Source organism: Hyphomicrobiales bacterium (assembly GCA_039989895.1).
Taxonomy (GTDB): Bacteria; Pseudomonadota; Alphaproteobacteria; order Rhizobiales; family JACESI01; genus JACESI01.
This window is the reverse complement of sequence record JBDXGY010000006.1, coordinates 57672-519044: the sequence shown is the minus strand read 5'-3', so window position 1 is coordinate 519044 and position 461373 is coordinate 57672. Positions and strand designations below refer to the sequence as shown.

Sequence of the window (461373 nt, the reverse complement as noted above, 5' to 3'; positions counted from 1 at the left end):
GCTCAAGACCTTTTAGCGTCATATCAAGCAGCTGACCGATGCGCGATGGCAATGACTTCAAAAACCAGATGTGAGCAACTGGTGCGGCAAGGTCGATATGACCCATGCGTTCACGACGAACGCGTTGCAAAGTGACTTCAACACCACATTTCTCACAGATGACGCCTTTGTATTTCATGCGCTTATATTTTCCGCACAGACACTCATAGTCTTTTACGGGGCCGAAAATACGCGCGCAAAACAAGCCATCTTTTTCTGGCTTGAAAGTACGATAGTTGATGGTTTCAGGTTTTTTGATCTCACCGAAAGACCATGAACGGATTTTTTCCGGACTGGCTATTGTGATTTTGATCTGATCAAAAGTCTGAGCAGGTGCATGTGGACTGAAGACGTGTGCAAGATCCTGATTCATTGCTTCTTCCTTCTGGGCTTGGCCCTTTTTGGAAATATCGCGCCTTCCTTATCAGAGTCGCGGTTATTTCCGTAAACACGGGGGTCAGGCAACAACTATTTGTCGCCTGACAGTGGTGCGCTGTTACCTATTCGGCTGGCTCGCTTGGTTCATGATCAATCGTCACGCCATCTTCCATTTCGATGGAGTTTTCGAGTTGAACATTAAGACCGAGAGAACGCATTTCCTTGATAAGAACGTTGAAGCTTTCTGGAATGCCAGCTTCAAAAGTATCATCCCCACGCACGATTGCCTCGTACACTTTGGTACGGCCCGCCACGTCATCAGACTTAACGGTAAGCATTTCTTGCAAGGTGTAGGCTGCGCCATAAGCTTCAAGTGCCCAGACTTCCATCTCACCAAATCGCTGGCCACCAAATTGTGCTTTACCACCAAGCGGCTGCTGGGTGACAAGCGAATATGGACCAATCGAACGAGCGTGGATTTTATCATCTACAAGGTGATGCAGTTTAAGCATATAGATATAGCCAACTGTCACACGACGATCGAACTGCTCGCCTGTACGCCCATCATAAAGAATAGACTGACCCGATTTATGTAGACCGCCACGCTCAAGCATTTCGACCACATCCGGCTCACGCGCACCATCAAAGACCGGCGTTGCAATGCACACACCGTGTGAAAGCTGTTCGCCAACGAGTTTGATTTCTTCGTCAGAATATTCCGAGACCTTCTCGTTTTTGACACTACCTGAATAGACAGCTTCGATTTCCTTGCGGACCTCTTCCAGTTCACCTGTGCGTCTGTACTCATCCATCATGACGCCAATTTTCTGGCCCATGCCGGCACACGCCCAACCAAGGTGTGTTTCGAGAATTTGCCCCACGTTCATACGCGATGGCACACCAAGCGGGTTCAACACGATATCAACATGCTGACCATCTTCTAGGAATGGCATATCTTCGACAGGAACGATCTTCGAGACCACCCCTTTGTTGCCGTGACGGCCAGCCATTTTATCACCAGGCTGAATTTTGCGTTTAATCGCAACAAAAACTTTGACCATTTTCATCACGCCAGGTGGCAATTCATCACCGCGCTGGAGTTTTTCAACCTTATCGATGAAGCGTTGTTCAAGAAGCTTCCGGCTTTCATCATATTGGCCGCGCAGCGCTTCCAGTTCGCCCATGAATTTCTCATCAGCAAAAGCAAACTGCCACCAATGAGAGCGTGGAAATTCTTCCAGCAATTCAAGGCTTAGTTTCTTCTCGCCTGAGAAGCCTTTAGGTCCACCAATGGCTGTTTTACCAACCAATGTATCGCTGAGACGTGAGTAAACGTTACGGTCAAGAATTGACTGCTCGTCATCTCTATCTTTAGCAAGGCTTTCGATTTCTTCACGCTCGATAGACATCGCACGCTCGTCTTTTTCAACGCCGTGGCGATTGAACACACGAACTTCAACGATTGTCCCTGTGTCCCCAGGAGGAACACGCAAAGATGTATCGCGAACGTCAGAAGCTTTCTCACCAAAGATGGCACGAAGAAGCTTTTCTTCTGGTGTCATCGGGCTTTCGCCTTTTGGTGTGATCTTGCCGACAAGAATGTCACCGGCAGTAACCTCAGCACCAATATAAACGATACCAGCCTCATCGAGATTTCGAAGCGCCTCTTCCGAGACATTTGGAATATCACGTGTGATTTCTTCAGGGCCAAGCTTGGTATCACGGGCCATGACTTCGAATTCTTCGATGTGAATCGAAGTAAACACGTCATCACGCACAATGCGCTCAGATAGAAGAATTGAATCCTCGTAGTTGTAACCATTCCAAGGCATAAACGCCACGAGCGTGTTACGGCCAAGAGCCAAGTCACCCAGATCAGTCGACGGACCGTCAGCGATGATATCGCCTTTGGTTACGAAATCACCCATGCGGACCAGCGGACGCTGATTGATACAGGTGTTCTGGTTTGAACGCTGGAACTTTTGAAGACGATAAATATCGACACCTGGACGGGAAGGATCGAGATCCTCTGTCGCACGAATAACAATCCGTGTTGCATCCACTTGGTCAACAATACCCGCACGGCGCGCACCAATGGCCGCACCAGAATCGCGCGCCACAACAGCTTCCATACCTGTCCCCACGAATGGAGCCTCGGCACGTAGAAGCGGCACAGCCTGACGCATCATGTTTGAACCCATCAAAGCGCGGTTCGCATCATCGTTTTCAAGGAATGGAATAAGCGACGCCGCAACAGATACGAGCTGTTTCGGTGACACATCCATTAGGTCGACATTGTCAACGGGCGTAATCAACACTTCGCCAGCATGGCGAGCCTGTACGGTATCATTGACAAATTTATAGCTTTCATCCAGCGGGGCATTCGCCTGAGCCACCACATAATTGGCCTCTTCCATTGCAGAAAGATAAACAACCTCAGTTGTAACAGCACCATCAACCACTTTGCGGTATGGGCTTTCAATAAAGCCGTATTTATTGACCCTCGCAAAAGTAGCCAATGAGTTGATAAGACCAATGTTTGGTCCCTCAGGTGTTTCAATTGGACAAATACGACCGTAGTGAGTTGGGTGCACATCGCGCACTTCAAAACCAGCACGTTCACGGGTAAGACCACCAGGCCCAAGCGCTGAAAGACGACGCTTGTGCGTAATCTCGGATAGCGGGTTCGTTTGGTCCATAAACTGTGACAATTGTGATGAACCGAAGAACTCACGCACAGCGGCCGCTGCCGGTTTAGCGTTGATGAGATCTTGCGGCATCACTGTATCGATTTCGACAGAAGACATGCGTTCTTTAATGGCGCGCTCCATGCGAAGGAGACCAACGCGATACTGATTTTCCATCAATTCGCCAACAGAGCGAACGCGGCGGTTGCCGAGGTTATCAATATCGTCAATCTCGCCGCGACCATCGCGTAGATCGATCAAGGTGCGCACAACTTCTGTGATGTCTTCCTTACGAAGAACACGAACCGTGTCTTCCGCATCAAGCCCCATGCGCATGTTCATTTTCACGCGGCCAACAGCTGACAAATCATAGCGTTCTGAATCGAAGAACAATGATTGGAACATGGCTTCAGCCGTCTCAATCGTCGGTGGCTCACCAGGACGCATCACACGATAAATATCGAACAAGGCGCCTTCACGGCTATCATTTTTATCAGCGGCAAGCGTGTTGCGCAGATAAGGACCAATATTCACATGGTCAATGTCGAGAAGATCAAACTCAGTGAAACCATATTCGATCATGGCTTCTAGAATTTCAGCATCAATCTCGTCACCGGCTTCAGCAAAAATCGCGCCGTTTTCCATGTTGATCATGTCTTTTGAGACATAACGACCAATCAAATCGTCGTTTTCAACTTGAAGATCTTTGACGCCTTTTTCTGCAAGCTGCTTGACTGTGCGCGCGGTAATTTTCTTACCTGATTCAATCACCACTTCACCAGAGTCAGCATCTACCATATCGGCTTTTGCTTTTTGGCCTTTGTAGTAATCGCCATCAAATGGGATACGCCAGCCTTCGCCTGAGCGTGTGTATTTAATTGTGTTATAATATTCAGCCAAAACACTTTCAGGGCTGTAACCCAATGCATAAAGCAATGTGGTTGCCGGTAGTTTACGGCGACGGTCGATACGCGCGTGAATGATGTCTTTCGCATCAAACTCAATATCAAGCCATGAACCACGGTAAGGAATAATGCGCGAGGCAAACAAGAGCTTGCCTGAAGAATGCGTTTTGCCTTTGTCGTGATCAAAGAACACGCCCGGTGAGCGGTGCATTTGAGAAACAATCACGCGCTCTGTACCATTGACAACAAATGTACCATTGCCAGTCATGAACGGCATATCGCCCATGTAAACATCTTGTTCTTTGATGTCTTTCACTGACTTGGCGCCTGTGTCTTCGTCAATATCAAACACGATAAGGCGAAGCGTCACTTTCAATGGCGCGGAATAGGTCATGCCACGCTGGCGACATTCTTCTACGTCGTATTTTGGTGCTTCATATTCATAGGACACATATTCCAGCAAAGATGAGCCAGAAAAATCGGAAATAGGGAATACTGATTTAAAGACAGCCTGAAGGCCTTCTTCAATACGGCCACCGTCATCTTGTTTTGCAACCTGCAAAAACTGATCGTAAGATGCTTTTTGCACCTCAATCAGGTTTGGCATTTCTGCTACTTCGGTGATGGTGCCGTAATATTTACGCAGACGTCTGCGACCGGAAAATGCTTGGGCCATTTTCGCTCCTATAGTCCGATCTATTGAGCGATAAGATCGGTTTGGTTATATTTCACTGCCGTTCGTGCCGCTCAAACACCACTGCACAGTGAAACCAAATAAGTTGATTATCAAATCGTCCACCGCGTAATCGCTGGACGATTGGAAAAGCAACATTTACAAGTTCGCCTCAACTTGAGACGTCAACAGGTGTGTTTGATTTTAAGACCAAACACACCCGATTTTAGCTCTTCAAAAGAAGATTGCTTAGAAGTCTTACTTAACTTCAGCAGAGGCGCCAGCAGCTTCAAGCTTGCCTTTGATCTCTTCAGCTTCTTCTTTAGATACGCCTTCTTTAACAGCCTTAGGAGCTGCTTCAACAAGGTCTTTCGCTTCTTTCAGGCCAAGACCTGTGATGCCGCGAACTTCTTTGATGACGTTGATTTTCTTATCACCAACGCCAGCAAGAATAACATCAAATTCAGTTTTTGCTTCAGCGGCTTCACCGCCACCAGCACCAGGTGCAGCAGCAACAGCAGCAACAGGTGCTGCGGCAGATACGCCCCATTTATCTTCAAGCAATTTTGAAAGCTCAGCAGCTTCCAACACTGTAAGGGCAGACAGATCGTCTACGATTTTTTCCAAATCAGCCATTTTTTCATTTCCTTAGTTTGAACCATTATTTAGTTTGATCTACGACCTCAGGCCGCTTCATCTTTAGAGGCATATGCACCAACCACACGTGCGAGCTGACCCGCTGGTGCGTTGACGACTTGTGCGATTTTGCCAGCTGGTGCTTGTAGCAAGCCAACAATTTTACCGCGCAACTCATCAAGTGAAGGCATAGAGGCAAGAGCCTTCACACCATCAACATCAAGGTTGGTTGATCCCATCGCACCACCAAGAATGACGAAATCTTCGTTCTTCTTGGCAAATGCAGAAGCGATCTTTGGAGCTGCAACTGGATCATCGGCATATGCGATGATTGTCGGGCCTGAAAACAGACCTTCAATGTGTTCAGCTTCCGTGCCTTTAAGAGCAAGCTTTACGAGGCGGTTTTTCGCCACTTTGACACTGGCACCAGCTTCACGCATCTGAGTACGAAGCTCAGACATTTGCGCAACAGTTAGGCCAGCATAGTGGGCCACAACCACAGAACTTGCGCTGTTAAACGCTTCGTTCAATGACGTGACGAGCTCAGTTTTTTCTGCTCTATCCACTGCTTTTCTCCGTTTAGGATATTTGAGAACTCAAACATCCCGATGGCATTTGCCGATATGGCCTACTCACTCGATACCGAGAAATTGACCAAACCGACGGTTTAGCCTGCCCCCTTGAAGCCCCACAAAAGTGAGAACAAGGAATAAAGGTTCAAACCAAATTCCAGCCCAATAATTGGTAGCGCTGGTAAATTCAGTTTTGACCCATCTCATGCTGGCCCATTTGGCTTAAAGCGCATCTTAAACAGATGGCTACCCGCAATCTCGGACAGGGCGGAAAAGAGAAACTCCCCTTTCCTAATTCAAAGACGATCAAGACCGTCTTTGAAAATCTTTCAAATCATCGGTTAAGCGCTAAGGCTACCGACTTCAATTTTTACACCTGGGCCCATTGTGGACGACAGGCCGATGCGCTGTACAAATGTGCCTTTTGTGCCTGATGGCTTAGCCTTTTGAACAGCATCTGTGAATGCTTTTATGTTTTCGACAAGCGCGGCTTCGCTGAAGCTTGCTTTGCCTACACCTGCGTGAAGGATACCGGCTTTTTCAACACGAAAATCAACCGCGCCACCTTTGGCGGCTTCAACAGCCTTTTTAACATCAGGTGTCACTGTGCCAACTTTTGGGTTAGGCATCAGGTTGCGTGGACCAAGCACTTTACCAAGACGACCGACAATCGGCATCATGTCTGGTGTTGCGATACAACGATCAAAATCGATTTTGCCGCCTTGAACAGCTTCCATCAGGTCTTCAGCTCCAACGATATCAGCACCGGCCGCTTTGGCCTCTTCTGCTTTATCGCCACGCGCAAAAACAGCAACGCGGGTTGTTTTACCTGTACCATTTGGCAAATTGCACACACCACGAACCATCTGGTCTGCGTGACGTGGATCAACACCGAGGTTCATCACAAGATCAATTGTCTCATCAAACTTACTCGTCGCCCGCTCTTTTATCATCTTTACAGCTTCTTCAAGAGTGTACTCTGAGTTTTTATCGATACCCTCAAGGGCTTTCTTCATACGTTTTCCAGCTTTTGCCATCTTATTAGCCCTCCACCGCGTAACCCATTGAACGGGCAGAACCTTCGACCTGCAACATGGCAGCTTCGATTGTAAAGGCGTTCAGGTCTTTCATTTTAGCTTCGGCAATCTCGCGTATTTTAGCGCGTGGAATTGTCGCAACTGCTTCACGGCCTGGAGTTTGTGACCCACTTTTCATGCCGGCCGCTTTTTTGAGAAGGAAAGACACCGGCGGTGTTTTCATTTCAAAGGTGAACGACTTATCTTGATAGATGGTAATTGTCACAGGCACTGGCGCGCCTTTTTCGACTTCCTGTGTCGCCGCATTAAACGCCTTACAGAATTCCATGATGTTCAGACCACGCTGACCGAGGGCTGGACCGATAGGCGGTGACGGGGATGCCGACGCCGCTGGTACCTGAAGCTTCAGGTATCCTTGAATTTTTTTCGCCATTTTCTACTCCTTTTGTCAGCCTTGGCTGACGTTATGTTGAGTTTGCGTGGTACGGTTTAAACGCCGGCGAAGCGTCGCCCCTCCCACACAATGTTTTGGTCAAAGCTTGTTGACTTGACCAAATTCGAGTTCGACCGGGGTTGCCCGACCAAAAATTGAAACTGTTACTTTAACTCTTGCACGATCCTCATCGATCTCTTCAACAAACCCGTCGAAGTCCGAGAATGGACCGTCTGAAACTTTGACCTTTTCGCCAATCTCGAAAGTGATCGATGGCTTAGGACGATCAACGCCATCTTGCACCTGCATCAAAATACGATCAGCTTCCGCATCAGAAATAGGTGCGGGCTTGGAATCATTACCAAGGAAACCCGTTACCTTCGGCGTTTCTTTGATGAGGTGGAACGTTTCGTCCGTCAGCTCCATGCGAACCAGCACGTAGCCTGGGAAAAATTTGCGCTCCGCATCGACCTTACGGCCGCGACGCACTTCAACAACTTTTTCCGTCGGCACAATCACGCTCTCAACGAGATCCTGAAGTCCCTTCTTCTCAACTTTTTCCTGAATCGCCTCGCAAACTTTTTTCTCAAAGTTCGAATAAGCATTCACGATGTACCAGCGCATGGCCATATTGTTATCTTCTCCGCATCGCTTTTGTTGTCTAAATTAACGCCCGACGCTCAATAGCGAACCGATGCCCCATCCTAAAATTTGATCAATCGCCAGAAAAAATAGCGATGCTATAACGACCATAATCAGCACCATAATGGTGGTAACCAAGGTTTCATTGCGTGTAGGCCATACAACTTTAGACGTTTCCGCACGTACTTCTTGCAAAAACTTGAACGGATTTCCTATCGCCATAAACGCTTCTCTTTTGTCTCAATCGCTGAAAACAACCGGATTATTCCAATATGCTTTCTAGACGAATTATAGGCGCGAAAGCAAAATACAGCTCGCGCGCCTTAAAAAGTTACTGTGGTTCTAATCCCACTTTTCATATTTCTCAAGAGGCATTTCACTAGAAAATGTCATAAATCTCACATAAATGAACATATCAGCCACAGATTCGCACCTCAACAATCTTAAAAAGTGTGATATTTGCAATCATCGTAGCTTTAAACAAGGCAGAATGCCCCAATGATAACAATTGTTATCCCGACATTAAATGCCGCTGAGTCGCTCCCCCATTGTCTTTCATGCCTTGAGAAGATGGAGCAAGATAAAATTGCGTGTATTATAATTTGTGATGGCGGATCAAAAGATGCAACAAAAAATAAGGCAAAGGCTAATGGCGCTAAGGTGATTGAAACAGCGCCGGGCCGTGGGCAACAGCTTCATCAAGGTGCATTGGAAGCCAAAACCGAGTGGATATTATTTCTGCATGCCGACACGCACCTTTCTTCTCATGCGGACAAAGTCATTGACCGTTTCATCACCAATCCTGAAAACAAGTTTCGGGCAGGATATTTTCGATTCAAGCTCGACGATGGAAGCAATGAGGCGCGAAAGCTTGAGCGGCAGGTTGCATGGCGCTGCGAAAAATTCGCACTCCCCTATGGCGATCAAGCACTTTTGATAAACCGAGACTTTTATAATCAGCTTGGAGGCTATAAAAATATAGCTCTCATGGAAGATGTTGATTTGATCTGGCGAATTGAAAAACTATATGGAAAACAGGCCCTTGTTTTATTGGATGCAGATGCAACCACAAGCGCACAGAAATTTCAGCGCGATGGTTATTTCAAACGCTCAGGCCGCAACCTATTCTGCCTCTTTTTATTCTGGATTAAAGTGCCACCCCATTTGATTGTGAAGTTATACTGATGCGACGCCATGTCATCCTCTTTGCTCGTTCGCCGCGCTTTGGGCGCGTCAAAACTCGCCTTGCTCACGATATCGGCAAAGTAGAAACGCTACGATTTTACCGCAATACACTGGCATCTGTTTCAAAGCGAATTGCCGATCATGGCACCTACCAATTCTCCATCGCTCTCACCCCAGACATTGATATTGATGACAATGCGGCCCCCCTCCTCCATGGTTTTGAGCTGGAAGCACAAGGTGATGGTGATCTTGGTCTGCGTATGTCGAGCACATTTGCAAATCTGCCCCCTGGCCCGGCCCTTATCATTGGTAGCGATATACCTGAGATCCAACCCCACCATATCGAACTTGCTTTTGCCAAATTAGGGCAAAGTGACGCTGTCTTTGGTCCTTGTGATGATGGTGGTTACTGGCTTGTTGGTCTAAAGCGGCTTCGACCAACGCCGCCCAATTTCATGAAAAAGGTCAGATGGTCGTCATCTCACACCTTAAAAGACACGATTGCCACACTACCCAAACACTGGAAGATGTCTTATATCAATAATTTGGACGATATTGACGACGGCGCCGCTTTTCATAAATGGCGAAAGCGCCAAACAATGAGAAGTATTTGATGGGTATTGTAACAACCCTTGCCAATCCAACACGATTTATGAAGCTCACGGCTATTTTGTTGCCAGTCACGGTGAGCCTTGCGGTCATATTGACCGTTATTGGTCTTTACATGGCCTTTTTTATTGCGCCTGAAGATTACCAACAAGGTCAAACCGTGCGCATCATGTTCATTCATGTGCCATCAGCTTGGCTTGCTATGTTTTCCTATACGTTGATGACCTTTTCTGCCATTGGCACTTTGGTTTGGAAGCACCCTCTCGCTGATGTCTCAGCTAAAGCCGCCGCTCCGCTTGGTGCAGCTTTTGCTCTACTCACGCTCGTTACCGGCTCTTTATGGGGAAAACCCACATGGGGCACTTGGTGGATTTGGGACGCGCGTCTGACCTCCGTTTTGGTGCTATTCATTATGTATCTAGGGCTGATTGCGCTGTGGAATGTGATTGAAGAGCCAGCAAAAGCCGCAAAAGCAACAGCGGTGATGATCCTTGTGGGATTTATCAATATTCCGATTATTAAATTCTCGGTCGATTGGTGGAATACGCTGCATCAACCGGCCAGCGTTCTACGTCTTGATGGACCTGCTATTCATTCTGACATATTAGTACCGCTACTGGTGATGGCCTTTGCTTTTACTTTTATCTTTACGTCATTGCATTTTATGGCCATGCGCAATGAAATCATGCGTCGGCGTGTGCGCTCATTACAAAGCCGTGCGGCATTTGATGCGTCCAGCAATGATTTACAACAGGTAGCGGAATAGTTTGCATGTTTTTCGATGATCAAAACGGCTATATCACCGCGTCATATGTCGTGACTGCACTTGTTTTCATCGTTCTGACATTTTGGGTGTTCAGTGACCGCAAAAAGCAGAAAAACGCACTGAATGAATTAGAGCAACACGGCATTACACGACACGACAAGGAAAAGACGGGCCAATGAGTTCTGATATTCAGGCATCAAAACCTCGAAAACGTGGCAGTGGTTTCTATCTCCTGCCCTTGATTATATTTGCAGCTCTTTGCGCCTTATTTTTCTTTCAGCTTACAAGTGGGAAAGATAATTCAACCGTCCCTTCAGCCCTGATAGGCAAGCCGGTACCAACTTTCGAACTTGCTGCCCTTGAAGGCACAGGGCTGCCAGGGTTTTCGACTCAATCAGCCAGTCAAGCAAAACTCACGCTAATCAATGTGTGGGCCTCATGGTGTATTCCTTGCCGAGATGAGCATCCTTTTGTTAAACAATTAGCAAAAGACGAGCGTCTCAAGGTTTTTGGGCTGAATTACAAAGACCAACCCGATGCGGCGCTTAGCTTTCTAAAAGAGCTAGGCAATCCCTATGACGCTATCGGCGTTGATGCTAATGGTCGTGTCGGAATTGATTTTGGTGTTTATGGCGTACCAGAAACTTTTGTCGTCGATAATAAGGGAACAATTGTTTATAAATTTATTGGCCCTATCAGCAAAAGACGACTAGACAGTGAGCTCATACCAGCGATTGAAAAAGCGCTAACTCAATAAACACAAAGACACAATAAAACCGAAGGCCGATTATGTCTCATCCGCTTTGTGGCGCAGATTTGAAAACTTTATCCGCCGTCTTTTCTCGTGGCGGCGCGCCCTCATCAGACAAAATTTTAAAAACTGCAGGTATCTGGGGTGCGGCCCTTGCTCGTGCGCCCATTTCTGCGATTGAAAAAGCCATCATGGAAAGCCGCCTGCCGGAAGCTGATGAGTTACCGCCACCGATTTTCATTCTCGGCCATTGGCGCTCTGGCACAACACACCTTTATAATACGATGGTGAAGGCAGATACCTTCAGCTATGTGAATCCTATTGCGACCGGATTACCATGGGATATGTTTGGCATTGCGCGCGCTTTTCAGCCTCTTTTAGAGCGTAGCATTCCACGCGATCGCTATATCGACAATATTCCCGTCACACCCGATGCACCGCAGGAAGATGAAATCGCGCTCGCTTCTATGACACCGATATCTTTTTATCATGCGATCTATTTCCCAAGCGTATTTGATGACCAGTTAAAACGCGGCCTATTCTTCGAAAACTGCACACAGGCCGAGCGGGAAAGCCGCAAATTTGCCTTCACTCATTTCATGCGCAAACTGGCACACCAACAAGGCAAACAGCTTCTCATTAAAAATCCGGTCTATACTGGCTGCCCGCTTTTCTTAAAAGAAGCCTTTCCGAACGCTAAGTTCATTCATATTCACAGAAACCCCTTCGAAGTCTTTCTTTCTATGAGAAATTTTTATCATAAGCTTTTGCCAGTTTTTGCCCTTCAAAAGTTTGATCACCTCAATATTGATGAGATTGTGTTGGCCACATATGATGAAATGATGCAGCGGTTTGAGCGAGAAACGGCAGGTTTTCAAGCACCAGACTTCGTCGAAATTGGCTATGATGCATTAAGTGCTGATCCGATTGGCTCGCTCGAGACAATATATAAAACCTTGGAACTGGATGGTTTCGATTTAGCAAAGCCTGCATTTGATACATATCTAGGCTCCGTGAAATCTTATAAGAAAAACGCCTTTAAAGGATCGCCTGAAATGGCCGAAAATGTCGCGTCGCGCTGTGCGCATTTTATTGATAAATGGCGTTATCAAATGCCTGAGGTTGTTGGGTGATGCGCCGCATTGCCCTCATCACAACAGCCCTTGTTTTAGGTGCCTGTTCTGACGCGCCTCAAAAGACCGTCTACCAACACGACCAATGCCACCGCCTCACTTTGATTGATCAAGACAAGGGCTTAGAGATATTAGGCGCGGAAGATATCGTGCGCCTGCCAGATGGTGACTTGTTGGTTTCAGCCTATGATCGGCGTAGCCGCGATGAAAGCGGCGTGCCGCCCGAAGGCGGTCTTTATATTGTGCCGAAAAGCGCCTTGAACAATAAGACGCTTAACGTCTCCTCTCTTATCAAGTCCCTAACCGGTGGTTTGAGGCCTCACGGAATTGATGGCATCGAGCTGGAAGATAAAACATTACGGATAGCCTTTGTTAATCGCGGTGCCACATCGAACGGTAAGCGCTTTCCTTCTATTGTTACATTTGAGCTTGATGGCCAAAACTCCTCCAGACCAGTTATGACGCCAAGTTATTCATTTTGCAGAGCCAATGACCTTGCCTTCAACAAGACCAAAACATCGCCGCCAACATTGCTCATAACCCATGATAGAAAATATTGCGCCGGCTTTGATGCATTTTATGAAAACGTATTAGGTAAAACACTTGGTTTTGTTCGCTTCTTCAAGGACAAAACACCATTTGTCCAAGGTATCGCTTTTCCAAACGGCATTGGCATCCAGTTTCCTGACCGTCCGCTGGGTGATAACAATTTTCTGGCCATTGCCGAAACCCGCGCCAACCGCATCAGCTATTATCCAAAGACCCCTGCCCGTGATACCGTCGACCTGCCGGGTAGCCCCGATAATCTAACCATCTGGCGGCCTGGCATTATTCTAGCTGCTCTTCACCCAAGCCTCGTACGACTTGCGCTTTATCGTTATAAATGGCCCAGTTTTGCTCTTGCCCCGTCGCGTGTGGTTAAAGTATCAGGAACACAGGTCTTGACGCTCTTTGACGATCCCACCGGTGAGAAATTTTCTGCAGCGTCTGTTGCAGTACAAACGGCTGGCAAACTGGTTTTGGGCAGTGTTGGTGAAAGTGGTCTTCTTGTTTGCAGCGGGCGGAGCACATCATGAGTAAACTCGTTTTAGTAACTGGCGCAAACGGGTTTGTCGGTCGTCATTTAGTGGCGCGGCTTCTCACTGATGGTCATCAAGTGCGAGCGCTAGATAAATCCTTTAAAGCCGCGCCAGAAGATGGCGCTGAGCGCATTGAATCTGATATTCTTGATAAAGCTGTTGTATCTGCCGCTATGCAAGATGTTGAGATGGTTTTTCATCTTGCAGCAATTACAGCTCTTTGGATGCCTGACGAAGATATTTATCAATCAGTGAATGTCGAGGGTACGCATATGGTACTTGAGGCAGCCGTTGAGGCCAAAGCGCAGCGCTTTGTTCATTGTTCCAGCTTTGTCACCACGATCACAGGACCACGCACCGCACGCAGTATTAGCGAAAATGATATGCCAAACAATGATGCCTTATTTGGCGCTTATGCCCGCTCTAAAAGGCGGGCCGAGAAAATTGTCCTTGATGCGAATTATCGTATTGAACCTATTATTGTAATGCCATCAGCTCCGCTTGGGCCGGGAGATTTTAATATGACCGCGCCCACTTGTTTCATCCGTGATTTAGCCAATGGCAAAATTCCGGCGACGATTGATCAGATTATCAATTTTGTTGATGTGCAGCTTCTGGCTGATGCCATCGCAATTGCAGGAAGAGAGGGTGAATCAGGCGAGCGCTATCTATTGACCGGGAAAAACCGCGACATGCGGGATTTTCTCATGTTGATGGAAAAAATCACGGGGCTTTCTATGCCCAAAACACAAGTGCCTTATGCCTTGGCGGCAACCGCTTCTTTTATTGAAGAAAAGATGATCAGCCGCCTCACCAAAAAGCCGCCCAAAGCGCCTTATGCAGGTGTTCGCATGGCAGGGCGTAAGTTTGAGTTCGATTGTTCAAAGGCAATGAATGATCTAGACATCAATCTTTATCCGATTGAAGAGGCTCTCACCGAATCTCTTTTATGGCTGAAGAAAGAAGGCCACCTGACACGCCCCCTTACCGCCATTGATGCCCTTCAAGAATAAGTCCGCCCTTTCCAAGCCCCACCCTTGCCGCGCCAGTGGTTGATTGCTGAGGAAAATGTCATCGCCATATAAATCATGGCCGATAGCGGCAACAGCAGCGCCCAAAATGTATTTTTCTTGTAGCGGATCAAGGTTGGGCAATAAGCAACCATGGCCATAAGCCAAGCACCAAGGCCCAAGAAGCAAGCCAACACCGACTGGTGAAGTGGCACAGTAAAAAATGCTAATGGCGCGATCAAATACGTCAGCGCCATGCCTATAACAGCGCCGATAAGCGCAAGATTTGAAAAGTGCAATTGTGTGAAAGCTGTGCGTGCGACCATATTCCAGATCGTGTTAAGCGCACGATTATCGCGCAGGCTAACAACCCCCTCATCAAAACCAAGAAAGACCGACCGCTTTGCGCCTTTCGGGTCTTTCAATGCCAAAGCGAGCGAGCAATCATCAATCAAAGAGCCGCGAATGCGCTCAACACCACCAATCTCTTCAAGCGCAGCGCGATTGACCAACATACACCCACCCGCCGCCCCCGCGACCCGACTTGTTTTATCATTGGTCGATGCAAAAGGATAAAGCTTCTGGAAAAAGAAAATAAACGCTGGCATCAATAAGCTGCCCCAAAAACCCCGCGCATCAAGATGGGCCATCACTGAGACGAGAACGCGGCTATCATGCTCTGCCTTATAAACAAGCTTTTCTAAAACATCCGGTGCATGAGTTATATCCGCATCGGTCAACAGTACATAAGAAGCATTTGGAGCAAGATCTTTGGCTGCCTGCAAACCATTATGGACCGCCCATAATTTTCCTGACCAGCCCTCGCTCAATGGTTTGTTTGACACCACATGCACATCGCGTTTTGAATTTTGGCCAAGCCCACGGACAATATCGCCAGTTCCGTCATTAGATTGATCATCCACAACAATCAGCGAGAAATCTCCACGGTACTTTGTTGCCAAATGGCTTTTTGTCACCGCGCCAATGCTCTCAGCCTCATTGCGAGCGGGAATCATAGCCACAACAGCGGGCCATTTGGCTTTTTTTCGCGAAGCAGCCGCACCCAGCACTTGATTGGCCAGCCAGAACCAGCCGTTGAACACAATCAGATAAATCCAGATAAGACAGGAAAGCGTGGTCGCTATAATGAGGGAAGTTTGAATATCCATTAAACCATGACAAGAATTGACGTGCATGAATGTGCATCATTTCGCCCTTTGGTTGTCAAGCACGATATGTCTGATTACAGGTGTATGGAATAACATCTTACATTGGAACAATCATGTCGCCGCCTGATAATGCGCCCACTCACGAGCCCATAGAAGCCTCATCCGGCAAGGGTGCGGGCGATGAGAACTTTCCGGTCGGCTCTTTCTTGATCGCCAAACATCTGCGCCCTCATGTGGCCGCCTATTATGACTTCGCCCGTGCCGGTGATGATATTGGCGATGATCCCGATCTTAAAGCCGATGAGAAAGTCCGCCGCCTCACAGCTTTTGAAACAGCACTGATGACGCCTGAGCATGCAGAGGCTGGAACGGAAAAAGCGACCACTCTCAATCACAGCTTGAAAGCCAGCAATGTACCACTTGAACGCGGGCGCAAACTTCTCGATGCATTTCGCCAAGACGCCATTAAAAACCGTTATCAAACATGGGACGAACTGATTGATTATTGCACCATGTCGGCAGATCCTGTGGGGCGGTTTTTGCTCGATCTACACGGTGAAGACCCATCAAGATATGAGAATTCTGACGCTCTTTGCACCGTTCTTCAAATTCTTAATCACTTGCAGGATTGCGGCAAAGACAAAGCGGAAATTGACAGGGTTTATATTCCCGCCGACTGGCTCAACGAAGAAAGACTTGATGATAGTGTTCTTGATGGCAACCATACGCCAACCTCTTATCGTCGTGTTTTAGACCGTTGTCTTGATGGTTGTGACCCACTGCTAGCCCTTTGCCAAAAGCTACCCTCCCGCCTTAAAAGTAGACGTCTGGCGGCAGAATCCACTGTCATCGTTCATCTTGCCCATAAGCTGCATAAACGCCTTCGAAACGGCGACCCACTGGCAACGCGCGTTAAGCTTAAGAAGAGTGATTTTGCACTGGCCGGATTTTTTGGACTGATGCGTCTCGTCTTTCATCGCCAAATTCGTTAAAACAATCTCATGAATTTGCAACATCTTCGCCCACTTGAAACACACAAAGACTTCGATGACCCGAAAGCTTATGCCGAGCATTTGATGACGCAATCTCGCTCGTCCTTTACGCTTGGCATGAAAATGCTCTCAAAAGAGCGGCGTGAAGCAATTTATGCGGTTTATGCTTTTTGCCGTGTGGTAGATGATATTGCGGATGAAGCTGGCGATAAGAATGAAAAAGCTGATCTTTTGCAAGATTGGCGCCGCGAAATTGACGCACTTTATGAAGGCACGCCCCGCTCGCTAATTGGCAAAGCGCTGGCTCGCCCTATATCAGACTTCAAAATTCCAAAGCAGGAACTTATTTTGATGATCGAGGGCATGGAAGCCGATGTGCATGGTCCTGTATGCGCACCATCGCTGAATGAACTTCTTGGCTACACTCGCCGTGTTGCTGGCACTGTTGGTATGATGTCTATTCGCATCTTCGGTGTATCGAACGTTGAGGCGCGTGATCGCTTTGCGCTTCATTTGTCTGATGCATTTCAACTCACCAATATTCTGCGCGATGTTGAAGAAGATGCCGAACTTGGGCGGCTTTATCTGCCGCGCGAAATATTGCTTCAACACGGCATTGAAAACGATGATCCGCATGTGGTCGCTCAACACCCTAATCTTCGTGCTGTCTGCCGTGATATTGGTAAAATTGCCCGCGCCCGCTTTGATGAAGCAAGACGTGCGCTCTCGTCTCTTGAAGGCGAGCCGGTACGCACTGCCTTGATTATGATGGGGGTTTATGAGGGCTATTTGGAACGTATGGAGGCGGCTGATTTTGAGCGCGACGCTGCCCTTCATAAAATGTCTAAATGGCAAAAACTTGCACGCGGTCTTCGCTATGGTTTTGCCTTTCCTAAGCGCGCCATCCCAGCACCAGATGACAACACCCCACCCCTTGCCAATGTTGACGCGTCATGAGCGGAACAACGCATATCATCGGCCTTGGCGTTTCGGGTTTGAGTGCGGCTGTGCGGCTCGTTGAAGCGGGGCGAAAAGTCTCGCTTTATGATGGCGCAAAGGTTGCTGGTGGGCGTTGTCGCTCGTTTCATGATGCAAAGCTCGATTGTCTCATCGATAATGGCAACCACCTACTATTAAGCGGCAACAAAAGCGCCCTCTCCTATCTCGGTCTTCTGGACGCGCGCGATGAGATTGAAATTGCGAGTGAGGCAACTTTTGCTTTTGCCGATTTAAAAAGCCGTGAGCGGTGGTCCGTCACCTTAAATGATGGGTTGATACCGTGGTGGATTTTTAACAAGAAAAAATCAATACCGGGCGTAAAGTTTGGCGAATATAAAAGCGCACTGAATTTTCCATTCGCCGATGATCATGCCACCATCGCAAGCCTAACAGGCGACAGCGGCGCATTGTTTGATCGGTTTTGGGAACCGATGACATGGGCGGTCTTAAACACCACACCTGATCGCGCCAGCGCCAAATTGATGTGGGCGGTCTTGCGCGAAACTTTCGCTAAGGGTGGCTCGGCCTGTCGGCCAATGATCGCCAAACGCGGCTTGAGTGAGACATTTGTTGATCCAGCCCTCGCTTATCTTGAAAAGCACAATGTGAAGCCAGCCTTTAATGCGCCCTTGAAAGAGCTAGAAATCAGCGGCAACAAAATCACGAAGCTTCACATCGATGATGCCGTGATTGAGCTTGGCGATGAAGATCAAATTGTGCTGGCAGTTCCCCGCGTACAGGCAGCACGGCTGTTGCCTGATTTATCCATGCCTGATGGTGATGCGGCGATCGTCAACGCACATTTCAAAATGGCTGAGCCGCTTGCACCCGAATATGCCCTGCCGCTTTTGGGGCTTGTGAATGCCAAAACCCACTGGATTTTTACACGCGGCAATATCATCAGCCTAACAATCAGCGCAGCTGACGCGCTTGGGTTGGACCGTCTTTCAGAAGCAGAATTTTTGCCTGTCCTATGGCAAGAAGTTTGCGAAGCGCTGCAATTGCCTGATGGCACAAACTATGAGGCGGGTCGTCTTATCCGCGAACGACGCGCCACTTTTGACCAATCACCAGCAAGCGTCGCAAAACGCCCGAAACCGCGCGGTACATTTCCCAATCTCACCCTTGCAGGCGATTGGGTCGATAACGGTCTACCCGCAACGATTGAAGGCTCGATCCGTTCCGGTGAAATTGCAGCCCAATTGGTGGTGTCATGAGCATTGGCGTTATCTGCGGGTTTCAAGCCGAAATAGACTGCTTCAACAAAGCAATCCATGCGGCAAATCTCAACCCACAACACTTTACTATCATCCCATCTGGTTCCTCGTCTGAGCGCGCGCGCGAAGCCGCAGAACGACTTGTGAATGAGGGATGCGACAAGCTTATATCATTCGGCATTGCCGGCGGGCTTGATCCTGCACTTGGCGTCGGTGACGTGGTTTTTTCAAACCATGTTGTTACCACCATGGATGAAAGTTACGGCACAAAGCCTAAGGGTAAAATCGAAAAACCAACATTACGAGCAGGCAGCCGCACCGTGAAGGGCAGCATTTGTGGGGTGGATTCAATCGCTTTCACACCACAAGACAAAAACAAACTCTTTGCCGCAACAAAAGCCGCATGCGCAGATATGGAAAGCCATGCGGTTGCGCGCACTGCCATAAAAAACAACCTAGCGTTTTTTGCGATCCGTGCCATTTCAGATGCAAGTCGTGACACTTTGCCAGCCTTCGTTGCAAATGGCGTAGATGCGAGCGGCCAGCCACAGATTATGCCCATTTTAAAAGGGTTGGCAGCCAATCCGTTCAGCCTGCCGCTTTTACTCACCTTGAAAAAGAACACCGACACTGCACTCAACGCCTTAGAGACGGCCAGTGTTCGGCTTTTGCCATCGCTGATCTGACTGATTAGTTTTAGAAATCAACGAAAAATGTCAAAACCACCCAAACCAGTACAACACCCCAAAAACACATATTGATAAAAGAGCGCAGCACCCCGCCATCCTCTTCAATCGTGATGCCGATCCAATTAAGAACCAGCGTTCCAGGTAATAAAAATCCCTTTATTAAAGCCTTGAAAAGAAACATCAGCTCCTCCCTAACATTGGAATGTTGGTGTATTTGAAGGTGTATAGTTTCGTTAGCCTGAGGCCATATAGGCGGACTTGCGAACGGGTCATTTGAGCGCGCAAGCCAAAGGCTGGTTGCAATTCGTCTGGCGGCCTCATTGACCATAGGCGCTGCTTCTTCAGTAAAAATATGCTGGGTTGTTGTGTAAAATAGGCTCAACCACTCTTCAAAATCCTGCGTTTCAATGCCTTCAATACGCTGATGAACCGGCACGGGCTTGCCTTTGTATTCGCCTGTTCGCAACAAAACAGAACGCCAAAAAGCCTTCATCTTTGCTAAATGCTCGTCCCAATCACCATGGACATGGTGCTGAAAAATCGGGCCTAAGCGCTCATTTAAAGCAATCTTTGCATAAAACCCCTCAACCAGATCTGATATTTGATCTTCGGTGATGGAAGGATGAACACTTTGTCTTTCAACATGAGCGCGGATTTCAAACTTGGTCATATATTGCTTCTTAATCATACATATTATTTGTATGTTTTAATTAACAAGGCCACGTGCTAAATACAAGATATAAAATGAATGTTTTGGGTATATCATGAGACTAAACCAAGCCAGTGATTTTGCGCTGCGTATTTTGATGCTCCTTGCCACCAAAAAAGAACCGGTGACAGTTGAGGTGATTTCGCGTGAATTAAACCTCGTTAAATCGCATGTCATGAAAATTGTGGCGAAGCTTGTCAAAGCCGGAGTGCTCACAGCTCACAGAGGACGTTCCGGTGGCGTTGGTTTGGGCAAACCTGTTGACGAGATCATTATTGGTGATGTTGTGCGCGAGATTGAGGCCGATTTTGCAATCGTTGAATGTATGCAAGACAAAACCTCAAACTGCACCTTTTCCCCTCAGTGCAAATTAAGGGGCGTCATGGCAGATGCGAGAACGGCCTTCCTCGCTGTTCTTGATGCCCACACTCTCAAATCAATTACACTACAACTCAAATAAACATCCACCGCCACCGGTAGATCCCCATAAAAAAACCGGCTCAAAGGAGATCCTTTAAGCCGGTATTTTAAGATCAAAATGAAGCCTGCTTATTCAGCTGCATCCATTTTATCAAGCTGTTCTTGGACAAGCGCATCATAGACATCTTCTGTCGGACGCTGGTTCGACATGTCGATTTCTGGCGCCATTGGTCCATCAAGTTTCGGTCCACGAATGCCGACCATCATTGCTTTGAGCGGGTTATTGGTCGCGTCCATCGCAGCAGTTGGTTCATAACCACAGTGTGCCATACAGTCGGCGCATTTCTCATAGCGGCCTGTGCCATAGGCATCCCAATCGGTATCTTCCATCAGCTCTTTAAAGGTATTGACATAGCCCTCACCCAAAAGATAGCAAGGCTTTTGCCAACCAAACACATTACGTGTTGGCATGCCCCAAGGGGTGCATTGATATTGTTGATTACCGGCGAGAAAATCGAGATAAAGCGATGAATGAGACAAGGTCCATTTACGGCCCTCACCCTTTTTGAAAACTTCGCGGAAAAACTCTTTGGTTTTCTTGCGGTTCAGGAAGTTATCCTGATCAGGCGCACGCTCATAAGCAAAGCCCGGCGATAGAGTAACGCCCACATCAAGATCACGGCAGAAATCAAGGAATTCCACCAGACCATCAACGGGATGCCCATCGAAAACCGTGCAATTGGCATTGACCTGAAAGCCTTTTTCCTTCGCGACTTTAATCGCGCTGACCGCTTTATCAAAAATGCCCGAGCGGCAAACTGATTTATCGTGGTGGTCCTTCATGCCGTCCAAGTGAACAGAGAAGAAGAGATATTTTGACGGCGTGAAAAGATCAATTTTCTTTTCAAGCAAAATAGCATTTGTACACAGCGAGACAAACTTCTTGCGTGCAACGATGCCATTGACGATGTCTACGATCTCATTGTGAATGAGTGGTTCACCACCTGGAAGGGCAACGATAGGCGCGCCGCATTCATCAACTGCTTCCATGCACTCTTCAACACTCATGCGTTGTTTCATGATGGGTTTAGGGTAGTCAATCTTGCCGCAACCGGCGCAAGCAAGGTTGCACTGAAAGAGCGGTTCAAGCATGAGAACAAGAGGATATCTCTTGTTACCTTTGAGCTTTTGGCTGGCAACATAAGCGCCAACTTTAGCTTGCTGAAAAATAGGAACGGACAAGGCTTTTCCTTTTTGTCGAATGCAAGGCGAAATAGTTGCCTTATTGATTATCTTAAATTTGTCAAACGTCTACTCGCAAAAGCACGCGCCGTCCAGCGGTCAGCGCGATTACTTTTACTTAATAGTAAAACTTTAAGAGCCGATGAAACGCTTCAAAAAGCTATTCAAGCTTTGTGCACCTGATTGTTTAACTTTTGATTGAAACTCCGTACGACGTAAAACGAGGGTGGAAATTCCGCCTGTTGAGTAATCAATAACTCTTGGTTTGCCACCAATGACCCGCATGCGCCAGACAACTGTAAAAGTACGGTTTTTTGCAGGAATTTTTGTAGTCACGAGCACATCACCCCGCACCGTGCGGGCACTAGTAACTTCACCGCCACCGCCGCCAGAGCCACTGAATTGTTTAGAGTATTGTTTCGCTATGTAGGCTGGGAATAGTCTTCTAAATTCTGATAATTGGCCACCTGAAAACTTGGATCTCTGTTTTCCTAACAATGCATTCGTCCATGTACCAATTGCAAAGTGACGTTTAACAACTGACGTCAATCCGCTTTGGCTCCCGCCAGCTTTTTTCGCAGAGCCTAAGAGAGCTTGAACTTGACGGATTGATTGCTTTTCCGTTGCGCTTTGTGCGTTTGCGTTGGGGGTAAACACCAATAACAATGCGACTGAGACCAGCGCAATAAAGGCCAATACTACCGTTTTTTTGAAGTTATGTTGATCTGCTTGAGTTATTACAACAGTTGAAGAACGCATAAATTTTCCTTTCGCGCCAAGCCATAAGCAGCTTGTTAGCTATCTCTTATTTAAGCCAGCATTTATTATTACCAACTAAATGCCCAAATAAACTAAGGATTACAACGTGAAATGTGGCTTTTTAACGCCGTTGAAGAACTTTTTCAAAAAAATCCATTAATATGGGTGTCAACACTATAGATGCAATTAGGGTCACAGAGATCGCTATGGCCAGCATCTGTCCCATACTCGCTGTGCCTGTGTGTTTAGACACACTTAAGGTTGCAAACGCAGCAATCGTGGTCAATCCACTGAATAAAACAGCTCGCGGTGTGCTGGTTTCATAAAGAGCGGCACTCTCCTCAACCTGGTCACGGCGCATGGCTATATGAATACCGCTATCCACGCCCAAGCCGATAAGTAAGGGCAAAACAATCACATTTGCGTAGTTAAACGGAATACCCAACCAAACACTGGCCGCAGCGGTTAAAAGTCCTGCCACCATCAACGGCAAAAAGATTGCCAACACTGTCGTAAAGCTTCGCAATACAATCAGCGTTATTAGGATAATACCGGAAGCTGCAAGAATCAAAGCAGTGATCATTGCCTTTGATACAACCTTGCCTGCTTTTGATATTTGAAGGGGGGCGCCTGCTGCATTTTCATCAAACCTCTCAACGCTTGTGACAAAACGTTCCAAAACTTCAGGCTGTCGCAAATCTTCGCGCGGAACCACATCAATGCGCCATCGGCCGTCTTTTGTGCGAAATCGTTCTTTGAAAAAAGCAGGTAACTTGTCAATGGTGACCACATCCACACTCAGCTGCGCTTCAATTGTGTTTATCATCGCAGGAAAATACCTAAAAATATCAGCTTCAACCGCTTTTTGCATCTCAGGCGTCGCCCGTGCGAGCTGGTCCAGTTTGGCGGCAAATTGCACAGCCATTGGTCTTTGCTCAAGCGGCGCAAGACGATCACGCAGTGCTTCAAGCGGTGTCTTGCCCTCAGAGAGCTTAGAATGCTCTAGTCCATCCCCACTGACAATCGTATCAAATGTAGGAATAGCAAAATCAATCAATTCAAATTTTTCATCTTGCTTATCGGGCACCAGATCGCTCAAGGTTTGGGCGCTTTTCACTGTATCAAGTTTGGCAACCTCTTGCGCATCCTGATTGGCAGTCTCTTCATCAGCTCTCAATAAACTAAGGCGGTAAGGTACTGTTTCAGGCCGCTCCTGTAAAAGGGCCAAAGCCTTCATTGAAGGGCTTTGTGGATCACGAAGCGCGATAGGGTCAGCATCAAAGCGCACGTCACCAGCAATAAAGAGTGCTCCTCCCCCAAAAACGATCAGTATAAGTGTTAGAGGTTTGCGCAATATCAGCATCGCATTGTTAATAAGCGTTGGTTTTTGATCTGTCTGATCGTTGATAAATTTTGGAGCGAACCATCTAAAGCGAACGATCAATGCTGGAACCAGCGTAACCGAGACACAAAATGCGACCAAAACACCAACGGCACCAAGCACACCGAGTTGAGCCATGCCAACAAATTCAGTCGGCACAAAAGACAAAAAAGCTATTGCCGTAGTCAAAGCACTTAACGCGAGTGCCCCACCGATGCCCTGCCCCATCGCAATTGCGGCCTCACCAGCAGTGGTATGATCCCCATCTTTCAAATGAGCCAGAGCATGAATGGTGAAGTCCAAACCTAGCCCCACAAGAAGTACAATGAATGCTATTGAAACTAAATTAAGTTCACCAAAGAAAAGTGCAGCAAATCCGGTCGTTATAACGAGTGCCGTAATGAGCGCAATGAAGGTCAGCACAACATGGGGCAGCGAACGAAAAGCCATGAGAAGTAACACCGCAACCAGCAGAAATGACAACGCCAATGATAGTCCAATGCCCGTTGATACGCTTTTAAGTTCTTCAAAACGCAAGACTGGGTCGCCGGTCACGCTGACACTGCTCACTTGCTGTAAGTCAGCAGGCAAATTAGCAATCGCATCGGCCACCGCGCTGATTGATGCTTTTGCCGGTTGTATCGCTTCAAAGTCCAAAACAGGACGCACATAAATCAAGCGTTGGACCTGTTCGCCACCAGATTGGCTCTTGGCGGTACTATCCGTTGTTGCTGCCCAAGATAGAGGGCTAAAACGACCAGCTAATCGACCTTCTATCGTCGCCGTAGCGCTCGCATAAAAATTATCCAAGAATGATAAATCAAAATTGGTTTTTTCCGCCAATTCTTCGGCTGTATAAAGGGAGCGATAAAAACTTGGCAGCGAAGGATCTTCCCTCAAAGTCGCAAGCATGGACGCTGAATTATTGAGTTGTATGAGGTTGTTTTCAAGTTCCTCGAGCCCTTGATACAAAAGCCCGTTTTCTTGAAAAAAAGAATCAATCGCCGGTGCAAAAACATCCACCACTTTGTCGTTATTGTTTAATGAATCAAAAATTATCCGTGTTGTCGCATCCGCCGTTTCAGCAATATCCGCTCGCACAACAACAACAATGGTATTTTTAATGCTGGGGAAATCCCGATTGAGTGCTTGCGTGTTTTTCTGAAAGGATAATGAGGAGGAAAGCATCTGACTTGAATCAGTATTTACGCCCAAAAAACTGACTGCAGAACAAATGCTTAGCAAAAAAATAACGGCATAACCACTCAACGCTAAGCCAGTTCTTTTAATGATCGCCGCTATAACCCCCGCGACAAGGGTGTCTAAGAATTTTATCATGTGAATACGTAACGTAAAAATCGAAATAAGCGCAAACAATTTCTTATTGTTGCAAAGAAACCACAGCTTTTACAAATTTGTGATTAAACTTAGTTTGGAAATTAATAGAATGCTGTTAAACGTTGTTATGGTAATCTTCAATCAGGTTACTGATATTTACGGTTGGGGTCATATGACTAATTTTACTAAAAGTGCCTGCATAATAAGCAAAAAAATTATTGGCCCTGTTCTCATCGCATGTGCACTTGCAGGATGTTCGGTTACAGCAAACAACAGCGCGCTCTTATTAGATACGTCATCTAAGATTTCAGTGGTTGAAATACCTCGCGTCAATCCAACACGCGACACGAATTCATTGCCATCATCAAAATCTGTTTTTGCTCAAACGGTGAAAAGTCCACCTGAAGCAGAACAAGTGATTGAGGAGGATGCGCTCCTTAATGATAGTGTTGTCGAAGCAAAAGACCCTAATGAAAATTTCAACCGGAAAGTCCATGGATTTAACTTCGGCGTTGATAAAGTCATTATCCGTCCCCTGTCAAAAGTTTATGGCACCGTCGTACCGCCACTATTTCGTCTCGTCATCAAAAACGGGTTACGTCATCTGGAAATTCCAGGTGACCTGATAAACTACACGTTGCAAGGCAATGGCAAAGAAGCCGGAACAACCTTAAAGCGCTTCTTTATTAATTCCACATTGGGCATAGGCGGCGCTTTTGATATCGCTGGAGAGCTTGGTCATTCGTATAACCCCACAGATTTTGGTTTGACACTGGCAGACTGGGGCGTGGGTGAAGGCCGCTATCTTGTCACACCTATCTTCGGTCCCGGCACAGTACGCGATGCTTTCGGCCGCATTGTGGATATTGGCTTAAAGCCCCAAACCTATATTGGCGTTATAACAGATTTTAATTATGGCGGCTTGATTTCTAATGGCGTTGAAACCATCGACAAACGTCACCGCAATGGGGATTTGCTTGATAACGTTATCATCTCGTCTCCAGATCCATATGTAACGTTGAGGTCAATATACCTACAACGGCGCCGGGCTCTTGCTTCTGATAATATCATCGGTGCAGACGGTATGCTGGACGCCCTTCCCGCAATTGCAACAGCTGGCGAATAATAAAACTAGGAAACAATCAAAACTATTGAATTTTCTCTCTTGAAATAGCGAGCAAACCCTAGTATCTGACCATTCAGTGCCCCTATAGCTCAGCTGGTAGAGCAATTGATTTGTAATCAATAGGTCCGCGGTTCGAGTCCGTGTGGGGGCACCATTCATCTCTTTATTGCTGTTGTTTTTCAATTGCTTAAAGATGCATGATCGCTTTCAAGTAATCCTTCTGCCCATCTTCACTGTATTACTGGCATCAGGTTCATAGCCTGAACGTCGTAGGTTCAAGCCCTACCCCCGCGACCAAATTTTAATAAAATCAATGATTTGATATGGCGCCCGGAAAGGTGTTGTTTTTCATGTCCGCACTGTGTCCGTAAAATGCACGGCCATCGACCTGTGAACCAAGGTTCATTGTTCTGTATGATAGCTGCAAGCAGTGCTTCCGTATCGATGGGAAAATTTGCGAACTTTACGATATGGAGATCACCCCCAACACAGTCTCCCCCAAATCATACGTCTTTTTAATCAATGACGCGTTAGGTATTATAACGAAAGAAAAATAGGACACCATGAGGTCCCATCTGTATTAGTTGGTTGAGAGGGTGCGTGTTTAGCTGGATTACCAGCAATGAAAAGCAGATAAATTCACCGATGCGGGTCATTAGACTTCTGGAGCAAAAATTGAAAATTCTAATTTATCCGCCCATCAATAATGGGTCCAGCAATCCACTGAACTCTTATTTGTATAATCACCTCAGCCTACTGGGGTGCTCGATTGAGGCCTTCAAGCTTAGAGGAAAACTTCCACAATCCGACATTGTACATGTTCATTGGCCAGATAGCTTCATTCTTGGTTTTAAAGCAAAAACAATCAAAGAGCATTTCAGTTTGAGACGAAAACAGATCAAACGAATGAAAGATTTCTTGCACCAATTGAAAAGGTGCAAATCTAATGGAGCCAAATTAGTTTGGACCGTGCACAACATTAAGCCCCATGAAAAGGGTAATCCGATCATAAGTAAGTACTTCTGGTGGAAGTTTCTAGCGCTTGTGGATGGTCTCATTTTCTTGAGTAAGACATCACAGGCGACCGCCCTACAAGAACGTCCAGAATTGCGAGGGATCCCAGCACAGGTAATTCCACGTGGTAATTTCAACCAACTTGCTGATCGCTCCCCTACATTCAAGCAAGCGCGGGATGGATTGAAAATTCCGTACAACGAATTTGTATATCTGTTTTTTGGAAGGCTACGTGCATACAAGAATATAGAAAAATTAACGCAGGAGTTCATTCACTCAGAAACAGGCAGCTCTCGGTTAATCATCGCTGGGGACGATCACCCAAATAGAGCCATTGGGGACAAGTTATCGCAAATTGTAACCCAGCACCCTAACATCTTGCTCGACCGCCGGCTTGTGCCGGATGAAGACCTTCTCACTTATATAAGCGCCTGCGACGTTGTTATATTGCCCTATAAAGAAATTCTAAATTCAGCAGCACTTTTGATGGCGTTATCATGTGGTCGGCGCGTGGTTTGCCCCAATATGGGAACCATGGCCGAAATTGCGGAAATGGTAGGTCCAGAATGGGTATATACATACGAAGGTAAATTTGAAGCGAAAATACTCGAAGACGTTCGAAGTGAATTTCAGAAAAAGCCTGCGAAGGGGCGAGCTACACTCCCAAAGGCGTTCGATTGGCCCGAGGTCGCTAATGCCACTCGGATTTTTTATCACACCTTGCACAAGACGCCTCATGCGACTGCGACAATTGCTAGGTCGAATGTGAACACGACTTTCATGCGGTCTGAGGCGAAGGGGGCTCCCAAAAAATGATCAGTTTTCCTTCTATTTTCCGTCGATCTGCGGCGAAAGAAATATCGGTTTATGACCGCAAAATTGTGACCGTGTTGCCAGATCCGAACAACCCATCAGCTGAAAATAAAATCAATCGTATTGCCGCGCGCCTTTCTGCAAAGGGCGGAGGAACGGTCATTCTTGCAGCAGGTGTACACACGGTGAGTAACCCCATTGTGTTGGAACATAATATCCGATTGAAGGGGATCGTATCAAACGGGCGACCAGTTAGCTGGGTCGTCCTTGTTGATAATGCAGCTTCATTTCGCGGTAGGGCCGGAATAATTCGTATTAAAAAATCACGGCCCGTCAAAGGCGACTACAAGCTTTCGAACGTGACAGTCGAAGATCTATTCGTTGATGGAAATAGAAAAAACCAACGTCAAGATGTCCACGATGAAGAGAAAAAATACGGGTTATATTCAGAGTCTATCGACTTAACGGTAAGACGGGTCACCATTCGCAATTGTATGGGCTATGGTTTTGATCCCCACGGAACGGCCGCTAAGACTCCTAGTATAAATACAACCATAGAAAATTGCCTGTCCTACGGAAACCTTCTCGATGGCTTTACGTTAGACAATCAATTTGGCCTGACCTTTCAACGCAACCAAGCATATGGCAATGGTCGACACGGTATTAACGCATGCACGGGCTCTTCCTATTGCTTGTTTGCCGACAACATCACCCGTGCAAACAAGGTTACGGGCATGACCGTTCAACACAATAAGCAGAATATTTCTCGCAAAATCAAAATTGTCGAAAACCTTATCGAAGAAAATGAGGGAAGTGGCCTTTATCTGCGTGGCGTCGAAAAAATAGATGTAGAACGCAACACCATCCGTTCTAATGGCGAAGCAGGAATACAAGCGTCAGGCACGGAACAAGTGAGGATCGCAGATAATCATCTTGAACGAAATGTGCGCAGAATCGAGTTAAAGAGAGGTGATGTGCATATTGAAAGCTACAAGGGTAAAATCTCAAAAGAGGCTACGATCGTAAATAATACTATCGTGTCCGACCAAACCGATCCTGTGACAATACTTCCAGAATGCGATAAAATTGAGATTACTTCCAATCGAATAACGAACGAAGGTCAGTCCTGAAGTTTTCTCTTTTTATGCGCGTTTCTATTATTTCTAACCTTGGCAATACCAAAGCGATCATCCAATACAATGTATGTTGATGATCTTTGGGTTACCAGAAAAGTCGAGGCTATCAAACGTGTCATTTGCGACCACGATCAAGCCCCAATCTGCTGACTCAGTTTCTTGTTTACTGATTATGTGATGACCCAGGTCTGCTATGTTACAAGCAGTAGTGCCGGCATTTTGATGCGCAGTAGAATCTTGGTCAAATGAGGCGTCATATATGCTTAATTGCACGCCATGAGCGATCAGTCTTTCCGCAAGTACACAATTTGGGCTTTCTCTGACATCGCTAGTGTTTGCCTTGAAAGCCAACCCGACCAGTAAAACTGGTTTTCCAGGTTCAATAGCGCGAAGGACTTGATCTAACTGGTGATCTTTATGTGCCTCGTTCGAGGTGATGAGGCTGTCGACGAGAGGCGTGTTTGCGCCAACCTCTTTTGCAACTGACTGCAATGCGCGAATGTCTTTAGGAAGACATGAACCGCCAAAGGGTCCGCCGGGGCGCAAATAGCGCGCGGATACGTTTAGCTTGGTATCGGCAACAAACATTTCATGTGCGGTATTCGCTGATATATTGAGCCGCTCACACATTTGTCCAATTTCATTGGCAAAGGCGACTTTCGTACCATGCCATGCATTGTCTACAAATTTTGTGAATTCCGCTTCTGCGAAATTTGTATAAAAAACTTTCGCCTGACAACCTGAGTAAAGTCGGTCCATTGTTTCAGACGGCGATCCGTCATGTGTGCCAAAGACGATTTTTGGCGGGTCGTAATAATCGTTGATCGCTTGTGCTTCACGCATGAATTCCGGGTGATAAACCAGTTCCACCCAATCTTTGAAGTCGGGCCCAAGAATGGTTTGGAAGTTTTGCGCAATCAAGCCATCCATTGTACCTGGACGTACCGTGGAGCGAAAGGCAACGGTGACCTTTTTTTGGGGGCGATGTAAGAGGCTTTGCGCGATTTGTACAGAAACATCAGCAATATAGCTCATGTCATGCTGACCATCAGGTGCCGACGGTGTTCCAACACAAACGATAATAAGGTCTGAACTCTTCAGGGCTGCTCTGGGGTCGACTGAGGCGGATAACACACCAGCGGACACGACATCCTCTAGCAATTCATCAAGCCCTGGTTCTGTGAACGGTGCGAGACCTGAATTCACTAGGTCAGTTTTTTCAAGGCTCGTGTCAACGCCAACAACCTTATGTCCTTGAGCGGCAATGCAACAAGCAGAAATAAGACCGACATGACCAAGCCCAAAAACGGCAACGTTAAGAGGTTCTGCACTATTATTCGATGTTAATTGAGATGCTATTTTAAAGTGTTCAAAATTAGTCTCTTGATTGATAAAATTCATCGAATTACTCTTTATACTTGGTTTACTTATACATACTCAGTTGGCAGTTTGATCTTGTTCCTTAGTATTTCAATGAATAGAAAGAGCTGCGGCTCTTAATTGTACATTACTCCAGCGACTATAATTACGAAAACATTAGGGGCTGGCGAGCCTTTATATAAGTTTTGTGCCTATTTAGCACAATCAGAGTTAATTTATACAAATATTTAGTTAACTTCGCATTAAAGGTTAAGTGTTGAGGCCTTTACAAATCTAGGGGCAATTCAATATGCGGGAATTCACCTTGATTTCGCCAATCAACTCAAACATGTTAAGATGATGCGATGTCGAGGAAGGTAAATATGGCTGATTCATATAAGATCATTCCGGGTAAAAATATGTTTGAACGATCCATGGTATCAAGCATGAAAATGAATGAAGCCACTTGGTTGCGCCATGCAAACCCTTGGTCTGTATGGACACGATTTAGCTGTCTCCCACTGATCGTTCTTGCCATATGGAGCCGACAGTGGCTGGATATCTGGTTTATTGCCCCTCTAGCCGCCGCAATAATCTGGACATGGATCAATCCACGCGTCTTTCCTGTGCCAAAGTCTTTTAATCATTGGCCTGCGAAAGCAACCTTTGGTGAAAGGGTCTGGCTTAATCGTCTTCATGTACCAATAGCTAACCACCATCAACGCGCCGCGCTGATTTTGACTATCATGATGTTTCCAGCCCTCGCGGTCATGGCATATGGCCTCTATGACATGAGCTTATGGCCCACGCTGGGCGGCATGATTTTGTCTATGATTTTGAAGGTATGGTTTTGCGATCGCATGGTCTGGCTTTATGAAGACATGCGAAAGGAAAATCCGGTCTATGCAAGCTGGGCCCAACGACCGGAAAACGATAATAGCGAGAAAAAAGCAGCTTGAGTTTGAAGTCCTATTTGTCTTCCCAGCTAGGGGTGCGCTTTTCTAATACTGCGCCAATCCCCTCTTGTGCGTCTCGCGCGAGCATATTTTGCACCATAACATCTGCACAATGTGAATAGGCATCTTGAAGGGGCATCGCAGCTTGTTGATAAAACGCCTGCTTGCCAACCTTCAACACATATGACGATTTAGAGGCGATAATCTCGGCCATCTCTTCGACTGCATCATCCAGAAAATTTGGTTCAACCACTTTGTTGACAAGACCAAATTCCAGGGCTTTGCCTGCAGAAATTTGCTCACCCAGCAGCAACATTTCCATGGCCTGTTTGCGCGATACATTGCGCGATAATGCAACCATAGGCGTGGAACAGAAGAGCCCAATATTCACGCCCGGTGTACAAAACGCAGCCCGATCGCTTGCCACGGCCAAATCACATGATGCAACAAGCTGACAGCCCGCCGCTGTTGCCAAACCATCAACCTTAGCAATAATAGGTTTTGGCGAGCCGACGATAGCCTGCATTAAATCAGCGCACTCTTGCATGATGTTTGTGAAATACGCCTGCCCCCGATCATCGTCTGAGCGTCGGGCGGTGAGTTCTTTCAAATCATGGCCCGCACAAAAAAGACGCCCTTCAGCCTGCAAAATGATGACCCGCACCTCATCACCCGCGCCTTTAATCGCAGAACTCAACGCTTCAAGCATCCTCTCAGATAAGGTATTCGCTGGCGGCGATGCCATTGTGAGGGTCAATATGCCTTGATTTGAAAGTTCGGTTTTCAGCATGATACTACCCATCTTGTTGCCGGTTTACTTGAAGTGTGTTTCATATATTGGAAAAATACAAATTCAAGGTGATTTCGTGGACAACCAACCTGCTATAACAAAAGAGGAATTGCTCAACACCCTCAGTGAAGAATTCCCCCAAGTTTTCGATGAGCATAAAATATTTGATATCGAACATGTTGGTTACGGTGATGTTCGCTTCAGGTTACTCACACAGGAAAAGCATCTGCGACCCGGAGGAACAGTTTCTGGCCCCACCATGATGATGTTGGCAGATTGCACCTCTTACGTATCCGTCTTAAGCGTGTTGGGCAAAGTCTTGCTGGCGGTCACTACAAATCTCAACATAAACTTCCTGCGAAAACCACCAAAGGGTGATCTTATCTGCGAGGCGCGGCCTTTGAAGGTGGGAAAATCATTGATGGTTATTGAAACATCATTATATGGCGCAGATGATCCAGACAAAAAGACAGTCGCCCACGCCACAATGACCTATTCCATCCCGCCGAAGCGTAATTGAGGCTAAGTTTTTGTGGTAATATAATACCTATTTTATAAGCTATTGTTTTTATTGCTTTTTCTTAAATAAAAAGCCTTGACTGTGCTTTGTTTCTGGATTACTTCACCCAGCAATAGAGGAATAACCGTTCCTCGTTGATCAATATTCTTACGATAAAGATGGAAAATTCCATGAAAACCTTCTCTCAGAAGCCGGCAGAGGTCGAGAAGAAATGGGTGATAATTGACGCGAAGGGCCTTGTTGTTGGCCGTCTTGCCTCTGTTATTGCTACACGTCTTCGCGGCAAACATTTGCCAACATTTACTCCCCATGTAGACATGGGCGACAACGTTATTGTTATCAATGCTGATAAAGTTGTCTTCACCGGTAGAAAATACGAAAACAAAAAATACTACTGGCACACAAATTTTCCGGGCGGCATCAAAGAGCGCACAGCACGTGCGATCCTTGAGGGTAAATTCCCTGAGCGTGTAGTGCAAAAAGCAGTACAACGTATGTTGCCAGGTGGCCCTTTGAGCCGTCAGCAACTTCGTAACTTGCGCGTATACGCAGGCGCCGAACACGAGCATGAAGCACAGAAGCCTGAAGTCCTTGACGTCAGCGCGATGAACTCCAAGAACAAGAGGGTTGCATAATTATGGCTGAAGAGATCAATTCCCTTGAGGACCTCGGCGAAGCAATAGGCACTGTAGAAGCAGCTGGCGATGATCAGCCTGCAGCACCTGTTTATGTTCAAAAACTAGACGCCCACGGTCGCTCTTATGCAACTGGTAAACGTAAAGACGCTGTAGCGCGTGTTTGGGTTAAACCAGGTTCAGGCAAAATCATTGTCAATGGCAAAGAAATGCCGAAATATTTTGCGCGTCCTGTTTTGCAACTTCTTATCAATCAGCCGCTTGAGCTTGTTGATCGCAAAACACAATACGACATCACAGCAACTGTTTCCGGTGGTGGTCTTTCAGGTCAAGCTGGTGCGGTTCGTCATGGCATTTCACTGGCGCTGACACGCTATGAGCCCGATCTTCGTACACCTTTGAAAAAAGGTGGCTTCCTAACACGCGATAGCCGTGTTGTTGAACGGAAGAAATACGGTCGCGCAAAAGCTCGTCGTTCATTCCAGTTCTCAAAACGCTAAAGCGTTATTGGGGGCCAGTTCTCAAAACGCTAAAGCGTTTTACACATACAATATTACGACAAAAAGCGCGGACATCCTCCGCGCTTTTTTATTTTGCAATCATCGCAAACTGAAAGCGTTATTTAACGGATGCATGATAATTTCTATACAACCAATGCATGTATGATGACTATCGGATCTCAAATTTATGACACTCGCTATTGTCACGACCTATTATAACGAAGTTGAAACAATCGATGAGGTCGTAACCGCAATCGCCAAGGCCCCCTCACCTTTTGCCTTGTATCTTATCGATGACTGTTCAAGCAAACCGCCTGAAAATGTTCTCACCCGCTATGGTGATGAAGAATGGTTTCACTATTTTCGCAATGATGAAAACAAAGGCACCGTTTTTGGCCTGAACCGTGGCATCAAGGCAGCCTTAGCTGATGGCGCTAAATTTATTGCCATCAATGATTCCGATGATATTTCATATGATAACCGCTTTCCAGAACAGCTCGAAGCGCTCAACAATGATCCCGATTTAATGATTATCGGTGGTGGTGCGGACTTTACAGATCAGGAAACAGATCAACTGCTCTGGAACACGCAGCATCCAAGCGACAATGCAAACATCCATCGGCGAAACAAAATAAACTCAGTCTTTGTCCATTCCACAGTCATCTATCGAGCAGAAGTATTTGAGAAAGTAGGGTTTTATCGCGAAGGCGTCTATGCGCTCGATTATGAGATGATAACGCGGGTGCTGGCCACAGGCTGTAAGGCGGCTAATCTGCCTGAGACTGTATTAAAATATAATGTTCGTGAAAATTCGATGTCCGTCTCCAAAAGACGCACTCAAATTGCCTCACGCTTAAAAGTACAACTAGCGCACATCAATATTTTCAACCCATGGAGCCTATGGGGTATTGTACGCAGCATGATGGCTTATTTGACGCCTGACAGAATGCTCAGCAATTTAAAAACGGCGCTGCATAAACGGAATAAATCATAATTATGAAGAGCACTGGCCTTTTTTCACAAGCCGGATGGAGCCTTACTGGTCAGATTGGCTATTATGGCTTGCAATGGCTGAATATGATTATTCTGGCGCGTCTCTCAGGCCCAGAAGCTGTTGGTCTCTATACGCTTGGACTGGCTATTGCCAACCCGATCATGGCAGTCGCCAGCCTGATGTTTCGGTTGGTCTATATTACAGAACAAGAAAACCGCTGGGGGTTTGATGACTATAACGCTGTGCGCTGGGTTGCGCTGCCGCTCGGTGTCTTGGTTATCAGCGCAACAGCGCTTGGTCTTGGCTATAGCGATCTCGCGCTCATTGTAATCCTGCTTGCTGCAAGCTGGAAGATGTCAGAAACCTTGAGTGATATCAATTACGCGATACCCCATAAAACTGGCAATATGAAAGCCATCGCGCTTTCGATGATTGGGCGCGCGGCCTTGTCGTCATTTGTGTTGGCACTTGTACTGAATGCCTATGGGCGACTCGATTTTGCTTTGGCCGCTTTCTCGCTCACTTGGTGGGTTTGCTATCTGTTTTATGACAAGCGCTTTGAAAAGGATGCCGCGGCCAAAGTAGGAAATGCAGATCGTGCAACGTTGGTGCGATTTGCACTACCGATGGCTTTGTCTGCGGCGGTCGTCTATCTCACTTTTTCTGTGCCGCGTATTGTACTCGATCAATATGAAGATACAGCCACTTTGGGTGTTTTCGCTGCGATCTCACACATACTCCTCATTGGAGCCCTTGTGGTCAACTCATTAGGGGCCGCTGTTACACCGCGATTGGCTCGTAATTTCGCAAGCCGCGATATGAAAAATTATTATCTTGAAATTGGCTTTGGTGTCGCTGTTGCAGCCTTTGTATCGCTTGGATTTATTGGCGTTGCCTATATCGCTGGTGATCTGCTTATTACTTTAATTTACGGCAAAGAAATTGGCGAGCAGAGCGATTTGATACTCATCATGAGTCTTGCCTCCCTCCCTGTCTATATTGGATCTCTCTTAGGGTTCGTTCCTCCGGCTCTTCAGCAGTATCGCTTCCATCTGATCGTCAATATAATAACGGTCGCAGGCACGGGATTGGCTGCTTTCTATTTTGTTCCCACACACGGTGCCCTTGGTGCGGTCTATGCCATCATGGTTCAAGGCATCTTGCAGCTGTTAAATGGCCTGATCTTGTTCAAGAAGCCCGAAAACACAGTGCCAAAACCTGAACACTAGATCAGCAAATATGACACTCCTTGCTTGCGCTGTGAAATGTGTCGGCGTATGAAAAGCTCTCTATTGATAAAGGATGAATGACATGGCTGATAAAAAGCTTCGCATTGGTGTTCTAGGCGCGTCTGGATATACAGGCTCTGATCTCGTGCGTCTTGCTGCCCGCCATCCTAACATTGAGATAACGGCGCTCACCGCTAATTCCCATGCTGGCAAGAAAATGTCTGCTGTCTTTCCGCATTTTTATATGCTGGACTTGCCCGACCTCGTGACATGGGAACAAGTGGATTGGAACGATGTCGATGCCGTTTTCTGTGGCCTGCCCCATGGCACCACCCAAGATGTGACCCGCGCGATTTATGAGGCCAATGACGACATTAAAATCATTGACATGTCCGCCGATTTTCGGTTGCGCAACACAGCCACTTATGCCGAATGGTATGGACTAGACCACCGCGCGGCGCACCTACAGGGCGAAGCGGTTTACGGCTTGAGCGAGCATTATCGCTCAGACCTTAAATCAGCGCGACTGATTGCTTGCCCGGGTTGTTATCCGACCGCCACATTAATGGCCCTTATTCCGCCCGTGAGCGCTGGCGCGATTGAGGCTGATGATTTGATCGTCGATGCTAAATCCGGCACCACCGGCGCTGGACGCAGTCCTAAACAAAATACTTTGCTATCAGAAGCCGGTGAAGGAATGACACCTTATGCGGTCGCAGGCCATCGCCACGCCCCTGAAATTGAACAGGAAGTATCAAAGGCTGCTGGTCATCATGTGACTGTCAATTTCACCCCTCACCTCATCCCAATGAGCCGTGGCGAATTGTGCACCATTTACGTAAAGCTCGCGAGTGGCAAAACCGCATCCGATGTGCGCGCCAGCCTCAAGGCTGCTTATGACAATGAGCCTTTCGTGCATGTGGCCAATGAGGGTGTGATGCCGCAAACGCAAATGGTGCGCGGCTCAAATCACTGCGTTATCAATGTATTTGAAGACCGCATAACAGGTCGAGTGATTATTATCTCGACGCTTGATAACCTCGTCAAAGGTTCAGCCGGTCAAGCCTTGCAGAATTTCAATCTTGCTTTTGGGTTACAAGAAACACTTGGGTTAGAGCAGCTTCCGCTGTTTCCTTGATGGGTGCTTTAAAATAGTTGGCAGAGTGATTGAGGCAACTCAAAATAAGAAAACTTCATGGACCCAAACTTTGAAAAGAGAACGGTATGAATAACCTCGACGCCTCAAAACCTGACTGCAATATATATAAAGATAAAAGCCGGATCGATGAGTTATACAGTTCATCCAATCAATACCTTGGAAATACCCTGAAATCATCAATATACCTAAATGGCGGCGCAATAGTTTTATTCGTAGGCTTATTAGGGTCATTTTTGGATTCCAATTCTGGAATACAAAATAATGTAACATTATTTTCTACAATATCATCGATAACTAGCATTATGCTTTTTATGTTAGGATCGATACTCGGCGCTATTTCATCCTTTCTATTTTACAAAACCCAAATCTCATATTTTTACTTTATTACCGGAGAGGACGACCCAATAATTGATTCTAAAAGCAATGAGATATATTACTCTCGAGCGATGATATCTTTATCGTTCTCGCTTACACTATTTGCGTTGGGCTGCATCAGTTCTACAGTCACTCTAGTTTCACTACTCAACCTTTAATTTACATACTGTAAATTGAATGTACGGATTATAATATAAGGACCCCCTATATGCTAAACACCCAACCCGGCCTGATGCATGATATCCGCGATCGTTTTGCGCATGTGGACACATGTCCCGTTGAAGGAAAGCGCGTTTTCTTTGAAAATGCAGGCGGGGCCCTAACCTTGAAATCGACCGTAGAGACATCTACAAAATATGCTGCAATCCCGGATAATCAGGGCCGCGCCAATGTTATGTCGCATGAGCTGATGCGGGTCATCCAAAAGTCCAAAGATGACGCCATGTTGTTTTTAAATGCCAATGAAGGTCAAATCTTCGTTGGTGAAAGTGGCACAGAGCTTCTCTTCCGTTTGATTATGAATGCCGTGCTTGAAACTCCTGAGGGCGGTAATGTGCTAGGCACCACGCTTGAGCACCCCGCCTCACGTAGTGCTTGCCAACGCTGGGCAAAGATCGCCAAAAAGAACTACATCTCCGTTCCTCACAACGACGAGACTGGGTCTGTCGAGGCGGCGGATTACGCAAAATATATAACACCTGAAACACGGGTCGCAACCATCATTCACACATCCCCTGTCACCGGCATGGGTGTTGATGTGGGTGCTGTGTCTCAAGCCATCAGAGCCGTCGCGCCAGAGTGTTTTATTATTGTAGACGGCATCCAGCATGCAGCCCACGGCGGACTTGATATATCGGGCTACAAGATCGATGGCTATGTGATTTCACCCTATAAGGTCTTTTCTCGCCATGGCTATGGCATTGCTTGGATATCTGATCGCCTGACAGCCCTTCCCCACGACAGCCTGATTGGTGCACCTGAGGGTAATTGGGAGCTTGGCACGCGTGATACTGGCTCTTATGCGACCTTCAGTGATGTTGTGAGTTATTTTGAGTGGTTAGGTGAAAAATTCACCTCCTCCAATGACCGCCGCGAAAAACTTGAAGCAGCTGCGAAAGCCATCCACGCCCATGAAAAATCGCTGACAGACGCCATGTTACACGGCACTAGCAATCTTAAAGGTGTTGCCGAGATGGAGGGCGTACAGATAATTGGCGGCGTTGAAAATAACCGCCGCGAGGGGCTTGTTGCCCTCAGCGTCGACGGCATTGATACGGCTGACGTTGTGGCCAAACTTGGTGAGCGAGGCGTGCGTGTTCATATTCGCAAAGCCGACCACTACTCTGGCAATGTACTTAACCCGCTTGGCCTGCCCTCATGTGTGCGCGTGTCGATGTGTCACTATAACACCGAGGAAGAAGTCGCTCAGTTTTTGGAAGCCATGCGCGATATCGTAGCAGCACGTTAAAGCGCTGTTTTTATCGCCCAAGAAAACCAGAGCGGCCTTTAAGCGTACGCAGATACCAAACGGAGGCGGCCAGCACAACAAGCACACCAAACTGGTGATAGAGCCCGAGATCAAGCGGCACTGCCCACAGCAGCGTCAAAATGCCGACAATCGCTTGCCCTGTCACCACAATGAAGATGAGCCATGCCTGTATTTTCACAACGCCACTGACCGACTTCAATGATACCCAAAAAGCATGAATAAGCGCCAATGCCCAAAGACCATAAGCGATCATGCGATGATCGAATTGCACCGTCTTGGCGTTTTCAAATATGTTAAGCCAGATTGGTGACATTGCGCCAAGCCCTGTTGGCACAAACGCTCCGTCCATCTGTGGCCATGTGTTATAGGCAAGCCCCGCATCCAAACCGGCCACCAAGCCACCGGCAAAAATTTGCACGAAGATGAGCACTAAAAGCACCCACGCCGACCAGCGCATGGCGGGCGTTGACGCGATGGCGAATTTATCGCGAAGACCAAGCGCCACCCATAAAACAGCCGCAAAGAGAAAGCAGGCAAGCGTCAAATGAACTGCCAGACGATATTGGCTGACATCGACACGATCCACAAGGCCGCTTGCCACCATCCACCAACCAACAACACCTTGTAGGCCGCCGAGAATAAACAAGCCAACGACACGCGGCTTCAAGCCTGATGGTAGCCATCCTAAAGCCCAAAAAATAACCGCAGGGATAAAGAACACAAAACCAATGACGCGCCCTAAAAACCGATGCGCCCATTCCCACCAAAAAATGAATTGAAATTCCGCAAGGCTCATTCCTTTATTCACCAGTTGATATTCCGGTATCAGGCGATATTTATCAAAGGCAATCTGCCAATCCTCAGCTGTGAGCGGCGGTATAACACCCAAAATCGGTTTCCATTCAGTAATTGAAAGACCAGAATCGGTTAGTCGCGTTGCACCACCAACCACAACCATCGCCGTGATAAGGCCGAGAATGGTGTAAAGCCAGAGCCTAACCGCAGCCAATTGGCTATTGTTGTAGCCATGCGCGCCTTGCATTGTTTTGTCTAAATCTACTGTAGTTGTCATCGATCACTCACATTATAAGAGACTGGATAAGAGCCTTGATAATAGTCTGGACATAGCGCCGATATAAATGACGCACAATAGGCCCTGTACAACTAATCTAAGGCGCGCTAGATCATAATCCATGAAACGGACACGCAAAATCATCGCAACTATATTTCTTGTCGCTTTTATTGTGATTTATTCACTCGGCGCAATGGTCTTTGCAGTTGTGCTTTTACCTGAATCGGGATGGTTTTTCCAATTGGCCTATTATGTCATTGCCGGATTGATATGGGTGATCCCTGCAGGCTTTATCATATGGCTTGGCTGGCGTGGAGAAAAGGCGATTACGCCCGACCGCTCATAATTTTATAATGTTTTTATACGATTAAAACCGTTCGCCACATAAAATGGCAAACCGCTGAGCAAGGCGCGCATCGCGGCCATGTTTTGATAGTATCCATTAATGGAAACACGAGGCAAAGCCCAAGCGTGGTCTATATGCTGCGCTGAAAGAAGCCCTTTTCGAGTCGTAAAGGCAGCCTTAAAACCCACCTCTTGAGCAAGGGCAACTTCACGCTCATCAGCTGCGCCTTTAAAACCATAGGGATAAGCAAAAAACTCTGGTTCTGTACCCAACATTTTTTTAATTCTATTGCGCCCATCAATCATCTCACGTTTTGCATTTTCTCGCGACAAACTAGGCAAGAAGGGATGACTATGCGTATGAGTACCAATTGTTACCAATGGATCTTTATTCAGTTCTTTCAGCATGTCCCACGTTGACATTTCACGATCGACCAAAGCCATAGCATCATGCCCCACATCATAGCATAACATCTGCATGGTTTCGCGCAGCTGTTCATCCGCTGTACCACTCAAAAGCTTAACGGTTTTTTCAAATGCTTGACGCTTCTCACTCTTTCCAATGCATTGAAAAACATGGCGTTTTCCTGCGATAGAAAGCTCAATGACATTGTTTTGCTGAATAATCTGCTCAAGACTTAACCACCAAATTGGAACTTTGCGATCAACAAACCCACTGCAGACAAAAAGAGTGAAAGGTACACGGAACGACTGAAGTATTGGATAGGCCGTTTCAACATTATCTCGATATCCATCATCGAAAGTAAAAGTCACGAAAGGTTGAGTTGAGCGCCCTGATGACATCCGCCAGACCGCCTCTTCAAGCGACACAATATCTATACATTCTTGACGGAATTCATCCAAAAGCTGGGTTAAAAACTCCGGCCGGATAGACAGATGGTCATTACCGCCAAAATAGCTTGGTGCGCGATAGCCCACGTGATGAAACATCAAAACCGCACCCATGCCACCTAGCAAAGGCTGCATCGCACGTGCGATTCCACTCTTACCAATGGCTTTAAGGCCGAAACCTAGTACTGATTTTGTTATTTCTGTCACGACGGCAGCTTCAATACCCAAAATATTAATAACAATCGTCCATATTATATTAAAGGGGTGACTAAACTCTTTACTTTGCATGCATAAAATCACGGCGCACCCAGCAGAGACGATACGATGAATCTCAAATCAGATGCTTTATCCATAAATAATATAGCCACCTTCAAGTGCGGCGATATTGAAGTGATATTGAGCGATAATATAAATGCGATTAAGCCCGTTTGGTATGATCTGCAACAACAATGCTCGCATACCATTTATCAACATTATTTATGGCAAAAAGCTTGGCTCGAAACGCTCGGCGTCGCCCAAAAAGCTAAGCCGCTTTTCATAACGGGAAGCCTTGATAATACACCCGTTTTTCTGATTCCCTTGATCGTCACCAAAACCATGGGCTTGAGTGTCGCCACATGGATGGGTGGTAAACATGCAAACTATCGCTTTGGGTTTTTTGCCCCACAACAAATTGAAGTCATTCGGCAGATAATGCCAAATCTTTTGAATGATATTTCAAATAACGCACCCTACCCGCTTGATGTGTTTGAACTTACGCAACAGCCACTAAAATGGGATGATTTTGATAATCCAATGGCAATCTTGCCATCAAGTCAAAGCTCTATATCAGGTGGGTCAGTGACATTAGAGCCTGATTTTAACAATGTACTTGCACGAGGCAACGCAAAACGAAAACACAAGATATTGCGCTCACAAGAAAGAGCGCTTGCTAAACTTGGTGGTTATGAATACTTGCGTACGCAAAATGAAAATGAGCATAACACTTTGTACGATGTTTTTCTCTCGCAGAAGAAACAGTGGTTTGCTGAACGTGGGATAAAAAATGAATTTGTCGATGCGACAACAGCAGCTTTTTTCAATCAGCTCGCCAAGTACAATGAAATGATGGAAAAGGGAGAATCTCTAATAGAATTTGATTACATTTTTGCTGACGGTCAGCATTTATCCTTGCTTGCTGGCGGCACGCTTGAAGGTCAGCATTTCGGTTATTTCACCTCTATGTCAAATGATCAAAAATATAAAACGATCTCACCTGGCTCCCTCGTTTTTTACAAATGCATTGAATCCTCGTGTCATGAAAATATGCGCCGGTTTGATTTTGGCGTAGGCGCTGAGCGTTATAAAGATTCATGGGCTGGAGAAAGCCACACATTATTTGATGTTATCATCCCGATCAGCTTCAAGGGCCAATTTTACATGGCGAGCCATAAGTTAAAGTCAAACATGAAGCGCATGATAAAAAAGAATGAAACGCTCTGGACCTTGGTCAAATCAGCAAGGCGCCTTCTCGCTAGGGGCAGGGTCACTTAATCATCACGCATCCATGACTTGAATTGATCACCTAAAGATCTGCTTTTGATTAAGCTATCAGTATCAGGAGGAGAATCATTATGGGTTATGACACTGAAAACAGGCATTCGATCTTAGTTCAAATTAGCATGACACTCACCATATCTTTCTTATTATGGGCTAGCATTGTCACAGTAGCGATCCTTTAATTCGATACTGGATTGCACCAATTTATTGAACCAACCGCATGGTTTGTGCTAGGCGAGAGATAACGTAACTTGCACGGACTGGCCTTGTGTCCTCAAAACTTCACTTTATTGCAGCAAATCAAGCTGATGCTCAGCAAGCATATAATGAATGCGTAGCCTGCTATGGTCAGCAGGAACTGGATGATGCAGACGTCATCATCGTGCTTGGTGGCGATGGCATGATGCTTCAAACAGTCAATGATCTTCTCAATACTGGAAAACCAATTTATGGCATGAACAAGGGAACCATCGGGTTTCTTATGAATCAATATGCCATTGATGACCTACCAGATCGCATAGAAAAAGCGGTTTCCACTCGAATTTATCCTTTGTCGATGACAGCGATTGATGTTGATGGCAATATTTCCCATGCATTGGCTTTGAACGAGGTCTCCTTGCTGCGCCAATCTTATCAGGCAGCAAAACTGCGTATTTCCATTGATAATAAGGTCCGTTTGCAAGAATTGATCTGCGATGGTGTTTTGGTTGCAACACCACAAGGTAGCACAGCATATAATTTTTCTGCACAAGGCCCGATCATCCCGATTCGAGCGCCACTTCTGGCTCTCACGCCCCTAAGCCCGTTTCGCCCAAGACGCTGGAACGGTGCTCTTTTGCCAAACCAGTCGCATGTCAAAATTGAAGTGCTTGAATCAGAAAAACGCCCTGTGAATGCGGTCGCTGATCACACAGAAATAAAGTCGGTCGCTGAAGTGAGTGTCCATGAAGACCAAACCCGTCATGGTATTATCATGTTTGATTCAAGCCATTCATGGGAAGATCGAATTTTGGAAGAGCAGTTTCGCCACGAAAACTAAACTCTAGAGCTAAATCGTCGCTTCTGCTTCACGGCGAATTTTCACGGTGAGGCTTGCTTCATCAATGTTGACGTCCTCAAAAGTAACCACATCGCCTAAAGCAACATCCCGCTTTAAGGTCATGTTATGAGCAAGTCCTATCGGCAATGCCCCCATCGCCTTACTTTTGATTGCAGGACATGCCCGCCCCCAAACCGTATAGCCACCTTCGCCATCCAAGGTTTCACCCGCTTTCAAAATGCGCTTGGCCACAGCCACCGCATCTCCATTGAACGCACGTGTCGTGCCCGTCGCTTCATGGCGCAAGACGGCGTTCAAGGCTGATATGCCAAGTTCCAGTCCAATCAGGTGATAAGGACGATATAAAGAGGCATAGCGGCCCGTATCATCCGTGTTCATGCCATATTGCTTGAAACAGGCGGCGGCATAATCATTGGGAGCTTCAAAAACCACATACACACCCCATCGAAGATCACGATAAACCGGACTGCCGTCGCGTTCCAGCGATGACACAACCTCAGCCATACCCTCTTTCTCCAACACACCGCCAACCGATTTTGGTCGCAGCACATTGTGAAGATCATCCACGCCGCAGGGGGGGAACAAGAGACCATTTTCAGGCACACGGAGATCGCAGGCATTAGCAATGGCGCACATTTCAATGCTTGATTTCGTACCGTCAAGAAATGAATTGAACATCTGTGGATTCATACCCGCCGCATCAGCTTCCTGTGATGTGAGACCATAATGTGTCCAAACATCATCTGGCGTCACAGCGTGATATGCGGGCAGGTATTTTGTGCCCTTGCCTGCCGCCACAACCTTAAAGCCGGAAGCCCGCGCCCAATCAACTATCTCGGATGTGAGGGCTGGTTGATCACCATAGGCCATGGAATAGACAACACCGGCAGAAGCTGCGCGTTTTGCCAAAGCAGCACCAGCCAACACATCGGCCTCAACATTCACCATGATTATATGTTTACCGTTCTCAAAAGCAGCCAATGCATGGGCAATGCCTGCTGCAGGACTGCCCGTTATTTCTAACACTACATCCACGTCATCTCTGGCACAAAGGGCTGCACCATCTTCAATGAAATCTGTTGCTGCAATACGGGCATCATCCCAGCCAACATTTTTGCACGCAGCTATCGCACGATCCGGCGACAAGTCAGCAATGGCTGTAACCGCGAGACCTGGTGTTGTCGGCACCTGATTGAGAAACATAGAACCGAATTTACCAGCGCCAATCACCCCTGCGCGGACTTGTTTATTATCTGCGCTTAGTGCTGCTAGCTTTGCCATCAAGTTCATGAGCGACGTCCTCCCAAACGCTATTCGTCAGTTTTTGAAGGTGTGGCTCAATATTGATATTGTCAAGGAAGCTTATACGTCGAGATCTTCGACCGATTCATCACCGCCATAAACACGCTGGGCGAGAGCCGCTTCCATGTATTTATCAAGATCACCATCAAGCACAGCTTGCGGATTGCCGCTTTCTACGCCGGTGCGCAAATCTTTGACCATCTGATAAGGCTGCAGCACATAGGAGCGGATTTGATGGCCCCAACCGATTTCAGTCTTGGTTGCCGCCGAAGCATTGGCCTCCTCTTCGCGGCGCTTAAGTTCTTCTTCATAAAGCCGCGCGCGCAACATCGACCATGCTGTGGCTTTGTTTTGGTGCTGTGAACGACCATTTTGACACTGAGCCACGATACCTGTTTCTATATGCGTAATGCGAACGGCGGAATCGGTGGTGTTGACGTGCTGGCCACCGGCCCCCGATGCGCGGTATGTATCAATGCGCACATCACTTTCACTGACTTCAATTTCGATGGAATCGTCAATCACCGGATACACCCAAACGCTGGCAAAACTGGTATGTCGGCGACTTTGGCTGTCAAAGGGGGAAATGCGCACAAGGCGATGGACGCCAGACTCGGTCTTTGCCCAACCATAAGCGTTGTGGCCCTTTATGAGAAGCGTGGCTGATTTCAGACCAGCTTCCTCGCCGTCCTGCATCTCCAGCACTTCAACTTTGTATTTATTGCGCTCGCCCCATCGTGTGTACATCCGCGTCAGCATCGAGGTCCAGTCCTGGCTCTCTGTGCCGCCTGCACCTGAATGGATTTCGATATAGGTATCATTGGCATCAGCCTCGCCGGAGAGCAACGTCTCCACTTGCCTGCGCGCAATCATATCTTTCATATTTGAGAGAGATTTTTCAGCTTCCGCCACAACCTCTTCATCTTCTTCCATCTCACCGAGTTCGATCAGATCACATGCATCAGCCAGATCGGTTTCAATTTTCAAAACAGCATTCATCTGCTCATCAAGCTGCTGTCGCTCACGCATTATCTTTTGCGCTTCGCCAGCATCATTCCACAAATCAGGGTCTTCAACTTTACTGTTTAATTCAGCGAGCCGTTTTTCCGCACGATCCCAGTCAAAGATGCCTCCTCAGCAGGACGATGGCCTGCTTGATTTCATCAACCATTGAGAGAATTTCTGCACGCATATTTTAATTCCAAAATGCCATGTGACAAATGTCACGGGTCGCGAGGTGACAATAGTCACCCGCGCCAAACCGTCAAGCATATTGATGAGATATAATCTTAGTAAAGGCCGCCAGTACCTGAAATGATGGCACGATCTGTCTCACGGCTGGTCGTAATTGGCGCACCACCCAGAGCAGGAGAATAACCAATAATATCCGTTTGACGTGGTGGCGCTGTACCAGGTTTGAAGGCTTCCAAAATAGTAAGATCACCACCTGCGGCAGCTCTTAATCCGGTTTTTTGATTAATCGGAATAAGCGTAATACCTTCAGGCACACGAAACTCAACTGCTGGCTTACCTTTCAAGGCTTCCTTCATGAAGGCCGTAAAAATAGGCGCGGCCAATTGACCACCCGTATTGCCTTTACCCATAGGGCGCGGCGTATCGTAGCCAATATAGACCCCAACAACTAGATCAGGTGCATAGCCTACGAACCAAGCGTCTTTTTCTTCGTTGGTCGTGCCAGTTTTGCCAGCAATTGGCTTGCCAACTTCTTTCACACCTTTGCCAGTGCCGCGTTTTACCACACCCTCCATCATGGAAGTAATTTGATAAGCGGTCATAGGATCCAAAACCTGCTCACGTTCATCAATCAATTCTGGTTCGTCCTGTTGGTTCCAGCTTTCGGCCTGACAACCATCACATACACGCTGGTCATGCTTGAAAACGGTCTTGCCATAACGATCTTGAATACGATCAATCAATGTTGGCTCAATCTTACGCCCGCCATTAGCAAGCACTGAGTAAGCAGCAACCATCCGCAGCGCCGTTGTCTCTCCCGCCCCAAGCGACATCGCAAGGACTGGCGATAAGTTGTCATAAATACCAAAGCGCCGTGAATATTCAGCAACCAAGGGCATACCCATATCTTGTGCAAGGCGCACGGTCATTGCATTACGTGAGCGCTCAATACCAAGGCGTAATGTTGACGGCCCATAAAATTTGTCACCGTAGTTTTTCGGGCGCCAGATACCTAAACTTCCACCTTGATCAATCTCGATTGCTCCATCAAGAACCACTGAAGACGGTGTGTAACCATTATCTAGTGCTGCGGCATAAACGAAGGGTTTGAAAGATGATCCAGGCTGTCTTTTACCCTGTGAGGCACGGTTGAACTGGCTTTCAGAAAAACTAAACCCGCCCACCATAGCCAATACGCGACCAGTGTAAGGGTCCATGGATACGATGGCTCCCTCAATCTCAGGTACTTGGCGTAAGGCATAATCACCAGATTTATTCTGTCGGTTAAGTGCCTCAACAAAAATCACATCACCAGGTGTCAGAATATCGCTAGGGCGCTCAATCGCTTTCCCGCGATTCTCTCCTTTTGCCCAGCGCGCCCATTTCATTGTTTCAAGTGGAACCGTGGCTTCTATACGCTCTTGTGAAAGCGCGCCCGACACGAGGACATCTGGCTGCAGACCGATTTTCGCATTTGTATCATTGACATCTAAGACAACAGCTAAGTTCCATTCTGGCACGTCACGCAAGCGCGTAACCTTGCTCAGCTCCTTACCCCATTCGTCTTTTTGTTCCAGCTTGGCATACGCACCACGCCATCCGCGTTTGCGATCAAATTCTAAAAGGCCATCTTGAAGTGCCTTTCTAGCTTTCGTCTGCAAACTTGGATCAAGCGTTGTACGGACAGATAACCCACCCTCATACAAACCTTTTCGGCCATAAAGCTTAAGGAGCTCACGGCGAACATCTTCTGCAAAATATTCTGATGCAAAAAGCTTCGACCCCCTGGTGCGTGGGTAAACAAGCAAATCTTCGGCTTTGGCAGCTTCGCCATCCTCAATGCCAATATAGCCATTCACGATCATGCGATCTATGACCCAATTACGACGCGCCAACGCACGCTTTTTATTTTTGAAGGGATTATAATTATTCGGTGCTTTTGGCAAAGCAGCAAGATAGGCCGCCTCTGCTAAGGATAACTCACTGACAGATTTATCAAAATAAACCAGCGACGCCGCCCCTACCCCATAGGCTCCGAGCCCGAGATAAATTTCATTAAGATACAGTTCAAGAATTTTTTCTTTGGAATAGGCTCCCTCTATACGAAGAGAAAGAAGCATTTCTTTTACTTTGCGCTCAAGCTTTTGCTCACTGGTCAAAAGAAAGTTCTTTGCCACCTGCTGTGTAATCGTTGACGCGCCAACAAGAGCACGTCGCCGACCACTGACGCGGTTTTCAATATTAACCCACACAGCACGCACAATACCCGAAGGATCTATCCCGCCGTGGTTGTAGAAGTTTTTATCCTCTGAGGATAAAAAAGCGGCTTTCAGTAAATCTGGCATAGCTTGGCTAGGTAGAAAGAGGCGTCTTTGCTTGGCATATTCTGCCATTAAAGCGCCATCAGAAGCATGAATACGCGTCATAACAGGCGGCTCATATTGGCTTAGAACCTCATAGTCGGGAAGACCTTCAGCTTGCTCGTTGATATACCACGTAATTACAGCGGCAACTGCGATGAAACCAACAGCTCCAATACCGAACAAATAACCTAAAAACCGCAGAATCATCTTAATTTCCTGAAAAGTTGTAACCCGCACGCTACAACTGTATGTTTATCTTATTATTAACCAACCAAACAATTGATATCTAGAAGCATTCAGCAATTGAATAACACAAAATGCATTTTATACACTTTTTCTACCACAATATGGCGCGATAAAGGCATAAATCGTCGAGAAGTGTGTCTTATTAAAAAAGCTATGCCTTTCGAGAGAGTTTCCAATAGAATCTTACTGATTAAGCCCGATAATCGGCTTTTCAAAATAATCAGCTATTGTTTTAGCCATCTTAACCGCACTTTCTTCTTTCCATTCATCAGAAGAAAGCAGTTCGGCATCTTGTGAGTTCGATAAAAAGCCAAGTTCTATCAATACAGAGGGTATGTCAGGCACTCGTAAAACAGTGAATGATGCTCTTTGTAGAGGTTTTTTGAAAAACCGGATTTGGGCCTGCATGCTATTGAAAAAATGGCGGGCAAATAAAATAGACAAATTACTAGTTTCACGTCGAGTCAGATCAAATAATATATCCACCACCTCATCAGGCCCGTTGATGATCTCATGACCTGCGATGGCATCTGACTTATTTTGTTGTTCTGCAATCGACGCTGCCATTGCATCAGATGCTTGTTCCGAAATCGTGTAAATGGCTGTTCCCCTCACGCGTCGGTCATTAGGAAATGAATCTGCATGAATAGACACAAACAAGTCCGTTTCGTGCTCACGTGCAATGCGTACTCTCTCGCCCAATCTGAGAAAAACATCATCTTCACGAGTCATTATGACTTCAAACTCGCCTGTTTCTCTGAGATTTTGAGCCAGTTTTTTTGAGAATGAAAGAACAATGTCTTTTTCTAAAACCCCTTTTAGAGTTCGAGAACCGCCATCTTTACCTCCATGCCCAGGGTCAATAACAATACGCTTCTTTCTCAAAGGCTGTGTTTGATCTTCTTTTGCTGCACGTTCAGTTTTGTTACCTTTTGCATCTTGCTTCAAAGCTTGTTGGGTTTGCTCCGCTTCTTTTTGGGTCAACCGCCGCTCTTCGTCCTGTTGCGCAATAACTAGGCGAAATGCTTCGTCTGTAGACTTCACAAGATCAATGACCAAACGTTTGCCTTGGCCGTTTGATTCGGACACGAAAAACTGATTTTCTATGGCAAAAGGGACGCCTGCTTCTACCACAAGACGAGAAAGATTGTTATCGATGGTTCCAAAGCTTACTTTTTTTAAAAAGCCTGGTGATCCATTATTACGATTGTTTTTTAGATCTAATTCGGTATCGGCAAGATCAATGACAAAACGGTAAGGCGCGCTCAGCACAAAGCTTTTCACATCAACTGCGCGGCTGACATCAAGAACCAATCTAACCGTCTCTTCAGTGCCCACAACATGTAAGGCACTCAATCGAGCCTTTGGGATGGATAGCTCATTAACTAGCGGCGGATTAGCTTGTTTTTCAACAATTGTTTGCGCACCAACCTTTGTTGCCAAACCAGCCGAAACCATTAAAATCGCGAGCAAAAACACACGTGCAAACACGGTCCTTAAAGCGTTTTGAATGATGCGTCTGAAAATTGCCATTGACCTTCTGTGTTCGAGAATCACAAGTATGCAGCCTCTACATAACAGCTGAAAATACCTTCAACAAAACTCAAACAAACCGATTTGATTTGAATGAACTGTATAATAGTATTGCTTTCTCTTGAAAAATATTAAATTCGGACGTAAGAATATACATGTAATGAGTAAAAGGCGTTTTTTGAGCGTTGCTGCTTACCATTAAAGGCGAGCAAAATTTTTTTGCGGATAACTGGCGAATAAGCCACTTACCGTCTGCCAAGACCAGACATGAGATGATGTTTTCTTGAGGCATAAATTTTGCGAAGACCGTTTGAGGGAAATGCACCGACAAACGAACAAATTGCAAAATTCATAATTGCTAATGCGATTGAATGAATATCAATTTGAGGACGTCAGGAACAAATCACATAGGTGAACATTCACCACAAGTTTAAACAATTAGGGCATTCGCCCTTACCTAGGTTCTATTTTGTCAAACGACCTGTTCGTATCTTTTGTATCTACTGTTGCAACTAAGTTTGCAGCTGACTTCCCATGGCTTGGCGCTTTTTGTATTGCATTGTCCGAGCCCATTTTGGGAACAAAAATTCGCACAAATAGTTTGGCCTTTCAACAAACCGACCATCACACCAAAACTCCTTCTGATAATGAACGCCTTGAAAAAAGATGTTTGTTAAAAAGACGCCTTTTGCATGATGGTCGCGGAGACCAAAATTCATGGACAATAAAATGCTTTTCGATGCTACGCATCCCGAGGAAACACGGGTTGTTGTGGTGCGCGGCAACCGCGTAGAAGAATTTGATTTTGAGGCAGAAAACAGGAAACAACTAAAAGGTAATATATATCTAGCTAAAGTAACGCGGGTCGAGCCCTCATTACAGGCTGCCTTTGTTGATTATGGTGGTAATCGCCATGGTTTTCTTGCCTTTTCGGAAATTCATCCTGATTATTATCAAATACCGGTAGCAGACCGTCAGGCGCTTCTTGATGAAGAAGCAGCCGCTCATAAGGCGTCTGCAATCGAAGAAGATGAACAGTCTGAAAAACCGAAACGGCGCCCTCGCCGCAGGAAACCTGCAGCAAAAGCTGCTAATACAGATGATACAATTCAATCTGAGATAGTAGATGAGCCTTCAAATAATGAAGCTACTGAGACTTTAGAACCTGCGGAGGCAGCTGAAGTTTCAGAGCCAGTAGCTGCAGACACACCACCTCCTACAGATGATGACACTGAGGCAGCACAAAGCGATGCGGATAGCGAAACTACCGCCGATACAAGTGCCGATGCAAATAATGAGACTGAAGCCAAAGCTGATAATCCCAAGGCGGATGATAAAAATGATTCTGATGATGACTCTGAGGAAACAAATCAAGAGGACAGCGTCGAATCTGTTGGATCAGAAGATGCACTAGAAGAAGTACCAGAACGTCAATCTCGCCCGCGTGCCAAGCATTATAAAATTCAGGAAGTTATCAAACGTCGCCAGATAATATTAGTGCAGGTTGTCAAAGAAGAGCGCGGCAACAAAGGCGCAGCGCTCACTACATATCTATCCCTCGCCGGTCGTTATTCAGTGCTAATGCCAAATACAGATCGTGGTGGCGGAATTTCTCGCAAAATCACCAATCAATCTGATCGGAAAAATTTGCGCGCTATCGCTAATGGCCTTGATGTTCCAGAAGGCATGGGCGTTATCCTTCGCACGGCTGGTGCATCACGAACAAAAACTGAAATCAATCGCGATTTTGAATATCTGATGCGACTTTGGGGGAATGTGAGAGATTTAACCTTACAGTCGTCCGCACCCGCTCTTGTTTATGAGGAAGGCAGTCTGCTTAAACGCTCGATCCGCGATCTCTACAATAAGGATATAAACCAAGTCCTTGTCTCTGGTGAAAACGGCTATCGCGAAGCAAAAGACTTCATGCGCATGCTGATGCCAAGTCACGCCAAGAATGTTCAACCCTATAAAGACCGCTTACCGATCTTTGCTAAATATGGTGTCGAAGCTCAACTGGATGCCATGTTCTCGCCAAAAGTGACCTTGAAATCCGGCGGCTATCTGGTGATTGATCAAACAGAAGCATTGGTCTCTATCGATGTGAACTCGGGCCGTTCAACGCGTGAGAGCTCCATTGAAGACACAGCTTTAAGCACCAATATGGAAACCGCTGCGGAAGTTGCGCGACAGTTACGCTTGCGGGATTTAGCGGGCCTTATCGTGATTGACTTCATTGATATGGATGACAAACGTAATATCCGTGCTGTTGAGCGGCGCTTAAAAGAATGCTTGCGCGATGACCGTGCACGCATTCAAGTTGGTCATATTTCACATTTCGGCCTTTTGGAAATGTCGCGACAACGCATTCGTGCCAGCGTTTTGGAAAGCACCATGGAGCCTTGCGCCCATTGTGAAGGAACTGGTTCAATTCGCGCTCCAGCGTCCATTGCACTGTATGTCTTGCGTGCCATTGAGGAATATCTCAATAAGGGCTCCAAATATGATGTCATCGTGCGGGCAAAATCTGCTGTTGCGCTTTATGTTTTAAATCACAAGCGCGCCCATCTGACCGATCTTGAAGAACGCTTCGGGCTTTCCATTCGCATTGATGCCGATGAAACAATCACTGGTGAATATTGCCAAATTGTAAGAGGGGAAAAAGCAGAAGCAGCGAAAATGCCAACCATGGTAACACCTGAAACCATCGACATCGACGTCGAACTTGCCCGTGATGCGGAGCTTGATGCGGCAGCTGAAGCGGCTGAACAAGAACAAATAGCCAGCGATACGGGAGATGATGATGAAAAACCAAATCCCAAAAAACGCAGAAGACGGCGCCGGCGCGGAGGTAGAGGCGAAGGCGAGGCAGAAGCTACAGCATCTGAAAACGCTGATGAGGAAGGTGCTGATGCAACTATAAATGCAGAAACATCTGAAGATGGAGAAGCTGCACCGAAAAAGAAACGCAGACGTCGTGGACGTAGAGGCGGGCGTAAAGAACAAGAACGCAATGCCCAAGCAACGCCAGGCGAAGAAGCTGGAGAGCCAGTTGAATCTTCTCCTGATGAAACAGCTCCAAAAGCAAAAGATGTAACATCAGAAGCCGTGATAGAGGCAGAAACTCCAACACAGACGGTAGAAACTGTTTCTTCTGAAGAAGAACCAAAGGCAGAGGCGCCGAAAAAGAAACCAGCCAGAAGAGCCCCTCGCAAGACGGCAACCAAAAAAGCTGATGCAGAAGGTAAGGTCGAGGAAACGCCGATCGAAAAAGCGGAAGCCGCCACCCCAACGCCTGTTGAAGCACCAAACGAAAATGCTGATGACAAACCAGAAGAGGAAAAAGAGAAATCGAGTAAAGGCGGCTGGTGGCAGCGCCGTTCATTCTTCTGATTTTTATTCCTTAGGGAATCATCCAATATTAAGCATTAAAGGCACCAAACTCCCTATGAGATTTTGGTGCCTTTAATGTGATTCTTATCAAGCCATGATCTTAAAGTGTTGCGAAAGACTCGCGGTTCATATGGGCTAGATGACCTTCTTTAACCCATACCATAGCGCCCTCACCGCCAACATTCGCGGCTAGTGAGGACCCAACTGGCAAACGCAGCCATGAGTGCTCACGAAAGCTCTCGCCACCTTCATCAAATCCACCCTCAATGACGAAGACTTCCAAGCCACCTTCAGGGACATAAGAGATGGATTTATTCGCGTCCCATAGCTCGAGACGGACATCTTCAAAACCATCATTGAAAAGCGGCGTAATGCGCACATTATCCCTGCCAACAAACTGATTTGAAGACATCTTGTTCATATCAATGCGAACGTGCGTGCGATCAGATTGTTCCATCTGCCACAGCTTTACGAAAATCGTGCATCCCGGCTTTGATCCCGGCGTGTGACTGGATTGGGGTGGATTGCGGACATAGCTACCTTTTGGAAAGTCTCCATGCTCGTCTTGAAACACACCATCAAGCACAATAAACTCTTCCCCGCCCGTGTGAACATGAGAAGAAAAATGACTTTCAGGCGCATAGCGAACAATGCTGCTTGCGCGGGCCACTTCATCGCCAATACGGTCCAGCATACGACGGTCAACACCTTTCATCGGTGACGCTTGCCATTCTAGCTCTGCCGCGTGAACAACCGCTCTTTTAGAAAAATCCGCATTAAGTTCCATCTTTTCCATACTGTTCGACATCTTTTCTGCTGTTGAAGTATTTATATTTCTTAGCCCTTGCCTTTCCAAGGCACCAGATGATTTTCGGCAATCCGCATCAAAACATCAATGCTATAGCCAATGACGCCAATGATAACGATACCGATAATAACAATATCAGTCTGTTGGAACTTTGAGGCAGCTATGATCATTTTGCCGACCCCTTTTTCAGCAGCAACAAGCTCTGCCGCAACCACTGTTCCCCAACAAACACCCATCGCCACACGCGCGCCTGTGAAAATTTCAGGCAAAGAGTTTGGCAGAATAACTTTAGATAAAATCTGACGTTTCGTGGCTCCAAGACTGTAAGCAGCATGAACTTTTGAAATATTGACACCAGACACACCTGCCCTCGCCGCGATCGCCATGATCCATAAAGCTGCTAAAAATAGAAGACTTATTTTTCCCTGTTCACCAATGCCAAACCAGATGATAACCAACGGTATAAGAGCGAGAGGTGGCACGGGGCGCATGAATTCTACGATTGGATCGAACCAACCGCGCAGCCAATCATTCAAGCCCATTGCAAAGCCAAGAGGGATGCCAAACAGACAGCCCAGAAGGAAACCAACAACAACGCGAATTAAAGACCAAAAAACATTTTCCCATAGACCAACATCTTGATAGCCTTCCGCATTTAACTGAAGAAAACGAGACCATACCTGCTCAGGTGGAGGCAGATAAAGCGCCTCCATTGTCAAACCGACAGAGGGCGTGACCGAGAGGCTGCCTTTTTTGGTCATGAATATTTCACCATCGCTAAAAGAGACTCGCTCAAACGGTTTAATCGGTTGACCATTAATAGCTGTGACGCGATATCCCTCTTCCTTGCCACCTACATCATTCTTTTGGGCGATCACAATCTTTGAACGACGCGCAGAGACCAGCAACACATCATTCTTGGCAAAGCCTATTGCTTCTTGCGCTGGTAGCTCAGGTGGTTTTGTGCCTGTAGATCCAAGGGGAAAGACGCGCACCACGACAGTCGCATCTGCGGTCTCGCCGGCAGCATTGGTTGCCGTATATTCAAAGGTCGTATCACCGACAAAAGGTGCAGGAAGACCAAAAGGTAATAACTGGGACCCTGTTGCGACACCCCATAGAAGAAAGATTGTTACAACCGCAACAACAGACGCCAAGCGGTTTGCTGTCACCGCGCTTTCATCACCAAACGTAACTGTTTTAAGAGCTGTATAGCCTTTGGCCTCGCGACCACGAGTATATATTCTATGCAAAAAACCACTCACGCCACTGATAGTGAGATAAATCCCAAAGATCACAGCGATACCAGCCACCATCCATAGGGTGGTTATGATAAGATCGACAATCTCTTCAATCATTATGCCGTCTCCGTCCGGCCCATAATTTCTTCTTCCATGTCCCAAATCATAGACAGGATTTCCTCACGGGTTTTGCCAAAATCTTTGTGTTTCTTCACCTCACGCAGATCGGCATCCACACCCAGTTCAGCAAAAGGCAAACTGTATTCTTTATGAATACGCCCAGGCCTTGGGGCCATAACAATCAAGCGCTCACCTAAGAGCAAAGCTTCTTCTACTGAGTGCGTAATCAAAATGATTGTCTTACCCGTCTCTTTCCATAGTTTGAGCACCAGACCTTGCATTTTTTCACGGGTAAGCGCGTCAAGCGCCCCTAATGGTTCATCCATCAAGATCACATCAGGGTCATTAGCAAGGCATCTAGCCAGCGCCACGCGCTGTTGCATGCCGCCAGAAAGTTCATAGATGGCTTTATTTTTAAAATCTTGTAAACCAACCGTATCAAGCAAATGCTCAACGATTTGGTTTGATTGTTCTCTCGGCATGCCCTTCATATTCGGGCCAAATGCTACATTATCACGCACACTCATCCACTCGAACAAAGCGCCTTGCTGAAAAACCATGCCGCGTTCTGGACCAGGTCCATGTATCGAGTTGCCATTTAACACAACCTGACCGCTTGTTGGTGCTAGGAAGCCTGCAACAATATTCAATAAAGTGGTTTTACCGCACCCTGATGGACCAAGTATAGATACCAACTCACCAGCTTGAAGATCGAGTGTGACATTTTCAAGTGCTTGAACAGAACCGCCTTTAGGCAACTCAAAACGCATTGAAATGTCGTCGATTAATAACCCAGCCACAACGCTCTCCTAGAAATAGAATACGGCCCGGGCAGTTATCCCGAGCCGTAAGAGTATGGCTTATTAAAGCTTAGATGCCGCTTCTAGATAGCTTGTATTAATCACGGCATTATAATCAGGAAGCGCTTTGATTTTATCTGCTTCCTCAAGTGATTTTGCATTTTCTGTCAGATACTCAACAACAAATTTCCCAAACCATGCGTCAGAAAGCTGCTCTTCAATGGTTGGAAAAGCAAACACATCGAGAACGGCTGTCGTGCCCTCAAGATCCATACCGGCAGCTTTTGAAATCGAGGCCATCATCGGCTTGCGATCAGCAGCATATTTAGCATTCATGTCAGCTGTTATTTTAAGAAATTTAGCAACCACATCTGCATTTTCAGCAGCAAATGTAGATGGCACTGATGTGACATCAAACACTTTGCCAACTACAGATTCTTTTTCAGCGCCTGAAAGCAAAACATTACCATGTTGTTTCATCGTGCGAAGTGAACCACCCCAACCACAAGCCATCGCAAGATCTGAATTTGGCTGAGAGAAGGCAGCGGCTGAATCAGACGGTGCCATATCAACAATAGTGAGATCCGATTCTTTGATGCCGAAATGCTTCATTTGAGCCAAGAAACCTGAATGTGCTGCAGTACCAAGAGGCACAGCAACACGCTTGCCTTTTAGGTCGGCAACATTTGTTTTGTCTATTTCAAGCTCTGAACGAACAACGCAATTATCGTTGTCAGAATATGAAACCGCAACATCAACTATTTGAAGATCCTGCCCAGCCGCTGTTGCAACGAGAAACGGTGTTACGCCTTGGCTGAATGAAATATCCACATCACCTGATGCCATTGCAACGGACATTGCAGTGCCCGCGTCAAAGGAGACCCAATTGACTTTGATACCCAGTTCTTTTTCATAAATTTTATTGGCTTGAGCAAACTGGTTTGGTGTTGGCCACTCTAGGAAATATGCAACCGTCAGTTCATCCAGTGCTTTTGCAGATGGTGCACCAAGCATGACAGCAGCTGAAATGCCAATCGCAAGCGTGGCTGCAAGTTTTTTCAAAGTCATATGTAATCCCCTTGTTCAACGTTAAATTTCTATTTCATAAACTTGCCACGGAAAACAATGCGAGTTGCATCAAAATGATCCGCGCAATTTGTTCACCCATTATAGAATCATTCGTCCATATTTTGAGTCATTTCATGTCTCTCCATTGACGGATCAAAACCGGCAATCGTCAAAGATAAATTTTATAAATACAGTCGAACACAATACGATCTCAAACGCAAATTAATCCCGCGCCTGTACCGCCGTAATTGCTATTAAATCGAAGACATCTTGCGCTGAACAGCCGCGCGATAGATCATTTGCCGGTTTTGCTAGTCCTTGCAGAATTGGCCCCACCGCCATGGCACCACCAATGCGTTGTGCGATTTTATAGCCGATATTTCCAGCTTCAAGACTAGGGAATATAAAGACATTGGCATCGCCCTGTATTGGGCTGTCCTTTGCCTTAGATGCTGCAATGGCAGGAACAAAGGCGCTATCAAACTGCATGTCACCAAAAGCTGTCAAATCAGGGGCGCGCTCGCGCAGTTTTGCGAAAGCCTCTTGAACCTTATCAACGCGCTCATGCCGGGCACTACCAGCCGTTGAAAAACTCAACAGGGCCACGCGCGGCTCTTCGCCAACAAAACTCTTATAAGATTGCGCCGAAGCAAGTGCTATATCCGCCAACTCATCTGATGTGGGATCAACGATAAGTGCGCAATCACCGAAAACAAATGTGCCTTTTTTGTCAAAGTGATCCTCGTCACAAATCATTAGAAAAATACTGGATACAGCATTGGCGTTGGGCGCTTTGCCGATAATTTGAAAGGCAGCGCGCACGGTATTCGCCGTTGTTGCTACGGCACCGGCAACAGTGCCATCCGCATCCCCAAGACGCACCATCATGGCGGCATAATTCAATGGATCACGCATTGCTTTTTCGGCATCTTCTTCGCTGATACCCTTGTGCTTACGTAGCTCAAAGAAAGCATCGGCATAAGGGCGAATATCGACGCTTGATGGCTCAATAACACCAAAATCAGCAGGGTTATGTCCGGCCTTTTTGAGATGTTCTTCAATCACAGCAGCATCACCTAAAAAGGTAATCTCGGCCACACCATCCGCCTGCGCATTCGCGCCGCCGCTAATGATGCGGTGATCTTCACCCTCCGCCAAAACAATATGGCGGCAGCCCTCTCGAGCCGCCGCCTTTATTTTCTCTAGAAGAGCACTCACGAGTTATGCGCTAGTTTGTGGGCGCATATCAGCTGGATCGATGCCGGCAACTGACACAGGTTTCTTCATTGCGTCACGACGGAACGGTTCACCAAGCTCTTGGTTCAAAACAACTTCAATCAGTGTTGTCTCGTTGTTCTTCATTTGACCTTCAACCGCTTTATCAAGGGCCGCTGTTAGATCATCCATATTACGAACCTGAACACCTTTGAGGCCACAACCCTCAGCAACTTTAGCATATTCCACACCAAGGTTTAACTCCGTACCGACAAAGTTGTCATCGAACCACAAAGTGGTGTTACGCTTCTCAGCACCCCACTGGTAATTACGGAAAACAATCATTGTGATAGGCGGCCAATCGTTACGGCCACAGGCTGTTAATTCGTTCATTGAAATACCAAAGGCACCATCACCAGCAAAGCCAACAACAGGCACGTCAGGGCATGCTATTTTCGCGCCAAGGATAGCAGGAAGACCATAGCCACACGGACCAAACAGACCCGGCGCTAGATATTTACGGCCTTCGTCAAAGCTTGGGTAAGCGTTACCAATCGCGCAGTTGTTGCCAATATCAGAAGAAATGATTGCATCTTTCGGTAGAGCCGCTTGAATAGCACGCCATGCCATACGAGGAGACATACGATCTGGCTCGCGGTTGCGCGCGCGATCATTCCAGTCTGTTCCTGGGTCATCATCCTCATGATCCATTGAAGATAGAGCTTGCAACCATGCAGACTTAGACTGGTGGATCAAAGCTTCACGGTCTTTGCGGCCCGCGTCACCGGCTGATGGTGTCAGCTGTGAGAGAATATTCTGTGCGACAGATTTAGCATCCCCTTGAATACCAATGGTCACTTTCTTGGTCAGGCCGATGCGGTCAGAATTGATATCGACTTGAATAATTTTCGCATCTTTAGGCCAGTAATCAATGCCATATCCCGGCAAGGTAGAAAATGGATTAAGCCGTGTACCCAGTGCCAAAACAACGTCGGCTTTCTCGATAAGCTCCATAGCTGCTTTCGAGCCATTATAACCAAGAGGGCCAACTGAGAGCGGGTGTGAACCTGGGAAAGCATCATTGTGCTGATAGCCGCAACAAACAGGCGCAGAGAGTTTCTCTGCCAATGCAACGGACGCTGGAATAGCATCACCAATGATAACGCCAGCACCATTCAGAATTACTGGGAATTTAGCTTCAGAAAGCAGTTTTGCTGCCTCTGTAATTGCTGTTTCACCGCCTTGTGGAAGCTCAAGGCGTACGATTTGTGGAAGCTCAATATCAACGACCTGTGTCCAGTAATCGCGTGGAACATTGATCTGTGCAGGAGCGCAACCACGCCATGCTTTTTCAATAACACGGTTCAAGACTTCAGCCATACGTGATGGGTCACGGACTTCTTCTTGATAGCAGACCATGTCTTCGAATAATTTCATTTGTTCGATTTCTTGAAAACCACCCTGCCCAATTGTCTTATTTGCCGCTTGTGGGGTCACAAGAAGAAGTGGTGTGTGGTTCCAATAAGCGGTTTTAACAGCTGTCACGAAATTTGTGATGCCTGGGCCGTTTTGCGCGACCATCATCGACATTTTACCACTGGCACGTGTGAAACCGTCAGCAATCATCCCGCCGCTGGTTTCATGAGCACAATCCCAAAACTTAATACCGGCCCGTGGGAAAAGGTCGGAAATAGGCATCATTGCTGATCCAATGATACCAAAAGCATGTTCGATGCCATGCATTTGCAACACTTTTACAAAGGCTTCTTCTGTGGTCATTTTCATGATGGTAGCTCTCCTAGAAACTAAAAATTACGACGGTCACTTATCACGTGATGGTCCTTAATAATTCATATGACACGAAAACGACAAAGCTGAAATCATCGAATGGCCAAAATTGATAGAAATGTAAAATCAGATTGGACAAAAAATGTCAATAAATGAGACCACAATTATCAAAAATGGACATTTATCCATCTTTTAGTGGCCATAATTACCTCTTTTGTTGTGTTTGGACTGAGTATATCCCCTACAATCACGTGGTTGCTGTCGTGGCCGGACGTCATCAATTTCACACTGTCGCTCGGACCACCCCATGCTAGCATGGCCTTTTCAATCGCTTGTGGAGAAACCACTTCATCGTTGGGGGAGTATATAAAAAAGGCTGGAGCCTTCACGTTGGCAAAGTCCGCTTTACCAACTTCCTTGGTAATTTTCGCCATCGGCATCAAAGACATTGTCGAATGCGGCAATGTCCACCCATGATCAATTTTTGGATTTAACGTTTTTGCACCACGCTCATCCCCCATTATCATAGGCACAAAATAGCGTGCCCATGGCCAGCTAAGACGAACAGCGCTTGGATCAGAAATTTGAAAATTCGGCGAAACCATAATATGACCCGCAATTTTCTCAGCCCATTTTGGACGATTTGCAGCCAACAGAGAAACAAGTGAGCTGCCAAGTGAAGTGGACATCACGATCACCTTGTCTCCTAGACTTTCACCAATAGCTACAGCTTCCAATACATCATGAAGCCAGTCATCAGCCCTCGCATCTGCCATTGCTTCACTCGTGCGGCCGTGACCTTTAAGGCGCGTGTAATATAGATTGGCTCCAAGATGGTTCGCCACCTCATCAGGTAAAGGTCGCACCTCATTGGCAGATGCAGAAAAGCCATGAACATATACAACCGCAAAGTCCGTCTTCTGCTTTTGATGCAGGTCCGCCCAGATAATCTGTTTTTGTAATCCCTTACGAATATCTGAGTACGGCGCCTCAATCCTCGCCAGATAGCCCTCTAGATCGTCGCCCAGTTGTGCCGCATCAAAGCTAACTTGCCCGCTATAAGGCTCACGCGGGCCGAGGGCGAAAACGGCAACAACCAAGCAAAGAAAAGCAATGAGGATCAATAGAAAACGGCGCATAATTTAATTCTAACAGGATAAAAGCTGTTGGCAAAATAATAACTTGAAGTGCTAGTCATGAAATAACGATGCCAAAACATCCACCTTTGCTGCGATCGCCCCTCGCTTTTGATACGCTAAGACAAGCTCTCGCATCACCGGCGTTTTGCGCAGTGAGCGTAATGATATGCTTTCACCAGCACTACGCTTGATATCAGGCTCCGGCAGAATTGAAAAACCAACCCCCGCATCAACACATTCCGCTACAGCTTCCACACTATCGAGGACGATAACCCTGTTTGGGCTAAAGCCTTCATCTTCAAGATGCTGTGCGATAAGGCGACCAATACCAGTTTGTGGCATAAAATGGATAAACGGCATTTCATTCATGCAGCGCTCAATCGACCAGCTTGATGCCTTGGGAGGCAAACAATAAATCATCTCCTCACGTGTTAGCATGTGCGTATCAATAGAGGCCGGTAGATTGCCGCCAGTTACAATAGCCGCATCTAATGTTCCAGATACCACGCGGCTGGCCAAATCATCAGATAAGCCGGTTTCCACATGAAATGTTGCGCTTGGGGCTTCTTTTTGGGACTTGACCAAGAACCTAGGCAACAGGCGAATACTGGAGGTAAGCACGAAGCCGATACGAAAATCACCGGTTAGCTCATCAGATGGACGGCAGATATCAAACAACTGCTCGCTTGCTTTCAACACACTAACTGCCTCACGTGCGACTTTCCGACCAACCGGCGTTAATTTGGGCGGGCGAAATGAGCGATCAAAAAGTTGAACCGCAAGCTCATCTTCCAAGACTTTCATCTGCATACTAACCGTTGAAAGCGTCATATTGAGACTTTCAGCCGTGCGGATGAAAGAGCCTTGCTCCGCAATTTCCACAAATGTTTCTAAACTTCGTAGATTCACTAAATATACCTTTTTTGTATTTATACTATAACTTAATTCCATTGAATTAAATTTGCAATCAGCAAATAATAAGGGTTCATTATAGAGACTCTGGTTTTTGAACATGCAGCCAATACAAACAGCTGAACAAGAAATTGCCCGCACCCTCGCTGAAACAAAATTCAGCGTTCGCGCAGCTTTTTTTGATCAAAAGCGCAAGTATTGCTGGAAAAACATTGATGCCATGGTCGAACACGGCCTGATGGGCATGACAATTCCTGAAGAATATGGCGGTAAAGGCGCGACGCTTTTTGAAGCCTCTCTCGTTGCTGAAGAGCTCGCCCGTCATTGTACATTAACGGCTCGTGTCTTTGTCGAAGCCAACATGGGTGCGATTGGCGCCATCATGCTTTATGGCACTGAAGCACAAAAACAACTTTGTGCGCCCCTTGTCCTGAAAGGCGACAAACCAGCGATTTGCATCAGCGAACCTGAGGCTGGAAGTGCCGCAACAGACATGCAGACCACGGCTCACAAACAAGGCTCTTCCTATGTCTTGAATGGCAGCAAACATTGGATCACCGGCGGCGGCGTTTCCAAGCTACATCTGATTTTCGCACGCACTTTTGATGAAGCCGGCAATGAAGAAGGCATTAGCGCCTTCATCGTTATTCGTGATCCAGATACGGGCGCTTATCCTGAAGGCTTCCAGATCACAGGTGTCGAGCGCACACTCGGTCTTTGTGGCATGCCAGAAGCACAGCTTGAATTTGATAACCTCAAAGTTGACGCAGCCATGCGCCTTGAAACACCGAATGGCCCTGACCACGGCTTCTCTGATTTGATGGCAGCCTATAACGCGCAGCGCATCGGTGCGGGTACCATTGCGATGGGTATTGCTAGTGGCGCCTTAGATGAAGCTAAACGCTATATGAGTGAGCGCCAACAATTTGGTCGCCCTATTGCAGAGTTCCAAGGTCTTCAATGGATGATTGCAGACATGGATACAGCGCTCCATGCTTCACGTTTGATGCTGCATGAAGCGGCAAGATCAGCCGGTCCATTCGGCCATCACACACCAGACGTCACAATGGCTGCACGCGCTAAACTCTTTGCCTCGGAAGCCGCCATAAAAATAGTCAATCAAGCGCTTCAAATTTTTGGTGCCCGTGGTTACGGTGCCCAAGAGAAGATTGAACGCATGTACCGCGATGTGCGCATGTTCACGATTGGCGGCGGTACCGCAGAAATTTTGCGCAACCAGATAGCCAGCAGCGTGCTCTCTATCAAAACACCACAAACACGCAATGGTTATGTTGAAACAATGCCAACGACAGCCTTCGTGGAAGCTGCAGAATAAGCGTTTTAAGATTTATTTTCTGACAACCATTTAAGCGCGCCCTCACCGGCTGCTTTACCGGTCGCAAGGCAAGCCGTTATCAAATAGCCCCCTGTTGGTGCATCCCAGTCGAGCATTTCACCAGCGACAAAAGTACCAGCGCGGGTTTTTAGCATGAAATACTCATCCAGATTATCCATCTTAACACCCCCGGCCGTACTGATCGCCTCATCAATCGGACGCGGTTGGATAAGTTGAATAGGTAAGGCTTTGATAAGCCTTGCCACCGCAGCCACATCATTCCAGTCAGTTTCAGGGGCAACCATACGCAAAAGGCCTGCCTTCACGCCGCTTAGTTTGATGGATTTACGAAGATGATTGGAGAATGAATTTTTACCACGTGGACGAGACAATGACTTCTCAAGTTTGACAAGTGATGTATCCGGTTTCAAATCAACACTGAGTGCTGTGGAGCCTTCTGCTAACCCATCACGTAAAGATGCCGCGAGTGGATAAACGACGCCCCCCTCAATGCCTTTTTGTGTCACCACAAAGTCCCCGCGCAGAGAAACGTCCTTGTAAGTGGCCACAACATTTTTGACCGGTTGCCCCCCAAATTTATCAATGAAGTGTTGATCCCACTGACAATCAAACCCGCAGTTTGACGGCTTGAAGGTCGCCACATCAGCGCCCATGTTTTCGAATGTTTCTTGCCATGCCCCATCCGAACCAAGCCTTGCCCAGCTTTTGCCGCCGAGGGCAAAAACAGTGACTTTCGCCTCAACCAGCAAGCGACCATCTGGCGTCTCAAAAACCAAATGAGACCCCTCGAATCCTATCCAGCGATGACGCGTTGAAAAGACTGTCCCTACTTCAGATAGCTCGTTAAGCAGCGCACGAAGCAAGGGTGAAGCCTTCATCGCCTTTGGAAAAACACGCCCCGATGAACCGGTGAATGTTTCAATATCTAGCGCGTCGCACCACCGCACAACATCCGCCGGCAAGAAAGACAACAAGGCCTTTTCAAGGACGGAATTTTTGTTCAGATATTGATTCAGAAAAATATCGTTAAACTCTGTTTTTGTTATGTTTAATCCACTTTTTCCTGCCATCAAAAACTTGCGCCCAAAAGAAGGCTTAGCGTCAAAGATCTGCACAGAGCGCCCCGCCTCAGCCAGAATATTCGCAGCCATCAAGCCCGCCGGACCACTGCCGATCACGGCAACATCTATTGATTTAACCTCAGACATGACTGGGGAACGCCGCATCAATCACACGCAACTGCGGGGTTACCCGCCCCTGCCAGCTATTCTTTGATAGGTGCCCCACAAGATGCACCGGTTTTTGTTTGTTTTCCAAAAGCGCTTTTCCCAAAGGTTCATCGGCAACACGAAAAGCAATGGCATTAAGGCTCACCCCATCGCCTGCTTTTAATGACAATTTCACATGCCCTTTGCCAACCACATTAGCATAGGTGATGCGATGACTTGGAAATGCAAAGATAGGTGAAGGATGGCCAGGCCCATAAGGACCAGCCCGATCAATCTCAGCCATAAGTGAGAGGCTTGCACCGCGCGACGTCAAAGCACCATCGACTGTGATGGAGCGCGAAGCCCGCGCCTTAGCGACATCATCTTTCAACATTTCTTCAAAAAATATTCGAAGGTCACCAAGCTTCTCCCGCTCAACAGTCAAACCAGCTGCCATCGCGTGTCCCCCGCCTTTCAGCAAGAGGCCCTCGTCGACAGCAAGACGCACTGCTTTTCCAAGATCAACACCGCTCATGGATCGCCCTGATCCTGTCCCCTTACCAGATGCATCAAAAGCCAGCGCGAAGCTTGGACGGCGATAACGGTCTTTCAAGCGAGAGGCAACAATACCCAACACACCCGGGTGCCAATCAGTATTTGATGTAATCAGGACAGAGGGACCGCCCTCTACGGTGTCATCCACCCCTACTTCAGCAAATGCTTGCGCATCAGCCTCTTCCAGCATTGCTTTTTCGAGAGCTTGGCGTTCAGCATTCAAGACATCAAGCCTTTGCGCCACTTCATCGGCCTCAAATGCATCACTCATCGTCAGAAGCCGCGCACCAAGCCCTGCATCTCCAATACGCCCGCCAGCATTGATGCGCGGACCAAGCAAAAAGCCAAGGTGATAAGGTTCCAAAGGCCCCTCAACACGAGAGACACGAGCAAGCGCTGAAAGACCTATATTACCCATAGAGCGCATCGCAATAATTCCCTTTGTCACAAAAGCACGATTGAGCGTTTGTAGAGGGACAACATCACAGACGGTTCCCAAGGCGACCAGATCGAGCAATTTCAACAAATCGAATGATTTCGCAGCATCAGCCTGTGAAGCGGACTCACGCAAGATACGATGAATGGCAACCACAGCCATAAAAGTGACGCCAACAGCGGCCAAATGTCCCAGATTTGACCTATCATCATGCCGATTAGGATTGACAATGGCATGCGCTGGCGGCAGTTCGGTGCCAACCTGATGATGATCCAACACGACAACATCAACACCTAGTTTTTCAGCCTCAATGAGCGCGTCAAAACTTGAAACACCACAATCAACCGTGACGATAAGGTCTGCCCCCTCCTCAACCAATTGGCGAATGGCAGTGGGATTTGGGCCATAGCCTTCTAAAATACGGTCAGGAATGTAAATGCGTGCGCTCACGCCGAATGCAGTGAGAAAACGATACAGCACGGCTGAAGATGTGGCACCATCCACATCATAGTCACCAAAGATTGCAACCGTTTGCTGCTTTTCTACCGCATCAGCTATACGCTTTGCAGCTTCTTCCATGTCTTGGAACACATAGGGGTCAGGCATAAGGTTTTTGATTGTAGGATTGAGAAAATCAACCGCCTCATCTGCTCTCACGCCACGTCCAGCCAAAATTCGGGCAATGAGATCAGGGATATTTGCTTTTTGAGCGATATCGAGGGCCACTGTATCTAAGCTTGGTGTTAGACGATCAACCCAGCGCTTACCGCTGATTGATTGCTTAACTGATAGAAAGGTCCGGCCTTCGTCTATAGACATCTTACAAATGGAATTTCGAGAGATCGTTATGAACGCCTTTGATATAGCGAACGGTGCGCGTTGATGAGCGCATGACGACTGTATCTGTGATCACCTTACCACGGTTGAATTTCACACCGCGCAGCATATTGCCATCGGTGACGCCGGTTGCCGCAAACAACACATCGCCTTTAGCCATATCTTCCATTGTGAATATCTGATTTGGGTCCGTAATACCCATGGAGATTGTACGATCGCGCTGTTCTTCATTTTGGATAACAAGACGACCAAATATCTGTCCGCCTGTACAACGAAGGGCTGCCGCCGCCAAGACGCCTTCTGGCGCTCCCCCCCTGCCAATATAAATATCAGTGCCGGTTTCATCAGGATCTGTTGTATGAATGATACCCGCTACATCCCCATCACCAATCAGACGGATTGAAGCACCTATTGAGCGAATTTCTTCAATGAGTGACGCATGTCTTGGGCGATCCAAAACACAGGCATGAATATGCGATGGCTTCACACCCTTTGCTTTGGCAAGAGATTTGATGTTGTCTGCAGCAGGTGCATCTATATCAATCACTCCGTCTGGATATCCCGGTCCAATGGCGATTTTATCCATATAAACATCAGGCGCATAAAGCAGGTTACCTGTGCCAGCAAGCGCGATCACTGCGAGTGCGTTTGCGGTATTCTTGGCGCAAATGGTTGTGCCTTCAAGCGGGTCCAACGCAACGTCAAGCTTTGGCCCCTTGCCAGTACCAACGCGTTCTCCAATATAAAGCATGGGCGCTTGATCGAGTTCGCCTTCTCCAATGCGTACCACACCGTCAATAGGTAGCTGGTTCAATTCACGACGCATGGCATCTACTGCCGCTTGATCAGCAGCTTTTTCATCACCTTGTCCGCGCAACATGGCGGCGCCAACAGCTGCAGCCTCGGCTACACGGCCTAATTCCATCGTTAATCGACGATCCAAACTTTCTGATCCGGTTTGTTCAGTCGCGGACATGCACTCTCCTGACCTTTATATTAGAACAACGAATATGCTGCCATTATATACTTAAATCTATCATCAATATTCAGTTTAATTTTTCAATTCTAATCATTTTGGGCTCGCCAACCACATGACCATCCTTGAGGAGGAGATCTAGTACCTCACCAATGGCTTTTTCAGAGGTTTCGTGGGTAATGATAATCACTGGCAATGCATCGTTTTTAGCATCTTTGTCAGTTGAGCGCTGTACCACGCTTTGAAGCGAGATGTCGCACTCAGCCATTCTGGTTGCAATACTAGCAAAAGCGCCCGACTTATCCAGCAAATCAAGGGCTATATAGTAGCCCCCCTCATGTTTGCGCATACGAGAGCGCTCATAGGGCACTAGATCGACCGCCGGACGACCAAATACTGGCATTTTCAAACCACGGGCAATGTCAGCTATATCGCCAGCCACAGCGGATGCTGTTGCATCCCCACCAGCACCTGGGCCGCTGAGCATTAGACTTCCCACTTTGTCCGCCTCAATCGCGACCGCATTGGTAACGCTATCAATTTGGGCAATGGCACTGGTTTTTGGCACCATGGCAGGGTGAACACGTTGCTCTATGCCAGTTCCTGTGCGCTGGGCCACACCTAGGAGTTTGATACGGTAACCAAGTTCATCTGCGGCTTTAATGTCATCGAGGCTGATCGCTTCAATACCTTCCAGATAGATATCATCGAAGGAGATTTGTGTCCCAAAAGAAAGGCTCGTCAAAATTGAGAGTTTGTGAGCTGTATCATGCCCTCCAACATCAAAGGTCGGGTCGGCTTCCGCATATCCAAGACGCTGGGCATCTGCCAAGCAATCTTGAAAGCTGATTTCGTCGCGTTCCATACGGGTCAAAATATAATTACACGTGCCATTCATAATACCGAACACACGGCTTATCTGATTGCCAGAAAGCGCTTCACGTATTGTCTTGATGATAGGAATACCACCAGCAACGGCTGCTTCATAATTAAGTGCAACATCGTTTTTCTCGGCTAAAAGCGCAAGGGCTACACCATGTTTGGCAAGCAGTGCTTTATTGGCTGTGACAACATGTTTACCCGCTTTGAGCGCTGCCTCAACACTGTCACGAGCTGGACCTTCATCACCACCAATCAATTCAACAAAAACGTCAAAGCTATTACTTTTTGCGAGGGCAACAGGATCATCAAACCATTCAATACCATCCATGGAAAATCCACGGTCTTTATTCTTTGAGCGCGCACTTACTGCGCAAACCGTTAAAGAACGCCCCGTGGTAGCTGCCATTCCAGAACCATTGTTATTGATAATATGCATCAAGGCAGCGCCAACGGTACCAAGACCAGCTATGCCGAGGCGGAGAGTATCAGACATAAAATTCCCTATGGCTCAAAACTAAATTAGATGATTAAAGTGCTTAAACGTCCTTTTGCACTGTCCCGCATTAAGACGCAAGGAAACGCTTTACGTTTCTTGCTGCTTGGCGAATACGTTGCTCATTTTCCACAAGCGCGAGGCGCACATAGTCATCGCCATATTCACCAAAGCCAATGCCCGGCGCGACCGCAACACCCGCTTTTTCAACAAGGAGCTTGGAAAATTCAAGCGACCCGAGTTCCCGATAAGCTTCAGGAATCGGCGCCCATGCAAACATTGTCGCAGGTGGTGAAGGAATATCCCAGCCAGCCTGTGCGAAAGATTCAACCATCACATCGCGCCGGTCACCATAAATTTTTCGAGCCTCCTCAATGCAGTCATCAGGACCGTTCAAAGCGGCGGTTGCAGCAACTTGAATCGGTGTAAAAGCGCCATAATCAAGATAAGATTTCACGCGCGCAAGTGCTGCAATCAATCGTTCATTACCAACAGCAAACCCCATACGCCAACCAGGCATAGAATATGTTTTGGACATTGATGTAAATTCGACAGCCACATCCCTTGCTCCATCGACTTGCAGAATAGACGGCGGCTTGATGCCATCAAAATAGATTTCTGAATAGGCAAGGTCAGACAAAATGAACAAATCGTATTTCTTCGCAAAAGCAACAGCCTCACGGTAAAAATCAAGATCAGTTACATAGGCCGTTGGATTTGAGGGATAGTTCAAAATCAAGGCAAGCGGGCTTGGGATTGAATGTTTTACCGCACGCTCACAGGCACGAAAAAACTCTTCATTCGGCGTTGCAGGCACAGAGCGGATAACGCCGCCTGAGATAATGAAACCAAAAGCATGAATGGGATAGGTCGGGTTTGGCACCAATACCACATCGCCCGGCGCGGTAATCGCCTGAGCCATATTAGCAAACCCTTCTTTTGAACCAAGAGTAGCGACTATTTCCGTGTCTGGATTAAGCGTAACATTAAAGCGGCGCTCATAATAAGCTGCTTGAGCTTTCCGCAGGCCATTAATACCGCGTGATTGAGAATAACGGTGTGTGTCTGGCCGGTGGACCGTCTCAACAAGTTTTTCGACAATATGATCAGGCGTGGGAAGATCGGGATTGCCCATGCCTAAATCAATAATATCCGCGCCTTCACCGCGCGCCTTGGCTTTCAGTTTATTAATAGGCTCGAAAACATAGGGGGGCAGTCGCCGTGTCGAATGAAATTGTTCCATAGTCAAAGTCCGTTAATTGAATTTGTGCTGGCCATAACACATTTCAGGTGTATCGCCTGTATAAATTAATCTGTTTTACAGGTAACCACGCCATCGGCGTCTGTTTTGCAGGCAGCCGCGATTTCCGCCTCAGCCGTCGCCCCATGTGTACGAGCAATTTGTCTGAGACGTTGTTGAAGTAACTGGCTTCGACGCTCATCAACTTTCACACCACCTGAGGCTTGAGATTCAGCAAGGGCCTGTAAATCTGCTTCAAGTTGCGCACGCTCAATCGTGCGCTTCAATGGAACATTACGCTTGTATTCCCCAGCGGAAACAATAGGAAAGCCCTTAGAATCGAATTTACTAGGACTTCCAGATTCGAGGTCAAAGGCACCCCTGTCTAATGGGGATGCAGCACATCCGCCAACAAGGCACGCAATCATTATTGCGCCAAGGATATGGCAGATCGAATAGGTTTTGTTAAGCGCGTGTATTTTCATATCAATTTTGTGTTGATTTGTTTGTTAAGCATTGTCAACAGATAAGGTTCCAAATAAGGCAAGATATTACATTCATCTGTGCATCGACCTATTATGTGTATAGCGCCCTAGCGTGACATAAAGTTTAAGCACTTTCGATAGTGAGGATCATAAACCGAATTAAAGTTTACAGGTATTATTATTTTATAGATTCCAATAAAAGTAGCCGAAACTGATTTTATAGACTAATTACAAATACGACTATGAATTGTTCATCTTTTAAGAGGATCAGATGGCTAAAGCTAAAAAAACCACTGATAATAAAAGAAAAACTACGCCTTCTAAGGCATCTGAGCACTTAAAACCTTCGATCGAAACATCACAGCAAGACAGTTCACAGTCCTCAAGAACTGAAGAGCCAATCTACAATATCAAAAATCTTATTGATGATCCCGAAACATTTGCCCGAAATACAGCTCAAATTGTTGAGCAAATGGGTAAAGTTGCATCAGCCTATGTAAAACCAATTGAAGAACGCGGCAATGAATCGGATACGGCTGATCGCCTGAATGATTTTTTCAACACTATCTCACAAGTTGGAAAATACTGGACCGAAAAACCGGAGCGCGCCCTAGAAGCACAAACCCGCATCACATCGCAATATATGGAATTGTGGGCGCAATCCATGCGTAGTTTTTCTGGCGAAGAAAGCACAAAGGTTGTTGAACCACGTTCAAACGATCGACGGTTTAAAGACGCGGAATGGGAAGAAAATCCGCTTTTTGATTTTCTAAAACAGGCCTATCTTATCACAGCAAACTGGGCGAATGATCTGGTTGAGGATGCAGATGAGTTAGATGATCATACGAAGCTAAAAGCCCAATTCTATATAACACAATTGGTCAATGCCGTTTCCCCTTCCAATTTTGCAGGCACAAACCCAGAAGTTTTGCGTGAGACGCTGGCTTCCAAGGGCGAAAATCTGGTGCGAGGCATGAAAATGCTTGCGGAAGATATGAAAGCTGGTGATGGCGCTCTTAAAATACGCCAATCATCGCCCACAGCTTTTAAAGTCGGAGAAAATATCGCAACCACACCCGGCAAAGTCATCTTTCAAAATGAAATTTGCCAAGTTATTCAATATGAACCAACCACAAAAACGGTGCGCAAACGCCCAGTTTTGATCGTGCCACCTTGGATCAATAAATTCTATATTCTCGATCTAAACCCGCAAAAATCTCTCATCAAATGGATGGTTGATCAAGGCAATACCGTTTTTGTGCTCTCATGGGTCAATCCGAATCGTGATCTCGCCTATGCAGGCTGGGACACCTATATGGAAAAAGGCATTTTTGCCGCTTGTGATGCCGTCACGTCCATCTGTCCTGATACCAAGATCGACCTTGCCGGCTATTGTGTCGGGGGAACCTTATGTTCTATTGCTCTTGCGCATATGGCCCAAACTGGCGATGAGCGCATCGCATCAGCGACATTTTTTACCACGCAAGTCGACTTTACCCATGCTGGCGAGCTTCTTGTATTCATAGATGAAATGCAGATTGATGCACTTGAAAAAGTAATGGATAATCGCGGTTATCTGGAAGCTGGCCGCATGTCGACAACCTTCAATTTGTTGCGGTCAAATGACCTGTTTTGGTCTTATGCCGTCAATAATTATTTACGCGGCAAAGAGCCTTCTGCCTTTGATCTTTTGCATTGGAATTCAGACTCCACTCGCATGACCCCTAAAAACCACGCTTTTTATCTGCGCCATCTTTATATGCTAAATGATATTACCGAGGGTCGTATGCATCTGTCGGAGCAAGATATTGATCTTGGCAAAATTACAATCCCGGTTTTCACTCTGGCCACTATCGAGGACCATATAGCCCCCGCGAAGTCTGTCCTACTTGGGTCAAGTTTTTATGGCGGGCCCGTAGAATTTGTATTAGCCGGATCCGGTCACATTGCGGGTGTGGTCAACCCTCCCTCTAAGAACAAATACGGCTATATGACTGGCGGAGAAATGAGCGAGCCAGATAATCTTGATAAGTGGAAGACAAGCGCCACGCCACATGAGGGATCATGGTGGCCATATTGGGATAAATGGATTAACGGGCTCGATAATGAACAAGTGCCCGCCCGAAAAATCGGCAATCGGAAATACAAGCCAATAGAAGATGCGCCCGGCTCTTATGTGAAGAAGCAGAGTACCCCAGAGACATAAAAAAGCGGCGCCTCACTAAACTGAGACGCCGCTTTTAAAATTCTATTGTTTTTATCAATGTGCCTTAAGCAACATCAAAGCGATCAAGGTTCATGACCTTGGTCCATGCTGCTATGAAGTCAGTGACAAATTTCTCTTTTGAGTCGCTTTGAGCATAGACTTCCGCAATGCCTCTCAGAATTGAATTTGAACCAAAGACAAGGTCTGCGCGGGTGCCGGTCCATTTGACCTTGCCGCTTGCACTGTCAGTTCCTTCAAAACTCTCTTCACTATCATCCACTGATTTCCACTGTGTGCTTTGATCAAGCAGATTGGTGAAGAAGTCATTTGTCAGAGTTCCCTGTGTATCCGTGAAGACGCCATAGCTAGAACCGCCTGCATTGGCACCTAACACACGCAAACCACCAACGAGCACTGTCATCTCTGGAGCGGTTAGTGACAAGAGCTGTGCCTTATCAACAAGCAAAGCCTCTGTTGCGCGCGGGTCACGAGTATTTTTGTAGTTACGGAAGCCATCAAATTTTGGCTCAAGAACCTCGAATGAAGCAACATCTGTTTGCTCTTGGCTTGCGTCTGTGCGACCCGGCGTGAAGGGCACTGTTGCGCCATTGCCTGCTGCTTTCTCAATTGCTGCAGAACCGCCGAGAACAATCAGATCTGCCAGTGATACTTTTGTGCCACTTGCATTAAAGTCTGACTGAATGCCTTCAAGCTTGGCAATAACGCTTGCCACGTCTGATGATGTGTTGATGTCCCAGTCTTTTTGAGGAGCAAGGCGAATACGTGCGCCATTTGCACCGCCACGATTATCTGAACCACGGAAGGTTGAAGCTGATGCCCAAGCTGTGTTGACCAACTGAGCAACGGATAGACCTGAGGCAAGAATTTTTGCTTTCAAATCTGCAATATCCGCGTCACCAATAACCGCACCCTCATGAGCTGGAACTGGATCTTGCCAGATTAGCTCTTCTGATGGCACTTCTGAACCAAGATAGCGAACAATCGGGCCCATATCGCGGTGCGTCAGTTTAAACCAAGCGCGCGCATAAGCATCCGCGAACTCATCAGGATTGTCTAGAAAATGCTGTGAGATCTTCGCATATTCGGGATCAAGTTTCAGCGCCATATCCGCTGTTGTCATCATCAATGGTTGTGTTTTCGATGCATCATGCGCTTGTGGCGCTTGGGGGGCATTCGATGCAGCCGTTGGTGTCCATTGAGCATGACCAGCAGGGCTTGTTGTTTTTTCCCATTCGTTACCAAGAAGAACTTCGAAATACTCCATGTTCCATTTATTCGGTGTTGGAGTCCATGCGCCTTCAAAGCCAGCTGTTGTGGTGTCGTCGCCTTTACCGGTGCCATGGGAATTGATCCAACCAAAGCCTTGCGCTGCCATATCTGCGCCTTCAGGTTCAACGCCAACTTTTTCTTCAGGACCAGCACCATGGCCTTTACCAAAGGTATGACCACCCGCAACAAGAGCAACGGTTTCATAATCATTCATCGCCATACGGCTAAATGTATCACGGATATCAAAAGCTGATTTCAACGGATCAGGATTGCCATTCGGGCCTTCTGGGTTGACATAAATCAAGCCCATTTGAACCGCACCGAGAGGATCAGCAAGCTCGCGCTCGCCAGAATAGCGCTCATCAGCAAGCCATTCTTTTTCAGGGCCCCAGTAGATATCTTCTTCAGGTTCATAAACATCTGCACGACCACCGCCGAAACCAAAGGTTTTGAAACCCATGGATTCCATCGCAACATTACCCGTGAGGATCATCAAATCGGCCCAAGAAATCTTATTGCCGTATTTTTGTTTGATTGGCCACAAAAGACGACGCGCTTTGTCGAGGTTACCGTTATCTGGCCAGCTGTTGAGAGGGGCAAAACGCTGTGAGCCAGAACCTGCACCACCACGACCATCATAGGTACGGTATGTACCCGCACTGTGCCAAGCCATACGAACGAAAAGACCGCCATAATGACCATAATCTGCTGGCCACCAATCTTGTGAGGATGTCATCAATTCTGTGAGGTCAGCTTTCAAGGCTTTCAAATCAAGAGATTTAAATTCTGCTGCATAATCGAAATCCTCGCCCATTGGATCAACCTGCGGGGAATTTTGATTAAGAATTTTGAGATTTAGCTGGTTGGGCCACCACTGCTGGTTTGCAGAATTACCTGTTGTCGACGGATTAGACGCACCGTGCATGACTGGGCACTTACCTTCGTTACTCATATTTTTTTCCTAACGTGTTTATTTTTTGGCTTTTATCTCAGATAAAGTTCGACGATTTATGACAGCTGTTTTATGTGAATATGAGACGAAGGCTTTATAAACCCGTCACCTCATACAAAATCACGCCGCCACGTGTTGTCGCCTTTAGATTCGCTACCCTTCATTTAGCAAACCCAACTCATTAGTTAAAGTTGTATTTTCTGATTGTTCCTATAAGATATTCTTATGATGAATTTGACACTCAAACAGTTCCGTTATTTCGAGGCTTTAGCTCGGCATCGTCACTTTGGGCGCGCAGCCAATGCCTGTGCAATTTCACAGCCAGCTCTATCAATGCAAATCAAAGAACTTGAGAGTTCTCTGGGAACTACACTGTTTGAACGCGGTGCGCGTGAGGTTCGTTTAAGCCCCTTTGGTGAAGCGTTTTCTGTGCGTGCCCGTGAGATTTTGCGCTCAGTTGATGAATTGGAAGACTTAGCGCGCGCATCACGCGATCAATTAGAAGGTCGCTTGCGTATTGGTCTCATCCCAACGGTCGCGCCTTATTTGTTGCCAAGCATTATCAAAAACCTCACGCAGATGCATGCAGGACTTGATATTCATGTGCGTGAAACTCTGACGCAACAGCTCATACAAGAACTTGTCGAAGGCAAGCTTGATACCGCTATTGTGGCCCTGCCTATATCTGAACCTTCTTTCACTGAGGTTGCCCTCTTTGAGGAAGATTTTGTGTTGGTTCGCAATCTGGAAGATGAAGGAAAACCCACGCCCGATAGTGAGTCACTTCGTAAAATGCGATTGCTTCTTCTCGAGGAAGGCCATTGTTTTCGCGATCAGGCTCTGTCCTTTTGCGCGGTTCAGTCATCGCTACCACGAGAATGGCTCGATGGCAGCTCGCTCACCACTCTTGTTCAAATGGTAGGTGGTGGTTTTGGTGTTACTTTAATACCTGAAATGGCCGTGAGTGTTGAAACCCGCTCAGCGCCGGTATCGATCGCCCGTTTCAAAAATCCAACGCCATCGCGCACCATTGGTATGATCTGGCGCAAGACCAGCCCGCTTGCCAAGCAACTTATGGAAATCGCTGGCGTTGTGCGGGACGCTGCAAAGAAATAGTCAAAATTAAATTGGTGTGAGGCAAGCTTATCTCTATATATACATCAACCAATAGGATGAAGCCTTTGTTCACAAACACCCCAGCGAAAAACACGGATGATGCCGCCTCATTATTATCTAATGAGGTGACATCTATTGATCCTGTTTGTGGGATGAGCGTCACACATGGGCGCGGCAAACCGCAGCTTGTTCACAAAGAACAGGACTATCATTTTTGCTCAACAGGCTGCCACGACAAGTTTGAAGCCGATCCCTTTTTCTATATCTCTGGTAATAATAAGCGTCTAAAGGTCGTTCCACAGGAAGGCGCGCAATACATTTGCCCTATGTGCCCTGAGGTTCTTGAAGAGACACCAGTGCCTTGCCCTAGTTGCGGTATGGCACTTGAGCCGATGGGCGGTGTCAGCGACGAACCCAACCATGAGCTGATCGATTTTACCCACCGTCTTTGGGTTAGCCTCCTCGCGGCTATTCCCTTGCTTCTTCTTACCATGGGGCCATTGGTTGGCTTGCCATTTCGACAATGGATCGGGGAATCAACGTCCCTCCTCATAGAGTTTGCGCTTGCAACGCCTGTTGTACTTTGGGCAGCAAGGCCGTTTTTCCAGCGCGGCTGGACCTCTCTTAAAACCCGCAACTTCAACATGTGGACCTTGATTATGCTCGGTGTTGGCGCTGCCTATACCTATAGTGTGATTGCCACATTTTTCCCCGCCCTTTTCCCCGCAACCCTCCAACAAGCAGGTGGTCATGTACCGGTTTATTTTGAGGCAGCAGTGGTCATTATTACCCTTGTGTTTGTGGGACAAGTATTAGAGCTTCGCGCGCGCGAACGCGCAGGCGATGCCATTCGCGCCCTTATGGACCTTGCGCCCAAGATCGCGCGGCGCATCACCCCTGATGGCGATGAATATGACGCGCCGCTTGATAATATTATCAAAGGAGACAGGCTGCGCGTGCGACCGGGCGACAATGTACCCGTCGACGCTATTGTCCTTGAGGGGGTGTCTTTCATTGATGAAAGCCTGATTAGCGGCGAACCTCTACCGGTTGAAAAACAAACTGGCGACAAGGTGACTAGCGGTACGATCAACAAAAATGGCTCTCTTATCATAGAGGCTGACAAGGTTGGTAGAGAAACCATGCTTGCGCGCATTGTTGAGATGGTGGCCAGTGCCCAACGCTCACGCGCACCCATCCAAAGCCTTGCTGATCGGGTTGCCTCTTACTTTGTGCCGACCGTGGTTGCCATCGCGCTTCTTGCTTTTTTCATCTGGCTCTCCATCGGGCCTGAACCGGCTTTTGTCTTTGCCATTATATCTGCCGTGTCTGTACTGATCATCGCCTGTCCCTGTGCCTTGGGATTGGCTACGCCCATGTCTATCATGACCGCAACAGGACGCGGGGCGCAGCTTGGTGTTTTGATAAAGGATGCCGAAGCTCTGGAATTAATGGCCCATGTTGACACATTGGTGATTGATAAAACTGGGACTTTGACCGAGGGCCGCCCAAGCGTGAGCGATATCGTGCCTTTTAACGGCTTTGATGAAGGCGACCTCCTCTCACATGCCGCGTCACTGGAGCGTGGATCAGAACATCCACTGGCCGACGCCATTGTGAAAGCCGCAAAAGAACATAAAGCCAAACTGACACACCCCAAAGACTTCCAATCGATTACCGGCAAGGGTGTGACAGGCATTGTCAGTGGCAAAGCTGTTGGCCTTGGCAATGTGGCCTTGATGAAACAACTTGGCGTGGCATTAAATGATGGGCAAAATCACGCAGACCTTTTGAACAAAATGGGCAAGACGGCCATCTATATCGCTGTAGACGACAAGTTTGCGGGTATTATCGCCGTTAGTGATCCGATTAAACCAACAGCGGCACAAGCAATCAAAGACCTTCGCGCCTCTGGCCTCAGCATTATTATGGCAACCGGTGACAATGAAAAAACCGCCCTTGCAGTCGCCAAAGAATTGGGCATTGATGAGGTGCGTGCTGGCGTGCTGCCGGAAGATAAAAAAGCGTTGGTTGATGAGCTGCGGCAGGCTGGACGTAAAGTTGCCATGGCGGGCGACGGCGTCAATGATGCGCCTGCCCTTGCAAGCGCGGATGTTGGCATTGCCATGGGCACTGGGGCAGATGTGGCTGTTGAAAGTGCTGGCATCACGCTTTTAAAAGGTGACATCACCGGTATTATCAAAGCTCGAAAACTGGCGGGTGCGACTATTAGAAACATCAAACAGAATCTGTTTTTCGCCTTCGCTTACAATACTTTGGGAGTTCCAATCGCGGCAGGTGTTTTATATCCAGCCTTTGGGCTTTTACTCTCACCCATGCTGGCCGCAGCAGCGATGAGCCTCTCCTCACTATGCGTTATCACCAACGCCCTTAGGTTGAGGAAAATTCAGCTCTAAGTCTAGCTAGAAAACGAGCTACTAAGATCATCCAAAATATCTTGGCGTGCCGCATCAAATATGCGCTCCCCATCTGCAACGGAACAAAGCGAGGGCTTTGATCCCATACGCCCATCAGGAAAACGCGAGCGAAAATCAGCAGCATCATAAATCGGCCCATAAGGTGCGGTTTCTGGGTCTAGCTTTGCCTCTTTCACCTGATCTGGAAAGAGGTAATTGGTTAGAGATATTTCTGAACATGTTGCATGGCCTCCTTCAGACGCCCCATACAACTCCTTGGACAGAGCCTGAAAACGTTTGCCATCCCACCAGTTGCGCTGTTTGCAGCGAAGTGCTGACTTGTCGCTATCCGCCGGATTGAGGCTTGTTTGTGCGTAGATTTCAGAAAAAGCAGCGGATAATGTGGCTATATTACCGCCGTGGCCATTAAGAAAATAGAACTTGTTAAAACCGTGCAAGGTCAATGAATTGACCGCGTCTAGCAGCATAGCAATAATCGTAGATGGCCGCAGCGTCATTGTACCTGCAAAGCCCAAATGATGTTGCGCCATGCCTATGGCAAATGTCGGGCCAACCATCACGCCGGTCTCATCACCCACAGCTTTAGCCAATGCTTCAGGGCAAAGTGCATCAGTTCCCATTAAGCCGGTTGGACCATGCTGCTCAGTGGAACCAATTGGCAGAATGATGGTCTGGCTACGCTCAAGGTATGCGTCCACTTCCTGCCATGTAGAGAGCTGCAATTGCATGAATTCACCTTCGCATAAATACTATTGAGTGCTGCTATCCATGTCTATGAAAACAGGATTAGGCTTCCATTTGTTTGCGTACGCTTTCGAATTTATTTTCAAGATGCTGCTTTAAAATTTCACTTAACCGCGCACCATCACGAGCTTCGAGAGCATTAATCATTCTCTCATGCTCATCAACGGCTACCTGCCAGCGCTCATCCGAAATATTGGCGACAAAACGAGCTCTTCGTGCGCGAACAGCAAGACCACGATGCTGAAACTCCAAAGTGGTATTACGGGCTGCTTTGATAATCGCCTCGTGTATTTCCTGATTGGTGCGGAAATATTCTGTAATATTGCGATCTTTAAAATGGGTCAGCATTTCATTGTGGAGAGTTCTAATCGCTTTTATTTCTTCATCGGTGATATTGGCACAGGCTAATTCACCCGAAAGTCCTTCTAAAACCGCCAAGATGGGGAATACTTCTTGTAATTCCTCAATCGTGATGCGGCTCACCCAAGCGCCTCGGTTTGGCTCCAGAATTATCAATCCATCGGCGGCTAAAACCTTGAGCGCCTCTCGCATTGGTGTGCGCGAAACGCCAAATTGCAAACAAAGATCTTTTTCAGGAAACTTTTCACCGGGGGCCAAAACACCTTCCACAATCAAATTTTGTAGACGCTCCACGAGTTCTTCGTGCAAGGACTTTCTTGAGATCGTTTGAATTGAGCTTTGGACGTTCATTTTGTTGCGTTACCTTTTTTTATCTAACTACCCTTTTTTTAAGGCCATTTCTATAACACGAGCCACATGAATGGCATTTCTACCCGTTCCATCCACTATTTGATGTCTACAAGAGGTGCCATCAGCCACCACGATGGTGTCAAAATCCGCGGCTCGCACGGCAGGCAGCAAATCAAGTTCACCCATTTGCATGGAAATATCATGCGTCTCATTGGCATAACCGAATGAACCAGCCATGCCGCAGCAGCTTGTTTCAACAAGCTCGACTTGCGTTTCAGGCAAAAGCGCCAGCGTCTTTTGAATATCTGAGACAACACCCATTGCCTTTTGATAGCAATGACCATGCAGCATAATTTTCTTCGCAGGCGCATCTAATGGCAATTTGATTGTTCCTGCCTCGCTTTTATCAGCGATAAACTCTTCCAACATCTTGGCATATTCAGCGACAAGCGCTGCATCCTCACCCGGCAAAAGGGCAGGCAATTCATCGCGTAGGCTCAATAAACAGCTTGGCTCTAACCCGATAATTGGCACACCTTTTTTTGCAAAAGGGAGCAGAGCGTCAATCAATCTTTTTGCCTCTTTGCGCGCTTCTTCAATGCGCCCCACTGACAAGAGTGTGCGCCCGCAACAAAGCGGCCTTTCACCTTTGGTTGGTCGCGCAATATCGAATGCGATATTCCCCGCCTTCAAAACGTTAATTGTCGCACGCAGGTTTTCAGGTTCAAAATAGCGATTAAATGTATCGGCAAATAACACGGCTTGCGGATTATCATTCGGCACCACTTCTTCATCACGAAAAGCTTTGTTATGCCATTTTGGTAGTCTTCTTTTGGCCGTAAATCCTGTGGTGCTTTCAAGCAATTTAGCGAGGCCAGGTATCTTGTCGCGCAAATTCATAAGCGCCGCCACTTTTGAGGCATAGGGTGCATAGCGTGGCAGATAGCCAACCAACTTATCGTGCAGGCTTAGACCATATTCATTAGCGCGGGCGGCTGTGACTTCAATCTTCATGCGAGCCATATCAACACCCGTTGGGCATTCGCGTTTACAGCCCTTGCAGGAAACACACAGCTTCATGGTATCCCGCATCTCATCCGAGGTCAGAGCGCCCTCGCCAAGTTGTCCGGAAATAGCAAGGCGCAGGCTATTGGCTCGCCCACGTGTAACGTCACGTTCATCGCGGGTAACGCGATAAGACGGACACATGACACCACCCTTGATTTTACGGCAGGCACCATTGTTATTGCACATTTCAATCGCGCCTTGAAACCCCCCAGCAGACCCCGGCCACGGTGACCAATCAAGCTCTGTTTTGAAATCTTTGACACTATAATCAGGCCCATAGCGAAACAGTGTTCGATCATCCATTTTCGGTGGATCAACTATTTTTCTAGGATTGAAAATGTTATTACTATCAAAATGTTGCTTAACTTCATTAAAGTTTTGAATCATCTGTTCACCGAACATCATTTTATGAAATTCGGAACGCACAATGCCATCGCCATGCTCACCGGAGTGAGAGCCCTTATAATATTTCACCATCTCAAAACATTCTTCGGCAATCGAACGCATTGTCTTGATGTCTTGATCCAGTTTCATGTTGAGAACAGGGCGCACGTGCAAGCAACCGACAGAAGCATGAGCATACCATGTGCCGCGCGTGCCGTGCTTTTCAAATATCTTCGTCAGACGTTCCGTGTAATAGGCAAGATCGGGCAATTCAACAGCACAATCTTCAACAAAAGAAATCGGTTTTCCAGCCTCCTTCATAGACATCATAATATTCAAGCCGGATTTGCGCACCTCAGCAATATCGCCTTGTAGGCGATTGTCCGTCACCGAAACTACGCCGCCCCATTGGTTACCTTCAGCCTTCCATGAAAAGCCAAGGTCGCTCATGCAATCTTCAAGCTCTTCCAATTTTTGTAAATTCTTAGCGTCACTGCCTTCGGCAAATTCCACTAGAAGTAGAGCTTCCGGTTCGCCGCGCACAAACTCATCCATAGTCTTTTTAAACATAGAAATATCGCGCGCTAAACCGATCATTGTGGCATCAACCAGTTCAACCGCTTGCGGCCCAAGTTTTACAAGATGCTGTGGTGCTTCCATCGCCTGATAGAAAGTAGGAAAATGGCAAATCCCCATCACCTTCGCACCAGGGAGCGGCGATAGCTTCAATTCAATCGCTGTAGAATAAGCAAGCGTTCCCTCTGAACCAACAAGAAGGTGGGCGAGATTTACAGGGGTATTAGATGGGATCAAGGCATCAATGTTATAGCCGCCAACACGGCGCTGTACTTTTGGGAATTTCGCCGAAATTTCATCCGCTTCACGCGCACCCAGATCCAGCATGGATTGAACAAACTCACTCTCGCGCATTTTATCCACCGACCCAAAGTGCATAGCCGTGCCATCAGCTAGAATGCCATCAACAGACAAAACATTATCGCGCATTTTGCCATAGCGTAATGAACGCCCACCACATGAGTTATTTCCAGCCATCCCACCAATAGTGGCGCGCGAGGCCGTGGAGACGTCTATTGGGAACCAAAGGCCGTGTGGCTTTAAAGCGCGGTTTAGATCATCAAGCACAATGCCCGGCTCCACAACGCAGCGGCGACCTTGGACATCAAGTTCAAGTATTTTGTTGAGATGACGGCTATTATCAATAACCAATGCATGATTGACCGTCTGCCCACTCTGCGAGGTGCCGCCACCACGAGGGAGTATTGGAATTCCCTCTTCTCGGGCGATTTTGATTGCTTTTTCAATATCAGCAGTATTTTTTGGGATCACAACACCAGTCGGCATCATCTGATAAATTGACGCATCCGTGGAATAGCGCCCCAGATCAAAGGCACCAAAGTGAGCCTCACCTTCAATTTCTTGTCTAAGGCGACGCTCTAAAACTGATCCTGAAATAAAGCTCAATAAATAAACCTAACTTTTCGCTTGACTGTTTTTTGAATACAAAATTAAATATGCACAATGAAACAACGTCTGCAATAGCTTTGAAAGCATATTAGCACTTTGCAAGAACGAAAAGGAAAACCCATGAGGCAGCCTGGTCGACATTTTTTACAAATACCAGGACCAAGTTCTGCGCCCGATCGTGTTTTGAGAGCAATCTCTCAACAAACGATCGATCATCGAGGGCCTGATTTTGCCGCCGTGGGATCAAAAGCACTCGAAGGATTGAAGAAAATATTCCAAACCGAAAGCCATGTGTTCATGTATCCAGCTTCTGGAACTGGCGCATGGGAGGCAGCTCTTGTGAATGTGTTGTCGCCCGGCGATCGTGTTTTAATGTTTGAAACAGGCCATTTCGCCACTCTATGGAAAAAGCTCGCTGAGCGCATGGGTGTGAAACCTGAATTTATTGAAGGAGATTGGCGCGGTGGTGCTGATCCTGATCAGATTGAGGCCTATCTCAGCGAAGACAAAAACCATGAAATTAAAGCGGTCTGCGTGGTGCACAATGAGACATCAACAGGTTCGGTCTCTCCGATTGCCGCTGTGCGGGCTGCCATAGACAAAGCCAATCACCCTGCCCTTTTGATGGTTGACACCATCTCAGGTCTTGCATCCCTCGATTACCGCCATGATGAATGGGGGGTTGATGTAACCGTATCTGGTTCGCAAAAAGGATTGATGGTTCCACCGGGATTATCTTTCAATGCTGTCAGCGAAAAAGCATTAAGCGCCAATAAGACTGCCAAACTGCTTCGGGCTTATTGGGACTGGGACGATATGATCGGTCCAAACAAGACAGGATATTTCCCTTACACGCCTTCTACAAATCTGGTGTTCGGCTTGAATGAAGCCATGGACATGATTTTTGAGGAAGGCCTTGAGAATGTTTTCGCCCGTCATGCTCGACATGGTGCGGCGACGCGTGCGTGCGTGCGTGCGTGGGGACTTGAGGTGCTATGCGCCAAGCAAGGACAAGAGAGCGGAGTCCTAACAGCCGTCATGGTTCCTGAAGGTCATAGTGCTGATGCTTTCCGTGCAACAACATTGAAAAATTACAATATTTCGCTTGGCAATGGACTGTCCAAAGTAGCAGACAAAGTATTCCGCATTGGACATCTTGGTGATTTTAATGATTTGATGCTGATGGCAACCCTGTCAGGTGTCGAAATGGGTCTTGCTAAATCCGGTGTTCCACATAAAGCCGGAGGAGTGTCGGCAGCTTTGGATCATTTGAAGACTTAAATAAGGACGTAAGAGAAGAGAAGAGAAGAGAAGAAAAACTAAACAAATTTTCTGGGAGGAAAGTAAAATGAAATTAAAATCTATTCTATTAGGGGCCGTCTCTATCGGTCTTTTGGCATCACAGGCATCTGCCGCAGATCTTGTTTTGAAATTCGGCCACGTGGGAAAACCTGGCTCCTTGTTTGAAGCCAGCGTCAATGAATTTGCCAGCTGCTCAAACAAAGCATTGGCTGGTAAAGCTGAAGTTCAAGCATTTGGTTCCTCACAGCTCGGCAAAGACAAAGAACTTTTGCAAAAGCTGAAACTCGGCCAGATTACCTTTTCTCTGCCTTCCTCTGTAATGTCATCTGTTTCTGATGAATTTGGCGTATTTGAAATGCCTTACATCATCAAAGACCGTGAGCACATGAAGCGGGTTCAAGCTGAACTTGGTGATACATTCCAAAAAGCGGCCAATGCCAAAGGCTACCATATTCTTGGTTACTTCGAGAACGGCTTCCGCCACATCACAAACAACACACGCGCAATCAACAAGCCTGAAGATTTGGCTGGCGTAAAACTGCGCACACCAAAAGGTGCATGGCGTGTAAAAATGTTCAAACTTTATGGTGCAAATCCAACACCAATGGCCTTTTCAGAGGTGTTTACAGCGCTCCAAACAGGCGTGATCGACGGACAAGAAAATCCATATGCACAAATCGCATCTGCGAAATTCCAAGAAGTTCAAAAATACCTTTCAATCACTGGTCACGTTTATACGCCAGCTTATGTTTTGACATCCAAAAAAGGTTTCGAAAAGCTACCAGCTGACGTTCAGGCCGGTCTTGAGAAATGTGCAACGGAGAGCCAGAAATTTGTTTATGAGACGGCAGCCCGTCTTGAGACAGAACTTCTGGACGTCATCAAAGGCGCCGGTGTCAACGTGAACAATGCAGATAATGCAGCGTTCATTAAAGCCTCAAAACCAATCTATGATGAGTTTTCGACCACTGTAGAGGGCGGCGCAGAGCTTATCAAAACAGTACAAGGTTTAGCATCAGGCTCTTAAGTCCTTTTTATCAAAGAACTTAGCGTTTATCGCATCAAAGATGTTCGCCCCCGGCTTAAAATTTTGCTGGGGGCGACCTCCTAAATCACAGACACTTAAACGACGACCTAACATCCAACGCTCGGACCCTCCATGCTCCCCCTTTTAAGTCGAACAATTGAATCTTTGCTGGAATGGATCGTTATTTTCCTGATGGTCACATTGACCGCAGTTGTCATCATTGCTGTCTTATTTCGAATTTTTGGTGACTCATTATCTTGGTACGATGAGGTAGCCGCCATTCAACTTTCATGGGTTACTTATTTTGGTGCCGGACTGGCCGCCTTAAAGCGTCGTCATATTGGCTTTGACAGCGTGCTGTTATCCATTCCCATGCCTGCCCGTATGGTGGGTGTCGCCTTAGCTGAGATTTGCGTCATTGGTTTCTTCGCCGTTCTCACCTGGACCGGCCTACAAGTTTTGGAAGTGTTAGAGGGCGAACGACTTGTGTCTCTCACATGGGTTCCTATCCAGTTTACCCAGTCCATCATCCCAATTGGTGGGGCACTGTTTATTATTTGTCAGCTTTTAAGCTTGCCCGAATATTGGCAAAAGACTGCCGCCGGTATTTCACTGGAACACGCAGAAATTGAAGAAGAAGTAGAATCTGAACTCGAAAAAGCTGGCGAGGCTAAATAGAGATGTTGATTTTCATTATATTCGTCGTCTTCATCACCATGATCTGCCTCAATGTGCCGATTGCTGTGGCCCTTGCGATTACAGCCATCATGGGTCTTGTTGCCAATGAGGGGTCGGGTGCCCTCGTCTCTGTGGCCCTTGATATGTACGATGGCTCAACCAAATTTTCTCTGATAGCAATCCCGATGTTTGTGTTGGCAGGCGCCATCATGAATGCGGGCGGTGTGACAGATAGACTGATCAATTTTGTATCGGCCATCATCGGCTTTGTACGCGGTGGTTTGGCAATGGTGAATATTGGTGTCTCGCTGTTCTTCGCCGAAATATCGGGCTCCGCCGTAGCCGATGTGGCCGCGATGGGTTCTATCCTTATTCCGCAGATGAAAAAACGCGGCTACAGCGCCCCTCTTTCAGCTGCTGTGACCTCTTCATCCGCATCTCTCGCGATCATTATTCCACCTTCAATCCCGATGATCCTTTATGCCACCTCAGCAAATACATCCGTTGAGCAATTATTTGTTGCAGGCATTGTGCCCGGACTTATGGGAGCTGCCGGTCTTATGGGTGTAGCTTATGCTTTTGCCGTAAAATACGATCTGCCTGTTGAAGAAGCTTTCAACTGGAAACGGTTGAAAGTCACCTTCATCGATGCCCTGCCCGCTTTCACACTGCCAGTTATTATTCTTGGTGGTATTTTTGGTGGTTTTGTAACGGCAACAGAAGCAGCCGGCCTTGCTGTCATCGCCGCCTTTGTGGTGGGATTATATTACAATCAAATAGACTTAAAACATCTCAAGCGCGCTATGCTGGATGGCGGCATGCAAACCGCTGTGGTGATGCTCCTTGTCGCAGCCTCTGTTGTCATGGGTGGGTTTTTAACCCGTGCTCAAGTGCCGCAACAACTTGCAGCAGAGATACTCTCGATCACAAGCAACAAATGGCTGATCCTGCTCATTCTCAATTTCCTATTCCTTATCATCGGCTTCTTTTTGCATTCAGCCGCCGCGATCATTTTGGTTGTGCCAATTATTATTCCGTTGATTGTGGCCGCAGGTATTGACCCCATCCATTTTGGTCTTGTGGTGACACTTAATCTAGCGATTGGTCAGCAAACCCCGCCGGTGGCCAGCGTGCTGATCACCTCATGTGCGGTTGCGCGCGCCAATATTTGGGAAGTGTCAAAAGTGAATATCTATTTCGTCGCGGTCTTGTTTGCGGTATTGATGATTTGTACTTATGTTCCTTCTATTCCTCTGTTCTTAGTAGAATACTTTTACAGGTGATCCCCAATGCCGCTTAATGCCTCAACAGCGCAGCAGTTGATCGATCAGGTGATCCAACACCGCAATGATAAAGGCTTCAAGCCACTGACTGTGGCTGTGCTTGATGCTGGTGGATTTTTGATTGCGCTTTTGCGTGAAGATGGCACCAGCAATCTGCGGCCCGACATTGCACAAGGCAAAGCGCGCGGCGCCGTGAACATGGGCCTTGGATCACGCACCCTTTATGATCGCGCCCAATCGCAACCCTTTTTCATTCAGGCAATGAATTCATTGTCGAATGGATCATTGGTGCCAGTTCCAGGTGGCGTGTTAATTCGGGAAGACGCAAATATCATCGGTGCGGTTGGAGTGACAGGCGATAGCTCGGATAATGATGAGGCTTGTGCCGTTGCCGCGATAGAAGCGCTGGGATTTGTTGCAGATACAGGCTAACAATACCTCATGTCGGACACATCAGACTTTATCATCATCGGTGGTGGAATTGTTGGCCTTGCAACGGCCATGACGCTCTCACTGCGTTTTCCAGATAAAAAAATCGTAGTTTTAGAAAAAGAAGCCACCCTCGCCGCACATCAAACTGGTCACAACAGCGGTGTGATTCACGCAGGCGTCTACTATGCACCCGGCTCCTTAAAAGCTACGTTTTGTCGCAAGGGCGTAGCAGCCACAATTGATTTTTGCACACAGCATCAAGTGGCCTATGAGCAATGCGGGAAGCTTATAGTTGCGACAACACCGCTGGAACTTGAGCGCATGCACACGCTTTATGAGCGCTGTCAGGCAAATGGGCTCAATCCAATACGCCTTGATGAAATAGCACTCAAAGAACGAGAGCCTAATATTGTGGGCCTTGGCGCTCTTTATGTCGATGTCACCGGTATTGTTGATTATCCAGCAATGACCCGCGCAATGGCGCAAATCGTCATTGAGAATGGTGGCGAAATATTTAACAGCACTGAGGTAGAAAGCATCCGTGAGACGCCTCACCATGTTGAGATCAAAACACAAAATCAGCACTATATCTGTCAAAACCTTATCGTGTGCAGCGGCATACAGGCCGACAGACTTGCACGCATGGCTGGGATCGAAATCGACTTTAAAATGGTTCCCTTTCGCGGCGAATATTACCGTCTTAACAAACGGCATAATGATGTGGTGAACCATTTGATTTACCCCGTACCAAACCCTGACCTGCCTTTCCTCGGTGTTCATTTAACGCGGATGATTGATGGCTCCGTGACAGTTGGTCCCAACGCTGTTTTGGGTTTTTCTCGTGAGGGATATCCAAAAGGATCGATCAATCTTCGCGATGTTATAGAGATGGTTGGTTTCGGCGGATTTTGGAAATTGATGTTTAAGAATTGGCGCTCAGGTCTGGCCGAGTTCAAAAACTCACTCAGTAAAAAGCGTTATTTGAAACTTTGTCAAAAATACTGCCCTTCATTGACATTGGCCGATCTGGAACCCTATCCGACCGGTATTCGTGCCCAAGCTGTTTTGAATGACGGGACATTGGTTCATGATTTTCTCATCAAACGAACAAGCCGCATGCTGCATGTCTGCAATGCGCCCTCACCAGCGGCCACATCATCCATACCCATTGCAGAGCATCTAGCGGACATGATCGTGGACGGCTCTAACGCAGAGATTTCATAACACTGTCGAGAATCTTTCTCTGGGTTTTTACATCCCCGTTTTCAACCTCGATATTAAAATAAGGTCCAAGTCCATTTAAGGCGGCATAATTGGATAATGAACAATCATTCTTTGCTGCGGTCACACGTTCATAGAGAACATTGACCCCCGCCTTTTCGGTAAAATATTTCACTTTACGAGATAACCTGCGATCTTGGCTTGGGCGTTTTGTGCTGGCAAGGACAATCAATGTATCTTCATCCTTTAAACGGCGTGAGCGGGCAATGGCTGAAACAAAGGGGATCGCGTCTCCTTTGCGTTTTATTGAGATATTGCCCCTGCCTCCATTGCCCGAAAAGCCATTTGCATTACTGTGAAGAGCAATGATGGGCCGTCCGTTCTTATGGTGCTTCAACATGACATGGGTATATCTTGGTGCAGGGGCGCGTTGCAGGCGGCAACGGTTTGCTGTTGCTCTACTTGTTCCAAAATTGCGGTTCGGGTCTTGCCCTTTAAAAATCCGCCGTTCACCCGCCTCAACCGCCACAAGCGTACCACCGTATTTATTCAAGCCATATACACCTGCTGAAAAAGCTGAATTTTCGTTATCATGAGGCACAACAAACAAGGGACCAGATTTTTTCTTTTTGTTTTTTATGACAAAAATTCTCCAATCAAGACCATTTTCGTTAAGTCTCTTTTTGGTAATGCAGAATTTTTTGTGCCTTAGAATCCTTTTCTGCGCCCTGATGTCCGGCTCCGTTATCTTTGTAACATCAAGACATTTTGAGAATATGCCTGCCGTGGTGGTTGGGTCTATATCAGGCCTAACTTTGGGCTGCGCTGTGATATTTGGAGCGCGAGAACTCTGGCTATAATCGGGGCGCAGTGTGGGGAACGGAATATAAATAACATTGACTTGTTTTTGCCGTTTCACGCTTGGTTGGTCGGTCAGTGTGATTGTGGAAGGCAGAGCCTGAAGAGGATCAGACTTTATAGGTAAAGGTTTAGCAGATTGAGGGTTAGCAGTCTTTTGTGATTCATTGTCACCACGCTTCAGCAATAATTTGCGCAAAAGGCTCCTTGCGGACTTACAACGCTCTTGGACCAAATTGTTTCCACTGCAAAAACCAGCATGTGCAGGTTCCGTCAAAGGCATTGATATACCGGCTAATAAAATAGCCGATACTAATAGAAAGTGACGTAACAGCTTCAAATCAATGCTCTTTTATAAACAGATCAACATCTCAAAGTGGGGAGTCGAGGCTTTCTCCGTCATTGATTACTCAGTGATTCGCACAAAAATTGCATTAAAAAATCTATACTTACCGATATTGGATAGCCTGCCTTAATTTTGCGCCCGATTATGTTAAAACTTGAAGAATCGGTCATAAGCGAAACAAATGGCTGGAGGCCTGCTAAATGTTACACCGGATTTTTATTCTTATCGCCGCTATTGGAGTCATTCTCGTCGGACTGATTTTCATTGTGCCCTTTGTGCTGCCAACCGATACAGTAAAAACACAAATTGAAAAACTGATTACAGAGAACACCGGTTGGAAAATTCGTTTTGGCGGTGACGTTTCTATGTCATTGGTGCCAAGTGTGCGCCTTGTCGCTCAAGATATCGAGATTAGCCCTCCTAATCACAAGCCCATCCTTAAAGCGCAAGAGGCGCGCTTTGCTGTTGGCTTAAGAGCCTTGTTCAGCGGCGCGGTTGATATCGAGGAAATATATTTCGGCCAACCCGATTTAACGATAGAGCTTGCTAAAAATGGCAACCCCGTGTGGCTTCCTGAAGATGCTTCAGCCCCTGTGGCAAACGAACCAACATCAACTATAAATGAAACAGAATCTGACACTCCAGGCACTGCCGGCGGTGTTGTGCGCACATTAGTTGACACACTACGAGTAGAGCGCCTTGCAATCGATCAAGCAAACATCTCATTCGGCACGATTGGCGAAACACCGAGTAAGATACAAAATATCGTCTTCACAGCCTCCCTACCAAACCCGCAAGGAGCCCTTAATGTTAATGGCTCCGCAGTCTTGAATGGAGAAAAAATTACTTTAACAGGGACGCTGCCCGCTTTTAAAAATCTGATTAATACCAACAAAGGCAGCATGAGCGTTGATCTGGGCTATAAAACCGCAAAGCTATCAACCAGCGGGCCGTTTGACCTGGATGCAGATATCATCTTCGATGGTGCGGTCGATTTAAATATAATAGATATCAGCCAAATCACCGGCGATGCGCTTGCCTCTGGTGTGGTGAAAGCCACAGGCACTCTGGCCGCTGGAAAAGAGCAAATTCAGCTCGAACTCGGGCAAGGCCAGTTTCTAGACACCACATTTGCGACAAAAATCCAGACGATTATCGGTGGTGCACGCCCATTCGTTACAGGATCGATTGATCTGGGCGCTCTCAATCTTGATACATTACAACCAGCACAATCTTCCACGCCATCACCCTCGAAAGGTGCGAGCCAAGGTGGCCAAAATACAGAACCAGACCTAAGCGGTTTAGGTGGTCTTGATGCCGATATCTCTTTTTCTGCCGCTTCCATAAAAAGCGGTGAGCATAAAATAGATAATCTCAAGGGCGGGCTTATCTTAAATGACGGGGTTGGTGAACTCAAAATCAATGAGGTTGTCGCTGTTGGCGGTTCTGCCAGCGCCAGATTAACGGCGGATACAAAAGTATCTCCGCTTACGACCTACGGCACGCTGAAAGCTAATAATCTGTCCATTTCAACTATTTTGGCACTCGCCGGACAAGACGCGCTGGTTAAACAGCTTAAAGGTTTGATTGGCACGAATTTGGTTTTTGGGTTTCAAGGATTAACGCCAAACAGCATTCTCAATACGGTCAATGCACGTGGCACGCTTGGTATCTCAAAAGCCAGCATGAGCGGCCTTGGACTAGCGAGCACCTTTAATAATGATCCATCGGCAGATCGCATTGAAGACGTGTCCTTACAGGCAACCATTGATGGCTTCACCAAGCCAGTCAGTGTGGATGGGCAAGCACGCTTTCGTGGTGAAGTGATCTCTCTCGGTGCAACAAGCGATCCTGCGGCTTTGATCGCAGGCCAAAAAGCCAAAACCAGCGCAACCGTCTCTTTTTCCAAGGCAAGCGCCAGCTTCAATGGTGACATTTCCTCCTCAATTCCTGCAGCAGGCACTATTGCACTCAAAGGTAAATCATTGCGCGCCCTCGCCAAGTGGTTTGGCACTGAGCTTCCCTCCGGCCCAGGTTATGGCCGCTTTGATATTAAAACCGGCTTTGCAGCCAGCGAGAAAAAGGTCTCACTCAACGACCTATCTGTTGTGCTGGATGACATCAAAGGACAAGGTAGCGCGAGTGTTCTTTTGAATGACAAACCAGATATCACAGCCAATATTTCATTCGATCTGCTCGATGTTAATCCCTATATCGCCACACCAGCAGAAGGCGGTGGTGGAGCGGCAAGCGGCGCCAGCAATTCATCCAGTGCATGGAGTAGCGAACCGATTGATTTCAGCTTCACCAATTCTGCTAATTTAAATCTCACAGCCCGCGTCAACACCCTCAAAGCACAAGGCATGAGCGTTGGCCCCCTCTCCCTTCAAACCACCATGCGCGGCGGAAAATTAACAGCTGATTTATCGGAAATGACATTTTATGGCGGTAAAGCTAATGCAAAAATTGTGGTGGATGCAGCCAATCAAACACCTGCTATCACCGCCCAATTAACATCAAATGGTGTGCAGGCTTATCCGTTCTTGCGCGATGCCGCAAAATTTGAGCGCATTGAAGGTGGGCTTGATTATATTCTTAACGTCACCACCGCTGGCAATAGCCAAGCCGACATGGTGGCCGCTCTCAACGGCAAAACAAGTTTCAACTTCAATAACGGTGCTATTCGAGGCATTAATATAGCCAAAGCCATGCGCTCACTCACTGGCGGTGCTTTGAATGGCTGGAACAACTCAGCATCTGAAAAAACAGACTTCAGTGCTTTTACCGCTTCTTTTGATATCACTAATGGCGTCGCCACAAATACTGATCTTAATCTAGTTGGACCACTGGTGCGCGTGAGTGGTGAAGGCGCTGTTCAAATGCCACCACAGACCTTGAAATACCGCGTGGATCCCAAAATTGTTGCCAGCCTAGAAGGCCAAGGCGGGTCTAAGGATTTGGCAGGATTTGGTGTGCCCATCATCATTGAAGGATCATGGGCCAAGCCTAAGATTTATCCTGATATCAAAGGCTTCCTACAAGATCCAGCAGCTGGGCTTGCGGCGCTCAAGTCACTGGGCGGCGGGTTTGACAAAATAGCATCCGGGAATACCGGAGAAATTTTAAGCGCTTTAGGTGACGATCCCAAAGGAGCCGCTATTGCTAAGGCGGCAGATAAAATCAAAAAAGAAATAGGTGTTGATGTCAGTGGTTTATTGAAAGATGGCAAAATCTCAAAAGAAGGTGGTGCGGCCGCAGTTGTGGGTGCGCTAGGTGGTCTTTTGGGTGGTGGCAGCACTAGCAGCGAGCCAATTGATGCAGCTCCCTTACAAGTTGGTCAAATACCCGTTCCTCGCGCCAAACCTCGCACCTCATCAGTTGCTAGTTCTCCCGTGGCAGATATCGTAAAACAGGCCATCAATCCAAATAGTAACGGACAAAACGGAGAACCGAACCTGCCGGTTGCCGTACCACAAGAAGCAGAGCAATTGATAAAAGGTATTGGCGGATTATTCGGCCGTTGAGGTGAAAAAGCGCGCTTCACTTAAGCGCGCTCTAATTTTACTTTCGATGAGCTATTCTGCGAGCACTACTCTGAAGGCGCTATTTTATCCTGCGTCTGTGTTTCAAAGTCGCTGGCGTCGTGGCGCTCATGAAGTTGTGTTTCCGGCTCGCCCCATGTGCGGTTGACCATCTTGCCGCGTTTCGCTGCATCGCGCGCTGCGATCTCTTCTGTCCAACGGTTTAGATGCTTATATGACTTCGTATCAAGAAACTCAGCCGCCTCATAAATCAAATTTGATACAAGCGCGCCATACCATGGCCAGACCGCAATATCTGCGATTGTATAGTCATCACCACATAAATAACGATTATCCGCGAGGCGATGGTCTAGCACATCAAGCTGGCGTTTGACTTCCATCGCAAAACGATTGATCGGATACTCAATTTTCATTGGTGCGTAATTATAAAAATGACCAAAGCCGCCACCCAGATAAGGCGCGCTGCCCATTTGCCAAAACAACCATGAAAGACATTCCGCCCGCTGTGCCGGATCACTTGGCATGAGAACACCAAATTTTTCAGCTAAATAAAGCAGTATCGCACCTGATTCAAAGACCCGCGTTGGGGGTGTTGTGCTGTGATCCATGAGGGCCGGAATTTTAGAATTCGGATTGATGTCAACAAAGCCGCTTGCGAATTGATCACCTTCGTGAATTCTAATCAAATGAGCGTCATATTCCGCTCCACTATGGCCAAGCGCCAACAGCTCTTCCAGCATCAGCGTTATCTTCACACCGTTTGGCGTAGCAAGGGAATAAAGCTGTAGAGGATGTTTGCCTTTAGGCATTTCTTTGTCAAAAGTCGGGCCAGCAATCGGGCGATTAATACAGGCAAAAGTACCCCCGCTTTCAGATTCCCACTTCCATACTTTCGGCGGTATATAGGTTGTATCATCTGTCAAAGTCTGAACTCCAAAGGTGTGGTTTTATTCATTAGGTGTCCCATCATCACACCCCTCATTTTCTTATTTAAGGCATAAAAAAAGAACTACAATCTTTTTAACGCCATATAGCAAATATCGCATCATGAGTTCGCCCGGGCTGTCAGGCTGTCAGGCTGTCAGGCTGTCAGAAAAAATCTCAACACATTGTCATTACAGATAAGTCAAGCATGATGCCAATCCTTACCCCATGCTTTAATTGGAAGGCACTTTCCTCTAAGAAAGTTTTGTGATGGCATCGCCGAGCTGAGCCATGTCCTTGATAATTATATCAGGTGAAAATGCTTCTAATTTTTCTACAAGATTAGCATGCGGTGCGTGGAGTCCACCAGTATAGGCGATAGTCTTCATGTTAGCTGCCTGCGCGGCCTGCAATCCGGCTGGACTATCTTCAATCACAATAGAATTTGATGGTTCAAAGCCCATTTCCTTTGCTGCATGTAAGAAGACATCTGGATGAGGCTTGCCTCTTTCTACCATGTCTGTGCTGAATAGCTTTCCACCAAAAAAATCAGAAAGACCCGTTAGCAAAAGTGATGTCTGTATCCGCTCAGGATTACTGGAAGAGGCAACACACATAGGCATTTGTAATTTTTCTAATGCATCCGCGACACCAGAAGTAGGCTTTAGTTCCTGTTTGAACTTTGTCAGGATTTCGTGTTGGAACATTTCTAAGTCTACATCAGGGACATTCGCATCGAACATACGTCGTGCTTCGCTTGCTGAATCTGCAACAGGTTTCCCCAAGAAAGCATCACATGCCTGTGGCATGTCCAATGTGAGACCATGCTGTGCGCAATAGTCAATCAAGAGACCAAGTGAAAGCGGCTCGCTATCTACCAGCACTCCATCACAGTCAAAAATAAGTAAATGGTCAGACATGTTTATATCTCTCTATATAATCGGCTTGCTGTTTGCAGAGCTTGAAAAACTTTAAATCGTTTTGCATGAGCTCCCGCAATTAAACCCTTTGATGGTCTATAAATTTTTCCCAGACTCGACATAGCTTCCATGGCATCTAAAACGGAACCATGCGACCCAGCAGCAACAGAGCCCAACATAGCAGAACCCAATAATACAGGCTCATCAGATCCCGGCGCTGCGATTTCTATATTGGCAGCGTCCGCAAGTAACTGCTTAATCATTGGATGCTCTCCAGCTCCGCCGCTGATCACAACCGTATCAGGGCAAACGCCGTTTTCACGCTGCACATTGAGTATTTGTTTAAGCCCATAACCCAAACCAAAAATTCCCGCTATATAAAGGCGAATGAGACTTTCGATATCGGTGTTGAGATCAAGGCCAGAAATAATACCTCGAGCGTCGGGCTCAGCAAATGGCGCGCGATTTCCTAAAAATTCAGGCACGACGATCATTTGTTCAACAAGCCAAACCGCATCGGATGCAACAGGGGCACGTTCCTCAATTAACATGAGCAAATAGTCAGGCAAAGAATGCCCTTTATTCTCTGCCTCCCCATTAAATATTGCATAATTAGGATGAAGTTTGAGAAGATGCGCAATAGCTTCACCAGCAGCAGATTGCCCGCCTTCACTGAGCCATAAACCTGGCACCATGGCCGAATAATAAGGACCCCAGACCCCAGGAACGAATGACATTGTTTCGCTAGAGGACATGGTACAGGCGGATGTTCCAAACACATAGGCCATACGCGAGGTAGCTGATGCACCAGCAGCACCGATTGTACCAACACCACCGGCATGTGCATCAATCAAGCCTGCTGCAACGGGTGTTCCTTCAATTAGTCCAAGATCAAGTGCTGACTGTTTGGTCAAGCCATGACCAAGAGGCTTACTCGGCTCAACGATTTTTGACCCGATGCGCTCAAAGTTATTTTCCGTTAAATCACTGAGGCCAATTTTTTCAAAATAGGATACATCCCAAGTTTTTTCATGCGCTAAATATGTCCATTTACACGTTACGGTACAAACCGAACGGGCTTTATCCCCCGTTGCCCGCCATGTCAGATAGTCCGTTAGATCAAAAAAACCACCTGCCGCTTCAAAAGTTGAAGGCATATTTTGTTTTAGCCAAAGCAGCTTTGGTGTTTCCATTTCCGGAGAAATTGTTCCGCCTACATAATCAAGAACACGATGGCCAGTCTCATTAATCTGAGCCGCCTGTTTTGTGGCCCGGTGATCCATCCAAACAATAATATTGCGTTCATGGTGGCCAGAAAGGCTTACGGAAAGTGGCTGATCCTCAGTATCTAAAACAACGAGAGAGCATGTGGCATCAAACCCGATGCCTTTGATCTGTTCAGCTGAAATCTCCGGTTTGCTTATTACCTCTTTGACGCTCTCACAAACACAAGACCAGATATTCTCGCTTGACTGTTCCACGATATGTCCGCCATCGCGAAATATCTCTATTTCCCTTTTTGCTGTTCCAAGAAGCTCGCCTTGCTCATTGAATACTCCAGCGCGGCAACTTCCAGTACCAACATCAATGCCAAGATACATATCTTACTCTCTCATCAAAGTTCAGTTGGGCTGAAAATCAAAAATATTATTGATGCTTTCAAAGCTTTATCTGCAACTTTACATCGCTTGGTCGCTGCTCAACGGCACGATCAAATGCGGCGACGCTTTGCTCAAACTCAAATGTCTCAGAAATCAAAGGTTTTAAATCTACCTTGCCTGATGCGATCAAATTTATCGCGCGGTCATAAACATTAGCGTATCGGAACACAGTTTCCAGACGCACCTCTTTGGCTTGCAAAGATACGATGTCAACGGGTGTTGGCTCGACCGGCATTCCGACAAGAATGATAGTACCGCCTGGGCGCGCGAATTGTGGAGATTGCAGAATAGCGGGGCCAGCTCCTGAGCACTCAAATACCAGATCACATCCCCAACCATCTGTTTCGGCATTTATTTTTTCAATAGAATCTGAATTTTTTAAATTGATTGGTGTGATGCCATCGTAGCCGCCGATAAGGTCGAGCTTTGGTTGGGCAAAATCTGTAATAATGACTTTTGAACAGCCTCCAGCCAATGCCGCGAGCGCAACCATCATGCCAATGGGCCCAGCACCTTGCACAATGGCAACATCTCCGGGTTTGATATTTGCGCGATAAGCTGCCTGCATGCCTATCGCAAAAGGTTCGACCATTGCTCCTTCCGCAAAAGAAACATGGTCAGGTAGGTTATATGTAAATTGGGCTGGGTGTATGACTTCTGGGGTTAGGCATCCATGAATTGGTGGTGTTGCCCAAAAGCGAACATCTGGATCAACATTATAAATACCTAGTTTTGTTGCTCGCGAATTGGGATTTGGAATTCCTGGTTCCATGCAAACACGATCACCAACTTTAAGATGGGTAACTCTCTCACCAATCTCTAGAATTGTACCAGCTGCCTCGTGACCAAGGACCATGGGAGAATCAACGACGAATGGCCCTATCTTCCCATGTGTGTAGTAATGAACATCACTGCCACATACACCGACAGTGTGAACCGCTATCTTCACATCATGAGCGCCGATGGTCGAAGGTAGTTCAATATCTCTTAGATTGAGTTTGCCCTTTTCTTCCAAGACGAGTGCGCGTGCCTGAGGCATTTTAATTCTCCGACTATGAACTATGGTTGGTTAAACAAACTTCGGATTTACCGTCAAATACATGACTAGCCTCACGGTTGATGGAAAGATTCAATGTTTCCCCCCTAACCCAATTTCTCCTGTCTCTTGAAATCACGCATACTTCTGTGTCTCCCACCTTCCCGTAAAGATGAGTCTCGTGACCAGTTGGCTCTGCAATTGACAAGACAAATTTAAAATCAGCGTCTTCTTCGGTGATTGTGAGATGTTCTGGCCTGACGCCTAACAATATTTGCTGGCCATTCTCTAGTTTTGCGCGCGAACCGAGTTTAATGGTCTCGCCCAGCACCTCTATGACAGCCTCATCAGATTGAGAAGATTTTGCTACACCTTTGAAAATATTCATTCCCGGCGAACCAATAAACTGGGCCACAAATAAATTTACCGGCGCGTCATATACATCGAGTGGTGAACCAGATTGTTCGATCACACCACCACGCATAATCACAACAGTATCCGCCATGGTCATGGCTTCAATTTGATCATGTGTCACATATACAGTTGTTGTTTTTAGTCTTTGATGAAGTTCTTTAATTTCAGTACGCATTTGCACGCGGAGCTTCGCATCAAGGTTTGATAACGGCTCATCAAAGAGAAAAACATCTGGATCTCTAACAATCGCACGACCCATTGCAACGCGTTGACGTTGTCCTCCTGATAACTCTTTCGGGTAACGATCAAGGTAAGGTTCAAGAGATAAAATACCCGCAGCCCAATTTACACGTTCTTCGATAGTTGCCTTATCAGTCTTCTTGAGATTCATAGAAAAGGCCATATTATCACGCACTTTCATGTGTGCGTAGAGTGCATAGTTTTGAAAAACCATTGCAATATTACGATCTTTGGGATGGGCGTCATTAACCCGGCGACCAGCAATTTCTATATCACCCGAGGTCACGGATTCCAGACCAGCTATCATCCTCAAAAGGGTCGATTTACCACAGCCAGAAGGACCGAGAAGCACAACAAATTTGCCATCTTCTATACTCAGATCTATACCGTGCAGCACCTCTAGGGCGCCATATTTTTTTCTTAATTCCGCAACGGTCACCGAAGCCATAGTTAATGCCTATTCATAGTGTTTAAGCATGCACTCATCGTGCTGCTTGTTTATTTTTTGTTTGTCACCGCCCAAAACGGGCGATGACAATGGGTAGCTTTGGGTGGGTTAAAGCAGATCGGCTTCTTCAACTTTCAAATCAACCAATTTCGCAATCTGATCCATACAAGCTTGCGGATCACCATTGTATTCTTGACCAGTCAACAATTTACCGAGTTCAGTCGGGATTTCATTGTTGGCAACACCTGCCCAAATTGCGACATCAGGCTCAGAAGCCATATGGTTATTGATGGTGTCCAAAACGACGTCCAAGTGACGCGTTGTACCTGCACCTTCAAGTTTCTTACGCGCTACGATACGCGGGTCGTTGTAAGATGATGTACGCATTGGTGCGAAACCACCAGCAAGTGTACAACGTGTCATGATGTCTTTCGAACACGCCCACTGAAGGAACAACCATGCTGCATCTGCATTTTTAGAATATTTAGACAGCGCAATTGAAGATCCACCTTGGTGGCCCCAGTTTGGAATTTCACCAAAGCCAACACTATCACGGCCGCGCAATGAAGCAGGACCTTGCAACGGTGTTGTCATTTCCCATAGGCCTTTAACCTTAGAATCATCCGCATTCCAACCTGGGAAGAATTCTGCCCATGACTGACACAATGCAATCTGACCAGAAGCACCCATTTGCCATTGACCATCCCATGTGGAGGCAACAGAGTTAGCAGGCGAATTTTTCAGTAGGTTCATATACCATTTCAAGCCTTCAACGGCCTCGGCGTCATTACCTGAGAATTTCTTATCAGGTCCAAAGATAGAACCGCCATGACCCCATACAGCCTGTGTCCAGTCGCACTCTAGTGAATAGTGACCAGATTTAGCCTGAAGGCCCGTTCCGAAAATTCCATTTTCCTTTTCAGCTGCTGTAATCAACTCAACAGATTTGGTGAACTCATCATAGGTTTTTGGAATTTCAAGACCATGCTTTTCAAGAATATCTTTACGATACATGAGCGTGAAAATTGGAATATCAAACGGCAAACCAATCCATTTACCTTCGTAAAGGCAAATACCCTCGACCAATGCATCAGAGAAATCAGCAAAATCAAAGCCCGGCATAGCAAGGTCAGGTTTGTCTTTATAGTACTGGCGTGGGTCTATCGTATCCTGTGCGAAACTCGCAGTCCAAGCTTGGTCGAGATAGTAAATATCATATGTACCCAACTGACCTTGAACATCCTGTGTCGCTTTAGCCAAAACTTGCTCTAGCGGCACGATCTCAATTTCAACATTAATACCTGTGAGTTCAGTAAACTCAGTCTTAAGCTGATCGAGAACAACAGTCGGCGGCGTTGATTCAGACGTGTAGCGAATTGTTGTTCCTGCAAAAGGCTTCCCTGCTTCGCGCAAGAAATTAGCAACATCCTCCGGTGTCTCGCCAGCAGCAAGCGCCATATTCCCTTTAAAAGGACGAGCGCCTCCCAGCATACCTGTGGCAAAAGCTGACAAACCTACACCAGCCAAGCCCATATTCCTCAAGAATGTTCGTTTGGAAATACGCTTATTGGTAAAATCGTTCGCGCTTTTTATGATAAAGTTCTGTTGGTCGTGTGATTTGAAGCTCATTAGGTTTCCTCCCTGTTTTTGAGCAGTCGTGACCCTCCACCCGAGGGCATTTGGTCCATCAGTCTTTGATGGCTCCCATAGTTAGTCCTCGAACCAAATGGCTTTGGACAAGTAGTATAAAAATAAATCCAGGCACTATTGCCGAAGTTCCCAATGCGGAAATGTATCCCCATTCTGAACCCGTTGATGTGACAAAAGTTGTAATCTTGACGGGTACGGTGCGGATAGAATTTGTCAGGAACAATGACAAAAGAAATTCAGTCCAAGAGAATATGAAACACAACACTGCCGTTGCGGCCAAACCACCTTTGGACATTGGTAAAATGATTTTCCAGAAGACCTGCCAGCTAGTGGCTCCGTCAATCATAGCTGCTTGGTCAATGTCTTTTGGAATATCATCAATAAAAGACTTCAAAAGCAACACAGCAATCGGAATATTGATAAGTGTATGCGCAATAATGAGACCAAGATGAGTATCCCTCAATCCCATGTCATGGAAGATGAAAACCAGTGGTACGATTATGGCAATAGGTGGCAAAAAGCGCTGTGATAAAATCCAATTAAGCACACCTTGCGAGCCTGTGAAACTCATGCGAGACAAGCCATAAGCAGCAAATAAGCCTACCAAGGTTGAGAGGAACGTTGAACCTGTTGCAACAATTATTGAGGAGAGAATTGACCCTCGACCATCATAAGAATCACCCCCGCTTGTACCAAAGTCTGATCGGGTGTTTTGATTAACGTCAATGGAAGCTTCGCCAAAAAGTGTAACCCAATAATTTTCAAAAGTAGGTACAAAATCAAACCAAATAACCCCGTCTTTATCGAAAACAGCAGAGATAGGTTTTATAGATGTCAGGGCGAACCAAAAGATAGGAAAGACAAATATCGCAATTATGAAAATAGCGGCGGCGTAACGAGCAATGATAACTGTACGAGATTGTTCCATCAGAAGCGCACCTTGAATATTTTAATGAATATATTGGCAACAATCAGAACAACCAGCAACGTGAATATGGCGATCGTTGAAGCATAAGGGAAATTGGCGCTTTTGAAATATATTGTCCCAGCGTAGGCGGTTAGCGTCTCGGTAGCTGTCCCGGGGCCGCTGTCTGTCATGACTTTTACATAATCAAACACTCTGAACAAATCGACACCACGAATAAGGACTGCCAAAGCAATAATTTTCGACATCATAGGTAAAGTGAGTTTGAAAAAAGCTTGAATATCGGTAGCACCATCAATGGCGGCGGCTTCAAATGGGTCTCTTGGTAGCGCTCTTAAACCAGCAAGCATTATCAGCACCATAAAAGGGGTCCATTGCCAGACATCAACAAGTATGACCGAGAAAAGAGCCGTTGAATGGTTCGCCAATAAAGGCGCATCTTTTGATATAATCCCTAAATCGTACAAGGTATGGCTGATAACACCGAAGGAACCATCATACATCAATAGGAACATCATTCCTGTCACAGCCGGCGGAACGACTAAAGGCAGCGTCATCAGCGCCCTAAAAACGCCGAAACCTTTGCGATCACAATCTAGCAAAAGAGCAATCAACATCCCTAGAACAAGCTGCAAAATTAGGGCCGTAAACGTGTAAGTCAAAGTGACCTGTACAGCATCCCAAACTCGCTCGTCAGCTACAAGCTTCGACCAATTCCATGATGGATCAAATTTTTCTACGCGAGTTGCCGGATTTCTTTTAAAAAAAGTTAGCCATAATGAGTAAAGGACTGGATAGAGACCGAAAACAAGTAATATAGCAACGGATGGAAACAACCAAGGCAATGGGTGCTCGGATGTTAACCAGCGCGGCAACATCAACCCCTTTGATACGGGCGCAGAAGCATTTCCAGCTAACATACCTTAAAGTCCTCCCAACCTTAACCGTATTTGCGTTTTGATTTTCCCTCTAGCTAAGGAATTGAATAATTCTGATACTTTTTTGCGCAATTATATTATAATAACTCAACGTTTTATTCTTACCCTAGCAAAATAGTGCGATCTCCAAGCTTAATCTCAATCGTTCTCCTTTACATTTGTACTATATCAATATACATATGTCACGAGTTTTATTGCTAATAATACAAGCACTTAGATATAATAATTTTGGGAATAAAATTGACAGATCTGGCGACCTTCTAAAGATAGGTTTTGTATGAAAAGCAATTTGTCAAATAAGAAGCCGGAACTTGAAATTATTTTCAATGATCCTGATTGCTCGTTCAGGCTTCACCAGCATGATTATCCCAGTCCATTTGCGAAATGGAACTATCATCCAGAATATGAGCTTCACCTCATCACAGATTCTCAAGGCACCATGTATCTAGGCGATTGCATCGAGGAATTTACTCCGGGAAATTTATGCCTCATTGGCCCTAACATCCCACATAACTGGATGAGCCATCTAAGAACCCGCAATTATGTTGAAGGGCGAGATGTCGCATTACAATTCACACGCGCCTCGATTGGATTAGATTGCAATGTGCGCCCTCGTGAATTTTCTGAGATTGTATCGCTCTTGGATGACAGCCATTCAGGTCTTGTGTTTGAAGGGGAACATAAAGAAGAGGCCATCAAACTGCTTCTTGAATTGCGCTCACTGAGAGGATTGGATGCGTTTGGAACGTTTTTAAAACTATTAAGTTTACTTGCGCAAAAATGCGATGCGCGAAAAGTGGTTTCACCAAATTATCAGCCCAACCTCGATGTCAGTGCGCTTCTTTCAATGCAGGGCATCTTTACTGAAATTTCAGCGAAACTGAATGGTGATATTCGTATGTCTCGATTTGCGGACCAGCTTGGCATGTCGGAAACAGCGTTCTCTCGATTTTTTCTTAAAAATACCGGTATGAATTTTTCAAACTATGTTCGCAAAATACGAATTGGATATGCTTGTTCTTTACTTTTGGAAACAGAAATGAAAGTTGTCGACATAGCAGGTGAAGCGGGCTTTCATAATTTATCACTTTTTAATCGACAGTTCAAAAATGAAACTGGCAAGACACCAAAAGAATATCGCAAACTGACACGTCTACTTTAATCACCAAAGGACTTTGGGGCTTTGGACCATTAGGTGGTTGGGCAAATATAATCAGGCGATATCCCTGATCGCTGAATGTATGCCTCAACATTCTTTCCTGCAAACAGTCCATGATTAACAATAAGGACGGTTTTCAATCCAGCAGCCTTCCCGCCAAGAACATCGGTATGAAGTGTATCACCCACCATTGCCACGCGTGAGGCTGGGATATCACCCAAACGGTTCAAAGCCACTTTATAAGCATCGCCGAACGGCTTGCCAAAAAAAAGAGGTGTCACACCCGTTGCATCAGCAAGCGCATGCGTAAAAAAACCAGGCTCGCAACTTAAGCCAGTTTCCCGTGGTGCTACCAGATCTGGATTAGCACATATAAGCGGACGTGGATTTTCCTTCAGCGCATTTTCAAGGGCCATCATTAAATCTTCATCTATGCATTCGCTGGATAGCATAAGAAAACCATCAACAACGACTTGTGTATCTTTTGTCCATGCCACGACATCGAGATTGAGATCATCAAGTAAGTCGCCCTTTTTGCAAATTGCTCCCCACTTACCCTTAGGCAAATTTGTCCTTATAAAATCAACACATACATCGCGGCTTGTGACAATCTCATCGCCTGTGAAGTCAAATCCAAGCCCCATGAACTTGGCTATCGCAAATTCATGATCATCGCTTGCAGCATTGGTTAGCACGATGAGCTTCTTACCCATCGCACGCAGTTGGGCAATGCGTTCAACTGCTCCATCTATTGGAGTTCCGCCCACATTCAGAACACCGAAAGCGTCCAATACAAAAGCGTCAACATCAGGGGCGACATCAATTAAATTTTCACATGAAAAAGATGATCCGTTAAAGACGGCGGTGGGCAGCCGCTCCCCTATTTCTTCATAGCGGTCAAATGCTGCCTCAGTCGACAAAAGCGCAGAATAACTCATGAATTGGATTCCAGCTGGCTCTTAGTGAAGTTGCTTAAATCCTCATTCCATTCAGATAGAAGTGGCCAAAGCCGTTCGTAATGGCTTCGCAGTTCAGCATAACGTTTTGCCCGCTCAGGATCGGGTTCAATGCTTTTGACGATTTTCCCTTTCATGGAATCGGAGGCCTCAGCAAAGCTTGAGAACCATCCAGCACCCACCGACGCAGCCATAGCTGCACCTAAAGATGAAGCTTCGCGTATATCGGATTTTAAAACGGTGATATTGAGTGCATCAGCCATAATAGATAAGAACAAGTCAGATGATGCCCCCCCGCCTATCGCAACTATATTATTGATACGTCGGCCTGTGGCTTGACGCACTTTCTCCAACGCCTGAGCGGTATCGAATGCCAAACCTTCAAGAATGGCCCGATAAATATCCCCCGTGCGCGTAGACCCTGAAAGGCCTGCAATAACACCGCGTGCATTACTGTCCCAATGCGGGGTCATACAGCCTTGCCAGTATGGTAAAATGATAAGCCCACCCGCCCCAATAGGGCTGTTCTTCGCTTCTTCTTCCAGCGCTGACAAAAAGGCAACTTGATCGGTCTTTTCTACCTGAGCCATCTGCTCGGTCATCCAATCAATTAAAAAAGTACCCGCTTTCAAAACCGTTTCATAGATGAAACCGCCATCAGAGATTGAAACTTCTGTTCGAAAGGCTTGATCATGTGCATAGTCATGCGCGTAGCACCCAGCAACCAGTGCGGTTCCCAGATTCATATAAGCGATCCCGGGTGCAATTGTGCCAGTGCCTGTCGCCGCACATTGACCATCACCACCGCCTGCGACAACGGCAACGCCTTCAGGCAGACCAGTTGCGCGCGCGGCATTGGCGGTAACATGTCCCATCACAGCGCCCGGTTTATATAAAGTTGGCATGACGCTAGGATCGATACCAGCTGCATTCAATATCTCTTGTGACCAGTCCCCTTTCTCCATATCCACCATTCCTGTTGGATCGGCCGAAGCAAGAGGTGTAGACCAAGCCCCTGTTAGATGCCGCGTGATTGTGCAGTTCACATCGGCAAATGCTCGAATTTTACTGTAAATATCTGGATGGTTTTCTGCTATCCAAAGCATCCGAAAAAGAGGGACGATCACATCCACCGGCTTTCCAGAAATACGTCTTAATTTCTCAGATCCAAACCCTTTTGAGAACGATTTTTGCTGAGCTGTTGCACGCTCATCTAGCCACACTGTACCCGGCAAAAGAGGCTCGTCATTTTCGTCAAAAACACAAAAGGTTTCGCGTTGATTGGAAATCGCCAATGCGGCAATCCGGTTTACATCTATTTTGCCCGTTAATTCTTGAAGCGTATCAGCGGCGCTTTGCCACCAATCCTTAGCATTTTGTTCAAAATGACCGGGCTTGGGATTATAAAGCTGTATTGGATAGCGAGCCTCGGCAACTTGTTCACCATCTTTCGTCCAGGCAATTGCCTTTGTTGCGGTAGTCGATGAATCAATACCAATAACAAGATCTTTAGCCATCATCTTTTTCCCACCGCATCATTGCAGCAACATTTCCGCCATCGACTATCCGGACGAAACCTGTTGTTGTTCGTGTCTTTGTTAGATGTACAAATGCGGATGCTACATTGCACACAATTGGAAATCCACCCACATCCTTTGCAGCCTTTTTAAGTGCCTCTTCAAAAATATCCATCATGTCATTTCCACGCTTTTGTGGGCAAAACTTTCGTGATTTATCATCCCATACCACCTGCGGCTCCCGTTACAAGCGCCACTTGCGGAGATAGTTTAATTTGCTCAAGCGACCAATATTCAAGATCAAAAAGGTCTTCTTCGTTTAAAGGTTCAAAGGCATCCATGCCTTCTGCTTTTGTAATTACATTAATAGTCGCTTCAGCGATATCTGCCGCCACCTCAGCAGCTTTCAGGCTTTTGCCGACTGCAAATAAGCCAACACCGGCAATGTAGAAAACGCATGGAACAGGATCTAACATTTTAAGTGCGCCGCCTGCACGCTTGTTGTTGCGTTCAAAATAGTTTTTATAATCTTCAATATATGCACTGACAGCAACTTTCACATCATTGAAAAAGGCGTCAAGCTTATCTGGCTCAGGGGCGCGAAGCGCTACCCCTTTTCGCTTAATGCGAATGACATGTTCTGGGGTTGCGTTGCCACGTGAGACCAATGACGGCAAATTTTCTGCGTTACAAAAATGGAGAATTTCCTCATTTGCACGATGGACCATAATTAAACGATTGGCTTCACCGTCTAAACTTGACGGTTGGGCCAATGCCTCACGCAAAAGCGGCACGATCTGAGCAGGCGTGGCTAGGTTTTTTGGAATATCAACTGATCGAAATGGGGTTGAGTTACCTTCTGCAAGTTTCTTTTCTGCGCGATCAACCAGCTCGATCATTTCTTCATAGGCCGTTCGGGCATCATCAGACCATGTAAAAATACCGTGTTTCATAAGAACCATACTGGTGGCGTTTGGATTGTCTGCTAAATAACGCGCGCATGTCTTTGCCAAATCAAAACCGGGCATCACATAAGGGACGATTATACTGTCGGAATATAGTTCGCGGGTTAGCTTTTCACCCTCCGGCTGGTTAGTGATTGCAACCACCGCATTCGCATGAGTGTGATCGACATATTTGGCTGGAATAAGTGCATGTAATATCGCTTCAACAGATGGGTTTGGCGAGGACGAGTCCAGTAATAACTGCCGCTGTTCGCGCACCATATCAATATCAGATAAGGTATCCATTTGGACCAAATCACGCAAAGGCTCCAACTCAAGAGCAGGTAAGCCAGCTGATTCAATTGTGCCCATGTCCCATCCACTGCCTTTGACGCAAATCGAATTTACAAGTGTCCCATCCATGGTTTTAGTCACTGTTTTGACCGATGTATTTCCACCACCGTGAAGCACCAATTCAGGATCACAGCCCAATAGTCTTGTCGTGTAAACACGCGTTGCAATATCAGTATTTTGATCCGCTTTTTTCGCAGCCAGCAAAACTTTTTGCAACTCGCTGTCTGACCATTGAGATTTCATAATCTCTACCTTGATTAATATTTTTGCCGTGTTGGTGTAATGCAAATTTCTTGAATGAGGGCATTTTGCGGCATTTGGTAAGTATGCAGCATGATCTCTGCCACATGTTCTGAGCCAATCCCGCCACCAATCTTTTTCTTATTGTCCTGATATGCCTTAAGAGTATTGGGATCTTTAACGCCGCTTAAAACCTCTGTCTCAATTATGCCCGGCGATAGAACAACAACACGTACGTTATAATCAGCTAAATAGTCGCGTATGGATTCTGAAACTGCATGAACAAAATACTTGGTGCCACAATAAACTGTGTGATCAGGATAAACCTTACGCCCGGCGATTGAACTCATCATAAATAATGTTCCGGCACGACGCTCCATCATGTCGTTCATCACTGCGTGCACAGTGTTCATCACACCCTTGGTGTTGATGTCGATCATTTCATCCCACTCTTCCGGTGGTTGGGAAGAAATATCTGCAAGCCGCGCGACACCTGCGTTACAAAACATCATATCGACCGGGCCATATTCCGCCTCTGCTTTTGCAACAGCTGACCGTATTTGCTCTCGGTTGCGAACATCAACCTCACAGCACATGGAATTTGGAAGTCCTAGCGCTTCCATCCGCTCGAGACGGCGAGCCATCAAGAGAACTGGATGTCCAGCCGCAGAAAATGTCTTGGCAACAGCTTCACCAATACCTGAGCTGGCTCCCGTTATAGCAACTAAAGGTTTTTTCATCATTATGTCCTCCCATACCAATGATCACGTTACTTTTCAGCCGAAATGTATTCCTCCAATATCCCTGCATTCGCTGCAATATCGACAAAGGAAAAACGGTCACGCATCTCATGTCCATGGCGCACAGCTTGTTTATAAAAGTCCAAATCAAGACCAAGTTCTGCAGCCGATATTGGAGCGCCTGCATCACTGAGAAGCTTTTCCATTTGCGTGGCGGGAATCATGAAGCGCTGAACTTCCTGTCTTAATTCTGGCCAAATAGTAGCGAGCTGTTCGTTGACTGCATCAATGGCTTTTTCATCAAAGGCTTTCTTTTTAAGCAGCTCTAAACATTGGGCCGCGATATCGCTTCCCATTCGTGTTTTCATACCGTCAAAATCAATTGATGTCGGCCTCATAATGGGGGGCTTATCTTGTGCAAGCATCGCTTGTTGAAGGCGCGCCATGGTTAAGCTCGTAACCCCAACTTGCTGTCCATGTAGAGAGCCTGGGTGGGCTGCGCCAGCAAAGCAGTCGATATAGTGTGATACCTGATGCTCAGCCATTGAGCCTGGATTAGACATCCCAATAAACCCAATCCCTAGACCACAAAGGGTCAAGACACGGTAGAGTCGTGCGGTCGCATGAATATCACCTTTGGGGAGTAAATAAGCACATTTATTTAACTCTATTTCATCGTCAATTTGGATATCGAAAGGAACGCTTCGGTAGAGCGTATTCAATAATCGATGTGACATCCACCAATCTACCTGAGCGACAGATCGAGCAACACAGTCAGCAAACCCTGATGCCGCTAAATAAGACGGAGCAGAAGCCGAAACGTCCATATCTACAAAGAAACCTACTGGCGCTTGTGCGGGCAAAGAAACCTTCAAACCGGTTTCCAGTGTCATGCTTGCTGTCGTTGAAGTGTAACCGTTCATAGAGGCCGCAGTTGCAAAAACACAATAACGCCGGCCATCTTGCGCGGTCACATATTTAACGAGATCATTGATAGTCCCAGAACCGATTGCAACTGCGCTATCAAACTCGCTCAATTCCTCGGTGAGGCTGGCTGCTGTTTGCATATCCGCATGTGGTTTTTTTAGAATTATCGTTTTATCGACACCGATGTTTTTCAAAGCGGCAGCCACACGTTGTCCAAGCGCGTCATAGGTGTCTTCATCCGCTACAATCGCAATTTTTTCACCTAACTTTAAATCAGCGATTAACGCTTCCTCAGCACCATCCAAACTCTCCTGAAAAACAATAGACTCATAAGGAACCGAAACGGTTTTTCCAGATTCATTATCAAAAAAATTTCCCGCAACAATATCGTCAATTAAGTCTGTCCAGTTTTCACCGAGTCTGTGGTCATTTTCCGCCATGAAAGACAACTACCCATCATATTGTTGAATTTGCAGTAATAATTATTATGAAAACTTACATTTGTAAAGTCATTATATGCAAATGTAAAAAGACTTGCGTAATTTATCAAATTGGTCCAACTATAAATCGATATTTGATTGATTGGGGGTTTGCATGCGGGAGGATAAGACACCACGACGACCAAACGAATTTTCAGATACAGCAACTTGGGCCGCATGGTTGTATTATGTTGACGAACTCACGCAAAAAAAAGTAGCAGATCGCCTTAAAATTTCCCGCGTTACAGTGATCAAACTCTTGGCAGAAGCAAGAGAGCGCGGAATAGTAAAAGTTACAATCAATACTGAAGTAGCGGCGAGCGTTAAAATATCAAAACAACTAACTAAAAAATATGGTTTGGAAGAATCCTTAGTTATACCATCACTCTCTGGTAAGGATTTATTGCAACGTCTTGGGAATGCCGCATCCATGATTTTAATGGATAAACTGCAGGATGGAGAAACCTTAGCGGTTGCTTGGGGGCGTACAGTATCGGCGGTCGCAGAATCTGTTCCAAACCATAATAATTTTAAAAACATCACGGTTGCACAACTTGTTGCAAGCCCAGACGGTTTGGCATCTGATTTCTCGCCCGAATTATGCTCCTCATTACTTGCCAATCAGCTTTCAGCCAAATGTGTAAACATATTAGCGCCTGTGGTTGTTTCAAGCCCTGAGATTAGGGCTAGTCTAATGAAAGAACCATCAATTGCAGCGCAATTTAATATAATTCGTGGCGCGTCGGTGGCCTTGTTTGGCACGGGTGAGCTTGGGCCAGGTTCTACACTTGAGACACATAATCTCTATGCAAAAGATATTATAGAGGATGTTAAATCAAAAGGAGCTGCGGCGGTTATTATGGGCCTGTTTATTGATGCAAATGGTGACGAAGTTCGCTCAAAAATCCATGATCAAATGATATGTGCAAGCTTGAATGATTTGAAAGCCATGCAAAAGCGCATTTGTGTGGCTGGAGGGTTACATAAAGTTAAGGCAATCAGAGCTGCTTTAAGAGCTAAACTCATTACTCATCTCGTCACAGATGAAGACACAGCCTTACAACTACTCAAAAGCTGAAGCAAAACGTCATGTCATGACCAATGGTGAATATCGTTTTCTTATTTGTTATATTTTTCATCCAAGTCATTGATTGCTTGTACATTTTTAGCAGACCGGCCATTGGGATCAAATGTGTTGGCTAAGAATGCCTCGACGATAGATTTTGCCAATTCTTGCCCCACAACGCGGGCGCCAAGGGTGATGATCTGAGCATTGTTGGAGAGTGCAGCGCGCTCGGCAGAATAGGTGTCGTGACATTGCGCAGCCCTAATGCCCGGTATTTTATTTGCTGAAAGACACACACCAATACCCGTCCCGCATACCAAGATAGCACGGTTATAGTTACCATCTAAAACGCTATTAGCGACACGGTCAGCTAGATTGGCATAAAAAGCGTCAGGCCCTGCTTTCGAATGTGATAGATCCTCGGCTACGATGCCTTTAGTTATAAGGTGTTCCGCGATGACCTTTGCGAGACCTTCTCCTGCGCTGTCTCCGGCTATTGCAACTTTCATAGTGTTATCCTTTTTGTTTTATATATTTAGATGGCGTTGGAACAACGATTGAGTATGTCCAGATAGCCTTGGACATGCCAAGCGGAGCGGCCAATAAACAGGCCGTCAATATGTTCGCATTGGATGAGTTCAACGCAATTTTCCGGATTCACCGAGCCGCCATAAAGGCACGGTACCGGCTTTCCTAAAATGTCGCGCGAAAGCGCTATGATTTCAGCATGGCGGTCATTGGCATAGTCGGCGGATGCTGGAATTCCACCCTCGCCGATTGCCCAAACAGGCTCATAAGCAAGCAGCACAGGAGCGTCGGACTGCTCGGCAGCAATCGCAGATAAGGCAGTTGAGACTTGCTCGGCAAGAACCTCTTGAGCTCGCCCAGCTTCGCGCTCTGCTAAAGTTTCGCCGATGCAAATAAGTGGGATAAGAGCGTGGCGGACGGCCGCTGCTGATTTCTTTGCAACAGTCTCATTGGTTTCACCGAAATGCGTACGACGTTCTGAGTGCCCCAACTCGATAATATCTAGATTGCAATCCTTAAGCATCAAGGGTGAAACTTCACCAGTCCACGCTCCTGCATCATCCCAGTGCATAGTCTGCGCACCGACTTTGACTGATGTGTCAGCCAGAGTTTCTTTGACCTGTCTTACAGCCGTGAAAGGCGGAATGACAAATCTTTGGATTCTTGGATCGCTGTGTGAATCCACTGAACCAAGTGCCGAAGCAAATACCATTGCTTCGTCCAAGGTTTTATTCATCTTCCAGCTTGTGCCTATCCAAAACTCAGGCAGTGACATGTTTTATTCCTTCAAATTCTGCGACTATTAATTTTATTCCAGTTGTGTTGAGTAATCCTATTTGAGGTTAGTATCAGGGATATATTTGATACTTTTATCAGTCCACCGAATGCCATGGCGGTCAATGAGTATTTTGGCCAACCGGCTCTTTTCATCCGCCATTTTTTTGTCAGTCCAATTCATGATCTGACCGATTACCAACGATAGTTCATGCAAACCTGCACCCGTTAGGCCTGCATAGACTATTTCAGAGCGTCTTAGAATAATATCATCGAGATGATGAACCATTTCATTGTGGCATACCCACTTAATTTCCCCCAACAACAAGCCTTCAATAAGAGTGGGTTTGATGCGCTCATCTTTGCTCATTGCCTTAATGATCGCTTCTGATTTGGTTAAACCATATCGGCGGATCAAATTCTCAATGTGATCGGGTGCGATCAAGTATTTTCGATTGAGAAGATCGATTTCTGCCCTAAACGCCAAAGGAGTTTCAGGATAATTTTTTCCTCCACCAATGGCAATATGTTTGCTGGAAATTACTCGTTGCTTATTTTCCCTCTTGAGAACTTCATCACAGATCTGTTCTGAAAAAGCGCGGAACGTTGTCCATTTGCCACCAACCAGTGACAAAACCGGATAGGCGCGATGATCGTGCTTTTCTAAAATAGGCATTGAATGATCTCGGCTTACCAAACCAGGCGCTAAACCTTTTGCGTTGGGTAGAGGACGTATCCCGGAATAAGTGAACACAATTTGGCTTTGAGTGAGATGGAGGTCAGGGAAGAGTTGTCGCAAACAGTCCAAGAAGTAACCAACCTCTGCATCAGTGCATTTGGTTTTGTCAGGATCATTCGCAGGTATGTCCGTTGATCCTGCCAATACATTACCGTGATATACAAAAGCGAGAAGAATGCGCCCGTCTTCGCCTTCAAAATAAACCATTTTATTACCAAGGATTTTGACGAGTTCTGGATGATCCAGCAATATATGAGATCCTTTATTGCCACCTATGAACGCGGTTTCTTCCCCCAAGGCTGCATTAACAGTATCGATCCATGGTCCTGCGGCATTGATAACAGTATCTGCTTGTGCGCTGGATTTTTCGTTTGAAATGAGATCATGGATAGTGACGTTGTTTTTGTCGCCAGATAGAATGGAAGCATAATTCAACGCTTTCGATTTACTCGACGCTTTCAACCCATCCTCAACCAACTCGAGAACCAGTCGCTCGGGCTGCATAATCAAGGCATCGTAATAAGAGCCCAGGGCAACGATCTTTGAAGATAGCGCGGGCATAATATTTGCGACATTTTTACCAAACATCATTTTATGGCGCGGCATTGTTCTTTCTTTGCGGCCGTACCAATCGTAAATTGTCAGACCCGCTTTTATTAAGAAGGCCCCTCTTGATGTCATTGAACTTGGCCAACCAAAGAATGTCTTCAGGGAAGGAATAATTCCTTTCAAATAGGATGTTGCCGGCACATATGTTGGCAGCGGCTTGACATAATGACTGGCGTTTTTAAGAAGCAAATTCCGCTCAAGCGTTGATTCTGCAACCAATCGAAATTCGCCGGTTTCTATATATTTTAGCCCACCATGAATTAATCGAGAAGGTGCCGCGCTTGTGCCTGAACTGAAATCGGATTTGTCGATAAGCAAACATTTCAAACCTTGCAGACATAATTCTCGAAAGGCCCCTGCTCCATTGATACCAGCCCCGATGATGATCACATCATAATGGGCATCTATAGATCTATCTGACGATAGCCTGTTCATAATGCCGACACCTTCTTGCCCAGTGGGCTTAAATCACGCCAAGTTTGCTCAAGGGTCTCAACTGTCCTTTTGTAGACTTTGTAGCGATCTTTTACGATGGGTGATCGATTTGGGTCTGGTGTGTAACGTCTTACTTTTGTCTGACTATGATTGTGTGCTTCCAGCGGGTCCTCATAAACGCCGGCTGCTATACCAGCACATATCGCAGCGCCCCAACACGCCGCTTCATCAACGTGCGGCACGATAATGATGTGATTTAATGCATCAGCAAAATACTGGGATATTGTAGGATTGCGTGAAATACCACCCGTTAAATAGACGCTTTCATACTGAAGCGCCGTTTCAAGATGTTCGATGTGCACACAATGATTGAAAATAATGCCTTCCAGGATTGCAGCTGTGACGTCATCTTGATCATGCCATCCGCGCATCCCCAATAGACTTGCTGACGCATCATGTGGATAAGGAGATCCATATAAAAAGGGATGAAACAGCATCGTACTCGAGCATGACAACAATATATGAGCGGCTTTCTCAGCCAATTGCGGAAGATCGCTATCATCCCCATTTAAGAGAGCGGTACCATACCAATCAAAATTACCGCTGGAAGCAGGAGAGATCGCCATATTGTTCCAAAGCCCAGCTTCAACAGCGTTGCGGCAAAACCATTTTTCATTCGTCTTTGGTGTCTCAGAAATAATCTGATTAATGGAATAGGTTCCCGCAATGATAGCCAAGGTGTTTGGTGTGTGTGCGCCAATACCCATGGCAGAAGCACAAACGTCATGAAGACCCGCAGCCACGGGTGTATTCTCCTTCAGGCCAGTTTCCTGAGCTATTTGAGAGGTTATGCTGCCAGCAAATTCTGTAGAAGCGAAAACTTTTGGCATAGATTCTGACAGCTCTAAAAGATCGAAAACTCCAAGGGCTTCTTTCGAATACTTTTGCGACTTTACATCTGTGAACGATGTGCTGGCTTCGGTCTGATCTGTACCCGTCTCACCTGTTAGTTTGTAACGAATCCAGTCCTTACAAGAGATTACACGACCTATTGATGCATATCTATCTGGCTCATTTTTCTTGATCCATGCGAGTATTGCTGCTGGCGATGAGACCCCGGGCTCTTGACCGCATACCTTCAGGCTTTTTTGAGTTGTCCCATCGCTCTGCCAGACATCCACAATGTCGCGAGCCCTGCTATCCAGTGATAAGATGCCACGCTCCAGCGGGTTGTCGAATTTGTCCAGCAGGTAAACACCATCACCATGTGCTGTTTGAGAGATGCCAAGAATATCTTTGGTATCTACCCCACTATCCTTGATCACAGATCGGATCACTTCAGCACAAGCGGACCAAAGCTCGTTCATATCCCGCTCAACAAAGTGTTCGCGAGGATGCCACTGTTTGACACGTTGGCGGGAAATTGCAACCGAGTTCCCATCAATTTGAAAGAGAACGGCCTTGGTAAAAGTAAGGCCACTGTCAATGCCCAGAAGATATTTCATCTGCGACCCACCTATCCATTTACAAGTGCTTTTGCGGTGAGTTCATCTGTAATCAGGCCCGTTAACCGGCCGCTTTCAAGTACTGCTCTTAAAGGATCCACTTTTTTCGATCCGCCAGCAAGAGCAACAACCTCACCTGATATTTTCTCGCCAACAGATATCGCCAATGTTCTCGACGTGAGCATTGTTTCAAGCAGCTTACCCTCCCTACTGTAGAAGTGACCAAGCAGTTCGCCCACCCCACCTTTTTTAACTACTTCATTGATTTCGGATGCTTCAATCATTTCTGATTGGACGAGTTGTGTCTCTGGTCCAACAGTGCCTATACCGACAAGTTTCAATGTAGCACTTTGACCAATATCGAAGATATCCTTGACGCCTTTTTGAGCAAGCAATACTTGCCTATCTTCAGAGGTATTCGCAAAAAAAGGCACAGGGACAACATAAGCTTGAGCGCTCGTTTTTTCCGCGATCAGATGCATAACATCATGTGGATTAGCGGCAAAATTACGGGTTAAGCCGCCGAGTAAAGAAACAAATCGCGCGCCCTTGGTATCCACCCTTGGTAATTGTCTAATCGCTGCTGCCAGCGTACGTCCATGACCGATACCAATCAGTTTGTGGTCGCCCAATTCTAGATGCCGGCGAATGAAGTCTGCTCCTGCATTACCGAGCGCGCGCAATGGAAGATCATCGTTTTCGGTCAAGTGTGGCGCTACTTCGCATATATTCAAAGAGTACTTTTTGGCAAGCAGGTTGCCAAGCTCGATACACTCGATGATTTCATCATCGATGGAAACTTTCACAATTCCTTCTGAAACGGCGCGGGCGATCATTCGATGTGCCTTTACAGAAGGAACACCAAGTGTCTTTGCAACTTCGCTTTGCTTCAAGCCGCCCACGTAATGGAGCCATGCGGCCCGTACTGTCAGGCTTTTTTCCGAAGCTGATAATGTATTTCTCATATGCCCTTCCCGTAGCAGGCCTGTCTGTAAGTGGATGCAGCAAGTGCACCATCACAAGAAAGGGGCGCTGTTCGTACAGCACCCCATCCTGTCGTCAACCTGAATTTTCAGGATATTAATTGGACAGAGTAAATGGAGCTGAGTAGTTAGCTACATTTTCTGGTGTGATCAAAAGGCAATCAAACAGCTGCTTTTCTTCTGCAACTTTAGCTTTACCGTTCTTGATGTAGTAGTCAGCTTGACGAATTGCTTCTGCTGAGAAGACAGCAACAGGCTGAAGAACAGTGTAAGCCATTTCACCGTTCTTGATAGCGGCAACCGCATCAGGTGATCCGTCAAAACCACCAACAATTACGCCTTCAAGACGGTTTGCTTCCTTCAAAGCTGCAATCGCACCAAGAGCCATTTCATCATTACCAGAAATCACGGCATTGATTGTTGACTGGGCTTGCATAATGGACTGCATTTTATTGAAACCCTGTGTACGATCCCAGTTAGCAACTTCCTGTGCAACTTTTTCCAAACCAGAATACTGAGACAAAACAGTATTGTAACCGTTTGAACGGGTTGCAGCATTGTTATCAGAAGGATTACCGAAGAATTCAACATACTTCGTGCTGTCACCGACGAGTTCCTGCCAAGTCACGGCACCAAGTGCTGCACCTTGTGCGTTATTTGAAACAAGTTGAGCAACTGCGATGCCGCTTTCGTTGATTTCTGCGTTCACCAAAAAGACAGGGATTCCAGCTGCCTTAGCTTTTTTAACAACACCAATTGAACCATCAGCATTGGCTGGATCTAGAATGATCGCCTTAGCACCATTTGTAATGGCTGCATCAACAAGAGTTGCTTCTGTGTTTGTATCACCTTTGTGGGCGGCAACGGTTGCTGTATAGCCCAACTCTTCAGCGGTCTTCTTTGCAACTTCGCCTTCAGTAAACCAATATGGGTTTGCTGGATCATTGACGATGATGGAAATCAGTCCTTCAGCGTATGAGACTGAGGCAGTAGCCATCAACGGCAATGAAACCATAGCCGCTAATACGGCGCGTTTTGTAAGTTTAAACATTATATCCCTCCCTTGGGTTATGTGTGTGCCGAGTTATTTCGGCGGCTTGTCCCAAAGTGAAGTCCTTTCCTCCGGCCTCACTTTGAAATTCTCAGGTCTACGTGCTTTGACGTGTACCCCTATAAGTGATCGAGTTCAGCAAAACAGCCAAAACAATGACTGAGCCTGTGAAGACTGTCTGCCAGTAAACGGATACCCCGACGATGACCAAGCCATCGGACAAAAATACAATGACGAACGCCCCAAGAAGTGTGCCTTGAATCGTGCCCTTGCCGCCAGTCAGAGCAGCGCCACCGATAACGACGGCAGCAATGGCTGTGAGTTCATACGTCATGCCAGCTGTTGGGCCGGCCGATGTGAGCTGTGAACTGAGAATGATACCCGCAATAGCAGCACATACGCCGCTTAACATATAGACAATAATTTGTACGCGCTTAACGGGCACACCAGACAATTCTGCGGCGCGTTCATTACCACCTGATGCATAAAGCCAGCGGCCAAATGATGTTCTTGTGAGTAAAAATACAACTAGAATGGATACGGCTGCCAGCACGATCACACTAATCGGGATATTAAAAATTCGATTGAAGCCCAGCCAATCAAAACCGGTGTTGCCTAGTTCAGGTTTCCCGCCCAAGTTATTGAAGGTCAACCCGTTTGTCATCAAGAGCGCAATGCCACGCGCGACATATAAAGTACCCAATGTTGCGACAAAGGCAGGGACCTTGAGATAGGCGATGAGAATTCCATTGACCAAACCTACACCACCACCCACAGCTAGGGTTAGCAAGACCACAGCCCAAACCGGCAGATAGAGAATTACGCCAAGGGCTTCAAGCTCGATGCCTTGCATTAGAAAACCTGCAAAGACACCTGAAAGCGCGAGCGTTGATCCAACAGATAAGTCAATGCCACCATTAAGAATTACAAGAAGCATTCCAACTGCTAACAATCCAAAAATAGCGACGTGAGAAGACATAATAAGAAAATTGCCGACAGTGAAATACCGTGGCGACAGGAACGTAAAAACGGCAATAATGGCAATGAGTGCGAAGAATGCTCTTCCCTCTAGCAATAATTTCCAAATGTCTACTCTTACCATTTTCGTTTCCGTTCTTGATGATGTTTCAATCACATCATTCATCTTGTTATACTCATACCCCTTGGCGCCTTGGCCCCTTGGGTGACTAAAGCTTCCCCTAGGCGACCACTGCTTCGCCTGAAGCCGCCATAATTTCCGCCTTCGTTACATTGCCTTTGAATTCAGCCGATATTTTGCCCCGATGCATGACGATGACACGATGCGCGATAGACAAGCACTCACCCACTTCAGAGGTTGTGTAAATGACAGCCAAACCCTCTTTGGCTCGGTCTGAGAGCAAACGGAAGACTTCAGCCTTTGCCCCAATATCGATGCCACGGCTCGGTTCATCCAAAAGAATTACGCTCGGCCCAGTGGCCAACATCTTTCCAATGACAACCTTTTGCTGGTTGCCTCCAGACAAAGAGCTAATAGGCGCATTGGGACCATCTGTTTTAACCGTCACGGCCTTGATGGTCTTTTCAACAATCACGTCTTCCGCCGCGCGTGAAGTCAAAAAATTCTTGGTAAACTTGCCAATTGAAGCCAGAGACATATTCCGACCAACGCTCATTGTCTGAACAAGCCCGTCTCTCTGGCGATCTTCGGGAACCAGGCCAAGTCCAACTGCAATTCGTTCTGCAATGGAGAGATGGGAAATATTTTTTCCATGCAATAATATGTCGCCCGAAACGGGTTTTAACCGACCTGCGACTGTTTCCATCAGTTCGGTACGACCAGCACCCATCAAGCCATAAATACAGACAATTTCTCCAGCTTTCACATTGAGATTCAGTGTGTCGACCGACAATCCATTGCCCGAAGCATCAGCTACACAAAGCTCTTTTATTTCAAGCGCAGCACCCCCCATTTCATAACTGACTGGTGGAGACCCAAGGTTAAAATTGTCACCGACCATGTTCCGAACGATCCACTCGAGATCGATCATGGAACGCGGCGCATAAGCCGTCATATTTCCATCACGAAGAACCACAGCATGATCTGTAACCTGCAGAGCTTCCTCCAGATGGTGGGAGATGTAAACGATGGAAACACCGCGCGCCTTCAGGTCGCTTATTACTTTGAAAAGCACCTCAACTTCTGTTGCCGATAGTGCGGATGTTGGTTCATCCATAATCAGGATGCGTGAATTGACCGACAAGGCCCTTGCGATCTCTACGATTTGTTGTTGTCCTAGACGTAAATCTTCAACGAGGGTCAAAGGATCGATGTCCTCTTCAAGCTCTTCCATAAGGGCACGTGTTTGACGTTCTTCTTCCCGGAAATCAACGCCGCCGTAAGCGCCCTTGATTTCGCACCCCATAAAAATATTGTCACGAACATTCAAATTTGGAGCAAGGCTAAGTTCTTGATGAATAATAGAAATTCCAAGATCCTGAGCACGCACCGTTGATGTTAGATCAACGGGCTTGCCATCAAGCAGGATTTGGCCTGACGTTGGTTGATATACGCCAGACAAAATTTTCATCAATGTTGACTTGCCGGCACCATTTTCACCAAACAACGTTGTTACCTGTCCACGGTGAATATCAAAATTCACACCCTTTAAGGCATGAACAGATCCCCAATTTTTCTTCACATTACGAGCTGCCATCACAACTTCATCGGAATCTGGCTTATCTTGCGGAATATCAACAGATGTAGAATTAGGGATCATTGGACTGTGAACTCCACCGGCGTCACCAGCCAATTCTTTGGATTGATCATTTTAAAGGCGCCCACGATCGTCACTGTCTTACCCTTCAGGCTTTCTCGATCAAGAGTTGACAGTATCTCTGCACTCATGGCTTTGTTTATGCCTGCACCAACATTTTGATACTCTATCTGATTTTTGAATGCGCCAAATTCAATGTCGCCGGTAACATCTCTGAGCTCGGTCCCATTGATTGCTGGCCCGGATTGAACGCGGATTTTTGCGCCTTCCGGCATCCCCTCAACGGCTATAGTAAAGATACCAGATTTTCCTTCGTCAGCCACACCAACAAATCGCAGAGGAAAGATAGGGAACACGCCTGCTACGGTTGCAAATTTTTCAATAGTTGATTTTTTGTCTACGGCCAATTGAGACGCTAGCTTTGTTGCATCAACTGCGTTTTCCAGTACAAATTTTTGAATGCGCGGAAATTCGTCACGACCAAAATTGTCAGCAGAAAATGCCTGCTGCCTCGCATCTTGATCAGATCCAATCGTAACAACTGTTGTATCGATCGCTATAGCCGTCAAAAGGGCAATAATAGCCGCACCAGCAATAAACCATTTTTTCTTATTGCCTGATGTCAGACGATTGCCCTGCACAGATGAAGCCATCTATTTCCCTCCTTCATGCACGATTTGGCCTCGTGCTCTCCCCTCTTACGAACAATTCCCCCTAAAGCACTGCCTTCCATAGCTTGATCAGATCTTGATTTTAGGTAGCCTAATAATTATTTTAACTGTAATATTTGACGCTGTCTGCAAAAAAATACAGAAAGAATAAAAATATACTAAGTTGTGTGTCTAGACTGTTGCGGTGATATTTATCAAAAGTTTGCAAAAATTAGCTTTTAACAATACCAACAAGGCCAAAACTAACGAATTCAAAAAATGCTTTGTTAGGTGCTAGGCAAATATCTGAACGAAAGACGGAGGCTTACTGCCTACGCCAATGAGGAGGACATTGTGTCGGGATCACCGGACATCATAATTGGCGTCGATGCTGGAACATCCGTTATGAAGGCTGTCGCTTTTCAGCTAGACGGAACACAAATCGCGACTTCCGCTATTAAAAATAGTTATAAAACCAGTTCTAACGGCGCTGCAACACAGCCAATGGGCCGCACCTGGGATGATTGCGCATCTGCAATCCTAAGCCTTTCAGATAAAATTCCTGATCTGAAAAATAGAACCGCAGCAATAGCTGTAACAGGTCAAGGAGATGGCACATGGTTGATGGACAAATCCAACCAGCCTCTTACGGATGCATGGCTTTGGCTGGATGCGAGAGCTGCCCCGACAGTCGAGACGCTTAGCAAAGGCCCATTGGAGCGTGAACGATTTGAAGCAACTGGAACTGGATTAAACACATGCCAACAAGGCAGTCAGCTGGCTCATATGGAGCAATTTTTCCCCGATCTTATGGATCAGGCAGCTATTTCTTTCCATTGCAAGGATTGGCTATATTATTGTTTGACGGATGTGATCGCGACGGACCCGTCAGAAGCTAGTTTCACATTCGGAGATTTCAGAACTCGGCAGTATAGTGAGAATGTTATTTCTGCCCTTGGGCTATCAAGACGGCGTTATCTACTACCCGATATTCTAGATGGGACGAAAACAACTCACCCGCTTTCCAATGATGCCGCTAAAAAATGTGGTTTAAGGTCTGGAACACCGGTCAGTCTTGGTTATGTAGATATGATAATGACCGCACTTGGCGCTGGTATCTATACGGGCGAAGCGGGGGTTGCATGTTCCGCTCTTGGGTCGACTGGCGTTCATATGAAAGCTGTAAAGGCTGAGGCAGTAAAGCTCGGACAGGAACACACAGGTTATGTTTTATGTTTGCCGCATGAAGATATTGTTGCACAAACGCAGACAAATATGGCAGCAACACTCAATCTTGATTGGGTACTTGATCTCGGCGCGGACCTAGTCGGTCAATTTACAACCAAGCCAGACCACAATGAGATGTTGGCGCATGTTGGAGGCTGGATAGAAGCTGCCGAGCCATGCGCCCTCTTATATCATCCCTATATTTCTGAAGCCGGAGAGCGCGGCCCTTTTACAAATCCTGACGCCAGAGCTAGCTTCAATGGCATGTCCTCCAATACAGACTACGCCAACTTAGTCAGAAGTGTTGTTGAAGGTTTAGCCATGGCTGCTCGTGATTGCTATCAGGCAATGGGTGAGCTTCCTCGTGAAGTGCGGCTTACTGGCGGCGCAGCCAGATCAGAGGAACTAAGGCATATTCTTTCTGCGTCTCTCCAAGCACCCATTCGCAATTCTTCTCGTGATGAAGCTGGCGCTGCGGGAGCGGCTATGATGGCTGCAGTTGCTATTGGGGCATTTGATGACATGCACGCCTGTATCGATGTATGGGTCACTCCCCTATTGGGCCGTTCGGAATTTGCCGATCAAAAGGTGATAGACCAATACGACCAGTTATATGAAACCTACAAAGAGTGTCGTCAAAATATGAGCATGACCTGGTCAATGATGGCGCAAATCCGCCGTCAAAAAGATGAGGCATGAACATGTGCAAATCCAATAAGATAATAGGGTCGCACGAATGATGGAGCAAGAAATGAGTCAACAAGAAGTTGTCGATCTCTTCGTAATTGGTGGTGGCATCAACGGCACCGGCATCGCGCGCGACGCGGCGGGTCGGGGTTTAAAAGTTATTCTTTGCGAAAAAGACGATTTAGCGGAGGGAACATCTTCGCGCTCAGGAAAGCTCGTTCATGGTGGACTTCGTTATCTGGAGTATTATGAATTCAGACTGGTTCGCGAAGCGCTCATTGAACGTGAAGTACTTATGAACGCTGCTCCTCATATCATATGGCCACTCAGATTTGTTTTGCCTCACTCGCCAGAGGATAGGCCCGCATGGTTGGTGCGCCTCGGCCTGTTTTTATATGATCATTTAGGGGGGCGAAAGAAGTTACCGGGCACGCGCACGCTTGATCTTCATCGTGACCCAGAAGGCAACGTTATTGATGACAAGTACAAGCGTGGTTTTGAATATTCCGATTGCTGGGTTGATGATGCACGTTTGGTTGTTTTGAATGCATTGGACGCTTCCAACAAGGGTGCAACGGTGCTGACAAGGTCGCCTTGTCTTTCAGCAAGGCGCGAAGATGGAATGTGGATTGTAACCACAAACAATTCCATAACAGGCAAGCAGACCGAGTATAGGGCTAAAATTATTATAAACGCAGCCGGTCCATGGGTTGCGGACGTTATTACAAGAGTGGCCAGATCCAATTCTTCGCGCAATGTGCGGCTGGTCAAAGGTTCCCATATTATTGTTCCGAAATTCTGGGAGGGTGAGAACGCTTATTTGATTCAAAATCATGACAAGCGGGTTATTTTCATCAATCCCTATGAAGGCGATAAAGCGCTTATTGGTACGACCGATATTTCTTATGAAGGACGTGCCGAAGAGGTAAGCGTCGATGACGAAGAAGTAGATTATCTCATTGCAGCGGTTAATCGATATTTCAAGAAAAAGCTGACACTTGACGATGTCTTAGAGAAATATTCAGGTGTGCGTCCTTTGTTTGACGATGGCCAAGGCAATCCTTCGGCGGTAACACGGGATTACGTTTTCGATCTTGATGAGACGGGCGGCGCTCCAATTTTGAATATCTTTGGTGGAAAGATCACGACGTATCGCGAGTTGGCCGAGCGCGGCATTTCAAAAATCGGAAAATTCTTTCCAAATATGGGCAAAGAATGGACTGCCGAGGCGCCCTTACCGGGTGGTAATATGGAAAACGCCGATTACGATGCTTTTCGAAAAAAACTGAAGAAGAATTACCCATGGATGAGCCGCAGTCTTCGGCACCACTACGGACGTCTTTATGGAACACTCGTGACCGAGATTGTCGGAAATGCCCGTGATTTATCCGGTCTTGGACAGCACTTTGGTGCCGACCTCTATGAAGCAGAAGTGAGATACCTTGTTAAAAATGAATGGGCTTTGAGTGCTCAGGATATCTTATGGCGCAGAACAAAGCACCGGTTGCATTTGACAAAGAATGAGATCGAAAACTTTGAAAGATGGTTCGCGACAACACTTGAGGAGGCTGCATAATATGGATCTAACACTTTCATTGAATACTAACCCTCTGGTGAACAGATTTGCCGATATTGACGATTTGGTGGATACGGTTGCGAGCGAGCTGAAGATTAGGGATCTACAGCTTACGCATGAATTTATCAATCCGAGCTGGCAACCATCTACTATCCAGCGACTCACACGTCAGCTGGATCAGGCGTTGAACCGGACAGGTGTTAAAGTGACTTCGGGAATGACCGGCCCCTACGGACGGCTTAATCATTTCGGGCACCCTGATGCGGAAGTCAGACAATATTATGTTGATTGGTTTAAGACATTTGCAGATATAATCGCTGATGTTGGCGGAAAATCAGTGGGCACACAATTTGCGATTTTTACGTACAAAGATTTTGACGATCCATCGCGACGGGAAGAGCTGATAAAAATTGCAATTGACTGTTGGGCACAGGTTGCTGACCACGCCAAAGGTGCTGGATTAGAATATGTATTTTGGGAGCCTATGAGTGTGGGTCGTGAATTTGGCGAAACCATAGAGGCGTGCTTAGCGCTGCAAGAACAAATCTCTCGATCTGATATGGCCATACCAATGTGGATGATGGCCGATATTGATCACGGCGATGTCACGAGTGAAAATCCGGATGATTATGACCCTTATGCTTGGGCCCGAGCGGTTCCCAAGCTCAGCCCGATTATTCACATCAAACAAAGCTTGATGGATAAGGGCGGGCATCGGCCTTTCATCAAAGAGTTTAACGACAACGGTCAGATTCAACCAAAACCGTTGCTGGAAGCCTTTAAAGCAGGCGGCGCCGTGAACAATGAGATATGTCTTGAGCTAAGCTTCAAAGAGCGCGAGCCAAATGATAGACAAGTGGTAGAACAAATTGCTGAGAGTGTCGCGTTTTGGGCACCCCACATCGATAGTGGATCGAGCGATTTGAAAATCTAGATTGTGGACGTCAATATGGAAATGTCATTTCCATGGGCTCAACTACAGCAGGAAAAACTGACGAAAACGATCATTTACGCTTAGCAAGATAGTTAGTAGTAATGAAAAACTCATCTAGTTCCCTATATTTTGGTATTTCAATTAACCCAATCGGACTAATTCTAAACAGTTCAAATCCATTTTCTTGGAAGAAATACCAGAAGTCTCGAAAAAAGGTCCGTGTGTCGACATTACAACCACCAAACTCAAATTGAATGATCGATATATGATTTATTGCTTCACCAAATCCAGACAAAGCATCAAGTTCGTGACCTTCAATATCAATTTTACATATATCGATATGCTGTGAATTCAATTTAACTTTCCAATAGTCTTCAAATCGCAATGTTTGAATGCTTTCGGTGTTCTCAAAATCTATTCCAAAATGATCCAACCGCCGCTTTGTTAATGATGCAAGCCCGGAACCATCTTCGTTACTGTATAAAGTTGCATCTCCAATTTCGTTCGAGACAGCTGCTTGCTCTATTGTAACGTTTTGGTGGTTTGAAAACTTCTCAGTTAAAGCCTTTACATTGCTTTCCGCTGGCTCAAATATTACAATCCTACATTCAGCAAATTTGTTCATAATTTGTTGCGTGTAAGTGCCTTTATTTCCACCGATGTCGATGCATAATTTTGGCTCTTTATTGGAAAGTAAACTCACTGCTGATGCAAACTCTTTTTCAACAGTGCCGCTACCCCACCCTTTGCCTAATAGGTATGCTGCTTTACGCTCAATGAAAAATAGAAATTTATTCAACACTGTTATTTATCCCTTCAGGTAAAGCCCCCATCAGCTTTCAACTCGTCATAAGATTCCAGCTTAAGAAACAAGTGATCAATCCATTAATTCAATTAAATCAACTACCTATGCGTAAAAACTACTCCCACTCAATAGTGCCCGGTGGTTTGCTGGTGACATCATAGACCACGCGGTTGATGCCTTTGACTTCATTGATGATGCGAGTGGCGGCGCGGCCTAGGAAGTCCATCTCATAGGGATAAAAATCCGCCGTCATGCCATCAACGGATGTAACAGCACGAAGCGCACAGACAAACTCATAGGTGCGGCCATCGCCCATCACGCCAACGGTTTGAACCGGCAGAAGCACGGCAAAAGCCTGCCAAATTTTATCGTAAAGGCCAGCCTTTTTAATCTCATCGAGATAAACAGCATCGGCTTGACGCAATATCTCTAGTTTATCGCGGGTAATACCACCGGGACAACGGATTGCAAGGCCCGGTCCGGGAAACGGATGACGCCCGACGAAATGATCTGGAATACCCAGCTCACGGCCAAGTTCCCTCACCTCGTCTTTGAAGAGTTCGCGCAGAGGCTCAACAAGCCCCATGTTCATGCGCTCAGGAAGACCGCCGACGTTGTGGTGCGATTTGATGGTCACCGATGGACCACCCGTGAAGGAAACACTTTCAATCACATCAGGATAAAGCGTGCCTTGTGCCAAGAAATCAGCCCCGCCAAGCTTTTTCGCTTCGGCTTCAAAAACCTCAATAAACAAACGTCCAATGGTTTTGCGTTTTTTCTCAGGGTCGCTCTCGCCTTCAAGCTGGCCAATAAACAAATCAGCCACATCCACATGCACGAGCGGTATATTAAAATGGCCACGGAAGAGCGATACCACTTCCTCGCCTTCATTCATCCGCATCAAGCCATGATCGACAAAAATACAAGTGAGTTGCTCGCCGATCGCCTCATGGATAAGAACCGCCGCGACAGCGCTATCCACACCACCAGAAAGGCCACAGATCACGCGTTTATCGCCAACCTGTTCGCGAATAGCTGCCACCGCCTGTTCGCGATAAGCGCCCATGGTCCAATCGCCAGAACAGCCGCAGACTTTACCCACAAAGTTGGATAGGAGCTTTGCACCATCCAGCGTGTGCACCACTTCAGGGTGGAACATAAAGCCGTAATATTTTTTAGCCTCATTACCAAAAGCAGCAAAGGGCGCGTTTTCAGAAGTGGCATAGACTTCAAAACCATCTGGCAGCGCGTTTACGCGGTCGCCGTGGCTCATCCAGACCTGATGCTCCGCGCCATCGTCCCAAACGCCCTCAAACAACGCACATTGCTTTTTGACGCTTACTTGAGCGCGGCCAAACTCGCGATGGTCGGAACTTTCCGCCTCGCCGCCAAGCTGCACGCACATGGTCATCTGGCCATAGCAAATGCCAAGCACTGGCAAACCGCTATCAAAGATCACCTGCGGGGCGCGCGGGGCATCAATATCGGCTGTGGAGGCTGGGCCACCAGACAGGATGATGCCTTTGGGCTTAAGGCGATGAAAACCGTCTTCAGCTGATTGGAAAGGAATGATTTCGCAATAAACACCAGCTTCTCGCACACGGCGTGCGATGAGCTGTGTTACTTGTGAGCCGAAATCAACGATTAAAATGGTATCTGGGGAGCTATCACGTGTCATGTTTGGTGATTAATCCAACTGCGCTGCGATGACAACACGCTTATCGTTACTTTTGATAAAAAGCTAACTGTTAAGCGACCAAATCGCCGCATTTAGGACACCAGCAAAGGCGACCCAACCCGCATAGGGCAAAAATAACAAGGCAGCAGGTCGCGCAAAGCGCCATGTTGTGACGATGAACCCAATGATCGTTGCGAATAAAACAAGCAGCTCAATCAATGCCCAAAAGGGAGAATGCAAGCCAAAGAAAATATAAGACCAAAGGCCGTTCAGGCCCATTTGTGCAACCCAAAACAAAAAAGGCAGGCCCATTAGGCCCGCAATCCAAGCCTTAGCACCAGCCACAGCAATCAAGATATAAAGCAAGGTCCATGCGATTGGAAAAACCACATTAGGCGGATTAAACCACGGCTTTTCCAGCGCCTCATACCACGCGCCGGGGGGCGAGATAAGTGCGGATGTATAACCAATGAGAAAAGTGGCCGCAATAAAGGCCACATAAACCTTCCAGTGTCGCATCATTCTATGCCTGTTTTGATCGTATCAATAATCAGAACATAGCGCAGGTCTACATGATTGGAAGTTTATTTTGCCATATAATCAGCAAGTGAAATCAGAATGAAAAAATGCAACAGCACGATTGTTGAAAATAACCACAACGAAAGACCAGAATTGTTTGAATTCAACATGAAGCCTACTCCCTACTTATACCTTTAACGCCCCACAGCGTCTTCTTATCCCTCCTCATTTCTGCATTTTCCCCACAGTAAGAAGGCTGACCCTATTTACACACAAGGACGTTAGTGACGGGTTAGGAAGCGTGGTAAGCAAAAGCTTGATAGATGTGGTTTGGGAAAGGTTAACGGCGGGCTTTTTTAGAGACTAGCGCTACTCAGCCCGCCATAACACGCTGACGAAAAAGCCGTCTGTTCCTGTCGATGCTGGGGTCAATGTTACAGAATTTAAATCCGCTGACCATGGTTGTGGTTTGTCGAAGCCGTAAAGCTCTTGCCAGACTTCGCCCACTGACACAATTTCATACTCTGGATTGGTTTCGGCAAAGGTCAAAAGCTGCTGCTCGTTTTCTTCTGCTAACACCGAACATGTCACATAAATCAGATATCCACCGGGGCGCACATAGGTGGACGCCTCTTCGAGTACTGCTGCTTGTTCTTTTACACGCCTTGCTACAGCGCCCTCACTGAGTTTCCATTTGGATTCAGGATGGCGGCGCCAAGTGCCGCTGCCGGTGCAAGGCGCATCGACCAAGACACGATCCATGCGGCCAACCAGAGAAGCTAAACCCTCAACACCACTTTCCCCTTTAGGGGTATGAATCTGCACATTTTCGCAGCCTGCGCGCGTGACACGGTCATAGATCGGAGCCAAGCGAAATTTATCAGCATCAAAGGCATGGAGCTCACCCTTGTTCTGCATTGAGGCAGAAAGTGCCAGTGTTTTGCCGCCTGCGCCCGCACAATAATCGAGGATCTTATCGCCGGACCGCCCATAGACAAGATCAGCCGCAACTTGGCTTCCCTCATCTTGAATTTCAAACCAGCCTTTAATATAGCCCTCATCCGCCTGAAGGTTGGGCAGGCGCGATGGCCCGTAGCCTGGGTTAATCCGCAAGCCGTTTAGTGCCAGATTTGTTGGCACGGCCTTGTTGCGTGATAAAGCATCTTGGACCTTCTCACGCGTGGCTTTGAGCGTATTCACCCGAATATCAAGCGGAGGACGCATGGCAAAAGCTTGGCCTTCCGCAATCCATTCTTCTTCATAGGTTTCTTGAAACTTTTTAGCTATCCAGTCTGACAGATCAGCCTGCACAGCCTCGGGCGCATCGCTCAAATTACGCGTGCTATATGCGGTGTTTTTAGCATCACTCAGCTTGGGCGGAGCGAATTTGTCACCGTCTAGCTCAAGCGCTAATGTTTCGGCTGTATAACCCCAGTCTGTATAGATGGCAGAATAAGCAAGGCTTGCGGCACTGTCGTCATCCATTCTCCATGCCAGCGAGCGGCGTTTTCTGAAAACATCATAGACCAGATTGCCAATGGCCGCGCGATCACCGGAGCCTGCAAAGCGATGACTGTTGCCCCAGTCTTTCAGCGCTTCCGAAATCGGGCGCTTGCGCTCTTCAACTTCTTTAATCACAGCAATAGCTGCATCAATTCGTCCACCAAGGCGCATCAAAACGATCCCAAATAAAATTACATATAGCTAAACGCAGTCATAGCCGATCAATGGCCAAGAAAGCGAAAAGAATTTTAGAAAATCAATAATGGCTCACTCAAGCCCTTATGAGCCGCCCCTTATGAGCCACCATGATAATTCGGACTTTCACGCGTAATCTGCACATCGTGCGGATGGCTTTCACGTAGGCCCGCACTTGAAATGCGGATGAATTTTGCTTTTTCCTGAAGGTCTGGAATATCTTGTCCTCCCACATAACCCATGGCTGCACGTAATCCGCCAACCATCTGGTGCAAAACATTGCCAACCGGTCCTTTATAAGGCACTTGGCCTTCAATACCTTCGGGTACCAGTTTCAGGCTATTTGTTACCTCGGACTGGAAATAGCGATCAGCCGATCCGCGCGCCATTGCGCCAACAGAACCCATGCCGCGATAAGCCTTATAAGAGCGGCCCTGATGCAGATAGACATCACCGGGGCTTTCTTCTGTACCGGCTAGCAGCGAGCCAACCATAACAACGGATGCCCCACCAGCGATTGCCTTTGCGATATCGCCTGAATATTTAATGCCGCCATCACCAATGATCGGCGTACCACTTTTTGCACCTTCGACCGCGCATTCCATAATAGCAGTCAGCTGGGGCATGCCCACACCGGCCACAACCCGTGTTGTACAAATGGAGCCGGGACCAATCCCCACCTTGATCGCATCAGCACCAGCATCAATTAGTGCTTTGGTTGCTTCAGCTGTGGCCACATTACCAGCCATAACCTGCACATTATTCGAAAGCTTCTTGATGCGGGTCACAACTTCGGAAACATGGACCGAGTGGCCATGCGCCGTATCCACCACCACAACATCAACACCGGCATCAATCAGCGCTTCTGCACGAGCAAAACCTTTATCGCCAACACTCGTAGCAGCCGCCACGCGCAGACTGCCTTGTTCATCTTTACAAGCATTAGGATTGAGTTTGCTCTTTTCTATATCTTTTACCGTAATCAGACCAACACAATGGTAATTCTCGTCAACCACAAGAAGTTTTTCAATCCGGTGCTGGTGCAACAAACGTTTAGCACCATCTTGGGTCACCCCTTCACTCACCGTGACAAGATTTTCCTTTGTCATCAGTTCATGAACTTTTTGATTAGGATCAGAAGCAAAGCGCACATCGCGGTTTGTTAAAATACCGACAAGACGACCGGGCGTGTCTTTGGTACCCTCAACCACAGGAATACCTGAAATATTATTAGCCGACATCAGATCCAGCGCATCTTGCAATGTGGCCTCAGGACTAATCGTCAACGGATTGACCACCATACCAGATTCAAATTTCTTCACGCGGCGTACTTCATCCGCCTGCACATCCACATCTAAATTACGATGAATAACACCAATACCGCCAGCCTGCGCCATGGCAATCGCCAGTCGTGCTTCGGTTACTGTATCCATAGCGGATGAAACGATCGGAATATTCAGTTTGATCGATTTAGTAAGCTGTGAGCTTACAATCGCTTGCGCAGGCATGATTTCTGAGCGTCCTGGCTGCAGCAATACGTCATCAAACGTCAAAGCTTCATCGCCAGTAATGTGGGTGAGAATTTCTGCCATAGTCAACTCCGTCATATCGGCTTACGCGGTCGCAATCAATGCGATCAACATCGTGTTTTGCAATGTGGCTGTTGGCGCGTGTCCCTAACACGCAATTTCATAACTGCAAAGGGTATTTATAATAAATCACAACTGAGTGTGTTTAAATCTTGTTTGACACGGTTTTAACGACAAGCCCTTGGTGCGAGTCCTGACCCTAGCCCTTAAACCCTCGTGCGAGCACATATAGCTCAGGCGATTCCTTACGGCTTGCAGGCGGTTTGATATGATAGATTTTTTTGAAGTTCCTTTTCAGATCCTCAAGCATCCCCTGTTCTGTGCCACCACGAAAGACTTTCGCCAGAAAATCACCATTGACCTCAAGGTTCTCTTTGGCAAAATCAAGGGCCACCTCACACAAATGAAGCGTGCGGATATGATCTGTTTGACGATGGCCGATTGTAGGAGCGGCCATATCCGACATAATCAGGTTCGGCTTCTCACCATCAAGGGCCTGCATCAATGCGGCAGGCGCTTCATCGTCTAGAAAATCCATTTCTAAAAGCGTTACACCAGCCAGCGGTTCCACTTCTAGATAATCAATGCCCACCACGCGTGGTTTATCACTTTGTGAACCGATACGTTTTGCCGCAATCTGGCTCCAGCCACCCGGCGCCACACCTAAATCAACAATGCGCATATTTTTCGTAAACAGCTTATGTTTTTCATCTATTTCAAGTAGCTTATAGGCGGCGCGTGAGCGATAGCCGTCGCGCTTTGCTTGCGCCACATAGGGGTCGTTCAGTTGGCGTTCAAGCCATTGGTTGGATGAGGTCTTACGGCGTTTCGCGGTTTTCACGCGCACACGCATGTTGCGTCCTCCCGTCGTATTCGTGCCGTCACGTGCACCTCTGCCCGACGCTCCTCTGCCTCCCCCTTTTTTGCCCGATCCACTTGTCATGATGCATCACTCTGATTTTGCGTTTTTGTTTTATTAGAACCACGGCGCCAATAACGGCGGCGTTTTTTCTGTCTATTTGATTGTACTGCACCACTCGCCGCAGGGCGACCACCCTTGAGCACACCGTCTTCATTCATCAGCTCATATAAAATGCCCTCACGCAGTCCTCTGTCCGCAACACGCATTCTATTGCAAGGCCATTTGCGTCGCAGTGCCTCTAAAATTGCACAACCCGCCAACACAAGATCAGCCCGTTCTTTACCGATGCAAGCATTACCACTGCGTTCTTCAAAAGACATCTCAAGCAACTTTTGCGTCATTGATCCAACATCTTTCGATGACATCCAAATGCCATCAACCTTGCTTCGGTCGTAAAAATCAAGTCCAAGATGGACACCGGCAAGGGTTGTCACCGTGCCCGAAGTTCCCAGCATATGGACCTCGCCTTTAGCAACCATCGCAGACAAGGCTTCGGCCTCAGGAAAATCATCCAGAAGACCCATCACCTCCTCAACCATACCTTCAAAAACCGGTGGTGTGACATGCACCCCACCATGGCGTTCGGAAATATTGACAACACCTACAGGCAAAGAAGTCCATGTGCGGATGCGCCTTGCAATGCGAGTCTTGGCAAAATTGCTATCCTTTAAGTCAAGCCATACAAGCTCCGATGACCCCCCGCCAATATCGAAAATAATAACACCATCTGATTGCCGATCAACCAAGGGCGCGCAACCCGCAACAGCGAGACGTGCCTCGGTTTCACGATTGACGATTTCAAGCTCAAGACCTGCTTCTTCACGCACACGGGCAATAAATTCTTCACCGTTTTCAGCAATGCGACAGGCTTCAGTTGCAATCAATCGAAAGCGTTTGATATTACGCCCTTTAAGTTTTTGGGCGCATACTTTTAATGCTTCAACAGCGCGATCCATCGCCTCATTGGAAAGCCGTCCAGAATTGGACATCCCTTCACCCAGTCGCACAATGCGTGAAAAGGCATCGACCACCCGAAAAGAAGTCCCATCAGGAACCGCCACAAGAAGGCGACAATTATTGGTTCCCAGATCAAGCGCGGCATAGGCAGGACGCGCCCGCAACTTACCCGTATAAGGCTTCTTTTTAGCGTTATAATTATGAGGTTTGCCGTTTTGTTTTGCTTTGTTGACGTTTGATTTTCCAGGCACGTTCGCTGGCTGGGCGATTTTTTGTGTATTCGCTTGGCTTGATTCAATTGATTGAGATTCGACGCTTGATTGCTGCTGTGCATCTGCAACTGGAGCAGCACCAGCATTGGAATTCCCGCGACGCCTTCTTCGGCGTCTGCGTCTCTTTTTTTTATCTGCCGGCCCAGTAGGGCTAGCATCTTGTGGGCTTGGCGTCTTGCCAGTTTGCCCGTCACCGTCGTAGTTGGTCACGTTATTCGCTCCAACGCGCTCGCATCGCTCTTACGGTTCGCTTGTATCTTAAGGTCCGGGAATTCCCACGACATCACGCCCATTATCGCGCAATCGACCAAGATACAGCGCCCACCATATGCCCCAATGGATCGCGCGCACTTTATTTCATGTTGCAGATAACCTAACACGGATTACGCTTGCGCAAAGCAAAGAATGCAGTTTAAGGAGATTTTCTGTCTTTTTTCTCGCGCAACCCTGAATCCAAACGAAAAGCACTGATATCAAAATATGGCCCCTCCCCTAATTCATCTTAAAGAAACAGCACTGACATTCGGGGGCACGCCGCTTCTAACGGGCGCTGAGCTCGCGGTTTTCGAAAATGAACGACTATGCCTTGTAGGCCGCAACGGTTCTGGAAAGTCCACCTTCTTGAAAATTGTTGCAGGCGATGTGAATGCCGATAGTGGCGAGCGGTTTGTACAGCCCGGCACGACGATCCGCTATTTACCACAAGAACCCGACCTTTCCGGCTATGCCAGCATTCGCGATTATGCCGTTGCTGGGCTCAGCGATAGTGACACCCCCTATCGGGTCGATTATCTGCTTGATGCCCTTTCTATTGATGGTGAGCGCGAGCCGGTCAATCTTTCGGGTGGTGAATTACGCCGCGCCGCCTTGGTGCGCGCGCTTGCACCAGAGCCTGACGTTTTATTGCTTGACGAGCCAACCAATCACCTTGATCTTCCGGCGATTGAATGGTTGGAAAGTGAACTAAAGTCATCCAGATCCGCGCTTATTCTAATCAGCCATGACCGCGCTTTTTTGGAAGCGCTTTCCAATGCCACCGTCTGGCTTGATCGCGGTATAACCCACAAAATCGATAAAGGGTTTGGTCATTTTGAAGAATGGCGGGATACATTTTATGAAGAAGAATCGCGAAATCTACAAAAGCTAAAACAAAAAATTGTCGCAGAAGAAGACTGGCTACGCTACGGCGTGACCGCACGGCGCAAGCGCAACGTACGCCGCCTTGGTGACCTTCATTCGCTGCGTGCAGAACATGCAGAAAAAAAACAAAACAACGCCAGACCAGAACTTACCATGCAGACAAGCGTCAGCGAAACATCCGGCAAGCTAGTCGCCGAGGCGCAAGGTCTTTGCAAAAGCTATGGTGCTAAGGCTGTGGTGTCTGATTTTTCTATCCGCATTGCACGCGGTGAGCGCATTGGTGTTGTGGGGCCAAATGGCGCAGGCAAAACTACCTTGCTCAACTTGCTTATGGGCAAACTGGAACCCGATAGCGGCACCATCAAACTTGGCAGCAATCTGGATGTCGCGACATTGGACCAGCAGCGCGCGTCCCTTTCCCCTGAATGGACACTCAAATCAGCGTTGAGCCAAGGCACGGGTGATGCGGTTGTGGTGGGGGGCGTGACAAAGCACATCATGAGCTACATGAAGGATTTTCTCTTTCGGCCCGAACAAGCAAATACGCCAATCCATGCGCTTTCAGGAGGCGAGCGCGGACGCTTGATGCTTGCTCGCGCTTTATCGCAGCCCTCAAACCTGATGGTGCTCGATGAACCGACAAATGATCTTGATCTTGAAACATTGGATTTGCTGCAAGAATTGCTCAACACCTATGAAGGCACTGTCATTTTGGTCAGCCATGACCGTGATTTCATTGATCGCATCGCCACAACAACCATCGCTTATGACAAAGATGGCCACTGGCTGCCCTATGCAGGCGGCTATAGCGACATGGTTGCCCAGCGCGGTTATGGCGTAAAGGCGATTGGTGACAATAGCGCACCCAAAGCGAAGCAAACAAAGGCCGAAGCCGTCGTGCCACAGAACCGAGGACCGGCGAAGCTTTCTTTTAAGCAAGAACATGCATTGAAGGCGCTGCCAGATGAGATGGCGAAGCTTGAGCGCGATATTGCCAAGCTGAACAAAGCGCTCAGTGATCCTGAATTATATGCCAAAGACAAAGCAAAATTTGAAAAGTACACCAAAGCCCTCACTGAACGACACGTTATGCTGGAGGCAGCAGAAAGCAGATGGCTTGAACTTGAGGAATTGCGCGATAGTCTCTCTTAAGGTCTAATGAGAGAATGGTTCCAATGTTTAGCACACTTAAGTTCAGCTTAGCCTTTGTCTTGACTGTGGCAATGAGTGTCTCCGCTAAGGCACAGCAAACACATCAAGACTGGTTGCGCACGGCAGTGCGTGATGTTTGCCCCGCAGGGCCACAAGATACCATATCTGTACAGCAGGCTCTTCCCGGTGCATGGTTTTTGAATGAGATCCTTTCACCACAAGGACAACCATTTTCTAGGCAAGAGCAACACTTTGCACTGCCCGATGGCGAACTGCACATCATCCGTATTGATGCGGGCGGTGAATTACGCCGATTTACTGCCGATATTTTTTTGAAAGAGGGAACTAAGCTGGAGCCATTCATGCAAGTGCAAACAGATGCCACCTGCACGCCGCGTTCTTCCCGCCGCATCATTCGCCAAAGCGATGGCCGAGTGGTGCTTGAACAACTTGATGCGGATATTGAGACCTTACTTTGGAAAGAAACCATGCAAGCGCCATGGCCGCAGGGGAGCGAGCCTAAAGGCCCGCGTGTCGCCCTGATCGATAGTGGTCTTGCCTATGATCTACCACTGTTTCAAAACCGCCTCGCCCGTGACGCCAACGGCAAACCTTTAGGTTATGATTTTTGGGACCTTGACCCATTGCCCTATGATGGCGACACCTCACGCAATGTATTTCAGCCCATCCGTCACGGAACGCCCGTCGCTTCAATCATCGCCAATGAAGCGCCAGATGCAGCGCTTATCCCGTTTCGCTATCCCAGACCTGATATGACACGTATGGGGGATGTGATTGACCAAATTGCGAAAACGGGGGCACGGATCATTTCTATGCCGCTAGGCAGCACTAACCCTAAGTCTTGGGTCACTTTTGAAAAGGCAATGCGTGCGCACCCGCAACTGCTTGCTATTGTGTCCGCGGGCAACAATGGGCGCGATGTTGACGCTGACCCACTTTGGCCCGGTGCGCTAGAGCTTGATAATATGATTGTCGTCACCTCATCGGATGACTTTGGACGTCTTGCAGAAGGGTCTAACTGGGGTGTATCAACCGTTGATTTAATGGTGCCTGCTGAAAACCAACCGGTCATTGATTTTCGTGGTTCCAAAGGCCGCGCATCAGGCACAAGCTATGCCGTGCCCCGCCTTGCAGCACTCGCCGTACGTCTGTTGGCTGCCAAACCAACACTCACGACGCAGAATCTTAAAGACGAGATTTTCGCTCGTGCAATCCCACCGCGCGGCGGCAGCGAACTGGTTTCAAAAGGATGGATAGTCGATCCTGATCGAGATTAATGTCTGCGTTGCAAGCAATGAAAAGCCTGATTTTCATTGAGCTACAATCTATGAGAATGAAGAAAAACCTTGTGAATAACTAAGTGTAGATGGCGAAGGCGCCGACCTTCCGTCGCTCTTTTTTGTTGCCACTCTTGTTTGATTGTCTTTTACAAAGTTACCTTTATTAGGGCTTACTTTTTTTTGTTTATTATTTGTCATATTCAACTCCCCTGAGTTTTTATTTCTCAGCAAAATAGAAGATGACTTTTTAAAATACTATAACGGCGACCGGTTACTTATTGTAATAGTAAACCAATAGAGACTGCAGACTATAATGTTTTATTCAATGCGTAGGATTTACATTAATAGCGCACCTGAAAAAAGCGCTTAAATAAGCCCGTACTGATTACCGTCGTGGTGGTGCCGGAGGTGCTTGATCGATGAAGCGCCGGGCTGCCTGTGCTTGGCGTGGATCTGCTTCCAATAGCTTTTTATATGCGGTTTCAGCCAATTTTTCATCCCCGCCCCAAACACCGGATTGAATAGCAAAGCGCAGCGCTTGGCTATCATCAGGTATAATTCCCAATAGCCACCGCGCATGGGACAGCATCTCAGGGAAGCGCCCGCCAAGCTGCAAAGACACCAGCAACGATATGCGCGCATTGATCGAATTTGGAACACGTGCAACGCTTGCTTCATGCAGCATAATCGCTTCATCATTTGCCCGACCAATCCCTAGAATACGCCCTGCATCAAGCAATTGACCTGGGTTTTCTCCTGTCAGACAATTTGTCGATAAGGCGGCAATGATATCGCCATCATGTGGTTGTCCGCGCGGCGCATCACGCGCAGCATCGAGCGCGGCAACACAGCGCACAAAAGCGGTGCCTAGTGTTTCTTGAACATTTTCAGCCTCTTCTTCTTTCGTACCTGCTAACAGCCGAGTTATCTGAACAATAGGTAGCGCCTCATAGCGCCCCTCTCCTCCGCCGACCGCAATGCCTACAAGCTTGCCCTGCTCGTTCACCAATGCGCCACCGCTGACACCTGGCTGCATGCGCGAAGTAACGTGCAAGCGCCCAAAAGCTGCTCCATTAGCGGGAGGCAAAATGAGCTCTCCTGGCTCGAAAACACGAATTTCCTGTCGTGCAATATCGGCGCCCACAGCAAAATATGTGCCGCCGGCAAAGTTACTCGTCTGCCCTTCTTCATATTGTAGGATCAACCCCTGCTTTGGTAATCCTTCAGCTTTCAAAAGAGCCAAATCACCACGATACGTGGACGCAACAACGGTTGCTACAATCGGGCCAGTTGGAGTGATAAGATTTGCTGTCTTGCGGTTGCCTATAACATGACGATTGGTGACGAGAAGATCAGGCCCTATGCGCACAGCACTTGCCACAGGGTCGAAACTTTCAATAGGAAATACGGCCTGACGAGAAATGCAAACAGGCTGGGAATGAGCGCAATCAATGCGGGTGGATCGACTTGCAGGCGGTGCCACTTCCGGTTCTGCTTGTGACTCACTTTCTAGATTGATTGTATCAAAGGTCAATGTTAGCTCGCGCAATTCTTGGTTGCGCATCACGCTGACAACAATGCTATCACCCGCTTGCAGCGTCGCAAGTGACGCCACAATATCGCGTGGGGTTTTTATGTTACGACCCTCAATTTCCGTGATGATATCATCTGGAATAATGCCAGCGGCTTCTGCAGGGCCGCCTGCCACAATATTGTGAACAAGGGCACCGGAAACGCTTGATCGTATGTCTCCTTCAAGTCGGGTCAAAATCCAACCAGCGCTGACATAGTCAACCTTGCCATCATCACGCAGATCATCAACAACGCGCTTCAACAATTTGGCCGAAACCGCAAAATTGACACCTATATCGGTGTCAGCACGTGATGCAAAAATGGCTGAAAGCATGCCGACCAGATGACCTTTTTCGTCCACCAAAGCCCCACCAGAACTACCTGGATTTGCGCTCGCATCGGTTTGGATAAAGTCTTCGACCGTATTAAAGCCCGCATGGGATACATTCACTGCCGAGACCACGCCGCATGTAACAGAAAGATCGAGGCCAAAGGCATTTGCTATGGCGCAAACGGGAGCGGCTAGATTAGGTGTTTTGGCAAATTTAAAAGGAGTAAGTGTGGTTGAGACTCGCAACAAAGCGATGTCGCTTGCCGCGTCATGACCCACCACAATTGCGGTTAATATGCGACCATCAAAAAGCCGCACATCAATACGGCTTGCTGGCTCCACCACATGCCATGCGGTTGCAATCAATCCATCTTGACCGACCACCACACCGCTTCCCTCTGGTGCCGTGCCTGATGGCGCGCCTGTTCCCCCTTGAGGGCGACCAGGCCAAACTGGCAGAACAGAGACAACCGAATTCATCGTGTCTACTGGTAGTGTATTGGCTGATGCCGGCCAGAAACCAGCGCACAAGAATAAAAGCATCAGGCTATATTTGAAATAACGCACAAGCTGAACAGCATGTGCTTTGACCTTGCCTACGTCTGTAACAGGCTTGACGTTTTTGCAGATCATATCGGCCATTTAAGTTATTTGCCTCGTTCTAAGAACCTAAAGTATCGCCGACAGCTATGCCTGATTGCGCAGCCCATTCAGCGGCTGTTTGTTTCCCGGCACCAGCAGGCCGGACCCGCTTGATTAAGATACGCCCGCCAATGCACTGAACCGTGACACCATCGTCGGATATATCCATTATTTTGCTCGACAAACCATCGCCTTTTATCCGCGCGCAGTCAAAAATACCCAATTCAGTATCGTTATGGGTTGTCCATGCGCCGGGAGCAGGATTTGTACCACGGATTAGATTATAGACCTGATCCATCGGCTTATTCCAATCAATGCGCGCATGCTTTTTGATGCAACGGCGCTCATAGGTCGCGAGTTCTTCATTTTGTAGAATATGTGGCGGGTTATGAGAGCGAAAAAGATCACAGACCTCAATCACAGACGCAATCGCCGCTGGATAAATCTTCTTAAAATAAAGATCGATCACCGTGTCATCTGGCCCGATTGGGCATTCCCAATTGAGCAATATATCTCCTTCATCGAGACCATCAGTTGGATAAAACCATGAGAATCCAGACTTATCGCTGCCCATAATAATCGGCCAATTAACGGCAGAAGGTCCGCGATGAAGCGGCAATAGGGAGGGATGAAAACAAATTGACCCTTGAGTTGGTGTGTTACGAGCAGCTTGAGGGACGAACACATTGACGAAAGCCATGATCATTAAATCAGCATTGAAATTTGCCAGTTCATCAAGGGTCGATTGATCCTTGAAATGCGCAGGCTGCAGTACCGGCAACCCTTTTTCTAAGGCAAACTCTTTAATCGGATCAACTGGCTTGCCCTCTTTATCCGGCTCGCAATAGACCGCGACGACTTCATCAATCCCTTTGTCCAAAATTGCTGCAAGAGCGTCTTTCCCAAAAGCCTGTTGGCCCATCACGATGACACGCATTTATATCTCCTCCCCGCGATCTCAACGGATCATTTTGCAGCCAACTTCACATCGCCCACAGCGCCAGAAGCAATCACCTCATCCAAGGCATCGCCATCATAACCCAACACATCACGCAAAACCTCTTCTGTGTGCTCACCCAACAAAGGAGAGCGTTTAACCACCGCTGGGCTGTCTGAAAGTTTGATGGGACAACCAACGGAGAGATACGGGCCGCGTTCGGGATGATCTACTTTCACCAATGTGCCGGTATCAAATAAGCCTTCATCTTCTGAGATTTCTTTCATTGATAAAATCGGACCGGCTGGAATGTCTTGCGGATTACAAATATCCATCACCTCAAATTTGTTCTTGGTCTTTGTCCATTCTTCAATTGCATCGAAAATAAGAGCGAGTTTATCAAGTCTCTCTGGTGGCTTTGCGAAGCCTTCTTTTGTCTTCCATTCTGGCTTACCGATGACATCGCAGACATTTTCCCAAACGGCAGCTTGAATGATGAAATAGGTGTATGCATTGGGGTCAGTTTCCCAGCCTTTGCACTTCAAAATACGGCCCGGCTGACCACCGCCTGAATCATTACCCGCCCTCGGCGTCGCCTCACCAAAGGGGATACCCTCGCCATATTGCGAATATTCTTTGAGCGGCCCGCTTTTCAAACGCTGTTGATCACGTAGTTTCACACGGGTCAGGTTTAATACCCCGTCTTGCATGGCGGCAGAAACATGTTGGCCTTTGCCTGATTTTTCACGCTGGAAGAGCGCGGTCACAATGCCGAGCGCCAGATGAAGGCCCGTGCCAGAATCACCAATTTGTGCACCGGTCACAATTGGTGGTCCATCAACAAAACCAGTGGTTGACGCAGCGCCACCCGCGCATTGGGCAACGTTCTCATAAACCTTGCAATCTTGATATTTACCTGGCCCAAAGCCTTTGATAGAGGCAAGAATAATGCGCGGGTTGATCTCTTGAATGCGCTCCCATGTAAAACCCATGCGATCCAGCGCACCGGGCGCGAAATTTTCAACCAATACGTCGCATTCTTCAATAAGACGGGTCAGCACTTGCTTCCCCGTTTCATTTTTGGAGTTCAGCTCGATTGAGCGTTTGTTGTGGTTCAACATCGTAAAATAGAGACTATCAGCATCTGGCACATCAACCAGTTGTTTGCGAGTTGCGTCGCCAACACCGGGACGCTCCACTTTAATCACATCTGCCCCAAACCACGCTAGTAACTGCGTGCAGGTTGGACCTGATTGCACATGGGTGAAATCCAGAATTTTTATACCCTCTAGAGCTTTCATAGTTCGCCTTCCTCTATTCTACCCGCACATGCGGGATTAATTCCCAAGATTATTTTTTTGAGACCACACTTTGCGGATTCAAATTGCCTATATTACCGCTTTCTTTCCCTGCTGCAGGATCAATGGCAGCATTTATTAGGGTTGGCTTACCGCTATCCATTGCTTCATTGACGGCGCTGCTCAATTCATCCGGTGTTGTAACGTGAACACCGACACCGCCAAAGGCCTGCATCATCAGGTCATAACGTGCATTTTCAACGAAAACGGTGGTGGCAACATCTGAGCCACCCGATTTATTCACGTCGGTTCCACGATAGATGCCATTGTTATTAAAGATCACCACACAAACAGGTAGATTATACCGGCAGATGGTCTCTACCTCCATGCCAGAAAAGCCAAAGGCACTGTCGCCTTCAACCGCTAAAACAGGCTTGCCAGTTTCAATAGCGGCGGCAATGGCAGATCCCATACCAACACCCATGACCCCCCAAGTCCCCACATCAAGGCGCTTGCGCGGCTGATACATGTCGATGATTGAGCGGGCAAAATCGAGCGTATTGGCGCCTTCATTAACAAGAATCGCGTCGGGTCGCTCCTTGATGATGGTTTTCAACGCGCCGAGGGCTGCGTGATAATCCATCGGAATATTGTTGTTTTGGAGTTTGGGCGCCATGCGCGCCACATTGATCTCGACTTTTGTCTTTACCGCACCAGTCCATTCTTCTGCTGGTTTTTGCCACGCCTCACCCATGGCGGCTAACAAGGCAGAAGCACACGAGCCTATATCGCCGACCAATGGAGCAGCGATCTCGACATTGCTGTCCATTTCTTTTGGCTCAATATCGATTTGCACGAATTTCTTTGACCCCGGCGGTCCCCATTGTTTGCCTTTGCCATGTGACAAGAGCCAGTTCAAACGCGCACCAATCATAATCACTACATCGGATTCTTTCAGCACCATAGAACGCGCTGCACTTGCTGATTGTGGATGGTTATCCGGTAACAAGCCCTTGGCCATACTCATGGGAAGATAGGGAAATCCACTCTTTTCAACGAGGGCGCGAATATCATCATCCGCTTGGGCATAGGCTGCTCCTTTGCCGAGAATAATGAGCGGTTTTTTTGCACCCCTCATCACATCGATTGCACGCTGCACAGCATCGGGTGCTGGAATTTGCGCAGGTGCAGGATCAATCACCTTGACGAGGGATTGTGCGCCAGCAGCCTCATCCATCACCTGCCCCAGTAGATTGCCCGGAATATCGAGATAAACACCGCCTGGTCGACCAGAAACCGCAGCACGAATAGCACGCGCCACACCAATGCCGATATCTTCAGCATGCAAGATGCGATAAGCCGCCTTACACAGTGGCTTAGCGATGGCGAGTTGATCCATTTCTTCATAATCACCCTGCATCAAGTCAACAACTTCACGCTCCGACGAGCCAGAAATCAATATCATTGGCCAGCAATTGGTTGTAGCATGAGCAAGTGCCGTCAGCCCGTTCAAAAACCCAGGCGCAGAAACTGTCAGACAAATCCCTGGCTTCTTAGTCAGATAGCCCGCGATCGCTGCCGCATTGCCTGCATTTTGTTCATGGCGAAACGAAATCACTCGAATGCCCGCAGCCTGCGCCATACGACCAAAATCCGTGATGGGAATACCCGGAACACCATAAATAGTCTCAACATCATTGAGCTTGAGTGCGTCGATCAAAAGATGAAAGCCGTCCGTCAATGGTCCTGTTTCTTCTTGCGGTGTACGTTTTGTCATTGCTGTCGCTTTCCCTTGATATGCTCGACCTGCCTTGCCTTGGCCTTGGTCGAAACCTTATGCGATTTAATACTGAGTCATTTACTTAACTAAATTCGCCTCTCAACTCGCTTCATCGAGATGCGAGATCTTTTTGGTTTCGTTTTCCAGCTTCGTCCATGTGCTATCAATATGGTCGTGTAGCCGCATGGTATGCTCGCGCACAAGCTGACTTGCCAAGTCGGCGTCACGTGTTTCAAGAGCTTTGATAATACCCATATGATCGACAACTGAACGCTGGGCACGATCGCTCTCGCCCATTGCCCTACGGCGCACGGCATGCATATGCAAAAACAAACCATCCGCCGTATTTTTCAGCATTGAACATTTGGATAGCTCTAATATACGCTGATGGAATTTGATGTTGGCTTCTGAATATTCCTCAATATCGGCACGCGAAGTGCTGGCGCTGTGTTTTGCGGCCATTTTACGCAATGAGCTCAATTCGCCATCGCTCGCATTCTCAGTCACAAGTCTGGCTGCCATGCTTTCGAGTGCAGCCCACACCACAATCATCTCCAGCACTTCTTGCAATGATTTGCGGCGCACAAACACACCTTTGCGCGGTTGAATTTCAACAAATCCATCTTGCTCAAGACGCACCAATGCCTCACGGATAGGCGTTCTGGAAATACCCAGTTGCGCTGCCATTTTGCGCTCATCAAGACGTAGGTCAGTATCATCGTCATAAATATTCATGTCGATGATGGCAGCCTGCAAAACCTCGTGGATATGATCCTTCAAGGTAAAAGAGCTTGGTATTGGTTTTAGTTTGTCGCTGATCGACATGAAGCCCAACTCCTAAACACCTCTGTCGGGTGTCTTTTTATCTGTTATAACCAGTTCATACACGCTTAGTTTTTGCCTTGGCGCGTGCATGGTACTTAACTTTACGGAATACAATTATGTGGTATACCACATAATTAAAATGGCGCTGTCAATACCGTTCCGCATATGATTTTTTAAAGGACTAAGGATGAAAGTTATCGAGATCACGACACCGGGTGCTGCCGATGTTTTAGCGATGAGTGAACGAGAAAAACCGTCTATCACCGCCAATGAAGTATTGGTAAAAGTATCAGCTGCCGGTGTAAATGGCCCAGACCTTGTTCAGCGGCGCGGACACTATCCCCCACCCAAAGGCGCCTCTGATCTTCTTGGTCTCGAAATATCCGGCGAAATTGTTGAATGCGGTGCAGATGTAAGTGAATGGAAAGTTGGCGACAAAATTTGCGCCCTCACCAATGGTGGTGGTTATGCGGAATATGTAGCCGTAAATGCTGGTCATTGCCTGCCCATTCCTGATGGCATTTCAGGTATTGACGCCGCCGGTTTGCCTGAGACTTACTTCACGGTCTGGAGCAACATCTTTATGGGGCATGACATCCCTGAAGGCATTAATTTTCTGATACATGGGGGTGCTGGCGGTATTGGCACGAGCGCCATTCAACTGGGTGCTGCGCTCGGTTTAAATGTTTTTACTACAGTCTCTTCAGATGAAAATGCTGCCTTTTGCAAAGAGCTTGGCGCTCACACAACCATCAACTACCGCGATAATGATTTCGTTGAGGTGGTGAAGGAGGCTGGTGGCGCCCATATCATTTTGGATATTGTTGGCGGTGACTATATTGCCCGCAACATCAAAGCAGCGCGTGCAGATGGTCGTATTGTACAACTAGCTTTCAATCAAGGCTCCAAGGTGGAGATCAACTTGATGCCGATTATGCTGAAACGACTTACCTTTACCGGCTCTACGCTGCGCTCACGATCGGATGCGTCAAAGGCAGCAATTACAAAAAGTGTGCGCGAGCAGGTTTGGCCTCTTTTTAATCAGAGCAAACTACGCCCTGTCACGGGTGTCACTTTGCCGCTTGAAGAAGCTTCAAAAGCCCATGCTATGATGGAAGCTGGTGGTCATAAGGGTAAGATTATTCTGACCCTTTAAGATCACACAAACGCTTGTAATCCCGTCTGCGCACGACCTAAGATCAGTGCATGAATGTCATGGGTACCTTCATAGGTGTTCACCGCTTCTAGGTTCATGACATGGCGAATGACGTGATATTCGTCTGAGACACCGTTGCCGCCGTGCATATCACGCGAGACGCGGGCAATATCGAGCGCCTTACCGCAATTGTTACGTTTCATCAGGCTTACAAGTTCGACAGGTGCATTGTGCTCATCCATCAAGCGTCCCAGCCTCAATGCGCCTTGCAGGCCCAATGAGATTTCAGTTTGCATGTCTGCCAGTTTCTTTTGGATCAGCTGCGTTTGCGCCAAAGGCTTGCCGAACTGCTTGCGATCCATTGTGTAGTTTCGTGCCGCGTGCCAGCAGAATTCAGCCGCCCCCATCGCGCCCCAAACAATACCATAGCGTGCTTTTGTCAGACACCCGAAAGGACCAGCAAGACCGCTCACATGGGGCAATAGGTTTTCATCGGGCACAAAAACCTCATCCATCTGGATCATGCCCGTATCTGATGCACGCAATGAAAATTTGCCTTCTATTTTTGGCGTGGCCAACCCTTTCATACCCTTCTCAAGCACGAAGCCTTTAATCTTATTGTCGTGGGCATCAGACTTCGCCCAGATAATAAATACATCAGCAATAGGCGAATTGGTGATCCAGTTTTTAGAACCCGATATTTGATAACCACCGTCGACTTTTTTCGCGTGGGTCACCATCGAGGCTGGGTCGGAACCATGATCCGGTTCTGTCAGGCCGAAACAGCCAACCCATTCACCGCTTGCTAGTTTGGGCAGATATTTTTCGCGCTGCGCTTCATCGCCATAAGCGAAGATTGGATACATGACGAGGGATGATTGAACAGACAGAGCTGAACGATAACCGCTATCAACGCGCTCGACCTCGCGGGCGACCAAACCATAAGACACATAGTTTGCCCCCACTCCACCATAGGTTTCAGGTAGGGTAGAACCGAGAAGCCCAAGCTCTCCCATTTCATTGAATATTTCGCGATCAAATTTCTCATGCCGGTTTGCCTCCAACACTCTCGTCATTAGGCGTTCTTGACAAAATTCATGAGCGCTATCACGGATCAACCTTTCATCTTCAGTGAGTTGATCTTCCAGTAAAAATGCATCTTCCCAAACAAAACTTGGTGCCTTTGCGCGGGCTGCTTCCGGTGTATTGGCTTTGGCTTTATCAAGCATCATGCTTTTCCTTTATCCTGCACTATACAACATAAGCCAGATGGATTATCCAGTCTAACGCAAATCATCACCCTGAAACCAGCGCTCTGATTTTGCACTTCATATATTGATTCAAGTTCTGTGATTTTTTGATTCAGAAAATACTAATAAGAGATTGTTTTTAAATAATATAATTTAATTCACCTACTTCATGTAAAGAATCATTTGCTCACATCAATAACCGCACGACCCTTCACTCCACCCTTAAGAATTGCCTTACCAAGTGCAGGCACTTCAGACAATGGTGCGTCATGGCGAATTTGAGCAAAGTCTTCTGGGCCCATAGTCTTTGCGACAATCGCCAGTGCCTTTTGGCGGTCTTCGATCGAGGCTTGAACACTATCAATACCAAGTATTGAAACACCCCGCACAAAGAGAGTGATAAGGTCGATTTCAACACGGCTGCCAGCCGCAAGACCCACCGCTGCAAGCGCGCCGCCATATTTAACTTCTGTCAAAATTTGCGCCAAAGCACCCCCGCCCGCATTATCAATACAACCAGCCCAACGTTCTTTATTAAGCGGCTTTTTGAGAGGACCTTCATAGGTCTCTCTAGGGATAACTTCGCTTGCACCAAGCTCTTTAAGATAGGCTTCGTTTTCTGGCCGCCCAGATACGGCACCCACCTCGTAGCCAAGCCCCTTTAGCATGCGCACACAAAATGAACCAACACCACCGGAAGCGCCCGTTACTAAAACCGGCCCTTTATCTGGTGTACAGCCCATATGCTGAAGCGATAGAATTGAAAGACCTGCCGTCAGGCCAGCAATTCCAATAGTCGCCGCATCAATGGTCGTGAGATTATCAGGCAGCGGCACGAGCCATTCGCCTTTCACGCTTGCATATTCTGCAAAGCCGCCCCACCAAACTTCACCAATGCGCCATCCATTGGCAATGACTTTATCGCCAGGCTTATAATCTGGATGATTGGACTCTGCGACCTCACCTGTAAAATCAATGCCGCAGACATGAGGAAAATCACGGATGATGCGTGCAAGACCGGATAACGCTAAGCCATCCTTATAATTCACAGCCGCATGGCTAACCTTTATGAGCACATCACCATCAGGCAGATCGTTCCGCGTCACCTCTTCCAGAGTTGAAAGACCTTTACCGTCTTCGGTTTCGCGCGTCACTATGGCTTTGAATGTGTTTGTCATAATAGCTCTCCCTAGCTGTTCCTTTCTTCTCTATCTGTTTCAAACGCTAAGGAAAAGTGTTTCTCATCAATCATGTGCAGTTGATTTGCAAAACAAACCAGCAAATATGCAATGCCTATTATGGTCTCTCTTACTGCTTTTCTCCTTGTAGATAATATGTATATTACGTTTCAATACATTATTCATAAGGAGAATATTCATGGAAACTCGCGCCGCAATTGCCGTTGCCGCTGGAAAACCGTTGGAAGTTACAACGGTCACGCTTGATGGACCCAGAGAAGGCGAAGTTGTTGTTGAGATGAAAGCCACTGGCATTTGTCATACAGATGAATTCACTCTATCCGGCGCAGATCCTGAAGGAATCTTCCCAGCTATTTTAGGCCATGAGGGTGCAGGCGTAGTGGTTGATGTTGGCAAGGGTGTCACAAGCCTTAAAAAAGGCGACCATGTTATTCCGCTTTACACACCAGAATGTCGCGAATGCGATTATTGCACATCAGGTAAAACTAACCTTTGCCAATCAATCCGCGAAACGCAGGGCAAAGGTGTCATGCCAGATGGCACCTCTCGGTTTTCTGCGGGCGGTGAAAAAATATTTCATTACATGGGCACATCAACCTTTGCCGAGCATTCGGTTATTCCTGAAATCGCGCTCGCGAAAGTGCGCGAGGATGCCCCTTTCGATAAAATTTGCTATATCGGTTGCGGTGTGACCACTGGCATTGGCGCGGTTATCAACACAGCCAAAGTTCAACCTGGCGACAATGTCGTTGTCTTCGGTCTTGGTGGTATCGGTCTTAATGTTATTCAAGGCGCAAAACTTGCTGGCGCCAATATGATTGTCGGTGTTGATCTCAACCCTGCCCGCAAGGAATGGGGTGAGAAATTTGGCATGACCCACTTCGTCAATCCCAGCGAAGTCGAAGGCGATCTTGTGCCTTATATCGTTGATTTGACGAAAGGCGGCGCAGACTATTCGTTTGAATGTATCGGCAACGTCAATGTCATGCGCCAAGCGCTTGAGTGCTGCCACAAAGGCTGGGGCACAAGTATCATCATTGGTGTTGCAGGTGCAGGCCAAGAAATTGCCACCCGCCCTTTCCAGCTTGTTACAGGTCGTAACTGGCGCGGCACGGCCTTTGGTGGCGCTAAGGGGCGCACTGATGTACCTAAAATTGTTGACTGGTACATGGATGGAAAAATTCAGATTGACCCATTGATTACCCATAAAATGCCACTTGAGGACATCAATAAGGGCTTTGACCTTATGCGCTCAGGTGAAAGCATTCGTGGTGTGGTGGAATTTTAATGGCTCTTACTCTTCTTTCTGAAGTCAAAAGTTTTGGTGGCATGCAAAAGCGCTATTCGCATTCATCAAGCGCGTGCAATTGTGAGATGACATTCTCCGTTTTTCTGCCTCCACAAGCAGAAAATGGTCCGGTTCCTGTGCTCTATTGGCTCTCAGGTCTTACCTGCACGGATGAAAACTTCGTACAAAAAGCAGGCGCACAGGCTCATGCGGCTGAACATGGGATTGCGATTGTCGCGCCCGATACCAGCCCGCGCGGTGAAGGTGTACCCGATGATGCTGAGGGCGCTTATGACTTTGGTCTTGCGGCTGGGTTTTATGTGAATGCAACGCAAGCCCCCTTTGCAACCCATTATCACATGTATGATTATATCGTCGATGAACTGCCATCGCTGGTGAATGCAAACTTTCCTGTCGATGGCACGCGCGCTGGTATTTTTGGTCACTCTATGGGTGGTCATGGGGCGCTGTCTATTGCGCTTAAAAATCCAGGTAAATATAAATCCGTCTCAGCCTTCGCTCCCATTGTGGCACCAAGCAAGGTGCCATGGGGACATAAAGCACTGGGCGGTTATCTTGGAACAGATGAGATCAAGTGGCTCGCCCATGATAGCTGTGCCTTGATTGCGAAAGCAGAGGAAAAACTGGAGATTTTGGTTGATCAAGGATTGGCGGATAACTTTTTAACAGAACAGCTAAAGCCAGAACTTTTGCAGGCTGCCTGTGAAGCAAATGATCATCCCCTTACTTTGAGAATGCAGGATGGATATGATCATAGTTATTTCTTCATAGCCAGTTTTATGGGTGAACATATCGCACACCATGCCAAAGCCATCAAAAGCTAGAGCGAACAAGAACCTTTACCCTATTGATCAAGTGCCAGATTAGCTGTATCAAAAATATGGTTGAGAACGGTTGGCGGTAACTTGTTCGCCTTTAAAGTTGAAGAGAGCTAGAGGCTAAGCGGTCCATAGGATAAATTGCATGCAAGCGTTATGAGGATATTCGCGAGCTTTGAAAGGACTGATTGTCCCCTATACTCAAAATCGACAAATTCATCTGATAGATAAACGTTGAATCCACTGCCAGCACAGTAGATGTGTTGATATGCTAACACCGGAGAACCCTTTGCTAGATACAGATCAAATGAAAACGACCTTGAACGATCACTATGATCTGGCGCCCTCTTTGGAAAAAGCGCAGGCGACCGAGGATATTTATCAAGATATGAAACGGGTTGTACCAGTTGCCGACTGGGCATCTTATGCACCCTATGTCATTGAAATTAATAAGTTAAAAAAAGAGCGCGATGCCGTCATACTCGCCCATAATTATATGACGCCTGAAATTTATCACGGTGTCGCGGATTTTGTCGGCGACAGTCTTGAACTTGCTATCAAGGCGACTGAGGTTAAAGAAGATGTAATCGTACAGTGCGGTGTGCACTTTATGGCAGAAACATCGAAAATTTTGAACCCGTCTAAAACCGTTTTGATACCAGACACGGCAGCGGGCTGTTCGCTGGCAGAATCAATCACGGCTGAAGGTGTTGCGGAAATGCGCGCGAAATATCCAGGTGCGCCAGTCGTTTCTTACGTCAACACAACCGCAGAAGTGAAAGCCGCCTCTGATATATGTTGCACCTCCTCCAATGCTTTAAAAATTGTAGAAGCCATGGATAGTGACACAGTGATTATGACACCTGATCAGTTTTTGGCACAAAATGTGGCGGCCGAAAGCACCAAAAACGTGGTTTGGTGGGAGGGAAGCTGTATCGTCCATGAGCTTTACACAGCAAAAGACCTACGCGAATATCGTGAGTTCAATCCGGGCGTTAAAATTATTGCGCACCCAGAGTGCACACCAGAAGTGGTGGCAGAGGCAGACTTTACAGGCTCGACCAGAGGTATCATCGATTGGGTGACGGACAACAAACCCAAGGAAGCAATGCTTGTAACAGAATGTTCCATGGCCGCTAATATTTCTGACGGTTTGCCGGAAGTCGAGTTTTCCAAACCCTGCAACATGTGCCCCTATATGAAAAAAATCAGCTTAGAAAAAATCCTATGGTCATTGCATACCTTGGAGCCGAAGGTTGAAGTGGACCTAAAGATTGCGGATAAGGCACGTCTTGCGGTACAACGCATGCTCGATATGAGTAAGTCGCTTTCATAAGTAAGGGCATCGTTTGTCATCACCTATCTCCACCGACCAAATTATCATTGTCGGCGCCGGATTGGGCGCCCTCTATGCAGCGCTTAAACTCGCTCCGCATCCAGTATTGATGATTTCGCCTGAAGCTCTTGGCGAAGGGGCGAGTTCGGCGTGGGCACAAGGCGGTGTTGCCGCTGCCATGGAGACACCAGACACAGCACAAAGCCATGCGGTTGATACGGTAAATGCTGGTGCAGGTACCGTTGATGCCAGTGTCGCCGAACGCGTGACACAAGCCGCTCGTGAACACATCATTACATTAACAAAACTCGGCACACCTTTTGATCAAGATGATGAGGGGAAATACGTCTTGTCCCGTGAGGCTGCTCACAGTTTTGCCCGCGTTGTGCGCGTCGGTGGCGATCAGGCGGGGCGCAAGATTATGGAAGCCTTGATTGCCGAGGTCCTGCGCCAGCCTTCTATTCAAGTCTTAGAAGGCGTCATCGCCTCTGGGCTAAAAACAGATAATGACGAAGTAACTGGCATCTGGGTGGAGACATCATCTGAGAACCGCTCCAAGCGCGCCTTGATTACCGGTTCTGCTTATCTTCTGGCTGGTGGTGGCTCAGGTGGATTATATGCCATCACGACAAACCCACCACGCATTCGTGGGCAGGTGATTGGTTTTGCAGCACGAGCTGGTGCGATGATTGCCGATGCTGAGTTTGTACAATTCCATCCAACCGCCATTGATGTTGGAAAAGACCCAGCACCGCTTGCAACCGAAGCCCTACGAGGTGAAGGGGCAACGCTTATCAACAAGAATGGTGAGCGATTTATGGAAGCGATACACCCTGACGCAGAACTTGCGCCACGTGATATTGTCGCGCGCGCTATTTTTTCACAGACGCAAGCAGGCTTGCGACCTATGCTTGATACGCGCGAAGCTATTGGCGCCAAGATTATTCACGAGTTTCCCGCCGTTGCCGCCGCCAGTCGTGAAGCAAATATTGACCCCGTTAAAGAACCCATACCAATTGCCGCCGCTGCGCATTATCATATGGGCGGCATTAAAACTGGCGCGGATGGCAATACAAGTATCAGTAATTTATGGGCCTGTGGTGAAGCTAGTTCAACGGGCCTTCACGGAGCCAATCGTCTGGCTTCCAATGGCCTGCTTGAAGCACTTGTCTATGCGCAAATATGCGCTGATAGTATAAAGAGCAAAGTGAAAATCAGATCTGAAACACCGATAAAAACAGTTATTTCATTTGTCGATGGCGGCATCTACCCCAAAGCAGAAGATGTTCAAAGTTTACGCGAAACCATGACGAATAATGTTGGTGTTGTTCGTAATGCCAAAAGCCTAAAAAGGGCATTACTTGATATCGCTGTGCTGGAAGATGCAACGCCGAGAGAGTGCTGGTCTTTCTTTAATATGACCGCGACTGCAACATTGATTGCAGCCTCTGCTCTTATTCGCGAAGAGTCGCGTGGAGGGCATTATCGCGATGATTTTCCCGATGCCTTGGATGCCCTTGCAAAACGCAGCCAAATGACACTGAATGAAGCCTTGTCGATACGCGCCAATGTTGTGGAGGAAAGCAGATGAGTGAAGCTTATAGTATGCTCCCTGATATTATTTTAGAACCGTTGGTCAAAGCCGCCCTGCATGAAGATCTCGGTCAATATGGTGACATCACCACGAGTGCGGTTATTCCACCTGAGATACAGTATCAAGCCCGTTTGAATGCTCGCGATACAGGCGTTGTATCAGGCATGCAAATTGCGGCAATCACTTTTCGTTTGGTTGATCCCACGCTGGACATAAGCCCTCATGTTCCAGACGGCACACCATGCAAAGCGGGTGATACATTGATGACCATTAAAGGGCGCGCCGCATCAATTTTAATGGCTGAGCGTGTTGCCCTCAACTTTGCTGGACGCCTTTCAGGCATTGCATCGTTAACGGCGTCCTTTGTACGAGAGACAAAAGGCACCAACACCCGTATCACATGCACACGCAAAACGACTCCGGGTCTGCGGCTGGTTGAGAAACAAGCTGTGCTGCATGGCGGCGGGTTTAATCATCGCTATAGTCTGAGTGATGCGATTTTGATTAAAGACAATCATATTGCAGCAGTTGGCGGTATTAACGCTGTCCTTGATCGTGCCCGCGCTGTTGCATCCCATATGGTGCGCATCGAGATTGAAGTCGACACCCTAGACCAGCTTGAAGAGGTTTTAGAAAATGGCAAAGCAGATGTAGTTCTGCTTGATAATATGGATACGGACACACTGAAAAGTGCCGTGAGCATGTCAAAAGGTCGGATCATTACCGAGGCATCGGGCAATATGAAGGTGGAGCGTATCGCTGTCGTATCCGCTACTGGTGTTGACTATATCTCGTCTGGGGCTCTCACTCATTCAGCAAAAGCGCTGGATTTGGGATTAGACTTTTAATGAATATTTAGCAAACTGCGCATCTAATACCACTGATTCGAAATGCATCTATGAAAAGAGTCACTAATCATAAGGCTTATGAGGGACTTATTATGCGCATTGTCTTTCTTGTTCTGATTATAACATTCTCATCTCTTGCGAGCCCATCATGGGCCTGTGGACCTACATCACACTGTAAAGTAGATGATGGACGGCACTATCGCATCCGTATGCCTGAAAATCACGATGGCAAGACACCGGTGGGTGCAATCATCTTTGCGCATAGTTTTGGCGCGACTGCTGTTGGAACAATCCGAAATAAAAACCTTATAAAAGCAGCAAACGATCTTGGTGTAGCACTGGTTGCTCCCAAGTCACGAGGCCGCGACTGGCACATTCCAAATTCGCCGGAAAATAAGACACCACCAGCTCAGCAAGAAGCACGATATTTTGATAATATTATCGATGATATGACAAAACGCTTCCCAATTGATCGTTCAAAACTGTTGATGACGGGTGTATCCGCAGGTGGCATGATGACATGGCAATTGATTTGCGAACGCGGTGATAAATTTGCAGCATTCGTGCCGATTGCCGGCACCTTTTGGCACCCGCAACCGAAAAATTGCAAGACACCTCCAGCTCACGTCATGCATGTGCACGGAACAACCGATACAGTGGTGCCTATAACAGGTCGCAATGCACGAGGCTCCAAGCAAGGCAATGTTTATGATGTCATGAATATGTATGCGAAATTCGGCAGATTCAAAGGTAACAAACGACCAAAGCCTCTTGATATGAATTGCAAAAGCACCAAAAACGCTTCAGGCAAAATACTGGCCCTATGTTTTCATGAAGGGGGGCATAAATTTGATGCGGCCCATATCGCGCACGCTTGGAAACAATTTGATGCCGCAGGTGCTTTCAGCAGACGCTAATCCGAATAAAGCTCGGCACGGGTTGGTGCAAGGCCTGATGGTCCTTTGGTTTTCTTTGATGCCACCGTTTGAAAAATCTGAGCTGAGCCACGCTTAAACGCCAGAGATACACCACACAAATAGACAACCCACATGCGATAAGTTTCTTCGCCTGCGATTTCAATGGCCGCCTTCTCATTTGCCATCAAACGGTGCGCCCAATGATCGGTCGTGAGGGCATAATGCTCGCGCCAGGCTTCAACGTCATGCACTTCAAAACCACTCGACTCGAGGTTTCGCAAACTCATTCCAATATGGTCGAGTTCTCCGCCTGGAAAAATATTCTTAATCAGAGCCTGATATTCGGCAGGTTTCTTATTGAACTTTTTGTCCGTCGCTTTACCCGGTCGGGTAATTGCATGATGCAGATAAAGACCGCGTGGCTCTAACAAACGATTCACCGTCGCAAAATATCTGCGGTGGTTTTGAATGCCAACATGTTCAAACATGCCAATCGACGAAATCTTGGTATATTTTCCGGTGAGTTTTGAAAAATCTTTCAACTCTATCGTTGCACGATCTGACAATCCACGCTCAGCAATCCGTCTCAACCCTTTAGAAAACTGTTCCTCAGAAAGGGTCACCCCATGAGCTTCAACGCCGTAATGTTCTGCCGCATGACAAATCAACGCCCCCCAACCGCAGCCAATGTCCAGCATTCGATCGCCGGGTTTTAGGCGCAGCTTGCGGCAAATCATATCCAGCTTATCGATTTGCGCCTGTTCGAGTGAATTATCCCAATCGGTGAAATAACCGCAAGTATAGAGCATCAGCTCATCGAGAAAGAGCGCATAAAAATCATTCGAGACATCATAATGGTGTTGAATGTTTTTCTTGTTTGACGCTTCACTGCCATCGCGCGCGCCTTCATTCTTCATCATACGGGCACTTTTGGGGCCTGATGATGAAAACAGAAAAGGCAGGGCAGCTTTGCCAAGTTTAAGTTTAGATAACTGCTTGGCAAGTTTGCTGGTTTTTCCTTTGGGGCGCTTTTCTGCAAAATCGAAAAATGTGCCCCCTAAAAGGTCCACACGCTTGGTCACCCAAAGATCGATAACCGTATCAAATTTTGGTCGCCGGAGCAGCGCGCTTACAACACCCGGGTCAGCTATATGTATCCTAAGATTTTGTTCCGATTTCGCTGACGGAGTAGGAACCTGACTGCCATCCCAAAGTTCGAAACCAAACTCCAGTCCCATTGTTTGATGGATATGTTCTAGCGCTTCGCGTGCTGCTTTGAGTTTTTTTGTCATGACATTATAAAGCCGTTTATCCCCAGACTATTTTGCCTGTTATCTCACTCCTATGCTTTATAGGGTTGATGATCAACCGTCTGAATTATTTGTGATGATATCAAGATAATAAAGTCGGTTCATCAACAGCTATTAAAGGAGGCTTTAGAGATTAATATCGCCGTTAAAACAGCCATCATTTGCTTTCTTTTTTTGTTGGGCGCATCAAATGTCTGGGCTCAAACTCACAAGTTCAAAAAAGGTATCAACCTTAATCATGTGATGTCCTATCCTGTCCCTAAGGGCTGGCCGCGCTTCATCAGCCCACAATCGACCATTTCCGATGCTGAGCTACGCGCTTTAAAGAAAGCCGGTTTTGACCATATCCGTCTGCTCATTGATCCAGAAATTTATCTGGAAGAGACTCAACCACATCGCAAAGAGTTGGATGATCGACTCCTAAAGCTTATCGACCGTATTCATATGGCCGACCTCAATGTAATAGCCGTTAATTTCACACGCCATACAGCTAGAAACTGGAAGCCAGAAAAAATATTCACAACTAAGACAGACCTAAACTATCAGGCATTTTCAAATCATGTGGTGCACATAGCGCAACTGCTCAATCGCTTTGAGAAACATCAGGTCCGCTATGTGATGGTTAGTGAACCGCAAAAAGAATGTTTTCTAGAGCCAGGTGCTGGAAAGATTGATTGGCTCGTGTTTCAGCGCGACCTTTATGCCCGCACACGCACAGTTGCACCCCATTTATGGCTTGGCCTGACTGGAGGATGCTATTCTGCAATTAGCGGCTTAGACAAATTGACAATGGATGGCTTTGATAACGAAACATTTGTTGATGTTCATTTTTATTCGCCTTTCACCTTTACCCACCAAGGGGCTACTTGGACCATGCCCGCACAACGCTATGTTGCCGGCCTCACCTACCCTTCAAAAAAAGGGACGCATGAATCGGTCAAACCCTTGATCGACAAAATGTATGCAGCAAACCCGAGCGATATAAATAACTTAAATGAAGCCTATGAACGAGCGCGTGAATATTTGAGCGATAATATCGATTCAAATACAATAAAATCATATTTTGTTACACTGGAAGCATGGCGCAAACGCGAGAATATATCACGTGAGCGAATTGCGATCGGCGAGTTTGGTGCTTTGAGACCATCATCTGTCTTGGGCCAATCATCACAAGATTCACGGCTCAATTGGCTGCAAGATACCAGACGTATTATGGAGGGATTTGGTTATTCGTGGTCTATGTGGGATTATTTTCCGCCCTTTTCACTCCTTAACGATACCCAAGCACGTACACTCGACATACCAACACTCAAAGCGCTAGGGTTAAATGCACAATAAATAGCATACGAATCAATGGTTTTTTTAATCCATTAGAAATCTCAGACCAACAATGTTTTCCATCACTACTCGCAAAAAGATAATTGACGTCGGCCAGTCGTTTGGTGGACTGCTTATTGCTGTCATCTTTCAGGTAATCTCTTTTGTTCTTTTGACCAGAACACTGGGTGTCAGTTCCTTTGGTATATTCATTTCTGCGGTCGCTTTCGGCCTTGCTTTATCTGAATTAATTGGACTTGGAGCTGGTGAAAACTTTATTCGTGTTGCCGCGCGTAATAAGCAACACTCAGCTGCTGCATTTCGCCATGGGTTACGCTTGATATTCGTCACATTTTTTCTGCTTGTGCTCCCCCTTGCGCCGCTTGCTGCATGGCTTCTAACCTCAAATGATATGATTTGGTTGATTGCCGCCCTCATTGCAACAGAAGCCACCATTACGCGCACTGCGATATATTGTGAGCACATTTACCTTGGTCTGCAGGATTATAAGCTCATGGCGGCGGCGCGCATTTTGTTGCCTGCCTTGCGATGTATTGCTTTCCTCGTCGTCATTTTCGCTTTTGGCATAACAGACATGAAATCGCTGATTATAACCCAAATCGCAGCAACCTTTGCAGCGGCGTTCCTTATGCTTCTCCATCTTTTCATTCTTATCCCGAGCAATGAAGACACTGGTTCTTTGAAAAAAGAAAAGAAAAATTGGCTCAGCTTTGGGATACCGGTTGCGATTGCCAATCTTCAGCGCGGCATACAGTTTCATGGTGATAAATATCTGGTCACACTAGTCGCTGGACCAGAGGTTGGTGGTGTGTACGCCGCCGGTTTCCGCCTCATTCAAATGGCCCTTCTCCCCATTCAGGCCTATGCACGGACGACCTACAGCGGCTTTTTCGCAGCAGGTCAGGCAGGTATTGGCTCTACGATTACTTATGCAAAATCTATTGCAAGACCACTGGTCTATATATCTATTTTTTCTTCTGCATCAGCCTTTATAGGTGCTTATTTCGTTGTCTTGCTGTTGGGTGAAGACTATGTGTCGGCAAGCTTCGTTGTTAAAGCGCTTGCACCCGTTCTGATTTTTTGGGCATTCCAATATCTGCTTACTGATATTTTGATGGGTGCCGAACATGTTTGGGCAAGAATTTGGGTATCTATGGCGGCCAATATCTTTGCACTTGGATTGCTCGCCACTCTTGCAAGCACTTATGGACTGAGCGGCGTCATTTTAGCCGTGTTGCTATCAACATTATTCTTTGTGGTTTTATTGGCTTTGACGATACGCTGGCTATCGTATCGCACCAAACGCGATCAAACATAAATTTCAGGTAAGTCCAGATTGATCATATTACGCAGTTTGCCCTTGTTCATAACGGCTTTCAATCGCCATATGAACGCTTCACTGCGGTTAAAGGGGCGCACGGCAAGAGCCATCGCATTACCAAGGATCATCTTCAAAAAGGCGCTTAGATAAAAGCCAATCTTTTTAAAGGCGCTTTTTTGCTGAAGCATCATAGCAGCGTAAGATTGGCCACTTCTTAGCGCGCGTTTGATGAAGAAAGATTGTGTTGATTTTTCCGGTAAAACGGTCTCACGAACAATCGCATCATTGGTGAAGAAAAGACGCCCGCCAGCGGCATTGAGCTTGAGGAAAAAATCTGTATCTTCACCACCCGTTCGGCCATAGCGCGGATCAAATCGTAAGCCGTGCTCGCGAACAGCAGCCATACGCACCATCGCATTGCCACTGCTGCCTGTGTTTGTCGGGCCGTCATCGCGTTGTCGCATACGACCTACAGGGTCCGCGGTTTTAATCCAATCTGGCACTTGGGGATAATATGAAGAAATGATCTGCCCAAAGACAGCGTCTGCTTTTTCACTTTGAGCCGTGGCGATTAAGTTCATAAGCCACTGCGGATCTGCTTCTTCATCATCATCAATGAAAGCAATAAAATCTGCATCACAAGCATCTAAGCAAGCGTTGCGACAATGGGCAATATTTTGGCTGGCTACATCAATGACCTTAAGCGTAAAAGCCTCACTTTGATAATCCGCCAAAAGCTTAAGAGCTGCTTTATCCTTACTATCATCACCCACAATAACAGCCAATGATGCTCCTTCAGGATATTCAAGCATCTCGAATGATTGCACCGTTTGCAAAAGATATGACCGCCCAATACTTGCGATCGCAATGCATATTTTCATTAAAGATGCCTCATTGAGAGCGCGCAACATGGGATTGATTGGTTAATCTGGTGGCGAGTATCATATTGACAATCAGTATGACGCTCATTCCTTCAAAGCCAAGGAAATATGTCGATTCCAAGAGATTATATAACACGATATAGATAAAGAAGGTGATGGCGAACCAACCGAAGGCAAAAGAGGATGTAATAGCTCGACCACATATATTACCGGCGGTGATCATGAGTACGACAAACAAGGCGAATCCCAGCCAACCGATCTGAAGTATAATATCGATATATCCGTTGTGCGCTTGACCTAGCTTCTTGATAAAATCAGGCGCTTCACGAAACGCGACACCATCCACACCTGTCGACCAAAATGCACCAAACCCATAACCGAACAAAGGCTCTCGGTTAATCATCTCACTAGAGAATTCCCAAATATAGGTTCTAGAGGTGATTGTTGGGTCGCCAAAAACAGCATTGGCAATGCTGCCTAATGTCCAAAGATCTGCCGCCTCACCCAACCAAAAAATCATAAGCAGGCTAAGCATCATAACCGTCATGAAAACACCCACGCCAATTCGAAAATAAAAGGTGATATAGGATGCTATTAAACCCAAAACAGGAACGACAAAAAACAAACCTATAGAGGTTTTAGACTTACTGACGACAAGGAGGCCGAGGACGACAAAAAGCATCAGGATTGCAAATAATCGCTCAAACCCCCGACCCGTTGCCACCTTCAACAAAATAAATAAACTAGCCACACCAGCACATTGTCCAAGAGAGTTTTTTTGCGGGTATATGCCTTCATGCCCCAGAGGACCAGCTGGAACCGTTAACACGACAAAAACATTCACCAACAAAACGCCGACAAAGAAAACATAAATATAATGCAGAATTTTTTCAGGACGGCTTGTAGTTACACAGGCCAGTACAACGGAAAAAATGATAAAACACTGCAACAAAGTTCTTTTGATCGTGATTGAAGTTTGAACAGACCAAATGCTGGATAAAAAGAAAACACCAATCAAAATACCAAGTAAGAGTATACCACGATGACGAATAGCAGCAGTTGGTCGTGCACCCTGAAAGACGATGAGTACCAGTGTCACCACCAAAAGCATGGGAAAATAGATTCTGTTCAGCAAATCATTGCCGGAACCTCGCGCCGAAGCCGCCGATAGATCTTTCAAAAGATCGCCATCAACCTTTACACCATAAAGGGTCGGCCAAATGAAAAAGGAATAAGCAATGATAAATGCAGGAATAACGGCCAGCAGATAACCAGCCAACCAACGTACGCCTTTTTTTTCATCATCCCATATTAAAGTGGTCATCATTTCAACTTGCTATTTCAAAGTAGTAAGACGTGATTAATTCACGCTACTGGTTAACTGTAAATATGCTATTATCAAACCAATCAACGCAGTTATGACAATTAGTTTAGTATTCATTGAATTGCTCACCCATTAAAGGTTTAAAAAGCCAAACAAAGAACTATAATGATTCCATGAAACCAGCTGTTGAGACAATTCATTTTTTAGGCCTGAGGTTTAATGCTTTATCGCTTGAACAAACGCTTGATTTTTTCTCGAATTGTAAGCCTGGAATGCCATTTCGCTATCTTGTCACCCCTAATGTGCAACACGTTGTTATGGCCGACAAAGACCCGACACAAAAACCTTCATTAGATGCGGCAACTCTTTCTGTTTGCGACAGCCAACCTATCCGCATGCTTGCCCGCCTAAAAGGTCATAATTTACCCCTTGTGACTGGCTCAGACCTTACTCTGCGACTTTTTGATGAGGTCATTCAATCCGGTGACGAACTTTCTGTTGTCTGTGCCAGTGATGAATTGAAAGCCAACCTAATCGCGACGTATCCTGACATTAAATGGTCTATCATCGTCCCGCCAGCGGGCACCGTTTTAGGAACGCATGCATTTGATGAATGCGTATCCTTTATTGCTAATTCAAAAGCCCGTTACACTTTTGTGTGCCTTGGTGCACCTAAATCCGAAATGATTTGTCATATAGCCGCTCAACAGCAAAATAGCACTGGTATGGCCCTTTGCGTGGGGGCATCGTTAGAGTTTATGACAGGCGACAAAAAACGCGCACCCAAAAGGATCCGCGGGTCGGGGTTTGAATGGCTTTATCGCCTCATTAAAGAGCCGCGCCGTCTTTACTACCGATACGCATCAGCTTTTTTCCCACTATTGATTTTAATGCTTCGCGAATTAAAAACAAAAACTAACGATGCGCATGGCCCGCACTTTAATCTTTTATTGCAAGAAATGAACGATAAAGAATCTCATGAGCCAGATACGCATTCTTCACCTGACGGGCGATTATCCTGATCCTGTACGTAAACCAACCACACAGGCAATCAAACATACCATAGATCACCTGCCTCAATTTGAGCACGTGGTGATTTCGCTTGACCGAACCCCAAATCCAACCAAAACCTATTGGAAGGACTGCGGTACAATCGGCCAAGCACATGTATTTGCCCATGGCCAATGGGGTTTGCCATTCGGCGTTGGCCTTCATACTTCTTTTTATCTTGCCGCAAAAAAGATTTGGAAAGAAATGAATACGGCTGGTTTTAAACCAGACATCATTCATGCTCACCGCCTCACCTTCGACGGTATAGCGGCATCACTGTTGGCGCGTTGGTGGAATGTGCCGTTTGTTCTTTCGGTGCGCGGTGAAGTTGAAAGCAAAGTCTTTCGGTTTAAGCCATTTTATCGCCCTTTGCTAAATCGCATGATCGATGATGCAGGAGCAATCTACTATGTCTCTTTATGGTTTCGCAAAGACCTGCAGCGCTTCACAAACGTCAACGAGGACAAAGAGCGGCCCTTCCCCAACATTGTTTTAAACACGACGAAAATAATAAAAACAATTCCGCCAACCAGAGGCTTCGTCTCGGTTTTTAATTTCGCCATCTATAAGAAAAAAGGGTTGGAAGGTCTTTTGCCAGCCTTTAAAGCAGCGCTTGAGCGTGCACCCGATATCACACTTGATCTAATCGGACAGGCAACACCACAGCAACTTCAGATAATACAGGAACTCATTGATAGTCATGGCCTTAGCGACAGTGTCAAAGCTATCGGTCCGTTACCGCATCAAGAAGTGGTAGAACGACTTCCAACCTACCAAGCACTTTTGTTACCAAGCCATAATGAAACCTTCGGCATGGTCTATACTGAAGCCTTATTTGCTGGCATTCCAGTGCTTTACAGCGCCGGCAACGGGATTGATGGCTTTTTGGATGGGATAGACGTTGGTGTGCGTATTGACCCCAACGACATCAACGCTATTTGTGACGGTATTATACATTTAAATGACAATAACCAGTCACTCAGGCTAAGCATTAGCGACAACGGGAGTGAACTTTATGCCCGGTTTAATCCGAGCTTCCATCTCGAGAGATATGAGGCAGATATTCGCCGACTGGTATCGCAATGATCGCTTTGTTATGATTTTATTCAAAACAAAATTAAATAAATTTGTTATTGGGTAATAATCAAGAGTTATCATAGGATAATTCGCAAAAGCGTATATTTAGAGGGACATGGCTGTTTATGTGGCAAAACACATCCAACCAACAACCAAGACAATCCAGCGGCCTCGATAATTCAGCGCTTCAAAGCAATGATGTTATTAGCGACCTGAAGAATACTTTTGCAGCAGTCTGGCATTATAAAATCTGGGTTATTTTCACAACTATACTATGCTTAATTGCTGGTATTGGCTTTATACTAGTTGTCGATCCGCTTTATCGCGGGACCAATCAGATTTTCATTGATCCGCGATCAAAAAGCTTAGTTGAGAATGAAATCGTTCCAACTGGCCTTGGCCGCTCCAGTATTGGTGGTGACCTCATCTTGCTGGATAGCCAAATCGAGATTATCCGCTCTGATACTGTGCTTCGAAAAGTTCTTGAACAAGAAAAAATTGATGGTCTTGCGCCACCAGCCCAATCCGTTGGTCTGGTTAAATCCTTGTCCAATTTTTTGAAAAGCTTCTCAAAAACGAATAGGAGGGGACTTGATCCTGCTAATGCTGCCGATGCTGAGGAACTGCAGGAGTTTCGCAAATCACTATGGGTAACACGCCTTAGCAACTCATATATCGTGGGCATTAACGTACGTTCCAACGACCCCGAACGTGCGGCGCGATTGGCCAATATGATCGCAGCAACCTACATCGAGCAGCAATCCTCATCCCGCTCATCAGCCACACGCGACACAACTATTTCACTCAACTCTCGTGTTGAAACACTGCGCGAACAGGTGCGTAAGGCGGAGGCTGCAGTTGAATCTTATCGAGCTGAAAACGGTCTTATTGGTGCCGATGGGCGATTGATCGATGATGACCAGTTGCGCGATTTGAACAACCGTGTTGTGGCTGCAAAAGCTCAGACAAGCCTCGCACGTGCGAGAGCTGAATCTTTAAAAAACTCTTCTGTTTCGGATGTTCTGGCAGGCAGTTCTTCGGAAGCGCTGGCATCTCAAGTGGTCAGCAACATCAGACAGCAGTTAGCCGATTTAACTCGCCGTGAATCGGAAGCCTTAGCGCAATTTGGTGAACGTCACCCCACTCTCGCTGCCCTACGCACCGAACGAGCCGGAATTAATACACTGCTCAGCCAAGAGTTACAACGTATCGTCAAGGCCGCTGAAAACAACCTTGCGGTTGCTCAGACAAATGAACAATTCGTGCAAAGCCAGTTTGACGAACTCACCACCGCTTCAACCGCAAACCAAAAAGCATTAGTAAAATTGCGTGAACTCGAGCGGGAAGCAGCCTCAAGCCGATCAGTTCTTGAAAGCTTTCTTGTGAGGGCAAAAGAATCTGATGAGCAAGAAGAATTATCGAACGATAGTACGCGTATTATTTCGGCCGCCTCTATACCAACCATCGCATTTTTTCCTAAAAAACGACTGGTGTTGGGGGCCTCTCTTTTTGCTGGTTTATCATTAGGAACACTGATTGCATGGCTGCGCGCGTTATTTTCAGCACCTGCAAAGACATCACAAACCTCTAATCGACGCAGTGCAACACGTCCAAGAGAAGATCAAGCAAACCCACAAACAGCTTACAATGCTGAGTCTGAAGAGCACTATGTTGCCGCACGCGCTCGCCAAAAGCAGACTCCACAGTCGCCAAGACGCCCAGCTGCTCCAGCCAAGCCTAACCATCACTTTAAAAATGATGGTCATAGGCAAGCAAGCGAGCCGCAGCAAAGGCAAACGCAGCAAAGGCAAACAAAGTCAGATTATGACTATGCCCCTCCCGAGCGGATGGCGTCACAAAGGACCTCAATGAACCATGAGGCATCATCTGCCAACAAAAGTGGACACGCGATAGGCAATCAACCACATGCCCCACACCATGAAGCCGAAAGCAGTCCTAATTCGCAGACGAAGCAACTGTTTTCACGCATTAAGAAGCACGCACGTCTAAAACAACAGCAGCCTCCTCAACCAAGCACGCAACTTTATTCAGAACCATCACCTGAAAGCGTGAACTATGGCGGGCAGTCTTATCAAGAACCTGCGCCCATCAATCAACCGCCAATGAATGAGCCGCAACACCACCGCCAAGTTTATGCGCAACCGCCACAAGAACCTGATAATTATGCTCAGCCGCCCTATCATGCGCCCGTCCATGAATGGCAGCCACAACATAACACACAAGCTGAAACAGCCGCACCTTATAGCAAACAAACGCTTGATCAGAAGACATCTTCTTTGTCTGAAGCAATACAAGCACTTTTGCCGAAGACAGCAAATTCTTCGAGACTGAGAGCCCACCATCAGGCTCCGATGCATGCCAATCAGCAACCTGCCTATCCAGATCATCTTGTAGATCCTGTAAACCCAGTGAATGATATTGTGGGCCATGGTGGTCATGTTTATGGCAATAATACTGATCATAACCTTTCAAACCTAATCAATAAGGTAGAAGGAAATAGCCGTTATCCTGATACGCATATGCCTCGTTCGAATAATCACGATACCCCACCCTACCCGCGATCTCGTGCCCGCGACTTACTCCGCAAACTAGGTCGATAAACCAGTTTACCTTGCCCGCAACCCGTGGTTAGTTGGACCACATTTCAAGCGGAGAGATAACACAATGCGATTGATGCGGGTTGGCGAGAAAAACCACGAAAAACCTTGTGTACTGGATGAACAATCAATCATACGCGATGTATCATCTGTGATAAGTGAATTCGGGCCGCAAACTCTCAGTGATGATCTAATCACTAAGCTTGGTGCAATTGATTTATCGAGCCTACCCGCCGTTGACGCTGAAAGCTTACGCATCGCATCTCCAATAACACGCCCCCGCACGATCTTCTGCATCGGCCTCAACTATTCCGATCATGCGCAAGAAGCTGGTATGGCTGTTCCTGAAGAACCTATTTTATTTTCAAAAGCAACAGCCGCTTTTTCGGGTCCAAATGATGATATTTTATATGGTCCAAACACGTCTAAACTCGATTGGGAAGTAGAACTTGGCATCGTGATTGGCAAGGCGGCACTCAATGTTTCAAAAGAGGAAGCATTAGGCCATGTCTTTGGTTACACGCTAGTCAACGATGTATCAGAACGTGCGTGGCAGACCGAGCGCAGCGGCCAATGGATAAAGGGAAAGAGCTTTCCGTCTTTTTGTCCAACTGGTCCCTTACTTGTCACCAAGGATGAGATTAACGATGTAACCAATCTAAACCTGTGGCTTGATGTAAACGGCGAGCGCCAACAAACCGGCAACACAAGTTTGATGATTTTTTCAATTGAGACAATCGTGAGCTATCTCAGTCAGTTTACCCTCTTGGAACCAGGTGACCTGATCTGCACTGGTACGCCGCCTGGTGTGGGCATGGGCAAAAAGCCACAGAAGTGGTTACAAGTCGGTGACGTGGTGACGCTTGGGTGCGATGGACTGGGTGAACAACGGCAAAGTGTTGTGACGTTATAAAACATAATCTTATTTAGAGTTCTCTAGCTCGCAATGACTAGGCTCTATCTGATGGCAACATCTGTACCAAAGAAATGAGGTCCCGCACCAGTATTATTGATGGCGCAGGACCCCTAATCGTTATTTTAGCTAAAGCGCTTCTGCACCCATCTCGCCAGTACGAATACGAACAGCGTTTTCAAGATCCGTGACAAAGATTTTGCCATCGCCAATCTTGCCCGTTTGTGCCGCTGATGCGATCGCACCTACAGCACTCTCGGCAACGCTATCATCAACCGCCAACTCAAGTTTGAGTTTTGGTACATAGTTGATTTGATATTCAGCACCCCGATAGACCTCAGTATGACCCTTTTGGCGACCAAAGCCTTTCACCTCAGTCACAGTCATGCCCAAAATACTAAGCTCGGTTAGTGCATCACGAACCGCGTCAAGTCTATGCGGTTGAATGATTGCGGTAATCCATTTCATATTACGTTTCCTTTACGATGCTTAGTTTTACGTATTATAGGCTTTTTCACCATGCTCAGCAAAATCTAACCCGTCAATAGCGTCATTATCGCTGACCCGAAGACCGATTGTCATTTTTAGAGCAATGCAGATGATGTATGTGACCAATGCTGACCAAATAAGCGTTGCAACAATACCCGTTGCTTGTACGCCAAGCTGGCTGCCCATTGTTGTATCACCAAGGCCAATGCCGCCAAACCGTTCCGCGACAAAAACAGCGGCCAATAATGTACCTGTTGCGCCACCAATACCGTGAACCGCCAAGACATCTAGTGAGTCATCCACCTTCATGACGCGCTTCACAATATCAACCGCAATATAACAGACGATACCACCAGCAAGGCCAAGCATGATGCCGCCCATAGGACCGACAAAGCCTGATGCAGGTGTGATGGTTGCAAGACCGGCAATGGTGCCTGTTACAAAACCAATAAGACTTGGTTTTCCAAAACGGACCCATTCAATGACCATCCAAACAAGAGAGGCAACAGAAGCCGACAAATGAGTTACAAGCATAGCCATAGCAGCGTCAGTACCAGCAGAAAGAGCGCTGCCCGCATTAAAGCCGAACCAGCCGACCCAAAGCATAGCAGCACCGACCATCACCATCCAAGGTGCATGAGGTGGTTTAACATTATCAGGGAAGCCATCGCGGCTTCCTAGCTGCCATGCGATAACCAAAGCAGAGACACCAGCTGTTACGTGAACAACAATGCCACCAGCATAATCGAGGACGCCCATTTCAGCGAGCCAACCGCCGCCCCAAACCCAATGAGTAACGGGGGCGTAAACAACTAATAGCCAGATGCCGGAAAAAATAAGCACAGCGGAAAATTTAATCCGCTCAACATAAGCACCAACAATAAGCGCCGGTGTTATGACTGCAAACGTCATCTGGAAGGTGACGAAAAGCGTTTCAGGGATTGTCCCAGATTCAGTGCCACGCTCGACGCCATTCAGGAACATTTTGGAAAGCCCACCAACCCATGCGGAGCCTTCTGCAAAAGCCAGTGAATAACCAACCACAACCCACAAAACAGAGGCGAGGCAAGCAATCGCAATACAATGCATCAGCACAGAAAGCAGGTTCTTAGCTTGCACCAAGCCGCCATAAAAAAGCGCAAGCCCAGGCAAGGTCATAAACAGCACAAGCGCTGTTGCTGTTAAAATCCAGGCGGTATCGCCACTATCAATCATTGAAACTCTCCACAAATTTTAAATGTGGGAGCATGATGCTTAATCTCTAAGCAACATCAAGGAGCCTGCGGGTTTTTTCCTCATAAAAATAGAAATAAGTGTATATAACTCAATGATCTGCTTAAAATTTAGGCAGAATTATATCGGCTGGCCTTTCTTTATTAATTCATCAATTAGCTTACGACCAATAATCCCACGGCTGTCACCACCGCCGAAGAAAAGCTGGCCTGATGAGTAAGTAGTCCCATAATTTGCAGCCAAATTGACTGTTGATCCGATTGCTTCAATAAACTGTTTTGGATGGAGGCTAGAAAGCGGATGAATATATGTCGCCCATAAAATACCTTGACCGATAGCATATCTGGCATCAAGGGCTGAATCGAGATTAGCCTGCGCGATCCTGAGTAAGTCTTCTTTGGTAATTCCTTCAGCGCTACGAATACGCACCATAACCCGCATACGATTCATTCGTACTGAACTGAAAAGCGCAACTTGGAAATCATTCACAACAAACGATAGGGCTCCAGCGCGTGGTTCTTTGGCATTTTCATCAAGACGCTTAACAATAGAACGTATCTGATCAAGCGTCATGTTGCCCTCACGGCTCACTTGCGGTGGTGGCGGTGCGGGATTTGCGGGTTTACCATCTTCTGCCGTTAGGCTCAAAGCGCTATTGGATATCAAAGCGACAGAGGTGCACAGGCCTGCAGCAACCAACCAAAGCGCACCCTTTTTCATCAAACCAATTGCCATAATCATATCCTTATTGAGCGTTCACAATAGTATAATCGTAAGCGGACAAATTGAATGTGGGAAGTCAAATCATCGCGATTTTTTGTTTAATGACATGATAGGGCTATCAAAAGTCGTGGTTTTGTTGCGAAACAAGCGCGGGAAGGATATGGGAAAGGATAGCTTTTTGGTTAAGAACTGCGAGTGCATGAATGAATAACGGTTGGTCCGACTATTTTTATGATGGCGAGAAGCTTCTTTGGGAAGGCCAGCCAGACACTCGTATCTTCCTGATGAGTCTCGGTGATAAATATAGGCTCATTCTTGCCGTCCTTTGGGTGTTATTTTTGATCTATTTTTACAACGAGAGTTTTGACGAGGGAGCGCTTGTTCTGGTGCGCTTCTTTCAGGGCCTGCCTTTGTGGGCATTGTTTCTCTTGATTGGCGGTGCGGTCTATTTCACGATTGGGCGCTGGATTATGGACAGTTATATCCGCAGACATACCATTTACGCGATATCCAACAAGCGAGCCTTCATCGCAAGATCGGCATTTGGCAAAAAGCTGGATCACCTTCCCATTTTACCAACCATGAAAATAGATATCGCACAGGGTGAACTTGGTGCGATTACTTTTATGGAGAAGAAATCTATATTTAAAAACTGGAATAAATGGGGCGTTGAAGATGGCAGCTTCACCTTCCGCGGACTACCCGAGCCTGAAAAAGTCTATGCCGTGATCGAGAAACTTCAGCTTAGGCAAGCCAAAATCGCCGAAAGAAAAAAGGCTGAGGAATAAAGCCACCTCTTCACAATGTGAATTGACCCGTGAGCAATTGATAAAGAGAATTATTAACATCGAAAGGTGTTGAAATGCGGCTGCACTGTCTAACTACATTTTTTTTCACGATGTTCATCGCTTTAAGCGCTGATGCAGCAAAATCGGCTGATCATACATTAATCATCTCCAGTTGGGCATCACCAAGCCACAGTATTAATTCCAGACTATGGCCGAATTTTATCAAGAAATTAGAGAGCGCCTCAAAAGGCCGGTTGAGCGCTAAAATTGTTTATCACCTTGCGCCGGCCTCTAAACAGTTATCGTTGATTGAAAAAGGCGAGGCCGATATTAGTTGGGTTTTCCAGGGCTATTATCCACGCCGATTCAAGACAGCCAGCCTTGTTGCCCTTCCAGGATTTAGAGCTAGCGCTGAAGCTCTGTCTGTCGCGTACTGGCGAACCTATGAGAAATATTTAAAGGATCAAAATGACTATAAAGGTCTCAAGCTTTTAGGCCTGATGGTTGATGGTCCGCTCCAGATTCATTCAAGCAAGCCTATTGATACGCTCAAAGACATCAAAGACCTTAGGCTTAGAGTATCAGGGGACGCGTCACATGTCCTTACATCGGCCTTTGGTGCTAAAAGTTTGCATGTGCCAACATCACACATAAAAGATGCACTCAAAGCTAAAACCATCGATGGCCTGCTGATGCCGCTTGAAGGCAGGCGCAACTTTTCACTGAATGAAAAAGTACCTTACGTCTATGAAGTGCCCGGCGGCTTTTCACGCGGCCCCTATGCCTTAGTCATGAACGCGGCACGCTTTAATGCCCTGCCCGAAGATATTCGCAAAACTTTAGACAGCGACGTTCTTGGTGAGGCGCTCTCTCAAATGGCAGGCCAGATATGGGATCAAAGCGATGCGATTGGCCGCGCTGCGACACGCGCGAGCGAAAAAAACAAAATCACCAAAGCATCAAGCAATGATATGATATATTTTGACAAAATCGCGAATAGTGCGCGAGAGCGTGTGATGAAAAAAGCGTCCCAAGCAGGATTAGATGCAAGGGACGCCATTGATTTCATCATCAAGGAAAGTCAGGCATATGACGACGCAAAATGAGTTATTTCATTGTTGGAATAACAAACTGAGCGCCTTCTTTTACACCTGATGGCCAACGGCTGGTCACTGTTTTCGTCTTTGTATAAAAACGAAACGCATCGGGACCGTGTTGGTTTAAATCTCCAAAGCCAGAGGCTTTCCAACCACCGAAGGTATAATAGGCAAGCGGTACGGGTATAGGCACATTGACACCCACCATGCCTACATTGATGCGGTTTGCAAAATCGCGGGCGGCATCACCATCGCGCGTGAACATCGCAACGCCATTGCCATATTCATTCTCCATAGTCAGCTTCATCGCTTCTTCATAATCTTTAGCCCGCACGGTTGATAAAACCGGACCGAAAATTTCTGTTTTATAGATGTCCATATCCTTGGTGACATTATCAAACAAGGAAGCCCCGACAAAAAAACCATCTTCATAGCCCTGCATTGAGAAGCCACGACCATCAACGGCCAGTGTAGCACCTTGCTCGATGCCGCTTTCAACCAGTCCATTCACGCGGGTCTTTGCGTCAGCGGTGACGAGAGGGCCGAAGTCAACATCATCGCCTGCCGTATAGGGGCCAATTTTCAGCGCTTCGACTTTCGGGATCATCTGCTCGATGAAACGATTGGCCGTGTCTTCGCCAACAGGCACCGCCACAGAGATCGCCATGCACCGCTCCCCTGCTGCACCATAGCCGGCACCAATCATAGCGTCCGTCACCATATCCATATCAGCATCAGGCATGATGATGGCGTGATTTTTAGCTCCACCAAAACATTGAACACGCTTCCCGTTGCCACAACCACGGGAATAAATATATTCCGCGATTGGTGTCGACCCGACAAAACCGATAGCCTCGATATCTTTATGGTCAAGAATAGCATCCACCGCACCCTTGTCGCCATTGACCACTTGCAAAATACCATCAGGAACACCAGCCTCTGTCATCAAAGCTGCAAGCATCATTGGAACAGAAGGGTCACGTTCTGAAGGCTTTAGAATAAAAGCATTGCCGCACACGATTGCAGGACAAAACTTCCACATTGGGATCATGGCAGGGAAATTGAACGGCGTGATGCCAGCGACAACACCAAGTGCTTGACGCATGGAATACATATCTATGCCCGGCCCAGCCCCATCGGTATATTCGCCCTTGAGATGATGCGGCGCACCGAAACAAAATTCCGCCACTTCAAGACCACGGATGATATCACCTTTAGCATCAGGAATCGTTTTGCCGTGTTCATGGGACAAGGCAACTGCCAGTTTTTCCATATCGCGGTGCAGAAGCTCGACGAATTTCATCATAACGCGAGCGCGGCGCTGCGGATTAACTGCGGCCCACGCTGGTTGCGCTTCTTTTGCCTTTGCAACGGCATCTGCCATCTCTTGTGGCGTCGCTAGAGCTACCTGTGCACTGATCTCGCCTGTTGCGGGATTAAAAACATCAGCCGTTTGACCGCTTCCGGCAACTTCCTTACCGTTTATGTAGTGTCCGATTTGTTTCATGCTCTTCTCCCTTGGCTGACTGGCAGCTTAAATAAATAAATTAGGCGTTTCGCGTCATTTTTGACAGTTCTAAAAGAATGGCTGAAAAGTCTTTTCCTGAACCACCATTGTTGACAAAATCATCGTAGATTTCTGTTGCACGCGCGCCCATGGGGGTTGCAGCGTTGACCATCTTGGCAGCCTGTTGTGAGAGATTGAGATCTTTCAACATCAAGTCGGCGGCAAAGCCGGGTTTATAATCATTGTCTGAGGGAGCTGTTGGTCCAATACCTGTCGCGGGACAATAGGTATTGATCGACCAGCATGAACCTGATGATGTAGAGACAACATCAAACATCGCCTGTCTTTCAAGACCTAGTTTATCAGCCATATTGAAAGCTTCGCAAACACCAATCATGGATATACCAAGCACCATATTGTTGCAGATTTTTGCCATCTGCCCCGCACCACCCTCACCACAGTGAACGAGCTTTGCCCCCATTATTTCTAAATAAGGAGTGGCAGCGGCAATTGATGCTTTTGATCCACCCGCCATGAACGTCAATGTTCCAGCTTCCGCACCACCTACACCACCAGAGACCGGCGCATCAACAGAAAGAAGACCCGCTTTAGCTGCAGCTTCATGGGCAATTTTTGCGCTCTCAACATCAACAGTTGAGCCATCGATCAACAAGGCGCCCACTTTGGCAGCCGGTACAATTTCATCGTATACGCTTTGCAAAATGGCACCATTCGGCAACATCGTAACAACCACATCTTTGCCACTTGCCGCTTCAGCCGCACTTGTAGCGCTTACAACGCCTTCCACATCAAGGCCACTGACATCGTAGCCAGTCACATCATGACCAGCAGCGACGAGATTTTTAGCCATGGGCGCACCCATATTACCAAGACCAATGAAACCGATTTTTGCCATTTTTCTTTCCTTAAGTACTCACCTAAATTGCTAGCCTTCACCACTGAGAGGCTCAAACATTTTTTCAAGCAATGCGTCAGGCACATCTTCCAAAGTCATATATTGCCATTTTGGATTACGGTCTTTCTCAATAATTGCCGCGCGGATACCTTCAAGAAATTCACCCTGCTCTACTGCTCGTGCCGTGAACCGTAGTTCGTTTTCAAGTGCGGTTTCAAGGTTATTGTTCTGACGCGCAGTTCGGATCAATCTCAACGTACATAAAAGCGATAACGGCGATGCACGGGAGATATCCCTGAGCGCCTTTTCAGCCCAAGGCGCATCAAGCTCGCTAAGTGCATTGATGATAGCTTGAACCGTATCACCTTTAAAGGCGGCATTTATCTCATGCTCTATGGCTTGAAAGCTTCCCTCAGCCGCGTTTTCAGCGAATCTTATGATGACCCCAACATCGCCGCTATCCGACAAAAGAGATTTCAACATCTCCCATTTATCAATCGGCACGAAGTAATCTGCAAAATCGGTATAAAGCGCGTCAGCAGCCCCCATACGCAAACCTGTAAGGCCGGCGAACTCCCCAAGATGCCCGGGGGCTTCTGCAAGCAAGTGCGTTCCCCCTACATCAGGTATCAGGCCAATACCGCATTCTGGCATGGCGATCTTTGTTGTCTCGCAGACAATGCGATGAGACCCGTGTGTCGAGACACCGACACCACCACCCATGACAAAACCATGCATGAACGCGACATAGGGCTTTGGATAATTGGCGATAATGGAGTTGAGGCTATATTCGTCACGCCAGAAATTGAGGCCATGGGCATAGTCACCGTTTCTACCCGCATTATAAATATCTTCAATATCACCACCAGCGCAAAAGGCTTTTTCACCCACACCCTCGATGATTATGAGCGAGACGGCAGGATCATCTATCCAAGCTGAAAGCACCTTTTTAATCTCAAGTACCATATGGTAACTCAATGCGTTCAGTGCGTTTGGACGGTTGAGCGTTATACGTCCGGCCTTGCCAATGATTTGCGTCAGAACCTGTGCATCATCCATCACAACTTCTCTTCTTTCAAAAGTGCGCGAGAAACGATGAGTTGCATAATTTCATTCGTACCTTCAAGGATTTGATGCACGCGCAGGTCTCGCACAATTTTCTCAATGCCAAAATCAGACAAATAACCATACCCCCCATGCAATTGCAGGGCATCATTAGCGACCTTGAAACAAACGTCGGTGACAAATTTCTTGGCCATCGCGCAGTGTTTGCTCGCGTCTTGTGTTTTGTTGTCATATTTCCATGCAGCTTGGCGCAAAAAAACTCTTGCCGCCTGCAACTCGATCTCCATCTCAGCAAGTTTGAACTGAAGCGCTTGAAACTGATCGAGTGTTTTTCCGAACGCCTTGCGTTCACCCATATATCTAACGGACTTATCGAGTGCCGACTGAGCAGCGCCAAGGGAGCAAGCCGCAATATTGAGACGCCCCCCATCAAGACCCATCATCGCGTAGGAAAACCCTTCTCCTTCTTCGCCCAACAAACCATCAAGCGGCACGTTGCAATCATCAAATTGCACCTCGGTTGTTGGCTGATTTCGCCAACCCATTTTCTTCTCGTTCGCACCAAAGCTGAGGCCTTCGCTCCCACCTTCTATGAGTAGAGCTGAAATACCTTTGGGGCCAGATTCACCCGTGCGCACCATCGCTAAATAAAGATCAGAATATCCACCGCCAGAAATGAAAGCCTTCGTGCCATTCAAGATAAAACCGTCATCTTTTTTTGCAGCCGTGGTTCGAAGTGCAGCCGCATCCGAGCCACTGCCAGGTTCTGTAAGGCAATACGAACAAATCGCCTCACCGCTTGCCATTTTCTCAAGCCACTTTTCTTTCACGGCATCTTGCGCATATTCATAAACCATCCATGTGCACATATTATGGATAGACAAAAATGCGGCCGTGGAAGCGCAGCCATAGGACAGGCCTTCGAAAATCAATGTTGCATCAAGACGCGATAAATCGCTGCCATAATCGCCGCCAATGTAAATGGATGCCATACCAAGTTCGCCAAGTTCTTTGAAAACGGCTCGTGGAAGATGTTCTTTCTCTTCCCATTCCTGTGCGAAAGGCGCAATTTTATCCATAGCAATGCCTCGCGCCATATCAAATACGGCGCTTTGTTCTTCAGATAAGGCAAATTCCATCAGGCATCTCTCCCAAATGCACACTAAAACCTAGGACATGGCCCAGCCTGTTCTTAACCTTTATCATTGCGCTGAAAAATACAAATGTATACAGAATGATTTTGCATTTCTGCAATGCTGTGGTGTGATAAAGTCCAGAAATACAATCTAGAGGCATTTCGTCTATGAAATGGGATCATGTTCGCGTTTTTTTAGCGGTTGCACGTTTGAACCGTCTTTCAACGGCGGGAAAGCACTTGTCCCTCGACACCTCGACGGTTGGACGGCATATCGATCAACTCGAGGCCGATCTGCAAACGCGATTGTTTGATCGTAGTCCACAAGGCTATGCGTTGACGGTAGATGGTAAGCGTCTTGTGCCTCTCGCCGAGGGCATGGAAAGCACGGCACTTCAAATTAGCGACCAAATTGTCGATGAAACAAACGGCATACAAGGCGCCATCCGTATCGGCGCGCCTGAAGGTATTTCAAACTATGTGCTCAGCGATATTGCAGTTGATTTTTGTGAGGAATACCCAAAAGCGGAACTACAGCTTATTGCCATGCCGCGCGTCTTCAGCCTTTCAAAACGCGAGGCAGATATCGCGATCACCATCACACCACCGCAAAGCGGGCGGCTGAGAATTCAAAAAGTCGCGGACTATAGCCTTTATATGTATACCACTGACAAAGCGACGGAACGCTTTGGCGAAATAACAAACATTGAAAATTTAAAGCGCATACGCGGGATTGGTTATATACCAGACCTTATCCATGATGACGCCCTGCATTATATCCCTGAAATATCGCCTCACATTACACCGCATCTAACGAGTTCCAGCCTTTTGTTACAAACCAAATGGGCTCTATCGGGTGCTGGCGTGTGTATTTTGCCAAAATTTCTTGCCGTCGACCATCCTGAATTGAGACCCATTTTACAACAGGATATTCATTTCAGGCGTTCTTTTTATATGCTCCAGCATCAGGATATGTCGGGTATTTTACGCGTGAAGCGCACGGTTGAATTTTTTGTCGAGCGCATGCGCCAAAAATTACGGCAAATAGAGGAAATAAATGAAGGTAGCTGACGAGCAAAAGCATGCCGTTATACTGTGATCTTTGCAAATCAAACAGCCGCCCATGAAGGGCGGCCGACTATAATATTCATCGATATTGGGCTGCATCTTAGGGGCTATCCCCTAGCCACGGCCACCGCCGTCTATTACACCCGTACAAGACCATATTCTACAACGGCCATTTTTCGTGTTTACGCTTCTTCCATGTGATTCAAAATAATCATAACGAATATCGTAAATCGTTGAGCAGCGCGTTCCATCAGCCGCAACCAGAACATTTCCTGAAACCACAACCACATTTTTCTTTTTTGCGATTCCGATCAGCTCATCACAATTAACTTTTGCCAAGTCGACATATGACAAACCATCAGGATTGGGGTTATAGCCTCCCTTGTGTAGCTTCTTCGCATCTACCGCCTGCGCTGACATTAGAACTGCTGCTATTGCTAGTAACTTTATCATTTTCATCTCCCAACTTATGCGTCAAAATAAGCCCCGTTATTAATAACCTAGGGCAACTCACATAATTTAAAAGGAACCTCTGATTACGTTTTCGTTACAAATATATTTTGAAATGATCAAATGCAGTGGTTTGTATGGTTGATGTTAGCTCGAAAAGACATCCTTATAGGTCTCTCGCAAAATATTTTTCTGTACCTTACCCATCGTATTTCTCGGTAGCGCTTCAACTATAAAATAGCGCTTTGGCTGCTTAAAACGCGCCACTTGATCTTGCATGGCCTCTTTTAAAGCATCCTCTTCCAGCGTTGCGCCTTTTTGTGCCACAACAACCGCAACAACACCTTCCCCAAAGTCCTTATGCGCCACACCGATGACCGCGCTTTCAAGAACGCCCGGCAATTCATCAATCAGAAGCTCAACTTCCTTGGGGTAGATATTAAAACCACCAGATATAATCAGGTCTTTACCGCGACCAACAATGCTGAGATAGCCGCGCTCATCTATGACGCCCAAATCGCCAGTTATAAAAAAGCCGTCCTCGCGAAATTCCTGTTTGGTCTTGTCGGGCATCTGCCAATAGCCCTTGCAAACATTGCGCCCACGCACTTCCACCACTCCAATTTCACCATCAGGCAGCAGCGCGCCGCTTTCTGGTTCGCATATTCTTATTTCAACATCTGGCAATGGAAAGCCGACGGTGCCCGCACGACGTTCCCCATCATAGGGGTTGGACGTATTCATATTGGTTTCCGTCATGCCGTAGCGTTCTAAGATGCGATGACCGGTGCGCTCTTCAAAGGACACATGTGTTTCAGCCAGAAGTGGGGCGCTACCCGAGACAAAAAGACGCATGTGAGCAGCCTTTTCACGTGTGAACCGCGCATCATCAAGAAGCCGCGTGTAGAAGGTGGGCACGCCCATCATTGCGGTTGCCTTAGGTAAGGCTTCAAGCACGGCATCTACTTTGAATGATGATTGAAAAATCAAAGAGCTGCCCGCAAGCATCGTCGTATTGGTCGCGACAAAAAGCCCATGCGTGTGATAAATCGGCAAGGCATGTAGGAGGATATCGTCTTTTGTGAATCCCCAATAATCCACCAGCACTTCAGAATTTGAAAGTAGATTATCATGGCTTAGCATCGCGCCTTTGGAGCGCCCTGTTGTGCCCGATGTATAAAGGATCGCGGCCAAATCATCGGGGCCACGCGCCACTGTCTCAAAGGGAGTGCCATCATCGGGCACATTTTCAAAGAAGCTGCCCGCGTCAATGTCTGGCGACGACCAAACGCCCATGGTCTCAAGTTTCGCACCGTGTTTTTTGGTGAGCGGTGTTAACGCTTCAGCCATCTGGGGACGACAGACAAAAAGGGCGGGCTTCGCGTCACCCAAAAAATAGTCCAGTTCATTCGCAGTATAGGCGGTATTCAGCGGCAGGAAGATTGCCCCTGCCCGCACTGTTGCCAAATAAAGCATCATGGCTTCTATGCTTTTATCAACTTGCACCGCGACACGGTCACCCGGTTCCACGCCAAGATTGACGAGACGATGAGCAAAGCGTCCCGCAACATCATCCACGCTGGCATAGGTATAATAACGCCCATCTTCCATCGTCGCAAAGATGCGTGAAGTCGCTGTGCGGCCTTGTTTTAAAAGTGCATCATAAAGTGTGTTCGTCATTTTGCTTCTTACGTTGCTGGGCCCATCACAGTGTCAGGTAGCCATGTTGCTAAATCTGGAGCCAAACAAAGCAAAATAATAGCAATCACCATACAAGCCACATAAGGCAAAGACCCCAACAAGATGGTTTTGAGGGATATATCCGGCGCAATGCCATTTATCACATAAAGGTTCAAGCCCACAGGCGGAGAGATAAGCCCAATTTCCATATTTATTGTCAGTATGACCGCAAACCAATAAGGGTCAAAGCCCGCTGTGGTGACAATAGGCAGCAATATTGGAGCCGCCATCAAGATGACAGCGACCGGCGGCAAAAAGAAACCAGCCACAAGCAGGAACACATTGATTGCACCCATCAAGACCCAGCGGTTAACCTCCAGCCCACCAATCCATTCAGCTATCGACTGAGTGATAAATAGACTTGAAAGCATATATGAAAAAACACCGGCTGCCGCGATGATGAAGAGGATCATCACACTTTCACGGGTTGAATCGCGCAAGACCACCCAAAGGTCCTGCGGGTTCCATAGCTTGTAGATGATGACGGCAATCATCATACACAAAAGCGCCCCGACTGCGGCCGTTTCTGAAGGCGTTGCGACACCACCATACATGGCATAGAGAACCCCGAAGATGATGAGTATAAACGGCAAAACACGTGGCATGATTTCAAAGCGTTCGCGCCATGAAAAGCTCCGCCCGCCAAGCGCGTCACCCGCACCCGACTTCCATGTGGAATAAAGCGACCAAGCCATAAACAGGCTCACAAGCAAAATACCCGGAATGACGCCAGCTAGGAATAAACGTCCGATCGATGTCTCTGTAGCAATACCATAGACAATCATTGTCACCGAAGGCGGGATCAAAATGCCCAATGTGCCACCTGCCGCGATTGAGCCGGCTGCAACACCATCTGGGTAGCCGCGCTTGCGCATTTCAGGGATGCCCATTTTACCGATAGCGGCGCATGTGGCTGGTGATGAACCAGACATCGCAGCAAACAATGCACAGGCGCCCAAATTTGAAATCACCAAGCCTCCAGGTACTTTCGTGAGCCAACGATCCAGCGCTTCATAAAGGTCAGCGCCCGCTCGCGTTGACGAGATAGCAGCCCCCATGATGATAAACATAGGAATCGATAAAAGCGCGAAATTATCAAGTTTGCCGAAAAAGATTTCAGGCATCAGCTCAAGCGATCGCGCACCATCGAAGATAATCAAAAAAACACCAGCGACGATCAGCAATCCGCTGGCAACCGATACGCCGGAAAAAAGAACAATAATTGTTGCCAGAGCAACAATAAGACCAAGTGTAATAGGATCCATTATTCCGCCTCGCCTGTTTCAAGGCCGAAAGGTTTATCTATATTCATAACAACTGCAAAAAGATCAGCAATAAGCTGTAAGATGAATAAACCAAATCCAATGGGCATTGCTATATATGGTATTGCAAGCCTGACACCCCAAACCGTGTCGGATGTCCACCCACGTTGAAATGCAATGTGCCATAATTCAAAGCCATATATCAGCATAATGAGCATGGTGATGATGGTTGCGGAAAGGGTTACTATAGCCAAAAATTTCCGCAAAGCTTGTGGCAACATCAGCGGGATGAGATCAACATTCACATGACCTCGCAGACGCTGCACATAGGGTAGACCGATCAAGGTTGCCCCTACCATCAGATAGACCACCATTTCTGTCTGCCAGATCGTAGAATGATTGAGAATGAATCGGACAAATATCATCTGACACGTGATCATAACGGCAGATAAAATCATAAAGGCTGCCGCCACGCCACACATTGAAGATAAGAACGCGACACCACGCAAAAAAGGATTGCCGCCTGTCTCAGCAGCCGTAACATTTAATTTCGTTGCCATGCAGAAGCTCGGGAAATGTATTTCTGAAAAAATGGAAAATAGCAGGAGAAAGGAGTTCCTTCCTCCTGCTGTAATGTTTTACTCGACCGCAAGTGCTTTATCGAGCAATGCCTGTCCGCCAGGAACTTTTTCAGCAAAGTTTTTGTAAGAAGATGCCTTGGCAATTGCTCGCCAAGCATCAAACTCAGCAGGTTTCATATGAGCAATTTCAACACCTGCTTCTTTATAGGCTGCAACTGATGCTGCATCCTGTTTTTTTGCTTCTTCAAGATAGAAAGCTTCAGCTTTAGCAGCACCGGCTTTAATCGCAGCCTGCTGCTCAGATGTCAGGCTTTCAAACTTCGATTTATTCATCATCAATGGCTGATACATGAACCAAAGCGCGACATCACCAGCTGGTGTATAGCATTTTGCCTGCTCGTAAATACGGTAAGATACGAAAGACGATGACGATGTATTAGCCGCTTGAAGGACACCTGTTTGCATAGCGTTATAAATTTCGGATGACGCCATAGATGCAATTGAGGCACCGGCTGCAGCCAACATTTGTTCAAACGATTTACCGGCGGCGCGGGTTTGTAGACCCTTCACGTGATCCGGTGATGTGATACAGCGGTCTTTTCCAACAAAACCACCCGCAAGATAACCATGCACCAACACCATCGTGTCATCTTCTGCCATGATTTTTTCGATATCACCCATGAAATCAGATTTATTCAAACGCGCTGCATGATCGTGATTTTTCACCATACCAGGCATTAATGTCAGATTGTATTCAGGTCGTTGACCAGCTGCATAAGCAAGTGGGAAAACTGTCATATCCAATTGACCACGGCTCAAAGGCTTATATTGCTCACGTGGTTTGAAGAGTGATTTAGATGGAAAAATCTTGATATCAAGATCAACATTGGCCGCAGCTACTTCTTTGGCCACAATCTCTGCCACTTTATGGCGAACATCAGATGTTGACCATTGGTGTGACAATCTCAGTTCGGCAGCTGATGCAAAGCCTGCCATACCAATAGTGATTGCGAGACCAGCTGTTGCCGTTTTCAAAAATTTATTCATGTGCTTTTTCCTCCCAGAGAGACACCATAGATTTCCAGCATTCCTCCTGCCGGACGAAGTGATAGATCACCTTAGATTTCAAGTAATGTCAAGAACATTGTATACAATTTTTGTATTGTGATATGCAAAATTTCACGCTAGCATTATTACATGACAAAACGCAGTGCCGACATCATTAAAGACTACCTTGAAGAGGCCATCCTTCTTGGGGAATTTTCAAATGGTGATCGGCTTGATGAGGTGCGCCTTTCTGAAAAACACGCAGTATCGCGTACGCCTGTCCGTGAAGCTCTGCGTATGCTTGCGGCTTCTGGCCTTGTTGATCTGATCCCTAATCGTGGCGCTTTTGTCAGGTTTCCCAGCATTCGCGAAATTGTTGAAATGTTTGAAGTTATGGGAGAACTTGAAAGTTTAGCCGCAAAACTTGCAGCAAAGCGCATAACAGATAAACAAATGACCTCTTTAAATCATGTCTGCCTAGCATGCGCCCAGGCACAGCGCGCCCAAGATCAAGCGCTTTATTATCAGCAAAACGAGCGCTTTCACCATTTGATTTATGAAGCCAGCGGCAGTTCTTTTTTGATAAGCGAAGCCAAAAAACTCTATCGGCGCCTCCACCCTATTCGTCGTATGCAATTGCAAGCGCGCGGCAGACTAGCGCAATCAATGGATGAACACACCGCCATCCGAAATGCTATTGCAAGCGGTGATGGCGATTTAGCTGGGCGATTGCTGCGCAATCATATTTTGATTCAAGGCGAAAAATTCAATGACCTTCTGGTTGCCTATGAAAATGAAGCCGAACTCAAGACAGGTTAAATACTTTCAATAGATAGTGAAGATTCACAAAAGAGATTGCACCGCACTTTTTTTGACCGCATAAGCAAAATTAAGTAATAATTGCCCCTACAGCTTGCGATTTAAGCCTAGTGCCTATATTGCAGCCTGTGCGCGGAATAATTTATCCTAGAATTATGAGTGGCCCAAGGTTCGAATATGACAATACATATTAAAGATGTTGACGCGGTTGTTTCAACCCAGCGCTCCGCATTGATGGCTGAACAACAAAGCGACGGGCATTTTGTATTTGAGCTTGAGGCCGACACCACCATTCCATCGGAATATGTTTTGTTACGTCATTTCCTTGGTGAAATTGATGCCCCGCGTGAAGAGAAAATCGGGCGATATGTCCGCGCATTACAAAATGAAGATGGGTCATGGCCGCTCTTTCATGGCGGCATCGGCAATGTATCTGCCAGTGTCAAAGCCTATTGGGCGTTGAAGCTTATTGGCGATGACATTGATAGCGAGCACATGACCCGCGCCCGCGAATGGATTTTAGATCAAGGCGGCGCTGCCACGGCTAATGTATTCACCCGTATTGCAATGGCTCTCTTTGAACAAGTGCCATGGCGTGCTGTTCCTGTCATGCCTGTACAAATGATGTTGCAGCCAACATGGTCCCCCTTTCACATTTCAAAAATGTCTTATTGGGCGCGCACCGTTCTTGTTCCTCTTCTTGTGCTTTTTGCTTTGAAAGCAAAAGGGGATAATCCGACAGGGCGAGACATCAGTGAGCTATTCGTGCTGCCACCTGAAGAACACAAAGTTTATAACGTCAATCATACTGGTTCACCTTGGGGCTCTGCCTTTTTACAACTCGACAAATTCTTGCGTAAGATCGAGCCAAGTGCACTTAAAGTTGGCAAGCAAAAAGCAATAGATAAAGCCGTTACGTTTTTTACAAATCGTCTCAATGGTGATGATGGCTTAGGCGCTATTTATCCTGCGATTGCCAATACGGTGATGGCCTATCGCGCCCTAGGATATGCGGAAGATCATCCAGACATGATAACAGCGCGCGCAGCTGTAGAAAAACTCTTCACTGATCGCGGCGAACAGATATACTATCAGCCATGTCTTTCACCTGTATGGGACACATGCCTTGCAGCGCACGCCATTTTGGAATCTGGTGATAGAGATGACCCCAAGCTAAAAGCGGCTCTTGACTGGTTGAAAGACCGTCAGATACTCGACGTTAAAGGCGACTGGGCCGTGCGTCGACCCAATGTACGCCCCGGCGGCTGGGCCTTCCAATATGAAAACGACTATTACCCCGATGTGGACGATACAGCCGTTGTTATTCTTGCCATGAATAGGCAAGGCAGCCCAGACTATAATGAAGCGATTGAGCGGGGCTGCGAATGGGTTTTGGGGATGCAATCCTCCTCTGGTGGTTGGGGAGCTTTTGAGCCGGAAAATGAACATTATTATTTGAACCATATTCCTTTTGCCGATCATGGCGCCCTGCTCGATCCGCCAACGATTGACGTAACCGCGCGTTGCGTCGGTGCTTTGGCACAGGTGGACCGTGTGCGCTATGCTAAAGCCATCAATAAGGGCGTTGCCTTTATCAAAAAAGAGCAAGAAAAAGACGGCTCATGGTTTGGTCGTTGGGGCGCAAATTATATTTATGGCACATGGTCAGCACTGGTCGCACTGAAGGGCGCTGGCGAAGATATGAAGCAGCCCTATATCCAAAAAGCGGTTACCTGGCTGAAAGAACAACAAAACGAGGACGGAGGCTGGGGTGAAGGCCTCGAGACCTATAATATTGAGCTCAAAGGCCACCGCGAAGCATCCACTGCCTCTCAAACAGCATGGGCATTGATGGGGCTGATGTCTGCCGGAGAAACGGAAGACAACAGTGTTCGCAACGGTATCGCCTATCTCTCTCATGCCCCCAAAGAAGGCGCGCGCTGGAAAGAAAAATATTGGTCGGGAACGGGTTTTCCAAAAGTATTCTATTTGAAATACCACGGCTATGCGGCTTATTTCCCGCTATGGGCTATAGCACGTTATAAAAACCTTATGGCTTCCAATGATCGCGACGTGAAATGGGGAATATGATTCTCCAAGTGATTCAATAAAAAACCCTGACAGTTACATCAGGGTTTTGTTTTTTCTAAATATATTTTGTTTATCGCTAGCCCGCTTTTGCTACAGCGCGCTTTGCCATCACGTTTACGATGTTCGCGCGGTAGTCTGCGTTACCGTGCATGTCTGACATCAAATCATCTACATCAGGCATGATATCCGCTATAGCATTGCTTGAGAAATTTGATGCAAGCGCTGCTTCCATCGCGCTTTCACGATAAACTCCATCAGAGCCTGCTCCTGTGACGGCAACGCGAACAGAGCCATCGCTCAGTTCAGCAACAAAGACACCAGCGATCGCATAGCGCGATGCAGGATTATCAAACTTTGAATAAGCAGCCCGCTTTGGCTTTGGGAATGTGATCGAGATAATAATCTCATCTTCTTCCAATGCGGTTGCAAACATACCATCAAAGAATTCATCGGCGGCAATCGCGCGCTTACTGGTGTTTACGGTTGCATTCAAACCAAGCACAGCGCTTGGATAGTCTGCGGCTGGATCATTATTGGCAACTGAGCCACCCAATGTTCCCATATTGCGCACCTGTGGGTCGCCAATGTCGCCGGCAAGCGCGGCCAATGCTGGAATGGCATCGCGCACCTCAGAGGAGCTGGCGACATTCGCATGGGTTGTGCCTGCGCCGATTGTCAGATCCGTTCCATTTGATGAAATGCCCTGTAGCTCGCTCAAAGCGCCCACATTGATGACATCGCTTGGCGCTGCTAAGCGCTGTTTCATTGTCGGAATTAATGTCTGTCCGCCACCGAGAAATTTTCCATCGTCCGCCGCATTCATTGCGCTTGTGGCAGCTTCGACACTTTCGGGTTTGTGATATTTGGTTTCATACATTGATACTCTCCCTTATTCAGCCGCGTCGCGCGTTGCCACTTGCTGAATAGCGTTCCAGACTTTTTGTGGGGTTGCGGGCATGCTCAAATCATTATTACCGATTGCATTGGTGATCGCATTGATGACCGCAGGCGGAGAACCAATGGCACCTGCCTCACCACAGCCTTTGATGCCGAGTGGATTGGACGGCGATAGTGTTTCGTGGTGCGATACCTGAAAATCAGGCAAATCATCTGCGCGTGGCATACAGTAATCCATATAAGAAGCTGTTTGCAGCTGGCCACTGTCATCATATGTGACCCCTTCCAGAAGGGCCTGTCCGATGCCTTGAGCAAGACCACCATGCACCTGACCTTCAACAATCATCGGATTGATGATTTTGCCAAAGTCGTCAGCTGCGACAAAGTCTATAATATCGCTCACACCTGTCTCAGGATCGACTTCCACCTCACAGATATAAGTACCTGCCGGGAAGGTGAAATTGGTTGGGTCATAAAATGCCCCTTCCTTCAGGCCCGGCTCCATGCCCTCAGGCAGATTGTGAGCCGTATAAGCGCCAAGACAGACTTCATGCCAGCCAAGTTTCTTATCAGTGCCAGAGACTTTCACTTCTCCATCTTCAATCACGATATCGCCTTCATCGGCCTCAAGTAGGTGGCTGGCGATTTTCTTCGCTTTCGCTTCCACCTTATCAAGCGCCTTGACGATGGCAGAAATGCCAACAGCACCAGAACGTGATCCATAGGTCCCCATACCAAACTGCACTTTGTCAGTGTCGCCATGAACAATCTGGATGTTGTCGGTGGGAAGACCAAAACGCTCTGCCACAACTTGTGCAAATGTCGTCTCATGCCCCTGCCCGTGACTGTGAGAGCCAGTGAGTATTTCTATGGTGCCGACCGGATTAACGCGCACTTCCGCGCTTTCCCAAAGACCGACGCCTGCACCGAGCGAGCCAACGGCTGCTGACGGTGCGATACCACAGGCTTCAATGTAACAAGAAAAGCCAATGCCGCGCAGTTTCCCTTTAGCCGCACTTGCTGCTTTGCGGGCTGCGAAACCATCATAATCAATGGCTTGTTTTGCCGCTGTCATGGATGCATTAAAATCACCAGCATCATAGCACATGATGACAGGTGTTTGATGCGGGAATTCCTGAATGAAATTCGCCTCGCGCAAGTCAGCTGGATCAACACCCAGTTCACCTGCCGCCGTCTCCATCATCCGTTCTAGCAAATAAGACGCCTCAGGACGCCCTGCCCCGCGATACGCATCGACCGGCACAGTATTGGAATAAAGCGCCAGCACGTTCGCGTAGATATTGGGAATGTTATATTGGCCGGAAAGCAGCGTTGCATAAAGATAGGTTGGCACAGAAGACGAAAACAGCGACATATAAGCGCCGAGATTTGCCTCTGTTTTAACGCGCAAGCCTGTGATCTTATTGTTCGCATCAAAAGCCATTTCCGCAGTTGAGACATGATCACGTCCATGGGCATCTGTGAGGAACGCTTCTGTGCGATCCGATGTCCATTTCACTGGCTTGCCACCAATTTTCATACTGGCCCAAAGACAGATAATCTCTTCGGGATAGATATAAATCTTAGAGCCGAAACCACCGCCAACATCTGGGGCAATGACCCGCAGCTTGTGTTCGGGAGCTACATTATAAAATGCAGATAAAACAAGCCGCGCCACATGAGGATTTTGGCTGGTTGTATAAAGCGTATAGTGATCTTCAGCCGGATTATAAGAAGCATTGGCCGCGCGTGGTTCCATCGGGTTTGGAACCAGACGGTTATTGGTAATTTCCATACGGGTCACATGCGCTGCCGATGAAATCGCGTCATCTGCTGCTGCCTGATCGCCAATTTCCCAATCGTAAATCACATTGTTTGCCGCTTCGGGGTGAATCTGTGGTGCACCATCAGCCAAGGCGTCCGCTGTGGTGACAACCGTTGGCAGAACATCCCAATCAACCAGCACTTCTTCTGCCGCCGTTTTGGATATCTCTTTTGTTCTGGCAATGACAATCGCAACAGCCTCGCCCACAAAGCGCACTGTTTCTGGTGCCATGGCGGGCCATGCGCCCATGTTCATAGGCGAGCCATCTTTTGAATGGATCATCCAACCACAGATAATATTACCAATGCCGTCAGCGACCAATTGATCGCCGGTCAAAACATCAATCACTCCGTCCATCGCTTTGGCGGCACTTGTATCAATGCTTTTTATTTTCGCATGAGCATGGGGGGAACGTACAAAGCTTGCATGAAGCTGCCCCGGCAATGTGATGTCATCTGTATATTGTCCGCGCCCTGTAATGAACCGCTTATCTTCCTTGCGCAACGTACGTGCGCCAATCCCGTCAACTGCCATATCGCATCCTCCCGATTTGAATGGACTTTAAAATTATATCTCTGGTTACGCCATCGCCTCTGAGGCGGCTTTAATCGCTTTCACGATATTGTGGTAACCAGTACATCGACAAATATTACCTTCAAGCTCTGATCTAATTGTCGCTTCATCGAGCGGGCTTCCATGTTTTTTCACCATATCAACCGCGGCCATTATCATGCCGGGCGTGCAATAGCCGCATTGAAGCCCATGATGCTCACGGAAGGCTGACTGCATAGGATGCAACTCTGCGCCATCGGCTAAACCTTCGATTGTTGTCACCTCAGCGCCTTCGGCTTGAGCGGCCAGCATGGTGCAAGACTTTACGGCCTTACCATCCACGTGCACAACACAAGCACCACATTGCGAGGTGTCGCAGCCAACATGCGTGCCTGTCAGTTCGCAATCTTCTCGTAAAAACTGAACAAGCAACGTTCTATCCTCAACATTCGCCGAACGTGTCTCCCCGTTTACTTTCATCGAAACAGTCGTCATCAATTCCTCCCTAAATTCTGACTTTTTTAATTTGAAACAAAGCGACATCAAATTGCAAGGAAATATTCCCGTATTACTTTGCCAACCGTCTCAATTGCAGCGTCATCGATATCAAGATGTGTAACTAGCCGTATTGTCTCCTTCGGCGCTCCAAATATAATTCCAGATTTTTGCAAGTGAGAATAAAGCGGCTTTACATGCGTTGGATCAAGCTTGACGAAGACCATATTCGTGTCCACGCGATCGCGCTCCACCTTAAAAGCATCAAAACGTGCGAGTACATCTGCAAGGTCAGTAGCACGCCGATGATCTTCGGCAAGACGCTCAATATTGTTGTCCAATGCATAAAGGCCACATGCTGCCAAAACACCTACTTGGCGCATGCCACCACCTAGTAATTTTCTGTTGCGTCGTGCGCGTTCTATAAAATCCTGTGGACCGGTTAGAACAGAACCAATGGGTGCCCCTAAGCCTTTGGATAAACACAAGGAAACCGTATCAACGCTTTCAACTAGACTGCTTGCCTTTTGATTGGATTTAACGGCCGCATTCATCAATCTTGCACCATCGAGATGCGTATTTAATTCGTGTGCATGAGCAAGAGCAGCAATCTCATCAATGCCCGCTTGATCTTGCACACGACCATAGACTGTATTTTCAAAACAAATTGTGCGGGTAATAGCATAATGCGGGTCGTCTTCCTTGATGGCTCCTTTGACCGCTTCAGCGCTCAAGCCACCGCGCTCATCAACTGGCAAATGAAAAGGCGCAATACCACCTAAAACTGCTGCTCCCTGCGCTTCATAACGCGCAATATGATAGGCATCACCGCTGATATATTCTTCACCCCGACCACAATGCGTCAGAAGAGCTATGAGATTACTTTGCGTCCCCGAGACGACAAAAAGCCCAGCTTCTTTTCCAAGAAGTTCAGCCACCCTTTCCTCAAGCGTATTTACGGTCGGGTCATCACGATATACGTCATCGCCCACGACAGCAGATGCCATCATTTTACGCATCTCACTTGACGGGCGCGTCACAGTATCGCTTCGAAAATCAATGACGCTTTCATCAGTTTTATATGATTTACTGCTGTACATACATCAAATCTCCTCTCGCTTACTTTAGGCTCACCAATGCATGGCCCGTTACGTTCCGTAGCGCAAGCCCAATAGTCAACCATCAAAATTTCAATAAGTAATTAGCGCCTCAACAAAGTTGCGACGCACAAAGAAAATGCTGCAACGCACACTGAAAATTTAATATATTTTTTTGATTAAAATAAATGCATATTGCATTCACTTTTGGTAAGCTATTGTTTTATATAGATTTAATATAAATGTATAATCACCCCTATCAATTGCATCTATTGGTAAAATATGATGTTCTATTAGGTGGAGGAATTTAAATAATGCAGACTAATGCAGCCATGGCCCATGAGCGGAAAAACGTGAGCGACGAAGATAAACTGCGCGCGCAGTTATACACGTTGCTAGGGCATCTCTTGGCTCGCGAGCCTTCAACAGAAATTATTTCTGTTGTTCGTGGTTTGCAGGGTGATGATAGTGAGCTTGGCAAAGCCTTCCAATCTTTGGCCGCACAAACCGATAAGCACAACAAAAAATCCATCTGCCGCGAGTACAGTGATTTATTCATTGGAATGGGGCGTGGTGAGCTTGTTCCCTATGGTTCTTATTATCTAACTGGCTTTTTGAACGAAAAACCGCTCGCCAAATTGCGCAAAGCTATGCGTGAACTGAATATCAAGCGCTCTGATGACGTGAAAGAGCCAGAAGATAACATCGGTTCGCTGATGGAAATGATGGCAGGCCTTATTGAAGGCAATTTTGCTGGCGTCGTTGACGACAAAACACAAAAAGAATTTTTCGAACAACATATCGCGTCATGGGCTCCGCATTTCTTCAAAGATTTAGAAAAAGCGGAAACCGCACAGTTTTACAGGCCAGTTGGGAGAATTGGTCAATTATTTATGGAGATCGAAAAAGCAGCCTTCTCTATGGAGTGAGGCTGTTTTTGGATTGATGAGGTAGATGCAGACCTTATCTCGGTTTTGAACGAAACCGAAAATGAACAAAACGGCATCAAATAGAGGAGGTGCTTATGGCACATAAAGAAGAAATGACGAGTGATCGTCGTAGCTTTCTCAAGATGGCAAGTGTGGGAACACTGGTCGGCGGCGCTGCTGCTGTAACCGGTACTACGGCGCAAGCTTCGGAAGAGCCAAAGATCCATGGATCTGGGTATCGTGAAAGCGATCATGTGAAGAAAGTATATGAGCTGTCGCGGTTCTAGGAACTATTCGCGGCATCTTTATTGTTTGGCCTTTTAAAAGGCTGGATATCGAAACACAAGAAAACCGGTTCTAACAATAGAACCATTAGGAGGAAACATGCTTAGGAAGAAGACAGGTGGGGTTGCGAATGGCCCCCGTTTGTCATCTGCCATTGCAGAACTGGCAAACACCGGCTTAGATCGCCGGGCGTTTTTGAGACGGTCAGGTCTCGCTGTCGGCGGCATTGCTGCTGCTAGCGCGATTACGGTCGGTTCCGTTCAAAAGGCGGAAGCACAATCAGCATCAGTCAAAAAGGTCGTAAAATCGATCTGCAGTCACTGTTCAGTGGGATGTACTGTCGTTGCTGAAGTTGAAGATGGTGTATGGGTCGGCCAAGAGCCGGGCTTTGATTCACCATTTAACCTTGGCGCTCACTGCGCAAAAGGGGCTTCTGTTCGTGAACACGCTCACGGCGAACGCCGTTTAAAATATCCGATGAAATTAGTCGGCGGTAAATGGGAACGCATGAGTTGGGATGACGCCATCGAAGAGGTTGGTGGCAAACTCGATTCAATCCGCACAGAAAGCGGCCCGGATGCTGTCTACTGGCTCGGTTCTGCTAAGCATAGTAATGAACAAGCCTATCTGGTTCGTAAGTTTGCTGCCTATTTTGGCACAAACAACGTCGACCACCAGGCTCGTATTTGTCACTCAACCACAGTTGCAGGTGTTGCGAACACTTGGGGCTATGGTGCGATGACAAACTCCTACAATGATATCCATAATTCACGTTCTATTTTCGTGATTGGCGGCAATCCTGCCGAGGCACACCCTGTTTCTCTTTTGCACCTACTTAAAGCAAAAGAAGAAAACAACGCACCAATCATCGTTTGTGACCCACGCTTCACGCGTACGGCTGCACACGCTGATGAATATGTGCGCATGCGGCCTGGTACGGACGTGGCCCTTATCTGGGGTATTTTGCACCACATCTTCAAAAACGACTGGCAGGATAAAGAATTCATCCGTCAACGCGTTTGGGGTATGGATCAAATCAAGGAAGAAGTTGAAAAATGGAATCCTGAAGAAGTTGAGCGTGTTACAGGTGTTCCAGGTTCACAGCTTCATCGTGTAGCGCGCACATTGGCGCAAAACCGTCCAGGTACCGTGATTTGGTGTATGGGTGGTACTCAGCATACCAACGGTAATAACAACACCCGCGCTTACTGCATCTTGCAGCTGGCTCTTGGTAATATGGGTAAAGCCGGCGGCGGCACAAACATCTTCCGTGGTCATGACAATGTTCAAGGGGCGACTGATTTGGGCGTTCTGTCACACACATTGCCTGGTTACTACGGCCTGAAAACTGGCTCATGGAAACATTGGGCACGTGTTTGGGACACAGACTACGACTACTTGCTTGGCCGTTTTGCTTCCAAAGATCTAATGGAAGGCAAAGGTATTCCAGTATCTCGCTGGATTGATGGCGTACTCGAAGATGCTGACAAGATTGACCAGCCGACAAATGTTCGCGGTATGGTTTTCTGGGGTCACGCACCTAACTCACAGACACGTCTGCCGGAAATGGCGAAAGCCATGGAAAAACTCGACGCTCTCGTCGTGATTGATCCTTATCCGACAATGTCTGCTGTGATGAGTGAGAAGAAAGACAACATCTACCTTCTGCCAGCTTCAACACAGTTCGAAACTTATGGTTCTATCACCGCTTCAAACCGCTCTATTCAGTGGCGTGAGAAAGTTTTTGATCCATTGTTCGAATCTCTGCCTGACCACGTTATCGCTTATAAATTAGCGAAGAAATTTGGTTTCGCCGATGAGTTGTTTAAAAACATCAAAGTGGAAAATGACGAGCCGCTGGTTGAAGACATCACCGCAGAAATCAATGCGGGTATGTGGACGATTGGTTACACAGGACAGTCGCCTGAGCGTCTTCGTGCGCATATGGCAAACCAGCATACATTCGATCGCACAACGCTTCAGGCTGTTGGTGGTCCGGTTGATGGCGAATACTACGGTATGCCATGGCCATGTTGGGGTACGGCTGAAATGGGTCACCCAGGCACACCAATCCTCTATGATCCATCCAAATCTATTGCTGAAGGTGGTCTTACCTTCCGTGCTCGTTTTGGTGTTGAAAAAGATGGCGATAACCTTCTTGCTGAAGGATCTTGGTCCGTCGATTCAGGCATTGAGGATGGCTATCCAGAGTTCACTATGGCTATGTTGCAAAAACTTGGCTGGGATGGTGACCTGACAGCAGATGAACGCGCTGCGATCGATGCTGTTGCTGGAGAGAAAACCAACTGGAAAACCGACCTTTCAGGCGGCATCCAGCGGGTTGCTATCGAGCATGGTTGTGCACCGTTTGGTAACGCGAAGGCGCGGTCCGTGGTCTGGACATTCCCAGATCCAATTCCGCTCCATCGTGAGCCACTCTACACAAACCGTCGCGATCTGGTTGCAGACTATCCAACATATGAAGATCGTCAGGCTTATCGCTTGCCGACTGCATATGCGTCGATCCAGAAGAACGACTTCTCCAAAGACTTCCCAATAATTTTGACCTCAGGTCGACTTGTTGAATATGAAGGTGGCGGTGAAGAGTCTCGTTCTAACCCTTGGCTTGCTGAACTTCAGCAGGACATGTTTGTCGAAATTAATACAAGCGATGCCAATGATCTTGGTATTCGTGATGGCAAGCAAGTCTGGCTATATGGTCCAGAAGGCGGGAAAGTCAAAGTCATGGCACTGGTTACCGAACGTGTGGCAAAAGGCGTCGCCTTCATGCCATTCCACTTTGGTGGTCACTTCCAAGGCGTTGATCAACGCGACAAATATCCAAAAGGAGCGGATCCATATGTTCTTGGTGAAGCATCCAACACGGCACAAACGTATGGTTATGACTCTGTAACGCAGATGCAAGAAACCAAATGTACGCTTTGCCGCATCGAAGCCGCGTAAGGAGGAGATTACAATGGCAAGAATGACATTCCTTTGTGACGCTGAACGCTGCATCGAATGCAACGCCTGTGTCACAGCTTGTAAAAACGAAAATGAAGTGCCTTGGGGGATCAACCGCCGCCGCGTCGTCACATTGAATGACGGTAAAGCGGGTGAACGGTCACTTTCCATCGCCTGTATGCATTGTTCTGATGCACCTTGTTCTGCTGTCTGTCCTGTAGATTGTTTCTACAAAACAGACGACGGTGTAGTGCTTCACTCAAAAGACCTTTGTATCGGTTGTGGCTATTGCTTCTATGCGTGTCCGTTTGGCGCGCCGCAATATCCGCAGGCTTCCAATTTCGGAACTCGTGGTAAAATGGACAAATGTACTTTCTGTGCCGGTGGCCCAGAAGAAGATATGTCCCAAGCCGAATTCGTCAAATACGGTCGTAACCGTCTTGCCGAAGGCAAACTGCCACTTTGTGCTGAAATGTGTTCCACTAAAGCCCTTCTCGCCGGTGATGGCGATGTGGTCTCTGCCGTTTATCGTGAGCGCGTCGTCGCTCGTGGCTTCGGTTCAGGCGCATGGGGTTGGGGCACAGCCTATGGTCAAAGATCAGGTGGCTAATCAGCGCCATTAGACACTAAACCATAACGCCAAGAATTATGGTTAGTATCTAACTGCATCAAGAAGGCGGCTTTTCAAAATACGAGGAGCCGCCTTTTTATCTCAGGGATATATAATAGATTGCAGGGTGAAAACCCTAGCAACGGGAGAGAAGCCTGTGACACATTACAAAAATTGGCGTGCTGAAAAATCGCATGCAAAAGCCATCACTAAACAGGATGATGGTAAAGCTAAAAAACTTATGATTTGGATGATGGCAGCGCTGTTTTTGCTTGGCGCCCTCACCTTAATGACCTCAATCAGCTCAGCCCAACAAAATAAGTTTGAAGAGCCGAGCCCGATAGAAGGTACGGTACCGGGTGCTTCCCAAGGAGTAACATCTGATTCTGATTTATGGCGCACATTAAAAAGCGGTGGAACGGGTAAAGTTTCCGATAGAAATCCAGCAGCAAAGACGGCTATTCAGACGAATGGCATGGACTGGCTGCGCATTCGTAACGGCGCATTTCCAACCTATTCAGCTTGGGGCATCTTGGGCATGATCGCTCTTTTGGGTATTTTCTTTGGTCTGCGCGGGCGCATCCGCATTGGCCATGGCGGCCCGTCCGGTGAGACGATTTTGCGTTTCAAATGGATAGAACGTATGGGCCATTGGCTGCTTGCGTCGAGTTTCATTATTCTAGCCTTGACCGGCCTCAATCTCGTCTATGGTCGCGAACTCCTTATACCACTTCTCGGCAAAGAAGCCTTCGCCACTATTACAGTCTACGGAAAGCTTGCTCATAACTATGTAGCTTTTGCCTTTATGGTGTCTTTAGTATGGGTCGCAATTACATGGATACGCCACAACATTCCACACCCACGTGACATCATGTGGTTCTTGAAAGGTGGCGGCATACTTGGTGGTGCGCATCCTGCGGCTAAGAAGTTTAATGCCGGTCAAAAAATCATTTTCTGGATGGTTATTTTAGGCGGAGTCTCTTTGTCCTTGTCTGGCTGGGCTTTATTATTCCCCTTCACAACAAGCTATTTTGCAGGCACTTTTGGAGCCATCAATTCAATATTTGGGACCGAACTTCCCGCCGTATTGACTGGTATTCAAGAGCAGCAATTCGCGCAGTTATGGCACGGCATAATGTCAGTTGTTATGGTGATCATTGTCATCGCGCATATCTATATCGGTTCTGTGGGTATGGAGGGTGCTTTTGCAGCCATGAGTGATGGTAAAGTTGATCGCACATGGGCAATGGAGCATCACAGCCTGTGGGTTGAAGAAGAAGATGCTAAGGTTGAAAGTCAGCCACGCACTGAAACGATTCAACCAGCAGAATAGCTTTGTCTCAAAAGCTTGCCCTTTTTTTCAAAAACTTGAGTGCGGTGGTTATAGCCACCGCACTCAGCCTCGCGATGGGGCAACGAGCGCTGTCGCAACAAACTTTCCCCTCTAAGCTTGAGGGGCACGGCGGTCCTATTCGTTCCATCAGCATTTCTTCTGACGGTAAAACGGCCCTCACCGCCTCTTTCGATTACGGCATCATTGTTTGGGATTTAACGATCCATGGCGCGAAAATTCGCCACCGCCTTTCAGGTCACGATGCGGCTGTGAATGATGTGAGTTTTGTTCCGAATACAAATGAAATCGTCTCCGTGTCTGACGACGGCAGCTTTGCTGTTTGGGATATTCAAAGTGGAAAGATCATCGCAAAACTTAATGATACCGGCGATAAAGTTCTCGATGTTGCTGTATCCGCTGATGGCAAGCGCGCCGCCATAGCGAGATGGGATGGAACAGCCCGCTTGTTTGATATCAAAAGCCGCTCAGAAATCGCACGCCTTGAAGGCCATCGCGGCAATGTCAATGCGGTCACATTCTCAGCCGATGGGCAAACTGTCTATACCGGCTCTTATGATGGCACCATTCGTTCATGGGATGCGGCCAGCGGCGCTTTTCTCGATCCCGTATATAACTTTGGCTGGGGCATTAATGTTCTGGCAATGGCACAAAATGATAAGTCACTGGTTTTTGGTGCACTGGATGGCACCTTAAGTGCCGTTGATCTCACTAAAGTTGGCGAAGCAAATCAGATAGATAAATATGACCGTCCGGTCTTATCGCTCAGTGTTTCTCCAGATGGTAAAACCATTGCATCGGGTGATGGGGCGGGTTTCATCCATCTGTATGAAACTGAAACGATGAAACCTAAGCGTGAAGCTGCCGGGTCATTTGGTCCCGTTTGGGGTCTTGCTTTCACGGGTAATGAGGATGCACTTTATCATGTGGGGCTAGATGATTTTGCAAGCTTCCATGATTTTAGTAACAATAGTGGCTTTCAACCCGTACAGAGTAAATTCCCGCGACGGTTTCAGCTTTCTGATTCAGAAAATATCGGCCAACTTGAATTTCAACGAAAATGCTCTGTCTGTCATACATTGAAACCTGATGGAGCAAATCGTGCTGGTCCGACTCTTTATGATGTTTTTGGACGCAAGGCTGGCACCTTAGTTGGCTACGATTATTCAGACGCTTTAAAGGTCTCGTCAATTATCTGGAATGCAGATACAATATCTCAACTTTTTGACGATGGGCCAGATATCATGGTACCTGGCACAAAAATGCCAATACAACGATTAAAATCGATTGAAAAACGCGCAGAACTAGTAGAGTTTCTGCGTATAGCAACCGCACCTAAAGAGAATAAAAATGCGGGTGTAAATGGAGGAAAAAAACAATGAATTCAGTACTCAGCGGTATCGCAGTAATGCTTCTTATCTCGGTGATCGCAGGCTTTGCCCTACAATCACAGTTCAACAAGTCTTCAGGTGAAAGCTATACATCACCTAATGGTTCAGTTCGCTTAAGCAACTAAGACCAACCACAAAACTATTCTTTTAAGGAGTCGTCATGTCAGACGATACATTCAATATGTCTATGCGTAAGTTTCTGAAGCAGGTGGGTGTCACCTCACAACAAGAAATAGAACGCATCGTGCGCGAAGCTGATCTTGCTGGTCGTTCCAAACTAAATGTCAAAGTTGTTTTGACGGCTGAGGGAACCGATCTCAATCATGAGGTTGAAGGTCAAATTGACCTTTCGTGAGTAAGATGACACCACAATTTCCGCCTCTGCTTACCAGCCATGAATTGAAGGTTGGTCAAAGCCCTGCCCGCAAAGCAGCGGCTGGAGCATTAAAGGGTAAATATGGCGCAGGCGATGTTTTGTGGCTGCGCGATAACGATACGCTAGATTATGCCGTTGTGCTGGAGCCAGAGGTTGACCGCACAAAAGCGCTCGACATGATTTTTGTGCAAATGGTAGCGCTCGGTGATGCCATCGGCGCCATCGGGCCACCAGAGCTAGCAATTACTCATCACTGGCCGAATAAAATTCTAGCCAATGGGGCCGAAATTGGTAGTGTTCGTGCCATTTTGAGCGAAGAGGATGACGTGGATGGTTATCCTCGCTTCATGGTAATTTCAACTCATATCAATGTCAGACCAACAGCGGACAACATTGATCCCGGCCTTGACCAAAGTCGCACCACACTTTGGGATGAAGGATGCGGTGACCTTGATGCCATGATGGTGCTGGATTCAACCGCACGGCATTTCATGAGCTGGATGCATACATGGGATGAAGAAGGCTTTCAGCCGGTTCTCACTCAGCTTGATGGCCGTATGGTGCAAGGTCATGCCCTTTCCATCACCGATATCGACGGCACCTTTCTTGGGCTCGATGAAAGCGCCAATCTGCTTTTAAAGCATGATGGCGGAACGCAGCTCGTAGCAGTTACTGATGGACTTGATACAACAATCATGGCGCATGTTGAATGAAACTCCTGAAGACCATCCACTTCGACCAGACAGACAACAATGTCTATGACATAACCGCTGAAGGTGATGAATGGGCTATTTCTGGAGCGTTCAGCTTTTCAAATGCGAGCGAAGATGACCTCAAAGGCAAAACCAAACAGGCATTCACTAATGGCTTTCTATCATTGGAAAGCTTTGGCCGCTCCACTTTTGCAACGGTCAGCGAAATTGATGAAGATACACAAGCAAAGCTGGTGGAAGCACTGGGTCTACATTTTGTCGAACACTATGGTGCACCAGCTCTGACACCCGCCTTACCCATCGCGCAAAATGAACTGACATTCATTGCCGATCTTTGCGCTGAACATCCCATCAATACTGTGTTTACGGTACGTCGGTTTTTCGATGATGCTGGTGAAATTCATGAAGAATATAGAACGATCACGCCTCCATCAGAGCCGTTACATACCCGCGTATGGGAGATTGTAGAAGAATGAAAACCGACAGCCAAACAACCGAACCTGTTTTTTGGAAGTCTGCTGGCTTCCATCTTGTGAGTGTAAATGCTGATGGCTGGTTAAACATCACGGCCGATCTTTTGCGCGCTTATTACACACGACCGGAAATCCACCCTGTTGAAGAATCGTGCGCTGATGAGCATCGACTTTTTGAAATGCTGATGGCCGATCCCTTTGTGACGATTAGCGCTGAAGATATTAAAACCATCAAAGATGAAGCCGCGCGCCAGAACTATCAAATCATTCTCGATTATCGCGACTTTTTGGTGGATCACGGCAGTATTGAAGCGGCCTATGCAGCCCTGTTCAAAACCGGCACACAGATAACCATACCGCCCCTGTTTATCGACCAGTTGACCCATTTGATTATGCGCAATGTAATGGATGGTTGTGAAGACCCCATGCAGCTTCGCGCCGCCGAAATTTTCTTTCGCGATCAAAAGGTGACTACGGAAGATGGGCAACTGATGTTTGCTGACAGCGAGATACTTGATCTGCGCCAAAAAGACGGTGGGCTTGGTGGATTGGGTGCCTTGATTGCAGAAAGTGGCACCCCGCTTCGCGATGTATCACTTGATATTTTAAGTGAAGAAAACAAACATACTTATTTTGAACGCTCAGATCGCTTTGATACGGCCATTGATTTCCGCTTCACTGAACCGGCAAATGATGCTTTTGCCCGCGTTATTGAGAAATGGGTATCGCATTTTTTCAAGATCAGAACTCGGGTTCAACCTTTGCAATCCATCAAGGATGAAACGTGGCGATGGCATATCGGCCTTGATGCAACAGCGACCGCTTATCTGAATGGATTATATGAGGGAGAAATCGACTTCGATCCAACCACAACACGGATCGCTGGTCTTTTTAGCCTCATTTTCTTGAACAAAAACGACGCAGACACCGCAGTTGGGGATAAACCTGTCTATCTAGGGCTTGCGGTGAATGCACAAAATGAGGTTAAATTGAAACCACAAAATTTACTCACTAACTTGCCGATACGCGCAAGAGATAGCTGAGCCACTGGGGGGAAAAAATGACTGCTGCAATAGAAAACCGTTTTATTCATAGTAACTGTGCTCGCTTTTTGGGCTTAGCGATTGGCGTTGGCGCTTTGGCTTTCCTATTCATCAACTGGGAATCTGAGATCAAAGAATTCTACACTTCTGTTACCGATGGCGAGAAAACACCTATCGTGCAAACTGCCGGTGAACAGCGCGTCAAAAATGACAATCCAGCTTTAGCAGCCTGTCTTGAGGAACGTGTTGGTCATGTCGGCCAGATGAAAGCTGACGGTGTTATCAATGACCATCAAGCTGAACAATTCGCAAGCCGCGCCCGCTCGCTTTGTCATTCGCAAAACCCGGGCTAAGCGTAAGGCACATTTAATGGCAAGCGAGCTATCTCGCTTGCCTCATGCCGAGAATTTAAGGCCGGATAAACGCCAATCATTCTCTAATTTTAGTGCTTGATCAGAAAATCATCCACTGACAGACCCTGCTTGTCGCTTTCAATATAATCATCAGTGGTACGAATGCGCGGGCGCTCGCCTGAGGCAAAAGGATCTTTCCCACCTTCAGCTTGTACGGCAACGCGGCAATCCCCGCACATTTTAAGCAGTTCTGCGCGTTCTTCGCCTTCATACATGTAATGCTTGCCAGCCAATTGGTTCGAGATGCGATCGATTGTTGATTTTGTTGCAAAAGGAGTGCCGCATCGAACGCACTCAAATGGCTCTTCTTCGTTCAGTGTGATCGGCTGCATGGCATCTGCTGTCCAATCAAAGCGCGGCTCAAGCGAGAGTGCTTTTTCAGGGCATGTTTTGACACAAAGAGAACATTGCACACAGGCCTGTTCAACGAAGCGAAGCTGCGGCGTATCAGGTGTATCAAGAAGCGCGTTTGCAGGACAGGCTGAAACGCAAGCCATACACAAAGTACAAGCATCAATATCAATATTGACACGGCCATAGGGTGCATTTTCTGGTAAATCAATCGGCGCATCGATGTTCGAATTTTCAGCAAGTTTGCTAATTGCCAGACGAGTCAGCGCACGTTTCTCGCCAACTGCAGCAAAAGTTGCAACCGGCAAATCAGCCACCTCCAAGCCATAAAGCACCTCTTCGAGCGCATCAGGATCTGGGTTTGTTGAAGAAATGATGCTTCCCTCTATTTTCAAGGATTGAGCAATAGATTCGGTAAGATTGATCTCGACCTCAAGCCCATCAAGTTCTTCCGATTTTTGTGGGTCGTTCAAAAATACAATTGATCCAAAACCGCCAGAGAAAGCGGCCAGCATTTCTGTGTGACCAAACACGGTTGTTGAATGTACGGCGAAAGGGATAACATTATCCGGCAGGCCACGCCCAAAGCGCGATACAGCGTCAATCAGTGGTGAGCCATATTCTTCATCATGCACGAGGAGTGCAGGCTTCTCGCCACCTGCCTTATTATAATTTTCACACAATGTGAAAAGGCGCTGAATGATATCTTGCCGGTTTGGGTAATTATAAGAAATGGCACCGCTTGGGCAAACCGCATGGCAGGAGCCGCAGCCGCCACAAATAAGTGGATCAATGGCAACATGATCGCCATCTTCCCCAATGGCGCCCGCAGGGCACACATCGAGACATTTGGAACAGCCCGTTTTTTGATTGCGTGAGTGGGCGCAAATATTAGCGTCATAATCGACATAAATCGGCTTTTCAAATTCGCCCACCATATCGCTTAGATCAAAGATTGCCCGCATCACAGCCGCAGGATCAGCTGCGTCAACATGAGCATAGCCATCGCGCTTGTGGTGCCCCGACACCATGGCAGGTTCACCGCTCATATCAAGGATAAGGCTACAACGTGATTTTGCGTCGTTCTTGGCCATCACAAAGGCTGGCTCATTGCGTGAAGATGGCACCAATGGCGCGTAATTATCTACTGTAATATCATAGCCACCCAAGGAACCTGATACATTTTTCAATGTGCCTTGATATATTGCAAAATCAAGGACTTGCGGCAATATAACGTCACTTGCATCGCTTAAAATCAAGGTAACAGATAAACGAGGCGACAGTAATTTCGCGGCCTCAAGCGCTTCTTGGCCCTTACCATAAACAAGACACAGACCATCTGATTGAATTGATCGTAGACGCGCAGGCTTACTATCCAGTGTTGCCTCAGCAATGAGAGCTGCAATTTTTGCATTCGCGGAAGAAGATGTTTCGCACCAACCGGCCCGCTCGCGTATATTCACATAGCGCGCATCAGCGCCCAAGCCAGCTTCATCAATGACTTCAGAGAACAAGGGAGCTTCTTGTGTACAGGCAACAATCAGCTGCCCTTCAGCGCTTGCCTCTTTTTCAAAAGCAGACAAATCACGGCGACACAAATTAGTATGAACTTTAAGCTCATCCACACCAAGTGCTTCACCGATAACTTTGCCATCAAGCGCCATGGTCTTTTCACAATTACAAATAAGCACACGCGGCAGATCGCCCATGAATTCCTCCCAAAATATCACAACATACACAATCACGACTTGGCCAATTTGGCAATTAGCCTAGAGTCACATACTCATAATTGATGACAAAAGGAGCTTCTTACAGCTAGTATAGTAACAATGCTCTTGGAGGAGTTGAATGTGAGCACTGATGCTTTTGAAAATGTGGATGATATTATAACAAAGCGTGAGATGAAAATCCCGCTTGGTATTGTCATTGAGAAACGAAAATCCAAGCACCCGTGGGGGGATTGGATATGGAAACCTGTTGAGGTTATTCCAGGTGCCGCCCTCATTGATGATTGGGTGACGCTCCAAGAAGGCGAAGACTGGACTCACTACCATATAGCCACATTACAGCTGGTTCTTCATCGCAAAGAAACCGAAGCATTCAAAATGAACCTTGAGAATGAAGCTCCTCATCTTTATGTGGTTTTGCGTGAAAATGATGATCCTACAGGTCGGCCAATTGAGGCGCATATGGTTACAGCTTCGCCTTATGACGCTCAAGATTATCTCGATACATCAGAAGATATAATCGAAAAAGTGCCTATGCCATCGGCCATATTCGAGTGGATAAAAGCATTCGTACAAGAGCATCATAAAGAAGAGGTTTTCATAAAACGTCGCCGCGATAAACTCGATATTGATGAGCATAAATTTGGCAAGTCACCTATTTTTGCCACAACAACACGGCATTAAACGACAATGACAAAACAAGAAAACAACGAAGGGTTTATGTCGCGTTGGTCTAAGCGCAAACAAGCTGTGGCCGCTGGCGAAGAAGTACTTGATGTTAGCCCGCAGATTGCTGAGGAAGCAGCCAGCGATGTTCCTTCTGAGATAAGCGAAGAACGCGCCGCAGAACTTGAAGCTAATAAACTAGCTGCCGAAGCCATTGATCTTGAATCATTGAAATATGACTCTGACTTTTCTGCCTATTTCAAAGACGGTGTGCCATCACTTCTCAGACAAAAAGCCATGCGTATTTTATGGCGGTCAAACCCGATCTTGGCCAATGTTGATGGTCTTTGTGATTATGATGATAATTTCGCAGACCCTGCCCTCATTTTGAAAAAATTCGAATCCGCTTATCGCATCGGAAAAGGATATCTTTTTGAAGAGGAAGACACAGAAAGCGAAGAAGAGCTGGAAGCAGTTGCGCAGGATGCTCAAGACGATGAAGACGAAATGCTAAACACTGAAGCTGAAGCCTATAAGAAAGAGCAAGAAGCCTTGGCTGAAGCCAAAGAGACTAATGATGAAATGCCTGACATTGTTGCCCTTGATGATGGTGAGCTTGCCTTAGAAGAAGTCCCGATTGAACGACCCCGCGTATCACTGCGTCAACGCTTGCAGTTTGATACTTAATCACAGACGCTTGGGCACGCCCTAGATACCAAAACAAATCCTTTTTGATTTGCAATGGTCAATGTTTATTTGACCTACTCAATGATAAAGAGCGTTTGATTTTTTCCCAACAACGCCGCATACGATGGTTAAGCCTGAACGATACCCTCGCATCGCTCAGGTCCATTTCAAGCCGATTAAAGCCACGCTTCGCGGGCATTCCCGTCGGCAGTCCCCGTTTTTTCAGCGAACCAATGACACGAAGACTATGAGTGCGATTTTTTGCATCAACAAAATCGACTTTTGTATGAGTATAAATTTCTGGTGCTTTTAAGATGAAGTTTTCAGCATCGGCTAAAGACATATCCGCTGAAATCGACTGTGGCACATCTTTCAGTGCGTGATAACTGGCCAATTGTTCATCTTGTTGTGTCGGGGTCAATTGACCCTGCAGATAAGGAATAATGCCATCACGCACCAAATCATCGCAGCGCCGTGTAGCAGCAAGCGTCCAAGCAGCAATAGTGGGATAATCAGACAAAGCCACTTTATATTGTTTGATGATCGCGCCCGCATCAATTTTAGACACAAGCAAATGCGCGGTCATTCCACCAAAATTATCGGCATCATCATTCAGCACTAATGCATGGGAAGGAGCTGGCCCCCGATACGCTGGCAGCAGGGCTGGATGTATGTTGATGATCGGTATTGTCAAACCATTCAAAAAAGCGGCTGGAAAAATAACTGAGGATCCCGCAACTAAAATCATATCAGGTTGCTGAGAATGCGACAGCGCCTCTTGCAAGCATTTTTCGCCGCGCGCGCTAATATCAATTATTTTGCAGTTGTTGTTTTTGGCATGCAAAACGAATGAATATTTATTTCTTCGTTTTTTTGAACTGAATGCCAGCCGAAGGCGCGATTTACTAGAAAAATCATCCGCCTTTACGCTCCAAATACACGGCACATGAAAACCATTTGCGAGGAGCGCTTCATAGGCACTTTGGCCAAGATAGTCAGATTCACAAACCAATGCGCATGAGAAGTCATGTTTTGGAGAGCAACTAATGGTCAGATTTTATGCCTTTTATTTGCGTCTAAACGTACTACTTTGGTTTTGAGTGACCATCCATGATGAGCACCCAAATCCAGCGTTTGTTCATTTCAGCTAAGTCGGCACCGGAGGGCCAACTCAAGCACTTTATTGGCCATTAACAAGTGAACTGGGACCCGATGCCACAGGATCGACGCTCTTTACAAGCGCCGTGATACCTTCAAGTTTTTCGCGCTTTGTTAAAGTTGGCTTTTGGTATGTTTTCTTAGTCATTTTATTCCCCTGTAATATATTTAATATTTTACTCAAAGAAATGAGTCAAACTTTGCACATAGCGCCCATTAAAGCGCTGACAGTATTTGCTGAATACTATGTCTGATATTTCTATAAGTTATTGTTATATTTAACTTCTATATAGCAACATGACATAACACATCACATGCTTGAAACGGCCAGATGATTTCTAATCATCGCCTTGGTTTTGAGTGACCATCCATGATGAGCACCCAAATCCAGCGTTTGTTCATTTCAGCTAAGTCGGCACCGGAGGGCCAACTCAAGCATTTTAACTAACTGAAACGAGACCCGATGCCACAGGAGCGACGTTCTTTACAATCGCCGTGATATCTTCAAGTTTTTCGCGCTTTGTTAAAGTTGGCTTTTGGTATGTCTTCTTAGTCATTTTATTCCCCTGTAATATATTTTATATTTTATATTTTATATTTTACTCAAAGAAATGAGTCAAACTTTGCACATAGCGCTCATTAAAGTGCTGACAGTATTTGCTGAATACTATGTCTGATATTTATGTAAGTTATTGTTATATTTAATTTCTATATAGCAACATGACATAACACATCACATGCTTGAAACGGCCAGATGATTTCTAATCATCGCCTTGGATTTGGGTGACCATCCATGATGAGCACCCAAATCCAGCGTTTGTTCATTTCAGCTAAGTCGGCACCGGAAGGGCCAACTCAAAGAGTTTGTTATAAAGCAAATTTACCCGATGCCACAGGACCGACGACTTTCTCTGAAAGCGCCGTGATATCTTCAAGTTTTTCGCGCTTTGTTAAAGTTGGCTTTTGGTATGTTTTCTTAGTCATTTTATCCTCCAATTATCTAATGACCTTAGATGGCTTGTATAAATACAAAAATCCTAATAAAGAGTCAAACTTATACATAGCCCTCATTAAAGGGTTGACAGTATTTGCTGAACACTATGTCTGATATTTATGTAAGTTATTATTATAATTATTTACGTACTTGGATCAGCAAGATGATTGCGCAGCATTTCTCCATATGTTTGCATCATTTTGTTGACGTACTCTTCGTGATTATCCACTTCCAAAACATTCTTAGCCACATGAGAATTATAACGCGCGGCCGCAAAGAGAAATGCCATTTGCAAGTCTGTCGCCTGTACTTTTTGATTTTGGCGATTAGCCACATCGATGAAACCATCTGCCAGTTTCAAAAAGGCCGCCGTATCAAGCTTGCCCTCGGCTCGCGCTGCACGCCGTTCTTCGCGATTACCTTCTTCTTTGCTCATGATCAATTCACCTTTTTAGCATTGGGCACAAACAGCGTTTGACCCGATATTTCATAAGCCCCGATGAGAGCCTGCCCACGCTTACTGATGAGCCAGTTTTTCAATTTCTCAGATATCTCGGCTTTCACATGGGGATGCTTATCAGTGTTCAGCGTCAAAAGCGCATATTGGTTGAACAAGCGCTTATCACCAGCATTTAAAAGCACAAGCTCCCCCTTGTTTTTAAAGTTTAGCCAAGAAGCGCGGTCAGCGAGGATATAACCATTCAAACCGCTGGCAATATTCAAGGCCGCGCCCATGCCGGCCCCAACTTGCCCATACCATTCGCTATCCAATGTTGATGTATCAAAACCCGCTTCCTTCCAAAGGGAAACTTCGCGTTTATGCGTACCACTATCATCGCCCCGTGACACAAACGGCGCTTGTATTCTGGCGATCGCTTTTAAAGCTGCCAGCGCATCTAGTGCTTCGGCCACTTTTGCATGGTCGTATTTTGGGCCAACAAAGACGAAATCATTATACATGATCTCGGTGCGGGCTGTGCCGAAACCATCTTCGATAAATTTGTCTTCCGCTTTTTTAGAGTGCACCAGCACCGCATCCACATCGCCTTGACGACCCAGCTTCAATGCCTGTCCCGTGCCAACGACTAAAAGCTGGACATCAATGCCGGTGTCTTTTTTGATTTCAGGCAAAAGAACGTCAGACAAACCAGAATTATGAAATGATGTGGTGACCGCAAGGCGCATTGTGTCTGCCTGTGCCAATGATGCGGACACGGCAACTATCAATCCGATTAGACATTGAATTATTATACGCACTACACAATCTCTCCGTTGATAAATCGCACAGCCTCGTCACTGCCGGGCGTATTCCAAAATGTTTTTGCCTCAGTTAATTCGAGTAGTCGACCCTTGTGCAGAAAAATAATTCTTTTAGCCAAGCGCCTCGCCTGCCCCATGTGATGAGTGGTCATCATAATTTCGATCCCGCTTTCCGCAGCATCAAGTATCAAGGCCTCAATATCACGCGTTGCACTGGCATCAAGGCTGGCCGTTGGCTCATCTAAAATGAGCAATTCTGGGTTCGTTATCAATGCACGAGCAATGGCGAGCTTTTGCGCTTCTCCACCTGAAAGATATGTCGCGCGGGTTTGTGCTGAGTCCTTCAAGCCAACCTTTTCAATCATCGCATGGGCTTGTTCACGAGCACTGGCTTTTGCTGTGCCACTGACAATTAATGGATAGGCCACATTATCGAGCGCCGAACGGCGCAACATGATCGGCTTTTGAAAAACAAAACACTGCTTGGCATGCACTTGTTTCAAGTCTGATAGCGCAAAAGATACATTTCCCTGTCTTGCGCGCTCCAAACCATGTATGAGGCGCAATAAGGTGGTCTTACCAGCCCCATTTGGTCCGATAATGATGGTCGGTCCACCAGCCCCGATCGCGGCTTTAACGGGGCCAAGTATGGTCTTGCCTTTTTTCGAGACAACAGCTTCATTCAACTGGATGGGGAAAAGAGTCACCACGTGCCCTCCCGTTCCGTGCGCGAAATAGAATGAATGAGAAGGTTCAATAAAATCGCAATCAAAATAAGAACAAGACCAAGGGCAAGGGCTAAGGCAAAGTCACCCTTGCCTGTTTCAAGCGCAATGGCTGTGGTTAAGACGCGGGTCACATGATCTATATTACCGCCCACGATCATAATGGCGCCCACCTCACCAATCGCGCGACCAAAACCTGCCAAAACAGCCGTCAATAAGGCACGGCGTGCGTCCCACAAAAGCGTCATCATCCGCTGCCAGCGCGAGGCACCGATAGAGATTAGCAGGTCATGATAAATCGACCATAAATCACGAATTGATTGATGGGTAATCGAGATTAAAATCGGCAAAATAATGATAATCTGTGCAATCACCATAGCCGTCGGCGTGAACAAAAGATCAAGCACACCAAATGGTCCAGCACGCGATAATAAGATATAAACAATCAAACCAACGACAACGGGCGGCAAGCCCATCAGCGCATTGATGAAGGCAATGACATAACGGCGATACCGAAACCGCCTGATGGCGAGCCATGCACCAACCGGCAGACCAATGAGTGAGGCAATTACCACAGCTGTAATGGTCACCTTGAGCGAACGCAGAACGATTTCCATCAAGTCGGCATCAAAGGTAATAAGCAGCCAAAAAGCCTGACTGAGGGCTGCTAAAATATCAGCCATAAGCGCCAACCATTTTTAAATGCTTATACAGGTGATTCACAACATCATCTCAAACACAAACGCCATCATTATTACTGTTTCTTGAGTGTCTTAGCGAAAGCAAGAATGGCATTTACATCTTCAAGCTCAAGGATTATTGGCACAGTTGTAGGCGTGTCGCCAGAATAATCATACCCCTTAAAACGTATAATAGCTGGATGGGGGCGTCGTGTGTGGAAGGTTTCAAATCTGATTTCCCAATCAGATAATTCATTCACCATCAACTGGAAAGACGGGGTTGATGATATGCCCCCATTGGGATTGATATCACCCACAACATGACAACGCGTGCAATGCTGAGCAGCTATCTTTTTACCCTTGTCCAAAAGAGCATCAGCCAATACGGGAGGTGATACAACCATACCAGCAAGGATTGTAAAAATTGCATATTTCTTTACTAGAATCGCCATCTATCCTCCCCTATAGCTGACCAAATGCCATGCTAACGGGAATTCAAAACGGGTCAACTGTCTAGATCAGATTGTTGTCCCGCACATGGCTTGGTTTGATCTGTAAATCCAACCTTTTAAAGCTCTACTCGCTTGATAAAGCCCTTAATCATTTTTGATATTTTGTTATTTCCTATCGGTTGAGCAAGGCTTTCCAGTGCATCATCTGCAATGTTTTCAGAAAATGACTTTCCCTTTCGCAATTCAATCAGATCACGCATAAAGTCAGCATCGAACTCAGGGTGTGGTTGGAAGCTGATGGCTTTTTTACCGTAGAGAAGCCCTGCATTTTGACAAAATTCAGATGATGCGATCACTTCTGCATCTCTGGGTTTTTCCACCACTTGGTCTTGATGCACAGCGTTTAGTTTTAGCGTCTTGGTGTTATCTCCCAGTTCTTCCAACGACATAGAATAGTTATGTACGCCAAGCCCCCAGCCACCGTCATATTTCTCTACTCGCCCCCCGAGAGCTTGAGCCAAAATCTGATGCCCAAAACAAATACCCACTTGCGGAATTTCTTTTGCATAGGCCGCACGAATGAAGTTTTCCAATGGCGAAATATAAGCATGATCTTCATAGGCCCCATGCGCGGAGCCGGTTACAACATAGGCGTCACACTCATCAATCTTTTCGGGGAACACACCATCGACCACGAAATAATCAACAAAGGTAAAAGCATCATCAGCAAGAAAACGTTTAAAAAAATCACCATATTCGCCGTGCTTGCCGGTGATTTCTTTACGCACATGGCCACAAATTAAAAGACCGATCTTATGCAACGCTCTATCCTTTGAATTGAATTATCTTAATTCTATCAGATATCAGATTCTAAGGATGACCAACACTCAATCTTCGTTGAGTTTTGCTTTTGTTGATTTGTTTGGTTAGATGATAACACCTAAAAACGAGTCTAACTCATCGGCCCCTTTTCGAATGGACAATGCACCTTTTCCTTCACTGACTTTAACACTCGATGCGCTTTCATGTCGTCGCGGTGATCGTTTGTTATTTTCTACTTTATCGCTTGCCGTCCAAAGCGGCGATATGATTGAGATTAAAGGGCCAAACGGTGTTGGAAAATCAAGCTTACTGCGTATTTTAAGCGGTTTGCTACCTGCTGAGAGTGGCACTATCACCTTACAAGAGGGCGAGGAAGCATCTCCCTCCCTAAATGAGTATGCCCATTATCTTGGACATCAAAATAGCCTTAAATCTGCCTTCAGCGTTGCTGATAATCTTGGGTTTTGGCGTGATTTTTCATATGCGCCAGGCCTACCCCCCCAAGACGCGTTGAACCGGTTGGAATTATCCCATCTTATTCATTTGCCCTGCGGTGTTTTATCGGCAGGCCAAAGGCGGCGTGTTGCTTTTGCGCGCTTGCTCGTAGCAAAGCGCCCCATATGGCTGCTTGATGAGCCCACAGCCGCCCTTGATAGCGCAGCTGATGCGCTGGTGGGTGCGCTTATCAGCGATCATGTGAAAGCTGGAGGCATTGTGATGGCGGCAACCCACCTGCCTTTGATGCTCGACATCCCTGCATCTTCCCATCATGTGCTAGAACTATCAGATTACCTACCTAAATACGCCTTTGTGGGAGACGCCTTGTGAGCCCGCTCCTCATCCTCTTCTCTTTTGAGGCCCGCCTTGCCATACGCTCTGGTGGTGGGGCGCTTATGGGGATTATTTTCTTCTTATCGATTGTAACAGTGATCCCTTTTGCGGTTGGACCAGACTTACAACTTCTTGCTCGTATCGGTCCTGCCGTTTTATGGATCGGAGCACTCCTTGCCACACTTTTGGGACTGGAACGTCTTTTCAAGACTGATCAGGAGGACGGTGCACTTGATTTGTTGCGCATGAGCGATCATCCGCTTGAAGTGATTGTCTTTGTTAAATGCCTCGCGCACTGGGCAGTCACCGGCCTGCCGCTCGTCTTTGCAGCTCCCTTGTTCGGGCTTTTATTAAACATGGATGCCAAGACGATTATGGCGACTGGTGGTATGTTGTTCATCGGCACACCAGCGCTTACTTTTTTGGGTGCGATTGGTGCGGGACTGACTGTTGGACTTCGACGTGGTGGGCTTTTGCTTCCCATCCTCATTTTGCCGCTGACAATACCCGTTATCATCTTTGGTGTGGCCGCAAGCTATGCAGTGAATGACCCGCTCGCCGCCTTTAAAACCCCGTTTATTTTTCTCGCAGCCATTTCTCTTTTTGCCTTGGTAATAGGCCCCATTGCCGCGGCTTGGGCAATTAGATTGTCGGATGATTAGAATGCTGTGTTCTAATGCAGTGCCTTTGATGGCATTTGTTCATATGTAATATCGATGAGAGTATCCGTGGATATTGGGATCAGAAGAAAACCTGCAGCTTTAAGAGTGAAGGCAAACTCTCCAGCAGCGAAGGCAATCTCATCGTATTTCTTCGGGCAACTCAAAGTTTTAAGACAAAAATCAACAGCTTCATCATTGCCATGCTGAAAGCCAGAAATAAGTCCCAATACCAAACATTCATCGCGACATAGCTCTTCACAGGCGGGCTGCAATGTCTTGAGAGGGCATGTTGCGCAAACACCCAATGTTTTGATGAAGATGATCAAAGCATGCATACATGCTTTTGCGCTTTCTTTTTGCACCTTGGTCGCGAATAGATTCCATGCCTTATTCCAAAGATCAGCATCTTGAGTCGCAATACCTAAAGACCAATACCTATACCCCTTTAAGACTAGCGTTTCAGGCATTTTGCCAAGATATTTGGATGCAGAGCTATGGGTCATAAAATCTCACAGAGTTGAATTTATAAGGTTCGAAATGCTCAAAGAAAAATACAGCAAGTGTTTAGTTTGCAGTCTTTCTCACACAACAACCGACGCGAAAAATTGAAACCTGAAAAGCAGCTCACTCTCGTCGGCATCTAAGCTTCGATACCTTTGTTAAATTGAGAAGCTAATAAACATGAGTAAATTAGTCAAGATTAAAGATATTCTAAAACAATAGATTAGAAGAATCATAAACTGCATGTATGTTTAGACGTCGATTGGATATTTAGTAGCTCTCGCTAGATATGTAAGACTATTGGATGGCCTTGAAGTCACAGGGTCAATGAACTGGTCAAGCTGCTGGTACGACCTCAAGAGTTTGGAGTCGTTTTAGCTAATTTCCAACCACGTTTTTCCCTCAACAAGTCCCGGTCGTTCCTTGTGTTTATCGACTATATGAGATAGTTGCCGTTTATGGTGAGACTCTTAAAGAGTTGATTTAAAAAAAGACGGCGACGGTAACATGAATGAACAACGTCCACCCCTTCCCCCTTTCACGGCTGAAACAGCAGCACTTAAAGCGCGCAAGGCTGAAGACGCTTGGAACCATCAAGATCCCGTCAAAGTGTCTCTCGCCTATACTGAAGACAGCTGGTGGCGCAACCGCTCTCAGTTTATTCATGGGCGCGCTGCAATTGTCGATTTCTTGAGCGGCAAATGGGAACGGGAATTAGAATATCGGTTGATCAAGGAAGTCTGGGCCTTCCATGGCAACCAAATCGCGGCGCGGTTTCAATATGAATATCATAACGCCGATGGTGATTGGTTCCGCGCCCACGGTAACGAGCAATGGCGCTTTGATGAAAATGGTCTGATGATGCGCCGTGAGGCCAGTATCAATGATGTGGCCATCAAAGAATCCGAGCGCAAATTCATATGGCCCAAAGGCCCACGCCCTGATGATTATCCGGGCTTGAGTGAACTGGGATTATAAAACAGCTGGATATTTAGAATAACCCACTACCGTCAAAACTATTACGCTCTACAATTTATTAGCTGTCGAACATGTTCAACCGCAACAAGAAACCATTAGAATCACTTTTGAGTAATTTTGACTAAAAGACCTAGAACAATAGCAATAAGAATAATCATCAATCCTTGATCGATTGCTTCACCTGTTGTCTGTGACCCTAAGTATCTTTTAGAAATGGCAATCCGAGTTTCTTGAGTATCAGATATAGTCGCAATAATGAATCCTGTAGCGAACTTTAAAATACCAACAACTAAGATTGCCCAAGCAGCAAATTTACCCAGTTTGACGAAAAACAAATTTCACCTCCGTTATAATAAAAGCATATTAAACAATATGAGGTCTATCAACCCTCTCACCGGTCCTTCAAAATATCCTCAAGCGCGGATTCTTCCTCAGTACTCAAGGCTTCCCCTGCCATTTGCGGTCGGCGGCGTTGCCAGATTATGAGGGAGGCGATGCCGATGAATAAGAGGACGAAGGGGGACAGCCACAAAACAATTGTATGCGCCCCTAAGCGTGGTTTAAGCAGGACGTATTCGCCGTAGCGTGCCACGATATAATCAATCACAGCCACATCACTATCACCTGCAACCAATCGCTCACGCACAAGCACGCGCAGGTCTTTAGCGAGCTCCGCGTCGGAATCATCGATGGATTGATTTTGGCAAACCAGACAGCGAAGATTGACTGATAGAGCCCGCGCCCGCGCCTCTAATGCCGGATCAGACAGCACTTCATCGGGATTAACAGCCAAGGCGGGAAGCACGTTGAAACAAAGAAAAATCAAGGCGACAAATACTCTCATGCTTTACTCCGCCGGCTGCATGGCGGCTGATTTTAGCGCCCGTTTTTGCGGCACGCCAATGCGCAAACGACGATCCGCCAAAGACAGGCCGCCACCAATGAACATGATGATCGTACCGTACCAAATCAGCGTCACATAAGGCTTCCAATACGCCCGCACGACCGCTGTTCCGTCCTGCTTCACATCGCCTAGCGACATATAGAGCTGAGAGAAGCCATAGGTTTTGATGTCGGATTCTGTGGTCGGAAACTGGCGCGCCGGATAAACCCGTTTTGCTGGCGCCATTTCGTCGATCAAACGACCGCCCTTGCGCACCTCAAAGATCGCAACATCTTGCACATAGTTGGCAAATTTCTCAGGTCGAATTTCTTTGAAATGCATGGTATAGCCTGCCGTTTCAATCGTCTCGCCGGGCTTCATTTCCTTGAATTCTTCAGTGCCATAGGCGGTTACAGCGACAATGCCGAGCACCATCACGCCCATGCCTCCATGGCCTAAGGCCGACCCATAATTAGAGCGCGGCAAATGGCGAAGACGACGCAGAGTTTCACCGAAGCTGACCTGAAACGCTTTAGAGCGCCATAGAATTTCGGAGATTGCCCCCACAAGCATCCACATGCCAAGTCCAACGCCAAGAGGTGCGAGAACAGGTCCATCAGCAGACACAACATAGACGATGAATGTCGCGACAATGGCCAGACCAAGGGCTGTCAAAAGGCGCTGGCTTACACCGATAATATCGCCGCGCTTCCACGCCAAAAAAGGACCATAAGGCATGGCCAGAAGTAGCGGAATGCACAGTGGCACCATGGTGAGATTGAAGAACGGAGGCCCGACCGATATTTTCTCACCACTCACCGCTTCATAGGCCAGCGGATAAAGCGTGCCGATAAGCACAGTTGCCGTTGCTGCTGACAAGAACAGATTGTTCAACACCAAGCCGCCTTCGCGACTGATCGGTGCAAAAATACCACTTTGGGTGAGCGACGAGGAGCGCCATGCGAAAAGAGCAAAGGAGCCGCCAATGAAGAACATCAAAATAGCAAGAATGGCGATGCCGCGTGTTGGATCAGTTGCAAAGGAGTGGACCGAGGTCAACAGGCCAGAACGCACAATAAAGGTACCAAGCAAGCTTAGCGAGAAAGTCATAATTGCCAAAAGGACGGTCCAAACCCGCAGCGCATTGCGTTTTTCAACAACGATAGCCGAATGCAGCAGTGCCGTTCCGGCAAGCCAAGGCATGAAGCTCGCGTTTTCGACCGGATCCCAGAACCACCAGCCGCCCCAACCAAGCTCATAATAAGCCCAGTAAGATCCCATCGAGATGCCTATGGTCAAAAACATCCATGCAATCAATGCCCAAGGCCGCACCCAACGCGCCCATGCGCTATCAAGCCGCCCCTCGATAAGGGCGGCCACAGCAAAAGCAAAGGTGATCGAGAAACCGACATAGCCGAGATACAACAGCGGAGGATGAATGGCGAGACCAATATCCTGCAACAGTGGGTTCAAGTCCTGCCCCTCAAGTGGCACAGGACTAAGTCGCCAAAATGGGTTTGATGTGACAATCAAAAACAACAGAAAAGCCACCGATATCCAAGCCTGAACACCCAGCACATTTGCCTTAAGGCGCAAGGGTAAATTGCGACCAAAAACACCAACCATCGCGCCAAACACCACAAGGATCAAAACCCACAAAAGCATAGAGCCTTCATGGTTTCCCCATGTGCCAGAGATTTTATAGATCAGCGGCTTGGCTGTGTGAGAATTTTCCCAAACATTGCGCACAGAGAAATCGGAGACAATGTAAGCATGTACTAAAATGGCAAATGAGATGCCCACCAGCAGGAACTGCATGACAGACAGCGGGCTTGCCGTTTCCATCAATTGCTGATTACCACGATACGCCCCCCAAACCGGCACGATGGATTGTACCATCGCTAAAACCAGTGCGAGAATGAGGGCATAATGTCCAAGTTCAGCAATCATCTGTTATTCCTGTCCTTACTCTAATTCGTTGAAGGCAATGCTTCGCCCGGCTTCCAGACCCCTTGTGCTTTCAGCGCGTCGGCAACCTCTTTAGGCACATAATTCTCGTCATGTTTAGCAAGCACATTGTCGGCGACAAAAACGCCAGAATTATTACGCGAACCTTCAAGCACAACCCCTTGGCCCTCACGGAAGAGGTCCGGCAAAATACCGACATAGGTAATGCTAAGGTCATTACCACCGTCGGTCACTGTGAAAGTATGGCTCGTACCTTCTTTCTCCCATGTCTCTTCTTTAACTAGTCCACCGACACGGACCCGCGTTCCAGGGTCAAGACCTTCGGTCGCAATATCAGTCGGGGTTTTGAACAAGGTGATTTGATCGCTCAAGCCAAAAAGAACAAGCCCAACGGCAACACTCAAAACAGCACCTACAACGCCGATTAGAACAAGCCGTATTTTCTTTCTGGTTTTTTGCATATCTTATTGCCTCACCTACAAATCATTTTGTTGAGCAATCTCATCGAGCTTTGAAATTGATTGTGCATTATCTTTAAAGGTCTCACGCGCTTTTTTGAGCGCGGACGCGGCGTCATTTTTTCTCTCTAATACAATATAGGAGCGAATGAGCTGAAGCCAACCACTCAAATTGTTTGGATCACTCTCAAGGCGTGCCGCAAGTCCATCCACCATGGATGCTATTAACTCATTTCGATCTTCCTCATTAAAATTGCTGATCTCCTCAACATCTTCAGCTGTGGGGCCTTTTGTCTCATCACTTGTAGTTTCTTCTGCAACGGCCTCGGCTTTTAATGATGCAAGCGTTTGTTGTGCCACCTCGAGCCAAGGTGGGTTTTGTTGACCAAATCGGTCAATTAAAATTTCCCAAGCAGAAATCGCTTCGCTGCGTTTTTGGTCTTGTGACAACGCAATAGCCTCAAAGAAAAACCCGGTAGCATCGCGTGGTTCATTGATCTGTGCTTGACGGAAAAGAGTGAGCGCTTCATCGCCCACAATACCCTGCTCTTTTTGGGTTAAGACTTGACCCAAGCCGTTTTGCATCACTCCCGTTATGCTCTTGTCATCTGCGCCAATAGACAAGGCTTTGCGGAAGGCTTCTTCGGCTTTATCAAGCTTGCCTTGACGCTGATAAACTGGCGCTATTGTTTGCCATCCGCGCACATCATCGGGGTTATTCGCAAGATGGGCTTCGACCTGTGCCACCAATGTTTTAATGTCTGGCACGCTTGGATTGCCTGCCTCAGCTTCGGGACCACTGGCACCAGAAGTCGCCTGCACAGTGGGTTGATTACCCCCTCCAGATAAGGAATAAAAACCAACGGTTGCAAGTGGGATCAATAAAATCATCAACCACGGATAAATCTCACGCCTGCCAGCCTTTATCGTATTTGGTGAAGGCGGTGTTTCCCGGTCAAGGGCGAGCAAGCGCCTGCCCAATTCAGCGCGTGCACTTGCTTCTTCATCTTCATTGATAAGGCCTCGATCGCGGTCGCGTTTGATTTCTTCAAGCTGATCAATCAAGATCAACCGAGTGCCCTCGTTTGCCTCGGCATTTAAATGTTCATCATTTTGTTTGCGAACCATAGGCCACAAAGCAGAGGCGATGGCTGCAAGTGTCAATAAACCTGCCAATACCCAGAAAAACAGTGGCGCGTTTTCCAGTTCCAAAAGTCAACCTCAATCAATAAGCGTTTATTCTTAATCCTAGGAATATCTATAGGAAACATCATTCAACGCCAATGGCACAACACATTAATTTTCATCAATTGATATGAATTTTAGCGTGAACAGGCTGTTAGTTTTTTTCTTAATTCGAATTTTTGAATCTTGCCCGTCGCCGTTTTGGGCAACTCTTGAAAATAAACGGACTTCGGGCATTTGAACCCCGCTAGATACTCGCGACAAAAAGCAATGATCTCGGCTTCACTCACCGTCTCGCCAGGCTTTAATTCCAAAAAGGCTGCTGGTGTCTCACCCCATTTTTCATCTGGTTTAGCAACCACGGCTGCAAGCATTACTTTCGGGTGTCGCGCAAGTGTCGCTTCTACTTCGACGGAGGAAATATTCTCCCCCCCCGAGATAATAATATCCTTCAACCGATCTTTTATTTGAATATATTTTGTCGGATGGATGACGGCCAAGTCACCCGAATGGAAGTATCCATCTTTGAATGCTTCATCGGTTGCTTCGGGATTTTTATAATAACCTTTCATGACGCAATTACCACGCATAGCAATTTCACCAATTGTCTCGCCGTCGTGTGGTACAGGCTCTCCCGTTTCAGGATCAAGTACCGTTATCGGTTCCATATTTTGCACCGCCACCCCTTGGCGCGACTGAATACCCGCGCGCTCTTGTGAGGATAAATCTGCCCACTCATCCTGCCATGCACACTCGGTCACATGGCCATAAGTTTCAGTCAGGCCATAAACATGAGTAACATTGAAACCTATTTTACCGGCAGCCTCCAAAACTACCGCAGGCGGAGGAGCGCCAGCTGTATATACATTGACCTCATGATCAAATGCACGCTTTTCATCGTCTTTTGCATTGATCAAGAATGACAAGACAATTGGTGCACCGCCAAAATGGGTGACTTTGTGTTCAGCGATCAAATCATACATATCTTTGGCAACCACATTACGACAACATATAATGGTGCCAGCCATCGCGGTCATTGTCCAAGCATGCCCCCAACCGTTGCAGTGAAACATCGGTACAATGTACATATAAACGGGGTGTTTTTGCACAGGCCAGCCCATGGCTGTACTTGTCGCAATCATATAAGCACCGCGATGATGATAAACGACGCCTTTGGGGCGACCAGTTGAGCCAGACGTAAAATTCAACGCCATCGATTGCCACTCATCTTCTGGCATTTTCCAATCAAATGCAGGCTCACCACTGTCGAGAAACTCTTCATAGGTCATAGTGCCAAGACGTTCGCCACCTTGCGGCAGGCTTTCAACTTCCTCATCGACAATATCTATGACAAGAATATCATCTCGCCCCGACAGTTTCAGTGCTTCCTTGACGGTGTCTGAAAACTGAGTATCCGTAATGATAACTTTTGCTTCACCGAATTCTAAAATATAGCCGACCGTATCAGCATCTAGCCGCACATTGATGGTGTTCAACACGGCACCAGCCATATTTACCCCGTAGTGCGCTTCAAATATTTCTGGCGTGTTCAGTGCCATAACAGACACCGTGTCACCAATAGCGATGCCATGATTATGTAGTGCAGAGGCAAGGCGAACACAGCGCTCATAGGTTTCACCCCACGTGAAGCGGCGTTTGCCATAAACCACCGACGTACGATGTGGATAAATATCCTTTGTGCGCACAAGAAAAGACAGGGGTGTCAGTGGTTCATAATTGGCTTTTGTTTTGGGAAAAGCCTCATAATCAGCACGGCTCATAAAGGGACTCCATAACGTTCATCGTGTCGGCATAACTTCAACGTCAACGAATGTATCGTCAAGAGATGAAAGAGAGCAAGTTGATTGAAGCTATATGAAAAAATTTAGCTCCAGCTATCAAACCTCAAGAAACTGCCGCGACTTCGCCTTCTTCCATGCCGAACATTCCTAAAAGTTCACGGACACGGCTTTTGTTCACAACAAGGTCTTCAATTGTGTAGCTATCTAGGACCTTAAAAAAGGCTCCCAAAGCTTCGGAGAGTGCGGAATTAAATGCGCAGGAAGACAGAAGCGGACAAGATGTTGCATCTTCTTCAAAACATTCCGCCATAATGAATTTATCCTCAGCAGCACGTATCACTTCACCCAATGTAATATCAGCAGCAGACTTGGCCATGCGGATGCCACCAGATCGCCCTCTCACGGTTTCGATATATCCGCTTTCGACGAGTGGCTGGAGTATCTTGAACAAAAAATACTCAGATACATCATAGACTTTCGCAATTGTTGCAACCTTGCTCAGCCCATCCGCGTTCGCGGCGCAATACATCAAGATACGAACCGCATAATTAGCTTGTTTGGTTAGACGCATTGGACGCTCCGAGTTGATATGAGAAAACAACCGTAGCACTTAGCAGTGTTTGTTCCAAGTCCGCGCACCATACTCACTCAAACACGATCTTTGGCGCACTCTTTGGCGCGTTCACACTGTCGCCTTCCAATGTTTCCCATACCTGTGCCGCAATATCACGATAGATTTCAGCATGGGCCGATGATGGTTCTGACACAACGATTGGCGCTCCAGAATCGGACGTTTCACGAATGCTCATATGAAGCGGCACTTCTCCTAAAAAGGGCACACCAATGCGCTCGGCTTCTCGCTTCGCGCCACCATGACCAAATATGTCTGATCGCTCATTACAAGACGGGCATATGAAATAACTCATATTCTCGATGAGACCGAGAAGGGGTACATCCACTTTGCGGAACATATTCAGACCCTTGCGAGCATCAATCAGCGCCAGATCTTGTGGCGTTGAGACAATAACCGCACCAGAAAGCGGCACCTGCTGCGCCATGGTCAATTGTGCGTCACCGGTTCCCGGTGGCATATCAACAACGAGCACATCCAATTCACCCCAAGCCACTTCTCGTAGCATCTGGGTGAGCGCAGAAATGACCATTGGGCCACGCCATATCATCGGCGTTTCTTCTTCAACGAGGAAACCCATGGACATGACTTTAATGCCAAAATTTTCCATCGGATGTAGCAGACGACCTTCTGCTTCAGGCCGACCTGTGAGGCCCAAAAGGCGTGGCATGGATGGACCGTAGATATCAGCATCCAGCACACCAACCTCATGACCCAAAGCAGAAAGACCTAATGCAAGGTTGATCGAAGTGGTGGATTTACCCACTCCGCCTTTGCCTGAGGCGACCGCAATGATGTGTTTGACGCCGGGAACACCGGCTTTGGCAGCTTCAGCTTGTTGTGATGGAGGAGCGGCCATTGGATTCGATTGGGGATTGGCTTTTGGCTGTGCGGGTGCTGGCGCGCCAGAACCACCTGTTTTTTCAGCGGTCAAAACGGCCGTAACCTTGTTAATCCCATCCACTTCAAGCACGGCGCTTTCAGCGGCTTTGCGCAATGGCTCAAGTTCTTCTGCACGCTCAGCTGGTACAGATATCGAGAACATCACCTTTTCACCGGTAACAAAGATATCAGACACTAAATCCAGTGACATCAAATCACCTTTAAGGTCCGGCCCTTTCACAAGGCTAAGCTGCTTTTTAACCGCGTCTTTTACTGCGTCACTCATACATTCACTTCCCATTGCGTCTTCAACTCTGCAAGCTAGCGGGCTTCAGCGTAAGGTCAAGGGAAAAGAATGATTAGGCCGCTTTAACTTTAGGGGGATTACGCCATGGTTGTTTTTTGAGCCAACCAACAGAATAAGCCACGAAGACCAACGTTATCATACCACCAAAATTCACAACTGTCGTATGCAACCAGCGCCACTGAGAACCAGGAGCTGTGATATGGAACGGATGGTCCACTGGTGGATAGAATGTGTATCCAATGATTTGCGCAAACACCATGGAGAAAAGGAAGATAGCAAGGGATTGCTGGCCAACTTTTTGGATGATCGCAACAATCTTACCCCAAAGGCCATCACCCTTAAGACGCTTACCACCCTCACCTACCGCGACCCATGCTAGATAACCAACAGCAAGGAAGTGCGTATAGCGGAACAGGCCAAAGTCTGTCTTCCAGATAAGCCAGCGAAGAGAGGCACGCCATTCTTTCAACGGTGTTGATTTCAACCATTCATTTAACTCATCGCTCCAAAGGCTACCGTTATAAATGCGAAAATAAGCGAGAGGGAGAGAAGCAATAATGACAACAATAGCGATCGTAATCAGAGTTTTATTCACCGGTGGTTTTGGCAACCATCCACGCATAAAGGCAAAACCACTGAAGAAAATAAGCTGCCAGGCAAAGGGATTAAAAAACCACCAGCGCGGATTTAATTTTGCTTCTACGTCTTCAGGAATTTCGCCTTGGTAGTACCACGCTTGAAAGTTTTCGCTCTTCCAAGGCTCGGCGGAAAAGCGCAGCCAATTAGAACTGGCATCGTAATACCAGTTGTACCAAGCTTCAATATTGGTCCCAAGCCAAAGCAAGAGACAAAAACCCATAGCGGCATAGGGAGAGATTCTAGACAGTGCCATCACCACAGGGATCATCAACAAGATGACCATATACATCGGCATAATGTCGAAATAATTTGGCACATAGGTAAGAGACAACAAGCCCATCAATTGTTGTGAAGTATTGACCTCAAAGAACGGCAAAAGGTTGAGCCGCGCTTTCATGAAATTACCATGACCTCCAACGACATCTATCCATGAGACCCAAACACAAACAACAATGAACATGCCTATATGTGCCCAGTATACCTGCCAGGTACGATAGATGACGCGCGCAGTACCCATGAACCAGTTGTGCCGATCAAAGACGGTTGCAAACGCAATCGCGGAAGCCATGCCTGAGCAAAACACAAATATTTCTGTCGCATCAGAAAAACCAAACCGAGCGGGTATCCACAATGTCCACTGATTCCATGATGTATGTGCAATCAAAATAATGAACATGGCGATGCCACGGAAAAAATCGAGCCGTGGGTCGCGTGGGCGCTTTACTTTACTAAGATCGATTGATTTATGATCATTATTTGCAAGGGTAGCCCCCTTGTCAGTGCCAGCCATCGAACCCGATGTCGGTTGTTCATTCATTACTCAGTCTTCCTGATACTTCCAAGGACAACGCATGCGCATAGATAAGAGTTTACTTATCAATTCTGTGCTGTGGCCAAAGCAATTAAAGGTGTTTTACCCGTATTGCTATCATTTTTTTGTCCAAAATTTTCCGTAAGTGCCGCAGTCATACGATCGCGAGCGTAAGAATCTTCCACGCTACGGCGCCATGTGCGGTCTTCAATCAATGCTTTTGCCTCTTGATAGCGACCTGCTTTAAGGCCTGCATCGATGGTCATGCGTTCAAAATTATCACGTTGCGCATGGCTGCCACCGATTTGCTGCATTAATGGGCGGGCGCTGGCAAGTTGATTGAATGCTGATTTGAAGTCGCCATCATAAAAATCACGGATACCTTTTGCCGCCACAATACCCACAGCACGGTTTACTTCATCTGTGTCGCGCATTCCGTTATCTGCATTGGTTTGCAGAGTAGATATAAGCTTATCCATGGCCTTCACATTATTCATGCTGCCAAGGGCCTGCATATAATGGAGGTCAGCGAAGACAACACAATTATCATCAGCGCGCTTTTCGCAAAGGGCATTCAGTTCTTCCCAGCGATGACCCACATTAACACCGAGTCCCTCAAGCCGTGCCAAGAGGCCCGTTGCATTAGAAATATCACGATAGTCATCGGTGTGGTCTTGGCGAATATCATTATCATAAAGATCGAGGGCTTTTTGATAATTACCCACTTCAAGATAATGAAGAGCCAAATGCCAGAAGAAATGGAGAGAAAAATTGTTGCAATGCGCCCATTGGTTTTCGCGCTTTTCGAGCCAGTCAATGCCCGCTTCAGCTTGCGCCGTCATATCAAATACATGGGCTACAGCATGTAGGCCCCAAGCATCATCCGGTGCCATGAAGACACCTTCTTTACCAAATTTTTCAGCCGCTTTGTAATCACCCGTTTCTTCGAGGGCGAATGCATGGCAGCCATAGATGTAGCCAGTGGCTACATGGCCAGGGCCAAAGCGCTCAATCGCTTTAAGGCTTGAAGCACGCAGACCAAAACGATCCCCGAGCATGAAACGCAAGCCGTAAGAAAGTTTAAATGCCATTGCGTCATGGGGCTCATAATCGCCAATAGCATCAAGAATAATTGCAGCACGTGCCCACTGACCATTATAGGAAAGTTTGGCAGCCGTTAAATAATCCAATTCACGACGAGGCAATGTGCCGCGCTCTTCCATAACTTTTGTTGCTTTGTCGAGAGCGTTTCCAGCACCTTTCATCACCTCACGACGCCCTGCTAAAACCATAAAAATGGTTTTGCACGCCAAACCAAGTACATTGTCAGGATCATGTTTGAACAGATCACCAAGAAAATCTGGTGTGGTAATTCCATGTGACAAGAAAGCATGGCATAGACCATCCCACGCAGCGAGGGCTGCTTCTGGATTGCCACCTGAAATCTCAATTTCACATCCAAATTTATCTTGCATTATTATTCATCCGTTCTTGTCATAAAACTCAATCCTCATCTTTTCCGGATTGATATGGCATGTCGAAGGCACACCCGTTTTGTCTTATCGTCTTTATCGTGTAATCCTCATGAACACTACCTGAACATAGGAGCTCATGTTGAACACAAAAATCTATTCAAAATCACATATTAGTGAGCAATAAATACTCTTTACCAAACAAATCTTGGAAAATCAGAGGTTTTATTGTCGAATTGACGAATTTATATGCGGAAGGTGAAGGAAAATGGCTAACATTGCAGATACAGGAGGAATGGGCGCTCTGCCTTTGGTTCCTAAAAAGCAAAACAGCATCATTATCGTTGGAGTTTTAGGCCTTATTCTTGTTGCTTGGCTTGCGGTTGATCACGGTACGATTAATCGTGGTGGCGCGGTTCTTATTGGTGGATTTGCTGGCTTTGCGCTTTATCATGCTTCATTCGGATTTACTGCGGCATGGCGACGCATTGTCGTGGAGCGGCGGGGCAACGGCCTTAGGGCACAGATGATTTTAATCGGCCTTACGATCTGCATTTCCTTTTTACTGCTCGATTATGGGAAATCTATAAACCTGCCATGGTTTGGCGGAGAAGTCTGGAACCTACGCACGAACGGTTTTGTCAATCCGTGGGGCGTTGGTTCGGCCGTCGGGGCGTTCATGTTTGGCTTTGGTATGATGTTCGGCGGCGGCTGCGCCTCTGGCACTTTGTTCACATCAGGCGGCGGCTCAAGCCGGATGATGGTGACACTCTTCTTCTTCATAATGGGATCAGTCATCGCCACCCATCATCTAAGTTTCTGGCATAGCATGCCCCGTTTTCAAGGATTTTCTTTTGTCAGCGAATTTGGCGCACCAACAGCAATCGCTATTTTCCTCGCAATACTGGGATCGATTTATCTCTTGAGTATCTGGCTTGAGAAGCGCACATGGGGCGAATTGGAAGGCTTTGGAAAAACTGAAAGTTTTCTGACTGGAAAATGGTCAAAGCTTCTGGGTGCGTTAGCGCTCGTGATTGTTTCTCTCGGCACCCTACTCGTCTTACATCGTCCATGGGGCATCACATCCGGCTTTGCCTTTTGGGGCGCGAAGATGTTTTATTCCGTTGGAATTCCTGTTCAAGATTGGCCTGCGTGGAGTGTCAAAACACTAGAGCGCAGCGTTTTTGCCAATGCCACATCCGTGATGAATTTTGGCATAATTTTTGGCGCTATGGTGGCCGCTGGCCTTGCTGGAAAATGGCAGCCTACTCTCAAAATAAAACCGAAGGATCTCGCTACCGCCATACTGGGTGGCCTCTTGATGGGCTATGGCGCGCGGCTTGCCTATGGTTGCAACATTGGCGCTTATCTTGGTGGCCTTGTTTCTGGTTCAATGCATGGTTGGTGGTGGCTGATTTTCGGCTTTGCTGGCAGCGTGCTTGGTATTCGCACTAAGATGCGATTCAATTTGTAAAACAACAAGAAAGTTGGGCAACCCAATGCGCATTTTTACGACACATATCGCCATTTTATTTTCGGCAATTTTCTCAATACTGACCGCCCATGCAGGCGAGATTGCTCCGCGTGATGGTTGGGTGGTGACAAAAACACCCCACGCCTATGCAGAGCTTTATCCACGCCTGAAAGCTGCGATTAAAGCCAACAAAATGGGCCACATCACTACCGCAAGCGCAACGCTTGGCGCAAAAGGCCGTGGCCTTACTATTCCCGGCAATCGTGTTGTTGGTGTCTATAATAATGTTTGGGCAGTGAGGATGTTAGAGGCCAGTGTCGCGGCTGGCATGGAAGCCCCTATCCGCTTTTACCTCACAGAAAATACAGATGGCACGTCAACGCTTTCTTACAAAACACCAAGCCATGTTTTCACGCCCTATTTTGCTGATGCAAATCCGGACTTAAAAGTAATGGCACGTGAACTGGATGCTGTCTTCCGCGCAATCCATAATGATACGGTGACACAATAGCGCTTGGGCGAGATCAAACGATTACGTTTTCCTAAAACTTCCCGTTATACGCTTGGCGTCCGATGCGCGGACAAAGCACGGTGAATGTGTCGCGTTCTAATGCCGCTTTAAATTCTGTGCGCAATGTTGCAACATCATCAATCCAAACACCGTGACCGCCGAAACCTTCGGCGACTTTTGGGAAATCAGTACCGGAAAAATCAACACCGTTGTTAGGCAATTGCATGGCGCGTTGTTTTATCTCGATCAGGCCAAGGCTTTCGTCAACAAGCACACAAATGATCACAGGTGTTTTCATATCGCGCAAAGTTGAAAGATCGCCCATCATCATCTCAAAACCAGCGTCGCCTACAAAGGCTATCGTCGGCGTATCAGGACTTTCATATTTATAACCTGCCGCCAATGGCACAGCGCAGCCCATGGTACAAAGCGCAGAAGATTGAAGCATCGTACGCGGATTGATGCACTCCCACATCTGGCTGACCAGAATACGATGCGCACCACTATCTGCGGTAATCACCGTATTCTCGGGTGCGGCATCGCGCAGGGTGGCAAAGACATGTTCGGGACCAAAGTCGCCGCCGCCGGCTGCAAACATTTCCTTCAAGGTCGCGCGGGCTTTTTCAACTTCACCATCAACCCAATATTTACCCCCATCCGCATTGGCTAAAGAGGCTGTCGTTGCGGCAACATCACCCATCAATGTGGTTCCAGCTGTATGCATGCCGTGGGTTCGTAGGCTTGATGTTATTTCAACTGCCTTTTCAGCAGGCCATGGATTTCGCCAACCAACACGCATCTCGATTGGATCATAGCCAAGAAGCAAAACAAGGTCCGCCTCCTCAATCAAAGGCAGCAACACACCATCTGCTTTCGGTGACAATCCACCGCCCCCAAGAGAGAGCGGATCGCGCTCATCAAGCATGCCTTTTGCTTTATAGGTAGCAATCATTGGAATGTTCAACGTTTTGCAAAAATGCGAAACATCAGCGCCCTCGTTAAGCGCATCAACGCCCGCAATCACGATGGGCTTTTTGGCTGCCGCAATTCGTCCTTGCACTTCAAAAATAAGACCGGCAGCAGGCAACCCCTGTTTTGGCAAAGAGGCAAGCGGAGTGTATTCCGTTTCGCTCTCACTTTGAGCCACATTGATCGGCAAATCGATATGCACTGGACCGGGCTGACCCGAGGTCGCAATGGATATCGCCTTATCCATCATGACACCTATCGCTCCTTCATTAGCACGGAAGCTGGCTTTGACGATAGGACGCAACATTTGCTGATGATCGAATACTTGGTGGGTATAGGTTTCGGCCTCAGCACCATCGACACAGCCTGTGATGAAAATCATAGGCACGCGATCCTGCATCGCATTGGCGATCACATTAACAGCATTGGCAACCCCCGGGCCAATGGTCGCGACCAAAATGGCTGGTGCACCGGTGGCATGCCACGCGCCTTCTGCCATGAATCCGCCTGCATTTTCATGTTTGACGAGCACAAAATTGATATCTGCTTCACGCAGACCATCAAGAACAGTAAGAACTTCGCCGCCGGGGATGCCAAATGCTGTTTTACAGCCTGCATCAGCCAATTTTTTCGCTATAATATCCGCGCCACGCATAGGTCTAATCCTCTTGTTTGAGACGTCCATCGCTGATCGTGCCATCAGCGGTTAGTCTCTCAATATCATTATCATCAAGACCAATAAGTTCGGTCAGTATTTCAGCTGAATGTTCACCAACACGCGGTGGTGGGTGACGATAAGTTACTGGTGTATCGCTCATTTTTATCGGATTGCCAATAAGATGGACCGCTTTTTCATCTGCGGTGGCATGATCCATGGTGATTTCCATCTCTCGATGTTTGATCTGCGGGTCATTGAAAACCTCTTCCAGATTATTAACGGGACCACAGGGCACGCCAACTTTAGTTAGCTGTTCCAACCATTCGTCAGCCGTCTTTTGACGGGTAATCTCGGCGATCAAAGGCACTACATAATCACGGTTTTTCACCCGCTCAACATTGGTGGCAAAACGGTCGTCTTCGATAAGGTCCACGCGCCCGGCTAATTCCAGAAACTTCAAAAACTGTGCATCATTGCCAACCGCCAGAATAAATTTCTTATCAGAGGCGGGAAATGTCTCGTAAGGCACGATTGTGGGATGACCATTGCCGAGCCTACCGGGTACTTTGTGGTTTGTCAGGTAAGCCGCCCCTTGATTGATAAGCCATGCCACTTGTGTGTCCAAAAGCGCCAGATCAATATGCTGGCCTTTGCCTGTTTGTTGACGTGCGTGAAGGGCTGCGAGAATTGCGTTTGAGGCGTACATGCCACACATCACATCAGCGATCCCAACACCGGCTTTTGTTTCCACGCCGCCATCTTCATCACGTTGGCCAGTGAGGCTCATGATGCCACCCATGCCTTGTATCAAAAAATCATATCCCGCACGTGGAGCGTAAGGGCCGGTTTGACCGAAACCAGAAATTGAGCAGTAAATCAAACGCGGATTAAGCTCACGCAATGTCTCATAATCGAGGCCACGCCGCTCCAAATCACCGACTTTGAAATTTTCAACCACAATGTCAGATTGCATCGCGATATCTTGAATAATCTTCTGCCCCGCGCTGGATGTGAGATCGACAGCGAGTGAGCGTTTATTACGATTGGCGCAAAGATAATAGGAACTTTCCTGACTGTCTTTACCATCCACTTGCACAAAGGGAGGCCCCCAACGGCGGGTATCATCACCTGTTATCGGGCGCTCAATCTTGAGAATATCCGCTCCCATATCACCCAAAAGCTGCGTACAAGTGGGGCCCGCCAGAATGCGCGATAAATCGAGCACACGCAGGCCTGTTAAAGGGCCGTCTTTCAGTGATTGATCACTCACGAGGTGGTTACTCCATTACAAGATTATGTCTTCGTTGTAGCGGCATCATTCATTATTTAAAAGCCACGCGCTTTTGCAATTTCACGAAATCCGCTGAGAAGATAGGCCGTGTCTACCTCGTGAGTGCCGCCATCAAGACAAAGGCGCAGTGTTTCGCCATCACAATTACGATGATATCGACATTTCACGCCACGCGATTTGGTCTCGCGTATAACCTTGCGCGTGCATTGGTCCTGTTTGGCCATGAGTTCAAATGTATCCAAGATTGCCCCTTGCCGCTTACCACGCACAACACGGCCTTCAAGTGGAAAAATACGATCGGCGGTGCCATGCGAATGGTATATTTCACCAACTGGTCCAACACATTTATTCGGCTGTGGGCGCCACATAGTGCCTGAAAGTGGAATGTAGCCTGCGTAATCATCAGGCGTACGACAAGCGAGATTCCATGTCATCGAGGCGCCAATAGAAAACCCGGCAGCAACAATTTTTTGTCCATCAATGGGAAAGCGTTTTTTTATGTCGCTGACGACTTCGCGGAAATAGGTGAATTCATTACGCACTTTGCCGCGTTCAACACCATTAGGAAAAGACCACGACCCTGCCCGACCATTGACGGCAACAAAAGCAACACCCAGTTTTTTGGCAACGCGACGCAATTTATTGCGGTTCATAACCGCTTTCGAGGAACCGCCAAGACCATGAATATAAATAATCGCGGGAATTTTTTTGTCGGCTGGGCGCTCTTGAGGCAAGAATATTCGATAATCACCACTGGCAACGAAACAATCGGAATTCACGCCGCAGGCATGGGCCGATTGCCACCAAAGGGATGAAAAGAAAGAGGCCGCGAAAAGCAACAATAAAGACGCATTAAAACGTCTGCTCAATAATCGTAACATCAATAACCGCAACACAAAATTTCTAGTCCCTTTAGGATGTCATCCTATCATGCAGCCAGACGTTCTTCCATTTCCATATCAATATCAAGTAACTGTTGTGTTGAAAGCGGTTGATGGCTTTCTTTATCACTCAGCGCCTGTCCACGAATGGCAAGAGCGGGCAAATTGATAGCCCGAATGATAACCGGTGGGCTTTGCTCTTCAGGTAATTGCCAAAACCCTAGTCGGGTAAACAGATTACCGAATGAAACATGAGCACTTGTAAAACCCAGCGGTATGGCAAGAAACGGGCCGATGAATACTGGCAAGCTTACAAGAAAACCATTTAAAGTCACTGAACCTGATACGAAAAGTGCTGTCACACCTAAAAGGCCAAATAGCATTTGAGGCCAAAGATGACTTGCAACAACACCCACGGGAAGAGAGGTTACTTGACGATCTTGCGAGGCCCAACCGCGGGCTTTACCAAATGGTAGGCCTGCTAAGAAGATCGTCTCGGCAACCGCCATGATGGGCGCCAACAACATTGAAAATAAAATCTCAACAGCCGCACTTGTAATGACTGCTAAACCGCCGCCATAGGCTTTTCGCAACTTAGAGCGCATCAACACATCAGCTATTGATACAAGTTTCGGAGCGAAAATCATCGTCATCACGATGAGAAACAAAATATAGCCCGGTCCCATCTGGAAACCACTGAAGGTCATGTCTGAGAAAATGATCGACCATGTGGCAACAGAAACGAAGGTCATCCATGCTGGGGCACTTGTGAACATTAAAATCGCAAGAACAAGCTGAACCCGGCTTGTGGGTTTAAGATCTGGCTCGGACAATAATTTTAGATATTGCATATTGCCATGGCACCAACGCAAATCGCGACGGATGAATTCTAATATATGCGGTGGGTTTTCTTCATAAGAACCACCTTCTTCCGCAAGCACCCGACACTCATAACCAGCGCGGCGCATATAAACAGCCTCAACCTGATCGTGGCTTAAAATATATCCTGACAAAGGCCCTTTGCCCGGTAAAATAGGCAGATGACAATGTTCCATGAACGGCTCAAGACGGATAAGTGCATTGTGTCCCCAATAAGGACCGCAATCACCCTGCCACCAAGCACTGCCCAGTGTATAAGACTTCATACCCATGCGCATGCCAAACTGGAAAACACGGGTGAAGGCGCTGTCGGAAGGAAGACCAACAACCAGACTTTGAAGAATACCAAGCTTGTCATTAGCCTGCATCACGCGAACAAGACGTAAAATGGAAGAAGCCGACATCACGCTGTCCGCATCAAGCGTCAACATGAAGTCATGGTTCACGCCCCATGTGTCGCAAAAGTCGCGGATATTGCCCGCTTTAAAGCCCTTGTTATCTGTGCGCAAACGATAGGTAACACCAATTTTTTCAGCCCAATCGCGGCGCAATTTTTCAAAAACAACCTGCTCTTCGGTTATCACGTCATCCTCAGAGCTATCGCTAAGAATGTAAACGTGGAAATTATTTGCACTGCCAGATGCCACAAGCCTCGCAATCATCGCCGTTAGATTGCGATTCACCTGTCCAACGTCTTCATTGCGGATACACATTGCGACTGCAGTAGACTTGGTAATCGGGTCATTGTCCTTGATCTTTTGAGAATCAGGAAAAACACTTGCCGCCGGATTTTTTGTAAACCTCATAAGACCGAAACCAATGACCGCATTCCAAAAACCGATTGCTGTCCAAGGTAAGGTGATTGCAAAACACATCAGAAGCAGCCATTCGAAGGGAACAATTTCAGCTGGCGACAATGCCCAAGCCATCAAAGCCAAAAGCCCAGCAATTGTAAAAAAAACAAGAGTACCGAAAGTAATTCGTCTAGCGGTAGGCGTCATGCTATAAGACCTCACTGGTGCCAAATTGGCGAAACTAAAAAAACTAAACCCGTTGACAAATACGTCTTCGACCTTCTTTGTGACGAAATTATTGCGCACTGCAACAACCTTAGTCAAGAAACCTATTAACTGATTGAAACTGAATTGTGGCTGAACAAATAGATCACAAAAACGAGAGCAGCGTGCAAGCTAAGGAGCTGGCGCATGCACTTGTATACACTGGCCCAATGGTCGCTGCAATAGAACCAGCATCTATGCCGCCACTTGGTAATAATGATATTATATTACAAACACTTAAATCAGGAATCAGTAGAGGGACAGAAAGCCTAGTTTTTGCTGGAAGAGTACCCAAAAATGAATGGGAAAGAATGCGTTGTCCTCATCAAGTCGGTAAGTTTTCTTTTCCTGTATCTTATGGGTATGCACTGGTTGGTGAGGTGATCGAGACAGGTAAAGATGTCAATCACCTTGTGCAGGGCAACATAGTTTTCGCCCTCCATCCTCACCAAAGCCATGCACTCATTAATGCCACTTACGCCAACAAAGTACCTGACACCATACCACCGCAACGCGCGGTTTTGGCTGCCAATATGGAAACTGCACTGAACGCCTTATGGGATAGCGATGTGACGGCTGATGACACAGTGAGCGTTATCGGGGCGGGTGTTGTCGGTCTTCTCACTGCTTATCTGGCGAACAAAGTAGCGCAAACAAATGTTGCCATTATTGATATTGATGAGAGCAAACGCGCTGTTGCTGAATCTCTAGGACTTACTTTCTTCTTACCTCAAGATGCACCCCAAAATAATAATGTTATTTTCCACACCAGTGCTAGTGGTACCGGACTGCAAACAGCGCTTGATCTTGCTGCTTTTGAGGCCCGCATTATCGAGATGAGTTGGTATGGTGATAAACAAATACCGCTACAGCTTGGCGGTGCTTTCCATTCGCAAAGGCTGTCAATCATCTCAAGCCAAGTTGGTCATATCAGCCCATCGCGCAGAGCGACCACAAGCTATGCGCAACGCATGGCAGAGGCTTTAAATTTACTCAACGATCCTGCGCTTGATGCATTGCTAGAAACGGAAATTGCCTTTAAAGCACTGCCAGATCATTTAAACCGCATTCTCGGCCCAAACAGCAACACGCTTTGTCAGGTCGTGGATTATACAACCAATCTTACTAGCAACCCATCTGGAGATTAGCCGTGCACGCAGTAGAAGTTCGCGACCACATTATGATTGCCCATTCTTTCAAGGGCGAATTTTTTGGCCCAGCCCAAGCCATGCATGGCGCTACATTTGTTGTTGATGCCTGTTTTATCTCAGAGACGCTGGATGAAAATAATGTCGTCATCGATATCGGTGCGGCCCATGATGCGCTGAAAGCTGTTCTTGAGCCGATCAATTACAAAAACCTCGATGAAGTGACTGAATTTAAAGGTCAAAATACAACGACCGAATTTTTGACCAAACATGTTTTTGATCATCTGGCCGAAGCTGCCCGCGAGGGAAAACTAGGCCGTGATGGTGACGAGATTGATGCCATCCGTGTTACAATTTCTGAAAGCCACGTGGCGCTTGCTTGGTATGAAGGGGCGATATAGTCGCCAAGCCAAGATCGAGCCAATAAGGCAACCTCATGCATATCCGTTTCATCATTCCAGGCGATATTGATACACCCACAGGGGGCTATCGATATGACCGCGCGATTATTGACGAATGGCGCAAGCTTGGCGTGGGCGTCGACCTTATCAGTCTGCCGGGTGACTATCCTTTTGCCAATGAGGCAGACATTCAAACGGCGCTTTCTATTATTGATAAGGTGCAAGATGCCGATATTTGCGTGATCGATGGCCTTGCCGGTGGTTGTGCGCCAAGCCTGATGCAGCGCTGCGCCAAGCAAATGCCCGTTGTTGCGCTTATCCATCATCCGTTGGCGCTGGAAAACGGGCAAACGGAAGCACAATCAATGGCGTTGGAAAAGCTGGAGCGAGAAGGTCTTGGCTTCGCGAAGGCTGTTGTGACAACAAGCCCCGCCACGAGTAAAACAGTGCATCAACTCTTCAACTATCCGGTCAATAATATTTCGGCTATCATGCCCGGCGTGGAACGTGGTGCGCCTATTCCCTTTAGAACCCAAAGACCTTTGCGTCTTTTGAGCGTTGGTTCAATTACTGAGCGCAAAGGCCATGATGTGCTGTTGCGCGCTCTTAGCACACTTCACGATTTATCATGGACGCTCGATATTGTTGGGCTTCAACATTTAAGCCCTGAGACTTTCGACGACTTACAAAAGATCACTCAAGAGGGTGGGATTTCTGACAGGGTCAACTTTCACGACGGTGTGGATGCACAGGCCCTTGATAAGCTTTATCATAGCGCAGATCTCTTTGCCCTCGCCTCACGTTATGAGGGCTATGGCATGGCTTATGCCGAGGCGATTGTGCGCGGTCTGCCTGTGATCGCAACAACCGCTGGCGCGATACCCGATACTGTTCCTGAAAGCACAGGCCTCTTGGTGACACCCGATGATATTGACACCCTTACTGACGCATTGCGTATAATCCTGAGTGATGATGATTTAAGGCGACAGAAACACATGGGCGCCCTTAAAGCAGAAGCTGATTTCCCCACATGGGAAAAATCAGCGGAAGAATTCCATTCTTTATTGCGGAGGCTGCAATGAGTTTTTCCGCCGAATGGCTGGCCCTTCGCGAACCAATTGATCATGCGGCGCGCAACGATGACGTCATTAATGCGCTCAATATGCTTTTTGAGGGCAAAAAAACGATACGACTAACCGATATCGGCAGCGGTACAGGTTCCACCATCCGCGCTTTGACGCCCACGCTTGAGAGCGCTATTGCTTGGCATCTGGTCGATAATGACCCAGCCCTTCTCGATATCGCCCAAAAAGAAGCCGCAGGCGCCGATGTCATCACGAGCCACGCCGATTTGTCCCTATCGTTAGATGCAATTTTTTCGCAGCCCACAGACCTCATCACCACATCAGCCTTTTTGGATCTTGTCTCTGAAGACTGGATATCCGGTTTTGTTGATGCGGTTGTTGAAAGGCAGCTGCCCTTTTATGCAGCCTTAAATTATGACGGGCGCGCGGGCGCACTGCCGCCATTGACCGATGATGAGATTATCCTTGCTGCTTTCAACACACACCAAAAAACAGATAAAGGACTAGGCCCCGCGCTTGGCCCCGATGCGGCTCATACTGCCATGGCATGCTTTGAAAAAGCGGGTTATGAAATAACTCATGGGCTATCCGACTGGCAAGCAGGGCCGGATCATGCAGCCTTTCAAAAAATGTTACTCGATGGGTGGCGCGGTGCGGCAAGTGAAATTCGGCCGGATTTAAAGACTGATTTTGATGACTGGTTTGCTAAACGCCTGAGCTTGATCGAAGAGGCTGACACGACAGGTGCCAGCGTTTTTGTTGGCCATATAGATTTTCTGGCTCTGCCTTAATCAGCGCTGAGTGAGCGCCTAATCGACGCTTTCATCACCTGCGCGCAAATCACAATCAAAAAGCACATCATGTCCGAGATGATAAAGACTGACATCCGGTTTTTTAGCTGCATCCAATTTAGAAACCGTCGCTAGATTAAGCCCTGGATAACCGCTGCCAATCAACAGTGGTGCGACTATGAGATGTAGCCTGTCCAAACATCCTTTATCGACAAAAGTTGAAAGCGTTCTGTTGCCGCCTTCAATCAATAATTTGCTATAACCGAGCGCCTCTAGAGCGGTGATCATTTCAAAGGGACACAACTTGTTATCGTGAAGCTCCAAGCCCACAATATCTGCGTGATCTGCCATAGGATGAGTGAGGTTTTTGTCGGTCAAGATGATGACCTTTGAACCATCATCATGAAATAATTGAGCTGATTTAAAAACACGCCCTCGCGGATCGATTATCACCCGTACCGGGCTCTTACCTTCGCACAAACGCACGCTTAAAAGCGGATCATCATCGTTGACTGTACCCACACCAACCACAACGGCATCAACGATAGAACGCAGCCGATGAAGGTGCTTAAGCCCCTGTTTATGATTAATATATTTAGAATCACCTGAGCGTGTTGCGATACGGCCATCTAACGATTGCCCAAGCTGACCGACGACAAATTTTGACATTACTCTCATCGGCAAAAGTGGATCACCATCTAACAATTTAATGCCTTGATCTTGAAAAGGTGGCTTGATTCTCATGAATGCCTAGCCCGCAGGAAAACGTCACGCACTCTGACTTCACAGATAACATTGTTGTGAATTTCCGTCATCACATTATTCATGTTGCATTCAGACATTTAAATTTAAGTTCCTAAAATAAATTACACCATAAAATGGTCTTGATTCATTGTCTATAACTCTCCAAGCTTAGCAAGCAATCAGTCAACCGTTAACTCTATATCAGACGTTTAAAAAATTAAGCTTTTTTTCTTATCGACAGCCTTAGCTACTTGAATTACAAACAACTGAAAAATGGACTGTTAAACTACATGACTGACAACGTTAAGACATCTCTTCTTTCTGTATCTCAAAACAATTCAAAGAGTGACCATGAAACTCTTTTCAGTGTTCAAAATGCCATTACGGCCATACGGCTGGGTGAGCCATTTTTACTAGAAGATAATGGCAATCATCACATGTGTCTTGGTGTCGACGGCATCAATGATAAAACGTTTGCTTCTTTTGTGAACGAGCAACTGGGCCGTAGCCCACTCTTGATTTTGAGCTCTGAACGTGGGGGCGCACTTGGGTTTTATAAAACCTCACCAATTTCAATGGCACTTTCATCCAGCGACACAGCCAGCAGTCTTTATTCGATTGCCGCAAGCCATCCGGCAAAAATAAGCCGTCGCCCAATACATGAACAAGTGGATGCCAAGCCGGCTCTTGAACTTTTAGCCAAAACCAAGCATCTGCCAGCCTGCCTTTTCTATTCAAATGTCACCAATGCTCAGATGTTGATCAATCGAGGTGTTTTGGTCATCAGCAATCAATCAATCGCTAATTATGATGCCGCCAAGGTAAGAAGTTTGCGCCGCAAAAGCGAAGCCCCCATTCCAGTACGTGGCGGTATCAATACCCGTATGGTTGTTTTCGAATATGCGACCGGCGAAAATGAAATCGCACTGGTTGTCGGCAAACCCGACATTACAAAAGAACTGCCGATCCGCATCCATTCGGCCTGTGCAACAGGTGATATTTTTGGCTCAGAGCGCTGTGATTGCGGAGACCAATTGCGACTTGCCATTGAAAAACTGGATGAGCTGGGTGGTGGTGCTGTTTTATACCTAGATCAAGAAGGCCGAGGCATTGGCCTTGCCAATAAAATTCGCGCCTACGATCTGCAAGATCAATCTCTCGATACCGTTGATGCAAACCGCACTCTAGGTTTTGCAGACGACATGCGCGATTATGCCGTTGCCGCTAGCATGGTGCGGACTCTTGGGTGGAAGGCCGTTTCTATTCTCACCAATAATCCGAATAAAGTAAGCGCCTTGGAAAAACACAATCTTGATGTTATCGACCGGATTTCGCATCAAGCGCCAATGAATGAATATAACAGTCATTATCTGCGCACCAAGGCAAAACGCTCAGGTCATATGCTGAAATACAAATAAGCCATCTCTTTCAGCTTTACTTGCCGTCTTCACGCTTGTTCACTCTCTGGATAGCTCTGCTTGACGTTGATGCGTCAGTCTTCAATACTCTTCTATGAATGATACCGGTTTATCAATTAGCGGAGATTAAGAGACATGAGTGAAACACGCGGTTATTCTCGCGCAGCACGTGCCATCCACTGGCTCATGGCATTTATCATTATCACGATGATTATTGCTGGCCTCATGATGGTGAACGGACCGTGGGATGGAAAATTCCCTCCTCTACGCGGTCAGCTCTATGATTATCATCGTGGCATGGGCTTTGTTCTGCTTATTCTCGTAGTGCTGCGTATCATTATCAAATTCACCTCGACTCCGCCCTCGCCCTTACCTTCCTCGATACCTGCTGGTCAGCAAAAAATCGCCGGTCTTGTGCATTTTTTGCTTTATGCAGCGCTTATCATACATCCGCTTTTGGGATGGTATGCAACAAATGCGTGGGGCGTTAAGAATATTCCGTTTTTCGGGCTTTTTGATTTACCAACGCTGGTTGAAAAAAACCGCGCATTAGGCGATCAGCTATTGGCCATTCACGGCTATATCGGATTTTTTATTACCGCCCTCATTGTCGTTCACATTGGCGCGGCCTTGATGCACCAGTTCATCAAAAAAGACGGTGTTTTGCTACGTATGCTTCGAACGTGAGTGTGACCGCCACCCAAAATCACTAGATAGTGTAGGAATAGTGGCGTTTTCGCGCATTCAGCTCTTTACCTTCTGCGCGCTCCCGCTAGTCTCTGCCATTAAGATTTGCCAAAATACGGCACATTACACGATGACTGCTCCTTGAAAGGAAACTCCATTGCTTCGTTCTTTCTTCCCGACACCAAAACTGTTTTTTCTGTCGGCTGTTTTATGGACTGTCGTTGCTTTTATTGTCTGGTTTGCCATCGGCGATAGTTTGATGAATGCCCTCAATGTAGCCGATCTGTTTCTGGATCGCGCGCCTGAGACACCTGAGCCTGGCGTAAAAGTAGCTTTCTTCAATGCAACACGTGTGTGGACCTATCAGTACATTATCATGTTTGCGGCGCTGTTTTGCGTTTTTTGGGCGTTTTTCAACCGCAATATCTGGTATTGGTGGTCTGTCGTCGGCTCAGCATTCTTGATGGTTGCTACCTATTTCAATGTGCAGTTGAGCCTCTTCATCAACGACTGGTATGGTAGCTTTTATGACCTCGTTCAGCGCTCAGTCACCAACCCCAATACGGTGCCTTTGAGCGATTATTATCTTGAGATGTCAACGCTTGCTTATGTGTTGGTGCCGTTCATTATTTTCCTTGTGATGGTTGATTATTTTACCTCGCATTATTTGTTTCGCTGGCGCACGGCGTTGAATAATTTCTACATGGAAAACTGGGAACATGTCCGCCATATTGAGGGCGCGTCCCAGCGTGTTCAAGAAGACACTCGCCTTTTCTCTCGCATCATGGAATCATTGGGCGTCAGCTTTGTTCGCTCGATCATGACACTGATTGCCTTCATCCCCGTTTTGTGGACCCTGTCGCAACAAATCACCGAATATCCGCTGTTTGGCGCGGTTGACGGAGGCTTGGTGTTTCTCGCCATTTTCTCCGCCATTTTAGGCACAGTCGTTCTAGCCGCTGTCGGCTTCAAGCTGCCGGGTTTGGAATTTGAAAACCAGAAAGTGGAAGCCGCCTACCGCAAAGAACTTGTTTACGGCGAAGACAATGAAGACCGCGCCGACCGCGCCACTTCTGCAAGCCTGTTTGGTAATTTGAAGAATTTCTACTTCCGCTATTTCTTCCACTATCTCTATTTCAATGTGGCGCGTTATGCCTATCTGCAAGGCTCGGTCTTCTTCCCCTATTTTGCGCTTGGACCAGCAATTGTAACGGGTGCGATAACCTTCGGCGTCTTCCGCCAAATCGGCAATGCCTTCAATCAGGTTGAAAATGCGTTCCAGTTCTTGGTCAACTCATGGCCAACAATCGTGGAGCTGATGTCCATCCACAAACGCCTAAGCGCTTTTGAAGAACACATCACCGCAGAACCGACCAACCATGCTATGTCGCTTATGCCGCAAGGCAAGGAATGATCATCGCCGGAACGTGGGTTATGGCGTTCATCATTCAGCGGCAATAGTCCACTGCTTCAGCGATGCTTCAACTTCATCGCATGGTTGCAATGTGAGCGGTCGTTTCACCCATGGACCGGCTGGAATTGTTTTTGATGAAACTGCCACGCAGCTATCCTGATCCTCATCCAGTCTCAGGGTTTGATCTGCGTCATTGTAGATGAATTTCTGACGCGGATGATCGCTGCATTCCAGCAGGGCAAATTCCGATTTTCCAGTGGCTATTAAAGCCTGCATACAAAAGCCTTCGAATGGATAGGACTCGACCTGTAAAGTGCTCGCGTTGTACTCGAAACGCGTATCATTGCCTGCATAATTGCGTGGCTTGCCCTCGCTGGCTGGTTTGCAAGAATGGGTCTGCAACAAATCCGACTGTCCGGGGCCATATGTATCGAAGCAAAAACCATATCCGTTGGGTTCATCGTGGTTTTCGCTAAGAGCGATATATGGTGCTTGTGAAGGAACCTGTGGAGCGTCAGCCTTGGCAATACCCGTGGCTGCAAGCAGCGTGGTCGCAAATAGTACAAGTCGCATTGTGTGTCCTTTTCGAAGGAGGGTCGACAGCATTAGGTTAGTGCCTTCCTGATTTGTGATCAACCAAAACTGTTTAAATTGGAACTATTTCGGCGAACTCGATTCAGGTGTTTTGGTTTAAGGGCGAGTTGTTAAAATGCGTACATAAAACTTCAGCGGGGCTCCTGGCGAGTAAATGATGCGGACAGTTGTCTGGTTCTAAATTAAGCATCATATCCAAGCTTTAAGGCTGAGTCGCCGTAGATCTCATAATATCTTTTCAAAACCGTGTCTGAGAACTCAGAAATATATTGTTTAGGCTTACCACTACGGACATGGCCTTCTATTTTTACATTACCTGAAAAAAGAGAATTATTAAAGGAGACTAGCAATAATTGGGCTATCAAATCGCCGGAAAATCCAAGTGCTGTATAAACTTTTGTGTATTCTCGCAGATTGTAATCCTGAACCAGATTTTCGAGTTTTGTAATATAAACATTTTCTTTGTTCTGAGGCACTTTAAGCATATCGTCAATCGTCAAGGCTGCATTGTAATCCATTTCAAATAAAAATTTATCGCTCATATTCATATAGCTATTTATTTTCTCTTGATAGGTGAGACCGTTAAATCTTTTCTGAGGTATATGAAGCCATTTTTCATTGGATTTAGTATGATAATAAGCTCCACTTACGATAACATCACGCGGGTCGCGAATGCATATGACATACTTTGAATTTGTTTGATTATCTTTCATTAACTCCATAAGTTTTATGGAAGTGTAATCAAACCCTATCGTCCACTTTTTTGGTTTAGATGCCTTATGCATATACCAAGGCACGAGCAAGTTACTTTTCTCAGCACGTCTAAGAATTCTTCCGAATAAAACAGTACCCGTCTTGTGAAATGTGCCAATATAAGACTTATGCGCGACTGATTTATTTACTCTATTCCAAAAATTCAGCATAAAATAATTATCCTGTCACCAGCTACCGGTGTTCTCCATACTAGCCCATGGCTCTTGTGCTGGTAGCGGCTCGCCGCGTTGTAAAAGTTCGACCGACACGCCATCGGGTGAGACAACAAAGGCCATATAGCCATCGCGCGGTGGGCGATTGATCGTGGTGCCATTGTCCATGATGTGCTGGCAGGTCTCATAAATATTATCGACACGATAGGCCAGATGACCAAAATTGCGACCGCTGTCATAGTCTTCTGGATCCCAGTTATGGGTCAACTCTAAAGCGGGCGCGGCCTCCTCTTCAAACCGTGCCACATCATCTTTCGCGGCCAAAAAGACCAGCGTGAAGCGGCCCTTTTCGCTATCTTTGCGGCGCACCTCTTCCAGCCCCAAAAGATCGCAATAAAACTTCTTTGATTCCTCAATGTCTTTAACCCGCACCATCGTGTGGAGATATTGAATACCCATCGCGCTCATCCTTTATTGTTCACATCACATGAAAGACTATTCATTCAAATTAATCGTAGCCGTTTTCAATTATATATCTAGGCCAATTAACCGTAAACCTCGATACCCAAACGTAAAAATATGCTGCTTCGATGGTGGTGCATTTTCATTTTAAAGAATGAGAAAAGCTCTGAAATCATTGACATTCGTGCTTGTCGGTCCGGTGACAAAAAGCGCGTCAATCGCTTCAAAGGCGCTATAGGCATCATTACCGTTGAGATAATCAAGGGGCTTTAGGCCTTTCGCCTGAAGGTCTATGATTGTATTGCCATCAATGAAAGCGCCCGCATTATTTTCTGAGCCATCAATGCCATCGGTATCGGCGGCAAACGCATGAACATTCGACAAACCTTCAAGTCCGAAGGCTGCCGACAAAAGAAGTTCGGTGTTGCGCCCGCCCTTTCCTTTGTGGCGCACAGTCACGGTTGTCTCACCACCAGACAAGAGGATGCAGGGCCGTTCAAAAGGTTGATTACGCAGCGCCGTTTGACGTGCCAGCGCTGCGAGCACCTGCCCCACATCAGCCGCCTCACCTTCTATCGCATCACTTAATATATGCGCTTTCCAGCCACCCTCTCTCGCCACCCTTGCTGCCGCCTCAAGCGATAGTTGGGCGGCCGCAATGACATGTACTTCATCATTGGCAAAAGCTGCATCGTCTGGGCGCGGCGCTTCGCAGGCATCACTCGCCATCCACGCCATGACATTTTCAGGCAAGGTCATCTCGTAACGCTTGATAATATCCAGCGCATCAGCACGCGTGGCGTGGCTGGGCACAGTTGGCCCGCTTGCAACAAGGGCTGGATCATCACCGGGAATATCTGAAATAACGAGCGTCACGACTTTGGCCGGATGGGCAGCACCCGCCAAGCGGCCACCCTTGATGGCTGAGACATGTTTGCGCACACAGTTCATCTCATGGATGCTCGCACCACAACGCAAAAGCTCCGTATTGACGGCTTGTTTATCTTCTGGAGTGACCGCATCAGGCGGCAAAGACAAAAGCGATGAGCCACCACCCGATATAAGAGCTAAGACCGTGTCATCTGCCCCCAAGTCTTCGACAAGATTTATCATCCTGCGCGCAGCCGCAAAGCTTCCCTCATCGGGCACAGGGTGCGCGCTTTCAATAATCTCAATGCTCTCGCATGGTACTGCTGAGCCATGACGTGTAACAACAAGGCCTTCCAGTGCTCCCTCATAAGCCGCTTCAAGCGCTTGCGCCATATGAGCTGATGCCTTACCTGCACCGACCACAACCAAACGGCCTTTGGGTTTTTGTGGCAGAAAATTTTTCAGCATTTTTGCCGGATCAGCCGCATCAACCGCTGCATGGAATAAATCTGCAAGAAAAAGGCGCGGATTAAACTCTGGCATAAATTTTCGTCCTATTGGGCGGCTTGTGGCAATTGGAACGGTAAAGCGCGATCTTCCGCATAGAGCGAGAACACCGTGCCAACACAGATGACGATGGGGTCACCTTGTGAAATTTCCTCGATGCCCTCAGTCAGATTTTCGAGCGTCCCTTTCCATGCGCGCTGATCGTCGCGGCTGACATTCGCCACAATCACAACTGGCGTATCACTCACCATTCCGTGTTTAATCAGATTGCTTGAAACTTCATGCCCTGTCCGGCTTGCCATATAGAAAATCAACGTCGTATCACCCGATGCCATGCCCGCCCAATGGAGATTTTCCGGCACTTTTCCACTTTTTGAATGGCCGGTCACAAAGCGCACAGACTGAGCATGATCGCGGTGGGTCAAAGACACGCCAATGCTCGCAGCAGCACCTGAGGCTGCCGTGATGCCAGGCACAACCTCAAAGGGCACGCGCGCATCAAGCAGATCGCTGATTTCCTCTCCTGCACGGCCAAACACCATTGGATCTCCACCTTTAAGGCGCACAACCCGTTTTCCTTCCAAGGCGAGATCGACCATCATCTTGTTGATCTCAACTTGAGAACATGACTTTCGCCCGCCGCGCTTGCCAACATAAATGCGCTCCGCCTCACGCCGTGCCAGCTCAAGGATAGCTGGCGACGACAAGTCATCAAACATAATCACATCAGCACCCTGCAACACGCGCACGGCCTTGATTGTCATCAAATCAACATCGCCCGGCCCAGAACCAACCAGAGAAACAAAGCCTGTTCCACGCTCATTCACCTCTGCTGCTGTTTGATTGGCAAGGGCTAAAAGCACCTCATCGCTCACCGGTTCAGAACGAAACGCACGTTCTACAAATTTTTCCCAAAAATTCCGCCGTTGCGATGCATCGGGCACAATCTGCTTGAGTTGGTTTCTAAAATTTTTTGCAAGCGCACCTGCTAGTGCGAGAGACGCTGGTAAGAGCGATTCAATTTTACGTCTGATCGCTTGCGCTAATATAGGAGCGGCGCCGTCGGTTGAAATACCAACCACAACAGGCGAGCGATTAACAATGGTTCCAAATTGAAACTCGCAATACTTGGGATTATCAATGACATTGACCGGCACTTTTGCGACTTTGGCTGCACAATAAAAGGCATGGGCTTCAGCATCTAGTTCAATATCAGCAAGGGCTGCTGCGGCAAGATCAAAATCATTGATCGACCATGGGCGTTTTTGATGCACCAATGTTCCGTCGGCAGCACCGCGCGCGAGAAGGTTTTCCATTTCATGAGAAAGCTCTTCAGCCACGATATCAACATGCGCACCACTGGCGGCCAAAAGCTCGGCCTTCCATGCCGCTGCCTCTGTTCCACCAGCAAGCAAAACCCGACGACCGCGCAGTTTTAGAAAAACTGGCAATACCGCTAATTCTTCCATCCTGTTCGGGTCCCTTATAATCGGGCTTTCCGTATGATTGATAGCTTCATCCATGATGTCATTCATTATTCTTGTTCTGATCTTGTAAGTGCAGATCACACGATTTTTTGTCTATAGCCAAGGATTCTTTTTCTATGAATAGGAAATCTTGTGGTATAAGATGAAATTGACATATAAAGGTTTTCTTATATCCTTATGTCTTAATTGCGCGATAATAGAACGGAATACAACCATGCGGACATCTTTGCCCGACCTTTTGAATGAAAAACAAATTCTTCTCGCCGACGGCGCGACGGGTACGAATTTCATGGAAATGGGTCTAGAGCCTGGTTTTCCACCTGATATATGGAATGTGAGCGAGCCACAAAAGCCTGAAGCGCTGCATCAAATGTTTGTCGATGCTGGTTCAGATATCATTTTGACCAATACATTTGGCGCGAATGCACCGCGGTTGAAACTGCACAAAGCAGAAAAAGAAACTTATGCAATCAACAAAGCAGGAGCGGAAATTGCCTGCCGTGTTGCAGAAAGCGTTGATCGGCCCGTTGTTGTTGCTGGGTCAGTTGGTCCGACTGGCGAACTTTTTGTACCGCTTGGCGAAATGACGTTTGAAGGTGCGCGCGCTGCCTTTGTAGAGCAAATGCGCGGATTAAAAGACGGTGGCGCAGATCTGGTATGGATTGAAACCATGTCAGCGGCCGATGAAATTCAAGCCGCCGCAGAAGCCGCTGTTGAAGTGGGTATTCCTTATGCCTTTACCGCAAGTTTTGACACGGCGGGCAAAACCATGATGGGGCTTGCACCGGCAGCGCTCAATGAACTCGCAGCAGCCCTTCCCGGCAAACCGCTTGCCTTTGGAGCCAATTGTGGTGTTGGTGCTTCTGACCTTCTTGTTTCTGTTATGTCGATGACAGATGCTGATCCCGAAGCCATTGTTGTTGCGAAAGCAAACTGCGGCATCCCTGTGGTCAAGGGTGCTGCGACGGTATACACGGGTACGCCCGAGCTTATGGCTCATTATGTGGCGATGGCGGCGGATGCTGGTGTGCGCATTATCGGCGGTTGCTGTGGCACAGCGCCAGAACATATCAAAGCCATGCGTGGTGCCATTGATAACTATGAAGCTTCTTCGCGCCCGACGCTTGAAGCAATAGTTGAAAAAATTGGCCCTCTCGTCTCCCCTTCACGCGGCGAAGGTGCTAATGCACCCAAGCGCGAACGTCGCGGACGGCGGCGGGCTTAGTCAGCCTTCATCAAAAAGCCGAAAAGCTTTGCGCACCACCTCATAGTGGAGCTTCACTCCATCACTCATTGGAATTTGAGTGGTGGCATGGCCTCCCTTGGTTGATAAATCATCTGGCATTGAACGTTTTTTGCGCTCCATGAAGTCCTGCAAGGCCTCATCGATTGACTGATCCAACACGGGCGCTTGATAGTCATCCAGCATTTTTTGGCAAATCACGCGCGCTCGTTCTTCGCTGCGGCATTCACCGTCCGTGAGCCATTGCTCATAGGGATTATTATCTGCAACATTGGAGCGGCAAAATGCTGTTTCAAAATTGGCCTTCGTGTGATCTGAACCTAGATGATGCCTCCCTGGGCTAACATCACGCAGAGCCTCTAGCCCCTGCCCGTTTTCGCTCACATCAATACCACCCGCCATCGCCTGCATCATGCCAAGCTGATCGCAATCCATGACAAACTTTTCAAATGAAGAAACAAGTCCACCTTCCAACCACCCTGCCGCATGGAGCACAAAATTTGTACCCGCTAATAATGTCGGTGTAAGGGTTTGCGCACTCTCATATGCCGCTTGAGCATCAACCACTTTAGAACCGCTGAGTGAACCACCTGAACGGAACGGAACCCCAAGACGGCGAGCCAACTGAGAAGCACCATAAAGCGTCATGGTGGATTCTGGCGTACCAAAGATGGGAACGCCAGACTGCATGGAAATGGAACTTGCAAAGGAGCCAAAGACAACAGGCGCGCCCGGTCGACATAGCTGGGTGAAGGCAATACCTGCCATGGCTTCGGCTAGAATTTGCGCCAATGTTGCAGCCGTCGTGATCGGTGACATAGCGCCCATCAAAATGAACGGCGAAATGATGCACGCTTGATTATTGCGGGCATAGATTTTTGCCGCACCTAGCGCGGTTTTGTCGTATGTCATTGGCGAACTGGCATTGATAAGACTGATCAAAACACAATTTTGATCAACAAAGCCCGCACCAAACACAAGCTTAGCCATATCAAGACTGTCTTGCGCCCGCTGAGGTGTGCTGACTGCTCCCATAAACGGCATATCAGAATAACGGATATGACTATAGATCATATCAAGATGGCGCTTGTTGACTGGAATATCTGCTGGCTCGCACACCACGCCACCTGAATGATGCATAGCGGGGGTGAGATAGGCGAGTTTTACAAAATTTCGAAAATCTTCAATAGAAGCATGGCGTCGTTCGCCTTCTAATGTGCGCACAAAGGGCGGGCCGTAAACCGGAGCGAACACGGTATTATTGCCGCCAATTTGCACTGAGCGTGCAGGGTTTCTCGCGTGCTGGGTAAATTCTTGCGGTGCTGTTTTTATCAGCTCACGCAGAAGGCCTTTTGGAAAACGAACCCGCTCACCCTCCACTTTAGCGCCAGCCTTGCGCCACATATCAAGCACCTCGGCGTCACCATGAAACTCAATGCCAATTTCTTCAAGCAGAGTATCTGCGTTGTTCTCAATGAGAGTGAGCCCCTCTTCATCCAAAACTTCATAGGGTGAGATTTTGCGTTGGATGTAAGGATTTTTGACCAAGCGCGCGGCTTCACGCGCGGCGCGTCTTGTATCTCTACCTCCGCTACGTTTATTGCGCGAGGTATTGTTTTCCTCAATATCAACCATGGTGTCGCCTGTTCTTTATCTCCTCATATCGGCACTCTTGCCATTTTGTAAGACCTCGCCACTCTTTTTCTCATAATCGGCTGTTTTCACGCATTATTAAAACCGCCTGCGCAGCTATTATTTCTAAGAAAGCTTAATCTATATATGCGGGTCTGGAATGGTTTTGCTTGCGAATTTTGAAAGAAATGTATAGGCAAAGCTGAATTCGCCACAAGGTCTAGTGACCAATAAGGAATTTGTTGATGTCTGATGAAGATGAAATCATTCTGTCCGAACTCTCTGACGATGACCTCGTCTTGCAGATGATGGATGACCTTTATGATGGTCTGAAAGAAGAGATTGAAGAAGGCACAAATATCCTGCTGGAACGCGGATGGACACCTTATGATGTTTTGACCAAATCTCTGGTTGAGGGCATGCGGATTGTCGGCAATGACTTTCGTGACGGCATTTTGTTTGTGCCCGAAGTGCTGCTTGCAGCAAACGCCATGAAAGCAGGCATGTTTATTTTGCGTCCTCTCTTGGTCGAAACAGGTGCGCCAAAATTAGGCGTCATGGTTACCGGTACTGTTAAAGGTGACATTCATGACATCGGCAAAAATCTTGTCGGCATGATGATGGAAGGCGCAGGCTTTGATGTGTATGATTTGGGCATCAACACAGATGTTGATGAGTTTCTTGAAGCTCTCGATAAGCACAAGCCCGATATTCTCGGTATGTCAGCGCTTTTGACCACCACCATGCCTTATATGAAGGTTGTGATTGATCAGTTGAAAGAAAAAGGCTTGCGAGACAAATTTATCGTGCTTGTTGGCGGCGCACCGTTAAACGAAGAATTTGGTGCAGCCGTTGGTGCTGATGCTTATTGCCGTGATGCCGCGGTTGCTGTTGAAACGGCAAAGGAACTGATCGCAAGGCGACACAACTCTAAGGCCTCTTGAAACAATGCCGGATGCACCCCGAAAATCAATTCGTAAGGGTGGACGGGCAACACGGCTGAATCAAGTAAAAATCGATTCACTACGACCAAGTACATTAATCGATAAGGGCGTTACCAATTATACGGTGGAGCCATCAGCCAGTGTTGTTTGCGTGATTGCTTGTGGCGCGATTGCTCACGAGATTATCGATATCGTTCAAATCAATGATCTCAACCACATTTCTCTGACCTGCCTACCCGCCAAATATCACAACACACCCGATAAAATTGTGCCCGCCATGGAACAGGCCATCAAGGATGCCCGTGCAGCGGGGTTTGGCTCTGTCTTTTGTGGCTATGCCGATTGTGGCACCGGCGGCGCGCTTGATCGTCTGTTGGAGCGTGAAAATGTTGCCCGCCTGCCCGGTGCGCATTGTTATTCATTCTTCTCAGGTGTTGAGCACTTTGAAAAAAGCAATGATGCGGATATGCGATCTTTTTTTCTCACTGACTTTCTGGCTCGCCATTTCAACAATCTGACATGGAAGCCTCTCGGTCTTGATGACCACCCAGAACTGCTATCAACCTATTTCGGCGCTTATGAGAAAATTGTCTTTTTATCGCAACAAGATGATCCAGAACTTTTGAGCCGGGCGCAGGAAATTGCCAAAAAGCTGCAACTCACCTTTGAGCATCGCAAAACAGGCTATGGTGATCTGGCAAAAGCTTTAATTGACCCATCGCTTTTAGACTAGAAAAAGCACTCTCAATCCCTCATATAGATTTATCTAAAAATTCAAGGACTTTGTTATGCCCCGTTCAAGAGCTGCCCAGAAAATAATCGTCTATTGGCGCGACATTCCCGCTCAAGTGATTTGCAAGGCTGGGCGCACATCTGCAAAGCGGGAACTCGATAAACGGTTCATCACCGCCATAGACGCCTGCGCGATGCGGGCGGGGCTGGATCAAACCGACGATTATCTCAATGCATGGCGTAAAGCTGACCCTGTGCCGTGCGGCGAAGACCTCGAAGCAGAAGCAGCAAAAACTGCTGACGCTCTTGAAGCGGAATATACCAAAGAACGCGTGTTGGCCCTTGTGAACGCAGGCGGTTTTGAGAATGGCGATAAATAAAGACTAATCAAAACTCAATAAATCTTGCAAATGCAGGGTTTTCCTTTGATGATTTAAAAAAATCCCCTAAATGACTTGCGCACGCTTATCATGGGATATAAAGATATCTTTATACGGTAATGAGAAAGAAATCGGCCGATTATAAAGTCCGGTTTCTTTGATTACCATCAGAGTACTTACCCGCCGATTGCACTATGATATGATGGCGGCTTGTAAAGGATATGAACCCATGACACGCACTCTTGTTTCTTCCCGGTCTAAAGAAGTCATTATCGGATTTGATCAGCCATTTTGCGTCATTGGTGAGCGCATCAATCCAACAGGCCGCAAAAAGCTAGCTGCAGAAATGGAAGCTGGCAATTTTGATACGGTGACAAACGATGTTCTCGCGCAAGTCGCAGCTGGTGCCAGCATGCTGGATATCAACGCGGGCGTAACTGCGGTGAACCCTAATGAAACCGAACCGCCATTGATGGTGGAGACTTTGAAACTTGTGCAAAGCCTGACAGATATTCCGCTGTGTATCGATTCGTCCGTTTCTTCTGCCTTAGCGGCTGGGCTTGAAGTGGCCGAAGGCCGGCCCCTCGTCAATTCTGTGACCGGTGAAGTGGAAAAACTTGAAGAGATTTTGCCGCTTATCAAAAAATACAATGTACCCGTTGTCGCCATCTCTAACGATGAAACAGGTATTTCCGAAGATCCTGACGTGCGCTTTGAGGTTGCCAAAAAAATTGTTGAACATGCTGCTGATTATGGCATCAAACCGCATGATATTGTGGTCGACCCGTTGGTTATGCCAATTGGTGCAATGGGCACGGCTGGGCTTCAGGTATTCGCGCTCGTGCGGCGTCTGCGCGAAGAATTGGGCGTCAACACAACCTGCGGCGCTTCCAATGTATCGTTCGGCCTGCCAAACCGTCATGGCATTAACGCGGCATTTTTGCCGATGGCGATTGCCTCTGGCATGACATCTGCGATCATGAACCCATGTCGTCCACAGGAAATGGAAATGGTGCGCGGTGCGAATGTTCTGATGTCAACCGATGAAAATTGTGCAACATGGATTCAGACCTACCGTGAACCAACACCGGGTTCAAAGGGTGGCGAAGCTGGTGGCGGGCGTCGTCGTCGCGGTGGACGTTCTGCACGTGTTGGCAATACTAAATAACGCAACTATTTTGGATTTGCTAAAACATGGCTCCTTCTCCTGACAAAGATGCCCTCATCTTGTTTATGCCGTCGGGTAAACGCGGTCGTTTTCCTATTGGAACACCTGTGCTTGATGCCGCGCGTGATCTTGGCGTCTATGTGGAAAGTGTTTGCGGGGGGCGCGGCATTTGTGGCAAATGTCAGGTAAGCGTTGCCGAAGGGCATTTTGCCAAGCATGGCATTACCTCAAGCGTTGATAATCTATCCGCTTTTTCTGACACCGAAGCTCGTTATCGCTCTAAACGCGATCTTGCCAGCGATCGCCGTCTTTCCTGCTCATCTAAAGTCCAGGGTGACATCGTCATCGACATTCCACAAGCTGCCAGTGCCAACAATCAAATGGTGCGCAAGGCCGTGGATACACGCATTATTGAGCGCGACCTTGCAACAACACTGCATTATGTCGAAATCGAACAACCTGATATGCATAAGCCGCTGGGTGACGCTGATCGGTTGCTGCGTGCCTTGCAAAGCGATTGGGGTTTTGAAACTCTCACACTCGATTTTCATCTTTATAAAGATTTACAAAAGACACTGCGCAAGGGCAAATGGACCGCGACCGCTGCGGTGCACTCGGCCAATGGTATCAACACAGTGACCGCTCTATGGCCGGGCTATCATGAAGCTTTGTATGGGGTTGCCTGCGATATTGGCTCGACCACCATCGCCATGCATCTGTCTGATATGATGACAGGCGAAACGCTCGCTTCCGCCGGTGTTGCCAACCCGCAAATCCGGTTTGGCGAAGACCTGATGTCGCGCGTTTCTTATGTCATGATGAACCCAGGCGGAGAAGAAGCGCTGACCAAGAGTGTGCGCGAGGCCATCACAGGACTGATTGATGATATTTGCACACAGGCAGAGATCAGCCGCGAAGATATTCTCGAGGCGGTTTTTGTTGGCAATCCGATTATGCACCATTTGTTTTTGGGCCTTGATCCGACCGAGCTTGGCCAAGCGCCTTTTGCGCTCACAGTTTCAGATGCCCTCACCTTTCCTGCTCGGAATATCGATATTGCGCTCAATGAAGGCGCCCGGATTTATATGCTCCCCTGTATTGCAGGTCATGTTGGCGCAGATGCGGCAGCTGCAACACTTGCTGAGCGGCCTTATGAATCTGAAGAGATCACACTGCTTGTTGATATCGGCACCAACGCCGAGATTGTACTTGGTTCAAAGGCGCGCACGGTTGCAGCCTCTTCACCCACTGGTCCAGCTTTTGAAGGAGCTGAGATTTCATGCGGTCAACGCGCAGCACCCGGTGCGGTTGAGCGCATTCGCATTGATCCTGAAACATTGGAGCCGCGAGTGCGGGTCATCGGATCAGAAAGATGGTCCGATGAAGAAGGCTTTTACAATGAGATTAGTGAAACCGGCGTTACCGGCATTTGCGGCTCTGGCATTATCGAGACAATTGCTGAGATGTTTCTAGCTGGTGTGATTACAGAAGACGGTATCATTGACGGGGCAAAGGCCACAAAATCTGATCGTGTGATCGCCGACGGGCGCACCTTTTCTTATATCGCTTGGCGCGGTGAAGGTGGTAATCCTGATCTTGTGATTAAGCAAAATGATGTGCGCGCCATTCAACTGGCGAAAGCGGCACTTTATGCAGGCGTCAAATTGTTGATGGATAAACTCGGCATCACTCATGTGGATACGATCAAACTTGCAGGTGCTTTTGGTAATTTCATTGACCCCAAATATGCGATGGTTTTGGGGCTGATACCAGATTGTGAAATCGATCATGTTTCCGCTGTTGGAAATGCCGCAGGCACCGGTGCGCGTATGGCGCTTCTGAATAAGAGCTACAGGCAAGAGATCGAGAAAAAAGTACGTGAGATTGAGAAAATCGAAACCGCGCTTGAGGCTGATTTTCAGGCTCATTTTGTCAATGCCATGGCCTTACCAAACAAAACAGAGCCTTTTCCAAAACTCGCTAAGGCCGTGAAGCTTCCACCGAAGAAAATTGCAGGTGAAGGTGGCGAACGCTCTAATGGACGACGCAGAAGAAGAAGCCCACGATAGGCTTATCTAATCGCTAAGGGCCACGGTTCGGCGCGTTTTTCCAAAATATGAAATTCACCACCAACCGCAAGGCTGCCCTCGCCGCGCGGCACCAAATTGACACCGAATAAAACGCCGCGAATGTTTTTATCAGCGGAGCGCCGGATTTGAGTGAGCGCACGGATAGGCTGAGCGTCATTTGAACCAACGCCCGTTTTTTGGTCGCGCGTTGTCACCACGCAGCGGGTGCAAGGTTTTACAACATCAAAAATCACGCCGCCTATTTGAACAACCGACCATCTATCCTCATCCCATGCGCTCTCGCCATCCACCACAGCATTAGGTCGAAAACGCTGCATGGGAACTGGTGCAGCACCTGAGGTTTCAATGTGAGCATTGAGCGCTTCAAGTGAAGCCTGTGTCGTCAATAAAATGGGAAAGCCGTCAGCAAAACTCACTGGCTTGCTGGCACCAGCATAGTCTGCATTGGCGAGCCGCATCGCCTTTTCATCCATATAGGCAAGTTTGGCTCGACGACCTAGGGCTGTGCTGATGGTGGCATTTGCATTATCATCGGCGATTGCTGCATTAACACGGTCATCCCAAACTTGAACATCGGCACGCGTGATGCCATCGGGAGTCCTTACATCAAAGCGCGAACCATAGGATGAGCTGATGGAGATGCCATCGACGGTATGTTGAACGGATATGGTCGCAAGTTCCGCCACTTCGCGCTGTGTGATAAAGCGATTATCATCATCAACAATCATCCATCGTCGATCGTCTTTGAGACCGCGCAGCTCCACATCGACCTCATCATGCGAAAGCCCGCGCGTGCCTTTAATCGGGTAGGTATGGAGCGTGGTGAGTTTCATTCACAAGCTTTAAGTCGTCACGGGCCTTCTATCAAGCTGCTTCAGTTGAAGCGGAATCTGTGTGCATAATTCAGACGACTTAGCTCAGCCGCTGATTGGCACTATCACACGCCCTCACTAATAGTTGTATCAAGTTCATTTTGAACGTGATCACTCGTTCTTACTTAAAGTTCATAAGGACAACCTAAATATACTAGAGGTGTAAAACATATGGCTTGTTGTGATTGTGATGATGGAGCGGAATCAGAAAGCGCTCGTTTATTAATGACCGTGGTAATGACCGGAATTGTGGCTATCGCAACCTGGGAATTATGGGGTCGTCATATGGCGCCACACATTTATGGTCATGAATTATCAGCCGCCAGTTTTATTCAAGCCCTGTTTGGCATACAAAACAAACTTACGGCCGAAGCCGTTTACTTTATCATCGCCATTCCATTTGTATCATTATTATATCTGTTTGTATGGCAACCGCTTTTAAGCACAACTTTGTTCATGAAACACTGGGTTTTATCGGGAACCAGTTACGGGGTTGCGCTCTTTGTTATGGCCAAGGCTTTAATATCCTTCATCATGACTATACCTTCCTATGAAACCTTGTTTATCCCTTCAGATTCAGGTTGGTTGATTGGCGCCCTTGCGGCAGGCTTTATGACAGCAGGGTTTGTTCGTCTGCGTGATCTTGGGAGACAAATTATTTAAGGCTCAAGCACTATTCTTTCGCTTCTCGCTTGGACATATCCAAACACACCTTATATGTCTGGTAGATAATCTATCGGACGAGATGAATGCCAATACTCTTAATTTTAGGTCTGCTCTTACTAGCCGCCGTTATTTTTGGCCCTCAGTTTTGGGTCAAAAGGGTTATACAAAAACACGCGGTTCACAGGGATGACCTGCAAGGCACAGGCGGCGAGCTGGCGCACCATTTGATTGAGCATTTCGAGCTTAACAGTGTTGGTGTGGAAATGACCGATCAGGGTGACCATTATGACCCAGCAACACGAACCGTCCGACTCAGCGACCAAAACTTCAACGGCAAATCGCTAAGCGCCGTTGCCATTGCCGCCCATGAAGTAGGCCATGCGATACAACATATGAACGGTGAGCGACTTTTAGCGCTTCGCCAATCAATGGCAAAATTCGTTATGTGGACAGATAGAATTGCGGTCGTCTTCTTTTCTCTCGCCCCACTTTTGGGTGTGATATCGCGCGCCCCTGCCATTTTTTTACTTTTAGCTGTGATGGGTTTTTTATTCATTGGAGCACGTGTGGCAGTGCAGCTTATCACTCTACCAGTAGAATTTGACGCAAGCTTCAAGAAGGCCTTGCCAATTTTGGAGCAAGGCGGATATCTAAAAAGTGAAGACATGCCTGCCGCCCGCTCTGTTTTAAAAGCAGCTGCAATGACCTATGTTGCAGCAGCTCTTATGAGCTTGATCGATGTAATAAGATTTGCCCGCTTTGGCCGATGAAGAGAAGAAAATGACAGAATTACCTAAAACACTTTCAGGTGTTCAGACTGGAACCTTGCCGGTAGAAGATGTTTTTAGCGTCTCAGGTCTTGAGTTCTTTCAAGGCATGATTGCTGGAAAATATCCACCGCCCCCCATCGCAGGCACAGCACCGATGGATTTTGTCAGTGTGGAAGAAGGAAAAATCACCCTTGTTTCGCGGCCTGATGCGACATTTTATAACCCGATTGGCACCATTCACGGTGGTTATGCCGCGACCGTTTTAGACACAGCGCTTGGCTGTGTAGTACATTCCACCTTAAAAGCAGGCGAAGCTTATACGACGATGGAAATCAAAATCGTCTATCACAGGGCGATCTTGCCAAAGCTAGGTGAACTGCGCTGTGAGGGCATCGTCATATCACGCGGGCGACGGGCGGCGGCGTCAGAGGCAAAGTTATATGATAGTGCTGGCAAGCTTCTGGCAAGCGGAACATCTACCTGCATGATTATGCCAGCCCCAAAACCCGCTTAAATTGCGGGTGGCTTAACACCCGCTGCAACACAGGCCGCTTTGAGCGTATTCGCCATGAGCATGGCAATTGTCATCGGCCCGACACCGCCTGGCACAGGTGTAATAGCGCCTGCATTTTGGCAAGCTTCTTCATAGGCAACATCACCAACAAGTCGGGTTTTGCCTTCGCCTTTTTCAGGCGCGTCGATGCGATTGATACCGACATCAATAACAGTCGCGCCCTTTTTAACCCAGTCACCACGGATCATTTCAGGGCGGCCAACAGCGGCTACCAGAATATCAGCGGCAGCGCATACGGCAGGCAAATCTTTGGTGCGGCTATGTGCGACCGTTACCGTTGCATTGGCCTGAAGCAAAAGATTTGCCATTGGTTTGCCAACGATGTTTGAGCGGCCAACAACCACAGCATTAAGGCCGGAGAGATCAGCGCCCCTTGCTTCGCGCAGAAGTACCATGGATCCTGCTGGTGTGCATGGCACAAGTGCTGCCTCAGTTTCACCTGTTCCCAATTTGCCCACATTGATAAAATGAAATCCATCGACGTCTTTTTCAGGCGCGATTGTCTGAATCACTTTGCCATCGTCAATATGATCTGGCACGGGCAATTGCACTAATATGCCATGAATGCTGTCGTCGTTGTTGAGCTGGTTCACCATCGCTAAAAGATCAGCTTCACTCGTCTCGGCTGGCAATTTGTGCGTTATTGACTTGAAACCACATTCCTCAGCGCGCAGACCTTTGTTGCGTACATAAACCTGACTGGCTGGATCTTCGCCAACAATTACAACAGCAATACCTGGGGTCACGCCAGTTTCAGCAATCAGGGCTTTTGTGCCTGCTTTTACCTTTTCCACCACTACCGCGCCGGTTTTTTTACCATCAATAATCATCAACTCATGCTCTGACATAACTTAAACTCCAGAAAACAACTCTTTGTGGTACCTTTAAATCTTAAAGTTGCTTCCCATAGGAAACCAACTTTGTATAGAGCCAATCCAATATTCCGTCGCTATAATCTTATATTTGCGCTCTATAAGTTGACATTATTTATTTAGGATTTGGGATACAAACATTGATGATAGGGAGGGATCATACATGATCGAGATATGGGGTAGACGTTCATCATCTAATGTACAGGCCGTTATGTGGTGTCTTGCGGAATTAAATCTTGAAGTCAATCGCAAGGACGCTGGATATATTTATGGCGTGGTGGATACACCGGAATATCTGGACATGAACCCCAATGGCACCATTCCAACAATCCGCGATGGCGACAATACTCCCCTGTGGGAGAGCGGTGCTATATTACGTTACCTTTCGAATACTTATGCTCCAAAAATATTTTGGCCACACGACCCAGTCGCAAGGGCAAGAGTTGATCAGTGGGCAGAATGGGCAAAAATAAATTTTGCTGGCAAATTCACAGCACCCATATTTCAAAAACTCGTTCGTACTGCCCCTTCAAAACGTAATTATTCTGAGATTGAAGCTGCCATATTGGTCGTTGATAAATATCTAGATATTGCTGAGCTGCAACTCACGCAAAACCAATATTTGGCAGGCGACGACCTAACACTCGCCGACATTCAGTTCGGTCATTGCCTGTATCGATATTTTGATATTGATATCAAACGACCTGAACGAAACAACTTGAAACGTTACTACGAAAATCTTTGTGCACGGCCTGCCTATAATGAAAACGTCGTCATATCTTATGATGAATTACGTATTTTTGATTAGAGCTAATAATAATCTAACCCTGATCCTAGGTAAGTAGTTTGTGATCGCATTTGATGGAGTTTGTCGTGTAAATTAATATATAACTATATTCTCACAACGATTTTTTGTTAGAAACAATTGTATAATAACTCAATGCGTGATTGCTAGTTTAGGATATTAGTTACAATGAGAACCCATAGTGGACAGCCTGTTCATTTATCAGAATATCAGGCGCCAGCTTTCACCATCGCTGATCTGCATCTCGACATACGGCTCGACCCCGAAGAAACTGTGGTGATTGCCACAATGAACATCGAACGTGTTTCAAATGAAGGCCAAGAACCAGATGCACCGCTGGTCTTGGTTGGCGATGAACTTAAGCTTGATTTTGTAAGCATCAATAAACGTGATCTCTCCCTTCGCGCGTATCAAGCAACACCTGAAGAGCTGGTCATCCCTAAGGTGCCTGAGGGACGTTTTGAACTTCAAATCACAACCCGTATTAACCCCACCACTAATACCAAATTAATGGGTCTTTATCTGACCAACTGCATCTATTGCACCCAATGCGAGGCAGAAGGGTTTCGACGGATCACTTATTTCCTCGATCGGCCTGATGTCCTTACCCGTTACACAACTCGTATCGAGGGCACACGGCGCGAGACCGAGGTTCTGCTTGCCAATGGCAATTTGATCGAAAGCGCCCGCATTGAAGGCACTGACCGCCACTATGCAATTTGGGAAGACCCACACCCTAAACCATCTTATTTGTTCGCGCTGGTTGCAGGAAAACTGGCTCATATCTCCGATACATTCACAACCATGAATGGACGAGAGGTTGACCTGCGCATTTATGTTGAACCGGGTAAAGAGCATCTTTGTGACTGGTCGATGACTGCGCTGAAAAAGTGCATGAAATGGGATGAAGAGGTATTCGGGCGCGAATATGATCTGGACATTTTCATGATTGTCGCTGTCAGTGATTTCAACATGGGGGCCATGGAAAACAAAGGGCTCAACGTCTTCAACGACAAATATGTTCTTGCTGACACTGCGAGCGCGAGCGATCAGGATTATGCAAATATTGAAGCCATTATTGCGCATGAATATTTTCATAACTGGACCGGCAATCGCATCACATGCCGCGATTGGTTTCAGCTTTGCTTAAAAGAAGGCCTAACCGTTTTCCGCGATCAGGAATTCACATCCGATATGCGCTCACGTTCCGTCAAACGGATCAGCGATGTACGCATGTTACGCGCGCGCCAGTTCCCTGAGGATGGCGGCCCCCTCGCCCATCCGGTGCGCCCTGAGGTCTATCACGAGATCAACAATTTCTACACGGCCACGGTCTATGAAAAAGGGGCAGAGCTGATCCGGATGATTAAGACTATCTGTGGTGAGGATGCCTTTGCCAAAGGTCTTGATATTTATTTTGATCGCCATGACGGTGATGCCGCGACAATCGAAGATTTTCTGAAAGCCATGGAAGATGGGGCTGGCGTTGATCTTGGCCAATTCAAGCTGTGGTACAAACAAGCTGGAACGCCGCAGGTTCTTGTCGAATCAAAATATGACGATACCGCTGGCACCTTAACACTTGAGTTCAGCCAAACCACACTACCGACACCTGGTCAGAATGTGAAAAAGCCATTGCATATTCCCGTGCGCTTTGGCCTTGTTGGAGCCAAGGGCGATGAGTTAAACTATAGCACCGCAACCGGCGCAGATGTGAGTGACAACATCATTCATCTACGCGATGCAAAACACACCGTTGTCTTTAACGGCCTTAATGAAGCGCCTACACCTTCTTTGCTAAGAGACTTTTCTTCACCGGTCAGACTTGACCTTCCTTTGAGTGAAGAAGAGCTCATTCATCTCATCACCCATGACAGCGACAACTTTAACCGCTGGCAAGCGATGCAAACAATCGCTATGCGCGTTTTGCTGAACAAAATTGATTGTCTGAGCAATGGCTGTAAAACAGATGATAAATATGACTGCTTTTTCCATGGCGTTGAGAACACCCTTAAAGATGAAACGCTTGAACCTGCTTTGCGTGCACAATTTTTAGCTTTTCCAAGTGAAACAGATATTGCACAGCATATTGGCGAAGATATAAACCCAGCCATTATTTACGAGGCTACCTTATGGTTGAAACAGGAACTGGCGACACGCGCCCATAGAACACTCGTCACCCTTTATGAAAAAAACCACGTCCACCAACCTTATGAACCAGACGGAGAACAGGTTGGGAAACGGGCGTTGAAAAATTTATGCCTTAGCATTTTGGCGACACAAACCAGCGACGGCGTGGGCTTTGCCAAACAGCAATATGAGGAAGCTAACAATCTAACCGACCGTTTGGCTGCTCTTTCAGCTCTTGTAAACTCTGGCAACGATGATGCAAAAGCTGAGCTAGCAGACTTTGACAAACGTTATCGCCTGAACCCTTTGGTGATGGACAAATGGTTTGCATTACAAGCCATGGCACCACGCGAAGAGACGTTGCCCAAAATCAAAGATCTGATGAAACACCCCATTTTCTCAATCACCAACCCAAATCGTATCCGCGCACTCATTGGTAGTTTCGCGTCCGCTAATCCAACACAATTCAATCGTCCTGATGGTGCTGGCTATCAATTTGTTTCTATGTTGGTGGTTGACCTCGACGCAGTGAATCCACAGGTAGCAGCTCGTCTTTTGACAAGCTTCTCCGCATGGAAACTATTGGAACCACACCGCAGACAAAGAGCCGAACGCGCTTTGAAACGCATTTCAAATTCTGCAGGCCTTTCCTCTGACGTGAGAGATATCGTGGACAGAACATTATCTTGAGACCTATAAGCGGATATTCGACCTTAATTACATCCGACAGATACTCATTTTAAATTTTTTTAAATTTTTGATTCATACCCCCTAGACAAGTCGATTCACATAGATTCAAATGGAAGTGATTCGGGTGGCTTGGGTCCCGATGAAGTTATAAAATAATAGTATAGTCTTTGGGGAATTTCATGGTGCAGGCAGTCAATGCCTTTGCAGCCATCAAGGGGTTTTTGCCTTTTTTTGGTAAAGCAAATCAAACAAAACAACAGGTAAATGGGCATGCGACTATTATCGCCAACCCAGCGTACCAGCGTCTGTTAAAAGCAGAGCCATTGTTCAGGAAATTTATTCCCTTTTCCATCATTACTTTTCTCATCTTAATCGGGTTGGCAAAAGGCATTCAAATTTCAGATAACCGCGAAGCTACACTTGTAACAGCGCAGGAAAATCTGACGCTGATTGCGACGCTGGTTGAAAAACAAATTGAAGCGAAAGCAGACTCATTCGAAAATGAACAAAAAGACAACCAGCTCATAGCGGCTCTTGCTGACTTCAAGCCACAAGGCGCAACAAAAGATGGACGTGTTTTATTAATTCTTGACACCAATGGCCGTGTGTTGGCTGAAGAACCAATATCCAAGGGTCATAAGGGCACTTATCTTGCCGATATACTAGAGCCAACAGGCCCACTTCTAACATTCGGCGAGCGAGCTGGAGTGATGTCCGTTGCAATGGTTGCAACGCAGGAACCAGCATTGGTCACTGTTCGTCAGCTAAATAATAAGCTTGGCTATATTGCTGTCTACCAACCCAAGGAAGCATTGCTTGCTCAATGGCGCGCTGACGTCAATCTCAATAGCGCAATTTTTCTTGGCACCGGCATTTTACTGATTTTAGTTCTTTATGCCTTTTTCACGCAAACATCGCGGGCAGACGAGGCCGATTTGATTTACCATCAAACTTACGCCCGTTTTGACACGGCACTGGAACGAGGCAAATGTGGTTTGTGGGATTGGGATGTTGGGCGTGGGCGTTTTTTTTGGTCCCCCTCAATGTTTGAAATATTAGGTTACACTCCTCGTCAGACACTCTTAGGCTTTGGAGAACTCACCGAACTTATTCATCCTAAAGATGTAGACTTGATTCAAACAGCTGAAGCAATCTTGTCTGAAGAATTATCGCAAGTTGATCTAAGTTACCGCATGCGCCATGCAGACGGTCACTGGGTATGGGTACGTGCACGCGGTGAAGTCGTTCCCTCAACATCAGGCGAGGCGCCTCATCTGGTCGGTATTTGTATAGATATATCTGACCAAATGCGCCTGAAAAAAGAAAATAAAACAGCCAATATTCGACTTCGTGAATCTATTGAATCTCTATCAGAAGCTTTTGTTTTATGGGATTCAAAAAACCGCCTTGTTGTTTGCAATAAGAAGTACCGTGAACTGAATGGTTTACCGTCTGAACTAGCCGTTTCGGGCACTCCATATGACGAAGTCATGTCAGCCGTCAAAACACCACATATCGCCTTCCAAAGCGAAGATACAATTAAAAACGAAAGTTTTGGACGGATATATGAAACAGAGCTTTCTGATGGCCGCTGGTTACAGATTGCTGAACATCGCACGGACGATAATGGCTACATGACGATTGGTACAGACATCACTCGCATTAAAAAGAACGAAGAAAAACTGCGACTGCGCGAACAGGAATTACAAGCAAGCGTAGAACATCTTGAGCGCTCACAGGCTGAATTACAAAACCTTGCGACCCTTTACGACACTCAACGCGCTATTGCGCAGAACGCCAATCATGCCAAGGCTGAATTCCTTGCCAATATATCACATGAATGGCGCACTCCACTAAATGCAATAATCGGATTTTCAGACGTCATGCGTCAGGGCGCATTTGGCCCCTTAGGAAGTGAGAAATACCTTGAGTATTGCAATGACATCAATGAAAGTGGCACCTATATGTTGTCTTTCATTAATGATGTGATTGATATGTCAGATATTGAAACTGGCCAATTTAAACTGGATCCAGAAGAGGTGGATGCTACAGAAATACTGAACAGTATTATTGCCGCCTCCTCAGCTGATGCAAAATCAGCTGGTGTGACCATAAAATACGATGCGACACAACCGCTCAATCTTGAAGCTGATCGCCGAGCACTCAAACAGATTTTCCAGAATTTGTTATCCAATTCCTTGAAATTCAATCACCATGGCGGCAGCGTTAATATCACCTGCCATCCCGTTGATGGGAAAATGGCTTTTTCAATTAGCGATACAGGCATTGGCATACCATCAAGCCTTATTGATCAACTGGGAACTCCGTTTAAACAGGTGCAAAGCCAGCACACCAAAAATCATACCGGCTCAGGCCTTGGTCTTTCTATTTCTAAATCTCTGGTAGAAATGCATGGCGGCGAATTGCTCATTCAATCACAGCATAACGAAGGCACACAAGTCACAGTAAAGATGCCCTTGCAGATGTTTGAAACCTTTCACTAGGACACATTACGATATATCGCCCCTCAAGTTATTGCGTCTTTAGCTAATTTAAAAATAGCTTAGCGCCTTTATCTGTTCGTCCATTGTAATAATGTCGGTACTTGGGTACAATTCAATCTAGTTTTATTTGGATGTAAATGATGCCAAGACCAAGAGGAAAAAGCGACCTTCTCACCAGTGTTGAACTTGAGTTCATGATGGTGCTATGGCGTATCGGTAAAGGCACAGTTCGTGATGTTCTTGAGATTCTGAACGAACAAGAAAAACGCGCCTATACTTCTGTTGCGACCATCCTCAAAGTGTTGGACGATAAAGGCTATATAAAATCCACCAAATTGGCCCGCACGATTGTCTATTCTCCGGTAATTGGCAAAGAAGAATACGAGCGTCGCACATTAAAGAGTATTTCCAACACCCTATTTGAAGGGGCACCAACTGCGATGGTTGCCCGTCTTGTTGATGATGAGGATATCACCGAAGAAACAATTCAACAAATAAGAGACATCATCGATACTCGGTTTGGGAGTTAAGTATGGGTGAATTGCTACAATATGTGATACTAGGAAATGCTACCCTTATAGCCGCATTCTTTTGTGCTTGGCTGATTGAGAAAACAGCAATTATGGTCAACCTTCGAACGGCTTACAGGCTGCGCTTGCATCTGGCTGTCGCAGCGCTATGTGCCGCAGCTCTTCCGATCATATTATCCCCCTTCACGCCGCTGTTGGCCTCTCTATTTTCAATCAATGGAACCGACCTTATTGTAACGCATTACTTAAAGGGCAACATAAATCTTTCGGCGACACAGGTATCAGATATTCTTTACGCAAAGGATGGCGCGATAGATGCCATATTCGGCGGGTCATCTCTCTTTTCCAAAATTGTCTTGTTGTTATTTGGCTTAGCTGCATTTTTGAGAGCTGGCTATATTGGCTTGAACATTTTGAAAATTCATAGCCTCATCAATAATTCTACCATCCGGTTTCAGACCCGACGCATAAGTGTCAGAATATCGCGCAACACGATAATTCCATTTTCTACTCGTGGTTTTTTTAAATACTACATTCTCATTCCAGAAAATCTTGTTACTGATCCACGTGCACTAAAAATAGCATTGGGCCATGAGATTCAGCACATACGTCAAGGTGATGTGGACTATGAAGTCCTACTTTCAATCGTATCTCCTTTGTTTGCACTCAATCCAGCATTCTGGTTTTTGTCTGATCGCATCCATCGTTTTAGAGAATATACCTGTGATGCTGCATTTCTAAATAAGGGAAGCGTTGCTGCGCGCGATTATTGCTTGTTGCTTTTGGATATAGCATCGCGGGCCGCACGCAATAAAGCGCACAAGAAAAGCCTTACCTATGCTACAAGCGTACCCTTCTACGGCCGGGACGGTATTTTCAATCGAAAAAACAAAAGCACTTTACGCAAACGGATCATCGCTCTAAGTCAAGGCTCGTCCTTCATCGATGATGGCTTCGGGAAATTTGTCAACATCGCGCCTGCGATCATTTTGTTCGTTATCATTGGGACAGGCGTTTTGATGGCGGCAAAGCCAACCGACTGGAGCCATGATCGCTTAATGCTCTCCACCGTTGTTAATCTAGAGCGTCTTGACCGCATTAACGGATTTGGTATTCCGCCACTTCGATAAGCAGAGGGATATCAAACTTTACGGAAGCAGAATATCGCCCAAGCAATCGCGAGACCAAGAGGTATCCACAAGGGCATTCCGAATATACCTAACCAGAGCAGGAAGATATAAGACGTCCCCAACAACGACAGAAACAACCTGTCTCCACGTGTCGTGGTTAATCGTAAAATACCGTTGCGCTCTGAGGTGCCTGGCCATTTGATTTCAATGAACGTGACGATGCCCATTGCAGAAAAAATACCTATAAAAATTAACGCAGTCGGCCAGGTCCATGCCATCCAACCCAACATTACACCCTCCCCATCGCGAAGCCCTTCGCGATATAGTTTCGAACAAAGTAGATGACGATTGCGCCAGGAATAATTGTCAGCGTGCCGGCAGCGGCGAGAAGCCCAAGTTCATAACCCGCACTAGACGCTGTCTTGGTCATCGTCGCCGCAATTGGCTTTGCTACCACTGCTGTCAGCGTTTTTGCGAGCAACAATTCCACCCAAGAATACATAAAGCAAAAGAAGGCAGCAACGCCCACACCCGCTTTGATTGTTGGCAAGAAGATTGTCAGGAAGAAGCGCGGGAATGAATAACCATCCACATAGGCTGTTTCATCCAGCTCTTTTGGAATACCCGACATAAATCCTTCCAAAATCCAAACGGCAAGCGGGATGTTGAATATACAATGCGCAAGGGCGACGGCTATATGGGTGTCAAAGAGGCCAACAGCGGAATAAAGCTGGAAGAATGGAAGCGCAAAGACCGCGATTGGTGCCATGCGGTTGGTCAACAACCAGAAGAACAATGTCTTGTCACCAAGGAAGCGATAGCGTGAGAAGGCATAGGCTGCTGGCAAAGCCACAATCAAAGATATGACCGTGTTTAAACTCACATAAATGATAGAATTTATGTAACCCCAATACCAAGTCGGATCAGTGAAGATCGTCTTATAAGCATCCAAGGTAAAGGTTTGCGGAAAGAGCGAAAAACTCTCCAAAATCTCATTTGTTGTTTTGAAGCTCATTGTTACCAGCCAATAGATCGGCAGCATCAAAAACAAGATATAGATAATAGGAACAATAGATCTTTTTTGCATGATTAGTGCTCCACTTCTTCGTAGTCATTGAGGTCGTCGCGGTTCATGAGGGTATAGAAGAGCCATGAGACCAGAAGGGTGATTGCAAAATAGATCAAGCTCATCGCTGCTGCTGGGCCAAGGTCAAACTGACCAAGTGCGATCTTTACCAAATCAATTGAGAGGAATGTGGTTGAGTTACCCGGACCACCACCCGTTAGAACGAACACTTCTGTATAGATATTGAAGGAGTCCATGAACCGTAACAAAATGGCGATCGTCAAAACGTTCTTCATCTTAGGCAATTGTATGAACCGGAACACGGACCAATTCGAAGCACCATCGATCTTGGCAGCTTGATAATAAGCGTCGGGTATCGACACCAATCCAGCATAAGCCAAGAGTACAACGAGTGACGTCCAATGCCAGACATCCATCGTAACAATCGTTACCCATGCGGCGACCGGGTCTTGGGTCATGTCATAGTTGATCCCAACCACATTGTTCAGGAAATAGCCCAACAGGCCAATTTCAGGCAGGGTAAAGATATTCCACATAGCTCCAACCACGTTCCACGGAATAAGCATAGGTAGAGACATCAAGATAAGACAAACAGAAACCCAAGGTCCTTTACGCGGCATCGAAAGCGCGATCGCGACACCAAGCGGGATTTCAATTGTCAATATGATGAAGGTGAAGAGAAACTGGCGGCCCAGTGCGCTGTGGAAGCGATCAGAATTGAGAATTTGTTGAAACCAAGTTAGCCCTTCCCAGAAGAAACGGTTATCACCAAAGGTCTCTTGTACCGAGTAATTAACCACGGTCATCATTGGTATCACTGCGTTGAATGCAACCAACAGCAACACCGGTAGGACAAAGAACCAAGCCTTTTGATTTTCAGTTTTCATTTGTTATCGTCCCCCTTCATAGCCAACCAACCATCCACATAAAGACGGGTATGGTCCGGCTGTAACGCGAGGCGGATGAGATCGCCTTGGTTTGGCAATTCACCTTCATGTATGGCAGCGATCCGATGGTCGCCTATCATAGCCTCAACAACGGCATGTCGGCCAACATCGGAGACTTTGCGGACACGTGCTTCTATTCCCGATTTTGAGAGCGACACAAATTCAGGGCGCACACCAACTTCCATCTTGCCGGACTTTGTTGTGTCTATATCGCCATCCGTTTCAAGAATATGACCGCTCAAACTAACTTTATCACCCATAACCTCACACGGCAGAACATTCATGCCCGGCGAGCCAATGAAGTGGCCAACAAAAGTGTGCGCGGGGCGCTCAAACAAGTCTACCGGTGTTCCTATTTGCACGACCTGTCCAAGATCCATCACAACCACTTCATCAGCGAATGTGAGCGCCTCTGTCTGGTCATGCGTCACATATATCATTGTGTGACGGATATTTTGATGCAGCTCTTTTAGCTTTGAACGGAGTTTCCATTTCAAATGTGGATCAATCACCGTTAGAGGCTCATCGAACATGACTGCATTCACATCCTCACGAACAAGTCCTCGCCCCATGGAGAGTTTTTGTTTGTTGTCAGGAGAAAGGCCTGCAGCCTTGCGTTTTAGCATGGTTGTTACTTCAAGCATTTCCGCAATATCCATAACCCGACGATCAACTATTTTCTCATCAACGCCGCGATTGCGCAAAGGAAAGGCCAAATTATCATAGACGCTCATGGTGTCGTAGATCACAGGAAACTGGAAAACCTGTGCTATGTTGCGCGACTCTGGCGGCAAATGCGTGACATCTTTTCCATCATATAAAATCTTACCCTCAGAAGGAGTGCGCAGACCTGATATGAGATTCAAGAGCGTGGTTTTTCCGCAGCCTGACGGTCCCAGCAATGCATAAGCCCCACCATCGTTCCAATCGAGATTAATCTCTTGAAGCGCATAGTCTTCCGGCCGCGTTGGATTTGGCATGTAGCTATGGCGGAGTTTTTCAAGTGTAATTTTTGCCATGATTAATTCCTAAGCCGCCCTTTTGCCATCAAGCGTAAAGAACAGACATTCTTCTGGATTGACATAGAAGGTGTGTTCTTCCCCGCTCTTATAAGGATGAACCCCATGCGCTAAAGACACCCAGCTATTATTTCCAAATTCAAAGTGAGCACTTGATTCAGATCCGCTTAATTCGGTGACCCCAATACGCCCTATCACAGGAATAATGGCGCCATGGTCTTTATAGGGAAGAATGTGGTGCGGCCTGATGGCGATTTGATAATCACCATCTGTCAAAGACTGAAATTTGGATGGAAGCTCCCATTCGAACTGATCAAGATGCACTTGAGCACCGCGCTTGCTAACTTTGGCATAATTGATCGGTGGATCAGAGAAAATCTGTGATGCAGAGAGCGTGATTGGATTTCGGTAAATGTGACTCGTTGGGCCGAATTGACGCACATAGCCATCATCCATGAGTGCCGTCTCACCACCAAGGAGAAGAGCTTCCTCAGGTTCTGATGTCGCATAGACAACAACAGCTCCACGGTTCGCGAAAAGTTCGGGCAATAGTTCGCGCAGTTCTTCGCGAAGTTTATAATCAAGGTTTGCCAGTGGTTCATCAAGGAGCACGGCTTTGGATTCTTTTGCGATCGCCCTAGCAAGTGCGGTGCGCTGTTGCTGGCCACCCGAAAGTTCGTGAGGACGGCGCTGCAGCATGGGCTTCATTTTGAGAATGTCAGCCGCCTCTTCAACCCGCCCTTCAATTTCTGATTTCGACATGCCTGCAACCCGTAATGGAGAGGCAATATTCTCGAAAACTGTCATGTGGGGATAGTTGATAAAAAACTGATGTACCAAGCTGATCTGTCTTTGTTGCGTGTTCAGTTTGGTAACGTCTACTCCATCTATTTTGATGGTGCCTGAACCAATTGGATCCAGTCCTGCGATGAGCTTGATTAAAGAGGTTTTCCCAGACCCGGTTTTACCCAACAAGACATTGAAGTGTCCTTTTTTCAAGGAGAAGCTGGTCTCTTTAATGTGCTTCTGCCCACCGACGACCTTGGTTATATTTTCGAGTTCAAGCATGATCTATAATCTTTTTTATGGCTGTGAATTAGCCCTTTAATGCTATGGCCATTCTCTCATGGCCTCCTGCAAAGGAGACTGCTGGGACAAAGGAGCCCCAGCAGAGTTATCAACGTGGTAGAAAACTAACAGCTCTTATTGAGCTGACCAGCGAGCTACAAGACCGTCGTAATCGACCGTTTCGCCTTGTGGTTTCTCGTTGTCGAGTTTTGCTTTCGCGCCACCTTTTCCAAGCCATTCAGACGGATCTTTAGGCTCATTAAGGCGAGGTCCACAACCACCGTATACTTGCGCTTTCTCATCAGCAGACTGCATACGTGCCATCGTGATATCCATCTCTTCTGCAAGACGGTTCATCGCTTCTTGTGGAGTGAAGGCACCGGAGTTCACATCACCGATTTGCTGCCACCAAATTTGAGCCAGCTTTGGATAATCAGGAACATTCACACCCGTTGGTGACCATGCAACGCGGTCTGGTGAGCGGTAGAATTCCACCAATCCACCAAGCTTAGGTGCACGCTCTGTGAAGCTTTCGTGGTTAACTGAGCTATCACGAATGAAAGTCAGACCAACGTGAGACTTCTTAACGTCGACTGTTTTAGAGACAACAAACTGAGCATAGAGCCATGCAGCTTGCGCACGATCTTCAGGTGTAGATTTCAAGAATGTCCATGAACCCACGTCCTGATAACCGACTTTTTGGCCTTTTTCCCAGTACGGACCATGCGGTGATGGAGCCATCCGCCATAGCGGTGTTCCGTCATCAGCAATCGTGTTGTTGCCTTCTGATTTAGGCGCAACCATCTGAGCCGTAAACGCTGTATACCAGAAAATTTGTTGGGCAACGTTACCTTGGCTCAAAGCCGGAAGTGACTGGTAAAAATCATAGGACGCAGAACCTGGAGGAGCGTAAGCTCGTAACCATTCATCCCATTTACGGATCGCGTAAACAGCAGCCGGGCCATTAGCAGCGCCCCCACGGGAAACTGATGCACCAGCTGGGTTACAGCTACCTGCTTCCATACGGATGCCCCATTCGTCAATTGGTACGCCGTTTGGCTCACCTTTTGAACCAGCACCAGCCATTGAAAGCCAAGCATCCGTCATACGCCAGCCAAGATCAGGAGCTCGCTTGCCGTAATCCATGTGACCATAAACACGCGTTCCACCAATTTCTTTCACATCATTGGTGAAGAAATCAGCGATATCTTCATAAGCAGACCAGTTCACTGGCACACCTAAATCATAGCCATATTTAGCTTTGAACGCTTCTTTATTTTTTGGATCGTCAAACCAGTCTTTGCGGAACCAGTAAAGATTCGCAAATTGCTGATCAGGAAGCTGATACAGCTTACCATCAGGACCGGTTGTGAACTGAGTACCCATAAAGTCTTCAAGGTCGAGGCCTGGGTTTGTTGTATTTGCCCAGTCAGATTTCATTTTGTCTGAAAGAACATAAGCAAGCTGAAGGCGTGAATGCGTACCGATGAGATCGGAGTCATTTACATAGGCATCATAGAGGTTCCGCTGAGTTTGCATCTGTGTTTGCACAGCCTGCACAACTTCACCTTCACCAAGGATTTGGTGATTGACTTTAATGCCAGTGATTTCTTCAAATGCTTTCGTTAGCACTTCGCTCTCATAAGAGTGAGTTGGAATGCCTTCGGAAAGGACGTTAATTTCCATGCCTTTATATGGCTCTGCAGCCTTGATGAACCAATCCATTTCTGAAATTTGTTCATCTTTGGTCAGTACAGATGGTTGAAATTCAGTTTCAACCCATTTTTTTGCTGCTTCTGCGTCGGCCCAAGCGGACTGCGAAGTAACAACGAGTGCGAGTGTCGCCACTGCACCAAGTAAGTGCTTGCGCATGTTTTCCTCCCTAAGTGTTTATTGTCAAATGCCTAAGTGTTATCGTCAAATGCCAGCCTCCACCGGCATTTTTTTAAGTTCATATGAAAAACACACTCTTGTCAACTATTAACTTAGTAAGAAGAAATATTTTTTAATAAATCAAATAAATCATTAAAAACAATGAGTTATTATTTATTTTGAGTCAATCTTTTTAACAATGAGAGTAAAAATATAGATTTTAGCCTAGACGAAACAGGCTTTATAATGTTCTTTATATAACGTTAGATGTTCAAATGAATAAAATGAAGTGCGATGCTGAACGAGCGACAAGAACATATTTTGGAACAACTCAAAGAGGTGGGCAGCGTCCAAGTCGATGCTATGGCTTCATCTTTTGACGTCACCACACAGACCATACGACGGGATCTCAGCGAATTATGCGACCGGGGTCTAGCTGCCCGCATACATGGAGGTGCCCGACGTCTCATCACCACATCCACCGTTGATTACGAAGAACGAAGACAGCTGGAAGTCAGTGCAAAAAATGGAATTGCAAGGCGCGCAGCAGAACTCATCCCCGATGGCTGCTCGGTCGCCATCAATATTGGCACAACCATCGAACAGGTGGCAGACGCCGTCAAATACCACAAAGATCTAACGGTCGTCACAAACAATATCAATGTGGTTCATATCCTGCGCACAGCACGATTGAAATCCTTAATCATCGTAGGAGGTGAAGTGCGGCCTTCCGACGGTGCTATTATTGGAAATGGCGCGATAGACGCGTTCCGCAACTACAAGGTTGATTTTGCGGTAATTGGTGCATCTTCACTCGATACCGATGGATCAATCCTTGATTTTGATCAGCGCGAAGTGGCCGTATCAAGGGCAATATTGGCCAATGCAAGAACGCGCATTCTGGTTTGCGATCGATCAAAGTTTAGCGTGTCTGCACCCCATCGAATTTGTAACGTCAATGAACTGGATTTCATAGTCACAGATACTCAGCCCCCTCTTGAGTTCGAAGCTGCTGCAAAGCATGCAAAAACCACACTTATAGTAACGGATGACGGCAATGAAACCGAGTAATTCGAAGCCGTATGATGTGTTTGTAATTGGTGGGGGCGTCAATGGCGCAGGAATTGCTCGTGACGCTGCCGGGCGTGGCTATTGCGTGGCTCTAGCAGAGATGAATGACTTTGCCTCAGCCACCTCATCATCCTCGACCAAACTCTTTCATGGTGGACTGCGTTATCTGGAATATTTTGAGTTTCGACTCGTGCGAGAAGCGCTGATTGAGCGTGAAATTCTACTCAAAGCAATGCCCCATATTTCTTGGCCTATGCGCTTTGTTCTACCCGTCTATCCGGACATGCGTTTTGAGAGCAACACGCCCACATCGCGCCTACTTTCATTCATCATGCCGTGGATGAAAGGACGTCGACCGCGCTGGTTGATTAGATTCGGTTTATTTCTCTACGACAATTTGGGTGGAAGAAAAATTCTGCCCAGAACGTCATCGCTCAAACTTAAATCCGCTGTTGAGGGCAAGCCTCTACAAAGCAGGTATGAACGTGCTTATGAGTATTCAGATTGCTGGATTGAAGACAGTCGCCTTACCCTTTTAAATATTAAAGATGCAGAAAAAAAAGGAGCGACAATTCTTGATAGAACGAAGGTTTCAGCAGCTGTACAAAGAAACGGACTGTGGGAGATCACGATGCGAAATACTGCTGGCATCACAACCACATGCCGATCTAAAATGATTGTGAATGCGAGCGGTCCATGGGTGGAGGATGTGATCCAAAATGTCGCGCATCTGGACACCAGTGATGGCGTGCGCCTTGTGCGTGGGAGCCATATTGTCACGAAGCGCTTATACGATCATGACAAGTGTTATTTTTTCCAAGGCACTGACGGCCGTATCATGTTTTCTATCCCCTATGAAGAAGATTATACGTTGATCGGCACCACCGATGTTGAGCATACCGACGTATCTGTGAGGCCTGAATGCAGCGATAGCGAAGCCGATTACATGATCAATTTCGTAAACAACTACTTCAAACAAAATATCACGCGCGATGATGTTGTTTGGACCTACTCAGGCGTTAGACCGCTTTACAATGATGGAGCAAGTTCCGCCACAGCGGCTACACGAGATTACGTTTTACGGCTAAACACGTCAGCGGGCGCGCCCGTGCTGAATATCTTTGGCGGAAAGATCACTACCTATCGCAAGCTGGCAGAAAGTGCCCTTGAAAAAATCGATGAGGCAATGACACAGAAAACTGAGCCATGGACAGCAGGCACGGCTTTACCGGGTGGAGACGTTGCAGTCGACGGGATTGAAAAATTACGAAAGGAACTGGCAATACAACTTCCGTTTTTAGACTCGTTTACAGTGCGACGCCTCATTCGGCAATATGGCACGCAGTGCGCTGAAATCTTTATGGAAATTAGCTCTATGGATGACCTTGGTGAACACTTTGGACATGGATTAACTTCACATGAAATAGATTGGGGCATTGCTAATGAATGGGTCCACTCGGCCGAAGACTTTCTGTGGCGCCGCTCCAAGATGGGGCTACGCCTTTCAAAAGAACAGGCTGGTATTTTGGATGCTTATATTAAGAAGAAAAATGAGACCGGTCGAGAGGCTGCCTAGGGTCAGCCTTTAGTGCATAAATCACTTTTTAGCGTCTTATCAAAGATACGTAAAACCGCGGCTTGCGTATCGCTGAGTTCCAATGCGAGTCGCGTCACATCAGGAACATCGGCATAATCACATAATCTCGCGACAAAACCAGCTGGTGCCGTCTCCAGATTAAATGTTTCTTCTGAGCACAATCGCATCAACTGGATGACCCCACTGTAAAGCCTGTAAGCATGAAGTAAGATATCTTCGTCACTCGACCTCAGAATACCTTCCTTCAAAGCAGTTTCCAGGGCTTTTCCGGTATTTTTCTTTAAAAGATTTTCATGTTTCGCCGCATGGGATAATTGATAAAACTGCGCCAGAAACTCAACATCGACCATGCCACCGCGCACGTTTTTGATATCCCAAATCGATTTGGCCTCTTTTGCCTTATGTAAGCGATCATTCATCTCAACAACGTCTGCACGCAATTTGGCGTCATCCCTTTGCTGAATGAGAACATCGTGTACGATGCCATTGATCTGCTCATTCAATTCTTTACTACCGCCAATCGCGCGAGCGCGGGTCAACGCCATATGTTCCCATGTCCAAGCATTGTCACGTTGATATTTTTCAAATGCTTCGATGCTCGTCGCTAGAGGGCCCGCCTTGCCAGATGGGCGCAGGCGCATATCAACAGGATAGGCAATACCCTCGCCTGTTGGCGCAGAAAGAGCGGCAATGAAACGTTGTGTCACACGAGAAAAATACTGGCTCACCGCTAATGGTCGCCGACCATCAGACTCCTTAGCATCATCAGCGGCTTTATAAATGAGGATCACGTCAACATCAGACGTTGGCGACATCTCCCGCCCACCTAATTTCCCCATTGCTAACACGGCAACATCCCCCCCCGGCACTTCGCCATGGGTCAGCACAATTTCTCGACGAACAGCAACCAACAAAGCTTCCAGCACAACCTCGGCAAGGGTTGTGTAGATGGCTGCGCTTTCCTCAATGGATACGGTGTTTGATAGTAGCCGTGTGCCGATCAAAAATTGCTGTTCTTGTGTAAAAACGCGTACACGGTCCAGCGTATCTTGATAATCGACGGCTTCACTAAGCGTAATTTGAAGCTGGTCCTTCATTTGCTCACGGGTTAAAACTGCCCCAAAAAAAGCTGGCTCTAAAAGGGCATCAAAGACATGAGGGTGACGGGCTATCGTTGCGGAAAGTCTTGGTGCTGATCCCATTAATTGAGCTGTTAAATCAAGAAGATGCTCGTTTTCTTTCAAGAGACTAAAAAGTTGAACCCCCGCTGGCAAGCTTTTAAGAAAATCATCAAAAGCAAAAAGCGCACGGTCCGGCTGTGTCGTTTTTGAAAGAGCAGTCAGAAGCTTATGTGCTATCTGAGTGAGCGTCTCTAACGCGCGCTTATTACGAAGGGCGCGATAATGGCCTTGATGCCAACCACGGACAATAGTGGAAACCTGTTTGACTTTTTCATAGCCCATGCCGCTGAGCGTTTCCAGCATGTCAGGATCATCTTCGCCAAGTGCAAACAAAAACCCGCTCTCATCCGCCTCTGTCTCCTGTTCAAACAATTCTCCATAATAATTCGAGACGCTTTGAAAGCAGATCAGCAAATCTTGTTCGAAATCAGCTTGGCAGTCATAACTCATCAAACGGGAGACCGCCTCAAAGCCCTCATCATCTGAAGGGAGTAAATGTGTTTGCTCGTCATTTCGCATTTGGATGCGGTGTTCTACGTTGCGAAGGAAAGTATAGTGTCGCGTTAGTTCTTCAGCAGTCGCGGCATCAATCCAACCAGCTTCAGCCAACAAGGATAACATGGAAATTGTTCCACGCACTCGAAGCGAGGGATTTCGCCCTCCCGCTATGAGCTGTTGTGTTTGGACGAAAAACTCGATCTCGCGAATTCCGCCACGACCAAGTTTCACATTATGCCCTTTAATGGCAATAACGCTGTGACCTTTATGCTGATGCATCTGGCGCTTCATAGCGTGGACATCGGTGACGGTCGCAAAGTCCATATATTTGCGCCAAATAAAGGGAGAAAGCTCTAACAAAAAAGCATCCGCCGCTTCAATATCACATGCCACAGGCCGCGCCTTGATAAAAGCGGCGCGCTCCCAGTTTTGACCCAGACTTTCATAATAAGTGAGAGCTGCCTCAGTAGAGATCGCCACAGCAGTCGCGCCCGGATCTGGTCGTAAGCGTAGGTCTGTTCGAAAAACATAACCATGCTCAGTGCGCTCATTCATGACTTTCACGATACGTTTGACAACCCGTACCATCGCAGGCTGCATTTCATAATGATCGGCACATTGAATGCGTTCAGGCTCATAAAAGATAATCAGGTCAATATCGCTTGAATAATTCAATTCTTGCGCACCATGTTTCCCCATTGCAAGAACAATAAGGCCGGACTCATACTCTGGTTTATCCGTTTTTTTCAGCTCAATTTTACCTCGTTTTTCCTCTTCAATGAGAGAAAATCTCACAGCAGATAAAAGAGCTGCATCAGCAAAATCAGCAAGCGCTTTTGTCACTTGCTCGCATGTGTAGATCTGACCAAGATCAGCAAGCGCTAGGAGCAGTGCGATTTTTCTTTTCAAATCGCGAAGGGCACGCATCACGTCGCCTTCGATAGCTCCTGCTTGCCAAACACACGCAGCCTGTTCAACCAAGCTGGCAATATTGTCATTAATTGGTGTGGCAAAAGAGTTCTGAATAAATTCAGCTTCAAGCAATAACCCATCGCGCAAATAGGGCGCATTGCTCATGACGGATTTTATAAAATCTCGTAATTTTTCGTCCGGATTAAAGTTGGCGGTTTTTTCTAAAAACTCTTGAAGCAATGCTTTTTCATAGACGTCATCTCCGGCGGGGAGCCTTTGTAAGGTTTCTCCAAACTGGCCACTTTGTGACGTCATTCAGTTTTGCTTTCCATTGGTTTGTTTTTCACCGGCAAAGTCATGTCTACAATAAGTCCAGGGGCATTGTCACCGAATGTCAGGCTGCCACCATGCAATTTAACGACTGCTGAAACAAGGCTGAGCCCAAGACCACTACCAGGTTTCGTACGACTTCGCTCCAATCGAGTGAAGCGCTTTGTCACATGCTCATAATCTTCAACGGGAATGCCCGGACCTTTGTCTTTTACACTGATGACAGCATTACCGCTGGTTTTTTCCAGCTTAACTAACACACGAGCAGGCTCAGCATTGTTATTGCTTGCATATTTGACGGCATTATCCACCAAATTGGCAACCGCCTGACTGACCAACTCGCGGCTTGCGGATATTTCAATGTGCGCGCTACTCAGGTCAGTTTCCAGCGTTACACCAACCTCTTCAGCAACGGGATCATAAAGCTCGCAGACATCTTCTATCACCGCTTTGAGGTCTACTTTTTCATCAACCCCAAGCGAGGTCCCCGCCTCCACCCTTGCGATGCGTAAGAGAGCGTCAAATGTTCTTATCAAATTGTCAGATTCAACAATGGTTCCCTCAAGAGCCTCGCGCAACTCTGCCTTGCTGGCACTTCCAGAAAGAGCATTTTCCATGCGGTTGCGCATACGGCTTAAAGGGGTTTTAAGATCGTGGGCTATATTATCTGAGACGCCTTTAAGACCCGTCATCAAGCCTTCAATGCGGTTGAGCATATTATTGACGTTAGAGGCCAGACGATCAAATTCATCACCAGAACCATCAATCGTCAAACGCTCAGACAATTTGCCGGCCACAATTTTCTGGCTTGTCTCAGACATATTATGAATGCGGCGAAGCACATGACGCCCGACCAGATACCAACTCAAAAATCCAAGCAACATAAGGGCGATAATCGCGATAAAAACAAAGCCCGATATGATCTGCTTAAATTCTTCGCGCTCCCCAACATCGCGCCCGATAACCAAATAAAACCCACCCTCAAGATCAAATATACGAACCATAGCCAGCGTGCTTTCAACCTGCCCATCGGGATCTGTTCTGTCATAGGGAAGTGGATGGATCTGATTTCTATCTAGCCTCAGAAAGTCAGGCGGCAAATTGGGAATATTGCCTGTTAAGCCGCGCCCTTGAAAATTAATAACCAGAAGGGCTGGAGCCCCCGGCTGTGTGCTTCTGCTTTGCACACGATCCAACAACCCGCGAATGCCGCGCTGCTGATAATGACTGCGCAAACCGGATATTTCGCTCTCAATGGTATCGTCAAGTTGAATGCGAAGACGTTCATTGGCTGTATAAAAAATATAGCCCGTGACGACTATCGAAAAAACGATGAAAACAGTCATATAAATGGCTGTCAATTTAAACGCTGTGGTTCTGAAAAATGCAGGAAAGCCTAATTTCACCGCACTTCCCCACCGGACTCCTTAGCGCGCAAAACATAGCCCGCCCCACGCATGGTATGTAACAAAGGCTCTTTAAATCCTTTGTCTATTTTAGAACGAAGACGGGAGATATGAACGTCGATGACATTTGTCTGAGGATCGAAATGATAATCCCACACATTCTCCAAAAGCATCGTTCTCGTGACAACATGGCCTGCGTTTTTCATCAAATATTCGAGCAAGCGATATTCACGTGGTTGGAGATTAATTGCAGTGCCTGCCCGACTTACCGCATGAGACAAACGATTGAGCTCAAGATCTGCTACTTTTAAGGCCGTATTATCTTGTGAATTGGTGCCGCGCCTTTTCACTAAAACTTCAATGCGGGCGAGTAGTTCTGAAAAAGCATAGGGTTTGGTCAGATAGTCATCCCCACCAGAGCGTAAGCCTTCCACTCTGTCATCAACCTCACCAAGGGCGGATAAAATAAGAACCGGTGTCTCGTTTTTTTCTGCCCTCAAACTTGAGATAATCGACAAGCCATCCCGTTTAGGCAACATGCGATCTATGATGAAAACATCATAATCACCATTGGCTGCGAGAAAATACCCTTCTTCCCCATCAGCAGCATGCTCTGCCACATGACCGGCTTCCTTAAGCGCTTTGGTCAGGTAACTTGCCGCCTCGGTGTCATCTTCAATCAAAAGGATACGCATGGAAATCTCATTGAATAGGTCGAACCTCTTAGAAGGTTAAACCATAGAGCTGACATAGTGTGACGCTGTTCGCAAGCATGTAGCGATCAGTCGCGGGAGAAAATACCAGCGACTGATCTGATTTTACTTAGCCCTTTTTGCTAAGAGGCATCGCAACAAATCGCGTGCCGCCATTGCCTTCAACACGCAATAACACCGCTTTCTTACCGTCTTTTTGTGCAGCATCAATCGCCTTTTTCGCGTCATCTGGTGCGGAAATCGACTTGCTGTCTATCTCGGTGATAGTATCACCATTACGCAGGCCTTTTTCTGAAAGAGGGCTATCTGGCGTGATTTCTGTGACAACAACACCCTTACCATCTTCGGCAGCTTTCAGACCCAGACCAAAGTCTTCCATCATGATTGGTTCATCTGGTTTTGCTGGGGTGTCATCAAGGCTGGCTGTTTGACTGCGCTCAGGCAAGGTGCCCAGTTTCACAGTGATGTTTTTGGTTTTTCCAAGACGAAAAACGGTCAAATCAACATCAGTTTCTGGACGAAGGCCAGCAATACGGCGGGACAAATCTTTCGGGCTTTCAATTTTGTCGCCATTCACAGCAACAATTGCATCACCGGATTTAACACCAGCTTTGCCTGCTGGTGTGTCGTCCTGTGTCGATGCGACCAAAGCACCTTCTGTATCAGCAAGACCTATGCTGTCTGCAATATCGCGTGTGATGTCTTGAATTTGCACACCTAGATAGCCGCGAACCACTTTGCCGTTGTCACGCAAATCAGCGATAACCGTTTGGGCCGTTGCAGCGGGTATAGCAAAAGCGATACCAACGTTACCGCCAGATGGTGAGAAAATCGCCGTATTGATGCCTATCACTTCGCCATTAAGATTGAACGCAGGGCCGCCAGAATTACCTTTATTTACGGCTGCATCAATTTGAAGAAAATCATCATATGGGCCTGCGCCAATGTCACGCCCACGCGCCGACACGATGCCAGCGGTTACCGTGCCACCAAGGCCAAAGGGATTACCAATCGCAACAACCCATTCTCCAACACGGCTATCTGCATCGGAAAACTTCACATAGGTATATTTGTCGCTTTTCTTCACCTTCAACACAGCAAGATCTGTTCGTGCGTCTTGACCGATAAGCTCAGCGTCAAGCTCCGTGCCCTCGTTGGTCACGACAGTAAATTCTGTTCCGCCATCAACCACATGGCTGTTGGTTACCACAAAGCCATCCTCAGAGATGAAAAATCCTGAACCTTGGCCCGTTGCAAATTTACGCTTTTTCTTGTTGTCCGGTTTTTCAGATGGCGCACTGCGGCGTTCACCAAACTCACGGAAAAATCGATTGAATGGGTGATCTTTCGGCAAATCACGAAAACCTGGAATCGCTTCAAATGGATTGACACCTGAGCCGTTCAAACCTGCGGTTTCAACTGTTGATTTCACGCGGACACTAACAACCGCTGGTGTTACTTTTTCAACGACATCAGCGAATCCCACAACCTGCTGGCCTTCAACTCTCACAGGCTCCGCAAATGCAGCCGTTGGGCCGATAGGTAGTGTTTGGCTGCCGACTAATCCGACAATACCAAGGCTTAACGTGCCGAGTAGTAGAGAACGCATACGATTTTTAAAAATGGATTTATTAGAAAGTGACATGCAAAAAAGCTCCATATTGCAGGTGGCAAACAACGTATGAGCCCTCAGGGAATCACACATTGCTTGTTGGTCGTTGCGACTATGATGCAAACAACCTTACCAACGCCTTTCAGCAATATTACATTTTCGTAATGTTCATTATTATTATTTTAATTCAATTACTTGCGTTGCCACTGCGGCCCCTTTTTCGAGCGTTTTATGGACAGGGCATTTGTCTGCAATTTCCAACAATTTTTCTCGCATAGCACTATCAATTTCACCATCAACGGTAATTAAGCGCTCAAAGCGATCAACTTTTCCGCCCTTTTCAATCATGCTCTCAGAACACTCATGGCAATCCTTCGCATAAATTTTACCGTGATTCACTTCCACTGAAATGCGGCCAATTTTAAGTTTCTTGAAGTCTGCATACATACGCAATGTCATCGCGGTGCAAGCACCCAACGAAGCGGCAAGGTAATCATAAGGACCAGGACCAGTGTCCAAGCCGCCGACTTTCACTGGCTCATCCGCAAGCAAATGATGCTTGCCTGCGCGAATAGCGTTTTGAAATTTACCTTGCCCCGTTTCTGATACCAACACGCCACCTTCGTGCTTAATATCTGCGGTTTCTTCCCCACCGACAAAGCGCGATGCCCATGCTGCAATAACAGTTGCGGCATAAGAAGCATCTTCCGCTCGAGTTAAAAGATGATCTGCATGATCAAGCGAGACAAAGCTTTTGGGGTGTTTAGCGGCAGCAAAAATCTCGGCAGCATTTTCAATGCCCACAGTTTCATCAATCGGTGAATGCATAACCATCAGCGCTTTTTTCATATCTGCTGCACTATGTGTGACGCTGGTTTTATGCAGATCATCAATGAATTGCTTTTTGATGGTGAAGGGACGACCAGCAAGTGAAAGATTAACTTCACCCTCTTTTTCTATTGTATCCAAATTAGAGCCAAAATTATGCGTAACATGATGCGCATCAGACGGTGCACCGATAGTCACCACGGCCTTGACCTCCGGCACAAGAGGGGCTGCCGCAAGAACCGCTGCACCGCCCAATGAATGACCGATCAATATTGCAGGCGCCTCATAAGACTGGCGCATGAAATCAACGGCTTTTATTAGGTCTTGAATATTGGAAGAGAAATTGGTGTTTGAGAACTCACCATCGCTAGAGCCTAGACCGGTGAAATCAAAGCGCAAAACTGCGATACCTTGAGCAGACAACTGCGAGGCGATGCGTTTGGCGGCAAAGATATCTTTTGAGCATGTAAAGCAGTGTGCAAACAACGCATAAGCACGAATAGGCCCTGTCGGTAAATCAAGCCTGCCAGCAAGCTCCGCACCAAGAGAACCGTCAAATGTTACTTTCAAGGGAGATGCCATGGTGAAATCCTATGCTTTGATTGATATTTGACACCATGAAACAAGATCATCGTGAGCAATAATTTTAGTGTCTTGACCCTAAATCGCACGATAACACAAGCCGTTCAAGTTGGTAGGCTATAGATAAAATTACAAAGCGATAGACGCCCATACCCCATCAGATTGCTGGCACGCCACACCGTTATCGCTTTCTTGCGCACCATCTATCGTTATAAATTGAATGAAATCTCGGCAACGGCGGCCATTGATAGTATATATCGGTCCACTTGTTACTTGACCAGAATGGCTCGTGTCCGGATTGCGCCACACAATGGGTACACCTCCACGTTCTTGCTGAAACGCCGTTGTTTGCGCCTGTTTAAAACGTGCTAAATCGCTCTCTTCAAGCTTCCCTATAAAAGAAGTGCCCAGAGTTTCTGTCGAAGACGTATCTTCTTCCGTTGCAACAGCATTTACTGGATTGTCGGCAACAGGCTGATTATCAACCAAAGCAGCTGCATCTATATCTGAACCTTGCGGGCTGCTCTTCGAGCATCCACTCAAAGCAACAGCAAGCAAACCAGCGACAATGAAACGACTCATTTTTATCATTCCCAAACCCTCTGTATTTTCAGTTTGAGTAGACCGCAACTAAGGCGACAATCTGAAATATTAGTGCTGAAATAATGATGATTGATTTTTACTCTTCAATATTTTGCGGCATTCGGAAGATTAATGTGGCTTTTAGCCCACCCAACCTGGAACGCCCCATCGTGAATGTGCCACTATAAGCATTCATTAAGTCGTGTACGATTGAGAGTCCAAGACCAGAACCAGGCGTGTGCTCATCAAGCCGTTCACCGCGCTTCATTGCACGTATCTGTTCAGACGCTGTCAGACCAGGTCCGTTATCCTCAATATCAAAGGCAAGCGCTTTGCCATCACTACTGACAGAAATAATAACCTCGTCTTTTGACCACTTGCAGGCATTATCAATCAAGTTTCCAAGCGCTTGCTCAAGATCTTCCCGCTCTCCTGAAAATTTCATGTTATTCGCAATGTTTATTGTGAGGTGAACATTTTTGTCTCTGTATATCTTAGACATCGCCCTCCCCAAACCTTCAACGACAGGTTTCACAGGATGAGCGGTGCTGAGCATTCCTGAGCGAGCGATAATCTGCGCCCGGTCCAGATGATAATTTACTTGTGATTGCATTGCATTGGTTTGCTCTATCACTTTTTCCGAAAGCGTGGTGTCGTAATCGTTTGCCTCATTGCGCAAGACGCTAATCGGCGTTTTAAGAGCATGCGCTAAATTTCCAACATGGGTACGAGCACGTTCGACGACCTTTTTATTAAAGCCAATCAATGCGTTAAGCTCAGCAACCAAGGGATCAATTTCTTTGGGGAATGAACCCCGCAAATCTTCCGAACGGCCTTCACGAATATCATTCAAACCATTGGTAATGCGCGACAAAGGCCGAAGCCCCCATTTGACTTGAACAAAGGTTGAAACGGCAAGAAGAAAACCAAGGGCTGCTAGGGTCAAGAAAACACGTTGGCGAAACTGCGCAACATTTTGTTTAATATCTGTGGCGTTGCCAGCCACGGCAATCAGAAATGGTTTATCACTCTCCATGCTGATCTCACGCGCAACAATACGCAAAGTGTTACCGGCTGGTCCACGCGAATAAAATGACGCAATCCCGTCTTCGTTTTGGCCTAACTTTGCTATTGTAATTTTTGGCAAGCGCTCCGCAAACAGAGATCTTGAGGCAACAATGACCTCACCAGATTGTTTTGTAATTTCCCAATACCAACCCGATAAGACCAAATCAAAATTTGGTTCTGTCAGTGTTGGCGGCTCCATGCGCATAGGATCTTCTGCTTCAGCTTGGGCAGCGACAAGAATTTTCAGATAAACATTGAGGCGTTGATCAAACCCCCGTTCAACACTTTGCTGATAAAGGCCTGACAGCAATACACCAGCAACAACAAGAGCTAAAATACTCCATAAGATGGATGAAAACAGAAGCCTGAGTGCAAGTGAATTAAACGTCATTTGGCTCGCTCAACCGATACCCCATCCCGCGCACAGTCTCTATGATGTTAATTCCCAGCTTCTTGCGAAGGCGACCTACAAACACTTCAATCGTATTAGAATCACGATCAAAATCCTGATCGTATAAATGTTCGGTGAGTTCTGTTCTTGAAACAATCCGGTCTGGATGATGCATCAAATACTTTAGAACGCGAAATTCGTGAGATGTTAGTTTGATCACATCGTTGCCATTGCTCACCCGACTTGTTTTGGCATCAAGCCTTACCGGGCCACAAACAAATTCATTCGAAGCATGACCGCTTGCTCTGCGTGTTAATGCGCGAAGCCGTGCAAGCACTTCCTCCATATGAAAGGGTTTGGCTACATAATCATCAGCGCCTGCGTCAATGCCCTGCACTTTATCGCTCCATCGATCGCGGGCGGTTAAGATAAGAACCGGCATATTGCGATCAGCGCGACGCCAGTCTTCTAATACACTGATGCCATCTTTTTTAGGTAGGCCAATATCGAGAACAACGGCGTCATATGGCTCAGTATCGCCAAGGAAATGCCCTTCTTCCCCATCAAAAACGGTATCCACCGCATAACCCGAATCAGTCAAAGCCGTTACCAACTGCCGATTTAGATCTTGATCGTCTTCCACTACTAAAATGCGCATGAGACATTAATACTCTTTGAAATTTCTATTCAATCAGCTCTTAAGCGATTTATTACCTTAGTGCATTAGGGCTGAACGATCTAGCGTCCACTTTTAGCATCAACAACTGCACGTTTTGTTTTACCGCGATGATTTATCACCGTTAATATATAGACTAAACGTCCACCACGCTTACAAAGTTGACCATTTAGAACTGTGGCATTCAAACGTTTGCTCACACGTTTTGCAATCACACCAAAGCGCTTCGCTCTGCCATGATTAATAGCCCACTGTTGCTGTGCAGGCCCCAAACAAGCCTTTGCATGCGCATGTGAAACATAAGTCACACTTGGCAGGCTTGCAGCTATCGCGAGCGATACTATGATTGCGTTAAATGTCTTCATCAACATAAAATGCCTGATTGTGACTGAATGAAAACTGAATGGCTTATATTTTAGTTATTTTATTTATTTACATTATTAACACATAAAGAAACCCAAGCAGCATTATGCTCACGAACTTGTTTGGATGTGTGAATACTATCTTCCTTAGACCAAGTGATCGGCATGAAGACATCGCAACTCAAATCAGTCGCGACGATAGCCATCGTCTGGCAAGCTGTCATTGCCATCAACAGAGATATCATCGCCACTATGTTCAGCCCGGCTTTGGCGCCGCGCAAGCAGAGAGCGCTCAAGCCGCTCCCTATAGTTTTGCAAACTGAGTATAGCATGGCGCGTTTGTCTCTCTTCATCTCGGCGCGCGTTGATATCAAGGAAAGCCTCAAAAATTTTGATAAAAGAGATAAGAAGGCCAATGAGAGACCCCATCAACGCAGGATTTGGTTTGCTGATAATCGACCGTAAAGCGCCACGACGGCACCAACGGCGCCTACCATTTGAAGAATTGCATCTGTGAGCGCCGACTGATCCACCTCACCAAGCATAATGCCAAAAGCACCACCAATACTGGCAGCAATGGCAATTAAAGCACCCCATACGGTGCGGGAAAAATACCAAGGTTTTGTTTCATTCATGAGAGTTTCCTTTCGTTGGTTTTAAAATTCAAATATCTGGGTGCGCGCGGTGCCTGGCCCTTCTGATGCGCTTACCTGTGCTACAGATATGGTTGCGCTGTTTGGCACCTCGCCAAAGTCGCTAAGCTGTAATGAGTGCTCATAAAGAGCATTGGGTACATTCGAAGACAACGAACGCAAAGGTGCATCAGCCCCTAAAATAGAGACCACATATTCTTCACTCTCCTCGCCAAGTGGTACGTCTTGAACTTCCCAAAGGTCGCCGTCGATGCGGGTTCGACGGATCCACGAGAATTCGATGTCGCCATTTTCTAGACGCGCTGCGCGCTTCAAAGAAATCCATATCACGCGGGGATAGGCTCATAGCTTTCCAGTCCAATCCACCTTCAAGCAAGAGCGGCCGGCCAGCATTTTTTGCCCCTTGAAAACTCGCTTCAAGCTCTTCTTTCAATCGATCAAATTGCTCCTCGGTGAGGTTGCCCTCTCCTCCTTGATAGACAAGCGCACCAGAAGGCCGCGCTGCATTATCTAAAAGCGCTTTATTCCATGCGCTGGCAACATTATGAATATCAAGCGCCATCTGTGCGGCTTCCAAGGGGGCAAATCCATAATGATCATCAAGGGGATGATAGAAAGAAAGATGCAGAATTGGCGCGATATCATCCAGTGTTTGATCGAAACGTATGGATTGACCTGCCAAGCCATAATCATAGGCTTGTGGCCATCCATCACTACCGGGCACAACTTTCATACGATCAGGCCTCAAGGCATGAAGTTCACGAAGATCTTCACCAATCTGCACACCCTCAATATAGGCATTGCCTGCAATGAGGAGATTGCAAACAAGAGCCTCAATCAATTCACAGCCTGATTGTCGTTCATTAGGATTTTTCAAGACGTCCAAAATAGGATGATCATCAAGGCGATCCCCATTTTCACTTACCATCCACGGAACAGACGCCGCCGCTTCAGCCACCATACGCACGGCTCGAAACGCAATCACATTGCGGGTGAAGCCTTCACGGGCGAGTGAGGCGTAGTCACGCGTCGTCCAAACTGGTTGTCCATTTGATTGTAGATAAACCATCGGGCCGGTTTGCGATGCTTTGGTGTCGAGCGTTTCCATCTTGCCATGCGCAAGGGGCCCTGCGCCTTTCAAGCGTTTTTCAAAAAATCCCATTTGTTTTCCTGTTGGTTTAGATCACATACGCCGAATTTTCGGATCGGCTTCCGGTTTCAACATGAGTTCGTGCAACGCCCAAACAAGCGCATCCAGTCGGTCGGGTGATCGGCCTGACGACAACCCTTCAAGGCCAAAATCACACATCTCATCTTCACGTTTCGACAGGCTACCCATATGGCGCACAAGCCCGCGCTCATAAAGATATGATACAGGCTCTGCGCGACTATATTTCCCGCGCGATGCCCTAACCGCTTTCACGGGGACCGTTTTATCGACCTGCGCCAAAATAGTATTGACCATTTCGCCGCCCTGATTGACCTCGGCTAAAACCAGATCGGCTTGATAGCGATGATAAAGCTCAACGGCGCGACTTGCCCATTCAGTCGGGGTCACCGAGCGCTTGCTTCCGTCGGCTAAAACATAACCAATGCCCTGCTCATCCACACCAGCCACAATCAAACCACAAGCATCGGATTTTGCGTGCGATGTTGCCGGCGGATCAATTGCAACAACAACACGGGCAAGCGGTGGTGCTATAGCGATTTTTAGTTTCTCAATTTGGTCGCGTTGCCAAAGCGCATCTTCGCGATCTTCAATCAATTCGCCATCAAGTTCCTGACGTCCAAGCCGCGTGCCGCCATAACGAGCACGCACTGTATCTATAAAATCAGGAGCCAAATTCGTTGCATTAGCCATCGTTGTAGCTTTTGAAAGCCTTGTTCGTTCATCAGCCAAAAGCCGCTTCAAAAGCGGTATAGGGCGTGGCGTGGTGGTTACAATTTGGCGCGGGCGTTCACCAAGCCTCAGGCCGAACTGAAGCATATCCCATGTTGCTTCCGCATGGCGCCACTTACACAGCTCATCACTCCACGCCACATCAAATTGCGGCCCGCGAAGACTGTCTGGGTCTTCAGCAGAAAAAATTTGTGCAATCGCGCCATTTTTCCACTCGAGCTGTCCTTTTGTCTTTTTCCATTCTGGACGCTCGCTTTTGGGATGAATGCGAAGAATGCCGGATTCACCTTCAATCATCACATCGCGCACATCGCCAAGTGTCTCGCCAATCAAAGCAATACGGCCAACGGATCGACCGCAAAAAGGCGGTTTGCCAAGCGCCATTCCGCGCACCCATTCTGCACCAGCGCGTGTTTTGCCAGCGCCTCTGCCGCCCATGATGAGCCAGACCAACCGATCACCTAGAGGTGGCAATTGATCTTCACGAGCCCAGATAGGCCAGTCAAAAAGTAGTGCTGCCAGATCAGCTGATGAAAAACTCTCAAGTAGATCACTCAGTTTTCCCTTTCGGGCACACGCGCTCAAGTCGTCGCGCAAGTTCCTCACGAAGGCGCTCAAGATCTACCTCTTTGTTCTGGTTTCTGTTCTGGCCCTCATTTTCTTGTCGCAAGTCAATCAGTTTTTCTAATGTACGAGCGAGCGAGCCAAGGGTTCGCGCATCTTTTTCATTGACGCCCTCGTCACCAGCGAGTGCGAGATGCGTCTCGAACTCACGCATTTGGCAATCAAAGACCTTGTACAGCCTATCAATCAGCGCTTTACGATTGGATCCATTTTCTAGTTGGTTGTGATCTTTGAACCGCTTAGGCCGCATGCCATTGCGTAACACCCAGTTTTCATCCTGCGCTCTTTTGTAAAGAGCCACACTGTTAATGCCGTGAGCGGCACATATATCCTTCACCGTTTTCAGTTTTGCCTCATAATCCTCCCTAACCTTCTGCCAGTCCGTCATTCTTGAGGCGCAGTCCTTTCAAGATTGTTCGCACAAACGAAAACAGCCGATGCATTTTTCAATGCAATCGACTGTTTTAATGTGAAATAAGAGCTGTAAATTCATTGTCACAAAACGTCCCTTTGATCTAAGGACACTTCTGCGACTGTATGAATGTTCTACCAAAACACCGTTACGGTGCCAAGGAAATAATTCCTATTTTCTTTGTTTTATTTCTTCACCATCATTATCACTCTTTGCGAATGGGTCCTCTTCAGGCCATCGAACAAGATAATTCTCGTAGTCTTCTACATCGACCCCTTCTTCGCTCACGGTCATACCACGCACAGAGATACCTGCCATATGCACACTATCTGGATCGCCTGAAACCAACGGGTGCCACCAATAGAGGTCTTTGTTTTCGCTCACCAACCGATAACCGCAAGTAGCCGGCAACCAGGTTAAAGTGCGCACAGTTTCAGGGGTTAACTGGATACAATCAGGCACCAATGTTGATCGATTTGGGTAGTCACTACACTGACATGTCTCATCATTAAGCAGCGAACAAGCAACATTTGTCCAAATAATCTCACCTGTATCTTCGCTCTCAAGTTTATTTAGACAGCATCGACCACATCCATCACACAAAGATTCCCATTGCGTTATGGACATTTCTTCCAATGTGAGGGTCTGCCAAAAGGACTTTTCTTGCATTAATTATCTTCTGAAGTTTGTGAATTCACATCTGGTAAATTGGATCAGAAAGGCTTATTTACATTCTGTTAATAAAATTTGGAAGAGTTGATTACTGTGAAAGACCCTTTTTCGCAAAACCGGCGCAGTCGATTTGGTATGCGCCTTTTGGAGTTAGATAGCGCTATTGATGGTAGCCTTTTCTCAGGATTTGGCTGGCTGTCGAATTTATATGCGAGTTTCTCAGTATTCATGCGTCGCTTCCGGGTTCATGGTTGGCAAAAATTACCAGTTGAACTTGGTAATGAAACGCTAACTTGGGGCACTGTTGGTATGGTGTTGATGTTGGCTCTGGCGCAGCCTGCCTTTGATGAAACAACTGCAGACTGGCGCAAACAAGATGATTACTCGGTGACATTTGTTGACCGCTCAGGCAACGTCCTTGGTCGCCGTGGCGTATTACAAAATAAGCCAATTGATCTTGATCGTTTACCTGATCATGTTGTTAAGGCGACACTTGCCACAGAAGATCGTCGTTTCTTCTCGCATTTTGGTGTCGATATTATCGGAATTTCACGCGCTTTTGCGACCAATGTAAAAGCGGGTGGTGTTGTCGAGGGCGGCTCCTCAATCACGCAACAAGTGGCAAAAAATATCTTTCTCAGCAATGAGCGCACATTAACACGCAAGGTGAAGGAAGCCTTTCTTGCTTTATGGCTTGAAGCCAATCTCACCAAGAAAGAGATTCTCGAACTTTATTTCAACCGTGCTTACCTCGGCGGTGGAGCCTTTGGCATTCCGGCAGCAGCAGAATTTTATTTTGATAAAGATTACGCTGATCTGACACTAGCCGAATCTGCCATGTTGTCTGGCCTGTTTAAAGCGCCGACTAACTTCGCACCACATATCAACCTTGGCGCCGCGCGCGAGCGTGCTAATGAGGTTTTGACAAATATGGTTCAAGCAGGGTTTCTAACCGAGGGGCAGGTTCTTTCTGCTCGCCAAAAACCTGCAAGAGCTGTGAATAGAAAACAAGAACAACGGCCTGATTATTTCCTTGACTGGGCTTACACGCAGGTTTTGGATCTCAAGATTGAAAGCGACCGCGTTTTAACCGTCGTTACAGCACTTGATCCCGCATTACAAAACAAGACGGAAACAACAATAAATCAATACCTCTTAGAAAATGGCAAAGAATTCAATATCAGCCAAGGGGCATCCGTCATTATGACTCCAGACGGCTTTGTACGGGCAATGGTTGGCGGGCGCGACTATGGACAGAGCCAGTTCAACCGAGCGGTCGATGCATTACGCTCTCCCGGCTCAACATTCAAACCGTTCGTTTATGCCGCTGCCATGGAAAATGGCTATAACGCACAATCGGTGATGACTGATCGTTATGTGCAATATGGTAACTGGTCACCAAAGAATTATACGCGTAGCTATGCAGGTCGCGTCACACTGACTACGGCTCTCGTAAAATCGATCAATACCATTCCTGTTCAGCTTGCTCAGATTGTTGGTGGTTCCAAGGTTATTAAGAAAACAAAAGCCATGGGAGTTACAAGTCCATTGCGGAACAACCCAAGCTTACCCATCGGCACATCTGAAGTGTCGGTTATTGATATGACTGCTGGTTATTCTGTTTTTGCCAATGGAGGATACAAAGCCCCTCCTAAAGCGGTTTTACGGATTTATGATTCACGCGGTGATTTGATCTTAGATAACAGCTCAAAGACTAAGACCGAGCGCGTTTTAAAGCCTAACGCTGTGGCATCAATGAATGAAATTCTGTCTCAAGTACCCGAATGGGGAACCGGACGGCGCGCGAAACTTGATGATCGTGTTACAGCAGGCAAAACAGGCACCACTCAATCATATCGTGATGCATGGTTTGTTGGATATACTGGTAATTATGTCGGCGCTGTTTGGTATGGCAATGACGACTACAGCCCCACAAAACGCTTAACCGGTGGCCGTCTGCCAGCCATGACATGGAAAGAAGTCATGGCATTTGCTCATCAAGGCGTTGATGAAAAACCAATTCCTTTCCTCAATAAAGATGGATCGAATGAAAAACAAATTGTTGATATCATCGCAGAAAACGAGAACAAAACAATTGAGCCGCTTCAAGAAACCAAGGCACTTTCTTCGAAATCAACAGACGTTTTGCAAGGAATTGGCAAGCTTTTGAAAAACAAAACAAAACCGCTTACTACCGCTTTCATCCCTCTGAAAAAAACAACCGGCAATGGCTTAAAGGTAATTGCTGGTGAGTTCTAGGCTGGAATAATGCTACACGCATTTTCATTTATTTTGACATGCATAGCCGCGTGCATAATAGGCATTGGTTCAGCATGGACTATCCTGGATGGCGATCTTAAATTTAATAAAGTCACTCTTGGACAATGGGGAGTATGGCCCCTCGCCGGAGAAATTGGAGCCGACCCCTACACCAAAGCATATTTATCCCGACAGGGCACCGTATGGATGGGCGTAACCGAAGGCCTTATTCTGACTGCCAGCGATGATAATGACAAAACTCAATTAAGCGGGCTATGTATCTATACTTTAGAAGGTAAAATACCACGTGGTCGCTTATGGACCCTGACTACTGAAACCAAGTCAACGCCTACACCTACACCAACAAAAAAGAACATCCGCCAAGTTCACTACATTACATCCAATGACACGGTATGGGAGGAAGACGGACGACTGATCATCACTGTTTCTCAAAAGGTACAGCCAGGGAACTGGCTTCAAGTCGACAGCGATGACAATTTTAACTTGGTACTTAGAATATATGACACGCCACTTACCAGTGGAGCATTAGATAATGCCATTGTTACGCCCTCTATCTCCAAAGGAGATTGTTCGTGATCACTCTATTGCGCACTCTGGTCTTGTTTGTTCTATTGACTGGCTTGGTCCATATTTTTTCTATTGTTGCAACGCCATTTTTCGCAGAGCAAAAGGTGTGGCAAAGGGTCGTTGAATTTACACAACCGCGCAAACTGGCCGCTATAAAAAATCACGAAAAAGCTGCTGCTATTTTAGGGCAAGCAGATCCAGCCATGGCCTATGCCGTTTGTCATTTCTTGCTCGAAGATGGCCCCGTCACCCTCACGGCTGAGGGACCTACATCATTTTGGAGCGTGACACTTTTCAATAAAGATGCAGAAATAATATACAGTCTGAACGATGATGCATCGCAAACAAGTCAACTCAATTTATCCATTCTTCATAAAAGCATCAATGCAGAAACTACTGATAACATTCCAGAAGACAACACCTCACCTGTTCAAAAAGAAGAGCTTATTCCCACACCTATTGTTCCGCCAAATCCCGATGAGCCTGAAGAGCCTGAAGAACAAGAATTAGTAGAAGTTGACCTTAATGAAGAGGACGGAAACATCATACAGGCACGTGTCAGTGAAAATGAGGTGTTTGCCGTCTTAAAAATATTTAAAGCCACACGTCATCATAGAAAACTTATAGAAGAGACCATTGAAGCTGCTCAATGTAAGTAAGTTCAGAATATATTTTAAGCGGACTTATATGCCGACGTTATTGTCCCTATATGGCCTGAATTGCATATTTTATTTAAGTATATGAGCATCATCATCCGATGGGTCATGGACTGATTTACCCTTATCCGGACTCTCGGTTTTTATCCTAGATGACAAAAGCTCTGGGTTTTCGATAAACGGCAAACCCCGCTCTCCCCCCCGCTCGATAAGCGTGGCATAGCGTGCCAATTCTTCTTCAGCATGGCGTACACGTGGAGAAGGTGATTCGAGCGCTAGATGTTTAATCGCATGATCGTAGGCGGCATATCGGAATTTGAGACTATCCAGTGCTGTGTTGATTAGGTTTTCGTTTTCTACAATGCGAGCCCGCGTATTTGTTTTGAAATCTGCCCCCACATCACTATTTTCTTCAAGAAACGCAATTCTTTGCCGATCGATCACATAGACAACACGCGCCTGTTCATAAAATGGGGCTATCGTCCCTTGATCTGCTCTAAGGTCTGAGATGATACGATTCCAGCGGGTCTCGCTTGATCTAAAACGCTCTATTTGCAACCAAAACAAATAAGCACGATGATCGAGTTTATCGTTTATATCTGGGAAAATACGCGTTCTGCGACCTTCAATTAATGTCCCTGAAATCCAGTCCTTTGTGTGCAAAGGGCGAACAATCGTCCAGGCTAAATTAGCAAGCTTGAGTTCTTCATCAGTCCGGCTGAATTGCGAAACAGTTTCTTTGCGTCGCAAAGCAAACTTACTTCCTAATTTAGGCGCAAGACTATCGTGCACAACGCTTGGTGCTGCGCGACCAAAATCACCGGTTGGTCGCGAACAAGCCGTAAGACAAGCGGCAAGACTTAAAATCAAGAAAATAGATCGACGCTTATATATACCATGCAACCGGGTCATCATGCACTAAACTCAATTCATATTTCTGTTGCAATGATACAAACAGATTGCGAGGGTTAGCCGTCCCCTAGCTTACGCCGCTTTGGCTTTGAGGGACCGTCAGGTATAATTTCAGTATTTTCATACTCAACACGCACACCAGTAAAGAAAATGATTTCGGCGGTCATAGCCACTTCATTTGCATCAGGTCGCTCGGTTTTTCTTTTAGTGCTCGTTCTATAACTCTGGATATCTATCAAATTATCCATTGCGAACTCCTTAATCCTTCTTGGGACGACACAGGGAACACAACACGCTGTATAAAACCCGGGAAAGTTGCGCGAACAGGTTTTATTTCTGGTATCTCATTAAGACATCAGTAAAGTTAATAGAACGCTAACGCTTTTAAGAGATTATGGCACCAACAGTGGTTAAGTATTGCGTTTGGTTAAATGACAACATTCACAAAAAAAGACGAGTTTTCTATTTTGGTGCAGGCAAATCAACATAACCGCCATTTGCCTGTGCTGAGTGCTGCGGCTGAATTATTTGCACTTAATAACAGCCCTTCCCGTGATGACTTACTTCATTTTGAAGAATTGTGTCTCCGTTTTTTACCCAAACTTGATCTACAAACGAAGGCTGAAATTTCTGAACGCCTATCGAATTGTGTTCATCTTCCTCATGCTATTGCTATAACCTTGGCGCGAGAAGACATTTCTATCGCCGCACCAATTTTGAAACATTACAATAGTTTTAAGGAAGAAGATCTGCTGGCTATTTTAGCCAATGGAAATCTACTCCATGCCTTGGCAATTTCGTCCCGAGAGAAACTTTCAGATAAAACAACAATTGCCCTTTCGCAATTTAAACTACCTGACTTTGGTCCACACGAAGTCGAACAAAATGCACGTCCAGACCATCTGGAGAATACTGAAGAGCTGAGTGTATCAATTGAGGCGGACAGCGCAGCTGCGAGATTGATTGAACCCAGCCACATATCTTCGGAAACAAGTGATGAATTCACGATCGGCCTTGATGCATTTCTTGCGAATGAACACGCCCATGTTTTAACCCAACTGCAGCGAGTTGATGAACACCTCAGTCGTATAGATATAAACCCCGCGACCGCATTTCAAGAAGCTTATAATCGCGCGGAATTTGCCGTGGATTTTGTCAAGCTTGCTAGAGCAAAAGATGCGGATGGTTTTGGACAACTTCTTGCCAAGCAATGCGCTTTAAGCAAAGCAGACGCGGCACAAATCATTGATGATGAAAAAGGGTTCGCCCTAGCCATTTGCCTGAAGTCACTAGCACTTCCAAGTCATGCAGCCAATGAAGCTTTCATTCTCCTCAATCCCAAACTGGGGCATGATGTCAATCAAGTTTTCTTATTGAATTGGCTTTACGATCTTATCAGCCCTGCTCTCGCCCGCTCATTAACTGACAATTGGTCAGAAGCTAAAAACTCTGAGGCCGATTCATCAAACAGGCGCTATCAACCTGTTTATGAAGGCAAGGCCTACGCACAAGCAAGACCGGGTGGCTTTACCAGAAGAGCTATTCGGACCTCACGACAAATCAGTATGAAAAGATCAGCTGTGCGTTGAATCCACAATAACTAGATCATGCTGAGCGTTGCGACTTTCGCGCTCAATAACCCATAAATCACTATCAAAGCGTGTCTCTTTTTCGATGCGCGATGTAACATCCTCTTCAGAAGCGGCCTCCATTGCTAAAGTGAAGACACGCTCATCGCTGTTTTCACCTAACATTGATTGAGGAGCAGGCGCATAAAGATCAGCGGATCCATCAAGCCGATTTATGATAATAAAGATCGAACCGCCGCGTTCAGCACCTCTGCGCATTAGCGCAGTAAAATCGCCGGCAAGCTGGCTTTGGCGCACATAGGCACTTACCCAAAACTCAGTGCTTAATCGCATTTCTATAGCTTCTTGAGTTTCATCAACTCATTGAAGAGAGCTAACGTGATACGCTCGTCCGGCTTCAATCCACGCCGCTTTTTAAACTCAACAATAGCAAGTTTTGTATTACGTCCAGCAACACCATCCGCAGCAAGATTAAACCCAATACGCGTCAAAGCTTGTTGAACTTCTTTAATCCGCTTTGGATCGCTAATTGTAAGATCAGAGGGTCCTATTGTCGTAGTTCGCAAACCAATTGATTCCAGATCAACCGTCGCCTCCGCAACACGTTGACGCGCTTTTGCATGATATTTTTTATCCGGTATAGACAAGCGTATATGCTCAAGTAAAGAACGGCTGGCTTCATTTGTGACCGTTATATCAAAGGCACGTTGATAGACGCCTATCGCTGCCTTTGTTCGAGCGCCCATCAAGCCATCAAATTCAGAATTATAATATCCGCGAGCTGCAAGGTGTCGCTGTATCTCAACTACAAGTGGATTGGCAGCAAGAGGATTAGCCACAGGCGTATATTCGGCTCTCGTCAAATTAATTTCATTAGGCTTTGTTATAGTATTGCTTATATCAGATGAAATAACGCGTGCTTCTTGCTGTTTAAAAAGGGGCGCTGGGTGCTTGGATGTTTGCAGAAAAACGGCATTAATCATAGCTGTGCCAACCAGGGCACATACACCAAAAGTGATCGACAATTCTCTCGCTTTGCCCTTAATGAATGGGCCAACAGCAGTCATCAATGAAGAATCATATAGTTGATTATGATTCCCCTTTTGCTGTGTAGTAGATTTTGTCTTTTTAGCCCTTTTACCCTTAGTTGGCTCTGCACCTAAACCGCTCAGAAAATCTGCACTTCCATACATCATTTCACCTTTCACGCTATTTTCTTTAATAGGATAGTTTCTTCATTCTGTTCCAATACTGATGTCTGTGTTATTTCACTATTGGCATCAAATTTTTGGATTGTGGTTTCATCTGCTTCACAATTAACCGGAATATAAATGGTCACACAGGTGCCTTTTCCAAGCTCACTTTCAAAAACAACATGTCCCTTATGGAGTTCAGTCAAACCCTTGACGACAGAAACACCTAACCCAGTTCCCTCATACCGTCGATCAAGTGCACTATCAGACTGGAAAAATGGTTGACCAATACGCTCAAGATCGCCTTCAGACATGCCTATGCCGTTATCGCGGATAAAATAAGCAAGATGACTACCCTCTAGACGCACACCAACGGTCACACGGCTATTTTCATCTGAAAACTTCAGTGCATTTGAGATCAAGTTAATCAGTATCTGACGGCAGGCACGTGAGTCCGCCACAGCTTCAGGTAAATTATCAGGCACAATCGTACGTAATTCAATGCCTCGCATTTCAGCTTGTTGACTTAATATACTTGTGCAGGTTTCGACGAGGCTTTTTACATCAAATGCTTCAGGAACGATATCAAAAGTACCGCTGTCAATTTTTGACATATCAAGAATATCAGTCACTACTTGTAGAAGATGATTTCCTGATTCATGGATCAGTTTAACATATTCTTTTTGCTTATCATTTTGCAGTTTTCCGAAAAGCTCCTGATCCAGAATATCTGAAAAACCAATGATGGCATTCAATGGCGTGCGGAGTTCATGGCTAATATTAGCAAGAAAGCGACCCTTTGCATCATTTAACTCTTTGATATCACGGTGCATACCCTGCAGTTCTTCTTCGCGGTCGCGCTGCTTTGTGATGTCATTCATTGTTGAAATAGCGCCTATCACTACCTGTTCATTATTCCATATAGGACGCGTGCGCATTTCGACCCATGTGTAGTTATGATTAGCGTTGAACTGATTGTTTTGGTCACTGCTGTTAGAAACAATGACTTTTACCCGACACTGCAAAACACTTGGCATACCAAGAGTAGTGACATCGTATAGGGCTTGCATATAGTTCGGCCGATCAGCGATGTGCACATGCGCTAAAAAATCTTCGTTTTCTAGCATGGTTGGATCAACACCTAGCAGTGTTTTTGCAGCAGGTGATGCAAATACTACATTGCCTGACACATCATACTGCACGATGAGATCGCTGGTGTTTTCTGCCAAGAGCCGATAACGGGCTTCATTGGTACTTGAGAGTTTAAGGTGAGCAACACTGCTGCTTTGCAACTTCATCGCAAGACTCGCTACATAAAGAGCCAAGGCTACTGGCCCAAATACGAATCCTATTGGATCAGACGTCGTTAAAGTAGAATAAACTGCAAAGCTTTGTAGTGTTGTATAATGCACCAAAGCTGCCCCGCCTGCCATCACAATCAAAATTGAGCTGGCAACAATGTTCTTGTCACGCGATAAAACCGCCTCGAACGGTACTGCCAATAACCAGATCAGTGCAAAAGACTGCAAGCCGCCAGTCAGCATGCATATTGTGCAAATTAATCCGGTAAAGGATATAGATGACACAGCAAAAGCCATCCTGAGTGAGCGCAAGCGAACAAGAATAGCCGCCGCAACAAGTGGCCCCATAAACCAGCCAAACACGACAGCCATTTCAACGCTCAAAGTGCCTTGCCATAAAATCAATAATGGAAATGCACAAAAGGCAATAACGCTACACATAATCTGCACAATTAGGAATTGACGACTGATGCTAGGCAGACCTTGGCTCCCCAGCCAATGACTTGCCGGCCACCCTTGTGCCAAGCGTTCTTTTAAACGTACGCGTTTTAAAACTCGAAACAACACCGCGAACATAAATCCCATTTTATAAAAGCAGCCAATTTACAGGCATCACTTTTTTAAGTTTATATGTCCTGTACTGTGACTGTAAAAATGAACTAAAACCTGAACACGGTGTTCTAAATCGGGAAAGAAAGCCCTTTTGAGTGCATTTTAAAGCACATTTTCTCATCGTGGTTGCTAAACAATTAATGCAAATTATTGTAAAATAAAAATCAAATTAAAAATAAAAATAAATAAATTCAATGACTTAATATGTTTTTCTTGATGAAATTCACTTGATTTCCTTTTTGTTACAATTTTAGTCAAAATTGCGAAGACTTTGTATTAAATCGAGCTGCCGCAGTGAACGCGATTTTCAATCCTATGTTTTATCAAGGGTCAACGAAGATAGAAATCGGGGCTGAACAGGATGTTTATGTTTTTATTTAGAGTAGTATTTTGGTTGAGTTTGGTAGTGTTGGTAATGCCAATAGACAAAGACAAGTTAGATACAACCACCACACAATCTATATCGACAGTTGACGCACTCTCATTTGCTGGAGGTGCTCTGTCTGATCTATCAGGATTTTGCGCGCGCAATCCTGATGTATGTGTGCAGGGTCATGAAGCGTTTATCGCATTTAGTGCTAAAGCAAAATATGTTTCATCAATTGCCCTTGATTATATCAATGAGCAGTTGCAAGAAGATACCGGCGAAAAAACCAACAACGCTTAAGCTATAGACGAGCAAACAAAAATCAGTCGTGATTAAGACACCACGTGGTTGCCCATCTGCAACAAGCATGATAGCCGATGTAACGCACGAGACATGGTGAAGATGATGACGCTTGATGAAATTCTGGATAATTTTGAATTCCTCGAAGATTGGGAAGACAAATATAGATATGTCATTGAACTCGGCCGCACGATGCCAGAATTTCCTGATGATAAGCGTATAGCTGACTATAAAATTGAAGGATGCGTCAGCCAAGTCTGGTTGATAAAAGATATAGACACAAGCTCAGACGAGCCAGTTCTGACATATAGTGGCGATAGTGATGCTCATATTGTAAGAGGTTTAGTTGCTCTGGTCTTGACCGCATTTTCTGGTCGCAAAGCATCAGACATTATCAAATTCGATACAGATGGCATGTTTTCACAAATTGGATTGCGTGAACATTTAACGCCCCAGCGTTCAAATGGTTTAAGCGCAATGGTGAACCGCATCAAACGCGATGCATCTGAAGCACTCAAAGATTGAACTCCTTCTTAATGACGCATTAGGCCTCTTTCGCATGCCATACTTGCGAGTGTCCCTTCTTACCAAGTGGGGCGCCAATTGCCACCTCTGAAAATCCATAATGAGTAGCTAAACGCTCTAGAGCTAATGAGAGGACAATTTTTGCTGAACGCACAGGCCATTGTCTCTCACGTTCAATACATTCGAGTCCCTTTAAGAAACAACAAACATCCAGTAAAAGCGAATTCATCTCATTACCAACAAAGCGCAAAGCTTGGTCAACGCGATCACGCGCCGCCATTGCACCATCCAAAGCATAAGACGCATCGCCTCCCCCTCGACCACCGTCCACTTTAGGGGCAATACTTAATCCCAGTTTTGGCGAAAGCTGGGCAGCTTCAAAGTCTCGCCTTAAACGTTCGCCAGCTCGGAATTGATGATCTTGGATTATTCTTTTTCCATTGCGCGAGCGGCGACTGTAAAGACGGGATAAAGGGCTCTCCGATAAATTGACGACTATTTTTTCATCATCACCCACTTCACAAAGATCACGATGTTGGGAACCATAGCTGTCATCATTCGTACAAAGCGCGCGCTTCAAAAAGGCTCTTCCTTCCCGCGTGATTTTTATATCCCCATCCTTATCGCCATCGACCAAATCCAAGCGCTTAAGGTTTTTGATAATATTCTCAATACGTTCATTGCCTAATTTCAAATTAGGCTTGGAGACACGATTTCCACCGGCAAGCTTCTTAAGAAGCTTGATATTTTCCTTGTTATTGTCACTCAATGTTCAAGCCCCCAACGGTTGAGGTTGAACACCTTGCGTTGAAAGCGCGAGCCATTCCTCCACCGCACGTTCGATACAATCAATCATAAAGTCAATGCTTGGCTCATCACGGCGATCCTCGATTAAGCGGCACGCGTGAGCAACTGTTGTTCTATCACGGCCAAATAAATAACCAATATCAACAAGCTTCATCCCAAGCCGGACATGGGCGATATACATTGCTAACTGCCTTGCGAAAGCAATTTTAGCACCCAATCTCGTTTGAGCATTTAGCTCATGTATAGATACACCAAACACAAGAGCGACTGACGATTTTATAAAATGACAGGCAGGCACTGAATATTGCGCGCGCAGCACTGCCGAATGACCACATAATTCATTTTTATCTTGTTTAGTCTGATACACTTCAACTGTTTGTTGCATTTTCATCTCCGCACTTAAATGGGTATTAATTCCTATTTAACATACGGGTCGATTAGAGGGGATAAACTCATTTTTATTTCTACCGACACAACATCAGCACTAATAGTTCATCTATTTTTGTACAAAGTCTTCAATAAAAAAGGGCAGCCAAAGCTGCCCCGTTGAATTGTATTACTAATAAATAATTATTTGCCGCGTTGCTGACCTAAGCCCATTTTTTTTGCAAGCGCAGATCGTGCCGCTGCATAATTTGGCGCAACCATTGGATAGTCAGACGGAAGGTTCCATTTCTCGCGATAGTCTTCTGGAGACAGGTCATAATGAGTTCGCAAATGGCGTTTCAAAGATTTAAATTGTTTTCCATCTTCCAAGCATATTAGATAATCAGGTGTAATTGATTTGCGAACAGAAACCGCTGGCTTTTGTGGTTCTACTTCAACATCTGCGTTAGCACCAACTGTTATTGATAAAGAACGATAAACATCAGTTATTAATGTTGGCAGGTCGCTCGCCGGTAGTGTGTTATTAGATACGTAGGCTGAAACTATATCAGCTGCAAGCTCAATGACTACACCGTCTTTTTCGTCACCAGACATATGTGACATCTCCTTATTCTATCTTATCAAAAGACATATGATTGTAATTTCTAGGCGCCATATTGCACAAGGCAAATAGAACCGCAACCTAAGCGGTCATATTTTTAAAATAATACTTATATTAATTTGAAAAATAGTCGTGATGAACAGAAAAATACAAACATACAAATACCCTAAGCTATATAATCAAATATAAAAATCTTTTCTATATAAATAACATTTTATAATACTAAATGCTTAATTCATTATAAAAAGTATACAGCCAGATATAAGCCAAGCAATACTGTAGTCCATAAAGCCATCAAGCCTGTGGGCCACGTTTCAGCAAATATTCCGCCAGGACCATGTAATTTATATACTGCAACATTCGCCATCTTCGCAATTGAAGCGCAGGCGCGAGATAAGTTAGACCAAATTGCACCGGTCGCACTGTCAAACTCTTTGCGCAAAATATTACCAAGACCACGATAAAACCAGTCAAAATCAAGTGTAATCGTAAAGGTATTTTTGAGTAGCGGCAACAATAAAAAGAAAGCAAGACCCGCAAATAACAAGAGTTGAATCTGAGAGAGAATTTTCCCAAGTTTATAAGGCGAATAATCTATTGGATAAGGTAGTAGACTATAGAGCAAATCAGGAAACACACCCAACCCTATGCAGACAAAGCTCAAGAAATACATCGAATATCGCATGGACTTTGGTGGCTCAGCCGGTCGCAAACCAGAATCCTTACTAAAGAAGACAAACCATGGAAACTTAATGCCTATGTATAAGAATGCACTGGCTGATGCTGCTGTGAGTCCGAACCACACATATCCCAAGTGAGCCTCAGTTGCGCTCTGGCTAATGAGCGATTTTGTTATATAACCTGATGTGAAGGGAAAAGCTGAGATCGACAAAGCACCAATAACGCCGCAAATCATCGTTATTGGCATTGTACGAAACAGACCACCCAGTTCTGTGCATTTTGTTTTTCCCGTCTGATAAAGCACCGCTCCTATCGACATCAGCAAGAGTGCTTTATAAATAATATGCACAAAGGCATGAGCGGCCGCACCATTCAGTGCCATATCAGAGCCTATACCAATGGCTATAACCATAAACCCTACCTGACTGATAATCGAGTACGAAAAGACGCGACGTATATCGTTTTCAAGGATGGCAAATATAATCCCATAAAACACCATATACAGACCAATGTAGATGAGAGCTTCAGTACCAGGGAACGTTCTAATCAAAACATAGACGGCCGTTTTTGTCGTAAAGGCAGAAAGGAAAACTGCACCAGACCAAGATGAAGCAGGATAAGCATCTGGCAACCAAGCAGAAAATGGCGGTGCACCAGCATTGATCAAGAAGCCTGCTAAAATCAACCAGCGCGGCCAGCTGTTCGCTTCCATCATATCAAATGCAATCGATCCATTCTGCATATATTCACCAGCGATACCCGCCATGAGAAGAACACCGCCCATAAAGTGCACAGCCACATAACGTTGACCAGCAGCGCGCGCGCTAGTTCCGCCTGACCAAACAATGATGCTGGAAGCAATCGCCATGATTTCCCAAAAAATGAAAAGACTGATGAGGTCACCAGCAAAGACAACACTGATGGCCGAGCCTGCATAAACAAATGCAGCGGCAAGCTCGCTCACCTTTGTTTGATTCATAGCATAGAGCCCACCAGCGGCGGCCATGACGGTAAAGACGGTCGCGAAAAGGCGCGACAGTTCGTCAGCGCGCACGAGAACAAGCTCAAAATTGAGATAGCTGATTGTTAGATGATTACCATTGGGCAGTTGCCAAACTAGGAAAAGAGCAACCAAAGGCGCCGCAATAAGCAGTGTATTACGCGCCTGCCCTTTTAAGAGTGGCAAAAGCAAACCTGCAAGAATAAGAGCAAGGCCTGGAGGCAAGATAACATCACCGATCATAATAACTATCCGAACGTTTTAAGAGCGCACCAAACGCTTTGGCGACCACAACCAAAACCAAGCAAGACGCTAAACTAAACCAAATAGAGAAACCAAAAGTCCCATCAATGCCAAAATACGACTTATGTGGGATTAAGAAATCAGCAAGGACCGTAAGCACCAATAAGATCAATCCAAAAATCCAAATTTTGCGAATTGAGGCTGGTCGAACAAGCCAGTGATCACTGTTTGCTTTATTATTTTTCATATCAAAGCCCAACCATTTGTTTCGCAAGATCATAAGCAACGCCGGGGAATAAGAAGAGCAAAATCGTGCCGATGGCGGTCGCGGAAATAGCAACCAAAATAGGCCATGGCGCTTCACCGTGATCATCCTTTATCTCTGGCGCAACAAAGAACGCACGATAGATGATGGGAAGGAAATAGGCTGTGTTTAAAAGCGTTGAAAGGACAATAACGCCCACCGCGAACCACTGCTGTGTTGATACTGCACCAGAAAGCATGAACCATTTACCCAGAAAACCTGCCGTTGGTGGAATACCGATCATCGAAAAAGCGCCCACTGCAAAGGCTGTCATGGTTATCGGCATTTTCCAACCAATCCCATCCAACTGGCTTATTTCGGTCTTGTGGGCTGCTGTATAGATCGAGCCTGCCGCGAAGAAGAGTGTGATTTTTGAGACTGCGTGCGCTGCTATATGAAGGGCAGCGCCTACTGCTGAAATGGGTGTTAAGATGGCAGTAGCCAGAATGACATATGAGAGCTGGCTGACCGTGGAATAAGCAAGCCGTTTTTTCAAATTGTCCTGTCGAAGCGCAACCAAGGATGCCACGATAACAGTGAAACCAGCCGCATATAAAAGCCAGTCAGCGGCTCCCGTGTTGGCTAAAAGGTCGATACCAAATATATAGACGGTGACTTTGACAACGGTAAAAACACCAGCTTTCACAACAGCCACGGCATGCAGCAGCGCTGATACTGGGGTCGGAGCGACCATAGCGGCTGGCAACCAGAAATGAAACGGCATGAGTGCCGCCTTGCCAATACCAAACATGAAGAGAAGTGACAGTATTGTCAGCACGGTCACAGATGCTTTGCCATCTAAAATTCCACCTGGCACAAAATCCATGGTTCCGGTCAGCGCATAGGTCCAGATAATAGCCGGTAAAAGCAGAAGCATTGATGTGCCAAGCAGGATCATCAGATATATCCGGGCACCCATTTTTGCGTCCCCATTAGCCTTATGTGCCACCAGCGGATAGGTAGCCAGTGTCAACACCTCATAAAACAAGAACAGCGTGAAGAGATTAGCGCTAAAGGCGATGCCCATGACGCCAAATAACGAGACCGCAAAACAAATGTAAAATGTGGTCTGGCGCGGCTCATTGTTACCGCGCATATATCCAATCGAATAGATTGAATTGATGATCCACAATGTCGATGCGATCAGCGCAAACAACAAACCCAATGGCTCGACATTGAAATGAATTGCAAGCCCGGGCAAGACTTCAAAGGGCCCAGACTCTGGCACAAGCCCGCCTTGAAAATAGTCATAAATATTAATGACTTGCAGCAGAAGGGCAATTGCTGTGAAAAGTGTGACGCCCTCGCGTACATTTGGAAAACGTCCAAACAAATATATTCCAACTCCACCAATCAGTGGCAGAAGGATTGTAAACAGAAGAAGTGTATCAAGATTCATCATTGTGCAGCGCCTCCCGCAGAAGACAGAAGCGCATCGGCTGCTCTTTCGGCTGTTTGACTGGTTAGCCCAGCATCGATACCAAAATAATAACAAGCCACCACGAGAATAACCGTTGGTATCATCATAGATAGCGGCGGATCTTTCGCCATCATAACTTTTGCTGACGGCTCACGTAAATAAGCAACCTCGATAACGCGCCCAACATATACAACAGCAATTAGGGATGACCCCATTATGGCGAAGGCGAGCCACGCCTGTCCTGTCTCGAAGGCAGCCAAGGCAAGATACCATTTAGACACAAAACCCACTGTGCCAGGCACACCGATTAGGCTAAGACCTGCCGCCGTAAACAGCGCCATGGTAATCGGCATTTTACGCCCCACACCTGCCATATCATCAAGTTTCACAGAACCCAGTCGCATCATTATTGCGCCAGTACACATGAACAGAGCGCCCTTCATAAAGGCATGATTGACAAGATGAACAAGACCACCCGTAAGCCCCGTCTTTACACCGAAGGATATGCCAAGTGTGATGTAACCAATTTGAGCCACTGAAGAAAACGCTAGCATTCTCTCTACATTGCGCTGTAGGCACGCAACAAACGACGCGATAAACATAGCTGCGATCGAGAGACCAATAAAAACAACGGCCGCTGAATACCCATCAAATTTAATCGATGGGTCATAAACTGAATAAATGAAGCGAACCAGCAGATAAATCGCAACCTTAGTTGCGGTTGACGCGAGAAATACCGTCGCCATCGTTGGGGCATAGGCATAGGCATTAGGCAGCCATTTGTGGAGTGGGAAAAGAGCAACTTTTAAGCTCAATCCAACGGTGATGAAGGAAAGCGCCACAAGCAACGGAGCATCAGAACTGACATCTTGTAGCCGCACTGCCAAATCCGCGAAGTTCAAGGTGCCGGTCATCGCATATAAAATTCCGACGCCAATCACATAAAGGGTCGCCCCGATGGTGCCCATGATCAAATATTGATACGCTGCAACAAGCGCTCTGCGATCCCGACCCATGGCGATCATGGCATAGGTTGAAAGCGATGATACTTCTAAGAAAACAAAAGCATTGAAAGCGTCACCTGTTATCGCAATACCAAGCAACCCACACAGACACAGCAGATACATGGTGTAAAACCACGAATGATTGTGTGGCGCGATCTCAAGCTCAACAACCCGCTTCGCATAGGGCAACGTGATAGCAGCCATTAATGACACAATAACAAGCACAAAAGCATTAGCGACATCGATCCGATATTCAATGCCGTAGGGCGGCTCCCAACCACCCATTGCATAAGATATTACACCATGAGCAAAAACTTCATGCAGCAACAGAATGGAAAATAGAGGCATGGCAAAGCTAATGAGAATAGCAATAAGCCAAGCGATTTGGCCCTTACGGGTCATCGCCACAACGGCGGCACCCAGCATCGGAATAGCAACCTGCAAAGCAGGCAAATGCTCTATAAAATCAAACCCAGCCTGACCTACCGCATCGCTCATCTGGCATCTCCCGGCAATTCGTCATCTTCGCCCTGAAGATCATCGTCTTTAGCAAAAATATCGTCTTCTTCAATGCTGCCGTAAGCTTCATTGATGCGGACAACCAGCGCAAGGCCTAGCCCCAATGTCGCAACACCCACAACGATGGCTGTCAGAATCAATACATGCGGCAATGGATTAGAATAAACATCAAAACCTTCCGCCAAAATTGGCGGTGTTCCACCCAAAATTTTGGCCGGTGTTAGATACAGCAGATAGACCGAGGTTTGGAACATACCAAGACCCACAAGCTTCTTCACCATATTGCCGCGCGCAACGACAATATAAAGGCCACAGGACATCAAGAATATTGTGATAAAGTAATTATAATAGCCTATGAATTCTTCGGAAAACATCTACGAACGCCCCCGCCCAGCAAAAGCATAGAAAATAGAAATCATCGTACCCGCCACTGTCGTTAGAACACCGACTTCGATCCATAACACACCACGTTCTTGACCATGATAATTAGGCTTTTCAGGATAGTGATTATGGGCAAGCGCATCATAATCCAAATAATTTTCACCAAGCATAAGCGAGATAACGCCGACACCTGCAAAAATTAAAACGCCCGCGGGCATCATTAATTCGGCAAAGCGCGGCGATACTATTTTTTGCGTTGGATAAAGACCAAAAACAAGAGCATGAAAAATCACCGCAGCAGCAACAATCACGCCGGCCTGAAACCCGCCGCCTGCGCTAAAGTCACCGTGAAAATGCACATAAAGTGCAAAAATTAACATGAAAGGAATAAGTATCTTTGAAACGATACGGAGTATGACATCAAGGCGCATCTTTAAGTATCACCTCCTGCTTCTTCTTCATCTTCTCGTCTTCGACGCCGCAGCAACATTAAAATAGCGATGCCAGCAGTGAAAACCACAACTGTTTCGCCCAGCGTATCAAATCCGCGATAACTGCCCAGCACACTCGTAACCACGTTTGGAATGCCCGTTTCAGGTAGCGAGCGATCCAAGTAATCTTGACCCAAGTACTGATTAACCGGCTGCTCTATACTGCCAAATGCCGGTAAATCTATTGTGCCGTAAACCAACATAAAACCAACACCAATAGCCATGAATAGCGGAAAAATAGGAGGCCGCTCAGGTTTGGATTCATGCGTCTTGGTTAGATAAAGCGTTCCCAGTAAAAGCACGGTCGACATGCCTGCACCAACGGCCGCCTCGGTCATTGCAACGTCCACAGCATCCAACACCATCATCACAGAGGCTATGAGAAACGAGTAAATACCGAAAAGAATCACGACACTGAAAAGATTTCTTCGTCGCACAACACCAACGCTTACGAGCGCCAGCAAGGTCAAAAGAATGGCGTTGATTGAAGCCTCTGACATTATTTTTTGCCCTCCGGCTTAACAGGCTCGTCTTCGATCATCACCGAAGCAGACACCTCAGCATCGGTTGCATCTATGGCAGTTATTGTTTTTGTGGTCTCACCTAGCGGCTCTTTTGAACCATCAGTACGGGCATCAATTTCCGGTCCATCCAAAATCGGCTGAACACCATCAGCCATAGCCGCACGCGCGATAGCATGGGACGCAACAGGGCTGACGAAGAAGATCAACAAAAACAGACAGACCAGCTTAAAAGTTACAAAGGTGAAGCCCCCTTGGATCATAAGCCCACCAAGCATGAGACCGACCCCCATGGTCTCAGACACAGAAACCGCGTGCATTCTTGTGAAAATATCCGGCATACGGATGAGGCCGATGGCACCGACCACCAGAAAAAAAGACCCAATGATGAGCATTGCACCCGATATCATATCGATGAGGGTCATTTATGAACCCCCGAAAATCCATCACGGCTTTCCTCAGCTTCGCTAGGAGGCGCCTCGCCACCAAGCGCACCGTAACGAAAGAATTTCAAAACGGCGTAGGTGCCGGTGATGTTCAAAAATGCATAAACAAGACCGACATCCAAAAATTCCGGGCGGCCATTTAAAAAACCCAAAACGGCCAGCAACATAATAGCAAGCGTCCCAATAAAATTAGCCGCCAATAAGCGATCAAAAATATTCGGCCCGACCATTGCTCGAAAGACGGCAAGAGAAAGAGCTATCAATACGGCAACCATAGCAATTACGAACATTAGCTAGCACCTCCTGAGAACCTATTGCTTGAACCTTCGAACCAACACACTTTCGCATCCATATCACTCTCTACACAGCCTTCAGCGCCACTTCGCTCAATGCCGTGAACCTGAATGATGCCGTTAAAGCTTGATATTCCCGTGGCAATGGTACCCGGCGTTAGTGTGATTGAATTGGCGTGGGTGGCGAGACCAACGTCGGTTTTTTGTGATGGATTAAAGGTTATCATCGTTGGCGAAATAGGTAGACTAGGGCTCAGTATAATGCGCGTCACATTCAAAGCAGATTTAACAATTTCCACCGCCAACCAAGTCCAATATATGAACCCGCGCGCAACAAAGCCCAAAGGCAATGATTCTTCATCAAGCAACCCACCGCGATCCATTACATAGGCTATGACAAGCGATGCAATGGCACCTGTTACAACCAACCGCGGCAGATAAATACCAGACAGCAATAGCCAAACACCGAACAATAAAGCTGCGAGAAGTATAAATTTGAGTGGAGAACGAAGCATCAGTAGGCCTGTAATATAACCGCTATTTCACGCTCTAAATGATTCGTGAAAATAATATAATACGTGAATAATTCATCTTTAAACGCTGGGCACTAGTTAATTTATTTAGTTTCACCAGTTTTTTCTATTCTTATGTCAATCATCCAGAAGCCACGAAATGACACAGATTATGAACAAATCGTGGCTTGGCGAAACCGAGCTTGGATTCTATGTTGTCGTTCAAACATTGATGAGAGTAATGAAATGGCTAAACCAAACCCGAATGTCGAAATCGTCAAATCAGATAAAGAATGGCGCGAGCAACTAACACCAGAACAATATCGCATCACCCGCAAGCACGGCACAGAACATCCTCACACTGGTCCGCACTTGAAACAAAAGGCTGAGGGAATCTATTCATGTGTTTGCTGTGGCAATCCTCTTTTTGAAGGCGCAACAAAATATGAATCAGGCACAGGTTGGCCAAGTTTTTGGGCAACTATCGGGGAAGAAAATGTCGCAGAATATAAAGATAGAACGCTTTTTATGGTGCGCACTGAGGTTCGATGTGCGAAATGTGATTCCCATCTTGGGCATGTATTTCCTGATGGCCCTGAACCAACCGGTCAACGCTATTGCATGAACGGCCACGCCCTCACCTTTCAAGCGGATGAATAAACACACATGACATTCAATAAATTGACGCCGCCCCTCGCGGGAAAAAAGCCTGTAACAACCAGCAATCATGGCATAGAGCGAATTGAAAATTACGCATGGTTGCGGGCGGATAACTGGCAAGAAGTCATGCGCGATCCATCGGTATTGGCGGACGACATACGCGCCTATCTGGTTGCTGAAAACGACTATACAAAAGCTTATTTTGAGGACACAAACACACTTCAAGAAACGCTATTTCAAGAGATGAAAGCACGGATCAAAGAAGATGATTCTTCTGTTCCCAGCAACCACGGACCTTACGCCTATTCGATGCGCTATGTCACGGGCGGTCAGCATCCTCACTTGTTGCGTACGGACCACGAGGGTGACAATGAAGAGGTGCTTTTAGATGGTGATAAAGAAGCAAAAGGCAAAGCCTATTTCCGTCTCGGCGGTCTCGATCATGCTGACAACCATAAGCTCGGCCTTTGGTCTTATGACGATAAGGGGTCTGAATATTTCACGCTAAAGGTGCGTGATCTAGAAACAGGTAATGACCTTGAAGATGTCATTGAAGAGACAACTGGTGGCGGCATCTGGGATAATGCCTGTGCTTCTTTCTTTTATGTGAAACAAGACGAAAACCATCGCCCCTCAAAAGTATTCCGTCATATCATTGGTACCGATCCGGCAACAGACACCCTCATTTATGAAGAAGCTGATCCAGGATTTTTTGTGGGCGTGGGCAAAACATCATCAGACCGTTTCATCACAATAGACACACACGACCATCAAACGTCAGAGAGTTATCTGATTGACGCCGATAAACCCGAAAGCGCACCGCGCCTTATCGCCAAGCGCGAATTAGAAATTGAATATTCAATTGATGATCTGGGCGATGGTCGGTTGATTATTTCCACTAATGCAGACGGTGCTGCGGATTTCAAATTGGTCACGGCCCCGTCTGATAATCCATCGCGCGAAAACTGGAGCGACTACGTCGCCTATGAACCAGGCCGGCTGATCAAATCAATGGGTACTTATAAGAACCATTTGGTTTGGCTCGAAGTACGAAACGCCCTTCCTCAAATAGTCATCCAACGGCTTTCAGACGGTGAAAGCCATGTGATCTCATTTGATGAAGAAGCCTATTCGCTTGGGCTTGGTGGTGGCTATGAATACGACACCACATCCATCCGGATTTCCTATTCATCCATGACAACGCCGTCACAGACCTATGACTATGATATGGAAACGCGCGAACGGGTTTTGCGCAAAGAGCAAGAAATACCGTCTGGCCATGACGCATCTGATTATGTGACGCACCGCCTACAAGCGCCAAGCAGTGACGGAACCTTGGTGCCCGTGACCCTGCTTCACCGCAAAGATACGCCGATTGATGGCAGCGCGCCCTTACTGCTTTATGGTTATGGCTCTTATGGCATGTCGATGCCCGCATCCTTCTCTACCACTCGCTTATCGCTGGTGGATCGTGGCTTTGTTTATGCGATTGCGCATATTCGCGGCGGCATGGAAAAAGGCGATGCGTGGTATAAAGCCGGCAAGCGTGAACACAAGCAAAATACCTTCAAAGACTTTATCGCAGCTGGTGAATATCTGGCGAATGAGGGCTATACCACGCGCGGCAATATTGTCAGCCACGGCGGTTCAGCTGGTGGTATGTTGATGGGCGCTTGTATGAACATGGCGCCAGATTTATTCGGTGGCTGCATTGCGGCCGTGCCCTTTGTCGATGTTCTCACCACCATGCTGGACGACACGCTGCCCCTCACCCCGCCGGAATGGCCAGAATGGGGAAATCCGATTGAAAGCGTTGAGGATTACAAAACCATCGCCGCCTATTCGCCGATCGATAATGTGCGCGCGCAAGCCTATCCACCGATCCTTGCCCTTGGCGGTCTAACTGACCCGCGCGTGACGTATTGGGAACCAGCGAAATGGGTGGCCACATTACGCGAGCGCAAAACGGACGATAATCCATTGCTGCTCAAGACACATATGGACTCAGGCCACTCCGGTGCGTCTGGCCGCTTTGATAGTCTGAAGGAAACCGCGCAAGAATATGCTTTTGCGCTGAAAGTAATGGGAAAAAATATCTAGGGTGAAAACCCATTAAAAAGCCCGCCAATTGGCGGGCTTTCATTATTCTCGTTCAATCGTTACTTACGACGCAGCTTCAAATAGCTCTGTCACATATTCCCAGTTTACGAGATTATCAACGAAAGCTTCCAGATATTTTGGACGCGCGTTGCGGTAATCAATGTAATATGAATGTTCCCAAACGTCACAGCCAAGAAGCGGTGTTGCGCCATGTATGAGCGGGTTTTCGCCGTTTGGTGTTTTCATGATTTCAAGTTTGCCGTCTTTCAATGCAAGCCAGCACCAGCCAGAACCAAACTGCGTCATGCCTGCTTTAATGAAGGCATCACGAAAAGCGTCAACGGAGCCAAGATCGGCAATAATTTTTGATTCCAGATTTCCCGGAATAGCGCCGCCGCCATTCGGTTTCATCCAGTTCCAAAAGTGAACATGATTGAAATGCTGGCCTGCCTGGTTGAAAAGTCCAGGGTTATCGCCATGACTTTTCACAACAACATCCTCAACGCTCATGTCAGCATAAGGCGTGCCTTCCATCATGCCGTTTCCGGCAGTTACATAGGCGTTGTGGTGTTTATCGTGGTGAAACTCGAGTGTTTCAGCCGACATATAAGGGCCAAGAGCATCATAGGCATAAGGCAAATCGGGGAGTGTGAAAGCCATTTTGAAATCTCCAAACTAAAATGGGTGCATTGCGCACGGTAATTGATAAAAGGAAAATAGGCTGCGAACGAGCGAAGGGCAAGCGACAGAGTGCAAGAAATTTTTTTAACGCGCCAATTCATCTAAAATACGCACCCAAGAACGGATGCCTTTATGGAAACTGGATAGCTCATATTTCTCATTTGGCGAGTGAATGCGGTCATCACCTAACCCAAAGCCAACCATCAATGAATCCATGCCGAGATGACGTTTAAAATCACCAACCACAGGAATTGAACCACCAATACCGCTCATCGCAGTCGGCACACCCCATTCCTCATCCAATGCACCGCGCGCCTTTGTTAGCCATGGGCTATCAAACGGCAAGCGCGTTGCCTGACTTGCGCCATGATCAATGAACTCAACTGTGCAATCGGATGGCAATTTTGAACGCACCATGGCGCGAAACGCGTCTCTGATTTTAAGCGGATCTTGTTCCCCCACAAGTCGGAACGAGACTTTAGCATGGGCTTCAGCAGGGATCACCGTTTTAAAGCCCGCTCCAGTGTAGCCGCCCCAAATGCCATTAATTTCACAAGTCGGGCGTGACCATGTTTGTTCCAGCACGGTGCGGTCTTTTTCGCCCGAAGGCTCAGACAATCCAACGCTGCCCAGAAATTCTGCCTCATCAAATTCAAGCCCGTCCCAAATCTCTTTGATGTCGGCGGGGATTTCCAAAACCCCGTCATAAAAATCAGGAATCGTAATCCGACCCGTTTCATCGCGCAGGCTTGCTAGAATATCGCTTAATACCTGAATAGGATTACGCGCTGCCCCGCCAAAATAACCAGAGTGCAAATCCATGTCGGCAGCCTTCACTGTAAATTCTTCGCCCAGCATACCGCGCAGTGTTGTGGTGATGGCGGGCGTCTCGCGGTTCCACATATTGGTATCGCAAACCAGAGCAATATCAGCTTTCAGTTCTTCGCTGTTTTTCTCAAGAAAATCATCAAGACTGGGAGAACCAGATTCTTCTTCTCCTTCAAAGAAAATACTGACGGCACAAGGCAGCGCACCAGTAACCGATTTATAAGCGCGGCAGGCCTCTACAAAGGTCATCAATTGACCCTTGTCATCCGCAGTGCCACGACCAGTGATGCGCTTTGACCCATCTTCCATTGTTAAAATTTGTGGCGCGAAAGGGTCCGCATCCCATAGCTCTAAAGGGTCAACTGGCTGCACATCATAGTGGCCATAAAACAAAACATGCGGTCCACTTTGCGCTTTATCATGAGCGACCACCATCGGGTGACCGGCTGTTGGTCGCACGCTTGCCTCAAAGCCGATTGAATTCAATTCATCAACCAGCCATTCAGCCGCCGCCTGACAATCAGATTTAAACTCAGGGTCGGTAGAAATGCTTTTTATCCGCAGCAAATCAAAAAGACGGTTCAAGCTGTCATCCAAGCCGTCATCGACAGCTTTTAAAACATCATCCAAAGACATTTATATTCCTATCTTGTTTTATCTTCCGCCCTTAAGGCTACCAAGAATACCGCGTACAAGGGCTCGCCCAATCGAAGATGCAACAGATCGCGCGACTGACTTCATCGCGGTTTCCGCCACAGACTGGCGCTTCGAGCGACGGCGCGTTTTACGACGTGATTTTCTTGTTGGGCGATCATCACGATAACCATCGTCATCGCGGTAGCCAGAACGTGAGCGTTTCATACGGCCTTTTTCTTCGCGCTCTTTTTCTTCCTGCAGGCGCTGCTTTTCTTCAAGTTCAGCCTTTTTAGCTGCTCGGCCTTTTAAAATTTCATAGGCAGATTCGCGATCCTGCGCTTCATCATAAAGACCATAGATCGGACTATTCTTGATAGTCTTATTGCGTTCAGAAACAGTTAGAGGACCAAGACGCGAGGATGGCGGACGGATCAATGTGCGCTGAACGATAGACGGCACGCCTTTACGCTCCAAGGTAGAAACAAGCGCTTCACCCACTCCCAGCTCCATAATCACATCATAGGCATCGAAATCAGGGTTAGGTCGGAAAGTGCCAGCGGCCACTTTAACGGCTTTTTGCTCGCGTGGCGTATAGGCCCGCAGCGCATGCTGTATGCGATTACCCAATTGCGAGAGAACTCCATCTGGCACATCAAGCGGATTTTGTGTCACAAAATAAACGCCAACCCCTTTGGAGCGGATGAGTTTCACCACTTGCTCGACTTTTGCAACAAGTGCTTTTGGTGCTTCATCAAACAACAAATGCGCTTCATCAAAAAAGAAGACAAGGCGCGGTTTTTCCGGATCGCCAACTTCTGGTAATTCTTCAAATAGTTCGGATAGAAGCCATAAAAGGAAGGTCGCATAAAGACGCGGCGAGCCCATTAATTTATCAGCAGCCAGAATATTCACCAGCCCTTTGCCGGAGCGGTCAGTGCGCATGATTTCCATAATATCAAGGGCTGGCTCACCGAAAAAATCTTCGCCGCCCTGCTCTTCCAGCACCAGCAATTGACGCTGGATTGCACCGATTGAAGCCTTGGAAACATTGCCGTATTCCGCCGATATTTCACCCGCGCGATCAGCCAAATTCACCAAAAGTGCACGCAGGTCTTTCATATCAAGCAGAAGAAGACCTTCATCATCCGCAATCTTGAAAGCAATGTTCAAAACACCTTCTTGTGTCGGATTAAGTTCCATCAAACGCGAAAGCAATAAGGGACCCATTTCGGATACTGTCGTGCGGATGGGGTGGCCTTGTTCGCCAAATAAATCCCAAAAAACAGTTGGGAATGAGCCGAACTCATATTCATCCGTGAAGCCAATGTCGGCGGCGCGTTTTTCTAGAAAATCTTTATATTCGCCCTCGGCGCTCAGGCCCGACAAGTCGCCTTTGACGTCTGCACAAAAAACAGGAACCCCGGCGCTGGAGAACCCTTCGGTCAAGATTTGCAGCGTGACTGTCTTACCAGTGCCCGTGGCGCCGGTTATCAAACCGTGCCGATTGGCGCGTTTGAGATCTAGATATTCTCCCTTCACACTCGTGCCGAGATAAATCATTCCATCTTTAAACATCAAAACGCCCTCCAATTTATGGCCACACAATAAACATATGCTCTAGGATATATACGGATGCATCTGGTTTCAGCAACGGTACTTATCATTTTTATGAGTGAAAATACAATTTGGAGTATATAGCGCGGCTCGCGATACAACTTTATCCTTGTTTCATACTCAACAACATGATTTTCTCTCACTGAGACTAATGCGAGTCTATTAAAGACACAAAGCTTATGAATTTAAAAATGGAGAACACTATGGAAGAACTTATTGGTCGCATCGTTAGCAATGTTGGTATTGATGAGGGATTGGCGCAAAAAGCGGTCGGCATGATTTTAGGATTTCTGCAGCAAGAAGGCCCAGAAGATAAAGTATCTTCACTTATGGGTGCTTTACCCGGTGCTGAGGATTTGATTTCAGCCGCTTCCGGTGGCGGTGGCGGTGGCGGTGGCCTAATGGGCGCTGTTGGTGGCCTTATGGGCGGCGGCGGCGGTGGCGGTGGCGGTGGCGCCATGGCACTTATGGGCCAGCTCACCGGTGCAGGCCTTGGTATGGGCGATGTACAGGGCGTTGCAGGCGAAGTTATGGGCTTTGCTAAAGAAAAAGCTGGCGAAGATACCGTAGCCGAAATTGTCGGTGCCATTCCTGGTCTTGATCAATTCGTCTAAGCTAACACACCTTTAGAGAACTCAAAGGCCGGGAAACCGGCCTTTTTTTATGTGTTGACGTTCTAGGATCAGAAGATTGCCACCCTTTCACTCTCCAATTGACCTGTTAAAATAGAAACGAATGTGAATCGCATTGAATAGGCACAAATAGACAGTGGATATAAACCTAAAATTTTCCAGACGTGAGCTTTTATCAAAGGCTACTTTTGCTGGCGCGGCACTGACCATTAGCCCATCGCTCGCATTACCAATGTTTTCCAAGAATCCGCTCAATATTCCCACTGATGCTTTTAAGAGCCATATGATCAATGCACAAGCAGGCGGTGTGGTTCCTGGGTCTCGTGAGGACCAAAGTGCGAACTTTCAAAAGCTATTAAATCAGTCAGCCGAACAGGATGTCCCGATTTTTTTGCCGGGCGGCGTTTATAAAGTTGGTGGCCTTGTTTTTCCGCGCCGAACACGCATCATCGGTGTTCCTGGTTCAACCCGTCTTACTTTTAACGGGCGTAATTTTTTGGCTCGTGCAGAACGCGCTGACCTCATCCATGTTCACGGGATCATTTTCGATGGTTTAAGTTTACCTTTATCTGAAAATGGGCAAGGTCTTTTAACGCTCAATACCGTTCGTGATTTGCGCGTGAGTGCCTGTGATTTTGTCGGTAGCGGTCTCCATGGCCTAGATATGACAGGTGCAGGAGGCACAGTCAGCGGTTGTTATTTTCATTCCATCAGAGACACCGCAATTTTCTCCAAACAAAGCACCGGCATGACAATCACCGACAATTCTATTTCTGAATGCGGTAATGGCGGTATTTTAGTCCATCGTTTCACACTCGGTGATGATGGGTCAGTTGTCAGCAATAACCGGATTGAGAACATAAAATCCACCAATGGCGGCACGGGGCAATGGGGTAACGGGATCAATATTTATCAGGCCCATAACGTCATGGTGTCTAACAATCGCATATCAAATTGCGCCTTTTCATCCGTACGGGCCAATGCCGGCCATAACATACAAATTCTTGGTAACAGCTGCTCTAATTCAGGCGAAACGGCGCTTTATGGCGAATTTAGCTTTGAAGGTGCTGTTGTGAGCAACAATATCGTAGATGGTGGCACCATTGGTATCTCGCTGGCTAATTTCAATGAAGGCGGGCGGCTTGCAACGGTGACCGGCAATATAATCCGCAATCTCACAAACAAGCTCCCTTACAAAGACAGTGGAGATTTTAAACCTGGCATTGGCATTTATGCTGAAGCCGATACGGTGATTACAGGCAATGCGGTGGAGAATGTGCCACAAGCAGGTATCCATGTTGGTTGGGGTGAGTTTTGTCGCAATGTGGTCGTTAGCCAGAATGTCATCCGCGCAGCACCATGGGGCGTGACAGCCAGCGTTGTTAAGGGTGCGAGAGACGTCATTATAAAGGATAACGTGTTCGGCAATATCTCAAAACAGGCGATCACAGGTTTTGAATGGATCAAGCCAGTTACAAAAGAACTCTTGGGCGCACGGCGCACAGGTTTTAATCATCTATCTGTTTCAGGCAACAGATTGTCTTAGTCGTTTAACAAGACCATCCACCACACGCACCGACCCGACAGCCCAGCCATTTCGATTTTTCAATGTGCTGGCCAGATAAGGCGCCAATAGATCCCGCCCCTCGGCAAACACAGCTGCCAGAGCGCCCGCCATCATAGCTTCCGATGCTCTTGTTGTGCCGTCTTCGCATTTCAGCGCAATACCAAGTCCAAGGCTTGGGATCATTCCTGCATAGACCCCTTCTGCACCAGTCTTTATGAGCGCTTTATGCCCAAGGAGTTCCATCACATTCGTATCAAAGCGCTTTGTGCCAGCAATGAGATAAGGATGCTTTGTGCAAGCGTTATGAATATCGCGCGCTGCTTTGTCGCGTCCTGTACCCATGTCACTGGCAGCCGCAAAGCGGGCGAAAGCGTGGGCGAGATTTTTTAAAGGCAGAGCATAAGTAGGAATGGAACACCCATCTGTTGCTATAGTAGCTGGATCCTTAATGTCATAGCCTGTGAGAACTTCCAAAATTCCTTTAAGCTCACGTTGGGCGGGATGCTCGGGCTTCACATAGCCCTCAATCTTTTCACCCAAATGATGAGTCGCGCATATGAAGCCTGCATGTTTGCCTGAGCAATTGTTATGGCGTGCATCGGGCTTTTGATCCGCTTTTATCAAGGCACCACGATCTGCAGGCAAAACGGGCCACTGAGAACCGCACTCAAGACATTCATAAGTCAAACCGGCTTTGCCAAGCAGGATGACAATACCAGCGGCATGCGCCTGCTCGCCATTGTGCGATGAACACGCCAGCGCTAGCTCTTCATCACTTAGGCCATATTTTTCCACCGCGCCACTCTCAGCCAAATAAAGCGCTTGAAGTGGTTTAATGGCAGAACGCGGGAAAATGGGTTTGTGCGTATCGCCAATATCAACAAGCACCGCGCCGCTAGCATCAACAATTGATATGGCGCCACGATGTACGCTCTCAACAAAGTCACCGCGCATAACCTCGACCAAAATAGGATTATCCACGTAACCTCACAAGCCAATAACGATACATCACCAATGTCATCTGACAAGCCGATGGTAAAGTCAATCAGCGATGCTCGATAATTGGGTAAGCCTGTAAGCTGCTATTAACAGCTCAAAACGGAACCGCCGCCCAAAAAATCATCCCCCCGGTTTTTTTGAGGTACTGGATTACGAGAGTTTGGAACTTTTTAACACGCGAATTACGTAAGTTATTGAAGTGGTCGCAGTAAATTTTATCTGACTTAGGAGTTTGAGCTTGAATAAGCCCTAGCGTTTGTTCAGGCGTCAAAAAACTAATTGTAATAACTGAGATTTTCCAAAAACTGTCCTCATATATATATATCCAAGATCAAATGTAACGCCTTGAGGTCTGATAGGAAAAAAGCTGGTGAGCGAAAAGTGGATAAATTCGTTGATGGTGAGTTAGATTTAAGCGCGTTTGATCTTTTCTATTTTTGATTTACGATCAAATCATCATTACGGATATTTTGTGAATAATTTTGACGAGCATTAAAAATAGATATGTAGTTTCTGCTCCACGTAGTGGTCTGAACTGGCTACGTTTTTGCGTTGAAAAACTTTATGGAATTCCCACGCCAGGCAAAAAAATCCTCATTGACCCTGTTGATGATGCGGAAATCGCGTTTACACGCTCTCATGATCCCTTATGCATTAGCAAAAGAAAAACAGGGCGTATTGCATGGCGCAAAATTGAAGTTGAAGATACTGCCAATGCAAAAACCTTATTGATATTGCGGGACCCTTTGGAAGTATTTGTTCGCATGGCGAACAAGCGGTTTAAACCATTTAGAGTATACCTTGGAAACCTTCATTTTTTCTCACAAGCTAAAGGTGAGAGGTTGTGTATCCATTATGAAGACCTCATCTCTAATCCAGAGACAATGTACGCTGCATTAAAGTTCCTTGATTTACCAACCGCAGAAAAATTTGAAGGCATAGATGGAAAGACATTGGATGATAATTGGGAGCAATTAAATACTCAAAGCCGAGAGCTGTATGACAAAAACCAAGTGCGTGGCGGAGGATCAAAAACAAAGCTTGTTACTGACAAATTCACGCATCATCAAAAAAGCCTCACCCAAAACCAGAAGTTGAAAGTCTGGTATTTTCTGAAACAAGAATTGACTATAGAAGAGCTAAAACTTCTTGTACGTTATCAGCCTCCATATTTAGATAATCCACTCAGTGTTTGGCAGAAATGTAGACTTCTATTTTGGCGTTTGAATTGGCTTGATTGATGAAATCCAGAGCGCGAATCTTTATCAGTGATTTTAAGCGATTAATGCGAGCATCTCGAGCAAGGGAAAAATTTGCTCTGTTACGGATTCATAAAACTGCTAGCCAGTCATTCAGGGCAACATTCAGAAACTGCTATAAGAATTCAGAAGATGCTAAGTTAAACTTTGCTGGTGTGGTTTCTCTTGAAAAAATAGCAAACAAAAGATTTGTCTCCCCGCACATGACCGTGCAGCAGTGGCTTGATTTGGAGGTGGATAATGATTGGAAGGTCGGTGTAACGCTACGAGAACCAAGGGAGAGATTGCGCTCTAGCTATCGTTATTTCCGTCAAAAACCGGATTCCAATCCAACCGGTGTAGGAACTCTATTGAGGAAAATGGACTACACAACATTTCTTAAGAGTGACGATCCCGTAATATTGGGTTTGAAAGATAATATTATTACAAAATTTATTGGTGGCGGTTCTTTTGGCGATGCTGCAATTGGCAGAAACCAAGTAAATCTTCCAAATCAAATTAGTATCTTAGAGGCAAAAGAACTAGCGTTTAAGCGTCTGGCATCAGGATACATTATCCCACTGATACTTGAATGCGCGCCGCGCTCTATACAAAATGCTTCTACAATATTGGGTATTAAAAGACAGCCTCGGATTGGTTGGGTAAATCGGAGCAAAGATAAACAAATAGTTGAATATTCAGAAGAAATTATGATGCTGGAAAACAGATACATAGAACATGATATGGAAGTTTATGAATGCGCAAATGATATTCTTAAACTTGTCTAAGGTCTGAACTCAATTGAGTTTAGACCCTAACTGCTTGCAAGATATTGTACTGCATGACGCCATGCAGAGCCATCAGCTAACTCATGTAATGTCCATTGTCGCCACGCCAGATCATGACACCACTGCGTCCGATCTGGATATTTCAAAGGCTCGTCCAAGGATCGAGATCCCATTGGAGCTGCAACTGATCCATCACTAAAAATTACTGTTGGAATTCCAGCAAGCACTGCTTCAACTGCCGTTGTTGAACTGAAGGTAACAACAAAATCACAATTATCAAATGCTTGCTGCAAGCTGCCCGATGCAAGCACCGCTCCTTCAGGTGTCGCAGTTTGCGCGTTAGGATGGGGTCTGAATATTATAGAAGCTCCCATCGCTTTTAACTTCTGTACCGTGTCCTGCAACCAACAGTGCATGTCTGCTCCCTCAAGTGAAGCATCACCAGGAACTTGCCCGATGAGTAATGCTCTATTTCCTGAAGGCTTTCGCCAAGGCTTCAAATGATGGGAAAAGTACTTCTCAAATCGTTGACCAGAATCAGGCGCTTTGGGGAAATACCCTCGTCCATTAAATCCGTCCCATGAGAGGCTTACCCAATCATTACGTGGTTGAATAAAACCACGTTCGAGAACAAGCAGATGGTTTCCCTGCGTTTGCTGAGCAGCGATAACCTGCAACTGCTTCCAAGACCAAATGATAGCAACCTTAGCATTACAAGGTTTGTTATATTTTCCAATGACGATGTCACCAGTGCCAGATAGTCTCATCCCTTGCTGTAATACTTTTCCAGATTCATATTGATGCCAACTTCGCTTCAGGCGTCTCCATGAATTAGGCCATGGCCATCCTTTTGGATAGGTATAAAACGCAAGCTTCACAATGCCATCTCATAATCAAAATTCTTAAAATCATCTACTGCCATCTTGTCTGCAAGTTTCTTGCTTTCATCGCAATATAAGTCATGCCAATCCATATTTGATTTTGATTTATTTCGTTGTTCCAGTTTGGGAATTGAGATGCTAGATCGTTTTGTAATTTCATCTCTTATTATTTCCCATTGCGTAGAGAGTGCTTCAAATTTGTAGTAGGAGAGATCAGGCAAATATCCCATTTTTGAAACAAGTCTGCTTTGCGGAGCAAAATGTTCGTTTCGTGCGTCCAAGGGCCACATGTTTAACATCTTCATGTAACGAAAAAAGCTATCTTCTTTCTTCAATCCCATCCGACGTAATGGCCTTAATACCTCATGCCGATTTACAAGCTTATCCAAATAAGCAGACGCAAATCTAGAGTAAGGATTACGCACTACGCAAAAAACAAACCAGTCATTTGAAAAGTCGTTTCTCAAAAATTGTCTTAGATTTAATTCCTCAAATCCTTCAAATTCCTGAATCCTAGAAACACTTGATGGTTTGATATTGATGAGAGGTAACAATGCTGCACGAATTGAGGAATTTGCGCATTTAGGTATGGGAACGTAAGCAATTTTATAATTTCGAAAGATTATAACTCGCGCTTCAGTATAATTTTTCCTAAATGGAGTGAATTGTCTTAGATGGGATTTCATAACTCGAGCATAATCAGAAATATGCATGTTTATCGAGTTGCTCATAAGAGATATTCCTATCAATTTTGATTGCATATTATCTCTAAAAATTGTTATTTATAACAAACATGGAGTTATATATTTGAAAATAAGTGTCATTATATCAACCTATAATTCATCTGAACTTTTAATAAAAGCACTCTGTGGGTATGAAGCTCAAACAGATAAAGATTTTGAAATTATAGTTGCAGATGACGGGTCCGATGTCGCTCATCGTGAGCGCTATGAAAAATATGCATCTGAACTGAAAATACCTGTTTCTTATGTATGGCACCCTGACGAAGGGTTCAGAAAAAATCGAATATTGAATCAGGCAATTATTGCATCACAAGGTGAATATTTGTTGTTCACGGATGGAGACTGCATTCCAGAACCTGATTTTTTGGTCTGTCATCGTAACAATGCTGAAAGAGGAAGATTTCTGTCAGGTGGTGCCTGTAGGTTACGAGCGGATGTTTCAGCCAAAATTGGGTTTTCAGAAATCAACCTTGGTCTTCCTTTCAAGGTTTTGAAAATGATGCAGATGGGTAGATTACACAGTACATTTTTTATCAAGATGGGCGCTAAAAACATTGGTATCAACGCGATACTTGACAAATTAGTACCAGTCAAAATGACCTTTAATGGTGGCAATTCATCATGTTGGAAAAAGGATGCTATTGCCATTGGCGGTTTTGATGAACGAATGGGATATGGCGGCGAAGATTGTGAATTTGGCTTTCGACTTAAAAACTACGGAATACAACCCAAACGCATCCGATACTCAGCAAGGTGTGTTCATCTTGAACACAGTCGAGAGTATTATAATAAGGATATTCACCAATCTAATTCGCAAATAATTAAAAGAACAATTCACAGTAAGCATACTGTAACTAAATATGGCTTGAACAATTCTGCACCCACACAAACAACAGAAGCATAAAATGGCATTACCATCACATAGCATCGCTATTGTTGGCAACGCACCCATTACGAGGGAAATGCAGGATTTGATCGCTGATTATGACAAGATCGTAAGATTCAACCGACCACCAGAATCCCACTACCACCATGATATGCGGACTGACGTTCTTGTTATTGCTAATACAGCTAAGAATATGGCAACTGCACTTCGCAAAGACAATTACCAAAACAGCATTGTTTTTCAGTCTGCAGAACGTATCTTACTGTCATACCACCCTGAGGTAATACGTAAATATATGCCGCGCCCGAACCCACTTTCTTGGTTAAAAGGACGTAGAAGGGATTATACACCACGCTGGCTAAAGATTAGTGAAGAGCATAGCAAACCGGTTAGCATTCTACCCGCCGATCTATACGAACATGCGTGTCAAAAACTTGAAATCAAAAACAGCGAAAAAAAGCGACTGGTACCCAGTAGTGGGGTATTGACGATTATGCATATGTTAGAAGATTCCAAAGCAAAAATTGATTTATTCGGATTTGATTTTGCAGGATGGAAATATCACAAGTGGGATGCAGAAAAAAAATTAGTCGAGCAAAAAATAAATCAAAACCCATGAAAGTCTCACCAGTTCTTTGAGGCTGACTTTGAGTGTTCTCAATCAAAGCGGATGTACTCACCATCATATTTGGTCAAACTGTTAGCGCCGCAAAGGCTCTTCCAGACTATTTGGGGGAAGCCGTTATTAAAGGCGCAACATTAGTCTCAGTGTCAGAATGAATAAGGAAAACCGGGGCATTTCCGGCGGAAAACACAATTAATACAATAATATCAAAGTGTTGGCTGGGGTGGTAGGATTCGAACCTACGGTACACGCTACCAAAAAGCGTTGCCTTACCGCTTGGCTACACCCCAACAAATCAACGCTAATCGCGTGACGCTGTTGGGATATAGACTCATTGCGTTTGCTTCGCAACGGTTGAAAGCATATGAAATCAACTTTTTTCTACAAAATTGAACAAGGCGCCTTGATAAAGCCGTAGCCAAAAAACAATGCCATCGCTAAAAGACTATATGGAGCTAAAACAGACCTTCAAACCACACCACGGGGAATTAGTCGGGCTAACCGATCAATTAAGCCGTATCACCGCGCCAAATAGTGGTCCATTTACGTTTCACGGCACCAATACCTATCTGGTTGGCAAAGACAGTGTTGCTATAATAGATCCTGGGCCAATCATTGATGATCACATCTCAGCCATCATAAAAGCTGTGGGGAACCGGCCTGTCACACATATTATTGTGACACATACCCACGCAGATCATTCACCCGCCGCTAAAACTCTAGCAAAACATTTCAATGCAGCAACATTTGGCGAAGGCCAGCATCGACCTTCGCGCGATCTGTATCTGGGTGAGAGCAATCCTCTTGATGCCAGCGCCGATAAAGAATTCAACCCCGATGTTATAGTGACAGACGGAGAAATCATTGCCGGAGAAGGCTGGACGTTAGAAGCCGTTGCCACGCCCGGACATACGGCAAATCATCTGACCTTTTGCCTCAAAGAGGAGAACATTCTCTTGTCTGGCGATCATGTGATGGCGTGGTCCACCTCGATTGTTGCACCACCCGATGGATCCATGTCTGACTTCATGGCCTCGCTAGATGTGCTCATGGCGCGTGATGAACATCTTTTCTTTCCTGGCCATGGCGGACGTGTTGAAAAGCCTGACAAGTTCATGCGTGGGCTCAAAACGCATCGACTGATGCGTGAGGCCAGTATTCTTGATCGATTGCAGGCTGGCGATCGCAACATTCCTGATATGGTGAAGGTGATGTATGCGACCACTAATCCTAAGCTACACGGCGCGGCTGGCCTTTCAGTTTTGGCCCATTTAGAAGACTTAGTCGCGCGCGGTCTTGTGGAAACACAGGGACCGCCCGCCATTGATGGGGTTTTCGCACCGAAAGCTTAACCTCAAACAAGCATCCATTTAAAACAGAGATAGCTGAGGCGATGGCTCATTTTTTTCAGGCGCGTTCTCCTCCTTTGTTATCTCATCTTTCTTTTTAAGATCAATCGCGTTTTGAAGCGATGGCTCATCAAATCGAGCAGAGTTCACTCTGTCTGATATAGGTCTAATATCATAAAGCCCCGTCTGTGCATTATCATAAAATGCCCCGACATCCTTTGCAGAATAGTTTGTGCAATCAAGCCACATTTCCGCTTTTTCTGGCGAAACCAAAACCGGCATACGGTGGTGGATTGCTGCGATATCTGCGCTTGCTGCCGTTGTCAAAAAACAAGCCGTATCTATTTCGCTTCCATTGGCTGAGGCATAGGTTTCAAAAATACCCGCATAACCGACAACACCATCGTGTTTAGGCTTGATGTAATAAGGTGTTTTGACGCCTCCCTTACGATGCCATTCATAAAACCCATCCGCTGGAATGATGCATCGCCTATGACGTATTGCCGATTTGAACGATGGCTTATGCAAAACGCTTTCACTGCGTGCATTTATAATCAATGAGAAATCTTTTGGGTCTTTCACCCATGACGGCACAAAGCCCCAACGCATGAGACGCATTTGCCGCTGCCCAAACTCCTGAAAAATAACAGAAATCGGTTGTGTTGGTGCAATATTGTAGCGAGGGGGCGCTTTGTCTTCACACTCACATCCAAACACGCTGGCAGCTGTTGCCAATTCTGTGGTTAAAGTAAAGCGACCGCACATTGATAAATTCTGCCTATTTGTTTACCGAATCTTTTGATTCTCGATATAGAATTTAATTTCCAGAATGGAACTTAGCGGGCTTAATAAATTATGGTACAATTCAATAATGAAAATCTAGAAGACTTGATTTCAGACCAGAAGGTCCATCAAACTCTAATTGATAATAACGTCAACCTTGTATCAGGTTTGGCCACAAACTATCTCAATCATTATATAGAAATTTTGCTTCTTATTGAAATGTTGCCAGACATGCGCGAATGTTTTGAGGATATTCGAACATGGAAGCCAATGTCATATTGTGAGCATGCAGCATGTAGCGAATTACCGAATAGCGACTTGGTGCTTAAAGTATACGATTCGGTAGATGCTCAACGACGTAAAAATTTAAGCACTATCGCACATGAGGCCGATAAAGCCCTCACGAGCTTTGTCAATCGCGCCGGCACCGCTCTTGATTTGAATGATGCAAATTTACTCAAAGAAATAGCTATAGAAGCCAAAGAGTATCTGACACCCATTATTGAGCGTATGACAGGTGTGATTACACCAAGCGCAAAGACCACAACACCATTTGTTAGTACCCTTTAAAGCTCAACCCGCTTCACCTTTTTAGAAAAGTAGCACGCTAAAATGTCTGGCGTCTCATTTGATCAAAAACCAGTTCTTGGTGTCAGTGCCCTCCTTACGCATGAGGACTATGTTCTGCTTGCAAAACGCGGCAAAGAACCTTCTAAAGGGCTTTGGAGCTTGCCTGGCGGCAAACTTGAACGCGGTGAAACGCTTGTTAAAGCAGCCGCTCGTGAAGTGTTTGAAGAAACTGGAATTAATGTTGAAGGTCTGGTCTTTGTCGAATTCGTTGAGCTCATCAAAATAGATTATCACTTTGTGATCGCCGTATTCATGGCACACCTAGCGGATAAACAGCCGCCCCAAGCTGGTGATGATGCAATTGATGCACGGTGGATTAGCCAAATAGAAATAAAAGCATTGGATGCAGACAGCAAAATAACTTCAGGGACTTTTGACCGCATAAGCCGATTAACCACGCACACGTCATAATCAAGCTTTGACATAAAACCCCTTTTTCGATTACCGATATTGCATGATAAAAATTTCAAAACTTTTTCTGACAGCAATACTGGCCTTTGTTATCATTGGGCTGCCTAATAAATACTCGGCGGGAATGGATGTATTTGCGCAAACAGAAAAAACACCTGTTTATGAAAGTCGTTTGTTGCGACTTTCAGAAATTATTGGATCTATCCATTTCTTGAGCCTGTTATGCAAGCCTGACGATGGGCTGGTCTGGCATAATAAAATGAATGAAATGCTGGAAGCCGAAGAACCAAGCGAATTACGCCGCGCGCGGTTGGTCGCACGTTTTAATTCTGGCTTCAGCAGTTTTCAGGCGACATACCGCAGATGCACGCCATCAGCGCAAAAAGCGCTAGATCGATATATAGCGGAAGCTCAGGTTATCGTTCAAAATTTGACTTCTGACTTTACCGGCTGAACGAGAAATACTAAATATACTAATAATATCAATTGACTACACTCTTTTATTCCAATGTCTCTTCGGATATTAACCTTCACTTCATAATTGCCACACGGCATCAAAAACTGGTGGTAGTGTCTCTTGGAAATTCAAGCGGCTAATAAGCCTAATTACGTGTTGGTATTAATAATGAGCAATGTTCAAGCGCAAAATACAGTAAGCAATGATAATGATAAAACCGTTGCAGAGAAGAAACGTGCGGCCTTGGACCTTGTCCTTGATGCTTGGTCTGTTGGTATCGAAAAAGGGATCGATGGAGAAATTCTCGCCCATGCCTCTCTGTTTGCCGCATTGTCAGATTTAATTGAATTATATGGCGAAGAAGCCGTGGCAAATCTTGCTGCACGGTTGCCACAACGTATTCATAACGGTGAATTCACGCTAGTACGCCAAATTCAATAAAATCCAAAAGCTATCAAATTAACACCTTTGATGCCGCGGATTCATCTGCTTACAGATGATACTCCGCGTTTTATACCGTCTTACAATCAATTCATTTTCTTTGTTTCCGCATTCATGGTAGCTGATTATAGTCTGCGAGTAGCATGAGACGTTTGGTGGAATTGAGATAATGACTTTGGATTTACGGAAAAATTCAATCGGCATAGCGATTTTGATATCTGTTATCTTCCTTATAGCGTCTTATGCTGAGGCGGCAAAAACAGTCCCAACCATCCGCATCGAAATTCCTAAAAAAGAAACCAATAAAATTGAGTCTAACGAGCCAACCGCGCCCACGATCCCACTGGATGATAGCGATCTAACGCCCTCTCTTGATAAACTTGACGAAGAAACATTTCCTGGCGACGAAGAAGAGCCAGTTATTCAGGCAGATGAGCCAGAAGAACGTGTACCAACCAAAGTCCTCTATGGGGATGAAGATCTTCCGGAACTGGTAAAATCATTACGCTTGAAATTATTGGATATCGCCCGATCAGGCCAAATTGAAACATTACGTCCTCTATTTGCGACCTTCAAAGAACCACCCCTTCTATCTTTTGACGATGTCGAAGATCCTATTGAATTTCTCAAGACATCATCAGGTGATGGCGAAGGTCGCGAGCTCTTAGCTATTCTTCAGGAAGTGCTAGAGAGCGGTTATGTGCTGCGCGATAAAGAGGAAGACGGCGAAATTTATATTTGGCCCTATTTTGTAGACGTCCCACCGGAAGACTTAAAGCCGCGTCAACTCGTAGAGTTGTTTCGCCTTATCACCGCTGGTGATTTTGAGGATATGCAGGCCTATGGCGCCTATATCTTTTATCGGGTAGGCATTACACCGAACGGCGAATTGAAATTTTTCATCGCTGGCGACTAACAATCAGGCTTTTAATTCATGAATACTTCTTTCACATGCACTCTTGATGATCGGGCTGTTGTTTCAATCAGCGGCGAAGATGCCCGTACACTGTTGCAAGGTCTTGTTACCGTCGACATGGACCGTCTAGGTGAGAGCGGCAATGTCTTTGGCGCCCTACTCGCACCGCAAGGTAAAATACAATTTGATTTCTTCATTCACGCGCAAGGCGAAGAGTTTCTGATTGATATCGACAAGGAACGTCTTACGGATTTTTTGAAGCGCATGACCATGTATCGGCTGCGCTCGAAAGTGACACTGGCCGATGTCAGCGAGACCCATCATGTGGTCGTTGCTTGGGGCGATCAGACAGCTGGCCCCAAAGACGCTCGATTGAATGAGATGGGCGCGCGGTTTATCAGCGCAGAGAAAGCCAAACCAACCGCAACCAACAATGACTATCACACGCATCGCATCAGCCTCGGCATACCGGAAGGCGGCAAAGACTTTGTCTTTGACGACATATTCCCCCATGACGCCATGATGGACGCACTTTGTGGCGTCGACTTCCAAAAGGGATGCTATGTAGGGCAAGAGGTGGTCTCGCGCGTTCAACACCGTGCAACAGCGCGTAAAAGATTTTACTTAATTGAAAGTGCCTCCTTGCTGCCAACAAAAAATGGCACAGTGATGTTAGGCGATAAAGCAGTTGGCAGTTTTGCCTTCGCCATGGGTAAAAGCGCCCTTGGTCTTTTGCGTATGGACAAGTTAGAGGGAAGTGATCTTCCGTTGAGCATTGACGGCAAGGAAGTAAAAACCTCGCTGCCAGATTACTTCATAAAATTTATGGCCGAGAAAGCATCTTAAATGCCCCCTATAAAACAACCTCGCGCATGGCAGCGCATGCTATCGGGTCGCCGCCTCAATCTTCTTGATCCCTCACCTCTTGATATTGAAATCAGTGATATCGCCCATGGCCTTGCCCGCGTGGCACGTTGGAATGGTCAAACCCAAGGTGAACATGCTTATTCAGTCGCTCAGCATTCGGTGCTGGTTCATGATGTACTGCTTGCTCTTGATCCCACCCTCACGCCAACTTTTCGTCTGATCGCTCTTTTGCATGATGCACCGGAATATGTGATTGGCGATATGATCTCTCCTTTTAAATCCGTCATGGGCGGCAACTATAAGGACGTAGAAAAACGGCTCATCGATGCCATCCATATTCGTTTCTCACTGCCCACTGAATTGCCCAATGCTTTCGCCAAGCGCTTGAAGGAAGCTGATAAAATTTCTGCTTTCATAGAGGCCACAACACTTGCTGGCTTTTCAAGCGAAGAAGCGGCTCCGATTTTCGGCAAGCCTGCCATCCATCCCCTATCCGATTTTAGCGTCGTCCCTAAATCTACCGGTGAGGCACAATCAGATTTTCTTGCGCTATTTGCTGTCCTTGAAAAGGACCTTTAGGCCCCATGTCCCATCTTCACATATGCGGCCTTTCGAGACTGGTTGAAACAATTCAAACATCAGGCGCGCGCTATGTTGCAAGCCTTATCAATGCTGGCATGGAGGTACCCTACCCGCTAAGCGTGCCGCTTGAGCAACGTCTTTATCTGGGTTTTAATGATATTATTGAAGAGGTGCCAGGCTTCATCCCACCTGAAAAAATTCATGCAGAAAAACTCATCGCTTATGTTCAAGAGTGGAACCGTGAATCGCCAATGGTGATCCATTGCTGGATGGGCGTCTCACGCTCAACGGCTGGCGGTTATATCACTCAGTGCGCGTTGATGCCACATGCAGATGAACGTGAGCTGGCACAAGCCCTGCGAGCAGCATCCCCTGAAGCCACACCTAATTTGAGGCTCATCAAATTTGCAGATGACATCTTACAGCGTGATGGTCGCATGGTGAGCGCGATTGAAGAAATCGGGCGCGGTGCAGAAACTTTTGAGGGCATACCCTTTTCTTTGCCGATTGAATAGCAGCAATTAATTAGACCGTTTCAAGCTGTGGTGCGCGTTCTTCACGGATGGGCCAATGAAGAAAAGCGGCAATCAGACCAAGGGCGATACCAATGTACCAAATACCGTTATACGATCCGGTCAAATCAAAAACCTTGCCACCAAGCCAGATGCCTGTGAACGATCCCAACTGGTGAGAGAAAAACACAAACCCAAACAGCATCGCCATATAGCGGGTACCAAACATCACGGTGACGAGACCTTGTGTGGGTGGAATAGTGGATAACCACAACAGTCCCATAGCACCTGAAAAAGCAACGATTGTATAGGGTGATACCGGTAGAAGCAGAAAAATTGTTATGATGACCGCCCGTCCAATATAGATGAAACTCAACACATAGCGCATCGGCATACGTGAACAGAAGACGCCAGACATCAGCGCCCCAATGATATTAAAAAATCCGATCATCGCAATTGAATAGCCACCCCATTTAGGATCAACGCCCAAGTCTTCAATAAAGGGCGGCAAATGAACCGTGATAAAAGCCACATGGAAACCACAGACGTAAAAACCAACCGCCAAAAGCCAGAAGGATGGATGATTGAAGGCCTGAGCAAGAGCTTGTCTTACACTTAGATCTATCTCCTCCATCGCGGCTTTTGCGCTTGGTTTTCCTCTTAGTGGAATTGCAAGAAGTGGGATAAGTAACACGCAAGCGGCCATGAATAGCAGTGTGAATTCAAAGCCATAAGCGGCAACGAACCCTTGACCTATGGGTGCAAAAATAAATTGGCCGGCAGAACCTGCCGCCGTTCCCAGACCGAAAACAATTGACCTCATACTTTCAGGCACGATTCGCACGAAGGCAGCCAGAACAAGAAACATAGCTGAACCGGCAAGACCAATACCGATCAATACGCCCGCCGATAAATGGAGGGTCAACGGATCGCCTGTAAAAGCCATGATCATCAAGCCCGCTGCGTAAAAAACCGCCCCGACAGATAGTGTTTTCCATGTGCCGTATTTATCAGCAATCATGCCAACAATGGGTTGTGCAATTCCCCAAACGAGATGTTGAATGGCGATAGCCAGCGCGAAAATTTCACGGCTCCAGCCATGTTCGTCAGTCATTGGGGTAACGAAAAAACCCATTGTGCTGCGCGGACCAAAAGTCAAAATAGCGATCAAACAGCCACAAGCAACAATGAAAGGTATGGAAAGACCTACCTTCTTGTCTGATTGATTTTTTATCATATCCCGCGACCTAAGAAATTACCCTGCTTCAAACTGTCAGGTACACTCGCAACTGGCAAGCCTCATTCTTTGATGAGTGATGAAATATCTTATGCAGGAAAGCCTGATCGATAGGGGTTATGAAATATGCGCGAGAATTAAAACTACTCTCTAGGACCAACCACCGTTTTTCGTGCGATAGAAAATATGGATACCAATTCTATCAACAACCTTCATTTTTTTGCGCCAGCGCGGCTTCACATAGGTTGCATGATAGTGGGTAGAGTCAGCCACCTTATCAAGGTAGATTTTTCCTTTGGAAACATCGCGTGCAATCCGCACAGCGCGGTCCCATGCCTTCTTATCTTTCACGCGGTCATAAACGCCATCGCAAGCAAATGAGAACTGGCAACGATTGCGCCAATGCTTATTTTGATAAACCACTCCACAAATAGTATTTGGATATGTGGGCGCTTTAACACGGTTTAAGATAACCTGAGCAACAGCCGCTTGGCCTTTTTCAACTTCACCACGCGATTCAAAATAAATACCGGCAGCAAGACAGCGCTGTTGTGTTTTTTTATAGGTAGACCTTGGGAGTTTGAAAGATGCCCAAAAATGTTGTTTCTTCTTTGATTTTTTTACGCTTGGATCAAGCCTTGCAACAACTTCAGGCTTTATGCGTGGGCTTGGAATACCGACTGCGTCTTGAAGGGTTACAGCAAGTGGTGTCTCCGTTACTTCTTTGACGACATCATCTAAAAAAGTATCACCGTTTCCAACTGGCGCATCAGGAAGTTTTGCTTTGCCATCGCGACGAGCAAGGACTGCTTCAAATACCGCGCGTGGGTCATCATCATCTTTTGCATAACCACTTTGCGATGAGGATATATTACCAAGCGATCCAGTTACAATTTGATCAATCTCAGTATTTGCCTGCTCTTCAGCATCAGCGGCAATCGCGGCAATGGCGGCATTTGGCACAAGCACGAGAGGATCTTCTATCTTCTTCGCCGTCTTTGTTGCTGGCCGAACCTGCTTCCGAGCAACAACCTGTGGCACTGCTTTGACGCCAGAAAGGGCAGTAGAAGGCCAAAGTAACTCATCCGGTGCACTAAATACTGCTGAATGCTCAAAAAGGACGTGCGTTTGAACTTCTGTGGTCTTTCGTTGTATGTGCGAAACAGGCAGATCGCCTTTTTCAGAGCGGCTAACGACCGTTTTTTGAGAAAGCAGCCGTGCAATTTGTGGTGTGCGAGCAAACGCATATCCCTTGAACTCAGCGCCATTGCTGATGTCATTGTCGCTGATCAGACCGCCTTCAGCATTGATTATAATGGGTTCAGCCTTCGCACGAAGGGCAGGATCATGAACTAATGGGCTTGGCTCGGCAACAATAGATGCAAGCCAGCGATCTTGGTCAAGTGTCTTGCCAGCAAAGTGGGCTACATCTTGATGTGAAACAACATTTGGAACAACGATGGTGAGAGCTAATGCTGCGGAACAACATAGCGAAGTTCGGCCAGCTTGGCTTAAAAGCCAATTCAAATTTTTACGCAACACAACAAATACTCTCAACTGTGAACAAATAAATCGTCAGTCTTCTTGTCTGAGAATATCTCTGATTAAGCTAAATTAAATGTTAACGCTGAATTCTATTTCTATAATTAGGCTCATAAACCTAGGAGGTTACTGTTTAAACTTGGTAATTAAGCAAGCGTTGCTTGGGCTGCTGCTAGACGTGCAATGGGCAATCGGAAGGGTGAGCACGAAACATAATCAAGACCGAGGCGTTCACAAAAATGTATTGAAGCCGGATCACCTCCATGTTCGCCACATATGCCAATTTGCAAATCCGGATTTGCTTCTCGCCCCTTTACGGTCGCCATTTCTATAATAATACCGACACCATTTTCGTCGATACTAACAAAAGGATCCGTTTCCATCAGCCCGATTTGCTCATAGGTGGTAAGAAACGCCACAGCATCATCGCGCGAGATCCCAAAAGTCGTCTGTGTCAAATCGTTGGTACCAAAAGAAAAGAAATCAGCCTGCTCTGCAATTCGATCAGCTACTAATGCAGCGCGAGGCAGCTCAATCATGGAGCCTACTTTATAATGAATGTTGGAATCGAGCTTGTGATCCACATGCTGAGCAGCATCGTCAATAAGACGACTAATCTCAATGAATTCACGACTAAGTGCCACGAGCGGCACCATCACTTCCGGTTTGATATCGATATCAAATTTGCGGCCCACCTCAATCGCAGCCTCAAAAACCACCTCAACCAATGTCTTTGCAAGCTCAGGGTTGCATATCAATAGACGACACCCCCGATTACCAAGCATCGGATTTGTTTCGCTCAGTTCTTCTATTGAGAAAGCCAAATCATTTTGTTTTAATCCCAGCGTCTTAGCAAGATCTGCAATGTCATCTGGTGATTTAGGCAAAAACTCATGCAGCGGTGGATCAAATAAACGGATTGTAACTGGCCGTTCACGCATGACCTCAAACAGTTTGACAAAGTCTTGTCTCAGAAGAGGAGCAAGCTTTGACATTGCTTCAAGGCGCGCTTCATCGGTGAGAGCCAATATGACACCACGCATGGCAGCAAGGCGATCTGGCTGAAACAGCATGTGTTCCGTTCGACAAAGACCAATACCTTCAGCCCCAAAGCGAATGGCAACTTCCGCATCTTCCGGTGTTTCAACATTAGACAAAACTTTCATGCGGCGATATTCATCTGCCCATTCAAGTAAAATCGATAAATCGCCTGAAACCTCAGAGGGTCGCAGCGCGCATTTGCCATCATATAAAACACCCGTTGAACCATCGACCGTGATGTAATCACCCTCATGGATTTGCTTTTCGCCAATCGTGATTGTCTTTTCTTCCGCGTCAATTTGCACACCAGATAAGCTAACAATACACGGTTTACCTGTGCCACGGGCGATCACGGCGGCATGACTGGTGAGACCGCCGCGAATGGTTACAATCGCCGATGAGGCCTGCATACCTCGAATGTCCTCTGGGGCTGTTTCCGCTTTCACAAGAATAACTTGCCAGCCTTTTGATTTCAGCGCCTCAGCAGCACTGGCCGAAAACACCACACGTCCAGTCGCCGCACCAGGAGAGGCAGACAAGCCACTCACAAGTTTAATCAGGCTTTGATCTGGCTCTAGGCGCGCATGCAAAATATCAATAAGCCGCGAGGGATCAATACGCTGTACGGCATCCATCTTGGATATCGCATCCGCATTGACCATCTCCACGGCAAAGGTAACATCCGCCGCCGTCGACATAGGCAATGGATCACCATCAATAATGAATGCTTTTTCATCTGCAATAATGAAATATAGCTTTTCAGCACGAGCGCTTTGGGTCTCCCAGATGCTCGCTTGATTGATGATATCTTTTGCAATTTTCTTGCGAGAATTCTCTGCGAGGCTCATAGGGGCGACAGAGCTATCATTGGAATATATTTCACCAAAAACTTTATTACCGCCGGTATTTTCACATCGAACGGCAATCCAGCCCTGCGACACTGATTCAGCATCATTCCACGGCACGCAGACCTGAATCAAAACGCCAATACCACCAACATCCTCAATGTCATAAAGCTGACGATAGGTCACAGCTTTGGGATTACGCCATGAGTGCCAAACAGCCCTTACAGCTAACATCAATTGATCTGAGGGATTAACTGGAAAACTTTCTTCGGTGTTCTGTTTGACGATGTCTAAATAGGTCTGGTGAAGAGCAAGCCAATCGATGTCGCCCGCTTCTTCCGCCTCTTCCAGTTTCTCGTCAAACAGATATTCATCGACGTTAAAAACATTACTCGCTAATTCGCGCACAGTATTTGCGAGCTGTTGTGCCGCTTTTTGTTTTTTCTCATCCGTGGGTAAAAGCGCAATGGCTTCTTCCGTCCAGCCAATAAAAACAACAGGCAAACCTAATCCACCCTGCGCGTTAGCCGGACTGACCCGCACAGCAAGGATAAGAGGGTTTTCTTTATCACCCAACCATTTGCGTGTGGTGCGCTGAAGACCGCGAACGCCGCGTGAAATATCGACCTGAAAGGAAACAGACACATTGCCATCATTGGCAAGCGCATTACGACATGCAGAGATAGGCAAAGCCACAGAAGGCGGCACAACCAAGCCAGACGATGCCATAGCAGCAAGACGTGCCGCTTTCGCCCCATAATTTTTGATTGCAAGTTTGATCGAACGGGAACCGCCCTGTCCAAACCCAACGACTTCGTCAGTCATTACCCCTCCACTGCCCAAAAAAGTGGGCCCGAAAAATTGAGCATAGGGTGCAGAGTAAGTCATATCAACTCATGGGTTCAATCGGCAAATAGGAATTGCCTTAGATATATTGCATTGCAACATATCTGTCATGCGTCGATAGTCTAATAGCTACTTTGTTATCCCTCAATTCGCGTAAAATCAGCTACGAGCGAAGTAACATCTCTTATTTTTCTCAATAATGCCAAACGGTTAGAACGAATTTTACCATCTTCATCATTAACTAGCACAGCTTCAAAAAATTCGTCCACAGGCGTGCGCAAACCGGCAATTGCCTGCATGGCTGCCCCAAAGTCTTCACATTTCACAGCCTCAGCTGCACTCTTTTCTGCTGTCGCAACCGCATCTGCTAAGGCTCTTTCTTCTCCTTGGACCAATAGGTCGGGAGAAACGGCGCTTGCGATTTCAGTGCCCTTCTTCTCTTCAGCAGCTAAAATGTTGGCCGCGCGCTTATAGCCGCTAAGAAGATTTTGCCCGTCATCGCTGTTTAAAAATACAGTCAAAGCTTCCACACGGCGAGCAATCATGAGAAAATCATCCGTCTCTGGCGTGATCACAGCATCAATCAAATCATGTCGTGCATCGTAATCGCGCAGATAGACTTTAAGACGGTCATGGAAGAAAGAAAGAAGGTCAGCATTCACGGCCAATGTCGAAAGGTTTAACCGCAGATCATTTTCCAAAATAATCCGGATAACACCTAAAGCGGCACGTCTGAGTGCATAGGGATCTTTCGAGCCTGTCGGCTTTTCATCAATAGCCCAAAAGCCCGTTAGCATATCGAGCTTGTCTGCTAAGGCGACCGTTGCTGCCACCTTATCCTTGGGCACATCATCGGAGGGACCTTGCGGCTTATAATGATCTTCCATGGCGATCGCCACAGAGCCATGTTCGCCAGCTTTTTCAGCGTAATAACGCCCCATCAAGCCTTGCAGCTCTGGAAACTCATAGACCATTTCAGTCATGAGATCGGCTTTAGCCAGATAAGCCGCGCGATCAACAAGATCGACATCAGCGCCCGTTAAAGGAGCCAACTCTTTGGCCAGTGCCGTTATCCGTTCGACCCGTTCAGCTTGGCTACCAAGTTTTTCATGGAAGGTGACGATTTTGAGTTTTTCAACACGCTCTTCAAGCGGTGTTTTAAGGTCTGTTTCCCAGAAGAATTTAGCATCGGACAAGCGCGCACGTACCACGCGGGCATTGCCTTTTGCAATCTCCACGCCGCCGTCGCTGGCTGCAATATTGGAAATGAGAATAAACTTATTCGTCAGCTCACCCGTTTTCGTATCACGCAGCACAAAGCATTTTTGGTTCACACGGATAGTAAGCTGAATAACCTCAGGTGGAATTTCGAGAAATTCTTTTTCAAACTCACCCATGAGAACAACCGGCCATTCAACAAGGCCAGACACCTCTTCAAGCAGCCCGTCATCTTCGACAAGTTCGAGGCCTTGAGCAAAAGCAAGGTCCTTTGCATCATGAATAATAGTATCTTTGCGGCGTTCGCAATCAAGCACAACCTTCGCTTTTTCAAGCTTCGTCATATAGTCATCAAGCCGTCGCACGGTAATAGCTTCAGGCGCATGGAAACGATGGCCATAGGTGATATCACCTGACTTAATGCCATGGACCTCAAAAGGAATGATTTCTGTCTCTTCCGTTTCAGGGCCGAACAAACAAACAATGGATTGCAATGGCCGCACCCAGCGTATCGCACCCGGCTTGGCAGAAGCCTTGCCCCAGCGCATGGATTTTGGCCACGGGAACTTCTTCACCACATCAGGGATAAGGTCAGCGATAATATCTTCCGCCGCACGGCCTGGCTTATTAATAACAGCCACATAAAAATCACCCTTCTTCGGGTCGTTTTTCACCTCAGCCTCATCAATTGATGACAGACCTGCTCCGCGCAAAAACCCTGCAATGGCTTTTTCTGGCGCATCAAGGCGTGGACCTTTGCGTTCTTCGCGCAAATCAGCGGAACGTGCTGTCAGGCCATTCACCGATAATGTCAGGCGACGCGGCGTCCAAAATTCTTTAGCCCCTTCATAGGTCAAGCCTGCATCAACAAGCCCATCTGTCACCATTTTGCGCAAATCGCCAGCGGCTTTGCGCTGCATTCTTGCGGGGATTTCTTCACTGAACAGTTCAAGCAGGAGTTCGGGCATAAGAATTATTACTTTTTAGAATGAAAAGATCATGCGGATGATGCATGACCTTGGTCTATAGCGTCGCTAGAAAATTGACAAGAAAGGCTTTTATAAGGTGCTGTGCGTCCCGTCACAAAACGGTTTGCTGTCTGTCTTTTTACATGCACAGAAGAATTTTTTGCCATCTTCTTCAGCTTCCCAAACCATCGGCGCAAAACTTGTACCTTTGTGGCTTCCATCGCAAAAAGGCTGTGACGCTGATTTACCACAAGTACACCAGAAATATTTTTTACCTGCTTCAACCTCAACCGCAATAGGCGACTTTTGTGCAATGACGGGAAGGTCTTCATTATTATCGTTTGACATAATTCTTATCCTTTAATCTATGCCGCCATTCTAAGCAGCGATTATGAACCCACCTGCATCCGTCTGCAAGAACGCTTCACCACAGGCTTTTGAGAGATTGCGCACCCGCAAAATATAACTCTGTCTTTCTGTCACTGAGATCACGCCGCGCGCATCGAGCAGATTAAAAACATGAGATGCTTTGATGCACTGGTCATAGGCTGGCAGAACGCATTTGTGAACGGCCTTCTCGTCACCGCGTGCCGCCTCGCCGGCTGCAAGAAGCGCTTCACATTCGGCTTCCGCATCTTTGAAATGCTGGAACAATGTGTCGGTATTGGCATATTCAAAATTGTGTCGCGAATATTCTTGTTCGGCCTGTAAAAAGACCTCGCCGTAGGTCACTTTGTCATCACCTTCAAGGCCATTGAAGTTGAGATCATAAACATTTTCAACGCCTTGCACATACATCGCCAAGCGCTCCAAACCATAGGTTAGCTCGCCCGCAACCGGAGAACATTCAATACCGCAAACCTGTTGGAAATAAGTGAACTGCGAAACTTCCATACCGTCACACCAGCACTCCCAACCAAGCCCCCATGCGCCAAGGGTCGGGCTTTCCCAGTCGTCTTCCACAAAGCGGATATCGTGCAAAAGCGGATCAATACCAATCGCACGCAGGCTGCCTAGATAAAGCTCCTGCAAATCTGGTGGAGATGGCTTTAAGAGCACCTGATATTGATAATAATGCTGCAACCGGTTTGGATTTTCGCCGTAACGCCCATCAGTCGGGCGGCGAGAAGGTTGCACGTAAGCCGCACGCCAAGGCTTGGGTCCTAATGATCGCAAGGTGGTTGCTGGGTGAAAGGTGCCCGCTCCCACTTCCATGTCATAGGGCTGAAGCACAACACAGCCATAATCAGCCCAATACTTATGAAGGGCTAAAATTAGCCCCTGAAATGATTTTTGCGGTTTTAAATGCTCACTCATGACATTCGGTCTCTTCAATTTTTATTATCACCAAGGTTAAACATAAGCATTGGATTAAACGCAAGCGCTCTCTTATTCGTCATCAATGCGATAAACGCCCGTTTTCGGATCTTTTTTTAGCGTCTCCACACCTTCACCCTTTTTTTTCACTTTTGCGCGCACCGTTTTCGCGGCTTTTTGATCCTCTGCTTCAAGCTTTGCAAGCTCTTCTCGCAACTTGGAATAGGCATAAAAAGCAACCGCCGCCGCAAGGACGAAGGCAATGAAATAAAACATGATTAAAGACCATAACGCGACCAGAGGGCACGCTCTTCTGCTTGAGTGATAATCTGATCAGCAAAACCGGCACCGATGGAATCGAGATTCATGTCGCTTGCAACGCCTGCTGCTGGAGGACGTCGCAGCAATCCACCGCCGCTGCCTATCGTTTTTAGTTCTGCTTTTTCACCGTAACGCTCTTTTACATAGGAGCGCAGATCACCAATGCGATCGACAAGACCAAGTGATTGACCTGTCTCACCGGTCCAAAAACGACCAGAGAACACTTCATTCTCATCACCGGAGAGCACATCACCACGCCGCGACTTCACGAGATCAACAAACATCTCGTGGATTTCCAGCTGGAGATCTTTCAAATATTGAATATCGGCTTTTTTCTCTGGCTGAAAAGGATCGAGGATCATCTTGTTTTTTCCAGCAGTATAAACACGCCGATCAACACCGAGTTTCTCGATTAAACCAGTAAAGCCAAAGCCCGCTGAAATAACACCAATTGAGCCAACGATGGAGGAACGATCAGCGATTATCTCATCGCCTGCAACCGCAATCATATAACCGCCAGAGGCCGCCACATCTTCAACGGCGACAATAACCTTTTTCTCATTCTCTTCAGCAAGCGCCCGAATGCGTTTGAAAATCAAATTCGATTGAACAGGAGAACCGCCCGGTGAATTGACCACAATGGCAACAGCGGGTGCGTCTTTTATGCTGAAGGCTTTTTTCAAAGGGCCGGCTGCCGTTGCAATCGATAGACTTGGTTTATAGCCCTGCGAATACGCAATCGGTCCCGATAATCTGACTGTCGGGATAATGACTGGTTTTTCACGAAATTTTTTCGGTAAAATAGGGCGGATGATATCAAAAAGAGCCATGAGTGCTTTCATTCGGTTGGAATACTATCTGTGAGCTATATGAACAGAGATGCTTCGCCTTTCAAGACAGCATTTGCACGTGTTGTCCATTCTCGGCGTGTTGTGCCTTCGGTTTTTTCTTCATGGAGAATGAGGCCAGGCAGAATTTTCAAGCCAGCGCGGCTTGCCTTAATGCCCCTCACAATAACGCGGCTGGCCGCTTCATTGTCTCCTTTATAAAGCGGATATACCTCAATACCACCAAAGCGTCCTTTCATTTGATCGAGCAATACATCAAGACGCCCAGCAGGAAAGATGATCGATATACAGCCGTTCTTTTTTAAAATAGCACTCGCGGTTTTAAACCAAGGAGTAAGCCCGCCTTCACCCAAAATATGAGCCGATACTCTATCATCATTAGGAGAGTGTCGCACCTTTTCATCGTCCCAATAGGGTGGATTCATGATCACGTAATCAGCCATATTTTCAGTCAACCCGGCATCCGCGCGATGCTTGCCACGCAATGTTACATCAGCATCAAGAAGGGTGACGCGGCTTGAAAAGCTTGCATTATCAGTATCTTCTAACGTTTTGCGAGCTAAAATGAGCGTTGCGGGGTTATTCTCAATAAGTGTGATTCTTACATTGGGAAGGCGGGCGGCAACACAAAGACCAGCTGATCCAACACCTGCGCCCAAATCAACGACATGGCGCGCCTTCATTGAGACACTGGCCGCAAGCATAACTGCATCAAGCCCCGCACGATGAGCACCACCCGCATCTTGATGTAGAATCACTTTGCCATCCAATAAGTGATGGCGCGCAGCATTTTCCTGCACTTCATCTATCATACCTCAGGCTCAAGCTCATGCCCGAGGTCTGCATCCGTCAGAATTTGGCGGGCGCGCGGAATCATTGCTTCTTGCACCAAGATGCGGCGCGGAATAATGCCCAATGATCCCTCGACAATGCTCATGTGCTGATCAAGCATCAAATAATCGATGTTCGCTTCTGATAATAAAGCTTCGACAAACGAAATGACCGCCGGATTGTTCGTTTTCAATAGTGCTTCCACGCATTCCTCACTGGATTATGGCCTTCATTTCTCCATTTATTGAATAAATTCTCATCGCTTGTCCACCCAAGTCTTACTTGCCGAGGTGACTTGAGATCACTATGGTGTGTCAAACATTGATTGAAGGAGCGCCAAGTTGGGTGTTGTTGTTTCCCTTGAAGATGCAGGTAAAAAGAAAGCATCAATAGATGCCTTGATTGGTTTGGTTCGTGATGACATGGAAAATGTCAACACGCTGATCCTGTCCAAAGCCGGTTCTCATGTAGAGCTTATTCCCGAAATTGCACGACATTTGATTTCATCAGGCGGCAAACGTCTACGCCCAATGCTCACTATCGCCGCCGCTCAAATGTGTGGCTATGAAGGTGACGGCCATGTGAAGCTCGCAGCCAGTGTTGAATTCATGCACACGGCAACCCTCCTGCACGATGACGTGGTCGATGAAAGCGATATGCGACGCGGCAAACTCGCAGCGCGTATGTTGTGGGGCAATCAGGCTAGTGTGCTCGTTGGCGACTATCTTTTGGGCCAAGCCTTCCGCATGATGGTGGAAGTCGGATCGATGGAAGCGTTGGACATACTCTCCACCGCCTCAACCGTGATTGCTGAAGGCGAAGTGTTGCAGCTTTCTGCGGCTAAAAACATGGCAACAACCGAGGACGAATATCTAGCTGTTATTCGCGCCAAAACAGCCGCACTATTTTCTGCGGCAGCCGAAGTCGGCCCTGTAGTTGCCAATGGCAGCAGTGATGACCAAGCGGCGTTTCGTTCTTATGGAACCAACCTTGGCCTAGCTTTCCAGATGATCGACGATGCGCTTGATTATGGTGGCAACTCTAAACTACTGGGCAAAGATATCGGCGATGATTTCCGCGAGGGAAAAATCACATTGCCGGTGGTGCTTGCCTATCGCCGTGGTACAGACGAAGAACGCGAGTTCTGGCGCCGTGCGATGGAAGAAGGCGATATTCAAGAGGGAGACCTTGAACGCGCCATCGAGCTTATGAACTCTTATGGTACAATATCAGACACGCTGGACCGCGCACATCATTATGGTGCTATCGCACGCGATGCTCTCGCGCCCTTCCCTGATACTGCTCATAAAACCGCATTGCTGGAAGCCGTTGATTTTTGCATCAGCCGTGCTTATTGACCGATAACTCACACCTCACTTAAAGTTTTATTTAACAAGACTTAAATTGGCTGAATAAAACGGCTATTTTCCATCAACTAAAGATTGAAAACATGTGGCATAAACGCCATGTTATTCAATAACGTCGAAATAGGTGGATTTATGACTATACATTTAGCGCTTAGGCTTTCCAATTTTGCCAGCAAAACTGCACTTAGTGCATTGCTTCTTGCGGGAGTTATGACGGGCAGCACAATCTATGCGCAGGCGAATACGGAACTCATTGAAGATTTAACCGAGCGCGATTATCCACTTTCCTTGTCTGGTAGTTATCTGGCAGCTCTCACTGCTAATAATTCACGCGACCTTGGCGCTGCTGCTCTTTATTATGACCGCGCTCTTGAGGCAGACCCCGACAATGTGGCCCTGGTTGAACGAGCGTTTATTCTCAAGCTTGCTGATGGTGACATTGACGGTTCAACAAAATTCACTGGCAGCATTCTTGAGCAAAACCCGCAAAATCGCTTTGCCCGTATGGCCCTTGGCACGATTGCTCTTAAAGAAAAATCATTCAAAAAGGCGGCTAAAGAGTTTAGTCAAATTCTAGAAGGCCCGCTGGCTCGTTTAACCGGTGCTTTGCTCTATGCTTGGACACTCGCTGGCGATAAGAATTATGATGAAGCTCTCGAATCACTCGACAAATTAGAGGGCCCTGAATGGTATGAAACATTCAGGCTCTATCATGCCGGCCTCATTGCTCAAGCTGGCGGGAAAACTGATGTTGCTGCCAAGCATCTAAAAGCCGCACATCAAGCCGATCCAAATGTTCTACGCACAGCAGAAGCCTATGCCCGTTTTCAGTTGCGCAATGGTATGGAAGAAGAAGGCACCGAGCTCGTCAAACAGCTAACCAACCGCATTATCAATCGACCTAGCCTTGAAGAACTTAACAGCAATATCGCTGAAGGCAAAAAACCCAAACGGTTGGTTATGACGACGCTGCAAGGAGCGATGGAAGTCCTTTTCGGGCTTGGCTCTGCTATTGGCCGTGAAGGGGGAGAAGAAATCTCCTATGTCTATCTTAATCTTGCAGCCTATCTTGATCCTGAAAATGCTCTGCCGAGGTTGGCTCTAAGCGAATTGCTTGAAGCTGATATGCGCTATCAAAGTGCTATAGATAACTATGAGGCGATAAGCAGCACATCAGTCCATAAAACCAATGCCATTATTCGATCTGCTTTTGCTTACAATTCGATTGAGAAGCTAGAAGAAGCGCGCAGCATTATGCTGGATCTAATTAATGAGCAACCTGACAATCTGGCTGCCATCAATTCTTACGGCAACATATTGCGCTCGCATGAGCTGTATGAAGAAGCGCGTAATGTTTATACGCGCGCAATCAAGCAAATTGATACTAACCCACAACCTCAAAACTGGGGGCTTTACTATTCGCGCGGGATTGCAAATGAAAGGACAAAACGCTGGAAAGAGGCTGAGGCTGATTTTAGACAAGCTCTTAAATTATCGCCGGACGAACCGCAGGTTCTCAATTATCTTGGCTATTCGTTCATCGACATGGGTCTTAATTATGATGAAGCAATCGGCATGATTAAAGCCGCTGTGCGATTACGACCGAATGATGCCTTTATCATCGACAGTCTTGGCTGGGCATATTTCAAGCTCCAAGATTTTGACAATGCCGTCCTGCACCTTGAACGTGCCGTTGAATTGCGTCCGCAGGACCCGATTTTGAACGATCATCTGGGTGATGCCTATTGGCATGTGGGACGCAAATTAGAGGCCGTTTTCCAGTGGAGTCATGCTAGAGATCTTGATCCAGAGCCTGATAACCTTGAGAAAATAGTCAAGAAAATCGAAACCGGTTATATTGAAGACAAAGATGGCTAATCGGTCTCTTGAAAACCTCACATGACTTCGGCCGTAACACGCGTAGCTAAAGCCAAAATCAATCTTGCCCTTCATATTGTTGGTCAACGCAGTGATGGATACCACCTGCTAGACAGCCTCGTGGCTTTTACCAATAACGGTGACGAAATCCGCGTAGAAAAAGCAGATAATCGCGCGAGCGATGATCACCAATTGACCATTAGCGGCCCGTTTGCCAAAGGGCTTGAAACGGGACCAGAAAACCTTGTTTTACAAGCGGTGCGTTTATTCGGTGATGATCTACCAGCGCTTGATATCAGTTTGACAAAAAACTTGCCGGTTGCCTCCGGTATTGGTGGTGGGTCAGCTGATGCGGCGGCCACCCTTGCAGCGGTTGGCAAACTACTTGATCTACCCCACCCATCAAAAGAACAAATCTTGTCGCTTGGTGCAGATGTGCCCGTTTGTATGAACACAAAAGCCGTTCGTATGCGTGGCATAGGAGAAGAGATCAGCGACATACCAACACTGCCACAATTATATATCGTGCTTGTGAACCCAGGTGTTGGTGTGTCCACGCCTGCAATCTTCAAGGCGCTTCACGATAAAAATAATCCTGCCCTCAGCAACTATCCCGCAGAAGGTTGGTTGATCGCATCCGATATTTTTGATTGGTTGCAACAAAACCGCAATGACCTTGAAAGCACAGCGGCCAAGCTTTGCCCCGAAATCAAAGAATGCCTCGATGCAATCGCGCATCTAAAAGGCGCCCAGCTGCATCGGATGTCGGGTTCGGGCGCCACATGTTTTGGCCTGTTTGAGAGTGAATCAGAGGCACATGAAGCGGCGACACAACTTAAAACTGAACAGCCAAACTGGTGGGTTATGGCTTCGCCCTTGTGCTAACGCGAAGGCTCCCACGCCAAAATTTTTATAAATAAAACCGCGATCAACAGACCCACACATTGAGCCAAGATAAAGCCCAGCATATGAGAGGGGTTGATACCCGCAAAAGTATTCGTAAATGAGCGTGCAATGGTGACAGCGGGATTAGCGAAAGATGTTGATGCAGTAAACCAATAGGCGGCTGTGATATAAAGACCGACCGCCGCTGGCACCGCATCAACCCGCGCTTTGATTGTGCCAAATATGGTGAGAAGCAAGCCAAGCGTCGCAATCACCTCAGCTCCCCACTGCGCCTCACCGGTACGCGCTTTTTCAGAAAACTGCACAATGTCTAGTTCAAACATGAAATGCGCCGCCATCATGCCTATTAATCCGCCGATGATTTGAACCAGGATAAACAGACCAGCTTCTCGCGTCGTCATGGTGCCATAAAAGCGAAACGCCAAGGTCACAACTGGATTAAAATGCGCCCCTGATATGGGTCCAAACATTGTAATCAACACATATAAAATAGCACCGGTTGGTATCGTATTGCCCAAAAGCGCGATTGCGACATTACCACCCGACAGCGCTTCTGCCATAATGCCGGAGCCGATGACGGTTGCGAGTAAAAAGGCTGTTCCAACCATTTCTGCAAATAGTTTTTGTGTTAATGTCATTTCTACCCCCTAACATATGACCAACAATATAAAGAACATCGCATAAAATTGACATATGACAGTAAGAAGACAGTCTGCACGAATTGATAGTCGCGTAAACAGAGGAAAATGAATGTCCAGAATTGATGAATCACGCCCCTTTATCCCTGTGGGCATTGCTATTTTGACGGTTTCAGATACCCGCACACTAGCTGATGATCGCTCAGGCGATACATTATGCGCGCGGGCCGAGAAAGCGGGACATAAGCTCATAGATCGCGCAATTGTCACGGACGATGTGGATGCCATTCGCGCACAGGTTAACGCATGGGTTGAAACCGATTCAATTGATGTGGTGATTACCACCGGCGGCACAGGATTTACCGGGCGCGACATAACGCCTGATGCGCTAGAGCCTTTATTTGAAAAACGGATGGATGGTTTTTCTACAATCTTTCATCGACAGTCTTATGATAAGATCGGCACCTCCACCATCCAGTCACGCGCTACTGCTGGCATTATAAAGACCACCTTTGTCTTTGCTGTCCCCGGCTCAACCGGCGCCTGCAAAGATGCATGGGACGGGATTTTATCGCTACAACTCGACTATCGACATATGCCCTGCAACTTCGTTGAAATCATGCCACGCCTTGATGAGCACCTGAAACGAGGAAAACTTCAGGGCAAGTAAATTATTCTATATTTTTGACACCCCTTAATTTGTTCTTGATTTGTTCTTGATTATAAAATAGGAATAGATTCACGAACCATAAGAACAAGGGCGCTGTCGATATGGGTGACATTCCAGATCATTTTGATACTGAAGAAACATGGATTGGCGTGCGCTTTGATCTTGATGCTCTCGCACAAAGCCCCCACGCCATGCCACCCTTAGCCCGCAAAGAGCGCGGCCGCGGCGCGCAAAGCAACAAATCCGGACGCTTTGAACCAGAAAGCCGTGAGGCCTTTGATGATGGATGGGACACCGATGAGTTACCCCCTCTCAAGACCACTGTTGCGCTTGAAACTCCAAAAACAATCATCACCCGCAACCAGTCTCCTGATATTTCCTTTGACCGTTCAATAAACGCCTATCGCGGCTGTGAGCATGGTTGTTCTTATTGTTTTGCCCGCCCCTCTCACGCCTATATGGGACTGTCGCCTGGATTAGATTTTGAAACGCACTTGTTTGCTAAGCCCACTGCGGCACGTCTTTTGGAGCAAGAGCTGGCCGCACCGAATTATAAGCCACGCGTTATTGCGATTGGCACCAATACGGACCCCTACCAGCCTATTGAGCGTCAACATCTGATTACGCGGCAGATTTTGGAAGTTCTTGATCGCACGAATCATCCTGTCGGTATCGTCACCAAATCCGCGCTGGTGGTACGTGATATTGATATTCTGTCTTCTATGGCAAAACGCGGCCTTGTGCGGGTTGCTTTATCAGTGACAACGCTTGATAGAAAACTCGCCCGCGCCATGGAACCGCGCGCATCAACACCGCAAAAGCGGCTTGATGCTATGCGCCAATTGAGTGACGCAGGCATCCCCACTTCTGTTATGGCTGCCCCCATCATTCCCGCCCTTAATGACAGCGAGATAGAAGCCATTTTGAGCGCGGCATTTGATCACGGTGCCCGCGATGCCGGCTATGTCATTTTGCGCCTTCCTCTCGAGGTCTCGGAAATTTTCAAACAGTGGTTGCTTGAATATTACCCCGATCGTTATCGCCATGTTCTCTCGCTGCTACGCTCTATGCGTGGCGGAAAAGACTATGATATGGCATGGGGGCAGCGCATGCGAGGTAGAGGGGTTTATGCCGACCAAATAGCAAAGCGAATACGTCTTGCTGCAAAAAGGCTCGGTATGAATCCCCGCAAAGAAGCTTTGCGCACCGACCTATTCACACCGCCCGTTTTACCAGGCTCCCAAATGTCCTTGTTTTGACGGCGCCATTAAAACCACGTCTTTGCTTTCTTCCGTTGTTGTTAATTCATCCTTGTCATTTGCCATCTGATCCCCAAACAGAAAATGACACGGAGGCGGAAGAAAACATCAGGCTGGATGATTATTTTAATAATCATCCAGCCAATTTTTATAACCAATTATTGTCGCATTCTCTCAGTTGCCTATAGTAATTGGATGACAATAAAATCAATCCCGACACATCCATCCTTTTGTGAGGAAGAAGCATTACATGCTTCTGGCTATGCGCTTGTGGCTGGCGTCGACGAAGTTGGGCGTGGACCATTGGCAGGGCCGGTGGTCGCGGCGGCTGTTATTCTTGACCCCCAGCACACTCCATCGGGATTGAACGATTCGAAAAAGCTCACGCAAAGCCGGCGCGAGATACTGTTTGATGAGATTTGCGCCACCGCGCATGTCGCCGTGGCCAGTCTTTCAGCCACACAGATAGATCACCTCAATATTCGTGGTGCCACACTGGCCGCCATGGTCAAGGCTGTTATGGGGCTGAGTGATATCCCTGATTATATATTGATAGATGGCCGCGATGTGCCAGATGCACTTACCATCCCAGCCAAAGCCATCATCAAGGGCGATGGTCATTCACTGTCTATTGCTGCGGCCTCAATCGTGGCAAAAGTTGCGCGTGATCACATGATGATCGCTGCCGATAAACATTATCCGGGCTATGATTTTTATAAGCACAAGGGATATGGTTCTGCCCATCACCGTAATGCTATTCAAAGGCTTGGTCCTTGCCCACTTCATCGCCGCAGTTTTCAACCTGTGAAAGGTATGACGGGGTGGGTTAAAAACTAAAGTTCACATAATAAAAAACCCCGCTTCGAAAGCGGGGTTGGAATTGATTATTCATTTAATTAAGTCACATGCACGTCTAGCTCAGCTTAGCTTTCACTTCTGCGATAGAAGATTTAACCAAAGCTGCACCGCCATCTGAAAGCTTATCGATGAGAATAGACTCAGATGCTGCTATAGCACGCTCAGCAGCAATAGCTTTCACGTCTTGAATAGCCTGCTGTTCAGCTTGTGCAATTTTCTGCTCGGCAACTTTTGTGCGGCGCGTTACGTAATCATCAAGTTTAGATTTCGATTCGCTCGCCAAATGATCAGCTTCACGTTTTGCACTTTCGATAATATCTTCAGCTTCTTTTTCTGCATCGTTCCGCTTGCGCTGATATTCCGCAAGCAAAGCTTGCGCTTCTTCACGCAATTTACGTGCTTCATCCAGCTCGCTGCGAATATCATCGGCACGCCCATCAAGGGAGCCGATAATTTTAGCCGGCACCTTTAGATAAAACATAAGGCCGATAAAAGCGACAAAAGCAGCTGTTGCCCAAAAGGTTGCATCCATGAGCTTTACTCCACCACGCTTTGAAGCGCTTTTTTGATTTCTGCTTTAGTAATACGACCGCCTATAAGAGTTTTGATCACGGCTTCTGTCGTGTCACCGGCTATATCATTTACTCCAGCCATCGCTGTGGTTCTGATTTTGCTTATTTCTTGCTCGGCTTTTTCAAGCTTAACCGCCAAACCTTCTTCAACCTTCGCCATTGCCTTATCCGAGGCAGACTTCGACTTTTCACGCGCTGTTTGTGCAATGCCATGGGCTTTGCTTCTAGCATCGCTCAAAGACTGCTCATAAGCTGCAATCGCTTCGTCTGTTTCTTCTTTCAGACGCTGCGCTTCGGCCATGTCTTGTTCTATACGGTCCGAACGTGTCTCTAAAATAGAGCCGATGCGCGGCAAAACTACCTTAGACATCATATAGTATAAAATGCCGAAAGTGATCGCGAGCCATAGCAATTGAGAACCAAAGGTAGCTGGATCAAACGGAGGAAAAAGTCCGCTATCAGCACCATGGTCAGCATGTCCAACTTCAGAATTAGTTTCTGACGCCATTATATACTTCTCCACACGATATACTTCTTCACACGGCATCGATTGAATTATGCCGTCGTTTTGCTTTCAAAAAGCAGCGCACAAAATCGTGCGCCGCCAAACCTCGTTTTGCTCTTAAACAGCAAATAGAAGTAGAAGAGCAATAAGCAGTGAGAAAATGCCAAGCGCTTCTGTCACGGCAAAGCCGAAGATCAAGCGACCAAATTGGCCATCAGCTGCTGATGGATTGCGCAGTGCGCCCGCCAAGTAGTTGCCGAAAAGTGTACCAAGGCCAACACCGGCTCCGCCCATGCCAACACATGCAAGTCCAGCACCGATGAGTTTTGCTGCTTCTGGTTCCATAATTTATTCTCCTTATTAGCTTCAATTTCGAGTTGTTATTCTATGCAAAAATCTGTTTTGCGTTGATTTTCAAATATCCTTAGTGGCTTGGATGAATGGCATCATTCAAATACATGCAGGTCAGGATAGTGAAGACGTAGGCTTGCAAAAATGCCACCAAAAGCTCGAGGCCAGTAAGAGCCACGGCCATGACGAACGGCAAGGTTGCACCAAAGGCGCCGGCCACGCCAAAGGCGCTCAGGCTGGTGATGAAACCTGCAAATACTTTGAGGGTAATGTGCCCTGCAAGCATGTTTGCAAAAAGTCTCACCGACAAACTGATTGGTCGGGACAAAAATGACAAAATTTCAATTGCGACGACAAAAGGCAAGATGGCCATAGGCACACCCGAGGGCACAAAGAGCTTCATAAAGCCCAGACCATTGCGCATAAAGCCATATAAAATAACGGTTATAAACACCAGCATCGCAAGCGTGAAAGTAATGATGATATGGCTCATCACTGTGAAGAAATACGGGAACATGCCGAAGAGGTTTGAAACCAATATGAAAATAAACAGCGAAAAGACAAAAGGGAAGAATTTCATTCCTTCCTTGCCCGCCGAATCTCGTAAGGTACTCGCCACAAAGTCGTAACATATCTCGGCAATGGACTGCATGCGTGAAGGGATAAGCCCGCGGCTACCAGTCGACATCATGAAAAAACCACATGTCGCAACAGTTGTCGCAATCATGAAAAGGGCGGAGTTTGTCATTGAAAACTCAACACCGCCAATTGATCCTAATGAAAAATATTCACTGATTTGAAACTGGTGAATTGGATCGTTTGCCACGTTTTAAACATCCCTTGTCTTCGTTATCTTAGTTCACATGGAACCCTTATCAGATCCCGTTAAATTCTTTTGTCGCTGGAGAGTTATTTCTCCAACATAAACTCGCTCAGCGATCCTTCGCACCCGGACTAGCCATCTGCCCTGTGGCCCGCATAACGTTCAGAACGCCCGCTGCAAAGCCCAAAATTAGAAACACAATCAACCCGAAGGGCGTTGTCCCCAACCATTTATCCAAAACCCAGCCTATTGCCGAACCAACAAGAATTGCCGAAACAAATTCAGAGCCAATCTTTAGCCCGTAAGCCATGCCATGATTATCGGCAAGCCCTTTCGTTTCTGCCTCCGGATCGCGTTCACCGCGACGCTCGTCAATTTTTGAACCCAGCGCTTCTAACCGCTTATCCAATTGTTTTGACGTATTCTCCGTCTTCTTGTTTGATGCTGCGCCGTCAACGGCGGATTTATCTTGGTGCGAATTCAAAATCTATATCCTTCACGTCCTTCGTTTTACTGGTTTTATGACACCCAAACAATTAAATCCAGTGGGCCGTATAACCAATAATTCAAAAGCACCTGTGGAGGGCAAAAGCCTTCAAATTCGTCCGCACATTACTGTTGCTATCAAATGGTGTCAAGTCAAAGTAATCGTCACTTAACTTATTGTTTTCATTGTATTTTATTAAATAACAACGCAATACATACAACCAAAGGTGCAATTTTATCCCAAAACCTAATAAACTACGGAGAATCTAGATGATTTTCCATCTCTAGTAAGCTAATATGATCTCGAACTTAAATTCATTATATAAAAATCGGTTTTATGCCTAAAACAGATGAACCACAATCAGCCAAAGATGATGTTAAATCCGAGATGAGCCTCGAACAACGTCGACTACAAGGTTATTATCAAGCTGGCTTTGATTGGAAGCGTGGCGCAGTGCCTGTTAGTGACCTTTTACCAAAACTCGTAGATCCAATATATGCTGGTAAAGGCCTGTCATCCTCAGCGCTTATTGCCGCATGGCCCGAACTTGTCGGCCCGTCTTTTGTCGATTGCGCCATGATCGAGTCCATCAAATGGCCCTATCAAAAATCAACTGGCGAGACATCTTATCAAGGCGGCATATTAGTTGTGCGAGTGGATGGCCCTAAGGCCGTTTATCTTCAACATGAAGAACGACAGATCCTTGAGCGGGTAAACCAATTTTTCGGATTTTCCGCCATTACCCGCTTAAAAATTACCCAAGGCTCAATCAGTAAGACAAAAAAAATTGCACGCGAAAAATTACCAAACTTATCAAAAACCCAAGAAGCCAAATTGCGGGATTGCGTTGCCGAATTTGATGATCCTGATTTAAATGAAGCTGTACTCAAATTAGGTCAGGGCGTTTTGCAACGCGCCCTGTCAAACAAATAAAGACCTCATCACAGCTTTTAATAACGCATTTTTATAGCGACATTATTGCTTTGACGCCTTATCACCTTAATTATAACGAATAACAACTGCAGGGAATCTCATCAATGGCAAAGCATTTAAACCGTCGCACCGTTTTACAAACAACAGGAGCTGGCATCGCCCTCACCACTTTGAGTGGCTGTTTTTCAAGCGCGCCAGAAGCTGATCTAGCTCAACCTGGTCCTTTGAAAGAAATGACATTGGGCGACCCGAATGCACCAGTGAAAATTATTGAATATGCCTCAATGACCTGCCCACACTGCGCTTCTTTTCACAATCGCACTTATCATGCTCTAAAAGAGAAATATATCGATACTGGAAAAGTGCTGTTTTCCTTCCGTGAATTCCCGCTGGACCAAGTGGGCGCGACTGTCGCCGTTCTAGCTCGCTGTGCGCCAGATGATAAATTTTTCAATGTTATTGATGTGTTTTTCAAAACGCAGTCGCAATGGCGTTCAGGACAAAATCCACTGGCAGGCATCTTAGAAATAGCCAAACAGGTAGGTTTTTCACAACAATCCGTGGAGAAGTGCCTGCAAAATAAAGAAATTATTGATGGCGTCAATGCAATTCGCAACCATGGAGATGAAGTGTTGAAGGTTGAAGCAACGCCAACATTTTTCATTAACGGCAAAAAAGTAAGTGGTGCGTTATCTCTTGATGCATTCGATAAAGAACTCGAAGGTTTACTCTAGGACTGGCAATCTAAATTGCTCGTCGCAGCTTTTTGACGTTTTAAATTCCAAGGAAAACCCTCTGAGACTCCTATTGCGGGGCAAGGTGACATGAAATTCACCAAACTCCGCATGCTGGGATTTAAATCCTTTATTGAGCCAACTGAATTTATAATTGAGCCGGGCTTAACTGGCGTCGTTGGGCCAAATGGCTGCGGCAAATCCAATCTTGTTGAAGCCATTAAATGGGTGATGGGCGAAAGCTCCTACAAGAACATGCGTGCCTCGGGCATGGATGATGTAATCTTTTCTGGCAGCGGTAATCGCCCTGCCCGCAACACAGCCGAAGTCACTCTTTTTCTTGATAATGTAGACCGTACAGCACCGCCCGCCTTTAACGACAGCGATACTATCGAGATTTCACGGCGTATTGAACGAGAATCAGGCTCGGTCTATCGTATTAATGGTCGCGAAGCCCGAGCCAAAGACGTCCAACTTCTTTTTGCCGATGCCTCAACTGGTGCCCGCTCGCCCTCGATGGTTGGGCAAGGCCGCATTGGCGAATTAATTTCAGCCAAACCCCGTCAACGCCGTCAAATTCTTGAAGAAGCCGCAGGCATTTCCGGTCTTCATAGTCGACGTCACGAGGCGGAACTCAGACTCAAAGCAACAGAACAAAACCTCGACCGTGTTGAAGATGTTGTTACACAAATCGACACTCAACTGGAAAATTTGAAACGCCAAGCGAGACAAGCGACACGCTATCGCAATATTTCTGGCGAGATTCGTAAATTCGAAGCCATCGTATATCACCTGCGGTGGACAAAGGCTTCCACCGCGCTGAGCGAGGCGGAAACTATGTTTGCGGGCTTCACAAGCGCCATTGCCGATGCCACATTACTGCAAACACAAACAGCGCGGGATCAAGCTGTTAGAGCAGACAGCCTTCCTAAATTGCGCAATCAAGCTGCTGCTGCGGCGGCGGCCCTCCAGCGTATACAGCTAGAACAGGGCGCACTCGAAAAAGAAGAAGCGCAAGCTTCTGAGCGCCTCAAAGAACTGAAAGCGCGCATGGATCAGCTTGATTATGATGTCGAGCGAGAAAAATCGCTGCTGCTTGAAAATCAAGGTGTTTTTGATCGACTTTTGGTAGAAGAAAAAACTCTCAAAGCAGACAACGCCAATTCAGGCGACCGAGAACGCGAGGCCGAGACCACTCTTAAAAGTGCGCGCGAAAAACAAGAGGCTAGCGAACAAGCCTTTAATGCTGTGAACCGTGAAATTGCCGAATTGAACGCTCGACGTGTTGCCCTTCAAAATGCAGCCCAGCAAACAGACAAACAAATCACGCAACATGAGAACGATATCGCAAAAATTATTAGCGATATCAAAGATCTAGATGAAAAACTATCGCAAGATCTGTTTATCAACGCACAACAAAAAACGCTTGAAGAAGCAAAAGCTGCGGTGATTGCAAGCGAAAAGCTTGTTGAAAAAACCGAACAAGCAACCCATGAAAAGCGCGATGCACAAAACAACGTGCGCACAAGAACGATTGAGCTTGAAAAAGAACTAAACGGGATTGAAACCGAGGCTCAGACACTGGCGCGTGTTTTAAATGTCGACAATGGCGATGAGTGGCCCCAACTGATTGATGAGTTAAGTGCCGAATCCGGCTATGAGGCAGCTCTTGGCGCAGCACTGGGTGATGATTTGGATGTGGCTATTGACGCTCGCGCGGCAGTCCATTGGTCTGGCGTTGAGGTATCAAGTGACGACCCAGCCCTGCCTGACGGTGCCCAGCCCTTGAGCCAATTTGTTGCAGCACCCGACCTTGTTAAACGGCGCTTGTTACAGATTGGTTTGGTTGACGCGGACAAAGCGCCTTTATTGGCAACAAAGCTAAAACCCGGCCAGCGCTTGGTTAGCCGTGAAGGTGGTCTATGGCGTTGGGATGGTTTTATTGCTGCAGCAGACGCTGAAACTCCTGCCGTTCAACGTCTAGCCCAGAAAAATCGCCTTGCAGATCTGGAAGGGTCATTGCATGAAAAACGACAGCAAGTCGACGCACAAAAAGCACTGATTGATGATGCTAATGAAGTGTTGCAGAGCGCTATTAATGCGGAACGAGCAGCCCGTGAAGCATTGCGTTCGCATATAAACAGTGAAACGCAGGCACGTGATGCGCTGGCAAAAATTGAACGCGAAGCAAGTCGCCTAACCGAGCGAAAATCGGCGCTGGCTGAGCGTCAAAAACACCTTGGAACAAGCTTAGATACCGCAAAATTGCAAGCTGAAAAACAAAAAGCTGACCTTGAAGACGTTCCAAATACTGATGCCTTAAATCAACGCCTACAAGCTCAACAAGCTTCCCTTGGTAATGATCGTGCAGCACTGACAGAAGCGCGCGCGCAGTTTGAAACATTGTCGCGCGAGGCTGAGTTGCGCCATAGGCGACTTGAGACAATCGAGAATGAGCGCAAGAGCTGGCTTACACGGACAGAGGCCGCAGAGAAACAAATATCCGTCTTGAGCGAACGCCGCCATGCCACTGAAAATGAACGTGAAGCTCTTTCAAAAACGCCTGCCGACATCAGTCGCAGACGTGCAGCTCTGTTTGGTCAATTAGAAAATTCTGAAAAAGCTAAGACAGAAACCCAAAACATACTGGATGAGGCTGAAAAAGCGCTCCAAATGGCTGATCAAGCAGCCAAAGACGCGCTCAATGCTATGTCAGAAATCAGAGAATCACGTGCCCGCTCGGAAGAGCGGCTTGAAAGTTGTAAAACACGCAAACAAGACATCGCCCGCGAAATTGGTGAAAAACTCGAATGTTCGCCCGCCGGTCTTGTTGCATTGAGCGAACTTAAAGATGACAGCCCTCTGCCTGAAGAGGGAACAGTTGAAACGCGGCTTGAGCGGTTAAAAGCAGAGCGTGAACGATTGGGCGGGGTTAATCTGCGCGCTGAGCAGGAAATGCAAGAAATCAGCGAAAAACGCGAACAGCTTATTTCCGAACGCGATGACTTAATCGAAGCAATCCGTCAGCTTCGCATTGCTATTGCAAATCTAAATAAAGAAGGCCGTGAACGCTTACTCAAAGCCTTTGATGAAGTGAATGAACATTTCAAACACCTGTTCACTCATCTGTTTGGTGGCGGCACAGCGGAATTACAGCTCACTGAATCAGATGACCCGCTTGAAGCTGGTCTTGATATTATGGCGCGGCCACCGGGCAAAAAACCACAAACGATGACGCTTCTTTCCGGCGGCGAACAAGCCTTGACGGCTATGGCCCTCATCTTCGCTGTCTTCCTCACGAACCCTGCACCCATTTGTGTGCTCGATGAGGTTGATGCCCCGCTTGATGACGCCAATGTGGAACGGTTCTGTAATCTGCTTGATGATATGAAGCGCACCACCGATACCCGCTTCCTAACTATCACCCATAACCCGATCACCATGGCGCGCATGGGCCGCCTTTTTGGAGTAACCATGGCCGAGCGTGGTGTCAGTCAGCTTGTGTCTGTGGACCTTGAAACAGCAGAGAGCTTTCGCGAAGCCGGCTGATGGAGCGGACATTAAAGCCACCTAAATCCAAAGACTTGCTCGCTTGGTATGATAACCATGCGCGTGTTTTGCCATGGCGCATCAACCCCAAAAACCGAGCCGCTGGTGAAATGCCCGACCCCTATCGGATATGGTTATCTGAAATCATGTTGCAGCAAACCACAGTTGCTACTGTGAAATCTTATTTCGAGAAATTTGTTACCACTTGGCCAACCGTGCAAGATCTTGCGAAGAGCGAGCGGGACGATGTGCTGAAGGCGTGGGCGGGTCTTGGATATTACTCGCGCGCGCGCAATCTCAAAGCCTGCGCAAATATGATAGTCAGCGATTATGAGGGCCGCTTTCCTGAAACCTTGGTGGAGTTAAAAAAACTTCCTGGTATTGGAGATTATACAGCAGCAGCCATGACATCGATTGCATTTGATAAACATGCAGTCGTTGTGGATGGCAATGTGGAGCGCGTCATTTCGCGACTTTACGCCATAGAAAAGCCACTGCCTGGAGCAAAGAAAACTATTGCTGAGCTTGCTGCCGCCCTCACCCCAAAAAAGCGTTGTGGTGATTATGCCCAAGCCATGATGGATTTGGGTGCAACAATTTGCACTCCAAAACGCCCAGCCTGTGCAATATGTGTGTGGCGTGAATCTTGTCAGGCAAGCTGGACCAACGCGCAGGAAGACTTTCCGCGAAAGGCACCCAAGAAAGTGAAACCAACGCGCTATGGCTGGGCTTTTGTTGCCGTGCGAGAAGACCGCGCCATCTTGTTACGACAGCGACCAGACAAAGGCCTGCTCGGTGGCATGACCGAAGTTCCTGGGACCGTGTGGAGTGAAGAAAAGCCAAAATCGCCTTTCGCCGCCGCCCCCTTTCAAGCTGGCTGGTCAAAACAATGCGGCACCATTCGTCATACATTCACGCACTTTCACCTCGAAGTTGATGTAGTAACGAATGTTTTTCCGCATAATCAAAAGCCTGCTAAAAACTGTTGGTGGGCTGATGAAGAGTCCATCGCTGATGAGGCCCTACCAACGGTGATGAAAAAAATTCTCGAAGCAGCGAAACCTGGCATCACAAAAAACAGAGACTTTAGCTAACAAACAGAGTTTAACTTGCAGACTTTTTTATATTGATCTAATGAGCTTAAAATAAATATAGGAAGTTGCTTTTTAGGCTTTTACCTGAAAATGGACATGAGATGGCATTAGCCTCTGACAAACCAGACTTTGTGCCATTTCCAGCATTAATTGCGGATGTTGGCGGAACCAATGTGCGCTTTGGATTAATGACCGATGCATTGAGTGCTGTGAAGAAATTTCCTGTGCTGAAAACAAGCGATTTTCCTGACCTCATGCATGCTATGCAAGAGACAGCCCTCAATCATACTGCAATACATCCAAGAGCAGCTATTTTAGCCGTTGCGGGTCCTGTGAGTGGCGATACAGTCTCACTGACCAACAGTCCATGGATTGTCGAACCTAAGCGCCTGATTGAAGAGTTCGGATTTGAAATTGTTGTTGTTTTAAACGACTTTGAGGCGCTGGCTTTATCGCTGCCTTCGATTTCAGGAACCGACCTCATATCGATTGGTGATGGCAGTGAGAGTCAGTATGGCACCAAGCTGATTGTCGGACCAGGAACAGGTCTTGGTGCTGCCGCCCTTGTTTTTGCCCGTGATACTTGGGTACCTGTTCCCGGTGAAGGGGGACACATCAATTTTGGGCCGATTACCGATTTGGATTTTGATATCTGGCGCGTGATGGAGCCCACGAACGGTCGCATAACAGCAGAAACTTTTTTAAGTGGTCCAGGCATCATGCGCCTTTACAAGGCTTTGAGTATTTTAGGTCAAAAACCTCCAATTTTTTCAAGAGCCGCAGAGGTCACCCGAGCAGCGCTTGATAACAGTGACACCATTGCCCGCGAGACGCTTGATTTATTTTGTTCTTATCTTGGGCGATTTGCAGGCGATATGGCGATGTTTACAATGGCCAAAGGCGGCGTTTATCTGGCGGGGGGGATCGCACCGCGCATTGCACCACTCCTTAAGAATGGTGCCTTCCGCGCCTCTTTTGAAGCCAAAGCACCGCACGATGATTTGCTTGGCCAAATATCAACATCTATTGTCACACATCCAAGCCCCGCCCTGCATGGCCTCGCCACCTATGCCCGCACACCACCACGTTTTGCGATCGAATTGCGCGGTCGGCGCTGGACGGCTTAACGCATCTATGAGGATGTTGTGAGCGTGCGTTCTACTGCCTTTTTCCATCCGGCATATTTTCGTGTGCGTTCGTCATCACTCATTTGTGGTGTGAAACATCGTTCTAACTTCCAGTTTTCTGAAAAACCTAATTGATCAGGCCAAGCGCCCACATGGGATCCTGCAAGCCATGCAGCCCCAAGAGCTGTTGTTTCCAAAATGGTGGGCCGATCTACTGGTGCATTCAAAATGTTCGACAAGAACTGCATCGTCCAATCGCTGGCCACCATACCGCCATCAACCCGCAATGTTGTCTCAAAGTCTTCTCCCATATCGTCTTGCATTGCTTCCAAAAGATCACGGGTTTGATAACAAACAGCTTCAAGCGTGGCTCGAACGAGCTCGTTACGACCTGTTCCTCGTGACAATCCATAAATCGCACCTTGCGCCTCTGCATCCCAATATGGTGCGCCAAGGCCGACAAAGGCTGGCACCATATAGACATCCTGGTCGCTAGCTGCGGCTTCTGCCATTTTTCCTGTTTCAGCGGCGGATTCGATTATTTGCAAACCATCGCGCAACCATTGCACAGCAGCACCAGCCATAAAGATAGACCCCTCAAGGGCATAGGCAACTTTCCCATTAAGCCGATAGGTCAGCGTTGTTAAAAGGCGGTTTTTGGAGCGGACTGCGCTTTTGCCTGTATTTAAAATAGCGAAACAACCCGTGCCATACGTACTTTTCATCATGCCCGGTTTGAAACACGCCTGCCCGATGGCCGCTGATTGTTGGTCGCCGGCAACCCCTGCAATAGGGATGGTTGCTCCAAACAAGTCAGGATCAGTAGAACCAAAGTCAGCCGCGCAATCTTTTACCTCGGGCAAGAGCGAGCGCGGGATGTTCAACCGTGTTAAAATTTCATCGTCCCATTCTTGGGTGTGAATGTTAAACAGCATCGTGCGCGATGCATTTGTTGCATCTGTGGCGTGCACTTTGCCACCCGTCAAACGCCAGATTAAAAATGCGTCAATGGTACCAAAAGCCAGCTCGCCTTTTTCAGCTGCTACGCGTGCGCCATCTACATTATCAAGTATCCAGGCAATCTTCGTGCCGGAAAAATAAGGATCAGCAAGCAGGCCCGTTTTCTCATTCAACGTTTCGGCAAATCCATCTTCACGCAAAGTAACGCAAAACTCTTCTGTGCGCCGATCTTGCCAGACAATCGCATTATAAACTGCTTTACCTGTTTTCCGATTCCATAGCACTGTCGTTTCACGCTGATTGGTGATGCCAAGACCCGCAATGTCTGTGGCATTCATTTGCGCCTTTGAAAGCGCATCGCGCACTGTGGAAACCACGCTGGCCCAAATATCTTCGGGATCATGTTCTACCCAGCCTGGTTTTGGAAAATGCTGCGGAAATTCTTCTTGAGTGAGCGTGATAATATTCATCTCACCTGAAAAGATGATCGCCCGACTAGATGTCGTGCCTTGGTCAATTGCCAGAATATTCCCCATGTCAACTCCACATATCAATTGATAGCACTCTAAAGATCACTATCGAGCGTCATTATTTAGAACGAAAATTGAAAATTCGCACTTAGTAACTCTTTAGTCACCTTAATATTATTAACTCTATAAATGATTTTCTAACAATGGCGAAACACTCATTAAGTGACACAGCCAACTGATAACTCTACATTAGGAATCCGCAATGCTTCAAAATTTACAATTGATATTTAACAATCTTTCAATGCGTGCAACTGTGACAATTTCGTCGCTCACATTAGCGGCTATCGCGGCAATGATTGCTGGTGTTAGTGCCTTTTCTCTTTATCAAATATCAAAGACGTCTGATAAAAACAATTATCTCGTATCAAGCTTAGTGAAAATGAATTCCATAGCCGCTGATCTAAAAACATTTATTTACAGCCAAGATCCCGCTTATCTCGCTGATAGCCGCGTGAAACTTGATTCAATAAAAACTCAATTGAATGCTGCCGATAAAAACGGCAAATCAGACGATTTGAGAAATGCTATTGCCAAATCTGAAGTGATGAGTGCTGCAATAAGCCGTCTTGAATCTGGCACCGAACCAGCAAAGATCGCCAATGCAGAGCTAAATGATACATTCGCACAAATTGTCAAAGTTGCTCAGCAAGCTTCAAAAAATGCACAAGAGAAACAACGCAAGACACAAGTAGTTCAGGCAAAACTTGCACAGAAAGAAAATGCAATCTCGACTGTCATGAGAGAAATTTTCTTCTTCTTTGGTAACATGGACAAATTCAACGCTTCTTTACCTGATCGTTATGTTACATACCCTGCTGAGGCCATTAAGCAATCGCGCGATTTATTGAAAAAAATCAACGAACCACTGGTGCGCATGGATAAGAGCATGTTCAGCCTTGGTAAGTTTCTTGAGCTCGCCACAATGCAAAGGCAGGTGACTGATTTGGGGAAAAACTTCGAATTGATTGCTGAAAGTGCCGCGGACGGCGTGCCACCTAATTCTTCCCTTATTACTAGTCTACAAAGTGAATTGATCAAGATTAGAACAGACGTCAGCAAATTGGTTGATGACCTGAGCAAGACGGCTGGTGGCAATCAATCTGCAGCATCAAATGCATCGAAAGTAGACGCAAAAATTCTTGCAAGCGTAACACTCATGCAGATCGCAGGTAGTACAAATGCGAGCAGACGTATTTTTGCAGCAACACCGAACGAGAACAATATCGCGGAACTTGATAGCGCGATGGAAAATCTGGCCAAGGCCGCCCAAAAAGCAACCGATGCTGGCATCCCCAAAATAAAGCCTTTAACTGACAAATATGCAGGACAAATTGCCAGCTTAAAGGAACTCGTTAAAAATCAAGAAAACGCTATTAAGGAAGTCGTGAAGAGTTCTTCCAGTGTGGGTGAGTTGGTGGCATCAGTTGCATCTGCTGGTGCTGCAGAATCGACCTCAACCACAACTCAAGCCTTTGTAGAAATCGCCGTAGCAATTATCGCCTTAATTGTGGTCGCGTTAGGGGCAATCATAGCCATGGAACGTATGATAAGCAGACCTGTTAAACGCATGGCTGAGCAAATGTCCAAATTGGCTGAAGGTGATCTAGCGATTGATACAAACAACAGTGAACGCACAAATGAAATAGGCATCATGGAGAGAAGCATCGGCGTGTTCCATGAAAATGCTAAAGCTCGTGTTCGCCTAGAAGGCCAAACCGAAGAAGACCACAAACGCGAAGCTGAGCGTCAAGCGAATGTGGATGCACTAATCAGCGGATTCAGGACCGATGTGACACAACTTATGTCAGCCTTTAATAATCAAGCCAACCAAATGGTTGATACCGCCCAGTCTCTTAATCAGATTGCGAGCGAAGCCACTGAACAAACTGATAACGCAACAGTCAATTCTCAAGAATCTTCATCTAACATTCAAACGGTTGCGGCAGCGGCTGAAGAGCTTTCTATCTCTACTCAAGAAATCAATCGTCAGGTTAGTACAACGAGTAAAGTTGTTGAAGATGGCGCCAAAAACGCACAAGAAACATCTGATCGCGTTTCTCAGCTTGCAACATCTGCACAGAAAATTGGTGATGTCGTCAACCTCATTCAAGATATTGCAGAACAAACCAACCTGCTTGCCTTGAATGCGACAATTGAGGCTGCGCGTGCTGGTGAAAGCGGCAAAGGATTTGCTGTTGTTGCTCAGGAAGTCAAATCACTTGCTGAACAAACACAAAATGCCACCACTGAAATTGCTGAGCAAATCTCCGGCATTCAAAATGCGAGTGATGATACAGTTGAAGCGATCATGGCTATCAATGAGATTATGACCAATGTTCAAACCCATACAAATTCAATTGCATCGTCCGTTGTTCAACAAAATAACGCCACGCAAGAAATATCGCTCAGCGCGCAAAAAGCGTCTAGCGGCGCGGATATGACAACATCGAATATGTCAGGTGTTAGTGATGCAATGCAACGCAACTCTGGATCAGCTGAAACTATCCTTGGCACATCTAACGAACTTACAGAAGGTGCAACGACCCTTAGCCAACGTGTTGATGATTTCCTCACAAAGGTTGCCGCTGCCTAATACCAGACGGTTTTCATTAGACATTATAACCCGGCATAACTAACGTTGTGTCGGGTTTTCTTTAGAGCTTTTAAGCCTAGGGTCAGCCCAATAGTTTGAAACAATAGGTCACTGAACATGGCACCCCCACGCCGTCCGGCAAAAAAACCATATAAAAAAACCGATACCGCAAAAGCACGTGGTGGGAAGAATGATGAACAAGGCGGGAAAAGACATTTCCGCCCGCTCGCAGGTGGATTGTCAGCCAAGAAGCGTGATCGCGAAACGCTACCCGACAAAACTCCAAAACCTGAACGCCCCTTGCCTATCAGGCGCAAGTTGATTTCTGGTCCATCGCCAATTGCCCGCGCACCGGTCATGCTGGATATGCCAAGCTTTCGAGATTATGCGCTTATCGATTCTGGCTTTGAACAAAAATTAGAACGTTACGGCCCTTATACGATCGTGCGGCCTGAAGGACAGGCCTTGTGGCAACCACGCCTGCCTGAAAAAACTTGGAACGAAGCGGATGCTATTTTCTCTGGCGCAGACGATGAAGAAGCATCGGGGCGCTGGAAATTTCAAAACCGCTTGAGCGATGCTAAACAAGAAGACGCTTGGACGCTCGGCTTTCATGACATCAAGTTTCATGCCCGCTTCACCGCATTTCGACACATGGGCTTCTTCCCTGAACAGGCCGCGCATTGGGCATGGTTTGACGGATTGATCCGCAAGGCAGAAAGACCTGTGAATGTGCTCAACCTGTTTGGCTACACCGGTGTAGCCTCACTCATCGCCGCAAAAGCAGGTGCCTCTGTGACCCATATTGATGCCTCCAAAAAAGCCATCGGCTGGGCGCGGGAAAACCAATCTCTCAGTGGCCTTGATGAAGCCCCTATTCGCTGGATTTGCGAGGATGCTGTCAAATTTGTTGAGCGCGAAGCCCGGCGCGGCAAGACCTATGATGGCATTATCATGGACCCGCCTAAATATGGCCGTGGGCCAAAAGGCGAAGTCTGGCAGTTTTTTGAAGGCTTGAGCGATCTTCTCCATAACACCCGCGCAATATTATCTGATGATCCGCTTTTCTTCATTCTGTCATCTTATGCCATCCGCGCATCTTTTATGGCGAGTCATGAAGTGGCGCGGGATGTTTTTTCTGGTATGGGTGGGGTGATTGAATCAGGTGAACTTCTCATCAAAGAAGAGGACAGCGAACGGCGTCTTTCAACTTCGCTTTTCACCCGCTGGTCTAAAGGCAACAATAATGAGTGAACCTATATCGCGCGGCGGTGTTTATAAAGAGATTACAAGCGTCTCTAATCCGATAATCAAAGAGATTCGCGGCCTCACCCAGCGCAAAAATCGCACGGCTAGCAATCAGTTTCTCGCTGAAGGTATGAAGCTTGTTGCAAGCGCCGTTGAAGCCGATTGGCCGCTACGCATTTTTGTTTTTGGCAAAAAAATCTCCGATCATGAATTGGTACAAAAAATTGCTGCCAAAACCAAAGCACGTGGTGGTATGGTTTTGGAAGTTTCTGAGGCGGTTCTGTCAAAAATCGCCCGGCGTGATAACCCGCAAATGGTAGTCGGCGTGTTTGACCAGGTTTGGGCAAATGAGAGCCAGATCAAACCAGAGGGCCGTGATATATGGGTGGCCCTTGAAGGAGCCAAAGACCCCGGTAATCTGGGCACCATTATTCGTACAGCCGACGCGGCCGGTGCGAAGGGAATCATTTTGGTGGGTGATACAACCGACCCCTTTGCACTAGAAGCCACGCGCGCCACCATGGGGTCCATCTTCGCGCTTCCTATGGTGCGGTTTAGTTCAGATGAGTTCACCGCATGGACAAAACAGTGGCCCGGATTGATTGTCGGCACGCATTTGGAAGGGGCTGTGGATTATCGCACTGTAGACTATAATACACCCTCAATTCTGTTTATGGGCAATGAACAATCTGGCCTGCCTGGTTCTCTTGCTGAGTGCTGCACCACGCTTGTTAAAATTCCGCAGGCAGGGAGCGCCGACAGTCTCAATCTTGCCATTGCAACCGGTGTGATGCTGTTTGAAATGCAACGCGATGTCTTGAGCTTTTAAATATGTCTGATAATCAACCCACCTCTCGACCAGCAAATACCAAACGCAATGCAGCCATAGGCCTTGCCGTGGCGGCGCTTATTTTGGTCGCAGACCAAATCATCAAAATAAAAGTCGAAGCACAACTGCCGTTTCAGCAAGCCGTTGAAATATTACCGGTTTTCTCATTATTTTATACGTTTAATACGGGTATTGCTTTTAGCTTCATGAATAATCTCACGCCGCTCGCTCTTGTTGGCATTGCCTGCGTGGTTGTGATCATTATGCTTTATTTGTGGTGGCAGGCCCGCGATGAAGGCCTGCTTCCTGCCCTTGGTTATGGCATGATATTGGGTGGAGCGATTGGTAATATCATCGACCGTGCTGTCTATGGGCATGTGATTGATTATGTGCTTTTGCATGCTGGCGGCTATTCATTTGCGGTTTTTAATCTAGCTGACGCTGCACTGACTGTTGGTGTGATTGCTATATTAATAGCGAGTATTTTCATTGGTTCGACGAGTGATGAACAAGATAAAGAATAAGAAATTTATCAATGTTCGTTGAAGTTTTGCGCGGACCAAAATCTGGAACGCATTGCGGCGCTTATCGCTGTCATTACACCTAAAAAAACTCCGATCTTGCCTTCACACAAGACTGACGAAATCGTGATTCGCTACAAAGTAATTTGAGGTCATAATCTCCAAGACTTTAAGCGCGTCGTTTTGTGCTCGTAGATAAAATAGACACACGAAAGGCCCTTCAATGGCATCGGCAACTAGAACTCAATCCCGCTTCTTCTTATTCACTCTCTCAGTGGCCTTCGCGGTGCTGGCTCTTTTCTGGTTCACGACGGCGCAAGCTCAAACAACCTCGCAAACGCTGCCAGATTACGTGATTAAGGAATATGGCAAGCCTCCTGCGATACCAACTGGTCCACAGTCGGCTGAATTAAAGGCCGCTATGCAGACAACTTTTATCGACGGCATAACACAATCTGGCTGGGGAGAAGATCAGGAGTTAGCTCTTGAGATCATATCTAAGTCAAGCGACCCTCGGATTGCCTGGGTTATCAGTGATTTAATGCGATTTGTTTCTGGACCAGCGCTCAACACTGAACTCGCTAAAGTAGCCTCTAAATTGCTAGGCAAAAAGTTAGATGACACTAATCAATGGGGTACTTTAACGGATCACCTCATTGCATGGGATATTCCTGCGCCCTCTGAATATCTTCGCTACAAACGCGCCATCTTTACGTCTGTTATTCCTGGTTGGGACAAGATTTTCGTTAAAGGTGATATCGACTGGAGACTTGTTTCTTGGGGTGGTGTTCTAATTGATGATCGCCCATTCGATAAAACAGATGATTTATGCAATTGCATCCCTGCTGCCGACAACCCAGAAGTAAGCAGCGCTAAAGATGCCAAGTGGCTTGATGACGATGACATCATTTTTGGTGTCGAGGTGAACGGTGAGTATCGCGCTTACCCGCGGCAGATTATGGAAGTCCGCGAAATGGTCAATGACACGCTGGGCGGCAGAAGCCTTGGAATACCATACTGTACTTTGTGCGGTGCGGCCCAAGCCTATTTTACTGACCAATTGCCAGATGGAGTAGAACGCCCCGTATTGCGCACATCAGGGCTATTAATTCGCTCCAATAAAGTCATGTATGATGTCAATACGTTTTCAGTGTTTGATACGTTTTTAGGCAGCGCTGTAACCGGACCTCTTTTGGAGAAAAAAATAAAACTCAAACAAGCCAGCGTCATAACCAGTGACTGGGGAACTTGGAAGAAAGAGCACCCCGAGACAACAGTCTTATTAGAGAAATATGCACTTGGTCGCGATTTTGATTTTCGCAATGGCCGTGATGCCGATGGACCTATATTCCCTGTTGGTGATGTGGACCCAAGATTGTCAGTTCATGAAGATGTCATTGGCATTATTACGGCCTCTGGCAAACCGATAGCCTTTCAACGCAGCAAAGCATTAGTTGCCTTGAAAAAAGGGGAAGAGATCGCCTATGAAAACATTCGCCTCAAGCTTGATGCTGGTGGCATCAAAGCTATTGATGCTGATGGCTCTGATCTAGGTAGCCACCAGTCATTCTGGTTTGCATGGTCGCAGTTTCACCCAAAAACAGAACTCTGGCCTGGATAAACGAGCTATCTGGAAGGTAGCTTTTAAGCTGCCATATCTGCGCGGATAATGCTGCGCAGATCATCGATCAGATGCAGCTTTCCATCATCACCAACAAAATGCCAAAACGTCCAGCCATTACAGGCATCAAGGTCTTGAACCAGTGCGCCTGCTTTATGGATTGAGCCTGTCGTGCCTTTTTTATCGCCGCTCAAGACTTCCAGTGAGCCGTCAACGCGCACGGTGGCGGTCCAGCGGCGTTTCTTATCAAAGAGTTCAACACCCGGCTTCAAAAAACCAGCTTCAAGGAGCTGTCCAAATGCCACACGTGGTTGTGCGCGTTTTCCCTCGACTACTTTCAGCACGGATGCATCCGATGTTTCAATTGCATCAATGCGCGCATTCGCTGCTTTGATATAATCTGTCTCACGTTCAATGCCGATGAAATGACGGCCCAATGCCTTTGCAACGGCGCCTGTGGTGCCTGTACCAAAGAAAGGATCAAGCACAACATCACCCGGCTTGCTTGAAGCCATCAGCACGCGGTAAAGTAGCGATTCTGGCTTTTGCGTTGGATGAACTTTCTTGCCGTCAGCACCTTTCAACCGCTCGCCACCATTGCAAATAGGCAGCACCCAGTCAGAGCGCATTTGGAGGTCATCATTCGCCATTTTCAACGCTTCATAATTAAACGTATAGCCCTTGGCATCTTGTCCTTTGGAAGCCCAGATCATGGTTTCATGCGCGTTAGCAAAACGGCGACCACGGAAATTTGGCATCGGGTTTGATTTGCGCCAAATAACATCGTTCAAAATCCAAAAATCAAGATCCTGTAATGTCGCGCCAACACGAAAAATATTGTGATAAGAGCCGATCACCCATAAAGTGCCACTTGGTTTCAGCACACGACGCGCGGCCAAAAGCCATGCTTTTGTGAAAGTGTCATAAACCTCAAAGCTCGAAAATTTATCCCATTCATCGTCCACAGCATCAACTGTTGATTGATCTGGGCGATGAAGATCGCCTGCAAGCTGAAGATTATAGGGCGGATCAGCGAAAATAACATCAACGCTATTGGCAGGAAGCTTTGACAATTCTGCAATACAATCACCTTGAATGATTGTATCAAGCGGCAAATCCTGCGGTGCCGCTATCGCTTTTTTCTTCCGTGAAGCCATTTTAATCCCAACTCAATACAAATAGGACGAGGCTGAATGCCCCGTATGGCGCATGGTTGCCGATTATAGTAAAATTCGCGTTTATAGGCGTGGTAAATAAAGTCTTTACACAATAGGCCCTCATTTGTTCAATTAACGCTTATTTCGTCATGTAATTTTTATGAAGGCGTGCTAGACGCTTGGTTATATTTTGATTGAGATAGGAAATCGGTTCTTATGCTGATTATTTTTGATTGCGACGGTGTTTTGGTGGATTCAGAAATTCTGGCCCTGCAAGTCCAAGTCGCAGCTTATGCCGAACATGGATTTGAAGCATCCGAGGAAGAATTTTCCGAACGATTCTCAGGCATGACAAATGAAGAGATTATGCGCGAAATCTCTGATGAACTGGATACCGGCCTGCCCCAGTCATTAAGTGATGATATTGATACCCGCATCGACGATAAGATGGCCAATGAACTCAATGCAATCAACAACGTTCATCGGATGCTGGATATGCTTGATAATCCGCGTTGTATTTGTTCAAACTCCTCCATGGAGCGACTGACCATCAGCCTGAAACGTACAGAGCTACTCGAGCGTTTCAGACCGTATATCTATTCAGCCACTGAAGTCGGTAGTAAAGAGGCTAAACCAAGCCCTAATGTATTTCTACATGCTGCAAAAGCGCTTGGGAGCGATCCAGCACAAACAATTGTCTTGGAAGATTCGTTCCATGGCGTTTCCGCTGCCGTGGCGGCTGGTATGCGGGTGGTTGGATTTACTGGCGGCAGTCATACCTATCCCACCCATGCAGAAAAACTGATGGAAGCCGGGGCAGAAACCACGATTAATATGTTGGGTGATTTTCCAGCTGTAGTGGAAGCGTTAAAAAGCTGGGATGGAAGACTTTAAGGCGTCATCCTGCGCTTTTTTCATTTGGCTTAGATGCGATTTCATCTGAACCAAGAGTATCAAAACCAATCAAAACTTTAAGATTGTCGTTTCCCTCAAAAGGGATATTTATATTTTTTTCCACAATCGAAAATTGTGTGCGCCCTTCATTTGAGAAATGCACAAGCCGATTATACAGTTGAGAAAATAAAACATCATTTTCGCCACTCACAACAGCAATACGAATCGGCAATGTTGCACTATCGCTAAAGGATTTAGGGCCTTTAGCTGCACGACCAGCTGCGCTTATAGTCAGTGATAAAATGCCATCTGTGATTGTGCATTCACTGTTGGTTTTAATGAATACGGCTTGGTGTAACGTATTTTCCGGCTTTTCCGCACTCTCGCTCGCATAGGCGGTTAATGTTGCGGTGCCGTCCAGTATTTCTATGGGCGGACATGCTTCATTGCTTGTAGGGTTAGTCGAGGTAATTGACGAAGTAACGGCTTCTCTATCAATAGGCGTATCACTCGCGATATCAATAGGCGTATCACTCGCGCCATCAATAGGCGCAGCACTCACGTCATCAATAGGCGCAGCACTCACCGCTTCAATAGGCGCAGTACTCACCGTATCAATAGGCGTATCACTGTTAACAGCGCTTACTGATTTAGGATCTGAGCTACCGGTTGTATTGCAAGCAGCCAGTCCAATCGACAGCGCCCCAAACACAATCACTGACATCGAATTCTTCAGTAATCGTGTTGTCATGATCTGCCGCCTCATGTTTCATTTTATCCGAATTAATACTCACCCCATACCGTCCTAAAAGCGTTTATGTCCAGCAACATCAAAGCCAATGATGCTTTTACGCCCAAATATCGATAAAATAACCATAACCCAACTAATTGTCAGCATTATGCCGCTTGTCGATTCGTTGCACACGGCGTAGTGTCCGGCGCATCTTTTGAAATCAACAAAACCAAGGTTCCCAAGATTAAATGAAATACGTAAGCACACGGGGTGACGCTCCATCTCTCAGTTTTTGTGAAGCGGTATTGGCGGGACTTGCTCGTGACGGCGGTCTTTATTTGCCAGAGCGCTGGCCAATTCTTGATGAAGCAACAATTGCAGGTTTCGCAGGCAAGCCCTATGCGGACGTCGCTTATAGCGTCATTCATCCCTTTGTCGATGGTGAGATTGATGACAACACGCTACGTACTTTGATCAATGAAGCCTATGCGACATTTCGTCACCCCGCTGTAACACCGCTCATTCAGGTTGCAGACAATGAATTTGTACTGGAGCTGTTTCACGGCCCGACATTGGCTTTCAAAGACGTTGCGATGCAACTTCTCTCCCGATTGATGGATCATGTGTTAAGTCATAAAAAACACCACGCCACGATTGTCGGCGCCACATCAGGCGATACGGGTGGTGCAGCGATTGAAGCTTTTCGAGGTCGCTCCAATACCGATATTTTCATTCTCTTCCCCCAAGGGCGTGTATCAGACGTTCAACGCCGCCAAATGACGACCGTGTCGGATGGGAATGTTCATGCACTAGCCATTGAGGGTAACTTTGATGATTGCCAAGCGATCGTTAAATCAATGTTCACGCATCTCTCCTTCAGGGATGAGGTCGCCCTTTCGGGTGTGAACTCCATCAATTGGGGGCGCATTGTCGCGCAGATTGTCTATTATTTTACAGCAGCCAGTGCTCTTGGCGCGCCAAAGCGCAAAATCTCATTCACTGTTCCAACTGGTAACTTTGGTGATATTTTTGCAGGCTATGTGGCAAAGCAGATGGGATTGCCAATAGATCGACTGGTGATCGCGACGAATCGCAATGATATTTTGGCCCGCACTCTTGAAACGGGCAACTATCATGGAACCGGCGTAGAAAAAACCATCTCGCCTTCGATGGATATACAAGTATCATCAAATTTTGAACGGCTTCTTTTTGAGCTTTACCAGCGCGATGGTGCCGAGGTTAAAACCTTGATGGAACGGCTTAAACAAGCTGGCTCTTTTACCATCGAAGAGGCCCCGCTTTCCAAACTACGCGTTGAGTTTGATGCTGGTCGATCGAGCGAAGAAGAAACCGCAGATGAGATCAAAAGAACCCATGAAAAGGCAGGGTATCTGCTTGACCCGCATACAGCGGTTGGAAGAGTTGTCGCACGAAACACTTGCGCTGACGCACCAGTCATGGTGACATTGGGTACAGCCCATCCGGCAAAGTTCCCGGATGCCGTTAAAGCTGCAACGGGAGTTCATCCAAAATTACCAGAATGGATGGAGGATTTGATGCAACGAGAGGAAAAATTTACTGTGCTACCCAATGACCAAAAAGTGGTTGAAGCTTTTATTAAAGAACGGACACGTGCCGTCTCTTTAAAACGTTGATACCTGTCCTCATATGGATGTAAAAACCACACGCCTTGAAAATGGATTGACCGTCGTCACTGACCATATGCCACACCTGAAAAGTGCGGCATTGGGCGTATGGGTTAACGCTGGCTCACGCACTGAAACAGCGAGCGAACACGGCTTGGCGCACCTGCTGGAGCATATGGCGTTCAAAGGAACAACGACGCGCAGCGCCACCAAAATTGCCGAGGAAATTGAAGCTGTTGGTGGTGAATTAAATGCAGCGACCAGCGTCGAGAACACAGCTTATTATGCTCGTATTTTGAGTGATGACATGCCGCTGGCGGTTGATATTTTGAGTGATATTTTACAAAACTCCACACTCAACTCTGAAGAACTCGCGAGAGAACAACATGTTATCCTTCAGGAAATCGGCGCATCACTGGATATGCCGGAAGATTTGATCTTTGACCGCTTTCAAGAGACAGCCTTTAGCGATCAATCCATCGGACGCCCCATTTTAGGCACACCTGAAAGCGTCATGGCCTTTGATGCAAATGCAATTAAGCATTATCTTGATCATCATTATCTCGCTAAAGAGATGATTGTCAGCGCTGCCGGTGAAGTGGATCATGAGGCCTTGGTTGCCGAGGTCAAAAAACGATTTACTAAACTGCCGAAAGGAAGCGCAGAGAAATCAGCCCCAGCCCGCTATATCGGTGGAGAATTTCTAGAAGAACGCCCTTTACAGGAAGCGCAGATTATTCTTGGGTTTGAAGGATATTCCTATGAACACGAAGACTTCTTCACAATACAGTTTTTAGCGGCTGTTCTGGGTGGCGGCATGTCATCTCGGCTATTTCAAGAAGTGCGTGAAAAACGCGGCCTTTGCTATTCGGTCTATGCTTTCCATTGGGCTTATTCAGACACTGGACTTTTTGGCATTCATGCCGCGACAGGTAAGGAAGATATAGCTAAACTGATGCCCGTCATTCTTGATGAGCTTGAGAATATCAGTATTAATCTCACCGAATCTGAGGTAGACCGCGCCAAAGCCCAGATGCGGGCTAATCTTTTGATGAGTCTAGAAAGCCCGGCAACAAGAGCTACTCAACTTGCCCGTCACTTATTGTTATTTGGCCGCTGCATCACGCCTGACGAACAGGTTGAACGGATCAATGCCGTCACTGCAAATTGTATCAAGCGAGTAGCGCAAAGGGTGTTCTCAACCTCGCACCCAACCTTGTCAGCCATTGGCCCCATTAAAGGCATGTTGCGCATTGATGATGTCGTGAGTCGACTTCAAATTCTGCAGGCAGCAGAGTGAGTGTTAAACAATGGTTGCCTTTTTCACACCATCTCTACGTGGCGTAGAACCCACTGAAACAAAACGTCTTTTAATAACCTCTCCCAGTTTAAGTCATTATGATGAGTGGGCCAGTTTGCGCAGCAAAAGTCGTGCTTTTCTTGAGCCGTATGAACCAACATGGCCAAAAGATGAGCTCACAAAGCCTGCATTTAAACGCCGCCTGAAACGATATCAGCGTGATGGACGCAAAAACAGAGGTTTCACCTATCTCCTCTTCACAAAATCTAACAAAACGCTTGTCGGCGGCATAACAATATCAAGAATTTTACGCGGTGTTGCTCAGTCTTGCGCCATCGGCTATTGGGTTGGCGAACCCTATATTAACAAAGGGTACATGAGTGAAGCTGTTATCGGCATATTGCCGGAGGTTTTTAATGAGCAAGGTTTTCACAGATTGGAAGCCGCCTGTCTCCCCCACAACATTGCTTCAGTGCGGGTTTTGGAAAAAGCTGGTTTTCAGCGCGAGGGCTATGCGCGCGAATATCTGAAAATTGCAGGGAAGTGGCAAGATCATTTGCTATTTGCAATATTAGAAAGTGATTATAAAAGAACAAAATTGGACGTTAGCTGTTGATTGACGCGCTATTTTCTGGCTCATGCTATCATTAGGCTGGTTTATCTTTTCAAATAATGGACATTGTTGAATCAGCAATAAGGGTAACTAAGAGTTTTGGTATTTAATATCATGAGCATGAATGACAGACAAAGCGTCCATCGAGGCTTATTGTCACACGCAAACTGGGGTCTGCATTTCATCGCAGGATTGATCGTTTGTGCATGCTTCTTTTTATCCCTCCAATCAGCCTCTGCAATTGAGCCCATTATAATTCCGCCCGATCAAAAAGCGATTGATTTGACGACCTCCGTTGATCGTCGTTTCGATGTAGAGGATAAAATCCAAACCTCCACCGCGCCAGACCAAGATGGCATTGTGCGTCGTATTGAGGTGCGTTCAAAAGAAAACCCTAATGCATCCCATTGGATTATTTTTTCACTTCACAATCCGTCTGACCAGCAAATTGATCGCTATGTTGTGACCCCCCACTTCAAGCTCTCTGGCTCAAAACTTTTCTGGCCTGATCTGGGTGCGTCCCGACTTGCCTCTTTGACACCAAGCGAAGGCTTCTCCCCCGAACGGGTTAAAGATATTGAAGCCGATGTTTTTCTTATCACGCTCAACCCAGGCGATATCGTCACTTACGTGGGCGAGCTTAGCACGCGCAATTTGCCAAAAGTCTATCTCTGGGAACCCAATGCATACAAAGATTCTGTGAACAGCTTCACTCTCTACCGTGGCATCGTGATCGGCATTTCCGGTCTTCTGGCTGTGTTTCTAACTATACTTTTTGTTGTGAAGGGAACAGCATTGTTTCCTGCAACCGCGATCCTTTCATGGGCTGTACTTTTATATGTATGCGTTGATTTTGGTTTTTGGAATCGTCTGATTGATATCAGCCCCGGTGAGGATCAATTCTGGAGGGCAGGAACTGAAGTTTTCATCGCAGCTGCCCTGCATATTTTCCTGTTTGCCTATCTCAACCTTAACCGCTGGCATGTAAGCTATATAACAGCTGCAGCTTTTTGGTTGGCTGGACTTGGCATCTTGTTGGCCGTCGCCTTCGTCGAGCCTCCCATTGCTGCGGGTGTTGCTCGTATCTCTGCCGCACTCACGGCCTTTCTTGGCCTGCTACTCATTATATATCTGTCATTCAAAAAATATGACCGCGCCATTATGCTGTTCCCCACATGGATCTTACTTAACGCATGGATCCTTGCAGCATGGGCAACTGTGACGGGCATTTTAACCAGCGACATTGTTCAGCCCGCTCTTTTAGGTGGCCTTGTTCTATTTGTGCTACTTATCGGCTTCACTGTTATGCAACACGCCTTTTCAGGCGGTGCTATTGCTGAAAATTATGTCAGCAACACCGAGCAACAAGCACTGGCCCTTGTGGGTGCGGGTGACATTGTGTGGGACTGGGATATTTTGCGAGATCGAATTAGTACCAGTGGGCGCATTGAAGAGACCTTAGGACTCAAAGAACACACACTAGAAGGCGCTGCTCGCAATTGGCTACAGTTACTGCACCCTAGTGATCGCGATCGTTTCAAAGCGACGCTCGACGCGATTGTGAAATATAAACGTGGCAAGATTTCACAAGACTTCAGGTTGCGCGCTCATGATGGAAATTTCCGCTCATTCAAACTACGCGCCCGCCCGATTGTTGGCCCTGATGGTGAAGCGGTTCGGTGTGTGGGAACAATGCTGGATGTGACAAAAAGCCGTATGGTGGAAGAACGCATGCTACACGATGCGGTTCATGACAATCTAACTGGTCTTGCAAATCGTACTTTGTTTATAGATCGCATCAACAATGCTTTGACGCACGCACAGCTTGAAAATGCCAGAAAGCCAGCCGTTTTTGTGATCGACATTGACCGTTTCAAACAAGTCAATGACAGTCTAGGCATATCCGTTGGTGACAGCATCATTATCGCCATAACGCGCCGCTTGTCTCGCCTGATGAAGCCTCAAGACAGCTTAGCACGTTTGAACGGTGACCAGTTTGGGCTACTCTTGCTGTCTGAGGATAACCCCGAACGAATTGCAGCTTTTGCGGACGGCATGCGGCGTGCAATTCGCGCACCGATTACTTTTGGCGAGCAGGAAGTTTTTCTTACAACATCCATCGGCATCGCCATGCACCAAGGCGAAGAGCAGCCAAACAATGAAATATTAAACGATGCTGAGCTTGCTATGCTGCAAGCAAAACGATCTGGTGGTGATCGCATCGAGGCGTTTAGACCGATCTTCCGTAACTTGCGAAACGATCCTCTTTCTCTTGAATCAGATTTACGGCGCGCCATCGAAAAAGAAGAAATATCGGTTTATTATCAACCCATCATTCGACTTTCAGATAAATCAATCGCTGGCTTTGAAGCTTTATTGCGATGGAACAATACAAAGCGAGGCAATATACCGGCCACTGAGTTTATTCCTGTCGCAGAACAAACTGGTCTCATCGTTCAGCTTGGCCTTCATGCATTGAATACAGCGGCCAAGCAGCTCTCCAAATGGCAAGATAAAATGGGGGAAAATTATCCGCTCTTTGTTAGCGTCAATGTGTCTAGCCGGCAGTTATTGCGCCACGATTTGATCAATGACGTAAAGACCGTTTTATCCCGGACAGCTTTACTGCCAGGCACTTTGAAACTGGAAATTACTGAAAGCTTGATGATGGAAAACCCGGAACACGCCAATCAAGTTCTTAAACGCGTGAAAGAGCTTGGGGCCGGCCTATCGCTTGATGATTTTGGCACCGGATATTCATCACTTTCACAACTACAACATTTTCCTTTTGATACTATCAAAATTGATCGCTCCTTCATCAAGAACAATGAAAATCCACAACAACACATTATCTTAAAATCGATCGCTGCTATGGCGCATGATTTAGGTATGGATATTATTGCTGAAGGCGCTGAATCGGAAGAGGATGTGGCAGAACTCTACAAATTAAAGTGCGAATTTGCACAAGGCTTCCATTTTGCTCAGGCCATGACTGCCGATGATGCTGAACGTCTTTTAGAGAAAGAAATGCCCGTAGCTGCGCACTAGACCAGCGAAGCTGCTGGATTTTATATATTTTTCATTCACCCCATGTTTTCCTGTGCCATTTTCGTGTATTGACGTGTTAATGTTGTAAAGACATACCTGCACGGCGATTATGTGAATTTGAACAGGCGCATTTCAAACAGGCGCCTTGCCTATGACAAAGAGAAATTTTGACCATGAGCCAAGAAAAACCAAGTCTCAAAGTAAAAATGTGTGCACCAAGAGGCTTTTGTGCCGGTGTGGACAGAGCTATTCAAATCGTTGAATTGGCTCTGGAACGCTATGGCGCGCCCGTCTATGTCCGCCATGAGATCGTCCACAACAAATATGTCGTTGAAAGCCTTAAACAAAAAGGCGCCATTTTCGTTGAAGAATTACACGAAATTCCTCAAAATAATCAGCCCGTCATATTCTCAGCACACGGTGTTCCAAAGTCTGTACCTGAAGATGCAAAAGAGCGTAATATGTTCTTTTTAGATGCAACCTGTCCTTTAGTGTCAAAAGTACACCGCGAGGCTGAAGTTCATTATAGAAAAGGCCGTCATATTCTACTTGTTGGTCACGAGGGCCACCCAGAAGTGGTTGGCACCATGGGTCAGCTTCCAGATGGTTCAATTGAATTGATTGAAACAGAAGCTGATGCCATGAATTATCAACCTGATACTTCAAATGAATTGGCCTGGATTACTCAAACCACTTTGTCGCTAGATGACACAGCGGAAATTGTCAGCATTTTACAAAAACGCTTTCCTGAAATTCATGGCCCTCACAAAGAAGATATCTGTTATGCAACAACCAACCGCCAGCACGCGGTAAAACCTGTTGCTAAAGACGTTGATGCAATGATTGTGGTTGGCGCACCCAATTCTTCCAACTCGCAACGTCTGCGTGAAGTAGCAGAACGTGCTGGGTGTAAAAAATCTTACCTCGTGCAGCGTGCAACAGAGTTAAATTGGGACAAATTGTCTGACATCAAAACACTGGGTATCACAGCAGGAGCTTCAGCGCCGGAAGTTCTTGTTGAAGAGGTGCTCGATGCATTTTCTGAGCGCTATACCCTTGAGATTGAAGTTATCGACACCATCAAGGAAGATGTTGTTTTTAATCTACCTCGAGAACTACGCATCGAAGCTGCAAGCTAGGGACGTCGGGATCTGGAAATTGGATAATGCCCCATGGCGGTTTACACAGAAGTTTCCGATGAAGCTCTAGAAGCTTTTCTTATTCGATATAATATCGGCTCTCTGGTCTCCTTCAAGGGCATTGCGGAAGGCGTCGAAAATTCAAACTATCTGCTACGTACGGATGACGGCACCTATATATTGACCCTATATGAGAAAAGGGTAGATGCCGATGATCTGCCTTTCTTTCTTGGTTTACTTGACCATTTGAACGCGCGTGGCATTTCTTGTCCTACCCCATGCCGACAAAATAACGGAAGCGCCTTGGGTGTTTTAGCTAAACGGCCAGCTGCCATTTTTACTTTTCTTGATGGTTTCTCCGTCACCAAGCCACAGGTTCGACATTGCGGCGAACTTGGGCAAGCACTCGCTAAGTTTCACTTGGCTGGCGATGGGTTTGAGATGACCAGACCAAATGCGCTCAGTGTAAAAGACTGGCGCCCTCTTTTTGACTTATCAAAATCTCGCGCCGACTCAGTACAAGCTGGATTACAAGCTGATATTGAAGAAGTTCTCACAGAGCTTGAAGAAAATTGGCCTAACAATTTAAGACGCGGCGTCATTCATGCTGATTTATTTCCTGACAATGTATTCTTCCTGAGAGAAGACTTGTCGGGTATCATTGACTTTTATTTCGCTTGTAATGATGCGCTTGCTTATGACATCGCCATTTGTCTCAACGCTTGGTGTTTCGAGCCAGATTTTTCTTTTAATATTACTAAAGCCAAGACTCTTTTGCGGGGTTATGAATCAGTACGCCCGCTTGAAGAGGCGGAAAAAGAAGCTCTGCCGTACCTTGCAAAAGGTGCCGCTTTGCGGTTCTTACTGACCCGACTTTATGATTGGCTTGAAGTGCCGGATGGTGCGTTGGTGACACCCCATGACCCTATTGATTATTGGCGTAAGATGCGCTTTCACAGCGGTGTAAAATCTGCGGCGGAATACGGGCTTTAATCCTATGAGCGATGACACACAAGATGTGATAATTTATACAGATGGTGCCTGTTCGGGCAATCCTGGCCCAGGTGGATGGGGAGCTATTTTGCGGTTTGGCGAGCATGAAAAAGAATTGAATGGCGGTGATTTTGAAACCACAAATAACCGAATGGAATTGATGGCAGCCATTGAATCTTTGAATGCCTTGAAGCGCCCTTGTACCGTCAATCTTTATACAGATTCGCAATATGTTAAAGGTGGCATCACAGGCTGGATTGAAGGCTGGAAACGCAATGGCTGGAAAACCGCGGCCAAAAAACCGGTGAAAAATGTCGAGCTATGGGAAGCTTTGGAAGAAGCGCGCGGGCGGCACGATGTGCATTGGCATTGGGTAAAGGGCCATGCCGGACATCCTGATAACGAGCGAGCTGATGAACTCGCCCGTCAAGGGATGGAACCCTATAAGAACAGCTAGACTATAGTGCTTCTAGCATAGCGGCTGCGCCTGATTTTTCTGCGCTCTTTGGTACATCTTCAACATTCAACATAGTGACGGTGCCATCTTCCACAACCATTGAATATCTTTTAGAGCGAACGCCCATACCAAAATCGGAAAGATCAATATCCATACCGATGCTTTTTGTGTAGGTAAATGCGCCATCAGATAGATAATGGATTTTCCCTGCACCGCCAGTCGTCGTTGCCCATTGATCCATCACGAAGACATCGTTCACTGAAACAACAGCAATGTCATCGATACCCTTTGTTTTGAACGCATCAAGGTTATCTAGAAATCCCGGCAAGTGATTGCCGTGGCAAGTTGGAGTGAAAGCGCCTGGCACACCAAAAATGATGATTTTTTTGCCCGCAGTTAATGTTGATAATTCGCAAGGTGTCGGACCGTCATCTGTCATGATAGTCAATGTTGCATTAGGCAGTTTGTCGCCAACAGAAATGGCCATAATCATAGTCTCCAATAACGTGAAATAATATAGTTCTCATCTCAAACACATATTCCGCTTTTTCAAGCTATGCGTCGACCCTTTTTATAGATTGTTCAGGGAGATGGCTTTTTCTATCGCAGTTCCATCGACAATAACGGTAACATTTAGCTGCTCTTCGCCCGATAGTGCGGTACGCACAAGACGATACAGGGGAACCTTAGCCATATAACTCTTGCTATTGGCTTCTTTGTTAGAGAGTTTGCTGACGTAGGGTTCAAAATACCAATCTTGTGGCCCCTCGGTCAGAACAGAAACGTTATTCACGCTGTCTGGAAGCTGCAAGCGCACATAAACGTATTCGTCCTCATCATTAGATTTCAGTGAAACCTCTGTTACATCCAAACCATTTTCTGCATGCTTAGTGGGTACAGTTAACATAGCCTCGTCGATGATTGGCTGGTCGATCGCCTTTGTATTTTTAGGATCAAGCAGCACTGATACATTCGCATCAGCAGGAACGCAGATTTCAGAACAAACACCAAAGAAAGCGGAAAGATTAAGCTCTGCTTTTTGCGCGTTTTCTTCAGGGATAATGGTAAATGGCAATACGACGCGGTTTTTATAGCCTATGGTCAAACCTGTTCCGGAAACAAAAACATCTGGTGCTGGCCAATGGACAATCAAGTCTTTGATATTGCTAGATTCTGCATATTCAAAAAGTGGCGGAATGCCATGTTCACCCGGAACACGCCAATATGTGCTCCAACCCTTTTCAAGAATAATCTCAAAAGCTGCCTGAAACGTTCCGTCTGCCTGACTAGAGCCTTCTATCAAACGTGCTTTATAGCCCAGTCCAGACAACCAGTCTGACGACGCATTGGCGTTTGAAAACACAGATATGAGAGCTACCATAAGGGTAACAAAAAAGAGACGCATAATATATCTAACGTGGCTACTTATGTTTTTAACATACTAGGACAGCATGTAGATGATAGCATCATTATACACTGATGATGGTGAACAAGTAAGCAAGGAGATAAACACGTTTGGATGAATTTTAAGTGAGCGATGTGACTTTAAAGAAATTTCGACTAAGTTTTCACTATCTCCACTTTCCACATGCCGTTAGACTATATTTTATGATGAACAATACGATCACATCACTGAAGGGCCAAATACTGATTGCCATGCCCAGCATGGAAGACAGCCGCTTCCACAAAACAGTTATCTATATTTGCGAGCATACAGAAGACGGGACAATGGGCATCGTCTTAAACCGTGCAATGAAAGACATGTCATTCAGTGATATTCTGGAACAAGTGCAAGTGCTTGGTGATAAAGACGATATGCCAGAGCCAAGTGGTGCGCCCGAGATTACGGTACACCGTGGCGGGCCGGTTGAGACTGGACGTGGCTTTGTCCTTCATACCGACGACTACCACATCGAAGACAGTACACACCGTATCAACGACAAAGTTAGTCTGACTGAGACACTTGAGATTTTAAAAGTTTTGGCGCGTGGTGAAGGCCCGAAGAAAGCATTTTTCGCCCTTGGATATGCCGGATGGTCCGCAGGACAACTTGAAAGTGAAATCCAGCAAAATAGCTGGCTGAACAGTGAAGCTACTCATGATTTGATTTTTAATTCTAATCCCGAAGCTAAATATGATGCAGCCCTTGCACATTTAGGAATAGACCCTGCCCTACTTTCAACCAGTTCAGGTCACGCTTAAACGCTTACCTGAGTCTTTCCTTATATACGCCTTTTACGCGGCCTATCAGCAAGGCGCCATAAACCCCAATCAAGGTCAACGCTAAGCCATACCACGTTATCGCATAAGCCAGATGACTGTTCGGAAAATCAATAATCGTGACGCCGCCAACCGGCAAAGATACGTCTATTTTTTTATTCTCATAGACAAAGAATGGATGCAGCTCATCGGCACTGTAGCCTGCCTCATTGCGCATCAATGCAAGTTCCCGCCAGAAGAAAATATTAGCCTCAACATCATTATCAGGAATGAAACTGTTTGGTTTTTCTACATCTGGCCAACGAAAAAGGCCCGTAATTGTGACTTCACCAGAGGTCAAGCTGTCAGGCCGCGTCTCTTGTGCTTTTTTATCGTCGGGAACAAAGCCTCGATTAACAAAGACGATACTCGGTGATGCCGCTTTGGCTGCGTTTATTTTCAATGGCGTATAGACATGAAACCCTGATGCACCATCAAGCGTTGCAAAATAGAAATACTCTTTGGAGTGGTCGAATGTGCCAACCACGCTCACGGGCTGATATTCAATATCATTGTCCGTGCCCCTTAACTCAGTTTGAGCCGGTATCACGTCCTCCAATGGAACTGGCGGACTTGCGATTTGTGCCTCAACTCTGGCAATCAGTGCCTCTTTCCAAGACAGCCTTTTGACTTGCCAGGAGCCAAGCGCAATCAACACACCAAGCGCGGTGATTGCGGCAATTGTCAAAAAGAAGAAGCTGCGTGTGAAAACGGCAGATTTAACATGTGTCTCAGCCATCTTCATTTTCACTGCCATCCAGCAGGCCTTCATGAGCGTTATTTCTGTATTGTAGGGCAATCATAACCCCTTTGAGCGGCCTCAAGAAGCCCAAAGATAGAATTATGATGGTAGGCAACCACAATACCGCATGAACCCAGTAAGCGGGTTGATAAGTTAGCTCGACATATAAAAACAAGGTGCCAACAATAAAGCCGACGAATAAAATAATGAAAATTGCGGGACCATCACCTGAATCAGTAAAAGTCAAATCTAATCGGCATGCTCGACATGTCTTCTTTATTGAAAGAAAGCCATCAAATAATTTGCCTTCCCCACACCTTGGGCAACGGCCACGAAGACCGACACCAAAGGGGGATTGTGCAGGATAATGATGCGCGTCCATATATCTCTCGCTCAAATGAAAAGGGGCGCAGAAAACCGCACCCCTTTGAATCATAATTTGTGTTGGCCTTAATGACCTATATGGCCACCGAAGTTGCCCCAAACATAAACGGCAGCAAAAAGGAACAACCATACAACATCCACGAAGTGCCAATACCAAGCGGCAGACTCAAAGCCGAAATGCTGTTCTGGTTTGAAATGACCTTTGATTGCACGAAGCAAACAAATGAGAAGGAATACTGTACCAACAAAAACATGGAAACCGTGGAAGCCTGTGGCCATATAGAACGTAGCGCCATAAATGCTGTCGGAGAATCCGAAAGGTGCAGCAGCATATTCATAGATCTGCACCGCAGAGAAAATTGCGCCAAGAATAATTGTACAAATCAGACCAAGCTTCAAACTCTCACGATCATTATGCAAAAGCGCATGGTGTGCCCATGTAACCGTTGTGCCCGAAAGAAGCAGAATCACTGTATTGAACAGCGGCAAATGCCATGGATCTAGAACAGTTAGATCATGTGGAGGCCAAACACCCCCTGTGTGTTCAACACGAGCAAACTGGATCGCCTCATTTGCAAAAAGACTTGCATCAAAGAAAGCCCAGAACCACGCAACGAAGAACATAACCTCTGATGCAATAAACAAAATCATGCCATAGCGCAGATGCATCTGAACGACTTTTGTGTGATCGCCGCTATGCGCTTCGTGTATGACATCGCTCCACCAGCCAAACATTGTGTAAAGCACACCGATCAAGCCAAGGATCATGATGTAAATCGGACCGTCATGCATATATGTAACGGCGCCAACAGCCATAACGAGTGCTGAGATAGAACCAATCAAAGGCCATGGGCTTGGATCAATGATGTGGTAGTCGTGATTTGTAGAATGTGAGTCAGACATGGTTCACCTAGTTTCTAATGCCGCATACGCAGCGTTTATTGTATTCGTTTTTGCTCGTTTTCTTGCAATTGTGCAAGTGTCTCTTCGTCTATTTCACTAGGAAAAAACGTATATGATAATGTTATTGTTCCAACATCTTTGACATCAGGGTCATTGACATACTCAGGGTCGATGAAAAAAATCACCGGCATCGATTGAGTTTCGCCTGCTAAAAGCGCTTGATCTGTAAAACAGAAGCATTCAAGCTTATTGAAATAAGCACCTGCAGACGGCGGCGACACATTGAAGGAAGCCGTGGCTCCAACAGGCACGCTATCAACATTTCTGATGATATAATTGGCTTGTTGTGTTTCGCCTATTTTGACTTTCATTTTTGTGACTTCAGGGTCAAACTCCCAAGGAAGGCCCGAACCAACATTCGCATCAAAGCGAACGGTAATCTCGTGATCCAACACTTTGTCGGCTGGCGCATCTGCCCGTTGTGTTGTCCCGCCATAGCCTGTCACCTGACAAAAGATTTCATAAAGTGGCACAGCCGCATAAGCCATCCCAACCATGCCAACGACAAAACAAACACAGGCAGTCGCAACAGAACGATTCGCCTTTTGGTTTTTAGATTTGTCGTTATTCTCTAATTTGAGTTTCATGATGCGACACTATCCGGGAAAAATTTCACAACTGTTACGATATAAAAAAGAACAACCAGAGCAGCCAAGGCCAAGCCAACGGCTACCGAGCGTCTTTTGCGGCGACGCTGTTCCTCTGGGGTGAGTTCTATAAGATCATCCATCAAATCGACCTCAAATCCCAAACAATGACATAACAGGGCTCAATAAAAGCGCTGAGAATAACAGGAACAAATACCAAATTGAAAATCCAAACAGCCGCTTTTCGGCTTTCATGTTATCATCACCTGCTTTGTACCAAACCTGAACCGTACGCCACACGAAGATTGCACCAAGCACAGTCGCAATAACGCCATAAAGCGCGCCGGCAAATCCGAAATACCAAGGCAGCACACCACTGATCGCCAGAGGTACTGAATAGAGAAGCATTTGAAAACGAGTGGATTTTTCACCGGCCACATTGGGCAACATTGGCATACCAATGACTTCGTAATCACGCATTTTAAATAAAGCCAATGCCCAAAAATGCGGCGGGGTCCACAAAAAGATGACGGCGAATAAAACCCATGCTTCAACAGGCGCAGAACCTGTGACCGCCGCCCAACCCACAACAGGAGGAAAGGCACCAGCAGCACCGCCGATAACAATGTTTTGCGGCGTCGCACGTTTCAACCACATCGTGTAGATGACGGCATAAAAGAAGATTGTGAACGCCAGCAAGCCCGCTGCAAGCCAATTGGCCGCAAGCCCAAGAAGCATGACTGAAAAAGTAGAAAGCACAAGACCAAGTCCCAAAGCCTCGCCTTTTGTTGCACGGCCAGAAGGGATCGGACGTTTAGCTGTTCTGGTCATCTGCCCATCAATATCTGCGTCATACCACATATTCAGCGCACCCGAAGCGCCAGCGCCAACCGCAATGCACAGCAAGGCAATAGCACTTAAAACTGGGTGTAGATTTCCTTGAGGTGCCAGCACTATACCGACAAAAGCTGTAAAGATAACCAGCGACATAACCCGAGGTTTCAACAGCTCGAAATAATCCTTTGGCTCAGCTAGTGAAAGGTGAGCCGTGGGTTCGGTTTCTGTTTTTACATCAATGGATGACATCAGCCGTTTTTGCCCCTTATATGGCATGGTCGCCAACTAATAAGAGCGGCGGCCATATGTTTTATTGCAATATTATAATTGCCTTACTTAATGCGCGGCAGTTTTTCCCATTGGTGGAAAGGTGGTGGTGATGGAAGTTGCCACTCAAGTGTGGTAGCGCCCTCGCCCCAAGGATTATCACCTGCAACGCGTTTTTTAGCGAAAGCTTCAAAAACGCCAAAAAGGAAAACAAACACACCAAAGGCTGACAGATAAGACCCATAAGATGAAACAAGGTTCCAACCTGCATAGGCATCAGGGTAATCAGCATAGTGACGTGGCATACCAGCAAGACCAAGGAAGTGCTGCGGGAAGAAGACCACATTCACGCCAACAAATGTAATCCAGAAGTGCGCCCGCGCAATAAAGCTTGAGTACATATAGCCTGTCATTTTAGGGAACCAATAATACCAAGCCGCAAAGATTGCGAACACAGCACCAAGTGACAGAACATAATGGAAGTGTGCCACAACGTAATATGTATCGTGGTAGGCGCGATCGAGACCAGCATTGGCAAGCTGCACACCTGTCACACCACCAACGGTGAACAGGAAGATGAAACCGATTGCCCAAATCATCGGTGTGCGGAATTCGATTGAACCGCCCCACATTGTCGCAATCCAAGAGAAGATTTTAACGCCGGTCGGTACCGCAATCACCATGGTGGCAATCACGAAATAAGCCTGTGTATTGACGCTCAAGCCCACCGTAAACATGTGGTGCGCCCAAACGATAAAGCCAACCACGCCAATCGCAACCATCGCGTAAGCCATTCCAAGATAGCCAAAGATTGGTTTTTTCGAGAAGGTCGAGACGATATGCGAGATGATGCCGAAACCGGGCAAGATCAATATATAAACTTCAGGGTGACCAAAGAACCAGAACAAATGCTGGAATAAAATTGGATCGCCGCCGCCTTCAGGTGCGAAGAAGGTTGTTCCAAAATTTCGGTCTGTCAGAAGCATTGTGATTGCGCCGGCAAGCACTGGCAAAGACAGAAGCAGAAGGAAGGCTGTAATCAAAACCGACCATGCGAACAAAGGCATTTTATGAAGCGTCATGCCCGGCGCACGCATATTAAAGATTGTTGTGATGAAGTTGATGGCGCCAAGGATAGAAGAAGCACCAGCAATGTGAAGGGATAAAATAGCCAAATCCATCGCGGGACCAGGCTGGGCAGACGTTGTGAGTGGCGGATAGATGAACCAGCCAGAGCCAACACCCGTGTTATCTCCAACACCATTAGACACAAACATGGAGCCAACAAGTAAGATAAGCGCCGGTGGCAAAAGCCAAAATGAGATATTGTTCATGCGCGGAAACGCCATATCTGGCGCGCCGATCATAATCGGTACAAACCAGTTCGCAAAACCGCCAATCAATGCTGGCATCACCATGAAGAAGATCATGATAAGCCCATGGCCTGTCACAAACACATTATAAACGTGAGTATTGCCAAAAAATTGCAAACCCGGTTCAGCAAGTTCAAGCCTCATACCAACGGAGAGCGCTCCACCAATGATACCGGAGAAAATCGCAAATATCAGATAAAGCGTTCCAATATCTTTGTGGTTGGTTGAATAAAACCATCGCTTAAAAAACGTAGGTTTATGTTCATCGTGATAACCACCCTCGGTTTTTGCCGTCATTTCTATTTCCTCGTCGGTACTGGTCATTTAACGACCATCAAATCTAATTTATTTAGCGCTTATTTATTCGCCACTTTAATTGTCTCATCGAGTTGAGCTGAAGCTAGGATTTCCCAGCTCAAGTCCAAGCTCTCGCTCGCTGTTGCAGCCCAATCATCAAAAGTGCTCTCATCGACCACACGTATGGCAATTGGCATGAAAGAGTGACCTGCATAGCCTTCACCGGCACCACAAATCTGCGAACACTGACCATAATAAAGGCCTTCTTTCTCAGCTTTAAACCAACCAGAGTTCAAACGACCAGGCACGGCATCAATCTTGATGCCGAATGACGGCATTGCAAAAGAATGCAGCACATCGCCTGATGTAACATCAAGCCGCACGACCTTGCCCAAAGGCACAACCAGCTCTGCATCGACGGCTAGAAGGCGCGGATAGTTTTCAATCCCATCGCCGCGCTCAAGCGCCATATCTTTATGGGCGGCCAGATTATATCCATCATCGCCGACAGGAAGCATAGATGAGACATATTCATCAATTTCATAATCAGGGTATTCATAACCCCAGTTCCACTGATAGCCGGTGATCTTGATCGTTAAATCGGCTTCAGGGATAACTTGCTGTGCATAGAGCAGGCGAATAGATGGCGCTACAATAATCATCAAAATAATAATCGGCGCTACAGTCCAGACAATTTCAATTGCAGTGTTGTGTGTTGTTTTAGAAGCAACTGGATTGGCTTTTGAATTGTATTTGACAAAAATGATGGCTAACAACACCACCACGAAAAGAGTAATCACCGTTATGATTACGAGCGTGAACCAATTCAGCCAGACAATATCTTCCATGATGGGCGTCACAGCATTTTGAAAACCAGTTTGCCACGCCTCAGGTTGTTGCGCCGATGCGCTGAATGCAAACACAATTGCCGTAATAAATGTAAATGCGCCAATTAATGATTGGGCCGCACGATCAAATGACATCTTCAAGGTGTCTTCTCCTCGTTTTTCTAACCACAAACCTGAAAATATTTCATTCTTCATATTTGCGCAACGTTAGACCGTAATAGAGCCCGTGATGGACCCTTAGTTGTTATAACCTACATCAGCGAATGGCTGTTGAAAATACGACAAATAGACCATGTCGTTTTTCATAAAGTACATATACATCTTGGCATCTGACCATGTGAAGTCAATGATACTTTTTTAAAAGCCCCGCCTTAATATGGCTGTACAACATATTAGACAGGAAAGGACAACGTGTTTCTTCACAAATTCATCGACAAAGAGTCGCACAATCAACAAATTTCTTATCTAGGTTATATAAAATTTAGCTCCAAGAAAGCTATCATTGTAAGAAATAGCGATTTATTTCAATGAGATGACCCATTATTCCTACGAAATCACACCAAGAATTTCCATAAATGGTTCCAATCCAAAGCATATTCATGTTGAAATGGTAAAAATAACGCCGATTCGAAAGCACCTATTATGAAACCCCGTATTTTAATGATGCTCCTTGTTGCATCGCTCGTCTTGCCTGTCGCTACACTATTCAGCAATCCAGCCTTGGCACAAGGTGAAGTGAAGGAAATCCATGGTGGCTGGGAGATAAGATGCGAAACACCCGCTGGCGCACGCTCTGAACAATGCGCGATGATTCAATTTGTCGTTGCAGAAAACCGCCCCAATGTGGGCCTTACCGTCATCATATTAAAAACGGCTGACAAACAATCACATGTTCTTCGCGTGTTAGCACCCTTGGGCGTGCTGCTTCCCTCCGGTCTTGGTTTGCGAATTGATGAACAAAACCTTGGCAATGCTTCTTTTGTACGCTGCTTGCAGGATGGTGGCTGTGTTGCGGAAATTGTCATGGATGAAAAATTGATCGACCAGATGAAAAAGGGCAATCTTGCTACTTTTGTGATTTTTCAAACACCAGAAGAAGGAATCGGCATACCGATTGAACTCAAAGGTTTTACCGCAGGCTTTAATGCACTAGATAAGTTGTGATCTTAGGCTCCTGCCCCTAGACGACACTCCAAATTTGGAAACCACTATGGCTGATAATGACGCTCCTTCACCCGATCTATCGCTTTTTGACAATAGTGATCTGACCCGAGAACAAGCAACGGCACTCGTTGGCGAAGCACTTTCGGGCGCTGATGATGGCGAGCTTTATCTTGAATATGCGCAATCAGAATCGCTTATGTTTGATAATGGACGATTGAAATCAGCATCGTTCAATACCGATCACGGCTTTGGTCTTCGCGCTGTAGCAGGTGAAGCCGCTGGTTATGCGCATTCCGGTGAAGTGTCTGTTGCTAGCCTAAAACGATCAATTGATGCCGTGCAAGCTGTCAAAACTGGTCACACGGGCAGTTACGCAAGCCCGCCTGCCCGCACCAACCGTCAACTCTACACGTCACAAAATCCTATTGGCGAGCCAACTTTTGAAGAAAAAGTTGCCCTGCTACAGGAAATCGACGCCTATGCCCGAGACAAAGACCACCGCGTTCGACAAGTGTCAGCCTCAGTTGCCGCAAGCTGGCAAGTTGTTGAGATCTTACGCGGGGATGGACATTATGTTCGCGATGTGCGCCCGATGGTCAGACTGAATATGTCTGTGGTTGCCGGTGAAGGCGACAGACAAGAAACGGGCAGTCACGGCACTGGTGGGCGCACGACATTTAGCGACTTTCTGATTACCGAAAACTGGCAGGCTGGTGTTGATGAAGCGCTGCGTCAGGCGCTTGTCAATCTTGAAGCTGTGCCAGCACCTGCTGGTGAAATGGACGTTGTGCTTGGCGCAGGTTGGCCGGGTATTTTGTTGCATGAAGCCGTTGGTCATGGACTAGAAGGTGATTTCAATCGGAAAAAAACATCCGCTTTTGCCGGTTTGATGGGCGAAATGGTAGCCTCTCCCGGCGTCACTGTCGTGGATGATGGCACCATTAACGACAGACGCGGATCTCTTTCTATCGATGATGAAGGCACGCCAACAAATCGTACAGTTTTGATTGAGGATGGTCGTCTGGTCGGATTTATGCAGGACAGACAAAACGCTCGCCTCATGGGTGTCGAACCTACGGGTAACGGACGACGTCAATCTTATGCCCATATCCCAATGCCACGCATGACAAATACCATCATGCTAGATGGACAACACGAGCCTGATGAAATTCTATCATCCGTGAAAAAAGGCCTCTATGCCGTCTCTTTCGGTGGCGGTCAGGTTGATATCACATCCGGTAAATTCGTTTTCGAATGCACCGAGGCTTATATGCTGGAAGATGGCAAAATCGGCGCCCCCGTTAAAGGGGCAATGATTATAGGCAATGGACCAGATGCAATGCGCAAAGTACCAATGATCGGCAATGACTTGAAACTTGATCCAGGAATTGGAACTTGTGGCAAACAGGGGCAAGGCGTGCCAGTTGGTGTTGGTCAGCCCACCATGCGCATTGATGCAATCACCGTCGGCGGAACCGCCCTATAAAGTCACTGGCGCTACCGCACTATAATTATGACACTATAATTGAGCGCAAACAAAAACCCCTTCTGCGATCTGCTAGAAGGGGTTTTAATTATTGTCGAGATACTTATTACTCGATTAGGCGGCTCTGATATCATCCAGAAACGATGTAATCTCTGATTGCAAAGTCGACGATTGATCCGCCAAATTGCCAGCCGCATCGAGAACATCGTTTGCCATTTTACCTGTATCTTGGGATGCCCGCGTCACATCACCGATACTCTCCGTGACATTTTCAGTGCGTTTAGCAACATCAATCATGTTTTGAGCAATATTAGATGTCGCTGAATCTTGCTGCTGTACTGCTGATGCGATCGCAGAAGAACTGGTGTTTACCTGTTCTACAACCTCACCAATTTTTTCAATGGCGGATACTGAATTACCGGTTGCTGTACGAATATCACCAATTTGCTGGCTGATTTCTTCTGTCGCTTTTGCTGTTTGGCTTGCAAGCTCTTTAACTTCGGTTGCAACAACCGCGAAGCCTTTACCCATCTCACCTGCGCGTGCAGCCTCAATGGTTGCGTTCAAGGCAAGAAGGTTTGTTTGTTCTGCAATATCAGAGATCAGCGTTACAACATCGCCAACTTTTTCAGCCAATGAAACAAGACCACTGACTTCCTTATTGGCATTTTCAACTTCAACCACAGCCGCCTCTGCCGCTGAGCGAGATTGTTTTGCATCATTCGCAATCGCCGCAATAGATGAGCGCAATTGCTCTGAAGCCGTAGATACTGTCTGAATATTGGATGCAGCAGCGCTAGCAGATTCTGATACTGTTCCGGCTTGTGAATTTGTTTGTTCAGCAATTGCAGAAAGAGCAACTGAAGAATCTTTCATACCCTGTGATGACTTAGAAAATGATTCCAGAAGATCGGAAACCATTGTGCTAAATACGTTAATGCGGGATTCAACGCGCTCAGTACGCTTACGATCCTCTTGACGTTTCCCGTCTCGCTCTAAATCAGCCGCCGCTTTCTCATTCATCGTATCACGAAAGACTTGAAGGGCACGCGCTATATCTCCTACTTCATCTCCACGCTCAGCAGCATGAATCTCAACATCTGTGTTGCCTTTACTCAATTCTTCCATAGCCTTCGTCGTATCAGACAATGGACGAGTAATTGTATTTGATACCCAATAACCAAAAGCGCCTATGATGGACAATAAAACCAGCACTTCAATGATTATCTCGTTGCGCAACCTAATAACCGGCGCGACTATTTCTGCCTTATTAATCGCCGCGACCATGGCCCAGGTAATACCATTGAAGCTAACTTTTTCTGCTGTAATTTCATAGCTGCCTTTGCGATAATTTGTGGTTACCTCAAAGCCAATTTTACCATCGAACGCATCACGAATGGCGCTAGACTCAACTTTCTTTTGGAGAATTTCGTCTGAATTAATGAAACGCGATGCGCTTCTAACCAAATTATCTGTTCCGACGAGGAATGTCTCACCGCTCTCACCCAAACCTGTCTCAGGTGTCATAACCGCATTAATGCGCTCAATCGGCATTTGGAAAACCAGAACGCCTGTTTTCTCACCATCACCATTAATCAACGGCGTCGATAAAAAACTTGCCGGTGCGCCATGGCTTGGCGAATAAGGTTTAAAATCAAAGAAATGCAGTGATTCTTTGGTTGAACTTCCAGCCGCTGCACGGAAAGCATTACCAAGATCAGTGTCTTTATACTTACCCGTAATTACATTTGTTGCGTAATCAAGCTCTTTGAAAACGGAATAAACAAGGTTACCCTCAAGATCAAAAAGAAAAATATCATAGTAACCACGCTTCTCTAGAAATGTACGAAACCACGGATGGTAGGTTGCATGTGCAGAGTCATATATTGTTCCGGTATCAGCAACATCAAGTTTTTCTTTTGATCCAAGTGGGTGCGGATTATTATTGATATAAGCATCTTGAAGTGTCTTTTCGACATCATCGCCCATTGATAGCCAAGCATCATGGAAGGCTTTTTCTGCCTGGTAAGTAAAGGGATTAGAAGCAACTGAGATAATGTCTTCTTGAATGGAATGCAAATAAATATTAAGAGTAGCTTTTCTGTTTTCCAACACGCCCAACACTGCATCTTCAGCGTTTTTAATAGCAACTTTAGAAGCCGTGCTATAACTTAAAAAACCTAAACCTAACGCCAAAACAGTTGCTGATAATACAATCAAGATTGGCATTTTTATTGAAATTTTTACATTGTTTAATTTCTTGCTCAAATTGAACATCGTTTATCTATTCCCCACTCGTACTGTATTTTTCGTGGCACAAATATGCCTTTGTATGGGAATATGGTTAGTAATGGTTAATTCAATCTAAATACATACCCTCATGGATCGTATAATTTTGCGCATGCAATAGTTTTCTTACAAAAAGCAATAGTCTTCTATCAAACTCATACCAATCGAGTAAGTTTGATAGAAAAATTAGGGATACCATCTTTGCTGCTGCCAGTTTTGTGACAAATCAGAGCGCTGAAAAATACAACGATCATGCAGCCGGAAGTCGCCATCTTGCCAAAATTCAATATAGAGAGGCTTTATGCGGGTGCCCTTCCAATAATCAGGGCGCGGTATGTCTTGATTTATATATTTTTCTTCAAGAGCGGCCACCGCGTCCATCATAGTTTGACGACTATCCAGTGGACGGGATTGTTTGGATGCCCAAGCGCCAAGCTGGCTGAGACGAGGCCTTGATGCAAAATAATCATCAGCTTCAACATCACTCACTTGTTCCGTAATACCGCGAATTCGAATTTGCTTTCTCAAGCTTTTCCAATGGAAACTTACCGCCGCTTTCTTCGCTGACAATACCTCCTCACCTTTCTGGCTTTCCATATTGGTATAAAAAACAAACCCCCGCTCATCCCAATCTTTCAACAGGACAATGCGAACATTTGGCATCCCATTGGAATCAACGCTGGACAAAGCCATAGCATTTGGGTCATTAAGTTCGTGAGCTTTTGCTTGGTTGACCCACTGTTCAAAAGTTTTGAATGGATTTGTTTCTTCTAGAAAATTATCTGTCATTAACTTTTTTATTGCCATAATAGGTATTATTGTTGAGTCATAATGTTGTAATTCGGAATTTAATGCGCAAGAACTTTGGCATATTAATGGGGCTGTCAGCAAGTTTATCACTTGCTATGCTTGGAGGCTGTTCAATAGCTGGTTTTGGACCAGAAGTGGACAATATTTCAACGCAAGCAGTCATCGCTACCAACAGTACAAACATTCTTCAAGAAACGGTTGACCCATCCGATTGGGAAAAAGTGCGCTTAACGATGGGCTCAGCACTTACAACCCAACCTGCGGGAGAGCCATTGGCTTGGCATAACGATATTACGGGAACTGCTGGTTCAATTGTGACAATGGACGTAAAATCGGATGAAAAAGGTCGTTTTTGCAGAACTTTTTCAACAACACTGAACGGTATCGGCGGCGTATCACAGTATCGTGGTGATGCATGCAGAAAAAAAACCGGTGAGATTGAACTTGTCAATCTGACGCCTTTTAATGCCGTAGTTGAAGTTGCTACACCAAAAGGCGACAATAATATCCAATAATGGGTATTAATCTTGGATTACGAGATAATAATCCGTGACCAAGATTAGGTATTATTCAAAACAAACATTTATTTTTGCTGATGAAACGCCTACATGGTTGAGTAACATATTAATTTGGGCTACTCGCCAATTATGAACGATCCTTATTCAACCCTCGGTGTTACTAAAGCCGCAGATGAGCGCGAAATAAAGAGCGCCTTTCGTAAGCTTGCGAAAAAATATCACCCAGACCAAAATACCGATAATCCAAAAGCTCAAGAAAAATTCTCTGAGATAAATACCGCTTACGAGATTTTAGGCGATAAAGACAAACGCGGCCAATTTGATCGTGGCGAGATAGATGCCGATGGCAAACCGAGAGGCTTTAGTGGCGGCGACCCTTTTGGTGGCGCAGGCCCATTTGGTGGTGGTGCGCGCCAACAACGCTCAACAGGCGGCGGGTTTTCAGCAGAAGATATTTTAAGCGAAATCTTTGGCGGCCAACGCAGTGCTAGATCTAGTGCAGGCAATCCTTTTGGTGGCGCGAATAGGGCTTCGCAAACCCAAGCCGCCCACACAGGTGAAGATGTCAGTGTATCTATTCAGGTTAGCCTTGAAGAACTTGGCAAGACAGAAAAAGTCCGCCTTGAAATGCCAAATGGCAAAACACTCTCAGTCGCCTTACCTGCAGGCGTTGAAGATGGACAAATCATGCGATTGCGTGGGCAAGGCGAAAAAGGGTTACGCGGGCCAGCCGGTGATGCGCTTGTGACCATCAACATCAAGAAACATCCTCTCTTCAAACGCGATGGCGAGACCTTGCGGATTGATGTGCCAATAACTCTTTATGAAGCCGTTTTAGGTGCCAAGGTAAAAGTCCCCACATTGTCTGGGCAGGTCGCCCTTGGCATACCCAAAGGCGGAAACGGTGGTCAGGTATTACGCATCAAAGAGCGCGGCATTTTGAAAAAGAACGGCACGAGAGGTGACATTCTAGCGACTTTGCGCATTGTCTTACCCGATGATGGAACGAGCGATCTTGAAACCATGATGCAGGTCTGGCGTGACCAACGGCCTTATAAAGTGCGCGGTCCGGGCTTCGACTAACTGTTCATTTGCGCGGTGCAGCTGCGCGTCGAAGACGATCATTAATGGCAATCCCAAGACCGACTTCCGGTATAGGTGCAACAGCAATATGGCGCGCTTTCTTTTCATCAAAAACAGAAAGACAAGCAAATAATCGCGCGGCTGCTTCTCGCAAGTCACCACTCTCACTCAATGAATAACAAGTGCGAGCTGAAAGCTTGGAGTTTCCAAAATTAAGCGCGCCGTCTTCATCAGCTACCTGCGTTGCATTAAGTCGGAGCTGACCAATGGGCGCATAATGCGAGGCAAGTTGACCGGGCGCAACAATCGGACTGTCGGCACTAGCACTTTGTACTCTAGCACCCAAAACCTGCTCTAACATCTCAATTTCCACACCACCGGGCCTGAGAAGTATCGGCTGATCTTCTTGAAAAGAGATGATGGTGGATTCGACACCAAAATCGCATGGGCCACCATCAATGATGAGATCTATCAATCCATCTAATTGCGATTGCACATGATGCGCTGTTGTGGGGCTAATACGCCCTGAAAGATTGGCACTAGGCGCCGCAATGGGCTTATTGAGTGCAGAAATAAGTGGACTGCTGACGCCATTTGGTACGCGCAACGCAATGCTATCAAGTCCGGCGCGCACCAAAGGGGATATCCCCCCTTCCTCGCGATAAGGCACCACAAGTGTTAAGGGCCCCGGCCAAAAGTGATCTGCCGCTTTTTGCGCTACGGCAGAGAAGTGGCCATATCTCAGAGCCATCTCCACAGTGCTGCAATGAGCAATCAACGGGTTAAAATTTGGCCGCCCCTTCGCCTCATATATACGCGCCACCGCTTCGCCATTGGTTGCATCAGCTGCCAGCCCGTAAACGGTTTCTGTTGGAATGGCCACCAGACCACCCGCTCGAAACACCGCCAATGCCTTATTTATTGTGTTTAAATCCGATGCTTTTAAGATCGCAGTCATCGTTCAACCCTAACAGTCCGTCGCATCTTGAGTTTTATGGGAGATTTGATTTGAAAAAACTTCATGAAATACGGCACCAACTTAATTGACGTTTACGTAAACGTAATTTACTTTATAACTCGGTACCATTGGTATACCCTCAAGACAATTCTGTGATTGTTTAGGGAACAATAGTCAGCCAGAATGCGAATACAACATGTTTGTGATCGATTGGGAGTATCGTCACATATAACAATCAAGGGAGAGTTCAATGTATAATGCGCCGGTCAATGAAATTGCATTTACCCTGAAGACCGTCATCGGCATGCAGAAAGATATTGATAATGGCACCTTTGGCGATCTCTCCGAAGATCTTGTTGATGCCATTTTGGAAGAAGCAGCAAAATTTGCGAACGATGAAATCGCCCCCCTTAATGCAATTGGCGATCAAGCCGGCATTACCCTTGAAAACGCAATATTAACAACACCTAAGGGCTTTCCCGCCACCTATAAAACGTGGTGCGAGGCGGGATGGAATGGCTTGATCGGTCCAGAAGAATTTGGCGGTCAAGGCCTACCTATTACAATGCAGGTTGCGACCGGTGAAATGTGGAATGCAGCCAATCTTGCCTTTTCGCTTTGTGCTTTATTGACCGCTGGCGCCATTGAAGCAGTGACACTGCATGGCAGCGATAGCCTGAAGGCCACCTATCTGGAAAAACTCATTTCAGGCGAATGGACCGGCACTATGAACTTGACTGAGCCACAGGCTGGTTCTGATTTATCAGCCCTTCGCTCACGAGCCGAGCCGCAAGGTGACGGTACTTATCGGATATTTGGTCAAAAAATTTACATTACCTTCGGTGAACACGATATGGCCGATAACATCTGCCATTTGGTACTTGCCCGTCTGCCCGATGCGCCAGAAGGTGTGAAGGGTATTTCCTTGTTTATGGTGCCTAAATTCATCCCAAATGAAGACGGGACAGTGGGCGCACGCAATGATGTTTTTTGTAGCGGTATTGAACATAAACTCGGCATTCACGCCTCCCCCACCTGCACGATGATTTTTGGTGACGATCACGCGGTCAATGATACTGGCAAAGCGGGCGCTCTCGGCTGGCTTATCGGGCATGAGAATGACGGACTTTCCTGTATGTTCACCATGATGAACAACGCGAGGCTGAATGTGGGTGTCCAAGGCGCAGGTATTGGCGAACGTGCTTATCAACAAGCCCTCGCTTATGCCAATGAACGCAAACAAGGCAGTTCGCCCCTGAACACTGAGGGCGGTATGGCGCCTATTGTTATGCATCCTGATGTGACACGAAATTTAATGACCATGCGTAGTATGGTTCAAGCATCACGCGCTTTATGCTTTGCCTGCGCTTATGCGCTTGATATGGCCGAACATGCCCCAGAAGAAGAACGTTCGTTCTGGCAAACTCGCGGCGACCTCCTAACCCCCCTTGCAAAGTCCTATTCAACTGATAGCGCTGTTGAAGTAGCCTCCATCGGAATACAAATTCATGGTGGCATGGGATTTGTTGAAGAAACTGGTGCTGCGCAACACTTACGCGATGCTCGTATTTTACCTATTTATGAGGGCACCAATGGTATTCAGGCAATCGACCTTGTAGGGCGAAAGCTACAGGTAGATGGGGGCGTCAATGCTAAAGCCTTCATTAGCGAGATGCGCCAGATTGCCAGTGATGTGAGCGCCTCAAATCAAGCCGAGTTTGGGACAATTGCCGCGCGCCTTACCTCAAGCCTCGATGATTTGGATGCGACAACCGAGTTTATGCTTGATTGTCTTTCTAATAAGAAAATAGCTGATGCCATGGCGGGCGCGACGCCGTATCAAAAACTCTTCGCCCTCACCGCTGGCCTTGCCTATCATGCGAAAGGCGCATTAGGCTCTTCTCAAGCATCCGACAAAACATCCGATGATGTGTTGCGTATTACATCGGCGCGATTTTTTGCTGAAAATATAGCAATAGAAACAGCCGCGCTGCGGCTCTGTGTTCTTGAGGGCGCGGATGGTGTTTTGGCAGCAACGAGTGAGCTTTTAACAAACTAGGAAACCGAGCTAAGAAACCGAGCAGGAAACAGAAAATGAGCGACGATATTGTCATCAGCGATTCCGGCACCATCAAAACCATTCGCTTCAACCGTGTGGAAAAGAAAAATGCCATTACGCAAGCCATGTATACCGCGCTTGCTGATGCGATTGATGATGCGCAAACTCAAGGATGTCCCGCCCTTATTTTCCTAGGACAGCCCAATGTTTTTTGTGCAGGCAACGACATCATAGACTTCATGACAACCGCCATGTCGTCCAACTTTTCGGATAGCCCCGTGATCCGTTTTTTACGAACCTTAGCCACATGCAAAATACCCATGATTGCAGGCGTTGATGGCTTGGCCATTGGTGTCGGCACAACCATGTTGATGCATTGTGATATGGTTTTTGCCACTACGCGCACCACCTTGAAGACACCGTTTCTCAATCTTGGCCTCGTGCCTGAAGCTGGTTCTAGCCTGATTGCACCACGCATCATGGGCCAACAACGGGCCTTTGAAATGCTTGTGATGGGCGAAACATTTTCGGCTGATGCAGCGTATCGTGCCGGCCTGGTCAATCATGTTGTTGATGAGAGCAGTTTGGAAGAGCGGGTGATGGAAGCGGCGAATAAACTTGCAGCACTTCCCCCCGAAGCCCTGCATCTGTCACGCGGGTTATTGCGCGGTAGTGAAGATGAAATATTGCAAAGAATTGACGAGGAAGCGGTTTTATTTGCGCAACGCCTAAAGTCAGATGAGGCGCGCGAAGCCTTCACCGCTTTCATGGAAAAACGACCACCCAACTTTACCAAATCCAGTGCCTAGAGGAGAAATACATGTCCAATCTCAAAGATAAAACATTATTCATCACCGGCGCTTCGCGCGGTATAGGCAAAGCGATTGCTCTTCGTGCGGCTCACGACGGGGCGAATGTGGTTATTGCCGCCAAAACTGCTGAGGCGCACCCAAAGTTAGACGGAACAATTTTTACTGCTGCTGAAGAGATTGAAGCTGCTGGCGGCAACGCGCTGCCGCTTGTGGTTGATGTTCGCGACGAAGACAATGTTGCAAGCGCCTTGAAAAAAGCTTCAGATAAATTTGGTGGCATTGATATTCTCATCAACAATGCCTCTGCCATCAATTTAGCCAATACTGAAAAGTTAGAAATGAAGCGCTATGATTTGATGAACAGCATCAACGCACGCGGCACCTTCATGACCACGAAGCTGGCTGTTCCTTACCTGAAAGAAGCAGCTAATCCGCATGTGATCATGCTGTCACCACCGCTCGATATGTCAACACATTGGTTCGCTCCGCATGTAGGCTACTCCATCGCGAAATATGGCATGAGTTTGTGTGTCTTGGGGTTTGCTGGCGAATTTAAAAGATATGGCATTGGTGTGAATGCCCTTTGGCCACGCACCACTATCGCCACTGCTGCTGTTGGCAATTTGTTGGGTGGCGATGCCATGATGCAAGCCAGCCGCACACCTGACATTCTAGCCGATGCCGCTCATGCAATGCTGATGAAAAACTCAAAAGAATTCACAGGTAACTTCATTATTGATGATACATTTTTGGCAGGCGAAGGCGTGACAGACTTTGACAAATACCGCGTTGATGGAACCGTGTCATTGATGCCAGACTTCTTTGTTCCTGCTGACATGACACCACCTGATTGCGTTAATTTAAAACCAATTAATAAATAAAATAAACTTATTTTAAGTTATATATTGAATCTGACCTCGAAAGCACCTCAAATTCATCAATTCTTCGCGCCGCAATCGGATCCCAAATACTGTCATTGTCACTTTTCAATCCTGGATGACACATGATCACAGCCCACTCCTTTTGAGCTGCGGCTAAAGACACCCAGACCTGCATCAGATCAGCAAAATTTTCATTTTTATTGAAGTCATTAATGCCATAGAAAACTGGATTGGTTTTGACGCCCTCTTGCTGGAGCTTTTGCGCCATATGTTTAGCAAGATATGAGATAATGAATACCCGTGCGGATGCCCGTGTGGATGGCAAACCGCACGCACGCAGTCGCGCACTGTCTGCATGACAACTACGCACCCATCCCTTGTCCTGAAACTTGGTTTTAGCAAGCTCGACAACTGCCTCACGTAGTTGAGGAAAGAGATGAACATGCTGGTGGCCGTCCATAAAATCTGGCGCTTTGCCTACGGTCTCAACAAAGCACTGCCATTGGCGAGCCATCTCATCATGCAGCTCTCGCACATCCAACAGACGGAGATGACTTTTCAGAAGGAGCACTCCTACTGACGGCAATTCGCCCTTCGGTGCTAACTTTTTCATTGACCCAAGCGGTTGATATTCTGTGAAGGTAAGATGAAGGCCGATTTCAACCTTGATAGGCGCTGCTTCACAGGCCTTCATCAGCATAGGCAGGCCTTTAGAAAATTCTGCGCCACCCACCATACAGCTCACAGCGTTCAACCGACCCGCTTTAACGAGCCTGATAATCCCTTCATTGACTGCAGAATTCAAACCGAAGTCATCCGCACATAGTGTCAAAAGCGGCAATAGATCTCTCTCTTATGCGTGTTTTCAGCAACAAAATAATGAAATTTCAAGGCTGCCGTCAAAGTCATAACCATTCAGCCTCACTCCCCTATGAATATCATCAAAAATAAGTTACTTTCTTTTATGTCCAAAGCGATAGTTTTTCTTTATAAAGAAATGAATATATAGAGTTCTTTTAAGGGTACCATGTTAACACCACATCCATCTTTAAAAACAAAAAATTCAATCAGGGATTTTGATAAATCCCTTTCTGTCGTGGTGCCAAGTTATAACGAGGCAAGCAATGTTGAGCCGTTCCTAGAACGCCTGTCTGCGGTAATGAACGAGATAGGCTTGCCCTACGAGATTGTTTTTGTCGATGATGGCAGCAACGATAATACGGCAGAACGCATCATTGCCGCTCGCCGCAATAATCATGCAATTAAGCTTGTTCGCTTCAGTCGTAATTTTGGCAAAGAAGCTGCTCTTAACGCAGGATTGGCTCATGCAACAGGGGATGCGGTTATTCAAATTGATGCCGATCTTCAACACCCACCGGAAGTCCTGATCGACTTTGTGCGCGAATGGCGTGATGGCGGCGAAATAGTCTATGGCTCACGCAAATCACGTAATGACGATGATTTTATGCGCCGCTTATTGACTAAAAGCTTCTATCGGATTTTTTCAGCCATATCAGATGTGAAACTGATGCAAGGGCTTGGTGATTTTCTATTGATTGACCGAAAGGTCGTTAAAGCTATTTTATCACTGCCTGAGCGCGAGCGTTTTACGAAAGGGCTTTACGCTTGGGTTGGCTTTAAGCGTGTGCCCGTTCCCTTTGAGGTTGCACCGCGCGCAAACGGCGTATCAGCGTGGAGCATTTTCAAACTGTTCCAATTTTCCCTCAAAGGCATCACATCGTTTGGTTCTGTTCCCCTAAAAGTGTGGACCTATATCGGCCTATTATTGTCGGTATCTTCTGTTACTTATGCGACTTACATTTTGCTAGATCGCGCCTTATACGGAACCAATGTACCCGGTTACCCATCATTGATGGCGGCGATATGTTTTTTCTCTGGCGTTCAACTTCTTGGACTTGGGATCGTTGGAGAATATTTGAGCCGCGTCTTGGCAGAAGTTAAACAGCGCCCTCTTTATCTGGTACAAGAAACAGCAGGGTTCAGCGAAGATGAAGTAGAGGCAATAGAAAGCACGCAAGAAAAAAGACTTGCCTCGTGATATCAGTTGATACTGTCTGCAAGCATAGATCTAACCTGCCGGAATTGAATATAGAATAATGACTAGATATCGCGTTGATCGAACCACGCAACTATCATTGGCTGCGCTTTTTGCAGTTTGGTTCGTCTTTTGTCAGCCGTGGTTCATCGACAAACTCATTATACCCCACGATGCGAAGAACCATTTTTATGCAATGGTCCGTTTTGCTGCGCACGCTTTGCACAATGGCGAGAGCGCCGCATGGAGCCCTTATCATTATGCGGGTTTTCCAATGTTAGCCGATCCGCAATCAACATTACTCACACCATCACTCTGGTTACCGGCACTGCTTTCAAGTGCGCCATCCGCTCATTTAGTTGACGCGGTTCAACTTTTTCATCTCTTCATCATAGGAGCAGCCGTCTTTGCCTTTGGTCGGGCACGGGGCTGGGTCGCAGCTGCTGCTCTCACCGCAGCTCTTACCGCTATGATGGGTGGTGTGCTGGCGATCAGGATGGAGCATGTCCTTATGAATGTCTCCATGATGTGGCTTTGTGTAGCTCTTTGGCGGCTTGATGCCACCTTGCGCTATGGCGGTTGGTGGCGCGGTGGTTTATTTGGACTATCATTGGGGCTGATGCTGGTAAATCGTGACCATGTTGCTTATCTCGGCTCTTGGTTTTTATTCGTCTTTTGGCTGGTAGAAATAGCGCCGCAATTCAAAGCGGCAAAAGCCCTAACAACAATCAAAAAACAATGGCCCACTATCCTCGGCGGCATGATCGCGCTTTCCATTGCGGCCATACCAGTATTGCTCCTGCTGCAACTTGCGCAAAACAGCAACCGACCCGACTTTGATCTGGCAGCAGCAAGCTGGCAATCACTTCATCCTGCGGCAATGGTTAGCTTCTTTTGGTCTGAGTATTTCGGCTCTTTGAGAATATTTGGCGACTATTGGGGGCCGGCCGGAGCTAAATGGGGTGGCGAACCGCTCAAAATGCACCGTGGCATGATGCACCTTTATATTGGTGTCCTTCCGGTGGTGATGCTGTTTTGGTATGGTATTTTAGGTAGACGGCTGAAGGCACGCGGTGTTCGGTTTTTCCTTGCCACTGCTCTTTTTATGCTTGTCTATTCACTTGGACGCTATACGCCTTTCTTTGCTTATCTTTACGAATATATTCCAGGCGTCAGTCTGTTTCGCCGCCCCTCCGATGGATTGTTTATCTTTGGTCTTGCACTCAGTTTAATGAGTGGCGCGCTGTTGCATGAGGTTTTATCAAAACCCGCGCGAAAATCGACAAAAGTTTCCGAACTGCTTTTTATCGTCCTCATTGGTGCGATCCTTTATATCAGCGTTTTGATGGCCGTTGAACGAGAAAGAGTTAGTTACTTTCTCGACAGCTTTGGCATTTTCATTGTTTTTGCGAGCCTGATCATCGGCCTTATATATTACGCCCGACACCACCCAAAACTGCGCCCTTATTTTCTTGGCGCATTGTTGGTGGTTGTTAGTTTCGATCTTATCCATCACCTATCTGGTATTAATGGCAATGCACGCCCGATCGATTTTTATAAAGCACAAACTGCGCCGAGCGAAGAGCCTGTTTTTGCCAAGGTGCAACAATATTTAATACCGAAAGACCCAAGCGGCGCCCCTTGGCGCATTGAAATTCTGGGGCTTGGGCCTGCCGTACAAAATATAGCGCAAGTTGCGAACTTTCATAATTTGCTTGGCTATAATCCTATTCGGTTGAAAACCTTTGAAGAACATCTCGCACCAAATATGCAAAACAGCGCCGCTAGAAAAAGAAAATTTGGCGATGTAATGACAAGCTATGACACAGCAGTGACCAATCAGCTCGGCATTAAATATATCATCAGCGGCGCTCCCATTACTAAGATTGACCCAACGCTGGCCGAGGGTAGGTTTAAGCTTTTAGATGTTATGAAATACGGTAACTTCACCGCCCATATATATGAAAATGCGCAAGCAGAACCAAGAGCTGTCATCCTTGCTAAAGATAGCTCACATATCTTGGGCCATGCCAACATTACCAGCTATGAAAATACTGAAATTCATATCGCCGCTGAAAGTCTTACCGGTGGGCACCTCGTTTTGCGCGATTTTTATTATCCAGGATGGGTAGCCGAGGTAAACGGGGTGTCTGCGCCTATTAATCGTCACGAAAAACTCTTTAGAGCCGTTAAAATTCCGAGTGGTAAAAGTGATGTCGTTTTCAAATTCAAACCATTGAGTATCGATAATCTGAGCAAAGCTGTGCGTGATCTTTTGGCAGAACCGCAATGAATGCACTAAAGCGAGAATTTGCGAGTTTTTTAATCGTCGGTGTTGTTGCAACGGCCTGTCATTACCTATTGCTGATTTTTCTTGTTGAAGCACTTAATGTTGCTCCTGTGCCAGCTTCCGCTGCAGGCGCATTTCTTGGTGCAGTGGTGAGTTATTATCTCAACCGTCGACTAACGTTTCGCTCCACACGCAAACACACAGTCACCGTGCCACGATTTTTCACCGTGGCAGGCATCAGCCTTGTAACGAATACCGCCTTAATGGCCCTGTTTACTGGTCCACTTGGTTGGGGCTATCTAATTTCGCAAATCATCACCACTGTGTTTCTCATCCTCATCACCTATAGCGCCAACAAGCTATGGACCTTTGGTCGTGACGAGGAGACTTAAATCTTGACAGCGCACCTTTCATCGCCTTGTCTCAGTCGCAGCTTAAAGGATTGAATTTTGACAACACAGCTCATTTATCATGATGCTTTTGCAAATCATGTGACACCTGAAGGTCATCCAGAGCGCATAGATCGCATATTGATGGTCAATCAGACGCTAGCTGATGAGAGTTTTTATGCGCTCAATCGCTGCGAAGCACCTTTGGGCAATGCGGATTTGGCAAGTCTATGCCATCCCGATGACTATATTCACACGCTGGAGGCAAATGTACCGGAAGATAATCTCGTACAAATTGATGGCGACACCTATTTATCGCCAGGCAGCATGGAGGCCGCCTATCGCGCTCTAGGCGGCATTTGTCATGGGGTCGACACCGTTATTTCAGGCGATGCAGACAATGCTTTTTGTGCCCTACGCCCCCCCGGTCATCACGCAGAAAAAAAGACAGCAATGGGGTTTTGTCTTTTCAACACGATTGCAATCGCCGCAAGGCACGCCCAAAAAACACACGGACTTGAGCGCATTGCCATTGTTGATTTTGATGTACACCACGGCAATGGCACACAAGATATTTTTTGGGATGATGAAAGCGTTTTGTTTTGTTCAACGCACCAAATGCCGCTTTTTCCCGGTTCAGGCCACCTTGGGGAAACGGGTGAGCATAATACAATCTGCAACGCACCACTGCGAGCCGGCGACGACGGTGAGCATTTTAAAGAAGCATTTACTACTCGCATTTTACCCACTGTCAGCGATTTCTCACCTGATTTAATATTGGTTTCTGCCGGATTTGATGCTCATCGACGTGACCCACTTGCCAATATCAACCTCGAAGCCGACGATTTTCAGTGGGCAACCGGTAAAATTATGGAACTTGCGGACAAGTTTTGCGACAATCGGCTGGTGAGCACGCTAGAAGGCGGCTACGATCTTGAAGGGCTTGCAACATCAGTGCATGCTCATGTAACCACTTTGTTAGCTGGGTAAGTTCATCGTCATGACAGAAGAAGCCAAAACACCTGAAGATATCAATGCATTACCTTTTGAACAGGCTTTGCAAGAGCTTGAAAGCATTGTCAGCAAACTTGAACAAGGTAGCGTGGACTTGGAACAGTCGATCCAAATCTACGAACGAGGTGAGGCATTAAAGAAACACTGCGAAAAATTATTATCTCAAGCTGAGAAAAAAATAGAGAGAATAAGACTTTCTGCTGATGGCTCGCCACTGGGTGCCAGTGAAACCAAACTAGACTAAAACAACTAAAATTGACAAAAAAATCAATTAAATCAGTGGTATAAACTTTATTGATTCAATTTTTAGTATTAAAAACATAACGCTCAGCATATTTTGTGTACTCAGCGCTTTAAAAACACAATCGCTCGCGGTCGATCACAAATCGCAGAGTGTGCTTGTTCTGCCAATACATTTCATTATGGTGGCACAACGAATGATAATGACACGGATTTAAACCGACAATGACTTCAAAAACACCTGATAATCTCTCACAGACACCTCTGTTGGATACAATTAATATACCATCAGAATTGCGCGAACTTCCTGATAGCGAACTGCGTCAGTTGGCAGATGAATTGCGCACGGAGGTTATCAACACGGTTTCTATCACAGGTGGGCACCTTGGTTCAGGCCTTGGCGTTGTCGAGCTGACGGTTGCGCTCCACCATGTTTTCAATACACCTGAAGACCGCATTATCTGGGACGTGGGTCACCAATGCTATCCTCACAAAGTCCTGACAGGCCGACGCGACCGGATGAAGACATTACGCCAGCCAAAGGGCCTTTCAGGTTTTACCAAGCGGGCTGAAAGTGAATATGATCCTTTTGGCGCAGCTCATTCATCAACTTCGATTTCTGCGGGTCTTGGCATGGCTGTCGCGCGTGATCTTGCGGGCGGCACAAATAACGTCGTATCGATCATTGGTGACGGTTCCATGTCTGCTGGCATGGCCTATGAGGCAATGAATAATGCTGGCGCACTTGATGCCCGGCAAATTGTGATATTAAACGACAATGAAATGTCGATCGCCCCACCCGTGGGTGCGATGAGTGCTTATCTTGCGCGTCTGGTTTCTGGCAAAACATATCGCTCTATGCGCGAAACAGCCAAACAGCTTGCTAATAATCTACCAAAATTCCTACAACGACGCGCAGCACAGGCCGAAGAATATGCCCGCTCCTTTGCGGCTGGCGGTGGCACAATGTTTGAAGAACTTGGCTTTTTCTATGTTGGCCCAATTGATGGTCATAACCTTGATCACCTCTTACCAGTTTTGCGCAATGTGCGGGACAGCAAAGAAGGACCGATTCTTGTTCATGTCGTGACCCAAAAGGGTAAAGGCTATGGATATGCAGAGTCCTCAGCAGATAAATACCATGGCGTGTCAAAATTTGATGTCATCACCGGTACACAGGTCAAAGCAAAGCCGAACGCGCCAAGCTATACGAAAGTGTTTGGTAATGCGCTGATTGATGAAGCAGGCCGCGATGATAAAATTGTAGGCATTACAGCTGCCATGCCATCAGGCACTGGCATTGATGCTTTCGGTGGTGCCTTTCCTGAGCGCACTTTCGATGTGGGCATCGCCGAACAGCACGCAGTCACCTTTGCCGCTGGCATGGCAACGGAGGGCTATAAGCCGTTTTGTGCCATTTATTCGACATTCCTTCAGCGCGCCTATGATCAAGTAGTGCATGATGTGGCGATCCAAAGTCTACCCGTGCGGTTCGCCATTGATCGGGCCGGTTTTGTCGGAGCTGACGGTTCTACTCATGCTGGTTCCTTTGATACGACCTATCTTGCGACACTGCCAAACTTCGTAGTTATGGCAGCGGCTGATGAGGCCGAGTTGGTACATATGGTGACAACCGCTGTGTCCATTAATGACCGACCATGCTCGTTCCGCTATCCACGCGGCGAAGGTGTTGGCGTTGATTTGCCAGAAAAAGGCGAAGTACTTGAAATCGGCAAGGGCCGGATTGTCAAAGAAGGCAACAGCATTGCGCTTCTATGCTTCGGTGCTCCTTTGAAAAATGCGCTCATTGCAGCAGAAGAACTTGAGGCTCAAGGTCTTTCAACAACCGTGGCCGACGCTCGTTTTGCTAAACCTCTCGACGAAGAGTTGATTAGCAAACTTGCTAAAACCCATGACGTGCTGATTACCATCGAAGAAGGTTCGGTCGGCGGCTTTGGAAGCCATGTTATGCAATATATGAGTGATGCAGGTCTTTTAGACGGTAGCCTTAAAGTGCGTTCAATGATTATGCCTGACTATTTCATGGATCAAGACAAACCAGAAGCCATGGTCGCGCAAGCCGGACTGGATAATACGGGCATCGTCAAAAAAGTATTTGAAACGCTTGGCAAGGAAATGCCGTCCTCTTCTAACGCGCCCCTCACTGCCTGATATTCTCATTGCCACGACTTAAATAAAAACTGATGGAAAGCACACTCTTTCCATCAGCGCGTTTCTTTGATAGAAGCCCTCATGTCTAAATGAATTAGACACCGGTCGCAGCCTACCCGGTAAAAACAAGGATCAAACCATGAAGACACTCGTCGTCTGTTCAGGCGGGATGGACTCCGTTGTGCTTGCACATAAAGCCGCCGCTGAAAACACACTGCTGGGCCTCGTCTCTTTCGACTATGGCCAGCGCCACAAGGTAGAACTCTCCTATGCTGCACAATGTGCAAGCAGGTTGGGCGTTCCCCATGACATTATTGATATCACCGCCATTGGCGCGCAGCTTACCGGCTCTGCCTTAACCGATGATCTAGATGTGCCCGATGGACATTATGCGCAAGATACGATGAAAATCACCATCGTTCCAAACCGCAATGCAATCATGCTAACCATTGCCTTTGGCGTGGCGGCCGCCAAGGGCGCGGATGCGGTTGCAACAGCCGTTCACGGTGGCGATCATTTCATCTATCCCGATTGCCGCCCCGGCTTCATCGATTCCTTTGAAACCATGCAACGCCACGCGCTTGATGGATATGCCGACATCCGGCTTTTGGCACCCTTTGTTGATATGTCAAAATCTGACATTGCGCGTATCGGCGCAAAGATCGGTGTGCCCTTTAATGAGACATGGTCTTGCTATAAAGGCCAAGACATTCACTGCGGCTGTTGCGGCACCTGTGTTGAGCGCCGCGAAGCACTTGATCTGGCCGACATCGAAGATCCAACCCCCTATGACGACGATCAATTTTGGAAACAAGCCGTTGAGCGAGGACATGCATAATGTATCGAATTACCAAAGAATTTCATTTCTCCGCCTCCCATCAATTATGCCAATTGCCAGACGACAATCACTGCTCGCGCCTTCACGGTCATAATTATATCGTCAAGGTAGAGCTTGAATCCGAGGAGCTGGACGCGCGTGGGTTTATCGTCGACTATCGTGACCTTGCCCCACTCAAAAAATATATTGATGAAGAATTTGACCACCGCCACCTCAATGATGTCTTTGGCCATGACATGATAACGGCTGAATTTTTATCGAAGGCATTCTATGACTGGTGCTACAAACGCTGGCCTCAGGTATGCGCTGTCATGGTGAGTGAGACACCAAAAACATGGGCCGAATATCGCCCTTCGAAAAGATCATGACCAAGGACATTCGCATCTCAGAAATCTTTGGTCCGACCATCCAAGGCGAAGGTGCGCTGATTGGTGAACCGACCGTTTTTGTGCGCACAGGCGGCTGCGATTATCGCTGCACATGGTGCGATAGTTTGCATGCAGTTGACCCCACCTATAGGCATGATTGGGAAGCCTTAAGCGCTGAGGTTATTTTTGAAAAAATAAAAACTCTTTCAAGCGGCAATCCGTTGACCGTAACGCTGTCAGGTGGCAACCCTGCTATTCAGCCTCTTGGCGATTTGATAAAGCTCGGGCAAAAGGCCGGTTATCAATTTGCGCTGGAGACTCAAGGCTCCATTTCTCAAGACTGGTTTGGTGATCTCAACATGCTTGTGCTCAGCCCAAAACCACCGTCATCCGGTGAGCAAGTAAAATGGGACATGTTTGACGAATGCATCGCCCGTGCTGGGCGTGCGACAAAAGTGGTGATGAAAATTGTCATCTTTAATGATCGAGATTATGAGTGGGCACGCGATACGGCAGACCGTTATCCTGCACTGCCGCTCTATCTTCAAACAGGCAATCACACCCCGCCGCATCCAGAAGACGATGATGATATTGATATAGACGCAATTAATGAACGAACGCGTTGGCTGGTTGATAAAGCCCTATCGGACCAATGGTTCAATGTGCATATATTGCCGCAGTTGCATGTTTTAATCTGGGGCAACAAACGCGGTGTTTGAGTGTCATAATAAAAAAGAGAGAGAACAGTTTGACTGTTGATGGAGACTTTAAGCCATACATCCGTCTAGATCAGGCGATGGTGGAACGCGGGCTGGCACCAAGCCGCTCGCGCGCGACTGATGCAGTCTCGCGCGGTGTTGTCTTCGTTGATAATATTCAAGCTGGCAAGCCCGCTCAAAAAGTCTCACCAGAAGCTGTTATCACAATGGATGATCCAGCAAACGGCTATGTTTCACGTTCTGCTTTAAAACTAATTGCCGCACTTGATACTTTTGAATTCTCTCCTAAGGGATTGAAAATAATAGATATTGGCGCTTCAACCGGGGGTTTTACTCAAGTTTTGATTCAACGCGACGCCGCGCATGTTTTCGCCGTTGATGTGGGGCACGATCAACTTCATACATCGATTCAACAAGATGTCCGTGTCACTAATATGCAAGGCTTAAACGCTCGTACTCTTAGCAAAGATGACATCGATACGCCCTTGAATGCTATCGTTAGCGACGTGAGTTTTATCTCTTTGAAGCTTGCTCTACCGCCTGCAATGAGCATGGTGGAACCCGGCGCGTGGGCGGCTCTTTTGGTGAAGCCGCAATTTGAAGTAGGCCGCGAGCTTGTCGGGCGTGGCGGAATTGTGCGCGATAAACAAGACGGCAAACGCGCCGCTGACAACATTGCCGCATGGATCAATGAGATGCCCGGCTGGTGCGTTGAGGGTTTGATTGAATGCCCGATAACCGGCGGTGATGGCAATCAAGAATATCTGCTTGGAGCAACATTCAATGGCCACTAGAAGGCGCACCACGCGTCGCAAAAATGTCTCGGCTAAAGCCGTGCGACAAAGGCTCAAGATCACGCACCTTGCCCATCAAGGTGATGGCGTGGCGGAGACGGAAACCGGAAAAATTTATGTGCCTGCAACCCTGCCCGGCGAAACAATAGAGGCCGATGTTGTTGGCGATCGCGGGTCTATCGTTCAGATCTTGGAGAGAGCTGAAAATCGAATATCCCCACCCTGCCCGTCTTTTGGTTCTTGCGGTGGTTGTTCGCTGCAACACATGAGCCGAGAGAGCTATGAGGCGTGGAAATTTGAACAGCTATCCAAGGTGCTTCACGCGCATAATTTAGACGCTGAACTGAGACCTATGGTTACAATTGAAAAAGGGTCTAGGCGGCGTGCAACCTTTGCGGCGGAGCGGCGAGGCGGCGATTTAAAATTCGGATTTCATGGCACAAAAAGCCATCAAATTATACCGATAGATAACTGCCTCATTTTGGTGCCCGCGATTGAGCAAGCCATCAAACATTTGCGCACGCTTGCGAAGATCATCGCGCCCAAACGTGGTGTCATAAAGGTGCATGTACTGGCCACAGAAACAGGGCTTGATGTTAGGCTCGATGATCATGGTGACTGGCCAGACTTTAAAATTGAACGCGCCTTGATGGACCACACAATCAAGGCAGGCTTTGCCCGACTAAGCCTTGGTAAAGATGTATTGATTGAAACCACCTCCCCCATCCTCAGCTTTGACAGCGCTAAAGTAACACCACCGCCGGGAGGCTTCACACAAGCTGCTCAACAATCCGAAAACATTCTGGCAAAGCTTGTTCTGAACGCTGTGGGAGCGAAGAAAAATATTCTCGATCTTTTTGCTGGTAGCGGCACCTTCACATTGCGGCTTGCTGCCCATGCCCGTGTTCATGGGGTAGAAGGAGATGCAGCCGCGATTAGCGCGTTAGAGAAATCCGCACGCAGCACCGCAAACCTAAAACCGGTCACAACAGAAAAACGCGATCTTTTTCGTCGTCCACTCATGGCAAAAGAACTCAACAAATTTGATGCGATCGTGCTTGACCCACCGCGTGCAGGAGCCGCCGCGCAAATCGACGAAATCTGCAAATCAGACCACGACCTCGTGGTCTATGTATCATGCTCGCCCGCCTCTTTTGCCCGCGATGTGGAAACGCTTCAAAAAGCAGGATTTGAATTATCTCGTGTGACACCGGTGGACCAATTCCTGTTTTCGCACCATATTGAGCTTGTTGGAGTGTTTCATAAACAAGGGTGACCTTATGAATCCTATCGAGCGAGCAGCGACACGCCTGAGCTATGGCCTGACCCAAGGCGCGCGGGTGGCGTGGTATACATCGCAAGGTATCGCCATGCGACGCATGGTCGGGCGGATGGAAAAAGACTTGCCGCCGCCAAAGCGCCAATTCACGCCACCCAAAACACCAACACCCAGCCTGCAAACACTTTTAGCCGGTGTTGCCAAACTGATGGCAAAAGATATGGCGCATGTTGAAGCGGGCCTTTATCCAATGCCTGAGGATGAAGAAGGTCATTTGCCAGACATCTTGGCGCGAGCACGTCGGTTCTTTGCTGATGCACCGAAGGTGCAAATGCGCCGCCGTGAAAATCGCCATCAGGAAGTTTATGAAAATCATCGCGATGAAAGTGATCTACCACGCTATTTCCTGCAAAACTTTCATTTCCAGACAGATGGCTGGATGTCGCGGGAATCAGCGGAGCTTTATGATACGCAAGTCGATGTGCTGTTTCATGGTGCGACCGGCGCGATGCGGCGCATGGGGCTGGCTGAGGTTGTTCGCGCAAGCTTAGGCAAAGATCAACGCGCCTTGACGATGGTGGATATAGCAACAGGCACCGGCGCATTCTTGCGTGACCTCACCCGCGCCTTGCCGCGCCTTCCCATCACGGGCATTGATTTATCAAAAGACTATCTGGAAGAAGCCGAAGCGCGTTATGGGCATCGGTCACGAGTTTCCTTCAAACAGGCAAACGCAGAAGAGATGCCGTTTCAATCAGATAGTATTGATATTGCATCGTGCATCTATCTGTTTCACGAATTACCACCCAAAGTGCGGCGCATCGTTGCCAAAGAAATCGCCCGTGTCTTGAAGCCTGGCGGTACATTCATCTTCGTTGATTCACTCCAAACAGATGACACCCCTGCCTATAATGGCCTTTTGGAATCTTTTCCCGAACTCTTTCATGAGCCTTATTTCCAAGGATATCTGGAAGAGGACTTGTCGAGCATCTTTGAAGAAGCTGGATTAACTTGCGAAAAATCTGCTCCGCATTTCTTCTCTAAAGTGATGGTGTTTAGAAAACCTGCAAAAGTTAAGGTCAGGGACGGCTAACTAATAGGTTCGGTGCTTTCAATCTCTATACCAAAGCCGTCAAGGCCAACATAATGGCGCTCTATCGGTGACAAGAGCTTAATCGATGTTACACCAAGATCTCGCAAGATTTGTGCGCCCAAACCAATTTCACGCCATTCGTTTTTGCGAGATTCAGATGAGCCATGCTCTTCTTCATCATTCATAGACATAGTCGCGCCGCGATATTGGCGTTCGGATTTTGGGGCAACACCAACCGTGCCTTCGCGCAAATAAATGACAACACCTCGCCCATAACTGGAAACCTTATCGAGTGCCTGATCAAGCAAATTATTGGCGCCAAAAACATCGCCCAGAACATACCCGCGATGTAAGCGCACCGGCACACTCTTTCCATCGCGAATATCGCCAAAAACGATCGCTAGATGTTGCATCGGATCAAAGGGGGTGCGGAATGAAACCGCCATGGCGTCGCCTACTTTGGTCGTCACTGCTTCTTCACCAACGCGCTCAACAAGTGTTTCACGGCGCTGACGATAGGAGATGATATCCGCAACGGACACAACTTTTAAACCGTGTTCACTTGCAAATTTTTTCACATCCGGTCCGCGCTGCACCGTGCCATCATCGTTAACAAGCTCAGAGATGACACCAACGGGATGCAGATCAGCCAAACGGCATAAATCAACAGCCGCTTCTGTGTGACCAGAGCGGATCAAAACACCACCATCACGTGCAACCAGCGGGAAAATATGGCCTGGACGAACAAAATCAACGGCCCCTGCATTTGGATTGGCAAGTGCCCGCACAGTGGAGCAGCGCTCAGCCGCAGAAATGCCGGTTGTTGTGTCATGGCGATAATCGACCGATACCGTAAAAGCGGTCGTATGCGGGCTATCATTATCTGACACCATTGCATTTAGATTAAGACGTTTCGCTTCCTCGCCTGTCATTGGCGCACAAACGATGCCGCTTGTGTGACGAATCATAAAGGCCATTTTCTCTGGCGTTGCGTGAACCGCCGCCATAATCAAATCGCCTTCATTTTCACGATCGTCATCATCCATGACAACAACCATCTCACCCGCTTCAAAGGCGCGAATAGCTTCTACGACTGAAGTGAAATCATCACTCATCTTCTTGCTCTTTTCATTATTCAATTAGCCGCCATTTTGACCGCGATGGCGCAGGTAATGGTCTGCCAGAACACAGGCCATCATCGCATCACCAATGGGAACCGCACGAATACCAACACAAGGATCATGACGCCCTTTGGTCATCACCTCCACCTCATCACCCGAACGCGTGATGCTTTTTGTCGGTGTTAAAATAGAACTGGTCGGCTTCACGGCAAAACGCGCGACAACCGACTCGCCCGAAGAGATGCCGCCCAAAACGCCACCCGCATTATTTGATAAGAAGCGCGGTGTCCCATCTGGAGATAAGCGCATTTCATCGGCGTTTTCTTCACCCGTGAGCGTTGCAGCTTCAAAGCCATTGCCAATTTCAACGCCTTTCACGGCATTGATCGACATGAAGGCGGAAGCGATATCCTGATCAAGCTTGCCATAAACCGGCGCACCAAGACCTGCTGGCACACCTTCGGCCACAACTTCGATTACCGCACCAACTGATGAGCCGGCTTTGCGAATACCATCAAGATAATCTGCCCAATGGTCTGCCGCCTCGCGGTCAGGACAGAAAAACGGATTGTCACCAACCGCGTCCCAGTCCCAATTGTCATAATTAATTTTATGCGGGCCAATTTGTACCAAGGCTGCGCGCACACTCATGCCCGGCACAACTTTACGTGCAACCGCGCCTGCGGCAACGCGTGCTGCCGTCTCGCGTGCCGATGAGCGCCCGCCACCGCGATAATCGCGGATGCCATATTTCGCATCATAGGTATAATCAGCATGGCCGGGGCGATAGCGCTCTTTAATTTCAGAATAATCTTTTGAGCGCTGATCAGTGTTTTCAATCATCAGCGAGATGGGCGTGCCGGTTGTCATCAAAACACCGGTCTCATCATCAACCATCGTACCGGAGAGAATTTTCACTTCATCAGCTTCACGGCGCTGGGTCGTGAACTTTGATTGGCCCGGTTTGCGCTTATCCAGATAGGATTGAATTTCAGCTTCCGAGATTGGAATACGCGGCGGACAGCCATCGATCACGCAACCAAGTGCGGGTCCGTGGCTTTCACCCCATGTGGTAAAGCGGAAAAGATGGCCAAAACTATTATGCGACATGAAAAACCACAAATTTTAAAAGATCAGGCGACCGTCATACGCAGGATAGCGGATTTGGTCAAACCCAAGTTACCTTACTTCCCTCAACTACCATAATTTTATCTTGAGGAATCACTGCTGCGGCAAGTTTAGTGATATCTTCATCCGTATAAATTGCCCGCAGCGCACGATTTATCCCACCATGTGCGACCACAACAGTCGGTTTATCAAGTTCCAAGGTCCAACCACGCACCCGCTCAGTCAAAATATGATAACTCTCGCCATTTGGTGGTTGGAAATTCCACTTATCAGCTTGACGTTGCGCCCAATCGTCAACTTCATTCACTTCAAGATCGCTCACTGTGCGACCTTCCCATTCGCCAAAGGATAATTCACGCAACCGATCATCCATGCAGTAGGCACTTGGCTCAAGGCTCATGGCCGTACGTAGTATTTCCATTGTTTCGCGTGTTCGACCAAGCGGACTTGCGACAAAGTCAAAATCATCCGCGCTTATCAAACCACGCAACGCCTCGCCGTTGCGCTTTGCCTGACCTCGGCCCTTATCATTGAGGGGAATATCTTTTTGTCCTTGGAAGCGCATTTCTGCGTTCCAATCGGTCTGGCCATGACGAATAAAATAGATAAGCTGTGACATAAATTAAGGACCGAACAATTAGGGGAGCAAGGTTTGCTCGGTCACTGTAACAGATTCTATGGCAATAGAATTATTCTTTAACAACCGATATATCAGGTGCATCAACCGCTTTCATGCCGATGGTATGATAACCGGAATCAACATGGTGGATTTCACCGGTTACACCGCGCGATAAATCTGACAATAAATAAAGCGCTGCATCGCCCACTTCATCAATTGTCACCGTGCGACGCATAGGTGAATTATATTCATTCCATTTCAGGATATAGCGGAAATCACCAATACCAGATGCTGCAAGCGTTTTGATCGGTCCGGCGGATATCGCATTCACACGAATGTTGTTTGGTCCCATGTCCACTGCAAGATATTTCACACTCGCCTCAAGGGCTGCTTTCGCAACGCCCATGACATTATAATGCGGCATGACTTTTTCCGCGCCATAATAGGTAAGCGTTACAATCGAGCCGCCGTTTGGCATGAGTTTTTCAGCGCGCTGGGCTATTGCCGTCAACGAATAACAAGAGATATTCATCGTACGGTCAAAGTTGGCCTCAGTGGTATCAATATAGCGGCCGGTTAATTCATCCTTGTCAGAAAAAGCAATGGCATGGACCACAAAATCAAGCGTGCCCCATTCTTTTTCGACCGCATCAAAAACAGCATCGATACTGGCAGGATCTGTGACATCGCAATGGCCGAACACAACACCATCAAGCCCTTCGGCTAATGGCTCCACGCGCTTCTTCAAAGCGTCACCTTGATAGGTAAGGCCAACGGTTGCCCCTTGATCAGCACAGGCCTTAGCAATTCCCCATGCAATTGATCGATTATTAGCAACGCCAAGAACCAAACCTCTTTTCCCAGTCATTAAACCTGAGCCGGTAACCTTGTCTTTAGCAGCGTCATTTGCTGACATTTGATAGCCTCAATTTTCTTTAAAATCTTCAATGTTTCATATGACATAGCACCAGACAGTCTTCAAGCAGCTCAAAGCATTTGTAGGCACCTGAAATAGCGAGTATGTTCCCTGAAAGGCACAAATTAGGTCACATTTTATGACGATGACGAAACATACCTCAGCTTTAAATCGTTTCAGCTCTGTTTTAGACGCAAACGGCGTTCTGACATCTGCAACAGATATGGAAGGCTACTTGCGCGAATGGCGCGATAAATACATTGGTGAAGCCGCTGCTGTTTTGCGGCCTCGAAGCGTTGAGGAAATTGTCCAGATTGTCAAAATCGCCAATGAAGAAAAAGTGGCACTCGTGCCTCAAGGCGGCAACACAGGTCTTGTTGGCGCACAAATCGCCTTTGATGCAGACCGACAATATGTGGTGAACCTATCACGATTGAATGCCATCCGCGACATTGATCCCATGGGATTTACAATGACCGTAGAAGCCGGTGTTGTTTTACAAAACGTCCAAAGTGCTGCCGATGACGTTGATCGGTTTTTTCCCTTATCACTAGGTGCCGAAGGCACCTGCCAGATTGGCGGCAACCTATCTTCAAATGCTGGCGGAACAGGCGTTGTTGCCTATGGTAATGCACGCGAACTTGTTTTAGGCATTGAGGCTGTTTTACCCAATGGTGAAATTTATCGCGGACTTAACAGATTGAAAAAAAATAACACCGGCTATGATTTGAAAAACCTGTTCATTGGTGCCGAGGGAACATTAGGCTTCATCACTGCTGCTGTCTTAAAACTATTTCCAAAGCCCCGTGGCAAGCAAGCGGCCCTTTTGGCCTTTGACGACCTTGATGCTGTGGCCCGCTTTTATACGCGCGCTCAATCGCTGGCTGGGCAAATGGTCACAACTTTTGAAATTATTCCGCGCATTGGTATGGACTTTCTAATCAAACATGTGGACGGAGTTCGCGATCCGCTGGAAACAACCTCGCCTTGGTATGTCTTTATGGAGCTTTCATCTGGTCAATCGATTGAGCATGCCAGTGAACTCATGATGAGCCTTTTAGAAGCAGGCATGGAGAGTGAGGAAATTCTTGACGGCACGATAGCTGCCTCAGAAACACAGCGGCAATATTTCTGGCATCTGCGGCATGAACTTTCCGGCTGCCAGAAACCTGAAGGCGGCTCGATCAAACATGATGTCTCAGTACCAATTGCATGCCTGCCAGACTTCATAAGAGAAACATGGGAGGCGGTTCAAACCTTTATGCCTGATTGCCGCCCCGTGCCTTTCGGCCATTGGGGCGATGGCAATATTCATTTCAATATCACGCAGCCTGTTGGCATGGATACAGATGAATTTTTAAATCTGTGGGATGATTTCAGCGAAGTTGTGCACGGTGTTGCGGTTTCTTATGGCGGCGCGATCTCGGCGGAACACGGCATTGGTGTCATGAAGCGCGAGATGCTTACTAAGGTGAAGGACCCAGTTGCGCTTGCCTTGATGCATCAACTCAAAAATACCCTTGACCCAAATGGCATCATGAACCCCGGCAAAGTACTTTAACTCGCCTTATAATATCTATCAGCAAGATTTGCTGCCCATTTCAGTTTTGGGCGATAAATGCAGCCGTCGATCACTTCCAACCGTCCTGCCCGATTAAGCGTATGCAGTTTGCGGCCTGGCCATGCCGGCTTTTGTGGATAGACCACCTGAGCTATGCTTTGATCAAAACCCTCATCATCAAGCTTGGTGATTTCAGCAAGCCCGAGAGCAGCACCATAACCGCCCGCACAATTTTGCACGGGGCGCCATAAAGCACCGTCTTTCATTACGATATTACCCGCAGGTCTTGCCGTTTGATGGTCGACAAGTACGGGGTTGTTTTTATGTGGCACCCACGGGCCAAAAAGGCTGTCAGCTTTATAAAGACAAAGCGTATCCGAATAACCGCCAATGCCCTCACGAGTTACTGCGAACATCCACCACGCCCCTTGATGCTCAACAATCGTTGCATCTGCCGCTTCAACATCAGATATCAGTGTTTGGTGGCGTTCCCATTTATACGGAAAATCAACGGCGCGGTATATCGCGATATCATTGTTATACGACGTTTCAGGGATCATCCATATCTCCCCGTCCTGCTCAATCAAAAACGGATAAGACAAATGTCCCGTCTCTTCGAGCACCACTTGCACCGGACCGCTTGGCCCGCTTTCATCAAAGGGCACAACGGCAATCACGCCTTTGCCAGTTTTTTGGTCCAAATCTTCAAAGAAGAGATAGTGTTTCCCTTGCCATTCAAAGGGCACAGGATCTGCATAAAAATGATCAATTGGATGCGGCAAAACTTTCCATGGTGTGCCACCAAGGTTTTGTCTTTCCATAACACCATCGCCATCAACAAACCGCCAACCGATGCGCCAATGCGAAGGGTAGCAGGTAAGGTTATAAATGGCGCGCGCTGCATTAGCGCCAAGACTACGCACAATATGCTTTGCTACTTTAGCATTCGATATTGCAGCCATTGATTCATAGTCCCCAGCACTATGATCGTCTTCCACCCCATCGAGCACTCTCAGCAAAAGAATTGAGACGCGTGAATAAACCGCTTCCATTGCGCCGCCTATGCCTTGTGCTGCCTCAAGAGACGCCGTGCCTTTTGCCAGCATACGCTCTGCACTGACATCTTCAATCGTGATTTCAGGCGTGCCGCTCGCAAGCAGAAATGCCACCAAAGCCTCTTCCCCTGCAACGCCGTTATAGCGTGGCTTCAAAGTACGTGCTTTGTTATTCGCCCTTTGGGAACTTGTCAGATCGATAATTATATCCGGTTTCTCTAGTGTCGACTCTTGCAGTGACAACGCCTCGAATGTGCAAGTGTCCGCACCATTTTTGATGCCGCGATGCACAAGCATTTTTTCCAAATTCAAGAGTGATTGCAGCTCCTTTGACAAAGGCACGCTTGGGGCGACTACATCCAAGCGCACATCATAAAGGGAACGCTTTTTAAGCTGACCAATCAAATGCAGCAACCATGTTCGGCAGCTATTCTTTTCTATACGTAGATGAATAATCATGAGGCGGCCTTGCTCACCCGCCAACGGCCCAGATCTTTATTCAGCACCATGGCCTCATAAGCATCGACCATCGCGTCCAATGAATATTTATTCTTGAGCTGTAATCCGCGCGCTATCATTTCTTGCGCATGGTCTTCATCTTCTAACAAATGGCGCACGGCATTTGCGAAGGCTTCACTATCTTGAACGTCAATAAAATCGGCGCATGGCTCGCCCTTTGTGTCCAAAACTTCGCGCAGCACATCAAGATCATTCGCCACAACCGGAACACCAGCCTGCCCCGCTTCCACCGCAGCCAACCCAAAAGTCTCTGCCCGTGAGGGAAACACAAAAACATCAAGGGCTGCCAAGACACTGCCGATTTGATCTTGGGCGAGTTCGCCCAAAAATGTAATGCGTTTATCAACCCCCAGCTTAGCAGCAACTGACTTCAAACGCTCACCATCAGGTCCTTGACCGGCAATGACCAAATGCCATTTGGGGTCACGGGTTAGAAGCTGAATAGCGCAGTCTATCTGCTTTGCTTCATTAAGCCGCGCGACAGTGCCTAAGAGCGGCGCATCCAACGGTAGGTCATGCATCGCACGCGCTTGTTGTTTGCTGATTGATGTCGTCTTGTCTTCAAAGCCGTGAGGGATTTGAAGAAGTTTACGCGTGTAGAGAGCAGGAAAGGTTTCATAATCGCGCAACAAGACTTCAGAATTAATCGTGATGCGTCGGTAGAGTGGGATCACACCCCATATCAAGTCGACCATGCGCAGGATAGGGTTTATCGTCTCACGAGCTGACACCTGATTAGCAATAATATTGGGAGCATTTGCAAAACGACAAGCCGGCGCGCCCAACACATTACCAAAATGCTGAAAGGTGAAGACTATATCTGGATTAATTTTTTTTATTGTTCCAACAAGGCCTTTAAAGAACCGCAAAAAAGCAAGAGGATTACCGGGCCGCTCATCGCAGCAGATGATGGTGTTTTTATTGTCATCGAAGCCATCCGTTTTTCGATAGAAAAACGCGTGATGGATCTCATGGCCACGTGCGCTTAACCCCTGCCCCAACAGCCGCGATATTTCCTGCGCACCGGCGTTTTCAGCCTGCGTCTGAATAAAAAGAACGCGCTTTGCCTTGCCTGCCATAACGCCTAGGCCTCAGACGGTTTTGTTGCCGGCACTGAAGAGCGATAAACCAATCGAGCAATCGATGGATCATGTCCTGTCAGCCATTTTGTTGTCATTGATACAAAGATAGCAATGAAAATCAGTGATATGGCATTTGCAAAGGCAGCCCCATAAATATCGAAATAGGGAATCAAGATGAAAAAGCCGACAATACGGATGAGAACGCTCGCCGCCATCACCTTGAGATATCCGCTTTCATGGCCGGTCAACATGAGCATCTGTGTTGCGGCCCCTGTTGCAGCAAGACTTGCTGTACCAATGCAAAGGATCATCAGCACACCATAGTACTCAGAAAAACTTTCGCTGAACAAAGACATTAGAAAACCGCCAGCCACAGCAAAGAATAACAATCCCCCTACGACCGCAAGCACCATCATCATAGCCATGGTTTTTAAAAGGTTCGCCAGATCACCATGTTTTTCTCGATAAAAAAGATCGGGGATATGCTTTGAACCGTACATGTTAAAAGCATCTGCGACTGTCAAAAATATATTAGCTAATCTAGTTGCCACAAAATAAATGCCAGCAGCCATGGGGCTTAACAAAAAACCGATGAGAACAACTTCCAAATATTGATTGGACGATTCTAACATCGTCACGACCCAAAGCTTAAAAGAGGTCGGCATCCAGTTTTTCAAATCATATTTTGCTCGCCCTTTGAACGCACCAAATGGCTCTTGTTTCAATTTTTTTAGCATAGCGATAACTTGAATAGTCAGCACAAGAACAAAGCCCAAGCCATAGATAATAAAAATTGTTTCCAATGATGTGGAGAGGCTGAAAATAAGAAGAGTAAAAAGGAACAAATTAGTCGGCACTAGCGCGATTATATCTCGCTGCCCATCAGCGGTAAAAACCCCAACAATGGCGCGTGCAAGATGGGAAGAGAACATGACCAGCGTAAGAATGAAAACATAAAACCCAGCAGCATAACCAACAAGCATGCTCGCAGTAAAATTCAAATAGATGGCAAAACCAATAGCGCTTATCAAACCACCTACAAAACAAATTGCTGCGCCAAAAATGATGCCTCCTTTTAAGAGCCCATATTCTTTTTGGGCGCCATATTGGTTCCATAGCCTTATGACCAGCATTTCCTGACCAAAAGCCGCAAAAACCGCCAACATCGATGCCAAACTAAAGATAATGCTGAAACGACCAAACATTTCATCGCCAAGAACACGCGCGGCAAACAAAAAAAGAAGAAACGAAGAAATAGCAGAAAAGGCCTTTATGCCGACCGATGACATAATACCGCGGATGATCCCATTTTTTAGGATCTCAATAAGTTGAGAGTTGATTCCATGCATCTTAACGAAAAGCACCTGTTCTGATGGCCGCACCCAAGATCATTCCATTCAATGCCATGATAAGCCCAAAGCCTGATGGTGAGAATAAAGCTTCTTCTTGAAAAATTCCGTTAACGAGAATCGTTATTAATGCAAAACCTGCAACGATGTGCAGAGAATTTTTTGTGCTCGCACCAAGACATACTGTCTTCCATGATATCCAAATACATGTTCCGATATAAACGAAAGCCCCAATACCCATTTGAAACATCATCACGCCCACAGCGCTTTCAATCGCAATCGGGGTTCGCCCAGCAGCCTGATATTCTGACCAGTCAAGGGTGGAGAAATTAGTCGAAAGGTTGCCTCCCGCTCCCAGCCCATGCCCAATCGGATTACCAAGGAAATTATAAACACCCCCCATAAACCCGAGCACATGGAAGTCACCAATAGCAAGACCAATAAAGATGCCAACTGCAATATATATAAGCAGAACGACAGACAAAACACTGAAGCCAAACTTGGCCCCAAAAACACGGGCGATCATCCACGTTAAACCCACAAGTATCAGCAGGATTATAGCGCCTTTTGCATTAGCGAATAATAATAGCGGCACCAACAAAATCGCGAGAACAAAGGAACCTCGGTATAAGGCAAATATGAAGAAAAACGCCAATCCATACGCATAGCTGATTGCATGAAAACTTGGCCCCAAAAGGCGGGTAATAGTGATTTTAAGCCCATCGAGCAAAGGGGTATTGAACAAATCCACGGTAATTGAATCAAGAAACCCAAGTGATACAATGCCACGTTCCGCCGCATCCTTGTCCCACTGGCCAGAATTACGTTGTGCGGTTGTGGTTAAATCCCAAAATGTCTGCCCATTGGTCCATACCATCCATTCATCGCGGTAGAAAAACTCTATGTACCCCAAAATTACCAAAATAAATCCTATGATTGTCAATGCATAGGAAAGTTTAAGCGGATAAAGCGCGAAAAAAATCAGCCCCAATTGAAAAAACATAAAAGCGGATGCGGTACTTCTCAACGAGATGATCGAACCGAGAGGATTTTGGACAAAACCTATCACAAAATAAACCCCGATGAGTGCAAAGACCATAGTTGTAATCTTCATCATCTGGTCAAGGGACGCTATTTTTCCTCGTTCACGGAAAAAATAGCTCAAAAAAGCAACACTCCATGCAGAACACAAAATGATAAAACTATAACCACGCGCAATATTTAAATCTGATAGATTGATTAAATGCGGTGAAATGATCGAAACAAAAAAGTTTTGGAAAAGAGCGGCAAATATGACCGCGATCATCGCGACACCCGGCATCCAGTTTGCAAGCGCTACTGTGAAGACAAAAGCAATCAGAATGGCAAAAATCGGATGCAGAGGATGAGCTGAAACTGAGAGAGCGATAAGCAGCGCAGAAAAAGCCACGGCGCAAAATGATAAGAGTAGCCTATCGCCCACATTAACAAATGCGAACGATTGTGCGGGGCTGTCTTTTTGCTCAAATCCCTGAGCCATTTGATACCCTTAATTTGTATTCTGCAAAAATATTAAAGCTCAACACACTTATAGCGTGTAATCAGAATGACCAATACATATAAATATCTTACGGTTAATCCCTTGAAATTTTATATTTTATAAAAATTTATTTCATTTCTATTTACCTTATTAAAACCTGCGCCAAATACTATATTGTAATAAGCTTGATAATCTTGAGGTGAATGACACATGGCTGAATGGGATAGCCCATTGATTGCGGAGCATAATAGTGCAACTGCAAGCCGTGATAGCAGGGCGAACAATCAAGCAGTTAACAAACCAAGACAGCGCAACGAAGATGGTCTCTTAGACCCCCTCGCCTTCGTCCGGTTTATTTTTGGTAATCTGGGAAAAATTATCCTGCTCACGCTTTTGCTGACAATTATCAGCATCGGGCTTTTTCAGTTGATTCCATTTCCTTATACAGCAAAAGCAATCATTCTGGTCGACCCGCGGGAAAAAGGCATTAAAGTTTCTGAACAAGTGGTCACCAACATTGATGGGGATGCTGCTGTTTTGGCGAGTATCGTGGAACTCGTTCAATCTGATGGCTTCTTGCGCCCACTGCTTGAACCCTTAAATGTGGCAAGCGATCCACAATTTGAAAAAGCATCAAAATTTGCAAATGCAGGCGATAATCGACAACTCTTGGAAGCCTTTAGAAAAGGTCTATCAGTCTTGCGGATTGGAGCAACTTATGTGGTTGAAGTTAAATACACATCATCCGATGCTCAAAAATCTGCAACCTATGCAAACGGGGTTGCTAAAGCCTTTATTAAAGCCCAATCAACCTCGCAGATAGTTGCCACGACAAATGCCGCTAATTCCTTGTCAGGACGCTTGTCTGACCTGCGCGATTCATTGCAAAAATCAGAAAAAGCCGTAGCAGACTTTCGTACTAAAAATAACATCGTCAATGTTGATGCGGCCAGCACGCTTAAGCAGCGCGCACTGGTCGAGCTCAGTCAACAGGTTGCCCAAGCTAAATCGCAAACCGAAATCTGGCGCGCCCAACACGACCAAGTGCTCAACAGTAATGGCAACATCTTCAATACACTAGGTGATCAAGCCGAGAACCAGCAATTGCAGGCTCTCGGGCAACAGCGTAATCTGATCAACCAAAATCTTGCAGAGTTAAACCTAATATTTGGCGCACGCCATCCGCGCATTGCAGCCGAACAAAGCAAACTAACCTCGCTTGATCAGCAAATAACACTTGAACGTCAACGGCTTGTCGCTCTCAGCAAGCGGCGACTTGATGCGGCTGTCGCGACAGAAACCGCCCTCCAAAATGATCTCAACAAGCTAAGAGACGAAGTGGCTGGCACCGAAACCGCACTCGTTACACTTGGCGAACTTGAGCGCGAAGCAACGGCCAATCGCGAGATATACCAAAACTTTCTCTCGCGGTTCAAATCAACCGATCAACAACAAGGCTTTCAAAATCAGCAAGCAAGATTGGTATCCGAGGCGACAGCCCCTTTAAGCACAAACAGACCCAGTATGGTTTTGGCTTCTGGTATCATCAGCCTGGTGAGTTTTATTCTGTCCACTATGATAATTTTTTTACGCGCTGCAATGTCTGGCGAAAAACCAGCCTTTCAACAGACCAGTGTTGCAAGGACACAACCATCTTACACGCAGCATGATGAGCCAGAGAGCCACACACCAGTGGTCCCGCCTTACCAGCCGCCGCAGCAACTTGATTTCAGACCACCCCCTCCTGTCCTCACTGCGCCAGTGGCCAACAAAAGCGAGGCACCTGATTATGTGAGCCGAGATGCTCATATCACTCCTAACCGAAATACGGTCATTAAGCCTTTAGACAATTATACTTTTAAACCGCCAAAGCACATTAAGAGTACTGTGGCTGCCCAAAGCACTATGGCCGCAGAGAATATTGTGGCTGCTGAGCATATTATGAGTACCAAACATGCCGAGCCGATTGCAGGATTAACACATATACCTCGCTCAAACCTGAGAAGCGAATTTGATCTTGAGTTAGCTCTCGCTAATCAACTCACGGAGGTGCCGGCATTATTGCCTGACCTAAACAGCACGCAGCAGAATGGTTATGGAACCGTCATCTTGGTGAGTTCATGGTTTCCACGTGAAGGTAAGACGCTGATCTCTCAATCAATCGCAACGCTGGCTGCAACCAACCATTTTGATTCCATACTTGTCAAAACACCAACCAATTCTGAAGTTGAATCTCAGCGTGGGCTTTCGTCCTCCAGCATGTATCGGCCCTATTCTGTCTTAGACCCGGTTGCGGAGAGTAAAAGGAATCTTCCCGTTGATTTTAAATCTTTCTCTGCTCTTGAAGCCATTATAGAGGAATGCCGTAAGACTTTTGGGCTTATCATCCTAGATGCATCTCATGTTTCAAATGAGACGCACTTCAGTCGACTTTCAGCAGCCAGCGATAAAACACTGATTATTCTCGATCGGCCTGATGAAAACAAGATTGGCATTATTGCAGAAAGAACGATTCAATCTGACTTCAAAGACGTCAAGATTGTACTTAATAATTTGTAGTAAGTTTTTGTAATTTTGTATTTACTATGACTAACGAGATGATTTTACATCTGACTCCGTAAGAGTTTATCTTAAACTCATCCAATTAAATCTGGGCGAACGACAGATGGCACATAATCATAGCTTGAAAATGAGTAAACCGACTGAAGATGATATGATCAACTGGCCGATCCGTATGCTTGGCGGCATGGCAATTACAGTTGCTTCACGTCAGCAAACAGCTAATGGTTTTATTGAATTCGCAAAAGAACATCGTAAGTCTGGCAAGCTCCCCTTTTATTCAACATCTTCTAATGGTCAAGTCATGGCCATGTGTTATGATAATGCTGATTTAGAAGCAGAATTTGCTAAAGCAGATCAGATATCACCAGACGGTATGCCGATGGTATTTGCCTCAAAAATCTTACCAGGCACTTCACTTCCTGAACGTGTGGCAACCACCGATTTATTTCACGATGTAGCCAAGCTTGCTTCAGAAAATAATGTCAGCTTCTTTCTGCTTGGTGCCGATGAAAATGCGAACGCAGCCACCTTTGATAATGTCAAACGGATGTACCCAAATCTGAATATCGTTGGTCGGCGCAATGGATATTTTTCACATGACGAAGAGCCGGATATTATTGCTCATATTAACGAATTAAAACCCGATATATTGTGGGTTAGCATGGGGGTTCCCCGTGAGCAGTATTTTATCTCTCGCAACATAGATTCTTTGACCAATGTGGGTGTTATTAAAACATCTGGAGGTCTGTTTGATTTCTTATCATTACGACGTTCACGTGCACCAAATCTGATGCAATCTTTGGGACTTGAATGGGCTTATCGTGCCATACTTGAACCTAAGCGTCTGGGAATTAGATATGCTCTGACGAACCCCAAGGCTTTAAAGCTACTTTTGACCCGCTCTTGAGCTATGCAATGAGAACAGAAACCATTACAGCTATATTTTTGATGGTGTGTTTCGTTCTTTTTGGTATCTCAGCCAAAGCAAGCCCAACCGATAGCGCCAATCAATGCCCTCTTAAAGAGCGCTATATAGATTTTCCAAACCCTGACCTACTTGAGCGCGTGGCACGTGGCTTCAATCTACCCAATTGGGATGCTTCTAATCAGCGCAATCAGCTAGTCAAAGCAACGCTGATTGATTTGAGGAAGCGTGGTTTAAGCCATATTCGTTTACCCGTTTTCAGCCCTGCTTTTATGGGTAATGACTTGGGCTCTCCTGAAGCGCAGGCATATATGAACAATATGAGCGCTTACACCAAAGAGTTGGTCGATATCGGCTATCTCGTGTCCATAGATATTCATCCAAGCAAAGAATTCAATGATGCCTATCGAATAGCACCTGACGCCACATTGGACAGGTTGATGAGAATATGGAAAGCACTGTCTGTGCATCTTGCTCAATTCAAACCACAAGACGTGTTGGTCGAAATTTTGAATGAACCAGATACCGATGCGCGCACTTGGCAAAAACACAGCGCACTCCTTGCAAAGCATATCCGTGAATTATTGCCTCACCATACAATCGTGCTTAGCCCCTCAGGCCCGCAACGCCATGAGGCCCTGTTTCCGATCACGCCAGTCGATGATCCCAATACTCTCTACGCCATTCATTTTTATGACCCCTTCATCTTCACGCATCAAGGGGCCCCATGGCTTCCAGAAAATGAACCAATACGCCAATACAAAAAGCTAAGTTTTCCGATGGATTTTAACAATCCAAGCACGCAAGCCCTTTATGGTGAGTTGATCGCCACCGGCCAAGTTGCTGCCGCTAACAAGCTTAAAGAACAGCTTTTTAAACCTTGGGGATTCGAAGATATCGACAGCATTTTTGATAGATTGCAGCAATGGTCAGATAAACACAACCGCCCCATCATCATAAATGAATTCGGTGTTCTATCTCACCACGCCCCTAGAATTTCTCGCCTTTTATGGTTAAAAACCATTGTCGAGCGCGCAGAAGAACATTGCATGGCATGGACACATTGGGACTATTCCGATGGTTTTGGGTTTGTTGACCCTGTGACCCAAAGACCCGACCAAGCCATTTTGAAAATGTTTTTAAGGGAGAGCCCGTGACAATGACCTCACCATCTCACTCAAAAAAACCACATACTTTGGCGCCTGAAATTCGTGTTGTCAGTCAGTTCGATTTTATGTCTGATGATTATAAAGAGTTATTCAAACAATCGAATGCGACCATTTTTCAAAGCCCGTTTTGGTTAGACTGTTTGTATCGCACCTTACCCGATGCTTTGAACGCAGAAGCTGTCATTGTCACAGTTAGCGATACAAAAACGGGGCAATTGTTAATGATCCTGCCATTTGTGCGTCAAACTAAATTTGGCACCAAAATCATGCAACCGGCAGACCTTGGAATCACCGATTACAACACCATTATCGCTTTGCCGGATGTCCTTGTTCAATTAGAAAATCAAGAAGGATTTGACGCACAATTAAAACAGGCGCTCACTCCTTTTGACATTCTACTTTTTCGCAAACAACGGCCTGAAAGCTTTGATATTTCAAAGCTCCTAAGTGGCATGTCGCGCTCTGCTAACCAGAACTCTGCCTTTGAGATGGAAATGGTGGCACCTTTTGAAGAATGGCAGCGCGACACATTATCTAAGTCAAGCCGCAAAGGTTTGGCCCGTAAGCGGCGTAATTTCGACAAAGAGATTGGCGAACTGACATTCAAGGCTCTCACTGATGCGGAAGAAATCAAACAGGCGTTTGTTTTTCTACGTGATGAACGCGGCAAACGCTATCCGGATGACCTTTTAAGCAAGCCTGCTTATTTCGACTTCTATCTTGATGTCGCCATCAATCAGGCAAAAAGTGGTAAGGCCGTCACCTATGTTGGTGAAGCCAATGGTCAATTGATTACCGCAGAATTCGGCCTTTATGATGAAGGACGCCATATCATGCTTTTAGGCGCCTATTCATCGAATGAAATATACAGAAAATATTCGCCTGGGCTTCAATCTATCATGGACATGATGCGCACTCGCAAAGAGCAAAATATCCAGTTCTTTGATTTCTCAATCGGTGATGAAGACTATAAAGAGTCTTTTGGCGCAACCTACGTCCCGCTCTACAATATGATTTTAACAAACGGCATCAAAGGCCTGCTTGCGGCTTATATTTATCGTGATAATGCCTTTATCAAAAAGCTCATAAAAAAACTGTCACCCAACGTTCATTAGGTGACAGTCTTTTTTTAATCGCTCTCTTATACGCTCTAGAGCTTTAGGCTGCTATTTCGTAAGGGTCTATATCAACTAGGCCTTGATCCGCTCTTGGATCCACGCGGAAGTCGATTGTGTGTTTGAATTCACGCGCCTTGGCTATTTTTATTTTTTTCCATAGAAGACACGCTGCTGCCTTTGGATAAACGTGGAAACCTTCAGGCCTTTGCGAGAAATTTTGCAAACCTAATGTGCGGCGCATTACACCGTTGCCATAGTTGACAACATATGAGTTCCAGATTTCACGTGTCCAGTGCTCCGTTGTCACAGAGATATTCAAACAGTCCTGATTCTCCACTCGGTGCGGAGCATAAAGCGGCCAATGGACCATCTGACCTGGCTCAAGGTCATAAACCTCGGCATAATCATCAAACCATGTTTCATAAGGCACTTCTTCTTCCGTCTCACGCAACAACACTTTTTCTATTGAATCGTCTGAGATGAAAGCATCTGTCGCGGGATAAACATAAACACGTTTTTTACCTGAAATCTGCCACAGACTCTGGCCTTGAATATCCGCGTGGTAATAAACTTGGATTTTTGGCGAAGAGATCAGAAGCGTCATATTACGTTTAAACGTCTTAAACGCTGGCATATAGTCAATAAGCTCGCCGAATATCTTATCTAGAACAACTTGATATTGAGGGTCGCGGTCCATGATGCGGTGAATATTCATCCACATACGGCCTTTACGTATAGCCTCAATCACCTCTAGGCCGGATAGATCGCCTATTTCGCCGTTACGCCATTCTTTGACTTCTTTATCGTAGCCCATTGTTGCAACAATATAATCTTCTTTGTTGCAGCGCTCTATAAGCTTGCCAATAGCTTCTTCCGTGAACAAGCCTGAATCAGCAAGTCTATGATTAAGAAGAATTGTATTCTTATCATATAACTTTTTATGTTTCGCTTCAAAGCCAGGTAAAAACCGATCACTCATTTCATATGCCCTTTAGATTTACTCATATTACTCTAGTTAAATGACAATATAATTTGCTATCTAACTATACTCTAAAATAAAATTTGAATCCTTGTTTATTCAAAACAAAGTAAACAAATGCGGCACAAAATTAAACTGACCTGTAAATATGAATACCAAATCCTAAACATCGGATTCACTAACCGATAACCTTGGAATCAAGCTATATTTCCTTAACCAATCTCTTTAAACCTATCTGGATGCGTGACGTGTAAGTTCACTCTCAAAGGATCAAAAAAACAGATCCATGGGGAAATACAATGCGTCAAACAGAGATGGCGGGAGCCACGGTCCAGAATGACTGGATTATAAGCCCGCAAGAAAATTTTAGACTGAACCCTGCTAAGCAGCATCAAGTGATGCGTACACAGGTTAAAGGGTCCGCGCTTGTTGGTGAGACAGAGTTTGAAATCAGCGATGGTATCGTTGTTGAAGGGAAACTTAACTGCGGTCTGACCACACGTGTTGCTTGCAAAGCATCCTCTTATCGTGGTGTCGCTGCCAAGCTTAGCCTTTCAGATGACGACCAAATTGTTGCAGAGCTTATATTGTTACATTCTGATGCGTCATTAAATATGCCATTGGCCCGGTCCAATAATATGGATGAATTGGCCGCAGACTGGCAAATGTGGGGGCGACGCTTCAATCTCGCTCTTATCTTAATTGAACCAGATGGTGTTGAGCAGATGGTATCAAACCGTCTTGGCTCATTGGATGTTAAAGATGCGAAGGCCCGCCGCCCAAGTGTCTTCTTTAGATCACGCCGACCACGGTTTTTAACAAAGCGCAAAGCTGGTCGCGTTGATGCGTCCAACCGTATTGCTGGGCGTGAAATTATCGCGCGCACATAAAAGTCTTGGATCTAAATAGCTTTAGAAAAAGACATCCAGCGTTAATCCGGCAAATAAAATCAAGCCGTAATCACGGTTTGAGCGGAACATCATCAGGCATTCGTCTGTGTTATTAATGTCTAGTTTAGCGACTTGATAGACCATATGCCCTGCGCCAATTGCAAGGCCCGCATAAGACAAAATACCAGCATCGCTTAAGAAAAAACTCAAACCAAACAGTGCCGTTGCACCAGAGTAAAAAGCAAATAACCAAGGCTTGGTATTGTCACCGAATAGTCGTGCTGTTGATTTAACGCCAGCTAAAACATCGTCTTCGCGGTCTTGGTGGGCATAGATTGTATCATACCCCACAGTCCATAAAATCGCACCTAGATAAAGTACGAGAGGGGCCGCACTTATTTCGCCAAAATGAGCTGCCCAGCCCATCAGCGCACCCCATGAAAAAGCAAATCCAAGCGCCACCTGTGGCCAATTTGTGATGCGTTTCATAAAGGGATAGATGGCAACGAAAGCAAGCGATCCAAAACCAAGAAAAATCGCGAATGCATTAAATTGCAACAAGACGAAAAGCCCGATTAGACTCAAAAATACAACGAATATAATAGCCTTTGATATGCTGACCCGACCACTAGCGATAGGGCGTGAGGCTGTGCGGACAACAGCCTTATCAATATCGCGATCAACAATATCATTATAGGTGCACCCTGCCCCTCGCATGACCACAGCACCAATAACAAACAATAAAATATGTTTCAGGTTCAAGCTTCCATCACCCGATGCAACAGCCGCCAAGGCTGTGGACCACCAGCATGGCAAGAGCAACAGCCACCATCCAATGGGACGATCAAAGCGAGCAAGCTGCCCAAAGGGCCGCGCAGAATCTGGCAACAAGGTGTCGACCCAATGCCCTTTTACTGCATCCCTGACACGATTGTCTCCATTATCTTTCATTCATAAATACCTAATCAGAACCGGCTAAAATCACTCTTTAAGCCTTTGTGCGCGTTTGATCCAATCACAAATCTCCGAAAACTCTTAGTAACCCATTGATCTGCATTGGCAGCACCTAAAGTGCCATGGTAGCGATAAGCGACCCTTTTGATAAAGAAGTAAATCCATGAATGTTCTCCTCCTCGGCTCTGGTGGCCGCGAACATGCCCTCGCTTGGGCTATATCAAACTCAGCTCAGATCGAAACGCTTTATGCCGCGCCTGGCAATGCTGGTATTGCCGAATGTGCAACAATTATAGAACTCAATATGGCCGACCACGCTGCCGTAATTGCTTTTTGCAAGCATAATGCGATTGATCTGGTTGTTGTTGGCCCTGAAGCGCCGCTTGTTGTTGGCATTGTTGATGATTTGAATGCAGCAGGCATCCGCGCTTTTGGCCCGACAAAACTTGCGGCTCAACTTGAAGGGTCAAAAGGCTTCACCAAAGATATATGCGCAAACTACAATATTCCCACAGCTGCCTATGGCCGGTTTAAAGACCCTGAAACTGCCAAAAACTATATTAGGGAACAAGGCGCGCCAATCGTCGTGAAGGCCGATGGCCTTGCCGCCGGTAAGGGTGTCATCATGGCTATGACACTGGATGAGGCGCTTCATGCCATTGATGATTGTTTTGGCGGCAGCTTTGGCGAAGCCGGTCATGAGGTTGTGGTTGAAGAATTTATGGAAGGCGAAGAGGCTAGTTTCTTTGCCCTGTGTGATGGACAAAACACGCTAGCGCTTGCCAGTGCGCAAGACCATAAGCGGGTGGGTGACGGTGATGTCGGCTTAAACACTGGCGGCATGGGAGCTTATTCGCCTGCCCCGGTAATGTCTGAGGCCATGAATGATGAGGTAATGACCAAAATCATCGAGCCAACCGTACGCGCAATGAGCGATATGGGGCATCCCTATAAAGGAGTTTTGTTCGCCGGTTTAATGATTACAGAAGATGGCCCCAAACTGATCGAACATAATTGCCGGTTTGGCGATCCAGAATGTCAGGTTTTAATGATGCGATTAAAGGACGATATTTTAACGCTGCTCAATGCAACCGTTGACGGTCTTTTGGATAAAGTCACAGCGCGTTGGTTTGATGAAACCGCACTTAGTGTTGTGCTCGCCTCCAAAGGCTATCCCGGCTCTTATGATAAAAATACACCGATTGATCTTCAAAATGCGCAAGATGCAGAGAACGTAGAAATATTTCATGCCGGAACCGCCATGAAAAACGGCGAGCTTGTTGCCACAGGTGGACGGGTTTTAAACGTTACAGCCATGGGCACGAGTGTCAAAGAAGCGCAACGGCGTGCCTATAAGGCCGTTGATAAAATCGACTGGCCAAATGGCTTTTGCCGACGTGACATCGGCTGGCGTGCTATTGATTGATGGGCTTTGATTTCATTAGCGACGACGCTTTTTGTTTTGCTCAAATATAGCACCGGATGTCGCGCCTGCCGCACCACCGATGAGTGCGCCCGCTGCTAATGGGCCACCAGCTAGGATTGCAACGCCAGTACCCGTAGCAGCACCAATCGCGCCGCCTTTTGCGACTGTTCTCTCTGTGCGTGTCAAATTACAAGCGCTCACTGATACAGCTAGAACAGTAATCACACCCAATTTGGTAAAAATTGATACATATTTGGTCATAAGTTTCCTCATTAGTTTTGTTATCCCTGCCAAGCTGGTAAATTAAATGCATACGAAGAGATTCATACGCACGGGCAATCTTATGGTGTTCGTGCGCAACGAATTGGGCTGCGGGATGTCAACTTTATGGCGCCTCAAGCACGATTTGTTAAAAAGCGGAACATAATGACAAACGCTGTACAACGATTAGACAATGCCATGATCAACCGGATCGCTGCCGGTGAAGTGATTGAGCGCCCCGCTAGCGTCGTGAAAGAGCTTGTTGAAAATGCTATTGATGCGGGCGCTCAAAATATCGAAGTGGTGACCGCTGGCGGTGGCAAAAATCTGATCCGTGTCAGCGATGATGGCGCTGGCATGAGCGATGAGGACCTTCGCCTTGCCGTTGAACGCCACTGCACCTCTAAACTAACAGATGACCTGCTTGATATTCGCACACTCGGTTTTCGCGGTGAGGCGCTTCCCTCCATTGGAGCCGTATCGCGGCTATCAATCGCCACCCGTCAATCAGATGCTGATACCGGCTTTGTAATCAATGTAGCCGATGGTGAGATAGATGGCCCTGCTCCCTCAGCATGGGCAAAAGGCACGCGCGTTGAAGTATCAGACCTCTTCTTTTCAGTACCAGCACGGCTTAAATTTTTAAAAACCGACCGCGCAGAAGCAAATGCCGTAACCGATGTCGTGCGCCGCATGGCAATCGCTAATCCCAATGTCGGCGTCACCCTTGCCGGTAGCGACCGAAAGGAGACACATTTTCCACCCGCAAAGGATGAAGACTTAAGCGCCGCACAAGCAGAGCGCCTGAGACAGATTTTAGGACAAGAGTTTATTGATAATTCAATTGTCATCTGCGAGGAGCGCGAAGGTGTCCAGCTTTCTGGCTTTATTAGTATTCCCACCTTTGATCGCGCTAATAGTCTTCATCAATTTCTCACAATCAATGGCCGCCCTGTGCGTGATCCATTGCTCCTATCTGCATTACGCGGGGGGTATTCCGATACACTAACGCGTGGGCGCTATCCTGTGGTCGCTCTTTTTATTGATCTCGACCCCGCGCATGTGGATGTGAATGTGCACCCCGCTAAAACCGATGTTCGGTTCCGTGATCCAGGCCTTGTGCGGGGCTTACTGGTGGGGGCAATCAAACGAGCGCTCATTGGGGCTGGACTGCGACCAGATAGCAGCAGTACAGAAGCCGTACTTGATGCGTTTCGACGCCAAAATGCCCCCCCACCTCGTTACGACTATCCATCCGAGCGTCCTATTAATGCACAGTGGGATGCACAAGACTCTCCATCACGCCCCATCGATGGATTCAATGATGCGCCTCAAACTGCATTCGATAGCATGGAAACACCTTCTGGTCGCGCAGAGGCAATCAATGAAAATGATCTCACCCTTACCCAGCACCCGCTAGGTGCGGCGCGAGCTCAACTTCACGAAAACTATATCGTTGCCCAAAGCGATGACGGTCTCGTTCTGATCGATCAACATGCCGCACATGAACGGCTTGTTTATGAGCGAATGAAAAATAACCTTGACCAGAATGGCATCGCACGACAAATTCTGCTCATACCCGATATCGTTGATTTGCCAGAAGAAGACGTCAACAATATCAGCGCGCGAGTTGATGAACTCGCAGAGGTTGGCCTCATTGTTGATGCCTTTGGACCGGGAGCGATTGCTGTTCGAGAAACACCTGCCCTTCTTGGCGAAGTAGACGCTGGTGCTTTGATACGTGATCTGGCTGATGAGCTGGCAGAATGGGACAAAACAACCCTGATCCGCGACAAACTAAACGCCATCGCATCACGCATGGCCTGTCATGGGTCAGTGCGATCAGGCCGTCGCCTTAACGCAGACGAAATGAATGCCCTCTTGCGCGAAATGGAAAAAACACCTAATTCAGGACAATGTAATCACGGACGACCAACATTTATCACTCTTTCATTAAATGAGATTGAAAAACTTTTTGACCGGCGTTAAAAATTAGATATGAACCGTTTTAATATACCAACCTCCGGCGGCGAGGCTCGCATAAAATACGATCACGCAGACTTTCATGTCCTGTCATCTGGCACCTTTGTACGCTGCGCTGTTACCAATCAGGTCATCCCCGTGGACGATTTGAAATATTGGAACGTCGAACGTCAGGAAGCCTATGTGGATGTGGATGCATCCCTCAAACGGCATCTTGAAACACTCAAGGGCTAAGACATAAGCGCTGATAACTGCGCGTCGATATCACCACTTTCCTCAAAGACGACATCAACTTCAAAAACCTGAGCCACATCAGCCAAACGAGCGAGTGCGCCAGTCGATCCTTTCAAGCGGATAGCATCTTTGGATGTTGTCACAAGATCCACTTTCATTTTTTCTGCCATTTCAAGCAGGTGTTCGGCTTCTTGTTCCGTGAAAAAATGATGATCTGGAAAACCGATTTCTTCAACCAGTTCAACGCCGCTGGTTCGCAGGGATTGAAAAAATTTCGGCGGATGGCCGATGCCTGAAAAAGCGATTGCTTTTGCTGGCAATTCATTGCTGAGCACGGGCAATAATCTCGCCAAATTTACCGGCTTACCAAGTTGTTTGAACTGATCAATAAGCCGTGCCGTGCTTGCAGCCACAGGCGCACTGCCTTTAATAACAACAAGACAATCCGCATAAGCAATCTGGGTTGATAATCGCGCGCGCAGCGGCCCTGCAGGGATAACGTAGCCATTACCTAAACCACGCGCACTGTCCACCACAAGCATAGAAGACGCTGGTTTTATCTTCGCACTTTGAAACCCATCATCCATCAAAATGACATCCGCAGTCAGATTTGAAACTATGAAGTCCACACCGGCGACACGGTCAGCTGCGATTACTGTTGGTGCATATTGGCATAATAATAACGGCTCATCACCGACCGATTTTGCGCTGTTAGTGTCACCATCAACCAGATGGGGTCCGCTCAATGTCCCCCCATACCCGCGCGTCAGGAAAACCGGCTTCTTGCCCTCTTTTATCAAACGCTTGCACAACGCGATGGCCAGCGGTGTTTTACCCGCACCTCCAACAACAAAATTGCCAATACATAAAATGGGAATTTTTGATATTTTTCCCTTACCAAAAGGCCGATCAGCGACAAGCGCATAAATGAAAGAGACAGGAGAAAGAAGAGAGCTTAGCACTCCTCTTGCACGCCACCAGAAGGCTGGCGCGCTCATCTATTTTCCGCCAAGCGTTCGGTGATAATAAGCGGATTAAGATAAGGCATAAGGGCTTTATTCGTGCGTTCCAAAGCGCCACTAAATTCACTCAACGAAGATTTTGCAGCCACTGTTATGCGTTCGATTTCTTCTGAGTTTTTTAGCAAAGCTGCAACACCGCGCACGAGTTCCTCACTGTTGTGGACGCACAAGCAACCACCTTGCTTGGAAAAAACATCATAAATATTGGAAAAATTCGCAACATTTGGCCCATGGATGATAGCAGAACCAAGACGTGCAGGCTCGATTGGATTTTGACCTCCATGCGGCACTAAAGATCCCCCGATCAGACTACATGGTGCCAATCGGTAAAACAGGCCCAATTCACCAATTGTATCAGCTATGTAAATATCTTCGTCCGCGGCAGGTAATGCGCCAGTGCTACGCTGTCCAACTTTTAAATTCAAAGCGGTCAGCTCATTTGTTATTTTTTCCGCGCGATTGGGATGGCGTGGTGCAATGATCGTCAACAAATTGGGAAAGATGCGCTTCAACAAGATGTGTGCTTTAGCAACAATCAATTCTTCGCGGTCATGGGTGCTGGCAGCAAGCCAGACCGGGCGTTCGCCAATCGCTTCTTGAAGCTTTGCCAATTGGGCAACATCCACCTCTGGCAGATCAGAGTCGAATTTTAAATTTCCTGAATTGATAACCGAATGAATACCCAGTTCTTTAAAGCGCGCCGCGTCCTCTTTGGTTTGTGCAATTGACAGGCTAATATTTTCAAATAGCGCATTTGAGACCACATCAAATTGTTTCCATCGCTTAAATGAACGCGCCGACATACGGGCATTCACAAGCACTTGCGGGATATTCTGATGGCTGAGTTCCATTATCGTTGTTGGCCATAGTTCAGACTCAACAAAAATCGCCATTGACGGCTTCCAGTGTTTTAAAAAGCGCTTGAGAAAAGGCTTCAAGTCAAGAGGGGCATATTGATGGGTAGCGCCTTTAGGAAGCTCAATCTCGGCGATACGAGCTGCCGTCACGGTTACCGTTGTAAAGACGACCTCGAAGCGCATTTCAATAAAGTGTCTGATAAGCGGCAAGACTGCGCGGGTTTCCCCTAGACTGGCAGCATGCACCCAAATGCATATGCGGTTGCTGGTATTAACGGATGCAAATCCATAACGCTCCTTGATACGGTCGAGATCTTCTTTTCCCTTTGCTGCACGCCAACGTACAAAAGCACCAGCAAAGGGCATGGCAACATATCCAAACCCCCCATAAATATTCAGGGCTAGCCGCGAAACAAGATCAGACATTCTTCAATTACTTTCCCTGTTTCTTGTCACGCCGACAAGGCGCTGTGCTTCCACTGTTATGCGAAGCAATTCTTTCTCAAGTTTCTGCCTATAATCCTCTAAAGCGTTTTTGTCGGCTGCACAATCAACCCATAAAGGCTTACCTAATATGAATGCAGCCTTTGAAAACGGCAAATTGATGGCAGCTTTGTCCCAAGAATCAATAAACATGTTTTTGCTGGTAACATGAGAAACTGGATAAATCGGTCTGCCAGAAAATTTTGCCAACGCGATTACACCTTTACCAACCTTACGCGCTGGCCCATGCGGCACATTGGCCGTCATGCATGTGCTGATGCCGTTTTCGAGGGCGCTGAGAATTTCCAATGAACTTTGCACACCACCTTTCGATATGGTCCGTGCACGGTTACGGCCGCCAGAGCCACGAATTGTTTGAACGCCAAAAGATTCAAGGGCAGCCGCCTGTATTTCGCCATCGCGATTGCGGGATACAAGCGCACATAATGGCAAACGCCCAGCAACAACAGTTGGAATAAGAAACTGCTCGCCATGCCAGAAAGTGAAAATGGCAGGAAGGTTGCCCTCAACTTCGGCGAAATGAGGTTCCATACTGCCGGTCATACGGGAACTTAACGTGACAAATTTAAAATAATTTGCCAGCACTTTGCCTGTGAAACGTAGACCTTGTAGTGATTTTAGCATGTTTGCCATGCTTTCTATTATTGAATAACGAGTAGCTTATTCGTCATCTGGATCTAAAAGACGATGCATATGAACAATGAAATAGCGCATGTGAGCGTTATCCACGGTCCCCTGTGCTTTTTGCTTCCAAATTGCATAGGCTTTTTCATAATTTGGGTAGATACCAACGATATCAAGATCATCCAAATTTTTGAACGTATTGCTGGACAATTTCTCCAACTCACCACCAAAAACCATATGCAAGAGCTGTTTTTCATCTTTCGCATTATCAGTCATAGAGTATCTCCATCAATTAGCACAACTAGATAGCTGTTCTTTCTATCGCGTCTATCACAGCATTTTTCAAGGGTATTTTAACTGCTTCACCGCTCGCTAGAAGCCAATCATGCTGTGTGTTGAAGCGATTATAGACTGGCGGCGCGCCATCGAGGTCAGTAAAGGCACCGCCAGCCTCCCGCAAAATCAAATCTGCTGCAGCAACATCCCAGTCTTCCGCAGTTGGTCGTGCAATCGTTCCGGCCAATCCGCCATCAGCTACAAGTGCAATGCGATAGGCCAGAGAATGAATATGGCGTGACCGTGTCATTTGGGTCTGCAGACTATCCTGTATTGATTGAGCGATCCGCGCTGGAATGGCATATTCACCATCCGATAATGCTGGGCCTATTGCGGGAGAAATATCTTTTCCGTTGCATGTTGCCCCTCCGCCCAAGGTTGCAACATAAAGTTTATCCAACACTGGTCCATAGAGAACACCGACAATCGGCTTACCCTTTTCAACGATTGCAATTGAAACCATCCAATTTTCAGTGCCTTCAATGAACCCTCTGGTGCCGTCGATTGGATCAACAATAAAAACCCGATCTTTAGAAAGGCGGCCTTCATTGTCTTCTGTTTCTTCCGATAGCCATCCATAGTCAGGTCGCGCCGTAAGAAGTGTTTCTTGCAAATATTTATCAATCGCTATGTCAGCTTCTGATACTGGAGAACTATTACCTTTCGTCCACACATCAGGATTTTTTTTGAAATAACCCAGCCCAATATCACCCGCCGCGCGGGCGGCTTTAATAACTAGTTCCACATCGTTCAAGGTTTTGTCCTCCGGACAGGGGCAATACTTTTCATAAAAGCCATAACAGTGCTCTACACTTATCTGCCGGCAACAGCCATATTTTCAATCAAGATACTCGGGGCATTTGTGGAAAAACGATATTCAAGATCATTAGCAGGCACCAAACGGGCGAACATATCGCGCAAATTACCTGCAATTGTGATTTCGCTCACAGGATAAGCAATCTCTCCATTCTCAATCCAAAAACCAGATACTCCCCGACTGTAGTCGCCCGTTACAAGGCTTACGCCTGAGCCAATCAATTCATTGATATAAAGGCCTGTGCCAATATCTTTGATCATTTCTTCTGGTGATTTTTCGCCTGCATGAAGCGTCAAATTTGTGCGCCCTGGTGATGGGTTTGCCCCCCCACGCGACGCACGGCCATTAGTCTGCAAACCAAGCTCCTTGGAGGTGGCTGTATCAAGAAACCATGTTTTCAAAATACCCTCTCTAATCACATCCATCGCCTCAGCTGCCACACCCTCACCATCGAAGGGACGGGAGGCAAGGCCGCGCAATCGGTGTGGGTCATCAGAAATGGTCACATCAGGACGGAAAATCTGATTGTCCATGTCGTCGCGCAAAAAACTGGTTTTACGGGCAATAGACGCCGCATTAACCGCGCCAGCGAGATGGCCGATCAGGCCTGTCGAAACACGTGGATCATAGATAACCGAGAGTGTTTGGCTATCCACTTTACGAGGGTTCAACCGTTTGACAGCCCGCTCGCCTGCTCCTTTGCCAATCTCGGCAGGCGCTCGAAGGTCAGAAAAATGCCGCTTGCTGTCAAAATCATAATCTCTTTCCATCCCAGTGCCTTCACCCGCAACGACAGAGACTGATGTTGAAAAGCTGGATGAACGATAACTGCCACAAAAACCGTCAGAGGTGACAAGCACAAGCCCACCAGTTCCCCAACCAGCTGACGCACCTCCAGAATTAGAAACATCTTTTACCGCAAGTGCCGCTTCTTCTGCCTCACGAGCAAGATCAGTCAATACTCCCGCATCTATCTCGCCATCATCGAACATTTCAAGGTCTGGGAATTTTTTTGCCAAGCGGTGATTTTCTGCCAAGCCCGCATAGGGGTCTTCAGGTGCAACTTTTGCCATGGCAACGGCACGGGCTGCCAGTTGCTCAACACCACTTGCATCATTTGCAGAAATCGCCGCTGTGCGGGAGCCTATGAACACACGCAGAGAAAAACCGTCATTTTCTGAACGGTTAGTTTCTTCCACTTTTCCCATTCGAACATCGACACCGAGTGACTGACCAGATACAACAACTGCATCTGCAGCATCCGCGCCCGCTTTTTTTGCAGCATCCACCAAAGCGGATGCCCTTTGAACGAGCGAATCAGAAATGGTGGGTGTTGTCATGATGACCTCATATTTTGTCTTGAAACTATATTCACAAGCATAGACTTAGAATTAATTATATACGACGTATATATAGATTATTATTTAGGGGAAACCATGGCTATTGATGCCACTTCCACATTAAACGCAACTTCACAGGTTGTAGCCCATAGTTTGGCGTTCCAGGCAATAATATTGCTGGGTGCCGCTGTGATATTTGCGCCTATTTTTAAACGGCTAGGTTTGGGGACTGTTCTGGGATACCTCGCCGCTGGCGTTGTGATCGGCGCTCTACCTCTACGTATGAGTGACGGGGTTGAACTTCTTCATTTTGCGGAACTCGGCATCGTATTTCTTCTGTTCATCATTGGCCTCGAACTTAAACCCTCACGGCTTTGGGCACTAAGGCATGGTATATTTGGTGCCGGCCTTATTCAGGTTACCTTAAGTGCTTTAATCCTTGGTGGGCTTTGCTATGCATTGAATTATTCATGGAAGACAAGTTTGCTCGTGGGGCTTGGCCTAGCTTTGTCATCAACTGCGTTTGCTATGCAAATTCTCGATGAAAAAGGTGAATTCAACACAAAGTATGGACAAAAATCCTTCTCAATTGTGCTGTTTCAAGACATTGCAATTGTTCCTATTTTAGCAATTATTCCTTTTCTCGTTCCGGAATTTTTAAAAGATGTAGTGGCCGCCCCAAGCGCGGCTGCGTTGGATGGAAAAGCTGCATTACAGATAGTTGGCGTTATAGCAGCTTTGTTTTTGATTGGCCGCTATTGCCTCAACCCCTTGTTTCGAATTGTTGCCAACACAGGCGCACGAGAAATGATGATTGTTGTAGCGCTGTTTGTCGTGCTTGGCGCAGGTTTTGCGACCCAAGCCGTTGGCCTTTCTATGGCTATGGGTGCTTTTTTCGCGGGTGTTATGTTGGCTGACAGCGCCTATCGTCACGAATTAGAAGCGAATATCGAACCGTTTCGCGGCATCTTGCTTGGCCTGTTTTTCATGGCTGTTGGGCTTTCGCTTAATCTAGACGTCGTTTTCAATAGCTGGGCAACCATTCTGCTTGCGGCACCAGCAATCATGATTGTGAAAGGGCTTGTTATCTATTCATCAGCTCGCATTGTCGGTTCCCCGCACAATGATGCCATACGAGTTGCTGCTCTCCTGCCACAAGTTGGCGAGTTTGCTTTTGTTATCTTTTCTGTCGCTGTCGCCGCTCATGTGGTGAGTATAGAACTCGCCTCCATCATCACGGCCATCGTTACCGTCACAATGGCCCTCACCCCGCTTTTCGTTGCAATCGGCAATCGGCTCATAATCAAGAGCAAAGAAGAGACGATGGAAGAGGATTTTGCAGGAGCTGACGGTTCTGTATTGGTAATTGGTTTCGGACGGTTTGGCCAGATCGTCTGCCAGACACTTCTTGCACAAGGTCTTCCCGTGACCATTATTGACCATAATGCAGAACGCATCAGAAGCGCTGCTCGTTTTGGATTTCGCATCTATTATGGTGAAGGACGAAGGCTTGATGTGTTGCGCGCTGCGGGCATTCAAAAAGCTCGTATTGTTGCTGTTTGTAGCGATACTTCTTCGCGCACCGAGGAAATTGTCAGTCTTGTGCGCAAGCACTTTCCTGAAACAAAAATTTATGCCCGCGCCTATGATCGAGCGCACACGCTCGAGCTCATGGAATTGGAAGTGGATTTCCAGATTCGCGAAATGTTTGAATCCGCTCTTGTGATGGGACGTGGCATACTTGATGGTATGGATGTGCCGCTGGACCGCGCCGATTTTGTAATCGAAGATGTGCGCCGCCGCGACATGGCCCGCTTACAGCTACAACAGGCAAAAGGACTATTCGCAGCTGCCGATATTGCCTTCCAAAAAACACTCGTCCCTGAACCTTTGACAGAACCGCAAACAGAGGCAAAAGTTCTGTCTGAAGAGACTGCAAAAATCACCGAAATATCAGATTAGAATTTGGCGCCCATAACTTGACATCACCTCATTCGAAATCACCACCACCAAAATTTGTCCAAGGCTCTCTTCTGCGCCACATATTGGTTATGACCTCCACAAGTACCGTTGGGCTGATGGCTATTTTTATGGTCGATCTTGCCAATCTTTTTTATATCTCGCTTTTGGGAAAACAAGAACTTGCAGCCGCTGTTGGTTATGCTGGAACCATCATCTTCTTTAGTATTTCTATTTCCATTGGCATCATGATTGCTGCCATCGCGCTCATATCAAGAGCCTTAGGTGCGCGCGACCGTGAGCGCGCAAGAAAATTGTCAGGCTCTTCTCTTTTATTTGTCGCCTTTGTTCTGACTGCCATCACAGCCCTCTACTTCCCCTTCATCGATCAGACCGTTGGCCTTTTAGGCGCAGAAGGAAAGACCCGAGCAGTTGCAACAGACTTCCTGCAAGTTGTCATTCCATCAATGCCACTGATGGGATTGGGCATGGGCGCTTCAGGTTTACTTCGCTCAGTTGGTGATGCAAAGCGCGCCATGTATGTCACCTTGGGCGGTGGGATTTGTGCCGCAGTGCTTGATCCAATTTTCATTTTTACGTTTGATCTTGGTATTCAAGGCGCAGCCTATGTCACTGTTATCGCCCGATTTGTCACCGTTCTCATTGGTCTTTACGGCATTATAAAAGTGCACGACATGCTTGCTATGCCATCCTTCAGCGAATTCACCAATGATGTGCGTGAATTGATGAATATTGCCATGCCTGCTGTTCTCACCAATATAGCAACGCCTGTTGGTAACGCCTATGTGACGATCTCGATCGCCCCTTATGGAGATGAGGCTGTGGCAGGTTGGGCTATTATTGGACGGCTTATTCCGGTCGCGTTTGGTTTCATCTATGCGCTCTCCGGTGCCATTGGGCCGATCATTGGGCAAAATTATGGAGCCACAGAATATGACCGCGTCAGAAGGACAATCACTGACAGCCTTGTTGTCACATTGGTCTATACCTGCGCTATCTGGCTGATCATGTATTTACTGCGCGATATGCTAATCGACAGCTTCAAAGCAACAGGAGAAACTGCCATTCTTATGGCGTTCTTTATCAATATTGTGATTGTATCCTTCCTGTTTAATGGTGCCATGTTTGTCGCCAATGCCGCCTTCAACAATCTCGGGTTTGCTGTCTATTCAACTGCCTTAAACTGGGGCAAGGCTACGATTGGCACCATCCCGTTTGTATGGGCGGGTTCTGTTCTTGCGCAAAGCAAAGGCGTTATTGCAGGACAAGGTGTGGGTGCGGTCGTCTTTGGCATCATTTCAATTATTGTGTGCCTTCATGTAATCAAAAAAATTGGCAAAACACCGCCGGATAAAACCTTGCGTCCACCACTATGGCGTTCTGCCCTTCCCGCATTCTCATCGGCAAAGAGTGCTAATTTACCGTGATATTTTAAGAAATTTAAGCATCCAGCATGTCAGAGATTTGTCGTTTGACATCATCCCGCATACCATCACAAACTCTTAAAATTGTGCTGGTTTTCAAAAAATCCATAACCCTAAATTCATTGATCGGTGGGCGAATGAGAATATCTGGTGCCGCCTCGGTTTCGAGTTTCTCATTTGTGATGGCTTGCATCATAATTTGATTGGCGCCAAGGCTACAATCAAAACCAGAGGGAATTTCTGTGCCTGAAGGGTTCGGCCCTCCAACAACATCAACCGCAATAATGTGGTCCATATCATCCGGTAGACAATCAAATGGCAGAGGGTTTGATATATTACCATCGATCATGACCCGTCCATCCACGCGGACCGGTTTGAATATCATTGGTATAGAGATGGATGCGGCCACTATTTCATTCAAATTGCCCTTTGAAAATACGGCCTCCTTCCAGCCATAATAATCCGTCGTAACCACGGTAAGCGGCGTAGAAAGATCTTCAAGACGTTCAGGTAATGAGTCAACTGGAGTAAAAAGTGAAAGCACTTTTTGTGGATCTATTTGTCCGAGTGTATAGGTTTTCGGATTCAACCAATTTTCTATCCCAGCAGGACGAAGCGCCCACAATTGGCTTATAACATGCGCTCGATCTGCAAATGTTTCCAAAGCATATGAGCGCAATTCTTTGCCTGACATCCCACTGGCATAGCCCATGCCCAAAAGGGCACCCATCGAGCTGCCTGATATCGCATCCACCTTGATACCAAGTTCATCGAGAACTTCTAGAACAACAATATGGCCCAGTCCTCTCGCACCGCCACCGCCAAGCGATAAACCAATTTTCATCTCATCAGACATCAAGGTCTCTTTTTATTTTACCGCTTTATTTCGGCGCAGGTCCAAGCCGCACGAAACTATAAGAGTCGTCACCCAACAAGCGCTTAGCGGCACTCTTTGCTTGTTCCAGTGTCACGGAATTTATCCTTTTTGCCCGAGTTTTAATATAATCGGCGGGCAAATTTTGAATCTGAAGACTTGTCAACGTGTTGGCTATATCCGACGATCCGTCGAAGTTGAGCGCATAGACGCCAATTGTATAGCTTTTTGCCAGCGCTAATTCTTCTTCAGTTGGCCCTTCATCAGCCATTCGTTTCAGCTCTTTTTTGAGCACCTTGAAGGTTTCATCCGCAAAATCAGTGCGTGTGGCAACCGAACCTGTGAAAAGGCTACTCAAGACCGAGTTAGAAAGGCCTGTAGAAATGCCATAAGCAAGTCCCCTCTTTTCACGCACCTCATTTGACAATCTCGATGTCAAACCGGAACCACCCAATATCTGATTAACCAGATAGGCCGGGATATAATCTGGATCATGTCGAGCAACACCTTTGCCGACAAAGGAAAAGCGTGTTTGCGGGCGTTCTATGTCTATGGCCGTTGTTTCACCCAACACAGGCTCAACAACATCCATCTTGCGCAAATCAGCTGTCGCTGGCAAATCACCGAACAAGACATCAAGGCGTTTTTTTAGATCCGCAGGTGAAATGTCGCCCACAAAAGAAATAACAAGATTATCGCGCCCCATCACGCGCTTTTTTATGGCGCGCAAATCATCTGCATTCAAGCTTGAGACGCTCGTTTCTGTGCCACGCACCGTACGACGATAAGCGTGACCAACAGGATAAATCAGCTCGCGCATGGCCTTTGAAGCAAGAGCATTAGGATTGTTTTTTTCCGATCTAATACCGGCAAGAAGTTGGTCACGTATCCGGTTTAGCGGTTTTTCATTAAAATGCGGATCATAAATGGCCAGACGCAACATTTCAAAAGCATCTCCCACATGCGGGCTTAGAGTGCGCATTGAGCCGAAAAGATAATCTCTCCCTGCATTAAATGATATGCTGGTTGCTAAATCCTCCAAACGGTTTTGGAAGGCCTCAGCATCATAAGGTCCTGCCCCCTCATCAAGCAAAGCACTCATTAGATTAAGCGCTCCTGATTTTTCAGGTTCATCTTGGGTTGCGCCACCACGAAAAGCAAAAGACATGGTGATGATAGGCAGCGTGTGATCTTCAACAAGAAGCACTTTCAGGCCAAGGTCAGTCTCTATTTCCTTGATGTCGATTGCTTGTGCACTCAAGGGTACGAAAACAAAAAGAACGGCAAAAACAAACGTCACAATGCGGGACATGACAAAACGCTCAAATAAAATTCTCATGATGGGTCCTTCGCATCAAGGGGACGACGCAAGCGACCAACAACTGCCGTTTCAGGGTTGAAAAACCTTGTTGCCACATCCTTCACAGCTTCTGGGGTTACAGCCTCCATGCGCTTTGGCCACGCGCGAATATCATCCAGTGAGCGGCCAATTACTAAAGTGCGCCCCATCAGATTTGCTAAACTGCTGGCACTGTCTTGCGCATAAATAGCGTTAGAAAAGATACGATGCCGCGCGCGATCCAATTCATCTTGCGTGACCCCTTCGCTTATTACTTTTTCAATAACAGCCATCAATTCATCTTCCATTTCCTTCAGCGTCACATCACCCTTTGGTGTGCCATAAAATCCAAACTCAGTATCATCACGCGCAGAACCTCCGACATAGGCCCCAGCCGATATTGCGATCTGACGCTCGACAACAAAATCCTTGTAAATGCGTGATCGGGTCGTACCGCTCAAAATTTCACTCAACATATCAAGCGCTTCATATTCACCCGGTTTTCCCGTTCTGTATGAAGGAATGCGGAAAGTGATAGAAACACTTTCATTCGTGATCTGCGGATGCCGCACAGTAATTTCCTGGCGCATGAATAGATCATTAGGCTCAGTAGGACGATTGGGCTTATAGGCGGGGGATCGGTTTTCGAGTGTGCCATAAGACTTTGTCGCAAGCGCCCTCACCTCTTCAACGCTCACATTACCGCTGACCACCAAAACAGCATTGGCAGGTGTGTAGTATCGCTCATAAAAGTCACGCAATTCTTGATGGGTAAGCACCTCCAACTCGTGTCGCCACCCAATAATTGGTCGGCGATAGGGATGGTTTTTCCATCTAGCAAGCGACATTGCCGCACCCAGTTGTGATTGAGGGCTGGTTTCAATACCCCTTGCACGTTCTTCTAAGACAACCTTGCGTTCCACATCCACATCTTGCGGTGTGAACTCAACATTCATCATCCGATCGGCTTCAATTTCCATCATGAGTGGCAAATGCTCACGGGTCACTTTTTGAAAATAAGCCGTGTAATCATAGCTTGTGAACGCATTGTGATTGCCGCCAACACGCTTCACCGTTGTGTCGATTGCATTACCTGGAAATTTTTTGGTTCCCTTAAAAAGCAGATGCTCGAGAAAATGGGCAATGCCCCCTTTCCCAGCCTCTTCATCAGCAGAGCCAACTCGATACCAAACCATATGGGTGATGGATGTCGCACGCGCGTCAGGTATAACGGCAACTTCCATGCCGTTATCAAGTTTAAATGTCTCAATATTGGGAAAGAGCGGCTCTGGAAGCAGGTTCTGTTTTTTCTCAAGAGCCGATGCACCTGATAAAGAAGCAAACAACACAGTCCAAACAACTATGACCATACGGCCCAAGTATTTCATCATTAAACATTCCCTCTAGTACTCAACGTAGTCTTTATCTAGTGTATTGTAACAATCGTACAATGCTTGTTCCGTAAATTCTCTCATCACACTTACGATAGGAGGCAGGAATTACCACCTCTACCTTTGTCGATTCTTCGAAAACAACAAAGGCATTGTCCTCAAGCCATACTCCTTCATGCAAGCTATTGAGTGCTTTTTCTCCAAGCCCTTTTTCATAGGGTGGGTCTAAGAATGCTATCGAGAATGGCGATAATGTACCCACATCGCCAAGTCTGGTTGCATCACGCCTGAATATTTTTGCATTGCCGTTTTGCTTTAACGCTTCCATATTGGAGCGAATGAGACCGCGCGCCTCTGTCCCTTCATCAATAAAAAGAGCGAAAGTTGCGCCGCGCGAAAGTGCCTCAAATCCTAATGCACCTGTGCCTGCGAACAAATCAATTACTCGTGCGCCCTCAAAATCAACATCATCCCTATGGCTCAAAATATTAAACAAGCTCTCACGTGTTCGATCTGTGGTCGGCCTGATTGATTGTGATTTGGGAGCGCTTAGCGACGCACCGCGAAATTTACCTCCGACGATCCGCACCCTTGCCACCCCTTGTTTTCCCACCATTCTGTGGTCGCCTACCAGACGCTGGCTTACTCACACTACGCCCATTTGGTGTCGTTTGTTCTGACTTGGTGCGCGGGGTGGATGCCCGTTTGATCGGTGTTTTCTTACGGCCCTTCATATCTGCGCCTTTACGAGCGCTCACCGTCTCTTCATCGCTCCAATGTTTATCTTTTCGTTTTTGACGCTCGCGTGGTGTTTCTTTTTTCTTCTGTATTACTTTAGCAGGTTCAACGGCTGCTCGCATTTCCGGCGTTTCAAAATCCGCATTAGAGGCCTCGATCAGCCTTTGGCCCAACTGGTCGCGCAAAACATGGCGCCGAATTTCTCGCACCTCGCCATCTTTCAATTCAGCAAGCTGGAAAGGACCATAAGAAAGACGAATAAGGCGATTAACATCAAGCCCCAGATGGCCAAGAATGTTTTTAACTTCGCGGTTTTTACCTTCGCGCAAACCAATGGTCAGCCAGATGTTTGTTCCCTTATCCTGATCGAGCGTCGCTTCCACAGCGCCATAGATAACACCATCAACGACAACACCGTCTGCAAGTTTATCAAGATCGGCTTGTGTAATTCGATTTTTTTGATCACGCGGATGCGCTCTTACACGGTAGCGCCTTAGCCAACCAGTCTCAGGCAATTCCAAAACCCGAGCCAAACCGCCATCATTCGTCAGTAGTAAAAGGCCTTCTGTATTGATATCCAGCCGACCAATCGTCATAACCCGAGGCAATTCTTTGGGGAATTTGTCAAAGATGGTCGTTCGGCCTTCGGGATCTTTATTGGTCGTCACTAGGCCTTTAGGCTTATTGTAAAGCCACAATCTAGTTGGCTCCCTGTTAGGAAGCGGGTTACCATCAACAACGATTTTATCGCGGGAAGTTACAGTGAACGCAGGCGTATCCAGAAGCTTACCATTTACTTCTACACGGCCAGCCACTATCCATCGTTCCGCATCGCGACGAGAACAAAGCCCAGCACGAGCCAGAACTTTTGCGATACGTTCCGCTTTATCCACACCGCCATCAACAACCGGCGCGGTTTTCTTTGTGCGATCAGCTTGCGCGTCACGTTTATTTGAGCTTGGCTTATCCATAGACCCGACATATCAAATACTGCGCCCATATCAAAGAACTCATTATGACCAATACCGAATCTAAGACATTTATGGATATAGCCCTTAAAGAGGCACAACTTGCGGCAAGCCGTGGTGATGTTCCAGTTGGGGCGGTCATTGTCTGTCGCGGGGAGATTGTTGTCAAAAGCGGCAACATCATCGCCGCCAATCATGACCCCACCGGCCATGCAGAAATTATCGTCATACGTGAAGCAGCCCGCATCTTAGGGACTGAGCGGCTTATCGATTGTGATCTTTATGTAACTTTGGAGCCCTGCACCATGTGCGCGGGCGCTATATCACACGCACGCATTCGTCGACTATATTATGGAGCAGCCGATGAAAAAGGCGGTGGCGTCGATCATGGTGCGCGGTTTTTCACTCTACCCACATGTCATCATAGCCCAGAGGTATATTCAGGGTTTCAGGAGACAGAAAGCCAGAAACTGCTAAGAGATTTTTTCAAAGAGCGACGGAAATGACCGTTAGCTATGCAAATTTAGAATAAGAGGAAACGCTTTTTCTTCTTTTTCTTGGCTAATGGGTCAACAGTTGGTGCACTAGCAAGCTCCTTAGGCACCCGATATTCGGGCGGCAATTCAGCCAGCTCGCTATTTGATCTAATGGAATTATCTTTTTTGACTGATTTACCAATCAAACGGCGAAATACACTTTTCTTTTTCGGCGGGTTTTCGGCAGCTAATCTTGCCTCTTCCTGTAAGCGCTGTTCTTCCAGCAATTGTTTTTCAAACAGTGCTTCTTCTTCAGCTCGTCTTTCAGCTTCAGTCAGTGGTGGTTTGTTTTCCAGCCTTTCTTGTTCAGCCAGAAACTCTCTCTCAAACGCATCTGTTTCGCGTTTTAGAGCAATTTGATCAGCGCTAAAACCGGTAATCGGTCTAGGAAGTGACTTAAATCCCTCTTTTGAAGGAACAGCAAGCGGCTGGCGATCATGATAGCTGATTTCAGTCTTTGCATCGGAACCTTCAAGAAACCCAAAAGTTGCAATACTGCTTATATCTTTAGCCAGCGCACCGCCGGCCGTTTGGCCAGTACCATATGTCGCATTGCTGATTGAACAACCAGATGCCACCAAGCTAAACATCATCAAAGCAGTGCTCTTAGTAAAAAAACCGCGTTTTTGGAACAAGACTAAATCCTCAAAAGTTTTATAGGCCGCTAACAAACACCAAAGAAGGCAATTGTGTGATTTTTATGAATCAAGCAGAATTATAAAGCTTTTTACCACTTTTTTCAATTAACGAAAAATAACATAATTGAATAGCGATCACGTGATCACAAATATCAATTATCTTGGTTAATTTCTCGCATAGCTTGCGCATCACGTGGCGTAATATCCGGATAGTCGGGATCACTTCCAACATCGGGTGAAATCCGCCAAGATCGGGCACATTTTTTACCTTCAGCCATCTCTGGTACAACACGAACACCTGAAACATCTTCCATGCTAAAGGCCGTTGATGGGCCCTCACCCGCCACAACATTGATAGCACTGGTTATGCACAAGTCTTCAAAATCGCTAACACCCTCAAGTGCCGTAGCCAGATCAGCATTGGAAATATAGACCGTTGGGGCTGCTTCCAGTGACGAGCCAATGCGTTTTTCTGCGCGCTCGATTTCTAATGCGCCAGTGACAACACGACGGACTTTGCGGATTTTTTCCCAACGTCCCGCAAGCTCATTATCAAGCCACGCGCTATCGGGATTGACGAAATCTAGCAAATGCACAGACGGCACATCTTCACCATAGCGATTTGCCCATGTCTCGTCTGTTGTAAACGACAGCATTGGTGCAAGCCATGTAACGGTTGAGCGGAATAAAAGCTCGACAACTTGAAGGGCCGCTTTGCGTTTGACCGATGAAATAGGGTCGCAATAAAGCGCATCCTTGCGGATATCGAAATAGAACGACGACATATCGATGTTCATCAATGTGAAGATCGCAGTATAGACTTTCTTGAAATCAAAATCGCGATAGCCTTGTTCAACGATTTTTTGAGTCTCGCAAAGCCGATGCAACATATAACGCTCAAGTTCCGGCATATCACTATGAGCCACCTCTTCGCCCTCATAATGGGCAAGTGTGCCGAGCATCCAGCGCAATGTATTGCGCAAGCGGCGGTAGCTATCGACATTGGTTTTGATGATTTCAGGACCAATGCGCTGATCGTCTGTGTAGTCGCACGTCATCACCCAAAGACGCAAAATATCCGCGCCATATTGCTTGATGATATCATGGGGCGATGTTTGATTGCCGAGAGACTTCGACATCTTGCGGCCCTTATCATCCATCGTGAAACCATGGGTGACCACGGTCTCATAGGGCGCACGTCCCCGCGTGCCACAGCTTTCCAGCAATGATGAATGGAACCAGCCACGATGCTGGTCTGACCCTTCAAGATAAACATCGGCTGGCCATTTGAGATCCTCGCGTTGCTCAAGGCAAAACGCATGGGTACAACCAGAATCAAACCAGACATCTAAAATGTCATCGACTTTTTTCCATTTGTCGGCATCAAGAACACCTTCAAGGAAACGCTCGCGCGCACCTTCAGCATACCATGCATCCGCGCCCTCAGCCTTGAACGCTTCAAATATGCGGGCATTCACGCCATCATCTTTCAAGACATTGCCGTCTTCATCCACAAAGACACAAATCGGCACACCCCACGCGCGTTGACGCGACAAGACCCAATCGGGACGCCCTTCAATCATGCCACGCAAACGCTTTTGGCCAGCAGGCGGCACGAAACGGGTTTCATCAATGGCATTGAGAGCCGTTGCGCGCAGAGTGCCTTTTGCACCCTCAGGCATAACACCCTCTTTATCCATATAGACAAACCACTGCGGAGTATTGCGGAAGATAACCGGTTTTTTAGAGCGCCACGAATGCGGATAATCGTGTTTGACGCGGCCACGGGCAAAGAGATTTCCCGCACCAATAAGGGCCGTAATAACACGCTGATTGGCGTCGCCCTTCTTGCCTTTGTCATCGACCACACGAGCCGCACCACCCTCAGCATCAGGACCAAGGCCCGGCACATCTTTGGTATAGAACCCTGCATCATCGACGGTGAAAGGAATATCAGTCGAGATACCCATGGCTTCAACTTCGCGGGCTTTAGACATCCAAACATCAAAGTCATCACGACCGTGGCTTGGCGCTGTATGCACAAAACCTGTACCCGCATCATCCGTTACATGATCGCCATTGAGCATAGGAATAGTGAAATCATATCCGCCGAGATTTGCAGCTTTAAGCGGGTGATCAAGAGAAATCGCGGCCAGTTCGTCAGCCTCAACACTTTTGATCTGTTTAAATTCTAATTTTGCCTTGTTGAAACACTCCTGCGCCAAGGCATCAGCAAAAATATATTGATCCCCAGGCTGTGGTCCAAAATCATTTTCTGCGGCGGTGACTTCATAAAGGCTGTATGAAATTTTATCTGAATAACAAACCGCACGGTTTGCTGGAATGGTCCATGGTGTTGTTGTCCAAATCACCACCTTGGAACCCATCAGTTCATCTGGGCCTTTAGCAATCGGGAATGGCACCCAGACCGTGTCACTCTCATAGGTTTGATATTCGATCTCAGCTTCCGCCAAGGCTGTGCGCTCTACGACCGACCACATGATCGGTTTCGAGCCGCGATAAAGTTGGCCAGAGGTGGCGAATTTCATCAGCTCTTGGGCAATATGCGCCTCAGCTTCGAAATTCATCGTCAAATAAGGGCGCTCAAAATCACCTTCAACACCAAGGCGAATAAACTCGCTTGACTGAATACCAACCCAATGTTTGGCAAAATCGCGGCATTCTTGACGAAACTCATTGATCGGTACTTCGTCTTTATTCTTGCCCTTAGCGCGGTATTTTTCTTCGATTTTCCACTCAATCGGTAAACCGTGACAGTCCCAACCGGGCACATAATTAGAATCATAGCCCATCATCTGGTGTGAGCGCGTGATGACGTCTTTCAAAATTTTATTCAGCGCATGACCAATATGCAGATTTCCGTTGGCATAGGGCGGGCCATCATGGAGCACAAATTTCTCGCGCCCCTTAGAGTTTTCCCGCAATGTTTTATAAATGCCCTGTTTTTTCCAGCGCGCTAAAATCTCCGGCTCTTTCTTCGGCAAGCCAGCGCGCATTGGGTAATCAGTTTTTGGCAAGAAAAGCGTATCGGAATAATCGATCGTGCCATCTTGCTCTTGGGGCGTTTTTTCAGTGGTCATTAGGTTCTCAAATCATCGGCTCAAATCATCGGCATTGCTAAAGCTGTGTAGCAACCGTTGCGCAGCAAATAAAGGGGCAAAAAGCGGCTTATATAATCTATTGATTAAGTGCTTCATCAATAGAAGTCGCTGTAGGCGCATTCTTTAACAGCATTTGCGCGTCAATGCTGTCTTTATCCATCTGCCTAATGAGGGCATCAATGCTGTCGAATTTTTCTTCCCCGCGCAGAAACTTAACGAAGATGATTTCAACCTGCTTGCTATAAAGATCGCCATCAAAGTCAAACAGATATGTTTCCAGCAGAGCTGCACCATTATCAAAGGTGGGTCTGCGGCCAAAGCTTGCCACACCATCCATTAGCTTACCGTCTACGCGCATTTTCACGGCGTAGATACCGTGGCGCAGCGCGTTTTCTGTTGGCAGTACCATGTTGGCGGTTGGATAACCAAGATCGCGGCCCCGCTTTTCACCGTGAATGATCTTGCCTGAGACAAAATATCGATATCCTAAAATGTCGTTGGCTTGTTCAATGGCGCCCTGCTCTAAATATGCACGCGTCGTTGATGAAGAAAAAACAAGGGCGCCGGCGTCATCTTTTTGGGCAGGCACGATGCTGACGCCAAAATTATGTTTCGCGCCCATCTCCATCAAAAATTCAGGCGAGCCTTCTCGGCCTTTTCCGAAATGGAAATCATAGCCCACCACCACATGAGCAACCTTTAACTTCTCCACAAGCAACTCTTGAACGAAGGCATCTGCACTCATGCTGGAAAAATCTCTATCAAACGGCACTATTATACTGCCCTGAAGACCAAGCGCCTTAAACAGTCGCGCCTTGACTGAAGGAGGGGTAAGACGAAAAACGGGGGATGAGGGGTTAAACACCGTGCGCGGGTGCGGCTCGAATGTCATTGCAAGAGCGGAAATACGATGAGCATTTTGTGTCGCGAGGTTGCGTGCAGTATCTAGCACAACACGGTGCCCCTTATGGACACCATCAAAATTGCCGATAGCCACAACGCCACCACCCACACCGGCCAGCGCGCTATCACTCGTTTCCAGCAGGTTCGGTATTTCTGCAAAAAAAGGGGATTGTTCGACTATCATCGTATCTGCGGCCTGTTAGCTGTCTTAATCACTCATCATGCGTCTATATACACATGAGCATTACCAATGTCTGCGTTTTCATTAACGACCCGTTTATCATAAAAATGGCTTTTAGCCGCTAAATTGCATTTTCCGCAATTGTTAACTGATCGATTAACGGTCTCTTCAATCGTGTTTCGTAATCTCTATACATGTTGCGATTTTAGAAACGCAATCTATGGGGATGAGAGCAAGAATTGTTCTCACAGTTAACGTGTGGAGTACTCCTATGGCGCTTGATCTATCTATGCCAGTCTTGGTTGTTGATGACTATAAAACAATGGTTCGTATTATTAGGAACCTATTAAAACAACTTGGTTTTGAAAATGTAGAAGATGCCGCAGATGGCACTGAAGCTTTTGCTAAAATGCAAAATCAAAAATTTGGTCTTGTAATTTCTGACTGGAACATGGAACCCATGACCGGTTATGAATTATTGAAACAGGTTCGCAGCGATGCAAATCTAACCAAAACACCTTTTATTATGGTGACAGCAGAATCCAAAACCGAAAACGTTATCGCTGCTAAAAAAGCCGGCGTTAATAACTATATCGTTAAACCGTTCAACGCACAGACGTTGAAAGGTAAAATCGAAGCTGTTTTCGGCGTATAATAATTATTCACACGCCATAATTTAGCGCGTTTACCAAGCAAAGCCTTGGTAAACGCCCCTAATAAGTATGGCTCGGTGATAAATTTGGGGTGCTGAAAATGGTCACAAAATTAGATATAACTCGAATACAACAATTTCTTAAACGTAGTGAGCCTGATAACCTCGACTTGCACGACATCATTCGACTCGCCGAATTGATGACAAATACGATGCTAATTCTTTTGGAAGACAATGATAAGCGCACTTATGATGGGCTATCAAAAATCTCCCAACAGATTGCGGATACTCGCAAAGACTTGGCGGATTTCAGCCCTGTTGAAATGCATGACGAACACATTCCAGAAGCAGGTCGCGAGCTTGATGCTGTTGTTGAGTCAACGGAAACAGCAACCAACCGGATTATGGAAGCTGCTGAGACTATAATGGGCGGCGATTCATCTGATCCGGACGCTTATTCAGCAATGGTCAATGATAATATCATGGAAATCTTTGAAGCATGTTCATTCCAAGACATTACAGGTCAGCGCATATCTAAAGTTGTCAGAACCCTCAATCTGATTGAGGAACAAATCGGTGCGATGATTTCAGGCCTAGAAAAAGAGAACAAAGAGCAAAAAACCATTAAAGAAAGTACAGATGAGCCGCAAGACATTATCGGTGATCTACTTAATGGTCCTGCTCACGAAGGTGAAGGCGTTAATCAAGATGATATAGACGCGCTCTTTGGCTAAAATTATCGTGATAGATTTTACCAATTAAGCTGAGGCATAAACGCTTCAGCTTTTTGGTTTTTATCCTTCAAAAATTGAGCAACAGCATCTGGTGTCGCCTGCGATAGAGGCCCCTTTTCTGCGCTATGGATCCCACCTGTTACGAAGAGGCAATCAAGCCCTGCATCATTCGCACCCTTAATGTCGGTTGCAATGCCATCACCAATGGCAAGCACTTGTTTTTTATCAACATGTTTGCCCATTAGTGCATTACAGGTAGCCAAGGCCCGGGCATAAACTGGCGCATACGGCTTGCCGCAATAATGGGTTTTCCCACCCATCTCTTTATATTTTTGTGCCAGTGCCCCACCACAATAAATTAGTTTTCCGCCACGTTCGGCCACAATGTCGGGGTTTGCGCAAATCACTTCAAGACCGCGCTCAACAAAGCCTTGCAGCATAGAGTTATAATCGTCCGGCGTCTCTGTCTCATCATCATATAATCCGGTGATAGAGATAATTTCCGCCTCTTCTGCTGCCACTAATTCTACCGGCAAACCATCATAAAAATTGAGATCTTTGTCTGGCCCAAGCGCAAACACCTTGGTCACTTTTCGCTCAACAAGATCATGGCGCGTTACGTCACCCGAAGTGACAATCGCATCATAAGCATCTTCTCTTACCCCAAGACCATCGAGCTGGTCTTTGATCCACCAGTCAGGGCGCGGCGCATTGGTAAGCAAAACGACTTTCCGTTTTCCATTCGCACGATAGGCATGAAGCGCATCAGCCGCCTCACTAAAAACAGACACACCATTATGAACAACGCCCCATACATCACACAACACCACACTATATTGGTCGGCGATGTCTTTCAGACCATTAAGACGGCGTATTGTGCCACAAGAGCGTGTAGCCATTTTTTACTTTCCTTAGAAAATCGGCGGATTGCGCCCGCTTTAGCAGAAGCATTTCATGATTGATAGGGACAACCTTCAGCCTATGTTTGGTTATGCTTGTTCTAGCTTTATTATTATGGCGAGATGTTCAAATGATTCGTCCTGCTATACTTGGGTATATAAGACGATATAACCAGAACACATAGGAACGAAAACCAGTTGGATATTGCAAGAAATATCTTCACCTTGGCCGCTATGATGATTGTCTCCTTTTCAGTAGGCTTCATCGCTTGGGCTAATATTGGTCTAGCGACAACTGGAGCCGTAGTTGCAGGGACGGTGGCTTTTTTGATTCAATTCACTGGCTATTTGCTGATTTGGAAATCATTTGCCTATGAAAAGCTCAAAGAAGATATTGACGCTTTAACGCTTCATGAGGCCGAAAATGCGACTAGCATTGAGCGCCTATCAAATGAGATGAAAGGGTTGAGAAAAACCTTAAAAACCACGACAAAAGCAGAAATAGAACCTCTCGCACATGAACTCGAAGTCGTTATTTCCCTCATCAAACAACTGGCTGAAAATTCCTCTGATGCCGAAATGCGCATTGATAATATACAAGATGAACTCGACGAGAGAAAACAGTCAAGCGGTGAAACCGCGCCCGTAAAGAGACAGTCCAAGCCGAAGTCCTCAGATGCCTCGTCACCAACTGGCGAGACAGCACAGGATGACAAAGATTATATGGACATATTGCTTGACGAACCAGTAAAGACAAAAAAACCTAAATCCAAAAAATCATCTAAACCATCGGCTAGTGAAGCAGGTCTTGATCAGAATTCACCTATCATGAAAGCTATTCACGCAGCAGTAGATGCTAATAATGTGGACCTTTATCTTCAACCAATCGTTACACTGCCGCAACGAAAGCCTAAATTTTATGAAGCCCTTAGCCGCATTAGAAACGATGAAGGTGACCTGATCAGGCCGGCACAATATCTGCCCTCAGCTGAGCGCAGTGGCGCTATGCCCATTTTAGACAAAATGCTTCTTGTCCGTGCAATTCAGATTTTGCAACGACTACTAACTCGAAAATCAGACTCTGTTATTGTTTGTAATATTGCCGCCCACAGCATATCTGACACTCAGTTTTTCAACGATTTTCGATTGCTTCTTAAGTCTAAAAAAAATCTGGCAGACCATTTGATTTTTGAATTTAATCAAGAAACAGTCACATCATTCAGCGCGATTGAAGAAGAAAGTATCAGAGCCCTTAAAGACCTTGGCTTCAGATTTGCCGTCGATAATGTGACGGATATTTCTATGGACTACCAACATCTTACAGACCTTGGCTTTCAATTTATAAAAGTATCTGCCGCAACCCTATTATCGACCAAAACATCCGACATAAAAGATATCCACCCTCATGATATACCGCTCTATCTGGCACGAAATGGTCTCGAGCTAATCGTTGACCATATTGAGACTGAAAATCAAGTTGTGGAGCTGTTAGATTTTGACGTGAAACTAGGACAAGGCTACTTGTTCGCCGCGCCGCGTGAGGTCAAGCCAGACGTGACCATGGTACGCACTTCAAACGAAGATCGCCTCGCCAGCTAGTGCTTGGCACTTAACCCGATATACCAAAACGCTGCTGCATGATGCTCATTGTCGCCATTCGCTGGATCAATAAGGACGCCTGGTCACGTTTTGCAGCGTCCATCTTTG

Annotated in this window: 424 protein-coding genes, 2 tRNA genes and 1 pseudogene (2 of these 427 running past the window's edge); 190 read left to right on the top strand and 237 right to left on the bottom strand. The window is 46.8% G+C overall.

Annotated features, from left to right (window positions below; translation table 11 throughout):
* The 8 genes from rpoC to secE all read right to left on the bottom strand — a co-directional run.
* Positions 1–412: the 5' portion of a DNA-directed RNA polymerase subunit beta' gene (gene rpoC / locus ABJ081_08975; GenBank protein MEP6356803.1), read on the bottom strand. Its footprint begins 3809 nt before the window's first position; only the first 412 of its 4221 coding nucleotides appear in the window; it begins with the start codon at positions 410–412; its stop codon lies beyond the left edge, outside the window.
* 127 nt (positions 413–539) lie between these two features.
* The gene (gene rpoB, locus ABJ081_08970) at positions 540–4685 is read right to left on the bottom strand and encodes a DNA-directed RNA polymerase subunit beta (protein ID MEP6356802.1); all 4146 of its coding nucleotides are present in this window, start codon (positions 4683–4685) and stop codon (positions 540–542) included.
* Positions 4686–4940: 255 nt separating this feature from the next.
* Positions 4941–5318: a 50S ribosomal protein L7/L12 gene (gene rplL, locus ABJ081_08965; protein MEP6356801.1), complete on the bottom strand. Its 378-nt coding sequence runs from the start codon at positions 5316–5318 to the stop codon at positions 4941–4943.
* 47 nt (positions 5319–5365) lie between these two features.
* Positions 5366–5884: a 50S ribosomal protein L10 gene (rplJ, locus tag ABJ081_08960; GenBank protein MEP6356800.1), complete on the bottom strand. Its 519-nt coding sequence runs from the start codon at positions 5882–5884 to the stop codon at positions 5366–5368.
* Positions 5885–6231: 347 nt separating this feature from the next.
* Entirely contained in the window at positions 6232–6927 is a 696-nt protein-coding gene (gene rplA, locus ABJ081_08955; GenBank protein ID MEP6356799.1) for a 50S ribosomal protein L1, read from the bottom strand.
* A 4-nt stretch (positions 6928–6931) separates the two neighbouring features.
* Positions 6932–7360, bottom strand: coding sequence for a 50S ribosomal protein L11 (gene rplK / locus ABJ081_08950; GenBank protein MEP6356798.1), 429 nt, complete (start codon positions 7358–7360; stop codon positions 6932–6934).
* A gap of 99 nt (positions 7361–7459) precedes the next feature.
* Positions 7460–7990 carry a transcription termination/antitermination protein NusG gene (gene nusG, locus ABJ081_08945; protein ID MEP6356797.1) on the bottom strand — a complete coding sequence of 177 codons (531 nt, stop codon included), beginning with the start codon at positions 7988–7990 and terminating at the stop codon, positions 7460–7462.
* Between the two features lie 36 nt (positions 7991–8026).
* Positions 8027–8224 carry a preprotein translocase subunit SecE gene (gene secE, locus ABJ081_08940; GenBank protein MEP6356796.1) on the bottom strand — a complete coding sequence of 66 codons (198 nt, stop codon included), beginning with the start codon at positions 8222–8224 and terminating at the stop codon, positions 8027–8029.
* A gap of 276 nt (positions 8225–8500) precedes the next feature.
* On the opposite strand from secE, the gene ABJ081_08935 reads away from it, so the two are divergent.
* Genes ABJ081_08935 through ABJ081_08900 form a run of 8 tightly spaced genes read left to right on the top strand, consistent with a single transcriptional unit; the run spans position 8501 to position 14538 of the window.
* Positions 8501–9187 (top strand): TIGR04283 family arsenosugar biosynthesis glycosyltransferase, encoded by a 687-nt coding sequence (locus ABJ081_08935; protein ID MEP6356795.1) that lies wholly within the window; start codon positions 8501–8503, stop codon positions 9185–9187.
* On the top strand, positions 9187–9801 hold the full coding sequence (locus ABJ081_08930; protein MEP6356794.1) for a TIGR04282 family arsenosugar biosynthesis glycosyltransferase: 615 nt from the start codon (positions 9187–9189) through the stop codon (positions 9799–9801). Before ABJ081_08935 ends, ABJ081_08930 begins: the two co-directional genes overlap by 1 nt.
* Complete coding sequence (locus ABJ081_08925) at positions 9801–10562, top strand: heme ABC transporter permease (GenBank protein MEP6356793.1); 762 nt, start codon at positions 9801–9803, stop codon at positions 10560–10562. The genes ABJ081_08930 and ABJ081_08925 overlap by 1 nt, the downstream gene beginning before the upstream one ends.
* 5 nt (positions 10563–10567) lie before the next feature.
* Positions 10568–10741: a heme exporter protein CcmD gene (gene ccmD, locus ABJ081_08920; protein MEP6356792.1), complete on the top strand. Its 174-nt coding sequence runs from the start codon at positions 10568–10570 to the stop codon at positions 10739–10741.
* Positions 10738–11319 carry a DsbE family thiol:disulfide interchange protein gene (locus tag ABJ081_08915; GenBank protein ID MEP6356791.1) on the top strand — a complete coding sequence of 194 codons (582 nt, stop codon included), beginning with the start codon at positions 10738–10740 and terminating at the stop codon, positions 11317–11319. Before ccmD ends, ABJ081_08915 begins: the two co-directional genes overlap by 4 nt.
* A 32-nt stretch (positions 11320–11351) precedes the next feature.
* Positions 11352–12446 (top strand): sulfotransferase, encoded by a 1095-nt coding sequence (locus ABJ081_08910; protein MEP6356790.1) that lies wholly within the window; start codon positions 11352–11354, stop codon positions 12444–12446.
* Entirely contained in the window at positions 12446–13522 is a 1077-nt protein-coding gene (locus ABJ081_08905; protein MEP6356789.1) for a hypothetical protein, read from the top strand. Before ABJ081_08910 ends, ABJ081_08905 begins: the two co-directional genes overlap by 1 nt.
* The gene (locus ABJ081_08900) at positions 13519–14538 is read left to right on the top strand and encodes an NAD-dependent epimerase/dehydratase family protein (GenBank protein ID MEP6356788.1); all 1020 of its coding nucleotides are present in this window, start codon (positions 13519–13521) and stop codon (positions 14536–14538) included. The genes ABJ081_08905 and ABJ081_08900 overlap by 4 nt, the downstream gene beginning before the upstream one ends.
* On the opposite strand, the gene ABJ081_08895 is transcribed toward ABJ081_08900, so the two are convergent.
* Positions 14529–15731 (bottom strand): glycosyltransferase, encoded by a 1203-nt coding sequence (locus ABJ081_08895; GenBank protein ID MEP6356787.1) that lies wholly within the window; start codon positions 15729–15731, stop codon positions 14529–14531. The two genes, ABJ081_08900 and ABJ081_08895, sit on opposite strands and share 10 nt — an antisense overlap.
* 86 nt (positions 15732–15817) lie before the next feature.
* Between ABJ081_08895 and hpnC the strand changes: the two genes are divergently transcribed.
* Genes hpnC through ABJ081_08875 form a run of 4 tightly spaced genes read left to right on the top strand, consistent with a single transcriptional unit; the run spans position 15818 to position 19598 of the window.
* Positions 15818–16696 (top strand): squalene synthase HpnC, encoded by an 879-nt coding sequence (gene hpnC / locus ABJ081_08890; GenBank protein MEP6356786.1) that lies wholly within the window; start codon positions 15818–15820, stop codon positions 16694–16696.
* A 9-nt stretch (positions 16697–16705) separates the two neighbouring features.
* On the top strand, positions 16706–17653 hold the full coding sequence (locus tag ABJ081_08885; GenBank protein ID MEP6356785.1) for a squalene/phytoene synthase family protein: 948 nt from the start codon (positions 16706–16708) through the stop codon (positions 17651–17653).
* Complete coding sequence (gene hpnE, locus ABJ081_08880; GenBank protein ID MEP6356784.1) at positions 17650–18912, top strand: hydroxysqualene dehydroxylase HpnE; 1263 nt, start codon at positions 17650–17652, stop codon at positions 18910–18912. Before ABJ081_08885 ends, hpnE begins: the two co-directional genes overlap by 4 nt.
* Positions 18909–19598, top strand: a complete 690-nt coding sequence (locus ABJ081_08875) for a hypothetical protein (GenBank protein MEP6356783.1) — start codon at positions 18909–18911, stop codon at positions 19596–19598. The genes hpnE and ABJ081_08875 overlap by 4 nt, the downstream gene beginning before the upstream one ends.
* Before the next feature lie 10 nt (positions 19599–19608).
* Here ABJ081_08875 and ABJ081_08870 read toward each other — a convergent pair whose 3' ends face one another.
* Positions 19609–20271, bottom strand: a complete 663-nt coding sequence (locus ABJ081_08870) for a group III truncated hemoglobin (GenBank protein MEP6356782.1) — start codon at positions 20269–20271, stop codon at positions 19609–19611.
* Between the two features lie 94 nt (positions 20272–20365).
* On the opposite strand from ABJ081_08870, the gene ABJ081_08865 reads away from it, so the two are divergent.
* Positions 20366–20770: an Rrf2 family transcriptional regulator gene (locus ABJ081_08865; protein MEP6356781.1), complete on the top strand. Its 405-nt coding sequence runs from the start codon at positions 20366–20368 to the stop codon at positions 20768–20770.
* Between the two features lie 89 nt (positions 20771–20859).
* Here the strand turns inward: ABJ081_08865 and hpnH are convergent, their stop codons facing one another.
* The 3 genes from hpnH to ABJ081_08850 form a co-directional block, all read right to left on the bottom strand.
* Positions 20860–21972, bottom strand: coding sequence for an adenosyl-hopene transferase HpnH (gene hpnH / locus ABJ081_08860; GenBank protein ID MEP6356780.1), 1113 nt, complete (start codon positions 21970–21972; stop codon positions 20860–20862).
* A 132-nt stretch (positions 21973–22104) separates the two neighbouring features.
* Positions 22105–22731: an ABC transporter substrate-binding protein gene (locus ABJ081_08855; protein MEP6356779.1), complete on the bottom strand. Its 627-nt coding sequence runs from the start codon at positions 22729–22731 to the stop codon at positions 22105–22107.
* A 121-nt stretch (positions 22732–22852) separates the two neighbouring features.
* Positions 22853–25450, bottom strand: coding sequence for an MMPL family transporter (locus ABJ081_08850; GenBank protein ID MEP6356778.1), 2598 nt, complete (start codon positions 25448–25450; stop codon positions 22853–22855).
* A 172-nt stretch (positions 25451–25622) separates the two neighbouring features.
* Here ABJ081_08850 and ABJ081_08845 point away from each other — a divergent pair, with 172 nt between their 5' ends.
* The 4 genes from ABJ081_08845 to ABJ081_08830 all read left to right on the top strand — a co-directional run bounded on the left by ABJ081_08845 (position 25623) and on the right by ABJ081_08830 (position 29533).
* A complete protein-coding gene (locus tag ABJ081_08845; protein MEP6356777.1) occupies positions 25623–26576 on the top strand; it encodes a VacJ family lipoprotein in 954 nt (317 codons plus the stop codon).
* A 78-nt stretch (positions 26577–26654) separates the two neighbouring features.
* Positions 26655–26730: transfer RNA gene (locus tag ABJ081_08840), tRNA-Thr, on the top strand.
* Between the two features lie 815 nt (positions 26731–27545).
* Complete coding sequence (locus ABJ081_08835; GenBank protein ID MEP6356776.1) at positions 27546–28406, top strand: glycosyltransferase; 861 nt, start codon at positions 27546–27548, stop codon at positions 28404–28406.
* Positions 28403–29533: a right-handed parallel beta-helix repeat-containing protein gene (locus tag ABJ081_08830; GenBank protein MEP6356775.1), complete on the top strand. Its 1131-nt coding sequence runs from the start codon at positions 28403–28405 to the stop codon at positions 29531–29533. The genes ABJ081_08835 and ABJ081_08830 overlap by 4 nt, the downstream gene beginning before the upstream one ends.
* A 57-nt stretch (positions 29534–29590) precedes the next feature.
* Here the strand turns inward: ABJ081_08830 and ABJ081_08825 are convergent, their stop codons facing one another.
* Positions 29591–30940 (bottom strand): nucleotide sugar dehydrogenase, encoded by a 1350-nt coding sequence (locus ABJ081_08825; GenBank protein MEP6356774.1) that lies wholly within the window; start codon positions 30938–30940, stop codon positions 29591–29593.
* 341 nt (positions 30941–31281) lie between these two features.
* Here ABJ081_08825 and ABJ081_08820 point away from each other — a divergent pair, with 341 nt between their 5' ends.
* Complete coding sequence (locus ABJ081_08820; protein ID MEP6356773.1) at positions 31282–31857, top strand: DUF6653 family protein; 576 nt, start codon at positions 31282–31284, stop codon at positions 31855–31857.
* Positions 31858–31867: 10 nt separating this feature from the next.
* Here the strand turns inward: ABJ081_08820 and ABJ081_08815 are convergent, their stop codons facing one another.
* Positions 31868–32644 carry an enoyl-CoA hydratase gene (locus tag ABJ081_08815; GenBank protein ID MEP6356772.1) on the bottom strand — a complete coding sequence of 259 codons (777 nt, stop codon included), beginning with the start codon at positions 32642–32644 and terminating at the stop codon, positions 31868–31870.
* Between the two features lie 76 nt (positions 32645–32720).
* On the opposite strand from ABJ081_08815, the gene ABJ081_08810 reads away from it, so the two are divergent.
* The 7 genes from ABJ081_08810 to ABJ081_08780 all read left to right on the top strand — a co-directional run bounded on the left by ABJ081_08810 (position 32721) and on the right by ABJ081_08780 (position 39524).
* Positions 32721–33164, top strand: a complete 444-nt coding sequence (locus tag ABJ081_08810) for a PaaI family thioesterase (protein MEP6356771.1) — start codon at positions 32721–32723, stop codon at positions 33162–33164.
* A gap of 170 nt (positions 33165–33334) precedes the next feature.
* Positions 33335–33799 (top strand): 50S ribosomal protein L13, encoded by a 465-nt coding sequence (gene rplM, locus ABJ081_08805; GenBank protein MEP6356770.1) that lies wholly within the window; start codon positions 33335–33337, stop codon positions 33797–33799.
* Positions 33800–33801: 2 nt separating this feature from the next.
* On the top strand, positions 33802–34299 hold the full coding sequence (gene rpsI / locus ABJ081_08800; protein MEP6356769.1) for a 30S ribosomal protein S9: 498 nt from the start codon (positions 33802–33804) through the stop codon (positions 34297–34299).
* A gap of 187 nt (positions 34300–34486) precedes the next feature.
* A complete protein-coding gene (locus ABJ081_08795; protein MEP6356768.1) occupies positions 34487–35293 on the top strand; it encodes a glycosyltransferase in 807 nt (268 codons plus the stop codon).
* Between the two features lie 2 nt (positions 35294–35295).
* On the top strand, positions 35296–36522 hold the full coding sequence (locus tag ABJ081_08790) for a lipopolysaccharide biosynthesis protein (GenBank protein MEP6356767.1): 1227 nt from the start codon (positions 35296–35298) through the stop codon (positions 36520–36522).
* An 82-nt stretch (positions 36523–36604) separates the two neighbouring features.
* The gene (gene argC, locus ABJ081_08785) at positions 36605–37660 is read left to right on the top strand and encodes an N-acetyl-gamma-glutamyl-phosphate reductase (protein ID MEP6356766.1); all 1056 of its coding nucleotides are present in this window, start codon (positions 36605–36607) and stop codon (positions 37658–37660) included.
* 604 nt (positions 37661–38264) lie between these two features.
* Positions 38265–39524 (top strand): aminotransferase class V-fold PLP-dependent enzyme, encoded by a 1260-nt coding sequence (locus ABJ081_08780; protein MEP6356765.1) that lies wholly within the window; start codon positions 38265–38267, stop codon positions 39522–39524.
* Positions 39525–39534: 10 nt separating this feature from the next.
* Here the strand turns inward: ABJ081_08780 and ABJ081_08775 are convergent, their stop codons facing one another.
* Positions 39535–40617, bottom strand: a complete 1083-nt coding sequence (locus ABJ081_08775; protein MEP6356764.1) for a COX15/CtaA family protein — start codon at positions 40615–40617, stop codon at positions 39535–39537.
* Positions 40618–40738: 121 nt separating this feature from the next.
* Here ABJ081_08775 and ABJ081_08770 point away from each other — a divergent pair, with 121 nt between their 5' ends.
* Complete coding sequence (locus ABJ081_08770) at positions 40739–40963, top strand: DUF2842 domain-containing protein (protein MEP6356763.1); 225 nt, start codon at positions 40739–40741, stop codon at positions 40961–40963.
* A 2-nt stretch (positions 40964–40965) separates the two neighbouring features.
* Here the strand turns inward: ABJ081_08770 and ABJ081_08765 are convergent, their stop codons facing one another.
* Positions 40966–42102, bottom strand: a complete 1137-nt coding sequence (locus tag ABJ081_08765; protein ID MEP6356762.1) for a polysaccharide deacetylase family protein — start codon at positions 42100–42102, stop codon at positions 40966–40968.
* Positions 42103–42138: 36 nt separating this feature from the next.
* On the opposite strand from ABJ081_08765, the gene ABJ081_08760 reads away from it, so the two are divergent.
* Positions 42139–43347, top strand: coding sequence for a GNAT family N-acetyltransferase (locus ABJ081_08760; protein ID MEP6356761.1), 1209 nt, complete (start codon positions 42139–42141; stop codon positions 43345–43347).
* Between the two features lie 274 nt (positions 43348–43621).
* Positions 43622–44392: an NAD kinase gene (locus tag ABJ081_08755; GenBank protein MEP6356760.1), complete on the top strand. Its 771-nt coding sequence runs from the start codon at positions 43622–43624 to the stop codon at positions 44390–44392.
* 9 nt (positions 44393–44401) lie between these two features.
* Here ABJ081_08755 and ABJ081_08750 read toward each other — a convergent pair whose 3' ends face one another.
* The 4 genes from ABJ081_08750 to ABJ081_08735 all read right to left on the bottom strand — a co-directional run bounded on the left by ABJ081_08750 (position 44402) and on the right by ABJ081_08735 (position 51051).
* Positions 44402–45703: a Gfo/Idh/MocA family oxidoreductase gene (locus tag ABJ081_08750; GenBank protein ID MEP6356759.1), complete on the bottom strand. Its 1302-nt coding sequence runs from the start codon at positions 45701–45703 to the stop codon at positions 44402–44404.
* 72 nt (positions 45704–45775) lie between these two features.
* Positions 45776–46907 (bottom strand): peptide chain release factor 2 gene (gene prfB / locus ABJ081_08745; protein ID MEP6356758.1). Its coding sequence is split into 2 segments (ribosomal slippage): positions 45776–46837 and positions 46839–46907, totalling 1131 coding nucleotides; the frame shifts between segments, so codons are not numbered across the junction.
* A 97-nt stretch (positions 46908–47004) separates the two neighbouring features.
* Positions 47005–49479, bottom strand: a complete 2475-nt coding sequence (locus ABJ081_08740) for a penicillin-binding protein 1A (protein ID MEP6356757.1) — start codon at positions 49477–49479, stop codon at positions 47005–47007.
* 222 nt (positions 49480–49701) lie between these two features.
* Complete coding sequence (locus ABJ081_08735) at positions 49702–51051, bottom strand: N-acetylmuramoyl-L-alanine amidase (GenBank protein MEP6356756.1); 1350 nt, start codon at positions 51049–51051, stop codon at positions 49702–49704.
* Between the two features lie 717 nt (positions 51052–51768).
* On the opposite strand from ABJ081_08735, the gene ABJ081_08730 reads away from it, so the two are divergent.
* Entirely contained in the window at positions 51769–54444 is a 2676-nt protein-coding gene (locus ABJ081_08730; GenBank protein ID MEP6356755.1) for an Rne/Rng family ribonuclease, read from the top strand.
* Positions 54445–54544: 100 nt separating this feature from the next.
* Here ABJ081_08730 and ABJ081_08725 read toward each other — a convergent pair whose 3' ends face one another.
* The 8 genes from ABJ081_08725 to ABJ081_08690 all read right to left on the bottom strand — a co-directional run bounded on the left by ABJ081_08725 (position 54545) and on the right by ABJ081_08690 (position 63532).
* Positions 54545–55252 (bottom strand): cupin domain-containing protein, encoded by a 708-nt coding sequence (locus tag ABJ081_08725; GenBank protein MEP6356754.1) that lies wholly within the window; start codon positions 55250–55252, stop codon positions 54545–54547.
* A 29-nt stretch (positions 55253–55281) separates the two neighbouring features.
* Positions 55282–56610 (bottom strand): ABC transporter permease subunit, encoded by a 1329-nt coding sequence (locus ABJ081_08720; protein MEP6356753.1) that lies wholly within the window; start codon positions 56608–56610, stop codon positions 55282–55284.
* Complete coding sequence (locus ABJ081_08715) at positions 56610–57413, bottom strand: ABC transporter ATP-binding protein (protein ID MEP6356752.1); 804 nt, start codon at positions 57411–57413, stop codon at positions 56610–56612. Before ABJ081_08715 ends, ABJ081_08720 begins: the two co-directional genes overlap by 1 nt.
* A gap of 63 nt (positions 57414–57476) precedes the next feature.
* Positions 57477–58481 (bottom strand): ABC transporter substrate-binding protein, encoded by a 1005-nt coding sequence (locus ABJ081_08710; protein MEP6356751.1) that lies wholly within the window; start codon positions 58479–58481, stop codon positions 57477–57479.
* A gap of 222 nt (positions 58482–58703) precedes the next feature.
* Positions 58704–59699, bottom strand: coding sequence for a phosphate acetyltransferase (gene pta, locus ABJ081_08705; GenBank protein MEP6356750.1), 996 nt, complete (start codon positions 59697–59699; stop codon positions 58704–58706).
* A gap of 3 nt (positions 59700–59702) precedes the next feature.
* Positions 59703–61481: a sulfoacetaldehyde acetyltransferase gene (gene xsc, locus ABJ081_08700; GenBank protein MEP6356749.1), complete on the bottom strand. Its 1779-nt coding sequence runs from the start codon at positions 61479–61481 to the stop codon at positions 59703–59705.
* Between the two features lie 170 nt (positions 61482–61651).
* Positions 61652–62623, bottom strand: coding sequence for an alpha/beta fold hydrolase (locus ABJ081_08695; GenBank protein MEP6356748.1), 972 nt, complete (start codon positions 62621–62623; stop codon positions 61652–61654).
* A gap of 51 nt (positions 62624–62674) precedes the next feature.
* Positions 62675–63532 (bottom strand): LysR family transcriptional regulator, encoded by an 858-nt coding sequence (locus ABJ081_08690; protein ID MEP6356747.1) that lies wholly within the window; start codon positions 63530–63532, stop codon positions 62675–62677.
* Positions 63533–63635: 103 nt separating this feature from the next.
* Here ABJ081_08690 and acdA point away from each other — a divergent pair, with 103 nt between their 5' ends.
* Positions 63636–64871: a 3-sulfinopropanoyl-CoA desulfinase gene (gene acdA / locus ABJ081_08685; protein MEP6356746.1), complete on the top strand. Its 1236-nt coding sequence runs from the start codon at positions 63636–63638 to the stop codon at positions 64869–64871.
* Positions 64872–64876: 5 nt separating this feature from the next.
* On the opposite strand, the gene ABJ081_08680 is transcribed toward acdA, so the two are convergent.
* From ABJ081_08680 to ABJ081_08655, 6 genes are all read right to left on the bottom strand, one after another.
* A complete protein-coding gene (locus ABJ081_08680; protein ID MEP6356745.1) occupies positions 64877–66100 on the bottom strand; it encodes a TIGR03862 family flavoprotein in 1224 nt (407 codons plus the stop codon).
* The gene (recJ, locus tag ABJ081_08675; protein MEP6356744.1) at positions 66093–67910 is read right to left on the bottom strand and encodes a single-stranded-DNA-specific exonuclease RecJ; all 1818 of its coding nucleotides are present in this window, start codon (positions 67908–67910) and stop codon (positions 66093–66095) included. Before recJ ends, ABJ081_08680 begins: the two co-directional genes overlap by 8 nt.
* Position 67911: 1 nt before the next feature.
* Positions 67912–68904, bottom strand: a complete 993-nt coding sequence (gene glpX / locus ABJ081_08670) for a class II fructose-bisphosphatase (GenBank protein MEP6356743.1) — start codon at positions 68902–68904, stop codon at positions 67912–67914.
* Positions 68905–68974: 70 nt separating this feature from the next.
* Complete coding sequence (locus ABJ081_08665) at positions 68975–70279, bottom strand: homoserine dehydrogenase (GenBank protein MEP6356742.1); 1305 nt, start codon at positions 70277–70279, stop codon at positions 68975–68977.
* Positions 70280–70349: 70 nt separating this feature from the next.
* Positions 70350–71522 carry an LL-diaminopimelate aminotransferase gene (locus tag ABJ081_08660; GenBank protein ID MEP6356741.1) on the bottom strand — a complete coding sequence of 391 codons (1173 nt, stop codon included), beginning with the start codon at positions 71520–71522 and terminating at the stop codon, positions 70350–70352.
* Positions 71523–71587: 65 nt separating this feature from the next.
* Positions 71588–71947, bottom strand: a complete 360-nt coding sequence (locus ABJ081_08655) for a hypothetical protein (protein MEP6356740.1) — start codon at positions 71945–71947, stop codon at positions 71588–71590.
* A 529-nt stretch (positions 71948–72476) separates the two neighbouring features.
* On the opposite strand from ABJ081_08655, the gene phaC reads away from it, so the two are divergent.
* The gene (gene phaC / locus ABJ081_08650; GenBank protein ID MEP6356739.1) at positions 72477–74210 is read left to right on the top strand and encodes a class I poly(R)-hydroxyalkanoic acid synthase; all 1734 of its coding nucleotides are present in this window, start codon (positions 72477–72479) and stop codon (positions 74208–74210) included.
* Positions 74211–74274: 64 nt separating this feature from the next.
* On the opposite strand, the gene katG is transcribed toward phaC, so the two are convergent.
* Positions 74275–76452, bottom strand: a complete 2178-nt coding sequence (gene katG / locus ABJ081_08645; GenBank protein ID MEP6356738.1) for a catalase/peroxidase HPI — start codon at positions 76450–76452, stop codon at positions 74275–74277.
* A gap of 225 nt (positions 76453–76677) precedes the next feature.
* Here katG and ABJ081_08640 point away from each other — a divergent pair, with 225 nt between their 5' ends.
* Positions 76678–77568 carry a LysR substrate-binding domain-containing protein gene (locus ABJ081_08640; GenBank protein MEP6356737.1) on the top strand — a complete coding sequence of 297 codons (891 nt, stop codon included), beginning with the start codon at positions 76678–76680 and terminating at the stop codon, positions 77566–77568.
* A 65-nt stretch (positions 77569–77633) separates the two neighbouring features.
* Positions 77634–79985 (top strand): heavy metal translocating P-type ATPase, encoded by a 2352-nt coding sequence (locus ABJ081_08635; protein ID MEP6356736.1) that lies wholly within the window; start codon positions 77634–77636, stop codon positions 79983–79985.
* Positions 79986–79987: 2 nt separating this feature from the next.
* Here ABJ081_08635 and ABJ081_08630 read toward each other — a convergent pair whose 3' ends face one another.
* From ABJ081_08630 to ABJ081_08620, 3 genes are all read right to left on the bottom strand, one after another.
* Positions 79988–80734: a creatininase family protein gene (locus ABJ081_08630; GenBank protein MEP6356735.1), complete on the bottom strand. Its 747-nt coding sequence runs from the start codon at positions 80732–80734 to the stop codon at positions 79988–79990.
* A 58-nt stretch (positions 80735–80792) separates the two neighbouring features.
* Complete coding sequence (locus tag ABJ081_08625) at positions 80793–81419, bottom strand: GntR family transcriptional regulator (protein ID MEP6356734.1); 627 nt, start codon at positions 81417–81419, stop codon at positions 80793–80795.
* A gap of 69 nt (positions 81420–81488) precedes the next feature.
* Positions 81489–84395, bottom strand: coding sequence for an FAD-linked oxidase C-terminal domain-containing protein (locus ABJ081_08620; GenBank protein MEP6356733.1), 2907 nt, complete (start codon positions 84393–84395; stop codon positions 81489–81491).
* A gap of 123 nt (positions 84396–84518) precedes the next feature.
* Here ABJ081_08620 and ABJ081_08615 point away from each other — a divergent pair, with 123 nt between their 5' ends.
* From ABJ081_08615 to lhgO, 6 genes are all read left to right on the top strand, one after another.
* Complete coding sequence (locus ABJ081_08615) at positions 84519–85679, top strand: aminotransferase class V-fold PLP-dependent enzyme (protein MEP6356732.1); 1161 nt, start codon at positions 84519–84521, stop codon at positions 85677–85679.
* Between the two features lie 67 nt (positions 85680–85746).
* Entirely contained in the window at positions 85747–86727 is a 981-nt protein-coding gene (locus ABJ081_08610; protein ID MEP6356731.1) for a TRAP transporter substrate-binding protein, read from the top strand.
* A 132-nt stretch (positions 86728–86859) separates the two neighbouring features.
* Positions 86860–87405 carry a TRAP transporter small permease gene (locus ABJ081_08605; GenBank protein MEP6356730.1) on the top strand — a complete coding sequence of 182 codons (546 nt, stop codon included), beginning with the start codon at positions 86860–86862 and terminating at the stop codon, positions 87403–87405.
* 2 nt (positions 87406–87407) lie between these two features.
* Positions 87408–88688 (top strand): TRAP transporter large permease, encoded by a 1281-nt coding sequence (locus ABJ081_08600; protein ID MEP6356729.1) that lies wholly within the window; start codon positions 87408–87410, stop codon positions 88686–88688.
* A gap of 6 nt (positions 88689–88694) precedes the next feature.
* Positions 88695–89120, top strand: a complete 426-nt coding sequence (locus ABJ081_08595) for a heme-binding protein (protein MEP6356728.1) — start codon at positions 88695–88697, stop codon at positions 89118–89120.
* 9 nt (positions 89121–89129) lie between these two features.
* A complete protein-coding gene (lhgO, locus tag ABJ081_08590; GenBank protein ID MEP6356727.1) occupies positions 89130–90344 on the top strand; it encodes an L-2-hydroxyglutarate oxidase in 1215 nt (404 codons plus the stop codon).
* Here the strand turns inward: lhgO and ABJ081_08585 are convergent.
* Positions 90325–91398: a hypothetical protein gene (locus ABJ081_08585; protein MEP6356726.1), complete on the bottom strand. Its 1074-nt coding sequence runs from the start codon at positions 91396–91398 to the stop codon at positions 90325–90327. The two genes, lhgO and ABJ081_08585, sit on opposite strands and share 20 nt — an antisense overlap.
* A gap of 347 nt (positions 91399–91745) precedes the next feature.
* Here ABJ081_08585 and ABJ081_08580 point away from each other — a divergent pair, with 347 nt between their 5' ends.
* Positions 91746–95069: an AsmA family protein gene (locus tag ABJ081_08580; GenBank protein MEP6356725.1), complete on the top strand. Its 3324-nt coding sequence runs from the start codon at positions 91746–91748 to the stop codon at positions 95067–95069.
* Between the two features lie 65 nt (positions 95070–95134).
* Here the strand turns inward: ABJ081_08580 and yghU are convergent, their stop codons facing one another.
* The 8 genes from yghU to ABJ081_08540 form a co-directional block, all read right to left on the bottom strand.
* Complete coding sequence (yghU, locus tag ABJ081_08575) at positions 95135–96010, bottom strand: glutathione-dependent disulfide-bond oxidoreductase (protein MEP6356724.1); 876 nt, start codon at positions 96008–96010, stop codon at positions 95135–95137.
* A 255-nt stretch (positions 96011–96265) separates the two neighbouring features.
* Positions 96266–96931, bottom strand: coding sequence for an HAD family hydrolase (locus ABJ081_08570; GenBank protein ID MEP6356723.1), 666 nt, complete (start codon positions 96929–96931; stop codon positions 96266–96268).
* Between the two features lie 2 nt (positions 96932–96933).
* On the bottom strand, positions 96934–98532 hold the full coding sequence (locus ABJ081_08565; protein ID MEP6356722.1) for an FGGY-family carbohydrate kinase: 1599 nt from the start codon (positions 98530–98532) through the stop codon (positions 96934–96936).
* A 58-nt stretch (positions 98533–98590) separates the two neighbouring features.
* Positions 98591–99631, bottom strand: a complete 1041-nt coding sequence (locus ABJ081_08560) for an NAD(P)-dependent alcohol dehydrogenase (protein ID MEP6356721.1) — start codon at positions 99629–99631, stop codon at positions 98591–98593.
* 13 nt (positions 99632–99644) lie between these two features.
* Positions 99645–100730 carry a sn-glycerol-3-phosphate ABC transporter ATP-binding protein UgpC gene (gene ugpC, locus ABJ081_08555; protein ID MEP6356720.1) on the bottom strand — a complete coding sequence of 362 codons (1086 nt, stop codon included), beginning with the start codon at positions 100728–100730 and terminating at the stop codon, positions 99645–99647.
* Between the two features lie 108 nt (positions 100731–100838).
* Positions 100839–102359, bottom strand: a complete 1521-nt coding sequence (locus tag ABJ081_08550) for an extracellular solute-binding protein (GenBank protein MEP6356719.1) — start codon at positions 102357–102359, stop codon at positions 100839–100841.
* A gap of 58 nt (positions 102360–102417) precedes the next feature.
* Positions 102418–103308, bottom strand: coding sequence for a carbohydrate ABC transporter permease (locus ABJ081_08545; protein MEP6356718.1), 891 nt, complete (start codon positions 103306–103308; stop codon positions 102418–102420).
* The gene (locus ABJ081_08540) at positions 103308–104225 is read right to left on the bottom strand and encodes a sugar ABC transporter permease (GenBank protein ID MEP6356717.1); all 918 of its coding nucleotides are present in this window, start codon (positions 104223–104225) and stop codon (positions 103308–103310) included. Before ABJ081_08540 ends, ABJ081_08545 begins: the two co-directional genes overlap by 1 nt.
* A gap of 295 nt (positions 104226–104520) precedes the next feature.
* On the opposite strand from ABJ081_08540, the gene ABJ081_08535 reads away from it, so the two are divergent.
* Positions 104521–105405, top strand: coding sequence for an AraC family transcriptional regulator (locus tag ABJ081_08535; protein ID MEP6356716.1), 885 nt, complete (start codon positions 104521–104523; stop codon positions 105403–105405).
* A 29-nt stretch (positions 105406–105434) separates the two neighbouring features.
* Here the strand turns inward: ABJ081_08535 and ABJ081_08530 are convergent, their stop codons facing one another.
* From ABJ081_08530 to ABJ081_08505, 6 genes are read right to left on the bottom strand one after another with little or no spacing between them, the layout of a single operon-like run.
* Positions 105435–106340 (bottom strand): HAD-IIA family hydrolase, encoded by a 906-nt coding sequence (locus ABJ081_08530; protein MEP6356715.1) that lies wholly within the window; start codon positions 106338–106340, stop codon positions 105435–105437.
* On the bottom strand, positions 106337–107878 hold the full coding sequence (locus ABJ081_08525) for an FGGY-family carbohydrate kinase (GenBank protein MEP6356714.1): 1542 nt from the start codon (positions 107876–107878) through the stop codon (positions 106337–106339). The genes ABJ081_08530 and ABJ081_08525 overlap by 4 nt, the downstream gene beginning before the upstream one ends.
* Entirely contained in the window at positions 107868–108053 is a 186-nt protein-coding gene (locus ABJ081_08520) for a hypothetical protein (GenBank protein ID MEP6356713.1), read from the bottom strand. The genes ABJ081_08525 and ABJ081_08520 overlap by 11 nt, the downstream gene beginning before the upstream one ends.
* Before the next feature lie 40 nt (positions 108054–108093).
* Entirely contained in the window at positions 108094–109416 is a 1323-nt protein-coding gene (locus ABJ081_08515) for a class II aldolase/adducin family protein (protein MEP6356712.1), read from the bottom strand.
* Positions 109417–109430: 14 nt separating this feature from the next.
* On the bottom strand, positions 109431–110156 hold the full coding sequence (locus ABJ081_08510) for an SDR family oxidoreductase (GenBank protein ID MEP6356711.1): 726 nt from the start codon (positions 110154–110156) through the stop codon (positions 109431–109433).
* 26 nt (positions 110157–110182) lie between these two features.
* Positions 110183–111520, bottom strand: a complete 1338-nt coding sequence (locus tag ABJ081_08505) for an iron-containing alcohol dehydrogenase (protein MEP6356710.1) — start codon at positions 111518–111520, stop codon at positions 110183–110185.
* Positions 111521–111674: 154 nt separating this feature from the next.
* Between ABJ081_08505 and ABJ081_08500 the strand changes: the two genes are divergently transcribed.
* On the top strand, positions 111675–112637 hold the full coding sequence (locus ABJ081_08500; protein ID MEP6356709.1) for a sugar-binding transcriptional regulator: 963 nt from the start codon (positions 111675–111677) through the stop codon (positions 112635–112637).
* A 41-nt stretch (positions 112638–112678) separates the two neighbouring features.
* Here the strand turns inward: ABJ081_08500 and ABJ081_08495 are convergent, their stop codons facing one another.
* The 9 genes from ABJ081_08495 to ABJ081_08455 form a co-directional block, all read right to left on the bottom strand.
* Positions 112679–113134 (bottom strand): RpiB/LacA/LacB family sugar-phosphate isomerase, encoded by a 456-nt coding sequence (locus ABJ081_08495; GenBank protein ID MEP6356708.1) that lies wholly within the window; start codon positions 113132–113134, stop codon positions 112679–112681.
* A 26-nt stretch (positions 113135–113160) separates the two neighbouring features.
* The gene (locus tag ABJ081_08490; protein MEP6356707.1) at positions 113161–113922 is read right to left on the bottom strand and encodes a triose-phosphate isomerase; all 762 of its coding nucleotides are present in this window, start codon (positions 113920–113922) and stop codon (positions 113161–113163) included.
* 63 nt (positions 113923–113985) lie between these two features.
* Positions 113986–115710: a glycerol-3-phosphate dehydrogenase/oxidase gene (locus tag ABJ081_08485; GenBank protein MEP6356706.1), complete on the bottom strand. Its 1725-nt coding sequence runs from the start codon at positions 115708–115710 to the stop codon at positions 113986–113988.
* On the bottom strand, positions 115707–117215 hold the full coding sequence (locus ABJ081_08480) for an FGGY-family carbohydrate kinase (GenBank protein ID MEP6356705.1): 1509 nt from the start codon (positions 117213–117215) through the stop codon (positions 115707–115709). The genes ABJ081_08485 and ABJ081_08480 overlap by 4 nt, the downstream gene beginning before the upstream one ends.
* An 11-nt stretch (positions 117216–117226) precedes the next feature.
* A complete protein-coding gene (locus tag ABJ081_08475; protein ID MEP6356704.1) occupies positions 117227–118180 on the bottom strand; it encodes a sugar-binding transcriptional regulator in 954 nt (317 codons plus the stop codon).
* Positions 118181–118295: 115 nt separating this feature from the next.
* Positions 118296–119249, bottom strand: a complete 954-nt coding sequence (locus tag ABJ081_08470; GenBank protein MEP6356703.1) for a D-ribose ABC transporter substrate-binding protein — start codon at positions 119247–119249, stop codon at positions 118296–118298.
* A 97-nt stretch (positions 119250–119346) separates the two neighbouring features.
* Positions 119347–120351, bottom strand: coding sequence for an ABC transporter permease (locus ABJ081_08465; protein MEP6356702.1), 1005 nt, complete (start codon positions 120349–120351; stop codon positions 119347–119349).
* A gap of 97 nt (positions 120352–120448) precedes the next feature.
* Positions 120449–122008, bottom strand: a complete 1560-nt coding sequence (locus ABJ081_08460; protein ID MEP6356701.1) for a sugar ABC transporter ATP-binding protein — start codon at positions 122006–122008, stop codon at positions 120449–120451.
* On the bottom strand, positions 122005–122658 hold the full coding sequence (locus ABJ081_08455; protein ID MEP6356700.1) for a DUF2291 domain-containing protein: 654 nt from the start codon (positions 122656–122658) through the stop codon (positions 122005–122007). Before ABJ081_08455 ends, ABJ081_08460 begins: the two co-directional genes overlap by 4 nt.
* 351 nt (positions 122659–123009) lie before the next feature.
* Here ABJ081_08455 and ABJ081_08450 point away from each other — a divergent pair, with 351 nt between their 5' ends.
* From ABJ081_08450 to ABJ081_08440, 3 genes are read left to right on the top strand one after another with little or no spacing between them, the layout of a single operon-like run.
* Positions 123010–124581, top strand: coding sequence for an FGGY-family carbohydrate kinase (locus tag ABJ081_08450; protein MEP6356699.1), 1572 nt, complete (start codon positions 123010–123012; stop codon positions 124579–124581).
* Positions 124582–124633: 52 nt separating this feature from the next.
* Positions 124634–126145 carry a glycerol-3-phosphate dehydrogenase gene (locus ABJ081_08445; GenBank protein ID MEP6356698.1) on the top strand — a complete coding sequence of 504 codons (1512 nt, stop codon included), beginning with the start codon at positions 124634–124636 and terminating at the stop codon, positions 126143–126145.
* Position 126146: 1 nt separating this feature from the next.
* Entirely contained in the window at positions 126147–127079 is a 933-nt protein-coding gene (locus ABJ081_08440) for a TIM barrel protein (GenBank protein MEP6356697.1), read from the top strand.
* A gap of 70 nt (positions 127080–127149) precedes the next feature.
* Here ABJ081_08440 and ABJ081_08435 read toward each other — a convergent pair whose 3' ends face one another.
* The 7 genes from ABJ081_08435 to ABJ081_08405 all read right to left on the bottom strand — a co-directional run bounded on the left by ABJ081_08435 (position 127150) and on the right by ABJ081_08405 (position 135729).
* Positions 127150–127881: an FkbM family methyltransferase gene (locus ABJ081_08435; GenBank protein ID MEP6356696.1), complete on the bottom strand. Its 732-nt coding sequence runs from the start codon at positions 127879–127881 to the stop codon at positions 127150–127152.
* 118 nt (positions 127882–127999) lie between these two features.
* Positions 128000–129562, bottom strand: a complete 1563-nt coding sequence (gene guaA / locus ABJ081_08430) for a glutamine-hydrolyzing GMP synthase (GenBank protein MEP6356695.1) — start codon at positions 129560–129562, stop codon at positions 128000–128002.
* Positions 129563–129625: 63 nt separating this feature from the next.
* On the bottom strand, positions 129626–130084 hold the full coding sequence (locus tag ABJ081_08425) for a TspO/MBR family protein (protein ID MEP6356694.1): 459 nt from the start codon (positions 130082–130084) through the stop codon (positions 129626–129628).
* A 366-nt stretch (positions 130085–130450) separates the two neighbouring features.
* Positions 130451–131755 (bottom strand): RsmB/NOP family class I SAM-dependent RNA methyltransferase, encoded by a 1305-nt coding sequence (locus ABJ081_08420; protein MEP6356693.1) that lies wholly within the window; start codon positions 131753–131755, stop codon positions 130451–130453.
* Positions 131756–131877: 122 nt separating this feature from the next.
* Entirely contained in the window at positions 131878–133371 is a 1494-nt protein-coding gene (gene guaB / locus ABJ081_08415) for an IMP dehydrogenase (GenBank protein MEP6356692.1), read from the bottom strand.
* 196 nt (positions 133372–133567) lie between these two features.
* Positions 133568–134221, bottom strand: a complete 654-nt coding sequence (locus ABJ081_08410; protein MEP6356691.1) for an RlmE family RNA methyltransferase — start codon at positions 134219–134221, stop codon at positions 133568–133570.
* A gap of 86 nt (positions 134222–134307) precedes the next feature.
* Positions 134308–135729 carry a Ppx/GppA phosphatase family protein gene (locus tag ABJ081_08405; GenBank protein MEP6356690.1) on the bottom strand — a complete coding sequence of 474 codons (1422 nt, stop codon included), beginning with the start codon at positions 135727–135729 and terminating at the stop codon, positions 134308–134310.
* A 270-nt stretch (positions 135730–135999) separates the two neighbouring features.
* Between ABJ081_08405 and ABJ081_08400 the strand changes: the two genes are divergently transcribed.
* Positions 136000–137811: an ATP-binding cassette domain-containing protein gene (locus ABJ081_08400; protein ID MEP6356689.1), complete on the top strand. Its 1812-nt coding sequence runs from the start codon at positions 136000–136002 to the stop codon at positions 137809–137811.
* A gap of 23 nt (positions 137812–137834) precedes the next feature.
* Positions 137835–139109: a S8 family serine peptidase gene (locus tag ABJ081_08395; GenBank protein MEP6356688.1), complete on the top strand. Its 1275-nt coding sequence runs from the start codon at positions 137835–137837 to the stop codon at positions 139107–139109.
* Positions 139110–139497: 388 nt separating this feature from the next.
* Here ABJ081_08395 and ABJ081_08390 read toward each other — a convergent pair whose 3' ends face one another.
* The 5 genes from ABJ081_08390 to ABJ081_08370 form a co-directional block, all read right to left on the bottom strand.
* Entirely contained in the window at positions 139498–141657 is a 2160-nt protein-coding gene (locus tag ABJ081_08390; GenBank protein MEP6356687.1) for a trypsin-like peptidase domain-containing protein, read from the bottom strand.
* Positions 141658–141676: 19 nt separating this feature from the next.
* Positions 141677–142594: a methionyl-tRNA formyltransferase gene (locus ABJ081_08385; GenBank protein MEP6356686.1), complete on the bottom strand. Its 918-nt coding sequence runs from the start codon at positions 142592–142594 to the stop codon at positions 141677–141679.
* 29 nt (positions 142595–142623) lie between these two features.
* Positions 142624–143895 carry a formyl-CoA transferase gene (frc, locus tag ABJ081_08380; protein MEP6356685.1) on the bottom strand — a complete coding sequence of 424 codons (1272 nt, stop codon included), beginning with the start codon at positions 143893–143895 and terminating at the stop codon, positions 142624–142626.
* 49 nt (positions 143896–143944) lie between these two features.
* The gene (oxc, locus tag ABJ081_08375) at positions 143945–145669 is read right to left on the bottom strand and encodes an oxalyl-CoA decarboxylase (GenBank protein ID MEP6356684.1); all 1725 of its coding nucleotides are present in this window, start codon (positions 145667–145669) and stop codon (positions 143945–143947) included.
* A gap of 102 nt (positions 145670–145771) precedes the next feature.
* Entirely contained in the window at positions 145772–146497 is a 726-nt protein-coding gene (locus tag ABJ081_08370) for a GntR family transcriptional regulator (protein ID MEP6356683.1), read from the bottom strand.
* A gap of 187 nt (positions 146498–146684) precedes the next feature.
* Between ABJ081_08370 and ABJ081_08365 the strand changes: the two genes are divergently transcribed.
* Positions 146685–147653, top strand: a complete 969-nt coding sequence (locus ABJ081_08365) for an NAD(P)H-quinone oxidoreductase (GenBank protein MEP6356682.1) — start codon at positions 146685–146687, stop codon at positions 147651–147653.
* A 2-nt stretch (positions 147654–147655) separates the two neighbouring features.
* Here the strand turns inward: ABJ081_08365 and ABJ081_08360 are convergent, their stop codons facing one another.
* A complete protein-coding gene (locus tag ABJ081_08360; GenBank protein MEP6356681.1) occupies positions 147656–148882 on the bottom strand; it encodes an acyl-CoA dehydrogenase in 1227 nt (408 codons plus the stop codon).
* Between the two features lie 200 nt (positions 148883–149082).
* The gene (locus ABJ081_08355) at positions 149083–150081 is read right to left on the bottom strand and encodes an acryloyl-CoA reductase (GenBank protein MEP6356680.1); all 999 of its coding nucleotides are present in this window, start codon (positions 150079–150081) and stop codon (positions 149083–149085) included.
* A gap of 199 nt (positions 150082–150280) precedes the next feature.
* On the opposite strand from ABJ081_08355, the gene ABJ081_08350 reads away from it, so the two are divergent.
* The 6 genes from ABJ081_08350 (at position 150281) to ABJ081_08325 (ending at position 156924) form a co-directional block, all read left to right on the top strand.
* Positions 150281–151390 (top strand): S-(hydroxymethyl)glutathione dehydrogenase/class III alcohol dehydrogenase, encoded by a 1110-nt coding sequence (locus tag ABJ081_08350; GenBank protein ID MEP6356679.1) that lies wholly within the window; start codon positions 150281–150283, stop codon positions 151388–151390.
* Positions 151390–152235, top strand: a complete 846-nt coding sequence (gene fghA, locus ABJ081_08345; protein ID MEP6356678.1) for an S-formylglutathione hydrolase — start codon at positions 151390–151392, stop codon at positions 152233–152235. The genes ABJ081_08350 and fghA overlap by 1 nt, the downstream gene beginning before the upstream one ends.
* A 283-nt stretch (positions 152236–152518) precedes the next feature.
* Positions 152519–153565 (top strand): quinolinate synthase NadA, encoded by a 1047-nt coding sequence (gene nadA / locus ABJ081_08340; protein MEP6356677.1) that lies wholly within the window; start codon positions 152519–152521, stop codon positions 153563–153565.
* Between the two features lie 13 nt (positions 153566–153578).
* Entirely contained in the window at positions 153579–155156 is a 1578-nt protein-coding gene (locus tag ABJ081_08335) for an L-aspartate oxidase (GenBank protein ID MEP6356676.1), read from the top strand.
* On the top strand, positions 155153–156007 hold the full coding sequence (nadC, locus tag ABJ081_08330) for a carboxylating nicotinate-nucleotide diphosphorylase (protein MEP6356675.1): 855 nt from the start codon (positions 155153–155155) through the stop codon (positions 156005–156007). The genes ABJ081_08335 and nadC overlap by 4 nt, the downstream gene beginning before the upstream one ends.
* Positions 156008–156099: 92 nt before the next feature.
* A complete protein-coding gene (locus ABJ081_08325; protein ID MEP6356674.1) occupies positions 156100–156924 on the top strand; it encodes a prolyl oligopeptidase family serine peptidase in 825 nt (274 codons plus the stop codon).
* Here the strand turns inward: ABJ081_08325 and ABJ081_08320 are convergent.
* Positions 156921–158216, bottom strand: coding sequence for a cyclopropane-fatty-acyl-phospholipid synthase family protein (locus ABJ081_08320; GenBank protein MEP6356673.1), 1296 nt, complete (start codon positions 158214–158216; stop codon positions 156921–156923). The two genes, ABJ081_08325 and ABJ081_08320, sit on opposite strands and share 4 nt — an antisense overlap.
* 261 nt (positions 158217–158477) lie before the next feature.
* Between ABJ081_08320 and ABJ081_08315 the strand changes: the two genes are divergently transcribed.
* Both ABJ081_08315 and ABJ081_08310 read left to right on the top strand, forming a co-directional pair.
* Positions 158478–159572 carry a cellulase family glycosylhydrolase gene (locus tag ABJ081_08315; protein ID MEP6356672.1) on the top strand — a complete coding sequence of 365 codons (1095 nt, stop codon included), beginning with the start codon at positions 158478–158480 and terminating at the stop codon, positions 159570–159572.
* 52 nt (positions 159573–159624) lie between these two features.
* Positions 159625–160890 (top strand): oligosaccharide flippase family protein, encoded by a 1266-nt coding sequence (locus ABJ081_08310; protein ID MEP6356671.1) that lies wholly within the window; start codon positions 159625–159627, stop codon positions 160888–160890.
* Here ABJ081_08310 and ABJ081_08305 read toward each other — a convergent pair.
* Positions 160881–161774, bottom strand: coding sequence for a glycosyltransferase (locus ABJ081_08305; GenBank protein ID MEP6356670.1), 894 nt, complete (start codon positions 161772–161774; stop codon positions 160881–160883). The genes ABJ081_08310 and ABJ081_08305 overlap by 10 nt on opposite strands.
* Before the next feature lie 10 nt (positions 161775–161784).
* On the bottom strand, positions 161785–163101 hold the full coding sequence (locus tag ABJ081_08300) for an O-antigen ligase family protein (GenBank protein MEP6356669.1): 1317 nt from the start codon (positions 163099–163101) through the stop codon (positions 161785–161787).
* A gap of 170 nt (positions 163102–163271) precedes the next feature.
* Here ABJ081_08300 and ABJ081_08295 point away from each other — a divergent pair, with 170 nt between their 5' ends.
* The 4 genes from ABJ081_08295 to ABJ081_08280 all read left to right on the top strand — a co-directional run bounded on the left by ABJ081_08295 (position 163272) and on the right by ABJ081_08280 (position 168756).
* Positions 163272–164120 (top strand): WecB/TagA/CpsF family glycosyltransferase, encoded by an 849-nt coding sequence (locus ABJ081_08295; protein ID MEP6356668.1) that lies wholly within the window; start codon positions 163272–163274, stop codon positions 164118–164120.
* Positions 164077–165234, top strand: a complete 1158-nt coding sequence (locus tag ABJ081_08290; GenBank protein MEP6356667.1) for a glycosyltransferase — start codon at positions 164077–164079, stop codon at positions 165232–165234. The genes ABJ081_08295 and ABJ081_08290 overlap by 44 nt, the downstream gene beginning before the upstream one ends.
* A 116-nt stretch (positions 165235–165350) precedes the next feature.
* Positions 165351–167846, top strand: a complete 2496-nt coding sequence (locus ABJ081_08285) for a Wzz/FepE/Etk N-terminal domain-containing protein (GenBank protein ID MEP6356666.1) — start codon at positions 165351–165353, stop codon at positions 167844–167846.
* 64 nt (positions 167847–167910) lie between these two features.
* A complete protein-coding gene (locus ABJ081_08280) occupies positions 167911–168756 on the top strand; it encodes a fumarylacetoacetate hydrolase family protein (protein MEP6356665.1) in 846 nt (281 codons plus the stop codon).
* A 129-nt stretch (positions 168757–168885) separates the two neighbouring features.
* Here the strand turns inward: ABJ081_08280 and ABJ081_08275 are convergent, their stop codons facing one another.
* The 3 genes from ABJ081_08275 to ABJ081_08265 all read right to left on the bottom strand — a co-directional run bounded on the left by ABJ081_08275 (position 168886) and on the right by ABJ081_08265 (position 171213).
* Positions 168886–169224, bottom strand: a complete 339-nt coding sequence (locus tag ABJ081_08275) for a P-II family nitrogen regulator (GenBank protein ID MEP6356664.1) — start codon at positions 169222–169224, stop codon at positions 168886–168888.
* A gap of 27 nt (positions 169225–169251) precedes the next feature.
* The gene (locus ABJ081_08270) at positions 169252–170460 is read right to left on the bottom strand and encodes an ammonium transporter (GenBank protein MEP6356663.1); all 1209 of its coding nucleotides are present in this window, start codon (positions 170458–170460) and stop codon (positions 169252–169254) included.
* Positions 170461–170598: 138 nt separating this feature from the next.
* Positions 170599–171213 (bottom strand): hypothetical protein, encoded by a 615-nt coding sequence (locus tag ABJ081_08265; protein ID MEP6356662.1) that lies wholly within the window; start codon positions 171211–171213, stop codon positions 170599–170601.
* Between the two features lie 191 nt (positions 171214–171404).
* Here ABJ081_08265 and ABJ081_08260 point away from each other — a divergent pair, with 191 nt between their 5' ends.
* Both ABJ081_08260 and dctP (ABJ081_08255) read left to right on the top strand, forming a co-directional pair.
* Entirely contained in the window at positions 171405–171989 is a 585-nt protein-coding gene (locus tag ABJ081_08260) for a hypothetical protein (GenBank protein ID MEP6356661.1), read from the top strand.
* Positions 171990–172063: 74 nt separating this feature from the next.
* The gene (gene dctP / locus ABJ081_08255) at positions 172064–173095 is read left to right on the top strand and encodes a TRAP transporter substrate-binding protein DctP (GenBank protein MEP6356660.1); all 1032 of its coding nucleotides are present in this window, start codon (positions 172064–172066) and stop codon (positions 173093–173095) included.
* A gap of 1 nt (position 173096) precedes the next feature.
* Here the strand turns inward: dctP (ABJ081_08255) and ABJ081_08250 are convergent, their stop codons facing one another.
* Genes ABJ081_08250 through ABJ081_08235 form a run of 4 tightly spaced genes read right to left on the bottom strand, consistent with a single transcriptional unit; the run spans position 173097 to position 177713 of the window.
* Positions 173097–174593 carry a CoA-acylating methylmalonate-semialdehyde dehydrogenase gene (locus ABJ081_08250; protein MEP6356659.1) on the bottom strand — a complete coding sequence of 499 codons (1497 nt, stop codon included), beginning with the start codon at positions 174591–174593 and terminating at the stop codon, positions 173097–173099.
* Positions 174594–174633: 40 nt separating this feature from the next.
* The gene (mmsB, locus tag ABJ081_08245; protein MEP6356658.1) at positions 174634–175509 is read right to left on the bottom strand and encodes a 3-hydroxyisobutyrate dehydrogenase; all 876 of its coding nucleotides are present in this window, start codon (positions 175507–175509) and stop codon (positions 174634–174636) included.
* Between the two features lie 30 nt (positions 175510–175539).
* The gene (locus ABJ081_08240) at positions 175540–176568 is read right to left on the bottom strand and encodes an enoyl-CoA hydratase/isomerase family protein (GenBank protein MEP6356657.1); all 1029 of its coding nucleotides are present in this window, start codon (positions 176566–176568) and stop codon (positions 175540–175542) included.
* A complete protein-coding gene (locus tag ABJ081_08235) occupies positions 176568–177713 on the bottom strand; it encodes an acyl-CoA dehydrogenase family protein (protein MEP6356656.1) in 1146 nt (381 codons plus the stop codon). Before ABJ081_08235 ends, ABJ081_08240 begins: the two co-directional genes overlap by 1 nt.
* A 164-nt stretch (positions 177714–177877) precedes the next feature.
* Between ABJ081_08235 and ABJ081_08230 the strand changes: the two genes are divergently transcribed.
* Complete coding sequence (locus ABJ081_08230; GenBank protein MEP6356655.1) at positions 177878–178780, top strand: LysR family transcriptional regulator; 903 nt, start codon at positions 177878–177880, stop codon at positions 178778–178780.
* Between the two features lie 111 nt (positions 178781–178891).
* On the opposite strand, the gene ABJ081_08225 is transcribed toward ABJ081_08230, so the two are convergent.
* The 5 genes from ABJ081_08225 to dctP (ABJ081_08205) form a co-directional block, all read right to left on the bottom strand.
* The gene (locus tag ABJ081_08225) at positions 178892–179230 is read right to left on the bottom strand and encodes a hypothetical protein (protein ID MEP6356654.1); all 339 of its coding nucleotides are present in this window, start codon (positions 179228–179230) and stop codon (positions 178892–178894) included.
* 144 nt (positions 179231–179374) lie between these two features.
* Positions 179375–180907: a malonyl-CoA synthase gene (locus ABJ081_08220; protein ID MEP6356653.1), complete on the bottom strand. Its 1533-nt coding sequence runs from the start codon at positions 180905–180907 to the stop codon at positions 179375–179377.
* Between the two features lie 8 nt (positions 180908–180915).
* Positions 180916–182232, bottom strand: a complete 1317-nt coding sequence (locus ABJ081_08215) for a TRAP transporter large permease (protein MEP6356652.1) — start codon at positions 182230–182232, stop codon at positions 180916–180918.
* A complete protein-coding gene (locus ABJ081_08210) occupies positions 182232–182789 on the bottom strand; it encodes a TRAP transporter small permease (protein ID MEP6356651.1) in 558 nt (185 codons plus the stop codon). Before ABJ081_08210 ends, ABJ081_08215 begins: the two co-directional genes overlap by 1 nt.
* 78 nt (positions 182790–182867) lie before the next feature.
* Complete coding sequence (dctP, locus tag ABJ081_08205) at positions 182868–183857, bottom strand: TRAP transporter substrate-binding protein DctP (GenBank protein MEP6356650.1); 990 nt, start codon at positions 183855–183857, stop codon at positions 182868–182870.
* Positions 183858–184007: 150 nt separating this feature from the next.
* Between dctP (ABJ081_08205) and ABJ081_08200 the strand changes: the two genes are divergently transcribed.
* Complete coding sequence (locus ABJ081_08200) at positions 184008–184676, top strand: GntR family transcriptional regulator (protein MEP6356649.1); 669 nt, start codon at positions 184008–184010, stop codon at positions 184674–184676.
* A gap of 177 nt (positions 184677–184853) precedes the next feature.
* On the top strand, positions 184854–186767 hold the full coding sequence (shc, locus tag ABJ081_08195) for a squalene--hopene cyclase (protein ID MEP6356648.1): 1914 nt from the start codon (positions 184854–184856) through the stop codon (positions 186765–186767).
* A 76-nt stretch (positions 186768–186843) separates the two neighbouring features.
* On the opposite strand, the gene ABJ081_08190 is transcribed toward shc, so the two are convergent.
* From ABJ081_08190 to ltaE, 4 genes are read right to left on the bottom strand one after another with little or no spacing between them, the layout of a single operon-like run.
* Positions 186844–187644, bottom strand: coding sequence for a xanthine dehydrogenase family protein subunit M (locus ABJ081_08190; GenBank protein MEP6356647.1), 801 nt, complete (start codon positions 187642–187644; stop codon positions 186844–186846).
* Between the two features lie 12 nt (positions 187645–187656).
* A complete protein-coding gene (locus tag ABJ081_08185) occupies positions 187657–190023 on the bottom strand; it encodes a xanthine dehydrogenase family protein molybdopterin-binding subunit (GenBank protein ID MEP6356646.1) in 2367 nt (788 codons plus the stop codon).
* A gap of 45 nt (positions 190024–190068) precedes the next feature.
* On the bottom strand, positions 190069–190536 hold the full coding sequence (locus tag ABJ081_08180; protein MEP6356645.1) for a (2Fe-2S)-binding protein: 468 nt from the start codon (positions 190534–190536) through the stop codon (positions 190069–190071).
* Positions 190537–190583: 47 nt separating this feature from the next.
* Positions 190584–191636: a low-specificity L-threonine aldolase gene (gene ltaE, locus ABJ081_08175; protein MEP6356644.1), complete on the bottom strand. Its 1053-nt coding sequence runs from the start codon at positions 191634–191636 to the stop codon at positions 190584–190586.
* Positions 191637–191947: 311 nt separating this feature from the next.
* Here ltaE and ABJ081_08170 point away from each other — a divergent pair, with 311 nt between their 5' ends.
* From ABJ081_08170 to ABJ081_08115, 12 genes are all read left to right on the top strand, one after another.
* Positions 191948–192562 (top strand): molecular chaperone TorD family protein, encoded by a 615-nt coding sequence (locus tag ABJ081_08170; GenBank protein MEP6356643.1) that lies wholly within the window; start codon positions 191948–191950, stop codon positions 192560–192562.
* A 95-nt stretch (positions 192563–192657) separates the two neighbouring features.
* On the top strand, positions 192658–192849 hold the full coding sequence (locus ABJ081_08165) for a twin-arginine translocation signal domain-containing protein (protein ID MEP6356642.1): 192 nt from the start codon (positions 192658–192660) through the stop codon (positions 192847–192849).
* Between the two features lie 97 nt (positions 192850–192946).
* Positions 192947–195811, top strand: a complete 2865-nt coding sequence (locus ABJ081_08160) for a formate dehydrogenase subunit alpha (protein MEP6356641.1) — start codon at positions 192947–192949, stop codon at positions 195809–195811.
* A gap of 13 nt (positions 195812–195824) precedes the next feature.
* A complete protein-coding gene (gene fdh3B / locus ABJ081_08155; protein ID MEP6356640.1) occupies positions 195825–196421 on the top strand; it encodes a formate dehydrogenase FDH3 subunit beta in 597 nt (198 codons plus the stop codon).
* A 157-nt stretch (positions 196422–196578) separates the two neighbouring features.
* Positions 196579–197754: a formate dehydrogenase subunit gamma gene (locus ABJ081_08150; GenBank protein MEP6356639.1), complete on the top strand. Its 1176-nt coding sequence runs from the start codon at positions 196579–196581 to the stop codon at positions 197752–197754.
* Positions 197755–197756: 2 nt separating this feature from the next.
* Positions 197757–199154, top strand: coding sequence for a c-type cytochrome (locus tag ABJ081_08145; GenBank protein ID MEP6356638.1), 1398 nt, complete (start codon positions 197757–197759; stop codon positions 199152–199154).
* Entirely contained in the window at positions 199151–199288 is a 138-nt protein-coding gene (locus ABJ081_08140; GenBank protein ID MEP6356637.1) for a hypothetical protein, read from the top strand. The genes ABJ081_08145 and ABJ081_08140 overlap by 4 nt, the downstream gene beginning before the upstream one ends.
* A gap of 35 nt (positions 199289–199323) precedes the next feature.
* Positions 199324–199518 carry a DUF6494 family protein gene (locus tag ABJ081_08135; protein MEP6356636.1) on the top strand — a complete coding sequence of 65 codons (195 nt, stop codon included), beginning with the start codon at positions 199324–199326 and terminating at the stop codon, positions 199516–199518.
* 5 nt (positions 199519–199523) lie between these two features.
* A complete protein-coding gene (locus ABJ081_08130) occupies positions 199524–200252 on the top strand; it encodes a biotin/lipoate--protein ligase family protein (GenBank protein ID MEP6356635.1) in 729 nt (242 codons plus the stop codon).
* Positions 200249–200728: a DUF6505 family protein gene (locus tag ABJ081_08125; protein MEP6356634.1), complete on the top strand. Its 480-nt coding sequence runs from the start codon at positions 200249–200251 to the stop codon at positions 200726–200728. The genes ABJ081_08130 and ABJ081_08125 overlap by 4 nt, the downstream gene beginning before the upstream one ends.
* Complete coding sequence (locus ABJ081_08120; protein MEP6356633.1) at positions 200725–201768, top strand: DUF6352 family protein; 1044 nt, start codon at positions 200725–200727, stop codon at positions 201766–201768. Before ABJ081_08125 ends, ABJ081_08120 begins: the two co-directional genes overlap by 4 nt.
* Before the next feature lie 17 nt (positions 201769–201785).
* Positions 201786–202121 (top strand): hypothetical protein, encoded by a 336-nt coding sequence (locus ABJ081_08115; protein MEP6356632.1) that lies wholly within the window; start codon positions 201786–201788, stop codon positions 202119–202121.
* Positions 202122–202210: 89 nt separating this feature from the next.
* Here the strand turns inward: ABJ081_08115 and ABJ081_08110 are convergent, their stop codons facing one another.
* Entirely contained in the window at positions 202211–204241 is a 2031-nt protein-coding gene (locus tag ABJ081_08110) for a 4Fe-4S dicluster domain-containing protein (GenBank protein ID MEP6356631.1), read from the bottom strand.
* A 141-nt stretch (positions 204242–204382) separates the two neighbouring features.
* On the opposite strand from ABJ081_08110, the gene ABJ081_08105 reads away from it, so the two are divergent.
* Together ABJ081_08105 and ABJ081_08100 are read left to right on the top strand one after the other, a co-directional pair.
* Positions 204383–204943 carry a DUF3305 domain-containing protein gene (locus tag ABJ081_08105; protein ID MEP6356630.1) on the top strand — a complete coding sequence of 187 codons (561 nt, stop codon included), beginning with the start codon at positions 204383–204385 and terminating at the stop codon, positions 204941–204943.
* A 6-nt stretch (positions 204944–204949) separates the two neighbouring features.
* Positions 204950–205612: a DUF3306 domain-containing protein gene (locus ABJ081_08100; GenBank protein ID MEP6356629.1), complete on the top strand. Its 663-nt coding sequence runs from the start codon at positions 204950–204952 to the stop codon at positions 205610–205612.
* Positions 205613–205670: 58 nt separating this feature from the next.
* On the opposite strand, the gene ABJ081_08095 is transcribed toward ABJ081_08100, so the two are convergent.
* The 8 genes from ABJ081_08095 to ABJ081_08060 form a co-directional block, all read right to left on the bottom strand.
* Positions 205671–206558 (bottom strand): formyltransferase family protein, encoded by an 888-nt coding sequence (locus ABJ081_08095; GenBank protein ID MEP6356628.1) that lies wholly within the window; start codon positions 206556–206558, stop codon positions 205671–205673.
* A gap of 234 nt (positions 206559–206792) precedes the next feature.
* A complete protein-coding gene (locus ABJ081_08090; GenBank protein MEP6356627.1) occupies positions 206793–206918 on the bottom strand; it encodes a hypothetical protein in 126 nt (41 codons plus the stop codon).
* 988 nt (positions 206919–207906) lie between these two features.
* On the bottom strand, positions 207907–208200 hold the full coding sequence (locus ABJ081_08085) for a DUF3144 domain-containing protein (protein MEP6356626.1): 294 nt from the start codon (positions 208198–208200) through the stop codon (positions 207907–207909).
* A gap of 2 nt (positions 208201–208202) precedes the next feature.
* Complete coding sequence (locus ABJ081_08080; GenBank protein MEP6356625.1) at positions 208203–208979, bottom strand: substrate-binding domain-containing protein; 777 nt, start codon at positions 208977–208979, stop codon at positions 208203–208205.
* Between the two features lie 41 nt (positions 208980–209020).
* Positions 209021–209734, bottom strand: a complete 714-nt coding sequence (locus ABJ081_08075) for an ATP-binding cassette domain-containing protein (protein MEP6356624.1) — start codon at positions 209732–209734, stop codon at positions 209021–209023.
* A complete protein-coding gene (locus ABJ081_08070) occupies positions 209728–210432 on the bottom strand; it encodes an ABC transporter permease (protein ID MEP6356623.1) in 705 nt (234 codons plus the stop codon). Before ABJ081_08070 ends, ABJ081_08075 begins: the two co-directional genes overlap by 7 nt.
* Positions 210433–210503: 71 nt before the next feature.
* Complete coding sequence (locus ABJ081_08065) at positions 210504–210881, bottom strand: hypothetical protein (GenBank protein ID MEP6356622.1); 378 nt, start codon at positions 210879–210881, stop codon at positions 210504–210506.
* Between the two features lie 116 nt (positions 210882–210997).
* Entirely contained in the window at positions 210998–211702 is a 705-nt protein-coding gene (locus ABJ081_08060) for a type 1 glutamine amidotransferase (protein ID MEP6356621.1), read from the bottom strand.
* 154 nt (positions 211703–211856) lie between these two features.
* On the opposite strand from ABJ081_08060, the gene ccmA reads away from it, so the two are divergent.
* Positions 211857–212531, top strand: a complete 675-nt coding sequence (ccmA, locus tag ABJ081_08055; protein MEP6356620.1) for a heme ABC exporter ATP-binding protein CcmA — start codon at positions 211857–211859, stop codon at positions 212529–212531.
* The gene (ccmB, locus tag ABJ081_08050; GenBank protein MEP6356619.1) at positions 212528–213196 is read left to right on the top strand and encodes a heme exporter protein CcmB; all 669 of its coding nucleotides are present in this window, start codon (positions 212528–212530) and stop codon (positions 213194–213196) included. Before ccmA ends, ccmB begins: the two co-directional genes overlap by 4 nt.
* A gap of 11 nt (positions 213197–213207) precedes the next feature.
* Here the strand turns inward: ccmB and ABJ081_08045 are convergent, their stop codons facing one another.
* Positions 213208–213699, bottom strand: a complete 492-nt coding sequence (locus tag ABJ081_08045) for a hypothetical protein (protein ID MEP6356618.1) — start codon at positions 213697–213699, stop codon at positions 213208–213210.
* A 440-nt stretch (positions 213700–214139) separates the two neighbouring features.
* Here ABJ081_08045 and ABJ081_08040 point away from each other — a divergent pair.
* Both ABJ081_08040 and ABJ081_08035 read left to right on the top strand, forming a co-directional pair.
* Positions 214140–214184: pseudogene (locus ABJ081_08040) on the top strand (hypothetical protein).
* 20 nt (positions 214185–214204) lie between these two features.
* Complete coding sequence (locus tag ABJ081_08035; protein ID MEP6356617.1) at positions 214205–214675, top strand: nuclear transport factor 2 family protein; 471 nt, start codon at positions 214205–214207, stop codon at positions 214673–214675.
* A 101-nt stretch (positions 214676–214776) separates the two neighbouring features.
* Here ABJ081_08035 and ABJ081_08030 read toward each other — a convergent pair whose 3' ends face one another.
* From ABJ081_08030 to ABJ081_07985, 10 genes are all read right to left on the bottom strand, one after another.
* Complete coding sequence (locus tag ABJ081_08030; protein ID MEP6356616.1) at positions 214777–215010, bottom strand: hypothetical protein; 234 nt, start codon at positions 215008–215010, stop codon at positions 214777–214779.
* Between the two features lie 56 nt (positions 215011–215066).
* Entirely contained in the window at positions 215067–215519 is a 453-nt protein-coding gene (locus ABJ081_08025; GenBank protein ID MEP6356615.1) for a cytochrome c-type biogenesis protein, read from the bottom strand.
* Between the two features lie 3 nt (positions 215520–215522).
* Positions 215523–217508, bottom strand: a complete 1986-nt coding sequence (locus ABJ081_08020) for a heme lyase CcmF/NrfE family subunit (GenBank protein MEP6356614.1) — start codon at positions 217506–217508, stop codon at positions 215523–215525.
* A gap of 20 nt (positions 217509–217528) precedes the next feature.
* Positions 217529–217987 carry a cytochrome c maturation protein CcmE gene (ccmE, locus tag ABJ081_08015; protein ID MEP6356613.1) on the bottom strand — a complete coding sequence of 153 codons (459 nt, stop codon included), beginning with the start codon at positions 217985–217987 and terminating at the stop codon, positions 217529–217531.
* 15 nt (positions 217988–218002) lie between these two features.
* A complete protein-coding gene (ccmI, locus tag ABJ081_08010; protein ID MEP6356612.1) occupies positions 218003–219196 on the bottom strand; it encodes a c-type cytochrome biogenesis protein CcmI in 1194 nt (397 codons plus the stop codon).
* Positions 219197–219306: 110 nt separating this feature from the next.
* Positions 219307–220950, bottom strand: coding sequence for an acyl-CoA synthetase (locus ABJ081_08005; protein MEP6356611.1), 1644 nt, complete (start codon positions 220948–220950; stop codon positions 219307–219309).
* Positions 220951–221074: 124 nt separating this feature from the next.
* Positions 221075–221542, bottom strand: a complete 468-nt coding sequence (gene rirA / locus ABJ081_08000; GenBank protein MEP6356610.1) for an iron-responsive transcriptional regulator RirA — start codon at positions 221540–221542, stop codon at positions 221075–221077.
* A gap of 73 nt (positions 221543–221615) precedes the next feature.
* Positions 221616–222770 carry a P-loop NTPase gene (locus ABJ081_07995; protein ID MEP6356609.1) on the bottom strand — a complete coding sequence of 385 codons (1155 nt, stop codon included), beginning with the start codon at positions 222768–222770 and terminating at the stop codon, positions 221616–221618.
* Between the two features lie 73 nt (positions 222771–222843).
* Complete coding sequence (locus ABJ081_07990) at positions 222844–224247, bottom strand: OpgC domain-containing protein (protein MEP6356608.1); 1404 nt, start codon at positions 224245–224247, stop codon at positions 222844–222846.
* 59 nt (positions 224248–224306) lie between these two features.
* Positions 224307–225716, bottom strand: a complete 1410-nt coding sequence (locus ABJ081_07985; protein ID MEP6356607.1) for a tetratricopeptide repeat protein — start codon at positions 225714–225716, stop codon at positions 224307–224309.
* Positions 225717–225981: 265 nt separating this feature from the next.
* Between ABJ081_07985 and ABJ081_07980 the strand changes: the two genes are divergently transcribed.
* Positions 225982–227187, top strand: coding sequence for a YeeE/YedE family protein (locus ABJ081_07980; GenBank protein MEP6356606.1), 1206 nt, complete (start codon positions 225982–225984; stop codon positions 227185–227187).
* 25 nt (positions 227188–227212) lie between these two features.
* Positions 227213–227698: a DUF302 domain-containing protein gene (locus ABJ081_07975; GenBank protein ID MEP6356605.1), complete on the top strand. Its 486-nt coding sequence runs from the start codon at positions 227213–227215 to the stop codon at positions 227696–227698.
* 31 nt (positions 227699–227729) lie between these two features.
* On the opposite strand, the gene ABJ081_07970 is transcribed toward ABJ081_07975, so the two are convergent.
* From ABJ081_07970 to mdoH, 4 genes are read right to left on the bottom strand one after another with little or no spacing between them, the layout of a single operon-like run.
* A complete protein-coding gene (locus ABJ081_07970) occupies positions 227730–229367 on the bottom strand; it encodes a thiamine pyrophosphate-binding protein (GenBank protein MEP6356604.1) in 1638 nt (545 codons plus the stop codon).
* A complete protein-coding gene (locus ABJ081_07965; protein MEP6356603.1) occupies positions 229327–230595 on the bottom strand; it encodes a CaiB/BaiF CoA-transferase family protein in 1269 nt (422 codons plus the stop codon). The genes ABJ081_07970 and ABJ081_07965 overlap by 41 nt, the downstream gene beginning before the upstream one ends.
* Before the next feature lie 56 nt (positions 230596–230651).
* Positions 230652–231497 (bottom strand): alpha/beta hydrolase-fold protein, encoded by an 846-nt coding sequence (locus ABJ081_07960; GenBank protein MEP6356602.1) that lies wholly within the window; start codon positions 231495–231497, stop codon positions 230652–230654.
* Positions 231498–231544: 47 nt separating this feature from the next.
* Positions 231545–233377 carry a glucans biosynthesis glucosyltransferase MdoH gene (mdoH, locus tag ABJ081_07955; GenBank protein ID MEP6356601.1) on the bottom strand — a complete coding sequence of 611 codons (1833 nt, stop codon included), beginning with the start codon at positions 233375–233377 and terminating at the stop codon, positions 231545–231547.
* Between the two features lie 146 nt (positions 233378–233523).
* Here mdoH and ABJ081_07950 point away from each other — a divergent pair, with 146 nt between their 5' ends.
* The 4 genes from ABJ081_07950 to ABJ081_07935 are packed head-to-tail and all read left to right on the top strand — an operon-like array spanning position 233524 to position 236859.
* Positions 233524–234582: a zinc-binding alcohol dehydrogenase gene (locus ABJ081_07950; protein MEP6356600.1), complete on the top strand. Its 1059-nt coding sequence runs from the start codon at positions 233524–233526 to the stop codon at positions 234580–234582.
* Between the two features lie 2 nt (positions 234583–234584).
* Entirely contained in the window at positions 234585–234983 is a 399-nt protein-coding gene (locus ABJ081_07945) for a 6-carboxytetrahydropterin synthase (protein MEP6356599.1), read from the top strand.
* 35 nt (positions 234984–235018) lie between these two features.
* Positions 235019–236065, top strand: coding sequence for a glycosyltransferase family 4 protein (locus tag ABJ081_07940; GenBank protein MEP6356598.1), 1047 nt, complete (start codon positions 235019–235021; stop codon positions 236063–236065).
* Complete coding sequence (locus ABJ081_07935) at positions 236062–236859, top strand: class I SAM-dependent methyltransferase (protein MEP6356597.1); 798 nt, start codon at positions 236062–236064, stop codon at positions 236857–236859. Before ABJ081_07940 ends, ABJ081_07935 begins: the two co-directional genes overlap by 4 nt.
* A gap of 18 nt (positions 236860–236877) precedes the next feature.
* On the opposite strand, the gene ABJ081_07930 is transcribed toward ABJ081_07935, so the two are convergent.
* Positions 236878–237603, bottom strand: a complete 726-nt coding sequence (locus ABJ081_07930) for a RibD family protein (protein ID MEP6356596.1) — start codon at positions 237601–237603, stop codon at positions 236878–236880.
* A gap of 290 nt (positions 237604–237893) precedes the next feature.
* Here ABJ081_07930 and ABJ081_07925 point away from each other — a divergent pair, with 290 nt between their 5' ends.
* From ABJ081_07925 to sbmA, 3 genes are all read left to right on the top strand, one after another.
* Entirely contained in the window at positions 237894–239021 is a 1128-nt protein-coding gene (locus tag ABJ081_07925; GenBank protein MEP6356595.1) for a GTP cyclohydrolase II, read from the top strand.
* A gap of 135 nt (positions 239022–239156) precedes the next feature.
* Complete coding sequence (locus ABJ081_07920) at positions 239157–239708, top strand: cytochrome b (protein ID MEP6356594.1); 552 nt, start codon at positions 239157–239159, stop codon at positions 239706–239708.
* A gap of 157 nt (positions 239709–239865) precedes the next feature.
* On the top strand, positions 239866–241122 hold the full coding sequence (gene sbmA / locus ABJ081_07915; protein ID MEP6356593.1) for a peptide antibiotic transporter SbmA: 1257 nt from the start codon (positions 239866–239868) through the stop codon (positions 241120–241122).
* Between the two features lie 30 nt (positions 241123–241152).
* Here the strand turns inward: sbmA and ABJ081_07910 are convergent, their stop codons facing one another.
* The 5 genes from ABJ081_07910 to cysG form a co-directional block, all read right to left on the bottom strand.
* Positions 241153–241695: a hypothetical protein gene (locus ABJ081_07910; GenBank protein ID MEP6356592.1), complete on the bottom strand. Its 543-nt coding sequence runs from the start codon at positions 241693–241695 to the stop codon at positions 241153–241155.
* Between the two features lie 203 nt (positions 241696–241898).
* A complete protein-coding gene (locus ABJ081_07905; protein ID MEP6356591.1) occupies positions 241899–242639 on the bottom strand; it encodes a sulfotransferase domain-containing protein in 741 nt (246 codons plus the stop codon).
* 15 nt (positions 242640–242654) lie between these two features.
* Positions 242655–243095 (bottom strand): VOC family protein, encoded by a 441-nt coding sequence (locus tag ABJ081_07900; protein MEP6356590.1) that lies wholly within the window; start codon positions 243093–243095, stop codon positions 242655–242657.
* 156 nt (positions 243096–243251) lie between these two features.
* Positions 243252–244517, bottom strand: a complete 1266-nt coding sequence (locus tag ABJ081_07895; GenBank protein MEP6356589.1) for a glycerate kinase — start codon at positions 244515–244517, stop codon at positions 243252–243254.
* Between the two features lie 11 nt (positions 244518–244528).
* A complete protein-coding gene (gene cysG / locus ABJ081_07890; protein ID MEP6356588.1) occupies positions 244529–246016 on the bottom strand; it encodes a siroheme synthase CysG in 1488 nt (495 codons plus the stop codon).
* A gap of 166 nt (positions 246017–246182) precedes the next feature.
* Between cysG and bmt the strand changes: the two genes are divergently transcribed.
* Positions 246183–247193 (top strand): betaine--homocysteine S-methyltransferase, encoded by a 1011-nt coding sequence (gene bmt, locus ABJ081_07885; protein MEP6356587.1) that lies wholly within the window; start codon positions 246183–246185, stop codon positions 247191–247193.
* Here bmt and ABJ081_07880 read toward each other — a convergent pair whose 3' ends face one another.
* The gene (locus ABJ081_07880; protein MEP6356586.1) at positions 247194–248846 is read right to left on the bottom strand and encodes a trimethylamine methyltransferase family protein; all 1653 of its coding nucleotides are present in this window, start codon (positions 248844–248846) and stop codon (positions 247194–247196) included. It lies immediately after the preceding gene.
* A gap of 242 nt (positions 248847–249088) precedes the next feature.
* Here ABJ081_07880 and ABJ081_07875 point away from each other — a divergent pair, with 242 nt between their 5' ends.
* The 5 genes from ABJ081_07875 (at position 249089) to ABJ081_07855 (ending at position 254136) form a co-directional block, all read left to right on the top strand.
* Complete coding sequence (locus ABJ081_07875) at positions 249089–249787, top strand: B12-binding domain-containing protein (protein MEP6356585.1); 699 nt, start codon at positions 249089–249091, stop codon at positions 249785–249787.
* Between the two features lie 4 nt (positions 249788–249791).
* Positions 249792–250520 (top strand): DUF1638 domain-containing protein, encoded by a 729-nt coding sequence (locus tag ABJ081_07870; GenBank protein ID MEP6356584.1) that lies wholly within the window; start codon positions 249792–249794, stop codon positions 250518–250520.
* 55 nt (positions 250521–250575) lie between these two features.
* Positions 250576–250899, top strand: a complete 324-nt coding sequence (locus ABJ081_07865; GenBank protein ID MEP6356583.1) for a virulence factor — start codon at positions 250576–250578, stop codon at positions 250897–250899.
* Between the two features lie 229 nt (positions 250900–251128).
* A complete protein-coding gene (locus tag ABJ081_07860; GenBank protein MEP6356582.1) occupies positions 251129–252067 on the top strand; it encodes a methyltetrahydrofolate cobalamin methyltransferase in 939 nt (312 codons plus the stop codon).
* A 26-nt stretch (positions 252068–252093) separates the two neighbouring features.
* Entirely contained in the window at positions 252094–254136 is a 2043-nt protein-coding gene (locus ABJ081_07855) for an ASKHA domain-containing protein (protein MEP6356581.1), read from the top strand.
* 2 nt (positions 254137–254138) lie between these two features.
* Here the strand turns inward: ABJ081_07855 and ABJ081_07850 are convergent, their stop codons facing one another.
* Positions 254139–254990: an MOSC N-terminal beta barrel domain-containing protein gene (locus ABJ081_07850; GenBank protein MEP6356580.1), complete on the bottom strand. Its 852-nt coding sequence runs from the start codon at positions 254988–254990 to the stop codon at positions 254139–254141.
* Between the two features lie 276 nt (positions 254991–255266).
* Here ABJ081_07850 and ABJ081_07845 point away from each other — a divergent pair, with 276 nt between their 5' ends.
* The 3 genes from ABJ081_07845 to ABJ081_07835 all read left to right on the top strand — a co-directional run bounded on the left by ABJ081_07845 (position 255267) and on the right by ABJ081_07835 (position 256979).
* Positions 255267–255692 carry a hypothetical protein gene (locus ABJ081_07845; GenBank protein ID MEP6356579.1) on the top strand — a complete coding sequence of 142 codons (426 nt, stop codon included), beginning with the start codon at positions 255267–255269 and terminating at the stop codon, positions 255690–255692.
* Positions 255693–255778: 86 nt separating this feature from the next.
* Positions 255779–256465 carry a zinc metallopeptidase gene (locus ABJ081_07840; protein ID MEP6356578.1) on the top strand — a complete coding sequence of 229 codons (687 nt, stop codon included), beginning with the start codon at positions 255779–255781 and terminating at the stop codon, positions 256463–256465.
* 10 nt (positions 256466–256475) lie between these two features.
* Positions 256476–256979: a PaaI family thioesterase gene (locus ABJ081_07835; GenBank protein MEP6356577.1), complete on the top strand. Its 504-nt coding sequence runs from the start codon at positions 256476–256478 to the stop codon at positions 256977–256979.
* Here the strand turns inward: ABJ081_07835 and folD are convergent.
* On the bottom strand, positions 256976–257887 hold the full coding sequence (folD, locus tag ABJ081_07830; protein ID MEP6356576.1) for a bifunctional methylenetetrahydrofolate dehydrogenase/methenyltetrahydrofolate cyclohydrolase FolD: 912 nt from the start codon (positions 257885–257887) through the stop codon (positions 256976–256978). The genes ABJ081_07835 and folD overlap by 4 nt on opposite strands.
* Positions 257888–258074: 187 nt before the next feature.
* Here folD and ABJ081_07825 point away from each other — a divergent pair, with 187 nt between their 5' ends.
* The 5 genes from ABJ081_07825 (at position 258075) to ABJ081_07805 (ending at position 265700) form a co-directional block, all read left to right on the top strand.
* Positions 258075–258719 carry a glutathione S-transferase family protein gene (locus ABJ081_07825; protein MEP6356575.1) on the top strand — a complete coding sequence of 215 codons (645 nt, stop codon included), beginning with the start codon at positions 258075–258077 and terminating at the stop codon, positions 258717–258719.
* 165 nt (positions 258720–258884) lie between these two features.
* Positions 258885–261536 carry an aminopeptidase N gene (pepN, locus tag ABJ081_07820; protein ID MEP6356574.1) on the top strand — a complete coding sequence of 884 codons (2652 nt, stop codon included), beginning with the start codon at positions 258885–258887 and terminating at the stop codon, positions 261534–261536.
* Between the two features lie 179 nt (positions 261537–261715).
* Complete coding sequence (locus tag ABJ081_07815; GenBank protein ID MEP6356573.1) at positions 261716–264040, top strand: ATP-binding protein; 2325 nt, start codon at positions 261716–261718, stop codon at positions 264038–264040.
* Between the two features lie 137 nt (positions 264041–264177).
* Positions 264178–264570, top strand: a complete 393-nt coding sequence (locus ABJ081_07810; protein MEP6356572.1) for a BlaI/MecI/CopY family transcriptional regulator — start codon at positions 264178–264180, stop codon at positions 264568–264570.
* A 2-nt stretch (positions 264571–264572) separates the two neighbouring features.
* Positions 264573–265700: a M56 family metallopeptidase gene (locus tag ABJ081_07805; protein MEP6356571.1), complete on the top strand. Its 1128-nt coding sequence runs from the start codon at positions 264573–264575 to the stop codon at positions 265698–265700.
* 11 nt (positions 265701–265711) lie between these two features.
* Here ABJ081_07805 and ABJ081_07800 read toward each other — a convergent pair whose 3' ends face one another.
* From ABJ081_07800 to ABJ081_07775, 6 genes are all read right to left on the bottom strand, one after another.
* A complete protein-coding gene (locus ABJ081_07800) occupies positions 265712–265990 on the bottom strand; it encodes a DUF2160 domain-containing protein (protein MEP6356570.1) in 279 nt (92 codons plus the stop codon).
* A complete protein-coding gene (locus ABJ081_07795; protein MEP6356569.1) occupies positions 265990–266787 on the bottom strand; it encodes a carbohydrate ABC transporter permease in 798 nt (265 codons plus the stop codon). Before ABJ081_07795 ends, ABJ081_07800 begins: the two co-directional genes overlap by 1 nt.
* Positions 266788–266789: 2 nt before the next feature.
* Entirely contained in the window at positions 266790–267674 is an 885-nt protein-coding gene (locus ABJ081_07790; GenBank protein MEP6356568.1) for a sugar ABC transporter permease, read from the bottom strand.
* Positions 267671–268753, bottom strand: coding sequence for an ABC transporter ATP-binding protein (locus ABJ081_07785; protein MEP6356567.1), 1083 nt, complete (start codon positions 268751–268753; stop codon positions 267671–267673). The genes ABJ081_07790 and ABJ081_07785 overlap by 4 nt, the downstream gene beginning before the upstream one ends.
* Positions 268754–268762: 9 nt before the next feature.
* Entirely contained in the window at positions 268763–269821 is a 1059-nt protein-coding gene (locus tag ABJ081_07780) for an ABC transporter ATP-binding protein (GenBank protein ID MEP6356566.1), read from the bottom strand.
* Between the two features lie 135 nt (positions 269822–269956).
* Complete coding sequence (locus ABJ081_07775; protein MEP6356565.1) at positions 269957–271693, bottom strand: ABC transporter substrate-binding protein; 1737 nt, start codon at positions 271691–271693, stop codon at positions 269957–269959.
* 294 nt (positions 271694–271987) lie between these two features.
* Here ABJ081_07775 and ABJ081_07770 point away from each other — a divergent pair, with 294 nt between their 5' ends.
* Both ABJ081_07770 and glpD read left to right on the top strand, forming a co-directional pair.
* Entirely contained in the window at positions 271988–272764 is a 777-nt protein-coding gene (locus ABJ081_07770; GenBank protein ID MEP6356564.1) for a DeoR/GlpR family DNA-binding transcription regulator, read from the top strand.
* Complete coding sequence (glpD, locus tag ABJ081_07765; protein MEP6356563.1) at positions 272751–274340, top strand: glycerol-3-phosphate dehydrogenase; 1590 nt, start codon at positions 272751–272753, stop codon at positions 274338–274340. The genes ABJ081_07770 and glpD overlap by 14 nt, the downstream gene beginning before the upstream one ends.
* Before the next feature lie 2 nt (positions 274341–274342).
* Here the strand turns inward: glpD and ABJ081_07760 are convergent, their stop codons facing one another.
* From ABJ081_07760 to ABJ081_07685, 16 genes are all read right to left on the bottom strand, one after another.
* A complete protein-coding gene (locus ABJ081_07760; GenBank protein MEP6356562.1) occupies positions 274343–277267 on the bottom strand; it encodes a bifunctional [glutamine synthetase] adenylyltransferase/[glutamine synthetase]-adenylyl-L-tyrosine phosphorylase in 2925 nt (974 codons plus the stop codon).
* On the bottom strand, positions 277264–278628 hold the full coding sequence (locus ABJ081_07755; protein MEP6356561.1) for a HAMP domain-containing sensor histidine kinase: 1365 nt from the start codon (positions 278626–278628) through the stop codon (positions 277264–277266). Before ABJ081_07755 ends, ABJ081_07760 begins: the two co-directional genes overlap by 4 nt.
* Positions 278629–278684: 56 nt before the next feature.
* Positions 278685–279383: a response regulator transcription factor gene (locus ABJ081_07750; GenBank protein ID MEP6356560.1), complete on the bottom strand. Its 699-nt coding sequence runs from the start codon at positions 279381–279383 to the stop codon at positions 278685–278687.
* 127 nt (positions 279384–279510) lie between these two features.
* The gene (locus tag ABJ081_07745; protein MEP6356559.1) at positions 279511–281046 is read right to left on the bottom strand and encodes a Do family serine endopeptidase; all 1536 of its coding nucleotides are present in this window, start codon (positions 281044–281046) and stop codon (positions 279511–279513) included.
* A gap of 144 nt (positions 281047–281190) precedes the next feature.
* Complete coding sequence (locus tag ABJ081_07740) at positions 281191–282423, bottom strand: alpha/beta fold hydrolase (GenBank protein MEP6356558.1); 1233 nt, start codon at positions 282421–282423, stop codon at positions 281191–281193.
* 129 nt (positions 282424–282552) lie between these two features.
* Positions 282553–283005 carry an RT0821/Lpp0805 family surface protein gene (locus tag ABJ081_07735; protein ID MEP6356557.1) on the bottom strand — a complete coding sequence of 151 codons (453 nt, stop codon included), beginning with the start codon at positions 283003–283005 and terminating at the stop codon, positions 282553–282555.
* A gap of 97 nt (positions 283006–283102) precedes the next feature.
* Positions 283103–284464: an ATP-binding protein gene (locus tag ABJ081_07730; GenBank protein ID MEP6356556.1), complete on the bottom strand. Its 1362-nt coding sequence runs from the start codon at positions 284462–284464 to the stop codon at positions 283103–283105.
* Complete coding sequence (locus tag ABJ081_07725; protein MEP6356555.1) at positions 284454–285122, bottom strand: response regulator transcription factor; 669 nt, start codon at positions 285120–285122, stop codon at positions 284454–284456. The genes ABJ081_07730 and ABJ081_07725 overlap by 11 nt, the downstream gene beginning before the upstream one ends.
* 80 nt (positions 285123–285202) lie before the next feature.
* Positions 285203–285505, bottom strand: a complete 303-nt coding sequence (locus tag ABJ081_07720) for a hypothetical protein (protein ID MEP6356554.1) — start codon at positions 285503–285505, stop codon at positions 285203–285205.
* Between the two features lie 183 nt (positions 285506–285688).
* Complete coding sequence (locus tag ABJ081_07715) at positions 285689–285931, bottom strand: hypothetical protein (GenBank protein ID MEP6356553.1); 243 nt, start codon at positions 285929–285931, stop codon at positions 285689–285691.
* A complete protein-coding gene (locus tag ABJ081_07710) occupies positions 285931–286137 on the bottom strand; it encodes a hypothetical protein (GenBank protein MEP6356552.1) in 207 nt (68 codons plus the stop codon). The genes ABJ081_07715 and ABJ081_07710 overlap by 1 nt, the downstream gene beginning before the upstream one ends.
* 21 nt (positions 286138–286158) lie before the next feature.
* Positions 286159–286347, bottom strand: coding sequence for a hypothetical protein (locus tag ABJ081_07705; protein ID MEP6356551.1), 189 nt, complete (start codon positions 286345–286347; stop codon positions 286159–286161).
* Positions 286348–286354: 7 nt separating this feature from the next.
* Positions 286355–287317, bottom strand: a complete 963-nt coding sequence (locus ABJ081_07700; protein MEP6356550.1) for a phage portal protein — start codon at positions 287315–287317, stop codon at positions 286355–286357.
* A 21-nt stretch (positions 287318–287338) separates the two neighbouring features.
* Positions 287339–288613, bottom strand: coding sequence for a terminase family protein (locus ABJ081_07695; GenBank protein ID MEP6356549.1), 1275 nt, complete (start codon positions 288611–288613; stop codon positions 287339–287341).
* Positions 288606–289067: a hypothetical protein gene (locus tag ABJ081_07690; protein ID MEP6356548.1), complete on the bottom strand. Its 462-nt coding sequence runs from the start codon at positions 289065–289067 to the stop codon at positions 288606–288608. Before ABJ081_07690 ends, ABJ081_07695 begins: the two co-directional genes overlap by 8 nt.
* A gap of 195 nt (positions 289068–289262) precedes the next feature.
* Positions 289263–289760 carry a YcgN family cysteine cluster protein gene (locus ABJ081_07685; protein MEP6356547.1) on the bottom strand — a complete coding sequence of 166 codons (498 nt, stop codon included), beginning with the start codon at positions 289758–289760 and terminating at the stop codon, positions 289263–289265.
* A gap of 96 nt (positions 289761–289856) precedes the next feature.
* Between ABJ081_07685 and ABJ081_07680 the strand changes: the two genes are divergently transcribed.
* Genes ABJ081_07680 through ABJ081_07670 form a run of 3 tightly spaced genes read left to right on the top strand, consistent with a single transcriptional unit; the run spans position 289857 to position 293269 of the window.
* Positions 289857–292022 (top strand): PBP1A family penicillin-binding protein, encoded by a 2166-nt coding sequence (locus ABJ081_07680; GenBank protein ID MEP6356546.1) that lies wholly within the window; start codon positions 289857–289859, stop codon positions 292020–292022.
* A gap of 9 nt (positions 292023–292031) precedes the next feature.
* Positions 292032–292619: a DUF1214 domain-containing protein gene (locus ABJ081_07675; protein ID MEP6356545.1), complete on the top strand. Its 588-nt coding sequence runs from the start codon at positions 292032–292034 to the stop codon at positions 292617–292619.
* The gene (locus ABJ081_07670; protein MEP6356544.1) at positions 292616–293269 is read left to right on the top strand and encodes a hypothetical protein; all 654 of its coding nucleotides are present in this window, start codon (positions 292616–292618) and stop codon (positions 293267–293269) included. Before ABJ081_07675 ends, ABJ081_07670 begins: the two co-directional genes overlap by 4 nt.
* A gap of 69 nt (positions 293270–293338) precedes the next feature.
* Here the strand turns inward: ABJ081_07670 and ABJ081_07665 are convergent, their stop codons facing one another.
* Positions 293339–294181, bottom strand: a complete 843-nt coding sequence (locus ABJ081_07665) for a hypothetical protein (protein MEP6356543.1) — start codon at positions 294179–294181, stop codon at positions 293339–293341.
* Between the two features lie 53 nt (positions 294182–294234).
* Complete coding sequence (locus ABJ081_07660) at positions 294235–294426, bottom strand: hypothetical protein (GenBank protein MEP6356542.1); 192 nt, start codon at positions 294424–294426, stop codon at positions 294235–294237.
* 183 nt (positions 294427–294609) lie between these two features.
* On the opposite strand from ABJ081_07660, the gene ABJ081_07655 reads away from it, so the two are divergent.
* The gene (locus ABJ081_07655) at positions 294610–295767 is read left to right on the top strand and encodes a hypothetical protein (GenBank protein ID MEP6356541.1); all 1158 of its coding nucleotides are present in this window, start codon (positions 294610–294612) and stop codon (positions 295765–295767) included.
* Here the strand turns inward: ABJ081_07655 and ABJ081_07650 are convergent.
* From ABJ081_07650 to ABJ081_07640, 3 genes are all read right to left on the bottom strand, one after another.
* A complete protein-coding gene (locus ABJ081_07650) occupies positions 295753–296100 on the bottom strand; it encodes a DUF1491 family protein (protein ID MEP6356540.1) in 348 nt (115 codons plus the stop codon). The two genes, ABJ081_07655 and ABJ081_07650, sit on opposite strands and share 15 nt — an antisense overlap.
* Before the next feature lie 2 nt (positions 296101–296102).
* Positions 296103–296834, bottom strand: coding sequence for a peptidoglycan-binding protein (locus tag ABJ081_07645; protein ID MEP6356539.1), 732 nt, complete (start codon positions 296832–296834; stop codon positions 296103–296105).
* Between the two features lie 137 nt (positions 296835–296971).
* Entirely contained in the window at positions 296972–298645 is a 1674-nt protein-coding gene (locus ABJ081_07640) for a PAS domain-containing sensor histidine kinase (protein MEP6356538.1), read from the bottom strand.
* Between the two features lie 589 nt (positions 298646–299234).
* On the opposite strand from ABJ081_07640, the gene ABJ081_07635 reads away from it, so the two are divergent.
* Together ABJ081_07635 and ABJ081_07630 are read left to right on the top strand one after the other, a co-directional pair.
* On the top strand, positions 299235–299540 hold the full coding sequence (locus tag ABJ081_07635; protein MEP6356537.1) for a DUF5330 domain-containing protein: 306 nt from the start codon (positions 299235–299237) through the stop codon (positions 299538–299540).
* Positions 299541–299642: 102 nt separating this feature from the next.
* Positions 299643–300065, top strand: coding sequence for a SufE family protein (locus ABJ081_07630; GenBank protein ID MEP6356536.1), 423 nt, complete (start codon positions 299643–299645; stop codon positions 300063–300065).
* A 19-nt stretch (positions 300066–300084) separates the two neighbouring features.
* On the opposite strand, the gene ABJ081_07625 is transcribed toward ABJ081_07630, so the two are convergent.
* From ABJ081_07625 to ABJ081_07565, 13 genes are all read right to left on the bottom strand, one after another.
* A complete protein-coding gene (locus ABJ081_07625; GenBank protein ID MEP6356535.1) occupies positions 300085–300834 on the bottom strand; it encodes a DUF6456 domain-containing protein in 750 nt (249 codons plus the stop codon).
* A gap of 3 nt (positions 300835–300837) precedes the next feature.
* The gene (locus ABJ081_07620) at positions 300838–301263 is read right to left on the bottom strand and encodes a helix-turn-helix domain-containing protein (GenBank protein ID MEP6356534.1); all 426 of its coding nucleotides are present in this window, start codon (positions 301261–301263) and stop codon (positions 300838–300840) included.
* Between the two features lie 179 nt (positions 301264–301442).
* Complete coding sequence (locus ABJ081_07615) at positions 301443–301853, bottom strand: MucR family transcriptional regulator (GenBank protein ID MEP6356533.1); 411 nt, start codon at positions 301851–301853, stop codon at positions 301443–301445.
* 245 nt (positions 301854–302098) lie between these two features.
* Positions 302099–303784, bottom strand: a complete 1686-nt coding sequence (locus ABJ081_07610) for a Na(+)/H(+) antiporter subunit D (protein ID MEP6356532.1) — start codon at positions 303782–303784, stop codon at positions 302099–302101.
* On the bottom strand, positions 303774–304031 hold the full coding sequence (locus tag ABJ081_07605) for a hypothetical protein (protein ID MEP6356531.1): 258 nt from the start codon (positions 304029–304031) through the stop codon (positions 303774–303776). Before ABJ081_07605 ends, ABJ081_07610 begins: the two co-directional genes overlap by 11 nt.
* Position 304032: 1 nt before the next feature.
* Positions 304033–305490, bottom strand: coding sequence for a monovalent cation/H+ antiporter subunit D family protein (locus ABJ081_07600; GenBank protein ID MEP6356530.1), 1458 nt, complete (start codon positions 305488–305490; stop codon positions 304033–304035).
* Complete coding sequence (locus ABJ081_07595; protein ID MEP6356529.1) at positions 305487–307010, bottom strand: monovalent cation/H+ antiporter subunit D family protein; 1524 nt, start codon at positions 307008–307010, stop codon at positions 305487–305489. The genes ABJ081_07600 and ABJ081_07595 overlap by 4 nt, the downstream gene beginning before the upstream one ends.
* Positions 307007–307405 carry a cation:proton antiporter subunit C gene (locus ABJ081_07590; GenBank protein ID MEP6356528.1) on the bottom strand — a complete coding sequence of 133 codons (399 nt, stop codon included), beginning with the start codon at positions 307403–307405 and terminating at the stop codon, positions 307007–307009. The genes ABJ081_07595 and ABJ081_07590 overlap by 4 nt, the downstream gene beginning before the upstream one ends.
* Entirely contained in the window at positions 307406–307843 is a 438-nt protein-coding gene (locus tag ABJ081_07585; protein ID MEP6356527.1) for a Na(+)/H(+) antiporter subunit B, read from the bottom strand.
* Between the two features lie 2 nt (positions 307844–307845).
* The gene (locus ABJ081_07580) at positions 307846–308403 is read right to left on the bottom strand and encodes a DUF4040 domain-containing protein (protein MEP6356526.1); all 558 of its coding nucleotides are present in this window, start codon (positions 308401–308403) and stop codon (positions 307846–307848) included.
* Positions 308403–308849: a monovalent cation/H(+) antiporter subunit G gene (mnhG, locus tag ABJ081_07575; protein ID MEP6356525.1), complete on the bottom strand. Its 447-nt coding sequence runs from the start codon at positions 308847–308849 to the stop codon at positions 308403–308405. The genes ABJ081_07580 and mnhG overlap by 1 nt, the downstream gene beginning before the upstream one ends.
* The gene (locus tag ABJ081_07570) at positions 308846–309160 is read right to left on the bottom strand and encodes a monovalent cation/H+ antiporter complex subunit F (GenBank protein MEP6356524.1); all 315 of its coding nucleotides are present in this window, start codon (positions 309158–309160) and stop codon (positions 308846–308848) included. Before ABJ081_07570 ends, mnhG begins: the two co-directional genes overlap by 4 nt.
* On the bottom strand, positions 309160–309678 hold the full coding sequence (locus ABJ081_07565) for a Na+/H+ antiporter subunit E (GenBank protein MEP6356523.1): 519 nt from the start codon (positions 309676–309678) through the stop codon (positions 309160–309162). The genes ABJ081_07570 and ABJ081_07565 overlap by 1 nt, the downstream gene beginning before the upstream one ends.
* 243 nt (positions 309679–309921) lie before the next feature.
* Here ABJ081_07565 and msrB point away from each other — a divergent pair, with 243 nt between their 5' ends.
* Together msrB and ABJ081_07555 are read left to right on the top strand one after the other, a co-directional pair.
* Complete coding sequence (gene msrB, locus ABJ081_07560) at positions 309922–310335, top strand: peptide-methionine (R)-S-oxide reductase MsrB (protein MEP6356522.1); 414 nt, start codon at positions 309922–309924, stop codon at positions 310333–310335.
* A gap of 6 nt (positions 310336–310341) precedes the next feature.
* Complete coding sequence (locus ABJ081_07555) at positions 310342–312435, top strand: S9 family peptidase (GenBank protein ID MEP6356521.1); 2094 nt, start codon at positions 310342–310344, stop codon at positions 312433–312435.
* A gap of 63 nt (positions 312436–312498) precedes the next feature.
* Here the strand turns inward: ABJ081_07555 and ABJ081_07550 are convergent, their stop codons facing one another.
* The 3 genes from ABJ081_07550 to ABJ081_07540 all read right to left on the bottom strand — a co-directional run bounded on the left by ABJ081_07550 (position 312499) and on the right by ABJ081_07540 (position 316155).
* On the bottom strand, positions 312499–313095 hold the full coding sequence (locus ABJ081_07550; protein ID MEP6356520.1) for a superoxide dismutase: 597 nt from the start codon (positions 313093–313095) through the stop codon (positions 312499–312501).
* Between the two features lie 105 nt (positions 313096–313200).
* A complete protein-coding gene (locus ABJ081_07545; GenBank protein MEP6356519.1) occupies positions 313201–314580 on the bottom strand; it encodes a dipeptidase in 1380 nt (459 codons plus the stop codon).
* A gap of 18 nt (positions 314581–314598) precedes the next feature.
* Entirely contained in the window at positions 314599–316155 is a 1557-nt protein-coding gene (locus tag ABJ081_07540) for a helicase HerA-like C-terminal domain-containing protein (GenBank protein ID MEP6356518.1), read from the bottom strand.
* A gap of 242 nt (positions 316156–316397) precedes the next feature.
* Here ABJ081_07540 and ABJ081_07535 point away from each other — a divergent pair, with 242 nt between their 5' ends.
* On the top strand, positions 316398–316808 hold the full coding sequence (locus ABJ081_07535; GenBank protein ID MEP6356517.1) for a DUF2267 domain-containing protein: 411 nt from the start codon (positions 316398–316400) through the stop codon (positions 316806–316808).
* Positions 316809–316962: 154 nt separating this feature from the next.
* Complete coding sequence (locus ABJ081_07530; protein MEP6356516.1) at positions 316963–318372, top strand: TIGR03808 family TAT-translocated repetitive protein; 1410 nt, start codon at positions 316963–316965, stop codon at positions 318370–318372.
* On the opposite strand, the gene ABJ081_07525 is transcribed toward ABJ081_07530, so the two are convergent.
* Entirely contained in the window at positions 318352–319374 is a 1023-nt protein-coding gene (locus ABJ081_07525; protein ID MEP6356515.1) for an asparaginase, read from the bottom strand. The genes ABJ081_07530 and ABJ081_07525 overlap by 21 nt on opposite strands.
* Positions 319375–319874: 500 nt before the next feature.
* Between ABJ081_07525 and ABJ081_07520 the strand changes: the two genes are divergently transcribed.
* Positions 319875–320633, top strand: a complete 759-nt coding sequence (locus ABJ081_07520; GenBank protein MEP6356514.1) for a hypothetical protein — start codon at positions 319875–319877, stop codon at positions 320631–320633.
* The gene (locus tag ABJ081_07515) at positions 320633–321418 is read left to right on the top strand and encodes a hypothetical protein (GenBank protein ID MEP6356513.1); all 786 of its coding nucleotides are present in this window, start codon (positions 320633–320635) and stop codon (positions 321416–321418) included. Before ABJ081_07520 ends, ABJ081_07515 begins: the two co-directional genes overlap by 1 nt.
* Before the next feature lie 26 nt (positions 321419–321444).
* Here ABJ081_07515 and ABJ081_07510 read toward each other — a convergent pair whose 3' ends face one another.
* Both ABJ081_07510 and ABJ081_07505 read right to left on the bottom strand, forming a co-directional pair.
* Positions 321445–322185, bottom strand: a complete 741-nt coding sequence (locus ABJ081_07510) for a DUF6716 putative glycosyltransferase (protein ID MEP6356512.1) — start codon at positions 322183–322185, stop codon at positions 321445–321447.
* Between the two features lie 107 nt (positions 322186–322292).
* Entirely contained in the window at positions 322293–323030 is a 738-nt protein-coding gene (locus ABJ081_07505) for a sulfotransferase family 2 domain-containing protein (GenBank protein ID MEP6356511.1), read from the bottom strand.
* Between ABJ081_07505 and ABJ081_07500 the strand changes: the two genes are divergently transcribed.
* Positions 323011–323946 (top strand): glycosyltransferase, encoded by a 936-nt coding sequence (locus tag ABJ081_07500; protein ID MEP6356510.1) that lies wholly within the window; start codon positions 323011–323013, stop codon positions 323944–323946. The genes ABJ081_07505 and ABJ081_07500 overlap by 20 nt on opposite strands.
* A 1-nt stretch (position 323947) precedes the next feature.
* Positions 323948–324547, top strand: coding sequence for a hypothetical protein (locus ABJ081_07495; GenBank protein MEP6356509.1), 600 nt, complete (start codon positions 323948–323950; stop codon positions 324545–324547).
* 221 nt (positions 324548–324768) lie between these two features.
* On the opposite strand, the gene ABJ081_07490 is transcribed toward ABJ081_07495, so the two are convergent.
* Positions 324769–324843 (bottom strand) — tRNA-Gln (locus ABJ081_07490).
* A 138-nt stretch (positions 324844–324981) separates the two neighbouring features.
* On the opposite strand from ABJ081_07490, the gene ABJ081_07485 reads away from it, so the two are divergent.
* A complete protein-coding gene (locus ABJ081_07485) occupies positions 324982–325905 on the top strand; it encodes an MBL fold metallo-hydrolase (GenBank protein ID MEP6356508.1) in 924 nt (307 codons plus the stop codon).
* An 18-nt stretch (positions 325906–325923) separates the two neighbouring features.
* Here ABJ081_07485 and ABJ081_07480 read toward each other — a convergent pair whose 3' ends face one another.
* On the bottom strand, positions 325924–326667 hold the full coding sequence (locus ABJ081_07480; protein MEP6356507.1) for an SOS response-associated peptidase: 744 nt from the start codon (positions 326665–326667) through the stop codon (positions 325924–325926).
* A gap of 90 nt (positions 326668–326757) precedes the next feature.
* On the opposite strand from ABJ081_07480, the gene ABJ081_07475 reads away from it, so the two are divergent.
* The 8 genes from ABJ081_07475 (at position 326758) to ABJ081_07440 (ending at position 331504) form a co-directional block, all read left to right on the top strand.
* Positions 326758–327255 carry a hypothetical protein gene (locus tag ABJ081_07475; protein ID MEP6356506.1) on the top strand — a complete coding sequence of 166 codons (498 nt, stop codon included), beginning with the start codon at positions 326758–326760 and terminating at the stop codon, positions 327253–327255.
* Positions 327256–327297: 42 nt separating this feature from the next.
* The gene (locus tag ABJ081_07470) at positions 327298–327726 is read left to right on the top strand and encodes an NUDIX hydrolase (GenBank protein ID MEP6356505.1); all 429 of its coding nucleotides are present in this window, start codon (positions 327298–327300) and stop codon (positions 327724–327726) included.
* Positions 327727–327769: 43 nt separating this feature from the next.
* On the top strand, positions 327770–328180 hold the full coding sequence (locus ABJ081_07465) for a TIGR02301 family protein (protein MEP6356504.1): 411 nt from the start codon (positions 327770–327772) through the stop codon (positions 328178–328180).
* Between the two features lie 171 nt (positions 328181–328351).
* Entirely contained in the window at positions 328352–328624 is a 273-nt protein-coding gene (locus ABJ081_07460; GenBank protein ID MEP6356503.1) for a hypothetical protein, read from the top strand.
* A gap of 169 nt (positions 328625–328793) precedes the next feature.
* The gene (locus ABJ081_07455; GenBank protein ID MEP6356502.1) at positions 328794–329540 is read left to right on the top strand and encodes a hypothetical protein; all 747 of its coding nucleotides are present in this window, start codon (positions 328794–328796) and stop codon (positions 329538–329540) included.
* A gap of 18 nt (positions 329541–329558) precedes the next feature.
* Positions 329559–330386 (top strand): folate-binding protein, encoded by an 828-nt coding sequence (locus ABJ081_07450; GenBank protein MEP6356501.1) that lies wholly within the window; start codon positions 329559–329561, stop codon positions 330384–330386.
* On the top strand, positions 330387–330986 hold the full coding sequence (locus ABJ081_07445) for an HD family hydrolase (protein ID MEP6356500.1): 600 nt from the start codon (positions 330387–330389) through the stop codon (positions 330984–330986).
* A 5-nt stretch (positions 330987–330991) separates the two neighbouring features.
* On the top strand, positions 330992–331504 hold the full coding sequence (locus ABJ081_07440) for a tyrosine protein phosphatase (GenBank protein MEP6356499.1): 513 nt from the start codon (positions 330992–330994) through the stop codon (positions 331502–331504).
* A 10-nt stretch (positions 331505–331514) separates the two neighbouring features.
* On the opposite strand, the gene ABJ081_07435 is transcribed toward ABJ081_07440, so the two are convergent.
* The 10 genes from ABJ081_07435 to ABJ081_07390 form a co-directional block, all read right to left on the bottom strand.
* Positions 331515–332738, bottom strand: a complete 1224-nt coding sequence (locus ABJ081_07435) for an MFS transporter (protein MEP6356498.1) — start codon at positions 332736–332738, stop codon at positions 331515–331517.
* A gap of 150 nt (positions 332739–332888) precedes the next feature.
* The gene (locus ABJ081_07430; GenBank protein MEP6356497.1) at positions 332889–334280 is read right to left on the bottom strand and encodes a cell wall hydrolase; all 1392 of its coding nucleotides are present in this window, start codon (positions 334278–334280) and stop codon (positions 332889–332891) included.
* A 146-nt stretch (positions 334281–334426) separates the two neighbouring features.
* A complete protein-coding gene (ppdK, locus tag ABJ081_07425; GenBank protein ID MEP6356496.1) occupies positions 334427–336991 on the bottom strand; it encodes a pyruvate, phosphate dikinase in 2565 nt (854 codons plus the stop codon).
* 158 nt (positions 336992–337149) lie between these two features.
* Positions 337150–339198, bottom strand: a complete 2049-nt coding sequence (glyS, locus tag ABJ081_07420; protein ID MEP6356495.1) for a glycine--tRNA ligase subunit beta — start codon at positions 339196–339198, stop codon at positions 337150–337152.
* Between the two features lie 90 nt (positions 339199–339288).
* A complete protein-coding gene (locus ABJ081_07415) occupies positions 339289–339546 on the bottom strand; it encodes a CDGSH iron-sulfur domain-containing protein (GenBank protein ID MEP6356494.1) in 258 nt (85 codons plus the stop codon).
* 30 nt (positions 339547–339576) lie between these two features.
* A complete protein-coding gene (locus tag ABJ081_07410) occupies positions 339577–340515 on the bottom strand; it encodes a glycine--tRNA ligase subunit alpha (protein MEP6356493.1) in 939 nt (312 codons plus the stop codon).
* A 72-nt stretch (positions 340516–340587) separates the two neighbouring features.
* Positions 340588–340791, bottom strand: a complete 204-nt coding sequence (locus ABJ081_07405; protein ID MEP6356492.1) for a hypothetical protein — start codon at positions 340789–340791, stop codon at positions 340588–340590.
* A 2-nt stretch (positions 340792–340793) separates the two neighbouring features.
* On the bottom strand, positions 340794–341666 hold the full coding sequence (locus ABJ081_07400) for a S49 family peptidase (protein MEP6356491.1): 873 nt from the start codon (positions 341664–341666) through the stop codon (positions 340794–340796).
* A gap of 35 nt (positions 341667–341701) precedes the next feature.
* Positions 341702–342496 (bottom strand): methyltransferase, encoded by a 795-nt coding sequence (locus ABJ081_07395; protein MEP6356490.1) that lies wholly within the window; start codon positions 342494–342496, stop codon positions 341702–341704.
* Positions 342493–342720, bottom strand: a complete 228-nt coding sequence (locus ABJ081_07390; GenBank protein ID MEP6356489.1) for a DUF2007 domain-containing protein — start codon at positions 342718–342720, stop codon at positions 342493–342495. The genes ABJ081_07395 and ABJ081_07390 overlap by 4 nt, the downstream gene beginning before the upstream one ends.
* Before the next feature lie 136 nt (positions 342721–342856).
* Here ABJ081_07390 and ABJ081_07385 point away from each other — a divergent pair, with 136 nt between their 5' ends.
* The 3 genes from ABJ081_07385 (at position 342857) to ABJ081_07375 (ending at position 346645) form a co-directional block, all read left to right on the top strand.
* The gene (locus ABJ081_07385; GenBank protein ID MEP6356488.1) at positions 342857–343873 is read left to right on the top strand and encodes a polyprenyl synthetase family protein; all 1017 of its coding nucleotides are present in this window, start codon (positions 342857–342859) and stop codon (positions 343871–343873) included.
* A gap of 141 nt (positions 343874–344014) precedes the next feature.
* Positions 344015–345760, top strand: a complete 1746-nt coding sequence (locus tag ABJ081_07380; GenBank protein MEP6356487.1) for a tetratricopeptide repeat protein — start codon at positions 344015–344017, stop codon at positions 345758–345760.
* Positions 345761–345781: 21 nt separating this feature from the next.
* A complete protein-coding gene (locus ABJ081_07375; GenBank protein ID MEP6356486.1) occupies positions 345782–346645 on the top strand; it encodes a 4-(cytidine 5'-diphospho)-2-C-methyl-D-erythritol kinase in 864 nt (287 codons plus the stop codon).
* Here the strand turns inward: ABJ081_07375 and ABJ081_07370 are convergent.
* Positions 346642–347304, bottom strand: coding sequence for an MIP/aquaporin family protein (locus tag ABJ081_07370; GenBank protein ID MEP6356485.1), 663 nt, complete (start codon positions 347302–347304; stop codon positions 346642–346644). The genes ABJ081_07375 and ABJ081_07370 overlap by 4 nt on opposite strands.
* Positions 347305–347416: 112 nt before the next feature.
* Between ABJ081_07370 and moaB the strand changes: the two genes are divergently transcribed.
* The 3 genes from moaB (at position 347417) to ABJ081_07355 (ending at position 350070) form a co-directional block, all read left to right on the top strand.
* Positions 347417–347974, top strand: a complete 558-nt coding sequence (gene moaB, locus ABJ081_07365) for a molybdenum cofactor biosynthesis protein B (GenBank protein ID MEP6356484.1) — start codon at positions 347417–347419, stop codon at positions 347972–347974.
* 191 nt (positions 347975–348165) lie between these two features.
* Positions 348166–349233, top strand: coding sequence for a PA0069 family radical SAM protein (locus tag ABJ081_07360; protein MEP6356483.1), 1068 nt, complete (start codon positions 348166–348168; stop codon positions 349231–349233).
* A 195-nt stretch (positions 349234–349428) separates the two neighbouring features.
* Entirely contained in the window at positions 349429–350070 is a 642-nt protein-coding gene (locus tag ABJ081_07355; protein ID MEP6356482.1) for a ribonuclease HII, read from the top strand.
* A gap of 76 nt (positions 350071–350146) precedes the next feature.
* Here ABJ081_07355 and ABJ081_07350 read toward each other — a convergent pair whose 3' ends face one another.
* The 5 genes from ABJ081_07350 to ABJ081_07330 form a co-directional block, all read right to left on the bottom strand.
* Positions 350147–350623, bottom strand: a complete 477-nt coding sequence (locus tag ABJ081_07350; protein ID MEP6356481.1) for an ATP F0F1 synthase subunit B — start codon at positions 350621–350623, stop codon at positions 350147–350149.
* A gap of 5 nt (positions 350624–350628) precedes the next feature.
* Positions 350629–351171 carry a F0F1 ATP synthase subunit B gene (locus ABJ081_07345; protein MEP6356480.1) on the bottom strand — a complete coding sequence of 181 codons (543 nt, stop codon included), beginning with the start codon at positions 351169–351171 and terminating at the stop codon, positions 350629–350631.
* A gap of 114 nt (positions 351172–351285) precedes the next feature.
* On the bottom strand, positions 351286–351513 hold the full coding sequence (locus ABJ081_07340) for a F0F1 ATP synthase subunit C (GenBank protein ID MEP6356479.1): 228 nt from the start codon (positions 351511–351513) through the stop codon (positions 351286–351288).
* Between the two features lie 79 nt (positions 351514–351592).
* Complete coding sequence (locus ABJ081_07335; GenBank protein ID MEP6356478.1) at positions 351593–352345, bottom strand: F0F1 ATP synthase subunit A; 753 nt, start codon at positions 352343–352345, stop codon at positions 351593–351595.
* 106 nt (positions 352346–352451) lie between these two features.
* Positions 352452–352826, bottom strand: a complete 375-nt coding sequence (locus ABJ081_07330) for an AtpZ/AtpI family protein (protein MEP6356477.1) — start codon at positions 352824–352826, stop codon at positions 352452–352454.
* A gap of 339 nt (positions 352827–353165) precedes the next feature.
* Here ABJ081_07330 and ABJ081_07325 point away from each other — a divergent pair, with 339 nt between their 5' ends.
* From ABJ081_07325 to glk, 5 genes are all read left to right on the top strand, one after another.
* Positions 353166–353762, top strand: a complete 597-nt coding sequence (locus ABJ081_07325; GenBank protein MEP6356476.1) for a DciA family protein — start codon at positions 353166–353168, stop codon at positions 353760–353762.
* Positions 353763–353866: 104 nt separating this feature from the next.
* On the top strand, positions 353867–354496 hold the full coding sequence (locus ABJ081_07320; protein MEP6356475.1) for a DsbA family protein: 630 nt from the start codon (positions 353867–353869) through the stop codon (positions 354494–354496).
* A 90-nt stretch (positions 354497–354586) separates the two neighbouring features.
* Positions 354587–358045, top strand: coding sequence for a chromosome segregation protein SMC (gene smc / locus ABJ081_07315; GenBank protein MEP6356474.1), 3459 nt, complete (start codon positions 354587–354589; stop codon positions 358043–358045).
* Positions 358045–359139 carry an A/G-specific adenine glycosylase gene (gene mutY, locus ABJ081_07310; GenBank protein ID MEP6356473.1) on the top strand — a complete coding sequence of 365 codons (1095 nt, stop codon included), beginning with the start codon at positions 358045–358047 and terminating at the stop codon, positions 359137–359139. The genes smc and mutY overlap by 1 nt, the downstream gene beginning before the upstream one ends.
* Before the next feature lie 101 nt (positions 359140–359240).
* On the top strand, positions 359241–360266 hold the full coding sequence (glk, locus tag ABJ081_07305; protein ID MEP6356472.1) for a glucokinase: 1026 nt from the start codon (positions 359241–359243) through the stop codon (positions 360264–360266).
* Positions 360267–360271: 5 nt separating this feature from the next.
* Here the strand turns inward: glk and glpK are convergent, their stop codons facing one another.
* A complete protein-coding gene (gene glpK / locus ABJ081_07300; GenBank protein MEP6356471.1) occupies positions 360272–361762 on the bottom strand; it encodes a glycerol kinase GlpK in 1491 nt (496 codons plus the stop codon).
* 196 nt (positions 361763–361958) lie between these two features.
* Between glpK and ABJ081_07295 the strand changes: the two genes are divergently transcribed.
* The 5 genes from ABJ081_07295 (at position 361959) to ABJ081_07275 (ending at position 368568) form a co-directional block, all read left to right on the top strand.
* Positions 361959–364349 (top strand): HAMP domain-containing methyl-accepting chemotaxis protein, encoded by a 2391-nt coding sequence (locus ABJ081_07295; protein ID MEP6356470.1) that lies wholly within the window; start codon positions 361959–361961, stop codon positions 364347–364349.
* 117 nt (positions 364350–364466) lie between these two features.
* Positions 364467–365603 carry a class I SAM-dependent methyltransferase gene (locus ABJ081_07290; GenBank protein MEP6356469.1) on the top strand — a complete coding sequence of 379 codons (1137 nt, stop codon included), beginning with the start codon at positions 364467–364469 and terminating at the stop codon, positions 365601–365603.
* Positions 365596–366426 (top strand): RNA methyltransferase, encoded by an 831-nt coding sequence (locus ABJ081_07285; protein ID MEP6356468.1) that lies wholly within the window; start codon positions 365596–365598, stop codon positions 366424–366426. The genes ABJ081_07290 and ABJ081_07285 overlap by 8 nt, the downstream gene beginning before the upstream one ends.
* Positions 366427–366428: 2 nt before the next feature.
* A complete protein-coding gene (lspA, locus tag ABJ081_07280; protein MEP6356467.1) occupies positions 366429–366950 on the top strand; it encodes a signal peptidase II in 522 nt (173 codons plus the stop codon).
* A gap of 220 nt (positions 366951–367170) precedes the next feature.
* The gene (locus ABJ081_07275) at positions 367171–368568 is read left to right on the top strand and encodes a DUF3179 domain-containing (seleno)protein (protein ID MEP6356466.1); all 1398 of its coding nucleotides are present in this window, start codon (positions 367171–367173) and stop codon (positions 368566–368568) included.
* Positions 368569–368591: 23 nt separating this feature from the next.
* Here the strand turns inward: ABJ081_07275 and ABJ081_07270 are convergent, their stop codons facing one another.
* A complete protein-coding gene (locus ABJ081_07270; GenBank protein ID MEP6356465.1) occupies positions 368592–369725 on the bottom strand; it encodes a site-specific DNA-methyltransferase in 1134 nt (377 codons plus the stop codon).
* 216 nt (positions 369726–369941) lie between these two features.
* Here ABJ081_07270 and ABJ081_07265 point away from each other — a divergent pair, with 216 nt between their 5' ends.
* Positions 369942–370619, top strand: a complete 678-nt coding sequence (locus tag ABJ081_07265) for an HAD-IA family hydrolase (GenBank protein ID MEP6356464.1) — start codon at positions 369942–369944, stop codon at positions 370617–370619.
* Positions 370620–370623: 4 nt separating this feature from the next.
* Here ABJ081_07265 and ABJ081_07260 read toward each other — a convergent pair whose 3' ends face one another.
* On the bottom strand, positions 370624–371370 hold the full coding sequence (locus ABJ081_07260; protein ID MEP6356463.1) for a hypothetical protein: 747 nt from the start codon (positions 371368–371370) through the stop codon (positions 370624–370626).
* Between the two features lie 230 nt (positions 371371–371600).
* Between ABJ081_07260 and thrC the strand changes: the two genes are divergently transcribed.
* From thrC to rnhA, 7 genes are all read left to right on the top strand, one after another.
* A complete protein-coding gene (thrC, locus tag ABJ081_07255) occupies positions 371601–373007 on the top strand; it encodes a threonine synthase (GenBank protein ID MEP6356462.1) in 1407 nt (468 codons plus the stop codon).
* Positions 373008–373020: 13 nt separating this feature from the next.
* A complete protein-coding gene (locus ABJ081_07250) occupies positions 373021–374298 on the top strand; it encodes a pitrilysin family protein (protein ID MEP6356461.1) in 1278 nt (425 codons plus the stop codon).
* Positions 374299–374308: 10 nt separating this feature from the next.
* Positions 374309–374914, top strand: a complete 606-nt coding sequence (locus tag ABJ081_07245; protein MEP6356460.1) for a GNAT family protein — start codon at positions 374309–374311, stop codon at positions 374912–374914.
* A gap of 111 nt (positions 374915–375025) precedes the next feature.
* Positions 375026–377959, top strand: coding sequence for an EAL domain-containing protein (locus ABJ081_07240; GenBank protein ID MEP6356459.1), 2934 nt, complete (start codon positions 375026–375028; stop codon positions 377957–377959).
* A gap of 173 nt (positions 377960–378132) precedes the next feature.
* The gene (gene ispH, locus ABJ081_07235) at positions 378133–379098 is read left to right on the top strand and encodes a 4-hydroxy-3-methylbut-2-enyl diphosphate reductase (protein MEP6356458.1); all 966 of its coding nucleotides are present in this window, start codon (positions 378133–378135) and stop codon (positions 379096–379098) included.
* 33 nt (positions 379099–379131) lie between these two features.
* A complete protein-coding gene (locus ABJ081_07230; protein MEP6356457.1) occupies positions 379132–380091 on the top strand; it encodes a homoserine kinase in 960 nt (319 codons plus the stop codon).
* 4 nt (positions 380092–380095) lie between these two features.
* Positions 380096–380548: a ribonuclease HI gene (rnhA, locus tag ABJ081_07225; protein MEP6356456.1), complete on the top strand. Its 453-nt coding sequence runs from the start codon at positions 380096–380098 to the stop codon at positions 380546–380548.
* A gap of 1 nt (position 380549) precedes the next feature.
* Here rnhA and ABJ081_07220 read toward each other — a convergent pair whose 3' ends face one another.
* Both ABJ081_07220 and ABJ081_07215 read right to left on the bottom strand, forming a co-directional pair.
* A complete protein-coding gene (locus tag ABJ081_07220; GenBank protein MEP6356455.1) occupies positions 380550–381035 on the bottom strand; it encodes a peroxiredoxin in 486 nt (161 codons plus the stop codon).
* An 84-nt stretch (positions 381036–381119) separates the two neighbouring features.
* On the bottom strand, positions 381120–381953 hold the full coding sequence (locus tag ABJ081_07215; GenBank protein MEP6356454.1) for a protein-disulfide reductase DsbD domain-containing protein: 834 nt from the start codon (positions 381951–381953) through the stop codon (positions 381120–381122).
* Between the two features lie 203 nt (positions 381954–382156).
* Between ABJ081_07215 and ABJ081_07210 the strand changes: the two genes are divergently transcribed.
* On the top strand, positions 382157–382750 hold the full coding sequence (locus tag ABJ081_07210) for a YqgE/AlgH family protein (GenBank protein MEP6356453.1): 594 nt from the start codon (positions 382157–382159) through the stop codon (positions 382748–382750).
* Between the two features lie 4 nt (positions 382751–382754).
* On the opposite strand, the gene ABJ081_07205 is transcribed toward ABJ081_07210, so the two are convergent.
* The 8 genes from ABJ081_07205 to coxB all read right to left on the bottom strand — a co-directional run bounded on the left by ABJ081_07205 (position 382755) and on the right by coxB (position 389240).
* Positions 382755–383546 carry an SURF1 family protein gene (locus ABJ081_07205; GenBank protein MEP6356452.1) on the bottom strand — a complete coding sequence of 264 codons (792 nt, stop codon included), beginning with the start codon at positions 383544–383546 and terminating at the stop codon, positions 382755–382757.
* Complete coding sequence (locus ABJ081_07200; protein MEP6356451.1) at positions 383539–383931, bottom strand: DUF983 domain-containing protein; 393 nt, start codon at positions 383929–383931, stop codon at positions 383539–383541. Before ABJ081_07200 ends, ABJ081_07205 begins: the two co-directional genes overlap by 8 nt.
* Before the next feature lie 68 nt (positions 383932–383999).
* Positions 384000–384836 (bottom strand): cytochrome c oxidase subunit 3, encoded by an 837-nt coding sequence (locus ABJ081_07195; GenBank protein ID MEP6356450.1) that lies wholly within the window; start codon positions 384834–384836, stop codon positions 384000–384002.
* Between the two features lie 35 nt (positions 384837–384871).
* Entirely contained in the window at positions 384872–385483 is a 612-nt protein-coding gene (locus ABJ081_07190) for a cytochrome c oxidase assembly protein (protein ID MEP6356449.1), read from the bottom strand.
* Positions 385480–385626, bottom strand: coding sequence for a hypothetical protein (locus ABJ081_07185; protein MEP6356448.1), 147 nt, complete (start codon positions 385624–385626; stop codon positions 385480–385482). Before ABJ081_07185 ends, ABJ081_07190 begins: the two co-directional genes overlap by 4 nt.
* A gap of 10 nt (positions 385627–385636) precedes the next feature.
* Positions 385637–386569 (bottom strand): heme o synthase, encoded by a 933-nt coding sequence (locus tag ABJ081_07180; protein ID MEP6356447.1) that lies wholly within the window; start codon positions 386567–386569, stop codon positions 385637–385639.
* Between the two features lie 83 nt (positions 386570–386652).
* Positions 386653–388284, bottom strand: coding sequence for a cytochrome c oxidase subunit I (gene ctaD / locus ABJ081_07175; GenBank protein MEP6356446.1), 1632 nt, complete (start codon positions 388282–388284; stop codon positions 386653–386655).
* A gap of 32 nt (positions 388285–388316) precedes the next feature.
* The gene (gene coxB / locus ABJ081_07170; GenBank protein MEP6356445.1) at positions 388317–389240 is read right to left on the bottom strand and encodes a cytochrome c oxidase subunit II; all 924 of its coding nucleotides are present in this window, start codon (positions 389238–389240) and stop codon (positions 388317–388319) included.
* A gap of 528 nt (positions 389241–389768) precedes the next feature.
* Between coxB and ABJ081_07165 the strand changes: the two genes are divergently transcribed.
* Positions 389769–390269, top strand: coding sequence for an invasion associated locus B family protein (locus ABJ081_07165; GenBank protein ID MEP6356444.1), 501 nt, complete (start codon positions 389769–389771; stop codon positions 390267–390269).
* Positions 390270–390315: 46 nt separating this feature from the next.
* On the top strand, positions 390316–391755 hold the full coding sequence (tldD, locus tag ABJ081_07160; protein MEP6356443.1) for a metalloprotease TldD: 1440 nt from the start codon (positions 390316–390318) through the stop codon (positions 391753–391755).
* 114 nt (positions 391756–391869) lie between these two features.
* On the opposite strand, the gene ABJ081_07155 is transcribed toward tldD, so the two are convergent.
* Both ABJ081_07155 and pdxH read right to left on the bottom strand, forming a co-directional pair.
* Positions 391870–394032 (bottom strand): methyl-accepting chemotaxis protein, encoded by a 2163-nt coding sequence (locus tag ABJ081_07155; protein ID MEP6356442.1) that lies wholly within the window; start codon positions 394030–394032, stop codon positions 391870–391872.
* A gap of 198 nt (positions 394033–394230) precedes the next feature.
* Positions 394231–394833: a pyridoxamine 5'-phosphate oxidase gene (pdxH, locus tag ABJ081_07150; protein MEP6356441.1), complete on the bottom strand. Its 603-nt coding sequence runs from the start codon at positions 394831–394833 to the stop codon at positions 394231–394233.
* Positions 394834–394865: 32 nt separating this feature from the next.
* Between pdxH and ABJ081_07145 the strand changes: the two genes are divergently transcribed.
* Both ABJ081_07145 and ABJ081_07140 read left to right on the top strand, forming a co-directional pair.
* Positions 394866–395369, top strand: coding sequence for an RT0821/Lpp0805 family surface protein (locus tag ABJ081_07145; protein MEP6356440.1), 504 nt, complete (start codon positions 394866–394868; stop codon positions 395367–395369).
* 132 nt (positions 395370–395501) lie between these two features.
* Positions 395502–396455, top strand: coding sequence for a J domain-containing protein (locus ABJ081_07140; protein ID MEP6356439.1), 954 nt, complete (start codon positions 395502–395504; stop codon positions 396453–396455).
* Between the two features lie 4 nt (positions 396456–396459).
* Here ABJ081_07140 and ABJ081_07135 read toward each other — a convergent pair whose 3' ends face one another.
* Positions 396460–397413: an L-threonylcarbamoyladenylate synthase gene (locus tag ABJ081_07135; protein ID MEP6356438.1), complete on the bottom strand. Its 954-nt coding sequence runs from the start codon at positions 397411–397413 to the stop codon at positions 396460–396462.
* Between the two features lie 250 nt (positions 397414–397663).
* On the opposite strand from ABJ081_07135, the gene ABJ081_07130 reads away from it, so the two are divergent.
* From ABJ081_07130 to ABJ081_07120, 3 genes are read left to right on the top strand one after another with little or no spacing between them, the layout of a single operon-like run.
* The gene (locus ABJ081_07130) at positions 397664–399472 is read left to right on the top strand and encodes an acyl-CoA dehydrogenase (protein ID MEP6356437.1); all 1809 of its coding nucleotides are present in this window, start codon (positions 397664–397666) and stop codon (positions 399470–399472) included.
* 35 nt (positions 399473–399507) lie between these two features.
* Positions 399508–400281, top strand: a complete 774-nt coding sequence (locus ABJ081_07125) for a crotonase/enoyl-CoA hydratase family protein (GenBank protein ID MEP6356436.1) — start codon at positions 399508–399510, stop codon at positions 400279–400281.
* 11 nt (positions 400282–400292) lie between these two features.
* On the top strand, positions 400293–401165 hold the full coding sequence (locus ABJ081_07120) for an NAD(P)-dependent oxidoreductase (GenBank protein MEP6356435.1): 873 nt from the start codon (positions 400293–400295) through the stop codon (positions 401163–401165).
* A gap of 7 nt (positions 401166–401172) precedes the next feature.
* Here the strand turns inward: ABJ081_07120 and ABJ081_07115 are convergent, their stop codons facing one another.
* A complete protein-coding gene (locus ABJ081_07115) occupies positions 401173–402006 on the bottom strand; it encodes a ChbG/HpnK family deacetylase (protein MEP6356434.1) in 834 nt (277 codons plus the stop codon).
* 186 nt (positions 402007–402192) lie between these two features.
* Here ABJ081_07115 and ABJ081_07110 point away from each other — a divergent pair, with 186 nt between their 5' ends.
* From ABJ081_07110 to ABJ081_07055, 12 genes are all read left to right on the top strand, one after another.
* Positions 402193–403224, top strand: a complete 1032-nt coding sequence (locus tag ABJ081_07110; protein ID MEP6356433.1) for a glycosyltransferase family 2 protein — start codon at positions 402193–402195, stop codon at positions 403222–403224.
* Between the two features lie 58 nt (positions 403225–403282).
* The gene (locus tag ABJ081_07105) at positions 403283–405514 is read left to right on the top strand and encodes a hypothetical protein (protein ID MEP6356432.1); all 2232 of its coding nucleotides are present in this window, start codon (positions 403283–403285) and stop codon (positions 405512–405514) included.
* A complete protein-coding gene (locus ABJ081_07100) occupies positions 405511–405903 on the top strand; it encodes a GtrA family protein (protein ID MEP6356431.1) in 393 nt (130 codons plus the stop codon). Before ABJ081_07105 ends, ABJ081_07100 begins: the two co-directional genes overlap by 4 nt.
* A 57-nt stretch (positions 405904–405960) precedes the next feature.
* Positions 405961–406890 (top strand): histone deacetylase family protein, encoded by a 930-nt coding sequence (locus ABJ081_07095; protein ID MEP6356430.1) that lies wholly within the window; start codon positions 405961–405963, stop codon positions 406888–406890.
* Positions 406891–406900: 10 nt separating this feature from the next.
* Complete coding sequence (locus tag ABJ081_07090) at positions 406901–407158, top strand: exodeoxyribonuclease VII small subunit (GenBank protein MEP6356429.1); 258 nt, start codon at positions 406901–406903, stop codon at positions 407156–407158.
* A gap of 221 nt (positions 407159–407379) precedes the next feature.
* A complete protein-coding gene (gene dxs, locus ABJ081_07085; GenBank protein MEP6356428.1) occupies positions 407380–409326 on the top strand; it encodes a 1-deoxy-D-xylulose-5-phosphate synthase in 1947 nt (648 codons plus the stop codon).
* Between the two features lie 139 nt (positions 409327–409465).
* Complete coding sequence (gene queC, locus ABJ081_07080; protein ID MEP6356427.1) at positions 409466–410164, top strand: 7-cyano-7-deazaguanine synthase QueC; 699 nt, start codon at positions 409466–409468, stop codon at positions 410162–410164.
* Entirely contained in the window at positions 410164–410532 is a 369-nt protein-coding gene (gene queD / locus ABJ081_07075; protein MEP6356426.1) for a 6-carboxytetrahydropterin synthase QueD, read from the top strand. The genes queC and queD overlap by 1 nt, the downstream gene beginning before the upstream one ends.
* Positions 410529–411251, top strand: coding sequence for a 7-carboxy-7-deazaguanine synthase QueE (gene queE, locus ABJ081_07070; protein MEP6356425.1), 723 nt, complete (start codon positions 410529–410531; stop codon positions 411249–411251). The genes queD and queE overlap by 4 nt, the downstream gene beginning before the upstream one ends.
* Positions 411252–411280: 29 nt before the next feature.
* Entirely contained in the window at positions 411281–412045 is a 765-nt protein-coding gene (locus ABJ081_07065; protein MEP6356424.1) for a TlyA family RNA methyltransferase, read from the top strand.
* The gene (locus ABJ081_07060) at positions 412035–413321 is read left to right on the top strand and encodes a class I SAM-dependent RNA methyltransferase (protein ID MEP6356423.1); all 1287 of its coding nucleotides are present in this window, start codon (positions 412035–412037) and stop codon (positions 413319–413321) included. Before ABJ081_07065 ends, ABJ081_07060 begins: the two co-directional genes overlap by 11 nt.
* 4 nt (positions 413322–413325) lie before the next feature.
* Positions 413326–414417 (top strand): class I SAM-dependent methyltransferase, encoded by a 1092-nt coding sequence (locus ABJ081_07055; protein MEP6356422.1) that lies wholly within the window; start codon positions 413326–413328, stop codon positions 414415–414417.
* Here ABJ081_07055 and ribB read toward each other — a convergent pair.
* The 4 genes from ribB to fabI form a co-directional block, all read right to left on the bottom strand.
* A complete protein-coding gene (gene ribB / locus ABJ081_07050) occupies positions 414414–415532 on the bottom strand; it encodes a 3,4-dihydroxy-2-butanone-4-phosphate synthase (protein MEP6356421.1) in 1119 nt (372 codons plus the stop codon). The two genes, ABJ081_07055 and ribB, sit on opposite strands and share 4 nt — an antisense overlap.
* Before the next feature lie 24 nt (positions 415533–415556).
* Positions 415557–416648, bottom strand: coding sequence for a chorismate synthase (aroC, locus tag ABJ081_07045; GenBank protein MEP6356420.1), 1092 nt, complete (start codon positions 416646–416648; stop codon positions 415557–415559).
* 58 nt (positions 416649–416706) lie between these two features.
* Entirely contained in the window at positions 416707–417285 is a 579-nt protein-coding gene (locus ABJ081_07040; GenBank protein MEP6356419.1) for a histidine phosphatase family protein, read from the bottom strand.
* A 70-nt stretch (positions 417286–417355) separates the two neighbouring features.
* Positions 417356–418201: an enoyl-ACP reductase FabI gene (gene fabI, locus ABJ081_07035; GenBank protein ID MEP6356418.1), complete on the bottom strand. Its 846-nt coding sequence runs from the start codon at positions 418199–418201 to the stop codon at positions 417356–417358.
* A 139-nt stretch (positions 418202–418340) separates the two neighbouring features.
* Here fabI and ABJ081_07030 point away from each other — a divergent pair, with 139 nt between their 5' ends.
* Complete coding sequence (locus tag ABJ081_07030) at positions 418341–419762, top strand: FAD-binding oxidoreductase (GenBank protein MEP6356417.1); 1422 nt, start codon at positions 418341–418343, stop codon at positions 419760–419762.
* Here ABJ081_07030 and ABJ081_07025 read toward each other — a convergent pair.
* From ABJ081_07025 to ABJ081_07010, 4 genes are read right to left on the bottom strand one after another with little or no spacing between them, the layout of a single operon-like run.
* Positions 419759–421276, bottom strand: coding sequence for a hypothetical protein (locus tag ABJ081_07025; GenBank protein ID MEP6356416.1), 1518 nt, complete (start codon positions 421274–421276; stop codon positions 419759–419761). The two genes, ABJ081_07030 and ABJ081_07025, sit on opposite strands and share 4 nt — an antisense overlap.
* On the bottom strand, positions 421273–422415 hold the full coding sequence (locus tag ABJ081_07020) for a glycosyltransferase family 4 protein (protein MEP6356415.1): 1143 nt from the start codon (positions 422413–422415) through the stop codon (positions 421273–421275). Before ABJ081_07020 ends, ABJ081_07025 begins: the two co-directional genes overlap by 4 nt.
* 5 nt (positions 422416–422420) lie before the next feature.
* Positions 422421–423767: a polysaccharide biosynthesis C-terminal domain-containing protein gene (locus ABJ081_07015; protein MEP6356414.1), complete on the bottom strand. Its 1347-nt coding sequence runs from the start codon at positions 423765–423767 to the stop codon at positions 422421–422423.
* 1 nt (position 423768) lies between these two features.
* Complete coding sequence (locus ABJ081_07010; protein MEP6356413.1) at positions 423769–425286, bottom strand: hypothetical protein; 1518 nt, start codon at positions 425284–425286, stop codon at positions 423769–423771.
* Positions 425287–425496: 210 nt separating this feature from the next.
* On the opposite strand from ABJ081_07010, the gene ABJ081_07005 reads away from it, so the two are divergent.
* From ABJ081_07005 to ABJ081_06990, 4 genes are all read left to right on the top strand, one after another.
* Positions 425497–427845: a GumC family protein gene (locus tag ABJ081_07005; GenBank protein ID MEP6356412.1), complete on the top strand. Its 2349-nt coding sequence runs from the start codon at positions 425497–425499 to the stop codon at positions 427843–427845.
* A gap of 106 nt (positions 427846–427951) precedes the next feature.
* A complete protein-coding gene (locus ABJ081_07000) occupies positions 427952–428755 on the top strand; it encodes a WecB/TagA/CpsF family glycosyltransferase (GenBank protein MEP6356411.1) in 804 nt (267 codons plus the stop codon).
* 8 nt (positions 428756–428763) lie between these two features.
* Complete coding sequence (locus ABJ081_06995; protein ID MEP6356410.1) at positions 428764–429930, top strand: cellulase family glycosylhydrolase; 1167 nt, start codon at positions 428764–428766, stop codon at positions 429928–429930.
* A gap of 2 nt (positions 429931–429932) precedes the next feature.
* Entirely contained in the window at positions 429933–431057 is a 1125-nt protein-coding gene (locus ABJ081_06990; GenBank protein MEP6356409.1) for a GNAT family N-acetyltransferase, read from the top strand.
* 43 nt (positions 431058–431100) lie between these two features.
* Here ABJ081_06990 and ABJ081_06985 read toward each other — a convergent pair whose 3' ends face one another.
* The gene (locus ABJ081_06985) at positions 431101–432039 is read right to left on the bottom strand and encodes a hypothetical protein (GenBank protein MEP6356408.1); all 939 of its coding nucleotides are present in this window, start codon (positions 432037–432039) and stop codon (positions 431101–431103) included.
* A gap of 299 nt (positions 432040–432338) precedes the next feature.
* On the opposite strand from ABJ081_06985, the gene ABJ081_06980 reads away from it, so the two are divergent.
* Complete coding sequence (locus tag ABJ081_06980; GenBank protein MEP6356407.1) at positions 432339–432929, top strand: DUF6101 family protein; 591 nt, start codon at positions 432339–432341, stop codon at positions 432927–432929.
* Positions 432930–432950: 21 nt separating this feature from the next.
* On the opposite strand, the gene ubiA is transcribed toward ABJ081_06980, so the two are convergent.
* Complete coding sequence (gene ubiA / locus ABJ081_06975; GenBank protein ID MEP6356406.1) at positions 432951–433880, bottom strand: 4-hydroxybenzoate octaprenyltransferase; 930 nt, start codon at positions 433878–433880, stop codon at positions 432951–432953.
* Positions 433881–434046: 166 nt separating this feature from the next.
* Between ubiA and purD the strand changes: the two genes are divergently transcribed.
* Positions 434047–435309: a phosphoribosylamine--glycine ligase gene (purD, locus tag ABJ081_06970; GenBank protein ID MEP6356405.1), complete on the top strand. Its 1263-nt coding sequence runs from the start codon at positions 434047–434049 to the stop codon at positions 435307–435309.
* A gap of 15 nt (positions 435310–435324) precedes the next feature.
* Here purD and ABJ081_06965 read toward each other — a convergent pair whose 3' ends face one another.
* Positions 435325–435570, bottom strand: a complete 246-nt coding sequence (locus ABJ081_06965) for a bacteriocin (protein MEP6356404.1) — start codon at positions 435568–435570, stop codon at positions 435325–435327.
* 165 nt (positions 435571–435735) lie between these two features.
* Between ABJ081_06965 and mutL the strand changes: the two genes are divergently transcribed.
* Both mutL and ABJ081_06955 read left to right on the top strand, forming a co-directional pair.
* A complete protein-coding gene (gene mutL, locus ABJ081_06960; protein MEP6356403.1) occupies positions 435736–437559 on the top strand; it encodes a DNA mismatch repair endonuclease MutL in 1824 nt (607 codons plus the stop codon).
* A 9-nt stretch (positions 437560–437568) separates the two neighbouring features.
* Positions 437569–437787: a DUF2093 domain-containing protein gene (locus tag ABJ081_06955; protein MEP6356402.1), complete on the top strand. Its 219-nt coding sequence runs from the start codon at positions 437569–437571 to the stop codon at positions 437785–437787.
* On the opposite strand, the gene lpxK is transcribed toward ABJ081_06955, so the two are convergent.
* The 6 genes from lpxK to ABJ081_06925 form a co-directional block, all read right to left on the bottom strand.
* A complete protein-coding gene (gene lpxK, locus ABJ081_06950) occupies positions 437784–438785 on the bottom strand; it encodes a tetraacyldisaccharide 4'-kinase (protein ID MEP6356401.1) in 1002 nt (333 codons plus the stop codon). The genes ABJ081_06955 and lpxK overlap by 4 nt on opposite strands.
* Positions 438782–440092 (bottom strand): 3-deoxy-D-manno-octulosonic acid transferase, encoded by a 1311-nt coding sequence (locus tag ABJ081_06945; protein MEP6356400.1) that lies wholly within the window; start codon positions 440090–440092, stop codon positions 438782–438784. Before ABJ081_06945 ends, lpxK begins: the two co-directional genes overlap by 4 nt.
* A gap of 3 nt (positions 440093–440095) precedes the next feature.
* Positions 440096–440794 carry a lysophospholipid acyltransferase family protein gene (locus ABJ081_06940; GenBank protein MEP6356399.1) on the bottom strand — a complete coding sequence of 233 codons (699 nt, stop codon included), beginning with the start codon at positions 440792–440794 and terminating at the stop codon, positions 440096–440098.
* Between the two features lie 36 nt (positions 440795–440830).
* A complete protein-coding gene (locus ABJ081_06935; GenBank protein MEP6356398.1) occupies positions 440831–441070 on the bottom strand; it encodes a DUF4170 domain-containing protein in 240 nt (79 codons plus the stop codon).
* 25 nt (positions 441071–441095) lie between these two features.
* Positions 441096–441875 (bottom strand): 3'(2'),5'-bisphosphate nucleotidase CysQ, encoded by a 780-nt coding sequence (locus tag ABJ081_06930; GenBank protein MEP6356397.1) that lies wholly within the window; start codon positions 441873–441875, stop codon positions 441096–441098.
* A 68-nt stretch (positions 441876–441943) separates the two neighbouring features.
* Positions 441944–443287: a metallopeptidase TldD-related protein gene (locus ABJ081_06925; protein MEP6356396.1), complete on the bottom strand. Its 1344-nt coding sequence runs from the start codon at positions 443285–443287 to the stop codon at positions 441944–441946.
* Between the two features lie 96 nt (positions 443288–443383).
* Between ABJ081_06925 and ABJ081_06920 the strand changes: the two genes are divergently transcribed.
* A complete protein-coding gene (locus ABJ081_06920; protein MEP6356395.1) occupies positions 443384–445249 on the top strand; it encodes a monovalent cation:proton antiporter-2 (CPA2) family protein in 1866 nt (621 codons plus the stop codon).
* Between the two features lie 17 nt (positions 445250–445266).
* A complete protein-coding gene (locus ABJ081_06915; protein MEP6356394.1) occupies positions 445267–446694 on the top strand; it encodes an MATE family efflux transporter in 1428 nt (475 codons plus the stop codon).
* A gap of 13 nt (positions 446695–446707) precedes the next feature.
* Here ABJ081_06915 and ABJ081_06910 read toward each other — a convergent pair whose 3' ends face one another.
* Genes ABJ081_06910 through ABJ081_06890 form a run of 5 tightly spaced genes read right to left on the bottom strand, consistent with a single transcriptional unit; the run spans position 446708 to position 452004 of the window.
* Positions 446708–447547 carry a patatin-like phospholipase family protein gene (locus tag ABJ081_06910; protein ID MEP6356393.1) on the bottom strand — a complete coding sequence of 280 codons (840 nt, stop codon included), beginning with the start codon at positions 447545–447547 and terminating at the stop codon, positions 446708–446710.
* 25 nt (positions 447548–447572) lie between these two features.
* Positions 447573–448904 (bottom strand): pitrilysin family protein, encoded by a 1332-nt coding sequence (locus ABJ081_06905; GenBank protein MEP6356392.1) that lies wholly within the window; start codon positions 448902–448904, stop codon positions 447573–447575.
* Entirely contained in the window at positions 448901–450295 is a 1395-nt protein-coding gene (locus tag ABJ081_06900) for a pitrilysin family protein (GenBank protein MEP6356391.1), read from the bottom strand. Before ABJ081_06900 ends, ABJ081_06905 begins: the two co-directional genes overlap by 4 nt.
* Before the next feature lie 31 nt (positions 450296–450326).
* On the bottom strand, positions 450327–450884 hold the full coding sequence (rsmD, locus tag ABJ081_06895) for a 16S rRNA (guanine(966)-N(2))-methyltransferase RsmD (GenBank protein MEP6356390.1): 558 nt from the start codon (positions 450882–450884) through the stop codon (positions 450327–450329).
* The gene (locus ABJ081_06890; protein MEP6356389.1) at positions 450865–452004 is read right to left on the bottom strand and encodes a pseudouridine synthase; all 1140 of its coding nucleotides are present in this window, start codon (positions 452002–452004) and stop codon (positions 450865–450867) included. The genes rsmD and ABJ081_06890 overlap by 20 nt, the downstream gene beginning before the upstream one ends.
* Before the next feature lie 44 nt (positions 452005–452048).
* Here ABJ081_06890 and ABJ081_06885 point away from each other — a divergent pair, with 44 nt between their 5' ends.
* Positions 452049–452507, top strand: coding sequence for a nucleoside deaminase (locus ABJ081_06885; protein ID MEP6356388.1), 459 nt, complete (start codon positions 452049–452051; stop codon positions 452505–452507).
* A gap of 17 nt (positions 452508–452524) precedes the next feature.
* Here the strand turns inward: ABJ081_06885 and ABJ081_06880 are convergent, their stop codons facing one another.
* From ABJ081_06880 to ABJ081_06870, 3 genes are all read right to left on the bottom strand, one after another.
* On the bottom strand, positions 452525–453172 hold the full coding sequence (locus ABJ081_06880; protein MEP6356387.1) for a hypothetical protein: 648 nt from the start codon (positions 453170–453172) through the stop codon (positions 452525–452527).
* 155 nt (positions 453173–453327) lie between these two features.
* A complete protein-coding gene (gene ileS / locus ABJ081_06875; protein ID MEP6356386.1) occupies positions 453328–456276 on the bottom strand; it encodes an isoleucine--tRNA ligase in 2949 nt (982 codons plus the stop codon).
* Between the two features lie 97 nt (positions 456277–456373).
* Complete coding sequence (locus tag ABJ081_06870; protein MEP6356385.1) at positions 456374–457384, bottom strand: bifunctional riboflavin kinase/FAD synthetase; 1011 nt, start codon at positions 457382–457384, stop codon at positions 456374–456376.
* Positions 457385–457652: 268 nt separating this feature from the next.
* Here ABJ081_06870 and ABJ081_06865 point away from each other — a divergent pair, with 268 nt between their 5' ends.
* Together ABJ081_06865 and ABJ081_06860 are read left to right on the top strand one after the other, a co-directional pair.
* The gene (locus ABJ081_06865; GenBank protein ID MEP6356384.1) at positions 457653–458036 is read left to right on the top strand and encodes a response regulator; all 384 of its coding nucleotides are present in this window, start codon (positions 457653–457655) and stop codon (positions 458034–458036) included.
* A gap of 98 nt (positions 458037–458134) precedes the next feature.
* Positions 458135–458767, top strand: a complete 633-nt coding sequence (locus ABJ081_06860) for a protein phosphatase CheZ (GenBank protein ID MEP6356383.1) — start codon at positions 458135–458137, stop codon at positions 458765–458767.
* Positions 458768–458784: 17 nt separating this feature from the next.
* Here the strand turns inward: ABJ081_06860 and ABJ081_06855 are convergent, their stop codons facing one another.
* Positions 458785–459666 (bottom strand): TIGR01459 family HAD-type hydrolase, encoded by an 882-nt coding sequence (locus ABJ081_06855; protein ID MEP6356382.1) that lies wholly within the window; start codon positions 459664–459666, stop codon positions 458785–458787.
* Positions 459667–459864: 198 nt separating this feature from the next.
* Between ABJ081_06855 and ABJ081_06850 the strand changes: the two genes are divergently transcribed.
* Positions 459865–461265 (top strand): EAL domain-containing protein, encoded by a 1401-nt coding sequence (locus tag ABJ081_06850; protein ID MEP6356381.1) that lies wholly within the window; start codon positions 459865–459867, stop codon positions 461263–461265.
* A 10-nt stretch (positions 461266–461275) separates the two neighbouring features.
* Here the strand turns inward: ABJ081_06850 and asnB are convergent, their stop codons facing one another.
* Positions 461276–461373, bottom strand: the end of a protein-coding gene (asnB, locus tag ABJ081_06845; GenBank protein MEP6356380.1) for an asparagine synthase (glutamine-hydrolyzing). Its footprint extends 1843 nt past the window's final position; only the last 98 of its 1941 coding nucleotides appear in the window; its start codon lies beyond the right edge, outside the window — the gene reads right to left on this strand; its stop codon occupies positions 461276–461278.

What these genes read in the sequence shown, in the direction of transcription:
- rpoB (MEP6356802.1), bottom strand. Translation starts at nt 4,685, where the DNA reads ATGGCCCAAGCATTTTCCGGTCGCAGACGTCTGCGTAAATATTACGGC.
- rplL (MEP6356801.1), bottom strand. Translation starts at nt 5,318, where the DNA reads ATGGCTGATTTGGAAAAAATCGTAGACGATCTGTCTGCCCTTACAGTG.
- rplA (MEP6356799.1), bottom strand. Translation starts at nt 6,927, where the DNA reads ATGGCAAAAGCTGGAAAACGTATGAAGAAAGCCCTTGAGGGTATCGAT.
- rplK (MEP6356798.1), bottom strand. Translation starts at nt 7,360, where the DNA reads ATGGCGAAAAAAATTCAAGGATACCTGAAGCTTCAGGTACCAGCGGCG.
- nusG (MEP6356797.1), bottom strand. Translation starts at nt 7,990, where the DNA reads ATGGCCATGCGCTGGTACATCGTGAATGCTTATTCGAACTTTGAGAAA.
- secE (MEP6356796.1), bottom strand. Translation starts at nt 8,224, where the DNA reads ATGGCGATAGGAAATCCGTTCAAGTTTTTGCAAGAAGTACGTGCGGAA.
- ABJ081_08935 (MEP6356795.1), top strand. Translation starts at nt 8,501, where the DNA reads ATGATAACAATTGTTATCCCGACATTAAATGCCGCTGAGTCGCTCCCC.
- ABJ081_08930 (MEP6356794.1), top strand. Translation starts at nt 9,187, where the DNA reads ATGCGACGCCATGTCATCCTCTTTGCTCGTTCGCCGCGCTTTGGGCGC.
- ABJ081_08925 (MEP6356793.1), top strand. Translation starts at nt 9,801, where the DNA reads ATGGGTATTGTAACAACCCTTGCCAATCCAACACGATTTATGAAGCTC.
- ccmD (MEP6356792.1), top strand. Translation starts at nt 10,568, where the DNA reads ATGTTTTTCGATGATCAAAACGGCTATATCACCGCGTCATATGTCGTG.
- ABJ081_08915 (MEP6356791.1), top strand. Translation starts at nt 10,738, where the DNA reads ATGAGTTCTGATATTCAGGCATCAAAACCTCGAAAACGTGGCAGTGGT.
- ABJ081_08910 (MEP6356790.1), top strand. Translation starts at nt 11,352, where the DNA reads ATGTCTCATCCGCTTTGTGGCGCAGATTTGAAAACTTTATCCGCCGTC.
- ABJ081_08905 (MEP6356789.1), top strand. Translation starts at nt 12,446, where the DNA reads ATGCGCCGCATTGCCCTCATCACAACAGCCCTTGTTTTAGGTGCCTGT.
- ABJ081_08900 (MEP6356788.1), top strand. Translation starts at nt 13,519, where the DNA reads ATGAGTAAACTCGTTTTAGTAACTGGCGCAAACGGGTTTGTCGGTCGT.
- ABJ081_08895 (MEP6356787.1), bottom strand. Translation starts at nt 15,731, where the DNA reads ATGCACGTCAATTCTTGTCATGGTTTAATGGATATTCAAACTTCCCTC.
- hpnC (MEP6356786.1), top strand. Translation starts at nt 15,818, where the DNA reads ATGTCGCCGCCTGATAATGCGCCCACTCACGAGCCCATAGAAGCCTCA.
- ABJ081_08885 (MEP6356785.1), top strand. Translation starts at nt 16,706, where the DNA reads ATGAATTTGCAACATCTTCGCCCACTTGAAACACACAAAGACTTCGAT.
- hpnE (MEP6356784.1), top strand. Translation starts at nt 17,650, where the DNA reads ATGAGCGGAACAACGCATATCATCGGCCTTGGCGTTTCGGGTTTGAGT.
- ABJ081_08875 (MEP6356783.1), top strand. Translation starts at nt 18,909, where the DNA reads ATGAGCATTGGCGTTATCTGCGGGTTTCAAGCCGAAATAGACTGCTTC.
- ABJ081_08870 (MEP6356782.1), bottom strand. Translation starts at nt 20,271, where the DNA reads ATGACCAAGTTTGAAATCCGCGCTCATGTTGAAAGACAAAGTGTTCAT.
- ABJ081_08865 (MEP6356781.1), top strand. Translation starts at nt 20,366, where the DNA reads ATGAGACTAAACCAAGCCAGTGATTTTGCGCTGCGTATTTTGATGCTC.
- ABJ081_08855 (MEP6356779.1), bottom strand. Translation starts at nt 22,731, where the DNA reads ATGCGTTCTTCAACTGTTGTAATAACTCAAGCAGATCAACATAACTTC.
- ABJ081_08850 (MEP6356778.1), bottom strand. Translation starts at nt 25,450, where the DNA reads ATGATAAAATTCTTAGACACCCTTGTCGCGGGGGTTATAGCGGCGATC.
- ABJ081_08845 (MEP6356777.1), top strand. Translation starts at nt 25,623, where the DNA reads ATGACTAATTTTACTAAAAGTGCCTGCATAATAAGCAAAAAAATTATT.
- ABJ081_08830 (MEP6356775.1), top strand. Translation starts at nt 28,403, where the DNA reads ATGATCAGTTTTCCTTCTATTTTCCGTCGATCTGCGGCGAAAGAAATA.
- ABJ081_08825 (MEP6356774.1), bottom strand. Translation starts at nt 30,940, where the DNA reads ATGAATTTTATCAATCAAGAGACTAATTTTGAACACTTTAAAATAGCA.
- ABJ081_08820 (MEP6356773.1), top strand. Translation starts at nt 31,282, where the DNA reads ATGGCTGATTCATATAAGATCATTCCGGGTAAAAATATGTTTGAACGA.
- ABJ081_08815 (MEP6356772.1), bottom strand. Translation starts at nt 32,644, where the DNA reads ATGCTGAAAACCGAACTTTCAAATCAAGGCATATTGACCCTCACAATG.
- rplM (MEP6356770.1), top strand. Translation starts at nt 33,335, where the DNA reads ATGAAAACCTTCTCTCAGAAGCCGGCAGAGGTCGAGAAGAAATGGGTG.
- rpsI (MEP6356769.1), top strand. Translation starts at nt 33,802, where the DNA reads ATGGCTGAAGAGATCAATTCCCTTGAGGACCTCGGCGAAGCAATAGGC.
- ABJ081_08795 (MEP6356768.1), top strand. Translation starts at nt 34,487, where the DNA reads ATGACACTCGCTATTGTCACGACCTATTATAACGAAGTTGAAACAATC.
- ABJ081_08790 (MEP6356767.1), top strand. Translation starts at nt 35,296, where the DNA reads ATGAAGAGCACTGGCCTTTTTTCACAAGCCGGATGGAGCCTTACTGGT.
- argC (MEP6356766.1), top strand. Translation starts at nt 36,605, where the DNA reads ATGGCTGATAAAAAGCTTCGCATTGGTGTTCTAGGCGCGTCTGGATAT.
- ABJ081_08780 (MEP6356765.1), top strand. Translation starts at nt 38,265, where the DNA reads ATGCTAAACACCCAACCCGGCCTGATGCATGATATCCGCGATCGTTTT.
- ABJ081_08775 (MEP6356764.1), bottom strand. Translation starts at nt 40,617, where the DNA reads ATGACAACTACAGTAGATTTAGACAAAACAATGCAAGGCGCGCATGGC.
- ABJ081_08770 (MEP6356763.1), top strand. Translation starts at nt 40,739, where the DNA reads ATGAAACGGACACGCAAAATCATCGCAACTATATTTCTTGTCGCTTTT.
- ABJ081_08765 (MEP6356762.1), bottom strand. Translation starts at nt 42,102, where the DNA reads ATGCAAAGTAAAGAGTTTAGTCACCCCTTTAATATAATATGGACGATT.
- ABJ081_08760 (MEP6356761.1), top strand. Translation starts at nt 42,139, where the DNA reads ATGAATCTCAAATCAGATGCTTTATCCATAAATAATATAGCCACCTTC.
- ABJ081_08750 (MEP6356759.1), bottom strand. Translation starts at nt 45,703, where the DNA reads ATGAACTTGATGGCAAAGCTAGCAGCACTAAGCGCAGATAATAAACAA.
- ABJ081_08740 (MEP6356757.1), bottom strand. Translation starts at nt 49,479, where the DNA reads ATGATTCTGCGGTTTTTAGGTTATTTGTTCGGTATTGGAGCTGTTGGT.
- ABJ081_08735 (MEP6356756.1), bottom strand. Translation starts at nt 51,051, where the DNA reads ATGGCAATTTTCAGACGCATCATTCAAAACGCTTTAAGGACCGTGTTT.
- ABJ081_08730 (MEP6356755.1), top strand. Translation starts at nt 51,769, where the DNA reads ATGGACAATAAAATGCTTTTCGATGCTACGCATCCCGAGGAAACACGG.
- ABJ081_08725 (MEP6356754.1), bottom strand. Translation starts at nt 55,252, where the DNA reads ATGTCGAACAGTATGGAAAAGATGGAACTTAATGCGGATTTTTCTAAA.
- ABJ081_08720 (MEP6356753.1), bottom strand. Translation starts at nt 56,610, where the DNA reads ATGATTGAAGAGATTGTCGATCTTATCATAACCACCCTATGGATGGTG.
- ABJ081_08710 (MEP6356751.1), bottom strand. Translation starts at nt 58,481, where the DNA reads ATGACTTTGAAAAAACTTGCAGCCACGCTTGCGATTGGCATTTCAGCT.
- xsc (MEP6356749.1), bottom strand. Translation starts at nt 61,481, where the DNA reads ATGAAAATGACCACAGAAGAAGCCTTTGTAAAAGTGTTGCAAATGCAT.
- ABJ081_08695 (MEP6356748.1), bottom strand. Translation starts at nt 62,623, where the DNA reads ATGCGCCGTTTTCTATTGATCCTCATTGCTTTTCTTTGCTTGGTTGTT.
- acdA (MEP6356746.1), top strand. Translation starts at nt 63,636, where the DNA reads ATGCAGCCAATACAAACAGCTGAACAAGAAATTGCCCGCACCCTCGCT.
- ABJ081_08680 (MEP6356745.1), bottom strand. Translation starts at nt 66,100, where the DNA reads ATGTCTGAGGTTAAATCAATAGATGTTGCCGTGATCGGCAGTGGTCCG.
- recJ (MEP6356744.1), bottom strand. Translation starts at nt 67,910, where the DNA reads ATGTCTATAGACGAAGGCCGGACCTTTCTATCAGTTAAGCAATCAATC.
- glpX (MEP6356743.1), bottom strand. Translation starts at nt 68,904, where the DNA reads ATGTCCGCGACTGAACAAACCGGATCAGAAAGTTTGGATCGTCGATTA.
- ABJ081_08665 (MEP6356742.1), bottom strand. Translation starts at nt 70,279, where the DNA reads ATGTCTGATACTCTCCGCCTCGGCATAGCTGGTCTTGGTACCGTTGGC.
- ABJ081_08660 (MEP6356741.1), bottom strand. Translation starts at nt 71,522, where the DNA reads ATGGAACAATTTCATTCGACACGGCGACTGCCCCCCTATGTTTTCGAG.
- ABJ081_08655 (MEP6356740.1), bottom strand. Translation starts at nt 71,947, where the DNA reads ATGATTGCGTGCCTTGTTGGCGGATGTGCTGCATCCCCATTAGACAGG.
- phaC (MEP6356739.1), top strand. Translation starts at nt 72,477, where the DNA reads ATGGGTAAAGTTGCATCAGCCTATGTAAAACCAATTGAAGAACGCGGC.
- katG (MEP6356738.1), bottom strand. Translation starts at nt 76,452, where the DNA reads ATGAGTAACGAAGGTAAGTGCCCAGTCATGCACGGTGCGTCTAATCCG.
- ABJ081_08640 (MEP6356737.1), top strand. Translation starts at nt 76,678, where the DNA reads ATGATGAATTTGACACTCAAACAGTTCCGTTATTTCGAGGCTTTAGCT.
- ABJ081_08630 (MEP6356735.1), bottom strand. Translation starts at nt 80,734, where the DNA reads ATGCAATTGCAGCTCTCTACATGGCAGGAAGTGGACGCATACCTTGAG.
- ABJ081_08615 (MEP6356732.1), top strand. Translation starts at nt 84,519, where the DNA reads ATGAGGCAGCCTGGTCGACATTTTTTACAAATACCAGGACCAAGTTCT.
- ABJ081_08610 (MEP6356731.1), top strand. Translation starts at nt 85,747, where the DNA reads ATGAAATTAAAATCTATTCTATTAGGGGCCGTCTCTATCGGTCTTTTG.
- ABJ081_08605 (MEP6356730.1), top strand. Translation starts at nt 86,860, where the DNA reads ATGCTCCCCCTTTTAAGTCGAACAATTGAATCTTTGCTGGAATGGATC.
- ABJ081_08600 (MEP6356729.1), top strand. Translation starts at nt 87,408, where the DNA reads ATGTTGATTTTCATTATATTCGTCGTCTTCATCACCATGATCTGCCTC.
- ABJ081_08595 (MEP6356728.1), top strand. Translation starts at nt 88,695, where the DNA reads ATGCCGCTTAATGCCTCAACAGCGCAGCAGTTGATCGATCAGGTGATC.
- lhgO (MEP6356727.1), top strand. Translation starts at nt 89,130, where the DNA reads ATGTCGGACACATCAGACTTTATCATCATCGGTGGTGGAATTGTTGGC.
- ABJ081_08580 (MEP6356725.1), top strand. Translation starts at nt 91,746, where the DNA reads ATGTTACACCGGATTTTTATTCTTATCGCCGCTATTGGAGTCATTCTC.
- ABJ081_08570 (MEP6356723.1), bottom strand. Translation starts at nt 96,931, where the DNA reads ATGTCTGACCATTTACTTATTTTTGACTGTGATGGAGTGCTGGTAGAT.
- ABJ081_08565 (MEP6356722.1), bottom strand. Translation starts at nt 98,532, where the DNA reads ATGTATCTTGGCATTGATGTTGGTACTGGAAGTTGCCGCGCTGGAGTA.
- ABJ081_08560 (MEP6356721.1), bottom strand. Translation starts at nt 99,631, where the DNA reads ATGCCTCAGGCACGCGCACTCGTCTTGGAAGAAAAGGGCAAACTCAAT.
- ugpC (MEP6356720.1), bottom strand. Translation starts at nt 100,730, where the DNA reads ATGGCTTCGGTGACCGTTGCGGAATTAAGAAAAAAATATGGCGCCCTA.
- ABJ081_08550 (MEP6356719.1), bottom strand. Translation starts at nt 102,359, where the DNA reads ATGAGCTTCAAATCACACGACCAACAGAACTTTATCATAAAAAGCGCG.
- ABJ081_08545 (MEP6356718.1), bottom strand. Translation starts at nt 103,308, where the DNA reads ATGGAACAATCTCGTACAGTTATCATTGCTCGTTACGCCGCCGCTATT.
- ABJ081_08540 (MEP6356717.1), bottom strand. Translation starts at nt 104,225, where the DNA reads ATGTTAGCTGGAAATGCTTCTGCGCCCGTATCAAAGGGGTTGATGTTG.
- ABJ081_08535 (MEP6356716.1), top strand. Translation starts at nt 104,521, where the DNA reads ATGAAAAGCAATTTGTCAAATAAGAAGCCGGAACTTGAAATTATTTTC.
- ABJ081_08530 (MEP6356715.1), bottom strand. Translation starts at nt 106,340, where the DNA reads ATGAGTTATTCTGCGCTTTTGTCGACTGAGGCAGCATTTGACCGCTAT.
- ABJ081_08525 (MEP6356714.1), bottom strand. Translation starts at nt 107,878, where the DNA reads ATGATGGCTAAAGATCTTGTTATTGGTATTGATTCATCGACTACCGCA.
- ABJ081_08520 (MEP6356713.1), bottom strand. Translation starts at nt 108,053, where the DNA reads ATGATGGATATTTTTGAAGAGGCACTTAAAAAGGCTGCAAAGGATGTG.
- ABJ081_08515 (MEP6356712.1), bottom strand. Translation starts at nt 109,416, where the DNA reads ATGAAATCTCAATGGTCAGACAGCGAGTTGCAAAAAGTTTTGCTGGCT.
- ABJ081_08510 (MEP6356711.1), bottom strand. Translation starts at nt 110,156, where the DNA reads ATGATGAAAAAACCTTTAGTTGCTATAACGGGAGCCAGCTCAGGTATT.
- ABJ081_08505 (MEP6356710.1), bottom strand. Translation starts at nt 111,520, where the DNA reads ATGGCGGAAAATGACCACAGACTCGGTGAAAACTGGACAGACTTAATT.
- ABJ081_08500 (MEP6356709.1), top strand. Translation starts at nt 111,675, where the DNA reads ATGCGGGAGGATAAGACACCACGACGACCAAACGAATTTTCAGATACA.
- ABJ081_08495 (MEP6356708.1), bottom strand. Translation starts at nt 113,134, where the DNA reads ATGAAAGTTGCAATAGCCGGAGACAGCGCAGGAGAAGGTCTCGCAAAG.
- ABJ081_08485 (MEP6356706.1), bottom strand. Translation starts at nt 115,710, where the DNA reads ATGAACAGGCTATCGTCAGATAGATCTATAGATGCCCATTATGATGTG.
- ABJ081_08480 (MEP6356705.1), bottom strand. Translation starts at nt 117,215, where the DNA reads ATGAAATATCTTCTGGGCATTGACAGTGGCCTTACTTTTACCAAGGCC.
- ABJ081_08475 (MEP6356704.1), bottom strand. Translation starts at nt 118,180, where the DNA reads ATGAGAAATACATTATCAGCTTCGGAAAAAAGCCTGACAGTACGGGCC.
- ABJ081_08470 (MEP6356703.1), bottom strand. Translation starts at nt 119,249, where the DNA reads ATGTTTAAACTTACAAAACGCGCCGTATTAGCGGCTATGGTTTCATTG.
- ABJ081_08465 (MEP6356702.1), bottom strand. Translation starts at nt 120,351, where the DNA reads ATGGTAAGAGTAGACATTTGGAAATTATTGCTAGAGGGAAGAGCATTC.
- ABJ081_08460 (MEP6356701.1), bottom strand. Translation starts at nt 122,008, where the DNA reads ATGATCCCTAATTCTACATCTGTTGATATTCCGCAAGATAAGCCAGAT.
- ABJ081_08455 (MEP6356700.1), bottom strand. Translation starts at nt 122,658, where the DNA reads ATGGCTTCATCTGTGCAGGGCAATCGTCTGACATCAGGCAATAAGAAA.
- ABJ081_08445 (MEP6356698.1), top strand. Translation starts at nt 124,634, where the DNA reads ATGAGTCAACAAGAAGTTGTCGATCTCTTCGTAATTGGTGGTGGCATC.
- ABJ081_08440 (MEP6356697.1), top strand. Translation starts at nt 126,147, where the DNA reads ATGGATCTAACACTTTCATTGAATACTAACCCTCTGGTGAACAGATTT.
- guaA (MEP6356695.1), bottom strand. Translation starts at nt 129,562, where the DNA reads ATGACACGTGATAGCTCCCCAGATACCATTTTAATCGTTGATTTCGGC.
- ABJ081_08425 (MEP6356694.1), bottom strand. Translation starts at nt 130,084, where the DNA reads ATGATGCGACACTGGAAGGTTTATGTGGCCTTTATTGCGGCCACTTTT.
- ABJ081_08420 (MEP6356693.1), bottom strand. Translation starts at nt 131,755, where the DNA reads ATGCGCCTTGGTGGACGAATTGATGCAGCTATTGCTGTGATTAAAGAA.
- guaB (MEP6356692.1), bottom strand. Translation starts at nt 133,371, where the DNA reads ATGGCAGAAATTCTCACCCACATTACTGGCGATGAAGCTTTGACGTTT.
- ABJ081_08410 (MEP6356691.1), bottom strand. Translation starts at nt 134,221, where the DNA reads ATGCGTGTGCGCGTGAAAACCGCGAAACGCCGTAAGACCTCATCCAAC.
- ABJ081_08400 (MEP6356689.1), top strand. Translation starts at nt 136,000, where the DNA reads ATGGCCCCTCCCCTAATTCATCTTAAAGAAACAGCACTGACATTCGGG.
- ABJ081_08395 (MEP6356688.1), top strand. Translation starts at nt 137,835, where the DNA reads ATGTTTAGCACACTTAAGTTCAGCTTAGCCTTTGTCTTGACTGTGGCA.
- ABJ081_08390 (MEP6356687.1), bottom strand. Translation starts at nt 141,657, where the DNA reads ATGGCCGATATGATCTGCAAAAACGTCAAGCCTGTTACAGACGTAGGC.
- ABJ081_08385 (MEP6356686.1), bottom strand. Translation starts at nt 142,594, where the DNA reads ATGCGTGTCATCGTGATGGGCCAACAGGCTTTTGGGAAAGACGCTCTT.
- frc (MEP6356685.1), bottom strand. Translation starts at nt 143,895, where the DNA reads ATGAAAGCTCTAGAGGGTATAAAAATTCTGGATTTCACCCATGTGCAA.
- oxc (MEP6356684.1), bottom strand. Translation starts at nt 145,669, where the DNA reads ATGACAAAACGTACACCGCAAGAAGAAACAGGACCATTGACGGACGGC.
- ABJ081_08370 (MEP6356683.1), bottom strand. Translation starts at nt 146,497, where the DNA reads ATGTCGATCAGCGACAAACTAAAACCAATACCAAGCTCTTTTACCTTG.
- ABJ081_08365 (MEP6356682.1), top strand. Translation starts at nt 146,685, where the DNA reads ATGAAAGTTATCGAGATCACGACACCGGGTGCTGCCGATGTTTTAGCG.
- ABJ081_08360 (MEP6356681.1), bottom strand. Translation starts at nt 148,882, where the DNA reads ATGCTTGATAAAGCCAAAGCCAATACACCGGAAGCAGCCCGCGCAAAG.
- ABJ081_08355 (MEP6356680.1), bottom strand. Translation starts at nt 150,081, where the DNA reads ATGACAAACACATTCAAAGCCATAGTGACGCGCGAAACCGAAGACGGT.
- ABJ081_08350 (MEP6356679.1), top strand. Translation starts at nt 150,281, where the DNA reads ATGGAAACTCGCGCCGCAATTGCCGTTGCCGCTGGAAAACCGTTGGAA.
- fghA (MEP6356678.1), top strand. Translation starts at nt 151,390, where the DNA reads ATGGCTCTTACTCTTCTTTCTGAAGTCAAAAGTTTTGGTGGCATGCAA.
- nadC (MEP6356675.1), top strand. Translation starts at nt 155,153, where the DNA reads ATGAGTGAAGCTTATAGTATGCTCCCTGATATTATTTTAGAACCGTTG.
- ABJ081_08325 (MEP6356674.1), top strand. Translation starts at nt 156,100, where the DNA reads ATGCGCATTGTCTTTCTTGTTCTGATTATAACATTCTCATCTCTTGCG.
- ABJ081_08320 (MEP6356673.1), bottom strand. Translation starts at nt 158,216, where the DNA reads ATGACAAAAAAACTCAAAGCAGCACGCGAAGCGCTAGAACATATCCAT.
- ABJ081_08315 (MEP6356672.1), top strand. Translation starts at nt 158,478, where the DNA reads ATGTCCTATCCTGTCCCTAAGGGCTGGCCGCGCTTCATCAGCCCACAA.
- ABJ081_08310 (MEP6356671.1), top strand. Translation starts at nt 159,625, where the DNA reads ATGTTTTCCATCACTACTCGCAAAAAGATAATTGACGTCGGCCAGTCG.
- ABJ081_08305 (MEP6356670.1), bottom strand. Translation starts at nt 161,774, where the DNA reads ATGAAAATATGCATTGCGATCGCAAGTATTGGGCGGTCATATCTTTTG.
- ABJ081_08300 (MEP6356669.1), bottom strand. Translation starts at nt 163,101, where the DNA reads ATGATGACCACTTTAATATGGGATGATGAAAAAAAAGGCGTACGTTGG.
- ABJ081_08295 (MEP6356668.1), top strand. Translation starts at nt 163,272, where the DNA reads ATGAAACCAGCTGTTGAGACAATTCATTTTTTAGGCCTGAGGTTTAAT.
- ABJ081_08290 (MEP6356667.1), top strand. Translation starts at nt 164,077, where the DNA reads ATGAGCCAGATACGCATTCTTCACCTGACGGGCGATTATCCTGATCCT.
- ABJ081_08285 (MEP6356666.1), top strand. Translation starts at nt 165,351, where the DNA reads ATGTGGCAAAACACATCCAACCAACAACCAAGACAATCCAGCGGCCTC.
- ABJ081_08280 (MEP6356665.1), top strand. Translation starts at nt 167,911, where the DNA reads ATGCGATTGATGCGGGTTGGCGAGAAAAACCACGAAAAACCTTGTGTA.
- ABJ081_08275 (MEP6356664.1), bottom strand. Translation starts at nt 169,224, where the DNA reads ATGAAATGGATTACCGCAATCATTCAACCGCATAGACTTGACGCGGTT.
- ABJ081_08270 (MEP6356663.1), bottom strand. Translation starts at nt 170,460, where the DNA reads ATGATTGATAGTGGCGATACCGCCTGGATTTTAACAGCAACAGCGCTT.
- ABJ081_08265 (MEP6356662.1), bottom strand. Translation starts at nt 171,213, where the DNA reads ATGGCAATTGGTTTGATGAAAAAGGGTGCGCTTTGGTTGGTTGCTGCA.
- ABJ081_08260 (MEP6356661.1), top strand. Translation starts at nt 171,405, where the DNA reads ATGAATAACGGTTGGTCCGACTATTTTTATGATGGCGAGAAGCTTCTT.
- dctP (MEP6356660.1), top strand. Translation starts at nt 172,064, where the DNA reads ATGCGGCTGCACTGTCTAACTACATTTTTTTTCACGATGTTCATCGCT.
- ABJ081_08250 (MEP6356659.1), bottom strand. Translation starts at nt 174,593, where the DNA reads ATGAAACAAATCGGACACTACATAAACGGTAAGGAAGTTGCCGGAAGC.
- mmsB (MEP6356658.1), bottom strand. Translation starts at nt 175,509, where the DNA reads ATGGCAAAAATCGGTTTCATTGGTCTTGGTAATATGGGTGCGCCCATG.
- ABJ081_08240 (MEP6356657.1), bottom strand. Translation starts at nt 176,568, where the DNA reads ATGGATGATGCACAGGTTCTGACGCAAATCATTGGCAAGGCCGGACGT.
- ABJ081_08235 (MEP6356656.1), bottom strand. Translation starts at nt 177,713, where the DNA reads ATGGAATTTGCCTTATCTGAAGAACAAAGCGCCGTATTTGATATGGCG.
- ABJ081_08230 (MEP6356655.1), top strand. Translation starts at nt 177,878, where the DNA reads ATGAAATGGGATCATGTTCGCGTTTTTTTAGCGGTTGCACGTTTGAAC.
- ABJ081_08225 (MEP6356654.1), bottom strand. Translation starts at nt 179,230, where the DNA reads ATGATAAAGTTACTAGCAATAGCAGCAGTTCTAATGTCAGCGCAGGCG.
- ABJ081_08220 (MEP6356653.1), bottom strand. Translation starts at nt 180,907, where the DNA reads ATGACGAACACACTTTATGATGCACTTTTAAAACAAGGCCGCACAGCG.
- ABJ081_08215 (MEP6356652.1), bottom strand. Translation starts at nt 182,232, where the DNA reads ATGGATCCTATTACACTTGGTCTTATTGTTGCTCTGGCAACAATTATT.
- ABJ081_08210 (MEP6356651.1), bottom strand. Translation starts at nt 182,789, where the DNA reads ATGGCAACGAAATTAAATGTTACGGCTGCTGAGACAGGCGGCAATCCT.
- dctP (MEP6356650.1), bottom strand. Translation starts at nt 183,857, where the DNA reads ATGAATAAATTTTTGAAAACGGCAACAGCTGGTCTCGCAATCACTATT.
- ABJ081_08200 (MEP6356649.1), top strand. Translation starts at nt 184,008, where the DNA reads ATGACAAAACGCAGTGCCGACATCATTAAAGACTACCTTGAAGAGGCC.
- shc (MEP6356648.1), top strand. Translation starts at nt 184,854, where the DNA reads ATGACAATACATATTAAAGATGTTGACGCGGTTGTTTCAACCCAGCGC.
- ABJ081_08190 (MEP6356647.1), bottom strand. Translation starts at nt 187,644, where the DNA reads ATGTATGAAACCAAATATCACAAACCCGAAAGTGTCGAAGCTGCCACA.
- ABJ081_08185 (MEP6356646.1), bottom strand. Translation starts at nt 190,023, where the DNA reads ATGGCAGTTGACGGGATTGGCGCACGTACGTTGCGCAAGGAAGATAAG.
- ABJ081_08180 (MEP6356645.1), bottom strand. Translation starts at nt 190,536, where the DNA reads ATGACGACTGTTTCGATGAAAGTAAACGGGGAGACACGTTCGGCGAAT.
- ltaE (MEP6356644.1), bottom strand. Translation starts at nt 191,636, where the DNA reads ATGTACAGCAGTAAATCATATAAAACTGATGAAAGCGTCATTGATTTT.
- ABJ081_08170 (MEP6356643.1), top strand. Translation starts at nt 191,948, where the DNA reads ATGCAGACTAATGCAGCCATGGCCCATGAGCGGAAAAACGTGAGCGAC.
- ABJ081_08165 (MEP6356642.1), top strand. Translation starts at nt 192,658, where the DNA reads ATGGCACATAAAGAAGAAATGACGAGTGATCGTCGTAGCTTTCTCAAG.
- ABJ081_08160 (MEP6356641.1), top strand. Translation starts at nt 192,947, where the DNA reads ATGCTTAGGAAGAAGACAGGTGGGGTTGCGAATGGCCCCCGTTTGTCA.
- fdh3B (MEP6356640.1), top strand. Translation starts at nt 195,825, where the DNA reads ATGGCAAGAATGACATTCCTTTGTGACGCTGAACGCTGCATCGAATGC.
- ABJ081_08140 (MEP6356637.1), top strand. Translation starts at nt 199,151, where the DNA reads ATGAATTCAGTACTCAGCGGTATCGCAGTAATGCTTCTTATCTCGGTG.
- ABJ081_08135 (MEP6356636.1), top strand. Translation starts at nt 199,324, where the DNA reads ATGTCAGACGATACATTCAATATGTCTATGCGTAAGTTTCTGAAGCAG.
- ABJ081_08130 (MEP6356635.1), top strand. Translation starts at nt 199,524, where the DNA reads ATGACACCACAATTTCCGCCTCTGCTTACCAGCCATGAATTGAAGGTT.
- ABJ081_08125 (MEP6356634.1), top strand. Translation starts at nt 200,249, where the DNA reads ATGAAACTCCTGAAGACCATCCACTTCGACCAGACAGACAACAATGTC.
- ABJ081_08120 (MEP6356633.1), top strand. Translation starts at nt 200,725, where the DNA reads ATGAAAACCGACAGCCAAACAACCGAACCTGTTTTTTGGAAGTCTGCT.
- ABJ081_08115 (MEP6356632.1), top strand. Translation starts at nt 201,786, where the DNA reads ATGACTGCTGCAATAGAAAACCGTTTTATTCATAGTAACTGTGCTCGC.
- ABJ081_08110 (MEP6356631.1), bottom strand. Translation starts at nt 204,241, where the DNA reads ATGGGCGATCTGCCGCGTGTGCTTATTTGTAATTGTGAAAAGACCATG.
- ABJ081_08100 (MEP6356629.1), top strand. Translation starts at nt 204,950, where the DNA reads ATGACAAAACAAGAAAACAACGAAGGGTTTATGTCGCGTTGGTCTAAG.
- ABJ081_08090 (MEP6356627.1), bottom strand. Translation starts at nt 206,918, where the DNA reads ATGACTAAGAAAACATACCAAAAGCCAACTTTAACAAAGCGCGAAAAA.
- ABJ081_08085 (MEP6356626.1), bottom strand. Translation starts at nt 208,200, where the DNA reads ATGAGCAAAGAAGAAGGTAATCGCGAAGAACGGCGTGCAGCGCGAGCC.
- ABJ081_08070 (MEP6356623.1), bottom strand. Translation starts at nt 210,432, where the DNA reads ATGGCTGATATTTTAGCAGCCCTCAGTCAGGCTTTTTGGCTGCTTATT.
- ABJ081_08065 (MEP6356622.1), bottom strand. Translation starts at nt 210,881, where the DNA reads ATGGCGATTCTAGTAAAGAAATATGCAATTTTTACAATCCTTGCTGGT.
- ccmA (MEP6356620.1), top strand. Translation starts at nt 211,857, where the DNA reads ATGGACAATGCACCTTTTCCTTCACTGACTTTAACACTCGATGCGCTT.
- ABJ081_08045 (MEP6356618.1), bottom strand. Translation starts at nt 213,699, where the DNA reads ATGACCCATAGCTCTGCATCCAAATATCTTGGCAAAATGCCTGAAACG.
- ABJ081_08035 (MEP6356617.1), top strand. Translation starts at nt 214,205, where the DNA reads ATGAATGAACAACGTCCACCCCTTCCCCCTTTCACGGCTGAAACAGCA.
- ABJ081_08025 (MEP6356615.1), bottom strand. Translation starts at nt 215,519, where the DNA reads ATGAGAGTATTTGTCGCCTTGATTTTTCTTTGTTTCAACGTGCTTCCC.
- ABJ081_08020 (MEP6356614.1), bottom strand. Translation starts at nt 217,508, where the DNA reads ATGATTGCTGAACTTGGACATTATGCCCTCATTCTCGCACTGGTTTTA.
- ccmE (MEP6356613.1), bottom strand. Translation starts at nt 217,987, where the DNA reads ATGCAAAAAACCAGAAAGAAAATACGGCTTGTTCTAATCGGCGTTGTA.
- ABJ081_08005 (MEP6356611.1), bottom strand. Translation starts at nt 220,950, where the DNA reads ATGAGCCGTGCTGATTATGAGGCTTTTCCCAAAACAAAAGCCAATTAT.
- rirA (MEP6356610.1), bottom strand. Translation starts at nt 221,542, where the DNA reads ATGCGTCTAACCAAACAAGCTAATTATGCGGTTCGTATCTTGATGTAT.
- ABJ081_07995 (MEP6356609.1), bottom strand. Translation starts at nt 222,770, where the DNA reads ATGAGTGACGCAGTAAAAGACGCGGTTAAAAAGCAGCTTAGCCTTGTG.
- ABJ081_07990 (MEP6356608.1), bottom strand. Translation starts at nt 224,247, where the DNA reads ATGAATGAACAACCGACATCGGGTTCGATGGCTGGCACTGACAAGGGG.
- ABJ081_07985 (MEP6356607.1), bottom strand. Translation starts at nt 225,716, where the DNA reads ATGCAAGATAAATTTGGATGTGAAATTGAGATTTCAGGTGGCAATCCA.
- ABJ081_07980 (MEP6356606.1), top strand. Translation starts at nt 225,982, where the DNA reads ATGGCTAACATTGCAGATACAGGAGGAATGGGCGCTCTGCCTTTGGTT.
- ABJ081_07975 (MEP6356605.1), top strand. Translation starts at nt 227,213, where the DNA reads ATGCGCATTTTTACGACACATATCGCCATTTTATTTTCGGCAATTTTC.
- ABJ081_07970 (MEP6356604.1), bottom strand. Translation starts at nt 229,367, where the DNA reads ATGGCACGATCAGCGATGGACGTCTCAAACAAGAGGATTAGACCTATG.
- ABJ081_07960 (MEP6356602.1), bottom strand. Translation starts at nt 231,497, where the DNA reads ATGTTACGATTATTGAGCAGACGTTTTAATGCGTCTTTATTGTTGCTT.
- mdoH (MEP6356601.1), bottom strand. Translation starts at nt 233,377, where the DNA reads ATGACGCCTACCGCTAGACGAATTACTTTCGGTACTCTTGTTTTTTTT.
- ABJ081_07940 (MEP6356598.1), top strand. Translation starts at nt 235,019, where the DNA reads ATGCATATCCGTTTCATCATTCCAGGCGATATTGATACACCCACAGGG.
- ABJ081_07935 (MEP6356597.1), top strand. Translation starts at nt 236,062, where the DNA reads ATGAGTTTTTCCGCCGAATGGCTGGCCCTTCGCGAACCAATTGATCAT.
- ABJ081_07930 (MEP6356596.1), bottom strand. Translation starts at nt 237,603, where the DNA reads ATGAGAATCAAGCCACCTTTTCAAGATCAAGGCATTAAATTGTTAGAT.
- ABJ081_07925 (MEP6356595.1), top strand. Translation starts at nt 237,894, where the DNA reads ATGACTGACAACGTTAAGACATCTCTTCTTTCTGTATCTCAAAACAAT.
- ABJ081_07920 (MEP6356594.1), top strand. Translation starts at nt 239,157, where the DNA reads ATGAGTGAAACACGCGGTTATTCTCGCGCAGCACGTGCCATCCACTGG.
- ABJ081_07910 (MEP6356592.1), bottom strand. Translation starts at nt 241,695, where the DNA reads ATGCGACTTGTACTATTTGCGACCACGCTGCTTGCAGCCACGGGTATT.
- ABJ081_07905 (MEP6356591.1), bottom strand. Translation starts at nt 242,639, where the DNA reads ATGCTGAATTTTTGGAATAGAGTAAATAAATCAGTCGCGCATAAGTCT.
- ABJ081_07895 (MEP6356589.1), bottom strand. Translation starts at nt 244,517, where the DNA reads ATGCCAGAGTTTAATCCGCGCCTTTTTCTTGCAGATTTATTCCATGCA.
- cysG (MEP6356588.1), bottom strand. Translation starts at nt 246,016, where the DNA reads ATGAATGACATCATGGATGAAGCTATCAATCATACGGAAAGCCCGATT.
- bmt (MEP6356587.1), top strand. Translation starts at nt 246,183, where the DNA reads ATGCGGACATCTTTGCCCGACCTTTTGAATGAAAAACAAATTCTTCTC.
- ABJ081_07880 (MEP6356586.1), bottom strand. Translation starts at nt 248,846, where the DNA reads ATGGTTGATATTGAGGAAAACAATACCTCGCGCAATAAACGTAGCGGA.
- ABJ081_07875 (MEP6356585.1), top strand. Translation starts at nt 249,089, where the DNA reads ATGTCTGATGAAGATGAAATCATTCTGTCCGAACTCTCTGACGATGAC.
- ABJ081_07870 (MEP6356584.1), top strand. Translation starts at nt 249,792, where the DNA reads ATGCCGGATGCACCCCGAAAATCAATTCGTAAGGGTGGACGGGCAACA.
- ABJ081_07865 (MEP6356583.1), top strand. Translation starts at nt 250,576, where the DNA reads ATGCCCCGTTCAAGAGCTGCCCAGAAAATAATCGTCTATTGGCGCGAC.
- ABJ081_07860 (MEP6356582.1), top strand. Translation starts at nt 251,129, where the DNA reads ATGACACGCACTCTTGTTTCTTCCCGGTCTAAAGAAGTCATTATCGGA.
- ABJ081_07855 (MEP6356581.1), top strand. Translation starts at nt 252,094, where the DNA reads ATGGCTCCTTCTCCTGACAAAGATGCCCTCATCTTGTTTATGCCGTCG.
- ABJ081_07850 (MEP6356580.1), bottom strand. Translation starts at nt 254,990, where the DNA reads ATGAAACTCACCACGCTCCATACCTACCCGATTAAAGGCACGCGCGGG.
- ABJ081_07845 (MEP6356579.1), top strand. Translation starts at nt 255,267, where the DNA reads ATGACCGGAATTGTGGCTATCGCAACCTGGGAATTATGGGGTCGTCAT.
- ABJ081_07840 (MEP6356578.1), top strand. Translation starts at nt 255,779, where the DNA reads ATGCCAATACTCTTAATTTTAGGTCTGCTCTTACTAGCCGCCGTTATT.
- ABJ081_07835 (MEP6356577.1), top strand. Translation starts at nt 256,476, where the DNA reads ATGACAGAATTACCTAAAACACTTTCAGGTGTTCAGACTGGAACCTTG.
- folD (MEP6356576.1), bottom strand. Translation starts at nt 257,887, where the DNA reads ATGTCAGAGCATGAGTTGATGATTATTGATGGTAAAAAAACCGGCGCG.
- ABJ081_07825 (MEP6356575.1), top strand. Translation starts at nt 258,075, where the DNA reads ATGATCGAGATATGGGGTAGACGTTCATCATCTAATGTACAGGCCGTT.
- pepN (MEP6356574.1), top strand. Translation starts at nt 258,885, where the DNA reads ATGAGAACCCATAGTGGACAGCCTGTTCATTTATCAGAATATCAGGCG.
- ABJ081_07815 (MEP6356573.1), top strand. Translation starts at nt 261,716, where the DNA reads ATGGTGCAGGCAGTCAATGCCTTTGCAGCCATCAAGGGGTTTTTGCCT.
- ABJ081_07810 (MEP6356572.1), top strand. Translation starts at nt 264,178, where the DNA reads ATGATGCCAAGACCAAGAGGAAAAAGCGACCTTCTCACCAGTGTTGAA.
- ABJ081_07805 (MEP6356571.1), top strand. Translation starts at nt 264,573, where the DNA reads ATGGGTGAATTGCTACAATATGTGATACTAGGAAATGCTACCCTTATA.
- ABJ081_07800 (MEP6356570.1), bottom strand. Translation starts at nt 265,990, where the DNA reads ATGTTGGGTTGGATGGCATGGACCTGGCCGACTGCGTTAATTTTTATA.
- ABJ081_07795 (MEP6356569.1), bottom strand. Translation starts at nt 266,787, where the DNA reads ATGCAAAAAAGATCTATTGTTCCTATTATCTATATCTTGTTTTTGATG.
- ABJ081_07790 (MEP6356568.1), bottom strand. Translation starts at nt 267,674, where the DNA reads ATGAAAACTGAAAATCAAAAGGCTTGGTTCTTTGTCCTACCGGTGTTG.
- ABJ081_07785 (MEP6356567.1), bottom strand. Translation starts at nt 268,753, where the DNA reads ATGGCAAAAATTACACTTGAAAAACTCCGCCATAGCTACATGCCAAAT.
- ABJ081_07780 (MEP6356566.1), bottom strand. Translation starts at nt 269,821, where the DNA reads ATGCTTGAACTCGAAAATATAACCAAGGTCGTCGGTGGGCAGAAGCAC.
- ABJ081_07775 (MEP6356565.1), bottom strand. Translation starts at nt 271,693, where the DNA reads ATGCGCAAGCACTTACTTGGTGCAGTGGCGACACTCGCACTCGTTGTT.
- ABJ081_07770 (MEP6356564.1), top strand. Translation starts at nt 271,988, where the DNA reads ATGCTGAACGAGCGACAAGAACATATTTTGGAACAACTCAAAGAGGTG.
- glpD (MEP6356563.1), top strand. Translation starts at nt 272,751, where the DNA reads ATGAAACCGAGTAATTCGAAGCCGTATGATGTGTTTGTAATTGGTGGG.
- ABJ081_07760 (MEP6356562.1), bottom strand. Translation starts at nt 277,267, where the DNA reads ATGACGTCACAAAGTGGCCAGTTTGGAGAAACCTTACAAAGGCTCCCC.
- ABJ081_07755 (MEP6356561.1), bottom strand. Translation starts at nt 278,628, where the DNA reads ATGACTGTTTTCATCGTTTTTTCGATAGTCGTCACGGGCTATATTTTT.
- ABJ081_07750 (MEP6356560.1), bottom strand. Translation starts at nt 279,383, where the DNA reads ATGCGTATCCTTTTGATTGAAGATGACACCGAGGCGGCAAGTTACCTG.
- ABJ081_07745 (MEP6356559.1), bottom strand. Translation starts at nt 281,046, where the DNA reads ATGTCACTTTCTAATAAATCCATTTTTAAAAATCGTATGCGTTCTCTA.
- ABJ081_07740 (MEP6356558.1), bottom strand. Translation starts at nt 282,423, where the DNA reads ATGGCATCTCCCTTGAAAGTAACATTTGACGGTTCTCTTGGTGCGGAG.
- ABJ081_07735 (MEP6356557.1), bottom strand. Translation starts at nt 283,005, where the DNA reads ATGAGTCGTTTCATTGTCGCTGGTTTGCTTGCTGTTGCTTTGAGTGGA.
- ABJ081_07730 (MEP6356556.1), bottom strand. Translation starts at nt 284,464, where the DNA reads ATGACGTTTAATTCACTTGCACTCAGGCTTCTGTTTTCATCCATCTTA.
- ABJ081_07725 (MEP6356555.1), bottom strand. Translation starts at nt 285,122, where the DNA reads ATGCGCATTTTAGTAGTGGAAGACGATCAAGATCTAAATCGGCAGTTG.
- ABJ081_07720 (MEP6356554.1), bottom strand. Translation starts at nt 285,505, where the DNA reads ATGAAGACATTTAACGCAATCATAGTATCGCTCGCGATAGCTGCAAGC.
- ABJ081_07715 (MEP6356553.1), bottom strand. Translation starts at nt 285,931, where the DNA reads ATGGGGTCTCTCATTGGCCTTCTTATCTCTTTTATCAAAATTTTTGAG.
- ABJ081_07710 (MEP6356552.1), bottom strand. Translation starts at nt 286,137, where the DNA reads ATGAATGAAACAAAACCTTGGTATTTTTCCCGCACCGTATGGGGTGCT.
- ABJ081_07700 (MEP6356550.1), bottom strand. Translation starts at nt 287,317, where the DNA reads ATGGGATTTTTTGAAAAACGCTTGAAAGGCGCAGGGCCCCTTGCGCAT.
- ABJ081_07690 (MEP6356548.1), bottom strand. Translation starts at nt 289,067, where the DNA reads ATGACGGACTGGCAGAAGGTTAGGGAGGATTATGAGGCAAAACTGAAA.
- ABJ081_07685 (MEP6356547.1), bottom strand. Translation starts at nt 289,760, where the DNA reads ATGCAAGAAAAGTCCTTTTGGCAGACCCTCACATTGGAAGAAATGTCC.
- ABJ081_07675 (MEP6356545.1), top strand. Translation starts at nt 292,032, where the DNA reads ATGCTACACGCATTTTCATTTATTTTGACATGCATAGCCGCGTGCATA.
- ABJ081_07665 (MEP6356543.1), bottom strand. Translation starts at nt 294,181, where the DNA reads ATGATGACCCGGTTGCATGGTATATATAAGCGTCGATCTATTTTCTTG.
- ABJ081_07660 (MEP6356542.1), bottom strand. Translation starts at nt 294,426, where the DNA reads ATGGATAATTTGATAGATATCCAGAGTTATAGAACGAGCACTAAAAGA.
- ABJ081_07655 (MEP6356541.1), top strand. Translation starts at nt 294,610, where the DNA reads ATGACAACATTCACAAAAAAAGACGAGTTTTCTATTTTGGTGCAGGCA.
- ABJ081_07650 (MEP6356540.1), bottom strand. Translation starts at nt 296,100, where the DNA reads ATGCGATTAAGCACTGAGTTTTGGGTAAGTGCCTATGTGCGCCAAAGC.
- ABJ081_07645 (MEP6356539.1), bottom strand. Translation starts at nt 296,834, where the DNA reads ATGACTGCTGTTGGCCCATTCATTAAGGGCAAAGCGAGAGAATTGTCG.
- ABJ081_07635 (MEP6356537.1), top strand. Translation starts at nt 299,235, where the DNA reads ATGTTTATGTTTTTATTTAGAGTAGTATTTTGGTTGAGTTTGGTAGTG.
- ABJ081_07630 (MEP6356536.1), top strand. Translation starts at nt 299,643, where the DNA reads ATGATGACGCTTGATGAAATTCTGGATAATTTTGAATTCCTCGAAGAT.
- ABJ081_07620 (MEP6356534.1), bottom strand. Translation starts at nt 301,263, where the DNA reads ATGAAAATGCAACAAACAGTTGAAGTGTATCAGACTAAACAAGATAAA.
- ABJ081_07615 (MEP6356533.1), bottom strand. Translation starts at nt 301,853, where the DNA reads ATGTCTGGTGACGAAAAAGACGGTGTAGTCATTGAGCTTGCAGCTGAT.
- ABJ081_07610 (MEP6356532.1), bottom strand. Translation starts at nt 303,784, where the DNA reads ATGATCGGTGATGTTATCTTGCCTCCAGGCCTTGCTCTTATTCTTGCA.
- ABJ081_07605 (MEP6356531.1), bottom strand. Translation starts at nt 304,031, where the DNA reads ATGAAAAATAATAAAGCAAACAGTGATCACTGGCTTGTTCGACCAGCC.
- ABJ081_07600 (MEP6356530.1), bottom strand. Translation starts at nt 305,490, where the DNA reads ATGATGAATCTTGATACACTTCTTCTGTTTACAATCCTTCTGCCACTG.
- ABJ081_07595 (MEP6356529.1), bottom strand. Translation starts at nt 307,010, where the DNA reads ATGAGCGATGCGGTAGGTCAGGCTGGGTTTGATTTTATAGAGCATTTG.
- ABJ081_07590 (MEP6356528.1), bottom strand. Translation starts at nt 307,405, where the DNA reads ATGTTTTCCGAAGAATTCATAGGCTATTATAATTACTTTATCACAATA.
- ABJ081_07585 (MEP6356527.1), bottom strand. Translation starts at nt 307,843, where the DNA reads ATGCGCCTTGATGTCATACTCCGTATCGTTTCAAAGATACTTATTCCT.
- ABJ081_07580 (MEP6356526.1), bottom strand. Translation starts at nt 308,403, where the DNA reads ATGTCAGAGGCTTCAATCAACGCCATTCTTTTGACCTTGCTGGCGCTC.
- mnhG (MEP6356525.1), bottom strand. Translation starts at nt 308,849, where the DNA reads ATGACCCTCATCGATATGATATCGGGTGCAATGCTCATCATTGGGTCT.
- ABJ081_07570 (MEP6356524.1), bottom strand. Translation starts at nt 309,160, where the DNA reads ATGTTCGTAATTGCTATGGTTGCCGTATTGATAGCTCTTTCTCTTGCC.
- ABJ081_07565 (MEP6356523.1), bottom strand. Translation starts at nt 309,678, where the DNA reads ATGCTTCGTTCTCCACTCAAATTTATACTTCTCGCAGCTTTATTGTTC.
- msrB (MEP6356522.1), top strand. Translation starts at nt 309,922, where the DNA reads ATGGCTAAACCAAACCCGAATGTCGAAATCGTCAAATCAGATAAAGAA.
- ABJ081_07555 (MEP6356521.1), top strand. Translation starts at nt 310,342, where the DNA reads ATGACATTCAATAAATTGACGCCGCCCCTCGCGGGAAAAAAGCCTGTA.
- ABJ081_07550 (MEP6356520.1), bottom strand. Translation starts at nt 313,095, where the DNA reads ATGGCTTTCACACTCCCCGATTTGCCTTATGCCTATGATGCTCTTGGC.
- ABJ081_07545 (MEP6356519.1), bottom strand. Translation starts at nt 314,580, where the DNA reads ATGTCTTTGGATGATGTTTTAAAAGCTGTCGATGACGGCTTGGATGAC.
- ABJ081_07540 (MEP6356518.1), bottom strand. Translation starts at nt 316,155, where the DNA reads ATGTTTAAAGATGGAATGATTTATCTCGGCACGAGTGTGAAGGGAGAA.
- ABJ081_07535 (MEP6356517.1), top strand. Translation starts at nt 316,398, where the DNA reads ATGGAAGAACTTATTGGTCGCATCGTTAGCAATGTTGGTATTGATGAG.
- ABJ081_07515 (MEP6356513.1), top strand. Translation starts at nt 320,633, where the DNA reads ATGAAATCCAGAGCGCGAATCTTTATCAGTGATTTTAAGCGATTAATG.
- ABJ081_07510 (MEP6356512.1), bottom strand. Translation starts at nt 322,185, where the DNA reads ATGAGACTATCTGGCACTGGTGACATCGTCATTGGAAAATATAACAAA.
- ABJ081_07500 (MEP6356510.1), top strand. Translation starts at nt 323,011, where the DNA reads ATGTTTATCGAGTTGCTCATAAGAGATATTCCTATCAATTTTGATTGC.
- ABJ081_07505 (MEP6356511.1), bottom strand. Translation starts at nt 323,030, where the DNA reads ATGAGCAACTCGATAAACATGCATATTTCTGATTATGCTCGAGTTATG.
- ABJ081_07495 (MEP6356509.1), top strand. Translation starts at nt 323,948, where the DNA reads ATGGCATTACCATCACATAGCATCGCTATTGTTGGCAACGCACCCATT.
- ABJ081_07485 (MEP6356508.1), top strand. Translation starts at nt 324,982, where the DNA reads ATGCCATCGCTAAAAGACTATATGGAGCTAAAACAGACCTTCAAACCA.
- ABJ081_07480 (MEP6356507.1), bottom strand. Translation starts at nt 326,667, where the DNA reads ATGTGCGGTCGCTTTACTTTAACCACAGAATTGGCAACAGCTGCCAGC.
- ABJ081_07475 (MEP6356506.1), top strand. Translation starts at nt 326,758, where the DNA reads ATGGTACAATTCAATAATGAAAATCTAGAAGACTTGATTTCAGACCAG.
- ABJ081_07470 (MEP6356505.1), top strand. Translation starts at nt 327,298, where the DNA reads ATGTCTGGCGTCTCATTTGATCAAAAACCAGTTCTTGGTGTCAGTGCC.
- ABJ081_07465 (MEP6356504.1), top strand. Translation starts at nt 327,770, where the DNA reads ATGATAAAAATTTCAAAACTTTTTCTGACAGCAATACTGGCCTTTGTT.
- ABJ081_07460 (MEP6356503.1), top strand. Translation starts at nt 328,352, where the DNA reads ATGAGCAATGTTCAAGCGCAAAATACAGTAAGCAATGATAATGATAAA.
- ABJ081_07455 (MEP6356502.1), top strand. Translation starts at nt 328,794, where the DNA reads ATGACTTTGGATTTACGGAAAAATTCAATCGGCATAGCGATTTTGATA.
- ABJ081_07450 (MEP6356501.1), top strand. Translation starts at nt 329,559, where the DNA reads ATGAATACTTCTTTCACATGCACTCTTGATGATCGGGCTGTTGTTTCA.
- ABJ081_07445 (MEP6356500.1), top strand. Translation starts at nt 330,387, where the DNA reads ATGCCCCCTATAAAACAACCTCGCGCATGGCAGCGCATGCTATCGGGT.
- ABJ081_07440 (MEP6356499.1), top strand. Translation starts at nt 330,992, where the DNA reads ATGTCCCATCTTCACATATGCGGCCTTTCGAGACTGGTTGAAACAATT.
- ABJ081_07435 (MEP6356498.1), bottom strand. Translation starts at nt 332,738, where the DNA reads ATGATAAAAAATCAATCAGACAAGAAGGTAGGTCTTTCCATACCTTTC.
- ppdK (MEP6356496.1), bottom strand. Translation starts at nt 336,991, where the DNA reads ATGACTGACGAAGTCGTTGGGTTTGGACAGGGCGGTTCCCGTTCGATC.
- glyS (MEP6356495.1), bottom strand. Translation starts at nt 339,198, where the DNA reads ATGCCCGAACTCCTGCTTGAACTGTTCAGTGAAGAAATCCCCGCAAGA.
- ABJ081_07415 (MEP6356494.1), bottom strand. Translation starts at nt 339,546, where the DNA reads ATGTCAAACGATAATAATGAAGACCTTCCCGTCATTGCACAAAAGTCG.
- ABJ081_07410 (MEP6356493.1), bottom strand. Translation starts at nt 340,515, where the DNA reads ATGAGTGAGCATTTAAAACCGCAAAAATCATTTCAGGGGCTAATTTTA.
- ABJ081_07405 (MEP6356492.1), bottom strand. Translation starts at nt 340,791, where the DNA reads ATGTTTTATTTCATTGCCTTCGTCCTTGCGGCGGCGGTTGCTTTTTAT.
- ABJ081_07400 (MEP6356491.1), bottom strand. Translation starts at nt 341,666, where the DNA reads ATGGCTCTTTTTGATATCATCCGCCCTATTTTACCGAAAAAATTTCGT.
- ABJ081_07395 (MEP6356490.1), bottom strand. Translation starts at nt 342,496, where the DNA reads ATGATAGATGAAGTGCAGGAAAATGCTGCGCGCCATCACTTATTGGAT.
- ABJ081_07380 (MEP6356487.1), top strand. Translation starts at nt 344,015, where the DNA reads ATGACTATACATTTAGCGCTTAGGCTTTCCAATTTTGCCAGCAAAACT.
- ABJ081_07375 (MEP6356486.1), top strand. Translation starts at nt 345,782, where the DNA reads ATGACTTCGGCCGTAACACGCGTAGCTAAAGCCAAAATCAATCTTGCC.
- ABJ081_07370 (MEP6356485.1), bottom strand. Translation starts at nt 347,304, where the DNA reads ATGACATTAACACAAAAACTATTTGCAGAAATGGTTGGAACAGCCTTT.
- moaB (MEP6356484.1), top strand. Translation starts at nt 347,417, where the DNA reads ATGTCCAGAATTGATGAATCACGCCCCTTTATCCCTGTGGGCATTGCT.
- ABJ081_07360 (MEP6356483.1), top strand. Translation starts at nt 348,166, where the DNA reads ATGCCACCCTTAGCCCGCAAAGAGCGCGGCCGCGGCGCGCAAAGCAAC.
- ABJ081_07355 (MEP6356482.1), top strand. Translation starts at nt 349,429, where the DNA reads ATGACAATAAAATCAATCCCGACACATCCATCCTTTTGTGAGGAAGAA.
- ABJ081_07350 (MEP6356481.1), bottom strand. Translation starts at nt 350,623, where the DNA reads ATGGATGCAACCTTTTGGGCAACAGCTGCTTTTGTCGCTTTTATCGGC.
- ABJ081_07345 (MEP6356480.1), bottom strand. Translation starts at nt 351,171, where the DNA reads ATGGCGTCAGAAACTAATTCTGAAGTTGGACATGCTGACCATGGTGCT.
- ABJ081_07340 (MEP6356479.1), bottom strand. Translation starts at nt 351,513, where the DNA reads ATGGAACCAGAAGCAGCAAAACTCATCGGTGCTGGACTTGCATGTGTT.
- ABJ081_07325 (MEP6356476.1), top strand. Translation starts at nt 353,166, where the DNA reads ATGCCTAAAACAGATGAACCACAATCAGCCAAAGATGATGTTAAATCC.
- ABJ081_07320 (MEP6356475.1), top strand. Translation starts at nt 353,867, where the DNA reads ATGGCAAAGCATTTAAACCGTCGCACCGTTTTACAAACAACAGGAGCT.
- smc (MEP6356474.1), top strand. Translation starts at nt 354,587, where the DNA reads ATGAAATTCACCAAACTCCGCATGCTGGGATTTAAATCCTTTATTGAG.
- mutY (MEP6356473.1), top strand. Translation starts at nt 358,045, where the DNA reads ATGGAGCGGACATTAAAGCCACCTAAATCCAAAGACTTGCTCGCTTGG.
- glk (MEP6356472.1), top strand. Translation starts at nt 359,241, where the DNA reads ATGGCATTAGCCTCTGACAAACCAGACTTTGTGCCATTTCCAGCATTA.
- glpK (MEP6356471.1), bottom strand. Translation starts at nt 361,762, where the DNA reads ATGGGGAATATTCTGGCAATTGACCAAGGCACGACATCTAGTCGGGCG.
- ABJ081_07295 (MEP6356470.1), top strand. Translation starts at nt 361,959, where the DNA reads ATGCTTCAAAATTTACAATTGATATTTAACAATCTTTCAATGCGTGCA.
- ABJ081_07290 (MEP6356469.1), top strand. Translation starts at nt 364,467, where the DNA reads ATGGCACCCCCACGCCGTCCGGCAAAAAAACCATATAAAAAAACCGAT.
- ABJ081_07285 (MEP6356468.1), top strand. Translation starts at nt 365,596, where the DNA reads ATGAGTGAACCTATATCGCGCGGCGGTGTTTATAAAGAGATTACAAGC.
- lspA (MEP6356467.1), top strand. Translation starts at nt 366,429, where the DNA reads ATGTCTGATAATCAACCCACCTCTCGACCAGCAAATACCAAACGCAAT.
- ABJ081_07275 (MEP6356466.1), top strand. Translation starts at nt 367,171, where the DNA reads ATGGCATCGGCAACTAGAACTCAATCCCGCTTCTTCTTATTCACTCTC.
- ABJ081_07270 (MEP6356465.1), bottom strand. Translation starts at nt 369,725, where the DNA reads ATGGCTTCACGGAAGAAAAAAGCGATAGCGGCACCGCAGGATTTGCCG.
- ABJ081_07265 (MEP6356464.1), top strand. Translation starts at nt 369,942, where the DNA reads ATGCTGATTATTTTTGATTGCGACGGTGTTTTGGTGGATTCAGAAATT.
- ABJ081_07260 (MEP6356463.1), bottom strand. Translation starts at nt 371,370, where the DNA reads ATGACAACACGATTACTGAAGAATTCGATGTCAGTGATTGTGTTTGGG.
- thrC (MEP6356462.1), top strand. Translation starts at nt 371,601, where the DNA reads ATGAAATACGTAAGCACACGGGGTGACGCTCCATCTCTCAGTTTTTGT.
- ABJ081_07250 (MEP6356461.1), top strand. Translation starts at nt 373,021, where the DNA reads ATGGATGTAAAAACCACACGCCTTGAAAATGGATTGACCGTCGTCACT.
- ABJ081_07245 (MEP6356460.1), top strand. Translation starts at nt 374,309, where the DNA reads ATGGTTGCCTTTTTCACACCATCTCTACGTGGCGTAGAACCCACTGAA.
- ABJ081_07240 (MEP6356459.1), top strand. Translation starts at nt 375,026, where the DNA reads ATGAGCATGAATGACAGACAAAGCGTCCATCGAGGCTTATTGTCACAC.
- ispH (MEP6356458.1), top strand. Translation starts at nt 378,133, where the DNA reads ATGAGCCAAGAAAAACCAAGTCTCAAAGTAAAAATGTGTGCACCAAGA.
- ABJ081_07230 (MEP6356457.1), top strand. Translation starts at nt 379,132, where the DNA reads ATGGCGGTTTACACAGAAGTTTCCGATGAAGCTCTAGAAGCTTTTCTT.
- rnhA (MEP6356456.1), top strand. Translation starts at nt 380,096, where the DNA reads ATGAGCGATGACACACAAGATGTGATAATTTATACAGATGGTGCCTGT.
- ABJ081_07220 (MEP6356455.1), bottom strand. Translation starts at nt 381,035, where the DNA reads ATGGCCATTTCTGTTGGCGACAAACTGCCTAATGCAACATTGACTATC.
- ABJ081_07215 (MEP6356454.1), bottom strand. Translation starts at nt 381,953, where the DNA reads ATGCGTCTCTTTTTTGTTACCCTTATGGTAGCTCTCATATCTGTGTTT.
- ABJ081_07210 (MEP6356453.1), top strand. Translation starts at nt 382,157, where the DNA reads ATGATGAACAATACGATCACATCACTGAAGGGCCAAATACTGATTGCC.
- ABJ081_07205 (MEP6356452.1), bottom strand. Translation starts at nt 383,546, where the DNA reads ATGGCTGAGACACATGTTAAATCTGCCGTTTTCACACGCAGCTTCTTC.
- ABJ081_07200 (MEP6356451.1), bottom strand. Translation starts at nt 383,931, where the DNA reads ATGGACGCGCATCATTATCCTGCACAATCCCCCTTTGGTGTCGGTCTT.
- ABJ081_07195 (MEP6356450.1), bottom strand. Translation starts at nt 384,836, where the DNA reads ATGTCTGACTCACATTCTACAAATCACGACTACCACATCATTGATCCA.
- ABJ081_07190 (MEP6356449.1), bottom strand. Translation starts at nt 385,483, where the DNA reads ATGAAACTCAAATTAGAGAATAACGACAAATCTAAAAACCAAAAGGCG.
- ABJ081_07185 (MEP6356448.1), bottom strand. Translation starts at nt 385,626, where the DNA reads ATGGATGATCTTATAGAACTCACCCCAGAGGAACAGCGTCGCCGCAAA.
- ABJ081_07180 (MEP6356447.1), bottom strand. Translation starts at nt 386,569, where the DNA reads ATGTCATCCATTGATGTAAAAACAGAAACCGAACCCACGGCTCACCTT.
- ctaD (MEP6356446.1), bottom strand. Translation starts at nt 388,284, where the DNA reads ATGACCAGTACCGACGAGGAAATAGAAATGACGGCAAAAACCGAGGGT.
- coxB (MEP6356445.1), bottom strand. Translation starts at nt 389,240, where the DNA reads ATGTCATTTGATCGTGCGGCCCAATCATTAATTGGCGCATTTACATTT.
- ABJ081_07165 (MEP6356444.1), top strand. Translation starts at nt 389,769, where the DNA reads ATGCTCCTTGTTGCATCGCTCGTCTTGCCTGTCGCTACACTATTCAGC.
- tldD (MEP6356443.1), top strand. Translation starts at nt 390,316, where the DNA reads ATGGCTGATAATGACGCTCCTTCACCCGATCTATCGCTTTTTGACAAT.
- ABJ081_07155 (MEP6356442.1), bottom strand. Translation starts at nt 394,032, where the DNA reads ATGTTCAATTTGAGCAAGAAATTAAACAATGTAAAAATTTCAATAAAA.
- pdxH (MEP6356441.1), bottom strand. Translation starts at nt 394,833, where the DNA reads ATGACAGATAATTTTCTAGAAGAAACAAATCCATTCAAAACTTTTGAA.
- ABJ081_07140 (MEP6356439.1), top strand. Translation starts at nt 395,502, where the DNA reads ATGAACGATCCTTATTCAACCCTCGGTGTTACTAAAGCCGCAGATGAG.
- ABJ081_07135 (MEP6356438.1), bottom strand. Translation starts at nt 397,413, where the DNA reads ATGACTGCGATCTTAAAAGCATCGGATTTAAACACAATAAATAAGGCA.
- ABJ081_07130 (MEP6356437.1), top strand. Translation starts at nt 397,664, where the DNA reads ATGTATAATGCGCCGGTCAATGAAATTGCATTTACCCTGAAGACCGTC.
- ABJ081_07125 (MEP6356436.1), top strand. Translation starts at nt 399,508, where the DNA reads ATGAGCGACGATATTGTCATCAGCGATTCCGGCACCATCAAAACCATT.
- ABJ081_07120 (MEP6356435.1), top strand. Translation starts at nt 400,293, where the DNA reads ATGTCCAATCTCAAAGATAAAACATTATTCATCACCGGCGCTTCGCGC.
- ABJ081_07110 (MEP6356433.1), top strand. Translation starts at nt 402,193, where the DNA reads ATGTTAACACCACATCCATCTTTAAAAACAAAAAATTCAATCAGGGAT.
- ABJ081_07105 (MEP6356432.1), top strand. Translation starts at nt 403,283, where the DNA reads ATGACTAGATATCGCGTTGATCGAACCACGCAACTATCATTGGCTGCG.
- ABJ081_07100 (MEP6356431.1), top strand. Translation starts at nt 405,511, where the DNA reads ATGAATGCACTAAAGCGAGAATTTGCGAGTTTTTTAATCGTCGGTGTT.
- ABJ081_07090 (MEP6356429.1), top strand. Translation starts at nt 406,901, where the DNA reads ATGACAGAAGAAGCCAAAACACCTGAAGATATCAATGCATTACCTTTT.
- dxs (MEP6356428.1), top strand. Translation starts at nt 407,380, where the DNA reads ATGACTTCAAAAACACCTGATAATCTCTCACAGACACCTCTGTTGGAT.
- queC (MEP6356427.1), top strand. Translation starts at nt 409,466, where the DNA reads ATGAAGACACTCGTCGTCTGTTCAGGCGGGATGGACTCCGTTGTGCTT.
- queD (MEP6356426.1), top strand. Translation starts at nt 410,164, where the DNA reads ATGTATCGAATTACCAAAGAATTTCATTTCTCCGCCTCCCATCAATTA.
- queE (MEP6356425.1), top strand. Translation starts at nt 410,529, where the DNA reads ATGACCAAGGACATTCGCATCTCAGAAATCTTTGGTCCGACCATCCAA.
- ABJ081_07060 (MEP6356423.1), top strand. Translation starts at nt 412,035, where the DNA reads ATGGCCACTAGAAGGCGCACCACGCGTCGCAAAAATGTCTCGGCTAAA.
- ABJ081_07055 (MEP6356422.1), top strand. Translation starts at nt 413,326, where the DNA reads ATGAATCCTATCGAGCGAGCAGCGACACGCCTGAGCTATGGCCTGACC.
- ribB (MEP6356421.1), bottom strand. Translation starts at nt 415,532, where the DNA reads ATGAGTGATGATTTCACTTCAGTCGTAGAAGCTATTCGCGCCTTTGAA.
- aroC (MEP6356420.1), bottom strand. Translation starts at nt 416,648, where the DNA reads ATGTCGCATAATAGTTTTGGCCATCTTTTCCGCTTTACCACATGGGGT.
- ABJ081_07040 (MEP6356419.1), bottom strand. Translation starts at nt 417,285, where the DNA reads ATGTCACAGCTTATCTATTTTATTCGTCATGGCCAGACCGATTGGAAC.
- fabI (MEP6356418.1), bottom strand. Translation starts at nt 418,201, where the DNA reads ATGTCAGCAAATGACGCTGCTAAAGACAAGGTTACCGGCTCAGGTTTA.
- ABJ081_07030 (MEP6356417.1), top strand. Translation starts at nt 418,341, where the DNA reads ATGACGATGACGAAACATACCTCAGCTTTAAATCGTTTCAGCTCTGTT.
- ABJ081_07025 (MEP6356416.1), bottom strand. Translation starts at nt 421,276, where the DNA reads ATGATTATTCATCTACGTATAGAAAAGAATAGCTGCCGAACATGGTTG.
- ABJ081_07020 (MEP6356415.1), bottom strand. Translation starts at nt 422,415, where the DNA reads ATGGCAGGCAAGGCAAAGCGCGTTCTTTTTATTCAGACGCAGGCTGAA.
- ABJ081_07015 (MEP6356414.1), bottom strand. Translation starts at nt 423,767, where the DNA reads ATGCATGGAATCAACTCTCAACTTATTGAGATCCTAAAAAATGGGATC.
- ABJ081_07010 (MEP6356413.1), bottom strand. Translation starts at nt 425,286, where the DNA reads ATGGCTCAGGGATTTGAGCAAAAAGACAGCCCCGCACAATCGTTCGCA.
- ABJ081_07005 (MEP6356412.1), top strand. Translation starts at nt 425,497, where the DNA reads ATGGCTGAATGGGATAGCCCATTGATTGCGGAGCATAATAGTGCAACT.
- ABJ081_07000 (MEP6356411.1), top strand. Translation starts at nt 427,952, where the DNA reads ATGGCACATAATCATAGCTTGAAAATGAGTAAACCGACTGAAGATGAT.
- ABJ081_06995 (MEP6356410.1), top strand. Translation starts at nt 428,764, where the DNA reads ATGAGAACAGAAACCATTACAGCTATATTTTTGATGGTGTGTTTCGTT.
- ABJ081_06990 (MEP6356409.1), top strand. Translation starts at nt 429,933, where the DNA reads ATGACCTCACCATCTCACTCAAAAAAACCACATACTTTGGCGCCTGAA.
- ABJ081_06985 (MEP6356408.1), bottom strand. Translation starts at nt 432,039, where the DNA reads ATGAGTGATCGGTTTTTACCTGGCTTTGAAGCGAAACATAAAAAGTTA.
- ABJ081_06980 (MEP6356407.1), top strand. Translation starts at nt 432,339, where the DNA reads ATGCGTCAAACAGAGATGGCGGGAGCCACGGTCCAGAATGACTGGATT.
- ubiA (MEP6356406.1), bottom strand. Translation starts at nt 433,880, where the DNA reads ATGAAAGATAATGGAGACAATCGTGTCAGGGATGCAGTAAAAGGGCAT.
- purD (MEP6356405.1), top strand. Translation starts at nt 434,047, where the DNA reads ATGAATGTTCTCCTCCTCGGCTCTGGTGGCCGCGAACATGCCCTCGCT.
- ABJ081_06965 (MEP6356404.1), bottom strand. Translation starts at nt 435,570, where the DNA reads ATGACCAAATATGTATCAATTTTTACCAAATTGGGTGTGATTACTGTT.
- mutL (MEP6356403.1), top strand. Translation starts at nt 435,736, where the DNA reads ATGACAAACGCTGTACAACGATTAGACAATGCCATGATCAACCGGATC.
- ABJ081_06955 (MEP6356402.1), top strand. Translation starts at nt 437,569, where the DNA reads ATGAACCGTTTTAATATACCAACCTCCGGCGGCGAGGCTCGCATAAAA.
- lpxK (MEP6356401.1), bottom strand. Translation starts at nt 438,785, where the DNA reads ATGAGCGCGCCAGCCTTCTGGTGGCGTGCAAGAGGAGTGCTAAGCTCT.
- ABJ081_06945 (MEP6356400.1), bottom strand. Translation starts at nt 440,092, where the DNA reads ATGTCTGATCTTGTTTCGCGGCTAGCCCTGAATATTTATGGGGGGTTT.
- ABJ081_06940 (MEP6356399.1), bottom strand. Translation starts at nt 440,794, where the DNA reads ATGCTAAAATCACTACAAGGTCTACGTTTCACAGGCAAAGTGCTGGCA.
- ABJ081_06935 (MEP6356398.1), bottom strand. Translation starts at nt 441,070, where the DNA reads ATGACTGATAATGCGAAAGATGAAAAACAGCTCTTGCATATGGTTTTT.
- ABJ081_06925 (MEP6356396.1), bottom strand. Translation starts at nt 443,287, where the DNA reads ATGACAACACCCACCATTTCTGATTCGCTCGTTCAAAGGGCATCCGCT.
- ABJ081_06920 (MEP6356395.1), top strand. Translation starts at nt 443,384, where the DNA reads ATGGCTATTGATGCCACTTCCACATTAAACGCAACTTCACAGGTTGTA.
- ABJ081_06910 (MEP6356393.1), bottom strand. Translation starts at nt 447,547, where the DNA reads ATGTCTGATGAGATGAAAATTGGTTTATCGCTTGGCGGTGGCGGTGCG.
- ABJ081_06905 (MEP6356392.1), bottom strand. Translation starts at nt 448,904, where the DNA reads ATGAGAATTTTATTTGAGCGTTTTGTCATGTCCCGCATTGTGACGTTT.
- ABJ081_06900 (MEP6356391.1), bottom strand. Translation starts at nt 450,295, where the DNA reads ATGATGAAATACTTGGGCCGTATGGTCATAGTTGTTTGGACTGTGTTG.
- ABJ081_06890 (MEP6356389.1), bottom strand. Translation starts at nt 452,004, where the DNA reads ATGGATAAGCCAAGCTCAAATAAACGTGACGCGCAAGCTGATCGCACA.
- ABJ081_06885 (MEP6356388.1), top strand. Translation starts at nt 452,049, where the DNA reads ATGACCAATACCGAATCTAAGACATTTATGGATATAGCCCTTAAAGAG.
- ileS (MEP6356386.1), bottom strand. Translation starts at nt 456,276, where the DNA reads ATGACCACTGAAAAAACGCCCCAAGAGCAAGATGGCACGATCGATTAT.
- ABJ081_06870 (MEP6356385.1), bottom strand. Translation starts at nt 457,384, where the DNA reads ATGATAGTCGAACAATCCCCTTTTTTTGCAGAAATACCGAACCTGCTG.
- ABJ081_06865 (MEP6356384.1), top strand. Translation starts at nt 457,653, where the DNA reads ATGGCGCTTGATCTATCTATGCCAGTCTTGGTTGTTGATGACTATAAA.
- ABJ081_06860 (MEP6356383.1), top strand. Translation starts at nt 458,135, where the DNA reads ATGGTCACAAAATTAGATATAACTCGAATACAACAATTTCTTAAACGT.
- ABJ081_06855 (MEP6356382.1), bottom strand. Translation starts at nt 459,666, where the DNA reads ATGGCTACACGCTCTTGTGGCACAATACGCCGTCTTAATGGTCTGAAA.